General features: G+C 64.7%; 438 protein-coding genes, 4 tRNA genes, 1 other RNA gene and 1 pseudogene (2 of these 444 cut by a window edge). 150 read left to right on the top strand and 294 right to left on the bottom strand.

Annotated elements, in window-relative coordinates; all coding sequences use genetic code 11:
- The 3 genes in view from ACQR3T_RS06210 to ACQR3T_RS06200 are tightly spaced (at most 43 nt apart) and all read left to right on the top strand, a layout consistent with a single transcriptional unit that may run on beyond the window.
- Positions 1-669, top strand: the 3' portion of a protein-coding gene (locus ACQR3T_RS06210; RefSeq protein WP_032377713.1) for a 1-phosphofructokinase family hexose kinase. 342 nt of this gene lie to the left of the window's left edge; 669 of the gene's 1,011 nt are visible here — the last part of the coding sequence; its start codon lies off the left edge, out of view; the stop codon is at positions 667-669.
- 9 nt (positions 670-678) lie between these two features.
- The gene (locus ACQR3T_RS06205; RefSeq protein WP_032377712.1) at positions 679-2,727 is read left to right on the top strand and encodes a PTS fructose transporter subunit IIABC; all 2,049 of its coding nucleotides are present in this window, start codon (positions 679-681) and stop codon (positions 2,725-2,727) included.
- A 43-nt stretch (positions 2,728-2,770) separates the two neighbouring features.
- Entirely contained in the window at positions 2,771-3,028 is a 258-nt protein-coding gene (locus tag ACQR3T_RS06200) for an HPr family phosphocarrier protein (protein ID WP_032377711.1), read from the top strand.
- A 30-nt stretch (positions 3,029-3,058) separates the two neighbouring features.
- Here the strand turns inward: ACQR3T_RS06200 and ACQR3T_RS06195 are convergent, their stop codons facing one another.
- The 5 genes from ACQR3T_RS06195 to ACQR3T_RS06175 all read right to left on the bottom strand — a co-directional run bounded on the left by ACQR3T_RS06195 (position 3,059) and on the right by ACQR3T_RS06175 (position 8,298).
- Positions 3,059-4,147, bottom strand: coding sequence for a hypothetical protein (locus ACQR3T_RS06195; RefSeq protein WP_428692784.1), 1,089 nt, complete (start codon positions 4,145-4,147; stop codon positions 3,059-3,061).
- A 5-nt stretch (positions 4,148-4,152) separates the two neighbouring features.
- Positions 4,153-5,688: a GTPase HflX gene (gene hflX, locus ACQR3T_RS06190; RefSeq protein WP_428692783.1), complete on the bottom strand. Its 1,536-nt coding sequence runs from the start codon at positions 5,686-5,688 to the stop codon at positions 4,153-4,155.
- 79 nt (positions 5,689-5,767) lie between these two features.
- Positions 5,768-6,637: a diaminopimelate epimerase gene (gene dapF / locus ACQR3T_RS06185; protein ID WP_428692782.1), complete on the bottom strand. Its 870-nt coding sequence runs from the start codon at positions 6,635-6,637 to the stop codon at positions 5,768-5,770.
- A gap of 10 nt (positions 6,638-6,647) precedes the next feature.
- Positions 6,648-7,583, bottom strand: a complete 936-nt coding sequence (gene miaA, locus ACQR3T_RS06180; protein WP_428692781.1) for a tRNA (adenosine(37)-N6)-dimethylallyltransferase MiaA — start codon at positions 7,581-7,583, stop codon at positions 6,648-6,650.
- Positions 7,576-8,298, bottom strand: a complete 723-nt coding sequence (locus ACQR3T_RS06175) for a hypothetical protein (protein WP_032378421.1) — start codon at positions 8,296-8,298, stop codon at positions 7,576-7,578. The genes miaA and ACQR3T_RS06175 overlap by 8 nt, the downstream gene beginning before the upstream one ends.
- A 152-nt stretch (positions 8,299-8,450) precedes the next feature.
- On the opposite strand from ACQR3T_RS06175, the gene ACQR3T_RS06170 reads away from it, so the two are divergent.
- A complete protein-coding gene (locus ACQR3T_RS06170; protein ID WP_428692780.1) occupies positions 8,451-9,986 on the top strand; it encodes a DUF349 domain-containing protein in 1,536 nt (511 codons plus the stop codon).
- Between the two features lie 40 nt (positions 9,987-10,026).
- Here ACQR3T_RS06170 and ACQR3T_RS06165 read toward each other — a convergent pair whose 3' ends face one another.
- Both ACQR3T_RS06165 and miaB read right to left on the bottom strand, forming a co-directional pair.
- Positions 10,027-10,614: an Rv2732c family membrane protein gene (locus tag ACQR3T_RS06165; protein ID WP_032378420.1), complete on the bottom strand. Its 588-nt coding sequence runs from the start codon at positions 10,612-10,614 to the stop codon at positions 10,027-10,029.
- A complete protein-coding gene (gene miaB / locus ACQR3T_RS06160) occupies positions 10,611-12,128 on the bottom strand; it encodes a tRNA (N6-isopentenyl adenosine(37)-C2)-methylthiotransferase MiaB (protein ID WP_080730580.1) in 1,518 nt (505 codons plus the stop codon). The genes ACQR3T_RS06165 and miaB overlap by 4 nt, the downstream gene beginning before the upstream one ends.
- A 282-nt stretch (positions 12,129-12,410) precedes the next feature.
- On the opposite strand from miaB, the gene ACQR3T_RS06155 reads away from it, so the two are divergent.
- The 4 genes from ACQR3T_RS06155 to ACQR3T_RS06140 all read left to right on the top strand — a co-directional run bounded on the left by ACQR3T_RS06155 (position 12,411) and on the right by ACQR3T_RS06140 (position 15,663).
- The gene (locus tag ACQR3T_RS06155) at positions 12,411-13,139 is read left to right on the top strand and encodes an amino acid ABC transporter ATP-binding protein (protein WP_170944851.1); all 729 of its coding nucleotides are present in this window, start codon (positions 12,411-12,413) and stop codon (positions 13,137-13,139) included.
- 53 nt (positions 13,140-13,192) lie between these two features.
- Positions 13,193-14,023 carry a glutamate ABC transporter substrate-binding protein gene (locus tag ACQR3T_RS06150; RefSeq protein ID WP_428692779.1) on the top strand — a complete coding sequence of 277 codons (831 nt, stop codon included), beginning with the start codon at positions 13,193-13,195 and terminating at the stop codon, positions 14,021-14,023.
- Positions 14,024-14,113: 90 nt separating this feature from the next.
- Positions 14,114-14,791, top strand: a complete 678-nt coding sequence (locus ACQR3T_RS06145) for an amino acid ABC transporter permease (protein ID WP_428692778.1) — start codon at positions 14,114-14,116, stop codon at positions 14,789-14,791.
- On the top strand, positions 14,791-15,663 hold the full coding sequence (locus tag ACQR3T_RS06140) for an amino acid ABC transporter permease (RefSeq protein WP_428692777.1): 873 nt from the start codon (positions 14,791-14,793) through the stop codon (positions 15,661-15,663). Before ACQR3T_RS06145 ends, ACQR3T_RS06140 begins: the two co-directional genes overlap by 1 nt.
- Positions 15,664-15,770: 107 nt before the next feature.
- On the opposite strand, the gene ACQR3T_RS06135 is transcribed toward ACQR3T_RS06140, so the two are convergent.
- The 5 genes from ACQR3T_RS06135 to ACQR3T_RS06115 all read right to left on the bottom strand — a co-directional run bounded on the left by ACQR3T_RS06135 (position 15,771) and on the right by ACQR3T_RS06115 (position 19,637).
- A complete protein-coding gene (locus ACQR3T_RS06135) occupies positions 15,771-16,322 on the bottom strand; it encodes a regulatory protein RecX (protein WP_428692776.1) in 552 nt (183 codons plus the stop codon).
- 12 nt (positions 16,323-16,334) lie between these two features.
- On the bottom strand, positions 16,335-17,372 hold the full coding sequence (gene recA, locus ACQR3T_RS06130) for a recombinase RecA (RefSeq protein ID WP_032377151.1): 1,038 nt from the start codon (positions 17,370-17,372) through the stop codon (positions 16,335-16,337).
- A 197-nt stretch (positions 17,373-17,569) separates the two neighbouring features.
- Positions 17,570-17,761, bottom strand: a complete 192-nt coding sequence (locus ACQR3T_RS06125; RefSeq protein ID WP_032377150.1) for a DUF3046 domain-containing protein — start codon at positions 17,759-17,761, stop codon at positions 17,570-17,572.
- Between the two features lie 10 nt (positions 17,762-17,771).
- Positions 17,772-18,944: a glycosyltransferase gene (locus ACQR3T_RS06120; protein ID WP_428692775.1), complete on the bottom strand. Its 1,173-nt coding sequence runs from the start codon at positions 18,942-18,944 to the stop codon at positions 17,772-17,774.
- Positions 18,945-19,016: 72 nt separating this feature from the next.
- Complete coding sequence (locus ACQR3T_RS06115) at positions 19,017-19,637, bottom strand: TetR/AcrR family transcriptional regulator (protein WP_428693071.1); 621 nt, start codon at positions 19,635-19,637, stop codon at positions 19,017-19,019.
- 238 nt (positions 19,638-19,875) lie between these two features.
- On the opposite strand from ACQR3T_RS06115, the gene ACQR3T_RS06110 reads away from it, so the two are divergent.
- Positions 19,876-20,772 (top strand): diacylglycerol kinase, encoded by an 897-nt coding sequence (locus ACQR3T_RS06110; protein ID WP_428692774.1) that lies wholly within the window; start codon positions 19,876-19,878, stop codon positions 20,770-20,772.
- 12 nt (positions 20,773-20,784) lie between these two features.
- Here the strand turns inward: ACQR3T_RS06110 and ACQR3T_RS06105 are convergent, their stop codons facing one another.
- The 5 genes from ACQR3T_RS06105 to pgsA form a co-directional block, all read right to left on the bottom strand.
- Positions 20,785-20,958: a hypothetical protein gene (locus ACQR3T_RS06105; protein ID WP_032378230.1), complete on the bottom strand. Its 174-nt coding sequence runs from the start codon at positions 20,956-20,958 to the stop codon at positions 20,785-20,787.
- A 99-nt stretch (positions 20,959-21,057) separates the two neighbouring features.
- Positions 21,058-21,927 carry a phage shock envelope stress response protein PspM gene (gene pspM, locus ACQR3T_RS06100; protein ID WP_428692773.1) on the bottom strand — a complete coding sequence of 290 codons (870 nt, stop codon included), beginning with the start codon at positions 21,925-21,927 and terminating at the stop codon, positions 21,058-21,060.
- A gap of 42 nt (positions 21,928-21,969) precedes the next feature.
- Positions 21,970-22,782, bottom strand: coding sequence for a PspA/IM30 family protein (locus ACQR3T_RS06095; RefSeq protein ID WP_032377147.1), 813 nt, complete (start codon positions 22,780-22,782; stop codon positions 21,970-21,972).
- A gap of 144 nt (positions 22,783-22,926) precedes the next feature.
- Complete coding sequence (locus ACQR3T_RS06090) at positions 22,927-23,268, bottom strand: helix-turn-helix domain-containing protein (RefSeq protein ID WP_032377146.1); 342 nt, start codon at positions 23,266-23,268, stop codon at positions 22,927-22,929.
- Between the two features lie 198 nt (positions 23,269-23,466).
- On the bottom strand, positions 23,467-24,174 hold the full coding sequence (pgsA, locus tag ACQR3T_RS06085) for a CDP-diacylglycerol--glycerol-3-phosphate 3-phosphatidyltransferase (protein WP_428692772.1): 708 nt from the start codon (positions 24,172-24,174) through the stop codon (positions 23,467-23,469).
- A 140-nt stretch (positions 24,175-24,314) separates the two neighbouring features.
- Here pgsA and ACQR3T_RS06080 point away from each other — a divergent pair, with 140 nt between their 5' ends.
- Positions 24,315-24,902, top strand: coding sequence for an amino-acid N-acetyltransferase (locus ACQR3T_RS06080; protein WP_428692771.1), 588 nt, complete (start codon positions 24,315-24,317; stop codon positions 24,900-24,902).
- 41 nt (positions 24,903-24,943) lie between these two features.
- A complete protein-coding gene (locus ACQR3T_RS06075) occupies positions 24,944-25,228 on the top strand; it encodes a YciI family protein (RefSeq protein ID WP_032377145.1) in 285 nt (94 codons plus the stop codon).
- An 83-nt stretch (positions 25,229-25,311) separates the two neighbouring features.
- On the opposite strand, the gene ACQR3T_RS06070 is transcribed toward ACQR3T_RS06075, so the two are convergent.
- The gene (locus ACQR3T_RS06070; RefSeq protein ID WP_428692770.1) at positions 25,312-27,996 is read right to left on the bottom strand and encodes a DNA translocase FtsK; all 2,685 of its coding nucleotides are present in this window, start codon (positions 27,994-27,996) and stop codon (positions 25,312-25,314) included.
- A gap of 70 nt (positions 27,997-28,066) precedes the next feature.
- Positions 28,067-28,690, bottom strand: a complete 624-nt coding sequence (locus ACQR3T_RS06065; RefSeq protein WP_155293062.1) for a TIGR03085 family metal-binding protein — start codon at positions 28,688-28,690, stop codon at positions 28,067-28,069.
- Positions 28,691-28,769: 79 nt separating this feature from the next.
- Between ACQR3T_RS06065 and ACQR3T_RS06060 the strand changes: the two genes are divergently transcribed.
- Positions 28,770-29,549, top strand: a complete 780-nt coding sequence (locus tag ACQR3T_RS06060; RefSeq protein ID WP_428692769.1) for a sulfite exporter TauE/SafE family protein — start codon at positions 28,770-28,772, stop codon at positions 29,547-29,549.
- 22 nt (positions 29,550-29,571) lie between these two features.
- Here ACQR3T_RS06060 and ACQR3T_RS06055 read toward each other — a convergent pair whose 3' ends face one another.
- From ACQR3T_RS06055 to thyX, 3 genes are all read right to left on the bottom strand, one after another.
- Positions 29,572-31,323: a ribonuclease J gene (locus ACQR3T_RS06055; protein ID WP_032377141.1), complete on the bottom strand. Its 1,752-nt coding sequence runs from the start codon at positions 31,321-31,323 to the stop codon at positions 29,572-29,574.
- A 107-nt stretch (positions 31,324-31,430) separates the two neighbouring features.
- Positions 31,431-32,339 carry a 4-hydroxy-tetrahydrodipicolinate synthase gene (dapA, locus tag ACQR3T_RS06050; RefSeq protein WP_428692768.1) on the bottom strand — a complete coding sequence of 303 codons (909 nt, stop codon included), beginning with the start codon at positions 32,337-32,339 and terminating at the stop codon, positions 31,431-31,433.
- 101 nt (positions 32,340-32,440) lie between these two features.
- Complete coding sequence (thyX, locus tag ACQR3T_RS06045; protein ID WP_032377139.1) at positions 32,441-33,193, bottom strand: FAD-dependent thymidylate synthase; 753 nt, start codon at positions 33,191-33,193, stop codon at positions 32,441-32,443.
- A gap of 140 nt (positions 33,194-33,333) precedes the next feature.
- On the opposite strand from thyX, the gene ACQR3T_RS06040 reads away from it, so the two are divergent.
- Positions 33,334-33,807 (top strand): hypothetical protein, encoded by a 474-nt coding sequence (locus tag ACQR3T_RS06040; protein WP_032377138.1) that lies wholly within the window; start codon positions 33,334-33,336, stop codon positions 33,805-33,807.
- Between the two features lie 6 nt (positions 33,808-33,813).
- Here ACQR3T_RS06040 and zwf read toward each other — a convergent pair whose 3' ends face one another.
- From zwf to ACQR3T_RS06020, 4 genes are all read right to left on the bottom strand, one after another.
- Positions 33,814-35,268 carry a glucose-6-phosphate dehydrogenase gene (gene zwf / locus ACQR3T_RS06035; RefSeq protein WP_428692767.1) on the bottom strand — a complete coding sequence of 485 codons (1,455 nt, stop codon included), beginning with the start codon at positions 35,266-35,268 and terminating at the stop codon, positions 33,814-33,816.
- A 67-nt stretch (positions 35,269-35,335) separates the two neighbouring features.
- Positions 35,336-36,544 carry a winged helix-turn-helix domain-containing protein gene (locus ACQR3T_RS06030; RefSeq protein WP_428692766.1) on the bottom strand — a complete coding sequence of 403 codons (1,209 nt, stop codon included), beginning with the start codon at positions 36,542-36,544 and terminating at the stop codon, positions 35,336-35,338.
- A gap of 35 nt (positions 36,545-36,579) precedes the next feature.
- On the bottom strand, positions 36,580-36,696 hold the full coding sequence (locus tag ACQR3T_RS06025; protein ID WP_420030340.1) for an MFS transporter small subunit: 117 nt from the start codon (positions 36,694-36,696) through the stop codon (positions 36,580-36,582).
- Entirely contained in the window at positions 36,693-38,051 is a 1,359-nt protein-coding gene (locus ACQR3T_RS06020; RefSeq protein WP_428693070.1) for an OFA family MFS transporter, read from the bottom strand. Before ACQR3T_RS06020 ends, ACQR3T_RS06025 begins: the two co-directional genes overlap by 4 nt.
- Positions 38,052-38,215: 164 nt before the next feature.
- Between ACQR3T_RS06020 and ACQR3T_RS06015 the strand changes: the two genes are divergently transcribed.
- Complete coding sequence (locus ACQR3T_RS06015; RefSeq protein WP_052058487.1) at positions 38,216-38,668, top strand: hypothetical protein; 453 nt, start codon at positions 38,216-38,218, stop codon at positions 38,666-38,668.
- A 1-nt stretch (position 38,669) separates the two neighbouring features.
- Here the strand turns inward: ACQR3T_RS06015 and ACQR3T_RS06010 are convergent, their stop codons facing one another.
- Genes ACQR3T_RS06010 through dapB form a run of 4 tightly spaced genes read right to left on the bottom strand, consistent with a single transcriptional unit; the run spans position 38,670 to position 41,279 of the window.
- Positions 38,670-39,575, bottom strand: a complete 906-nt coding sequence (locus ACQR3T_RS06010) for an alpha/beta hydrolase (protein ID WP_428692765.1) — start codon at positions 39,573-39,575, stop codon at positions 38,670-38,672.
- A gap of 16 nt (positions 39,576-39,591) precedes the next feature.
- A complete protein-coding gene (locus ACQR3T_RS06005) occupies positions 39,592-40,044 on the bottom strand; it encodes a flavodoxin family protein (RefSeq protein WP_037173950.1) in 453 nt (150 codons plus the stop codon).
- Positions 40,045-40,050: 6 nt separating this feature from the next.
- Entirely contained in the window at positions 40,051-40,470 is a 420-nt protein-coding gene (locus tag ACQR3T_RS06000) for a hypothetical protein (RefSeq protein WP_052058497.1), read from the bottom strand.
- Positions 40,471-40,520: 50 nt separating this feature from the next.
- Positions 40,521-41,279, bottom strand: a complete 759-nt coding sequence (gene dapB, locus ACQR3T_RS05995) for a 4-hydroxy-tetrahydrodipicolinate reductase (RefSeq protein ID WP_032377119.1) — start codon at positions 41,277-41,279, stop codon at positions 40,521-40,523.
- Positions 41,280-41,373: 94 nt separating this feature from the next.
- On the opposite strand from dapB, the gene ACQR3T_RS05990 reads away from it, so the two are divergent.
- Complete coding sequence (locus ACQR3T_RS05990) at positions 41,374-42,162, top strand: ABC transporter ATP-binding protein (protein WP_428692764.1); 789 nt, start codon at positions 41,374-41,376, stop codon at positions 42,160-42,162.
- Between the two features lie 3 nt (positions 42,163-42,165).
- On the opposite strand, the gene ACQR3T_RS05985 is transcribed toward ACQR3T_RS05990, so the two are convergent.
- From ACQR3T_RS05985 to ACQR3T_RS05955, 7 genes are all read right to left on the bottom strand, one after another.
- The gene (locus ACQR3T_RS05985; protein WP_428692763.1) at positions 42,166-43,272 is read right to left on the bottom strand and encodes an alcohol dehydrogenase catalytic domain-containing protein; all 1,107 of its coding nucleotides are present in this window, start codon (positions 43,270-43,272) and stop codon (positions 42,166-42,168) included.
- A gap of 83 nt (positions 43,273-43,355) precedes the next feature.
- Positions 43,356-46,034 carry an MGH1-like glycoside hydrolase domain-containing protein gene (locus ACQR3T_RS05980; protein ID WP_428692762.1) on the bottom strand — a complete coding sequence of 893 codons (2,679 nt, stop codon included), beginning with the start codon at positions 46,032-46,034 and terminating at the stop codon, positions 43,356-43,358.
- A 24-nt stretch (positions 46,035-46,058) separates the two neighbouring features.
- Positions 46,059-47,981, bottom strand: a complete 1,923-nt coding sequence (locus tag ACQR3T_RS05975) for a putative nucleotidyltransferase substrate binding domain-containing protein (RefSeq protein WP_428692761.1) — start codon at positions 47,979-47,981, stop codon at positions 46,059-46,061.
- Positions 47,971-49,518 carry a GMC family oxidoreductase gene (locus tag ACQR3T_RS05970; RefSeq protein WP_428692760.1) on the bottom strand — a complete coding sequence of 516 codons (1,548 nt, stop codon included), beginning with the start codon at positions 49,516-49,518 and terminating at the stop codon, positions 47,971-47,973. The genes ACQR3T_RS05975 and ACQR3T_RS05970 overlap by 11 nt, the downstream gene beginning before the upstream one ends.
- Before the next feature lie 12 nt (positions 49,519-49,530).
- Positions 49,531-51,042, bottom strand: coding sequence for an APC family permease (locus tag ACQR3T_RS05965; RefSeq protein WP_032377115.1), 1,512 nt, complete (start codon positions 51,040-51,042; stop codon positions 49,531-49,533).
- 24 nt (positions 51,043-51,066) lie between these two features.
- Positions 51,067-52,557 (bottom strand): aldehyde dehydrogenase family protein, encoded by a 1,491-nt coding sequence (locus ACQR3T_RS05960; RefSeq protein ID WP_032378220.1) that lies wholly within the window; start codon positions 52,555-52,557, stop codon positions 51,067-51,069.
- A gap of 86 nt (positions 52,558-52,643) precedes the next feature.
- On the bottom strand, positions 52,644-53,174 hold the full coding sequence (locus ACQR3T_RS05955; protein WP_428692759.1) for a DinB family protein: 531 nt from the start codon (positions 53,172-53,174) through the stop codon (positions 52,644-52,646).
- A gap of 58 nt (positions 53,175-53,232) precedes the next feature.
- On the opposite strand from ACQR3T_RS05955, the gene ACQR3T_RS05950 reads away from it, so the two are divergent.
- Positions 53,233-53,487, top strand: coding sequence for a hypothetical protein (locus ACQR3T_RS05950; RefSeq protein WP_032378219.1), 255 nt, complete (start codon positions 53,233-53,235; stop codon positions 53,485-53,487).
- A 137-nt stretch (positions 53,488-53,624) separates the two neighbouring features.
- Positions 53,625-54,545 (top strand): YdcF family protein, encoded by a 921-nt coding sequence (locus ACQR3T_RS05945; protein WP_428692758.1) that lies wholly within the window; start codon positions 53,625-53,627, stop codon positions 54,543-54,545.
- Here ACQR3T_RS05945 and ACQR3T_RS05940 read toward each other — a convergent pair.
- The gene (locus ACQR3T_RS05940) at positions 54,539-55,132 is read right to left on the bottom strand and encodes a TetR/AcrR family transcriptional regulator (protein WP_428692757.1); all 594 of its coding nucleotides are present in this window, start codon (positions 55,130-55,132) and stop codon (positions 54,539-54,541) included. The genes ACQR3T_RS05945 and ACQR3T_RS05940 overlap by 7 nt on opposite strands.
- Positions 55,133-55,209: 77 nt before the next feature.
- Between ACQR3T_RS05940 and ACQR3T_RS05935 the strand changes: the two genes are divergently transcribed.
- On the top strand, positions 55,210-55,689 hold the full coding sequence (locus tag ACQR3T_RS05935; RefSeq protein WP_428692756.1) for a DUF4188 domain-containing protein: 480 nt from the start codon (positions 55,210-55,212) through the stop codon (positions 55,687-55,689).
- Positions 55,690-55,699: 10 nt separating this feature from the next.
- On the opposite strand, the gene nuoN is transcribed toward ACQR3T_RS05935, so the two are convergent.
- Genes nuoN through ACQR3T_RS05865 form a run of 14 tightly spaced genes read right to left on the bottom strand, consistent with a single transcriptional unit; the run spans position 55,700 to position 71,195 of the window.
- On the bottom strand, positions 55,700-57,262 hold the full coding sequence (gene nuoN / locus ACQR3T_RS05930) for an NADH-quinone oxidoreductase subunit NuoN (RefSeq protein ID WP_428692755.1): 1,563 nt from the start codon (positions 57,260-57,262) through the stop codon (positions 55,700-55,702).
- Positions 57,259-58,797 carry an NADH-quinone oxidoreductase subunit M gene (locus tag ACQR3T_RS05925; protein WP_428692754.1) on the bottom strand — a complete coding sequence of 513 codons (1,539 nt, stop codon included), beginning with the start codon at positions 58,795-58,797 and terminating at the stop codon, positions 57,259-57,261. The genes nuoN and ACQR3T_RS05925 overlap by 4 nt, the downstream gene beginning before the upstream one ends.
- Positions 58,794-60,665, bottom strand: coding sequence for an NADH-quinone oxidoreductase subunit L (gene nuoL, locus ACQR3T_RS05920; protein ID WP_428692753.1), 1,872 nt, complete (start codon positions 60,663-60,665; stop codon positions 58,794-58,796). Before nuoL ends, ACQR3T_RS05925 begins: the two co-directional genes overlap by 4 nt.
- 16 nt (positions 60,666-60,681) lie before the next feature.
- Positions 60,682-60,981 carry an NADH-quinone oxidoreductase subunit NuoK gene (gene nuoK / locus ACQR3T_RS05915; RefSeq protein ID WP_008717020.1) on the bottom strand — a complete coding sequence of 100 codons (300 nt, stop codon included), beginning with the start codon at positions 60,979-60,981 and terminating at the stop codon, positions 60,682-60,684.
- On the bottom strand, positions 60,978-61,745 hold the full coding sequence (locus tag ACQR3T_RS05910) for an NADH-quinone oxidoreductase subunit J (protein WP_032377108.1): 768 nt from the start codon (positions 61,743-61,745) through the stop codon (positions 60,978-60,980). Before ACQR3T_RS05910 ends, nuoK begins: the two co-directional genes overlap by 4 nt.
- Positions 61,742-62,287 (bottom strand): NADH-quinone oxidoreductase subunit NuoI, encoded by a 546-nt coding sequence (gene nuoI, locus ACQR3T_RS05905; RefSeq protein ID WP_032377107.1) that lies wholly within the window; start codon positions 62,285-62,287, stop codon positions 61,742-61,744. The genes ACQR3T_RS05910 and nuoI overlap by 4 nt, the downstream gene beginning before the upstream one ends.
- Positions 62,280-63,560: an NADH-quinone oxidoreductase subunit NuoH gene (gene nuoH / locus ACQR3T_RS05900; protein WP_052065157.1), complete on the bottom strand. Its 1,281-nt coding sequence runs from the start codon at positions 63,558-63,560 to the stop codon at positions 62,280-62,282. Before nuoH ends, nuoI begins: the two co-directional genes overlap by 8 nt.
- A 26-nt stretch (positions 63,561-63,586) precedes the next feature.
- Complete coding sequence (locus ACQR3T_RS05895) at positions 63,587-66,067, bottom strand: NADH-quinone oxidoreductase subunit G (RefSeq protein WP_428692752.1); 2,481 nt, start codon at positions 66,065-66,067, stop codon at positions 63,587-63,589.
- Complete coding sequence (gene nuoF / locus ACQR3T_RS05890) at positions 66,064-67,365, bottom strand: NADH-quinone oxidoreductase subunit NuoF (RefSeq protein ID WP_094618601.1); 1,302 nt, start codon at positions 67,363-67,365, stop codon at positions 66,064-66,066. Before nuoF ends, ACQR3T_RS05895 begins: the two co-directional genes overlap by 4 nt.
- A gap of 1 nt (position 67,366) precedes the next feature.
- Complete coding sequence (gene nuoE, locus ACQR3T_RS05885) at positions 67,367-68,278, bottom strand: NADH-quinone oxidoreductase subunit NuoE (protein ID WP_428692751.1); 912 nt, start codon at positions 68,276-68,278, stop codon at positions 67,367-67,369.
- Complete coding sequence (nuoD, locus tag ACQR3T_RS05880; protein WP_032377103.1) at positions 68,275-69,573, bottom strand: NADH dehydrogenase (quinone) subunit D; 1,299 nt, start codon at positions 69,571-69,573, stop codon at positions 68,275-68,277. The genes nuoE and nuoD overlap by 4 nt, the downstream gene beginning before the upstream one ends.
- Complete coding sequence (locus tag ACQR3T_RS05875) at positions 69,573-70,229, bottom strand: NADH-quinone oxidoreductase subunit C (protein WP_428692750.1); 657 nt, start codon at positions 70,227-70,229, stop codon at positions 69,573-69,575. Before ACQR3T_RS05875 ends, nuoD begins: the two co-directional genes overlap by 1 nt.
- Entirely contained in the window at positions 70,226-70,780 is a 555-nt protein-coding gene (locus tag ACQR3T_RS05870; RefSeq protein ID WP_037173966.1) for a NuoB/complex I 20 kDa subunit family protein, read from the bottom strand. The genes ACQR3T_RS05875 and ACQR3T_RS05870 overlap by 4 nt, the downstream gene beginning before the upstream one ends.
- A 55-nt stretch (positions 70,781-70,835) precedes the next feature.
- Positions 70,836-71,195, bottom strand: a complete 360-nt coding sequence (locus ACQR3T_RS05865) for an NADH-quinone oxidoreductase subunit A (protein ID WP_037173967.1) — start codon at positions 71,193-71,195, stop codon at positions 70,836-70,838.
- A 290-nt stretch (positions 71,196-71,485) separates the two neighbouring features.
- Here ACQR3T_RS05865 and ACQR3T_RS05860 point away from each other — a divergent pair, with 290 nt between their 5' ends.
- Positions 71,486-72,199 (top strand): aquaporin, encoded by a 714-nt coding sequence (locus tag ACQR3T_RS05860; RefSeq protein WP_428692749.1) that lies wholly within the window; start codon positions 71,486-71,488, stop codon positions 72,197-72,199.
- A gap of 1 nt (position 72,200) precedes the next feature.
- On the opposite strand, the gene ACQR3T_RS05855 is transcribed toward ACQR3T_RS05860, so the two are convergent.
- Together ACQR3T_RS05855 and ACQR3T_RS05850 are read right to left on the bottom strand one after the other, a co-directional pair.
- A complete protein-coding gene (locus ACQR3T_RS05855) occupies positions 72,201-72,641 on the bottom strand; it encodes a response regulator transcription factor (protein WP_032378216.1) in 441 nt (146 codons plus the stop codon).
- Between the two features lie 80 nt (positions 72,642-72,721).
- Positions 72,722-73,372 (bottom strand): AMIN-like domain-containing (lipo)protein, encoded by a 651-nt coding sequence (locus ACQR3T_RS05850; protein WP_428692748.1) that lies wholly within the window; start codon positions 73,370-73,372, stop codon positions 72,722-72,724.
- Positions 73,373-73,470: 98 nt separating this feature from the next.
- Between ACQR3T_RS05850 and ACQR3T_RS05845 the strand changes: the two genes are divergently transcribed.
- Entirely contained in the window at positions 73,471-73,746 is a 276-nt protein-coding gene (locus ACQR3T_RS05845) for a hypothetical protein (RefSeq protein ID WP_032377097.1), read from the top strand.
- Positions 73,747-73,754: 8 nt separating this feature from the next.
- Here ACQR3T_RS05845 and ACQR3T_RS05840 read toward each other — a convergent pair whose 3' ends face one another.
- On the bottom strand, positions 73,755-76,037 hold the full coding sequence (locus ACQR3T_RS05840) for an FHA domain-containing protein (RefSeq protein ID WP_428692747.1): 2,283 nt from the start codon (positions 76,035-76,037) through the stop codon (positions 73,755-73,757).
- A 9-nt stretch (positions 76,038-76,046) separates the two neighbouring features.
- Positions 76,047-76,481 (bottom strand): hypothetical protein, encoded by a 435-nt coding sequence (locus ACQR3T_RS05835; RefSeq protein ID WP_032377095.1) that lies wholly within the window; start codon positions 76,479-76,481, stop codon positions 76,047-76,049.
- A gap of 66 nt (positions 76,482-76,547) precedes the next feature.
- Between ACQR3T_RS05835 and ACQR3T_RS05830 the strand changes: the two genes are divergently transcribed.
- Both ACQR3T_RS05830 and ACQR3T_RS05825 read left to right on the top strand, forming a co-directional pair.
- Positions 76,548-77,339 (top strand): 2-phosphosulfolactate phosphatase, encoded by a 792-nt coding sequence (locus tag ACQR3T_RS05830; RefSeq protein ID WP_428692746.1) that lies wholly within the window; start codon positions 76,548-76,550, stop codon positions 77,337-77,339.
- A gap of 70 nt (positions 77,340-77,409) precedes the next feature.
- Positions 77,410-78,153, top strand: a complete 744-nt coding sequence (locus ACQR3T_RS05825; protein ID WP_032403616.1) for a polyprenol monophosphomannose synthase — start codon at positions 77,410-77,412, stop codon at positions 78,151-78,153.
- A gap of 90 nt (positions 78,154-78,243) precedes the next feature.
- Here ACQR3T_RS05825 and ACQR3T_RS05820 read toward each other — a convergent pair.
- Both ACQR3T_RS05820 and ACQR3T_RS05815 read right to left on the bottom strand, forming a co-directional pair.
- A pseudogene (locus tag ACQR3T_RS05820) lies at positions 78,244-78,969 on the bottom strand (SDR family oxidoreductase); the annotation flags it as partial.
- Positions 78,966-79,640, bottom strand: a complete 675-nt coding sequence (locus tag ACQR3T_RS05815) for a lysophospholipid acyltransferase family protein (RefSeq protein WP_428692745.1) — start codon at positions 79,638-79,640, stop codon at positions 78,966-78,968. The gene ACQR3T_RS05815 and the pseudogene ACQR3T_RS05820, both read right to left, overlap by 4 nt.
- Positions 79,641-79,693: 53 nt before the next feature.
- Here ACQR3T_RS05815 and ACQR3T_RS05810 point away from each other — a divergent pair, with 53 nt between their 5' ends.
- Positions 79,694-80,266, top strand: a complete 573-nt coding sequence (locus ACQR3T_RS05810; protein WP_428692744.1) for a TetR/AcrR family transcriptional regulator — start codon at positions 79,694-79,696, stop codon at positions 80,264-80,266.
- On the opposite strand, the gene ACQR3T_RS05805 is transcribed toward ACQR3T_RS05810, so the two are convergent.
- From ACQR3T_RS05805 to ACQR3T_RS05790, 4 genes are all read right to left on the bottom strand, one after another.
- Complete coding sequence (locus ACQR3T_RS05805; RefSeq protein WP_428693069.1) at positions 80,247-81,533, bottom strand: M16 family metallopeptidase; 1,287 nt, start codon at positions 81,531-81,533, stop codon at positions 80,247-80,249. The genes ACQR3T_RS05810 and ACQR3T_RS05805 overlap by 20 nt on opposite strands.
- Positions 81,534-81,600: 67 nt before the next feature.
- Complete coding sequence (locus tag ACQR3T_RS05800; RefSeq protein ID WP_032377091.1) at positions 81,601-83,862, bottom strand: polyribonucleotide nucleotidyltransferase; 2,262 nt, start codon at positions 83,860-83,862, stop codon at positions 81,601-81,603.
- Positions 83,863-84,256: 394 nt separating this feature from the next.
- Positions 84,257-84,526, bottom strand: a complete 270-nt coding sequence (gene rpsO / locus ACQR3T_RS05795; protein ID WP_027496764.1) for a 30S ribosomal protein S15 — start codon at positions 84,524-84,526, stop codon at positions 84,257-84,259.
- 123 nt (positions 84,527-84,649) lie between these two features.
- Positions 84,650-85,618: a bifunctional riboflavin kinase/FAD synthetase gene (locus ACQR3T_RS05790; protein ID WP_428692743.1), complete on the bottom strand. Its 969-nt coding sequence runs from the start codon at positions 85,616-85,618 to the stop codon at positions 84,650-84,652.
- A 154-nt stretch (positions 85,619-85,772) separates the two neighbouring features.
- Between ACQR3T_RS05790 and ACQR3T_RS05785 the strand changes: the two genes are divergently transcribed.
- From ACQR3T_RS05785 to ACQR3T_RS05770, 4 genes are read left to right on the top strand one after another with little or no spacing between them, the layout of a single operon-like run.
- Complete coding sequence (locus ACQR3T_RS05785) at positions 85,773-86,684, top strand: metal ABC transporter substrate-binding protein (RefSeq protein ID WP_428692742.1); 912 nt, start codon at positions 85,773-85,775, stop codon at positions 86,682-86,684.
- Entirely contained in the window at positions 86,681-87,508 is an 828-nt protein-coding gene (locus ACQR3T_RS05780) for a metal ABC transporter ATP-binding protein (protein ID WP_428692741.1), read from the top strand. The genes ACQR3T_RS05785 and ACQR3T_RS05780 overlap by 4 nt, the downstream gene beginning before the upstream one ends.
- A gap of 3 nt (positions 87,509-87,511) precedes the next feature.
- Entirely contained in the window at positions 87,512-88,384 is an 873-nt protein-coding gene (locus ACQR3T_RS05775; RefSeq protein WP_428692740.1) for a metal ABC transporter permease, read from the top strand.
- Between the two features lie 19 nt (positions 88,385-88,403).
- Positions 88,404-89,138, top strand: coding sequence for a metal-dependent transcriptional regulator (locus ACQR3T_RS05770; RefSeq protein WP_032378212.1), 735 nt, complete (start codon positions 88,404-88,406; stop codon positions 89,136-89,138).
- Between the two features lie 13 nt (positions 89,139-89,151).
- Here the strand turns inward: ACQR3T_RS05770 and truB are convergent, their stop codons facing one another.
- The 3 genes from truB to ACQR3T_RS05755 are packed head-to-tail and all read right to left on the bottom strand — an operon-like array spanning position 89,152 to position 91,705.
- Positions 89,152-90,084, bottom strand: a complete 933-nt coding sequence (gene truB / locus ACQR3T_RS05765) for a tRNA pseudouridine(55) synthase TruB (protein WP_032403613.1) — start codon at positions 90,082-90,084, stop codon at positions 89,152-89,154.
- A gap of 35 nt (positions 90,085-90,119) precedes the next feature.
- Positions 90,120-90,785 carry a 4'-phosphopantetheinyl transferase family protein gene (locus ACQR3T_RS05760; RefSeq protein ID WP_032377087.1) on the bottom strand — a complete coding sequence of 222 codons (666 nt, stop codon included), beginning with the start codon at positions 90,783-90,785 and terminating at the stop codon, positions 90,120-90,122.
- On the bottom strand, positions 90,782-91,705 hold the full coding sequence (locus ACQR3T_RS05755; RefSeq protein ID WP_428692739.1) for a metallophosphoesterase family protein: 924 nt from the start codon (positions 91,703-91,705) through the stop codon (positions 90,782-90,784). Before ACQR3T_RS05755 ends, ACQR3T_RS05760 begins: the two co-directional genes overlap by 4 nt.
- A 243-nt stretch (positions 91,706-91,948) precedes the next feature.
- Here ACQR3T_RS05755 and ACQR3T_RS05750 point away from each other — a divergent pair, with 243 nt between their 5' ends.
- Genes ACQR3T_RS05750 through ACQR3T_RS05735 form a run of 4 tightly spaced genes read left to right on the top strand, consistent with a single transcriptional unit; the run spans position 91,949 to position 95,055 of the window.
- A complete protein-coding gene (locus ACQR3T_RS05750; RefSeq protein ID WP_032377085.1) occupies positions 91,949-92,347 on the top strand; it encodes a TOBE domain-containing protein in 399 nt (132 codons plus the stop codon).
- Positions 92,348-92,363: 16 nt separating this feature from the next.
- A complete protein-coding gene (gene modA, locus ACQR3T_RS05745; protein WP_037173978.1) occupies positions 92,364-93,155 on the top strand; it encodes a molybdate ABC transporter substrate-binding protein in 792 nt (263 codons plus the stop codon).
- Entirely contained in the window at positions 93,152-93,964 is an 813-nt protein-coding gene (locus ACQR3T_RS05740; RefSeq protein ID WP_428692738.1) for an ABC transporter permease, read from the top strand. Before modA ends, ACQR3T_RS05740 begins: the two co-directional genes overlap by 4 nt.
- Entirely contained in the window at positions 93,961-95,055 is a 1,095-nt protein-coding gene (locus tag ACQR3T_RS05735) for a sulfate/molybdate ABC transporter ATP-binding protein (RefSeq protein ID WP_428692737.1), read from the top strand. The genes ACQR3T_RS05740 and ACQR3T_RS05735 overlap by 4 nt, the downstream gene beginning before the upstream one ends.
- Here ACQR3T_RS05735 and ACQR3T_RS05730 read toward each other — a convergent pair.
- The 8 genes from ACQR3T_RS05730 to rimP all read right to left on the bottom strand — a co-directional run bounded on the left by ACQR3T_RS05730 (position 95,044) and on the right by rimP (position 103,398).
- Positions 95,044-96,372 (bottom strand): MATE family efflux transporter, encoded by a 1,329-nt coding sequence (locus tag ACQR3T_RS05730; protein WP_032377083.1) that lies wholly within the window; start codon positions 96,370-96,372, stop codon positions 95,044-95,046. The genes ACQR3T_RS05735 and ACQR3T_RS05730 overlap by 12 nt on opposite strands.
- Positions 96,369-97,367, bottom strand: coding sequence for a DHH family phosphoesterase (locus ACQR3T_RS05725; protein WP_428692736.1), 999 nt, complete (start codon positions 97,365-97,367; stop codon positions 96,369-96,371). The genes ACQR3T_RS05730 and ACQR3T_RS05725 overlap by 4 nt, the downstream gene beginning before the upstream one ends.
- Before the next feature lies 1 nt (position 97,368).
- Entirely contained in the window at positions 97,369-97,857 is a 489-nt protein-coding gene (gene rbfA / locus ACQR3T_RS05720; protein ID WP_032378208.1) for a 30S ribosome-binding factor RbfA, read from the bottom strand.
- Between the two features lie 104 nt (positions 97,858-97,961).
- Positions 97,962-98,252: a DUF503 domain-containing protein gene (locus tag ACQR3T_RS05715; RefSeq protein WP_032377081.1), complete on the bottom strand. Its 291-nt coding sequence runs from the start codon at positions 98,250-98,252 to the stop codon at positions 97,962-97,964.
- Positions 98,253-98,406: 154 nt separating this feature from the next.
- On the bottom strand, positions 98,407-101,292 hold the full coding sequence (gene infB, locus ACQR3T_RS05710) for a translation initiation factor IF-2 (protein WP_428692735.1): 2,886 nt from the start codon (positions 101,290-101,292) through the stop codon (positions 98,407-98,409).
- A gap of 97 nt (positions 101,293-101,389) precedes the next feature.
- A complete protein-coding gene (locus ACQR3T_RS05705) occupies positions 101,390-101,722 on the bottom strand; it encodes a YlxR family protein (protein ID WP_196249085.1) in 333 nt (110 codons plus the stop codon).
- A 96-nt stretch (positions 101,723-101,818) separates the two neighbouring features.
- Positions 101,819-102,826, bottom strand: a complete 1,008-nt coding sequence (nusA, locus tag ACQR3T_RS05700) for a transcription termination factor NusA (protein WP_032377079.1) — start codon at positions 102,824-102,826, stop codon at positions 101,819-101,821.
- Positions 102,823-103,398 (bottom strand): ribosome maturation factor RimP, encoded by a 576-nt coding sequence (rimP, locus tag ACQR3T_RS05695; protein ID WP_032378206.1) that lies wholly within the window; start codon positions 103,396-103,398, stop codon positions 102,823-102,825. The genes nusA and rimP overlap by 4 nt, the downstream gene beginning before the upstream one ends.
- A gap of 127 nt (positions 103,399-103,525) precedes the next feature.
- Between rimP and ACQR3T_RS05690 the strand changes: the two genes are divergently transcribed.
- Together ACQR3T_RS05690 and ACQR3T_RS05685 are read left to right on the top strand one after the other, a co-directional pair.
- Positions 103,526-104,068, top strand: a complete 543-nt coding sequence (locus ACQR3T_RS05690; RefSeq protein WP_428692734.1) for a hypothetical protein — start codon at positions 103,526-103,528, stop codon at positions 104,066-104,068.
- Entirely contained in the window at positions 104,065-104,505 is a 441-nt protein-coding gene (locus ACQR3T_RS05685; protein ID WP_428692733.1) for a ferritin-like domain-containing protein, read from the top strand. Before ACQR3T_RS05690 ends, ACQR3T_RS05685 begins: the two co-directional genes overlap by 4 nt.
- On the opposite strand, the gene ACQR3T_RS05680 is transcribed toward ACQR3T_RS05685, so the two are convergent.
- Positions 104,468-105,922 (bottom strand): DHA2 family efflux MFS transporter permease subunit, encoded by a 1,455-nt coding sequence (locus tag ACQR3T_RS05680; protein ID WP_428692732.1) that lies wholly within the window; start codon positions 105,920-105,922, stop codon positions 104,468-104,470. The genes ACQR3T_RS05685 and ACQR3T_RS05680 overlap by 38 nt on opposite strands.
- Before the next feature lie 82 nt (positions 105,923-106,004).
- Here ACQR3T_RS05680 and ACQR3T_RS05675 point away from each other — a divergent pair, with 82 nt between their 5' ends.
- Positions 106,005-106,619 carry a TetR/AcrR family transcriptional regulator gene (locus ACQR3T_RS05675; protein ID WP_428692731.1) on the top strand — a complete coding sequence of 205 codons (615 nt, stop codon included), beginning with the start codon at positions 106,005-106,007 and terminating at the stop codon, positions 106,617-106,619.
- Between the two features lie 3 nt (positions 106,620-106,622).
- On the opposite strand, the gene ACQR3T_RS05670 is transcribed toward ACQR3T_RS05675, so the two are convergent.
- Complete coding sequence (locus ACQR3T_RS05670) at positions 106,623-108,347, bottom strand: acyl-CoA dehydrogenase family protein (RefSeq protein ID WP_032377076.1); 1,725 nt, start codon at positions 108,345-108,347, stop codon at positions 106,623-106,625.
- A gap of 76 nt (positions 108,348-108,423) precedes the next feature.
- The gene (locus ACQR3T_RS05665; RefSeq protein ID WP_428692730.1) at positions 108,424-110,175 is read right to left on the bottom strand and encodes a proline--tRNA ligase; all 1,752 of its coding nucleotides are present in this window, start codon (positions 110,173-110,175) and stop codon (positions 108,424-108,426) included.
- A 70-nt stretch (positions 110,176-110,245) separates the two neighbouring features.
- On the opposite strand from ACQR3T_RS05665, the gene yaaA reads away from it, so the two are divergent.
- The 3 genes from yaaA to mgtE are packed head-to-tail and all read left to right on the top strand — an operon-like array spanning position 110,246 to position 113,584.
- Positions 110,246-110,989 carry a peroxide stress protein YaaA gene (gene yaaA / locus ACQR3T_RS05660; RefSeq protein ID WP_428692729.1) on the top strand — a complete coding sequence of 248 codons (744 nt, stop codon included), beginning with the start codon at positions 110,246-110,248 and terminating at the stop codon, positions 110,987-110,989.
- Positions 110,986-112,197, top strand: a complete 1,212-nt coding sequence (locus ACQR3T_RS05655; protein WP_428692728.1) for a DUF2786 domain-containing protein — start codon at positions 110,986-110,988, stop codon at positions 112,195-112,197. The genes yaaA and ACQR3T_RS05655 overlap by 4 nt, the downstream gene beginning before the upstream one ends.
- A 40-nt stretch (positions 112,198-112,237) precedes the next feature.
- Positions 112,238-113,584, top strand: a complete 1,347-nt coding sequence (mgtE, locus tag ACQR3T_RS05650; protein ID WP_428692727.1) for a magnesium transporter — start codon at positions 112,238-112,240, stop codon at positions 113,582-113,584.
- A 13-nt stretch (positions 113,585-113,597) separates the two neighbouring features.
- Here mgtE and ACQR3T_RS05645 read toward each other — a convergent pair whose 3' ends face one another.
- The 11 genes from ACQR3T_RS05645 to mqo all read right to left on the bottom strand — a co-directional run bounded on the left by ACQR3T_RS05645 (position 113,598) and on the right by mqo (position 127,539).
- The gene (locus ACQR3T_RS05645; protein ID WP_428693068.1) at positions 113,598-115,085 is read right to left on the bottom strand and encodes an MFS transporter; all 1,488 of its coding nucleotides are present in this window, start codon (positions 115,083-115,085) and stop codon (positions 113,598-113,600) included.
- 7 nt (positions 115,086-115,092) lie between these two features.
- Positions 115,093-116,373: a uroporphyrinogen-III C-methyltransferase gene (cobA, locus tag ACQR3T_RS05640; RefSeq protein ID WP_428692726.1), complete on the bottom strand. Its 1,281-nt coding sequence runs from the start codon at positions 116,371-116,373 to the stop codon at positions 115,093-115,095.
- Positions 116,340-118,022: an ATP-binding cassette domain-containing protein gene (locus ACQR3T_RS05635; protein WP_032403210.1), complete on the bottom strand. Its 1,683-nt coding sequence runs from the start codon at positions 118,020-118,022 to the stop codon at positions 116,340-116,342. The genes cobA and ACQR3T_RS05635 overlap by 34 nt, the downstream gene beginning before the upstream one ends.
- Before the next feature lie 84 nt (positions 118,023-118,106).
- A complete protein-coding gene (locus ACQR3T_RS05630) occupies positions 118,107-119,774 on the bottom strand; it encodes an alkaline phosphatase D family protein (RefSeq protein WP_428692725.1) in 1,668 nt (555 codons plus the stop codon).
- 57 nt (positions 119,775-119,831) lie between these two features.
- Positions 119,832-120,848 (bottom strand): zinc-binding alcohol dehydrogenase family protein, encoded by a 1,017-nt coding sequence (locus tag ACQR3T_RS05625; protein ID WP_428692724.1) that lies wholly within the window; start codon positions 120,846-120,848, stop codon positions 119,832-119,834.
- A gap of 2 nt (positions 120,849-120,850) precedes the next feature.
- The gene (locus ACQR3T_RS05620) at positions 120,851-121,237 is read right to left on the bottom strand and encodes a cobalamin biosynthesis protein (RefSeq protein ID WP_428692723.1); all 387 of its coding nucleotides are present in this window, start codon (positions 121,235-121,237) and stop codon (positions 120,851-120,853) included.
- A gap of 12 nt (positions 121,238-121,249) precedes the next feature.
- A complete protein-coding gene (locus ACQR3T_RS05615) occupies positions 121,250-122,644 on the bottom strand; it encodes a cobyrinate a,c-diamide synthase (RefSeq protein ID WP_428692722.1) in 1,395 nt (464 codons plus the stop codon).
- Positions 122,638-123,258: a cob(I)yrinic acid a,c-diamide adenosyltransferase gene (cobO, locus tag ACQR3T_RS05610; protein ID WP_428692721.1), complete on the bottom strand. Its 621-nt coding sequence runs from the start codon at positions 123,256-123,258 to the stop codon at positions 122,638-122,640. The genes ACQR3T_RS05615 and cobO overlap by 7 nt, the downstream gene beginning before the upstream one ends.
- Before the next feature lie 9 nt (positions 123,259-123,267).
- Positions 123,268-125,220, bottom strand: coding sequence for a magnesium chelatase subunit D family protein (locus ACQR3T_RS05605; RefSeq protein WP_428693067.1), 1,953 nt, complete (start codon positions 125,218-125,220; stop codon positions 123,268-123,270).
- 310 nt (positions 125,221-125,530) lie between these two features.
- Complete coding sequence (locus tag ACQR3T_RS05600) at positions 125,531-126,007, bottom strand: GNAT family N-acetyltransferase (RefSeq protein ID WP_032377066.1); 477 nt, start codon at positions 126,005-126,007, stop codon at positions 125,531-125,533.
- An 11-nt stretch (positions 126,008-126,018) separates the two neighbouring features.
- Positions 126,019-127,539 carry a malate dehydrogenase (quinone) gene (gene mqo, locus ACQR3T_RS05595; protein WP_032403204.1) on the bottom strand — a complete coding sequence of 507 codons (1,521 nt, stop codon included), beginning with the start codon at positions 127,537-127,539 and terminating at the stop codon, positions 126,019-126,021.
- 175 nt (positions 127,540-127,714) lie between these two features.
- Here mqo and ACQR3T_RS05590 point away from each other — a divergent pair, with 175 nt between their 5' ends.
- Both ACQR3T_RS05590 and mtr read left to right on the top strand, forming a co-directional pair.
- Entirely contained in the window at positions 127,715-128,755 is a 1,041-nt protein-coding gene (locus tag ACQR3T_RS05590; RefSeq protein WP_170944835.1) for an alpha/beta hydrolase, read from the top strand.
- The gene (gene mtr, locus ACQR3T_RS05585) at positions 128,752-130,137 is read left to right on the top strand and encodes a mycothione reductase (protein ID WP_428692720.1); all 1,386 of its coding nucleotides are present in this window, start codon (positions 128,752-128,754) and stop codon (positions 130,135-130,137) included. Before ACQR3T_RS05590 ends, mtr begins: the two co-directional genes overlap by 4 nt.
- Before the next feature lie 10 nt (positions 130,138-130,147).
- Here the strand turns inward: mtr and ACQR3T_RS05580 are convergent, their stop codons facing one another.
- Positions 130,148-130,714 (bottom strand): alpha/beta fold hydrolase, encoded by a 567-nt coding sequence (locus tag ACQR3T_RS05580; protein ID WP_094739234.1) that lies wholly within the window; start codon positions 130,712-130,714, stop codon positions 130,148-130,150.
- A gap of 106 nt (positions 130,715-130,820) precedes the next feature.
- Here ACQR3T_RS05580 and ACQR3T_RS05575 point away from each other — a divergent pair, with 106 nt between their 5' ends.
- From ACQR3T_RS05575 to ACQR3T_RS05565, 3 genes are read left to right on the top strand one after another with little or no spacing between them, the layout of a single operon-like run.
- On the top strand, positions 130,821-131,183 hold the full coding sequence (locus ACQR3T_RS05575) for a GntR family transcriptional regulator (RefSeq protein ID WP_027496722.1): 363 nt from the start codon (positions 130,821-130,823) through the stop codon (positions 131,181-131,183).
- Positions 131,180-132,103, top strand: a complete 924-nt coding sequence (locus ACQR3T_RS05570; RefSeq protein WP_428692719.1) for an ABC transporter ATP-binding protein — start codon at positions 131,180-131,182, stop codon at positions 132,101-132,103. Before ACQR3T_RS05575 ends, ACQR3T_RS05570 begins: the two co-directional genes overlap by 4 nt.
- Complete coding sequence (locus ACQR3T_RS05565) at positions 132,100-132,795, top strand: ABC transporter permease (protein ID WP_032377060.1); 696 nt, start codon at positions 132,100-132,102, stop codon at positions 132,793-132,795. The genes ACQR3T_RS05570 and ACQR3T_RS05565 overlap by 4 nt, the downstream gene beginning before the upstream one ends.
- On the opposite strand, the gene ACQR3T_RS05560 is transcribed toward ACQR3T_RS05565, so the two are convergent.
- Both ACQR3T_RS05560 and map read right to left on the bottom strand, forming a co-directional pair.
- Positions 132,779-134,308: a cobyric acid synthase gene (locus ACQR3T_RS05560; RefSeq protein ID WP_428693066.1), complete on the bottom strand. Its 1,530-nt coding sequence runs from the start codon at positions 134,306-134,308 to the stop codon at positions 132,779-132,781. The genes ACQR3T_RS05565 and ACQR3T_RS05560 overlap by 17 nt on opposite strands.
- 43 nt (positions 134,309-134,351) lie before the next feature.
- A complete protein-coding gene (gene map, locus ACQR3T_RS05555; protein WP_052058473.1) occupies positions 134,352-135,227 on the bottom strand; it encodes a type I methionyl aminopeptidase in 876 nt (291 codons plus the stop codon).
- Positions 135,228-135,376: 149 nt separating this feature from the next.
- Between map and ACQR3T_RS05550 the strand changes: the two genes are divergently transcribed.
- Positions 135,377-136,249, top strand: coding sequence for a LuxR C-terminal-related transcriptional regulator (locus ACQR3T_RS05550; RefSeq protein ID WP_428692718.1), 873 nt, complete (start codon positions 135,377-135,379; stop codon positions 136,247-136,249).
- Between the two features lie 23 nt (positions 136,250-136,272).
- Here the strand turns inward: ACQR3T_RS05550 and ACQR3T_RS05545 are convergent, their stop codons facing one another.
- From ACQR3T_RS05545 to dxr, 5 genes are all read right to left on the bottom strand, one after another.
- On the bottom strand, positions 136,273-138,063 hold the full coding sequence (locus ACQR3T_RS05545; protein ID WP_428693065.1) for a penicillin-binding transpeptidase domain-containing protein: 1,791 nt from the start codon (positions 138,061-138,063) through the stop codon (positions 136,273-136,275).
- Between the two features lie 86 nt (positions 138,064-138,149).
- On the bottom strand, positions 138,150-138,986 hold the full coding sequence (locus ACQR3T_RS05540) for a GNAT family N-acetyltransferase (RefSeq protein WP_032377058.1): 837 nt from the start codon (positions 138,984-138,986) through the stop codon (positions 138,150-138,152).
- 121 nt (positions 138,987-139,107) lie between these two features.
- Positions 139,108-140,247 (bottom strand): flavodoxin-dependent (E)-4-hydroxy-3-methylbut-2-enyl-diphosphate synthase, encoded by a 1,140-nt coding sequence (gene ispG, locus ACQR3T_RS05535; protein WP_037174404.1) that lies wholly within the window; start codon positions 140,245-140,247, stop codon positions 139,108-139,110.
- Positions 140,248-140,308: 61 nt separating this feature from the next.
- Entirely contained in the window at positions 140,309-141,532 is a 1,224-nt protein-coding gene (locus ACQR3T_RS05530; RefSeq protein WP_428692717.1) for a M50 family metallopeptidase, read from the bottom strand.
- Between the two features lie 5 nt (positions 141,533-141,537).
- Positions 141,538-142,731, bottom strand: coding sequence for a 1-deoxy-D-xylulose-5-phosphate reductoisomerase (gene dxr / locus ACQR3T_RS05525; protein WP_428692716.1), 1,194 nt, complete (start codon positions 142,729-142,731; stop codon positions 141,538-141,540).
- Positions 142,732-142,800: 69 nt separating this feature from the next.
- Between dxr and ACQR3T_RS05520 the strand changes: the two genes are divergently transcribed.
- The gene (locus ACQR3T_RS05520) at positions 142,801-143,322 is read left to right on the top strand and encodes a DUF1990 family protein (RefSeq protein WP_428692715.1); all 522 of its coding nucleotides are present in this window, start codon (positions 142,801-142,803) and stop codon (positions 143,320-143,322) included.
- A 1-nt stretch (position 143,323) separates the two neighbouring features.
- On the opposite strand, the gene puuE is transcribed toward ACQR3T_RS05520, so the two are convergent.
- Complete coding sequence (gene puuE / locus ACQR3T_RS05515) at positions 143,324-144,223, bottom strand: allantoinase PuuE (RefSeq protein ID WP_428693064.1); 900 nt, start codon at positions 144,221-144,223, stop codon at positions 143,324-143,326.
- 213 nt (positions 144,224-144,436) lie between these two features.
- Here puuE and ACQR3T_RS05510 point away from each other — a divergent pair, with 213 nt between their 5' ends.
- Positions 144,437-144,706, top strand: coding sequence for a DUF2631 domain-containing protein (locus tag ACQR3T_RS05510; RefSeq protein ID WP_428692714.1), 270 nt, complete (start codon positions 144,437-144,439; stop codon positions 144,704-144,706).
- 7 nt (positions 144,707-144,713) lie between these two features.
- Here ACQR3T_RS05510 and rlmN read toward each other — a convergent pair whose 3' ends face one another.
- Positions 144,714-145,865, bottom strand: coding sequence for a 23S rRNA (adenine(2503)-C(2))-methyltransferase RlmN (gene rlmN / locus ACQR3T_RS05505; protein WP_428692713.1), 1,152 nt, complete (start codon positions 145,863-145,865; stop codon positions 144,714-144,716).
- Between the two features lie 127 nt (positions 145,866-145,992).
- Here rlmN and ACQR3T_RS05500 point away from each other — a divergent pair, with 127 nt between their 5' ends.
- A complete protein-coding gene (locus ACQR3T_RS05500) occupies positions 145,993-146,412 on the top strand; it encodes a LapA family protein (protein ID WP_037174012.1) in 420 nt (139 codons plus the stop codon).
- A gap of 102 nt (positions 146,413-146,514) precedes the next feature.
- The gene (locus tag ACQR3T_RS05495) at positions 146,515-147,357 is read left to right on the top strand and encodes an HpcH/HpaI aldolase/citrate lyase family protein (RefSeq protein WP_032403192.1); all 843 of its coding nucleotides are present in this window, start codon (positions 146,515-146,517) and stop codon (positions 147,355-147,357) included.
- Positions 147,358-147,387: 30 nt separating this feature from the next.
- On the opposite strand, the gene ACQR3T_RS05490 is transcribed toward ACQR3T_RS05495, so the two are convergent.
- The 6 genes from ACQR3T_RS05490 to rpsB all read right to left on the bottom strand — a co-directional run bounded on the left by ACQR3T_RS05490 (position 147,388) and on the right by rpsB (position 152,466).
- Positions 147,388-148,107: a class I SAM-dependent methyltransferase gene (locus ACQR3T_RS05490; RefSeq protein ID WP_428693063.1), complete on the bottom strand. Its 720-nt coding sequence runs from the start codon at positions 148,105-148,107 to the stop codon at positions 147,388-147,390.
- A gap of 17 nt (positions 148,108-148,124) precedes the next feature.
- Positions 148,125-149,039, bottom strand: coding sequence for a phosphatidate cytidylyltransferase (locus ACQR3T_RS05485; protein WP_032377052.1), 915 nt, complete (start codon positions 149,037-149,039; stop codon positions 148,125-148,127).
- Between the two features lie 34 nt (positions 149,040-149,073).
- Positions 149,074-149,631 carry a ribosome recycling factor gene (gene frr / locus ACQR3T_RS05480; RefSeq protein ID WP_027496705.1) on the bottom strand — a complete coding sequence of 186 codons (558 nt, stop codon included), beginning with the start codon at positions 149,629-149,631 and terminating at the stop codon, positions 149,074-149,076.
- A 55-nt stretch (positions 149,632-149,686) separates the two neighbouring features.
- Positions 149,687-150,415 (bottom strand): UMP kinase, encoded by a 729-nt coding sequence (pyrH, locus tag ACQR3T_RS05475; RefSeq protein ID WP_032377051.1) that lies wholly within the window; start codon positions 150,413-150,415, stop codon positions 149,687-149,689.
- A gap of 176 nt (positions 150,416-150,591) precedes the next feature.
- On the bottom strand, positions 150,592-151,416 hold the full coding sequence (gene tsf / locus ACQR3T_RS05470; protein ID WP_032377050.1) for a translation elongation factor Ts: 825 nt from the start codon (positions 151,414-151,416) through the stop codon (positions 150,592-150,594).
- 159 nt (positions 151,417-151,575) lie between these two features.
- Positions 151,576-152,466, bottom strand: coding sequence for a 30S ribosomal protein S2 (rpsB, locus tag ACQR3T_RS05465; RefSeq protein ID WP_032377049.1), 891 nt, complete (start codon positions 152,464-152,466; stop codon positions 151,576-151,578).
- Positions 152,467-152,813: 347 nt separating this feature from the next.
- On the opposite strand from rpsB, the gene ACQR3T_RS05460 reads away from it, so the two are divergent.
- A complete protein-coding gene (locus ACQR3T_RS05460) occupies positions 152,814-153,320 on the top strand; it encodes a M23 family metallopeptidase (protein WP_155290948.1) in 507 nt (168 codons plus the stop codon).
- Positions 153,321-153,323: 3 nt separating this feature from the next.
- On the opposite strand, the gene ACQR3T_RS05455 is transcribed toward ACQR3T_RS05460, so the two are convergent.
- From ACQR3T_RS05455 to ACQR3T_RS05395, 13 genes are all read right to left on the bottom strand, one after another.
- Positions 153,324-154,592, bottom strand: a complete 1,269-nt coding sequence (locus ACQR3T_RS05455; protein WP_428692712.1) for an AAA family ATPase — start codon at positions 154,590-154,592, stop codon at positions 153,324-153,326.
- A gap of 109 nt (positions 154,593-154,701) precedes the next feature.
- Positions 154,702-155,628, bottom strand: a complete 927-nt coding sequence (locus tag ACQR3T_RS05450; protein WP_032377048.1) for a tyrosine recombinase XerC — start codon at positions 155,626-155,628, stop codon at positions 154,702-154,704.
- Between the two features lie 69 nt (positions 155,629-155,697).
- Positions 155,698-156,480 carry a siderophore-interacting protein gene (locus ACQR3T_RS05445; RefSeq protein WP_428692711.1) on the bottom strand — a complete coding sequence of 261 codons (783 nt, stop codon included), beginning with the start codon at positions 156,478-156,480 and terminating at the stop codon, positions 155,698-155,700.
- Between the two features lie 94 nt (positions 156,481-156,574).
- Positions 156,575-157,696: a DNA-processing protein DprA gene (gene dprA / locus ACQR3T_RS05440; protein ID WP_032377046.1), complete on the bottom strand. Its 1,122-nt coding sequence runs from the start codon at positions 157,694-157,696 to the stop codon at positions 156,575-156,577.
- Entirely contained in the window at positions 157,693-159,198 is a 1,506-nt protein-coding gene (locus tag ACQR3T_RS05435; protein ID WP_032377045.1) for a YifB family Mg chelatase-like AAA ATPase, read from the bottom strand. Before ACQR3T_RS05435 ends, dprA begins: the two co-directional genes overlap by 4 nt.
- Positions 159,198-159,554 (bottom strand): YraN family protein, encoded by a 357-nt coding sequence (locus ACQR3T_RS05430; RefSeq protein ID WP_032377044.1) that lies wholly within the window; start codon positions 159,552-159,554, stop codon positions 159,198-159,200. The genes ACQR3T_RS05435 and ACQR3T_RS05430 overlap by 1 nt, the downstream gene beginning before the upstream one ends.
- Before the next feature lie 363 nt (positions 159,555-159,917).
- Positions 159,918-160,262, bottom strand: coding sequence for a histone-like nucleoid-structuring protein Lsr2 (locus tag ACQR3T_RS05425; RefSeq protein WP_032377043.1), 345 nt, complete (start codon positions 160,260-160,262; stop codon positions 159,918-159,920).
- A 408-nt stretch (positions 160,263-160,670) separates the two neighbouring features.
- Positions 160,671-160,976: a DUF2469 domain-containing protein gene (locus tag ACQR3T_RS05420; RefSeq protein ID WP_008717288.1), complete on the bottom strand. Its 306-nt coding sequence runs from the start codon at positions 160,974-160,976 to the stop codon at positions 160,671-160,673.
- Positions 160,977-161,013: 37 nt separating this feature from the next.
- The gene (locus tag ACQR3T_RS05415; RefSeq protein WP_196248413.1) at positions 161,014-161,808 is read right to left on the bottom strand and encodes a ribonuclease HII; all 795 of its coding nucleotides are present in this window, start codon (positions 161,806-161,808) and stop codon (positions 161,014-161,016) included.
- Positions 161,805-162,581: a signal peptidase I gene (lepB, locus tag ACQR3T_RS05410; protein WP_032377042.1), complete on the bottom strand. Its 777-nt coding sequence runs from the start codon at positions 162,579-162,581 to the stop codon at positions 161,805-161,807. Before lepB ends, ACQR3T_RS05415 begins: the two co-directional genes overlap by 4 nt.
- Positions 162,582-162,724: 143 nt before the next feature.
- Positions 162,725-163,066, bottom strand: coding sequence for a 50S ribosomal protein L19 (gene rplS, locus ACQR3T_RS05405; protein ID WP_032378188.1), 342 nt, complete (start codon positions 163,064-163,066; stop codon positions 162,725-162,727).
- A gap of 138 nt (positions 163,067-163,204) precedes the next feature.
- Complete coding sequence (locus ACQR3T_RS05400) at positions 163,205-164,053, bottom strand: hypothetical protein (protein ID WP_032378187.1); 849 nt, start codon at positions 164,051-164,053, stop codon at positions 163,205-163,207.
- Between the two features lie 107 nt (positions 164,054-164,160).
- Positions 164,161-166,509, bottom strand: a complete 2,349-nt coding sequence (locus tag ACQR3T_RS05395; RefSeq protein ID WP_032377041.1) for a Tex family protein — start codon at positions 166,507-166,509, stop codon at positions 164,161-164,163.
- A 68-nt stretch (positions 166,510-166,577) separates the two neighbouring features.
- Between ACQR3T_RS05395 and ACQR3T_RS05390 the strand changes: the two genes are divergently transcribed.
- Positions 166,578-167,534 (top strand): serine hydrolase, encoded by a 957-nt coding sequence (locus tag ACQR3T_RS05390; protein ID WP_032377040.1) that lies wholly within the window; start codon positions 166,578-166,580, stop codon positions 167,532-167,534.
- 5 nt (positions 167,535-167,539) lie between these two features.
- On the opposite strand, the gene trmD is transcribed toward ACQR3T_RS05390, so the two are convergent.
- The 12 genes from trmD to ftsY all read right to left on the bottom strand — a co-directional run bounded on the left by trmD (position 167,540) and on the right by ftsY (position 180,376).
- Positions 167,540-168,220 carry a tRNA (guanosine(37)-N1)-methyltransferase TrmD gene (gene trmD, locus ACQR3T_RS05385; protein WP_032377039.1) on the bottom strand — a complete coding sequence of 227 codons (681 nt, stop codon included), beginning with the start codon at positions 168,218-168,220 and terminating at the stop codon, positions 167,540-167,542.
- Between the two features lie 3 nt (positions 168,221-168,223).
- A complete protein-coding gene (rimM, locus tag ACQR3T_RS05380; protein ID WP_032377038.1) occupies positions 168,224-168,802 on the bottom strand; it encodes a ribosome maturation factor RimM in 579 nt (192 codons plus the stop codon).
- Between the two features lie 15 nt (positions 168,803-168,817).
- On the bottom strand, positions 168,818-169,060 hold the full coding sequence (locus ACQR3T_RS05375) for an RNA-binding protein (protein WP_008717313.1): 243 nt from the start codon (positions 169,058-169,060) through the stop codon (positions 168,818-168,820).
- Positions 169,057-169,533 carry a 30S ribosomal protein S16 gene (gene rpsP / locus ACQR3T_RS05370; RefSeq protein WP_032377037.1) on the bottom strand — a complete coding sequence of 159 codons (477 nt, stop codon included), beginning with the start codon at positions 169,531-169,533 and terminating at the stop codon, positions 169,057-169,059. Before rpsP ends, ACQR3T_RS05375 begins: the two co-directional genes overlap by 4 nt.
- A 186-nt stretch (positions 169,534-169,719) precedes the next feature.
- Positions 169,720-170,550, bottom strand: a complete 831-nt coding sequence (locus tag ACQR3T_RS05365) for a CPBP family intramembrane glutamic endopeptidase (RefSeq protein WP_032377036.1) — start codon at positions 170,548-170,550, stop codon at positions 169,720-169,722.
- Positions 170,543-171,652, bottom strand: coding sequence for an amidohydrolase family protein (locus ACQR3T_RS05360; RefSeq protein WP_428692710.1), 1,110 nt, complete (start codon positions 171,650-171,652; stop codon positions 170,543-170,545). Before ACQR3T_RS05360 ends, ACQR3T_RS05365 begins: the two co-directional genes overlap by 8 nt.
- 18 nt (positions 171,653-171,670) lie before the next feature.
- Complete coding sequence (ffh, locus tag ACQR3T_RS05355) at positions 171,671-173,230, bottom strand: signal recognition particle protein (protein ID WP_032403595.1); 1,560 nt, start codon at positions 173,228-173,230, stop codon at positions 171,671-171,673.
- 148 nt (positions 173,231-173,378) lie between these two features.
- Positions 173,379-174,365, bottom strand: a complete 987-nt coding sequence (locus tag ACQR3T_RS05350; RefSeq protein WP_428692709.1) for a M23 family metallopeptidase — start codon at positions 174,363-174,365, stop codon at positions 173,379-173,381.
- Between the two features lie 189 nt (positions 174,366-174,554).
- Complete coding sequence (locus ACQR3T_RS05345; RefSeq protein ID WP_094618813.1) at positions 174,555-177,086, bottom strand: [protein-PII] uridylyltransferase; 2,532 nt, start codon at positions 177,084-177,086, stop codon at positions 174,555-174,557.
- Positions 177,076-177,414, bottom strand: coding sequence for a P-II family nitrogen regulator (locus tag ACQR3T_RS05340; protein ID WP_019664269.1), 339 nt, complete (start codon positions 177,412-177,414; stop codon positions 177,076-177,078). The genes ACQR3T_RS05345 and ACQR3T_RS05340 overlap by 11 nt, the downstream gene beginning before the upstream one ends.
- A gap of 72 nt (positions 177,415-177,486) precedes the next feature.
- Positions 177,487-178,791 carry an ammonium transporter gene (locus ACQR3T_RS05335; RefSeq protein ID WP_371829143.1) on the bottom strand — a complete coding sequence of 435 codons (1,305 nt, stop codon included), beginning with the start codon at positions 178,789-178,791 and terminating at the stop codon, positions 177,487-177,489.
- A 187-nt stretch (positions 178,792-178,978) separates the two neighbouring features.
- On the bottom strand, positions 178,979-180,376 hold the full coding sequence (gene ftsY / locus ACQR3T_RS05330) for a signal recognition particle-docking protein FtsY (RefSeq protein ID WP_428692708.1): 1,398 nt from the start codon (positions 180,374-180,376) through the stop codon (positions 178,979-178,981).
- Positions 180,377-180,470: 94 nt separating this feature from the next.
- Between ftsY and ACQR3T_RS05325 the strand changes: the two genes are divergently transcribed.
- Positions 180,471-181,103, top strand: a complete 633-nt coding sequence (locus ACQR3T_RS05325; RefSeq protein ID WP_032377034.1) for an MSMEG_1061 family FMN-dependent PPOX-type flavoprotein — start codon at positions 180,471-180,473, stop codon at positions 181,101-181,103.
- 12 nt (positions 181,104-181,115) lie between these two features.
- Here the strand turns inward: ACQR3T_RS05325 and smc are convergent, their stop codons facing one another.
- From smc to ACQR3T_RS05255, 14 genes are all read right to left on the bottom strand, one after another.
- Positions 181,116-184,769 carry a chromosome segregation protein SMC gene (smc, locus tag ACQR3T_RS05320; RefSeq protein WP_428692707.1) on the bottom strand — a complete coding sequence of 1,218 codons (3,654 nt, stop codon included), beginning with the start codon at positions 184,767-184,769 and terminating at the stop codon, positions 181,116-181,118.
- Between the two features lie 64 nt (positions 184,770-184,833).
- Positions 184,834-185,109 carry an acylphosphatase gene (locus ACQR3T_RS05315; RefSeq protein WP_032377032.1) on the bottom strand — a complete coding sequence of 92 codons (276 nt, stop codon included), beginning with the start codon at positions 185,107-185,109 and terminating at the stop codon, positions 184,834-184,836.
- The gene (locus tag ACQR3T_RS05310; protein WP_428692706.1) at positions 185,106-186,020 is read right to left on the bottom strand and encodes an SMP-30/gluconolactonase/LRE family protein; all 915 of its coding nucleotides are present in this window, start codon (positions 186,018-186,020) and stop codon (positions 185,106-185,108) included. The genes ACQR3T_RS05315 and ACQR3T_RS05310 overlap by 4 nt, the downstream gene beginning before the upstream one ends.
- Complete coding sequence (locus ACQR3T_RS05305; protein WP_032377030.1) at positions 186,020-186,448, bottom strand: OsmC family protein; 429 nt, start codon at positions 186,446-186,448, stop codon at positions 186,020-186,022. The genes ACQR3T_RS05310 and ACQR3T_RS05305 overlap by 1 nt, the downstream gene beginning before the upstream one ends.
- A 124-nt stretch (positions 186,449-186,572) precedes the next feature.
- Positions 186,573-187,439, bottom strand: a complete 867-nt coding sequence (mutM, locus tag ACQR3T_RS05300; protein ID WP_428692705.1) for a bifunctional DNA-formamidopyrimidine glycosylase/DNA-(apurinic or apyrimidinic site) lyase — start codon at positions 187,437-187,439, stop codon at positions 186,573-186,575.
- Positions 187,439-188,221 carry a ribonuclease III gene (gene rnc, locus ACQR3T_RS05295; RefSeq protein ID WP_428693062.1) on the bottom strand — a complete coding sequence of 261 codons (783 nt, stop codon included), beginning with the start codon at positions 188,219-188,221 and terminating at the stop codon, positions 187,439-187,441. The genes mutM and rnc overlap by 1 nt, the downstream gene beginning before the upstream one ends.
- 26 nt (positions 188,222-188,247) lie before the next feature.
- Positions 188,248-188,430, bottom strand: coding sequence for a 50S ribosomal protein L32 (rpmF, locus tag ACQR3T_RS05290; RefSeq protein ID WP_032397784.1), 183 nt, complete (start codon positions 188,428-188,430; stop codon positions 188,248-188,250).
- Entirely contained in the window at positions 188,431-189,039 is a 609-nt protein-coding gene (locus ACQR3T_RS05285) for a YceD family protein (RefSeq protein WP_032403173.1), read from the bottom strand.
- A gap of 90 nt (positions 189,040-189,129) precedes the next feature.
- A complete protein-coding gene (locus ACQR3T_RS05280; RefSeq protein ID WP_032377026.1) occupies positions 189,130-189,918 on the bottom strand; it encodes a DivIVA domain-containing protein in 789 nt (262 codons plus the stop codon).
- 135 nt (positions 189,919-190,053) lie between these two features.
- Positions 190,054-190,542, bottom strand: coding sequence for a pantetheine-phosphate adenylyltransferase (gene coaD / locus ACQR3T_RS05275; protein WP_032377025.1), 489 nt, complete (start codon positions 190,540-190,542; stop codon positions 190,054-190,056).
- A 36-nt stretch (positions 190,543-190,578) separates the two neighbouring features.
- Positions 190,579-191,133, bottom strand: a complete 555-nt coding sequence (gene rsmD / locus ACQR3T_RS05270; RefSeq protein WP_037174026.1) for a 16S rRNA (guanine(966)-N(2))-methyltransferase RsmD — start codon at positions 191,131-191,133, stop codon at positions 190,579-190,581.
- Complete coding sequence (locus tag ACQR3T_RS05265) at positions 191,130-194,546, bottom strand: pyruvate carboxylase (protein WP_428692704.1); 3,417 nt, start codon at positions 194,544-194,546, stop codon at positions 191,130-191,132. The genes rsmD and ACQR3T_RS05265 overlap by 4 nt, the downstream gene beginning before the upstream one ends.
- Before the next feature lie 145 nt (positions 194,547-194,691).
- On the bottom strand, positions 194,692-196,956 hold the full coding sequence (gene recG / locus ACQR3T_RS05260; protein WP_165712726.1) for an ATP-dependent DNA helicase RecG: 2,265 nt from the start codon (positions 196,954-196,956) through the stop codon (positions 194,692-194,694).
- Positions 196,957-196,968: 12 nt separating this feature from the next.
- The gene (locus ACQR3T_RS05255) at positions 196,969-198,648 is read right to left on the bottom strand and encodes a DAK2 domain-containing protein (RefSeq protein ID WP_428692703.1); all 1,680 of its coding nucleotides are present in this window, start codon (positions 198,646-198,648) and stop codon (positions 196,969-196,971) included.
- A 275-nt stretch (positions 198,649-198,923) separates the two neighbouring features.
- On the opposite strand from ACQR3T_RS05255, the gene rpmB reads away from it, so the two are divergent.
- The 6 genes from rpmB (at position 198,924) to ACQR3T_RS05225 (ending at position 203,561) form a co-directional block, all read left to right on the top strand.
- The gene (rpmB, locus tag ACQR3T_RS05250) at positions 198,924-199,115 is read left to right on the top strand and encodes a 50S ribosomal protein L28 (RefSeq protein ID WP_008717389.1); all 192 of its coding nucleotides are present in this window, start codon (positions 198,924-198,926) and stop codon (positions 199,113-199,115) included.
- Positions 199,116-199,309: 194 nt separating this feature from the next.
- Positions 199,310-199,882 carry a M15 family metallopeptidase gene (locus ACQR3T_RS05245; RefSeq protein ID WP_428692702.1) on the top strand — a complete coding sequence of 191 codons (573 nt, stop codon included), beginning with the start codon at positions 199,310-199,312 and terminating at the stop codon, positions 199,880-199,882.
- A complete protein-coding gene (locus ACQR3T_RS05240) occupies positions 199,879-200,523 on the top strand; it encodes a hypothetical protein (protein ID WP_032377020.1) in 645 nt (214 codons plus the stop codon). The genes ACQR3T_RS05245 and ACQR3T_RS05240 overlap by 4 nt, the downstream gene beginning before the upstream one ends.
- A gap of 52 nt (positions 200,524-200,575) precedes the next feature.
- Positions 200,576-201,289 (top strand): response regulator transcription factor, encoded by a 714-nt coding sequence (locus ACQR3T_RS05235; protein WP_428692701.1) that lies wholly within the window; start codon positions 200,576-200,578, stop codon positions 201,287-201,289.
- Positions 201,289-202,683, top strand: coding sequence for an ATP-binding protein (locus ACQR3T_RS05230; protein WP_428692700.1), 1,395 nt, complete (start codon positions 201,289-201,291; stop codon positions 202,681-202,683). The genes ACQR3T_RS05235 and ACQR3T_RS05230 overlap by 1 nt, the downstream gene beginning before the upstream one ends.
- Before the next feature lie 83 nt (positions 202,684-202,766).
- On the top strand, positions 202,767-203,561 hold the full coding sequence (locus tag ACQR3T_RS05225) for an enoyl-CoA hydratase/isomerase family protein (RefSeq protein ID WP_080730464.1): 795 nt from the start codon (positions 202,767-202,769) through the stop codon (positions 203,559-203,561).
- A 21-nt stretch (positions 203,562-203,582) separates the two neighbouring features.
- Here ACQR3T_RS05225 and ACQR3T_RS05220 read toward each other — a convergent pair whose 3' ends face one another.
- From ACQR3T_RS05220 to ACQR3T_RS05210, 3 genes are read right to left on the bottom strand one after another with little or no spacing between them, the layout of a single operon-like run.
- Positions 203,583-204,275 carry a uracil-DNA glycosylase gene (locus ACQR3T_RS05220; protein ID WP_428692699.1) on the bottom strand — a complete coding sequence of 231 codons (693 nt, stop codon included), beginning with the start codon at positions 204,273-204,275 and terminating at the stop codon, positions 203,583-203,585.
- Entirely contained in the window at positions 204,272-204,796 is a 525-nt protein-coding gene (locus ACQR3T_RS05215; RefSeq protein WP_032377016.1) for a gamma carbonic anhydrase family protein, read from the bottom strand. The genes ACQR3T_RS05220 and ACQR3T_RS05215 overlap by 4 nt, the downstream gene beginning before the upstream one ends.
- A gap of 39 nt (positions 204,797-204,835) precedes the next feature.
- On the bottom strand, positions 204,836-205,957 hold the full coding sequence (locus tag ACQR3T_RS05210; protein WP_428692698.1) for a thiamine-phosphate kinase: 1,122 nt from the start codon (positions 205,955-205,957) through the stop codon (positions 204,836-204,838).
- A gap of 58 nt (positions 205,958-206,015) precedes the next feature.
- On the opposite strand from ACQR3T_RS05210, the gene ACQR3T_RS05205 reads away from it, so the two are divergent.
- Together ACQR3T_RS05205 and ACQR3T_RS05200 are read left to right on the top strand one after the other, a co-directional pair.
- Complete coding sequence (locus ACQR3T_RS05205) at positions 206,016-206,264, top strand: Lrp/AsnC ligand binding domain-containing protein (RefSeq protein WP_032377015.1); 249 nt, start codon at positions 206,016-206,018, stop codon at positions 206,262-206,264.
- A gap of 3 nt (positions 206,265-206,267) precedes the next feature.
- Positions 206,268-206,879: a DUF3515 domain-containing protein gene (locus ACQR3T_RS05200; protein WP_032377014.1), complete on the top strand. Its 612-nt coding sequence runs from the start codon at positions 206,268-206,270 to the stop codon at positions 206,877-206,879.
- A 9-nt stretch (positions 206,880-206,888) separates the two neighbouring features.
- Here the strand turns inward: ACQR3T_RS05200 and ACQR3T_RS05195 are convergent, their stop codons facing one another.
- Together ACQR3T_RS05195 and ACQR3T_RS05190 are read right to left on the bottom strand one after the other, a co-directional pair.
- The gene (locus tag ACQR3T_RS05195; protein WP_032377013.1) at positions 206,889-207,995 is read right to left on the bottom strand and encodes a D-alanine--D-alanine ligase family protein; all 1,107 of its coding nucleotides are present in this window, start codon (positions 207,993-207,995) and stop codon (positions 206,889-206,891) included.
- 73 nt (positions 207,996-208,068) lie between these two features.
- Positions 208,069-209,067 carry an NAD(P)H-dependent glycerol-3-phosphate dehydrogenase gene (locus ACQR3T_RS05190; protein ID WP_032377012.1) on the bottom strand — a complete coding sequence of 333 codons (999 nt, stop codon included), beginning with the start codon at positions 209,065-209,067 and terminating at the stop codon, positions 208,069-208,071.
- A gap of 122 nt (positions 209,068-209,189) precedes the next feature.
- On the opposite strand from ACQR3T_RS05190, the gene cofC reads away from it, so the two are divergent.
- From cofC to ACQR3T_RS05175, 3 genes are all read left to right on the top strand, one after another.
- Positions 209,190-209,960, top strand: coding sequence for a 2-phospho-L-lactate guanylyltransferase (gene cofC, locus ACQR3T_RS05185; RefSeq protein ID WP_080730462.1), 771 nt, complete (start codon positions 209,190-209,192; stop codon positions 209,958-209,960).
- 157 nt (positions 209,961-210,117) lie between these two features.
- Positions 210,118-212,238: an RNA degradosome polyphosphate kinase gene (locus ACQR3T_RS05180; RefSeq protein WP_230594596.1), complete on the top strand. Its 2,121-nt coding sequence runs from the start codon at positions 210,118-210,120 to the stop codon at positions 212,236-212,238.
- Positions 212,238-213,173, top strand: a complete 936-nt coding sequence (locus tag ACQR3T_RS05175) for an NUDIX hydrolase (protein ID WP_032377010.1) — start codon at positions 212,238-212,240, stop codon at positions 213,171-213,173. Before ACQR3T_RS05180 ends, ACQR3T_RS05175 begins: the two co-directional genes overlap by 1 nt.
- Before the next feature lie 92 nt (positions 213,174-213,265).
- Here the strand turns inward: ACQR3T_RS05175 and ACQR3T_RS05170 are convergent, their stop codons facing one another.
- The 3 genes from ACQR3T_RS05170 to leuC all read right to left on the bottom strand — a co-directional run bounded on the left by ACQR3T_RS05170 (position 213,266) and on the right by leuC (position 216,190).
- Positions 213,266-213,952, bottom strand: coding sequence for an HU family DNA-binding protein (locus tag ACQR3T_RS05170; RefSeq protein ID WP_032377009.1), 687 nt, complete (start codon positions 213,950-213,952; stop codon positions 213,266-213,268).
- Positions 213,953-214,102: 150 nt separating this feature from the next.
- Complete coding sequence (leuD, locus tag ACQR3T_RS05165; RefSeq protein WP_032377008.1) at positions 214,103-214,720, bottom strand: 3-isopropylmalate dehydratase small subunit; 618 nt, start codon at positions 214,718-214,720, stop codon at positions 214,103-214,105.
- A 45-nt stretch (positions 214,721-214,765) separates the two neighbouring features.
- On the bottom strand, positions 214,766-216,190 hold the full coding sequence (gene leuC, locus ACQR3T_RS05160; RefSeq protein ID WP_428692697.1) for a 3-isopropylmalate dehydratase large subunit: 1,425 nt from the start codon (positions 216,188-216,190) through the stop codon (positions 214,766-214,768).
- 144 nt (positions 216,191-216,334) lie between these two features.
- Between leuC and ACQR3T_RS05155 the strand changes: the two genes are divergently transcribed.
- Together ACQR3T_RS05155 and ACQR3T_RS05150 are read left to right on the top strand one after the other, a co-directional pair.
- Positions 216,335-217,063, top strand: a complete 729-nt coding sequence (locus tag ACQR3T_RS05155) for an IclR family transcriptional regulator (protein ID WP_032403157.1) — start codon at positions 216,335-216,337, stop codon at positions 217,061-217,063.
- A gap of 116 nt (positions 217,064-217,179) precedes the next feature.
- Complete coding sequence (locus ACQR3T_RS05150; protein WP_165430210.1) at positions 217,180-217,347, top strand: DUF5302 domain-containing protein; 168 nt, start codon at positions 217,180-217,182, stop codon at positions 217,345-217,347.
- 62 nt (positions 217,348-217,409) lie between these two features.
- Here the strand turns inward: ACQR3T_RS05150 and ACQR3T_RS05145 are convergent.
- Positions 217,410-217,482: transfer RNA gene (locus ACQR3T_RS05145), tRNA-Glu, on the bottom strand.
- Between the two features lie 90 nt (positions 217,483-217,572).
- Positions 217,573-217,644, bottom strand: a tRNA-Gln gene (locus ACQR3T_RS05140).
- A 245-nt stretch (positions 217,645-217,889) separates the two neighbouring features.
- Here ACQR3T_RS05140 and ACQR3T_RS05135 point away from each other — a divergent pair.
- Positions 217,890-219,467, top strand: a complete 1,578-nt coding sequence (locus tag ACQR3T_RS05135; RefSeq protein ID WP_428692696.1) for a bifunctional 3'-5' exonuclease/DNA polymerase — start codon at positions 217,890-217,892, stop codon at positions 219,465-219,467.
- On the opposite strand, the gene ACQR3T_RS05130 is transcribed toward ACQR3T_RS05135, so the two are convergent.
- From ACQR3T_RS05130 to ACQR3T_RS05120, 3 genes are read right to left on the bottom strand one after another with little or no spacing between them, the layout of a single operon-like run.
- Entirely contained in the window at positions 219,413-220,429 is a 1,017-nt protein-coding gene (locus ACQR3T_RS05130; RefSeq protein ID WP_428692695.1) for a YihY/virulence factor BrkB family protein, read from the bottom strand. The genes ACQR3T_RS05135 and ACQR3T_RS05130 overlap by 55 nt on opposite strands.
- A gap of 46 nt (positions 220,430-220,475) precedes the next feature.
- Positions 220,476-221,951 carry a glutamate--tRNA ligase gene (gene gltX, locus ACQR3T_RS05125; RefSeq protein ID WP_428692694.1) on the bottom strand — a complete coding sequence of 492 codons (1,476 nt, stop codon included), beginning with the start codon at positions 221,949-221,951 and terminating at the stop codon, positions 220,476-220,478.
- Positions 221,952-221,958: 7 nt separating this feature from the next.
- Positions 221,959-222,732: a fumarylacetoacetate hydrolase family protein gene (locus ACQR3T_RS05120; RefSeq protein WP_428692693.1), complete on the bottom strand. Its 774-nt coding sequence runs from the start codon at positions 222,730-222,732 to the stop codon at positions 221,959-221,961.
- Between the two features lie 133 nt (positions 222,733-222,865).
- Here ACQR3T_RS05120 and ACQR3T_RS05115 point away from each other — a divergent pair, with 133 nt between their 5' ends.
- Positions 222,866-224,089 (top strand): MFS transporter, encoded by a 1,224-nt coding sequence (locus tag ACQR3T_RS05115; RefSeq protein WP_428692692.1) that lies wholly within the window; start codon positions 222,866-222,868, stop codon positions 224,087-224,089.
- Positions 224,090-224,169: 80 nt separating this feature from the next.
- Here ACQR3T_RS05115 and ACQR3T_RS05110 read toward each other — a convergent pair whose 3' ends face one another.
- From ACQR3T_RS05110 to ACQR3T_RS05090, 5 genes are all read right to left on the bottom strand, one after another.
- Positions 224,170-225,180 carry a 3-isopropylmalate dehydrogenase gene (locus tag ACQR3T_RS05110; RefSeq protein WP_428692691.1) on the bottom strand — a complete coding sequence of 337 codons (1,011 nt, stop codon included), beginning with the start codon at positions 225,178-225,180 and terminating at the stop codon, positions 224,170-224,172.
- A 42-nt stretch (positions 225,181-225,222) separates the two neighbouring features.
- Positions 225,223-226,818 (bottom strand): phosphoglycerate dehydrogenase, encoded by a 1,596-nt coding sequence (serA, locus tag ACQR3T_RS05105; RefSeq protein ID WP_428692690.1) that lies wholly within the window; start codon positions 226,816-226,818, stop codon positions 225,223-225,225.
- A 188-nt stretch (positions 226,819-227,006) separates the two neighbouring features.
- On the bottom strand, positions 227,007-228,008 hold the full coding sequence (ilvC, locus tag ACQR3T_RS05100) for a ketol-acid reductoisomerase (protein WP_170944858.1): 1,002 nt from the start codon (positions 228,006-228,008) through the stop codon (positions 227,007-227,009).
- Positions 228,009-228,070: 62 nt separating this feature from the next.
- Positions 228,071-228,574, bottom strand: coding sequence for an acetolactate synthase small subunit (gene ilvN / locus ACQR3T_RS05095; protein WP_008717436.1), 504 nt, complete (start codon positions 228,572-228,574; stop codon positions 228,071-228,073).
- The gene (locus tag ACQR3T_RS05090) at positions 228,571-230,529 is read right to left on the bottom strand and encodes an acetolactate synthase large subunit (protein WP_032376997.1); all 1,959 of its coding nucleotides are present in this window, start codon (positions 230,527-230,529) and stop codon (positions 228,571-228,573) included. Before ACQR3T_RS05090 ends, ilvN begins: the two co-directional genes overlap by 4 nt.
- Positions 230,530-230,894: 365 nt before the next feature.
- Between ACQR3T_RS05090 and ACQR3T_RS05085 the strand changes: the two genes are divergently transcribed.
- Both ACQR3T_RS05085 and ilvD read left to right on the top strand, forming a co-directional pair.
- Positions 230,895-231,320 carry a PH domain-containing protein gene (locus ACQR3T_RS05085; RefSeq protein ID WP_428692689.1) on the top strand — a complete coding sequence of 142 codons (426 nt, stop codon included), beginning with the start codon at positions 230,895-230,897 and terminating at the stop codon, positions 231,318-231,320.
- A gap of 59 nt (positions 231,321-231,379) precedes the next feature.
- Positions 231,380-233,221, top strand: a complete 1,842-nt coding sequence (gene ilvD / locus ACQR3T_RS05080) for a dihydroxy-acid dehydratase (protein ID WP_428692688.1) — start codon at positions 231,380-231,382, stop codon at positions 233,219-233,221.
- 68 nt (positions 233,222-233,289) lie between these two features.
- On the opposite strand, the gene ACQR3T_RS05075 is transcribed toward ilvD, so the two are convergent.
- Entirely contained in the window at positions 233,290-234,270 is a 981-nt protein-coding gene (locus tag ACQR3T_RS05075) for a DoxX family membrane protein (protein ID WP_428692687.1), read from the bottom strand.
- Between the two features lie 84 nt (positions 234,271-234,354).
- Between ACQR3T_RS05075 and ACQR3T_RS05070 the strand changes: the two genes are divergently transcribed.
- Positions 234,355-235,503, top strand: a complete 1,149-nt coding sequence (locus ACQR3T_RS05070; protein WP_428692686.1) for a PQQ-dependent sugar dehydrogenase — start codon at positions 234,355-234,357, stop codon at positions 235,501-235,503.
- A 57-nt stretch (positions 235,504-235,560) separates the two neighbouring features.
- On the opposite strand, the gene gatB is transcribed toward ACQR3T_RS05070, so the two are convergent.
- Positions 235,561-237,072, bottom strand: a complete 1,512-nt coding sequence (gatB, locus tag ACQR3T_RS05065) for an Asp-tRNA(Asn)/Glu-tRNA(Gln) amidotransferase subunit GatB (protein ID WP_428692685.1) — start codon at positions 237,070-237,072, stop codon at positions 235,561-235,563.
- 94 nt (positions 237,073-237,166) lie between these two features.
- On the opposite strand from gatB, the gene ACQR3T_RS05060 reads away from it, so the two are divergent.
- The gene (locus ACQR3T_RS05060; RefSeq protein WP_428693061.1) at positions 237,167-237,631 is read left to right on the top strand and encodes an acyl-CoA thioesterase; all 465 of its coding nucleotides are present in this window, start codon (positions 237,167-237,169) and stop codon (positions 237,629-237,631) included.
- 17 nt (positions 237,632-237,648) lie between these two features.
- Here ACQR3T_RS05060 and ACQR3T_RS05055 read toward each other — a convergent pair whose 3' ends face one another.
- The 3 genes from ACQR3T_RS05055 to ACQR3T_RS05045 all read right to left on the bottom strand — a co-directional run bounded on the left by ACQR3T_RS05055 (position 237,649) and on the right by ACQR3T_RS05045 (position 240,639).
- Positions 237,649-238,680, bottom strand: coding sequence for an ATP-dependent 6-phosphofructokinase (locus ACQR3T_RS05055; RefSeq protein ID WP_032376991.1), 1,032 nt, complete (start codon positions 238,678-238,680; stop codon positions 237,649-237,651).
- A 101-nt stretch (positions 238,681-238,781) separates the two neighbouring features.
- Positions 238,782-239,444: a response regulator gene (locus ACQR3T_RS05050; protein ID WP_032376990.1), complete on the bottom strand. Its 663-nt coding sequence runs from the start codon at positions 239,442-239,444 to the stop codon at positions 238,782-238,784.
- A 10-nt stretch (positions 239,445-239,454) separates the two neighbouring features.
- Entirely contained in the window at positions 239,455-240,639 is a 1,185-nt protein-coding gene (locus ACQR3T_RS05045) for a sensor histidine kinase (protein WP_428693060.1), read from the bottom strand.
- Between the two features lie 216 nt (positions 240,640-240,855).
- On the opposite strand from ACQR3T_RS05045, the gene ACQR3T_RS05040 reads away from it, so the two are divergent.
- Both ACQR3T_RS05040 and ACQR3T_RS05035 read left to right on the top strand, forming a co-directional pair.
- Positions 240,856-241,503: a hypothetical protein gene (locus tag ACQR3T_RS05040; RefSeq protein ID WP_428692684.1), complete on the top strand. Its 648-nt coding sequence runs from the start codon at positions 240,856-240,858 to the stop codon at positions 241,501-241,503.
- On the top strand, positions 241,500-242,900 hold the full coding sequence (locus tag ACQR3T_RS05035; protein WP_428692683.1) for an alpha/beta-hydrolase family protein: 1,401 nt from the start codon (positions 241,500-241,502) through the stop codon (positions 242,898-242,900). Before ACQR3T_RS05040 ends, ACQR3T_RS05035 begins: the two co-directional genes overlap by 4 nt.
- 30 nt (positions 242,901-242,930) lie before the next feature.
- Here ACQR3T_RS05035 and ACQR3T_RS05030 read toward each other — a convergent pair whose 3' ends face one another.
- Genes ACQR3T_RS05030 through gatC form a run of 3 tightly spaced genes read right to left on the bottom strand, consistent with a single transcriptional unit; the run spans position 242,931 to position 245,788 of the window.
- Complete coding sequence (locus ACQR3T_RS05030) at positions 242,931-244,013, bottom strand: alpha/beta hydrolase (protein ID WP_428692682.1); 1,083 nt, start codon at positions 244,011-244,013, stop codon at positions 242,931-242,933.
- Between the two features lie 6 nt (positions 244,014-244,019).
- Complete coding sequence (gene gatA / locus ACQR3T_RS05025; protein ID WP_032376989.1) at positions 244,020-245,492, bottom strand: Asp-tRNA(Asn)/Glu-tRNA(Gln) amidotransferase subunit GatA; 1,473 nt, start codon at positions 245,490-245,492, stop codon at positions 244,020-244,022.
- Entirely contained in the window at positions 245,489-245,788 is a 300-nt protein-coding gene (gatC, locus tag ACQR3T_RS05020; RefSeq protein ID WP_032378172.1) for an Asp-tRNA(Asn)/Glu-tRNA(Gln) amidotransferase subunit GatC, read from the bottom strand. Before gatC ends, gatA begins: the two co-directional genes overlap by 4 nt.
- A gap of 340 nt (positions 245,789-246,128) precedes the next feature.
- Here gatC and ACQR3T_RS05015 point away from each other — a divergent pair, with 340 nt between their 5' ends.
- Positions 246,129-246,779 carry an amino acid-binding protein gene (locus tag ACQR3T_RS05015; RefSeq protein ID WP_032376988.1) on the top strand — a complete coding sequence of 217 codons (651 nt, stop codon included), beginning with the start codon at positions 246,129-246,131 and terminating at the stop codon, positions 246,777-246,779.
- Positions 246,780-246,794: 15 nt separating this feature from the next.
- On the opposite strand, the gene ligA is transcribed toward ACQR3T_RS05015, so the two are convergent.
- From ligA to ACQR3T_RS04965, 10 genes are all read right to left on the bottom strand, one after another.
- Entirely contained in the window at positions 246,795-248,945 is a 2,151-nt protein-coding gene (gene ligA / locus ACQR3T_RS05010) for an NAD-dependent DNA ligase LigA (protein WP_428692681.1), read from the bottom strand.
- 55 nt (positions 248,946-249,000) lie between these two features.
- Positions 249,001-249,183: a hypothetical protein gene (locus ACQR3T_RS05005; protein WP_032378171.1), complete on the bottom strand. Its 183-nt coding sequence runs from the start codon at positions 249,181-249,183 to the stop codon at positions 249,001-249,003.
- A 66-nt stretch (positions 249,184-249,249) separates the two neighbouring features.
- Complete coding sequence (locus ACQR3T_RS05000) at positions 249,250-250,437, bottom strand: GGDEF domain-containing protein (RefSeq protein ID WP_052065118.1); 1,188 nt, start codon at positions 250,435-250,437, stop codon at positions 249,250-249,252.
- A gap of 133 nt (positions 250,438-250,570) precedes the next feature.
- A complete protein-coding gene (locus ACQR3T_RS04995) occupies positions 250,571-251,590 on the bottom strand; it encodes a methionine synthase (RefSeq protein WP_032376986.1) in 1,020 nt (339 codons plus the stop codon).
- On the bottom strand, positions 251,587-252,675 hold the full coding sequence (mnmA, locus tag ACQR3T_RS04990) for a tRNA 2-thiouridine(34) synthase MnmA (protein ID WP_032376985.1): 1,089 nt from the start codon (positions 252,673-252,675) through the stop codon (positions 251,587-251,589). The genes ACQR3T_RS04995 and mnmA overlap by 4 nt, the downstream gene beginning before the upstream one ends.
- Entirely contained in the window at positions 252,675-253,913 is a 1,239-nt protein-coding gene (locus tag ACQR3T_RS04985; RefSeq protein WP_428692680.1) for a cysteine desulfurase family protein, read from the bottom strand. Before ACQR3T_RS04985 ends, mnmA begins: the two co-directional genes overlap by 1 nt.
- Positions 253,914-253,996: 83 nt before the next feature.
- Positions 253,997-254,908 (bottom strand): lysophospholipid acyltransferase family protein, encoded by a 912-nt coding sequence (locus ACQR3T_RS04980; RefSeq protein ID WP_428692679.1) that lies wholly within the window; start codon positions 254,906-254,908, stop codon positions 253,997-253,999.
- Positions 254,905-255,723: a GNAT family N-acetyltransferase gene (locus ACQR3T_RS04975; protein WP_032376982.1), complete on the bottom strand. Its 819-nt coding sequence runs from the start codon at positions 255,721-255,723 to the stop codon at positions 254,905-254,907. The genes ACQR3T_RS04980 and ACQR3T_RS04975 overlap by 4 nt, the downstream gene beginning before the upstream one ends.
- Before the next feature lie 147 nt (positions 255,724-255,870).
- Positions 255,871-256,827, bottom strand: coding sequence for an electron transfer flavoprotein subunit alpha/FixB family protein (locus ACQR3T_RS04970; RefSeq protein WP_428692678.1), 957 nt, complete (start codon positions 256,825-256,827; stop codon positions 255,871-255,873).
- Positions 256,828-256,869: 42 nt separating this feature from the next.
- Positions 256,870-257,670 (bottom strand): electron transfer flavoprotein subunit beta/FixA family protein, encoded by an 801-nt coding sequence (locus ACQR3T_RS04965; RefSeq protein ID WP_032376980.1) that lies wholly within the window; start codon positions 257,668-257,670, stop codon positions 256,870-256,872.
- 220 nt (positions 257,671-257,890) lie between these two features.
- Here ACQR3T_RS04965 and ACQR3T_RS04960 point away from each other — a divergent pair, with 220 nt between their 5' ends.
- The 3 genes from ACQR3T_RS04960 to ACQR3T_RS04950 are packed head-to-tail and all read left to right on the top strand — an operon-like array spanning position 257,891 to position 261,479.
- Positions 257,891-258,679, top strand: a complete 789-nt coding sequence (locus ACQR3T_RS04960; RefSeq protein WP_230594498.1) for a class I SAM-dependent methyltransferase — start codon at positions 257,891-257,893, stop codon at positions 258,677-258,679.
- A gap of 23 nt (positions 258,680-258,702) precedes the next feature.
- Entirely contained in the window at positions 258,703-260,235 is a 1,533-nt protein-coding gene (locus tag ACQR3T_RS04955; RefSeq protein ID WP_428693059.1) for a 1,4-alpha-glucan branching protein domain-containing protein, read from the top strand.
- A complete protein-coding gene (locus ACQR3T_RS04950) occupies positions 260,232-261,479 on the top strand; it encodes a glycosyltransferase family 4 protein (protein WP_428692677.1) in 1,248 nt (415 codons plus the stop codon). The genes ACQR3T_RS04955 and ACQR3T_RS04950 overlap by 4 nt, the downstream gene beginning before the upstream one ends.
- A gap of 57 nt (positions 261,480-261,536) precedes the next feature.
- On the opposite strand, the gene ACQR3T_RS04945 is transcribed toward ACQR3T_RS04950, so the two are convergent.
- Positions 261,537-262,298: an acyltransferase gene (locus ACQR3T_RS04945; protein ID WP_428692676.1), complete on the bottom strand. Its 762-nt coding sequence runs from the start codon at positions 262,296-262,298 to the stop codon at positions 261,537-261,539.
- A 148-nt stretch (positions 262,299-262,446) separates the two neighbouring features.
- Between ACQR3T_RS04945 and ACQR3T_RS04940 the strand changes: the two genes are divergently transcribed.
- A complete protein-coding gene (locus ACQR3T_RS04940; RefSeq protein WP_428692675.1) occupies positions 262,447-263,769 on the top strand; it encodes a PQQ-binding-like beta-propeller repeat protein in 1,323 nt (440 codons plus the stop codon).
- Here the strand turns inward: ACQR3T_RS04940 and ACQR3T_RS04935 are convergent.
- The 5 genes from ACQR3T_RS04935 to ACQR3T_RS04915 are packed head-to-tail and all read right to left on the bottom strand — an operon-like array spanning position 263,757 to position 268,589.
- Positions 263,757-264,929 carry a THUMP-like domain-containing protein gene (locus ACQR3T_RS04935; protein ID WP_428692674.1) on the bottom strand — a complete coding sequence of 391 codons (1,173 nt, stop codon included), beginning with the start codon at positions 264,927-264,929 and terminating at the stop codon, positions 263,757-263,759. The genes ACQR3T_RS04940 and ACQR3T_RS04935 overlap by 13 nt on opposite strands.
- A gap of 34 nt (positions 264,930-264,963) precedes the next feature.
- Complete coding sequence (locus ACQR3T_RS04930) at positions 264,964-266,016, bottom strand: class I SAM-dependent methyltransferase (RefSeq protein ID WP_032403129.1); 1,053 nt, start codon at positions 266,014-266,016, stop codon at positions 264,964-264,966.
- Between the two features lie 58 nt (positions 266,017-266,074).
- Positions 266,075-266,854: an enoyl-CoA hydratase/isomerase family protein gene (locus ACQR3T_RS04925; protein WP_032376973.1), complete on the bottom strand. Its 780-nt coding sequence runs from the start codon at positions 266,852-266,854 to the stop codon at positions 266,075-266,077.
- 26 nt (positions 266,855-266,880) lie between these two features.
- Positions 266,881-267,696, bottom strand: a complete 816-nt coding sequence (locus ACQR3T_RS04920; RefSeq protein WP_428692673.1) for an NUDIX hydrolase — start codon at positions 267,694-267,696, stop codon at positions 266,881-266,883.
- A gap of 50 nt (positions 267,697-267,746) precedes the next feature.
- Positions 267,747-268,589: an ABC transporter ATP-binding protein gene (locus ACQR3T_RS04915; RefSeq protein WP_032378168.1), complete on the bottom strand. Its 843-nt coding sequence runs from the start codon at positions 268,587-268,589 to the stop codon at positions 267,747-267,749.
- Between the two features lie 49 nt (positions 268,590-268,638).
- On the opposite strand from ACQR3T_RS04915, the gene glgX reads away from it, so the two are divergent.
- Positions 268,639-270,786, top strand: coding sequence for a glycogen debranching protein GlgX (gene glgX / locus ACQR3T_RS04910; RefSeq protein WP_428693058.1), 2,148 nt, complete (start codon positions 268,639-268,641; stop codon positions 270,784-270,786).
- A gap of 673 nt (positions 270,787-271,459) precedes the next feature.
- Here the strand turns inward: glgX and ACQR3T_RS04905 are convergent.
- The 3 genes from ACQR3T_RS04905 to ctaD form a co-directional block, all read right to left on the bottom strand.
- Entirely contained in the window at positions 271,460-272,281 is an 822-nt protein-coding gene (locus tag ACQR3T_RS04905; RefSeq protein WP_428692672.1) for a peptidyl-tRNA hydrolase, read from the bottom strand.
- Entirely contained in the window at positions 272,278-273,504 is a 1,227-nt protein-coding gene (gene serB, locus ACQR3T_RS04900) for a phosphoserine phosphatase SerB (protein ID WP_032376971.1), read from the bottom strand. Before serB ends, ACQR3T_RS04905 begins: the two co-directional genes overlap by 4 nt.
- A gap of 142 nt (positions 273,505-273,646) precedes the next feature.
- Positions 273,647-275,437 (bottom strand): aa3-type cytochrome oxidase subunit I, encoded by a 1,791-nt coding sequence (ctaD, locus tag ACQR3T_RS04895; RefSeq protein WP_032376970.1) that lies wholly within the window; start codon positions 275,435-275,437, stop codon positions 273,647-273,649.
- A gap of 301 nt (positions 275,438-275,738) precedes the next feature.
- On the opposite strand from ctaD, the gene ACQR3T_RS04890 reads away from it, so the two are divergent.
- The 4 genes from ACQR3T_RS04890 (at position 275,739) to ACQR3T_RS04875 (ending at position 278,532) form a co-directional block, all read left to right on the top strand.
- Positions 275,739-276,824 (top strand): iron-siderophore ABC transporter substrate-binding protein, encoded by a 1,086-nt coding sequence (locus ACQR3T_RS04890; RefSeq protein WP_428692671.1) that lies wholly within the window; start codon positions 275,739-275,741, stop codon positions 276,822-276,824.
- A gap of 4 nt (positions 276,825-276,828) precedes the next feature.
- Entirely contained in the window at positions 276,829-277,302 is a 474-nt protein-coding gene (locus ACQR3T_RS04885; protein ID WP_032376968.1) for an NUDIX hydrolase, read from the top strand.
- Positions 277,303-277,413: 111 nt separating this feature from the next.
- Positions 277,414-278,331: an SPFH domain-containing protein gene (locus ACQR3T_RS04880; protein ID WP_032376967.1), complete on the top strand. Its 918-nt coding sequence runs from the start codon at positions 277,414-277,416 to the stop codon at positions 278,329-278,331.
- A gap of 3 nt (positions 278,332-278,334) precedes the next feature.
- Entirely contained in the window at positions 278,335-278,532 is a 198-nt protein-coding gene (locus ACQR3T_RS04875) for a hypothetical protein (RefSeq protein WP_032376966.1), read from the top strand.
- A 24-nt stretch (positions 278,533-278,556) separates the two neighbouring features.
- Here the strand turns inward: ACQR3T_RS04875 and nrdF are convergent, their stop codons facing one another.
- The 6 genes from nrdF to ACQR3T_RS04845 all read right to left on the bottom strand — a co-directional run bounded on the left by nrdF (position 278,557) and on the right by ACQR3T_RS04845 (position 284,290).
- On the bottom strand, positions 278,557-279,567 hold the full coding sequence (gene nrdF, locus ACQR3T_RS04870) for a class 1b ribonucleoside-diphosphate reductase subunit beta (protein WP_094618700.1): 1,011 nt from the start codon (positions 279,565-279,567) through the stop codon (positions 278,557-278,559).
- A gap of 656 nt (positions 279,568-280,223) precedes the next feature.
- Positions 280,224-282,389 (bottom strand): class 1b ribonucleoside-diphosphate reductase subunit alpha, encoded by a 2,166-nt coding sequence (gene nrdE / locus ACQR3T_RS04865; protein WP_032376964.1) that lies wholly within the window; start codon positions 282,387-282,389, stop codon positions 280,224-280,226.
- Between the two features lie 35 nt (positions 282,390-282,424).
- The gene (gene nrdI, locus ACQR3T_RS04860; protein ID WP_032376963.1) at positions 282,425-282,886 is read right to left on the bottom strand and encodes a class Ib ribonucleoside-diphosphate reductase assembly flavoprotein NrdI; all 462 of its coding nucleotides are present in this window, start codon (positions 282,884-282,886) and stop codon (positions 282,425-282,427) included.
- Positions 282,887-282,910: 24 nt separating this feature from the next.
- A complete protein-coding gene (locus ACQR3T_RS04855; RefSeq protein WP_032376962.1) occupies positions 282,911-283,144 on the bottom strand; it encodes a redoxin NrdH in 234 nt (77 codons plus the stop codon).
- A 413-nt stretch (positions 283,145-283,557) separates the two neighbouring features.
- Positions 283,558-283,680 carry a type B 50S ribosomal protein L36 gene (ykgO, locus tag ACQR3T_RS04850; RefSeq protein ID WP_027496600.1) on the bottom strand — a complete coding sequence of 41 codons (123 nt, stop codon included), beginning with the start codon at positions 283,678-283,680 and terminating at the stop codon, positions 283,558-283,560.
- 43 nt (positions 283,681-283,723) lie between these two features.
- Positions 283,724-284,290, bottom strand: coding sequence for an NAD(P)H-dependent oxidoreductase (locus ACQR3T_RS04845; protein WP_032378164.1), 567 nt, complete (start codon positions 284,288-284,290; stop codon positions 283,724-283,726).
- A 105-nt stretch (positions 284,291-284,395) separates the two neighbouring features.
- Between ACQR3T_RS04845 and ACQR3T_RS04840 the strand changes: the two genes are divergently transcribed.
- Positions 284,396-284,995 carry a TetR/AcrR family transcriptional regulator gene (locus ACQR3T_RS04840; RefSeq protein ID WP_032376961.1) on the top strand — a complete coding sequence of 200 codons (600 nt, stop codon included), beginning with the start codon at positions 284,396-284,398 and terminating at the stop codon, positions 284,993-284,995.
- Between the two features lie 10 nt (positions 284,996-285,005).
- On the opposite strand, the gene ACQR3T_RS04835 is transcribed toward ACQR3T_RS04840, so the two are convergent.
- Positions 285,006-285,794 carry a fructosamine kinase family protein gene (locus ACQR3T_RS04835; protein ID WP_428693057.1) on the bottom strand — a complete coding sequence of 263 codons (789 nt, stop codon included), beginning with the start codon at positions 285,792-285,794 and terminating at the stop codon, positions 285,006-285,008.
- Between the two features lie 61 nt (positions 285,795-285,855).
- Here ACQR3T_RS04835 and nadE point away from each other — a divergent pair, with 61 nt between their 5' ends.
- Positions 285,856-286,701 (top strand): ammonia-dependent NAD(+) synthetase, encoded by an 846-nt coding sequence (gene nadE, locus ACQR3T_RS04830; protein WP_428692670.1) that lies wholly within the window; start codon positions 285,856-285,858, stop codon positions 286,699-286,701.
- Positions 286,702-286,735: 34 nt separating this feature from the next.
- Here the strand turns inward: nadE and ACQR3T_RS04825 are convergent, their stop codons facing one another.
- Together ACQR3T_RS04825 and moaA are read right to left on the bottom strand one after the other, a co-directional pair.
- A complete protein-coding gene (locus ACQR3T_RS04825) occupies positions 286,736-287,020 on the bottom strand; it encodes a MoaD/ThiS family protein (RefSeq protein ID WP_080730459.1) in 285 nt (94 codons plus the stop codon).
- Positions 287,013-288,080: a GTP 3',8-cyclase MoaA gene (gene moaA / locus ACQR3T_RS04820; protein ID WP_428693056.1), complete on the bottom strand. Its 1,068-nt coding sequence runs from the start codon at positions 288,078-288,080 to the stop codon at positions 287,013-287,015. Before moaA ends, ACQR3T_RS04825 begins: the two co-directional genes overlap by 8 nt.
- A gap of 174 nt (positions 288,081-288,254) precedes the next feature.
- On the opposite strand from moaA, the gene ACQR3T_RS04815 reads away from it, so the two are divergent.
- Genes ACQR3T_RS04815 through ACQR3T_RS04805 form a run of 3 tightly spaced genes read left to right on the top strand, consistent with a single transcriptional unit; the run spans position 288,255 to position 290,858 of the window.
- Complete coding sequence (locus ACQR3T_RS04815) at positions 288,255-289,445, top strand: molybdopterin molybdotransferase MoeA (protein WP_428692669.1); 1,191 nt, start codon at positions 288,255-288,257, stop codon at positions 289,443-289,445.
- The gene (moaCB, locus tag ACQR3T_RS04810; RefSeq protein ID WP_032376957.1) at positions 289,433-290,452 is read left to right on the top strand and encodes a bifunctional molybdenum cofactor biosynthesis protein MoaC/MoaB; all 1,020 of its coding nucleotides are present in this window, start codon (positions 289,433-289,435) and stop codon (positions 290,450-290,452) included. The genes ACQR3T_RS04815 and moaCB overlap by 13 nt, the downstream gene beginning before the upstream one ends.
- Positions 290,445-290,858, top strand: coding sequence for a molybdenum cofactor biosynthesis protein MoaE (locus ACQR3T_RS04805; RefSeq protein WP_032376956.1), 414 nt, complete (start codon positions 290,445-290,447; stop codon positions 290,856-290,858). The genes moaCB and ACQR3T_RS04805 overlap by 8 nt, the downstream gene beginning before the upstream one ends.
- A 5-nt stretch (positions 290,859-290,863) precedes the next feature.
- Here ACQR3T_RS04805 and ACQR3T_RS04800 read toward each other — a convergent pair whose 3' ends face one another.
- On the bottom strand, positions 290,864-291,922 hold the full coding sequence (locus tag ACQR3T_RS04800; RefSeq protein ID WP_428692668.1) for a CobW family GTP-binding protein: 1,059 nt from the start codon (positions 291,920-291,922) through the stop codon (positions 290,864-290,866).
- An 11-nt stretch (positions 291,923-291,933) separates the two neighbouring features.
- Positions 291,934-293,040: an N-acetylmuramoyl-L-alanine amidase gene (locus tag ACQR3T_RS04795; protein WP_428692667.1), complete on the bottom strand. Its 1,107-nt coding sequence runs from the start codon at positions 293,038-293,040 to the stop codon at positions 291,934-291,936.
- A 519-nt stretch (positions 293,041-293,559) separates the two neighbouring features.
- Here ACQR3T_RS04795 and ACQR3T_RS04790 point away from each other — a divergent pair.
- Positions 293,560-293,904, top strand: a complete 345-nt coding sequence (locus ACQR3T_RS04790; protein ID WP_032378160.1) for a histone-like nucleoid-structuring protein Lsr2 — start codon at positions 293,560-293,562, stop codon at positions 293,902-293,904.
- Positions 293,905-294,024: 120 nt separating this feature from the next.
- On the opposite strand, the gene ACQR3T_RS04785 is transcribed toward ACQR3T_RS04790, so the two are convergent.
- The 19 genes from ACQR3T_RS04785 to prfB all read right to left on the bottom strand — a co-directional run bounded on the left by ACQR3T_RS04785 (position 294,025) and on the right by prfB (position 311,749).
- Positions 294,025-294,097, bottom strand: a tRNA-Ala gene (locus ACQR3T_RS04785).
- A gap of 127 nt (positions 294,098-294,224) precedes the next feature.
- Complete coding sequence (locus tag ACQR3T_RS04780; protein ID WP_428692666.1) at positions 294,225-294,971, bottom strand: DsbA family protein; 747 nt, start codon at positions 294,969-294,971, stop codon at positions 294,225-294,227.
- A gap of 25 nt (positions 294,972-294,996) precedes the next feature.
- Positions 294,997-296,154, bottom strand: coding sequence for an MFS transporter (locus ACQR3T_RS04775; RefSeq protein WP_052070465.1), 1,158 nt, complete (start codon positions 296,152-296,154; stop codon positions 294,997-294,999).
- A gap of 77 nt (positions 296,155-296,231) precedes the next feature.
- Positions 296,232-297,872 (bottom strand): phosphoglucomutase (alpha-D-glucose-1,6-bisphosphate-dependent), encoded by a 1,641-nt coding sequence (gene pgm, locus ACQR3T_RS04770; RefSeq protein ID WP_428692665.1) that lies wholly within the window; start codon positions 297,870-297,872, stop codon positions 296,232-296,234.
- Positions 297,873-297,958: 86 nt separating this feature from the next.
- On the bottom strand, positions 297,959-298,750 hold the full coding sequence (locus ACQR3T_RS04765) for a DUF1295 domain-containing protein (protein WP_032376951.1): 792 nt from the start codon (positions 298,748-298,750) through the stop codon (positions 297,959-297,961).
- Complete coding sequence (locus ACQR3T_RS04760) at positions 298,747-300,072, bottom strand: class I SAM-dependent methyltransferase (protein WP_428692664.1); 1,326 nt, start codon at positions 300,070-300,072, stop codon at positions 298,747-298,749. The genes ACQR3T_RS04765 and ACQR3T_RS04760 overlap by 4 nt, the downstream gene beginning before the upstream one ends.
- Positions 300,069-301,379: a class I SAM-dependent methyltransferase gene (locus ACQR3T_RS04755; protein ID WP_428692663.1), complete on the bottom strand. Its 1,311-nt coding sequence runs from the start codon at positions 301,377-301,379 to the stop codon at positions 300,069-300,071. The genes ACQR3T_RS04760 and ACQR3T_RS04755 overlap by 4 nt, the downstream gene beginning before the upstream one ends.
- Positions 301,376-302,155 carry a DUF1365 domain-containing protein gene (locus tag ACQR3T_RS04750; RefSeq protein ID WP_052070194.1) on the bottom strand — a complete coding sequence of 260 codons (780 nt, stop codon included), beginning with the start codon at positions 302,153-302,155 and terminating at the stop codon, positions 301,376-301,378. The genes ACQR3T_RS04755 and ACQR3T_RS04750 overlap by 4 nt, the downstream gene beginning before the upstream one ends.
- Entirely contained in the window at positions 302,146-303,435 is a 1,290-nt protein-coding gene (locus tag ACQR3T_RS04745) for an NAD(P)/FAD-dependent oxidoreductase (protein WP_428693055.1), read from the bottom strand. The genes ACQR3T_RS04750 and ACQR3T_RS04745 overlap by 10 nt, the downstream gene beginning before the upstream one ends.
- Positions 303,414-304,073 carry an alpha/beta hydrolase family protein gene (locus ACQR3T_RS04740; protein WP_052070192.1) on the bottom strand — a complete coding sequence of 220 codons (660 nt, stop codon included), beginning with the start codon at positions 304,071-304,073 and terminating at the stop codon, positions 303,414-303,416. Before ACQR3T_RS04740 ends, ACQR3T_RS04745 begins: the two co-directional genes overlap by 22 nt.
- A gap of 119 nt (positions 304,074-304,192) precedes the next feature.
- Positions 304,193-304,563, bottom strand: a transfer-messenger RNA (tmRNA) gene (ssrA, locus tag ACQR3T_RS04735).
- Positions 304,564-304,628: 65 nt separating this feature from the next.
- Positions 304,629-306,089 (bottom strand): SDR family NAD(P)-dependent oxidoreductase, encoded by a 1,461-nt coding sequence (locus tag ACQR3T_RS04730; RefSeq protein WP_428692662.1) that lies wholly within the window; start codon positions 306,087-306,089, stop codon positions 304,629-304,631.
- Between the two features lie 31 nt (positions 306,090-306,120).
- Positions 306,121-306,975: a DMT family transporter gene (locus ACQR3T_RS04725; protein ID WP_080730458.1), complete on the bottom strand. Its 855-nt coding sequence runs from the start codon at positions 306,973-306,975 to the stop codon at positions 306,121-306,123.
- 8 nt (positions 306,976-306,983) lie between these two features.
- Positions 306,984-307,457, bottom strand: a complete 474-nt coding sequence (gene smpB, locus ACQR3T_RS04720) for an SsrA-binding protein SmpB (RefSeq protein WP_032397704.1) — start codon at positions 307,455-307,457, stop codon at positions 306,984-306,986.
- An 83-nt stretch (positions 307,458-307,540) separates the two neighbouring features.
- The gene (ftsX, locus tag ACQR3T_RS04715; protein ID WP_428692661.1) at positions 307,541-308,446 is read right to left on the bottom strand and encodes a permease-like cell division protein FtsX; all 906 of its coding nucleotides are present in this window, start codon (positions 308,444-308,446) and stop codon (positions 307,541-307,543) included.
- A 66-nt stretch (positions 308,447-308,512) separates the two neighbouring features.
- Positions 308,513-309,202 carry a cell division ATP-binding protein FtsE gene (ftsE, locus tag ACQR3T_RS04710; protein ID WP_027496574.1) on the bottom strand — a complete coding sequence of 230 codons (690 nt, stop codon included), beginning with the start codon at positions 309,200-309,202 and terminating at the stop codon, positions 308,513-308,515.
- An 86-nt stretch (positions 309,203-309,288) separates the two neighbouring features.
- Positions 309,289-309,735 (bottom strand): hypothetical protein, encoded by a 447-nt coding sequence (locus ACQR3T_RS04705; protein WP_428692660.1) that lies wholly within the window; start codon positions 309,733-309,735, stop codon positions 309,289-309,291.
- Positions 309,732-310,631 (bottom strand): mechanosensitive ion channel family protein, encoded by a 900-nt coding sequence (locus ACQR3T_RS04700; RefSeq protein ID WP_428692659.1) that lies wholly within the window; start codon positions 310,629-310,631, stop codon positions 309,732-309,734. Before ACQR3T_RS04700 ends, ACQR3T_RS04705 begins: the two co-directional genes overlap by 4 nt.
- Before the next feature lie 5 nt (positions 310,632-310,636).
- On the bottom strand, positions 310,637-311,749 hold the full coding sequence (gene prfB, locus ACQR3T_RS04695) for a peptide chain release factor 2 (protein ID WP_027496571.1): 1,113 nt from the start codon (positions 311,747-311,749) through the stop codon (positions 310,637-310,639).
- A gap of 226 nt (positions 311,750-311,975) precedes the next feature.
- Here prfB and ACQR3T_RS04690 point away from each other — a divergent pair, with 226 nt between their 5' ends.
- Positions 311,976-312,467, top strand: coding sequence for a beta-class carbonic anhydrase (locus tag ACQR3T_RS04690; RefSeq protein ID WP_037155704.1), 492 nt, complete (start codon positions 311,976-311,978; stop codon positions 312,465-312,467).
- A gap of 59 nt (positions 312,468-312,526) precedes the next feature.
- Positions 312,527-313,318, top strand: coding sequence for an inositol monophosphatase family protein (locus ACQR3T_RS04685; RefSeq protein WP_037174129.1), 792 nt, complete (start codon positions 312,527-312,529; stop codon positions 313,316-313,318).
- A 7-nt stretch (positions 313,319-313,325) separates the two neighbouring features.
- Here the strand turns inward: ACQR3T_RS04685 and ACQR3T_RS04680 are convergent, their stop codons facing one another.
- Positions 313,326-313,694, bottom strand: a complete 369-nt coding sequence (locus ACQR3T_RS04680) for a DUF1304 domain-containing protein (RefSeq protein WP_032376942.1) — start codon at positions 313,692-313,694, stop codon at positions 313,326-313,328.
- A gap of 142 nt (positions 313,695-313,836) precedes the next feature.
- On the opposite strand from ACQR3T_RS04680, the gene ACQR3T_RS04675 reads away from it, so the two are divergent.
- The 4 genes from ACQR3T_RS04675 to ACQR3T_RS04660 all read left to right on the top strand — a co-directional run bounded on the left by ACQR3T_RS04675 (position 313,837) and on the right by ACQR3T_RS04660 (position 318,338).
- Positions 313,837-315,246, top strand: coding sequence for an acyl-CoA dehydrogenase family protein (locus ACQR3T_RS04675; RefSeq protein ID WP_428693054.1), 1,410 nt, complete (start codon positions 313,837-313,839; stop codon positions 315,244-315,246).
- Between the two features lie 44 nt (positions 315,247-315,290).
- Complete coding sequence (locus tag ACQR3T_RS04670) at positions 315,291-316,514, top strand: acyl-CoA dehydrogenase family protein (RefSeq protein WP_032403106.1); 1,224 nt, start codon at positions 315,291-315,293, stop codon at positions 316,512-316,514.
- Between the two features lie 185 nt (positions 316,515-316,699).
- A complete protein-coding gene (locus tag ACQR3T_RS04665) occupies positions 316,700-317,044 on the top strand; it encodes a YciI family protein (protein ID WP_032376940.1) in 345 nt (114 codons plus the stop codon).
- 16 nt (positions 317,045-317,060) lie between these two features.
- On the top strand, positions 317,061-318,338 hold the full coding sequence (locus ACQR3T_RS04660; protein ID WP_428692658.1) for an RNA polymerase sigma factor: 1,278 nt from the start codon (positions 317,061-317,063) through the stop codon (positions 318,336-318,338).
- On the opposite strand, the gene ACQR3T_RS04655 is transcribed toward ACQR3T_RS04660, so the two are convergent.
- Positions 318,311-318,856 (bottom strand): GNAT family N-acetyltransferase, encoded by a 546-nt coding sequence (locus ACQR3T_RS04655; protein ID WP_428692657.1) that lies wholly within the window; start codon positions 318,854-318,856, stop codon positions 318,311-318,313. The genes ACQR3T_RS04660 and ACQR3T_RS04655 overlap by 28 nt on opposite strands.
- A gap of 69 nt (positions 318,857-318,925) precedes the next feature.
- Here ACQR3T_RS04655 and ACQR3T_RS04650 point away from each other — a divergent pair, with 69 nt between their 5' ends.
- A complete protein-coding gene (locus ACQR3T_RS04650) occupies positions 318,926-319,096 on the top strand; it encodes a hypothetical protein (protein WP_165712728.1) in 171 nt (56 codons plus the stop codon).
- A 206-nt stretch (positions 319,097-319,302) separates the two neighbouring features.
- Here ACQR3T_RS04650 and ACQR3T_RS04645 read toward each other — a convergent pair whose 3' ends face one another.
- Positions 319,303-319,818 (bottom strand): putative immunity protein, encoded by a 516-nt coding sequence (locus ACQR3T_RS04645; RefSeq protein WP_428692656.1) that lies wholly within the window; start codon positions 319,816-319,818, stop codon positions 319,303-319,305.
- Between the two features lie 56 nt (positions 319,819-319,874).
- Positions 319,875-319,951: transfer RNA gene (locus tag ACQR3T_RS04640), tRNA-Met, on the bottom strand.
- Between the two features lie 502 nt (positions 319,952-320,453).
- Here ACQR3T_RS04640 and ACQR3T_RS04635 point away from each other — a divergent pair.
- Positions 320,454-321,011: a transglycosylase family protein gene (locus tag ACQR3T_RS04635; protein ID WP_428692655.1), complete on the top strand. Its 558-nt coding sequence runs from the start codon at positions 320,454-320,456 to the stop codon at positions 321,009-321,011.
- Positions 321,012-321,115: 104 nt separating this feature from the next.
- Here the strand turns inward: ACQR3T_RS04635 and ACQR3T_RS04630 are convergent, their stop codons facing one another.
- Entirely contained in the window at positions 321,116-324,076 is a 2,961-nt protein-coding gene (locus ACQR3T_RS04630) for a UPF0182 family protein (RefSeq protein ID WP_428692654.1), read from the bottom strand.
- Positions 324,077-324,352: 276 nt separating this feature from the next.
- Here ACQR3T_RS04630 and ACQR3T_RS04625 point away from each other — a divergent pair, with 276 nt between their 5' ends.
- Complete coding sequence (locus ACQR3T_RS04625; protein ID WP_094610664.1) at positions 324,353-324,931, top strand: PPA1309 family protein; 579 nt, start codon at positions 324,353-324,355, stop codon at positions 324,929-324,931.
- A gap of 54 nt (positions 324,932-324,985) precedes the next feature.
- Here ACQR3T_RS04625 and ACQR3T_RS04620 read toward each other — a convergent pair whose 3' ends face one another.
- The gene (locus ACQR3T_RS04620; protein ID WP_037174137.1) at positions 324,986-326,011 is read right to left on the bottom strand and encodes a YlbL family protein; all 1,026 of its coding nucleotides are present in this window, start codon (positions 326,009-326,011) and stop codon (positions 324,986-324,988) included.
- Between the two features lie 167 nt (positions 326,012-326,178).
- On the opposite strand from ACQR3T_RS04620, the gene ACQR3T_RS04615 reads away from it, so the two are divergent.
- The 3 genes from ACQR3T_RS04615 to ACQR3T_RS04605 all read left to right on the top strand — a co-directional run bounded on the left by ACQR3T_RS04615 (position 326,179) and on the right by ACQR3T_RS04605 (position 329,983).
- The gene (locus tag ACQR3T_RS04615; protein ID WP_428692653.1) at positions 326,179-327,594 is read left to right on the top strand and encodes a zinc-dependent metalloprotease; all 1,416 of its coding nucleotides are present in this window, start codon (positions 326,179-326,181) and stop codon (positions 327,592-327,594) included.
- A gap of 122 nt (positions 327,595-327,716) precedes the next feature.
- Positions 327,717-328,601 (top strand): hypothetical protein, encoded by an 885-nt coding sequence (locus ACQR3T_RS04610; RefSeq protein WP_032376931.1) that lies wholly within the window; start codon positions 327,717-327,719, stop codon positions 328,599-328,601.
- A gap of 71 nt (positions 328,602-328,672) precedes the next feature.
- Positions 328,673-329,983 (top strand): ABC1 kinase family protein, encoded by a 1,311-nt coding sequence (locus ACQR3T_RS04605; protein ID WP_032376930.1) that lies wholly within the window; start codon positions 328,673-328,675, stop codon positions 329,981-329,983.
- 34 nt (positions 329,984-330,017) lie between these two features.
- On the opposite strand, the gene ACQR3T_RS04600 is transcribed toward ACQR3T_RS04605, so the two are convergent.
- The 3 genes from ACQR3T_RS04600 to ACQR3T_RS04590 all read right to left on the bottom strand — a co-directional run bounded on the left by ACQR3T_RS04600 (position 330,018) and on the right by ACQR3T_RS04590 (position 333,071).
- On the bottom strand, positions 330,018-330,353 hold the full coding sequence (locus ACQR3T_RS04600) for a WhiB family transcriptional regulator (RefSeq protein WP_032378152.1): 336 nt from the start codon (positions 330,351-330,353) through the stop codon (positions 330,018-330,020).
- A 154-nt stretch (positions 330,354-330,507) separates the two neighbouring features.
- Positions 330,508-330,813: a hypothetical protein gene (locus tag ACQR3T_RS04595; RefSeq protein ID WP_032376929.1), complete on the bottom strand. Its 306-nt coding sequence runs from the start codon at positions 330,811-330,813 to the stop codon at positions 330,508-330,510.
- A 143-nt stretch (positions 330,814-330,956) separates the two neighbouring features.
- Positions 330,957-333,071, bottom strand: a complete 2,115-nt coding sequence (locus tag ACQR3T_RS04590; protein WP_428692652.1) for an ATP-dependent DNA helicase UvrD2 — start codon at positions 333,069-333,071, stop codon at positions 330,957-330,959.
- 59 nt (positions 333,072-333,130) lie between these two features.
- Between ACQR3T_RS04590 and ACQR3T_RS04585 the strand changes: the two genes are divergently transcribed.
- Positions 333,131-333,430: a mycoredoxin gene (locus ACQR3T_RS04585; RefSeq protein ID WP_052065126.1), complete on the top strand. Its 300-nt coding sequence runs from the start codon at positions 333,131-333,133 to the stop codon at positions 333,428-333,430.
- 7 nt (positions 333,431-333,437) lie between these two features.
- On the opposite strand, the gene nudC is transcribed toward ACQR3T_RS04585, so the two are convergent.
- Together nudC and ACQR3T_RS04575 are read right to left on the bottom strand one after the other, a co-directional pair.
- Positions 333,438-334,340, bottom strand: coding sequence for an NAD(+) diphosphatase (gene nudC / locus ACQR3T_RS04580; protein ID WP_428692651.1), 903 nt, complete (start codon positions 334,338-334,340; stop codon positions 333,438-333,440).
- A gap of 24 nt (positions 334,341-334,364) precedes the next feature.
- The gene (locus ACQR3T_RS04575; RefSeq protein WP_428693053.1) at positions 334,365-335,432 is read right to left on the bottom strand and encodes a potassium channel family protein; all 1,068 of its coding nucleotides are present in this window, start codon (positions 335,430-335,432) and stop codon (positions 334,365-334,367) included.
- 105 nt (positions 335,433-335,537) lie between these two features.
- On the opposite strand from ACQR3T_RS04575, the gene ACQR3T_RS04570 reads away from it, so the two are divergent.
- The gene (locus ACQR3T_RS04570) at positions 335,538-335,924 is read left to right on the top strand and encodes a DoxX family protein (protein WP_032378148.1); all 387 of its coding nucleotides are present in this window, start codon (positions 335,538-335,540) and stop codon (positions 335,922-335,924) included.
- Here ACQR3T_RS04570 and ACQR3T_RS04565 read toward each other — a convergent pair.
- Positions 335,887-339,306: an ATP-dependent helicase gene (locus ACQR3T_RS04565; RefSeq protein ID WP_428692650.1), complete on the bottom strand. Its 3,420-nt coding sequence runs from the start codon at positions 339,304-339,306 to the stop codon at positions 335,887-335,889. The genes ACQR3T_RS04570 and ACQR3T_RS04565 overlap by 38 nt on opposite strands.
- Positions 339,303-342,614, bottom strand: a complete 3,312-nt coding sequence (locus ACQR3T_RS04560) for an ATP-dependent helicase (RefSeq protein ID WP_428692649.1) — start codon at positions 342,612-342,614, stop codon at positions 339,303-339,305. The genes ACQR3T_RS04565 and ACQR3T_RS04560 overlap by 4 nt, the downstream gene beginning before the upstream one ends.
- 108 nt (positions 342,615-342,722) lie before the next feature.
- Between ACQR3T_RS04560 and ACQR3T_RS04555 the strand changes: the two genes are divergently transcribed.
- The 4 genes from ACQR3T_RS04555 to ACQR3T_RS04540 are packed head-to-tail and all read left to right on the top strand — an operon-like array spanning position 342,723 to position 346,079.
- The gene (locus tag ACQR3T_RS04555) at positions 342,723-343,499 is read left to right on the top strand and encodes an alpha/beta hydrolase (protein WP_428692648.1); all 777 of its coding nucleotides are present in this window, start codon (positions 342,723-342,725) and stop codon (positions 343,497-343,499) included.
- A complete protein-coding gene (locus tag ACQR3T_RS04550) occupies positions 343,500-343,841 on the top strand; it encodes an MGMT family protein (protein ID WP_428692647.1) in 342 nt (113 codons plus the stop codon).
- Positions 343,838-344,284: a PaaI family thioesterase gene (locus ACQR3T_RS04545; protein WP_428692646.1), complete on the top strand. Its 447-nt coding sequence runs from the start codon at positions 343,838-343,840 to the stop codon at positions 344,282-344,284. Before ACQR3T_RS04550 ends, ACQR3T_RS04545 begins: the two co-directional genes overlap by 4 nt.
- A 13-nt stretch (positions 344,285-344,297) precedes the next feature.
- On the top strand, positions 344,298-346,079 hold the full coding sequence (locus ACQR3T_RS04540; RefSeq protein ID WP_428692645.1) for an NTP transferase domain-containing protein: 1,782 nt from the start codon (positions 344,298-344,300) through the stop codon (positions 346,077-346,079).
- On the opposite strand, the gene ACQR3T_RS04535 is transcribed toward ACQR3T_RS04540, so the two are convergent.
- From ACQR3T_RS04535 to ACQR3T_RS04510, 6 genes are all read right to left on the bottom strand, one after another.
- A complete protein-coding gene (locus tag ACQR3T_RS04535; RefSeq protein WP_428692644.1) occupies positions 346,036-346,767 on the bottom strand; it encodes a sirohydrochlorin chelatase in 732 nt (243 codons plus the stop codon). The two genes, ACQR3T_RS04540 and ACQR3T_RS04535, sit on opposite strands and share 44 nt — an antisense overlap.
- The gene (locus ACQR3T_RS04530) at positions 346,767-347,978 is read right to left on the bottom strand and encodes a uroporphyrinogen-III synthase (RefSeq protein ID WP_428692643.1); all 1,212 of its coding nucleotides are present in this window, start codon (positions 347,976-347,978) and stop codon (positions 346,767-346,769) included. Before ACQR3T_RS04530 ends, ACQR3T_RS04535 begins: the two co-directional genes overlap by 1 nt.
- Positions 347,975-348,352 (bottom strand): nitrite reductase small subunit NirD, encoded by a 378-nt coding sequence (gene nirD, locus ACQR3T_RS04525; protein WP_032376922.1) that lies wholly within the window; start codon positions 348,350-348,352, stop codon positions 347,975-347,977. Before nirD ends, ACQR3T_RS04530 begins: the two co-directional genes overlap by 4 nt.
- A gap of 120 nt (positions 348,353-348,472) precedes the next feature.
- Positions 348,473-350,968, bottom strand: coding sequence for a nitrite reductase large subunit NirB (gene nirB / locus ACQR3T_RS04520; protein WP_428692642.1), 2,496 nt, complete (start codon positions 350,966-350,968; stop codon positions 348,473-348,475).
- 61 nt (positions 350,969-351,029) lie between these two features.
- Positions 351,030-352,445, bottom strand: coding sequence for a nitrate/nitrite transporter (locus tag ACQR3T_RS04515; RefSeq protein WP_428693052.1), 1,416 nt, complete (start codon positions 352,443-352,445; stop codon positions 351,030-351,032).
- Between the two features lie 214 nt (positions 352,446-352,659).
- A complete protein-coding gene (locus ACQR3T_RS04510; protein ID WP_428692641.1) occupies positions 352,660-353,928 on the bottom strand; it encodes a CynX/NimT family MFS transporter in 1,269 nt (422 codons plus the stop codon).
- Positions 353,929-353,982: 54 nt separating this feature from the next.
- Here ACQR3T_RS04510 and ACQR3T_RS04505 point away from each other — a divergent pair, with 54 nt between their 5' ends.
- On the top strand, positions 353,983-354,672 hold the full coding sequence (locus tag ACQR3T_RS04505) for a FadR/GntR family transcriptional regulator (protein WP_032376920.1): 690 nt from the start codon (positions 353,983-353,985) through the stop codon (positions 354,670-354,672).
- Here the strand turns inward: ACQR3T_RS04505 and ACQR3T_RS04500 are convergent.
- The 3 genes from ACQR3T_RS04500 to ACQR3T_RS04490 all read right to left on the bottom strand — a co-directional run bounded on the left by ACQR3T_RS04500 (position 354,662) and on the right by ACQR3T_RS04490 (position 357,916).
- Positions 354,662-355,516 (bottom strand): TIGR02569 family protein, encoded by an 855-nt coding sequence (locus ACQR3T_RS04500; RefSeq protein ID WP_032378142.1) that lies wholly within the window; start codon positions 355,514-355,516, stop codon positions 354,662-354,664. The two genes, ACQR3T_RS04505 and ACQR3T_RS04500, sit on opposite strands and share 11 nt — an antisense overlap.
- 60 nt (positions 355,517-355,576) lie before the next feature.
- Positions 355,577-356,743 (bottom strand): adenylyltransferase/sulfurtransferase MoeZ, encoded by a 1,167-nt coding sequence (moeZ, locus tag ACQR3T_RS04495; RefSeq protein ID WP_428692640.1) that lies wholly within the window; start codon positions 356,741-356,743, stop codon positions 355,577-355,579.
- Between the two features lie 93 nt (positions 356,744-356,836).
- Positions 356,837-357,916: a DUF3152 domain-containing protein gene (locus ACQR3T_RS04490; protein WP_032376918.1), complete on the bottom strand. Its 1,080-nt coding sequence runs from the start codon at positions 357,914-357,916 to the stop codon at positions 356,837-356,839.
- Between the two features lie 299 nt (positions 357,917-358,215).
- Here ACQR3T_RS04490 and ACQR3T_RS04485 point away from each other — a divergent pair, with 299 nt between their 5' ends.
- On the top strand, positions 358,216-358,869 hold the full coding sequence (locus ACQR3T_RS04485; protein ID WP_032378141.1) for a TetR/AcrR family transcriptional regulator: 654 nt from the start codon (positions 358,216-358,218) through the stop codon (positions 358,867-358,869).
- Positions 358,870-358,944: 75 nt separating this feature from the next.
- Here the strand turns inward: ACQR3T_RS04485 and ACQR3T_RS04480 are convergent, their stop codons facing one another.
- Together ACQR3T_RS04480 and ACQR3T_RS04475 are read right to left on the bottom strand one after the other, a co-directional pair.
- Positions 358,945-359,172 (bottom strand): DUF3107 domain-containing protein, encoded by a 228-nt coding sequence (locus ACQR3T_RS04480; protein ID WP_170944847.1) that lies wholly within the window; start codon positions 359,170-359,172, stop codon positions 358,945-358,947.
- Between the two features lie 131 nt (positions 359,173-359,303).
- Positions 359,304-360,041: a ferritin-like fold-containing protein gene (locus ACQR3T_RS04475; RefSeq protein ID WP_428692639.1), complete on the bottom strand. Its 738-nt coding sequence runs from the start codon at positions 360,039-360,041 to the stop codon at positions 359,304-359,306.
- 303 nt (positions 360,042-360,344) lie between these two features.
- Here ACQR3T_RS04475 and ACQR3T_RS04470 point away from each other — a divergent pair, with 303 nt between their 5' ends.
- Both ACQR3T_RS04470 and ACQR3T_RS04465 read left to right on the top strand, forming a co-directional pair.
- The gene (locus ACQR3T_RS04470) at positions 360,345-362,006 is read left to right on the top strand and encodes a DEAD/DEAH box helicase (RefSeq protein ID WP_032376915.1); all 1,662 of its coding nucleotides are present in this window, start codon (positions 360,345-360,347) and stop codon (positions 362,004-362,006) included.
- A 9-nt stretch (positions 362,007-362,015) separates the two neighbouring features.
- Positions 362,016-363,269, top strand: coding sequence for an Rv3212 family protein (locus tag ACQR3T_RS04465; RefSeq protein WP_428692638.1), 1,254 nt, complete (start codon positions 362,016-362,018; stop codon positions 363,267-363,269).
- Between the two features lie 22 nt (positions 363,270-363,291).
- On the opposite strand, the gene ACQR3T_RS04460 is transcribed toward ACQR3T_RS04465, so the two are convergent.
- Both ACQR3T_RS04460 and ACQR3T_RS04455 read right to left on the bottom strand, forming a co-directional pair.
- Positions 363,292-364,086 carry a ParA family protein gene (locus ACQR3T_RS04460; protein ID WP_032376913.1) on the bottom strand — a complete coding sequence of 265 codons (795 nt, stop codon included), beginning with the start codon at positions 364,084-364,086 and terminating at the stop codon, positions 363,292-363,294.
- Positions 364,087-364,145: 59 nt separating this feature from the next.
- On the bottom strand, positions 364,146-365,612 hold the full coding sequence (locus ACQR3T_RS04455) for a DHA2 family efflux MFS transporter permease subunit (RefSeq protein ID WP_428692637.1): 1,467 nt from the start codon (positions 365,610-365,612) through the stop codon (positions 364,146-364,148).
- 192 nt (positions 365,613-365,804) lie between these two features.
- Between ACQR3T_RS04455 and ACQR3T_RS04450 the strand changes: the two genes are divergently transcribed.
- Positions 365,805-366,446: an acid phosphatase gene (locus ACQR3T_RS04450; protein WP_428692636.1), complete on the top strand. Its 642-nt coding sequence runs from the start codon at positions 365,805-365,807 to the stop codon at positions 366,444-366,446.
- Entirely contained in the window at positions 366,443-366,919 is a 477-nt protein-coding gene (locus ACQR3T_RS04445) for a GNAT family N-acetyltransferase (protein WP_037155765.1), read from the top strand. The genes ACQR3T_RS04450 and ACQR3T_RS04445 overlap by 4 nt, the downstream gene beginning before the upstream one ends.
- A 9-nt stretch (positions 366,920-366,928) precedes the next feature.
- Here ACQR3T_RS04445 and ACQR3T_RS04440 read toward each other — a convergent pair whose 3' ends face one another.
- Complete coding sequence (locus ACQR3T_RS04440; RefSeq protein ID WP_032376911.1) at positions 366,929-367,360, bottom strand: hypothetical protein; 432 nt, start codon at positions 367,358-367,360, stop codon at positions 366,929-366,931.
- 196 nt (positions 367,361-367,556) lie between these two features.
- On the opposite strand from ACQR3T_RS04440, the gene ACQR3T_RS04435 reads away from it, so the two are divergent.
- The gene (locus ACQR3T_RS04435) at positions 367,557-368,510 is read left to right on the top strand and encodes a diacylglycerol/lipid kinase family protein (RefSeq protein ID WP_428692635.1); all 954 of its coding nucleotides are present in this window, start codon (positions 367,557-367,559) and stop codon (positions 368,508-368,510) included.
- Positions 368,511-368,776: 266 nt separating this feature from the next.
- Entirely contained in the window at positions 368,777-369,031 is a 255-nt protein-coding gene (locus tag ACQR3T_RS04430) for a WhiB family transcriptional regulator (RefSeq protein WP_032366305.1), read from the top strand.
- Positions 369,032-369,139: 108 nt separating this feature from the next.
- Here the strand turns inward: ACQR3T_RS04430 and ACQR3T_RS04425 are convergent, their stop codons facing one another.
- Positions 369,140-370,618: a sensor histidine kinase gene (locus ACQR3T_RS04425; protein ID WP_032376910.1), complete on the bottom strand. Its 1,479-nt coding sequence runs from the start codon at positions 370,616-370,618 to the stop codon at positions 369,140-369,142.
- Between the two features lie 21 nt (positions 370,619-370,639).
- On the bottom strand, positions 370,640-370,855 hold the full coding sequence (locus ACQR3T_RS04420) for a biotin/lipoyl-binding carrier protein (RefSeq protein WP_008717734.1): 216 nt from the start codon (positions 370,853-370,855) through the stop codon (positions 370,640-370,642).
- Between the two features lie 119 nt (positions 370,856-370,974).
- On the opposite strand from ACQR3T_RS04420, the gene ACQR3T_RS04415 reads away from it, so the two are divergent.
- On the top strand, positions 370,975-371,049 hold the full coding sequence (locus ACQR3T_RS04415; RefSeq protein WP_370878772.1) for a 50S ribosomal protein bL37: 75 nt from the start codon (positions 370,975-370,977) through the stop codon (positions 371,047-371,049).
- Between the two features lie 87 nt (positions 371,050-371,136).
- Here ACQR3T_RS04415 and rsrA read toward each other — a convergent pair whose 3' ends face one another.
- Together rsrA and ACQR3T_RS04405 are read right to left on the bottom strand one after the other, a co-directional pair.
- Entirely contained in the window at positions 371,137-371,433 is a 297-nt protein-coding gene (gene rsrA, locus ACQR3T_RS04410) for a mycothiol system anti-sigma-R factor (RefSeq protein ID WP_032376909.1), read from the bottom strand.
- Positions 371,430-372,212 carry a sigma-70 family RNA polymerase sigma factor gene (locus tag ACQR3T_RS04405; protein WP_155293044.1) on the bottom strand — a complete coding sequence of 261 codons (783 nt, stop codon included), beginning with the start codon at positions 372,210-372,212 and terminating at the stop codon, positions 371,430-371,432. Before ACQR3T_RS04405 ends, rsrA begins: the two co-directional genes overlap by 4 nt.
- Before the next feature lie 90 nt (positions 372,213-372,302).
- Here ACQR3T_RS04405 and ybaK point away from each other — a divergent pair, with 90 nt between their 5' ends.
- The 3 genes from ybaK to rsgA are packed head-to-tail and all read left to right on the top strand — an operon-like array spanning position 372,303 to position 375,103.
- A complete protein-coding gene (gene ybaK, locus ACQR3T_RS04400) occupies positions 372,303-372,794 on the top strand; it encodes a Cys-tRNA(Pro) deacylase (protein ID WP_428692634.1) in 492 nt (163 codons plus the stop codon).
- Between the two features lie 6 nt (positions 372,795-372,800).
- Positions 372,801-374,117, top strand: coding sequence for a 3-phosphoshikimate 1-carboxyvinyltransferase (gene aroA, locus ACQR3T_RS04395; RefSeq protein ID WP_428692633.1), 1,317 nt, complete (start codon positions 372,801-372,803; stop codon positions 374,115-374,117).
- On the top strand, positions 374,069-375,103 hold the full coding sequence (rsgA, locus tag ACQR3T_RS04390) for a ribosome small subunit-dependent GTPase A (RefSeq protein WP_428693051.1): 1,035 nt from the start codon (positions 374,069-374,071) through the stop codon (positions 375,101-375,103). The genes aroA and rsgA overlap by 49 nt, the downstream gene beginning before the upstream one ends.
- A 45-nt stretch (positions 375,104-375,148) precedes the next feature.
- On the opposite strand, the gene ACQR3T_RS04385 is transcribed toward rsgA, so the two are convergent.
- The 5 genes from ACQR3T_RS04385 to ACQR3T_RS04365 all read right to left on the bottom strand — a co-directional run bounded on the left by ACQR3T_RS04385 (position 375,149) and on the right by ACQR3T_RS04365 (position 381,150).
- The gene (locus tag ACQR3T_RS04385) at positions 375,149-376,399 is read right to left on the bottom strand and encodes a fatty acid desaturase family protein (RefSeq protein WP_032376905.1); all 1,251 of its coding nucleotides are present in this window, start codon (positions 376,397-376,399) and stop codon (positions 375,149-375,151) included.
- Positions 376,400-376,522: 123 nt separating this feature from the next.
- Complete coding sequence (locus tag ACQR3T_RS04380; protein ID WP_032378136.1) at positions 376,523-377,824, bottom strand: fatty acid desaturase family protein; 1,302 nt, start codon at positions 377,822-377,824, stop codon at positions 376,523-376,525.
- A gap of 108 nt (positions 377,825-377,932) precedes the next feature.
- Entirely contained in the window at positions 377,933-379,048 is a 1,116-nt protein-coding gene (locus ACQR3T_RS04375; RefSeq protein WP_037156208.1) for a ferredoxin reductase, read from the bottom strand.
- Positions 379,049-379,168: 120 nt separating this feature from the next.
- The gene (locus ACQR3T_RS04370) at positions 379,169-379,693 is read right to left on the bottom strand and encodes a DUF6912 family protein (protein WP_032376904.1); all 525 of its coding nucleotides are present in this window, start codon (positions 379,691-379,693) and stop codon (positions 379,169-379,171) included.
- Positions 379,694-379,704: 11 nt separating this feature from the next.
- Positions 379,705-381,150, bottom strand: a complete 1,446-nt coding sequence (locus ACQR3T_RS04365; protein WP_428692632.1) for a WS/DGAT/MGAT family O-acyltransferase — start codon at positions 381,148-381,150, stop codon at positions 379,705-379,707.
- A 197-nt stretch (positions 381,151-381,347) separates the two neighbouring features.
- Here ACQR3T_RS04365 and ACQR3T_RS04360 point away from each other — a divergent pair, with 197 nt between their 5' ends.
- The gene (locus tag ACQR3T_RS04360) at positions 381,348-381,914 is read left to right on the top strand and encodes an Rv3235 family protein (protein ID WP_428692631.1); all 567 of its coding nucleotides are present in this window, start codon (positions 381,348-381,350) and stop codon (positions 381,912-381,914) included.
- Between the two features lie 32 nt (positions 381,915-381,946).
- Here ACQR3T_RS04360 and secA read toward each other — a convergent pair whose 3' ends face one another.
- The 14 genes from secA to ACQR3T_RS04290 all read right to left on the bottom strand — a co-directional run bounded on the left by secA (position 381,947) and on the right by ACQR3T_RS04290 (position 400,686).
- Positions 381,947-384,853: a preprotein translocase subunit SecA gene (gene secA / locus ACQR3T_RS04355; RefSeq protein WP_428692630.1), complete on the bottom strand. Its 2,907-nt coding sequence runs from the start codon at positions 384,851-384,853 to the stop codon at positions 381,947-381,949.
- A gap of 352 nt (positions 384,854-385,205) precedes the next feature.
- Positions 385,206-385,874, bottom strand: a complete 669-nt coding sequence (gene hpf / locus ACQR3T_RS04350; RefSeq protein WP_032376902.1) for a ribosome hibernation-promoting factor, HPF/YfiA family — start codon at positions 385,872-385,874, stop codon at positions 385,206-385,208.
- Positions 385,875-386,109: 235 nt separating this feature from the next.
- Positions 386,110-386,793, bottom strand: coding sequence for a ComF family protein (locus ACQR3T_RS04345; protein WP_037174168.1), 684 nt, complete (start codon positions 386,791-386,793; stop codon positions 386,110-386,112).
- 45 nt (positions 386,794-386,838) lie between these two features.
- A complete protein-coding gene (gene lpqB / locus ACQR3T_RS04340) occupies positions 386,839-388,620 on the bottom strand; it encodes an MtrAB system accessory lipoprotein LpqB (protein ID WP_037174170.1) in 1,782 nt (593 codons plus the stop codon).
- Positions 388,617-390,317, bottom strand: a complete 1,701-nt coding sequence (gene mtrB / locus ACQR3T_RS04335) for an MtrAB system histidine kinase MtrB (protein WP_032376899.1) — start codon at positions 390,315-390,317, stop codon at positions 388,617-388,619. Before mtrB ends, lpqB begins: the two co-directional genes overlap by 4 nt.
- Entirely contained in the window at positions 390,314-390,991 is a 678-nt protein-coding gene (mtrA, locus tag ACQR3T_RS04330; protein WP_027496508.1) for an MtrAB system response regulator MtrA, read from the bottom strand. The genes mtrB and mtrA overlap by 4 nt, the downstream gene beginning before the upstream one ends.
- Positions 390,992-390,995: 4 nt before the next feature.
- Entirely contained in the window at positions 390,996-391,661 is a 666-nt protein-coding gene (locus ACQR3T_RS04325) for a dTMP kinase (RefSeq protein ID WP_428692629.1), read from the bottom strand.
- Between the two features lie 6 nt (positions 391,662-391,667).
- On the bottom strand, positions 391,668-393,152 hold the full coding sequence (gene ahcY / locus ACQR3T_RS04320) for an adenosylhomocysteinase (protein WP_032378132.1): 1,485 nt from the start codon (positions 393,150-393,152) through the stop codon (positions 391,668-391,670).
- A 101-nt stretch (positions 393,153-393,253) separates the two neighbouring features.
- The gene (locus ACQR3T_RS04315) at positions 393,254-394,357 is read right to left on the bottom strand and encodes an alkane 1-monooxygenase (protein WP_230592470.1); all 1,104 of its coding nucleotides are present in this window, start codon (positions 394,355-394,357) and stop codon (positions 393,254-393,256) included.
- Between the two features lie 251 nt (positions 394,358-394,608).
- Positions 394,609-396,117, bottom strand: a complete 1,509-nt coding sequence (locus ACQR3T_RS04310; protein WP_428692628.1) for an amino acid permease — start codon at positions 396,115-396,117, stop codon at positions 394,609-394,611.
- A gap of 151 nt (positions 396,118-396,268) precedes the next feature.
- Positions 396,269-397,498 carry a mannose-6-phosphate isomerase, class I gene (gene manA, locus ACQR3T_RS04305; protein ID WP_032376895.1) on the bottom strand — a complete coding sequence of 410 codons (1,230 nt, stop codon included), beginning with the start codon at positions 397,496-397,498 and terminating at the stop codon, positions 396,269-396,271.
- Complete coding sequence (locus ACQR3T_RS04300) at positions 397,498-398,640, bottom strand: tobH protein (RefSeq protein ID WP_428692627.1); 1,143 nt, start codon at positions 398,638-398,640, stop codon at positions 397,498-397,500. Before ACQR3T_RS04300 ends, manA begins: the two co-directional genes overlap by 1 nt.
- A gap of 69 nt (positions 398,641-398,709) precedes the next feature.
- The gene (locus ACQR3T_RS04295; protein ID WP_428692626.1) at positions 398,710-400,092 is read right to left on the bottom strand and encodes a phosphomannomutase/phosphoglucomutase; all 1,383 of its coding nucleotides are present in this window, start codon (positions 400,090-400,092) and stop codon (positions 398,710-398,712) included.
- 186 nt (positions 400,093-400,278) lie between these two features.
- Complete coding sequence (locus ACQR3T_RS04290; RefSeq protein WP_170944848.1) at positions 400,279-400,686, bottom strand: DUF3499 domain-containing protein; 408 nt, start codon at positions 400,684-400,686, stop codon at positions 400,279-400,281.
- A 72-nt stretch (positions 400,687-400,758) separates the two neighbouring features.
- Between ACQR3T_RS04290 and ACQR3T_RS04285 the strand changes: the two genes are divergently transcribed.
- Entirely contained in the window at positions 400,759-401,244 is a 486-nt protein-coding gene (locus ACQR3T_RS04285; protein ID WP_032376893.1) for a metallopeptidase family protein, read from the top strand.
- Between the two features lie 48 nt (positions 401,245-401,292).
- On the opposite strand, the gene ACQR3T_RS04280 is transcribed toward ACQR3T_RS04285, so the two are convergent.
- Positions 401,293-401,526 carry a WhiB family transcriptional regulator gene (locus ACQR3T_RS04280; protein ID WP_027496498.1) on the bottom strand — a complete coding sequence of 78 codons (234 nt, stop codon included), beginning with the start codon at positions 401,524-401,526 and terminating at the stop codon, positions 401,293-401,295.
- 730 nt (positions 401,527-402,256) lie between these two features.
- On the opposite strand from ACQR3T_RS04280, the gene cofD reads away from it, so the two are divergent.
- From cofD to ACQR3T_RS04265, 3 genes are all read left to right on the top strand, one after another.
- Entirely contained in the window at positions 402,257-403,231 is a 975-nt protein-coding gene (gene cofD / locus ACQR3T_RS04275; protein WP_032403066.1) for a 2-phospho-L-lactate transferase, read from the top strand.
- A 23-nt stretch (positions 403,232-403,254) separates the two neighbouring features.
- Positions 403,255-404,607, top strand: a complete 1,353-nt coding sequence (locus ACQR3T_RS04270; RefSeq protein ID WP_428693050.1) for a coenzyme F420-0:L-glutamate ligase — start codon at positions 403,255-403,257, stop codon at positions 404,605-404,607.
- A 106-nt stretch (positions 404,608-404,713) separates the two neighbouring features.
- Positions 404,714-405,175 carry an NUDIX hydrolase gene (locus ACQR3T_RS04265; protein WP_428693049.1) on the top strand — a complete coding sequence of 154 codons (462 nt, stop codon included), beginning with the start codon at positions 404,714-404,716 and terminating at the stop codon, positions 405,173-405,175.
- 16 nt (positions 405,176-405,191) lie between these two features.
- Here ACQR3T_RS04265 and ACQR3T_RS04260 read toward each other — a convergent pair whose 3' ends face one another.
- From ACQR3T_RS04260 to ACQR3T_RS04245, 4 genes are all read right to left on the bottom strand, one after another.
- The gene (locus tag ACQR3T_RS04260) at positions 405,192-406,286 is read right to left on the bottom strand and encodes a sugar phosphate nucleotidyltransferase (RefSeq protein ID WP_032376891.1); all 1,095 of its coding nucleotides are present in this window, start codon (positions 406,284-406,286) and stop codon (positions 405,192-405,194) included.
- The gene (locus tag ACQR3T_RS04255; protein ID WP_032376890.1) at positions 406,276-407,187 is read right to left on the bottom strand and encodes a glycosyltransferase family 2 protein; all 912 of its coding nucleotides are present in this window, start codon (positions 407,185-407,187) and stop codon (positions 406,276-406,278) included. The genes ACQR3T_RS04260 and ACQR3T_RS04255 overlap by 11 nt, the downstream gene beginning before the upstream one ends.
- A gap of 34 nt (positions 407,188-407,221) precedes the next feature.
- A complete protein-coding gene (gene rfbD, locus ACQR3T_RS04250; protein ID WP_428692625.1) occupies positions 407,222-408,076 on the bottom strand; it encodes a dTDP-4-dehydrorhamnose reductase in 855 nt (284 codons plus the stop codon).
- Between the two features lie 143 nt (positions 408,077-408,219).
- A complete protein-coding gene (locus ACQR3T_RS04245) occupies positions 408,220-408,414 on the bottom strand; it encodes a hypothetical protein (protein WP_428692624.1) in 195 nt (64 codons plus the stop codon).
- A gap of 99 nt (positions 408,415-408,513) precedes the next feature.
- On the opposite strand from ACQR3T_RS04245, the gene ACQR3T_RS04240 reads away from it, so the two are divergent.
- Positions 408,514-409,950, top strand: coding sequence for an LCP family protein (locus tag ACQR3T_RS04240; protein ID WP_428692623.1), 1,437 nt, complete (start codon positions 408,514-408,516; stop codon positions 409,948-409,950).
- Positions 409,951-410,046: 96 nt separating this feature from the next.
- On the top strand, positions 410,047-410,772 hold the full coding sequence (locus ACQR3T_RS04235; RefSeq protein WP_428693048.1) for a TIGR03089 family protein: 726 nt from the start codon (positions 410,047-410,049) through the stop codon (positions 410,770-410,772).
- Positions 410,773-410,802: 30 nt separating this feature from the next.
- Here ACQR3T_RS04235 and ACQR3T_RS04230 read toward each other — a convergent pair whose 3' ends face one another.
- Genes ACQR3T_RS04230 through ACQR3T_RS04220 form a run of 3 tightly spaced genes read right to left on the bottom strand, consistent with a single transcriptional unit; the run spans position 410,803 to position 412,902 of the window.
- Complete coding sequence (locus ACQR3T_RS04230) at positions 410,803-411,180, bottom strand: hypothetical protein (RefSeq protein WP_242458995.1); 378 nt, start codon at positions 411,178-411,180, stop codon at positions 410,803-410,805.
- An 8-nt stretch (positions 411,181-411,188) separates the two neighbouring features.
- On the bottom strand, positions 411,189-411,707 hold the full coding sequence (purE, locus tag ACQR3T_RS04225) for a 5-(carboxyamino)imidazole ribonucleotide mutase (RefSeq protein ID WP_037174195.1): 519 nt from the start codon (positions 411,705-411,707) through the stop codon (positions 411,189-411,191).
- Positions 411,700-412,902 carry a 5-(carboxyamino)imidazole ribonucleotide synthase gene (locus ACQR3T_RS04220; RefSeq protein WP_371829166.1) on the bottom strand — a complete coding sequence of 401 codons (1,203 nt, stop codon included), beginning with the start codon at positions 412,900-412,902 and terminating at the stop codon, positions 411,700-411,702. The genes purE and ACQR3T_RS04220 overlap by 8 nt, the downstream gene beginning before the upstream one ends.
- 197 nt (positions 412,903-413,099) lie before the next feature.
- On the opposite strand from ACQR3T_RS04220, the gene ACQR3T_RS04215 reads away from it, so the two are divergent.
- Positions 413,100-413,660, top strand: coding sequence for a GtrA family protein (locus ACQR3T_RS04215; RefSeq protein ID WP_032376884.1), 561 nt, complete (start codon positions 413,100-413,102; stop codon positions 413,658-413,660).
- A gap of 6 nt (positions 413,661-413,666) precedes the next feature.
- On the opposite strand, the gene ACQR3T_RS04210 is transcribed toward ACQR3T_RS04215, so the two are convergent.
- The 4 genes from ACQR3T_RS04210 to ACQR3T_RS04195 form a co-directional block, all read right to left on the bottom strand.
- On the bottom strand, positions 413,667-414,986 hold the full coding sequence (locus ACQR3T_RS04210; protein WP_032376883.1) for a sensor histidine kinase: 1,320 nt from the start codon (positions 414,984-414,986) through the stop codon (positions 413,667-413,669).
- Positions 414,987-414,992: 6 nt separating this feature from the next.
- Positions 414,993-415,673, bottom strand: a complete 681-nt coding sequence (locus tag ACQR3T_RS04205) for a response regulator transcription factor (RefSeq protein ID WP_032378125.1) — start codon at positions 415,671-415,673, stop codon at positions 414,993-414,995.
- Positions 415,674-415,712: 39 nt separating this feature from the next.
- On the bottom strand, positions 415,713-416,312 hold the full coding sequence (locus tag ACQR3T_RS04200) for a PH domain-containing protein (protein ID WP_428692622.1): 600 nt from the start codon (positions 416,310-416,312) through the stop codon (positions 415,713-415,715).
- A 77-nt stretch (positions 416,313-416,389) separates the two neighbouring features.
- A complete protein-coding gene (locus ACQR3T_RS04195) occupies positions 416,390-417,217 on the bottom strand; it encodes a biotin--[acetyl-CoA-carboxylase] ligase (protein WP_428692621.1) in 828 nt (275 codons plus the stop codon).
- Between the two features lie 94 nt (positions 417,218-417,311).
- Between ACQR3T_RS04195 and ACQR3T_RS04190 the strand changes: the two genes are divergently transcribed.
- The 3 genes from ACQR3T_RS04190 to ACQR3T_RS04180 are packed head-to-tail and all read left to right on the top strand — an operon-like array spanning position 417,312 to position 419,883.
- Entirely contained in the window at positions 417,312-418,952 is a 1,641-nt protein-coding gene (locus ACQR3T_RS04190) for an acyl-CoA carboxylase subunit beta (protein WP_428692620.1), read from the top strand.
- The gene (locus tag ACQR3T_RS04185; RefSeq protein ID WP_428692619.1) at positions 418,949-419,218 is read left to right on the top strand and encodes an acyl-CoA carboxylase epsilon subunit; all 270 of its coding nucleotides are present in this window, start codon (positions 418,949-418,951) and stop codon (positions 419,216-419,218) included. The genes ACQR3T_RS04190 and ACQR3T_RS04185 overlap by 4 nt, the downstream gene beginning before the upstream one ends.
- 20 nt (positions 419,219-419,238) lie before the next feature.
- Positions 419,239-419,883, top strand: a complete 645-nt coding sequence (locus tag ACQR3T_RS04180) for a Maf family protein (protein WP_242458996.1) — start codon at positions 419,239-419,241, stop codon at positions 419,881-419,883.
- Positions 419,884-419,894: 11 nt separating this feature from the next.
- Here the strand turns inward: ACQR3T_RS04180 and ACQR3T_RS04175 are convergent, their stop codons facing one another.
- Both ACQR3T_RS04175 and ACQR3T_RS04170 read right to left on the bottom strand, forming a co-directional pair.
- On the bottom strand, positions 419,895-420,338 hold the full coding sequence (locus ACQR3T_RS04175) for a flavodoxin domain-containing protein (protein ID WP_032376881.1): 444 nt from the start codon (positions 420,336-420,338) through the stop codon (positions 419,895-419,897).
- A 113-nt stretch (positions 420,339-420,451) separates the two neighbouring features.
- Complete coding sequence (locus ACQR3T_RS04170) at positions 420,452-421,819, bottom strand: hypothetical protein (RefSeq protein ID WP_428692618.1); 1,368 nt, start codon at positions 421,817-421,819, stop codon at positions 420,452-420,454.
- Positions 421,820-421,960: 141 nt separating this feature from the next.
- Here ACQR3T_RS04170 and ACQR3T_RS04165 point away from each other — a divergent pair, with 141 nt between their 5' ends.
- The gene (locus tag ACQR3T_RS04165) at positions 421,961-423,238 is read left to right on the top strand and encodes a glycosyltransferase (RefSeq protein WP_428692617.1); all 1,278 of its coding nucleotides are present in this window, start codon (positions 421,961-421,963) and stop codon (positions 423,236-423,238) included.
- Between the two features lie 5 nt (positions 423,239-423,243).
- Here ACQR3T_RS04165 and ACQR3T_RS04160 read toward each other — a convergent pair whose 3' ends face one another.
- Positions 423,244-424,404, bottom strand: coding sequence for a hypothetical protein (locus ACQR3T_RS04160; protein WP_141215932.1), 1,161 nt, complete (start codon positions 424,402-424,404; stop codon positions 423,244-423,246).
- 742 nt (positions 424,405-425,146) lie between these two features.
- Here ACQR3T_RS04160 and ACQR3T_RS04155 point away from each other — a divergent pair.
- From ACQR3T_RS04155 to ACQR3T_RS04115, 9 genes are all read left to right on the top strand, one after another.
- On the top strand, positions 425,147-426,595 hold the full coding sequence (locus ACQR3T_RS04155; protein WP_032404105.1) for a condensation domain-containing protein: 1,449 nt from the start codon (positions 425,147-425,149) through the stop codon (positions 426,593-426,595).
- 46 nt (positions 426,596-426,641) lie between these two features.
- On the top strand, positions 426,642-428,099 hold the full coding sequence (locus tag ACQR3T_RS04150) for a condensation domain-containing protein (protein ID WP_428692616.1): 1,458 nt from the start codon (positions 426,642-426,644) through the stop codon (positions 428,097-428,099).
- Complete coding sequence (locus ACQR3T_RS04145; protein WP_428692615.1) at positions 428,077-429,450, top strand: condensation domain-containing protein; 1,374 nt, start codon at positions 428,077-428,079, stop codon at positions 429,448-429,450. The genes ACQR3T_RS04150 and ACQR3T_RS04145 overlap by 23 nt, the downstream gene beginning before the upstream one ends.
- 122 nt (positions 429,451-429,572) lie before the next feature.
- A complete protein-coding gene (locus ACQR3T_RS04140; protein WP_032404103.1) occupies positions 429,573-430,469 on the top strand; it encodes a sulfurtransferase in 897 nt (298 codons plus the stop codon).
- Positions 430,466-430,879, top strand: a complete 414-nt coding sequence (locus ACQR3T_RS04135; protein ID WP_428692614.1) for a SufE family protein — start codon at positions 430,466-430,468, stop codon at positions 430,877-430,879. Before ACQR3T_RS04140 ends, ACQR3T_RS04135 begins: the two co-directional genes overlap by 4 nt.
- A 122-nt stretch (positions 430,880-431,001) precedes the next feature.
- Positions 431,002-432,471, top strand: coding sequence for a condensation domain-containing protein (locus ACQR3T_RS04130; protein ID WP_428693047.1), 1,470 nt, complete (start codon positions 431,002-431,004; stop codon positions 432,469-432,471).
- A gap of 111 nt (positions 432,472-432,582) precedes the next feature.
- Complete coding sequence (locus ACQR3T_RS04125; RefSeq protein ID WP_428692613.1) at positions 432,583-434,376, top strand: acetyl/propionyl/methylcrotonyl-CoA carboxylase subunit alpha; 1,794 nt, start codon at positions 432,583-432,585, stop codon at positions 434,374-434,376.
- A 66-nt stretch (positions 434,377-434,442) separates the two neighbouring features.
- Positions 434,443-434,868 carry a DUF1707 SHOCT-like domain-containing protein gene (locus tag ACQR3T_RS04120; RefSeq protein WP_032376872.1) on the top strand — a complete coding sequence of 142 codons (426 nt, stop codon included), beginning with the start codon at positions 434,443-434,445 and terminating at the stop codon, positions 434,866-434,868.
- Positions 434,865-435,551, top strand: coding sequence for a haloacid dehalogenase type II (locus ACQR3T_RS04115; RefSeq protein WP_428692612.1), 687 nt, complete (start codon positions 434,865-434,867; stop codon positions 435,549-435,551). Before ACQR3T_RS04120 ends, ACQR3T_RS04115 begins: the two co-directional genes overlap by 4 nt.
- A 9-nt stretch (positions 435,552-435,560) precedes the next feature.
- Here the strand turns inward: ACQR3T_RS04115 and ACQR3T_RS04110 are convergent, their stop codons facing one another.
- The 3 genes from ACQR3T_RS04110 to ACQR3T_RS04100 are packed head-to-tail and all read right to left on the bottom strand — an operon-like array spanning position 435,561 to position 437,232.
- Positions 435,561-436,124, bottom strand: coding sequence for an AAA family ATPase (locus tag ACQR3T_RS04110; RefSeq protein ID WP_428692611.1), 564 nt, complete (start codon positions 436,122-436,124; stop codon positions 435,561-435,563).
- Positions 436,125-436,165: 41 nt separating this feature from the next.
- Positions 436,166-436,801, bottom strand: coding sequence for a class I SAM-dependent DNA methyltransferase (locus tag ACQR3T_RS04105; protein ID WP_428692610.1), 636 nt, complete (start codon positions 436,799-436,801; stop codon positions 436,166-436,168).
- Between the two features lie 29 nt (positions 436,802-436,830).
- Positions 436,831-437,232, bottom strand: a complete 402-nt coding sequence (locus ACQR3T_RS04100) for a VOC family protein (RefSeq protein ID WP_428692609.1) — start codon at positions 437,230-437,232, stop codon at positions 436,831-436,833.
- Between the two features lie 166 nt (positions 437,233-437,398).
- Between ACQR3T_RS04100 and ACQR3T_RS04095 the strand changes: the two genes are divergently transcribed.
- Entirely contained in the window at positions 437,399-437,905 is a 507-nt protein-coding gene (locus ACQR3T_RS04095; protein WP_428692608.1) for an alpha/beta hydrolase, read from the top strand.
- A gap of 56 nt (positions 437,906-437,961) precedes the next feature.
- Here the strand turns inward: ACQR3T_RS04095 and ACQR3T_RS04090 are convergent, their stop codons facing one another.
- Positions 437,962-438,498 carry a nucleotidyltransferase family protein gene (locus ACQR3T_RS04090; protein WP_428693046.1) on the bottom strand — a complete coding sequence of 179 codons (537 nt, stop codon included), beginning with the start codon at positions 438,496-438,498 and terminating at the stop codon, positions 437,962-437,964.
- Between the two features lie 175 nt (positions 438,499-438,673).
- On the opposite strand from ACQR3T_RS04090, the gene uraD (ACQR3T_RS04085) reads away from it, so the two are divergent.
- From uraD (ACQR3T_RS04085) to pucL, 4 genes are read left to right on the top strand one after another with little or no spacing between them, the layout of a single operon-like run.
- A complete protein-coding gene (uraD, locus tag ACQR3T_RS04085; protein WP_428692607.1) occupies positions 438,674-440,578 on the top strand; it encodes a 2-oxo-4-hydroxy-4-carboxy-5-ureidoimidazoline decarboxylase in 1,905 nt (634 codons plus the stop codon).
- 10 nt (positions 440,579-440,588) lie between these two features.
- Positions 440,589-441,092 carry a 2-oxo-4-hydroxy-4-carboxy-5-ureidoimidazoline decarboxylase gene (gene uraD, locus ACQR3T_RS04080; RefSeq protein ID WP_428692606.1) on the top strand — a complete coding sequence of 168 codons (504 nt, stop codon included), beginning with the start codon at positions 440,589-440,591 and terminating at the stop codon, positions 441,090-441,092.
- A complete protein-coding gene (gene uraH / locus ACQR3T_RS04075; RefSeq protein WP_428692605.1) occupies positions 441,089-441,415 on the top strand; it encodes a hydroxyisourate hydrolase in 327 nt (108 codons plus the stop codon). Before uraD (ACQR3T_RS04080) ends, uraH begins: the two co-directional genes overlap by 4 nt.
- Position 441,416: 1 nt before the next feature.
- Entirely contained in the window at positions 441,417-442,337 is a 921-nt protein-coding gene (pucL, locus tag ACQR3T_RS04070) for a factor-independent urate hydroxylase (protein WP_428692604.1), read from the top strand.
- Between the two features lie 10 nt (positions 442,338-442,347).
- On the opposite strand, the gene ACQR3T_RS04065 is transcribed toward pucL, so the two are convergent.
- Positions 442,348-442,980, bottom strand: a complete 633-nt coding sequence (locus ACQR3T_RS04065) for a DUF2461 domain-containing protein (RefSeq protein ID WP_032376863.1) — start codon at positions 442,978-442,980, stop codon at positions 442,348-442,350.
- 9 nt (positions 442,981-442,989) lie between these two features.
- Complete coding sequence (locus ACQR3T_RS04060) at positions 442,990-444,558, bottom strand: PucR family transcriptional regulator (protein ID WP_428692603.1); 1,569 nt, start codon at positions 444,556-444,558, stop codon at positions 442,990-442,992.
- Positions 444,559-444,757: 199 nt separating this feature from the next.
- Here ACQR3T_RS04060 and ACQR3T_RS04055 point away from each other — a divergent pair, with 199 nt between their 5' ends.
- Both ACQR3T_RS04055 and ACQR3T_RS04050 read left to right on the top strand, forming a co-directional pair.
- Entirely contained in the window at positions 444,758-445,570 is an 813-nt protein-coding gene (locus ACQR3T_RS04055) for an FAD binding domain-containing protein (RefSeq protein ID WP_428692602.1), read from the top strand.
- Entirely contained in the window at positions 445,567-448,281 is a 2,715-nt protein-coding gene (locus ACQR3T_RS04050) for a molybdopterin-dependent oxidoreductase (protein ID WP_428692601.1), read from the top strand. Before ACQR3T_RS04055 ends, ACQR3T_RS04050 begins: the two co-directional genes overlap by 4 nt.
- Here ACQR3T_RS04050 and ACQR3T_RS04045 read toward each other — a convergent pair.
- From ACQR3T_RS04045 to ACQR3T_RS04035, 3 genes are all read right to left on the bottom strand, one after another.
- Positions 448,253-448,690, bottom strand: coding sequence for an Lrp/AsnC family transcriptional regulator (locus tag ACQR3T_RS04045; protein ID WP_032376860.1), 438 nt, complete (start codon positions 448,688-448,690; stop codon positions 448,253-448,255). The two genes, ACQR3T_RS04050 and ACQR3T_RS04045, sit on opposite strands and share 29 nt — an antisense overlap.
- Before the next feature lie 98 nt (positions 448,691-448,788).
- Positions 448,789-449,499, bottom strand: coding sequence for a CPBP family intramembrane glutamic endopeptidase (locus ACQR3T_RS04040; protein WP_032376859.1), 711 nt, complete (start codon positions 449,497-449,499; stop codon positions 448,789-448,791).
- On the bottom strand, positions 449,499-450,683 hold the full coding sequence (locus ACQR3T_RS04035) for an NAD(P)H-binding protein (RefSeq protein ID WP_428692600.1): 1,185 nt from the start codon (positions 450,681-450,683) through the stop codon (positions 449,499-449,501). Before ACQR3T_RS04035 ends, ACQR3T_RS04040 begins: the two co-directional genes overlap by 1 nt.
- Before the next feature lie 54 nt (positions 450,684-450,737).
- On the opposite strand from ACQR3T_RS04035, the gene ACQR3T_RS04030 reads away from it, so the two are divergent.
- Complete coding sequence (locus ACQR3T_RS04030; RefSeq protein ID WP_428692599.1) at positions 450,738-451,340, top strand: ribulose 1,5-bisphosphate carboxylase large subunit; 603 nt, start codon at positions 450,738-450,740, stop codon at positions 451,338-451,340.
- A 3-nt stretch (positions 451,341-451,343) separates the two neighbouring features.
- On the opposite strand, the gene ACQR3T_RS04025 is transcribed toward ACQR3T_RS04030, so the two are convergent.
- Positions 451,344-452,462 carry an acyl-CoA dehydrogenase family protein gene (locus tag ACQR3T_RS04025; protein WP_428692598.1) on the bottom strand — a complete coding sequence of 373 codons (1,119 nt, stop codon included), beginning with the start codon at positions 452,460-452,462 and terminating at the stop codon, positions 451,344-451,346.
- A gap of 376 nt (positions 452,463-452,838) precedes the next feature.
- On the opposite strand from ACQR3T_RS04025, the gene ACQR3T_RS04020 reads away from it, so the two are divergent.
- Both ACQR3T_RS04020 and ACQR3T_RS04015 read left to right on the top strand, forming a co-directional pair.
- A complete protein-coding gene (locus ACQR3T_RS04020) occupies positions 452,839-454,068 on the top strand; it encodes an aminotransferase class I/II-fold pyridoxal phosphate-dependent enzyme (protein WP_428692597.1) in 1,230 nt (409 codons plus the stop codon).
- Positions 454,065-455,630 carry an NAD-dependent epimerase/dehydratase family protein gene (locus ACQR3T_RS04015; protein ID WP_428692596.1) on the top strand — a complete coding sequence of 522 codons (1,566 nt, stop codon included), beginning with the start codon at positions 454,065-454,067 and terminating at the stop codon, positions 455,628-455,630. Before ACQR3T_RS04020 ends, ACQR3T_RS04015 begins: the two co-directional genes overlap by 4 nt.
- On the opposite strand, the gene ACQR3T_RS04010 is transcribed toward ACQR3T_RS04015, so the two are convergent.
- Positions 455,614-456,150, bottom strand: coding sequence for a DUF1992 domain-containing protein (locus tag ACQR3T_RS04010; RefSeq protein ID WP_032378113.1), 537 nt, complete (start codon positions 456,148-456,150; stop codon positions 455,614-455,616). The two genes, ACQR3T_RS04015 and ACQR3T_RS04010, sit on opposite strands and share 17 nt — an antisense overlap.
- A 98-nt stretch (positions 456,151-456,248) precedes the next feature.
- Positions 456,249-456,500 carry a hypothetical protein gene (locus tag ACQR3T_RS04005; RefSeq protein WP_032376853.1) on the bottom strand — a complete coding sequence of 84 codons (252 nt, stop codon included), beginning with the start codon at positions 456,498-456,500 and terminating at the stop codon, positions 456,249-456,251.
- Positions 456,501-456,596: 96 nt separating this feature from the next.
- Here ACQR3T_RS04005 and ACQR3T_RS04000 point away from each other — a divergent pair, with 96 nt between their 5' ends.
- On the top strand, positions 456,597-461,174 hold the full coding sequence (locus tag ACQR3T_RS04000) for an ATP-dependent helicase (RefSeq protein WP_428692595.1): 4,578 nt from the start codon (positions 456,597-456,599) through the stop codon (positions 461,172-461,174).
- Positions 461,175-461,212: 38 nt separating this feature from the next.
- Positions 461,213-461,373: the 5' portion of a DNA-formamidopyrimidine glycosylase family protein gene (locus ACQR3T_RS03995; protein WP_428692594.1), read on the top strand. 622 nt of this gene lie beyond the right edge of the window; only the first 161 of its 783 coding nucleotides appear in the window; it begins with the start codon at positions 461,213-461,215; its stop codon lies beyond the right edge, outside the window.

Below are 461,373 nucleotides of genomic sequence, written 5' to 3'. Positions count from 1 at the left end.
GCCGAGCTGCGGGAACGAGTGCTCTCTCTCGCAGTCGGTGCCGAATGGGTTGTCCTGTCGGGTTCCCTTCCTCCCGGCCTACCGGTGGATTGGTACGCCGAGCTCGTCACCGCGTTGCGTGCCACCTCGGCCAAGGTCGCCGTCGACACCTCCGACGAGCCGCTCCTCGCTCTCGCGGCAACGTTCCCGGCATCGGCTCCGGACCTGATCAAACCCAATTCCGAGGAACTTGCCCAACTGACCGGGTATGATTCGGAGGAGCTGGAAAGCGCAGCGGCACAGGGTGATCCCACTGCCGCCATCGCGGCCAGCACCATCCTTCTCGGCCGAGGTGTCGGCGCGGTACTGGCCACGCTCGGCAGCGCCGGGGCCGTACTGGTCACCGAGGACGGTTCCTGGTACGCCAGCCCGCCCCCGATCACCGCGGTCAGCACGGTCGGCGCAGGCGATTCCTCACTCGCCGGCTACATCCTCGCCGATGCCGAGAACTGCTCCGCCGCAGACAAATTACGCCGCGCCGTCGCCTACGGAACAGCAGCCACCGCACTACCAGGCACCACGCTTCCACTGCCCGAGCAGACCCACCCGACTTCGGTGACGGTTCGCGCGCTCGACCTCCCCACGTCCGTCACCCCGTCCACGCTCTCTCCTTCTTCGAACCGTCTCTAGGAGTCTCCAATGTCCAGCCCCACCGAAGATCAGCAGATCATCGCCGAGGATCTGATCCTCCTCGACGCCGATCTCGGCGAATCCAAGGATGCCGTCATCGAACGCCTCGCCGGTGTTCTGGCATCCGCAGGTCGCGCAACCGATACCGCCGCTCTGCGCGATGCCGCACTGGCCCGCGAAGCACAGTCGGCAACCGGCCTGCCCGGCGGCATCGCCATCCCGCACTGCCGCTCCGAGGCAGTCACCTCCGCCTCGCTCGGCTTCGCACGCCTGAACCCGAAGGTCGATTTCGGAGCCCCCGACGGTCCCGCAGACCTCGTCTTCCTGATCGCCGCTCCGGCCGGTGCCGGTTCGGCCCACATGAAGCTGCTCTCCAGCCTGGCCCGAGCACTGGTGAAGCCGGAGTTCGTCACCTCACTGCGCAACGCGTCCTCGGCCACCGAGATCGTCACGCTCGTCGACGGTGTCATCAACCCGGCCGCCAAGCCTGCCGCAGCCACTCCCGCCGCAGCTCCGGTCGACACCGCCAAGCACAGTGCGGCCGCCACCCCGGCCGAGGCGTCCTCGGCCCCGAAGCACATCGTCGCGGTCACCGCCTGCCCCACCGGAATCGCGCACACCTACATGGCTGCCGACTCGCTGGTCGCCGCAGGCGAGCGCGCCGGAGTCACCGTTCACGTCGAGACCCAGGGCTCGAGCGGCAGCACGCCGCTGGATCCTTCGATCATCGCCGGAGCCGAAGCAGTCATCTTCGCCACCGATGTCGGCGTCAAGGGCCGCGAACGTTTCGCCGGCAAGCCCGTGATCTCCTCGGGCGTCAAGCGCGCCATCAACGAGCCCGACGTCATGCTCACCGAAGCACTTCGGGCCGCACTGAACCCGGACGCAGCTCGCGTCGGCGGTACCGCAGTCGCGGCCGGCTCCAACGAGTCTGCCGGCGAGCTCGGCTGGGGCACCCGCATTCGCCAGATCCTGCTGACCGGCGTCAGCTACATGATCCCGTTCGTCGCGGCCGGTGGTCTGCTGATCGCTCTCGGCTTCCTGCTCGGTGGCTACGAGATCTCCGGCGTGGCCGAAGATATCGTCGTCAACAACTCGATCACCGCACTTCCCGACGGCGGACTGACGACTTATCTCGGTGCCGTGCTCTTCCAGATCGGCGCACTCTCGTTCAGCTTCCTGGTCCCCGCGCTGGCCGGCTACATTTCCTACGCCATTGCAGACAGACCAGGTCTGGCACCAGGATTCACCGCAGGAGCGGTCGCCGTTCTGGTGGGTGCAGGCTTCATCGGCGGTCTCGTCGGTGGTCTGATCGCCGGCTTCGTCGCACTGTGGATCAGCAAGTGGAAGATCCCCGCCGTTCTGCGCGGCCTCATGCCGGTCGTCATCATTCCGCTGTTCGCCACCCTCATCGTCGGCGCGATCATGTTCCTGCTGCTCGGCAAGCCCCTCGCCGCTATCACCAGCGGACTGACCGACTGGCTCAACGGACTCAGCGGTTCCTCGGTCATCATCCTCGGCATCATCCTCGGCCTGATGATGTGCTTCGACCTCGGCGGACCGGTCAACAAGGCTGCCTACGCATTCGCGACGGCAGGCCTGTCGGTCACCGACACCGCATCACTGCGCATCATGGCAGCGGTCATGGCCGCAGGAATGGTGCCGCCGCTCGCCATGGCACTGGCCTCGACCGTTCGCTCGCGTCTGTTCACCGAGGCCGAGCGTGAGAACGGCAAGGCTGCCTGGTTCCTCGGAGCAGCATTCATCTCCGAGGGCGCAATTCCGTTCGCTGCGGCCGACCCGTTCCGCGTCATCCCCTCGATGATGGCCGGTGGCGCAGTCACCGGTGCCATGATCATGGCCTTCAACGTCACCCTCAGCGCGCCCCACGGCGGAATCTTCGTGTTCTTCGCCATCGGAAACATCCTGTGGTTCATCGTGTCTCTGGCCGTCGGAACCATCGTCTCGGCGTTCCTGGTCGTCTCGGCCAAGCAGTTCGTCAAGGGCAAGAACGCCCCGACCGAGGCCGAACTCGATCCGGCACTCGCCACCGTCTGACACTCGCTACGATCGCAACGACCCCACTACGAAGGAGCAGCACATGCCCAGCACCACAGTCGCCGTCGGATCTTCGATCGGTCTGCACGCTCGTCCCGCAGCACTGATCGCCGACGCCGTCGCCGAAGCCGGCGTGGACGTTACCCTCGCAGTGGCCGACTCGGAGCCGGTGGACGCAGGTTCGGCCCTGATGATCATGACGCTCGGAGCCACCAAGGGCACCGAAGTCACCGTCACCAGTGACGACCAGGCAGCACTGGACAAGGTCGTCGCACTCGTCGAAGCAGACCTGGATGCATAGGTCGTTCCGCAGGCTCCACTCCTGCGACGCCTAACGAGAACGCCTCGATCGCCGGACGGTGAATCCCACCGCTCCGGCGATCAGCACCACACCGGCAGCGACGGCCGCTCGGAATTCCCATTCCGAGTCCGTCGCTGTCGGCGTCTCCGAGGGCTGATCTGCGCTCGGTGTCGGCGATACCGAGCGCGGCGCTGCGCGTTCGGGGGCAGAAAGCTCCAGTGACTGCGCATCCGGAAGTCGAAGAATGGGTGGAAGAATTCCGTCGGTGGGACCGAACCCGGCCTCCGATGCCAGGAGCAGGCTTCCATCGTCCAGGAACGCCAGTGCCTCACCCTGCGGTTGATCGGGTAACGCCACCACCGCACGCGGCGCGTCCGGGGCGACCAACGCCGACGCGATGTCGCCGCCGGACGAACGAAACAGGTACACATCGGTGTACGTGCGCACTGCGGCGACGGTGCCGTCGAGGCTCACCGCTCCCCCGGTCGCCAGAATCGATCCGACCACGAACGGCGGACCACCGACAGTCCCGGTAGCGGAGAACGCCATGTCGCCTACCTTGCGGAGGGTCGTCGGCCCCGGACTGCTCAGTTCGGTGACGGATTCGTCTCCGGTCGGTACGTACACTCCGCTGACGCCCGAGAGTTCCTTGGTGACGATCACCGGTCGACCGCCGGGTTCGATCAACACCGTCTCGGCGTCGTGCGCGCCGTCGGGGTAGGTGAGCCGGTGCAGTTCGCCCGCGCCCGTCGTCGGGTCCATTCGCGTCAATGCCACTGTGTCGCGCCGCATCTGGTTGTCGCCGACGTCGGCCAACCACAGCGAACCGTCGTAGGCGGTCAGGTCCTCGACGTCGTACGGGTCGACGGGTACGTCGATCCACCGATCCACTGCACAGTTCGCGTCGAGCACCGCGACCCGATCGTCGGCCCCACTGTCTCCGATCGCGTACAGGACACCGTCGATCGACGTCATCCCGGACAATTCCGCGAGACCGGGATCAGTTGGCAGACAGTATGTTTCCGCATCGATCGGTGCGGCGAACGCCGTTCCGGAGAACGCGGTGGCGGTGGCGACCACAGACGCGGCAACGCCACGCACCACCAGCCGTGGCCCCATCGACGTCAGGCGCTGGGGACGACAGCCGTGAACTCGACGAGCGCAGCTGCCAGCGACTGCGGCACCCGAGCTTCGACGCGGGTGCCGTCCTCCTCGTGCGTGGACTGCACGATTCGACCATCGGTGTGGATCCGCGCGACCAGATCGCCGCGGGTGTACGGCACGAGGACGTCCACCAGCACGTCGGGCTCGGACAGGATGTCGCCGAGGTGATCGCGCAAGGCGTCGATGCCCTCACCGGTCTTCGCCGAAACGAACCGTGCGCCGTCGAGCAGCCCCCGCAACTGCGTGAGCTGCACCGGGTCGGCAGCGTCGATCTTGTTGACCACCAACAATTCCGGCGGCATCTTCGCATCCTGCTCGCGAACCACGTCGGTGATCACTTCACGGACGGCCTTGATCTGATCGAGCGGGAGCGGATCGGAGCCGTCGACGACGTGCAGCAGCAGATCGGCGTCGGTGACCTCCTCGAGCGTCGAGCGGAAAGCCTCGACCAATTGAGTCGGGAGATGCCGAACGAAGCCGACGGTATCGGTCAGCACGATCGCGCGACCGTCCTCGAGAGTCGACTTACGCGTCGTGGGATCGAGGGTGGCGAACAGCGCATTCTGAACCAGCACACCGGAACCGGTCAACGCGTTCAGCAGACTCGACTTGCCCGCGTTGGTGTAACCGACGATCGCGATGGACGGCACCGTGCCGCTCAGTCGCTGTTCCCGTTTGGTGTCGCGGGCCTGCTTCATGCCCTTGATCTCGCGGCGCAGCTTGGCCATCCGCTCACGGATGCGTCGACGGTCGGTCTCGATCTTCGTTTCACCCGGTCCACGCAGACCGACACCGCCGTTGCTACCCGCACGGCCACCGGCCTGACGCGACATCGACTCGCCCCAGCCGCGAAGCCTGGGCAACATGTACTCCATCTGCGCGAAAGCGACCTGCGCCTTGCCTTCTCGCGACGTCGCATGCTGCGCGAAGATGTCGAGGATCAGCGCGGTGCGGTCGATGACCTTGACCTTGACGACCTTCTCCAGCGCGTTGAGCTGGGCGGGGGTCAGTTCGCCGTCGCAGATCACCGTGTCGGCTCCGGTCGCGAGCACGATGTCGCGGACCTCTTTTGCCTTACCGGAACCGATGTACGTCGCAGCATCGGGCTTGTCGCGCCGTTGCATCAACGCCTCGAGTACCTCCGAGCCTGCCGTCTCGGCCAGCGCCGCAAGTTCGGTCATGCTGGACTCCGCCTGCGCAGCCGTACCGGTGGTCCACACTCCGACCAACACGACGCGCTCGAGGCGCAGCTGTCGGTACTCGACCTCGGTGACGTCGGTGAGCTCGGTGGACAGGCCGGCCACTCGTCGTAGCGCGGTGCGTTCTTCGAGCTGCATGTCACCCGAGGACGGGTCCTCGTCGTTGAGCGGAGATCGGGCCAACCGCCTCGACCACGCGTCGGACTCCTCGCGGGTCCATGCAGATGCGGTGTCGGGTGAACCGTCGGCATTCTCGACCGGTTCGCCCGCAGGTGATGTTTCATGTGAGTTCGTCATACATCCCCCATGATCCACGAAAATCCCAGCGTATGCACGCGGGTTTCGGCTCCGCCCACGCACGAGGCCCGAGGAGACGTCAGTTCTGGTCCGCGAACCACCGGTCGTCGATCTCGCCGCGGGCGAGCAGGACCGAGGGCCCGCGGAGGGTGGCACCGACATGATCGATGTGCACGCTGACCCGACCACCGAGTACGCCGACGCTCACCTCACCGGTCTCGAGGCCCTCGTACGACAACGCGGCCGCGGCTGCGGCCACCGTGCCGGTGCCACACGACCGCGTCTCGCCGACGCCGCGTTCGAACACCCGCATCTCGACACCGCCGTCGTCCAGCCTGGTCAGCAGCTCCACGTTCGCCCCGCGGGGAAAGAACTCGGGGTCGAGGGTCGGCGGTGCGGACAGGTCGAGCGCGCCCAGAGCCGCGCGGGTCAACGTGCCGTCGACGCAGGCCAGATGCGGGTTGCCGACGTCTATCCCGACGCCCTCGTACGAGCCGCCCGCAATGGCCACCGAGCTCGAGCCCATCAACGTGACATCACCCATCGCGACGGTGACATCGGCGTCGGTGTCGTCGAACGAGTGCACCGTCACCGCGCGCGCACCGGCCCGCGAACCCACCACGAACTGATCGCGATGTTCGAGGTCGTGTACACGCAGGTAGTGGGCGAACACGCGAACACCGTTGCCGCACATCTCGGCTATCGTGCCGTCGCCGTTGCGATAGTCCATGAACCAGTCGTCGGGCTCGACACCCGACGGAAGTCGATCGAGTACGCCTGCGTCTCGGAGTACACCGGCTCGGGCGACGCGCAGGATGCCGTCGGCACCGATGCCCTGGCGTCGATCGCACAACACTGCGACTGCCGATCTGGTGAGTTCGAGCTCGGCTGACGGATCCGGCAGTACGACGAAGTCGTTCTGCGTTCCGTGGCCTTTGGCGAATTCCATGGTCTCGAGTCTACGGGGGGTCGATGACACCCAGGGCGTCCGAGGTCAACGTGGACGACGCGCCGTCGAGCCAGCACACCCGGTCGTCTCGGCGGAACCAGGAACGCTGCCGTCGCACGTAACGCCTGGTGCCGATGAACGTGCGCTCGCGGGCGTGCTCGACGTCGTATTCCCCCGCCAATACGTCCAGAGCCTGCGCGTACCCGATCGCCCGCGACGCCGTGACCCCTTCGCGCAATCCGAGTCCGAGCAAGCCTTCCACCTCGTCGAGCAGTCCGGTCTCGAACATCCGCCGGGTGCGGGTGTCGATTCGCTCGTCCAGTTCTACAGTGTCGCGATCGACTCCCAATATGATTGCGCCCCAACGTGGTTCACCGATCTTCGGGGCCGATGCCGCGAACGGTTTCCCGGTCAGCTCCACCACCTCCAGCGCGCGGACCATACGACGACCGTCGGTGGGCAGAATCGACGCGGCGGCCTCGGGATCGGCCGCCGTCAACGCGCGATGGATCTCGTCGACCCCGTCGCGTTCGAGCACGTCTTCCCATTTCCCGCGGACGACCGGATCCGTGGCCGGAAAGGCCCACTCGTCGAGCAGTGATTGCACGTACATCATCGATCCGCCGACGATGATCGGTCGCCGGCCTCTGGATCGGATGTCGTCGACGTCCGCGACGGCAGCACCCTGGTAGCGCGCAACGGTCGCGATATCGGTGACCTCGAGCACATCCAACTGGTGGTGCGGTATGCCGCGACGCTCTGCCACCGACAGCTTCGCGGTCCCGATGTCCATCCCTCGGTATTGCTGCATCGCGTCGATGTTGACGATCTCGCCGCCGAGCTTCTCTGCTAGATCGAGTGCCAGATCGGACTTGCCCGTGGCCGTCGGCCCGATCACCGCGATCGGAGTCGTGGACGGATCGTACGAGTCGGGTTCGTCAGGCACGGGACCACGTTCCGACGTAGTACCCGACGCCGAAGGGAGCCCCACGATAGAGCTCGGTAGCCGTGATGGTGTCCGAGCCGACCGTGGCCGCCAGTACCTGCCATGCTGACCGTCCGCCGACGCCGACCGCCGCGCACAGTTCCGCATCGAGGTTCGCCAGCGCATCGACATCGGCCGCGGCGAGGGCATCGTCGATCCGCTGCTCGATCGCTTCGGCCCGCTCGTCGAACGAGCCCGGTGCCTTCGCAGTCAACGTGTTCGCGCCGTCTGCCAGCACCAGAATGCCCCAGCTCTCGGACGACGCGTCGAGTTCGCGCCGCAGCTGCGCGCCGTGTGTCGCGCACCATCGGGCACTCGCGTCGGCGGGGACCGTCCGGACCTCGACCGCAGAGTCGGGATCGCTCGTTCCGCGCAACCAACCGGCGACAAGGACGGACAACGGCAGTTCGGGGTCCGGCAGAGTCGACGACGGTCGATCGGACAGTCGCACCACGATGTCGACGCCGAAGCCGCGAAACGTACCGACTGTGGTCGCGTCGTACGTCTCTTCGCTGTGATCGACACCGATCGCCATCCACCGGTCGACCTTCGACGTCAGCTGCGTCACCGCGTCGGCCGCGGCGGCACGAAGATCGGCCGTCTCGGCAGCACTGGAGCCCATCAGTTCGGGGACGAGCAACGGTGGAGAGGGCACCAGGGCCGCGGCACGAAACACGAACACCACGGTAGTCGGTGGCGCGACTTGGCCGGACGAGTCCACCTCGAGTCGTCTGAGCTGTTTCAATGGTCCGATCGGTCGTCACCTAGTTCAATGGTGTCCAGATCGCGAGTGAAGGCAGCCGTGACGCGCGGCAGAGATGAGGAACAATGACCGACCCGAACGCCGGCACGCCCACCGAGGCCACATCCTCGGATGCACCTGCCCCGACCCCCGGTGCCGCCCAGCCCGGCACCTCGACCACCGGCGGATCCGAGCCAGGCCGTGTAACCGAGCAAGGCAGTGCACCGAAGCCAGGCAGTGGCCCCAAGCCAGGCAGTGGCCCCAAGCCAGGCGGGGGGCCGAAGCCCGGTGGTGGCCCCAAGCCAGGCGGCCCAGGTGCTGGTTCTCCTCGTCCCGGCGGTTCGGCCGGAGCCAAACCCCACCCGGCGTCCTCGCACGTCGCCGCCGTGGTCCCCACGGTCGCCCCGGCAAGCGATCCAAGCAAGTTCGGCAGAGTCGACGACGACGGCACCGCGTGGGTGACCACCGCCGACGGCGAGCGGCAGATCGGGTCCTGGCAGGCCGGCGACGCAGCCGAGGGCCTCGCACATTTCGGTCGTCGCTACGACGACCTGGCCACGGAGGTCGGTCTGCTCGAGGCTCGATTGACCTCGGGCACCGGCGATGCCAAGAAGACCAAGGCCGCCGCCTCCTCGTTGCTGGAGAGTCTGCCGACCGCTGCGGTCATCGGCGATCTCGACCTGCTCGCCCGACGACTCGACGCCGTCGTCGAGCACTCCGACGCCGCAGCGGCCGTGGCCAAGCACGAGAAAGAACTCGAACGAGCCGAGCACACTGCTCGCAAGGAGGCTCTCGCAACCGAGGCCGAGCAGATCGGCAGCGAATCGACGCAGTGGAAGCAGGCCGGAGATCGGCTACGCGAGATTCTCGACGAATGGAAGACGATTCGCGGGGTGGACCGCAAGGTCGACGATGCCCTGTGGAAGCGCTACTCCAAGGCCCGGGAGAACTTCAACCGCCGCCGCGGCGCGCACTTCGCCGATCTGGATCGCGAACGAGGGGCCGCGAAAGTCCGCAAGGAAGAGTTGGTCGAGCGCGCCACGGCGTTGTCCTCGTCGACGGACTGGGGTCCCACTGCGGCCGCGTTCCGCGATCTTCTGGTGGAGTGGAAGGCGTCGGGGCGGGCTCCTCGCGACGCCGACGACGCCCTGTGGAAGAACTTCAAGGCTGCCCAGGACGTGTTCTTCGCGGCACGGAACGCGGCGGCTTCCGAGCGGGATGCCGAGTTCGAAGCCAACGCCGAGGCCAAGGAAGCTCTGTTGGCCAAGACTCACATCGATCCGAGCAAGGATCTCGATGCGGCTCGATCCGCACTGCGCGACCTGCAGGACAAGTGGGATGCCATCGGCAAGGTTCCGCGCGAGAAGATGCAGGAACTCGAAGGCAAACTGCGCGCGATCGAGAAGTCCGTGCACGACGCCGTGGAGTCGCAGTGGCGTCGTTCCGACCCCGAGGCGGTCGCCCGCGCTGCTCAGTTCCGCGAACGGGTGGCCCAGTTCGAGGATCAGGCGGCAAAGGCGACGGCAGCAGGAAAAACCAAGGACGCCGAGCGTGCACTGGCTCAGGCGCAGCAGTGGCGTGAGTGGGCCGACGCGGCCGAGAGTGCCGTAGACGAGCTGTGATTCGTCAACGGCACTCCTGACTGGGGACGGTCGGTCGGACCTAAGGGGCCGAGTGGCCGTCCCACAGTCGCAGCTTCTGTTCGCCCGACGCGGCCGCGATGCGTCGTTGTTCCTGAGCTGCGAGTTGCGAATTCGTCTTGTTCCACACTGCTTTGAGCCAGTGGAATGTCAACGCCATCACGGCGATCCACGCGATGATCAGACCGATCCCCGGCCCGGCGCCCTGCAGGTTGTCCGGCACGGTCTGCCTCGACCAGATCGAGAGCATCCCGAACACCGACGACACCGCGCAGCCGGCTAGCGCCGCCCAGGCCAACGCCCACATGCGGGTGACGAGCGCCAGTACGGACATGACCACACCGAACGTCAGCACCAGCACGACGAAGATCCGCGACGGCAGTGCAATCGATTCGGCGACTGCCGCATCGCTACCCGAGAGCACATCGAATCCGCTGGCAGATCCGGTGTGCGGCAACGCGAATGTGACCAGTAGGACCAGCACCAGCCCGGCCACGACCATGGCCCGCGCGCCGGGGTCCAACTCGGTCATCACCGCTCTCTCGGTTCGTCCGAGTTCCTCTGCGGATCGAGAAGGTACGACGCGGTCGGGTCCGTCTGTCTCGGTCATACGTTGCATCCTGTCTGCACCGGAAGCGGCGCCGGTGCGCCGATCGAGGGAAGTCCGAGGCCGACACCGATCGGTGCCGTCTTGGGCATGACGCCGCGTTCGTGGGCGTCGCCTGCTGCCGTGCGTCGGTGCGTGAGCACTCCCGCATCGGCGATGAGGTGGTACGGAGCGGCCGCGGTGAGGGTGGTGGTGACGACGTCGCCCGGGCGAATCTCGCTTGCTCTGTCGGCGTCGACGGCGAAGTGCACGAGTCGACCGTCTCGTGCTCGACCGCTCATCCGATGCGTGGCCGCATTCTTGCGCCCTTCACCGGTGGCGACGAGCAGTTCGACCTCGGTTCCGATCAGCGCCTGGTTGGCGGCGAGAACGATCTCTTCCTGCAACGCGATCAACCGCAGATACCGTTCCTGCACAACCTCTTTGGGGATTTGGTCGGGCATGTCGGCAGCCGGTGTGCCCGGACGCTTGGAGTACTGGAAGGTGTAGGCATTGGCGAACTTCGCGCGTCGCACCACGTCGAGGGTGTGCTCGAAATCCTCTTCGGTCTCACCCGGGAAGCCGACGATGATGTCGGTGGTGATGGCTGCGTGCGGCATGGCCGCGCGCACTTTGTCGATGATGCCCATGAACTTCGTCTGCCGATAGGACCTGCGCATCGCCTTGAGGATTCGATCCGATCCGGACTGCAGCGGCATGTGCAGAGTGGGGCAGATGTTCGGAGTGGACGCCATCGCCTCGATGACGTCATCGGTGAATTCGGCCGGATGCGGAGACGTGAAGCGCACCCGCTCGAGCCCCTCGATCGAGCCGCAGGCGGTCAGCAGCGACGCGAACGCGCCGCGATCACGAGGCATGTCCGGATCGGCGAACGAGGCACCGTAGGCATTGACGTTCTGACCGAGCAGCGTCACTTCGAGCACACCTTGGTCCACCAAAGCCTGCACCTCGGCGAGGATGTCGCCCGGTCGGCGGTCGATCTCCTTGCCGCGCAGCGCCGGGACGATGCAGAAGGTGCAGGTGTTGTTGCAGCCCACGGAGATCGACACCCAGCCCGCGTACGTCGACTCCCGCTTCGCGGGCAGGGTGGACGGAAAAGCTTCCAGGGACTCGAGAATCTCGACCTGGGCTTGCTCGTTGTGCCTGGCGCGCTCGAGCAACACCGGCAGCGACCCGATGTTGTGGGTGCCGAACACGACGTCGACCCACGGAGCCTTGTCGACCACCGTGTTGCGATCCTTCTGAGCCAGGCAGCCACCGACAGCGATCTGCATGTTGGGGTTTCGCGTTTTCGCCGGCCGCAACATGCCGAGGTTGCCGTAGAGCTTGTTGTCGGCGTTCTCCCGCACCGCACACGTGTTGAAGACGACGAGATCGGCATCGGTGCCGGCATCCGCCGGAACGTAGCCGGCCTCCTCCAACAGACCCGACAGCCGCTCGGAATCGTGAACGTTCATCTGACAACCGTGCGTGCGCACCTCGTAGCTGCGGGGAACTGCCGCCGACGGGTCGGTCACCGGCACGGGATCGGTACTCCCACGATCGGCCACGTCCACGGTCGGAAAAACACTCGTCTGCACCCCTCCAGGGTACGTCCATCGCACCGACCGGCCCGCCGGGGTCGCAGGCTCCACCACAGACTGTGCAGGGCCGATGCGGGCCGACAGTAAAGTTTCCATTACATAATCGAAGATGGCAGGCGAAAACGCCGGTCGGCGAGGAAACTACGCATAGGGTTTCGACTTATGACGCACGCCACCGACGCGCCGGCATCGACACCCCCGCCGGGCGCACCTTCGATGATCTCGCTCAAATCCGTCGACAAACATTTCGGTGATCTGCACGTCCTCAAGGACATCAACCTGGAAGTGCCGGCCGGTCAGGTCGTCATCGTCGTGGGTCCTTCCGGATCGGGTAAGTCGACTCTGTGCCGAACGATCAACCGGTTGGAGCCGATCGATTCCGGTGCCATCGAGGTCGACGGAGATCTACTCCCCGCCGAAGGAAAGGCTCTTGCGGCACTGCGTGCCGACGTGGGCATGGTGTTCCAGTCGTTCAACCTGTTCGCTCACAAGACAATCCTGCAGAACGTCATGCTCGCGCCCATGAAGGTGCGCAAGCAGAAGAAGGACGAGGCAGAGAAGAGCGCGTTGGCTCTGCTCGAACGCGTGGGCATCGCCAACCAGGCCGACAAGTACCCCGCTCAGCTCTCCGGTGGTCAGCAGCAGCGTGTCGCCATCGCTCGATCGCTCGCCATGAACCCCAAGGTGATGCTGTTCGACGAGCCCACCTCGGCCCTCGACCCCGAAATGGTCAACGAGGTGCTCGACGTCATGACCTCGCTTGCCAAAGAGGGCATGACGATGCTCGTCGTCACCCACGAGATGGGCTTCGCCCGCAAGGCAGGCGACCGCGTCATCTTCATGGCCGACGGAGCCGTCGTCGAGGACACCGATCCCGAAACCTTCTTCAAGTCCCCCAAGTCCGAACGCGCCAAGGACTTCCTCGGCAAGATCCTCGGTCACTGACCCGCTTCACCGTTCACCCCGTATACCCGAACCGATCCTTAAGGACATTCACTGTGAGAATCACCCGACCGCTTCGCTTCGGTGTCGCCATCGCCGCTCTCTCCATCGTCGCCACCGCCTGCGGCGGCGGCGAAGAAGCCCGCACCATCTCGAGCAGCGCCGAATCCGGCAACCTCATCGTCGGCATCAAGTTCGATCAGCCCGGCCTCGGTCTGCGCAATCCGGACGGCACCTTCAGCGGATTCGACGTCGAGGTCGCCAAGTACGTCGCAGGCAAGCTCGGCGTCGACGAGGCGAACATCGAATTCAAGGAGTCTCCCTCGGCACAGCGCGAGACCCTGATCGAAAACGGCGAGGTCGACTACATCGTCGCCACCTACTCGATCACCGACACCCGCAAGGAGAAGGTCGGCTTCGCCGGACCGTACTTCGTGGCGGGCCAGTCACTGCTGGTCCGTAACGACAACACCGATATCACCGGACCTGCCTCGCTCGAAGGAAAGAGGCTCTGCTCAGTCTCCGGTTCGACGCCGGCTCAGAATATCGCCGACGAGTATCCCGGTGTCCAGCTCCAGAACTACGACACGTATTCCGCGTGCGTCGAAGCCCTCAATAACAACTCCATCGATGCCGTCACCACCGACGACATCATCCTGGCCGGCTACGCTGCCCAGTTCCCAGGCCAGCTCAAAGTGGTCGGCGAGCCGTTCACCACAGAGAACTACGGCATCGGCCTGAACAAGGACGACACCGACGGTCGTAACAAGATCAACGACGCCATCGAGGAAATGATCTCCAGCGGTGCCTGGGAGCAGGCATTCGATGAGACCGTCGGTGCCTCGGGTTACCCGTTGCCCGAGGCCCCCACAGTCGATCGTTACTGATCCATCACGCCGCCGGGTACCGCTACGCAACCTTTGGTAGCCGTACTCGGTGGCCTGACTTCTCTCTGAGCCGTAAGGACCTGAGGCACCTTGAACCTATTGAGCAAGTACGGCAGTCAACTCGTCGAGGTATTCGTCACGACGATCCAGTTGACAGTGCTGTCGGCGATCGGTGCGTTGATCATCGGGACGCTGGTCGCAGCCATGCGCGTTTCGCCTATCCCGATAGCGCGAGCGATCGCCACCGTGTACGTCACGATCTTTCGTAACACCCCCCTGACATTGATCATTCTGTTCACCTCCTTCGGCCTGTTCCAGACCTTGGGTGTCTCGTTGGCGTCGCAATCCTCTCCAACGGGGCTCGTGGACAACAATTTTCGACTCGCTGTACTCGGCTTGAGCGTGTACACCGCGTCGTTCGTGGCCGAATCATTGCGATCGGGAATCAACACGGTGCCGGTCGGGCAAGCCGAAGCAGGCCGTTCTCTGGGCATGACCTTTACCCAGAACGTGAGCATTGTCGTGTTGCCTCAGGCATTTCGCGCAGTGGTCGGACCGCTGGGTAGCGTTCTGATTGCACTGACGAAAAACACGACCATCGCCTCGGTCATCGGTGTTGTCGAAGCATCGTTCCTGATGAAAGAGATGATCGAGAACGAAGCCGCGATCTTCGTCGTCGGCGGCATCTTTGCCCTCGGCTTCATGATCCTGACGCTCCCGACCGGGCTGCTGTTCGGCTACATCAGCAAGCGATTGGCGGTGTCATGATGAGTGATGCAGTAGCAGTCCTGTACGACGTACCCGGGCCCAAGGCAGTACTGCGGTATCGCATTCTGTCGGGCGTAGTCGCGGTCTTCTCCCTGGGAATCGCGTTCCTGATCTATCGCGCACTCGACTCCAAAGGTCAGCTGACCGCGGACAAGTGGAGTCCATTCCTCGAATCGACCACGTGGACCACGTATCTGTTGCCCGGTATTCAGGGAACGTTGATCGCCGCGGCACTGTCGATCGTGTTCGCATTGATTCTCGGTGCGGCCCTAGGTATCGGCAGGCTCTCCGATCACCGGGTGGTACGGGTGATCAGTGGCGCATTCGTCGAGGTGTTCCGCGCAGTTCCCGTACTCATCCTGATGATCTTCCTGTACGCGGTGTACGCCGACTACGAGGTCTTCAAGGTCAAGTATCTTGCCTTGGCTGCCGTGGTCACAGGCCTGACTCTGTACAACGGTTCGGTCATCGCCGAGATCGTCCGCGCCGGTGTCAATTCGCTGCCGAAGGGTCAACGCGAAGCCGCGTCGGCACTGGGCATGCGCAAGAGCCAGGTCATGCTGCTGGTCCTGCTCCCCCAGGCCGTCACCGCCATGCTCCCGGCGATCATTTCGCAGATGGTGGTGGCGCTGAAGGACTCGGCGCTCGGTTACGTCATCGGGTACGTCGAAGTCGTCCGCTCCGGTCAACAGGTCGGCGCGTTCTACAGCAACTATCTGCCGTCGCTGGTGATCGTGGCTGTCATCATGATCATCATCAACTCCGCGCTGACGAAGCTGGCCACCGTGGTCGAACGTCGACTGCGATCGCGAAAGCGTAAGGGCGGCACCGCCGATGTCGTTCCTGCTCTCGACGGCGGTCAGGCAGCCTGACCTAGCATCAGCTGAAACATTCGGAAATCCTTTACAAGTAAGGCCCGCAACACCGGTGGTGTTGCGGGCCTTACTGTTTCTCGACGGCACCGCCTCGAGGTGGACGATCACATCGAGTCGGGGCCGTCGAAGTCTTCGGTGTCTGCACCTGCGCGGTCGAGTTCTTCTTTGACCACCGCAAATGCCATTCCTTGCGAGTATCCGCGGCGAGCGAGCATACCGACCAGCTTGCGGACTACCTTGTCTCGCTCCACACGGGCATCCGGACCACTCGGATCAGGCAGCCTCAGGGTGCGAAATCGCTTGCGTACCAATTCACCTGCACGGTGGCGCTCGTCGTCGGCATCGATCAGATCCAATGCGCTTACAGCGAGCTCGCTGCTGACGCCCTTGTTTCGGAGCTCCATGCTCAGCGCGCGTTTGCCCTTGCCTGAAAACTTGTGCCGGGATTGGACCCATTGCTGCGCGAAGGACTCGTCGTCGACAAGCTTTGCCTTTTCGAGCCGGTCGAGAACTGCGGCCGTGATCTCGGCAGTGAAGCCCTTCTTCGCAAGATTCGCTTCGAGTTCGTGCCTGCTACGTGCTCGGTCGGTCAGCAGCCGAAGGCAGACATCTTTCGCCTGCGCCTCGGTGCCGCCACCCTCGTCTCGCTGCTGCACAGCGACAACAGGTTAGAAGTCGACCGGAGCGACTGCAGGCTCCTCCGCGGTGACGTCCGCGCCGATCTGCAGCTTCTCCATGATCTTCTTCTCGATCTCGTCCCGCACATCGGGGTTCTCGAGCATGAACTTGCGGGCGTTCTCCTTGCCCTGGCCGAGCTGATCGCCCTCGTAGGTGAACCACGAACCCGACTTACGAATGAAGCCGTGCTCGACGCCCATGTCGATCAACGAGCCCTCGCGGCTGATGCCCTTGCCGTAGATGATGTCGAACTCGGCCTGCTTGAACGGCGGCGCGACCTTGTTCTTGACGACCTTGACCCGAGTGCGGTTACCGATGGCGTCGGTTCCGTCCTTCAGGGTCTCGATGCGGCGGATGTCGAGGCGAACCGAGGCGTAGAACTTCAATGCCTTACCACCGGTGGTGGTTTCGGGAGAGCCGAACATGACGCCGATCTTCTCGCGCAACTGGTTGATGAAGATGACGGTGGTGCCGGAGTTGCTCATCGCGCCGGTGATCTTGCGCAGCGCCTGGCTCATCAGGCGAGCCTGCAGACCCACGTGACTGTCGCCCATCTCGCCTTCGATCTCGGCGCGCGGCACGAGTGCAGCCACCGAGTCGATCACGAGGATATCGAGTGCGCCCGAACGGATCAGCATGTCGGCGATTTCGAGGGCTTGCTCGCCGGTATCGGGCTGCGAGACCAGCAAAGCATCGGTGTCGACACCGAGCTTCTTCGCGTAGTCCGGATCCAGTGCATGCTCCGCGTCGATGAAGGCAGCGATGCCGCCGGCCCGCTGAGCGCTGGCCACCGCGTGCAAGGCAACGGTGGTCTTACCCGAGGACTCCGGGCCGTAGACCTCGATGACACGTCCACGCGGCAACCCTCCGATGCCGAGTGCCACATCGAGCGCGATCGATCCTGTGGGGATGACGGCAATGGGCTGGCGGACCTCGTCACCGAGGCGCATCACCGAACCCTTGCCGAAGTTCTTGTCGATCTGCGCGAGTGCGAGATCGAGTGCTTTGTCGCGATCGTATGCAGCCATCGTGAGCTCCCTGTGTCGTGTCGTTCAGCTGTGTCGTGTCGATCAGCTTTGTCGTCGGTAACGCTAGAACGGGGTACCGACAAGAAGTTTCTCTGGACCGCTCAGCAACCGTTGACACCAGCATAGGGGAACACGTGTTCGAGTCAACTACCACGACGTTCGACACGCCGAGCAAACTCGATCCGATCCGCAGAGCGCTACCAGCGTTCTCTGGGAACGTCGAACTCGTAGCAGATCGAGCGCCACACTTCCCTCGGGTCGACGCCCTCCTCGATGGCCTGAGCCCCGGTTCGTCCGATCCCGGACAGCACATGATCGGTCAACAGGGAATTGCCTCGAACGGAGCCGAACTCCTCGGTGAGCAGTTCACGAAATTCGGTCAGACGCACATCGTCAACCCTAACGTCCCGTCCCTCGCGCGTTCCGGGCGAGGACCTCGTGGCATACCGTCACCGGATCTTCGACGGACTTCGCGCCTGCCGCCGCCACGGCGGCAGCCCGGGCAAATCGCGGATCGGCGAGAACGTCGGCCACCGCGCCGGCGATCGACGTTGCCGTAGGGGGTCGCACGATCACGGCGCTCCCCTGACGCGCGGCCCGATTCGCCAGTTCCCACTGATCACCGCCACCGGGCACGGTCACCGCCGGAACTCCGTGAATGAGAGCTTTGGCCAACATGCCATGACCACCACCGCACACCACCACATCGGCGTGACGCAGAAGCTCGTCCTGCCGACCGAGGCCCGCATTCGCCCAGTTCGGCAGTACATCGGGGACCCCGTCGAGAACCGACGCCACGACCCGAACCCCGGTGCCGTCCAACCCTTTCAGCGCCATCTCGAGCATTCCCTCGGCACCGGTGAACGCCGTCGACGGGGCGACCATCACCAAAGGGGATTCGCCGTCCGGCAGCTCGAGCAGATCGTCGGTCGGCTCCCACAGCAACGGACCGATCACGTGCGCGTCCTCGGGCCAGTCGGGTCGCTCCACCTCCAACGCGGGAATGGTGGCAATCAGACGAGCACTCGGGCCCGGATCCCGGGCGGGTAGCCCGATACTCGTCCTGGCGAGGGAGCGTTGAGTCCGCCCCTGCGCGATCGAGCGTGCCGTCAGCGCGCGCATCACGGTATCGCGCAGCCTGCCACGAAGACCGGTGCCGGGAGCCAAGCCACTTCCGATGGGCGGCAACCCTTTCGAGGGTGAATACAGAGGATGGGGCGAGAGCTCGACCCAGGGTGTACCGAGCCGCTCGGCAGCCATGCCGCCTCCTGCGGTCAGGATGTCGGACACCACGAGATCGACGTTCTCCCGCTCGAGGTCGGGCAACAATTCGGTGGAGACGAACGCCGCGCGAGAGTGGATACGCTGTCCGGCGTCCAGATCGTCGTCCTCCGGTCGCGGTGTCAGTCCGCCCAACGGGAATGCCCGAAGCCCGAGCGCACGGGCGTCGGGCACCCAACGACTTCCGGTGAACAGGACCGGTTCGTCACCGGCCCGACGAAACAACAGAGACAGGGCAATGGCCGGAAACGCATGCCCCGGATCGGGCCCGGCCACCACTGCAACTCGCACCGGCCCAGCGTGCCACACCCGACTCCACGAACTCGACGCGTGTCGAGATCACTACAGGTCAACGAAATCCCGTCACGCACTCCGGGGACGCAGATAGGCATCGACCGCATACGCCATCTGGTGCATCACCTCGGCACCCGGGATGCGCTCGGACACCATCTCGGCGGACTGGACAGCCGACTGCACCATCAACAGCAACATCGTTGCCAACGTCGTGGGATCCCCGGGGCGAATCGACGAATCACGTTGTCCCACAACCACCAACGACGTCAAAGTATCGATGATCAACGATTGACTGGTACCGAGCCGATGCAGGATGTACGTAGCGAGCACATCGGAATCGGAACGCAGAATCTTCACGAACAGCGGGTGGATTCGGATCCGATCGGCAGCCTCGCCCACAGCGGACACGATCTGCTCTCGACCGGACGCGGTCGCGTCGAAGCTCGGTATGAGTGCGCTGATCTCGCGGGTGAGCAGGCTGGACACCACTGCCCGGGTATCCGTCCATCTCCGGTAGACAGTAGGTCTGCTGACCTCGGCTCGTCGGGCGATCTCGGCCAGGGTGGTGCGCCGGACACCATGCTCGAGGATGCACGATCGGGCCGCATCGAGGACGGAGTCTTCGATCGACTTCTCGGGCGCATCCGTCTCGCACGAATGCGTGGACTGAGACGAGGCAGGACTCGACACCGGTCGCTCGGTCACGTGCCACCCTTCACACTATGGGCCGAAGATCAGTACCACGGGCCGGATCAACTAATTTCGTTACTGTACCTCACGGCTTCGGTCACATTCGGTCCTCGATTCAGCGAGAGCACGAATCGGCAATCTACGCCGAAGAGAGACGACGGGGAATAGCGCCGGTCACCGACACGGCAATCGTCAACCCTGGCAAGCTGATCGACGTGACCGACGAATCCGGACGACCATGACCCGATCGGTAACAGTGCTGACCAATCCGACGGCCGGTGGTGGGCGCGCAGCGCATACCGGTCGGCGTGCCGTGGCACGACTCCGCGAACGCGAAATTCACGTCACGGCCATCGAAGGCCGCACCCCGGGAGACGCGTTGGCATTGTTGAACAGAGCCGTCGACAGCGGAACGGATGCCGTGGTCGCGGTCGGCGGCGACGGGCTGGTCAATCTCGTGATCCAGGTACTCGCCGGCACCGACACCCCGTTGGGTCTGATACCTGCGGGCACCGGAAACGATCTGGCCCGCGTTCTGGGGATACCTCGGGGCGATGCAGTCCGGGCAGCTGACGTCGTCGCCGACGATCTCACGCGAACGATCGATTTGGGTCGAGTCGGTGACCGGTGGTTTGCAACCGTCTTGTCCAGTGGTTTCGATTCCCTGGTCACCGAGAGAGCCGGTCGACTTGGATGGTTCGGCGGTCCCCTGCGCTACAACGCAGCCATGATTCTGCAGTTGGCCACGCTCGAAAAACTTTCGTACATCTTGGAATTGGACGATGCCGAACTTCGGGTCGACGCCACACTGGTCGCCGTCGGAAACGGCAGCTGTTACGGCGGCGGGATGGAGATATGCCCCGCGGCTCGAGTGGACGACGGACTGCTCGACATCACCGTCGTGCGGGGAGTGAGCCGAACTCGACTTCTCAGGATGTCGCCTACCCTCTACCGGGGAACGCACATCGATCTCCCCGAGGTCGACACCTACACGTCGGAACGGGTCACCCTCAGGTGCGAGGGAATCGTCGCATATGCGGACGGTGAACGCGTCGGCGATCTTCCGGTCACAGTGCAGACCGTACCGGGTGCTCTAAGGGTGTTCGTAGCCCGGAATCGCTCGTCGGGAGGTTGAGGGACAGACGAGTCAGAACTTGAGCGAAGGGTGGTCGTCGTTCGACGAGATCGCTTTGTACAGCCACACCAGTCCCAACACGATCGCACCGGCCACAACCAGCCAGAACACACCCTTGATGATGGTGCCGAGCAGCGCGAGTGCGATCCAGACCAGGACGATGAATCCGAGCACTTTCCAGAACATGTGGAACTCCAACCGTATCGACGCGCACCGTGTCGTGTCGCGTATTCCGATCTTGGCATCGGTGCGCTCCGAGCACATCGGGGTGAACCCTGAATTGTGTCAGCGGTGCCGCGCCCGAATCCGATCGATCTCGGTGAGTGCCTCGGCCCATCCTTGCAATCGGTCGGTGGCCGACTCGAGCTCGCGGCGGTGGACGTCCACAACGGTCGTCGATGTGAATGCAGCCGGTCCGGTCATGCGTGCAGCGGCCGCGACCAGTTGTTCGTATTGATCGACTCCGGCCGCGAGGTCTGCTGCAGCCGAATCTATTCCAATGCGCAGATGTTCACGTGTGGCGAAGCTGGCTGCCCCTGCTCGTTCCAGAGCGGCGATGTCGACGGCGACACCCTCGAGGCCCTGGGCAGCGTCCGAGGCCACACCGATCGTCTCTTCCACCTCGTCGGTCCCGATCGTCTCGGATCTCGCCAGAATTCCCAACAGCTCGAACAGACTCTTCTCGGCTCCGGCCAGCCGGGCCATCGGTTCGTATGCGGCAGATCCGCGCTGAGGCAACGTGCGCCTGGCCGGTATCCCCACGGGAACCGGCTGGGATCGCAGCCGTCGGAGCCGGGTGACCGCGAAGACAGCCGGAACGGCCATGAGCGCTGCACCTCCGCCGCCGACGAACAGCGACCACTCCGGTGCAGACAGCACAGCCAGTCCTGCTGTTCCTGCTGCCGTGGTGCTGGAGGCGGCTCCGAACCGTATTCCCCGTCGTCTGGCTCGACGAATCTTCTTCAGATGCTTGGCCCGAGGATCTTTTCGACGTCCGGCAGCATCGAACACGGACGCACCGACAGTGCGCGCCGATTCCGCCAGAGACCGCACCACCGCGCCCGACTCCGCTACCGCCGCGGTAATGGAGTCCCGATCGAGCGAAACGGCCGGCCGCTTACGACACCGGCCCGATTCGTGTTCTTTTCTACCCATGCCGAGAGTGGTGTCAGTCGACAGGCGTGTTCGTCCGGACGATCACGCCTGGGCCGGGGGCTCGGGCGTTGCGTTCGGGGACTTGGCGATCGACGGCTTGGCAGCAGCAGAATCGCCGGACGGCAGCGAGTCGCCCGCCATGGACGCGCGAATTTGCTCGAGCCGGCTGTGGCCCGCCATCTGCACCGACGCCTGCTGGACCTCAAGCATGCGGCCCGAGACGGTGTTCTGAGCCAACTCGGCCGAACCGAGAGCATCGGCGTAGCGGCGCTCGATCTTGTCGCGAACAGCGTCCAGGCTCGGAGTGTTACCGGGAGCGGACAGCGTGCTGTCCATCGAGCGCAGCGATTCGCTGACCTTCTCCTGCATTTTCGCCTGCTCGAGCTGGCTGAGCAGCTTGGTGCGTTCGGCGACCTTGGACTGCAGTGCCATTGCGTTCTGCTCGACGGCCTTCTTGGCCTGAGTGGCAGCCTGCAGTGACTGATCGTGCAGAACCTTGAGGTCCTCGACGCTCTGCTCGGCGGTCACCAGCTGGGCGGCGAACGCCTCGGCAGCATTGGTGTACTGCGTGGCCTTCTCGATATCGCCCGCTGTGGCGGCCTGATCTGCCAGCGTGACTGCCTGCCGAGCGTTCGCGTTGAGCTTCTCGACCTCGTCCAGCTGACGGCTGAGCTTCATCTCGAGCTGACGCTGATTACCGATGACGGACGCAGCCTGCTGGGACAGAGCCTGATGCTGCCGCTGCGCATCTTCGATCGCCTGCTGAATCTGAACCTTGGGGTCGGCCTTCTCGTCGATCTTGGAATTGAAGAGCGCCATCATGTATTTCCAGGCCTTGACGAAAGGATTAGCCATGGGGTGGTCCTGCCTCCATCTGTTGCGCCGCGGTGGCCGCGTACGGGTCGGCTGCTCTCGCAGTGACCGGAATGAACCTGTCCGTGCTGAAAAAGTCGGGTGTCTGGTCTGGGTCAGGAGTGGAAACGGAGTACTTTTCCGATCTTAGGCGGCAGCGAGAGCTCTGGCAGCAGGTGCGGGAATCACGACACGGGTATCGCCGTCGATGCGAGTTGCGACGGCCGCCTCGTCGGGTCGAGCGGCCGCGATGGACGCGTCGGACAGTGTCACGCTGACATCGCTCATGACATCCGAGAGCGGGACGGCGAGGGCATCGCAGATCGCGGCGAGCAGTTCGCTCGACGCCTCCTTACGGCCACGTTCCACCTCGGAGAGATACCCCAGGCTCACGCGTGCAGTATTCGAGACTTCACGCAGGGTTCGGCTCTGTGCGACGCGAGTGCGCCGCAGACTGTCGCCGAGTGCTTCACGCAATAGCAGCGCCATCTCGCTCCTCCTCGTTGGTGTCCGTACCGACGGCCGAGCCGTCGAGACGACAACGTTCATATCTCGTTCGTCCGGAGCCGTCATGATGTTCAACGTCCCAGTCGGTCCGATTGGTTCCCGACCCTATATGCCCGTTCACTCCAACACGCGCCGAAGCACCTCCGACACGTTTGCCAAGACTGTAACCCGCCGACGCGTTCACGAGGCGGACACTCCTCGGCGCAGCCGAACGGCCTGCACCACGTAATCGATGCCGGTGTAGACGGTCAGCAGAACCGCGAGAGCCATCAGCGCCATCGCGACGGGATCGACCGCACTCGGCAGCGGGCACAGGTACACCCCAATGGCGAATGTCTGCACCAGAGTTTTGACCTTCCCGCCGCGGCCGGCGGGGATCACACCGTGCCGGATGACGGCGAAGCGCACCGCGGTGATGCCGATTTCCCGCACCCCGATGATCACGGTCACCCACCAGGACAGATCGCCCAACATCGACAGACCGACGAGCGCGGCACCGATCAGTGCCTTGTCTGCGATGGGGTCTGCCATCTTTCCGAAATCGGTGACCAGACCGTACTTGCGTGCCACCTGGCCGTCGATCCGGTCGGTGATGGCGGCAACAGCGAATACTGCTGTTGCTGTCAGGCGCCAGGTGGTGTCGTGGCCGTCCCCCACGAACAACGCCGCGAGAAACACCGGCACCAGTGCGATTCGAAGAACCGTCAAGATGTTGGCGATGTTGAGCAACGGCACGTCGTCCGTTCCACCGGGGCCTGCGTTGCCATGTGGCAAATCTGTGCTGCGCGCACCACTCACGGCGCGGGAGCCACCGCTGACCGGGGCACGACTGTTTGCCTCACCACTACTCGACGGGACGCCCTGATCAGGCGCAACCGGCTCTGTCATAGTCGAACTCGCAAACCGACAGTGTCGAATCCGGCGGCAGGTCCACCCTCGCGCAGCGTCCACCCGCCGAGACGGGGACACAGCTCACTGAACGACACACGAAAAGTTTATCGGTTGCGGTACTGACTACTGTTCACCCCATGACTTCTGGGCCGAATCGGGCGAGTCGCGACAACGCAAATCCCGAATCCGACGCACATTCCGAGACCACGGACAGCCGCTCCGCACACGTCGGCACCCTCACCGTGCGTCGTGCCAGGACCTCGGACATTCCCGAGATCAAGCGCCTGATCGATATCTACGCCGGCCGGATTCTGCTCGAGAAGAACCTCGTCACGCTCTACGAAGCCGTACAGGAATTCTGGGTCGCCGAACGTGACGGCGAGGTCATCGGGTGCGGGGCATTGCATGTGCTCTGGGCCGATCTCGGCGAGGTACGAACAGTGGCAGTCGATCCCGCTGCGAAAGGGCATGGTGCCGGGCATCTCATCGTCGCCAAACTCGTCGAGGTCGCGCGTGATCTGGCGTTGCAGAAAGTGTTCGTGTTGACCTTCGAGGTGGACTTCTTCTCGCGGCACGGATTCGCCGAAATCGACGGAACCCCCGTCACCGCCGAGGTCTATGCGGAGATGTGCCGGTCGTACGACACCGGCGTGGCGGAGTTCCTGGACCTGAGCTACGTCAAGCCGAACACTCTGGGCAACACTCGAATGCTGCTGTCTCTCTGACAGAATTCTTCGGACAACCCCCGAATCCGGAAGAGAGCGCAATGCCCCTCATCGCCGTCAGCTACACCTACTCCCCCACCACCACGGACGGCCGCGACACCCATCGCGCAGCCCACCGTGCCTGGCTGGCCGAACTGCTCGAGCAGAAGACGCTGGTCTCTAGTGGCCCTTACGCCGACGGCAGCGGGGCACTGCTGCTGGTCGAGGGGCCGGACGCCGCGACCGTCGAAACACTCTTCGCGCAGGATCCGTTCGCGATCGAGAACCTCATCGAGTCGGCAACGTTCGACGAATGGACTCCGGTGATGGGCACCTTCACGTCCTGATCGCCCCGCTCACCCGGTTCGCGTGAATGAACCATTGCACTGCCGAGACGGCTGCAGTGGTTCATTCACGCGAACGGGGAGGGTCAGAACTCGTCCGAAGCCGGCTGCTCGTCCGGGTCGCCACCCTTGATCGACCACAGCAGACCGTCGAGCTCGTCCGGTTTGACGAGCACTTCGCGAGCCTTCGATCCCTCGCTCGGTCCTACCACTCCGCGGTTCTCCATCAGGTCCATCAAGCGCCCGGCCTTGGCAAAACCGACGCGTAGTTTGCGCTGCAGCATCGACGTCGAACCGAACTGGCTGGTCACGACGAGTTCGACCGCCTGCAACAGCACGTCGAGGTCGTCGCCGATATCGGGGTCGACATCCTTCTTGTCCGAGACCTTCGCTGCGGTGACGGTGTCGTTGTACTCCGGCTCGGCCTGGTTCTTGGCGAAGTCGACGACCGCCGCGATTTCCTCGTCGGTGATGAACGCACCCTGCAGACGTGTCGGCTTGCCCGCACCCATCGGCAGGAACAGTGCGTCGCCCATACCGATCAGCTTCTCGGCACCCGGTTGATCCAGGATGACTCGGGAGTCCGTCAACGACGATGTCGCGAAGGCAAGACGCGACGGGACGTTCGTCTTGATCAGACCGGTCACGACGTCGACCGAGGGCCGCTGGGTGGCGAGCACCAAGTGGATACCGGCGGCGCGGGCCTTCTGCGTGATCCGCACGATCGCTTCCTCGACGTCGCGCGGGGCGGTCATCATCAGGTCGGCGAGCTCGTCGACGATCGCGAGGATGTACGGGTAAGGCCGGTAGACGCGTTCACTGCCCAGGGGTGCGGTGATCTCGCCCGAACGGACCTTCTTGTTGAAGTCGTCGATGTGCCGGACCTTGTTGATCTGCATGTCCTGGTAGCGCTGCTCCATCTCCTCGACGAGCCAGGCCAGCGCTGCGGCAGCTTTCTTGGGCTGCGTGATGATCGGGGTGATGAGGTGCGGAATGCCCTCGTACGGCGTCAGCTCCACCATCTTCGGGTCGATCAGGATCATCCGAACCTCGTCCGGCGTGGCCCGCGCGAGCAACGACACCAGCATCGAGTTCACGAAGCTCGACTTACCGGAACCGGTGGATCCGGCCACCAGCAAGTGAGGCATCTTCGCGAGGTTGGCACTGACGAAGTCGCCCTCGATGTCCTTACCGAGTCCGATCACCAGCGGATGGTGATCCTTGCGCGTCGACGGCGCGGTCAGCACGTCGGCCAGTCGCACCATCTCACGGTCCGAGTTCGGTACCTCGATACCGACCGCGGACTTGCCGGGGATCGGTGCGAGCAGACGTACGTTGTCGGTCGCGACCGCGTACGCGATGTTGCGGGCGAGCGCGGTGATCTTCTCGACCTTCACACCCGGTCCGAGTTCGACTTCGTAGCGGGTGACCGTCGGGCCCCGGGTGAATCCGGTGACCGCGGCGTCGATCTTGAACTGCTCGAGGACCTCGGATATCGCCTCGATCATGGCGTCGTTGGCCTGGCTCCGCGTCTTGGGCGGGTCGCCGTCGATGAGCAGCGACAACGACGGCAGCGTGTAATCCCCATCGACGACGCGATCGACGACGATCTTGTCGTCCTCGGCTGCCTGCTTCGGTTCGGCCGCCTTGACGATCGGCTTGGGCTTCGGCCGCGCAGGATCGGGAGGCGCGTCGGGTACCGGCACTGCGGCAGCCGCAGGCGCGATGACCTCGGTGGCGGCCTCCGGGGCCGGGGTCTTACGGGCGCGCGGGGGCTTCGCGACCGGGATGTACTCCTCGGTCGGATAGTTGTCGTACGGGTCAGCGCCGCCGTGGACCGGATAGCCGTCGGCATCGAAGTTGGAGTCGTAGTCGCCGTAGCCCTCGTCTCCGAATTCGGACCCGAAGTCGGCCGGGTCGTAGTCCTCGTATTCGTCGCCCCGACTGTCGGTGCCGAACAGCGCACGCATGCGGTCCGGTACGTCGCGCACGGTGGTACCGGTGAGCAGCAGCACTCCGAACAGGCCGGCAAGCAGAAGCAGAGGCACGGCCAACCAGACGGTGAGGCCGTCGGCGATCGGACCGCCCGCCACGTACCCGACGAAGCCCGCACCCTCGGACCGGCCTGCGGCGTCGGTCGGCGAGCCAGCGGCCATGTGCCACAGGCCGAGGATCGGGAGGCCGAGAAGAATCGAGCCCAGAACCAGCCGAGGCCGCACCTCGGGACGGGGTTCGGACCGCATCAGAACGACCGCGATGCCGATGCCGAGAACGGGCGCAACATAACCGGCCTCACCGATGACGGCGCGGATACCCACCTCGATCCATTCACCGACGGGTCCCCCGGCACTGAACCACACACTCGCGGCAACAACGACGCTGACGGCAATCAGCCCGAGAGCGATTCCGTCCCGACGGTGTCCGTGCTCGATGTCGGCGGCCTTACCGACCGTCCTGGTCGTGGCACCGACACCTCGTGCCGCCATCGACCATGTGGACGCGATTCCGCGGCCGATCGCGTCGAGCGCACCGCGTGACTTCTTCTTGGTGGGCGGACGCCGTGACGCTGTTCCTCTCGCAGGTCCCTTGCCGCGAGACGACGCGCTCGCCCGAGTGGTCGCCGGGTTGCGCGGCGCGGTGGGCTTCTTCGGCGTCGTGACGGTGCGTGCTGTGCGACCGGTGCCGGACTTACGAGCCGTGCCGGACGCGCGCGAAGACCCGGATCCGCTGGATCCGGCCCTGGCGGTGGAGGTGCTGGTCTTTCCTGCCATGCACCCAGGCTAGTCGCAACAGCCCCGTCGAAACCATCCGCAACACCAGTAACAGCGGACAGGATGTGCGTCAGAAGCTCAGATCGAGCGCTTTCACCGCAGCGATGTCGCCCGCCGAACCCTCGAACTCGACCTCCAGCTGGTCTCGGCCGAACGCGTAGAGAAGCAGTTCGGACGGCTCCCCCACCACGGTCACACCGGTGCCGGAGCCACCCTTGAACGTGGCAGCACGGCCGTCCGGAGTGCGAGCATGCACCGGAATCGTCGCCGAGCGGTGCCCTGCTCGTCCGATGAACCGAACCTGCGGCCACAGTCGCTTCTCCACCGCGACCGGCAGTACTCGTCGCGTCCAACTCCCGGTGGCACGGCGCAGATCCTCGTGGTGAACGAACATCTCGCCGAGGTTGATCAGCGGATCCAGCAGAGCGAACGGCGACCACATCGGCGGTCCGGTGCGAACGTCCTCGACCACGGCCGCGAACGGTCGATTCGCGACGGAACGCTGAACCCGCTCGGTGTATCCGGCGAGCGGCGGCAGGAGGATTCCCGGCGACGCGTCGAGCCTTCGTTCGCGGACGACGAGGTGGGCGGCCAGATCGGCCGCAGTCCACTCACCGCACAGCGTCGGCGCGTCGGGACCCACGTCGAGAAGGGTCTGAACAAGTTGGGAACGTTCGTCCTGGGCAAGGCTCACGCGCTCCAGGCTACGGCCAGACGGAACCAGCGGCATCCTGCCGCGGGATCCCATCCTTTGTCTGGGTAACCTCCCAACAGTGCCGGTATCGGAAATTCTCGTCATCCTGCTCGCCGGCCTCGGTGCCGGTGCGATCAACGCCGTCGTCGGTTCCGGAACGTTGATCACGTTTCCGACGCTGGTCGCGTTCGGGTATCCCCCGGTGGTCGCCACGATGTCCAACGCCATCGGATTGGTGGCGGGAAGCGTCTCGGGGACGTGGGGGTATCGCCGAGAACTACGCGGACAGTGGCATCGACTGCGCTGGCAATTGCCCGCATCTTTCGTCGGAGCGCTCGGTGGAGCATGGCTGCTGCTGCACCTACCGGAAAAAGTATTCGCCTCTGTGGTTCCGGTTCTGCTCATCGGTGCGTTGATTCTCGTTGTCGCACAACCGAAAATCCAAGCCTGGGCCAAACGGCGATCGGAGGCTGCGGGTAAGGCGGCGAACCAGATCGGTCGCGGCCGAATGGCTCTGGTCACCATCGGCACTCTGCTGGTCGGCATCTACGGCGGCTATTTCACTGCAGCACAGGGAATTCTGCTCATCGGCGTTATGGGAGCCTTGCTCCCCGAGACGATGCAGCGGATGAATGCAGCCAAGAACTTGCTGTCGCTCGTGGTGAACATCGTTGCCGCAGTTGCGTTCACGATTTTTCGATTCGACGACATCAGTTGGCAGGCCGCCGGTCTGATCGCCGTGGGATCGCTGATCGGCGGTGCCGTCGGAGCCCGGTACGGCCGCCGGCTGTCGCCGGCGGCCCTACGCGGTGCCATCGTCGTCCTCGGCCTCATCGGCGTATGGCGACTGCTCGTCTGATCCCTAGGACTGCGTTTGCTCCCTAGGACTGCGTTTGCGGCTTGACCGCGATGATCGTCGGAACGATCATCGGCTTGCGCCGGTACTTGTCCGCTACCCACCGACCGACGACTCGGCGCACTGCCTGCGCGATGCGGTGCGTATCGGACACGCCGTCGGACGCCAGACGCTGCAACTCCGACTCGACGAGTTGACCGGCTTCCTTGAGTGCGGCCGGATCGTCGGAGAAGCCGCGACCGGACACCTCGGGTGCGGTCACCGCACGGCCGGTGGCCGAATCGACGGCAACACTGATCGCGATGAAGCCGCCCTCGCCCAGTACGAGACGATCCGACAGCGTCGAATCGCCGACGTCACCGACCGACAGGCCGTCGACGTACACGTGACCGACCGGAACCTGCCCGACGATCTCGGCGAGCCCGTCGACCATGTCGACCACCACGCCGTCCTCGGCCAGCACCACGCGGTCCTCGGGTACACCCGTCGCCTTGGCCAGCGCCGCATTGGCGCGTAGATGACGCCACTCGCCGTGCACCGGCATGGCATTGGTGGGCCGTACCGCGTTGTAGAGGTACAGCAGCTCACCCGCCGAGGCGTGGCCCGAGACGTGAACCTTCGCATTCTGCTGCGTCACGACGGTGGCGCCACGCTTGGCGAGGCCGTTGACCACAGCGAACACCGAGTTCTCGTTGCCGGGGATGAGCGAGGACGCCAGTACCACGAGATCGTTGGCCTTGACGTTGATCTGACGGTGCTCGCCCCGAGCCATCCGGGACAGTGCCGACAGCGGCTCGCCCTGCGAGCCGGTGGAGATGAGCACCAACCGATCGTCGGGAAGCGTTGCGGCAGTGTCGACATTGACCTCGAGACCGTCGGGCACCCGCAGATAGCCCAGATCCTGGGCGATCTGCATGTTGCGGACCATCGAGCGTCCGACGAACGCGACGCGACGGTTGTACCGCTCGGCGACGTCGATGACCTGCTGGATGCGGTGCACGTGACTGGCGAACGACGCGACGATGACGCGCTGCTTCGCCTTGCCGATGACGGTGTCGAGTACGCCGCCGATCTCACGTTCCGGGGTGACGAATCCGGGCACCTCGGCGTTGGTGGAGTCGACCAGAAACAGGTCGACGCCCTCGTCGCCGAGCCGCGAGAAGCCGGCCAGGTCGGTCAGGCGCCCGTCGAGCGGCAGCTGATCGAGCTTGATGTCACCCGTGTGCAGCACCAGACCGGCATCGGTCCTGATGGCAATGGCAAGCGCATCGGGAATCGAGTGGTTCACCGCGAAGTACTCGCAGTCGAACGGGCCGTGCTGCGTGTGCTGACCCTCGATGACCTCGACGAGGTTCGGACGCAGCCGATGCTCACGGCACTTGGCCGCGACGAGCGCGAGGGTGAACTTGGATCCGACGACGGGCAGGTCAGGGCGCAGACGAAGCAGGAACGGGACAGCTCCGATGTGGTCCTCGTGACCGTGCGTCAGAACTACTGCCTCGACGTCGGCCATGCGGTTCTCGATGTGCCGGAAATCGGGCAGGATTAGGTCGACACCCGGCTGCTGGTCCTCGGGAAAGAGCACGCCGCAGTCGATGATCAGCATCTTGCCCTGGTGCTCGAACACCGTCATGTTGCGACCGATTTCGCCGATGCCACCGAGCGCAACCACACGCAGGCCCTTGAACGGTGCCTTGGGCGGAGTTCCGAGGCGTTGCGTCGGATCGAACTCGCGGCGCGTGTCGGGACGCTGAGTGCGCGCCGAGTTCTGCACCATCGGCTTGCCCTGCCGGGCACCTGACGGACGGCCCTGTGTGGGGGCCGGCCGCTCGGACGGCGGTCCGGCGTTTCGGGTTGCGCGTCCGCGCGATCGGTTAGGTCGTGTCATACAAGAACTCCTGCCGCCCGCAGCTCTGCTGCGAGCAATTCGATGTGATCGATGCTCGGTGGCACCTGGGGAAGTCGTGGTTCGCCGACATCGATTCCGATGAGGCGGAGGCCGGCCTTCGAGGCGCTGACGCCGCCGAGGCGTGCGACCGAGCGAATGACCGGAATGAGGCTGACGTTGATCGCCTGCGCCCGCGCGATGTCACCCATCATGAAGGCGGTGTGCAGTTCGCGGAGGCGAGCGGGAACGAGGTGGCCGATGACACTGACGAAGCCCGTCGCCCCGACCGAGAGCCAGGGAAGGTTCAGTGGATCGTCGCCGGAATAGAACTGCAGGCCTGTCGAGGCGATCAGTTCCGCGCCTGCGTTCAGATCTCCCTTGGCGTCCTTGACCGCGAGAATCCTGGGGTGCTCGGCGAGTCGGCGCAATGTCTCGGTCTCGATGGGCACGACGGAGCGGGGAGGGATGTCGTAGAGCATCACGGGCAGGTCGGTTGCGTTCGCGACCGCGGTGAAGTGGGCGTACAACCCGGCCTGAGGAGGCCGCGAGTAATACGGGGTGACGACGAGGAGACCGTGCGCACCCGCACGAGCGGCATCGCGCGCCAATTCCACACTGTGCGCTGTGTCGTTGCTCCCGGCTCCAGCGATGATGCGAGCTCGATGACCCACCGCGGCGATCACGGCGCGCAACAGCTCGAGCTTCTCGTTCTCGGTGGTGGTGGGCGATTCGCCCGTCGTGCCGGCCAGAACCAGTCCATCGTTGCCTTGCTCGACGAGGTGAAGTGCCAGCCGAACGCCTGCGTCGATATCCAACTTACCGTCCGCCGTGAACGGGGTCACCATGGCGGTGAGCACCGTACCGAACACAGGCGCAACGGAAGGAGCGGCGTCACCGTAGGTCATGGCAGCAGATTACCCGGTGCTTTGCCCACTCTCGCGCAGCGGGACTCCCCGCTGACACCCAGGCGGGTGTACCCGGTTCCGACCCGATCCGAACCTTGCCGCTACACCTCGGTCACGAACGGGCTGCGGGCCACTTCCGTACCGTCCGGCAACGTCGAGATCTCGAAGTCGCCGAACACGTCCGGAGCCACTGACACGAGCTTACGCAGACATTCGACGGCGACGCGGCGAATTTCGACGTCCGCATGCTCCGAGGCACGCATCGACACGAAATGACGCCATGCGCGGTAATTTCCGCTCACCACCACGCGTGTCTCGGTCGCGTTCGGCAGTACCGATCTCGCTGCCTGCCGCGCCTGCTTGCCGCGCAACGCGGCATTGGTGACCGACTCCAACTTGCCCTCCAGGGCACCGAGCAGCTCGGTGTACGCCGCGCGACTGGCCTCCGTCGCGGTCGCGAACAGTGCTTCGAGCTCGGGGTCCCCCTCGATCGCGGGCGGCAGAACGACATTGGCGTCGTGCTCGGGAACGAAACGCTGCGAGAGCTGCGAGTAGGAGAAGTGCCGGTGGCGAATGAGCTCGTGTGTGCACGACCGAGAGATACCGGTGATGTAGAAGCTCACGCTCGCGTGCTCGAGCACCGAGAGGTGCCCCACGTCGAGCAGATGGCGCAGATACGACGCATTGGTGGCGGTCCGGGGATTGGGTTTGGACCAACTTTGGTAGCACGCACGTCCGGCGAACTCGACCAGAGCCTGTCCGCCGTCGGCGTCGGTGTCCCACGGGATGTCGGCCGGGGGGACGAATTCGGTCCGAGCAACGAGTTGCACTTTCAGCGCGACCGTTCGGGGCACCGCTCTACGTTCGATTTCTGATGACACCGCACAACACTAAGTGCGGACCACCGCATTCGGCGACGCGTGACGTCATCACGGATCGAACGACGCCACCGTAGCGCCTTGACTGACGTCAATTATGACGCCACACTGGCGTCATGGAATTGGACAAGTACACCGAGTCGCTACGCACCGATCTTCTTGCGGCTGCCGCCCTGGGAGACGAACACACCCGGCAGACGGCGGAGGCACTCGGAAAGACCGCGGAGGCCTCGGCCAGATTGATGCTGCTCACCGCGCTGTCGGATTTCGCGGCCGAGGTGTCGAACGAGGTGGACGGTCACACCGTCACGGTCCGCCTCGACGGGCCCCGGGCGCACGCCGATGTACGACGCGACATCCCGATTGTGGACATGGGCGTAACCGACGCACCCGAAGCCGAGGACTACCCGACGATGGACGACGTCTCCGGCGAAGTACGACGAGTGACGCTTCGGCTGGTCGAACAGATCAAGGAACGCGCCGAGGATGCCGCCAACAACAGCGGTGTATCTCTCAATTCGTGGTTGTCGCAAGCGGTTCAGGGCGCTCTGCGTGATCAGATGCGCAAGGATCGCGGCTGGAACAACTGAGGGGCGCTACTTCTTCTCGCGCCACTCCCGCTCGAACGGGAGCCGCCAAGCGTGTGGCGCGATGAGTTGATGAATTGCGTTGGGGCCCCAGGATCCCGGTGAGTACAGGCGCACCGGAGGCGGATCAGCCAGCAGCGGCTCCGATACCTGCCACAGTCGTTCGATGCCCTCGGCAGTGGTGAAGAGCGTGTGGTCTCCGTACATGGCGTCGAGGATCAACCGCTCGTAGGCCTCGAGTACGTCGCCGACGCGTTCGGTTTCGTGAATGGCGAACTGCATGCTGAGTTTGTCCAGGCGCATCCCGGGCCCGGGCCGCTTGCCGTAGAACGACAGCGAGACCTTGGATGCGTCCGCCAGGTCGAAGGTCAGATGATCCGGGCCTTGAGCGCCGACCCCGGACCCAGCAGGGAACATGCTCTTCGGTGGCTCGCGGAACGCTATCGAGATGATGCGTTGGCCTTCGGCGAGACGTTTCCCGCTACGGAGGTAGAACGGCACACCGGCCCAGCGCCAGTTGTCGATTTCGCATTCGAGTGCCACGAAGGTGTCGGTGTCGGAATCGGGCGCCACGCCTTCCTCCGATCGATATCCCGTATACTGCCCTCTCACAACGTTTTTCGGGTCCAGCGGCACCATCGATCGGAAGACTTTGTTCTTCTCTTCACTGATCGCGCGGGGCTCGAGTGCCGTCGGCGGTTCCATCGCCATGAAGGCCAGCACCTGGAACAGATGGGTGACCACCATGTCCTTGTACGCGCCGGTGGACTCGTAGAACCCTGCTCGACCGTCGAGGGCGAGCTTCTCCGGGATGTCGATCTGCACGTGATCGATGAAGTTGCGGTTCCAGATCGGCTCGAACAACCCGTTGGCGAAACGAAACGCCAGGATGTTCTGCGCCGGTTCCTTCCCGAGAAAGTGATCGATCCGGAAGATCTGGTCCTCGTCGAACGTTTCGTGCACCCGTGCATTCAAGGCGATCGCGCTCTCGAGGTCGGTGCCGAACGGCTTCTCCATGATGATCCGGGAACGCTTCACCAGATCTGCCGACGCGAGCGTATCGACCACTGCGAGTGCAGCTCTCGGTGGAACAGACAGGTAGTGCAGGCGTTTGACGCTTCCTCCCAGTTCGATCTCGGCCTCGGCCACAGCCTCTCCCAGCGCCGCCGGTCCTGCCTTCTGCGATACGTAGGTCAGTCGCGAGGCGAAACGACTCCATTGCTCGTCGCCCACTTTGCGACTCGAGTAGGTGTTGATCGATTCGCGAGCGAGAGCGCGGAATTCGTCGGTCGACATCTCTTCGAGCGATGTGCCGACGACGCGGATGTTCGGCGCGAGATCGGACAATGCCAGGTGCATCATTCCGGACAGGAGTTTTCGCTTGGCCAGGTCTCCTGTCGCCCCGAACAGCACGACGACCTGGGGTGGAAGTTCGGAGGCGGTATCTGTCCGGCGCGAAGTCACAGTGGAAATAGTGGCACCGATCCTGCCGACGTGCACTTCGGAAGAATTCAGGGCACTTCGGCAGAATTCAGCGCAACGCTGCCACGAGGTCGCCGCGCTCCCCCACCACTACTCGTTCGAGTTCGAGCCAGTCGGCCATCTCCCGGAGAACGTCCCGCAGTCGTGGAGCAATGTCGCGGGCGTCGCGGTCCCCCTCGACGTAGGCCGCAATGACGTGCAGTTCGGATTGCGCTCGCACCGCCTTCAGGTCGACGCGCGCCACCAACTGGCCGTCGAGCAAGAAGGGAAAAACGTAGTAGCCGTGAATCCGCTTGTGCTGCGGGGTATAGATCTCGATGCGGTAGTGGAACCCGAAGATCCGCTCCACCCGAGGCCTGAAGAAGATCATCGGATCGAACGGGCACAACAGGGCGGCCGCGGTTGCGGTTCGCGGTGTTCTGGCGTCTCGATGCATGTAGGCCGGCGCATTCCACCCTCGGACCGACACCTGCTCGAGAACGCCGTCCTCGACCAGGTCGGCGATAGCGGCCTTGGACTGTTTCTGGGAGAGCCGATAGTAATCTCGCAGGTCCGGCTCGGTACCGATTCCCAGTGCGCAAGAAGACTTTTCGATCAGCGCCCGCACCGCATCGGACTCTTCGACGCGCCTGTGCAGCACGGCTTCGGGAAGCACCCGTTCACTGAGTTCGTACTGCCGAACGAACCCGGAACGTGCAGGCACGCTCACCACGCCGGCAGCGAAGAGTTGCTCACAGACGACCTTGACGTCGCTTCGATCCCACCAGGGACCTTTTCGCCCGGGCTTCTCGACGTCCAGATGCTTCTCTATTTCACCCGCGCTGGCCGCGCCGTGCTCTCCGATCACGGCGAGAACATCGTCCACCAACGTCGGTTCACGGTCGAGAATGCGGGCGGCTCCGCCCCATCGACCGTGTCGATACAACTCCATGCGCCACCGCATCAGCGGCCAGTCCTCCACCGGCAGCAAAGCTGCCTCATGCGCCCAGTACTCGACCAACCGCCTGGGGCGTCGGGTGGTGTCGGTCCACGCGGCGTCGTCGACGATCTTTCTGTCGTAGGCGCCGACGCGGCTGAACACCGGCGCGTAATGCGCGCGCACCACCACCGACACCGAGTCGATCTGCAACAACCCGGTGGCGTCGATCGCGGCGTGTACTGACGCTCGGCCGGCCGGGGCGCTCCTGCTACGACGCGAAGCCAGCCCCTGGGCGGCCAAAGCAGTGCGTCGCGCCATCGCAGCGCTCATGTCTCGCATCGGGCCACCCTGTCACGACCCACCGACACGGTGCGTCAGGTGCTGAAGAGATTCTTCGCTTTGAGGATCAGCTCGTACAGTCCGTAGGCGAACGGCACGGACACCCACAGCCATGCGATCACCATCGTTCCCTGCATTCGCGCGGTGGTCATGCCTTGGCTCCTGTCGAGGTCGTCGAATCGGCGGGCGCAGCCGGATCGGATTCGTGGAATTTCGACGCCACCGGTTTGATGGCTTCGTTCGCCAGGAACCCGACGACCAACAATCCGATCATCACGTAGAAGGCCGGGAGGTACCGGCCGGTGGTTCCCGACTCTCCGGCGTCGGCGATGGCGTTGACGATCAATGGCCCGAGAACACCTGCCACCGACCATGCGGTGAGCAGTCGTCCGTGGATTGCGCCCACCTGGTACGTGCCGAACAGGTCCTTGAGGTAGGCCGGAACGGTTGCGAATCCAGCGCCGTAGAACGACAGGATCAGCAGTGCCGACACCATGAAGAGGATCTTGTTCGTATTGGTGAACAGTGCGATGTACAGGTAGAGCAACGCGCCGACGCCCAAGTACATCCGGTAGATGTTCTTGCGGCCCACCGCGTCGGAGACCGACGACCAGACGAACCGTCCGATCATGTTCGTCAACGAGAGGAAGGCAACAAAACCGGCTGCCGCAGCAGCCAGAGACTCCGGCGAGGTGGCGTCGGGAAAGAAGTCCTGATAGATACCCGAGCCTCGCTCGAGGATTCCGATACCGGCAGTGACGTTGAAACACAGCACAACCCACAACAACCAGAACTGCGGAGTCTTGACGGCGTTCGCGGCCGACACGTTGTGCGTGGAAATCATCGCCGACGACGCCGGCGGCGTCCATCCGGCCGGTGTCCATCCTTCGGCCGGCACTCGAATGAGAACGACCCCCAGCGCCATGAACACCGCGTACCCGACGCCGAGCGTCAGGAACGTCTTGGCTATCGAACCATCGGTGAAGCCGCCGAAGTTCACCATCAGTTGGCTGGTGAGGGGTGACGCGATGAGTGCACCGCCGCCGAAGCCCATGATGGCGATACCGGTGGCCATTCCCGGCCTGTCCGGGAACCACTTCATCAGCGTCGACACGGGCGAGATGTATCCGATTCCGAGGCCGATACCGCCGACGAACCCGTAACCGAATATCACCAGCCAGAACTGGCCGAGTGCCATGCCGAGTGCGGAGATGAGCAGTCCGGATACGAAAAAGACCAGAGAGACGGCCATCGCCCAGCGGGGACCGTTCTTCTCCACTCTGGTCCCGAAGATCGCGGCAGACAGGCCGAGCATCACAATGGCGAGCTGGAACGGAATAGCGGTGACGGTTCCGCTGAGCCCCAGGGCGTCGGGCTGTGAGATGGCGTTCTTGAACACGCTCCATGCGTACGCAGACCCGATCGCGAGGTGGATCGACAGTGCTGCCGGCGGTATCAACCAGCGACTCCACTCGGGCGTAGCAACGATTCTGGAGCGGTCGAGAATGGGAGGGTCATCGAAATCCCTTGGTATCGAGAGCGGTACAAATATCAACTATCCCCTGCAGTCAAACACGGGCACCGCCCTGCCTGCTCACAATCGGACATAGTTTCTTCACCGAACTCACTACATCGAGCCGGGCATCCTCGGGGCCGCGTAATCTGGGGACAGTGGATATCGAACGGTGGCGTAGCAGATTGCCGGTGAAGCGAGCCTCGGACGGCGAGGTGATCGGGTGGACTGTCGCACACAGCTCGAGTGGATCGACTCCGCGCGACGAACACGACGAGGGATACCTGGTCGATGCCGTCAATCCGGTGGGAATCACTGTTGCGCAGGGTGTGTCGTTGGAGGACGCGATTGCCGCCCTGGAAGAACGCGGACTGGCATCACTGTCGTTGCCGCACTGGACGAAAGCCCCGCTGCCTCTGCAGCTCGAGACCGATCTCCTCACGCCGCAAGATGATTGGCAGTGGCGTCGGGTATTGATGACGCAACTCGACGACAACCGAGTGTGGATCAGACCCGCGTACCCGAGTTGGCCGGAACGACTACTCGAAATTCCGTTGTCGATCCCGGCCGACGACGTTCTGCGACCCCACTCCCCCGCCGATTCCGACTGAGTCAATAGTTCTTCAGAACAGACCTCAGCGCATCTGCCAGCTGCGTCAACCCGGGTTCCTCCACGGGCAGATGACCGCACCCGTCGAGCATCACGATCTCGGTGTCTGCCCGGATGCGTTGTAAGAATCGGATACTGACCTGTGGCGGCGTCCATCGATCCTCGGCGGGATGGGTCAGCAGGACCGATGGGCCGTCGTACTCTTCGGGCCGGGTGTGCGCGTAACCGAAGAAGTCGGCGAGAAAGCCGACGGGAACCGCGACCCCTCCACCCTTGGGGTCTCCAGCGCACAGGTTCGACAGTTCGGAGTTCAGACTCATGTTCGCCATGTCGGCCATCCACCTGACGGGAACACGAACCCGACCCGCCACCGATGACACCGCCCGCAGCAGCTGGGGTGCGGGTCCGCCGAGGATGTCGAAGCGGGCGGCAGCCCGACGGGCGACCGGATCGGCGGGGTCGAGCAGACATGTGGCGATCACTTTGTCCACCAACCCCGTTCGATGTGCAACCTCGTAGGCGAGCATGCCGCCCATGCTGGCACCGAACAGGATCAACGGGCGGTCGTCGATCGACTTCTCCGCGACGACGAGGTCGCAGAGAAGATCGAGCCAGTCTCCGTAGCGCACCGACGCTGGATCAGGGACGACGGTGTCTCCGTACAAGGGCAGGTCGGGACACATCACTTCGAATCCCTCACTGGCTGCAATCGCGGCGTACGGCCACAACAGACCCGAGTAGCCGCCCGCTCCGTGCAGAGCCAGCACTCGGACCTTCGATTCGGGCCTGACCGCGCGCGCCACATGAACAGACGTGTCGCGCCACGTCCAGTACGTCGACTCGGGACCGCCGGTGGACGCTCCCTGGTACGCCGTGGGTAGAAATCGGCCGTATCGGTCGAAATCCATGATCGGATCGTAACCCTCAGTCGGACAGTACGGCCGAGACCGTGCCGCCCAGTTCGTAGCAGCGCTCGCGCGCCGCCTTTCCCCCGTCGGCGAGGTGCAAGGTGCCGAACACCTTCTCCAATCCCCAGCCCGACGCGATGGTCTCGACACCGCGTGCAGCACCCACGGTGTCGTTGTTGCCGTGAATCCATGCCCCGTAGGGCTTTCCGGCGACGGCGTCCAGGCACGGGTAGTAGACGGTGTCGAAGAAGTGCTTGAGCGCTCCGCTCATGTATCCGAAATTGGCGGGTGTGCCGAAGAGGAAACCGTCGGCATCGAGCACGTCCGGGACTGTCGCGCCGAGAGCAGGCACACTACGCACGTCCACCCCGGTGATCTCGGGATCACGCGCACCGGCGAGAACGGCCTCCAACAACTCGCGAGTGAGCGGGCTCGGGGTGTGATGAACGACCAGCAGAGTGCGCGGCATCGACCGTCAGCTCTCTGCGCGTTCCAGTGCCACCGCGCGTTTCATGGTCTCGCGAGCTCGCCCACGATCGCCCGCATAGTCGTATGCCCGCGCAAGCCGGTACGAGCTTCGCCAGTTGTCGGGATCCTTTTCCCACTCGGCCTTGATCTGCTGGAACAGCTCGTCGGCGGCATCGCGTTCGATTCGTCCCGACGGCATCCGAGGGAGGTCGTCGACGTCGAGTTCGAGGCCTTCCTCCCGCATGCGTGATGCCAGCCGCTGATGGTCGAAGCCCGCTTTGAGCGTCGCCCACACGATCCACAACCCGACGATCGGCAGCAGGATGACCCCGATCCCCAAGGCGATACTGGCCACCCCGCCGTTCTGGATCAGCGTCACTCCGCGCTGGCCGAGCAGGAAGAAGTAGAAGCCGAGGATCAACACCATCACTGCAATGATGGCGACAACCTTGGTCGCTTTGTTCACTGTCGATCAGCTCACAGATCCAGTAGCGGGTCGAGGCCGACGGTCAGCCCCGGCCGGGCAGCGATCTCTCGCACTCCGAGGAGCACGCCCGGAGCGAACGACGTCCGGTCCAGCGAGTCGTGTCGGATGCTCAGCGTCTCGCCCTGTGTCCCCAGCAGAACCTCTTGATGCGCAACGAGTCCCGCGAGTCTGATGGAATGCACACGCACTCCGTCGACGTCTGCACCGCGTGCGCCGTCCAGTTCGGTCGTCGTCGCATCGGGGCTGGGCGCGGTGCCTGCGGCGGCGCGTGCTTCGGCGATCAGCGCAGCAGTGCGGTACGCCGTGCCCGACGGGGCGTCGGCCTTGTTGGGGTGATGCAGTTCGATCACCTCGACGGAATCGAAGAACCGAGCGGCCTGCTGAGCGAAGCGCATCGACAGCACCGCTCCGATGGCGAAGTTGGGGGCGATCAGCACTCCCGTCTCCGGGGATCCGGCCAGCCATTCACGGACCTGTTCGAGCCGCGGCTCGTCGAATCCGGTGGTACCGACAACGGCGTGGATGCCGTGCTCGATCAGGAACTGCAGGTTGTCCATCACCACATCGGGGTGGGTGAAATCCACGACCACCTGGGCACTGCTGTCGACCAGGTTCGCCAGCGGATCACCTTGGTCGACGGTTGCCACGAGCTCGAGGTCGTCGGCTGCCTCGACGGCTGCGCAAATAGCCTGCCCAACCTTGCCTCGCGATCCCAGTACCCCTACTCGAACAGGTGCTGTTGCACTCACGTCGTACCCACACTCGTTTCTTCGTCGTCTCGAGGCCCTACCGACCTCAGAGCCTACTTTCCCTGTGGTCCGCACCGGCAGCTACGGTCGTCCGGTGACGTCCACTGTTCTGTTCGCCGACCGAGTCGATCTGGTCCGCGGGGGCCGATACCTGCTCAGCGATGCAACGATGAGGGTCGACGAGGGCGAGCACTGGGTGTTGCTCGGTGCCAATGGTGCCGGCAAGAGCACCCTGCTCAGCTTGCTGGGTGCCATCGTCCATCCCACCCGCGGTGCCGTGCACGTTCTGGGTCATCGCCTCGGCCGGGTGGACATGCGGGAATTGCGCACGCACATCGGCCACGTCGATCCACGGCTGAGGATCGACGCTCCGCTGACGCTGTTCCAGGTGGTGCTGACCGGGCTGACCAACACTCCCGACCTGATCCCGAGGTGGTCGGCCACCGAGAACGACATCGCCCGCGCTCACCGCCTCATCGAGTCCCTCGGTGTCGCCCATCGCACCGAGGCGTCATGGCACACGCTCTCGCAGGGAGAACGCGGCCGAGCGCTCATTGCGCGCGCCCTGCTCCCCGACCCTGCGGTGTTGCTGCTCGACGAGCCCGCCACCGGACTCGATCTCGCTGCCCGCGAACAACTCCTGAGTGCGCTCGATTCGCTGCGGGCCGAGCATCCGAACCTGGCGAGTATCCTGGTGACGCACCACCTCGAGGAAATTCCGGTCTCGACCACGCACGCGCTCTTGGTCCGCAACGGAAAAGTACTGGCGCAAGGGTCTGTCGACGCTGTGCTGACCACCGAAAACATCAGTGTCTGTTTCGACCATCCCATCGAGATCTCGAAGCAACGTGGCCGCTGGGTGGCCACGGCCTCGCAGAGCTGATGCTCAGTCGAAGACGATCACCTGACGGATCGCGTTACCGTCGGCCAATTCGTCCATGCCTCGGTTGATCTGGTCCAACGTGATACGCGAGGAGATCAGCTTCTCGACGGGAAGCCGACCCTCGCGCCACATCTGGGCGTACGTGGGAATATCGCGCGCCGGGACGGCGGAGCCCAGGTAGCTGCCGATGATCGTGCGCGCTTCCGCCACCAGGCCCAAGGGCGAGATGGACGACCGTGCGTCGGGTGCGGGAAGTCCGACGGTGATGGTCTTTCCCCCGGGAGCGGTTGCTGCGACCGCAGTCTCGAAGGCGCGGGCATTACCTGCGGCCTCGATCACGATGTCGGCCTTGATGCCCTTCTCTGCAAGCTCGGCGGGCGAGTAGACCTGTGTCGCACCGAGATCGGTCGCGGTGGACAGCTTGTCCGGCACGCCGTCGACACCGATCACCTCACCGGCACCGACCGATACAGCCGTCAGGACCGCCGCCATGCCCACTCCGCCGAGGCCGACCACCATCACCGACTGCCCGGGCTTCGGAGTTCCGGCGTTGAGCACCGCCCCGCCGCCGGTCAGTACCGCACAACCGAGGACCGCCGCGATATCGGCCGGGATGTCGTCCTCGACCGGAACCACGGACTTTCGACTCACCACTGCGTGGGTGGCGAATCCGGAGACTCCCAGGTGATGCTTGACCTCTTCCCCGTCACGGTGCAATTTGATGCCTCCACCGAGCAACGTGCCGGCATTGTTCGACGCACTACCCACGACGCAGGGCATCTGGCCGTCGGTGGCGCACCCGGCGCAGTCACCGCAGCGCGGCAGGAAGGTCATCACCACACGGGTCCCGACTGCGATGTCGTCGACGCCCGCGCCCACTTCCTCGACGCGGCCCGCGGCCTCGTGTCCGAGCAGCATCGGGACCGGACGAACGCGATTGCCGTCGACCACCGACAGGTCCGAGTGGCACAGCCCCGCGGCTTCGATTCTGATCAACAGTTCGCCGTCGCCCGGCGAGCCGAGCTCGAGATCGGAGATCGTGATGGGATGCGAGTCCGCGAAGGGACGAGATCGGCCGATTTCTTCGAGTACTGCGCCGCGAATCTTCATCCCGCCAGACTATGCGGCTGCGCCGCATGTGCGTGGAAATTCGTAGTGGGCTACGAGTTTCCGTGCACATGGGCCGCAGGCCCTCACAGCGGCAGACGTGGCCTGAGCAGGTGCGCAACCAGCGCCGTCCACCCCGTTTGGTGGGTGGCACCGAGTCCCTCGCCGGTGTCCCCGTCGAAGTACTCGTTGAAGCTGGGGTGCTCGCTCCACAGCGGGTCGGCACTGGACTCGATGCGATTGCCGTCGGCAGGCCTCTTGCCGTCCACCGGCCGGAACAGGCCGGCGAGACCGTTGTCGATCAGGTCCGCCGCGTCGGTGAGGGTGCGATGGTTGCCCGAGCCGGTGGGGATCTCGATGGTGAACGAGTCGCCGTAATACCGGCCGTAGGCGCGAAGCTTGTCGGCCAGCAGCACGTTGACGGGGAACCACACCGGACCTCGCCAATTGGAATTGCCGCCGAACATTCCGGTGCGAGACTCCCCTGGTTCGTACTCGATGGACAGGCTGCGGCCGTCGACGTCGAACGTGACCGGTTCGCGGTACGAGGCCGAGAGCGATCGAATTCCGAACTGCGACAGAAACTCTTCGGAATCGAACATGCGCGCGAGTATGCGCTTCAGCCGCTCGGGCTGGACGAGCGTGAGCAACATTCGCACCTCGCCGCCCTCACGCCGCGCCAGCAGCGGACTGACCATCTCTGGTCGCCGACGCTGGATCCACCGAAGGCGGGCGGTCAGATCGGGGCATTCTTCCTCGACCCACGGCGGAATCTCGGTGGCACCGAGGATGGGCAGCAGACCCACCATGGACCGGACGCGCATCGGCACCGCGTCGCCCTCGGGCTGGACGAGGACGTCGTAGAAGAACCCGTCCTCCTCGTGCCACAACGAAATATGCTGCGAACCGAACGAATTGACCGCTTTCGCAATCGAGAGGAAGTGCGAGAAGAACTTGGTTGCGACGTCGTCCCAGGCGCTGTCGTGCCGCGCGAGCTCCAAGGCGATCTTGAACATCTGCTGGCAGTAGAACGCCATCCAACTCGTCGCGTCGGACTGCTCGAGTCGGAACCCCGGGGGCAGCGGTGCGGATCGGTTGAACAATCCGATGTTGTCCATTCCGAGGAATCCACCCTCGAAGATGTTCGACCCCTCGGAGTCCTTGCGGTTGACCCACCAGGCGAAGTTGAGCAGCAGCTTGGTGAACACCCGAACCAGAAATTCGCGGTCGCGGTAACCATCGATGCGGTAGACGTGCCACGCAGCCCACGCATGTACGGGTGGATTGACGTCGCCGAACTCCCATTCGTACGCGGGCAGTTGACCGTTGGGGTGCATCGCCCATTCTCGGCACATCAGAACCAACTGTTCCTTGGCGAAATCGGCGTCCACGTGCGCCAGCGGAATCGCATGAAAGGCCAAGTCCCAGGCCGCGAACCAGGGGTACTCCCACTCGTCGGGCATAGAAATCACATCGGCCAACGCGAGGTGCCGCCAATGCGCATTACGACCGCCCGGGTCCTGCCTCGATCCCGGGGCCGGTGCCCCCACCTTGTCGCCTTCGATCCACTCTTCGACGTCGTACCGGTAGAGCTGCTTCGTCCACAGCAGTCCGGCGTAGGCGCGCCGTGCCACGTGCCGATCGGTGTCGGTGAGCTCGGCACCGATCACTGCGCCGTAGAACTCGTCCGCCTCCACTCGGCGATCGATGTTGACCGCGTCGAATCCGGTCCCGAACGTCTGCTCGTCCGGCCGGTTGGGCGACAGGCGCAGTTTCACCGATTCCGTTGCACCGGGAGCGATGTCGTCGAACCGATACCAGAATGCAGCCTTTGTTCCGGTCTGCTCGGGGTTGACGGCATCGATGTCGCCGTCGACGACTCGCCGTCCGATCCCATCCTTGGGATAGGCGGACAGGTTCTCCTGGCCCCACAGCGCCTCGGCGTTGGTTTCGTTGTCGCAGAACAGAACTGCAGGCGCGCCCTCGGCGCTGAGGTAATACCGCCCCAGAAACCCGTGGTCGACGGCGATGGCCTCGAGGCCGCCGGCCAGCAGGTCCGGTGGGGTCAGCCGATCCAGGACACCGCCGCGGTCGTCGCGTCCCCAGGACCACGTGTTGCGCAACCACAGGTGCGGCAGCAGATCGACCGACGCCGACTCGGGGCCGTTGTTGGTGATGGAAATGGTGATGCAGATGTCGTCGGGTGAGGCCTTCGCGTACGTGACCTGGACGTCGAAGAATCTGTTCTCGTCGAGAATGCCGGTGTCGGCCAACTCGTACTCCCGGTCGTCACGGCCGCGTCGGGCATTCTCTTCCCTCAGTTGGGCATAGGGATATTCCGCGTGCGGATAGCGGTAGAGCCACTGCATCCAGCTGTGCGTCGGTGTTCCGTCGACCGCCCAGAAGTACTCCTTGACGTCCTCGCCGTGATTGCCCTCCTCGTTGGCCAGACCGAACAGCCGTTCCTTGAGAATGGGGTCCTTGCGATTCCACAGCGCGAACGAAAAATTGAGGAACCCGAAGCGGTCGCAGATTCCGCCGATGCCGTCCTCACCCCAGCGGTAGGCCCGCTTGTGCGCCTGATCGAACGGGAACGACGACCAGGCGTTTCCGTCCTCCGAGTAGTCCTCGCGCACCGTGCCCCACTGCCGTCCTGCCAGGTACGGCCCCCACTGACGCCACGGGCCGCTGACGCCGGGTGATTCCGCCAACCGAGAGTGCTCGACGGTGGACGGGGTAGGAACGCTCACGGGATTGGTGGTCACGGCACACAGTCTGGTGGTTGGCGGTCAGCGATGCACGCCGACATTGGCAGCCAGGTAACCGACTCGGCGTTGCACCGCGGCGATCTCTCGGACTCCGTCGGTGAGCAGACTGCGCTCCAGGGGCGACAGGTCGGCCATGACCAGCACGTCACCAGGCCGGTGGCCGGCGGTGATCTGGTCGATCTGATGCGCCAGCCGTAAGCGTTGAAGCAGGGCGAACACTTCGGTGAGCACCGATACATCATCGTCGGAAAGCATTCCGTTGCCCGACGCTGCCGCGAGTCGTGCCGGGGTCGAGGCGGAGGCCATGCCGACCGAGAGCCCGCCCCAGCGAGCGAGGTTGACGATGGGTGTCAAAGCGTGAGCCTTGAGGTCGAACGTGCCGCCGCGCCGAGCCAGCACGTCGCGGAGCGATCGCAGCCGCGCGCGACCGGCGAGCGCATCGCGCAGTTGCAACCGCAGAGCATCGGGGTGATCGACCAGAAGTCGGCGATAGGCCTCCGGCACGGTGTGCAGTGTCCTCGGGCCCCACACCACTCTTCCGTCGATCATCAGTGAGGACATGATCAGGCCGGAGTCTTCTGCCGGATTGCCACGGTCACCGAAGGGGTTGCTGAGCCAGTGAGCTGCGGCCCTTTCCCACTGCCCGGCCGAGCGTGCGAATCGGGGCGAACTCGCGACCGCGCCGTTGGTGTCCGACGGCAGTCCGGCACCGTCCAGGCTCACGTGTACGCGGGCGGCCAAGTCCATCAGCGCCTCGTCGCGGGTTCGCGGCACCGCGTTCGATGTCCCCCGCGTGCCGGGGTCCGCGGTGGTGTCGGACCAGGTCAATGCACTGTCGACGTCCGAGGACGGCATGGCTTCCCGACGCGCCACACTGCCGAGGGTGATCCAGGCGAACCGGTCACGCGGCACTTCCGGCCGCGCCGACCATTCGATCTCGACGGCACGGCGGACGAGGCTGTCGACCACGACGGACAGGATCGCGCTGACCGCCATGGCGTCGGTGCCGCCTCGGAACAGATCCACCACCAAGCGCGGGACGAGCTTTCCTGCGTCGGCGAGTTCGGCGGTGGTCGCTGCGGACGTCACTGCCCGGCGGACCACGAAGCTACGCCGGGTGGACGCAGCATGCAGATCGGAATCCTCGACGACACCGAGAACCTCGCCCCGATCGGACAGCACGGGCATGTGCCGCAGCCCCAGCTCGAGCATGTCCATCAGGACGGTGCCGGCAAGTCGGTCCGCCGTGACGGTCTCGGCGGGCGACGTCATCACCTTCTCGATGGGAGTATCGACGCCGATCCCGGCGGCCACCACGCGAACTCGGAGGTCTCGGTCGGTGAAGATGCCGTGGCGCGACCCTCGAAGCGGAACAAGGACATACGAGCTGCCCTGCTCGGTCATGTGCCGGACGGCATCTCGAACAGTGGTACCGGCGGAGGTGAACACCGCAGGCGCAGAGACCAATTCACCGACGGTCCGGCCGGCGCTGCCCTCCACCGGTCCCCCACGGTATGCAGAAGAGGAGTTGACGGCATCGGCCAGGAACGCCAGACCGGTGGGCGTTGCGAACAACGGCCGAACCAGCGCACCGGGCAACTGCAGAACGACACTCGGTTCGGTAGCCCGCGCACAGAATTCGACGGTGCCACCCGAGAGCAGCGCCGAGAATCCGAATACCCCGCCGGGACCTACCGTGTCGATGGGAATGTCGGTGCGCGAGGTGTCGTCCGGGTGCGTGATCACCACACGCCCGGTACGCACCACCCACACGGTGTCGGCATCGGCCGAGGCATCCATCGGTGGACGGTCCACAACCCATGCACCACTGCCGTACTCGCGTTCGACGGCTGCTGCCGCAATCTCGGCCAGCACAGCCGGCGGCGCGCCCTGGAACGGTGGATACCTGCCGAGAAAGTCGGCAAGCGCCGATCTATCCTCCACGGATCAGGTCGGCGCACTTCTCCGCCATCGTCATCACCGTGATGTTGGGATTGACGTAGGGCAGCTTCGGCATCGCCGACGCGTCGACGACGCGAAGACGCGAAATTCCCTTGACGCGAAGCTCAGGATCGAGAACGGCCATGGCGTCGTCCACCGATCCCATCCGAGCAGTTCCGGCCGGGTGATAGACCGTGTTGTGCGTCTTGTGCACGTAGTCGAGCAGGTCCTCGTCGGTCACGGCCTCGGGCCCGGGGGCGAGTTCACGTTCGATCCATTCCGACAGTGGACCGTCTGCGGCAATAGAACGGGCCAGCTTCAGACCGGCAAGCATCACCGCGTCGTCGTGGCCGTCCGGGTCGGTGAAGTAGCGCGGATCCACCTTGGCCCGATCACGAAAGTCTCTGCTGCGCAATCGAACAGTGCCACGCGAGCGCCCCTGGGTCACGTTGGGCGTCAGACAGAAGCCGTTGTCGGTGGTCGGATAGCCCCAGCGAAGGGTGTTCATGTCGAACGGAACACTGCCGTAATGCATCATGACGTCGGGATAGTTCAGCGACGAGTCGGTCTGCGCGAACACCCCGATTTCCCACCACTGCGAGGAGGTGGTGACCATCGGCTTGCTCGCCTCCCAGAACACCAGTCCTTCGACGTGGTCGTCGAGGTTCTCGCCCACTCCGGGTGAATCGACCCGAACGGTGATTCCCATCTCCTGTAGCTGTGCCGCCGGTCCGATTCCGGAGAGCATCAACAACTTCGGAGTGTCGATGGCGCCGGCAGTGACGATCACCTCGCGACGTGCCGAGACGGTGTCGTAACCGGTCAGATCGGGGCGTTGGTACCGCACACCCGTCGCGGTCAGAGACTCGTCGATCAGAATCTCGCTGATCCAGCAGTCGGTGCGCACCTCGAGGTTGGGCCGCGATCCGATGATCGGGTGCAGGTACGCATGCGAGGTCGACATCCGCGAGCCGTCCTCACCCGCATTGATCTGAAACCAACCCGCACCGTTGAGTACGGGCGTACCGCGGTTGAATGCGACTGTGGGAAGGCCCATTCCGGCGGCCGACTCGAGCACCGCTGCACCACACGGATCGTTCGGTGGCACGTCGCGTATCCGCACGGGCCCGTCGTGGCCGCGGCCGGTGTCGTTGTTCTCCACGCGCGCAACAAAAGGAAGGATGTCCGACGCGCCCCACCCCGTCGCGCCTGCCGCCGCCCAATCGTCGAGGGTCTCCGCAGGCGGGTGAAAGGCGATGCAGGAGTTATGCGAGGAGCAGCCACCGAGCACTTTTGCCCGCGCATGCCGCATGAAGCTGTTGCCGCGCTCCTGCGGTTCGACGGGATAGTCCCAGTCGTAGCCGGAGTCGAGCAGATGCATCCACTCCGCCAGTTCGAGAATTGCCTTGTCGCCGACGTCGGTCGGACCTGCTTCGACGAGGCAGACACTGACGGAGGGGTCCTCGCTCAGCCGCGCAGCGAGGACACACCCCGCCGTCCCACCACCTGCGACGACGTAATCGAACTGGGTTTCTGTCACTGCACGCTCCTTCTAGTTGCCCGTGGAGGCATGTGATTTCAGAGTGCCGATGTGCTTGCGCCCCTTGATTGCGTACCACAACAGGCCGACGCCCAGGATGCCGCCGATGTAGACGAACGCACCGAACGTGTTGTACCAGGGGGTTCCGTACACGGCCTCGCGCGGCCACGCGAGGTTGATCGCCATTCCTGCGCCCCACACCACTGCCGCGATGTTGACCGGCAGGCCCCACCTGCCCATCGTGAAGTACCCGCCGGGCTTCAGATCTGCCGGCGGCCACTCACCCTTCACTCGTTTGACCAACAACGGCCCGGTGACCATCAGATACGCGAGGTAGATCATGATGATCGCGATCGAGGTGAGGACCGTGAAGATCTGCGGCTGACCGATGTTGACGACGAGAATGACGATGGCCAGCACGCCGATGGTCACCGCGGGTACCACCGGAGTCTGAGTCTTCGGATTCACCCGAGCCAGGCTCTCACCGAAGGGCAGCGCATTGTCTCGCGCCATGGCGAACGTCAGTCGGATGGCCGCGGTGTGCACGGCCAACGAGCACACGAAGACCGCGATGACGATGCAGATCAGGAAGACGGTGCCCAGCGGGCCCCACATCACCGATTCGACGATGGACTGCAGGCTGCCGTCGGGGCTGCCGAGGGAAGGATCGTTCAGGTCCGGCGCGGCCATGACCGCGAACACCAGGATGGCTCCGCCGATGACGAACGAGGCGAGGATGGCGCGCAAGATCGCTTTGGGCGCGGTCCGCCGAGGTTCGACGGTTTCCTCGCCGAGCGAGCTCGCGGTGTCGAATCCGTACATCACGTAACCCGACGCCAACGAGGCGACCAGGAAGGCACCGAGGTAACCGCCGCTCTCGCCGGCACCGTAGCCGTTGGTGGAGAAGAACACCTCGGGCCCCCGAGTGATGTTGGCCGCGAGCAGGATAGCGATGAGGACGGCCGCAATGAGTTCGATGAACACACCCGCACTGTTGATCATTGCCATCAGCCGAACGCCGAGCGCGTTGATCGTGGTGGTGATGGCGATCAGAATCGCACCGAGCAGCACTGCGTTGGCCGCGAAGTCGGTGTCGCCCGAGCCGTCGCCGATGATCTGGAACCCGCTCCAGATACGTGGCAGATTCAGCTGCAGAGCGAGGGCAACGGCGGCCAGTGTCACGATCGATGCCGTGAGCATCAACCAGCCCGCGGACCAACCGACGATCCTGCGGCCCAACAGCTTCGCCCAGTTGTACACCGATCCCGCCACCGGATACTTCGCGGCCAACTCCATGAAGCACAGTGCTACGCAGAGTTGGCCCACGAAGACTGCAGGCCATGACCACAGGTACGCCGGACCGGCGGTGCCGAAACCGAAGTAGAACAGCTGGAACGTGCCGGTGAGGATCGAGATGTAGCTGACGCCGGCGGCGAAGCTGGCGAATTTCCCGAGACTGCGGTCGAGCGATTCCTTGTACCCGAAATCGTCCATTCCGCTCGAGCTGTCGTTCAGTAATGCCATGTTCCTGGCCTTTCCCATCGTGCACTATCGGGTACCGAACCACCCCGCCGCTGTAGGTGAGGTGTTGTGCCAAATATGCTTCGCTTCTTGATATTCGGACATACCGGACGGACCGAGTTCACGGCCGTTCCCGGACTGTTTGAAGCCGCCCCATTCCGCGCCCGCCGTGTAGACACCGAAATCGTTGAGCCACACCGTTCCATGGCGTAGCCCACGCACCATTCTTTCGCCTCGCGCGGCGTCGGACGTCCGAACTCCCGCAGCGAGACCGTAATTCGTATCGTTGCCCAGCAGCAGCGCTTCGGCCTCGGTGTCGAAGCGCTCCACAGTGAGTATGGGCCCGAATGTCTCCTCCTGCACGATATTCATGGACCGATCGCAATGATCGAAAATCGTGGGCAGGAAATAGCTACCCTTCTCCAGAGCGGGATCGTCCGGTTTCGTTCCACCGATCACCAGCGTTGCACCCTCTTCGATGCCACCCGCGACGAAGCCTTCGATCTTCTCGCGTTGCGCCTGCGACACGAGCGGTCCGGTCTCGCTGGCCGGGTCCATACCCGGACCCATCACGATGGTCTTCGCGCGCTCTGCCACGGCGGCCACGAAACGGTCGGCCACCGATCCCTCGACGATCAGTCGTGTTCCGGCCGAACACACCTGACCGGAATGCAGAAACACTCCGGTCAGCACGTTGTCGACCGAGTCGGCGAACGACTGCTCGTCGGCCACCGCGTCGGCGAACACGATATGTGGATTCTTACCGCCGAGTTCGACGGCTACCTTGGTGACGTTCTCGGCGGCAGCGGCCAGGATATGTCTGCCTGTCGCCAACCCACCGGTGAAGGAAATGAAGTCGACGTCACGGTTTCGGGTGAGCGCATCTCCGAGAACCGCGCCGCTCCCCTGCAGCAGATTGACCACACCCGCAGGTACACCTGCTTCCTCGACCAGCTTGGTGAATGCGATGGTGCTCAGTGGGGTCACTTCGCTCGGTTTGAGTACCATCGTGCAACCGGCCGCAAGGGCCGGGGCGATCTTCCACGAGATCTGCAGCAGCGGGTAGTTCCACGGTGCGATCATGACGCACACACCGATCGGCTCGTGTACCACGCGGCTGAGAATTTCGGGCCGGTCGACATCGATCAGTCGATCCGCCTGCACCACAGCGAGATCGGCATAGAAGCGGAACACCGACGTGACGTCGTCGATGTCGATCTCACTCTCGCCGAACGTCTTTCCGGTATCGAGGGTCTCGATGTGCGCCAACTTCGCCTTGTCCCGTTGGAGCAAGTCTGCGATGCGATTGAGCAGATCACTGCGCTCACCCACCGTCACCGAGCGCCACGGCCCGTCGTCGAACGCGGACCGCGCCGCTGCCACCGCGCGCAAAGCGTCGTCGGGCGTGGCCTCGTCCACGACGGCCACCGTGCTGCCGTTGGACGGATCGACGATGTCGCGGGTCCCACCGTCACCGGACCCCAGCCACTGCCCGTCGACGAACAACGAGGGGCGCAATGCGGTCGGAACGAATCCTGCATCGGAGTCGGTCACTCGACACCTTCTTCCGTGTGTGGGCCTGATCGTGTGTCTACGGTATGCCCTCAGCGGCCGGTGACTCCATCGATCTGCTCGCGGATGATGTCCGCATGCCCGTTGTGCCGCGCATATTCGCCGATCATGTGCACGTAGACCATCCTCAGTGACATCGGTCCGCCTCGAAAGTCGACCGGATCCTCGAACGAGTGTCGGGCAGCGACCACGTCCGAGGCCGCACACTCGGCAGCGAATCGCGCGAAGTCCGACTCGGCACCCGATGCCGCCGCTCCCAGGAAGTCGGAGTCCTTACCCAACGCGGCGTCGTACATCGGGTCGAACGACATCGAAGCCAGTCGCTCTCGAAACCAGATGCGTTCGACCTTCGCGAGGTGACGGACGAGTCCGAGAAGGGAGACCGTCGAGTGCGAGAAAGGACGGCGCGCAAGCTGTTCGGCATCGGCACCGGCACAGATGTTCAGCAACGTGGCTCGGTGCCAGCGCAGCACTCCCTCGAGCATCGGTCTGTCGTCACCGACGAGTGGACCGTCGACCGGTTCCGGTGTGGGCGCTGTCCATGTCTTTCGCCGTTCGGTCATGCACCGATTGTCGAACATGCAACTGCACTGTGCAGCGCAGCGCATTACGGTGGGATTCATGACTATCGAAGATGTGGGCGGCAGACGAACGGTGACGGCGGACGAGCTTCTTCTCCTGGTGGGTGATCATCTGCTCATCGAAGAGGGTGTCGCGACCGGATTCATCGAAAGCGCGGGCCAGGTTGCCGAGAGCGTCGCGGTGACAGTGACCGACGGCGTCGACGGAACCACCACGACCGAGCGAGTCTTTCTTCCCGACGCCGAGGTGACCATCGAACCGGCCGACCGCGGACGCGCCCCCGTCACTCTGTGACTTCTCTGCCGGGCAGACGAATACCTGCTCAGAAGTACATTCGTGTAACTCGAACAACTCTGCTCACACCAGTCACACTGGCACCGAATTGAGCTAGGGTGGCGGAGACCCGTCACCACTCGAAAAGGACGTCAGTAGTGCGACAAGGCCGAGTACGACCGACCGTTCGCGTTGCGGTGGTGTCCTGTGCCGCCGCGCTCGCTGTCGGTTTCGGCTCGATCACCGCGGTTGCCGAGCCCGACGCGTCGGCCCCCGCAACCGTCGCCGAGGCAGTCCGTTCGGCCGACGCGCAGCAGTACAACGATGCGCAGAATGCTCTGGTCAAAGGCCGATACGACGCCGGTTTCGCCGCGCTGGATGCCGTTGCGGCCGCGGCACCGAACGATGCCAATGTGGCAGCGCTGCAGACGTTCTATGCCAACGCAACCGATGATGCCGCCACGCGTGCACAGCACTCGGCCCGCCTACGCACCCTGTCCCCTACGCTCGCCGACGCCGTCGATCGAGCCATCGCCGTCATCGACGACGCCGCGACCCGGACGATCGACTTCGCGCCGACGACCGACGGACCGCGGACCGCGATCGTGGTGCTCGGTCTCGGCCTGAACAGCGACGGCAGTATGGCCCCGGAGTTGGTCGAGCGGCTGCGCTCCGCCGTCGCGGTGGCAGAGCGCTCCCCCGAATCCCCCATCATCGTCACCGGCGGGAATCCGCAGAGCGGCATCACCGAGGCCGAAGCGATGAAGAAGTGGCTGATCGACAACGAGATCGCGGACGACCGCATTCATACCGAGGCCACCGCGAATTCGACGGTACAGAACGCGCAGCGCGCCACCTCGCTGGCCGCAGAGATAGGTGCTGAGAATCTTTTGCTCGCAACAACTCCCAGCCACCTTCGGCGAGCGATCTCCGATTTCGAGATCGCCGGTGCCGACGTGATCGGTGCTGCGACATCCACTCCCGACGATCTCCCGGATCTGCCTGCCCTCGCTCCGACGGCACGGTTGGGCATGACCGTCGACGCCACCAAGATCCTCGGGATACCGCGCACCTACTGACGCGTCCACCCTCGTAGCACCGACTCCGTCCCGGCATCGAACATCGCCCGACGAATCTCGTCGTCGGGGTTCGTCGGCATCGCCAACTCCAGCGACACCAACCCGTGCACGATCGCCCAGAACGAATGGCTGATCAAGTCGACCGATGCGCCGCTCATGGTGCCGGCCTCGACGGCGCGCGCTACCGCGGCCCGAAGCGGGTCCATCGCTGCGGCGGCGAGTTGCGCCTCTTCGGATACATCGACCGAACCCAGTACGCCGCCGAACATCACCGCGTACAGATGCGGGTTGTGCAGAGCCCAGTGCCGGTAGGCAACGGCAAGTTCGCGTAGATCGACCTCGGGGTCGCCGGTGACGGGAACGCTGCGTTGCGCGTCACCGAAACTCGAGAACGACGCAGCGAACAGGGCGACCAGCAACTCGGCGCGACCACCGAACAGCGAATAGATGGCCGTGGTCGAGGTGCCCTCCGCGGCCGCCAGCTTACGGAGAGACAGCGAGTCGACGCCGTGTTGGGCAACGCTTTCCGCCGCGGCCTCGAGTAGCCGGGTGCGTAGTTCGGCATCGTGAATTCTGGGTCTCGCCACTTGCAGAACTTACCACAACGGTGTTTTATAACAGTGTCACAGTAAGTTCACCTGCCCCGAACAGACGGGAACACGTCATGCAACCCATCATCGACGGCCGCCGCACGGTCGACGCCGACCGTGACACCGTCACGGTCTTCCTCATCGGAATGCGCATCAACAATCCCCTTGCCGTTCGCTCCTGGCTTCCCGCGGTGCGCGCGATGCCGCGGATGCTCAGCCATCTGGAGCAGGATCCCGCCTCAGGACTGCTCGACTACCACTCGTGGTTGGGTCGCACCACCATGCTGGTCAGCTACTGGCGCAACGCGGAAGACCTGACGCGATTCGCCTCCGATCCCGACGCACCACATGCACCCGCCTGGCGCGCCTTCAACCGATCGGTCGCCGCGACCGGGCACGTCGGCGTATGGCACGAAACCTACACGGCGACAGCACAGAACAGTGAAGCGATCTACGTCAACATGCCGTCGTTCGGCCTCGCTGGAGCCATCGGTGGAATCCCGATCGGCACAGGCTCGCACACCTGGAAGCAGCGAATGAAGTCTGCGAAGTAGGCCCCACGAGCTAGAGGAAGTTCCCCGCTCGCGTGGCGATATCGAGAACGGGCTGAGGAAAGACTCCCAGTGCCACGGTGACGACCACCGAGACCCCGATCGCGCACGACACCGATGCGGTGGGCCGCACCATGGTGACGGTCCGGTCCGTGGGATCGGTGAAGAACATCAGCACTATCACTCTCACGTAGAAGAACGCCGCGATCGCGCTGCACACCACACCGACCACGACCAATGCTGCTCCCCCGGCACCCGAGGCCGCGCTGAACACCGCGAACTTGCCGATGAAGCCGCTGGTGAGTGGGATACCGGCGAACGAGAGCAAGAACAGTCCGAACACCGCGGCAACGAGCGGTGAGCGTCGACCGACACCGGCCCACCGCTCCAGGTCGCCCACCTCACCACGTTCGTCTCGGGCCAGACCGATGACGGCGAATCCACCCAACGTGCTGAAGGCGTAAGCAAGCAGGTAGAACATCGTGGCCGAGGCACTCGAATCACCCACATCACCTGAATTACCCAGCGCGGTCACTCCGGTGAGGATGAACCCGGTGTGCGCCACGGACGAGTAGGCAAGCATGCGTTTGACGTCGGTCTGCGTCACCGCGACAACCGAACCGAGCACCATCGTCGCGATGGCTACCACCCACAGCATCGGCCGCCAACTCGACTCGAGACCGGGCAGTGCCATTCCGAAGATTCGCAGAATCGCACCGAACGCCGCGACCTTGGTCACCGTGGCCATCAGTGCGGTCACCGGCGTGGGGGCACCCTGGTAGACATCTGGAATCCACGAATGAAAGGGCACCGCACCGACTTTGAACAACAAACCCACAGCCAGCAGTGCGGTTCCGATCAGCGCGAGCGATCTTCCCTGACCGTCTGCGGCGATGGCGTCGGCAATGCCGTCCAATCCGACGGTACCGGCATAGCCGTACAGGAACGCGACTCCGAACAGGAAGAACGCGGACGAGAATGCGCCGAGGAGAAAGTATTTCAGCGCCGCTTCCTGGGAAAGTAGCCGCCGTCGCCGGGCCAGACCACACAGGAGATACAGCGGCAGAGACAGCACCTCCAGCGCGACGAACATCGTCAGCAGATCGGTGGACGCCGGAAACAACAGCATGCCGCCGATCGCGAACATCGCCAGTGGAAAGACCTCCGTCTGGGCAACGCCTGCGTCGATGGCCTCCTTCTCCGCGACGCTGCCCGGAGTGGTCGAGGCTTGCGGAGTGAACGAATCGATGCGGCGCTCGGTTCCGGCCCCGGTCAAGGCGACAGTGCGCTCCGCCAGCAAAGCCACGGCCGGGATTGCCACCAGCACAATGGTTCCCTGCAGAAACAGCGTCGGGCCGTCGATGGCCACGGCCCCGTTCATCGCATATGCCTCGGTGCCCGCCAGCCCGAGAACGGCCGCGAGAGCCGCCACCAAACCGGCCAGTGCAAGGCCGAGATGAACCCCACGACGTGCCCGCATCGGCACGAACGCTTCGACGAGGACCCCGAGAACCGCGACACCGAAGACGATCAACATGGGCGACAGCAGTCCGTACTGCACCTCGGGAGTGGTCATCGTTGACCTCCTGCACTGTCGACGATCGTGGATTGCACTGCCGGAGTGATGACATCGAGTGCCGGTTTCGGGTACACCCCGAACACGATCAGCAACGCGAGCAACGGGACCACCACCAACGCCTCACGGGGAACGAGATCGGAGATCTTCTCGCTGCCCTCTCGGACCGGCCCCGTCATCACCCGCTGATAGAGCCAGAGTATGTAGATCGCCGACAGAACGAGCGCACCGGTGGCCACGATCGCGGCGACGCCGTATCGACCGAATGTGCCGATCAGCACCAGGAATTCGCTGATGAACGGGGCGAGACCGGGTAGAGAGAGTGTGGCCAGACCAGAGATCAGAAACGTTCCGGCGAGCACCGGCGCGACCTTCTGGACGCCGCCGTAGTCGGCGATCGCCCGCGAACCGCGACGGGACACGAGAAAACCTGCGATCAAGAACAATGCGGCGGTGGAGATTCCGTGGTTGACCATGTACAGCGTGGCACCGGCCTGACTCTGGCCGGTCATCGCGAAGATGCCGAGGATGATGAACCCGAAGTGCGAAATCGAGGTGTAGGCAATGAGTCTCATCATGTCGGTCTGACCGATCGCCAGTATCGCGCCGTACACGATGCCGATCACCGCGAGCGTGATGATCCACGGGGCGAACGTCTGCGACGACTCGGGGAAGAGCTCGAGACAGAAGCGCAGCATCGCGAAGGTGCCGACCTTGTCCACCACCGACATCATCAGCACCGCCGTTGCGGGGGTGGACTGCACTGCGGCGTCGGGTAACCACGTGTGGAACGGCCACAGGGGCGCCTTGATCGCGAACGCAAGCATGAAACCGAGGAACAACGCGTTGAGCACTACCGGATCCACGCCGAGCCCGCCCGATGCCGCCGCGTCCGCGATCGTGCGCAGATCGAACGTACCGCCGTCGAACGGGCCACCCGCCCTGGCGGTGACGACGTACAACCCGATGACGGCAGCCAGCATCACCAGGCCACCGAACAGGTTGTACAGCAGGAACTTCACTGCGGCGCGCGTGCGCTCGGTACCACCGAAACCACCGATGAGGAAGTACATCGGAATCAGCATCGCCTCGAAGAAGATGTAGAACAGCAGTACGTCCAAGGCGAGGAACGAAACGATCACCATCGACTCGACCACCAGGATCAACGCCATGTAGGTGTGCGAGACCCGGCGCGATCCGTAGTTCGCCACGCGGCTGCCGTCGTTCCAGCCCGCGACGAGGAGCAGTGGGGTCAGGACGGTGGTGAGCAACACCAGCACGAGACCGATTCCGTCGAGGCCGAGCGTGTAGCGCGCACCGAATGCCGCTATCCAGGAATGGTCTTCGAGGAACTGGTATCGATCGCCACCGGAGTCGAACGCGACCGCGAGTACCACCGACACCGCGAGTGTGCCGATGGCGAAACCCACGGCGACACCACGCGCGATCGTCGGACGATCCGCCGGCACCAGGGCGACGACGATCGCGCCGAGTACCGGCAGAACCCACAGGACGGTCAACCAGGGGATCGTCACAGGACCACCACCATCAGCACGACGAGAACGGCCCCGGCGAACATCGCCAACGCATAGGACCGTACGAAACCGGTCTGGAGGCCCCTGGATCGACTCGACACTCCGCCGATCGATCTCCCCACCCCATCCACGACCGCGTCGATACCAGCTGTATCGGCGTATACCATTGTGCTCGTTAGCTTTTGACCGGGTCGCATGAATGCTGCCTCGTTGAAGGCGTCGCCGTACAGATCGGCGCGTGCGGCTCTGGTCAGCACCGATACATCCTCGGGTGGGGTCGGGGGAACGTCTCGGGCGATGTACTTCCGGTAAGCAACGCCTGCGCCCACGAGTACCACTGCCAGAACTGTGACAGTGACGACCCAGGCAGGAATCGCGTGCTCCTCGTGCGCCGATCCCACCACCGGTTCCAGCCAGCTCTCGAGGCGGCCACCCACCGCGAGGAAAGCTCCCGATGCCACCGAGCCCACGGCCAACAGAATCATGGGAGCCGTCATCGTCGCCGACGCTTCGTGCGGATGTGCCTGCGCTGCCCACCGTTTCGGGCCGAAGAACGTCATCAGCATCACTCGAGTCATGTAGAAGGCTGTCAGACCTGCACCGAGCAACGCCACGCAACCGAGCACCACACCTGCCGCTCCCCCCGCCGCGAACGCGACCTCGATGATCGGATCCTTGGCGAAGAAGCCGGAGAAGGGCGGTACTCCGATGATGGCGAGGTAGCCGAGACCGAACGTGACGAACGTGATCGGCATCGCGGCGCGGAGCCCGCCGAACCGTCGCATGTCGGTCTCGTCGTTCATCGCGTGCATCACCGAGCCGGCACCCAGAAACAAGCCTGCCTTGAAGAACCCGTGCGAGAGCAACAGCACAATGGCGAAGGCGTAGCCGGACGGGCCGAGTCCGGCCGCGAGCACCATGTACCCGATCTGACTCATCGTCGAGGCCGCGAGCGCCTTCTTGATGTCGTCTTTCGCACAACCGATCACGGCACCGAACAGCAATGTCACCGCACCAACCGTGACGGTCGCTGCACGGGCGGCCGGCGACGCCTCGAACACCGGTCCGGATCGGACGATGAGATACACCCCGGCGGTGACCATCGTCGCCGCGTGAATGAGTGCGGAGACCGGAGTGGGGCCCTCCATGGCGTCGCCGAGCCACGACTGCAGCGGCACCTGCGCCGACTTTCCGCAGGCGGCCAGCAGCAACATCAGTGCCATCGCGGTGGCCACCGATTCACTCGCATCCCCGATTCCGGCGAACACCACGTCGTATTGCACCGACCCGAAGTTCACGAACATGATCATCAGGGCGATCGCCAGGCCGATATCGCCGACGCGGTTGACCACGAACGCTTTTCGAGCTGCCGAGGCGGCCGACGGCTTGTGTTGCCAGAATCCGATGAGCAGGTACGACGCCAGGCCGACACCCTCCCACCCCAGATACAGGCCGAGGAAGTTGTCGGACAGCACCAGCAGCAGCATGGCGGCGAGAAACAGATTGAGGTACGCGAAGAAACGCCGACGTTCCGCATCGTGGCTCATGTATCCGATCGAGTACACGTGAATGAGCGACCCGACTCCGGTGATCAACAGGACGAAACAGATCGACAGCTGATCGGCGCGCAGTCCGAAGTCGACCTGCAATTCGTCGACGGGAACCCAGCGGAACAGAGTCTCGGTGATCGCTCTGTTCGACTCGTCACGCCCGAGCATCGAGGCGAACACCAGTGCTGCAACCACGAACGACGACACCGCTGCTGCCGTCGCAACCAGGTGCCCCCACGGGTTGCAGCGCCGGCCACCGAGCAGTAGGACGGCCGCACCGAACGCCGGCAGAGCCGTGAGAAGCCACAGGATCGACATCGTTTCTGCTCCCCCGTCAGTTCTTCATCAGAGAGTTCTCGTCCATCGAGATCGAGCGACGAGAACGGAAGATGGCCATGATGATCGCCAGGCCCACCACCACCTCGGCAGCAGCGACCACCATGGTGAAGAACGCGAACAACTGGCCGTCCAGATTGCCGTGCATGCGGGAGAACGTCACGAACGCGAGATTGACTGCGTTGAGCATCAATTCGATGCACATGAACACGATGATGGCGTTACGCCTGACGATGACTCCCGCCGCGCCGATCGTGAACAGCAGAACCGACAGATAGAGGTAGTTCTCGGGATTCATCGCTCGTCACCCCCGTCCACCTTGTACTGGCTCCCTCGATCGGCGAACAGGGCGTTGACGGACGACTCCGACTCGCTTCCGTCCGGCAGCAGAGCGCGGCGATCCACGCCGTTGTGACGGGCGAACACACCGGGGCTCGGCAGCGGCGTCACCCTGGAGCCGTCGCGGAACCGGTCCTGCGACATCTCGCGCTGACCCTTCACCGGTCCCAGAGCCTCCCGGTGCGCCAGGATCATCGCCCCGATGGTGGCCGTGATCAACAGCGCTCCGGTCAGCTCGAACGCCCATACGTACTCGACGAAGATCAGCTCGGCCAGGCCTTCGACGTTTCCGGTGGAGTTGGCCAGGTCGAGCCCGACGAAATCGAGTCGACCGGCGCGTGCCGAGTCGCGCAGCAGCACCCCGATGATCAACAGCCCGAAGCCGATTCCGATGACGACGGCCGCGATACGGTGCCCTCGCAACGTCTCGGTCAAGGACTCCGAGGTGTCGACCCCGACGAGCATCAGGACGAAAAGAAACAGCATCATGACCGCACCGGTGTAGACGACGATCTGCACGACACCGAGGAACAGCGCCCCCTGCGCCATGTAGAAGGTCGCGAGCACCACCATGGTGGCGGCGAGAAACAGTGCCGAGTAGACAGCTTTCGTGCTCATCACCACACCCAGAGCGCCGAGGACCGCAACGACACCGAGGGTCCAGAATTGCACCGCCTCACCGGTGGAGGTTGCCTCGAGGGCGACTGACACTGTGGCAGTCATCGCACCGGACCGCGATCGGTGTCGGCCTCGCTCTCGGCACCGGTGACGGTGCCGCGGTAGTAGTCCTCGGCCGAACGCCCCGGTGCCATCGCGTGCGGTGGCGCCACCATGTCCGGCTCCAGCGGTGCCAGCAGTGAATCCTTCTCGTAGATCAGGTCTGCTCGGTTGTCACCGGCGAGTTCGTATTCGTTGGTCATCGTCAGAGCCCTTGTGGGACAGGCCTCCACACACAATCCGCAGCCGATGCACCGAAGATAGTTGATCTGGTAGACCCCGCCGTATCGCTCGCCCGGCGAGAATCGCTCGGTCTCGGTGTTGTCGGCTCCTTCGACGTAGATCGCGTCGGCCGGACAGGCCCACGCGCAGAGCTCGCAGCCGATGCACTTCTCGAGGCCGTCGGCGTATCGGTTGAGCTGATGCCGACCGTGGTAGCGAACCTCGGTCGGTTTCTTCTCCTCCGGATACAGTTCGGTCTCGGGTTTCTTGAACATCGTGGCGAAGGTGACACCGAAACCGGCGATGGGACCGAGGAATTCAGGCATCGGCGTTCTCCTTCTGTGACCGGGCCGGGTGTGACCGCGCACCGGCGTGCCGGCTCGCAATCGTCGCGCCCTGCTTGGGGATGGGAGGAATCGGGAATCCGCCTGCCACGGCATCGAATTCTTCGGTGGGCGGCGGAGGCAGAACGTTCCGGATACGTGCACGCTTTCGCAGCATGAGCAGCAGAGAACCCAGAACGGCGACCGCGAAGATCATCGACGCGACGAACGTGACGAGAGGCACGTCGTACCTACCGGTGCCGAGTACCCGCACCGTCGCGATCACCATCACCCAGATCAGAGCGACGGGAATGAGGATCTTCCAGCCGAAGTTCATGAATTGGTCGTATCGCAGCCTCGGCAACGTCGACCGCAGCCAGATGAAGACGAACAGGAACACCCACACCTTGACGACGAACCACAGCACCGGCCACCATCCCGAATTGGCACCGCTCCACAGACTCAACGGAATCGGAGCCCGCCAGCCGCCCAGGAACAACGTGGTCGCGAGCGCCGACACCGTGACCATGTTGATGTACTCGGCAAGCATGAACATCGCGAAACGCAAGGACGAGTATTCGGTGTGGAACCCGCCCACCAATTCCCCTTCGGCCTCGGGCAAGTCGAAGGGCGCGCGGTTGGTTTCACCGACCATCGCCGTCACGTACACCAGGAACGACGGCAGGAGCAACAGCACATACCAGGTGTTCTGTTGCGCAGCAACGATTCCGGACGTAGACATGGTCCCCGCGTACAGGAATACCGCAGCGAACGACAGGCCCATCGCGACCTCGTAGGAAATGACCTGCGCCGTCGAACGCAGTGCACCCAGCAACGGATACGTCGAATTCGACGCCCAGCCGGCCAGGACGATTCCGTACACACCCACAGAGGTGACCGCGAGGATGTACAGAACCCCCACCGGCAGGTCGGTCATCTGCAGCGGAGTCGTGGTGCCGAACACCGACACCTCGGGCCCGAACGGAATCACCGCAAAGGCCATGAAGGCAGGGACCACCGAAATGATCGGAGCCAGAATGTAAATCGGCTTGTCGACACCGGTCGGAGTGATTCCCTCTTTCAGCGCAAGCTTGATTCCGTCCATCAGCGACTGCAACAGTCCCCACGGACCGACCCGATTGGGCCCGACGCGCATCTGCATCCACGCCATGATCTTGCGTTCGGCATAGATCGCAACGAGCGGTGTGAGAACCAAGAATACGAAGACCGCCAAGGCCTTGCCGATCACCAACCACCACGGGTCGGTGCCGAACATCGACAGATCGGTCGGCGCGGAGACGATCACGATGCCTCACTTTCGCGTGGCTCCACCGTCTGTGCAGGCTCCGCCCTGCGCAGCCTGACCACCGCACCCGACTCCGCGCCGAGTGAGCGGTACACCGAGGAACCGGGCGAGTTCATCGGTACCCACACCACGTTGTCGGGTAGATCGGTTACTTTCAGCGGCAACGTGATCGAGCCACCGTCCGTCTCGACACTCACCCAGTCACCGGCCTCCGCCTCGATCGTCGACGCAGTCGCTGCGGACAGTCGGACCGTAGGCGGGCGACCGGTCTTCGCGAGATCGTCCTCGCCGTCCTGCATCCGTCCCGAATCGATGAGCATCCGCCACGTGGCCAGAATCGCCTCCCCGGGCTCGAGCGACGGCGTTTCCGCGCGCGGACTCACTCGGGCCACGGCGATCCGCGATCCGTTCCAGCCACCCAAACGGGTCAGCTCACTGCGCGCTGCAGCCGCGTCGGGTAGCGACAGCGCGACCCCCATCTGTTCGGCGATGGCATCGAGAACGCGTTGATCGGGCAGTACCGCGCCTGCCCCGAGCGCAGTGTCGAATGCGCGTGGTCTGCCCTCCCAGTCCACGAAGGTTCCCTGTTTGTCGACTACCGGTGCCACCGGGAACACCACGTCGGCGCGCTCGGTGACCGCGCTGTGTCGAAGTTCGAGACTGACCACGAACGCCGATCGATCCACCGCGTCGAGCGCAGCGCGCGGATCGGGTAGATCGTCCGGGTCGATTCCAGCAGTGATCAGAACGCGATCGGGACCGGCGTCCGCCAGTATCGCGCCGGTATCTCGACCCACGTCAGCGGGAAGTTCTGCCACTCCCCACACGGCTGCCACCTCGGCGCGCGCCGACGCATCGACCACAGGCCGCCCGCCCGGCAGGACATTCGGCAGTGTGCCGGCGTCGAGCGCGCCGCGTTCTCCTGCACGTCGCGGAATCCACGCCAACTTTGCTCCGGTGTCGTCGGCCAACTTCGACGCTGCGGACAGTCCGCCGGAGACAGTGCCGAGCCGCTCACCGACGAGAACGATCGATCCGGGCTCGCGGAGGAGTTGGGCAATGGATTCGGTGCCTCGATCGCCGACGTGCAATGCGTCGAGCCAGTGCGGCTCGTCGCCTGGAACCGATTGCAGCAGAACACCATCGAGTTTGCGTAGACCTCGACTGGCCCAGGGCGCGATCGAAGCCACCACCAGCCCCCGAGTACGGTGCGCCTTACGCAGTCTCAGGAACACCAGAGGCGATTCTTCCTCGGGCTCGAAGCCGACCAACACCACCACGGGCGCATTTTCGAGGTCGGTATAGGTGACTCCCAACCCGGTCCCTGCGATTCGACCGGCCAGGAAGTCGGCTTCCTCTGCGCTGTGACTACGGTTGCGAAAGTCGATATCGTTGGTGTGCAGTACCGTTCGAGCGAACTTGGCGTACGCGTAGGAGTCTTCGAGGGTCGATCTTCCGCCCACGAGTACCGCGGCACGACCGATGGACGCGGCCAATCCGGCTGCTGCGGCCGCCAGTGCAGCCGACCACGACGTCTCGATCAAAGCGCCCGACTCGTCTCGGATCATCGGGGCGGTGATGCGGTTCGGCTCGGTGGCGTAATGGAACGCCCAGCGGCCCTTGTCACAGTTCCATTCCTCGTTGACCTGGGGATCGTCTCCCGCCAGACGTCGAAGAACCTTGCCGCGTCGGTGGTCGGTACGTTGAGCGCAGCCTCCTGCACAGTGCTCGCACACGCTCGGCGACGAGGTCAGGTCGTAGGGTCGGGCTCGGAACCGATACTCGGTGTTCGTCAGTGCCCCCACCGGGCAGATCTGGACGGTATTTCCCGAGAAGTAGGAGTCGAACGGTTCGTTACCGAAGATGCCCACCTGCTGCACCGCACCTCGTTCGAGCAACTCGATGGACGGATCTCCGGCAACCTGAGCCGCGAAGCGAGTGCACCGAGCGCACAGGACACAACGTTCCCGATCGAGCAGAACCTCGGCCGACAGCGGAATCGGCTTGGGATAGGTACGTTTGGTCTCGGTGAACCTGGACTCGGTGCGGCCCGCAGCCATTGCCTGGTTCTGCAGTGGACATTCACCGCCCTTGTCGCACACCGGGCAATCGAGGGGGTGGTTGATGAGCAACAACTCCATGACCCCGCGCTGTGCCTTGTCCGCGACCTCCGACGTCACCTGAGTACGCACGACCATGCCGTCGTCCACCGTCGTCGTACAGGACGCCAACGGCTTGCGTTGCCCCTCGACATCGACCAGACATTGCCGGCAGGCCCCCACCGGATCGAGCAGCGGATGATCGCAGAAGCGCGGAATCTGCACACCCATCAACTCGGCAGCGCGAATCACCAATGTGCCCTTGGGAACACTGATCTCGTGGTCGTCGATGGTCAATGTCACCATCTCGACCCCGGTGACCGACTGCTCAGGGCTGGCAGGAGTGGAGCCCGCGGAACGACCCGGGGGTAGCGTCATGACGTCAGCTCCTCTGCCATCAGGGTCGATCGGTGCGGGTCGAACGGGCATCCCTGCTCGGTGACGTGACGGATGTATTCGTCGCGGAAGTACTTCAGTGAGGACACGATGGGGCTGGCGGCACCGTCTCCCAACGCGCAGAAGGACTTTCCGGCGATGCCGTCCGCGATGTCGAGCAGAGTGGCCAGGTCACCCTCGGTACCGGTACCACCGTCGAGGCGCCTGAGGATCTGCACCAGCCAGTAGGTCCCCTCCCGGCACGGTGTGCATTTGCCGCAGGATTCGTGTGCGTAGAACTCGGTCCACCGCAACACCGCTCGCACCACACATGTCGTGTCGTCGAAGATCTGCAGTGCCTTGGTACCCAACATCGATCCGGCGGCACCGACGCCCTCGTAGTCGAGTGGGACATCGAGATGGTCGCCGGTGAACATCGGTGTCGAGGATCCTCCCGGCGTCCAGAACTTCAGTTCGTGTCCCGGTCTGATCCCGCCCGCGTAGCCGAGCAACTCCCGCAGCGTGATTCCCAGCGGTGCCTCGTACTGGCCCGGACGGCAGACGTGGCCAGAGATGGAATACAGCGTGAAACCGGGCGACTTCTCGCTGCCCATCGACCGGAACCACTCGATTCCCTTGCGCAGGATCACTGGAACGCTGGCGATCGATTCGACGTTGTTCACCACGGTCGGGCGCGCGTACAGGCCCGCCACTGCGGGGAACGGTGGCCGCAGCCGAGGTTGCCCCCGCCGACCCTCCAACGAGTCCAGCAGGGCTGTCTCCTCTCCGCAGATGTACGCACCGGCTCCGGCGTGGATCACCAACTCGAGGTCGAAACTCGATCCGAGAACACCCTTTCCCAGATAGCCCGCCGCGTAGGCCTCGGCTACCGCGGCCTGCAGCCTGCGCAGCACCGGCACCACTTCACCTCGGACGTACACGAAGGCGTGGGATGCACGAATTGCGTACGCGGCGATCACGATTCCCTCGATCAGCGTATGCGGACTCGCCATCAGCAGCGGCATGTCCTTGCAGGTACCCGGCTCGGACTCGTCGGCATTGACCACCAGATAGTGCTCTCTGCCGTCGTTCTGGGGTATGAAACTCCACTTCGTTCCGGTAGGAAAGCCCGCACCACCCCTGCCTCGTAGGCCGGATTCCTTGACGAAGGCGATGAGGTCGTCGGGGTCCATCGCGAGGGCCTTCTCGAGCCCCGCATATCCGTCGTGACTTCGGTAGGTGTCGAGAGTCCACGAGTCCTTCTCGTCCCAGAACTCGCTCAAGACCGGCGTCAGGGCCATGTCACTCCCCCTTCGTCGATGGATCGGTCTCGGTGGTGTTCGGCTGTGGTGGCACGGTGGCCGAGGGCGCCGGTGCAGGCTTGTCTCGCACCGTCTCGGCTACTGCTTCGGCTCCGACATCGGGGGTCTCGACATCGGGGTGCCCGTCGTCCGGGTTCGATGCGACCTCGGGAGCAAACATCGCGTGCTCTCGGGCGTAGCGCAGACCGGTGAGAGTGGCTTCGCCTGCGCCACCGGATGATTCGACCGCCTCGGGGCGGTCATCGGGAAATCCGGCGAGAATTCGTTCGGTCTCACGAAACGTGCACAGTGGCGCTCCACGCGTCGGGGTGACCTGGGCACCGGATCGAAGTGCATCGACCAGATCCCGCGCAGACGACGGGGTGCTGTTGTCGAAGAACTCCCAATTGACCATCATCACCGGTGCGTAGTCGCACGCGGCGTTGCATTCGATGTGTTCGAGAGTGATGGTGCCGTCGGCGGTCGTCTCGCCATGCTCGATGTCGAGGTGGTCGCGCAGGGTGTCCATGATGGCGTCGCCGCCCATGACGGCGCAGAGGGTATTGGTGCACACGCCGACGCGGTACGTCCCAGTGGGCTCGCGGCGGTACATCGAATAGAACGTTGCGACGGCAGTGACCTCCGCACCGGTGAGTTCGAGTACGTCGGAACAGAATTCGATTCCTGCGGGGGTGAGGAAGCCGTCCTCGGATTGCACGAGGTGCAACAACGGCAGCAGTGCCGATCTGGCCTGCGGATAGCGCGCGACAACGATGGCGGCGTCGGCGTGCAGCCGGGCGAGCACCTCGGGGGCATACGACGTTCGTGCACCGCGCCCGGCCAGTTGCACCGCCTCGTCCGGGCGGGCTCCGAGTTGAATCAGCACCGGCTCCGAGTGCGGCTGCGCGGTCATCGGTCCACCCCACCCATCACCGGGTCGATACTGGCGACCGCGGCGATGACGTCGGAGATCATGCCGCCCTCGCACATCGCGGCCACTGCCTGCAGATTGGTGAAGGAAGGGTCTCTGAAATGCACTCGGTACGGCCGTGTCCCGCCGTCGCTGACGATGTGGACGCCCAGCTCACCGCGAGGTGACTCCACCGACGACAGCACCTGCCCGGCCGGGACTCGCATCCCCTCGGTCACCAGTTTGAAGTGGTGGATCAGTGATTCCATCGAGGTGTTCATGATGGTGCGCACGTGATCCTGCGAGTTGCCGAGGCCATCGGGTCCCGACACCAGATCGGCAGGCCAGGCGATCTTCTTGTCGTCGATGACGACGGGCCCCGGACGGAGGCGATCGAGGGTCTGTTCGACGATCTTGAGTGACTCCTTCATCTCCTCGACCCGGATCAGATAGCGCCCGTAACAGTCGCTTCCGGTGTCGGTCACCACGTCGAACTCGTAGCTGTCGTATCCGCAGTAGGGATCGGCGCGGCGCAGATCGTAGGGCAGTCCGGTCGATCGAAGCACCGGGCCGGTGACGCCGAGGGCCATGCATCCGGTGAGGTCCAGGTAGCCGACGTTCTCGGTTCTGGCCTTCCAGATCGGGTTGTCGTTGAGCATGAGTTCGAGATCTCGAAGGCGTCCGGGCAGCACCCGGAGAAGCTCGCGCACCTTCTCGATCGCATCGTCCGGGAGATCCTGAGACAGCCCTCCCGGACGGATGTAGGCGTGATTCATCCGGAGCCCGGTGATGGCCTCGAAGACGTCGAGGATCAGTTCTCGCTCACGGAAGCCGAACAGCATCGCTGTTACCGCACCCAATTCCATTCCGCCCGTTGCCAATGCAACCAAGTGGGACGAAATTCGATTCAGCTCCATCAGCATCACCCGGATCACCGTCGCGCGCTCGGGAATGTCGTCGGTGATGTCGAGCAGCTTTTCCACGCCGAGGCAGTACGCCGTCTCGTTGAAGAACGGCGACAGGTAATCCATACGGGTGACGAACGTGACGCCCTGGGTCCAATTGCGATACTCGAGGTTCTTCTCGATTCCGGTGTGCAGGTATCCGATCCCGCATCGAGCCTCGGTGACGGTCTCGCCCTCGATCTCGAGAATCAACCGCAGTACCCCGTGGGTGGACGGGTGTTGCGGACCCATGTTCACCACGATCCGTTCGGTGCCGGACCCGCGCGCCAGTTCGACGACGTCGTCCCAGTCCTGGCCCGATACCGCGTAGATGGTTTCGTCTGTTGCGCTCATCAGTTGTACGACCTGCGCTCGTTCGGGGGCGCGACCCGAGCGCCCTTGTACTCGATGGGAATTCCGCCCAGCGGATAGTCCTTGCGTTGCGGGTGACCGACCCAGTCGTCGGGCATCTCGATACGCGTCAGTGCAGGGTGACCGTCGAACACGATGCCGAAGAAGTCGTAGACCTCGCGTTCGTGCCAGTCGTTGGTGGGATACACCCCGCAGAGCGAGGGCGTGTGCGGATCTGCATCGGGCACGGCGACTTCGAGTCGCAGGCGACGTCCGTGTGTGATGGAGACGAGGTGATAGACCACATGCAATTCGCGGCCGACCTGATCCGGGTAATGCACACCCGATGCGCCCGTACACAACTCGAATCGCAGCTCCTCGTCGTCACGCAGCGTCCGGGCCACCACGGGAACACGCTGCCGCGTGAGATGCAACGTCAACTCGCCCCGATGGATCACCACGCGTTCGACGGCGTCCTCGTACGACACGGCATCGGCTTCGAGAACCGCGGCCAGCCGGTCGACCACTGCATCGAAGTAGCCGCCGTAGGGCCACACGGCGGTGTCGATCGCTGCCACCGGAGGCTGTAGTCGGCCGTAACCGGATGTGTCACCGGTGCCCTGGACACCGAACATCCCGCGGGGTCCGTGCGCGGTCATCGCAGCAGGCCTTTGAGATCGATCGTCGGGGTGGACGACAGCGCCGCGGCTTCGGCTGCCGCGCGCACCTGCTCGCGATTCACGCCGAGCGGCATTTCCTGAATCTTTTTGTGCAGCTCCAGGATTGCGTTGAGCAACATCTCCGGCCGCGGCGGGCAACCCGGCAGATAGATGTCGACGGGAACGATGTGGTCGACGCCTTGGACCACCGCGTAATTGTTGAACATTCCGCCCGAGGACGCGCAGACCCCCATGGCCAGCACCCATTTGGGTTCGGCCATCTGGTCGTACACCTGCCGCAGCACCGGACCCATCTTCTGGCTGACGCGCCCCGCCACGATCATCAGATCCGCTTGGCGCGGAGACGCGCGAAACGCTTCCATACCGAATCGGGCGAGGTCGAACCGACCGGACGTAGTGGCCATCATTTCGATCGCGCAGCACGCGAGACCGAATGTGGCCGGCCACAGCGAACCCTTACGGGCATATCCGGCCAACCCTTCGACGGTGGTCAGCAGAAATCCACTGGGTAGCTTCTCTTCGAGTCCCATCGATCACGCTCTTTCGCTTTCGCAGAATTGAGAACAAGCACCGTTCTTCGTCGAATCAGTCCCAACCGAGTCCGCCTCGCCGCCACTCGTAGACGTAGGCGACCGACACGTTGACGACGAACAGCGCCATGGCGACGAGCCCGAATGCTCCCAACACGTCGAGGTGGACCGCCCACGGATAGAGGAAAACGATCTCGATGTCGAAGATGATGAACAGCATCGCGGTCAGGTAGAACTTCACCGGAAATCGTTGGCCCGTAGGCGCATGCATCGTCGGCTCGATACCGCATTCGTAGGCGTCGAATTTGGCGCGGTTGTATCGCGCGGGCCCCACCATGGTGCCGACCATCACCGAGAACACCGCGAAAGCGATCGCAATGACACCGAGAACGAGAATCGGAACGTAGGCGTTCATTCGGGCATCCGCTCCCTCGATCGACGTCCGCGCCGACGCGAGGTAAATGCGACGACCGTACCAATGTGACCTGAAACACACAGTATGGGTTCGGTACGGATCTCGCGGGATTTCGAGCAGTCGAGTTTCGTAAACCGTTGACGCGCATGGGTCACCCGCCCTCGGACCCCCTTCTTCGATGTGATCCATATCACTCTGCCGCCACATGCGGTCCATGCAGCGGATGACGACCAATCTCCGAACATTTCCGGCCGCCCGACCCGGGCTGCCGACATCACGAAGGAGACACGATGAAGTCGATTTCCATCTCAGCGCTCGCCGCGGAGGGACTCGGCACTGCCCTGCTGGTCATTTTCGGTGTCGGCACTGCCGTCATCGCCGGAGACACCGTCGGGACCCCTGGCATCGCACTGGCGTTCGGGCTCACCTTGCTCGCCCTCGTCTACGCGATCGGCCCGATCTCCGGCTGCCACATCAACCCGGCCGTGACGATCGGAGCCCTGATAGCTCGCGCCATCACCCCGATCAAGGCTGTGTTCTACATCGCCGCCCAGGCGGTCGGTGCAGTGATCGGCGCGCTGATCGTGCTGGTGGTCGCGTCCGGCCGTCCCGGATACGACATGTCGTCGGACGGTCTGGGCACCAATGGATTCGGCACCTCCTCGCCCGGAGAATACGGGCTGGTGTCGGTAGCGGTGTTCGAGACGATCGCGACCGGCCTACTCGTCCTCGTCGTACTGGCCACCACGGCCCCCACCGTTCACCCCGTCGTGGCGGCCGGCATCCCGATCGGCCTGACCCTGACCGTGGTCCACCTGCTTGGCATCGGAATCGATTCGACCTCGGTCAACCCTGCTCGGTCCTTCGGCCCAGCCCTCGTCGCCGGCGGTCCTGCCCTGTCACAACTGTGGGTGTTCGTGGTGTTTCCCGTGCTCGGAGCGGTCATAGCCGGCTCGATCCACCGGTTCGCGCTGACGGTGCCCGCATCGGAAAAGTCGGTCTGACCTACCGCGATCGAGAGACCGGGGCGTCGACGCGTACCGAGTGCTGCCTCAGCAGATCGACCACTGCCCGTCCCAGCCGGATCGGATCCAAGGGGTGGGGAACGGCGGCCTCGGCGCGTGACCAGTCTGCCAACCACCTGTCGTCGGGGCGTCCGATGAGAACCAGCACCGGCGGGCACGGGTCGATCTCGTCCTTGAGCTGCTTCGCCAGGCCGAGGCCCCCGACGGGCGAGGACTCACCGTCGAGGACGGCCAAGTCGACTCCGCCCGCATCCAAGTGCTCGATGACGACGGCCGCCGTAGCGACGTCCACGTAGTCGATCTCGCCGAGCTCCGGATCCGGTCGAGTTCCCACTGCAGACTTCACCTGAGCGCGAGTCTCGGCGTTGCTGCTGTAGACGAGCACCCGCACACGAGCTGGTCGATCAGTGGCGTCGGACACACCGGCGATGCTACCGCGCGGCCGACGAGGAGGGGCCGAAACAGCCAGGGCGGAAGTGCATTCGACGTTCACAGTGTCGATCAGGATGCGATGGTGACGACCACCGCGGCGGGATTTTCCGTGGTGGTCACCGTGAACTCGGGTCGATCGGTACCCACACCGATGAACGACTGCGAGATTCCGCCGGGATCGGCCAGAAAGTCGACCGAGACCACGGCGGAACCTGCATCGTTGCGAATTCGTTCCGGCCCGGCATAAGCCGCCACGCTGTCATCGGATTCCGTCGACGTGCCCGACAGGTCGACCTGCACTATCGATTTCCCTGGCACCGCGACGGGTTCACTCGTGCCGTACCGCACCGCCTCGTCGACGTACCTCACGGTGTACGACACCGGACCGTTGCCTTCCAGCCGATATTCGACGGCCGAAGCCCCAACGAACACGACATCGGTGACACCGACCGGCGACATTCCCGGGTAACGGGCACCTTCGAGACTCGGAGGAAGCTCGTCGACGTAGGGAATCACGGCCGTTGGCGCTGCGGTGGGACCCGGAACAGCGAACGGATCTCCGACCACCAGGGAACCCGTGATCGTGGTGTAGTTCGTGCTTGCCGAGACCTCGTTCACTCGAGGTGTCACGTCACCGCCGGAGCAGCCCGCAAGGAGGGCGACCAGCAGTGAGCAGGCCGCCGAGGACGCGGCCGGCTCGCTGCGGTGACCTTCGTGCATCGACGTACCGTACCGAAGAAACCGTTCGGTTCGGTAGTGGTGCTTCGACGCGATTCGGTCACGATCGCGCCGACGGTCGATCCTGCTAGCGTCGGAGCATGGAGCCGAAAAGCTATTCGTCCGGTGAGCGTGTGTTCGGTCCTCCCAACGGGACGTTCGACGCAGATTGGGCTGCGACAGCACTGCGGTCCAACCGCCCCGAATTGGATCATCCCACCTCGGTTCGGCTCGTCGAACAGGCCTGGGAGCTCCTTCGGTCACAGGGACTTCGCGGCGAAGGTCTCACCCGGGCACTCGACCTGGAGCCCGAACTGGCCGCCGCGGTCTCTGCGGTCGCCACCGAGACCGCAGAGCTCTACCTCGACCCCCGGTAGCCGCCCGGTCAGGTTCTGTGGAGCCGATGCCGCACCAGGGAGAACATCAGACCGCCGAGGATCGTCAGCATCAGCATGCTCAGAATCCACTGTGCCGGCTCGTGTTGCCACAGCACGTCCTGTTGCGCGGAGGGGACGTGTGACCGGACGTCGACCGTCGATGCCCCCGCCGCGAACCCCCACCGCGCGGGCAGCAGCCACGACAGTTGATCGAGCACGATGCGTCCGGTCACCGGAATCAAGCCACCGCACAGTACGAGTTGCGCCATCACCGTGACCACCATCATCGGCATGACCTGCTCTGCGGATTTCGCCATCGCCGACAACGCCAGTCCGAGTATCGCCGAACACGCAGTGGTGGCTGCGATCACGAGCGTCAATTCGATTGCGCCACTGTGCACGAAAGAACCGGGCAGTAGCGACGCGGATTCGGGACGCCCCTTACCCAGCAGTACCAGTGACACCAGGACCAGCGCCTGTATCACCGCCACCACGCCGAACACCGCCGTCTTCGCCACCAGGTAGGCGCCGGGGTCGAGGCCTGCCGCACGCTCGCGCCGAAATATGGTGCGCTCGCCCACCAGATCACGCGCCGACAGCGACAGTCCCATGAAGCAGGCACCCACGATCAGCAACACCATGATCTGCACGGGTTCGGTCGGCGCGTCCTGACCCGCTGCTCCGAACCCGCTGCTGCCCGGAACGACCAGCGCCAGCACACCGAGCAGCACCGGCAGCACGGTCAAGAAGAGAAAGTAACCGCGATCCGCGGCGATGAGACGCAACTGTCGACGGGCAACGGTATCGAGTTGTCGACGGAAGGTCGTCGGGGAGCCAGTCCGGTCCGCGTCCACCGATCCGGTTCTCGGTGCGGACGGCGGCTGCGGACGGCGCGGTCGCCGCGCTCTGTACGCGTCGAACACCGAATCCGGATCTGCGGCGACCGCAGCGAACGCGTCGGCCCAGTCCGCAGTACCCAGAGCCTCTCCCACCTCCCCAGCCGGACCGCGATAGGCCGTCTTCCCACCTGGCGCGAGAAGCAATACCTGGTCGCACATATCGAGGTACGTCACCGAGTGAGTCACGACGATCACGACGCGCCCGGCGTCGGCCAACTGTCGCAGCATCGCCATGACCTGACGATCGAGAGCTGGATCGAGACCGGACGTCGGTTCGTCGAGGATGAGCAGTGATGGGCCGGTGAGCAATTCGAGCGCAACCGATGCGCGTTTCCTCTGCCCACCGGACAGGGCGTCGATTCGGGTGTCCGCATGCTCGGTCAGAGACAGCTCGGCGAGGACACCCGCGACGACAGCGGCCCGGTCCGATGCCGTGGTGTCGGGTGGGAGGCGAAGCTCGGCCGCGTAGGTGAGCGCCTGCGTCACGGTCAGTTGTCGGTGCAGCACATCGTCCTGTGGAACCATGCCGATGCGTCCGCGAAGGGCCGGGTACTCCGCATGTACGTCGTGACCGTCGAACATCACCGAGCCGGTGGTCGGCGCGATCACACCGGAAACGACCGTGGACAGCGTCGACTTGCCTGCGCCGGACGGTCCGATCAACGCGGTCAGCGTTCCGTGTGCAGCGTCGAGGTCGACCTCGGTCAGGAGCGTCGTGTTGCTCCCCACGACCAGTCCGACTGCGTGCACAACGAGACCGTCACCTGTCGTTTCGGCCGTCCTGGGCACGATGGCTCGGTCGACGACGAGAAAATCCACGTTCCCGATCGTGAACACCTGCCCGTCGAGCAGCTGCGTCGAGGTGACGCGGTGCCCGCCGACGTACGTGCCGTTCATGCTGCCGAGATCCTCGAGACACAATCCGTCCTGCCCCGCCGACACCCTGGCGTGCCTGCGCGAGACGAGAACGTCGGACACCACGACGTCGTTGTCGTCGGTGCGGCCGAGGGTCACGCCGGTCATCGGAACCGTGATCGGCACGTTGGGTCGAGCGAGAACGTACGCCGTCGAATCCAGCGGTTCGGTATTCGGGACGATGGTCAGCAGAGGGCCCGATCGCGGGTCACCGAGGCGTACGTCGACGGGGGCGAACACCGCGAGGGCATCGGAGATCGGCGAACCGTCGACGAAGGTTCCGTTGGCACTCCCGGTGTCTCGGATCGTCCACCGACCGCGCCACACCAGCTCGGCATGATGTCTCGAGACGAGCGGGTCGTGCACCGGCAGCAGATGACCGTCGTCTCGGCCGATAGTCACCGGAACTGCACCGTCGAACGTTCGGTGCACCGACCCGAAGCGCACCGTCACCGACGGAATCCCCCGACTGTCCATGGGCGGATCCTAGTTCGGCCCGAAGAACTGCTCGACGACGAACCCGGCGACGAGCACCGCCGTTCCGCCGATCTCGCCGACGATCAGCGCGTACATGAACACGTGCGTTCCGGGAACAGGCTGGACGAATTGGTTCTCGGTGTCCCGGCGGACTCCGTGCACGGTGTACCCGGCGATCGCACCCACGAAGAACAGCAACACCACCGATGCGGCGGTCAGATCGACCGGAACCGGCCAGGCACTGAAGTGCGCCAGAACTGCCAGCACCAGCGCGGCGAACGAGTACATCAGCGCCGCTCGATGGGCGATGTCGACGTATCGATGCGCCGTCCCGTCCGCCGAGGTCGACATCTGGCGATATTTCAGCACCCCCAACCCCAGAGCCCACAGCAACAGAAGACCGGCCGCGAGGACGATCACCTTCGTATCCAGCTCCAACTGCATCTTCGGCTCCCCCACTCGATTACGCGCCGAAGGTAGCACCGTCGCCTGCTTTGTTACCGTTCGGCAATGCCTGTCGATCCCGGACTGTCCCAGCGCGCGCACGGAGTCAGATTCGAGTGGGGTCTCTCGGGGGCCGATGCCATCGTCGACGGGGCGGACATCGCCGTGATCGTCGACGTCCTGTCGTTCACGACGACGCTGACGGTGGCGATGGATGCCGGTATCGACGTGATTCCGTGCCGATGGCGCGACGACCGAGCTTCGCAGCTGGCCGAAGAGTTCGACGCAGTCCTCGCCGTCGGCCGTTCGGCAGGCTCACCGGGCCGGATCAGCCTGTGCCCGGCCAGTATCCGAAACACTCCACCACCCGCCCGTCTGGTGTTGCCCTCGCCCAACGGCTCCACCATCGCACACGAACTCCCGAGCCGGGCCGGGCTGTGCATAGGCGCATCGTTGAGAAATGCCGCGGCGGTCGCGGCGTGGATACGTGCCGAGAACCCGACCGCCGTGATTGCCGTCATAGCGTCCGGTGAACGGTGGCCCGACGCATCACTTCGTCCCGCAGTCGAGGACCTGTGGGGTGCGGGTGCGGTCATCGCCGAACTTCTCGATTCCGGAGCAGCCGACGCGTCTGCGGAGGCGGTGGCGGCAGCAGCGGCGTGGCGGGCCGTGAAGCAGAGCGTGGCCTCCGAGCTGCTGCGATGCGCGTCCGGACAGGAACTGAACGCGATGGGGCATCCCGAAGACGTGGTGATCGCCGCCGAGACCGGCTCGAGTGGCTGCGTTCCGATTCTGCGCGACGGAATGTTCGTCGACGCAACTCGTCGACGGACGATCGCGGGATCGACAGAGGGCTGAAACGCCGAACCGACACGGCCGATCATGTCCGATATTTGGATCGGGACCCCTGATCACGGATCATACGGTGGTGAGTACGGAACGAGTCGCCCCGAAGACCACCGTCGTTGTACCGACGTACAACGAGCGCGAGAACCTCCCCAAGCTCGTCGAGTTGCTCGCCGGGTTGAAGGTGGAAGGGCTCGGCGTGCTGGTCGTCGACGACAATTCACCCGACGGTACCGGCGACATCGCCGACAAACTGGCCATCGACGGCCCTCTCGACATCAGTGTTCTCCATCGCACCGAGAAGAACGGACTCGGCCGCGCATACGTCGCGGGCATGACGCGGGCTCTCGACGAAGGCGCGGACATCGTGATCCAGATGGATGCCGATCTCTCGCACCCCACCGAGGTGATCCCGGCGATGATCGACAAGCTGAACACCACCGATGCGGCCGTGGTTCTCGGATCGCGATACGTTCCCGGCGGTGCCGTTGCCGCAGATTGGCCCTGGCACCGCAAAGCGCTCTCGGCATGGGCGAACTTCTACGTCAACACGATCCTGCGACTCGGCGTCAAGGACGCGACAGCAGGATTCAAAGCATGGCACGCGCGCACCCTGCGCACCATCGATGTGGCGTCGGTCGAGAGCAACGGGTACGCGTTCCAGGTCGAGATGAACTACCGGACCGTCAAGCACGGCCTCACTCTCGCCGAGGTGCCGATCACGTTCGAGGAGCGTAGCGAGGGCGAATCCAAGATGAGCCTGTCGGTCCAGCTCGAATCCGCCTTGGTGCCCTGGAAGTTGTTGCTGGGCAAGAAGAAGCTGTAACCGGCGCACCGGCCGCCATCGCGGCGTGAAGCGTCGGAATCCGCCTTCGGCCCCGATGACCTGACCGGTGATCGAACCCGAATCGGGCGAGAGCAACATCGCCACGACGGCTGCGGCCTCCTCCGGTGAGTTCCACCGACCGCGCGGCATGTGACGCTCTACGAATTCGTTCAGATCTGGGCTGGCCCAGCCGGTATCGGTGGGACCCGGATTGATCGTGTTGACCGTGATGCCTCGCTCGATCACCGCATCGGCCAGGGTTGGGGTGATCGACGCGATGGCACCCTTGCTCACCGCGTAGGGAATCTCTGTCGGCATGGGCCCCAGGTCCTGGCCAGAGGTGAACAGTACGACGCGACCACCGTCGGGATGATCGACGTAGCGCCGCGCGAATTCCTGCACCAGAAGCAGAGACGCTCGCACATTCACCGCCCACGTCCGGTCGAGCGACTCCGCCGTCATCGAACCCAGATCACCCAGCTGCGACCGCGCGTGGTTGACCACCAGAGAATCGATGCTGCCGAGCGTGGATTCAGCCGCGTCGAACAGGGTTGCCGGTGCCGCCGGATGGACGAAATCGATGTCGAGGTGGCCGAGCCTGTCGGTGGCAGTGGACAACTCGGCCAACACCTTCTGCGCTCCCGGTGTACCGGCTCCCCAGGGTTCGGTGACGTCGTAGCTGTCGCACGAGTGCGCAAAGACGCGGGTGCTCTCGCCTTTCAACAGCCGGCGGGTGATGGCGAAACCGATTCCCTCCCGCCGACCGACGCCGGTGACGAGGACTGTTCTGCCACGTGCCTGCGCGTCCGAGGTCATGCCGCGTCCTTGACCGTCGCGGCGTACACGTCGACGTACTCCTGCCCCGACAGGGTCGCCAGCGCTGCCATCACCTCATCGGTGGTAGCCCGCAGAATGGCTCTACTGTTCTCTCCCCCTGCGTATCTCGTGAAATCCAATGGTTCGCCGACGACCATGCGCACCTTTCCCGGCCGCCACATCCTCGAACCCACCGGGTTGACTCCGAGCGTCCCGTGCATCACCACCGGCACGACGGGCGCTCCGGTCTCGATCGCCACTCTCGCCAGCCCGGTCTTGCCCTTGTACAACCGTCCGTCGGGAGATCGCGTCCCTTCCGGATACACCGCCCACACTTTCCGTTGTCGCAGAATGCTTTTCGCAGCATCGAGCGCTGGAGCAGAAGCATCCGCCCCGCGGCGGTCGACGGGAACCTGACCAGTCGCGCTGTAGAACCAACGAAGCGCCGCGCCCTTGATGCCCCTGCCGGTGAAGTACTCGCTCTTGGCGATGAACGTGACCCGGCGACGAACCAGGAGGACGAGAAAGAACGAGTCGACGACCGTGAGGTGGTTGCCGGCGATGATCACCGGTCCCGTCGTCGGGAGATTGCCTCCACCGACCACCGACGGACGTCCGAGAACTCGGAGAATCGGGCCGATCAACACATATTTGAAGAGCTTATACCACATCGATCGTTCCTCTCGGCTGGACAACCTCTCGGCCGAGAGTAGACAATGTCTACGTGCCAGACAACCTTCGGACGCGGCTGATCGACGCGGGTGTACGCCTACTCGACAGCGAAGGGTTGGAAGGGTTGACCATCAGAGCGGTCACTCGCGAGGCCGGTGTCTCGCACGGCGCTCCCAGACGGTACTTTCCGACGCTGAGCGCACTCGCCGCGGCCGTGGCCCGAGTCGGCCTCGTCGACCTCGGGGCCGCGCTGAGTTCTGCTGCACAACAGTCGGATTCACCCCGAGATGCACTGGATGCGATGGCGCACGCGTACGTGCAATTCGCAGCGCAGCGCCCGGCGATGTTCGCTCTCATCTTTCGACACGACATGCTCGTGGGCTGGGGCGAGAATCTGCGACAACAATCGCGCCCCCTCTTCGAAGCACTCACCTCGACACTCGGCGCCGTCGCGCCGGAGAATCCACAGTTCACAGCGCTGAGACTGTGGACCTCCGTGCACGGAATAGCCGCGCTGCACTCCACCCGAGCATTCGAACCGATCACCGACACCTCGGCAGTGCCGGATCTGATCCGCTGTGCAGTGCGCGACGTGATCGCAGACGCTAGCGGACCAGGGACCTGACCGATGCCGGCAACTGACGAGCGTTCTTGTACGGACCGACCACCGCGGCACCGAACGGACGATCGAGCAGCACGGCGGCGACCTCGCGTACCTCGTCGTTGCCGACGCTGTCGATACGCGAGAGCGTGTCGGTGATGTCGCGGTGATTGCCGTAGTTCAGTTCGCTACGACCGATACGGTTCATCCGGGAACCCGAATCTTCCAGGCCCAGAACCAGTCCGCCGCGCAACGAGCCCTTCGCGCGAGCACACTCCGCATCGGTGATGCCCTCGGCCGCAACCTTGGCCAAGACCTCACGAATCACCGTGGTGACCTCGCCGAGATTCTCCGGCTGGCATCCCGCGTACACCGAGAACGCACCGCTGTCGGCAAACGTGTCCACCGAGGAGTACACCGAGTAAGCCAGTCCGCGCTCTTCCCTGATCTCCTGGAACAGGCGAGAACTGAGCCCACCGCCGACAGCCGAATTGAGCACGGACAACGCCCAGCGATGCCCTTGGTGTCGACCGAACGCCCGCACACCCAGGCACAGATGCGCCTGCTCGCTGTCACGGGTGGTCAGGCTCAACGTGGGAGCGTTGCGCAATCGTGCTGTGCCACCGCGCCTTTCGGCCGGCCGCACACCCTTCTCCAGATGGCCGGAGAATGCGCGGCGCACGAGCGAGACGATCTGCTTGTGATCGACGTTGCCTGCGACCGCCACGACCATGCGCTGCGGGGTGTAGCGGCGAACGTGAAACGAGTGCAGTTGGGAACGGGTCATCGATTCGATGGATTCGACGGAGCCGATGATCGGACGTCCGATGGGGTGATCACCGAACATCGCTTCCAGGAAGGCATCTCCCAGCAGATCCTCGGGATCGTCGTCGCGCATGGAGATCTCTTCGAGAACCACCTGCCGCTCGACGTCCACATCTGCCGATCTACACCGACCGCGAAGCACCACATCGCTGACCAAATCGATGGCGAGTGCCACGTCCTCGTCGAGCACGTGCGCATAGAAACACGTGCTCTCCTTGGAGGTGAATGCGTTCAGCTCTCCACCGACACCATCCATCACCTGGGCGATCTCGAGCGCACTGCGCGTCGGCGTCGACTTGAACAGCAGATGTTCGAGGAAGTGCGCGGCTCCGGCAACACTCGGTTGCTCGTCGCGTGAGCCCACTCCGACCCACACTCCGACCGACGCCGAGCGAACGCCGGGAACGAACTCGGTGACGACCCGAAGCCCGCCGGGCAGAGTCGTGCGTTGCACGCCGGCATCGATGGCGACGTTGTCCGAAACGGCCGAACGGTACGACCCGAGGGGACGTACCGTTCGGCTCGGTTGCTTCTTACTCAGCGCTGACCTCGGCGGGTGCCTCGGGAGCGTCGGCAGGAGCAGCTGCGTTGTCGTCTTCGACGGGAACGAGGCTGATCTTGCCGCGGTTGTCGATATCGGCGATCTCGACGCGCAACTTGGATCCGACGCTCACGACGTCCTCGACCTTGTTGATGCGCTTGCCGTTACCGAGCTTCGAGATGTGCACCAGCCCGTCGCGGCCCGGAAGCAGCGAGACGAATGCACCGAAAGCCGTTGTCTTGACGACGGTTCCGAGGAATCGCTCGCCGACCTTCGGCAGCTGCGGGTTGGCGATGGCGTTGATCATGTCGATCGCAGCCTGTGCGGACGGGCCGTCCGCTGCACCGACGTAGACAGTGCCGTCATCTTCGATCGAGATGTTGGCACCGGTCTGCTCGGTGATGGAGTTGATCATCTTGCCCTTGGGCCCGATGACCTCGCCGATCTTGTCGACCGGCACCTTGATCGCGGTGACGCGAGGTGCGTACGGGCTCATCTCGTCCGGGGTGTCGATGGCCTCGGCCATGACCTCGAGGATCGTCGTGCGAGCATCCTTGGCCTGCGACAGCGCGCCGGCGAGCACCTTGGAGGGGATGCCGTCGAGCTTGGTGTCGAGCTGCAGCGCCGTGACGAAGTCCTTGGTTCCGGCGACCTTGAAGTCCATGTCGCCGAACGCATCCTCGGCACCGAGGATGTCGGTGAGGGCGACGTAACGGGTCTCGCCGTCGACCTCGTCGGACACCAGGCCCATGGCGATACCGGCAACCGGGGCACGCAGCGGCACACCGGCATTGAGCAGCGACAGGGTCGAGGCGCAGACCGAGCCCATCGAGGTCGAGCCGTTGGAGCTCAGTGCCTCGGAGACCTGGCGGATGGCGTACGGGAACTCTGCCTGGCTGGGCAGAACCGGCAGCAGAGCGCGCTCGGCGAGCGCGCCGTGACCGATCTCGCGACGCTTCGGCGAACCGACGCGGCCGGTCTCACCGGTGGAGTACGGCGGGAAGTTGTAATGGTGCATGTAGCGCTTGGACGTCTCGGGCCCGAGCGAATCGACCTGCTGCGCCATCTTGACCATGTCGAGGGTGGTGACGCCCAGGATCTGGGTCTCGCCGCGCTCGAAGAGAGCCGATCCGTGGGTACGCGGGATGATCGCGACCTCGGCGGACAGCGACCGGATGTCGGTGATGCCGCGACCGTCGATACGGAAGTGGTCGGTGAGGATGCGCTGGCGAACCGACTTCTTGGTCAGTGCACGGAATGCGGCACCGATCTCCTTCTCGCGGCCGGCGAAGCTGTCTCCGACCGAGGTGAGAACCTGAGCCTTGACCTCGTCGAGCTTGCTCTCGCGCTCGGCCTTGCCCGCAATGGTCAGCGCCTCGTTCAGCGGGATCTTGGCGGCGTTCTCGACGGCCTCGAAGACGTCCGACTGGTACGCCGGGAAGACCGGGTAGTCGCCGGTGGGCTTGGCGGCCTTGGACGCGAGCTCCTGCTGGGCGGTGCACAGGGCGGCGATGAAGGGCTTCGAAGCCTCGAGGCCCTCGGCGACGACTGCTTCGTTGGGTGCGGTAGCGCCACCCTCGATGAGCTCGATGACGTTCTCGGTGGCCTCGGCTTCGACCATCATGATGGCGACATCTGCGTCGGCACCGGAGCCGGAGACGATGCGGCCCGCGACGACCATGTTGAACACGGCCTTCTCGAGCTGCTCGTTGGTCGGGAAGGCGACCCACTGCTTGTCGATCAGTGCGACGCGAACGCCACCGATCGGGCCGGAGAACGGCAGGCCGGCGATCTGAGTCGAGGCCGATGCCGCGTTGATCGCGACGACGTCGTACAGATCGGCGGGGTTGAGGCTCAGGACGGTGATGACGACCTGGATCTCGTTGCGCAGTCCGTCGACGAACGTCGGACGCAGCGGCCGGTCGATCAGGCGGCAGGTGAGGATGGCGTCGGTGGACGGACGGCCCTCACGGCGGAAGAACGATCCGGGGATCCGGCCCGCGGCGTACATGCGCTCTTCGACGTCGACCGTCAACGGGAAGAAATCGAATCCCTCACGGGGGTGCTTGCCTGCGGTCGTTGCCGACAGCAGCATGGTGTCCTCGTCGAGGTACGCGGCGACTGCGCCCGCGGCCTGCTGTGCGAGTCGTCCGGTCTCGAAACGGATGGTCCGCTTGCCGAACGTGCCGTTGTCGATGATCGCAGTGGCTTCGTAGACGCCTTCTTCGACGTCCAAGGTTGTGGTTTCCGACATGTGTTCTGTTCTCGTCCTCTCGTCTTTGCCGTGCCCGCGTGGACACACCACGAGCCCTCCTGGCTGTGGCGGCATACCTGTGCCGTCCATCTCCGAGATCTCGTCTCGGGACGCGGCTGCGCGGAGGCGGCCATCGATCGAAGCCCACCGGATCTCGTATCCGAAAGGCCACTACCGAAGACCGTCACCACGGCGTGACAGGCATACACGGCGGTGTGCGGATGCCGTGCATCCGCTTTCTCGTGCTGGCGAAACTGTTCGTGCGGTACAAACACAGATAGCCAACGAGGAACAGTCTAAGCACTGCCTCGTTGGCTACTGCACTATTGCTGCGAGTCCGGTGTATACCGGCGCGTCGAACCGTGCATCGGTGACAACCTCGCGTCGATGCGAATTATCGACGCAGACCCAGACGCTCGATGAGCGAGCGGTAGCGGGTGACGTCGACCTTGGCGATGTACTTGAGCAGACGACGACGACGTCCGACCAGCAGCAACAGGCCGCGGCGGGAGTGGTGATCGTGCTTGTGCATCTTGAGGTGCTCGGTCAAGTCGACGATGCGCTTGGTGAGCATTGCAACCTGCGCCTCGGGCGAGCCCGTGTCGGTGGGGTGCAAGCCGTACTCGCCGAGAACGGCCTTCTTCTGTTCGGTGGTCAATGCCACTGGTACTACTCCTGATCAATGACGTCCGCGTGAAAGGAAGCAACGCGTCCCGCCGATCGAACGAGCGGGATCGAAGCCGGTACAGCCGCCGCGGACCGCAGCGAGCACCGAGGGGACAGCCTATCAGGCTGTGCTCGCCGCCAGAATGGAGCGGGCACGATCGGCGTCGCGGCCCATTTCCTCCACGAGCGCGTCCATCGAGTCGAATTTCTCCATTCCGCGCAGCCGCTCGACGAAATCGACCGCCACATGCTGCCCGTACAGGTCGGCCTCACCGTCGAGCACGAACGCCTCGACAGTCCTGGTACGACCCGAGAACGTGGGATTGGTGCCCACCGACACGGCGGCAGGATGTCGCTCCCCCGGCGTGACCGTCCCCATGATCGGACCCGGCCCGAGCACGGTGAACCATGCCGCGTAGACGCCGTCGGCGGGAATGGCCGAGTACATGGGCGGCGCGACATTGGCTGTCGGATAACCCATTTGGCGACCTCGGCCGTCACCGTGCACAACGACACCCTCGACGCGGTGCGGTCGCCCGAGCGCGGCAGTGGCTGCAGCGACGTCACCGGCGTCCACGCACGATCTGATGTACGTCGAGGAGAACGTCACGGCGTGCTCGGCGAGCAGGTTGACTCCGTCGACTGCGAATCCGGACCGTTCGCCGATCTTGCGCAGCATCGGGACGGTACCGAGTGCCTTCTTTCCGTAGGTGAAGTTCTCGCCGACGACCACTTCGGCAACGTGCAGGCGTTCGATCAGGATCTCGTGGACGTATCGCTCGGGGGTGAGTTTCATCAGCTCGGGCGTGAACGGCATGACACAGAACACGTCGATTCCCAGTTCCTCGGCGAGTTCGGCTCGCCTCGTCAGGGTCGTCAACTGAGCAGGATGGCTCCCCGGCCGCACGACTTCCATCGGATGAGGATCGAACGTCATGAGCACGCTGGGAACGCCGCGCTTCTTCGCAGCGGCCACCGCTCGGCCGATCAGTTGCGCGTGTCCGCGATGAACGCCGTCGAAGACGCCGATCGTGAGCACGCACCGACCCCAGTCGGCAGGTACATCGTCGAGACCTCGCCATCTCTGCACACCGCGAAGCCTACGGCCCGACGGCCGCTCGGTCACTCTCGGCCAGGCGTGTCGCAAATGGCAGGTATGGACAAAAAGGTATCCCCACGGTAAATATTTCGGGGTGCCTAACTTTTTTCTTCGCACGAGTGGATTTCGCACTCGACGCGTCGTCGTGAGCTGGGTGGTGGCCGGCCTCCTGGTCGTGGCGTCGACCAGCTGTGCCCGCGCCGTGGGCGACGACGATCGGGCTGCACTCGACGACGGCAGACCGCTCGTACTGACGACGTTCACCGTCCTCGCCGACATGGCCGCGAACGTCGCTGGTGAACACCTGCGAGTGGAATCGATCACAAAACCCGGTGCGGAGATTCACGGTTACGAGCCGACCCCGGGAGACCTCCGCACTGCCGAGCAGGCCGAGCTGATCCTGGACAACGGACTCGGACTCGAATCATGGTTCGCGAAGTTCGTCGAACGTGTTCCCGCACCACACGCCGTGGTGAGTGCGGACGTGGAGCCGGTCTACATTCGCGACGATGCCTACGCCGGCAAGGCCAACCCCCACGCCTGGATGTCGCCGGTCGTCGCCGAGACCTACGTGCAGAACATCGCCGACGCGTTCGTCGCACTCGACCCCGCCAACACCGACGACTACCGAGCGAACGCGGTCGCGTACATCGGACAACTCCGCGAGGTCGGTACCGAACTCGATGCCGACCTCTCCGCACTGCCCGAACGTCAGCGTGCACTCATCACCTGTGAAGGCGCATTCGGCTATCTGGCCCGTGACTTCGACCTGCAGGAGGCCTACCTGTGGCCGGTCAACGCCGAACAGGAAGGAACGCCGAAGCAGGTGGTGCGCACCATAGATTTCGTTCGCGACAACGCTGTACCCGCCGTGTTCTGCGAATCGACCGTCTCGGACAAGGCGCAGCTGCAGGTCGCCGAGGACACCGGCGCTCGATTCGGGGGAAAGCTGTACGTCGACTCGCTGAGCGACGCGGCCGGCCCCGTACCCACATACCTGGATCTACTGCGCTACGACGCACGGTTGATCGCCGACGCACTGGTAGGAGAACAATGACCCGGAAGACTGGGACCCAGCACGACAGGGCCCCGCACGAGAACGGAGCAGCGCTGACGGTCGACACCGTCAACGTGCGATACCGCGACGTCGTGGCTCTCGTCGATGCCAGCCTCACGCTCGCACCAGGGCGGGTGTGCGGGTTGGTCGGCATGAACGGATCGGGCAAGTCGACGCTGTTCAAGGCCGTCATGGGCGTGGTCAAGCCCAACTCCGGCTCGATCACCGTGTTCGGCGGCGACCCCGCCCAGGCGCGCAAAGCAGGCACTGTCAGCTATGTGCCCCAGGCGGAATCGGTCGACTGGACGTTCCCGATCAGTGTGCGGGACGTGGTGATGATGGGCCGATACGGAAAGCAGAATCTTCTCCGTACTCCTCGAGCGGCCGATCGGCGCGCCGTCGACGAGGCCCTGCAGCGCGTCGACCTCGCCGATCTCGCGAACCGACAGATCGGCCAGCTCTCGGGTGGCCAACGCAAGCGCGCGTTCGTGGCCCGCGCCATTGCCCAGGAGGCGTCGTTGCTGTTGCTCGACGAGCCCTTCGCCGGAGTGGACAAGAAGACCGAGGCAACCATTACCCGGCTGCTGCGCGAACTCGCAGCAGACGGTGCATCGGTGCTCGTGTCCACCCACGATCTGCATGCCCTGCCGGACCTGTGCGACGAGGCGATCCTGCTCCAACAGCGGGTGCTGATGCACGGCAGTCCGATCGAGGTACTTCGCCCCGAAAACCTCGCTCTGGCATTCGGCATCGATCCGACGAAGATCGACGAGCTGGGCGCAGGCACTCCACGACCGGTATCCCGAACCTCGGAAGCGAGCTGAACCGTGTACGTGATCGACTTTCTCGTGGACCCACTCGAGTACACCTTCATGCAGCGCGCGCTCCTGGTGACCGTCACCGCCTCGATCGTGTGCGCGGTGCTGAGCTGTTGGCTCGTCCTCATCGGCTGGTCCCTGATGGGCGACGCGGTCTCGCACGCCGTTCTGCCCGGTGTCGCGTTGTCGTATCTGCTCGGTGCACCGTTCGCGATCGGAGCGCTGCTGTTCGCTCTCATCGCGGTCGGTGCCATCGGAGTCGTCCGCAACACCACCATCGTCAAGGAGGACGCTGCGATCGGCGTCGTCTTCACCACCTTGTTCGCGCTCGGCGTCGTCCTGATCTCGAAGTTTCCCAGCCAGATCGACCTCAATCACATCCTGTTCGGCAATCTGCTCGGCGTCTCGCAGGCCGACATGGTGCAGGTGTTCGTCCTGGGCGGAACCGCGCTGACCGTCATGATCGTCAAGCGTCGCGACTTCACGCTCTTCGCCTTCGACCGCACCCAGGCACGCGCCGTCGGAATCAATCCCACGGTGATCTCGGCCGTGATGCTGACCCTGCTGGCGCTGACCACCGTGGTTGCACTCCAGGCCGTCGGAGTGATTCTCGTCGTCGCGATGCTCATCACTCCCGGCGCGTCGGCGTACCTGCTCACACACAGCTTCGGCCGCATGCTCGTGCTGGCACCGCTGATCTCGGTGGGGTGCGCGCTGGTGGGGATCTACGCCAGCTTCTACCTCGATGTGTCCTCGGGAGGCAGCGTCGTGCTCACCCAGGGACTCGTCTTCGTGCTTGCCTACCTGCTGAGCCCATCACAGGGCATCGTCGTCCGCGCCCTGCGACAACGCCGACAGGTGCCGGCTGCTCCGGCCGGGTGAGATGTCTTTTTCCATTGGATTGCCTAAGCTCGGCGGCGTGGCGCAACAAAGAACCGATCCCGCACCGGCCGACGAGGGCGTCCAGCTGTCCGCGGTTGCGCAGGACTATCTCAAGGTCATCTGGACGGCCAGCGAATGGAGCGAGGACTCCGTCAGCACCAAGATGCTCTCCGAGCGCATCGGCGTCTCCGCCTCGACGGTGTCCGAGGCGATTCGCAAGCTCGCCGATCAGGGCATGGTCGACCACGCCCGCTACGGAGCCATCTCACTGACCGAGAAGGGTCGCCTGGCTGCCATCGGCATGGTGCGTCGGCACCGGCTGATCGAGACCTATCTGGTCCGCGAACTGGGCTACGGCTGGGACGAAGTGCACGACGAGGCGGAGATTCTCGAACACGCCGTCTCGGACCTGATGATGGACCGGATCGACGCCAAATTGGGCCACCCCGAACGCGATCCGCACGGAGATCCGATTCCGTCGGTCGACGGCGCGATCGAAACTCCGTCCGCGACCCGTCTGAGCGAGTACCTCGACGGACAGTCCGGCCGAGTCGCCAGAATCTCCGACTCCGATCCTGCGATGCTTCGCTACTTCGATTCGGTCGGTATCACGCTCGACCTGCCGATCACGGTGATCGAACGACGTGACTACGCCGGCACGGTTGCCATCGAACTGGCGCGGGACGACGCCACGGACTCCATCGACCTGGGCCATCGCGCCGCCGAGGCGATCTGGATGGTTCCCGCGAACTGATCGCCGGGCCGGTTCAGTGCCCGCGCAAGGTCGCGGGTCGCACGACCATGACCGAACTGGCGCGCTTGCCCTTCTCCTGAAGCAGAGCAATGGTGTGACCGGTCGGATCGACGGCCGCGTACACCCCATCGATTCCGATCGGATCCAGCCAGCGGCCCTGGCTCAGTGATTCCGCCTCGCCCGCATCGATCTGCCGGTGCGGAAAAGCGGTGCGTGCGGCCTCGTCGATATCGAGACTGACGGCCGGATCCTCGGCCAACTCCTCGAGTGTCCGCGCATGCTCGAGGGTGAAGGGACCGACGCGTGTGCGGCGCAGCACGGTCAGGTGACCGCCGACGCCCAGCGCCGCACCGAGATCTCGCGCCAGCGCGCGCACGTACGTCCCCGACGTGCACTCCACCTCCACATCGAGGTCGACGAAGGTGGCTTCGTGCTCGACGACATCACGCCTGGCCGTCACATCGAATCGGGTGACACTGACTTTCCGGGCGGCAAGGGTGAACTCCTCGCCGGCTCGAGACAGCTTGTGCGCTCGCTGTCCGTCGACCTTGATGGCACTGACACTCGCCGGCACCTGCTCGATGTCACCGGTCAACGCCGAGATCGCGGTCGCGATGTCCGAATCGGAGAGGTGCGAGGCCGAGACATCCGCCAGAACGTCACCCTCGGCGTCGTCTGTCGTCGTACTGCGGCCGAGCCGCACCGTCGCGGTGTACGACTTGGTGGTCAGTGAGAGCAGTCCGAGCATCTTGGTCGCCCGCTCCACACCGAGCACCAGCACTCCGGTCGCCATGGGGTCGAGAGTTCCCGCGTGGCCGACCTTCCTGGTGCGCAACAGTTTTCGACACGACGCCACGACATCGTGACTCGTCACGCCCGGTCCTTTGTCGACCACCAGTAAGCCGGCACCGACGAGACCGGACGAAATCTTTTCGCGAGCACTCACGAGAGAGCATTGTGCCAGGCGCGACCAGCCGGTCGTCACATCACCGAGATTGCCGTCATCACCAGTCCGCCGGCCACCATCCATCGACCGTCGAACGACGTCAGAGGAGGCCCGGAGACAGTATCGCCGGGCACCAGCAGTTCGGATCTGAACGTCCCGGAGATGTCGTCACCGGAGCCGGTGCGCTCGAAGGTGATGTGCGCGTCCTCGAAACCGAGCCACCGTCCGGTCAACGGCTCCCAGGCCTTGTACGTCGCTTCCTTGGCGCAGAACAACACTCGATCCCAGTGCACGTCCTCGCGGCCCGCGGTCGCGAGCCAGTCTCGCTCTGCCTCGAGGCTCACCGCCTCCAGCACACCGTCGGGTAGAGGCCCGTGCGGCTCGGCGTCGATGCCGACCGATCGCACCTGCATCGAATAGGCCAATACGGCACCGCGATAACCGTCGCAGTGCGTCAACGATCCGACCACACCCTTCGGCCACTGTGGCGCACCGGATTTGCCTCGCATGATCGGTGCGGGCTCCACGCCCAGCTTTCCCATCGCCACTCGAGCACAGTGCCGAGCCGAGGTGAACTCACGCTTGCGCTTGTCCACAGCCTTGGCGACCAACGGGGCTTCGAGTGGGTGGGGCACCAAATCCGGTGGGTCGACGAACAGTTCGGCCGAGACCACACCGTTCGGAAGTATGGATTCGATCACTTGCCCGCCCTCATCTTCTCTACTTCTGCTTCCATCTCGGGAGTCACGGTGAAGTGCCCGCCCCATTTGTTCAACGACCCCGGCGGATACTCGGGAACCGGAAGAATTTGTCGCAGAACGTTCTTCGGCAGTCCACGGCGCTGCCACTCGCGCGGGTAGCCCACCGACACCTCCTCGAAGCGAACGCCGTCGTAGTAGGTGGTACGCGGAATGTGCAGGTGCCCGTACACCGAGCAGATCGCGTTGTACCGCGTGTGCCAATCCGCCGTGAGAGTCGACCCGCACCACAGCGCGAACTCCGGGTAGAAGAGCACCTCGGTCGGCTGACGGACCATCGGAAAGTGGTTGACCAGCACCGTGGGAACGGTTGTATCGAGGGCATCGAGCCGGTCACGAGTGGCGTCGATGCGCGCATGGCACCACGCATCCCGCGTGGCATACGGCTGCGAGGACAGCAGAAATTCGTCCGTGGCGACGACGTTCTTCTCTCGCGCGATCGCCAGTCCGTGCTCCTTGTCCCGAGCTCCCTGCGGCAGGAAGGTGTAGTCGTACAGCAAAAACATCGGCACTATCGTCGCCGGACCACCCTCTCCCTCCCACAGCAGGTACGGATCCTCCGGAGTGACGACGTCGATCTCACGGCACAGGTTGACCAAGTACTCGTATCGGGCTGCTCCGTGGATCTGGACGGGATCTTTCACCGTCGTCCACAGCTCGTGGTTTCCGGGAACCCAGATGACCTTCGCGAAACGACTGCGCAGCAGTTCGAGCGCCCACTTGATGTCGTCGGTCTTCTCCGACACGTCACCGGCCACGATCAGCCAGTCGTCGGGAGACTCGGGGAAGATGTCCTCGGTGACAGGCCTGTTGCCCCGATGTCCGACGTGAATGTCGCTCACTGCCCACAGCTTCGCTGCCACTGATGACCCCTTCCGATCCGTTCGGCCGTCGACGTCGAGTCGCCGAACCGTCCGAGAACGTATCAACGCTCAATCCTCCACGGAGATTCCGCGGCGCATCCAGGCGGGGTGAAGCGGTAGCTCCCGTCATGACCGACGGTCCCGGCCGCCCTGGAGGCAATCCGGTCGCCTCAACCGCAGATTCGGCTATATAGTGCCTTTCATGGCTTTTTTGCGGACGACCAAGACAGCGCGGGTGACGCGATGACGGTGCCTCCGGTCCGCATTCGAGACGCTGCCGCACTGCTCGGCGTCAGTGACGACACCGTGCGGAGGTGGATCGACGGCGGCACACTCGCCTCGTTCGAGGACGAGACAGGGCGCAAGGTGATCGCCGGCAGTGACCTCGCCGCTTATGCGCGCGAGCATGCCGCGCCCCCACCCGAAGTGGCCTCCGGCGGCAGTTCTGCCCGCAACCGACTGGTCGGGCTCGTCACCGGAGTCGTCTCGGACACAGTGATGAGCGAGGTCACCATGCAGTGTGGGCCCTTTTCCATCGTGTCCCTGATGAGTACCGAGTCCGTTCGTGAACTCGGACTGGAGCCGGGCAAGGTGACTGTCGCGGTCGTCAAGGCCACCACGGTCATCGTCGAGACACCCTAGATCGCAGGAGATTTCAGTGCAGACACTCAGACCGGCATTCGTGGCTCTCGTTGCCGTCACTCTCGTCCTCACCGGATGCGACAGGGCATCCGAATCCGGTGCATCCGATCCGGCCGCGACCGGCAATACCGTCGGGGGTGACATCACCGTCTTCGCCGCAGCATCCCTGCGAGCGACGTTCACCGAACTGGGTACGCGCTTCGAGGCCGAGCACCCCGGCACCTCGGTCGAGTTCAGCTTTGCCGGATCCTCCGATCTGGCCACGCAGCTGATCTCCGGTGCACCCGCCGATGTCTTCGCCTCCGCGGATACGAAGAACATGACGAAGGCGGTCGACGCCGGCGTGGTGGCAGGTGATCCCGTCGACTTCGCCTCGAACACACTGACCATCGTCACCGCGCCGGGCAACCCGGATCGCATCACATCGTTCGCCGATCTGGCGAACCCCGACATTCTGACGGTGATCTGTGCACCTCAGGTGCCGTGCGGTGCGGCGACGGCAGCCGTGGAAGCCGCGACCGGCACGGACATACCGGCGGTGAGCGAGGAATCGTCGGTCACCGATGTACTGGGCAAAGTCACGTCGGGTCAAGCCGATGCCGGGCTGGTGTACGTCACGGACGCCGCAGGGTCGGGTGACGCCGTGACAGCAGTGCCGTTCGCGGAATCGAGCGAAGCCGTCAACACCTATCCGGTTGCGACACTGAATGGGTCCGAGAACGACGCCACCGCTCGCGCGTTCGCCGAGTTCGTCACCGGACAAGTCGGCCGAGACGTCCTCGCCCGAGCCGGCTTCGCCGCCCCGTGACCGTACGCGTCGCCGATGGCGGGCGATCGGCGGTAGGGGTACCGCTGTGGATCTTCGTTCCGGCGGCCGTCGGCGCGCTCGTTGTCGTGGCACCCCTTGCCGCGATGTTCACCCGCATCGACTGGTCGAACTTCGTCGGTCTCGTCACCTCGGAGTCTGCGGTCGCAGCGCTGGTCCTGAGCCTGAAGACGGCCACAGCCAGCACAGTGATGTGCGTGCTGCTGGGTGTACCGATGGCAATCGTGCTCTCCCGCAGCACTGTTCGTGGCCTGTCGGTACTCCGCTCCCTGGTCGTACTCCCTCTGGTCCTGCCTCCGGTGGTCGGCGGTATCGCCTTGCTCTACACATTCGGCCGTCAAGGCCTGCTCGGCGAACATCTCGAAGCGTTCGGAATCCGAATCGCGTTCACCACCTCCGCCGTCGTGTTGGCGCAGGTGTTCGTGTCGCTGCCGTTTCTCGTCGTGAGTGTCGAAGGCTCACTGCGTACGGCCGGAAGTCGCTACGACGTGGTTGCGGCGACTCTGGGGGCAACTCCGACCACCGTTCTGCGCCGCGTCACAGTTCCCCTGATCTTGCCTGGACTGATATCCGGTACCGTCCTCGCGTTCGCACGCGCACTCGGCGAATTCGGAGCGACCTTGACCTTCGCGGGCTCGCTCGAAGGAGTCACCCGAACCCTGCCGCTGGAGATCTATCTACAGCGCGAGGCCGATCCCGATGCCGCGGTGGCGCTGTCGCTGGTGCTGATCCTGGTTGCTGCCGTCGTCGTCGTCACCGCGCGCGGCACTCGATCGTCGGGTTCGCTGTGAGCTCGCTGCACGTTCGCGCCACTGTCGATGTCCGCGGCGTCGACATCGAACTCGACGTCGAAGAGGGTGAGACGGTCGCCATCCTCGGCCCCAACGGGGCCGGCAAATCGACACTGCTGCAGCTGGTGTCGGGGTCGGTGGCACCCGACGACGGCATCGTCCGGCTCGGTGAGGAGACGTTGACCGACACCTCGTCGAAGACCTTCGTTCCGATCCACGCGCGAGGTGTTGCCACTCTCGCGCAGGACGCACTCCTGTTTCCCCACATGGACGCTCGAACGAACGTCGCCTTCGCGCCGCGGAGCGCGGGTGAGAGCCGAGCGTCCTCGAAGACTGTGGCCGACACGTGGCTGGCCGCGGTAGGAGCCTCTCATCTGGCCGATCGTCGCCCGGACCAATTGTCCGGTGGTCAGGCCCAACGCATAGCGATCGCACGTGCTCTTGCCGCCGATCCTCGACTGTTGCTGCTCGACGAACCTCTTGCGGCGTTGGATGTCGAGACAGCACCGGCGCTCCGCAGAGTGCTGCGATCGGTAGTGCGCGACAGTTCCCGCACGGCGCTGATCGTCACCCACGATCTGCTCGACGTGGTCGCATTGGCCGACTCCGTCGCGATCGTCGACGGTGGGCGCGTGGTCGAGCGAGGGTCGGTTGCCGAGGTACTCGCCGCTCCCCGCAGCGAATTCGGTGCCCGGATCGCCGGGGTCAATTTGCTCTCCGGCCGCGCGGCCGACGCCGACGGCACGACCGCACTGACCACGAGCTGGGGCTTGACGGTCCATGGATCAGGGCAACACGTCACCGGGACGTCGCTGGTCGCGGTCTTCTCCCCCGCCGCGGTCTCGGTGCACCCGACAGCCCCCCATGCCAGCCCACGGAACGTTTTCGAGGTCGTGATCGACGAGATGGAGGTGCAGGGCTCCGGCATTCGCGTCCGATCTCGTCCGCATCCCGACGGCTCGCCCGGAATGGCCGCCGACATCACCCCCGCAGCGGTCTCCGATCTGGGGCTCGAGCCGGGGCGCAGCGTGTACTTCGTGGTGAAGAGCCTCGAAGTTGCACTGCATCCCGCGTTGCCGTCACCGTCGTAATTGACGATCGCTGCCGATCACCAGCCACTTACCGGACAGCACTCGCCCGGCCACCGCGAGCATGCGCAAGGCGACGAAGACACCGAGCCCGATCCAGATCCCCACCAAGCCCCAGTCGAAGACCAGAGCGGACCAGATGAACGGCAGGAAACCCACGACGGCACATGCCATGGTGGCGTTTCGTAGGAACGCTGCATCGCCACTGCCGAGCAGCACCCCGTCCAACGCGAACACCACGCCGGCGATGGGAATGATCGCAACGAAGATCCACCAGATCGCATGCATCTGATCGACGACCGATGCATCGGTGGTGAACAGGCCCGGGACGAACGAACGCCCGACGGCGAACACGCCGGCCAGGACCACGGCGAATACGGTCGACCATGCTGTCAAGCGCCATGCCAGTGCGCGCGCATCCTCGGTTCGGCCGGCACCCAACGCAGCCCCGACGAGGGTCTGCGCGGCAATTGCCAACGAATCGAGCATGAGTGACACCAAGTTCCACATGTGCAGCACCACCTGGTTCGCGGCGACCGAGGCGGCCCCGAACCTCGACGCGACCGCAGCCGCGGAGAGGAAGCAGGCCTGAAACGCGAGGCTGCGCACGATGAGATCGCGACCGAGTATCAACTGCGCACGCATCACCGACCATCGCGGACGCAGTTCGGTGCTTTCTCGAACCACCGCGACGACGAACAATGCACCGGCGACGCCCTGACCGATCACGTTGGCCACGGCCGATCCGACCAGCTCCAATCGTGGGAATCCGAACAACCCGTGAACCAGAAGCGGGCACAGTACCGCCGACACACCGAAGCCGAGCACAACGAAACGTAGCGGTGTCACGGTGTTCTGAACACCGCGCATCCACCCGTTTCCGGCCAACGAGATCAGGATGAACGGCACACCCAGCAGCGCGATGCGCAGCCACGCGATCGCCTCGGCGGCGATGTCGCCACCTCCGGTCAAGACCGACACCACAGGCTCGGCCGCGAGTTGCACGACCGCCACGATGACGACCCCGAGCCCGAATGCCAACCAGGTTGCTTGAACCCCCTCACCTACGGCATCGTGTTCGCGCCCGGCACCGTGCATACGAGCGGCTCGGGCAGTCGTGCCATAGGACAGGAAGGTCAACTGGGTGCTGACCTGCGCGAGTACCAAACCACCGATCGCCAGGCCGGCGAGCGCCAGGGCGCCGAGTCGGCCGACCACAGCGGCATCGAACAACAGGTAGAGAGGCTCGGCGGCGAGGACACCGAGAGAGGGAAGGGACAAGCCGAGAATTCGACGAGCGGTGACCGGCGAGGAACTCACGACGTGGACAAGGCTCCGCGCAGAGCGTCGATCACATCGCCGAGCTCACCGGTTGCGGTGTAACCGGCCGCGTTGTGGTGTCCGCCACCTCCGAGCGCACACGCCACCGCCGACACGTCCACCTCGGTCTTGGACCGCAACGACACCACCCAGACCGTGCCGAAGTCCTGCTGCTTGAGCACGGCAGCCACCTCGGCTTCGGACGTGGTGCGGACGATGTCGATGACACTCTCGATCTCTTCCGACCGCAATCCGGCCGCGTCTTCGCTCCGGATGACCGCGTACACCAACCCGCGCCCGTCGGCCGCCTCGGGAATCAACGATGCCGAACCGAGCACCGACCCGAGCATCGGCAGCCACTCGAACGGGTGAGTATCGAGCAGCTTGCGCGCGATGTGTGCGCCGTCGATACCCGTCGCCAGCAGTCTCTCGGCCAATAGATGTGAACCCGGGCGAACCCATCGGAACGATCCGGTGTCGGTGACCAGGCCGGCGAACAGCAGGTGCGCCAGATCGGCGTCGATCTCGACACCCCACTGGTCGAACAGCCGCGCGATCACAGCAGTGGTCGACTCCGCTGACGCATGCACCACGTTGACCGTTCCGAATCGGGTGTTGCTGCGGTGATGATCGATGACGAGGCTGGTCGACGCAGTATCGAGCCGGTCACCCAACGACCCCAGCCGGCCCCGACTTCCGGCGTCGACAGTGACGACCAGATCCACCGTGTCGGCCACCTTGTCGGCGTCGACCAGCAGGTGCCGGCCGGGCAGCTCGTTCATCGACTCGGGCAGAAAAGCCGGCGTTGCGAAGGCCACTTGCACAGCGGCGCCACGACGTTCGAGTACCGAGCCGAGCGCCAGCCCGCTACCGATCGTGTCCGCGTCGGGCTGCACGTGGCACAGAACGGTCACCGACGATGCACGTTCGAGCATCTCGATAGCCCGCGCCAGATCCTCGTCCTGCTGCGACTCTGCCCCCGAACCATCGGACATGTCAGTCGGCTTCGGCTGGCTCGACGGCCTCTGCATCGCCGCGGTCGGCGGGTGAATCCTCGCGCGGGGCCTTGTACGGGTCCGGGTCTCCGGCAGGTTTTGCGTTCGCACGCGCACGGGCCAGTTCCTCGTCGGCCACGCGGGCGCGTTCGAGAAGGTCTTCCATGTGGCGCGCGGTGTCGGGCACCGTGTCGGTCACGAACGTCAAGGTGGGTGTGTACCGCACACCCGTTCCGGCTCCGACCTTCGAGCGCAGCACACCCTTGGCCTTCTCCAGTCCTGCCGCGGCAGCCTGCAGATCGGGCGGAGTATCGAGGTCTTCGCCCATCACGGTGTAGTACACCGTCGCGTCGTGCAGGTCAGCGGTGACTTTGGTGTCGGTGATGGTCACGAAGGCGAGCCGCGGATCTTTGATCTCGTGATCGATCGCCGTCGCAACGATGGCAGCGATTCGCTTGGACAACTTACGAGCCCTGGCCTGATCCACCACGACAATCACACTCCTCTTTCATGGCCGGACGTCGACCGAAGTTCGACGTCCCGGCGGCTGCGATGTACACGCCTGCCGAACAGTGCTCGACAGGACTTCCCGAATCAATCCTCGGGTCCGAATATTCTCCGACGTACTGCCAACAATTCCAGATCGTGACGTTCGGCGACGTGCCGTTCGCATTCGTCCAGCTTGTCGTGCAGCAGGTCCACATCGGTTCCAGCGGCCGCCACTCCCAGCAACGACCGTCGAATACGTTCTCGTTCACCGGTTTCCGCAGCCGACACTCCCAACCTCTGCAGATCACCCAGTACCGGTTCCATCATCGACCGCTTCTCGGCCAGCGAACGTACGTCCCCCAACAACACGTCCAACTCCAGAGCACCCAGATACACGCTGACGTCCTTCGATCGGCTCCGACGACAAAGCCGGTGGCGGTACAACTGTCGTACCACCACCGGCTCGAAAGTCGGAGCGCAGTGTCACTCCCCTGGCTTCACCACCGAGCCGACGCGACCGGATGCGGAGCCGTTCGGCTCCGCATCTGTTCTAGTCGCGCGGCTTTTCACGGAGTTCGTACGCCTCGATGACATCGCCCACCTTGATGTCGGAGTACGTCACCGTCAAACCACACTCGTATCCCTCACGGACCTCCGTCGCGTCGTCCTTCTCGCGACGGAGCGAGGAGATCGTGACGGTTTCCGCAACAACGGCACTGTCTCGGATGAGTCGTGCCTTCGCGTTGCGACGGATCGTACCGGAGGTGACGAGGCAACCGGCGATGTTTCCGACCTTGGAGGAACGGAACAGCGCGCGGATCTCGGCCTGCCCGAGGGCAACCTCCTCGTACACCGGCTTGAGCATGCCCTTGAGGGCCTTCTCGATCTCGTCGATCGCCTGGTAGATCACCGAGTAGTACCGGATGTCGACGCCTTCGCGGTTGGCCAGCTCGGTGGCTTTGCCCTCCGCTCGAACGTTGAAGCCGATGATGATCGCGTTGGATGCCGACGCCAGGTTGACGTTGGTCTCTGTGACGCCACCGACACCGCGGTCGATGACCCGCAGTTCGACCTCGTCGTCGATCTGAATACCGAGCAGCGCCTCTTCGAGAGCCTCGACGGTTCCCGAGTTGTCACCCTTGAGGATCAAGTTGAGCTGCGAAGTCTCCTTCAGAGCTGCATCGAGATCGTCGAGGCTGATGCGCTTACGGCTCTTGGCTGCGAGCGCGTTCCGCTTGCGTGCATTCCGACGATCGGCGATCTGACGGGCGATCCGGTCCTCGTCGACGACCAGAAGGTTGTCGCCTGCACCGGGCACCGACGTGAAGCCGATGACCTGAACGGGCCGGGACGGCAACGCTTCGGTGACGTCCTCGCCGTGCTCGTCGACCATTCGGCGAACGCGTCCGTACGCGTCACCGGCAACGATCGAGTCACCGACACGGAGCGTTCCGCGGGCGATGAGCACGGTCGCGACCGGCCCGCGACCACGGTCGAGGTGGGCCTCGATGGCAACACCCTGAGCGTCCATGTCCGGGTTGGCGCGCAGATCGAGCGACGCGTCGGCCGTCAGCAGCACCGCTTCGAGAAGGGCATCGATGTTGGTGCCCTGCTTGGCGGAGATGTCGACGAACATGGTCTCGCCGCCGTATTCCTCGGCGACCAGACCGTATTCGGTCAGCTGCTGCCGGATCTTGTCCGGGTTCGCGCCTTCCTTGTCGATCTTGTTGACCGCAACCACGATCGGCACATCGGCCGCCTGGGCGTGGTTGATGGCTTCCACCGTCTGCGGCATGACGCCGTCGTCGGCTGCAACCACCAGGATCGCGAGGTCGGTGGCCTTGGCACCACGGGCACGCATGGCCGTGAAGGCCTCGTGACCGGGGGTGTCGATGAACGTCACGAGACGTTCGTTGCCCTCGAGCTCGGTCAACACCTGGTAGGCACCGATGTGCTGCGTGATGCCGCCTGCTTCGCCTTCGCGCACCGTGGTGTTACGAATCGAGTCCAGCAGTCGAGTCTTGCCGTGGTCGACGTGGCCCATGACGGTGACCACCGGGGGACGCTGTTCGAGATCGTCCTCGCCGCCGGCGTCCTCGCCGTAGGTGAGGTCGAACGAGTCGAGCAGTTCACGATCTTCGTCCTCGGGACTGACGACCTGAACGACGTAGTTCATCTCGCCGCCGAGCAGCTCCAGCGTCTCGTCGTTGACCGACTGCGTCGCAGTGACCATCTCGCCGAGGTTGAACAGTGCCTGCACCAGTGCGGCCGGGTTCGCGTCGATCTTGTCCGCGAAGTCCGACAGCGAAGCGCCGCGGGCGAGACGAATTGTCTCACCGTTGCCGCGGGGCAGCCTGACGCCGCCGACTGCGGGAGCCTGCATGCTCTCGTACTCGGCGCGTTTCGCCCGCTTCGACTTACGGCCACGACGGACTGCTCCGCCGGGACGACCGAATGCACCTGCTGCTGCGCCGCGCTGACCGGGACGGCCACCGCCGCCGGGACGACCCCGGAAGCCGCCTGCGGGAGCGCCGCCTGCGGGGGCACCACCGGGAGCGCCGGGGGCGCCACCGCCGCGGTAGCCACCGCCGCCGCCGCCACCCGGACGTCCGCCCGGTGCGCCGCCGGGGCGACCGGGGCGTCCTGCTGCGGGTCCCGGACGAGCCGAACGGGTCGGCATCGCACCCGGATTGGGGCGAGGAGGCATCGAGCCCGGGCTCGGACGAGGTCCGGCCTGGCCCGGAGCGGGACGCGGCCCACCCTGACCGGGAGCCGGACGACTGCCGGCCGACGGTGTGGCGGGACGAGGCCCACCCTGTCCGGGCGCGGGACGTCCGCCACCGGGGCGCGGGGCACCGGGAGCCGGCCGAGGAGCCGGTCGTTCCACGGGGGCCGAGGAGTACGGGTTGTTACCGACACGCGGAGCCTTGGGGCCCGGCTTGGGGCCGGGACCTGCAGGCTTGGGTGCTGCCGGGGCCTGCGTTGCGTCGCCGGTGTCGGCCGACGCTGCCAGTGCCTGCTCGACCGGAGCAGCGGGCGGAGCAGCGGGAGCGGCCGGTGCCGGAGCAGCGGGCGCAGCCGGGGGTGTTTCGACGGGTGCCTGTGCTACCGGGGCCACGGGTGCTTCCGGCTCTGCCTGGCGGGGTGCCGGCTTGGGTCCCGGACGGGGTCCACCCGGCTTTGCTGTGCCCGGTTTCGCGGTGCTGCCGGCGGCGCGATCGGCTGCTGCGCGACCGTTGGGTGCAGATGCGGCGGGTGCCGACGCGTCCGAGTTCTCGGACGGGAAGGACTCACGAAGTCGACGAGCCACCGGGGCCTCGACTGTGGATGATGCGGACTTGACGAACTCGCCCTGCTCTTTGAGCCGTGCGAGTAGTTCCTTACTGGTGACACCGAGTTCTTTTGCCAACTCGTGCACGCGGGCCTTGCCTGCCACTGCTCTCCTCACTGAGAGGCCGAGCGAGGCTTGGTGCCCGCACGACCTCGGGTTATCTCCGATGGACGTTCATCGTTGGTGCTTCACGGTGTGCTCATCAGTGCTGTTGCCTGTTCTTGTCGACGGGTGTTGCTCTTGTCGTATCCTCGGCCGGTAGTCGGCCGTGCTCGTCGAGCACGGCTGTCACTGCGGACGATTCCACATTTCCCGATATCCGAAACGCACGACCGAAAACTCGGCGTCGCTCCGCATTGTGCAGGCATTCTCGGTTGTAGTGCAACCACGCACCACGGCCGGGCATCGAATGCCGGATGTCGGGGACGAGAGCGAATTCGTGCGAACCAGCTTCTCGAACCACGATCCTCAACAGATCGGCGGCCGGAACTCGCTCCCTGCACCCGACACATGTACGAATCGGCCGGGCTTTCACAACCGGATACTCGCGTTCATGCTTCTGGGAAGAGACTTCGTTACCGGACCATCGACCACTCTACCGCTGTATTGCCTCGAACTCCGCATTCCGGCCCTATGCGCTGGTCGTCTCGGGTGCCGCCGCATCGCTGCGGATATCGATACGCCAACCGGTCAGTCGGGCAGCCAGTCGAGCGTTCTGTCCTTCCTTGCCGATCGCGAGAGAGAGCTGGTACTCCGGAACCACCACGCGAGCCGCGCGAGCAGCAGCATCCACGACCGTCACAGAGACAACCTTGGACGGTGAGAGCGCATTCCCGACGAACGTGGCCGGGTCCTCGTCGAAATCGATGATGTCGATCTTCTCGCCCGCCAGTTCACTCATCACGTTCCGCACCCGCTGCCCCATCGGTCCGATACAGGCACCTTTGGCATTGAGGCCCGACACCGTGGAGGCGACAGCGATCTTCGACCGATGACCCGACTCGCGTGCGACCGCCACGATGTCCACGGAACCGTCGGCGATCTCGGGTACCTCGAGGGCGAACAATTTGCGCACCAGATTCGGATGGGTGCGTGAGAGCGTGATCTGCGGACCCCGGTTGCCCCGAGCGACTCCGACGACGTAGCACTTGATGCGTTCGCCGTGTTCGTAGGTTTCGCCCGGAACCTGCTCGGCGGGAGGCAGGAGTCCGTCGGCCCCGTTGGCGTCGCTGCCGATGCGCACGATGACGGTGCCCTTGGCGTTGGCGCGCGTGTCGCGCTGGATGACGCCGTTGACGATCTCACCCTCGTGAGTGGAGTACTCACCGAACGACCGCTCGTGCTCGGCGTCGCGCAGGCGCTGCAGAATGACCTGGCGCGCGGTGGTGGCTGCGATACGCCCGAAGCCCTCCGGGGTGTCGTCCCACTCGGAGATCACGTTGCCGTCGGCGTCGATTTCCTTGGCCATCACGCGAACGGATCCGGTCTTGCGATCGACATCGATCCACGCGTTGGACTGGTGTCCCTCGGTGTGTCGGTAGGCGGTCAACAACGCGGTCTGGATAGTCGAGATCACCATCTCGATCGGAATTCCCTTGTCCGCCTCGATCGCCCGCAGTGCGGCAATGTCGATATTCACTTGTTCGACCCTTCTTCCGGTGCTTCCACATCCACGATTTCGTCGGTGTTCGCAGGCGAGGGCCTGCTGCCGACCACGCCACCCGCCAAGTCCATCTCCTCGGCGGTGGGCCTTGAAAATTCCACCTGCACAACAGCTTTCACAACGTCTGTCAGAACTATCGACCGCGTCGACAGCACGCCCTTCTCCTTGGTCACCACAGTGACCGAATCTCCGTCGAGTAGACCGACCCGACCGTCCAGCTTGCTCTCGGCCAACTCGATGCGCACCTTGCGTCCGCGGGCCCGACGCCAATGCCGCGGCTCGGTCAGGGGCCGGTCGATTCCGGGAGTGGTGACTTCGAGCGTGTACGGCGCTTCACCGAAATCCGTCACCGCATCGAAGGCGTCGGAGATCTCGCGGCTCAGCTCCGGGAGCGCGTCCAGGTCGATGCCCTCTTCTCGATCGACCATGATGCGCACCGCGCTGTGCTTGCCTGCTGCGACGACGTTCACGTCTTCGAGGTCGTAGCCACGTTCTCGAACGAGGTCGGCGAGTAGTTCGACAACCCTCTCCTTGGACGGAACAGGCATGTCGCGAACTCCTCGTGTGTAGTTGTGGGCGATCCGGCGAGCGGCAGCCGGACTGCGTTTGCCGAACCAACAGACTACCGCCCCGCGGACACTGCTCGTGACCACGCACGCGTCACGACACACGGGCATGGCACGTGCAGGCGCTGCGGTCTGGCACGATGTCGGGGTGCCCACGCCGATCGCCCCCTTTGCGCTCAGTCGCCGCGGGTTGTTCCGACTCGCCGGTGCCGCAGCCCTGTCTGCGGCCACCGTCTCCACCGTTGCGGCCTGCGCCCAGGACGAGATCTCCGGCCCCGCGCTCGATTCTCTGACCGCACAGCTGCGTGCTGCCCGCAGCGACGCAACGGATGCCACCGCGGCAGCGACCGCGATTCCCGACTATGCAGCTGCGCTCGGAGTCGTTGCGGCTCAGCGGACAGAGCACGCCGATGCGCTCGACACCGAGATCGCCCGCGCCACCGGTGCAACGACCGACACCTCCACGTCAGCCAGCACGACCACCGTCGCTCCCCCGGCTCCGCCACCGGACATCGCGGCGGTGCGGGAGATGTTGACCGCATCCGCTCGCAGTGCAGCGGACGCGGCTCGAAACGAAAGCGGTTATCGGGCCGGTCTTCTCGGTTCGATCAGTGCGTCGTGCACAGTGTCGGCTCTGGTGGTGCTGGCATGAGCGATCTCGGTCCGGAACAGCAAGGTCTGGTCGACGCCCTCGAAGCCGAGTACGCGGCGGTATTCGCCTACGGCGTCGTCGCGGCGTTCTCCAACCCCACGCGCGCCGATCTGGTCGCAACCAACACTGCTGCCCATCGCGCGCGCAGAGACGCGACCATCGACGCGCTCCAGGCAGCCAGTGTCGCCGTCGCCCTCCCCGATCCCGCATACGCATCACCGTTTCCGGTGACCGACGCGATCTCGGCCACTCAGTTGGCTGCCCAGGCCGAAATCGACACGTGTGTGGCGTGGCGTTCGCTGATCGAACGCAGCCAGTCCGGTGGTACACGCGAGATGGGAGTCCAGGCGTTGACCGACGCCGCGGTTCGGCTCGCGACGTGGCAACAGATCCTGGGGGTCACACCCTCGTCGACGGCATTTCCCGGTCGACCGTGACGGCCTCCGCCCCAGCGGCGGAACGACCCGGCATGAACAGTGCCGCGACCAGTCCGATCCCGACTGCTCCCGCGCCGACGAGTAGGGCCGGTGCCAGAGCGTCGGTGTAGCCGGTGGGCGTCAACGATCCGCCGTTACCGATGAACACGGCGGTCAGCACCGCGATCCCCAGCGCGATACCCACTTCGCGCATCGTGGAGTTCGCGCTGCTCGCCGTGGCGTGATCGTCGACCTTCATGTCGCGCAACACTGCCGTCGCGGACGGCGCGAACGTCAGGCCCATGCCCACGCCGGCCATCAGCAGCGCCGGGACCATGGACAGGTACTCGGTGTCGGGCCCGAGGATCAGAGCCATCCACACCAGCGACACCGACTGCAGCGCCAAGCCGCTGACCAGCAATCCACGAAGCCCGACGCGCTCCGCCAGCAGGCCCGCAATCGGCGCGACCACCATCGGCGCTGCGGTCCAGGGCAGCGTACGCAGGCCTGCCTGGAACGGTGTGTAGTGCATGACGATCTGCAGGTACTGCGCAAGAAGGAACACAGCTCCGAACATGCCGAGCGAGAACGTGATTCCGATGACGTTGGCGAGGGTGAAACTACGTGATCGGAACAGCGCCAACGGCAGTACCGAATACCGGGTGCGAGACGCTCGCACGACGAACGCGACGAGCAACACCGCAGACCCGATGGCACTGGTGAGCACTGTGGTCGACGCCCATCCGTCGTCGTTGCCGTGAACCACCGCCCACACCAACAGGAAGACGCCACCGCCGGCAAGCACCACACCGAGCAGATCGAGCGGCTGAGTCCGTCCCGTCGACTCTTTCAGCGCTGTGTAGCCGAGCGGTACTGCAACCAGTGCCACCGGAACGTTGATCCAGAAGATCGCCTGCCAGGAGATGCCGTCGACGACGGCTCCACCGACGACCGGCCCCAGGGCCACACCGAGGCCGGAGACTCCGCCCCAGATCCCGATTGCCATGGCGCGCTTGCCCATCGGTACCACCGCGGCCAGCAGGGTCAACGACAACGGCATGATCGCGGCAGCACCTACGCCCTGCACAGCCCGCGCCGCGATGAGCATGGCCGGGCTCGTGGCGAGTGCACTGGCCACCGAAGCGGCGGTGAAGACCGCGATGCCACCGAGGAACACCGCCCGTCTGCCCCACCTGTCACCGAGCGTCGCCGCGGTGAGCATGAACGTGGCGAAGCTCAGGGTGTAGGCGTTGAGGAACCACTGCAGCTGGCCGACCGACGCGTTCAGATCCTGCTGAATGACCGGCAGCGCGCTGGTCATCACCAGATTGTCGAGTGTTGCCATGAACATCGGTAGGGAAGCCGCGAGGATTCCCAGCCACACCGGAATCGACCGAGCGACAGGATGGTGTGCAGGCGGAGAGGCTGTAGCGGTCACGGCGAACGTCCCGTCTCGAGTTTGTAAGCATCGAATGATTACTTATGAACGACCGTAAGTTATCGACTGATAACCTGTCAATATGTCCGACACTCCCACGCCCAAGCCCAGAGCAACCCGGATGGACGCGGCCGACCGTCGAGAACTCGTCCTCGACGCCGCAACCCGTGCGTTTGCACGCGGCGGGTTCGCCGGAACGAGTACCGATGCGGTGGCGAAGGAAGCGGGCGTATCGCAGCCGTACGTGGTCCGCATGTTCGGAACCAAGGTCGAATTGTTTCGACTGGTCTTCCAACGCTCCATCGACGGCATCATGACGGCGTTCGACGGTGTGCTGGCCTCGGGGCCCCTGGACCCAGCCGACGACGAGACCTGGGCCGACCTCGGCGGTGCCTACGCCGATCTGGTGGCCGATCGCGACCTGCTGATGGTCATGATGCACGGGTTCGGCGCAGGGGCGGTACCCGAGATCGGCCGCCAGGCACGAGAAGGAATGGGCGCGATCTACAGCCAGATCCGCGACGGAACCGGGTGTTCGGAAGATCAGGCACGGCAGTTCATCGCGCACGGAATGCTGCTCAATGTCCTGATATCGATGCAGGCACCGGAGCATCCGGAGGACAGCGCTGGGCTGCACGAGATGACGATGTGCGCGTTCGGAACCAAGCTCGTTCCGGCCGATCCCGGACTGCTGTAAAGGCTACGGACGCATCTCGTACCGACCGTCGTACGAGACGACCTCGTTCCACACCGTCTCGAAACGGTCGCCGTCGACCACCGGCTTACGAATCGAATCCAGAGCCCACTGTTGTTGCGCAGCAGTCGACGACGGCTTCCCGTACAGCGCGACGGCATAGCCGGAGAAGTCCCTGATCTGGAAATCGAAGATCTGGTCCATCATCTCGTTCGAGATCTCGTCGGCCTGCTCGAGCAGGAGGTGACCGTAGACGACGAGCGAGAACAGGTGGCCCACCACGAGCAGAAAGTCGAGGTCCTTCTGCTGCGCTTCGTCGGGCGCGCACTCGGCGAGAAACGACCTGAACGCCTGCGCCTGCTCGTAGAACCGTCCGACATTGGGGATACCGGAGTGCTTCTGGTACACCGGATTCCAGTCGTGGAACCGCACCGAGCTCGCGCCTCTTGCCGGGCCTTGAGCGAAGAAGAAACTGTCGTCGACCGGCTCGGTTCGGGTGCCGACGTCGGGGTAGTCGGTGGGCGAGAACATGTACGCCGGCATGAACTTGAGCATCAGCGCAACGTTGACGTGCACGGTGCCCTCGAGCTTGGGAAGCGTTCCGATCAGCTGGGCGGCCTCACGGAAGTAGGTGTTCTTCTCGTACCCCTTGGCTGCGATGACGTCGTGCAACAGCCGAACGACGGTTTCGCCCTCCGAGGTGACCTTTGCCTTCGTCATCGGATTGAACAGCAGGTAGCGCCGGTCCTCGGGTCCGGCAGCACGGAAGTAGTCCACCGCGCGGGCGCTGAAGAGTTTCATCGCGATCAGGCGCGAGTAACCGTCGACGAATGCGCTGCGCACGTGCGGAAAATCGGTGACGCGATTTCCGTAGAGAATTCTGTTGTTCGCATGTGTGATCGCCTCGTAGAACGCATGCTCGCAGATGCCGACCGAACCGGTGCAGAGATTGAACTTGCCGACGTTCACCGTGTTCAGTGCCGCCGAGAAGGCATCGGCACCGGTGTGCAGAATGTCCTGCCCACGGACGGGGTAGCTCTCCAGCGAGAACGTACTGACGTACATCTGGCCGTGCACGACACTCTCGCGCAACTGATACGCGGGATGCGCGCTGTCGGCTACGAAGAACACGTACGAATCCGGTCCCTCGATATCGGTGCGCCGACCGAACACCGACACCATCCCGGCCACGTTGCCGTTTCCGATGTAGTACTTCTCCCCCGACGCGGTGAACTCGAGGTCGGCGTCGTCGGCCGAGGGCGTCAACAGCATGTCGGTGGAATACACGTCGGCACCGTGTGCCCGCTCGGACAAGCCGAAGGCCATGACTCCACCGCGGTCCAACTCGGCTGCGGCACGGCGCTTGGCGTCGTCGTTCGCACTCATCCAGATCGGCCCGAGCCCGAGGACGGTGACCTGCCAGGTGTACCAGTACGCCAGACCGTAGAACCCGAGAATCTCGCTGAGCGCAGCGTTACGCGCGGCGTCCCATCGTGTGTTCGGCAATCCGTCGGCGTACGCGGCGGGTGTGGAGAACGTCGCGAACAACTTCTGCTCGGCGACGAATTCCAGAAAGTCTGCCGGCCAGACGCTGTCGAGATCGTCCGCCAACAGCCTGCCTTTACCGCGGCTCTCGAACCACTCGATCAGTGCGCGCAGCTGTCGGCGAGAGTCTTCGTCGAGCTCGGCCGGGTCGAAAGTCGTCGGATCGAACAGCGAATACTGAGCCACGGTGTGACCTCTCCTAGTCGTTGACCCGAAGCTACCAGCGGGTAAACGACCGCGCAGAAAGATCGCGAGAGAAGTCCTACGGGGTGTGCCGCACGGCCTTCACGATCTCCTCGACCGCCGAATCGACGTCCAGTTCGCGACTCTCACCGGAGAAGCGGTCGCGGATCTCGACCTTGCCGTCGGCCCAGCCGCGGCCGAGAACGACCACGAGCGGAACGCCGATCAGTTCCGAGTCCTTGAACTTCACTCCCGGCGACGCCTTGCGATCGTCGAACAGAACCTCGATTCCCTGCATATCCAGTTGCGTTGCAATGGATTCCGCACCCGTACGCGCAGCGTCGTCTTTGTTCGCGATCACCAGATGAACATCGGCAGGCGCTACCTCCGACGGCCACCGCAGGCCCTTGTCGTCGTGCATCTGCTCGGCGATGACGGCAACCAGACGCGAGACACCGACGCCGTAGGACCCCTGCACCAGGCGGACGGGCTTACCGGCCTCGCCGAGGACATCGACCGAGAACGCATCGGTGTACTTGTACCCGAGCTGGAAGATGTGTCCGATCTCGATCCCGCGGGCACTGACGAGCGGACCACGACCGTCGGGAGACATGTCTCCGTCGCGTACCTCGGCCGCTTCGATGGTGCCGTCGGGAACGAAGTCACGACCGGCCACGAGGTTCACCACATGCTTGCCCTCGACATCCGCGCCGGTGATCCACGACGTCCCGTCGACGACCCTCGGATCAACGAGGTAGCGAACACCGTTGGCCTGCAACGCGCGCGGTCCGATGTACCCCTTGATCAGGAACGGATTGGCCGCGAAGTCCGCGTCGGTCAGCAAGGCGAACTCGGCGGGTTCGAGCGATGCTTCGAGCCGCTTCTCGTCCACCTCACGGTCGCCGGGCAGCCCGACGGCGAGCAACTCCCACTCCCCCTCGGCATTACGAACCTTGAGCAGGATGTTCTTGAGAGTGTCGGCCCCGGTGACGGTACGGCCCAGATCGGCACCGTTGGCCCACTCCACGAGAGTCGCGATGGTCGGGGTATCGCCCGTCTCGTAGTCGACTGCAGCCGGCTGCCCCTCGATGGGGATCGGCTCGGGTGCCGGTGTCGTGACGGCCTCGACATTCGCCGCGTAACCCGACTCGACGCATCGAACGTACGTGTCTTCGCCGATGTCGCTCTCGGCGAGGAATTCCTCGGATGCACTGCCGCCCATGGCACCGGACGTCGCAGCGACGATGACGTAGGAGACGCCGAGCCTGGCGAAGATGCGCTGGTAGGCCTCACGGTGGGCGGCGTAGGACTTCTTCAGTCCGTCCTCGTCCATATCGAAGGAGTACGAGTCCTTCATGACGAATTCGCGCCCGCGCAGAATGCCTGCGCGGGGACGCTCCTCGTCGCGGTATTTCGTCTGGATCTGGTACAGCGTGACCGGAAGATCCTTGTAGGAGTTGTACTCGGCCTTCACCGTCAGCGCGAACAGCTCTTCGTGGGTGGGCCCCAGCAGCATGTCGTTGCCCTTGCGGTCCTGCAACCGGAACAGTGCGTCGCCGTACTCGGTCCACCGATTCGTGGTCTCGTAGGGCTCGCGCGGCAGCAGGGCGGGCAGCGAGATCTCCTGCGCACCGATGGCGTTCATCTCCTCGCGTACCACGCGCTCGACCTGGCGAAGGACCCGCAAACCGAGGGGAAGCCACGAGTAGACACCCGGCGCGATACGACGAACGTAGCCGGCGCGAACCAACAGCTTGTGGCTGTCGACCTCGGCGTCGGCCGGGTCGTCGCGAAGGGTACGGAGGAACAGCTGCGAAAGACGGGTGATCACGGGTTGTCAGACTAGTCGGTTGCGCAGCACCTGTGAGCAGGTGGCCGTGCAGTGAGTAGCCTTGACCATCGTGCTGATTCTCCTTCCTCCCTCCGAGACGAAGTCCGACGGTGGTTCCGGAGCACCCCTCGATCTGGACCGACTGGCGTTGCCGTCGTTGCTGCCCCTTCGCCGAAAGCTCGCCGATGCCCTGGTCGAGTTGTCCGGCGACGTCGATGCCTCCATCACGGCACTCGGCCTCGGTCCCACCCAGGTCGACGAGATCGAACGCAACGCCCGATTGTGGTCCTCCCCCACCACGCCCGCCCTGCAGCGGTACACCGGCGTGCTCTACGACGCACTCGATGCGCCGTCGTTCACCAGGGCCGGTCGCGCCCGCGCACACGCGAGACTGTGGATCGGATCGGCGCTGTTCGGGGCCGTCCGGGCGTCCGATCCGATTCCGTCCTACCGGCTCTCCGGCGGATCGACGATTCCCGACTTCGGCACACTGCAATCACATTGGAAGCCGGAACTGTCCGACGCGATCCTCGCCGAGGACGAGGGCATCGTCGTCGACCTCCGCTCCGGCACCTATCAACAGCTCGGTCCCGTTCCCGGCGCGATCACCGCTACGGTGCTCACCGAGAAGCCCGACGGCAGCCGATCGGTGGTGAGCCACTTCAACAAGCATCACAAGGGACTGCTGGCACGCGCGTTGACGCTGACCACCGCCGAGCCCAAAGACGTGAAAGCCGTTGCGCGTGTGGCATCGAAAGCGGGTCTTCGAGTCGAAGTGGCGTCGTCGACCGAGCTGATCGTGCTCACCGAATGAGCGATATCCCCGGTCTGCTCCGCCGCGGTGCCGACGCGTCCGTGGGCAAGACCAAGAGCCAACGCGTCGCCGACGACGTCGCCGATCGGCTGGTGTCGATGGACGCGACCGCTCTCGGCTCTCTGGCACTGACGAACATGATCGAGACTATGTACGAAAACGGTTGGCAGCCCATGGATCTGGTGCATGTCGTGCGGCGTCAGCACACGGTGGCCGTGGCCACCCTTGCGGCGGCGGCACTGCTGCATCAAGCCGATCTCACCGATGCGGATTCGCGGGCCCCGCAGGACTGGGTGGATCAGATGTCGTCCATCTGCGAGCAGTTCCCGAAAGTTGCGACGAGGGTCGAGTCCACCCCCGACTTCCTGACGGCATACCTCACCTCCTCCGGCAAGTCCGACTACATCGCCGCCAGTGATCAGTGGCTCGATGTGCTCACCCTGCTCGGGCAATGGCAGACACTCCCCCGATGGCCTCAGCTCGGCCCCAAGCCGTCCCAGTGGCCGCGCACTCGTCCCACGCTGCAGGGCGTTTCCGGCTCCGACTCGCCGAACACCAAGATGCTGAGCAAGATTCGTGGTCTGTTGGCCAAAGCCGACGCCACGGACTTCGAGGAGGAGGCCGAAACGTTGACGGCCAAGGCGCAGGAGTTGATGACGCGCTACTCCATCGACACCATGCTGCTCTCGCAGGGCCACATCGATATTCACGGCCGACGAGTACATGTCGACGGCCCCCATGCGCCCGCCAAGGCGCAACTGCTGCACGTCGTCGGAACTGCCAACCGCGTCAAGGCGATCTGGGACTCCGAGTTCGCCGTCGCAACCCTGATGGGTGCCCCGGTGGACGTGGAACAGACCGAATTGCTGTTCACCTCCCTGCTGGTCCAGGCAACCCGCGCCCTCGGTCATTCGCCGGAGGCGAAGAAGCGCAAGAAAGCCGGCTCGGCTGCCTTCGGTAAGGCCTTCCTGTACGCATATGCGATCCGAGTCGGAGATCGCTTGACCGACGCCGATGCGCACGTACTCGAGGAGGCGCGCCACGACTCCGGTGATCTACTACCGATACTGGCGGCGCAAACGGTCGCAGTGGAGGCCGAGTTCGATCGATTGTTCCCGACGGCGAAGCCGATGCGCGGTCCGCGTCTGGACGCGGAGGGCTGGGACTCGGGCCAGGCGGCTGCGGATCGGGCCGACCTCTCGCGCTGAGGTGTGATTCCACTGCCGGCTCGCAAGGCAAAATGATTCTGTGCCCGAGACTCTCGACGACATCATGACAAGAACCTCGGAATTGCTCTCCGAGCGCAACATGGCCGCGCTGTCGACGTTGATGGCAGGCGTGTCGACGACCGATGCGGTGCGGATACTCGAGCGAGTCGACTCCGCTCGCCGCGCGGTGCTCTTTCGCCTACTGCCCAAGGACGAGGCGGTGTCGGTGTTCGAGCGGTTCGACGCCACGGTGCGCAGCGAGTTGTTCGAGAGCCTGCGTAGCGACGACGTCATCGCGCTGTTCGAGGACCTCGACCCGGACGACCGAGTCGAACTGCTCGACGAACTTCCGTCCAACGTCGCGCACCGGATGATGAGCGGACTCTCCGCCGCGGAGCGATCGCTGACGGCACCCATGTTGGGCTACGACCGGGGATCGGTCGGTCGACGGATGAGTCCCGAATACGTACGCGTGCACTCCGATACCACGGTGGCCGAGGCGCTCGATGCTGTTCGTCGTACCGGCGCGGATGCCGAATCGGTCTACCTCCTGCCGATCACCGACCAGCACCGCACGCTGGTCGGTGTGGTGACTCTTGCCGACCTGGCGACCGCGGCGCCGACGACCCCGGTGGGCGATCTGTACTCGGATCACCCGGTGGTGAAGGCGGACTCGTCCGCCGAGATCGCGTCCCGGCTGTGCTTCGAGCACCGTAGTCCCGCGGTGGTGGTCGTCGACTCGGAGGAACGGCTGATCGGCATTCTCACCCTCGAGCAGTCCGCGCGCATCCTCGAGGAGGCAGAGGACGAGGACGCCGCCCGGGCAGGCGGCTCGGAGCCACTACGGCGTCCCTACCTGTCCACACCGGTGCTCGCCATCGTTCGCTCCCGTGTGGTGTGGCTACTGGTCCTGGCATTGTCGGCAATTCTCACGGTGCAGGTACTCGAGATCTTCGAGCATGCTCTTGCCGCCGTGGTCACTCTCGCCCTGTTCATCCCTCTGTTGACCGGGACCGGAGGCAACACGGGATCGCAGGCAGCGACCACCGTCACCCGAGCCCTGGCACTCGGCGACGTCCGTCCGCGCGACATTGCCGCAGTGCTGTTTCGAGAGGTTCGCGTCGGCGCGACCATGGGTGCGATGCTCGGCACCCTGGGCTTCGCCATCACAGGACTCGTCTACGACTGGCACCTCGGACTGGTTATCGGAAGTACCCTGCTGTCGATCTGCACCATTGCGGCCACCGTCGGCGGTGCCATGCCGTTGGTTGCCAAGAAGATCGGCGTGGATCCGGCCGTCTTCTCGACGCCGTTCATCTCGACCTTCTGCGACGCAACGGGTCTGATCGTCTACTTCCTCATCGCGAAGGCCGTTCTGGGCGTGTGATCAGCCCTGCTCGTCAGCCTTTCTGGGCGTCTTCCTGAGCTGCCTGCGCCTGGGCGACCTGCTGCGGGGTGAATCGGATGAAGAGGGCCGCGAAGCCGGCTATCACGGCGCAGACTGCGCAGCAGAACAGAGCGAACATGTAGCCCGAGCTCAGTGCATCGAGTTGGCTCTCGTTCATCAGTGTCGCGGGCCCGGAGATTCCGCCCAGCGAGATGGTGCGCGAGGTGACCAGCGCTCCGATGACGGCAAGGGCCAACGGGCCACCGAGAGTTTGGGCAACCAGGGAAATCGCCGTCAACGGCCCTATCTCGGTGGGGCTGACCCCGGCGATGGCGCACAGCGGTAGCGGCACCACCGTCAGGCCGACACCGAAGCCGATGCCGATGACGGGAAAGAACAGTCCGGGAAAATACGACGAGTCCGCGTTCATCGTCGTGACCGACACCATGAGCCAGCCGACCATGATGACGGCACCGCTCAGAATCAACCAGCGGGGAGCGATTCGGGTCACCAGTTGCGAGGCCAGGAACGCCGCGGCACCGAGTCCGAAGGCGAACGGCACGAACGCCAGACCGGCATGAAGCGGGCTGTATCCCAGGATGTCCTGGACGAACAGGGCCACGTACGCGGCGAGGCAGAACATCACTCCGCCGGCGAAGAAGATGGCCACGAAGGTCGCGACCCGATCCCGGTTGCGGAACAGCGAGAACGGCAGCAGCGGATTGTCGGCACGACGCTCGACCAGCAGGAACAGTCCGAGGAAGAGCAACCCCGCGATCAGCGAGACGATGACGATCGGGTTGGTCCAGCCCAGTTCGGTGCCCTCGCTCAAGGCCAGGACCACGCCGGTGCAGCCCAGTGTGGCCAGAATCGCGCCGGGAACGTCGAGGGGCAATCTTGCGCCCACCGTCTCCTGCAGCGACACGACCGCGAGCACCACGATGACCACGCCGATCGGCACGTTGATCAGGAAGATCCAGCGCCAGGACACCTCGGTCAACGCACCGCCGATGATGAGTCCGGCAATGGAGCCGACACCCGTCATGGCCGCGTAGATCGCAATGGCTTGATTGCGCACCGGGCCGGGCGCGAAGGTGGTTGCCACCAGCGCAAACGCCGTGGGCGACGCCACTGCGGCCCCGACCCCCTGCAGGGCCCTGGCCGCGACCAGAGTGGCTTCGTTGACCGCGAGACCACACAGCAGGGACGCGATCGTGAACAGCACCACGCCGGCCAGGAACATCTTCTTTCGGCCGAACGCATCACCGAGTCTGCCGCCGAGGAGCATCAGCCCGCCGAAGGCCAGAGCGTACGACGTCAGCACCCAGTTGCGGCCGGCGTCGGACAGCCCGAGATCGGCCTGTAGGGGTGCCAGGGCCAGGTTGGCGACGGTGCCGTCGAGCACCACCATCAGCTGCAGGCCACTCAGGACGATGATCGCCATCCCGAACGCTCGGGTCGTCACCGGATATTCGATCTCGGTGGCGGAGGTCTGGGACATCGATGACTCAGGCACGAGCGTTCACGTTACCGGCGTTCACGGAGAAACCGGCAACGGTCCCGATAACCACGATGGCAGGAGGCCTGATCCCTGCTTCGCGAACGGCCTCGGCGACGGTGCTCAGGTTCGCCCGAACTTCACGCTGCGTACGCATGGTGCCCTCCTGCACAACGATGACCGGGGTATCGGACGGCCGTCCACCGGCGACGAGCACGTCGGCGAACTTCCCGATCCGCTCGACGGCCATCAGCAGCACGATCGTGCCCTTGAGCTTGGCGAGGGCGTCCCAGTCGACCAGTGAATCGGGGTGATCGGGTGCCACGTGTCCACTGACGACCACGAACTCGTGGGTGACGGCGCGATGCGTCACCGGGATGCCCGCAGACGAGGGCACCGAGATGGCACTGGTGATGCCGGGCACGACGGTCACCGGGATTCCCTCGGCAGCGAGGGCTTCGAGCTCCTCGTATCCCCTACCGAAGACATAGGGGTCGCCGCCCTTGAGCCGAACGACGAATTTGCCCGCTTTGGCACCGTCGATCAATGCCTGATTGATCGCTTCCTGCGCCATGGCACGCCCGTACGGAATTTTCGAGGCGTCGATGACCTCGACATGCGGACCCAGTTCGGCGAGCAGCTCGGGCGGAGCAAGGCGATCGGCCACCACGACGTCGGCGTAGGCAAGGAGTCTGCGGCCTCGGACAGTGATGAGATCCGGGTCGCCCGGGCCTCCACCGACCAGCGCGACGCCGGTCATCGGCGCGTGGGCCGAGTCGGCGACGACCCCGGACTGCAGGGCCTCGATCACGGCGTTGCGCACAGCGGCGGAACGCCGATGCTCGCCTCCCGCGAGCACACCGAGGGTCAGGCCGTCCCACTCGGCCGAGGCCGGAGTGACCGCCGTACCGTCCTTGGCGATGTCGGCTCGGACGCAGAAGATCTTGGACGCGGTGGCCTCGGCGACGATGGCGACGTTGGTGTCGGCCTCGTCCGTGCAGGCGATGGCGTACCAGGCGTCGGCGAGGTCACCCTCGCGGTAGTCGCGCAACTCGAGCGTCACCTGGCCTGCGGTCGCCATCGCCTCGACAGCAGGCGTGGCCTCGCGAGTGATCACGTGCACCACGGCACCGGAGGAGATGAGCAGCGGCAATCGCCGCTGCGCGACGGTGCCGCCTCCGACCACGACGACGCGTCGACCGTCCAGATTCAGGCCGACCAGATAGGGAGAGTCAGTCGCGTTCACGGGAAGAAACGCTACCGCGCGCGCTGCACTCGCTTTTCGTCCCATACGGGCTCACCGGATTCGTAAGCCTGCCCGGTACTGCCGAACACCAGAAATCGGTCGAAACTGCGGGCGAACCAACGGTCGTGAGTGACCGCGATCACCGTGCCCTCGAACGCCGCGATCGCGTCCTCCAGGGCATCGGCGGACATGAGGTCGAGGTTGTCGGTCGGCTCGTCCAACAGCAACAGCGTTGCGCCCGAGAGTTCGAGAAGCAGGATCTGCACGCGCGCCTGTTGACCGCCCGAGAGATTGTCGTAGGACTGCTCGGCAGCACGGGCCAGACCGTAGCGGTCCAATGCCCGGCCCGCGGCCTCCCGGCCCATGCCGTCACGGTGTTCGTTGCCCATGTGCAAGATGTCGAGCAACGTGTTGCCCGCAAGGTCCGGGCGAGTGTGGGTCTGCGCGAACAGTCCCGGGCGCACTCGCGCACCGAGGACCGCCGTGCCGGTATGGGGCACCGGGTCGAGTGCCAATTCCTGTACCGGCTCGTGCTCCTTCTCCGGATCGGTTCCGCCGTTGGCGAGCAGCCGCAGAAAGTGCGATTTGCCGGAACCGTTGGACCCCAACACCGCAACGCGGTCTCCGTACCAGATCTCGGTGTCGAAGGGCTTCATCAGACCGGTCAGTTCCAGAGCAGTGCACACCAGCGCTCGTTTGGCCGTCCGACCGCCTCGCAGTCGAACGGTGACGTGCTGCTTCAGCGGCACCGCCTCCGGGGGTCCGGCCTCCTCGAACTTGGCCAAACGGGTCTGGGACGCGTGGTATCGGGCGGCCACCCCGTCGTTGAACTTCGCCTTCTCACGCAGTCGCAACACCAGCGCACGAAGTTTGACCAGTTCCTCGTCCCACCGCCGCCGCAATTCGTCGAGCCGAGCATTCCGGTCCTCGCGGGCGGCGTGATAGGTCGCGAATCCCCCACCGTGCACCCAGGACGTAGCACCGCTCACTCCCGGTTCGAGGGTGACGATCCGATTCGCAGCGTTGGCGATCAGCTCACGATCGTGGCTGATGAACAACACCGACTTGTCCGAGTCGCGAATGGTCGCCTCGAGCCAACGCTTGCCGGGCACGTCGAGGTAGTTGTCCGGCTCGTCGAGCAGCAACAGGTTGTCGGGCCCGGCGAAGAGCGCTTCGAGCACCAGACGCTTCTGTTCACCGCCACTGAGCGTCGATGCGGCACGCCACTTGGCCCGGTCGAACGGCATGCCCAGTGCAGCGGTGGTGACCTTGTCCCAGAACGGCTCGAGATCGTAACCGCCGACGTCACCCCAATCCGACAGTGCCTGGGCGTACTTCATCTGGGTCTTCTCGTCGTCGATCTCGATCATCGTGTTCTCGGCGTCGTCGAGTGCCGCAGCCGCCGCGCGGACGGCAGGCGACGCAACGGAGAGCAGCAGGTCGCGCACGGTCGAGTCGTCGCGCAATTGACCGACGAACTGCCGCATCACTCCGAGCGAGCCGGAGCTCGACACCGAACCCTCGTCGGCGGTCTCGTCGCCGGCGATGATCCGCGTCAGCGTCGTCTTACCGGTTCCGTTCGGGCCGATCAATGCCGTCTTGGCACCGTCGCCCACCCGAAATCCGACTCCGTTCAACAGCTGCCTGCCGTCGGGCAGGAAGTACACGATGTCGTTGAGTTCGAGGTGGGCCACAACGAACCAGCCAACCTTATCGGCACCGCGATGGCCAATCGTTTACGACGACGCTCGTCTCTTCAGGCGAGGGCCGAGCCTTCTCTAGGCGAGGGCCAGGGTCGATGTCTCGGTCAGAACCTGCTCACCGGCATCGTCGACGTGAGCATGGCGCACCTGCAACCGCGCCGAATCACCGTGCAGGGTCAGCACCATGACGCCGTTGTCGAACCACGGTCCCGCCTCGGCATCCCATTCGACTCCCGAGGGGCCCACGTGCGCGGCTCGAGCGAGTTTCGACAGGATCCGAGCTGCTGGACGTTTGATGGCCAGCTTGTTGACCGCGCGGATAGGGAGATCGAGCGGATTGCGGAACGGAGACATGGTCAGTTGATAGGTGGCAGGAACATCTCGCCCACCGACACCGAAGTTCGCGTTCGCCACGTAGGAACAATGCACGTCGCCGGACAGCCACATGATGGAGGCAGGCTTGTTCTCGCCGCGGGAGAGCTCACGCGTCAACGCCGCCATGTCGTTGAACGAATTGGTGAAGGCGGCCCAGTGTTCGAGGTCGAGCGAGATCCGCATCTTCTCGGCCACCTTCGCCGGCATGGAACCCCAACTCCCCTGCGCCACAGCCTCGTTCCACTGTTCCAGGTAGTGCAGAGCGGGCAGCATGAGGTAGGGCAGCGAAGAACCGAACAGCAGGTGTCGCGGAGTGGCTTCGAGCGCGCGCTCGCGTACCCACGCCCACTCCTTCTCGTCCACCATCTCTCGGTTGTTCGGATCCAGATTTCGCGAGCACCGCGAATCGATCATGATCAGACGCGTGTCCCCGAAATCGCGGTAGAAGCTCCAGCGCCCCGTCTCGGGATTGCGGTCGATCCGTAATGCGAAGTCGGCCAACAACTTCTCGCGATCCGCGTCACTGGCAGCGGACCGGACCGCGGCGTACATCTCGTCCTGCGCCAATTCCTTCGGCGACAGATTGCCCAGGTGCTGGTACACCCAGTACGACGAGTACGCGCCGATCACGCGATCGTTCCACCACGGCCGAGTTTCGATGTCCCGACGCCAGGACGCGGACGAATTCCAGTCGTCCCGCAGATCGTGGTCGTCAAGGATCATGCACGACGGGATGCTCGCCATCAGCGTCCGTACCGGCTCCAGTCCCCACGACTCCCGATACAGCCAGGAGTACTCCTCGAAGTCGCAGATCTCGTTCTCCGCGTCGGTTCCGACGGCACTCCGCGGGCCCTCGCCGGATCGACGCCGAGCCTGTAGCCGTTCGACGATCTCCGGCGACGGGTCGTCGGCGTAGACCTGATCACCGAGGAGCAGCAATGCCTGCGGCCACCGACTCGGGTCCTCTTCTATCAGCGCGTTGCCCAGTCCGGCCAACGCGTCGGCTCCGATCTGTTTCAGAGATTCCTCGCTGTAGTTGTCGCCTCGCCGGCACGATCCGAACGCCAATGTGACGGGCCCCTGGGCGTCGACAGTGTGGATGGCCGCAGTGTGGCCTTCACGCGGCCAGACCTTGCGCTCATCGACGAACACCTCGTAGTACACCGCGGAATTGGCGGGCAGGCCTTCGAGTGGAACCAGCGCGTAGTGGTGGCCGTGGACACCCCACGTGCGTTCCGCCGCGCGGACGCCGGCATCGGTGACGACCGTTACGGTCGACGCTTCGGCCATCTCGAACCACAGGGTCGCGGTCTCGGTGCCGACGTACCGGACGATCGGGCCGAGCAGGACAAGGCTGTCGGAAGTCATTGGATCCACATTGCCTGCGTCGGCCCGCTTTCGCCAGTCAGTGGCGCGGATCGGTCCTCACGAGCGGGCCGCCACCACCACCTTTCCCCGTACGTGCCCGGTCTCGACCAACCGATGCGCTTCGCGCAGCTGCTCGGCATCGATAGGAGAGAGGACGGTCGTGACGGTTGTCCGCACCGCACCCGCGTCGACGAGCTCGGCCACCCTGGTCAACAACTCGTGCTGGCGAACAAGATCCGGCGCGTCGTGCATCGGACGCGCGAACATGAACTCCCAGTGCCACGAGATCGCCTTCGTCTTGAGCGGGAGAACGTCGAGCGTCTCGGGATCGTCGATCGCCACTATCTGCCCGAACGGTGTCAACAGGTCTGCATAGATCTCGACCTGGCCGGCGGAATGAGCAGTGAACACGTAGTCGATGCCGTCCGGAGCGACTCGACGTACGTCGCCCCGAAGATCGCGCCGATGGTTCACCACCTCCGCTGCGCCGAGAGAACGGACCCACTTCTCCGCATCCTCGTCCGCTGCTGTCGCGATCACCCTCACTCGGGGAGCGAGAACCCGAAGAAATTGCAGCACCAGAGATCCGACGCCGCCGGTGGCCCCCACCATCAGCAACGTGCCGGTGGACTCGGCAGTGATGCGGAGTTTGTCGAACAATCCTTCCCAGGCAGTGATCGCAGTCAGCGGCAACGCCGCGGCCTCCGCGAAATCGAGAGTGGTCGGCTTCTTCGCCACGATCCGTTCGTCCACCGCATGCAACTCCGAGTCGGTCCCGGGTCTGCCGAGGTCGCCCGCGTAGTAGACCTCGTCGCCCGGGGTGAACAGTGAGACGTCGGCACCGACGGCACGCACAACACCGGCCGCGTCGAACCCGAGGACTTTCGGCTCGCCGTGCGGGTCGTTGCCTGCGCGGACCTTGACGTCCACCGGGTTCACCGACACGGCTCTGACATCTACCAATATGTCCCTCGGTCGCACGTTCGGCACGTCGACTACCACATCGGTGAGGCTGGCGGGATCGTCGATAGGGAGCGAGCGGGTGTAGGCAACGGCTTTCATCGTCTCGGTCATAGCTACAGGATGGCCCGAACCCCCTGTCCACCGTCAAGGCAGAGCTCGACAACGGCAACGGTGACACCGTCCAGACCGAACCTGGGTACCGTCAACTCCGTCGAACCGCCGGCCAGCAGTGCCGCTGCTTCGGCGACGCTGGCACTTCCGACGGCACGCAGCACTCGGACCGACACGGTGGGCGTGACGACGGTCGACAGCTCCCTCGCCGAGTAGGTCACACCCCGAACCCGCATGCTCGACGCCACCGCCGCCACCAGATCCGCTTTCCGGTCGATCGATGCGATGGCCTCGACGCGCCAATTCGGTTGCAGGACGGCCCCGATCACGCGCACGATCTCGGCGGCCCCAACACCCGACCGGGCACCGATTCCGACCACCACCCGCATCGTCGACGAGCCCTAGACGCGCGCGTAATCGACTGCGGCGGAAACGAATCGAGTGATGGACTCGGGATTGCCCGCAGCGTGTGTGTGCAGGTAGGACGCGTGCACTCCGCCGCGGACGAAGCCTTCTCGAGCGGCGGTTCTGCCGTCCGGTCGCTGCCGATGCCAACCCCAGGCCGCCGGGGCGGCCTCGCGCACTGCGACGAGCTTCGTGCGATGGAACTCGTGGCCGGTGACACGGGTTCCCGCGTCGAACAGAGGCGACGCCTCGAGGGCGACCGCGTCTCGATACCCGAGAGTGAGCGTGTTTCCGAATTCCGCGTCGACGTCGATGACGCCTGCCATGGCATGACCGTCCAATTGTGTGGCCAGATAGAGCAATCCGGCGCATTCTGCGTGAACGGGCAGACCCCTGGCCGCGGCCGTCCTGATGTCGGTCAGCAGCAGTTCGTTCGCTGCCAGCGCGGCTGCGTGTTCCTCCGGGAATCCGCCGGGCAGCACGACTGCTGCTGTACCGGTGGGCAATCCGTCGCGTAATGGGTCGAACACAGCGACGTCGGCTCCGGCTGCGCGCAGAAGTTCCACATGCTCGGTGTAGCCGAAGGTGAATGCGGGACCACCTGCCACCGCGACGACCGGCGATCCTTCGGACCTACGAACCTCGTCTACCGGCTCCCACTCCGGCGCGAGTATCGACGAGCGAGCCAAGGCGCTCACTGCCTCCACGTCGACGAACTGCGCCACCAGCGCGCTCATCGCGTCGACCGCATCGGTGGCGGCACCACCGTGTTCGACGGCGGTGATCAGGCCCAGATGTCGTGACGGCACAACCAATTCGCTCATTCTCGGCAACGCGCCGAGCACCGGCACACCCACCCGCTCACACGCTTGACGCAGCACATCCTCGTGGCGTTCGCTGCCGACCCGGTTGAGGATCACCCCGCCGATGCGGACGCTGGGGTCGAACGTCGAGAACCCGTGCAGCACAGCCGCAAGCGACTGACTGTGGCCGCGGGCATCGACCACGAGAATGACCGGGGCACCGAGCATCGCCGCCACCCGTGCGGTCGATCCCTCGGCGGACGCCTCCCCGGGGCCGGTCATGTCGATCTTGCCGTCGAACAGTCCCATGACGCCTTCGACGACCGCGATGTCGCAGCCCCGGCTGCCGTGCCGGAAGAGAGGCCCGATTCGATCGGCACCCACCATGACCGCATCGAGATTGCGTCCGGGCAGCCCGGCCGCCAGACCGTGATAGCCGGGGTCGATGTAATCCGGACCCACCTTGAACGGAGCGACCTTTCGGCCGGCCGCACGTAGTGCGCCCATCAGCCCGGTGGCCACCGTCGTCTTTCCGCTGCCCGAAGCGGGGGCCGCAATGACCACGGCGGGGCACGACGGATTCACCATTCGATGCCTCGCTGTCCTTTGCGGCCGGCATCCATCGGGTGCTTGACCTTGGCCATCTCGGTGACGAGATCCGCGGCCTCGATCAGCTCACGGGGCGCATCCCGTCCGGTGATGACAACGTGTTGGTTGCCCGGTCGATGGGTCAGAACCTCGACCACCTCCGCGACATCGACCCAACCCCACTTGAGTGGGTAGGTGAACTCGTCCAACACGTAGAAGCGGTGTGCCTCCTGCTCGATCCGCCGGGCGATCTCCCGCCAGCCCTCGGCCGCTGCCTCGGCGTGGTCGACGTCGCTGCCCTTCTTGCGAGTCCACGACCAGCCCTCGCCCATCTTGTGCCACTCGACGGCTCCGCCGACACCGGTGCTCTCGTGCAGGTCGCCGAGAGTCCTGAACGCCGCTTCCTCGCCGACTTTCCACTTGGCACTCTTGACGAACTGGAACACTCCGACGTCGAACCTTTGGTTCCACGCCCGCAACGCCATGCCGAACGCAGCGGTCGATTTCCCCTTCCCCGGGCCGGTATGGACGGCGAGGACGGGCAGATTGCGGCGCTGACGCGTCGTGAGTCCGTCCTGCGGAACGGTGCCGGGAGCGGGTACACCCTGAGGCATCGCGCGCCCCTACGCCGCTGCGCGGACGACGGCGGTGACCTGCTCGGCCGACAGATCCTCCAGCGCCACGTAGCCACCACCGAGACGGGCTGCGAAATCGGCGGCCAGGCCGAGACGGACCATTCCCGATTCGCAGTCGACGACGACCGAGGCGATCTTGTCCGACGCGATACGTCCTGCGGCAATGCGCGCTCGGCCGACGGGGTCGGTGCCTCCGGTCGCTCGGCCGTCGGTCAGCGCCACCACCAGTGCGCGGCGCAGCGGGTCTCGAACCCGTTCTCGCAGAACCAGATCCCGGGCCTTCAGAAATCCCTGCGCCAACGGAGACCGACCACCGGTCTTCATGTTGCGCAACCGCGTCACGGCCACATCCACCGAAGACGTGGGCGGCAATACCGTCTCGGCTTCCTTGCCGCGCACGGTGATGACCGCGACCTTGTCACGGCGTTGATACGCATCGCGCAGCAGTGACAGCACCGCACCGGTCACCGCCGAGAGTCGATCTCGTGCAGCCATCGATCCCGAGGCATCGACGACGAAGACGATCAGGTTGCCCTCGCGCCCCTCCTTGATCGCGCCCCGTAGATCCGCGGGCTCGAGCTTCAACCGGCCGGAGGTACGGCCCCGGACGACCTGATGCTCGGCGGCGGCGAACAACGTGCCGATCAGATGCAGGCCTTTGCCTTGCTCGACTGTGGGCCGTACCGACCGTCCGTGTGAGGAGCGTGACCGCGAACGTCGACCCGGCGCGCCCTCTCCTACTCCGGGCACCTCGAGCAGCCGGGCCTTGAACTGGGCACCCGGAGTTCCTGCCTGCTTGTTCTTGCCCGTTCCAGAGGGCTGTGGCTCAGGGGTGCCCGAGGTCTCGGTGTCGGGCGACGACGGGGACGACGGGGACGACTCCGAACGCTCGGTCCCTTCGGCACTGTCCGGCACCGGCGCTCCCCCGTCACCGTCGGGCGTCGGGTCGGGATCTGGATCCGGTTGCTGCTCTGCCTGTTCCGCGGCGTCGCGCATGGCGTCGTCCAACTGCTTGTCGTCGATGCCCGGCTCGTCGAACGGATCGCGTCGACGCCGATGCGGTAGCGCCAGTTCCGCAGCGACCCGCACGTCTTCCTCTGCCACCTCGCTCGCGCCCCGCCACGCCGCGTGGGCGGACGCAGTGCGTGCCAGCACCAGATCGGCGCGCATGCCGTCGACGTCGAACGACGCGCAGAGCGCGGCGATACGCCGAAGTTCCTTGTCGCTCAACTCCACATCGTCGAGGATCTTCCGGGCGGCCAGAATCTGCTCGGCCACCGCGATGTCGTCGTCGCGGAATTGGGCGGCGAACGCGTGCGGATCGCGCTCGTAGTTCATCCGGCGGCGGACGACGTTCATCCGAACATCCACATCGCGCGAGGCCGTCACGTCCACTGCGAGACCGAACCGGTCGAGCAGCTGCGGTCGCAGCTCACCCTCCTCGGGGTTCATCGTGCCGACCAAGACGAATTGCGCTGGGTGCGAATGTGATACACCGTCACGCTCGACGTGTACGCGGCCCATTGCGGCCGCGTCGAGCAGTACGTCGACCAGATGATCGTGCAGCAGATTCACTTCGTCGACGTAGAGAACTCCGCGGTGCGCAGCTGCGAGCAGGCCGGGCTGGAAGGCGCGTTCGCCGTCACGCAGCACCTTCTCGAGGTCGATGGACCCGACCACTCGATCCTCGGTGGCTCCCACCGGAAGTTCGACGAGCTTTGCCGGTCGGGATCCGTCCTCGTCGTCCACTGCCGGCAGCAGCGTCGCGAGCGCACGCACCACCGTCGATTTGGCGGTGCCCTTCTCGCCGCGGACCAGCACACCTCCGATGCCGGGATGCACGGCGCACAGAATCAACGACAGGCGCAGTCGGTCCTGACCGACGATCGCACTGAACGGATATCCCGGTTCGGGAACACTTCCACCTTGCTGCACAGCTATGTCCCTTCGTGCCCGGAGTTCCGCGCCGGGCGTTCGGTAGAAAAACGCGAAGCCGGGCGGCGATCTGGCTGACAGGAGAATCTGCTCGAGCGAAGAAACTCCTGAACACAGTGGCGGGACCGCGCCTGATTCGTACAGGACTTCTCCGCAACCGACTTCGAACGGAACACTACCGCCGAACGAACGAATGCCACACACGGTAGGTCCGTGTGTGGCATTCGTTCCGGGAGTGGAGCCTGCGGAACGACCTCACCAATTCGGGAGTGGAGCCTGCGGAACGACCTCACCGATTATCGAGTACTGCGGAAGGTCAGGCCTCGCTCCAGGCGGTGCCGCCGCCCCGACGCATCGGGGTGTGCGGAATACCGTCCTCGAGAACTTCCTCACCGTCGGGCAGGAAGCCATGCTTGGCATACATGTCGACGAGGTAGCTCTGAGCATTGATGCGGCACGGCGCGGAGCCGACCTCGGCCAGCGCGGCCCGCAGGATCCGCGTGGTGTGGCCCTGCCCTCGGGCCGAGCGCTGGGTGCAGAGGCGACCGATGCGGAACGCCTTCTCCCCGTCGTCGTGCTCCTCAAGCAGACGGAGGGTGCACACCACCTCGCCGTCTCGTTCGAGCCAGAAGTGTCGTGTCTCGGTCAGCAGGTCACGCCCGTCCAACTCCGGATAAGCACATGCCTGCTCGACCACGAACACCTCGACACGCAGCTTCAACAGGTCGTACAACGTGTTGTTGGACAGGTCTAGTGCCCATGATCGTTTGAGAGCTGCTGCTTGCGTATTCATACCTTTTGCTATCACACACCCGTGGGCTGTGCGAGCTCACGCGAGTTTTCCAGCTCCAGTGTCTTCGAGGTCCAGGCCCAGACCTCGTCGAACAACGAGCTGTTCTGGGCCAGCTTGACCCCCAGCGACGGGACCATTTCCTTGAGCTTGGGCTGCCACGCGTCGTACTTGTCGCCGAAGCACCGCTGGAGCACGTCCAGCATGGCCGGGACGGCGGTGGACGCACCGGGCGAGGCACCGAGCAATCCGGCGATCGTGCCGTCCGCAGCGTTGACCACAGCGGTGCCGAACTCGAGCACACCGCCGCGACCCTTCTTGCGGATGACCTGCACTCGCTGACCTGCGGTGACGAGCTCCCAGTCCTTACCGATGACCGAAGGGGCGAACTCTCGCAGAGTCTCCACCCGATCCGCCTGCGACTGCGCCAGCTCGCTGACGAGGTACTTGACGAGCCCGAGTTCGGTCACACCGACGCCGAGCATCGACATCAGGTTGCCGGGCTTGACCGAGCCGGGCAGGTCGGTGATCTTGCCCTGCTTGAGGAACTTGGGCGACCAGCCGGCGTACGGGCCGAACAGCAGACCCTGCTCACCGTTGATCACCCGGGTGTCGAGGTGCGGCACGGACATGGGAGGCGCGCCCACCGAGGCCTTGCCGTACACCTTGGCCGAATGCTGCTCGATCAGTTCGGGGTTGGTGCACCGCAGCCACTCGCCGCTGACCGGGAAGCCGCCGAATCCCTTGATCTCCGCGATACCGGACTTCTGCAGCAGGTGCAGTGCTCCGCCGCCCGCGCCGACGAACACGAACTTGGCGTTGACGGTCTTCTTGGCTCCGGTCCGCTGGTTTGCGACCTTGACGTCCCACGTGCCGTCGGACTGCTTGGTGATGTTGCGCACATCGTGGCCGAAGTGCACGGTGCCGCCCGCGGACGAGAGGTAGTTGAGCAGCTGCTTGGTAAGTGCGCCGAAGTCGACGTCGGTGCCCTCCTGGCTCCAGTTCAGCGCTACCGGATCGGAGAAGTCGCGGCCCTTCGCCATCAACGGCAGTCGCGCCGAGAACTCGTCCTTGGAATCGATGAACTCCATTCCGGCGAACAGCGGGTTGCCGACGAGCGCCTCGTATCGCGCGCGCAGGTACTTGGCGTTGTCGGCTCCGTGCACGAAGCTCACGTGCGGAATGGGGTTGATGAAGTTCTTGGCGTCGGAGAGCACGCCGGTCTCGATACCGTGGGCCCAGAACTGACGCGAGACCTGGAACTGCTCGTTGACGTTGAGCGCCTTGGCGATGTCGACGCTGCCGTCCTTGTTCTGCGGCGTGTAGTTCAACTCGCACAGTGCCGAGTGGCCGGTACCCGCGTTGTTCCACGCGTCGCTGCTCTCGGCCGCGGCAGCATCGAGGCGCTCGTAGACGTCGATCGACCAGTTCGGCTCGAGCTGACGGAGCAGCGCACCGAGGGTGGCGCTCATGATTCCGGCACCGACCAGAACGACGTCGGTCTTGATCCGCTTACCCTGCTCTTCTTTTGACACTGGAGAATCGACTTCCTTGTCTGTGGAGGTCTCGACCGGAGAACTCTGCTGTAGAGGGCTATTCACCCGATGCGGTCAGGTTACTAGCTGGGCCTACCCCATCGGACACCACGTCAACCTGCTCTCGATTGTGCTCCTCGGACGCCGCTCACGGCGCCCACTACAGTTGTGATCTGTGACTACCTGGGTGCCCGACGTCCTCGGCGACGGCTACGAACAGACGACCATTCCTCTCGGTGACGATCCGGACGGAGAGGGGCAGGTCGAGGCCACACTGGTGCGGTATCAACCGTCCGGTGCCTCGAACTTCGAGCGCGCGGTGATCTACGTTCACGGTTTCACCGACTACTTCTTCCAGCGACACATCGCCGAGCACTTCGCGGCGAAGGGATACGCGTTCTACGCCCTTGACCTGCGTAAGTGCGGGCGTTCGCGCCGCGAGGGCCAGACTGCCCATTTCGTGACCGATCTGGCGATGTACGACGCCGAGTTGAACGAAGCACTGAGCCTGGTACGCGCCGAGCGTGCGGACGCCTCGGTGCTGCTGATGGCGCACTCCACGGGCGGCCTCGTTCTCCCGCTGTGGCTGAACCGCCTCAACCGTCAGGAAGGCGGGTCGGCCGGATTGGGCTTGGCAGGAGTCGTCCTCAACAGCCCGTGGTTCGACCTGCAGGGCCCACCCGCCATTCGCAGTGTCGGCACCGCAGCGATCGACGTGATCGGCCGATTCCGATCCAAGACGCAGGTCCCCGGTAGTGGGCTCGACACATACGGGCTGTCACTCGCTGCGTCGGAGAACGGCGAATGGGACTACGACCTCGACTGGAAACCGCTCGCGGGCTTTCCCATCACCTTCGGGTGGATTCGCGCTGTCCGCCACGGACACGCCGAGCTGCACCGGGGCCTCGACATCGGCATTCCCTCGCTGATTCTTCGCTCGAAGGTGACGCATTTCTCCCGCCGTTACAGCTCGGCCGTCGACGCCGCGGATGCCGTTCTGGACGTTCGCCAGATCGCACGTTGGGCCGGCTGCCTGGGCGACCGTACGACGATCGTGCCCATCGAGGGAGCCCGCCACGACGTGTTTCTGTCCACCGAGGGCCCGCGAGTACGGGCATTCGAGGAAATGGACGAATGGCTCGAGTGGTTGCACCGAGGAGAGAGCACCGACCATGCGTCGGGCAAGGACCACAGCGAGAGCGGGCACATTTCATGACCGAGCATTTCGACATCGCGATCATCGGCTCCGGATCGGGAAACTCGATCGCCGATTCGCGCTTCGACGACAAGAAGATTGCTCTGCTCGAGGAGAATTCCACATTCGGCGGCACGTGCCTCAACGTCGGGTGCATCCCCACCAAGATGTTCGTCTATGCAGCCGAAGTCGCTCGGACGGTGCGAGACTCGGCGAAGTACGGAGTCGACGCCCACGTCGACGCGGTGCGCTGGCGGGACATCGTCGACCGCGTCTTCGGACGGATCGACCCCATCTCCGAGGGCGGTAAGCGATACCGTGCCGAAGGCAGCCCCAACGTCACGTTGTTCGAGGGCCACGCGACGTTCGTGGGCCCCCGCACGATCGACACCGGCACCGGCACCGTCATCACCGCCGACCAGGTTGTCATTGCGGCCGGGTCACGTCCGACGGTTCCACAGGCCATTGCCGATTCGGGCGTCGCATATCACACGAACAGTGACGTGATGCGGCTGCCGGAGCTTCCCGAGCATCTGGTGATTCTCGGATCCGGTTACATCGCAGCAGAATTCGCGCACGTCTTCTCGGCGCTCGGCTCCAAGGTCTCGATCGTCGCCAGGAAGGACGGACTGCTGCGCGCGCTCGACGCCGATATTTCCAAGCGCTTCACCGAACTGGCGCGCGCCAAGTGGGACGTCCATCTCGACGCCGGCGAGACCCGTGCTGTGACCGAGGGGACGCTGCACGGCGTCGAACTGGCCGACGGCACCAAGGTCATGGGCGACGCGTTTCTCGTCGCCGTGGGCCGGGAACCGAACGGAGACAGACTCGATCTGGGCACGGCAGGCATCGAGCTCGATGACGAGGGCCGCATCGTGGTGGACGAATTCGGCCGCACCACGGCCGAGGGAGTGTTCGCACTCGGCGACGTCTCATCCCCTTACCAGCTCAAGCACGTGGCCAACCAGGAAGCTCGGGCCGTGCAGTACAACCTGCTGCAGGACGCGTGGCACGGCGACACCTCGGCACTCCGCGAGTACGACCATCGGTTCGTTCCTGCGGCCGTGTTCACAGATCCGCAGATCGCCGAGGTGGGCATGACCGAGGAACAAGCCCGCGACGCGGGGTTGGACATCACGGTCAAAGTGCAGAACTACGGCGACGTCGCCTACGGCTGGGCGATGGAGGACAGCGAAGGTCTGTGCAAGATCATCGCCGAGAAAGGCACCGGCAAGATCCTCGGAGCTCACATCATCGGCGCACAGGCACCCACGGTGATTCAGCCACTCATCCAGGCCATGAGCTTCGGGTTGTCTGCCCAGGACATGGCTCGGGGTCAGTACTGGATTCACCCAGGACTGCCCGAGGTGGTCGAGAACGCTCTGCTCGGTCTCGAACTGTAGTTTCGACCGTCTACCAGGGACTGGTGCGGAGCACGATCTCGGTAGCCAGCTCGGCCGATGCGTCGACGGGGATGTTCCGGGCCCCGTCGAGCTGAACCACTCGGAAATCCGAGTAGACGAACCGGCCACTCGCGTCGGCGGATGCGCGACCCAACGAGGACCCGACGACCAATGTCGTCGGTAGCTCGACAGGGGGGCAATCCGCCGCGCGGACGGTGCCCTGCTCGTCCGCGATTGCGGGGTGGCAACGGTTCACCGCGATCAGGCTGGCGAACCGTCCGAAGGTTTTCGCGGCCAGCGTCCACGCAGGTTCTGCGCCCGCGCCGCTGCCGACGAGGTGCACCCACGAGAGCTTCAGCTCGTCGAGAACAGCCAGGATCGCGTCGTCGGTGACGCCGTCGATGCTTTCCAGCGCAACGGTTTTCAGATCCGAGTTGTGCAGCCGTTCACTGACTGCGTCGTACACATCCACCGGATCACCTGCGTCGGGAAGCAACAGGACAGCGTGCCGACTGTCGGGGCCCGCCACTCGCACCGAACATTGCCCGCCCGCAGCACTCACATGCGTGAACTCCATGACGACGACGGTACTGCCTCTTGCGCATGCTCCGCATCGGTTCTATGGTTAGTTACATGAGTAATGAACCAGTGAGGCAAGCAACCTCCACGCACCGGCGGCGGTTCTGATGGACGAGGGCAGGCCGATCTTCTTGCAGATCGCCGAGCTCGTCGAGAACTCCATCATCGACGGATCGTTGGCCGAGGAAGAGCAGGTCCCTTCGACGAACGAGCTCGCCGCGTTCCATCGAATCAATCCGGCAACCGCGGGCAAGGGGCTCGCCAAACTCGTCGCCGACGGCGTCGTCTACAAGAAGCGAGGAATCGGCATGTTCGTCACCACAGGGGCTCGGGACGCTCTTCGATTCCGCCGCCGCGACCTCTTCGCCCGTCAGTACATCGATCCGTTGGTCACCGAGGCACGCAAGCTCGGGATGACCGTCGACGAACTCAAGACCATGCTCGACAACTGGGAGGCAGCACGATGAGCGTCCACACTCTCGGCTCGATCGGCGAACCCGGCACCATCGCCGCGTCGGCCACTCACCTGACCAAGAAGTTCGGCACGTTCACTGCTGTCGACGATGTCAGTTTCGGGATCGAACAGAACAAGATCTACGGCTTTCTGGGCCGCAACGGCGCGGGGAAGACCACCGTCATGCAGATGATGACCGCGCAGATGCGTCAGAGCGCCGGGGACATCTCGGTGTTCGGACAACGGCCGTGGGAGAACCCCGATGCGCTGAGCCACGTGTGCTTCGTCAAGGAAAGCCAGAAGTATCCGGACGATCTCAAGGTGAAGAACGCCATCTCGCAGGCATCCCACATTCTTCCGCACTGGGACGACGACTTCGCGGCCGAATTACTGCGGGACTTCGACCTGCCCCTGGGCCGCAAGATCAAGAAGCTCTCGCGAGGAATGACGTCGGCTCTCGGAATCGTCATCGGACTCGCGTCGCGTGCACCACTGACCTTTTTCGACGAGCCCTACTTGGGACTGGACGCGGTCTCGCGACACATGTTCTACGACAAATTGCTGGCCGACTACGCCGAGAATCCCAGGACGGTGATCCTGTCCACCCATTTGATCGACGAGGTCAGTGATCTGATCGAACACGTGATCCTCATCGACAAGGGCAGAATCGTGCTCGACGCCGACTCGGATGCGCTGCGCGAGGGTGCATTCGAGATCACCGGTCCCGCCAAGGCGGTCGACTCGTTCATCTCGGGACACAGAACTCTGCACCGAACCAGCCTCGGCACCAGCGCGCGGGCGACGATCGACGGCCGACTCACCGACAGACAAAAATCGGACGGTGCCGCAGCGGGGCTCACTATCGAAGCAATTCCATTGCAGCAGTTGATCATCGAACGCACCAATGCCGCAATCGAGGAGGCAGCGTCATGAAACGAATACTGAACGTCGCTCGAATCCACAACACCTCCTGGGCAACCACATTCGCGTGGCCACTGGGAATTCTCGCGGTCGTCTTCGTGATCACGTACGGCATCTTCCTCGTGGTTCCCGTGAACGAATCCGAGTTCACCTTCACCGGTGGAGTGTTCTCCGTGTACGGATTCGGGATCGCGTTCTATATCACCGCTATCACACAATGCTTTCCATACGCGCTCGGCCTGAGTGTCACACGGCGCGAATTCCTCAGTGCCACAGCCCTCGTGGGCGTCACGCAATCGTTCGCGATCGGCACCATCGTGTACCTGTTGTCGGTAGTCGAGGCCGCGACGGGAGGCTTCGGGAAGAAGCTTCGCATGTTCGGCCTCGCCCGCTATGCGACCGACAACGAAGTTCTACAGTGGGCAACTCTGGTGACCGGATTGCTGTTGATCGGCGGGATCGGCGCATTCATCGGCGTCGTCTACCGGCGCTACCGCACCAATGGCCTGTTCACCCTGGGACTCGGTGCGCTCGTACTCTTCGGCGGCGGCTCTGTACTCGTGACCTGGCAGAACTGGTGGCCCAACGTCGGAAGCTTCTTCACCGACACCCCACGCATCCTGCTGCTCGTGATCATCCCCTTGATCATCACCGCGGTGCTGTCCGCAGCCAGCTGGGTCGGACTGCTCAAAGCAACTGCGTGACAATCCTTTTCAACTCAGGATCGACGCCGTGCTCGATGAGATCGAGTACGGCGTCGACGTCGAGGTTGTCTTCCACCAGATCGGCCAGCAGGTCCAACTGTTGCTCCCGCAGTGCCGCGACCGACGTAGCAGGGGCCACCAGAAATCCCTCGCGACCCGACGTCGCCGCCACCCAGGTCACGAACGCGCGCCGAAAGTCGTCGGACTCGAGAAGACCGTGCCAGTGGGTTCCCACGACACTGCCGCGCACACTGCCCTCGCGAACGCCCGAAGACGCAGTCAGCAATGCATCGTCCCCGCTACGAACAACCCGTCCGTGATGAATCTCGTACCCGGACACCGAATGCGCATCGAACCGCTCTGCCCGACCCGACACCTGCGCGAGTACCTTGTCGGCTGCGAACTCGATATCGAGATCGAACAGACCGAGCCCCTCGACCACACCGACACCCGACTCCACCGCGTCCGAGATGGTTCGGCCGAGCATCTGGTAGCCGCCGCAGATACCCAGAACCGGCCGACCCGCCGCGGCGCGCTCGGAAATGGCACGAGCAAGACCGGTGTGCCGCAGCCACTCCAGATCCGACACCGTGGACTTACTGCCCGGGACGACCACCAGATCCGCATCCTCGAGCCGAGACGGCTCGGTGACCCAGTGCACCGACACTCCGGGCTCGCACGCCAGCGCCTCGACATCGGTCGTATTGGAGATTCTCGGTAGCCGCACCGCCGCAATACGTAGCCACTGGGATCCGACGGGGGGACGCGGCCTGCCCACCGGAGCATCGGCAACTGTTCCCAGGGAATCCTCCGCGTCCATCCACAATCCGTCGGCGAACGGAACGACTCCGTACGTCGGCCGCCCCGTCAGTGCATGCAACTGATCGAGACCCGGTGCCAACAGCGCCGGATCACCGCGAAACTTGTTGATCACGAATCCCGCGACGAGCGCTTGATCTTCCGGAGACAGGACGGCAACCGTGCCGAACAGGTGGGCGAGTACTCCCCCACGATCGATGTCGCCCACCACGATCACCGGCAGAGCAGCCGCAGTCGCCAGTCCCATATTGGCCAAATCGGTTGCACGCAGATTGATCTCGGCGGGCGAACCCGCTCCCTCGCAAATCACCACGTCGAATTCTGCACGCAGAGAGGCCAGCTCGTCGGCCACCACGGTTCGCAGCGCTGTCCGATGCTCGATGTAGTTGCTCGCACTCACTTGCGCCACCGCGCGCCCGCGCACCACCAACTGCGACGTCCGATCACTTCCCGGTTTGAGCAACACCGGATTGAAGCGGACACTCGGCTCCAGGCCGCAGGCCGCCGCCTGCATCGCCTGCGCCCGACCGATCTCACCGCCGTCGAGCGTGACCACCGAATTGTTGGACATGTTCTGCGCCTTGAACGGAGCCACCCGCACGCCCCGTCTCGCCAACATGCGACACAGACCGGCAACCAACACACTCTTGCCCGCATCCGACGTCGTCCCCGCAACCAGCAGGGCACCTTTCAGACTCACGGCATTGGGTTTTTTCTATTCACTCCGCAGGCTCCGCTCACGGCAGAGTCAGAATCTCGCTGCCCGTCTCGGTGACCACCAGGGTGTGCTCGAACTGCGCGGTCCACTTCTTGTCGTGCGTCACCACCGTCCAGCCGTCGTCCCACATCTCGGCGTTGATGGTGCCCAGGTTGATCATCGGTTCGATCGTGAAGGTCATTCCCGGCTCGATGACGGTGTCCACCGACGGCTGGTCGTAGTGCAGAACGACGAGACCGTTGTGGAAGGTGGTACCGATGCCGTGTCCGGTGAAATCCTCGACCACTCCGTACCCGAACCTATGCGCATACGACTCGATGACGCGGCCCACCACATTCAGTGCGCGACCCGGCTTGACCGCCTTGATGGCCCGCATGGTGGCCTCATGGGTGCGCTCGACGAGCAGGCGGGCCTCCTCGGAGACGTTGCCGGCCAAAAACGTTGCGTTGGTATCGCCGTGCACTCCGTCGATGTACGCGGTGACGTCGATGTTGACGATGTCGCCGTCCTCGATCACCGTCGAGTCGGGAATGCCGTGACAGATGACCTCGTTGAGCGAGGTGCAGCACGACTTCGGAAAACCCTTGTAGCCCAACGTCGACGGGTATGCGCCGTGATCGATCATGTACTCGTGAGCGATTCGGTCGAGCTCGTCGGTCGTCACTCCCGGTGCCACCGCCCGGCCCGCTTCCTGTAGGGCCCTGGCCGCGATCTTCGATGCCACCCGCATCTTCTCGATGACCTCGGGAGTCTGCACCCACGGTTCGCTGCCTTCGGCGACAGTCGACTTCCACGCATACTCGGGCCGCTCGATCGACTTGGGCACCGCGAGGACGGGCGATACGACGCCTGGTACGAGTGGCTGACGGGGCTTGCTCTCGGCGGTCACAGACATGTGCCCCAGAGTAGTCGGCCCCGTACCGACACTCCGCCCAGCGCAGGATGACGGGCCATCGAATCATCGTTCTCTCGAGCGGATATGATCTGGGTCACGTTCAATGCTGACTGCCGACGCTGATTGCCGACTCGAGAAAGGGAAGCACCATGGTTCATTCGAATCTGCTGCGCCCTCGTGACGGCGACGCCCTGCGCGCCGAACTACGCCAGGTGGCGGCAACGTCGAATGTGCCCGTCGTGTTCGGCGGCGAAGTTTCTTCGGAGACTCTGTATCTGAGCGAGTTCCAGGGCACCCGCACCCGTGGCCTCGACGGACTCGCCATCCCACCTCGGTCGGGCCTCGGTGGTCGCGTCATGGAGCAGCGCAGACCGGCAGCCGTGAGCGATTACGGATCGTCCATGTCGATCACCCATCACTTCGATCGACCGGTACTCGGCGAAGGCCTCAAATCGATCCTCGCGATGCCTGTGGTGGTGGCGGGAGTCGCTCGGATAGTGATGTATGCCGCAGTACGCGAGCGGGGCCCGCTCGGCGATCGCGTCGGCGACATCATGACGGCATCCGCGCGACGCCTCGGGCACGAGATCGCCGTTCGCGACGAGGTCGACCGCAGGGTTCGTCTACTGGCGACCACCCGTTCGATTGTCGATTCGGACCTATCGCGGGCGGCCGAACTGCGCAGCGTTCACGAGGAGCTGGCCGATCTCGCCCGCTCCGTGGGTGACGAGAAGATCCGGCGCAGACTCGACGCAGTCGCAGCGCGGGTGGCCGCGTCATTCGGCGAACAGGTGCCCCACGACCCACAGGTCCAGGAGATATCGCAGTCGTTGACGCCGCGTGAAATCGACGTCATCTCACAGGTTGCGTTGGGCTGCACCAACATCGAGGTTGCACAGCGCCTGTCGATCGGTGCCGAAACGGTCAAGTCTTACCTGCGGAGCGTGATGCGAAAAACCGAGTCGCACACCCGATACGAAGCCGTGGTGGCGTGCCGTCGGCTGGGCATCGTGACGTCCTGATCCGCCGCATCGGCTGGTCGCTCTCAGTACCCCGGCGGCAGCTGCTCGAACATCTCCCGGGTCACCGCGACAGCGTTGTCCGAGCTGCCCCCGCGCACCACGAGCGTGGCGAACGCAATGTCGCCTCGATAGCCGACGAACCACGAGTGCGAGCCGCCTTCGACCTCGGCCTCACCGGTTTTTCCGTAGACCTCACCCTGGTCTGCGATGCGCTCGGCCGTACCGCTGGTGACCACCGATCGCATCATCCCGCGTAGTCCGTCGACCATCGCCGGTTCGATCGGCGGGTGATCGCCGGTGATCACCGTGTCGCGTCCCACCAACAGGTTCGGCACCGGAGTCGAACCGTGGGCCACCGTCGCCGCGGCCAAGGCCATGCCGAAGGTGGAGACGACCACCTTGCCCTGCCCGAAGCCGTCCTCGGTGCGCTGGACGAGCTCGTCCGCCGGGGGCACCGAACCCGAGTCGGTCGGCAGCCCGACGACGTCGTAGTCCGGGCCGACACCGAACTGGGATGCCGCGACAGTCAACGCGTCGGGCGACATCTCGCTGGCCAGTTTTGCGAACGAGGTATTGCACGATCGAGTGAACGCGGTACTCATCGTTACGTCGCCGAGCGCGAACTCGTTGTAGTTGGGCACACTGCGCTCGCCGATCTCGATGCGACCCGGACACGGAACGGTACTGCCCGGGGTCGCCAGTCCGCTCGAAATGGCCGCGCCGGCGGTGATGATCTTGAACGTCGATCCGGGCGGGTAGAGACCGGCGGAGGCCACCGGTCCGTCACGGTCGGCAGCCGGGTTCTGCGCCACCGCGAGGATCGCACCCGTCGACGGTTGGATGACCACCGTCATCGCCTGTTCGGTGCGCGCGTTCACCGCTCGCTGCGCCGCAACCTGGATATTGCGATCGAGGCTGATCGAGAAGGATGGAGCGGGCTGCGGCGGAGTGTCGGTCAGGACGTCGACGTCGACGCCGTTGCGGTTGCTGGTCACCACGCTCCAGCCCGCCTGACCGTCGACCTCGTCGATGACGGCCTTCTTGACCTGACCCACCAGATCCGGCGCGAACGTGGGGTCGGTGGACACCAGATCCGACTCGTCGGATGCCGTGACACCGGGAATCTCGGTGAGCGCTGCCGAGATGGGCTGAAAGTCGCTCTCACGCAACAGCGCCACCGGATAGTCGCCGTCGACCGAGGTGGCCGACTCCACGATGGACTGAGCCGTGATCGACGCGTCGAACGGGGTCAACAGAGTCGACAACGCACTTGCCGACGCCACCACGTTGTTCGCATTCGTCGCGTCGAACTTGATTCGATGCACGACGCCGGGCACCAGAACGTCGGTTCCGGAACGCTCGTTGACGCGGGCCCGTGGGGCCGCCGTCGAGCGCAGCGACATGGTTTGAGTGTCGCCGAGCTTGGGATGGATGTCCGACGCCGTCCAGCGCACCACCCAGTCGCCCTCGCTGCGCCCCATGTTCAGCTGACCGTCGTAGGTCCACACCCGGTCCTTCGGCAGCTGCCACGTGTACGTGTAGCCGACCGTGGCGGTATCCCCGTCGACCTGCACCGACGTCGTCTGCGCCTCCAAGGACTCGGCCTGCAGATTGGTCCACGCCTCGGTCAGAGCGGTGGCCGCGGCATCGGGCTTGTCGGTGTCCGCAGCGGCGACTGCGATGTCATTGGACTCGAAGGCGGCGAGAAATGCCTGGGCCGCGGGCTCTGGGCCGTCGGGCTTGGGGGTACACCCGGTGAGCAAGCCGGCAACCACGGCTCCGATCGCCAGCACCACGCCGACTCGATACCGCATCTCGGTTGCACCACGTGATCTCATTGCGGCCCATCGTAATAGGGCGCACCCCTTACCGATGGCAACGAAACGCGGTTCGGGACAAGCTAATCGAGCAATACCGTGGTGAAGGTTGCCACCTGAGTCAGCCCGATTTTCGCGTACGCCCGCCGGGCGACGTAGTTGAAGCTGTTCACGTACAGGCTGGCGGTGCGGCCCTGACGAACGACCGAGTCGACCACTGCGGCGGTACCGGACGCACCGAGACCGTGTCCACGCCGGTCGGGGTGAACCCACACGCCCTGAATCTGGCCCACCGTCGCCGACTGCGATCCGATTTCGGCCTTGAACACCACTCGGCCGTCCTCGAATCGAGCCCAGGCGCGCTGCGCCGCAATGAGACTCGAGATCCGGCGTCGGTATCCACGGCCGCCGTCGTTCTGCCGGGGGTCGACTCCGACTTCCTCGATGAACATGGCGACGGCCGCAGTGAGGTACACGTCGAGCTCGTCGGGTCGAACGAGACGGACCTGAGGATCGGGTGGCAAAGACGAGCGCACCGACGTGGCCAGCAGTGGTTGCTCACCGCGGACCTCCCGGGCGGGGCCCCAGTCGGTCTCGAGCATCTCCCACAGCGGCAGCGTCAGTTCGGCCCGCCCGACCAGCGAGGAACACAATCGGGGGCCGCGGCACGCACGATCTGCGAACGACCGGAGGTCGTCGCTCGATCCGAGGAGTGGGACCAGGTTCGCTCCATAGAAGCACAAAGACTCGTCCGGGCCGCCCCTGCTCCACATCTCGCCGTGAAACGACCTCGGATCCAGTCCGGATTCTTGCACCCGGGCCGCAACCATGCAGGTCGCGACCGGGTCGGCGTCGAGCACCCGCAGCACGTGTGCGGTGTCTCGATTACCGAGAGGCTTCGCACCGAGGAGCTTGAGCACCTACCGACCTCCTGACCCACCTACCGCGTACACATCGACCGAGCGTGCACCGAATCATTCCAGAGAACGTGTTCCCCCGGTGGCAGTGCGACAAACCGGATGACGACCGGGTTCGTCCTGCTCAGCTGACGGTCACCACCGGAGCACCGCCGTCTGCGGACTCGTCCTTCTCGAACTCCTCGGCGATGCGCATTGCTTCCTCGATCAAGGTCTCCACTATCTGCGCCTCGGGCACGGTCTTGATGACCTTGCCCTTGACGAAGATCTGGCCCTTGCCATTGCCCGAGGCCACGCCCAGATCAGCGTCACGCGCCTCGCCCGGCCCGTTGACGACGCAGCCCATCACGGCAACGCGCAGCGGGATCTCCATGCCTTCGAGGCCCGCAGTGACCTCGTCGGCGAGGGTGTAGACATCGACCTGCGCACGCCCACAGGACGGGCACGAGACGATCTCGAGCTTGCGGGGGCGGAGATTGAAGGACTGCAGAATCTGGTTGCCCACCTTGATCTCCTCGGCAGGCGGTGCCGACAAGGAGACGCGAATGGTGTCGCCGATCCCCTTGGACAGCAACGCGCCGAAGGCGACGGCGGACTTGATTGTCCCCTGGAACGCGGGCCCGGCCTCGGTGACGCCGAGGTGCAGCGGGTAGTCGCACTGTGCGGCGAGCTGCTCGTACGCGGCGACCATCACGACAGGGTCGTTGTGCTTGACGGAGATCTTGATATCGCCGAATCCATGTTCCTCGAACAGTCCGGCCTCCCACAGCGCCGACTCGACGAGTGCCTCGGGAGTGGCCTTGCCGTACTTCTTCATCAGGCGGGGATCGAGTGATCCAGCGTTCACACCGATGCGGATCGGGATGTTCGCATCGCCTGCAGCCTTGGCGACTTCCTTGACGCGACCGTCGAATTCCTTGATGTTGCCGGGATTGACGCGCACTGCGGCGCAGCCCGCATCGATAGCGGCGAAGATGTACTTGGGCTGAAAGTGGATGTCGGCGATCACCGGGATCTGGCTCTTCTTGGCGATGATCGACAGCGCATCGGCGTCATCCTGTGTGGGGCACGCCACACGCACGATGTCGCAGCCCGACGCCGTCAGCTCGGCGATCTGCTGCAGCGTGGCGTTGATGTCGTGAGTTTTGGTGGTGCACATGGACTGCACCGAAATAGGGCTGTCACTACCCACTCCCACCGAGCCGACCTGGAGCTGCCTGGTCTTTCGACGTGGCGCGAGTACGGGCACCGGCGGTGCGGGCATTCCCAATCCGACTGACACGGACACAGTGGCCTTCTTTCCTAGCTACGACTGTCGAGTCTACTTAGAACAATTGAATCGGGTTGACGATGTCCGCCGTGAGCGTCAACAAGGAGAACCCGATGAAAACGACGATGACCACGTAGGTGACCGGCATGAGTTTCATGTAGTCCACCGGCGCGCCGTCGGGCAGCCCCCGGCGATTGCGAAAGATGTTGCGGATGCGCTCGTAGATGGTCACCGCGATGTGACCACCGTCGAGCGGTAGCAGCGGCACGATGTTGAAGGCTCCGAGGAAGAAGTTCAGAGACGCGAGCAATCCGACGAACAGTGACCAGTTGTCGTTCTCGGCAGCCTGGCCGCCGATCACGCTCGCACCCACGACACTCATCGGAGTATCGAGTCCACGTTCACCGCCGAAGATCGACTCCCACAGCGCCTGCACCTTGGTGGGAAGCTGCACGAGCGCTTTGCCGGTCTGGACGAAGATGTCACCGGTGAAGACGAACGTCTCGGGTACCGCCTCGATAGGGTTGTACCGAATATTCGGCGGAGCGATCGTGGAACCGCTGACGCCGACCGCGCCGACCGTCGTGGACGCCTTGGCTCCGGTGTCCGGATCGGTGATGACGTAACGCTGTACCTGCGTCACCGGAATCGTGAGATCGAGCGACGAACCGTCTCGCTCGACGGTCAGATCCACCGGTCCGGACGACGCCTGCACGGTCTCGACGACCTCGGACCAGTACTGCACCGGCTCACCGTTCACCGCTGTCACTACGTCACCGTCTCGTAGCCCAGCGGCGGCAGCGGGTCCGGTTCCGGAGCACGGTGCCAATGTGCCGTTCTCGGTCTGCGAGGGTGCGATGCACACGACATCGCTGACCTGGACGGTCGGCGGCGTCACCCGATCCGGTGTTCCCCAGCCCAGCACCAAGGCGTAGACCAGCACGATGCCGAGCACGAAATTCATCGCGATGCCGCCGACCATGACGACGATGCGCTTCCACGTCTTCTGGCGGTACATGGCTCGCTCGACTTCGTCGGGTGCGAGCTCGTCGATCGCCGTCATTCCGGCGATGTCGCAGAATCCTCCGGCTGGAATCGCCTTGAGACCGTACTCGGTCTCGCCGCGCCGGAAGGAGAAGATCTTGGGACCGAAACCGATGTAGTACCGACGGACCTTCATGCCGAGCGCTTTTGCGGTCCACATGTGTCCTGCCTCGTGCAGTGCGATCGACACACCGATGCCGATGGCGAACAGCACGACGCCGAGTGCGAACACCATGTGAGTCAGAGGCCCTTCTGCTTCAGGAGCTCACGCGCATGTGCGCGAGCCCAGGAATCCGCCGCGAGAACGTCGTCCACGCTAGTCGGCACCGCACACCAGTCCGCCCTACCGTCGTCGACCACCGCACGCACCGTGTGCACGATCTGCGGGAATTCGATGTGCCCGGCCAAGAATGCCTCGGCCGCGATCTCGTTGGACGCGTTGTACACCGCAGTCGTGCAACCGCCCAGAATGCCGGCCTCGCGTGCGAGCTGTACGGCGGGAAACACTCGATCGTCCAGCGGCTCGAAGTCCCAGGAGAACGCCGAGGTGAAGTCGAGTGCGCGAGCGACATCGGGCACGCGATCGGGCCACCCGAGCGCCAGACCGATCGGCAGCTTCATGTCCGGCGGGCTGGCCTGGGCGATGGTGGAGCCATCGACGAACGTGACCATGGAATGCACGATGGATTGCCGGTGAACGGTCACGTCGATCTTGTCGTACGGCACTCCGAAGAGCAGATGCGCCTCGATCAACTCGAGCCCCTTGTTCACCAGGGTCGCCGAGTTCAAGGTGTTCATCGGACCCATCGACCAGGTGGGATGGGCCGCGGCCTGCTTCGGGGTTACCGACTTCAGTTCGGTCTCGGTCCACCCTCGGAACGGTCCACCCGATGCAGTCAGGATCAACCGATCCACCTCGCTGCGGGTACCGCTTCGTAGGCACTGCGACAATGCCGAGTGCTCCGAGTCGACCGGCACGATTTGCCCGGGGGCGGCAGCGGCCAGTACGAGTTCGCCGCCTGCCACCAGTGATTCCTTGTTGGCCAACGCGAGCCGGGCACCGGTTTTCAGCGCCGCGAGCGTCGGTTCGAGACCGAGCGAACCCACCAGCGCATTGAGCACGACGTCAGCCGGAGTCGTCTCGACGAGCTCGGTGACTGCCCGTGGCCCACTGAGTGTTCCGGGAAAATCGAGCGCGGCGGCGGCGTCCGAGTCGGCGACGGCGACACGCTGGACACCGGTTTCGGCGATCTGACGACGAAGCAGGTCGATGTTTCCGCCGCCCGCTGCGAGACCGACCACAACGAAGCGATCCGGGTCGGCTGCGATTACGTCGAGCGCCTGGGTGCCGATCGAACCGGTGCTCCCCAACAGCAGCACGCGAATCGGCTCGGGGCGATCCGAGGTGGTCGTTCGCTCACTATGGTCTGGCACCGGTCCATTGTTGCCTACCGAGCCTGAGAAACCCCTATGCGCTCCGCCGATGCTGGCAGGGTGGACGGCATGGACGTCTCGAAGTACAGCGCAGCATCGTTCAACTACACCGATGTGGGGGCGACGAAGGGACCCTTCCCAGCGGGCTACCACTGCGTCGAGAGGTCGCGAGTGATCGGCTCAGGGCTCGACGACTTCGTAGCCGCAGCAGATGCTCTGATGCGGTGGGACATGCATCGCGGTGCCGGTCTGAAGATCCATTCGAGCGAAGATTCCGCCGTTCCCGACGCGGTGGTCGTTCTCACGCTCGGTCCGATCCGTATCCCGTGCAAGGTCGTCTACGTCATCGACGAGGCCAACCGACAGGGCTTCGCCTACGGCACGCTCGACGGACATCCCGAGTCCGGGGAGGAGCTGTTCCACGTCGACTACTCCCCCACGGATGGAACCGTCACCGCTCACATCACCGCGTTCTCGAGCCCCGGCCGCTGGTACACCAGGCTCGGCGGCCCGGTGGGAAGGCGCGTCCAGGCTCTGTTCACCGACCGGTATCTGACTGCGCTGGCGAAGGCCTGCAGTTCGCCGCGCTGAGTCAGGAGCCGGGCGGGTGTACGGCGCGCCAGTGCTCGGCGATGTCGATCCGCTTGGCGACCCATACTTTCTCGTGCGATTGCACATGATCGAGAAACCGTTCGAGGGCCGCGATGCGAGCGGGCCTGCCGACCAGTCGACAATGCAATCCGACCGAAAGCATCTTGGGGCTGCCGTGCTCGCCTTCGGCATAGAGCACGTCGAACGCGTCCCGAAGATGTGCGAAGAACTCGTCTCCGGTCGAGAAGCCTCCCGGTGAGGCGAATCGCATGTCGTTGGTGTCGAGGGTGTACGGCACCACCAGGTGATCGACCGTCCCATTGCCCGTGGACACCTTCTCCCAGTACGGCAGGTCGTCGGCGTAGGAATCGGAGTCGTAGACGAATCCACCGTGCTCGACGACGAGTGATCGCGTGTTCGGTGAATCGCGGCCGGTGTACCACCCCAGCGGGGCCGAGCCGGTCAGCTCCGTCAGGATCGCCACAGCCTCGGCCATGTGCTCGCGCTCGACGTTCTCGTCGATCTGCTGATAGGACAGCCACCGCAGGCCGTGGCAAGCGATCTCGTGGCCCAATTCCGCCAGTGCGGCAACCACTTCCGGATTTCGCTCCATGGCTTTCGCGACGGCGAACACCGTCAGAGGTAGATCTCGTTTCTCGAATGCTCCCAGTACTCGCCACACACCTGCCCTGGATCCGTACTCGTACAGCGACTCCATGCTCATGTGGCGGTTCGGAAACGCTTGTGCCCCGATCATTTCCGACAGGAACGTCTCGGACTTGGTGTCGCCGTCGAGCACATTGTTCTCCGCGCCCTCCTCGTAATTGAGGACGAACTGGACGGCGATGTTCGCCTCTCCCGGCCACTGGGCATCCGGTGGTGTTCGGCCGTACCCGACCATGTCACGGGGGTAGCTCAGCGGAAACTGGGTCAGCGGGTGCGGAAGGCGCTCGGACGTCACCGAGGCAGTCTCTCACCGAAGTCGACACTCGCGCCGGGTGAGCGCAACCCTGATGGCTACGACGGGCGGTCGTATGCCAATATTGTCGCAACGCGGCAGCCTCGACGCCTCGTGCGCACGTCAACGTGAATCATCACTCGAGAGGACCGACCGGTGGCAAACAACGAACTGGAAACCGCTTCGTACGACCAGGTCGTCGATACCCGTCACGAGGTTCCGGACGTGCCGTCCGCCGAGTGGGGATGGAGTGGCGAGTCGAACCATGCGATGCGAGTGGCCGCCATCGTCGTCGCCGCGTTCCTGCTCTTCATGATCATCGGCAATCACACCGGCAAGGTCGAGGACCTGTGGCTGATCGGATTCGCCGTCGCTCTGGTCGGACTGGTCGTGCGTGACGTGATCGTTCGCCGCAAGCCCCGCTAGCTGCCGGTCAGTTCTCGGCTGCTAGCTGACCGCACGCCGCGGCGATCTCCTGGCCACGGGTGTCGCGCACCGTGCACGAGACGCCCTGCGCAATCACTCGTCTGACGAATTCTCGCTCCACCTGCTTCGGGCTGGCATCCCACTCGCTGCCCGGAGTCGGATTGAGCGGGATCAGGTTCACGTGGACCCGGGATCCGAGCGCCTTGTGCAGCTTCTTGCCCAACATGTCCGCTCGCCACGGCTGATCGTTGACGTCCCGGATCATCGCGTACTCGATCGAGACGCGTCGACCGGTCTGATCGGCGTAGTACCGAGCCGCGGAGAGAACCTCTGCCACCGACCACCGGTTGTTGACCGGCACCAACGTGTCGCGAAGCTCGTCGTCTGGCGTGTGCAAGGACACAGCCAACGTGACGGACAATCCCTCGTCGGCCAACTTGCGAATGGCCGGAGCCAGACCGACCGTCGACACGGTGACCGAACGTTGGGAGAGTCCAAGACCGTCCGGTGCCGGTGAGACGATCTTGCGCACTGCAGCGACGACGCGTTTGTAGTTGGCCAGCGGCTCGCCCATCCCCATGAACACCACGTTCGACAGTCGGCCTTCGCCGCCGTGAACCACGCCGTCACGAAGATCGGCCGCAGCCGAACGGACCTGGTCGACGATCTCGGCGGTCGACAGGTTTCTCGTCAGACCGGCCTGGCCGGTCGCACAGAAAGGACAGGCCATTCCGCACCCGGCCTGACTGGAGATGCACAGAGTCGCCCGATCCGGGTATCGCATCAGAACGCTCTCGAGCAACGTCCCGTCGTTGGCCTTCCACAGGGTCTTTCGAGTGTCACCGTCGTCACATGCCAGGTGCTTGATCGGCGTCAGCAACGTGGGAAAGAGATCGGCACCGACCTTCTCGCGAGCCTCGGCCGGAAGGTCGGTCATCTTGGTGGTGTCGGCTTCGAGCCGCGCGTAGTAGTGGCGCGCCAGCTGATCCGCCCGGAACGCAGGCAGTCCGAGCGCCTTCACCGCCTCCCGGAGGCCCTCTTTGTCCAGGTCGGCGAGGTGACGAGACGGCATGCCCCGGCGCGGCGCAGTGAAGACCAAGGGAAGATTCGGTCTCTTCTGCTCGGTCGAGGTGTTCGTTGCGTCGGCGGCCTCACTCATGTCTCCATTGTCCACCCGTTTGCCTCGCAGTCCTATTCGCGTCGGTTTCCGACCGTTGTCCGACGGGTACTGGCGACGTGGCCGGATGCGCGTGCATTCGACCTCCACGTGCGGAAGGATCATCGACATGGCCACCAGAGCTGAAGACAGTCACGAGGCATCGCTCGACAAGTCGAGCGCGGGCCTCCCCGGCGAACACAGTGCCTCGGGCGACCTCGCTCCGATCACCACTCCGGATTCGGACGGTCACTCGGCACCCGATCCGGAGTTCGTTCCCGAGCGGCAGGCCGCCGGTTCGAACGACATCGCCCACACTCGCACCGCTGCCCTGTGGACCGGCCTCGTGGTGGGAGCCGTGGTACTGGTCATTCTCCTCGTGTTCATCGTGCAGAACCTCGACTCGGTCACCGTGCAGATCTTCGCGTGGCAGCTCGATCTGCCGCTCGGCATCAGCATGTTGCTGGCCGCGATCGCGGGCGCCCTGGTGATGGCCATGGTGGGAGGGGCTCGCATCCTTCAGGTGCGACGCTCCGCGAAAAAGAAGTAACGCGGCTCGTGAACACTATGTACAGAAGCTGGCGCTGACTCACTGAATCGATCAGGCTGTGGGTGCCCCACTTCACTCGAGGAGCATGACGTGACAACTTTCATGGAGACACCAGTGGCATCCGGCGTTGCCCCCGACCGCGCGCGGTCCTGGCTGCTGGTGCCCGCAACCAAGCCCGACACCTTCGGCGATGCAGTCGCGTCGGGAGTCGATGCCGTCATCCTCGACATCGAGGACGCCGTCGCTCCGGCCAAGAAGCCCGCCGCACGCGAGGCTGTTGTTCAGTGGCTGAGCCAGGGCAATTCCGCATGGGTGCGCATCAACGATGCAACAACCCCGTACTGGGCCGACGATCTCGCCGCGTTGTCCGGTCTCCCCGGTCTGGTCGGCGTCATGCTCGCCAAGACCGAAAGCGGTGGACAGGTCGAGGCGACCGCGGCCCGCCTGGCACCCGGTACCCCGATTCTGGCGTTGGTCGAGTCGGCCATGGGCCTCGAAGCGGCTACCGAGATCGCCCGCGCGGATTCGACCTTCCGTCTCGCTTTCGGCAGCGGCGACTTCCGACGCGACACCGGTATGAGTGACGATCCACTGGCCATGGCCTACCCCCGCTCGCGCCTGGTCGTCTCCTCACGGGTGGCACGACTGCCCGGACCCATCGACGGTCCGACGTTGACCGCGAACGACAGCATCCTCGGACGCGATGCAGCCTTGACGCTGTCGATGGGCATGGCAGGCAAACTGTGCATGCACACCGATCAGGTGGCCATCGTCAACCGCGAATTGGCACCCTCACCCACGGACGTGTCCTGGGCACGCGATGTGATCGATGCTCTCGGTGCCGACGGTGCTCACGTCAAAGACGGTAGCGACCTGCCTCGGCTGGCGAAGGCGCTCAAGATCAGCGAACTCGCCGAGGTTTTCGGAATCTCCGGCGCGTCCTGATCACTCGGCGCTGAGGTGCGCGGGCTCACCTCAGCGCAATTCGACTCCCGTCGGTTTGTACCGAACGTGGATGCGATAGCGCACATCCAGAGCGAGTCCGTCGACCTCCCCTGCCGCCATACGCGCTACTCGCGGGGAGAATTCGATTCCCATCACCTCGCGCAAGGTCCGACGGTTGGGAAACGTCCATCTGGTGCCGACGCGGAGCAGCTCGAACCCCTGCGCATCGAAGAATGCCTCGACGGCCGCAGGGTCGTACTGCGGAAGATCCGCACGCATCCAGTCACCGTACGGCGACGCCGTCGCGTCGAGGTCGACCACGACCAGTGCGCCGCCGGGCCGGAGGACGCGCATCGCCTCTCGGATACCCGGACCGCAGCCGGGGCCGAAGAAGTACGCCGTGCGGGCATGAACGAGGTCGATGCTCGCGTCGGCGACCGGTAGCGAATCTGCTCGAGCGACCTTCACGTCGACGTTCGAGAGGCCGGCCACCCGCGATCTCGCCGCGGCCGCAAGCGGTTCGTGCGGCTCGATACCCAGCACACCGTCGGCATCGGCGGCAAAGATCGGAAGGTGAAATCCGCTTCCGCAGCCCACGTCGACAACTGTCTTGGACGCCCAGTCCGCGACCGACCTGATCGCCTCGAACACGGCACCGTCGACATCTTGAGCACGGTTCTCTGCCTCGTACAGGTGCGGCCAGTGCCAGATGTTGGGACTGGGGATCACCCCGCCGCGGTTTCCGCGCATCGTCCGATCGAGTCGTTTCAGAGCAGGACGGTGAAGACGAGCCATGCAACGAACGCCGACGGCAGCAGCGAGTCGAGTCGGTCCATGATGCCGCCGTGCCCGGGGAGCAACGAGCCCATGTCCTTGATTCTCAGGTCGCGCTTGACCTGCGATTCGATGAGGTCACCCAGGGTGCCCGTGACGACAAGCACGACTCCCAGCAACACACCGATCATCGAGTTCGCCTCGAGGATCAGGGTCACCGTCAGCAGGCAACCGATGACGCAGAAGATGAGCGACCCGACGAGCCCCTCCCAGGACTTCTTCGGGCTGATCGCCGGTGCCATCGGGTGTTTGCCGAACAACACGCCGGCGATGTAACCGCCGACATCCGAACAGACGACGCCGATGACGAACACCAGGATGCGGCCGGCACCGTTGTCCTGCAGAACCATCAGAACGGCGAACGAGGCCAGGAGCGGTAACCAACAGGCCACCAGAACGGTGACCGAGAGTTCTTCGAGGTAATTCTTCGGTGCGGTGCCGAACCCTTGACGGAGTAACAGCCACACCATACAGACCACAACGGTGCCCACCGCGGCACTGAGTACTCCGACGGCACCGAACGGCCAGCCCAGCCAGATCATGGCCTGACCGCCGAGAATCAGCGGGATGCGCGGAACCAGCACACCGCCCTCACGGAGCCGCTTGGAGACCTCGTACGTCGCGACCGCCAACGCAACCGCGACGACACCGATCCACACCAGCGGGACGAACACGAGCACGAGAATCAACCCGATACCCAAGCTGCCGCCGACGCCGATCGCGGCAGGCAGATTACGGCCGGCTTTCCCGGCGGACTTCGCGGCAGCGACCCCGGACGAGGCAGCGGGCGTACCGCTGCCCTCCTGCCGATCCGGTCCCACCACTGTCGTCAACTCCTCGCGATTCATCGTCTGCCGTCGTGAAAGCCACTCCCCTCGGAGGTCAGACCTCCATCAACTCGCCCTCTTTGCGCTTGACGAGTTCGTCCACCGACGCGGTGTACTTGGCGGTCGTCTTGTCGAGCTCGTTTTCCGCGCGCACGACGTCGTCCTCGCCCGCTTCGCCGTCCTTCTGGATTCGCTTGAGCTCTTCCATCGTCTTGCGGCGAACGTTGCGAATGGAGACCTTCGCGTCCTCGCCCTTGCCCTTCGCCTGCTTGACGAATTCGCGGCGTCGTTCCTCGGTCAACTGCGGCACACCGATACGAATCAGGTTGCCGTCGTTCGTGGGGTTCACGCCGAGGTCCGAGTTGCGGATCGCGGTTTCGATCGGCCCCAGCTGATTCGACTCGTACGGCTTGATCACGACCAGACGAGCTTCCGGAACGCTGATGCTCGCCAGCTGAGTGATCGGCGTCGGCGCTCCGTAGTACTCGATGACGATGCGCGAGAACATTCCGGGGTTGGCACGCCCGGTACGGATCGAGGACAGATCGTCACGTGCAACCGATACGGCCTTTTCCATCTTCTCTTCGGCGTCGAAGAGCGCTTCGTCAATCACGATCTGTCCTCCATCGTCTTCGTTCTCGATTCGCCCGCGGTCTTGTCGGTGACGTTCACGACGTGACCAGCGTGCCGATCTTCTCGCCCGCCACGGCGCGAGCAATGTTTCCTTGAACCAACAAATTGAACACCAACATCGGCATCTGGTTGTCCATGCAGAGGCTGAAGGCCGTCGCGTCGGCGACTTTGAGTCCCTGCTCGATCGCCTCGCGGTGGGTGATCGTGTCGAACATCGTCGCGTCGGGGTCCAGGCGCGGATCTGCCGAGTACACGCCGTCGACGCCCTTTGCCATCAGCAGCACCTCGGCTCCGATTTCGAGAGCGCGCTGTGCGGCCGTGGTGTCGGTGGAGAAGTACGGCATCCCCATCCCGGCCCCGAAGATCACCACGCGGCCCTTCTCCAGGTGCCTGCGCGCGCGTAGCGGTAAGTACGGCTCCGCGACCTGGCCCATGGTGATTGCCGTCTGCACCCTGGTTGCCACTCCCTGCTTTTCCAGGAAATCCTGCAGTGCAAGGCAATTCATGACCGTGCCGAGCATGCCCATGTAGTCCGAGCGAGATCGATCCATTCCGCGCTGCTGCAGTTCGGCACCACGGAAGAAGTTTCCGCCACCGATCACCACGGCGACCTGAACTCCGGTGGCCACCACCTCGGCGATCTGTTCGGCAACGTTGTTCACGACATCCGGGTCGAGCCCTACTTGGCCGCCACCGAACATCTCCCCACCCAGTTTGAGCATCACACGTCGGAACCCGGGACGGTCAGGGGCCGGATCGGTCATAGCTCTCCTCGGTACTCGTCGAACACTACGGTCTACTCACCGATCATCCTGCCCTATCGACACCCGATCGGTGGACACGGCTCCGACCTGCACTCCCACCTGCCCTGCGCACGAACGATGCCGCCCACTCGATGGAATCGAATGAACGGCATCGCCTCGACCGACAGGTGCGCAGACTAGCTGGCGCCGACCTCGAATCGAGAGAAGCGGGTGATGGTCACGCCGGCCTCGTCGAGAATGGCCTTCACGGTCTTGTTGCCGTCCTGAACCGACTTCTGCTCGGTGAGAACGACGTCCTTGAAGAATCCGTTGACGCGACCTTCGACGATCTTCGGTAGAGCCTGCTCCGGCTTGCCTTCTTCGCGAGCGGTCTCTTCGGCGATGCGACGCTCGGCCGCAACCAGATCCTCGGGGACCTCGTCACGGCTGACGTACTTGGCCTTGAGCGCGGCGATCTGCATGGCGGCCGCGCGAGCGGCATCGCCTGCGGCGTCGCCGTCACCGGTGTATTCGACCAGCACGCCGACGGCAGGCGGCAGGTCCGCGCTGCGCTTGTGCAGGTACGTCGCGGTGTTGCCCTCGTAGGACACGACGCGGCGGATTTCCAGCTTCTCGCCGATCTTGGCCGACAACTCGTTCAGGGCCGTTTCGACGGTCTTGCCGTTCAGGTCGAGCGCCTTGAGGGCGTCGACATCGGCCGGCTTGCCTGCTGCAGCCGTCGACGCGACGGACGCGGCGAACGTCTGGAACTCGTCGTTCTTGGCCACGAAGTCGGTCTCGGAGTTGATCTCCACGAGCACGCCACCTTCGGCGACGACGAGGCCCTCGGCGGTGTTGCGCTCGGCGCGCTTGCCGACGTCCTTGGCACCCTTGATACGCAGGTACTCGACGGCCTTGTCGTAGTCGCCGTCGTTCTCGGCGAGCGCGTTCTTGCAGTCCATCATTCCGGAGCCGGTGAGCTCACGAAGCCGCTTGACGTCGGCGGCAGTGTAGTTCGCCATCGTGGGCGAGCCTCCTCAAAGTCTGGTTACGGGCGTTGACGAAAAATGCTGTTCTCAGGCGTGATCGACGGGCTCACTTCAGAGCTGACGCGACGACCACCCTGACATACCGAAGCGGCCCCGGCCCACCCCACTTCGGTGAACCGGGACCGAATTCGATCAAGCCTGAGCGGCCGGTGCTTCCTCTGCTGCCGGAGCCTCTGCAGCGGGAGCGTCGGTTGCCGGAGCTTCCTCTGCTGCCGGTGCCTCTGTTGCCGGTGCGTCGGCTGCCGGTGACGCCTGCTGGAGCTGCTCGAGCTCCCATTCGGCGAGGGGCTCGCCTGCGCCGACCTCGGGCTTGGCGTCGGATGCAGTGTTCTGACCTGCTCGCGCCTGCACGCCCTCGGCGACTGCGGATGCGACGACCTTGGTCAGCAGCGCAGCGGAACGGATCGCGTCGTCGTTGCCCGGGATCGGGTAGTCGACCACGTCGGGATCGCAGTTGGTGTCGAGGATCGCGATGACCGGGATGTTCAACTTGCGAGCCTCGGCAACGGCGAGATGCTCCTTGTTGGTGTCGACGATCCAGATGGCCGACGGAACCTTGGCCATGTCCCGGATGCCACCGAGGGTGCGGTCGAGCTTGGTCATCTCACGCGTGAGCATGAGGATTTCCTTCTTGGTGCGTCCCTCGAAGCCACCGGTCTGCTCCATGGCCTCGAGCTCCTTGAGGCGGAGCAGACGCTTGTGCACAGTCTGGAAGTTGGTGAGCATGCCACCGAGCCAGCGCTGGTTCACGTAGGGCATGCCCACGCGGGTCGCCTCAGCGGCGATGGACTCCTGTGCCTGCTTCTTGGTTCCGACGAACAGAACCGTGCCATTGTGGGCGACGGTCTCTTTGACGAACTCGTAGGCCTTGTCGATGAAGGTCAGAGTCTGCTGCAAGTCGATGATGTAGATGCCGTTGCGGTCGGTGAAGATGAATCGCTTCATCTTCGGGTTCCAGCGACGGGTCTGGTGTCCGAAGTGTGTGCCGCTGTCGAGCAGCTGCTTCATTGTTACTACAGCCATGGCTGAAGAACTCTCTTTCGATGGTGCGGTTGACGCAGAGTGTCGGTGACCTCTGCCCTGGCGGCCGCTGGAGTTGCCGGACCTGCGAATCTCGAGGATCCTCAGGACCGCCGACAACCGGTTCTCGTATCGGTAGTTCTGCCGTGGCAGTCGATGCGAAGAAAGCGGACGCGCGAAGTCGACCCGTGCACGCACAGGCCGCATCTACGAGTGTAGACCTGCCGCGCCCCCCGTCATAACCAGGCCCGACTGTCAAGAGATTCCGCTACCTGTGGACAAAGAAGTCCGCCGTCCACAATCGACGTTCGCTGTCGTTTCGATGCTCGGATTCGGGAGATGGTCGACGGGTGAACATTCGTCTCGCACTACGGGCATCGTCGATCGGCGTCGTGGTCGCCCTCTCGCTCTCGACGGCGGTGGCATCGGCCGCTCCGGGCGACTTCACCTGGCCGTTGCAACCGAAGCCCCGCATCGTCACCCCGTTCGACCGCCCCGACCAGAATTGGCTTCCCGGACACCGCGGTGTCGACCTGGCCGCCGAGGAGGGCCGATCCGTACTGGCGGTGGCCGACGGCACGGTGGTGTTCGCCGGTTCGGTCGCGGGGAAACCCGTCGTGTCGGTCGACCATCCGGGAGGACTGCGATCGACGTACGAGCCGGTGACGGCCTCGGTTGCAGCAGGAACCCGGGTCCGACGCGGAACGGTGCTGGGTTCGCTGGCGTCCGGACACGAGGGCTGCTCGTCCGCATGTCTGCACTGGGGCATCAGGCGGGGCCGCGAATACCTCGATCCGACGGCTCTGGTGCGCACCCGTCCGATCAGACTGAAACCAGTGGACGGACCGAGCCGGTGATCGTCAGCGCGGGGGGCCGGAGTGTCTGCCGGACGCTGCTGGAAAATCGTCCGCGACCATGGCGGCGAGCTCGACGAATGCGCTCCTGGTCTGGGGGCGCAACATGTCGAGATCGACCACGGCACCCTCGGCCAGATGCTCGTCGAACGGAACGACGAGGACGGCTCGACAGCGCTCGAGAAAATGCTGCTGCAGCAGGTTCATGTCCACTGCCGACGAGCCAGGACGAACCGAGCTGATCACCACTACCGTTCGCTCGACCAGGTGTCCGTAACCGTGCAGCTCCAGCCAGTCCAACGTCGCCGCTGCACTGCGCGCACCGTCGACCGCCGGCGAGCTGACCAGAACCAGCGCATTCGCCAGTTGCAGCACCCCGTTCATCGCCGAGTGCATGATGCCGGTTCCGCAATCGGTCAGGATCAGGTTGTAGTAGACCTGCAGCATGTCGATGACGGCTCGGTAGTCCTCTTCGCCGAACATTTCCGACGCCGCCGGGTCGCGCTCTCCCGCAAGCACTTCCAGTCGACTCGGTGCCTGCGAGGTGTGCTCGCGAATGTCGGAGTAGCGCCGAATGTTCGGTGCGGCGGCCAACAGGTCTCGGACGGTCGACGCCGTCTGCCGCGGAACCCGCTCTCCGAGGGTGCCGAAATCGGGGTTCGCGTCCACTGCGATGACACAATCTCCCCGCAACGACGCGAACGTCGAACCGAGGCCGAGAGTGGTCGTCGTCTTGCCGACACCACCCTTGAGCGAGAGGAACGCGATCCGGTAGTCACCGAGCACAGGTTGGCGGATGCGCTCGACCTGATTTCGGTACCGCTCCTCAGCGGTCGACTCACCCGGATTGATGACACCACCGGTCAGCCGGTGAACGCCTCGACGCCATCCGGAGTTCGACGCGCGCTTGGGACGCTTGAGCAGCGAATCCGCGCCGAGGTCCTGACTGTTGGGCCGATACGGATTGGGGGCACCCGCCCACGGTTGGGGCGACCAACCTCCAGTCGGTGCCGGAAACTCCTCGGGCCGCGACTGTACGGGCAAGTGTCGGTTGGGCTCCGGGGCCACCGGACCCGGCTCGAGCGGCACGGGTGGGTTGTACCGGGGCGGAACGGCCCGTCGGTCGATCGAATCGGGCGTCTGCCAGGGTGGCGGCTGCCGAGGCGATCGCGAACTCGGCTCCGATGATGCAGGCCGAGAACCGGTCTCCGATGCCGTGCCGCTTCGGTCGCCGGGCTCCTGGCCCTGCGCCACGAAGTCCTGACGGCCATGCATCGACCACGGCTCCGAAGTACCTTGCGGTCGGTCGCGGTCCACGGTCCCCCGTATTCGGTCTTGTTGGTCGGTGATGACGCTACCAAACGCAGCGCCGCCGACGCTCGACTCACGCTCGGGGGTGAGCCTGATCGTGCACGGCACGCAACCGTTCGACCGATACGTGAGTGTAGATCTGCGTGGTCGCGAGGGAGGCGTGCCCCAGCAACTCCTGCACCACCCTGAGATCGGCACCGCCTTCGAGGAGATGGGTCGCTGCTGTGTGGCGCAAGCCGTGCGGACCGAGGCTGGGGCCACCGGGAACGGTGTCGAGCACGGCATGAACTGCTGTTCTGGCCTGCCGCTGGTCGAGCCGCCCACCTCGTCTACCCAGCAACAGCGCGGCCCCGGATCGCTCATCGGCCAATTCCGGCCTGCCGCTGACGAGCCAGTTCTCCAGTGCGTGTGCTGCCGGCATACCGTACGGCGCAGAACGTTCCTTGTTTCCTTTACCCAGAACGCGAATCAGGCGGCGATCGGTGTCGACGTCGTCGATGTCGAGTCCGCACAGCTCTCCGACGCGGACCCCGGTTGCGTACAGGAGCTCGACGATGAGCCGGTCTCTCAGCGCGATCGGATCGAGCTCGGCAGCACCCGATTCGGCAGCGGCCAATGCCTCGGCCGCTTGATTGTGGCGCAGTACACCGGGCAGAGTCCGGTGACTCGACGGTGCTGCCAACCGTTCTGCAGGCCCGATCTGCACCGCTCCCACCCGCTCGAGCCACTTGCCGAAGGTCCGCGCCGACGATGTTCGCCTGGCCATCGAGGTTCTGGCCGCACCGGCCGCCGAATACTTCGCCAACCAGGAGCGCACAGCGCGGAGATCGAGATCGGCGATGGTCGCTTCGGGGTCGGAGTCCGCCAGATGCGCGAGGAGCGATCGAGCATCCGCGACGTAGGCGCGGATGGTGTGCTCGGATCGCTCTCGACCGAGTCGAAGGTGTTCGGCGAACTCTTCGATGTGGATGCCGAGATGGGGCGGCAGCGAATCGGTCATCGGCTCAGCTTGAGCGCTCCCACGCTCCGCGACAACCGGACACGCCGACCGTCACGAGCCGTCGCCCGTTCAGGCGTCGACACCGGCTTCGGCCTGCGCGAGCTCGCGCTTCCACACTCGGAAGTTCTCCTCGGTCCGCCCTCGACGCCAGTAGCCCGAGATCGATGCCCACTCGGCACCGACCCCACGCTCCTTGCGAATGTAGGGCCGGATGTTGTGCATCACGGCCTGGGCCTCACCGTGCACGAAAACCTGCGCCTGGCCGGGCAGCCATTCCGTGCCCTTGACTGCTGCGATCAAGGGAGCGTTGTCGCCGGCCAGGTCGTCGCCGACGTCGTTCGAGGATGCACCCCGGTGAACCCAGGTGACATCGACGACGGCGAGCGTCTCCATGTAGATCTCGTCGTGACGGTCGGCAACTTCGATGAAGACTTTGGCGATGGCGTCTTCGGGCAGCGCCTCCACGGCGGCCGAGATAGCGGGAATCGCCGATTCGTCACCTGCGAACAGATGCCAGTCCGCGTCGGGTCGAGGGACGTACCCACCGGACGGACCGAAGAACGACATCTCGTCCCCCGGCTTCGCCTTAGTGGCCCACGGCCCGGCAACTCCTTCGTCGCCGTGCACCACGAAGTCGATCGCGATCTCGCGCGCACTCGTGTCGACGGATCGAACGGTGTAGGTGCGCATGATCGGATCGTCGTCGGTTCCGAAGAACAGCTTGACGTAGGCGTCGGTCTCCTTGATCGCGTCGAAGTCGTCGAAATTCTCTCCGCCGAGGTACACCCGGTACATGTGCGGGGTGAGCGCCTCGGTGCGCAGGACGGACAGGGTGGTTTTCTTGCGTGGCACTTCGGACCCCTCTTCGAGCGAACGACGTCGATGCGTGCTGCACCGACTAAGCATTACCTAACACCCTACCTTCGGGGCACGGCGAGCGTGGTGTTCATCCCCGCACCACGCGGAACCACCCCGTCTCGTCGCTGGCAACGAAGCCGTCCATTTCCAGCACAGGCAGTGCAGCGCGCACCTTGCCGATCGGCACACCGGACTGTTCGGACAACTCGCGGCTCGACAGCGACCCGGTTGCCGGCAACGCGTCGTAGATCAACAATCCGGTCTCCGAGAGCGCATCCGTCTCCCGAAAGAGGTCGGGCCGCCATTCCTCCGGCGACCCGAGGGCACCGGCCTCGGCAACGACATCGTGCGAGCTCGACACCAGCACGGCCTCGCCGTCGCGGATCATGCGATGGCACCCCTTGGACGTGGGTGATGTGACCGGGCCGGGAACCGCGAGTACCGGACGACCCAGTTTTTTCGCCCATGCCGCAGTGTTGCGAGCCCCGCTGCGCCACCCTGCCTCGACCACCACTACTGCCGATCCGAGTGCCGCAACGAGTCTGTTGCGAGCGAGGAATCGATGCTTGGCAGGGGTGGTGCCCGGTGCGTATTCGCTCAGGACCAGCCCGTGATCGGCTATCTGTCGCAGCAATCGCGAATGCCCCGCCGGATACGCACGGTCGACGCCACAGGCGAGCACCGCCATCGTCGTTCCCTCTACTCCGAGAGCCGCCCGATGCGCCGCGGCATCGATCCCGAAGGCCGCTCCCGAAATGATGGTCCAACCGTCGAGTGCGAGGTCTGCCGAAATTTCTGCGGTCACGTGATCCCCGTACGGGCTCGATGCACGGGTCCCCACGATCGACACCGATCTTTCGGTGGCCGTTGCGACGGGCCGATTTCCGAGCGCCCACAACGCAATCGGAGGACAGGTGTCCACCCCTGCGGTCAGACCCGATCCGTCGAAGCCGAGGAATCTCCACGCCGGCCACTCGTCGTCGTCGGGAGTGATCAACCGGCCACCCAGCGCGCCGATGTGATCGAGATCGGCTGCAGCGGTGTCGATGTGGGCACGTACCTCGAGCCGCTCGCCCAATCGGCCTGCCCGCACCGCCGCAGCGGCCGCTTCCGGGCCGTGCGCCGCGGCATGGTCGACCACGAGTCGATGCGGGCCCTGCGCCACCCGCGACAGATATGCCCACGCGAGTCGGCGTGCGTCGTGGGTCATGCCACTCCCCTGTCGCGGAAATCCAGTGCGGCTCCGACCTCGTCGGCACCCGGAACCGTGCCACCTGCGAGGTCGCTCAGCGTCCACGCCACCCGTATCGCCCTGTCTGCTCCCCGCGCGGTCAACGATCCGTTCCGCAGCGCACGCTCCACCGGCGCGAGCGTCGAGCGCGCCAGCCGAAACCGTTGCCGTAGCGCAGGTCCCGGGACTTCTGCATTTGTTCTCCAGCCGAAATCCTGCCACCGGTGGGCGGCCGCGTCCCTGGCTCCGGTCACGCGTGCGCGGATCTCACTCGTTCCCTCCCCCACCTCGTCGACCAGCGCTCCCGTCGCGACACCCATCATCTGTATGCGGAGATCGACACGGTCCAGCAACGGCCCCGAAAGCTTTCCGAGATATTTGCGCCGAGCAGTGGGCGCACAGACACAATCGACCTGTCGCGCAGGTGCGCACGGGCACGGGTTCGCCGCCAGAACCAGCTGAAATCGAGCCGGATATCTCGCCACACCGTCTCGACGAGCAATGCGAATCTCACCGTCCTCCAACGGAGTCCGCAGAGCCTCCAGTACGCGAACGCTCATCTCGGCGCACTCGTCCAGAAACAGGACTCCGCGATGCGCGCGACTGACCGCTCCCGGCTTGGCCATTCCCGTTCCCCCACCCACCAAGGCGCTCACCGACGTCGAATGATGAGGTGCAATGAACGGCGGCGATGTGATGAGCGGTCGCGCAGTGGTCAACAACCCGGCCACCGAATGGATGGCCGTCACCTCGAGCGCCTCGGACTCGGTCAGCGGCGGCAGAATCCCCGGAAGACGCTGCGCCAGCATTGTTTTGCCGATTCCCGGCGGACCGGTCAACATGATGTGGTGTGCGCCTGCGGCGGCGACTTCCAGAGCCCACCGGGCATCCGCCTGTCCGGCTACATCACTGAGATCCGGATAGATCTCCTGATGCCACTCGGTCGGCACCGGCGATTCCAAGGCTTGCTCGCCGCGAAGCCACGCCACGACATCCCCGAGCGAGCCTGCGCCCAACACGTCGATACCGTCCACCAGGCCCGCCTCGGGTAGACACTGCATCGGGACCACCACCCGTTGCCAACCTGCACCCTTGACCGCAAGCACACCGGGCAAGACCCCGCGAACCGCCCTGAGCCGGCCGTCCAGAGCGAGTTCGCCCAGAAACACCGTCTCCGACAGACTCCCGCGCGGAATGGCCTTCGCCGCATCGAGAACAGACAACGCGAGAGCGAGGTCGTACACCGATCCACCCTTGGGCAACGTTGCGGGCGACAGCGCGAGAATCACCCGGCTGTCCGGCCACGTGCCACCCGAGTTCTTCACGGCAGCTTTCACGCGATCTCGCGACTCGTTCAGCGCGGTATCGGGCAGACCGACCAGATGAGTGCCGGGCAAGCCCTGCCCGATATCGGCTTCGATTTCCACCAGCACACCGTCGACACCGTTGACCGCAACCGAATGCGCTCTCCCGAGTGGCATCAGAACGCAGCCCGGATGTGAGTGATCACCGGATTGTCGTCTCTCCCGACCACGATCGCGATCACGTCGAATCTGATCTGCACCCACGGACCCTGTTGCAGGGCAAGCCACGACAGCGCAAGCCCCCTGATCCGCACCTGCTTGGTGTACGTCACAGCCTCGGCAGGCGTTCCGTAACCGATTCCCGAACGCGTCTTCACCTCGACGAACACCATGGTGTCACCCTCGCGCGCGATGATGTCGAGCTCACCGGATCGATGCCGCCAGTTCCGCTCGATCACCTCGAGCCCGATGTCCTCGAGATGGCGCACCGCGAGGTCCTCACCGCGCGCACCGAGTTCCTGATTGGTCGCCATATCCGCATTCCTCCACTCTCCGGCCGTACTTCGCGGCCGATTCGGTGGTACCGAAGGTGGCACGTCCGAATCGAGGAGAAACAAAGAATGCGCAGGTGGGCGATTACCCTGTGGACAACTGCTCGCCTGTGCACGAACGGGCAGATGTGCGGAGACAAATTGTCGGCATTGTCGGACCTTCGTGTTACAGCGTGGGCGAGTTACAGCGTCGGCGAGTGACAACGGCCCTGAGGCAGTGGCCCCCACGCACAAAACTCCGCCCGAATTCAGAATTCGGACGGAGCTGATGCCGAGCGTCGACACCAGGAAACGGGTGCCGGTGGAGCGTTTTGTGGCACCGACGAAGTCGGCGCTACCGGATGATCAGTGGGCGGCCTCGTATGCTGCCTGCACGTCCTGACTGATGCGGCCCCGAGCACTGACCTCGTGGCCGTTCTCGCGTGCCCATGCTCGAATGTCCTGAAGATCGACTTTTCCGCGAGCCGGTGCCGGAGCAGCGCCGCCCTTACGGGTACGGCGTCCGGAGACCTTCTCTGCGTGCTCGATCCAGAAAGCCAACTGTTCATGCAATTCGTTTGCATGCTTGAGGTTCAAATCGATGCGGTACTGGTTTCCACCGATGCCGAATTCGATGGATTCACCTTGGCCGTCTTTGATTACCGATCCATCGACATCGTCGATCATCTGCACAAGCGTCTTGCGTGCCATCTCGTACCTCTTACACGTCTGGGGGATGTGATATTCAAGTTCTACCACCGATTCTCGTATCGGCGCAAAGAAGTGCTGGTGTTACGCAACGTGTCGAATCGGCGAATATCAGTCCGGATATGGTGGCACATTTCGAGAAAATAGACGTCGGAATCGAATGCCTTTGTTACGCAGTTACTTTCGGGACGAGAATCTCCCGTGCCGTTACCTGCCGGAGCTGGCCCCCACCGAAACCGACGATGAAACAGGACATGCGGAACGATTTGGTCGGCTGTCCAATTTCTCGAACAATCACGGTCATAATCGGCGAACACCGGTTCGACAACTCGTCGGCGCGAGGCCTGGTGTGTTTCACACGCCCGCGAGCCGTCGTCGGCTGCCGCGTGCCGCGGCGTTCGCCGCAGCGAGCTATTCCGGAAGGCGAAGGTCTGGTTTGTCCAACTCTTCGATGTTGACGTCCTTGAACGTGATCACTCGGACGTGCTTGACGAAACGGGCGGGGCGATACATATCCCACACCCACGAATCCGACATCCGCAATTCGAAGTAGATCTCACCGTCGGCGTTGTGCGGAATGAGTTCGACGGAGTTCGCCAGATAGAACCGACGTTCGGTTTCGACCACGTAGTTGAACTGACCTACGATGTCCCGATACTCGCGATACAGCGAGAGCTCCATCTCGGTTTCGTACTTTTCGAGATCTTCGGCACTCATCGGTTTCTTTCATCCTCCAGTCGGGCGTGAAAAGCAATCATCGCGCACCTGCGTCGCGGCAGTCCATTCGCCCCACGGCGTCGCCGTTCCGAGTGGTGCCTGCGGCACGACCCACGGGTGGATCCCCAGCCGAGCCCGCGGCCGCCGCAGCGACATTCGCATACGACATTCGATGTTCTCGGCTGGGGCCGAGAGCGATCATGGCGGCCGAATGAGCCCGCGTGCTGTAGCCCTTGTGGACGGCGAATCCGTAGCCCGGAATCTCTTCGTCCATCTGTACCATCAGCCGATCGCGTGAGACCTTCGCCAGCACGCTCGCGGCAGCGATGCACGCGGCGGTGGCGTCGCCGCCGATCACCGGTAGCGACGGAACCGGCAGGCCGGGCACCCGAAAGCCGTCGGTGAGCACGTACCCGGGGGTCACTCCGAGCCCGGCAACTGCGCGACGCATTCCCTCGATGTTCGCCACGTGCACCCCGATGCGATCGACCTCGGCAGCGTCGATGAACACCACGCTCCATGCCAGTGCCAGCTTCTGGATCTTGGGGAACAGTTCCTCGCGTCGGCGCTCGGTCAATTTCTTCGAGTCGTCCAGATCGGCCAGCGCTGCGTGGGCGCGCGCACCGAGTACGCATGCCGCCACCGTCAACGGGCCGGCGCACGCTCCCCGACCTGCTTCGTCCACGCCCGCAACCGGCCCGAGACCTCCGCGCTCCAAGGCCGACTCCATCGTCCGCAAACCGGCAGCCCGCCGGATGACCGGACGTGGCGGCCACGACGACCGCGTCAGAGTCGCTCGTGCACGGGGCACGCGGCGGGGGGCCGTCGTCATCGACCTTGAATGTCGGGAGAATCCAGGAGGCCGGTCCGTGACGGTGGCAGCGCAATGAAGACAGCCTTACCGATCACGTTGTCGATCGGAACGGTACCGGTGAATTCGTCGGTGACGTGATAGCGGGAGTCTCGTGAGTTGCTCCGGTTGTCTCCCATCACCCAGATGTTGCCCTCCGGAACGGTCACGGGGTCGAAGCAGCGTCCCGACTTCAGTTCGGTATCGCAGGTCATCGTCCCGGGCGCGAACGGGAAATCCATCTGAATGTACGGCTCGTCCAAGGGCTTTCCATCGACGAGTACTCGGCCCTGATCGTCACAGCACTCGACGGTCTGACCGCCGGTGGCAATGACGCGCTTGACCAGATCGTTCTCGTCCGGGGCGACGACGCCGATCAAGGAGCCCACTTCTTGCGCCCCGCGGACAATCGAATTGTCGGAGCGCTGCGAGACGAATTCGTCGTTCCAAGAATCCGGACCACGAAAGACGACGATGTCGCCGGGCTTCGGGTCTCCGAAACGGTAACCGATCTTTTCGACCACGATCCGGTCGCCGGTACAGCCCGCGCAGCCGTGCAGAGTCGGCTCCATCGATTCGGACGGGATCAAGTACACCCGAGCGACGAATGTCTGGAGCAGAAAACTCAACACGAGCGCTACCAGAATGAGAATCGGAAGCTCTCGCCAGAACGATCGTGGCTTGCGATCCCGACGCTTGTTCTGCGAAGACTCGTCGTCGGGCTCATCGGTCGGATCCTGTGGGGACTGCGTCACGTCAACAGGTTAGCCGGAACGCTCGTCTGCACGGCCGGACGGTCTCTGCACCGGCGTTTCGGACCGGCCGAGACGCATCATGCCGCGCCGCCCGAAGGGGCGACGCGGCATGATGGGAGCTATGTGGAGCCGGGCGAAACCGGTCAGCGCTTTTCCTTGATCTTGGCAGCCTTGCCACGCAGATCGCGGAGGTAGTAGAGCTTGGCGCGACGGACGTCACCGCGGGTGAGGACCTCGAACTGCGCAATGTTGGGGCTGTGCACCGGGAAGGTGCGCTCGACGCCGACGCCGAACGAGACCTTACGAACCGTGAACGTCTCGCGAACGCCACCGCCCTGACGTCGGATGACGACGCCCTTGAAGATCTGAATACGCTCCTTCGAGCCTTCGATGACCTTGACGTGCACGTTCAGGGTGTCGCCGGGGCGGAAATCGGGGATGTCGCCACGCAGCGACTGATTGTCGAGAAAGTCCAGAGTGTTCATCGGTTGTGCCATCCTTGCGTTCTGCGCTTGAGTAGAGGAACCGAGCGGCTCGCTGACTGCGCGGCTCGACTGGTTCGTACTCCGAGTGAGGTCCGTGCCTGCTAGAGGCAACCCGACCATTGTGCCAGACCATGATGCCTACGGCGAAATCGACTCCGCGCGGGGTGAGACGGCAGCACCCGACACCGGTGCCGGCACCACCACACGCGCCAACTCGTCCTCGGTGGCCTCGCGTGCATGGACGATACTCGGTTTGCCCGCGATCGCGTCCTGCAAATAGATCTTGGCTCTGATGAGCGGTCTGCGCCAGCGCTTCTCGCGCCGCAGAGCTCTCTCCATCTTCTTCGGCCTGCTGGTGTAGCGCCACCTCGCCCACGGCGCGCTCGGTCGGCTCAACCGAATCGCCGCCAACACGAGGATCGGCAGTACGAACAGCCCTACCAATCCGGTCCAGATCTTGCCCTTGAGCAGGACGATCACGCAAAGGGCCAGATTGATCAGCGCCAGGAGTGCCAGCGCGCTGCGCACCCACGGATCGGGGTCGGCCCGAAAGTCTGCCGGGCTCAACAGCTCCAAAGGATGGAAGCCGAGCAGCAGCAGACCGGTGAACGCGAGGGCCGCAAAGACGGCATCGACCGACGTGCGGCCCTGTTCCGACCAGTAGACGTCGCGGAGGTAGAAGATCAACGCGAACTCGTCGAGAACGAGCGCAGCGCCGATGCCGAAGACGGCGGCCAGTACCGCGCCGATCGTCTGCGATCCGTCGACGTACACCGCGATCAGGCCGATCCCTGCCAGCAGCATCAACACGATCCCGAACACGACGTGATGTATGTGCTGGCCACCGGGAGTGATGTTGCCGGGCCACCACTTCACATCTGCGCGAATCATCCTCACGCTGAGCCGGATCAGCAGAAAGCCCAGCAGCAGTCCCAGGAGGAAACACAGCAGTGGCAGACGACCGTGATCGATGACCCCGTGTTGCAACCACCTCACGTGCGTCTCACGTCCTTCCTACCGAACGACCGGCGAGTCGGACTTCACACTATTCGTGATCCGTGCCGCCCAGGACGGCATCGACCACCGAGCCGTCCCTATTTTCCGAATCCGGCCTTCCGCAGCGCGTCGGCCATCGAACCGGCCGCCGGTGCGGCCTGCTGGCCGCCGCCGCGGCGTTCACGCTGGGGACGTGAGTCTCGTCCGCGACTGCCCTGGTCGGCACCGCCGGCTCGCCCCTGGCCCCGCGGACGTTCGCCCTGTTGTCCACGTGGGGCGTCCTTTCCGGCGGAGGCCCCAGGCTCGTCGTCCAGTCGCAGGCTCAACCCGATGCGCTGACGAGGGAGGTCGACCTCCATGACCTTGACGCGCACGACGTCACCGGATTTGACGACCTCACGCGGGTCCTTGACGAAGTTGTGCGACATCGCAGAGACGTGAACGAGACCGTCCTGATGCACACCGACGTCGACGAAAGCACCGAATGCCGCCACGTTGGTCACGACGCCTTCGAGCGTCATCCCCGGCTTCAGGTCGGCCACCTTCTCGATACCGGCCGCGAAAGTGGCGGTCTTGAACTCCGGACGCGGATCGCGTCCCGGCTTCTCCAGCTCGGAGATGATGTCGGTGACAGTGGGCAACCCGAATCGTTCGTCGACGAATTCCGCGGGATCGAGGCGGCGCAGGAGGGCCGTGTTGCCGACCACTTCGCGCACTCCGACACCGGCCTTGCCGACGATGCGGCGCACTACGGGGTACGCCTCCGGGTGCACGCTCGACCGATCGAGTGGATCCTCTCCCCCGGAGATGCGGAGGAATCCGGCGCATTGCTCGAAAGCTTTGGGGCCCAGGCGTGGTACGTCCTTGAGGGTGCTGCGGCTGGCGAACGGTCCGTTCTGGTCGCGGTGCGCCACGATGCTCTCGGCGAGCGAGCCGGCAATTCCGGATACCCGCGACAGCAGTGGCACCGACGCTGTGTTGACGTCGACACCGACCGCGTTCACCGCGTCCTCGACGACGGCGCCGAGAGAACGAGCGAGCAGGGTTTCGGAGATGTCGTGCTGGTACTGGCCGACGCCGATGGACTTGGGATCGATCTTGACCAGCTCGGCCAACGGATCCTGCAGCCTGCGTGCGATCGAGACCGCGCCGCGGATCGAGACGTCGAGTTCGGGCAGTTCACTCGAGGCGTACGCCGACGCCGAGTAGACGGAGGCACCGGCCTCGGAGACCACCACCTTGGTCAGATTCGCAGCCGGGAACTTGGCAATCAATTCTGCTGCCAGGGAATCGGTTTCGCGTGACGCCGTACCGTTTCCGATGGCGATGAGCTCCACTTTGTGCTTGGCCGCGAGGCCGGCGAGAGTGGCCAGTGCCTGATCCCATTTGCCCTGCGGCTTGTGGGGATAGATGGTGTCGTAGTCGACGACCTTTCCGGTCGCGTCGACGATGGCAACCTTGGTGCCGGTACGGAAGCCCGGGTCGAGGCCCATCGTGGTGCGGTTGCCCGCCGGCGCGGCGAGCAGCAGGTCTTTGAGGTTGCTCGCGAACACGTCGACGGCGTCCTTCTCGGCGGACTGGCGCAGTCGCATACGGGTGTCGAGGGAGACCGTGACCAGCATTTTGGTACGCCACGCCCATCGAACGGTATCGAGCAGCCACTTGTCGGCGGGCCGTCCTCGATTCGCGATTCCGAACTTGGTGGCGATCCGACCCTCGTAGACGCTCGGCACCCCGGGCGTCGGTTCTTCGCGCTCGGGCTCGAATCCGAGCGAGAGTACTTCTTCCTTCTCGCCTCTGAGGGTGGCGAGGATGCGATGCGAGGGCAGGCTCGTGAAGGGTTCGGAGAACTCGAAGTAGTCCGAGAACTTGGCACCCTCCTCCTCTTTGCCCTTGCGGACAGTGGCAACCAGCTTGCCGGAGGTCCACATGAGTTCGCGTAGTTCACCCACCAGGTCGGCGTCCTCGGCGAAGCGCTCGACGAGAATCGCACGCGCGCCGTCGAGCTGCTCCTGATCGAACTGCGCCGGATCCGTCGTGGGGTCGGAGAACAGGGCATCGGCCACGGGCTCGTGCCCCGCTTCACGCGCAATCTGGGCTTTCGTCCGACGCTTGGGCTTGAACGGCAGATAGATGTCCTCGACGCGCGCCTTGGTATCGGCGAGCATCAGAGACTGCTCGAGGGCGTCGTCGAGCTTGCCCTGACCACGGATGGATTCGATGACGGCGTCTCTGCGCTCGTCGAGCTCACGGAGGTACCGCAGCCGCTCGTCGAGCTGACGCAGCTGCGCATCGTCGAGGGTGCCGGTGACCTCCTTGCGGTACCGCGCGATGAACGGGACCGTCGAGCCGCCGTCGAGCAGTTCTACGGCGGCCCGAACCTGTTCCTCACGAACGTCGAGTTCTTCGGCTATGCGCTTGTTCACAGATTTCAGAGCAGTGGTCACGGCGATGGACCCTACCGCTACTGTGGGACAGGTCGGTCAGCGGTTCAACGTCTGGGAGAGATGCACGCATGGTCAGGGTGTCTCGATTCCTGACTGTCGTCTGTGCCTCCCTGCTCTTCACCGCAGGTTGCTCGGTTCCACCGGACGATCAACCCGGCGACTCCGCTGCGAAAGCAACCGCCGAGACCTCCGCGTCGCCCTTTCCCGACATGCAGAAGGTCGACGGCGTCGCTCTGGAAGCCCGAATTCCTATGGCGATCGCGTCGGCGCAGGCCCGAGGTGCCGACGTCGACTTCGCATTGCTCGACCGCGACACCGGGTCTTTCTACAGCAGCAACGCCGACATACAGGTCGAAACCGCATCGGTGTCCAAGCTCTTCATCGCCGACGAAGTGATGTTCCGAGCGCAGTCGGAGAACCGCCCTGTCTCGGCCGACGAACTGGCCACCATGACCAGCATGCTGGAGCTCTCCGACGACAACGCCGCCTACACCCTGTGGTACCGCTACGGCACGTCCGACATCGTCCGCGCGGTCGCGGCCCGATACGGATTGCAACGCACGACGGCACCGGGCGACGATCAGTGGTACAACACCGAAACAACGCCGAGCGACCTGGTCGGGTACTACGCGGGCTTGCTCAACGGCAGCGGCGGACTGACGACTGCGTCGACGGACGTCATCATCGGCATGCTGCGGCGTTCGGCACCGATTGCCGCAGACGGCTACAAACAACATTTCGGAATCGTCGACGGTCTACCGGGCGAGAGCGTGCACGCCGTCAAGCAGGGCTGGATGTGCTGTGTTTCCGATCGGTGGGTGCACTTGTCCACCGGCACGATCGGGGTCGACAATCGCTACGTCCTCGCTCTGTCGTCACGGGAAGACATCTTCTACGCCGACGACATGGAGAGCTATCCGGACACCGCGGTGGTCGACGTGAGTGACGATGCCAGCGCCCTACATGCCAGGGACACTCTCACTGGATTCGTCTCGATGCTTTTTCCTGGCGGCACGATCAGCTGAATTGCTCAGTCGCCGAGCAGATCCGGGCGACGCTCGGCGGTCCGAGTCAACGACTGGGCCCGACGCCATGCCGCTATCTTCGCGTGATCGCCGGAGAGAAGGACGTCGGGAACGTCGAGTTCGCGCCACCGGGCCGGACGCGTGTAGCTCGGCCCTTCGAGCAGACCGTCGGAGAACGAATCCTCCTGGTGCGACTGTTGATTGCCGAGTACTCCGGGCATGAGTCGAACCACCGCCTCGGCCATCACCAGGACGGCCGCCTCGCCGCCGATGAGCACGTAGTCGCCGATACTGACTTCTTCGACGCGTACGCGGCGCGATGCGTCGTCGAAGACCCGCTGATCGATTCCTTCGTACCGGCCGCACGCGAACACCAGATGTTGCTCGGTTGACCACCGTTCGGCCGTGCGCTGGGTGAACGGAACACCGGCGGGAGTAGGAACGACGAGGAGCGAATCCTCGGTCAGCACGTGGTCGAGGGCATCGCCCCAGACCGTCGGCTTCATGACCATCCCCGGTCCGCCGCCATAGGGTGAATCGTCGACGGCCTTGTGCACGTCATGGGTCCACGATCGCAGATCGTGAACCTCCACAGAGACAAGACCGCGGTCGATTGCCTTGCCCAACAGAGCAGTTCGCAGCGGAGTCAGGTATTCGGGGAAAATGGTGACGACGTCGAGGCGCACGATCTACTCCGGGTCCAGCAGGCCCTCGGGCGGATCGATCTCGATCGTCTTGTCGGCCAACGACACCGACGTGACGATCGCGGCCACGAAGGGAACGAGAATTTCGGCGCGTGTGTCTCCGCCGGACGTCGCAGCAGGAGTGGAGCCTGCGGAACGACCGAATTCAGGGGCAGGCCGGATGGAGAGCAACTCCCCCGCGGCCGAGTGCAGGACTTCGCGGACCGTTCCCACTGCCGAACCGTCGGCCAGAACGACGGTGAGTCCTTCGAGTTCGTGATCGTAGAATTCGTCCGGATCGTCGGACGGCGGCAGATCCGTGGACTCGACGATGAACAGAGTTCCGCGAATCTGGTCCGCGGTCGTCTTGTCGTCGATGCCGTTCAGACGCAGCAGAAGCCGCCCGGAGTGTTCCCGGACGGCGTCCACCGTGTACGAGGCGGGAGCAGCGTTCGATCGAGGCTTGCGGCCGCGAAGAACGGTCCCTACTGCGAAGCGGTCGTCGGGGTCGTCGGTGCGAACCTCGACGACGACTTCGCCTTTGATGCCGTGCGACTTTGCAACACGGCCGATGACCAGCTCCATGATTGTGTGCGTGACCTAGTGGTCCGTGTCGACCACATCGACACGAATGCCGCGACCACCGATACCCGAGACGAGTGTGCGCAGCGCCGTGGCGGTACGACCGCCGCGACCGATGACCTTGCCCAGATCGTCGGGGTGCACGTGAACCTCCACGGTGCGACCACGACGGCCGGTGATCATCTCGACGCGAACGTCATCTGGATTGGCGACGATGCCGCGAACGAGATGTTCGACGGCATCGGCGACAACGGCACTCACTTCTCAGCAGCCTCGGCGGCCGGCGCGTCTGCCGTCTCGGTTGCTGCAGCGTCGGTGCTCTCCGCAGCGGCGTCGTCGGACTTCGGAGCCTTCTTCTTCTTCGCGGTGGTGGCCTCGCCCTGCGGCTCGGAATCTGCCTGCGCCAGTGCGGCGTTGAACAGGTCGAGCTTCGACGGCTTGGGCTCGGCGAGGCGGAGGGTTCCCTCGGTGCCGGGCAGACCCTTGAACTTCTGCCAGTCGCCGGTGATCTTCAGCAGGGCCTCGACAGGCTCGGTCGGCTGCGCGCCGACGCCCAGCCAGTACTGCGCACGCTCGGAGTTGATCTCGATGACGCTGGGGTCCTGCTTGGGCTCGTACGTGCCGATGGTCTCGATCGCACGGCCGTTACGGCGGGTACGAGCATCGGAGATGACGACGCGGTAGTGCGGGGTGCGGATCTTGCCGATACGCATGAGCTTGATCTTGACAGCCATGTTCTGGTGGAGCCTTTCGAAAGTTGGTCACGGCGCAATTCAGCGGTTCACACGGCATGCGAACCCGGTTTTGCGTTGAAGGTTGTTGTGACCGCCGCGCGGTACGTAACCGGAAGACGGGCGAACAGCTGTTCATTGTGCCAGACGAGCACCGCGAACCGTGAATCGCCCTCGGCAACGACTCGCTCAAGCAAGCAGGATCACGAGGGCAGGCAGAGTGTTGTTCATCGAGTGGGCCGTGGTCGACGCCACGATCGAGCCGGTCCGCATTCTGGCGATGCCGATTGCCAGCCCGCCCCACAGCAGAATCACGAAGCGCCACCATTCGCGATGCCAGATGGCGAACACGACCGCCGTGATCGCCAGGACCACCCATCGATTGCCCAGCCAGGCCATCGGCATCGGGCGGGTGCGCTTCTCGAGCGCGCCCCACAGCATGCCGCGAAACATCGTTTCCTCGCAGATCGGTGCGCCGATCCAGATCCATACGGCCAGAGTGACTTTCCATCCGACAGCCGTATCCGTGACGTTGCCCAGTGGGGTCTGGTCCTCGAGGTCGAGGCTAGACAAGAGCACCAGCGCGAGCAGTAGACCGCCGACCACCGCGACACCACCCCAGGCCAGTCCGGATCGAACCTGACCCAGCAGTTCGGAACTGGATCTGGGAAGACCGAAATCCACGACGGGACCGTTGCCACGAGACATCGAGATCGCCACAGCCAGTCCGGCGGCGAGCAGGCTGGGAATCATGATGCCCACGACGAAGAGAGAGGAGGTCTCGGTCGTCACGACGAGTCCGAGAAGCAGGAAGCCCGCCAGATTGAGGCCGAGAACGAGCGCTGCCGCCGGTAGTCCCCATCGCTGGCCGCGTCGACGCTGGTGAGCGGCCTGTTCGGCCCGCCAGTAGGTCTCGGACAGTCCCGAGCCTTGCTGCTGAACGTGATTCATCGGTGCCAATCCGGCCCAACTCGGGCGGTTCGGGTCGAACTGCCCGCCGCTGTTGTACGGATCAGTCATCACCGGCCTCCGATCTTCTCGTCGTGCTGGCTCCTCTGTCGGTCACGCGTCCGCGCAGTATCACCAGCTCCGGGTTGGCCAGCACGTCCGGTCCTCCACGTGGATCCTCGGAGTAGACGACGAGGTCTGCGGGTGCGCCGTGCTCTAGCCCCGGTCGTCCCAGCCAGGACCGAGCGTCCCAGCAGGCAGCACCGAGGGCGTCCGTCGGCGAGAGTCCGACGCGCGCGAGTGCCGCGACCTCGTCGGCGATGCGACCGTGGGCGATCGACCCACCGGCATCGGTTCCCGCATAGATGGAGATCCCGGCATCATGGGCCCGTCCGACGGTGTCGGCGACGCGGGCGTGCAGCGCCCGCATGTGCCGGGCGTAGACGGGGTATCGGGTGGCGGAGTCCGCGATTCCGGGAAACGTCTCGATGTTGATGAGCGTCGGTACCAGCGCAGTTCGGTGATCGACCATCATCTCGATGGTCTCGTCGGTCAGACCGGTGCCGTGTTCGATGCAGTCGATTCCCGCCGCGATCAGTCCGGGGAGCGCATCCTCGCCGAATACATGGGCGGTCACCCGCGCGCCCTCGGCATGAGCAGCGGCTATGGCGTCGACGAGGATCGAGTCGTTCCACAGCGGCCGAAGATCGCCTACCGAGCGATCGATCCAATCGCCGACGAGCTTGACCCAGCCGTCACCGAATCGAGCCTGCTGTGCCACTGCCTCGGGCAGCTGCGACTCGTCCTCGATATCGATGGCCAGACCCGGTATGTACCGCTTCGGCGATGCGATGTGTCGGCCTGCTCTGATGATCCGAGGAAGGTCGTCCCGCTCGTCCAACTCGCGGGTGTCGACCGGAGACCCGGCGTCACGAAGCAGCAACGCGCCGACGCCTCGCTCGGTTTGTGCCTGCCGGATCGAGCCGCTCAGATCCGTGTGGCCCCCGCCGTACTCGATTCCCACATGACAGTGGGCATCGACGAGACCGGGCAGAATCCAACCACCGTCGTGCACGAAATCCGCGTTCGCAATCGGCTCCACGGAGAAGAGACCGTGGTCGATCCAGAGATCGACCTCGGACCCCTCCGGCATTACGCGCCCCCGCACCCGCATCGCCGACACGTGCGGCGCTTACTTCTTCGGCAGTTTCAGCTGAGAGAGATCGATGCCTTCCAGCCCTGGTGGCAATTGGTCGAGGCCCTTGGGCATGGACGACAGATCGGGCATTCCTGCCGGCATTCCACCCGGCATTCCGGGGAATCCACCGCGGATCTTCGGCTGTGTCGGGCCGCGAGCACCCTTCTTGCCTTTCTTGCCCTTCTTGTTGTTCCGCACCTGCTTGCGCGCGCCCGGCATGCCCATGCGACCGGCCATCGCCGACATCATCTTGCGTGCCTCGAAGAATCGATCCACCAGCTGATTGACGTCGGACACCTTGACGCCCGAGCCGTTCGCGATACGGAGTCGCCGCGATGCGTTGATGATCTTCGGGTCGGTTCGCTCCTGCGGCGTCATGCCGCGGATGATCGCCTGAACACGGTCGAGTTGCTTCTCGTCGACGTTGGCGAGTTCCTTCATCTGACCCGCACCGGGCAACATGCCCAACAGATTTCCGATGGGTCCCATCTTGCGGACGGCCATCATCTGCTCGAGGAAGTCGTCGAGCGTGAGCTGTCCCGAGCCGATCTTGTTGGCGGTCGCCTCGGCCTGTTCGGCGTCGAAGTGCTGCTCGGCCTGTTCGATGAGGCTGAGAACGTCGCCCATGCCGAGGATCCGGCTGGCCATACGATCGGGGTGGAAGACGTCGAAATCCTCGAGCTTCTCGCCGGTCGACGCGAACATGATGGGCTGCCCGGTCACCTCGCGGACACTGAGTGCTGCGCCGCCACGAGCGTCGCCGTCGAGCTTGGTGAGCACAACGCCGGTGAAGCCGACTCCGTCGCGGAACGCCTCGGCGGTACTGACTGCATCCTGGCCGACCATGGCGTCGAGAACGAACAAGGTTTCGTCCGGCTCCACCGCATCGCGAATTCCAGCGGCCTGGCTCATCAGCTCGGTGTCGATGCCGAGGCGGCCGGCGGTGTCGACGATGACCACGTCGTACTGCTTGCTCCGCGCCTCGGCGATGCCGGCTCGCGCGACCTCGACGGGATCTGCAGCCGAGACACCGAGTGCGTTGTCACCGCCGCCGATCGACGTGCCGGGATGCGGCGCGAACACAGCTGCACCCGCGCGCTCGCCCACGATCTGAAGCTGGCTGACGGCACCGGGGCGCTGCAGGTCGCAGGCAACGAGTAACGGAGTGTGGCCCTGGCCCTTGAGCCATTTGGCCAGCTTGCCTGCCAACGTCGTCTTACCCGAACCCTGCAGGCCGGCGAGCATGATCACCGTGGGCGGGTTCTTGGCGAAGACGAGTCTGCGGGTCTCGCCGCCGAGGATGCCGACGAGTTCCTCGTTGACGATCTTGACTACCTGCTGCGCCGGGTTGAGCGCGCCCGATACCTCGGCACCTTTGGCACGGACCTTGATGCGGTTGATGAACTCCCGCACCACGGGCAGGGCCACGTCCGCTTCGAGCAGGGCCAGACGGATCTCGCGGGCCGTGGCGTCGATATCCGCACCGGACAGTCGACCTTTGCCACGCAGGTCCTTGAGAGTCCCGGCCAACCTGTCGGAAAGGGATTCGAACACCGATTGCACTCCTGAGCTAGCCGATCACCGAAAACGAGCCGAATCCGGCACGGTCACCAGACTAGCGCCAGCCCAACCTGCCGTCGCTGGGGCGTGCGGCAGCCGTGTCGTTCGACAGACTGACGTGTCGCTCGGAGATGGCACCGAGTCAGGCGTTGCGCGCGGAATCGTTCCATGTCACTGCCACTCCCCGCGTCGAGAGCCACGATGCGGGATCGACCTTGACGCCCGAGGGATCGTGCACCTCGAAGTGCAGATGCGGACCGGTCGATTGGCCACGATTGCCCACCGTGGCGATCTGCTCGCCGGCCGACACGCGCTGACCGGTCTGCACCGAGAAATCGTTGACGTGCCCGTAGATCGTCTCGGTGCCGTCGTCGTGCTTCACCTTCACCCAGAGACCGAACCCGGATGCCGGGCCCGCGTCGGACACCGTGCCGTCGGCGGCCGCGTAGATGGGGGTCCCGATGGGTGCCGCGATGTCGAGGCCGCTGTGCTGGGCGCCCCATCGCGATCCGAAATTGGACGTCAGCACGCCCGCCACGGGCTGGACCGTGGCTTTCTTCAGCGAACGCAGACTCTCGAGCGGTGACGCACCACCGGTACCCAGCTGACCCAGACCCACGTCGTCGAGCCATTGTTGCGCTGCAGCACCGGGATCGGTAACTCCGAATGCAGCGAGCGGACCGGGACTCGGTGCGGCGCTGGGCTCCGCTGTGGGCGCGGTCTCGGAGGGCGTCGACTCCGGCGATGCGGGCTGCGACGGGGGTGCCGACTGTGGGGGCACGAACTGCGGGGGCACGAACTGCGGTGGGACGAACTGCGGAACCTCGAACTGCGGGGGTACGAACTGGGGTAGCTCGAATCCCGCCGGGAGCAGCCCCTCCGGGACGGCGAAGGGAAAACCTGCGGCGGGCGGCTCGGGGATCGGAGCGGCACCTGCGGTGCCCGCCCCCATCGACGTCGCGCCGACGACGATCGCACCGGTAGCCGCAACGATGGTCGCGGCCCGTCGACCGGTGTCCGGGGTCACTTCTGCGGCGCGGTGTTTGCCGGGCGTCGTATCCGTTGCTGTGTCGGCCGGTGTGTAGATGTTCGACCGTCGGTGGGATCCCACAGTTCGTGCCTCTCGCATTAGCAGCAGTGGAGCCTGCAGGAACGACTCGTTGGTCCGGCGGTGTGGATTCTGCGGAAGTGATCTCGCCGAGTCGTCCTGCGTGTGGTGACGAACATAACAAATTGATATCGGGGGTAAACCCACCGGCCGTAAGTTCGTGAGAAGTCACCACGGAGTGTCGGTTTGCGGTTGTGTTCCGACCAGCGGTCAAGTGCCTTCCGGCTTCTCCGGAGGCTTGGGCGGTTCCGGGGCCGGTACAACCGCGAGCAAGGCTCGTTCGAGATCCTCTCGGACCGCCCTGCTGTCCGCTCCCGCCAGGTCGATGCAGAAGGAGTCGACCACCGAGCTGCCCAGTGTCGACACGCGAGCCCAGCGGATATCGGATCCCTGCTGTTCGATGGCACTGGCCAGCCTGCAAAGAAGACCGAGCCGGTCTTCTGCTCGTAGTTCGAGCACTACCTGACCTGGTTCGTGGTCGTCGAACCAGAGCACCCGAGGCGGAGCCTGCGCGTAGAGAACCGGTACCGCCGAATCCTCGCCGTCGTCCTCGACGGTCTCGGCTCTGGCGTCGCGTTCCTTGGCGTCGAGTACCGCGACGAGGTCGAGTTCTCCGGCCTGAGCGCGGATGATCTCCTGTCGGAGCAGACCGGCCTGCGGCGGAGCTCCGAACAGCGGCGCAACGTCGAACGAGTTGATCGCCGACCCCTCGTGACTGCCGAGCGAGGCAGAAAGCACGCGCAGCGAGTGCAGCGCCAGGACTCCGGCAGCGTCCGACAGCAGTCCCGGGGTGTCGGGCGCGACGACCGTGACGACGAAGGTGTGGAGCCCGTCGGTCGGCGCGATGTCGACGTGCACACCTCCCCGCGCGGCCAGCTCGATGTGAGCCGGGTCGAGTGGGTCCGGGGATGGCAGAGACTCCCCCGCCATCACCAATCGACAGCGTCGCACGAGCTCGCGAATGAGCGACGCCTTCCAGTCCCCCCAGACTCCGGGACCCGTGGCGAGCGAATCCGCTTCGGCGAGAGCATGAAGCAGCTCCAGCAGGATGGTGTCGGCACCGAGTGCGTCGACGACGGTCTGCACGGTTGCAGGGTCGTCGAGGTCGCGTCGGGTGGCGGTCTCCGGTAGCAGGAGGTGGTATCTCACCATCGACGTCAGCAGCGCCACATCCGACGGCCACAGCCCGAGCCTGTTACCGATCTGGATTGCGAGATCTGCTCCGACGACGCTGTGGTCGCCGCCGCGACCCTTGCCTATGTCATGTATCAGCGCGCCGAGAACCAGCAGATCCGGACGCGCGACTCTGGTGGTCAAAGCGCTTGCGTAGGCAGCAGTTTCGACCAGATGCCGATCGACGGTCCACGTGTGCACCGCATCTCGCGGCGGTAGGTCGCGTACTGCGCCCCACTCCGGAATGAGTCGGCCCCACAGGCCTGTTCGATCGAGCGCTTCGATGGCCGCAATGGCTTTGCGACCCGATCCGAGCAGCACGAGCAGATCGTTCAGAGCCTCCTTCGGCCAGGGCTCGCGGAGTTCGGGTGCGCTGTCCGACAACCGGTTGAGTGTCGATGCCGACATCGGCATTCCGGTCTGTGCCGATGCCGCGGCGACGCGCATGATCAGGCCCGGATCCTTGTTCGGTCGTGCGTCACGGGCGAGTACCACCTCACCGGCGTGTTCGACGACCCCCTCGTCCAGCGGACGACGAACCGGGACACGACGAAGACGTGAAAGGCCTTTCCTCGGCAGCGAATTGCCGGCAGTACGCAATCCGACATCGACCGAGTAACTGATGGTGCGAGCGGAATCGCTCAGCACGCGTGCAAGATCGAAGCGATCGCCGATGCGGAGCGCGGCACCGATTTCATCGGCGTCCTGCGCGCGCAGTTGATCCCGCGCTCGGCCGGCAACACGGTGCAGCTCGGTGCGGACGTCGAGAAGTCTTCCGTGCGCGAATGCCAAACCGCCACCGGGCGATTCGGGGCCGAGACCGGGCATACCGTCGGTGAGTTGGGCGATGGAGAGGGCGTCGAGAAGCTGTACGTCACGCAATCCGCCGCGGCCACTCTTGAGCTCGGGCTCGGCGCGGTGCGCGATTTCACCGCTGCGCGCCCACCGGCCGCGGGTCTGCTCGATCAACTCGTCGAATCGTCCGCGAATTCCGGTGCGCCACTGGCGACGTACGCCGCCGATGAGCAGATTGCTCAACTCGACGTCGCCGGCGATATGGCGGGCCTCGAGCATCCCGAGCGCTGCCGTCATATCGGCCGCGGCTACCTGGAGAGCCTGCGGCACCGTGCGCACACTGTGATCGAGCTTGATATGGGCGTCCCACAGTGGATACCAGAGCTTGTCGGCGACCTCGGCCACGATTCGCGGTTCGAGATCGTCGTGCAGCAGTATCAGGTCCAGATCCGAGTACGGCAGCAGTTCACGGCGTGCCAGACCGCCGACAGCGACGATCGCAAAGCCCGAGTCCGGTTTGATCCCCAGCTCGGCACCTTTGGTGGTCAGCCAGAACTCGTGGAGATCGACCAGAGCCTGCCTCAGCGACGGAGCATCGAGGCGACGGTTGCGCGTGCCGCCGTCGAGCAGTTGTTTTCTGGCGCGAGCGAGATCTGCTGCAGCATCGCTCGTGCCCTTCGATGCGGAGCCCGTGGAGACCGAAGGCCCCGATCCTGACGCTTTCGCGCCAGAACCGGGGCCCCCGGCCCGAGACCCTTTGGGGTCAGAGTGCATCGGCGCCACGTTCTCCGGTGCGGACTCGGATGACCGAATCGACCGGGGAAACCCAGACCTTGCCGTCACCGATCTTGCCGGTGCGAGCGGCCTCGACGATGACCTCGACGACCTTCTCGACGGCAGCGTCGTCGACGACTACCTCGACACGCACCTTCGGAACGAAGTCGACCGAGTACTCCGCACCTCGGTACACCTCGGTGTGGCCCTTCTGACGGCCGTAACCCTGAACTTCACTGACTGTCATTCCGAGTACGCCGGCCTGCTCCAGCCCCGTCTTGACGTCCTCCAGGGTGAACGGTTTGACGATTGCCGTGATCAGCTTCATTTTTGATTCCCTTCACAAGACCTCGAGTGCCCGTTGTCGTACGGTGCAGCGTTCACGTCTATCTCTACCTTGTCAGGCGAAATCATATGCAGTCTCAGCGTGCTCGGCTTCGTCGATGCCGTTGGCCTCTTCCTCGTCCGACACGCGCCAGCCGAGAGGCTTGAGCGCGAACGCGATCACCGCGGTGACGATCGCGGTGAAGATCAGCGCGAACAGTGCGATGACGATCTGCACCACGAGCTGCTTGTAGTCGCCGCCGTAGAAGAGACCGGTCTCCGAGCCGAGGAAGCCGATTCCGATGGTTCCCCACAGGCCTGCGACGAGGTGCACGCCCACGACGTCGAGCGAATCGTCGTAGCCGAACTTGAACTTCAGGCCGACTGCCAGAGCGGAGAGAACACCGGCGATGACGCCGAGGATCATGGCGCCGACAGGCGTCAGTGCGCCTGCGGCCGGGGTGATGGCGACCAGACCGGCCACGATGCCCGAGGCAGCGCCGAGGCTGGTGGCATGCCCGTCACGGATGCGCTCGGTGATGAGCCAGCCCGCAATGGCCGCTGCGGTGGCGGCAGTGGTGTTCACCCACGCCACACCGGCGATGCCGTCGGCTGCGAATGCGGAACCTGCGTTGAATCCGAACCAACCGAACCACAGCAGTGCAGCACCGAGCATGACGAACGGAAGGTTGTGCGGACGGTAGGCGACCTTGCCGAATCCGGCGCGCTTGCCGATGATGATCGCCAGAATCAGGCCCGCGATACCGGCGTTGATGTGCACGACAGTGCCACCTGCGAAGTCGATGGGAGCCACGTTGGCGACAGTGTCACCGTCGTCGTTGACCATCGTTCCGAAAATCTTTGCAGCCAGACCCTTTTCGGACCCGGAGAGCAGTCCGCCACCCCACACCATGTGGGCCAGCGGGAAGTACGCGAGGGTGACCCAGATGCCTGCGAATGCCAGCCACGTGCCGTACTTGACGCGGCCTGCGATGGAGCCGCTGATCAGTGCGACCGTGATGATCGCGAAGGTGACCTGGAATGCCACATCGATGATGTTGGCGTATCCCCATGCACCGGCGATGTAGTTACCGTCGGCATCGGTGATCGAATCCTTGAGTCCGAAGAACTCGAACGGGTTGGCGAAGACGCCACCGATGTCCTGGGTTCCGTAGGACATCGACCAACCCCACAGGAAGTAGATGATCGAGACGACGGCCATTGCTCCGAACGACATCATCATCATGTTCAACACGGACTTCGACTGCGACATACCGCCGTAGAAGAACGCCAAGCCCGGCGTCATCAGCAGTACCAGAGATGCTGCAATCAGCATCCACGCGGCGTTGCCGGAGTTGGCCAACATATCCTCGGGACTCACGTACACCCTCCATTCTCCTGCACACCGGTTGGCGCGCCGTTACGCAAGAAGAGTGGTTTCACGAAGTTTCATCCGTGACACTCGGGTGTTTCGGACATGTGAACGCATGACCGAATTCTGTTGCAAAAAGGTTTCGTGCTGGCGTTTGTGCTTTTCGCCCGGTTCGCGGACAACCCGAAGGGCTCGATCAGCCGAGCAGCGCGTCGACGAACGCTCCCGGCTCGAACGGGGCCAAATCGTCGGCACCTTCACCGAGACCGACGAGCTTGACGGGCACCCCGAGTTCACGCTGCACCTGAAAAACAATGCCACCCTTGGCGGTTCCGTCCAGTTTGGTCAACACCACACCGGTGATGTCGACGATCTCCGCGAAGACACGAGCTTGGGTCAGCCCGTTCTGGCCGACGGTCGCGTCGAGAACGAGCAGAACGTCGTCGACGTGGGCCCGCTTCTCGATGACTCGCTTGACCTTGCTCAGCTCGTCCATCAGACCCGATTTGGTGTGCAGGCGTCCCGCCGTGTCGACCAGAACCACGTCGACTCCGTTCTCGATTCCCTTGCTCACCGCGTCGAATGCGACAGCAGCCGGATCTGCGGCCTCCTTGCCACGCACCACCTCGGCACCGACTCTCTCGGCCCAGGTCTGCAACTGATCGGCCGCGGCCGCGCGGAACGTGTCGGCGGCTCCGAGCAACACTCGCCTGCCGTCCGCCACCAGCACGCGAGCAAGCTTGCCGGTGGTCGTGGTCTTGCCGGTGCCGTTGACTCCGACCACCAGCAGCACGGCAGGCGCACCGTCGTGCGGAAGCGCTCGAATCGACCGATCGAACTCGGGATGAAGTTGCGCAACGAGAATCTCGCGCAGAAGTGCTCGCGCATCGGACTCGGTGCGGATACTGCGCGCCGCCATCTGCTCGCGCAGGGTGCGCATGATCTCTGCGGTGGTCGCAGAACCGATATCGGCGATCAGCAGGGTGTCCTCGACCTCTTCCCAAGAATCCTCGTCCAGGTCACCGCCGCCGAGCAATCCGAGCAAGCTCTTGCCCACCGCGGACTGAGAGCGCGCCAGGCGACCGCGGAGCCGATCCAGCCGACCCTCGGTGGGATCGATGGTGTCCAGTCGAGGAGCAGGAGCCTCGGCGTCCACGGCCGGTTCCGGCACTGCGGGCTCGGCCGGCTCAGGGGGCTCGACAACCGGCTCCTGAGGCTCGATGACCGGCACCTCGGGTTCGAGCACCTCCGGCTCGTCCTGGGTGGGAGTGGGTGCCACCGGCGTCGGCTCGACCGGGGAGGTCTCGACGGGCTTCGGGGTAGGTGGAACAGGCTTGGGCGCAGGTGGAACGGGCTTCGGGGCAGGCGCGACGGGCTCGGCGGTCGCCGTGCCCTGGCTGAACGAGAAACCACTGCCCGCCGTATAGCCACCGGATCTGTCCTTGGTGGCCGCGTCCTCGATCCGAGCCGCCTCGTCCGACTTGAGCGACACTCTCCGCCGACGGGAGAGCACCAACCCGACGACGAGAACGACCAGTAGGACAGCGGCGATCGCCGCGACGATGATCCACGCTTGGTTACTCACGTACCCCATCCTGTCAGGCGTTCACGGCCGTTGGTCACCGGTGGTGCTCCGCCCGAGAAAAGCACTGTCCCCCACCCGAGCCGTGTCGATAGCATCTGTAGGCATGGAGTGGACGACGGTGCGCGATGCCGACCGATTGACGGAGATGTTCGGCCAACCGAGCTTTCGAGCCGCGAACAAGGACCGCAGCACACTGCACCCGCTGGATGTGCAATGGCTCGCTGCCTCGCCCTTCTGCCTGATGGGTACCTCGGACGCGAGTGGACGATGCGACGTCTCCCCCAAAGGTGACCCGCCCGGCAGCTTGGTCCACGTCATCGACGACGCCACGATCGCCCTTGCCGAACGTCCCGGCAATCGTCGGATGGACGGCTACCGGAACATTCTCGAGAACCCTTTCGTCGGATTGAACTTCTTCGTGCCGGGGCGCGGTGACACTCTGCGCATCGCCGGTCGCGCGTCACTGGTGACCGATGCACCGTTCTTCGACGAACTGCAGGTCAAGGGCCACCGGCCGATCATGTGCCTCGTCGTCGACATCGAGCAGGTGTTCCACCACTGCGCCAAGGCGTTCATGCGGTCCAAGTTGTGGCAGCCGGAAACATGGGATGCGGAGTCCATTCCCGATGTCGCGTCCTTGACGAAGGCATTGATTCCGCAGGCCCCCGAGACCGTCGAGGAGCTGCGCGAGTACTACGGACCCTCGTACGCCGAGCAGCTCTACCCGAAGCAGTAGGCGGGACCGGTCCTACGAGACCGCGTCCGGTTCGACCACGGGTGCTGTCTCCGGCTCGGCTACATCCACCGCAACGCGTTCTCGGTTCAATCGCTGCGAGATGACCGTGGTGATGCCGTCACCGCGCATGCTGACGCCGTACAACGCGTCGGCCACTTCCATGGTCGGCTTCTGGTGCGTGATGACGATCAGCTGCGACTTCTCACGGAGTTGCTCGAACAACCCGATCAGTCGGCGCAGGTTGGTGTCGTCGAGTGCAGCCTCGACCTCGTCCATGACGTAGAACGGTGACGGCCGGGCGCGGAAGATGGCGACCAACATGGCGACTGCAGTCAGCGACTTCTCGCCGCCCGAGAGCAGGGACAGTCGCTTGACCTTCTTGCCCGGTGGACGCGCCTCCACCTCGATTCCGGTGGTGAGCATGTCCGACGGGTCGGTCAGAATCAGCCGTCCTTCGCCGCCGGGAAAGAGCTTGGCGAACACGCCGGTGAATTCTCTCTCGACGTCCAGCCAGGCCTCGGTGAAGACCTGCAGGATGCGGTCGTCGACGTCGGCGACCACGCCGAGCAAGTCCTTGCGCGCGGACTTGACGTCCTCGAGTTGAGTGGACAAGAAGTTGTAGCGCTCTTCGAGGGCTGCGAACTCTTCGAGAGCCAACGGGTTCACTTTGCCGAGTGTGGCGAGATCACGTTCTGCGCGTTTGGCCCGCTGCTCCTGAGTGGCGCGATCGAACGGCATCGGCGCGGGGGCCACAACCTGCTCACCGCGTTCCTTGGCGGCCTCGTACTCTGCCATCTCGAGCTCGGTCGGGGGCAGCGTCGCATCGGGGCCGTACTCGGCCACCAGATCGTCGAGGCCGATGCCGTGTTGTTCGAGAATCGTCGTTTCGAGTTGCTCGATTCGCAGTGCCGCCTGCGCACGGGCGACCTCGTCCCGGTGGACGGCGTCGGTGATGGACGCAAGCTGGCCTTGCAGGGCCCGAACCTGTTCCTTGACCTTGTCGAGTTCGACTGTGCGCGTAGCGCGTTCGGCGGAGAGCTCGTCGCGCCTTCGGGCCGCCGCAGCCACCACCGAGGCCAATCGAGCGGCGAGGTCCTCACCCGATTCGCCGACGGCAGCAGCCACTGCGGCAGCGTGCCGCCGGGCGGCGCCCTCGCGTTCGGCTCGTGCCCTGGCCTCGCGTTCGGCTCGCGCCGCTCGACGCAGCGAATCGGCTCGGCCCCGCAACGACTGCGCGCGCTCCTCGGCGGTTCGTACGTTCAGCCGCGCCTCGACCTCCACCGCGCGCACTTCGGTCAGTGCCGCAGCCGCCATCTCGCGCTCCATGGTGGTCGCCGCGTCACCGCTCTCGCCGTCTCCAGCGAAACCGCTCTGTTCGTCCTCTGCCGTCCGCAAACTGTCCTCGAGCTCACCCAGGCGCTCGATCGCTTCTTCGCGGCTCGCTTCGGCAGAACTGCGCTGGGTCGCCAATCGCGCGGATTCTGCGTGCGCCGAACGCGCCAGCTGCCCCAAGCGGCCCAACTGCTCGTACACAGCGGCCATCGCAGCATCGGATTCGTTCAGGGCTGCGAGCGCCTGCTCGGCGGATTCACGCCGGTCGCGCTGTTCCGCCAACGCGCCCGAGAGCGCGGCGTCGAGCTCCTCGGCCCGGCGTACTGCTGCCGTCAGCTCCACCGTCGACGTATCGATCGCCGACTGCACTTCCAGGGTGCTGGGTCGACGGTCCGATCCGCCGGTGACCCAGCCCGGCTCGACGACGTCGCCGTCCGTGGTCACGGCACGCAGTCGACTCGAATCCGAGACGAGCCGGTGCGCCGCGTCCAGCGAGTCGACAACCACCACACCGTCGAGCAATGCCGCCATCGCTCCGGCCAACCGATCCGGATACTCGATCAGGTCGAGTGCCCACCGAGCACCGCTCGGTAGCGTAGGCCGCTGAATTGGTTGTGCCGCAACAGTATTACCGTGCACGATGGACGCGCGACCGCCGTCGGCAGCGCGTAGGGCAAGCACGGCAGCGCGCGCGGCATCGAAGGATTCGGCGTGCGCAGCATCGGCCGCCGGACCCATGGCGACGGCGATCGCGATCTCGTACCCCGGCTCGACCGTGAGATGGCCGGCGAGCAGACCGGACAGACCGTCCTGCTGGTTCTCCACCAGCCATCCGGCACCGTCCTTGCGTTCGAGGCCCATGGTGAGCGCCTCGATCCTGGCCTCGAACGATGCCACCCTCTTGCCAGCGATGCGCTCTTCGGCCTGCAATTCCGATACCCGGGCGTCGGCATGGCGTAATGCGGCGACCGCTCGTTCGTAATGGGTGTCGAGGCTGAGCTCACTGGCGTCGAGGGTGCCGATCTGGTCCTGGACGCTCTCGAACTCACGTTGAGCCGACTCGCCGCGTTCTCTGGCCTCGTCGATGGCCACCGAGAGCCGCGCTACTTCGGCGTCGATGGACTCGACCTTGGTTCTGAAGGTGTCGACTCGACCGGACAGGCGCGCGAATCCTTCGCGGCGGTCGGCAACCGCGCGAACAGCGGCGAGGTGAGCACGCTCGGCGGCCGCGGCAGCAGATTCGCGCTCGGCGAGCTGTTCGCGGGCCGCTTCGAGGGTTTCCCGCGCCATCTCGACGGCCTCGACGAGTTCCATTTCTTCCTCGGCCGCGCGCTCGGCCTGTGCTTCGAGCTCGTCCGGATCCTGCCCGCGACCGGTGCTCTGGACGGCGTCCAGATGCCGAGCACGTTCGTGCGCGATGCGGACCGTCGCATTCACGCGTTCGGCCAGCGCGGACAGGCGAAACCACGTCTGTCCGGCCGCTTCGGCGCTCGGTGTCAGCCGTGCCACCGCCTGCTCGTGTTCTGCGAGCGCTACGGTTCCGGCTTCGAGGGCATCCTGCACCATCGCGTACTGCTCGCGAGCCGCTTCCTCGTCCTGGGTCTGGTTCGCGAATTCTTCACGTCTGGCCACCAGGTCGTCGGCCACCAACCGCAGCCGAGCGTCACGCAGATCTGCCTGCACGGTCTGCGCGCGACGCGCAACCTCGGCCTGCCTGCCCAGTGGCTTGAGTTGACGGCGCAATTCGGTTGTGAGGTCCGTCAGCCGCGCGAGATTGGCCTGCATCGCGTCGAGCTTGCGTACGGCCTTTTCCTTCCGCTTGCGGTGCTTGAGCACCCCGGCGGCTTCCTCGATGAAGGCCCGCCGGTCCTCGGGACGCGATTCGAGGATCGCCGCCAGTCGACCCTGACCGACGATCACGTGCATCTCGCGGCCGATACCGGAGTCGCTGAGCAACTCCTGGACGTCCATCAACCGGCACGAGCTGCCGTTGATCTCGTATTCACCGGCACCGTCCCGGAACATGCGTCGGGTGATCGAGACCTCGGAGTAGTCGATCGGCAGCGCACCGTCCGAGTTGTCGATCGTCAGAGTCACCTCGGCGCGGCCGAGGGGTGCGCGGCCGGACGTACCCGCGAAGATGACGTCCTCCATCTTCCCGCCGCGCAACGCCTTGGCACCTTGTTCACCCATCACCCAGGTCAGAGCGTCCACAACGTTGGATTTACCGGAGCCGTTGGGGCCGACCACGCAGGTGATTCCAGGCTCGAAACGAAGAGTCGTCGCCGAAGCAAAGGACTTGAAGCCCTTGAGCGTCAGACTCTTGAGATACATAGCGTCCGTACTTTACCGGTACGACGCAGCGATGTGCGCCGAGCCGTCCGCGGGCGGCGGCGGGTCACCGTTCCACGAAGCCTGTGAGGCCACCGCGGGCGCTCTCCCAGCTCTCGACGACCAGTGTGACCGTGCCCGGGGTGCCGCCGCCTCGGAGCAATTCCAGGAGTGCGTCGAGGCGCTGACGCGGACCCTCGGCTATCACCAGAACGCGTCCGTCCGCGTGGTTGGTCGCGTGCCCGACCAATCCCAGCTCCAGCGCACGCGAGCGAGTCCACCAACGAAACCCGACCCCCTGAACCAGGCCGTGCACCCATGCCGTCAGCCGTTCGTCCGTCATACCGGACTCAGCTTTCGGACCGTTCCGTCGAAACTCGTGGCGTACAACGCCTCCGAATCGAATCCGACTCCGCCGAAAGCAACCGACGAAGTCAACGGCACCCCAGTCGCGATGACACAGGACGATCCGGTCTCGGGATCGACACGGACGACCCTGCCCGCGAGATTCTGTGCGAGATAGACCGTTCCGTCGTCGGCCACGGTCAGATCGTCCGACATCGTGAGCGGTCCGAATCCGTCGACGCGAATGCGCGTGGACGGCCCCGCCGGGTCCTTCTCGTCGAGCACAATCACCGTCGTTTCCGGATCGAACGTAGTGGCCACGTAGATGTTTCCGCCGCCGACGCCGATTCCGTTGGCCGAACCCAGATCGGTACGCGCCGTCGACACCGAAACGACCGACCCATCGCCGCCGACTGCGATGCGAGTGAGCCCCGACGCGCCACCGAGATTTCGGGTGGTGAACAGATCGCCGGTCGCGGAGCGGGCCAGGCCGTTGGGCATGGTCAGGCCCGACGCGTACGTCGACCTGGCACCCGTGCCGAGATCGATCTTCTCGATCGTTCCGGTCCGCATGTCGAGAAGTCCTGCGGCAGCACTGTTTCCGGTCGTGAAGAATAGAGTGTCTCCGTCCCGTACCAATCCGCCCGGTGACTCGACGCCCGACACGAGAGTGCCCCGGTCCCCGTTCGGTGCGACGGTACGCAGAGCGCCCGGTCCGACCGGCGAGGTCTCGGAGACGATCATCGAGCCTCTGCCGTCGAATTCCAGATTCTCGAGCAGCCCGAATCCCGATGCCACCATGCTCACCGACCACCGAGTGCAGGTGCTCGACGCCTCCGCGGTGGGAGACAGGGCAACCGACGCTGCGAGAACAAGGCCCGCCACGACGGCGGCTGCCCCCACCTTCATCAGGCGTCCACGTCGATGTCCAGGTTGATCGTCGTACCGGCTTTCAGGGTCCGCCCCACAGTGCAGACCTTGTCGATCGCCCGCTCGACGACGGTGAGCAGTCGCTGCTGCGCATCGGGGTCCATCGCGCTGAGGTCGACGCGGAGGATCTCGTTCAATTCCGGATACAGCTCGTTCTCACGATCTGCTGCACCGGACACTTCGACGGTGGCGGAGTAGTCGTCCCCCAGTCGACGCGAGAGCGGTACGTCCGAGCTCATACCGGTGCACGCTGCGAGCGCGATCTTGAGCAGCTCGCCGGGAGTGAAAACGCCCTCGACCGACTCGGAACCGATGAGTACTTCGGCTCCTCGCGAGCTGCGACCGGTGTAGCGACGGGTGCCTGTGCGCTCGACCCAGAGGTTGGTCGGCGTGCTCTGTTCTGCCATGACCGAAATACTAGGCGGGCGGGTCAGGAGTGGAGCCTGCGGAATGACCTATCCACACAGGAGTGGAGCCCGCGGAATGACCTATCCACACAGGAGTGGAGCCTGCGGAATGACCTGTGAGCTCTCAGGTGCGGATGTGTCGGGGTCGCGGCTGGCAGGTGGGGCAGCTGAACGAGGAGCGGTTCATGAACTTCTCACGCCTGATCGGTGCTCCACATCGTGAACAGGGCAGACCTTCCTGTCCGTAGGCGTCGAGCGACCTGTCGAAGTAGCCGGACTGTCCGTTGACGTTGACGTACAGCGCATCGAACGAGGTACCACCCTGCGCCAGGGCCTCCCCCATCACCGCGTGCACGGCAGTCAGCAGTCGACGAAGAGCAGGCCGGGTCAACGTTTCTGCGATGCGGTTGCCGTGAATCTTCGCCCGCCACAGAGCCTCGTCTGCGTAGATGTTGCCCACGCCGGACAGCACGGTCTGATCGAGGAGAGCCCGCTTGATCTCGGTGTGCTTGCCGCGCAACACGTTCACCACGGATTCCGCGTCGAACAGCGGGTCGATCGGGTCTCGCGCGATGTGCGCCACCGGTTCGGGTACCGGTGTGCCGTCCACCGTCACGATCTGGGCGAGAGCCCAGCCGCCGAATGTTCGCTGGTCGACGAACCGAAGATCGGTACCGTCGTCGAGTCGTGCCCGAATCCGCAGGTGCTTCTCGTCCGGCGCGGACGGCGGCTGCACCAGCATCTGTCCACTCATACCCAGGTGCACGACAGTGGCGAAGTCGCCGGGCTCCATCACCAGCCACAGATACTTCCCACGGCGCCGGGCCGAGGAGACGCGCTGACCTCGCAGCTGACCGATCAGATCGAGGCCGCCGAGATCGTGTCGACGCACGGCACGGGGGTGCAGGACCTCCACCGAGTCGATGGTCTTGCCCACCACGTGGGATTCCAGACCGAGCCTGACGACTTCGACCTCGGGCAGTTCGGGCATCAGGAAGGGTTGGTCGTGGGCGCGTCGGCTACGGCAATGTCGTTGCCCGACAGCGTATTCCACGCCAAACTGGCGGCCTTCTGCTCGGCTTCCTTCTTCGATCTACCGACTCCGACACCACGGGGAAATCCACCGATCAACACGGTGGCAGTGAATTCTTTGTCGTGGTCGGGCCCGGTGGACGCAATCTCGTACGCGGGAACGCCGAGCGCGCGTTCTGCAGTCAATTCCTGCAGGCTCGTCTTCCAGTCCAGACCTGCACCGAGCTTGGGAGCGCGGTCCAACAGGCCGGCGAACAGGGTCAGTACAACGGTGCGAGCGACGTCGATGCCGTGTTGCAGGTGAATCGCACCCAGCATCGATTCCATACCGTCGGCAAGGATGCTCGGCTTGTCACGTCCGCCGGTCTGCTCCTCACCCTTGCCCAGCAGCAGATGCCGACCGAGACCGCCGTCACCGAGACCGCGCGCTACTTCAGCCAGGGCGTGCATGTTCACCACGCTTGCCCGGATCTTGGCCAGCTGGCCCTCGGACTTGGTGGGGTGCACCGCGTAGAGATGCTCTGTCACCGCCAGGCCGAGCACCGAATCGCCCAGGAACTCGAGGCGCTCGTTGGTAGGAAGACCACCGTGCTCGTAGGCAAACGAACGATGCGTCAGTGCCAGGGTCAACAGTGGTTCCGCCAGAGAGACACCGATAGCGGCGAGGAGCGACTCTCGGTCGTCCCCGCCGCTGACGGCAGTAGAACTATTCTTCTGTGAATCGTTGTTGCGACGATCCACTACTTCGTTGGTCACCGGAGCGGGAATCAGACCGCTGCGACGACCTGGCGGCCCTTGTAGGTACCGCACGAAGGGCACGCGATGTGGGGCAACGTCTTCTCGCCGCATCCACGGTTGGGGCACGTCACGAGGGTGGGCGCAGTGGTTTTCCACTGTGCACGACGCGACCTCGTGTTGGAACGCGACATTTTGCGCTTCGGGACAGCCACTTACTTCTCCTCGGCTTCGTTGTTCACAAGTTCTGTGCTCGGTTCTGGATCCACGCCAAATTTGGCTGCAAGTCCAGCCCAGCGAGGATCAATTGTATCGTGACTGTGGCCGGATTCAGCAATCGCCAGGCGAACGCCGCATTCTGGGCACAATCCCTCGCACTCGTCACTGCAGACGGGGTGGAGTGGAAGCTCCAGACCGACCGCGTCGACGATGACGGGTTCGAGATCTATCAGGTCGTCGACGATGCGGTGAATCTCGTCCGCATCCGTGGTCTCCTCGGTGATGCTGTTCGGGTATGCGAACAGTTCGGTCAAGTAGACGTCGACGTTGCCGCTGACCGGATCGAGGCACCGCGTGCACTCGCCGGCAGTGGCAGCTCGTACGGAACCGGTGACGAGAACGCCCTCCGATACCGCCTGCAACTGCAGATCGAGCGAGACCGGGACTCCGGCTTCGATGGCGATCGCATCGAGGCCGATTCGGGAAGGAGCCGGAACCGTCCGCTCGACGGTCTTCGTCGACCCGGGTCGACGACCGAGGTTGAGGATGTCCAGAACGAATCCGGCGTCCAGTTCAGGACGGGTCGTTCTCTTGGGCGGGGGCACGGCTGTTCTTCCTTACTGTCGGTTTGCCTACTGTCGGTAAGCAACCCCACAACGATACGCATGCGTGCATACGAGGGCAAATCACCGCCCTCAGTGTCGGCTGCGACGGCCTTCCTGGCTGCCGTACGCGGGTTCGCCGTACGGCTCGCTGCCGTATTCCGGGACACCGGAACCGGTTCGAAGTTGCTGACGTCCACGGCCGACGGAGCGAATGGTGCCGCTGAGGAACTCCTCGAACTCCGCGAGTTTGGTGTCGACGTACACGTCGCATTCACTGCGCATCCGATCGGATTCGGCATGGGCACTGTCGATCACGCGCGCCGACTCGGCGTGCGCGGCCTGCACCACCTCGGTCTGGGACACCAACCGGTTCTGTTCGGCGGTGCCGTCGGCCACCGATCGCTCGTAGGACAACGTGCCGGACTCGATCATTCGGTCGGCCTCGGTACGGGCCCGAACGGTCAACTCCTCGTACTCGCGCTGGCCCTCGAGCACCGTCCGCTCTGCTTCGGCCTCGGCATCGGCCACGAGCTGCTCGGCATGCGCCGACGCCTCGGACACCATGCGGTCCGCCTGCGCCTTGGCATCGGCGAGAATGCGATCGGCAGAATCCCGAGCGTTCTCGACGGTGTCCTGCGCTTCGGCGTTGGCGGTTCCGACCGTCTTCTCCGCTGTGGCCCGAGCATCGCCCACGAGCTTGTCGCGATGGTCCAGAACGTCCTGCGCGTCGTCGAGCTCGCCGGGGATGGCGTCACGAACATCGTCGAGCAGTTCCAGGACATCGCCGCGCGGGACGACGCATCCAGCGGTCATCGGAACGCCGCGCGCCTCCTCGACAATGGCGACGAGCTCGTCGAGCGCCTCGAATACGCGGTACACCGGTTACCCCAATCGTCGAATCTGCCACTGCACGTGCCGACCGCCGAGCGGTCGAGCTACACAGTGCTGCACTTGTCAGTCTGCCTGCCTACACGCGCGTCGGCGCTATACCCTCCCGGTGTGTCGCTCCGCGAACTAGTCGGCGGCGCGCTCGGCGATACGAGCGGTCAGTCGCTCCTGCACGAACGGCGGCAGCATCCCGGTGACGTCTCCCCCGAAGGTCGCGACTTCCTTGATCAGCGAACTGGACAGAAAGCTGTGCGCTGGATTCGCCGGGAGGAACAGCGTGTCCACCCCGGTGAGGGTTCGATTCATCTGCGCCATCTGCAACTCGTAGTCGAAATCGACCGAGCTGCGCAGACCCTTGACGATCGCCGAAAAGCCTTCTTGCCGAGCATAATCGACCAACAGGCCGTACCAGGAACCTACTCTGACGTTGGGTAGATGCTCCGTGGCCACCTCGAGCATCTCGATTCGCTCGTCGATGCTGAACATGCCCTTCTTGCTCTTGTTCACCATCACCGTGACCACCACCTCGTCGAACGCGGCGGCGGCTCGCTCGAAGATGTCGAGATGACCATTGGTCACCGGGTCGAAGGATCCAGGACACAGTGCGCCAGTCATGCCCGCGAACTTATCAGCCGATCCCGGGATCGGTCGTCACGATCGTGCCGCGATCTCGATTCGACTCTCCCCGTACTTCTTCGACTTCTCCGCTACCAGACCGTCCGGCCACTCCGTCTCCGGCGACCGCGACGATCGCTCGAGTACGACGACCGCATCGGGTGCAAGCCATCCCCCGGTGACGAGCCTGTTGAGCAGATCCGTCACCGCACTGTCGGTGACGGCATACGGCGGGTCGGCGAGCACCAGGTCGTATTCCGCATCCGGTACCCCCGCCAGTACCGAGGCCACTGGGGCGCACTTGACCGACGCGCCGGCCAGCCCGACGGACTCTATGTTCTGGCGCACCACCGCCGCCGCTCGTGAGTCGGACTCGACCAGTACCGCCGACGATGCGCCGCGCGAGAGCGCTTCGAGCCCGAGCGCACCCGACCCAGCGAACAGATCGAGAACCGCGGCACCGTCGAAGTCCATCCGGCTCTCGAGCGAGCTGAACAGAGCCTCCCGCACCCGCTCGGATGTCGGGCGGGTGCCCTGGCCAGGAACCGAGAGCCGCCGGCCCCCTGCGACCCCCGCCACGATCCGCGTCATTCGCTCCCGGCCTCTTCGCCCGTCGACCCCCCACCGACGACGACGAGCAGATCGCCGCCCTCGACCTGCTGAACACCCGAGATCGCCAGCCGGGTCACCGTGCCGCCGCGAGGCGCGGTGATCGCCGCCTCCATCTTCATCGCTTCGATGGTGGCGACAGTGTCACCGGCCGAAATCTTCTGTCCCTCTTCGACGGACAGGGTTACGACACCGGCGAACGGTGCCGGGATGTGACCGGAGTTCGATCGGTCCGCTTTCTCGACCGTCGGCACCTCGCTCGAGATGGATCGATCGCGCACCGACACCGGTCGCAGCTGACCGTTGAGAATGCACATGACGGTGCGCATGCCACGCTCGTCGGGGTCGGAGATCGCTTCGAGCCCGATGAGCAGCTCGACTCCCTTCTCCAGCGTGACGCGATGCTCTTCACCTTGACGCAGCCCGTAGAAGAACTGGTTGGCCGACAGCCGAGTCGTATCGCCGTACTTCTCGCGGTGTGCCTCGAGTTCCGCCGTCGGGCCGGGGAAGAGCAGGCGATTGAGAGTCGTACGGCGTTGCGCCGACGTGCCGTCGAGATTCTTCTCGTCCTCGTCGGTCAGCGGCGTGACCGGCTTGCCCGCACCTCGGCCTTCGAGAGCCTTGGTGCGCAGCGGCTCGGGCCAGCCACCTGCAGGAGTTCCCAGATCGCCACGGAGGAATCCGATCACCGAATCGGGGATGTCGTATCGACTCGGGTCTTCGGCGAACTCTTCGGCCGATGCTCCCGCACCGACCAGAGCCAGGGCCAGATCACCGACGACCTTCGAACTCGGCGTCACCTTGGTCAGGCGACCCAACATACGGTCTGCTGCGGCATAATTGGCCTCGACCGTCTCGAATCGATCACCGAGTCCGAGCGAGATGGCCTGCTGCCGCAAGTTGGAGAGTTGACCGCCGGGAATCTCGTGCGTGTAGACACGGCCGGTCGGTGCCGGCAGTCCGGACTCGAAGGGCGCGTAGACCTTTCGCACGGCCTCCCAGTAGGGCTCGAGATCGCAGACGGCCTGCAGATCCAACCCGGTGTCCCGGTCGGTGTGGGCCGCTGCCGCAACGATGGCCGAGAGCGCCGGCTGGCTGGTGGTTCCGGCCATCGCCGCGCTGGCACCGTCGACGGCGTCGGCACCGGCCTCCCACGCTGCCAAGTACGTGGCCAACTGACCACCGGGTGTGTCGTGCGTGTGCACATGTACGGGCAGATCGAAATTCGACCGTAGCGCCGTCACCAACGTCTTGGCCGCCGGTGCGCGCAGCAGCCCGGCCATGTCCTTGATCGCGAGTACATGCGCTCCTGCATCGACGATCTGCTCGGCCAACTTCAGGTAGTAGTCGAGGGTGTACAGGTCTTCGTTCGGGTTGGACAGGTCCCCGGTGTAGCTCAGCGCCACTTCGGCCAGCGCAGTTCCGGTTTCGCGCACCGCATCGATTGCAGGGCGCATCTGATCGACATTGTTGAGCGCGTCGAAGATGCGGAAGATGTCGATTCCGGTGTCGGTGGCCTCGGCGACGAAACTGCGGGTCACCTTCTCCGGGTACGGGGTGTAGCCGACGGTGTTCCTACCGCGCAGCAGCATCTGAATTGCGATGTTGGGGATGGCTTCTCGCAGACTTGCAAGTCGTTCCCACGGATCCTCGTGCAGGAAGCGCAGCGCCACATCGTACGTAGCACCGCCCCACGCCTCGATGGAGAGCAACTGCGGCGTCGTACGTGCCACGTACGGGGCCACACCCAGCAATCCACTCGTGCGCACACGCGTGGCCAACAAGGACTGGTGCGCGTCACGGAAGGTGGTGTCGGTGATGCCGAGTGCCTTCTGGTTGCGCAGATCTCGGGCAAAGCCTTCGGGCCCGAGGGCGAGCAATCGCTGACGCGAACCGTCGGGAATCGGCGCGGAGAAATCGACCGCAGGAAGTTTGTCGTGTGGGTACACCGGGGACGGACGCTCACCGTGCGGCTTGTTGACCGTCACATCGGCAAGGTAGGTGAGAATCTTGGTGCCACGGTCACCCGAGGAGCGCGACGTCAGTAGTTCCGGTCGCTCCTCGATGAACGAGGTGGTGACCCGGCCCGCGGTGAAGTCGGGGTCGACCAGAACCGCTTGCAGGAACGGGATGTTCGTCGCGACGCCGCGAATCCTGAACTCCGCCAACGCACGTCGGGCCCGCGCCACGGCCGTGTCGAAATCACGGCCACGGCAGGTGAGCTTGACGAGCATGGAATCGAAGTACGCGCCGACCTCTGCGCCCAGCGTCGTACCACCGTCGAGCCGAACCCCGGCACCGCCGGGAGTGCGGTAGGCGGTGATGCGGCCGACGTCGGGCCGAAAGCCGTTCGCTGGATCCTCGGTGGTGATGCGGCACTGCAACGCGGCACCGCGCAACACGATGTTCTCCTGCTGCAGACCGAGGTCCGCAAGCGTCTCCCCCGAGGCGATCCGCAACTGGGACTGCACCAGGTCCACATCCGTCACCTCTTCGGTGACGGTGTGCTCCACCTGAATTCGCGGATTCATCTCGATGAAGACGTGATTGCCGCGGGTATCGAGGAGGAACTCCACGGTACCGGCACACGAGTAGTCGATCTGCTTGGCGAACGCAACGGCGTCTGCGCAGATTCTCTCCCGCAGCTCCGAGGGCAGGTTCGGTGCCGGTGCCAATTCGATGACCTTCTGGTGCCGACGCTGCACGCTGCAGTCCCGCTCGAACAGGTGCACCACATTGCCCTGGCCGTCGGCGAGAATCTGGACTTCGATGTGCCGGGGATCGATCACGGCCTGCTCGAGGAACACCGTCGCGTCTCCGAAAGCCGACTCCGCCTCGCGCGCAGCAGCTTCGATGGACTCACGCAACTGCGCCGGTTCGGCAACTCGTCGCATCCCTCGGCCACCGCCGCCCGCCACTGCCTTGACGAACAGGGGAAAGGTCATGGTCTCCGACGCTGCGACGAGCTCGTCGATGTCGGACGAGGGTTCCGACGACGCCAGAACCGGAAGCCCTGCCGCTTTCGCTGCCGCGATAGCGCGTGCCTTGTTGCCGGTCAGCTCCAGTACATCGGCGGACGGGCCGACGAAGGTGATGCCGGCCTCGGCACACGCAGCGGCCAGATCCGGGTTCTCGGAGAGGAATCCGTACCCGGGATACACCGCGTCGGCCCCGCTCCTCTTGGCCGCGGCGACGATTTCGTCGACCGAGAGGTACGCCCGTACCGGATGGCCCTTCTCCCCGATCTGATATGCCTCGTCGGCTTTAGTCCGGTGCACCGAGTTTCGGTCCTCGAACGGGAACACCGCAACGGTGGAGGCACCGAGTTCGTAGGAAGCACGGAAGGCACGGATGGCGATCTCGCCGCGGTTGGCAACCAAAACTTTGGAGAACATTGGCTCAACTTACCCGGCAGCATGGGCCTCCGAGGCGTACTGATCTCACCATTCGGGACGAATTGTTCGATTCTCTCGACTGAAACGGTGCAGTGAAGGCCTACTGGCTCCCCTGGTCGTTCCTGCAGGCTTCACTCCTGTCCGGTCAGGACTTCTGTAGGTAGTCGACCCGGTCCGATCGCCAGGCCGACCGCATCATCGACGCGATGCCGGGATCGTTCGCCAACGACGGGTCCCGTGCGAACAACGTCCTCGCGCAGTCCTGTGCGTCGGCGATGATGTCCTCGTCGTCGATGAACGACAGCAGCCGAAGGCCACTGACCGTGCCGGACTGTGCGGCCCCGAGTACGTCGCCTTCTCGCCGGGTGGCGAGGTCCAGTTTTGCCAGCTCGAAGCCGTCGTTGGTCGCGGCCACCGCCTCGAGCCGGGCGAACGAACCGCCCATGGGACTGAGGTAGCTGATCATGATGCACAGACCCTGGTGTCCGCCTCGACCGATTCGACCACGCAACTGGTGGAGTTGACTGACCCCGAATCGGTCGGCGTCCATGATCACCATGACCGTCGCATTGGGAACGTCGACGCCCACTTCGACCACCGTCGTACACACGAGGACGTCGATCTCGCCCGTATTGAACTCGGACATGGTGATGTCCTTGTCGTCACCCGACAGTCGCCCGTGCAACAACCCCACCCGGAGATCGTGCATCGGACCGGCAACGAGGGTGTCGTACATGTCCACCGCGGCCGTGGTCTCCGGTCCGTCGTCGGACTTCGAGGCGGTCTTCTTCTTGCCCGTCTCGGCGTCGTCGCCGTCGCCGATCCGCGAGCAGACCACGTAGGCCTGGCGTCCGGCAGCAACTTCCTCACGGATGCGTTGCCACGCTCGATCCACCCACGTCGGCTTGGCTCTGGCAGGCACGACGTTGCTGATGATCGGTGACCGGCCGCGCGGAAGTTCTGTCAGTACCGACGTCTCGAGATCACCGAGCGTCGACATCGCGATGGTGCGCGGGATCGGTGTCGCCGTCATCACGAGCAAGTGGGGACTGGTGTTGCCGCGGGCCTTGGCCCGCAACGCATCTCGCTGCTCGACACCGAATCGGTGTTGTTCGTCCACGACGACCATCGCGAGATCGAGAAACTCCACGCGATCCTCGATCAGGGCGTGGGTACCGATCACGATCCCGGCGTCGCCGGTCACGGCATCGAGCAGTGCGGACCGCTTGGCCGCAGTGGACATCGAACCGGTCAGCAGAGCGACCTTGGTCGCGAGTTCGTGCGATCCGAGCTCACCACCGGCGGCAAGACTGCCGAGCATCGACCTGATCGATCGCGCATGCTGGGAGGCGAGCACCTCGGTGGGTGCCAGCAGCGCACACTGATGACCGGCATCGATCACCTGCAACATCGCCCGGAGCGCGACTATTGTCTTGCCCGAGCCGACCTCGCCCTGCAACAGCCTCGACATCGGATGTGGCGCAGACAGATCGTTGGCGATCTCGGCCGCGACGTCGTGCTGACCGGCCGTCAATTCGAACGGCAGCCGCCGATCGAACTCGACGGCGATGCCGTCGGTGATCGGCGGGCATCGCGCGGCCACCCGAGTCGATGCATCGCGGCGACGGTCCGCGAGGACGAGCTGTACGGCCAGAGCCTCGTCGAATTTGAGCCGCTCACGGGCGGAGTCCTTGTCCTGCGCGGTGTCGGGGAAGTGGACCGACCGCAGCGCGGTGTCGATGTCGACGAGTCCACGTTCTCGGCGCACCGATTCCGGCAGCGGATCGGTCACGTCGTCGAGTTGGTCGAGGACCTGCCGCACGCACCGCATGAACGTCCAACTCTCGACGTCCTTGGTGGCCGCGTAGATGGGAACGAACGCCCGATCGAAGACCGACATGTCGACGGATCCCGAGGCATCGACCGCACCGCGGGCCAGACCGGCCAGCGTTCCTCCGCCGACGATGCGACCCGCGGGCACGACGGCTCCGTCGTTGTCGTCTCCGCCCAGGATCACGTAGCTGGGGTGGGTGAGATTCCATCGCTTGCCGAAGTACTTCACCTTGCCGGAGAACATTCCCCGCCGACCTGGCACGACTACGTGCTTGAGCTTGTGCGGACTGAAGAAGGTGGCCTCGATCCGCTGTCCGTCGGCGGCGAGGGTCACTGCGAGGAACTGGCCGTTGCGATTCTTCATCGAACGCAGCGTCGCGGACTCGACCGTGGCGACGATGGTGATGTGCTCGCCCTCGGGGGGCTCGGTTTCACCGAGTTCGGAACCGTGCGTCATGTAGCGATGCGGATAGTGCCGCAGCAGATCCTCGACGGTATGAATACCGAAGGTGTCTGCGAGCGGGGTCGCCGCCGCGACTCCGAGAACGTGATCGAGCCGGTCCACCAGCGTTGCCATAACCGAGATTCCCTATTCCACTCCGAATTGCACGAGGTCTCCAGGCTGCCCACCTGCGTAGACCACCACGTCGACCCCGGGATGCGCGCCCGTCACGTACTCGGCCAGACGATCACCGAAGTCCGCCGAAGCCTGAGCCCCGACGAGCACCGTCACCATCTCTCCGCCGGTGGCCAGAAGCTGATCGATCAGACGGCACCCGGCGTCGAGCGGGCGCGCGGCAACGATCACCACCTCTTGCCCCGCCAGGCCGATGCTGTCGCCCGGCTCGCACATACCCACCCACGTGAGCGACCGCTCCTGCGCGATGCGCAGTGAACCCCACCTGGTTCCCGCCGCCGCCTCGGACATCGTGAACGCATCGTCGACCGCAGCCCTGGCGGCGTCGTGCACCGCGAGCGCGGCCAATCCCTGCACCATCGCCGAGCACGGCAGCATCATCACGTCCTTGCCGTCGGCTCGGGCCGCGGCACCGACGGCAACCAGTTCTTGCGCCGACAGCGCCCCGTTCGGTAACACCAACACCTCGCGATGCTTGGCTGCGACAATTGCTCGGTGCAGTACCGAGGAGTCGATCGGCTCGTCACACCGCACCACCGTTGCGCCTTCCTGAACGTAGAGATCAGCGGCACCGTCACCGGCCACCAGCGCCAAAATATCGCGTCCCACCGACAACGCCGGTCCACGGCGTGCGTCGCCGCCGCCCCCAGCCTCGAACTCGGCCAAGCCGAAGCACGAGATGCGCACCCCGCGAACGCTTCCGGTGCCGATTCCGCACTCGACAGCAGTACCGGGATCTGCGGTGTGAACGTGAGCGGACCAGGCCCCGGATCCGTCACCGGCAACCACCACCGAGTCGCCGAGATCGGACAGAGCAGCGCGGAGGGCAGTTGCCTGCGCGTCGTCGATCCCGTGGACGACGTAGACCACCTCGTACCCCAGGGGCCGACCGTGGGTGGACACCGTCACCGTCTCGGGTGTTCCGGTACAGCCGTCGGTCGCGCTCGATCCGTCGCCGACGAGTGTCCGCTCACGATTCTGTGGGCGGTGATAACGCCTGCGCGGCGGGATTCGGCCGGTCACCACTTCGACCAGCGCATCGAAAACGACCGAGAGCCCGAGGGCTCCGGCGTCCACGACCCCGGCCTCGCGGAGTTCGACGAGTTGGTCGGTCGTGCTGTCGAGGGCGCGAGCAGTGGCCTCGGCGATGTCGATCACCAGCGTGGAGAGGTCGACATTGGCGTCGTGCGCCGCAGCATCGCGGTCGGCGGCGGCGAGCACGGTGAGCATCGTGCCCTCGACGGGAACGCTCACTGCATCCGAGACCAGGACCTGCGCGCGTCGCAGCATCGCCTGGATCGACACGGTGTCCAGTGGGCCGTCCGCTGCAGCCTCGGCGACCGCGCGCAGCAACTGGGAGACGATCACACCCGAGTTACCGCGGGCACCCGCTACCGCGCCGACGGCCAGTGCACGCCCGATGGCCCGGGTGTCCGCGGCGGGTCCGGCCCCTCGCATCGACTCCACCGCGGCCCGGAAGGTGAACATCAGGTTGGTGCCGGTGTCCGAGTCGGGGATCGGGAACACGTTGAGCGCATTGATCTCGTCGCACCGGGCGGTGAGGGAATCCACGCACCGGTAGGCCCACCGTCGCAGGGCCGCGGCATCGATCGAATCGAGAACGTCGACCACGTCGAGCAGCCTCCCCCGCGTTGCACCGATACCCTTGTCCGAACTCCGGTCGCGGACAGTGCCCGAAGCTTAGTCGGGCATGATCGGTGGTGCGCCGCCGTGAGCCCTCACGCAGCGTCTGCCGTGGCGGTTTGGTGATTGCGTGCTGCGCCGCTATTCTTGCAGGGTTGCCTCGAGGCGATCTTCACGCATTGCAATCCTTGCATCTGCTCGTAGTTCGTTTCGATGTCTTCGACCACATGTATCGATCAACATCTATCAAGGAGTTCGCGACTATGGCTGCCGTCTGCGACGTATGCGCCAAGGGGCCCGGCTTCGGTAAGTCGGTCTCGCACTCGCACCGACGGACCAACCGTCGTTGGAACCCGAATATCCAGACCGTTCACGCTCAGGTTGCGCCTGGTAACTCCAAGCGCATGAACGTGTGCACCTCCTGCTTGAAGGCAGGCAAGGTGGTCCGGGGCTGATTTCGGCCTCGCTCTTCGATTTCCTCCACGGCCTCGACTGCGTGCGAGCACTGTGCCCCGCCCCCGGATACTCGGAGGCGGGGCACAGTCGTTCGTGCTCCCGTTCCGTTCTGTTACACAGCCGATCGGAACCGTGACGAAGATGGCGAATCACGGGCACCGGCCGGTGACACCGGCCGAGCAGTCTCGAACGCATGGCGACCACACGCACACTCTTCGTCTCGGCGCTCGCAATGCTGACGCTCACGGCATGCTCGAATACAGAGCCCGACACGCCGACGGCCGCGCACTACCTGGCCACTCAGCCCGACTCGGGGCCGGCCGGCGGTGAGATAGACGACCGGATAGGCCTCGACAACACCGATCTTCCCGCACTGGCCCGTCTCGACCCCGTTCTGCTGAAAGCGCTGCACTCCGCCGCTGCCGATGCGACATCGTCCGGGGTGGATGTGTACGTCACCTCCGGATGGCGTTCCGCGGCGTACCAGCAACGCTTGTTCGACGAGGCAGTACGCCGCTACGGCAGCACCGACGAAGCCAGACGATGGGTGCACACTCCGAACGACTCCAAGCATGTCACCGGACGGGCGGTGGATGTCGGACCGACGGATGCCGCCGACTGGATGATCCGACACGGCAACGACTACGGCCTGTGTCAGACCTATGCCAACGAAATGTGGCACTTCGAGATGGCGACCACTCCCGGCGACACATGCCCGGCCGCACTCGACGACCCGTCCGACGAACGAGCGGAGGGCCGACGATGACACGGGTCGAACCGAGGCGTCTGGTCGCCGCGCTGGCATTGCTGAACCTGGGAGTTCTCGTCTACTACCTGGGCGTGTTGACGACCGCTGGACAAACGGTGGATCAGGAACTGATGGTGAGCGCCGAAACACTGTCCGGAGACCTCGTGGACGTCTGCGCCGAATTCGTCGACCTCGTCGCACCGGTCTCGGCCGCAGGAGCGGTTCTCGTCGCATTTCTGATCATGTTCAGCGGCAACAGGATTGCCCTGACGCTGCGAGTGGGAATCATGACACTCGGACCGATTGCGACGGCCTGGATTCTCAAGTACTCGCTCGATCGACCGAACCTGGACGGCCTCGTCCAGCACAATTCCTTTCCCAGCGGCACCCTCACCTGCGTCACGGCTGTCGTCTGTGCGGTGTACTTCGCAACCGCTTGCCCCTGGCGGATCGTCGTCGCGATCAACGGAACACTGCTCGTCCTCGGAACTGCCGTGTCGGTCGTCGTCCTGAAATGGCACCGCCCCAGTGACGCGCTCGGCGCGCTGCTGCTCGTCGGATGCTATGCCCTGGCGGTCTCCGCATTTCCGATCAGGATCTCCGACCCCCGACATTCGACGCTGGCCGACCCCGACAACGAACGTCTCGCGCAGGTGTGAGCCCTGTACCCTTGGCCGATCGCGATTGCCCCTACTACACAAGGTCTTCGACATGGTGAACATTCTCTTCGTGGAGGACGATCCAGCTGTGGCCGAAGCAATGACGTTGGGGCTGAATCGACTCGGTCACTGCGTCGACCATCGCCCCGACGGCAGCGGTGATCTCGACAACGCGCTCGCCGCCGCCGAGATCGTCCTGCTCGACCTCGGTCTCCCCGGAGCCGACGGTTACGAGATCTGTCGACGGATTCGAGCGCAGAGTTCGATCCCGATCATCATCCTCACGGCCCGCTCCGATGACATCGACACCGTCGCGGGTCTGGAAGCCGGTGCGGACGACTACGTCGTCAAACCCGCAAGCCCACGAGTCCTGGATGCTCGCATCAAGGCTGTGGTCAGACGATCGACCGAGACGACACCCGCCGCGGCGACGGCAACGGCAACGGCAACGGCAATCGTCGAGCAGTACGGCGATGTGACCGTCGACCGTTCGTCGCTACAGGTGAGGAAGGGCGGAACTCTGCTGGCGCTGACACCGACCGAGCTTCGGCTCCTGCTCGCCCTGACCGAGAACGTGGGTCACGTGCTCAGCCGAGGCCAATTGTTGTCTGCAGCATGGGATCAGGACTACCTCGGTGACTCACGGATCGTCGATGCCGCGATCCAGAGACTACGGGGAAAAATCGAGGACGACCCTGCCGCACCGGTCGCCATCGAAACGGTGCGCGGGTTCGGATATCGATTCGATCCCGGCCCGGCTCGTTGATGCCGTCTCGGCTGCGAGTCGACGGCCTGCGTACTCGACTGGTCCTCGTGTTCATCACCATCGTCGTGATCATCGCCGGTGCCACTGCCGGTGTGGTGTCGTTCATGGCGCGATCGTGGATCTACTCCAACGCGCAGGACGTGGCGACGGCGCAGTTCCGCGACGAGCTACGGAACGTCGACGGGGCCCAGGTGACCCGAACGACGGCATCCGAACTGAGACAACTCTTTCCGTCCGACGCGACGTTGCTCGTCGGCGACGACGAAGTGCAACGGGGATCCGTCGACCCGGCCACGCTCTCCCCCGACTTTCTGTCCGGGGTGGACGGTCGCGGAATCATCCGTTTCGTCCGACTCGACTCCGAACGGATCATGCTGGCCATGTCGGTCCGTGTCTTCGAGTCGAACGACCCGGACGGCGACGAAACGCTTGTCACGGCCGTCGCCATTCGGCCGCTCGAGGGCGTGCAGGACAAGTTCGACGATCTTCTGCGCGCCGTGGCCCTCACCCTGGCGGGCGGAGTACTGGTCAGTGGTCTGCTCGGATTGTGGATCGCCTCGACCCTGGTGCGTCCGCTGCGACGCCTCGATCGGGCCGCTGCCCGCGCCGCCGAGGGTGATCTGAGTGTTCGACTCTCCGAGGAGGGCGTGACCGAACTCGCCGAGCTGACGACGACCTTCAACACCATGATCGCCAGAAACGAGACGGTCATTCGCGGGTTGGAGGAGTCGGAAGAGCAGGCGCGCAGGTTCGTCGCCGACGTCTCCCACGAGCTGAGAACTCCACTGGCCGCACTCGTTCCGGTCGGCGAGATACTCCGAGAGGAAATCCCCCAACTCTCGCCCGATGCGGGAGCAGCCGCCCGAATAGTCAGCGGTGAGATCGGCAAGCTCACTCGGCTCGTCGAGGATCTCATCGAGATGTCTCGTCACGACGCACAACAGGCACGCCTCGTTCTCGACGACGTCGACCTCGTCGAGCTCGTCCGACACTCGCTGGCCCGCCGCGGATGGGCAGAGAGCGTCGAACTGCGTGGGCCGGACACTATCGACGCCACCGTGGATCCACGACGCATCGACGTGGTGGTCGCCAACCTCGTGGGAAATGCCCTGCGTCACGGCGAGCCCCCGGTACGCGTGGAGATGCACGCTCGTCCCGAGTGGGTGGACGTGACAGTGGTCGACCACGGGCCCGGAATATCACCGGAGGACAGCCACGCGATCTTCCGACGGTTCTACAAGGTGGACACCGCTCGTCGACGCAGCGAGGGCAGCGGTCTCGGACTGTCCCTCGCCGCCGAGAACGTGCGCCTGCACGGCGGCACCATCACCGTCGGCCGGGTGGATTCGAGCACGGTGTTCAGCGTCCAGCTGCCCCGTCTTCGACCCCGGTAGCGGTCCCGGCAGTGGGATCGCGCATCCGTGCCCGAGTACGCCGGCCCCACGGCGGAACAGAAGAGTCGGTTAGAGTCCCGAACGTGACTTATTCGGACGCAGACATTTCCAGCAAGGTCGGCATCGAGGACGGTGTACTGCGCATCGTCGTCGCCACCGAGGCAGGCGGTGCCTCGCTCGACCTCGAAGGCATCGCCGACGGCACCTCGGCCCTCCGCTCCGTCAACGCCGGTACGAGCGCAATCGGAAGCGTCCTGCTCATCGGACGGGGACCCAATTTCTGCGCGGGCGGCAATGTCCGCGATTTCGCCGGTGCGGCCGATCGCAGTGCCTTCGTCGGTTCCGTCGCAGACACGTTCCATGCTTTCGTTCGTGAGCTCGCATCGGTCAGCGTCCCGATCGTCGCCGGGGTACACGGCTGGGCCGCCGGTGCAGGCATGAGCCTGGTGTGTCTCACCGATATCGCCATCGGCGGACCGTCCACCAAGCTGCGCCCCGCGTACCCCTCGATCGGATTCACTCCGGACGGAGGAATGTCGTGGACGCTGCCCCGCATCGTCGGTTCGGGCCGCGCGATGGACATTCTGCTGAACGACTCGATCATCAACGGCGAGGAGGCAGTTCGTCTCGGGATTCTCAGCCGACTGGTGGGCGACGACATCGTGGACAGCGAGGCCGAGCGCCTGGCTCGAACCCTCGCCAACGGGCCGACATCAGCGTACAAGGGAATCAAATCGCTGCTACAGGCGTCCGAATCCGCAACTCTGACAGAGCATTTGGATGCCGAAGCCGCATCGATTTCGGCGGCCGCATCCTCGCCGGCCGGACGAGAAGGCGTCGACGCGTTCGTGGAGAAGCGTCGTCCCGATTTCTCCTGATCCGATCACGGCAACGTCCGATCACGGCAACGTCCAGTCGATCGGCTCGTCTCCCCCCTCGACCAACAACTCGTTGACTCGACTGAAAGGCTTGGACCCGAAGAACCCGCGTGACGCGGACAGCGGTGACGGGTGCGCAGATTCGATGTACGGCACAGATCCGAGCATCGGCTTCAGAGTCGCAGCGTCGCGTCCCCACAGAATAGCCACCAGACCCGGCGCGTCGGGATTCTCGGCTCGGGCGACGAGAGCCCGAATAGCCTGCTCCGTCACCGCTTCCCACCCCTTCTTTCGGTGCGATGCGGCCTGCGACGGTTCGACGGTGAGCACCCTGTTGAGCAGCATCACGCCACGGTCCGACCACGGTGTGAGATCACCGTTGCTGGGCGTGGGTAACCCCAGGTCGTCGGAGTACTCCTTGAAGATGTTGCTCAAGCTGCGCGGCACGGGCTTTACTTCCGGTGCGACGGAAAAGCTCAGTCCCACTGCATGTCCCGGTGTCGGATACGGATCCTGACCGACGATGAGGACCCGGACACGGTCGAAGGGATAGCGAAAAGCGCGCAGAACGTTCTCTCCTGCAGGCAGGTAGTGCCGACCGGCGGCAAGCTCTTCCCGCAGAAAGTCGCCCATCGCAGCAACATTCGACTCGACGGGAGCAAGGGCATCCGCCCACCCCGATTCGACGCTCTCGGCGAGCGGCCGGGGCGTCATCGGTCGATCCGGCGCAGCGCGTCGCGGTAGTACGCGGCATTGGCCGAGTACATCTGTACGTTGATGTCCACATGCCCCTCGGGGACCTGGTACCCCTCCCGGATCTTCGCGGGAACACCGAGCGCCATGGAACGTTCGGGAACGACGAACTTGAACGGCACCACTGCTCCCGCCCCGACGATCGAACCCGCCCCGATCTTCGAGCCGTTCAGCACCACCGAGCCCGAGGCGATGAGGCAGTTGTCTCCGATGACCGCACCTTCGACGTGCGCATTGTGCCCGAGTACGCATCCGGAGCCGATCACCGTCGCGTCGATCGGTGTGCAGTGCACCACGGTCCCGTCCTGGACGTTGGTCCCCGCACCGATGGTGATGGTGCCGTAATCCGCCCGCAGAACTGCGGTGGGCCACACAGACGATCCGGCCGCGAGGGTCACCGCTCCGATCACGACCGCGTCGGGGTGGACGTAGGCGTCGGGATGAATGTCGGGTTCACGATCACCGAGTGCGTAGATAGCCATCTCAGCAACTTAGCCGACTCGATCGGACGTCGGCCGCGTTCACTCGCTCTCGAAGCTCGTCCACCCCGATCTACCCGAATGAACGCGTCCGTCGACGGTCACCCGATTCGCCCGATCGTCACCGACGTGCTCGACACGACCGATCACCGTCCATTCCGCCGGAACGGCACTGTGATCGCCGAACGTTCCGACCAGAGCATGGTCCTCACCGCCCGTGAGTACCCAATCCAGCGCATCGACTCCCATTGTCGTTGCTGCCGAACGCAATTCGGTCGGAATATCCAACAGCTCGGGATCGATGTTCATTCGGACGTTCGATGCATCGGCTATGTGGCCCAGATCGGACAGCAAACCATCGGAGACGTCGGTGAGTGACGTCGCGCCGGCCTCGGCGGCCCCGACCCCTGCCCGGTACGGCGGGACGGGAACTCGGTGTGCGTCGAGCACAGCGTCGTGGCCCGTTCTGTCCGCGTCCGCAAGCAGTAGCGCCAGTCCGGCGGCCGACCAGCCGAGCCGACCGGCGTAAGCGATCAGGTCACCGACACGCGCGCCCGATCGCAGCACCGGCGCCCTGCCCTGAAGATCACCGAGGGCGGTGACCGAGATCACCAGCTCCGGTGACTGCACCACGTCGCCACCGACGATGGCCGATCCCGCGGCAACCGCCTCGAGCCACATGCCCTCGTTGAGGCCGTCGGTCACCCGCACCGGCGTATCGGCCGGGCATCCGAGAGAGACGAGAAATCCCGAGCACCGAGCGCCCATCGCGGCGATGTCCGCGCCGTTCTGCGCGATCGCCTTGCGGCCGATCTGCACCGGACTGGACCAGTCCAGCCGAAAGTGCCTGCCGTGCACCAACATATCCGTCGATGCCGCGATTCTTCCGTCGGGCGCGGCGACGACGGCCGCGTCGTCACCGGGCCCGACGATGGTCGACGGAGGTTGCACGCGGTCTGCGACGGCGCGGGAGATCACCTCGAATTCGCCGAGCTGCGCGACGGTGGGTTCGGTGTCTGCGGCCGACTCGGTGCCGGGGTCGTCGATGATGTTCCTCCTCGAGAACGCGGTGCGTGCGCGACGGACTCGCGCGGAGCACGTGGCCCGCCTGCGGTACCTTTCAGAGGCGGCCGGGACAGCACCGACGCTGCAGGTTACGTGCACAGAGAACGTAGTCGACCCAACTTACAGTCGAGAAGTCCGGCAGGGAAAGGGACCACCGATGGTGCAAGCATTCGTTCTCGTTCAGACCGAGGTGGGCCGCGCGAGGGCCGTCGCGCAGCAGATCGAGGCCGTCGACGGAGTGGTCTCCGCGGAGGCCGTCGTCGGGCCCTACGACGTCATCGTGCGCGCCGACGGTGCATCCGACGCCGAGGTCGCCGAGATCGTCTCCCGCATTCAGAAGGTGGACGCCATCACTCGGACTCTCACCTGTCCGGTCGCTCCGCAGCCGACCGCGTCGGTCGGATAGCTCGTGAGCTCGACCGACGCAGGCAACGACGCCCACGACGACAACACCGACGGCAAGACCGACACCGACGGCACCCGCGAACAACGACACCCCGCCGTGATCGCCACCGCGATCGCGTTGCCGGTTGCGTTGGTGGTCGGAGTTCTGGTCGCCGCCATTGCGGTGAACCGTTCGCCGGTCCACGATCCGGTCGCGTTGGGCCCGGTCGACTCCCCGGACGCCACGAGTGCGCAATGTGCGTCGTTGCTCGACGCCCTACCCGAGGATCTGGGCGACTACACCGCAGCCGAGCTGGCCGACCCTGCGCCGGCCGGGGTTCGCGCGTGGGTCTCGGCCGAGGAGAACGCCGAGCCGGTCGTGCTGCGCTGCGGCCTGACCCGCCCGGTCGGGTTCGATGTGGCTGCGCCGCTTCAGGTCATCGACGGCGTCCAATGGTTCGAAGTGTCCGGGGAAGACGACGGAATCGACGCCAGCACATGGTTCGTCGTCGATCGAGGTGTCTACATCGCCCTGACCATTCCGGGCGATTCCGGTCCGACGCCCCTGCAGGATGCGTCATCGGCGGTGTCGAACGCACTACCCCAGCAAGCCCTCGATCCGGCTCCGTTGCAGTAGCGGACGGAACTAGCGCAATCCCGTCCCGCGGGCGAGCGCGGTGTCGATCAGGGTGGTGATCAGCGTCGGGTAGTCGACCCCGGATTCCGCCCACATCTTGGGGTACATCGAGATGGAGGTGAATCCGGGCATCGTGTTGATCTCGTTGATGACCGGGCCGTCTTCGGTGACGAAGAAGTCCACCCGCGCCAGCCCCTGACAGTCCAGCGCCCGGAAAGCGGCAACGGCGAGTTCGCGGATGCGGTCGCTGGTCGCATCGTCGAGAGCAGCCGGGATGTCGAACTCGCTGACGTCGTCGAGGTATTTGGTGTCGAAGTCGTAGAACGCGTGATCGTCGACCTCCGCATCCGGAATGCGGATTTCGGCAATGGCGCTCGCGCGCACAGTTCCATCCGGAAATTCGAGGACCCCGCACTCGACCTCGCGGCCGTGGATCATTCCTTCGACGATCACTTTGGGGTCGTGTTCACGCGCGACGGCTATCGCGGCGTCCAATTGATCCCACTCGGTGATCCGGGAGATACCGATCGACGATCCGCCTCTGGCCGGTTTGACGAACGCGGGCAACCCGATCCGGTCCCGCTCGACCGCGGTGAGGTCGTCGGCACCGCGGCGAAGTACGACCTGGCGACCGATCGGAAGCCCTTCGGCACCGAGCAGCTTCTTGGTGAATTCCTTGTCCATTCCGGCCGCGCTGGCCAACACCCCTGGCCCGACGTACGGGACGCCCGCCAACTCGAGCAGGCCCTGCAGTGTTCCATCCTCGCCGTACGGCCCGTGCAGTACCGGGAACACCACGTCGACAGATGTGAAGACCGTTGCGCCGTCTCCCTCGCCGAGAGCGATCAGCGCACCGGCGTGGCCCGGGTCGGTACTGAGGGTCAGTGCCGCACCGGCCTTGTCCACGGTGGGCAGCACCCGGTCGTGAATCGTCAGTGCACCGGCATCGGAGGAGCCGAGAACCCAGGCACCGTCCGGGGTGATGCCCACCGGGACCACCTCGTACTTGGCCGGATCGAGATTCTGCAGCACGCTACCTGCCGATACACAGGACACGGCGTGCTCGCTGCTGCGGCCACCGAAGACGACGGCGACTTTGATGCGGGGAGTACTCACGGTGAGAAACCGTACCGTCGCTACCCGCTCGGCGCGGATTCGCCCTGTCGGTCGCGAGCGCGCGAACTCTGCCTCACTCGGGCTTGATACGTCGTCCCAACAGGTGACCGACCGCATCCGGAACGGACATGCCCCCGTGACACACCCGGTGCACCGCATCGGTCAGCGGCATCTCCACGTCGTAGCTCTCGGCGAGCGCACGCACCGACGTGCAGGACTTCACGCCCTCGGCAACCTGTCCGTGCGCTGCTTCCTGCGCGCTTTCGAGGGAACCACCCGAACCGAGGCGCTCACCGAACGTGCGGTTGCGCGAGAGGGGCGAGGAACACGTGGCGACGAGGTCGCCTACGCCGGCCAGACCGGACAACGTCGACGGCTTGGCACCGAGTGCTACGCCGAGTCGGATTATCTCGGCCAAACCCCTGGTCATGATCGATGCGAGAGTGTTCTCTCCGTATCCGACGCCACTGGCCATCCCGCACGCGAGGGCGATGACGTTCTTGCAGGCTCCACCGATCTCGGCACCGATGACATCGGAGTTCGTGTACGGCCGGAAATAACCGGTGGCGCAGGACTTCTGGATCTCCAGGGCGCGCTGGGAGTCCGAGCATGCGATGACGGTCGCGGCAGGCTGTCCCTCGGCGATCGGGCGCGCAAGGTTGGGCCCGGACAGACACGCCACCCGACTCGGATCTGCTCCGGTGACCTGAGCGATCACCTGGCTCATGCGCATGAGCGTGCCGGTCTCGATTCCCTTGGCCAACGACAGCAGTGTCGCGTGCGGCGGGATCGAGTCGGTCCACTCCCCCAGGTTGGCCCGCAGACTCTGTGACGGCACGGCCAACACCACGATGTCGGCTCCGTCGAGAGCACGAGCGGGATCACTCGATGCGTGAATCGACGAGGGCAGCTCGATACCCGGAAGGTAGTCCTTGTTCTCGTGGTCGTCGGTGATGGATGCAGCGAGCTCGTCACGGCGGGCCCACATCGTGACGTCGGTCCCGGCATCGGCCAGTACTTTGGCGAAAGCCGTTCCCCACGACCCCGAACCCATCACCGCTGCTCTGCTCATGCCGCCAACCCCTCACCTGCTTGCCGATGCCCTCGTTCTTCGCGCGGCATCACCCTAACTCGCACACCGGCTCGGGCGGTCGGAGTCGGCACAGATCCGCGACGCTGGCAGGATCGAGCACCATGGGTGCACACCGATTCGACGACGGCGACCGAGTGGCCGCGTCGTCCGACCCTGCCCGCCGTGTTGTCGCGGTCCTCATCGCGGTGAAGGATCTTGCGGCGGCGAAGTCGCGGTTGGCGGCCGACTTCTCGGGCTCCGAGCGAACCAGTTTGGTGCTCGCGATGCTCAGCGACACCGTGGCCGCCGCAGACGCCGTATCGGTGGTGGATTCGGTCACGGTGGTCACCCCGGATCCCCTCGTCGCCGAGACCGCCCGCAGAATCGGCGCGCGAGTGTTCGACGAGCCGGTCGGCGATCCCGCACAGCCACCGGACGCACGTCTCAATCACGCGTTCGCGTCCGCGGCGGCCGTGTTGCGACGCGCCGAGGTCGTCGGCCGGCGACGAGGGCACGACGACGACGCCCGGATCGACATCATCGCGCTGCAAGCCGACCTGCCGGCCATGCGTCCCGCCGAACTCGCTCAGGCATACTCTGTTGCGCCTCGCGGAGGCCGATCACTGGTGGTCGATCACCACGGCACCGGTACCGCCGCATTGATACTCAAGGACTCACCCGGCGAGCTCGCACCACTGTTCGGGGTTGATTCCGCACGCCGCCACGCGGAGTCCGGCGCACAGAAGCTCGACGGCATCTGGCCGGGTCTGCGGCTCGACGTCGACACTGCGGTGGACGTCCGCAGTGCACACCGGCTCGGGGTCGGGCCGGCAACGGCTGCCGTCCTGCGCTCGCTCGGTTGGAGTGACGACGCATCGGCGACAACTGCGTGACCGAGTTTCGCCCATCGGAGTTTCACCCACGCCGGGTATGAGGGATGATCGTCCGGTGAGCAGAGACGACGCGCAGCCGGCCAACGAAGATCCGTCGAGGGAGACCGGGGAAGGCACCGGTTCGGAGCCGGTATGGAGCGCTCCGATCGCAGCGACGATGCCGAGCATCCCCTCCGCGCTACCGGCCGCCACACCGCAGTCGGTGGACATCACCACCGTGCTCCCCGAAAATCGCTATCTCAATCGGGAATTGAGCTGGCTCGACTTCAATTCACGTGTCCTCGCTCTGGCGGAGGACTCGTCGCTCCCCCTGCTGGAACGGGCGAAGTTTCTCGCGATCTACGCGTCGAACCTCGACGAGTTCTACATGGTTCGAGTGGCCGGTCTCAAACGTCGTGACGAGACCGGTCTTTCGGTTCGATCCGCCGACGGTATGACTCCGCGTGAACAGCTCGCGGTGATCGGCCAGCGCACCCAGGAGCTGGCGCTCAAACATGCGCGAGTACTGCTGGATTCGATTCTGCCGGAGCTCACCGCCGAAGGCATCGCGATCATCCGGTGGTCGGATCTGGACAGCGACGAACGTGCCCGGCTCTCGGAGTACTTCACCGAACAGGTCTTTCCAGTACTCACACCACTGGCCGTCGACCCCGCTCACCCGTTCCCCTACATCAGCGGCCTGAGCCTCAATCTCGCTGTGACGGTGAAGGATTACTCCACAACCGGTGAGCATTTCGCTCGCGTGAAGGTCCCCGACAACGTCGATCGCTTCGTGCGGGTCAAGCGCGGCGAAGGCTCGCACCGCATCGACGCGTTTCTGTCGATGGAGGAGTTGATCTCGGCGCACCTCGACGTACTCTTCCCCGGCATGCAGGTCGTCGAGTCTCACGCGTTCCGCATCACGCGCAACGCCGATTTCGAGGTCGAGGAAGACCGCGACGAGGATCTGCTGCAGGCGCTGGAGCGCGAGCTGGCCCGTAGGCGTTTCGGCTCACCGGTCCGCCTCGAGATCGCCGACGACATGACCGAGCACATGCTCGAATTGCTGCTGCGTGAACTCGATGTCGACCCCGGCGACGTCATCCAGGTACCCGGACTGCTCGATCTGTCGTGCCTGTGGCAGGTCTACAGCGTCGACCGTCCCAATCTGAAGGACGCACCCTTCGTTCCGGCGACCCACCCGGCGTTCGGCGAGCGCGAGACCCCCAAGAGCGTCTTCTCGACGCTGCGCGACGGCGATGTCCTGGTGCATCATCCGTACGATTCGTTCTCCACCAGCGTCCAACGCTTCATCGAGCAAGCAGCGGCCGACCCGCAGGTGCTCGCCATCAAGCAGACGTTGTATCGCACGTCGGGAGATTCCCCGATCGTCAATGCGCTCGTCGATGCAGCCGGTGCGGGCAAACAGGTGGTTGCACTGGTCGAGATCAAGGCACGTTTCGACGAGCAGGCCAACATCGAATGGGCGCGCAAGCTGGAAAAGGCAGGCGTGCACGTGGTGTACGGCCTCGTCGGTCTCAAGACGCACTGCAAGACCTGTCTCGTGGTGCGCCGAGAGGGGTCGGTCATTCGCCGGTACTGCCACATCGGAACCGGCAACTACAACCCCAAGACAGCGCGCATCTACGAGGACGTCGGTTTGTTCACGTCGTCCCCGGAGATCGGTGCCGACCTCACCGATCTGTTCAACTCGCTCACCGGCTACTCACGAAAGTCCAAGTACCGCAACCTACTCGTGGCACCGTACGGAGTGCGCCGCGGCATCGTCGAACGCATCGAGGCCGAGGTCGAACACCTCAAGCAGGGACGTGCGGCGGGGATTCGTCTCAAGGCGAACGCGTTGGTCGACGAGCAGGTCATCGATGCGCTCTACCGTGCGTCCATCGCAGGCGTTCCGGTCAAGGTGGTCGTTCGCGGTATCTGCGCGCTCAAGCCGGGAGTTCCAGGACTGTCGGAGAACATCGAGGTTCGCTCCATCCTGGGCAGGTTCCTCGAACACTCGCGAGTTCTGCATTTTCAGGGTGCCGACGAGTTCTGGATCGGCAGTGCGGACATGATGCACCGCAACCTCGATCGCCGAGTCGAGGTGATGGCTCAGGTGAAGGACACACGACTGGCGAACCAGCTGAGCGAGATCTTCGACTCTGCACTCGATCCCACCACGCGCTGCTGGGAGTTGGGACCGGACGGCGGCTGGGTCGCGTCACCGGCGCAGGGTGAGACAGTCCGTGAGCATCAGGTGGAGTTGATGCGTAGCCGGAGGAATCAGGCGTCCTGATGGGAACCTCCGATGGCTCCCCTCGCGCCAACATCTTTGCGGCCGGTTCTGTTCTGTGGCGACGATCTCCGCGCAGCGACGGTGCCGTCGAGATCGCGTTGGTACACAGGCAGAAGTACGACGACTGGTCGTTCCCCAAGGGAAAGCTCGATCCCGGTGAGACCGCTGTCGATGCGGCAGTCCGAGAAGTCAAGGAAGAGACCGGATTCGACTCGCGACTGGGGCGGTCACTGTCCTACGTCACATACCCGATCCCGGGCCACCGTCGGATGAAGAAGGTCCTCTACTGGGCGGCGGAGGCAACCGGCGGTGAGTTCGTCCCCAACGAAGAGGTGGACGAGGTGCGCTGGATAGCACCCGCAGACATCGGCCGCGAACTCTCGTATCCCATGGACCACAAGATTCTTCGCCGGTTCGTGGCCAAACCTGCCGACACCTCGACGGTCCTGTTGGTCCGTCACGGCAGCGCCGGCTCGCGATCGCGGTACAAGGGCAACGACGTCGATCGCCCGCTCGACAAGACCGGACGACGTCAGGCCGAGTCACTGGTCTCGCTGCTTCGGGCATTCGGGGCCGACGCGGTGTACGCGGCCGACCGTGCCCGGTGTGTTCAGACGGTCGCTCCGTTCGCAGAGTCGTTGGGTGCGGAGATCACCCCGGAGCACCTGCTGTCCGAGGAGGGGTATGCCGATGACCCCCGCAAGGGGCGTCATCGCGCTCGCGACATAGCCGAACTGCCCGGCACGCCCGTTGTCTGCAGCCAGGGCAAGGTGATCCCCGACCTGATGCGCTGGTGGGCCGAGAAGGACGGAATCACGTTGCCTGCCAACAGGAATCGAAAAGGCAGCGTGTGGGTGCTCTCGCGTCACGACGGCAGGCTCGTTGCGGCCGACCACATTGCCAGCCCCCTACCCACCCTCGTCTCCGGAGACTAGGGGACGCAACACGAACGACGGTAAGGCCCCCGACTCGATATTCGAGTCGGGGGCCTTACTTGCGTTCCTGCGAGATGCGAAGCCTGCAGGCTCTACTTCTTCGCTGCGCGCTTCGCGGGGGCCTTCTTGGCCGGAGCCTTCTTGGCCGGAGCCTTCTTGGCTACGGTCTTCTTGGCTGCCGTCTTGGCCGGAGCCTTCTTGGCGGGTGCAGCCGTCGTTGCAGCCTTGCGAGCAGTTGTCTTGGCCGGAGCCTTCTTTGCAACTGTCTTACGTGCGGTGGTCTTCGCGGGAGCTGCCTTCTTGGCTGCAGTCTTCGCGGGAGCTGCCTTCTTGGCGGCGGTCTTCGCGGGAGCTGCCTTCTTGGCCGCAGCGGTGGTTGCCTTGCGGGCGGTCGTCTTCACGGCTGCCTTCTTCGCAGCCGTCTTCTTTGCCGCCGCAGTCTTCTTGGCCGGAGCCGCTGCGGAACCGCGCTTGACGGCGGGTCCGGTGGCGGGCAACTTCTGTCCGCCTGCGATGACTGCCTTGAACTGCGCACCCGGACGGAATGCCGGAACGTTGGTCGGCTTGACGCGAACGGTCTCGCCGGTGCGGGGGTTGCGCGCGACACGCGCTGCGCGACGACGCTGCTCGAACACGCCGAAGCCTGTGATCGTGACACTCTCGCCGCGGTGCACTGCACGCACGATGGTGTCGACGATGTTCTCGACAGCCTCTGTGGCGCTCCGCCTGTCAGACCCCAACTTCTCGGTCAGGGCGTCGATCAGCTCTGCCTTGTTCATGGAATTTCCTCCGCTATATGGTGGCCCATCGTCGGACCGACTACTACAACGGTAAACCCCAAGTCGTCAAGAGTCTATGCGCCACGCCAATTTTCATTTTGGTGTCGCGGAATGATTCACGGCCGCATAGCGTGTCGGACCCCCACGCGGTCAGCTTTCGGTCGGGGTCTCGATCCGCGCTGGGAGCGTCAGGGGTTTGTATGAAGGCCTTGACTTTTCATACTCCGTAATGGCCTCTACCTGGCGTAATGTCAATCCGATGTCGTCCAGACCTTCCAGCAGACGCCACCGGGTGTAGTCGTCAATCGCGAAGCGCACCACCAAAGTTCCAGCCGTCACGGTCTTGTCGACGAGGTCGACAATTATTTCCAGACCGGGCTGTTCTTCTAAGGCTTTCCACAGCAATTCGACGTCCGACTGTTCCACTTCGGCCGCCAGCAGACCGGCTTTGCCCGAGTTTCCACGGAAGATATCTGCGAATCGGGACGCGATCACAACCCTGAAACCGAAGTCCGACAGCGCCCAGACGGCATGTTCGCGTGACGATCCCGTACCGAAATCGGGTCCGGCTACGAGTACCGAGCCACGGTTGTACGGCTCGAGATTCAGGATGAAGTTCGGATCCGAGCGCCACGCGGCGAACAACCCGTCCTCGAATCCGGTGCGCGTCACCCGCTTGAGGTAGACCGCGGGGATTATCTGATCGGTGTCGACGTTGGACCGCCGAAGCGGAACTCCGATACCGGTGTGCCGGGTGAAAGCTTCCATCGAATTGTCTCCTATGGGTTCGATCGATCCGAGCGAGGACGCGTTCTACGCGAGATCCGCCGGAGAGGACAGGGTTCCGCGGATTGCGGTAGCAGCAGCAACCAGAGGCGAGACGAGATGAGTACGACCACCTTTGCCCTGCCTGCCCTCGAAATTGCGGTTCGAGGTCGACGCCGATCGCTCACCAGCCACCAGTTGGTCCGGATTCATCCCGAGGCACATGGAACATCCAGCCTGGCGCCATTCGGCCCCTGCGGCAGTGAAAATGTCGCCGAGGCCTTCCTCCTCCGCCTGCGCTCGTACCCGCATGGAGCCGGGTACCACCAACATTCGCACTCCCTCGGCAACTCGGTGTCCCTCCAGAACCGACGCAACGGCACGCAGATCCTCGATCCGGCCATTGGTGCAGGAACCGACGAACACGGTGTCGACGGCGATCTCACGGATCGGCGTGCCGGCTTCGAGACCCATGTACTGCAGGGCCTTCTGCGCCGACGACCGCTCGCCCTCGTCGGTCATCGACTCCGGATCGGGCACCGTACTTCCCAGCGGCGCACCCTGACCCGGATTCGTGCCCCACGTAACGAACGGCGTCAACGTATCGGCATCGATGTGGACCTCGTTGTCGAACACTGCATCCGGATCCGTCGCCAGCTGGTTCCACGACGCCACTGCTGCGTCCCAGTCGGCTCCCTGCGGTGCGTGCGGGCGACCCTTCAGGTATTCGTAGGTGATCTCGTCGGGGGCGATCATGCCTGCCCTCGCACCGGCCTCGATCGACATGTTGCAGATGGTCATTCGCGCTTCCATCGACAGCTTGCGGATGGCCTCACCGCGGTACTCGAGGACGTAACCCTGCCCGCCACCGGTACCGATCTTGGAAATGACAGCAAGAATCAGGTCCTTGCTCGTCACGCCGGGTGCCAGTTCACCGTCGACGGTGATCGCCATCGTCTTGAACGGGCGCAGAGAGAGAGTCTGCGTGGCCATCACGTGCTCGACCTCGCTGGTACCGATGCCCATGGCGATCGAGCCGAAGGCCCCGTGCGTCGACGTGTGACTGTCCCCGCACACGACGGTCATACCGGGCTGGGTAAGACCCAGCTGAGGTCCGATGATGTGCACGATGCCCTGATCGAGATCGCCCATCGGGTACAGCCGCACTCCGAATTCCTCGCAGTTTCGGCGAAGGGTGTCCACCTGGGTACGCGAGACGAGATCTGCGATGGGGGCGAAGATGTCGGCCGTGGGGACATTGTGATCCTCGGTCGCGATCGTCAGATCGGGGCGGCGAAGCCCGCGGCCGGCCAACCGGAGACCGTCGAACGCCTGCGGACTGGTCACCTCGTGTACGAGGTGAAGATCGATGTAGATCAGATCGGGCTCACGAGCGCCGCCTTCTCCTCCGCCTCGGACCACCACGTGCTGGTCCCATACCTTCTCCGCCAAAGTCTTCGGTGTATCGGACATCGGTCTCGTCGACCTCGCCTTCCTGTCGTCGCGTCGGCGAACTTCGCTGGTTCACCTTGCGTCTCGTCTCGACATCATGCCTCTCGGCGCGCTGGAGATCTCACAGTTGTGCAATCTCAGCATTCGGGAGGCTAATATCGTTCTATGAGACAGCATAGCCTGGCCGGCCTCGTCGACAAATCGAGTGGCATCGGTGTACTCGACAAGGCAATGGCGGTGCTGCACGCAGTGGCCGAGAAGCCCTGCAATCTCGGCGATCTGTGCGCTCGCACCGCCCTCCCCCGCGCCACCGCTCACCGACTCGCGGTCGGCCTGGAGACCCACCGACTGCTCGTTCGAGATGCCGACGGCCTGTGGCACACCGGGCCGGGCCTGGGAGAACTCGCAGCGAGCGCGTCCGACGCATTGCTCGACGCCGCCGCCTCCGTGCTCCCACGCCTGCGCGAAATCACCGGTGAAAGTGTGCAGATCTATCGGCGGGAAGGAACGGTACGTGTCTGCGTGGCGTCCATGGAGCCCCCGACAGGCCTTCGAGACACAGTGCTCGTCGGCGCGCGACTGCCGATGACAGCCGGTTCCGGTGCCAAAGTTCTACTGGCATGGGCAGACTCGCACACTCAAAGAACCGTTCTGCCCGATGCAGAATTCGGCGAGCGCGTCCTCATCGAGGTACGACGCCGCGGCTGGGCGCAGAGCGCGGGCGAGCGCGAACCTGGCGTCGCCAGCGTGGCGGCGCCGGTTCGCGACGGCAACGACACTGTGGTGGCGGCGATCTCGGTATCGGGACCCATCGATCGAATCGGACGCAAGCCCGGTGCGCGCTGGGCCGCGGATCTTCTCGCAGCAGCCGACGCGCTGCACAAGCGTCTCTGACCGATGCTCTCCGGCCACGGTCGGACAGCCGAAAATCAGCTGAGCCCGCGGCGAGAATGGAGTACCTTCGTCTCGAGCGGCCCCACCGGCCGGTCGCCTACTGCGAGGAGTCACCCATGCCCGAATCCGGCAGTGAAGAATTGAAGAAGAAGTTCCGCGAGGTTCTGGAGCAGAAGAACAGCAAGGCCCACAATTCCGTCGAGCACAAAGACGGTGGACCGAAGGTCAACAGCACCCACGGACCGGCCGACCATCAGAAGATGTTCCGTCGCAAGAGCGTGTGAAGCATCCGGCCCGAAACGACAACACCCTCTCGATCCGAGGATCGAGAGGGTGTTGTCAGTTGTAGCCCCGACGGGATTCGAACCCGCGCTACCGCCTTGAGAGGGCGGCGTCCTAGGCCGCTAGACGACGGGGCCAGGAACTTCACCTGCATTGTTTCGAGCTTGTAAGTGCCGAGTCAGCTTAACTGCCTCGGCACCGGCGACAAAATCGTCGCTACCTGCTCGCTGGGGTACCAGGACTCGAACCTAGAATGGCGGTACCAGAAACCGCTGTGTTGCCAATTACACCATACCCCAATGGACTTGAATCGAACTGCTCACCGACATCGGTGTGCACTGCGTTTCGAGCCGGGATAGAGACTATCAAAGGTGCATACCCATTCTCCAAATCGGCTGCTCAGAGCCTCCAAAACGACGCTGTGGACGCGCTCCGACAGCGCTCGACCGGCGTCTGTCGCCGATGCACGAGCCCGCACTGCCCCTCGGGTCGCACGTACAGCAGACTTGATCTTCGTGACCGCTCGCACACACCGCACAATCCGATGAAGGTCGTGCTCGTACCTCGCGGCGAGCAGGCGGTACTGACGTATCTCGACGACGACTGTGCGATCCGAGGCGTACCCACCGTGGTCGAGGATCCGGCCGCAGCAGTTGCCGATCTCGAGGCGTCCGAACGGCCGAGATGGGTATGGGAGGACACCAGCCGGATCTACCCTCGTCTCCTCGAACGTGGGATACGCGTGCGCCGTTGCCACGATCTCGCTCTGGTCGGCGCGATTCTGGCGATGCGAACCGGCTCCGCAGCTGTCCCATCCGCACCCGCAGACCTGCGACCGGGACTGTTCGACGCGGATCCGCACTCCGACCCCGCAGACGTGGTCACCGAGTACCAGCGTCAGTTCGAGCACATCGGTGACGACCGCGCACTGCACCTACTGGCGGCAGCGGAATCGGCCGGGGGTCTGGCCGCTGCGGAGATGACCCACAGCGGATTACCGTTCTCGGCAGCGGCGCACCGGCGTCATCTCGAGTCGATGCTCGGGGCCCGTCCGGTCGATGGTTCCCTCCCCCCGTCTCTGGTTCGGCTCGAAAGCGAGATCTCGTCGGCGTTCGGCCGACGCGTCAATCCTTCGTCTCCGGTGGAGGTGGTGGCCGCGTTCGCACGCTCCGGAATCGAACTGACATCGACTCGCGCACACGTCATCCGCGAGATCGATCACCCTGCCGTCCCTCTGCTGTTGCGCCATCGCGATCTCTCGAAATTGCACAGTACGAATGGGTGGGCTTGGCTGGACTCGTGGGTGCGGGGCGATCGGTTCCGGCCGGTCTACGTTCCCGGTGCCGTGGTCTCGGGCCGGTGGGCAAGCCGCGGCGGGGGCGGTCTACAGATTCCGAAACCGTTGCGAGCCAGCGTGATCGCCGATCCCGGACATACGTTCGTCGCCGCCGACGCCGGACAACTCGAACCCCGCATTCTCGCGGCGATGTCCGGCGACCCACGCATGGTTGCCGCTGCCGGTACCGCTGATCTGTACGCACCCGTGGCAGCAGAGTCGTTCGAGGGCGATCGAGGCAAGGCCAAGGTCGCCGTTCTCGGAGTTCTGTACGGCGCGACGTCGGGTGAGGCTCGCGGTCTGCTGACGAGACTGCGGGCCAGGTTCCCCGGTGCGGTGGGACTCGTCGAAGAGGCCGCCCGCGCCGGCGAGCGGGGTGAGGTCGTCCGTTCGTGGCTGGGTCGGGCCTGCCCACCGCCCTCGGCGCAGTGGTGGGCCAGTGGTGACGCTCACGCACGTGGACGATTCACCCGTAACTTCGTGGTACAGGCCACCGCTGCGGAATGGGCGTTGTGCTTGTTGGCCGATCTGCGCGGACGATTGCGGGACGAGATCGGAGCCGGGAGTGGCGAGTTGGTGTTCTTTCAGCACGACGAAGTGGTGGTGCACTGCCCGACGGTCGATGCAGACACGGTGTCGGAAGCCGTTGCAGCGGCGGCATTGTCGGCTACCCGGTTGATGTTCGGCGATACGGCCGTGCGGTTTCCGATGGAGACGAGAATCGACCGCTTCTACGGCGTTTCGGCTTCCGATTCGGAGTCGGAGTCGGAGTCGGAGTCCGACTGAGCACTCGGTGGGTCCTCGAACGTCACCTCGATTTCCTCGAATGCTGTGCTGCGCTGCGCCTCTGCCTGTCCGGTGTAGGTGAGCTTGTCACCCTCGGTCAGTTCCACGTCGTCGGTGAAGGGTGCCAGAAGGGCTCGCGGGAAGAGTCGATCGACACGAACGACGTTGATCTCGATGCACATCACCACGGACAACGAGGTGACGTACAGAAACGCGAGCAGTCCGAGCACCACGGCGAACACTCCGTTGGTGACGGTCGCATTGCTCACCACGTACTTGACGTAGACGCTGCCGAAGCTCTGCAGCAGTTGCCAGATGATGCCCGCCGCGATGGCACCCGGCAGGACGTCTCGGATGGACAGGGGCCTGGCGGTCGCCAAGCGGAAGGCAACGACGAACACCGCGACGTACAGGAGGGTGGCCACGGTGAAAACGATCGGGCCGGCCTCGGGACCGAAATATCCTGCGGCACTGAGCACATTGACAGCCGTGATCGTGAGGGTCGCGATCCCGACAGTACCGAGCAGGCCCAACCCGCGCACGCGGGCGCGGATCGGATCGGGGCGCACGTTCTTGGGCACGGCCCACGCGGTGTTGGTCGCGTTCTGTAATGCCACCGACACACCGAGCCCACCGTAGAGGGATCCGAGTCCACCGACGACCAAACCCACGACACCGCCGCTGATTCGATCCGGCTGCCCGAGTTCGTCACCGATCACCGGAATCTGCCCCAGCGCCGAGTCGAGGATCTGTTGTTGCAGTTCGGGGCTACCGACCAACACGATGCCCAGAACCGTGGAGAACAACAGGAGCGCGGGAAACAGCGAGACGAAGGCGTAGTAGGTGATCAGGGCGGCAAGATACCCGCCCTGATCGTCGACGAACTTGTACACCACCGCAATGGGATATCCGAGAACCGGCCGCCTGCGCTGCAGTCGGTCGAGTCGATCGGCGACACTCATGTGTCGAAATCTCCGACCGAGCGTGACGGCCCGCGACGAACCGCCGTCACGCGATACGAGTGCGTGCAGCAGCCAGACGAGCGAGGGTCCTCTCGCGGCCGAGCAGTTCCATGGACTCGTAGAGCGGCGGGCTGATGTGCGACCCTGTCACTCCCACTCGAACCGGAGCAAAGGCCTTGCGCGGCTTGAGCTCCAGCTTCTCGATCAACGCGTCCTTGAGAGTCGCTTCCAGGTCCGCCGTGGTCCAGGTCTGCAACGCCGTCAGTGCCTCGACAGTGGCGTCGAGAACGGGTGCGGCATCGGGGCCGAGGTTCTTGGCTGCAGCAGCGGGATCGATCTCGAAGTCCGCCTCGTCGACGAACAAGAATTTCAGCAGTCCCCATGCGTCCGACAGCACGACGATGCGGGTCTGCACCAGATCGGCCGCGACGGCGAAGATCTTCTCGTCGACCGGCTCGGTGAGATGGCCTCGAGCGACGAGGTATTCGCGCAAGCGCGCCGCGAAATCGTCCGCTGCCAGCATCCTGATGTGCTCGGCGTTGATCGCGTCGGCCTTCTTCTGATCGAAGCGCGCCGGGTTGGAATTGACCGACGAGATCTCGAACGCCGCCACCATCTCGTCGAGCGAGAACACATCGTGGTCGTCCGAGATGCCCCACCCGAGAAGGGCGAGGTAGTTCAGCAACCCCTCGGGGATGAATCCCCGATCGCGGTGGATGAAGAGATCGGCTTCGGGATCACGCTTGGACAGCTTCTTGTTGGCCTGGCCCATCACGAACGGCAGATGCCCGAACTCCGGGGTCCGATCGGCCACGCCGATTCGGATCAGCGCCTCGTAGAGGGCGAGCTGACGAGGGGTCGACGACAGCAGGTCTTCGCCGCGCAGCACATGGGTGATCTTCATCAGTGCGTCGTCGACGGGATTGACCAACGTGTACAGCGGAACTCCGTTACCGCGGGTCAACGCGAAGTCCGGTACGGTTCCCGCCTTGAACGTGGTCTCCCCGCGTACGAGGTCGTTCCAGGTCAGATCGTGATCGGGCATACGCAGCCGTACGACGGCTCCACGCCCCTCGTCCAGAAAGCCCTGCCGCTGTTCCGGAGTCAGATCGCGGTCGAAGTTGTCGTAGCCGAGCTTGGGGTCGCGCCCGGCGGCCTTGTGGCGAGCTTCGACTTCCTCGGGCGTGGAAAACGATTCGTAGGCTTCACCGGCGTCGAGCAACTGTCGAACGACGGCCGTGTGCTGATCTCGACGCAAAGACTGACGGTAGGGCTCGTACGGACCGCCCACCTCGGGACCCTCGTCCCAGTCGAGACCGAGCCAGCGCAATGCGTCGAGCAGGGCGGCGTAGGACTCCTCGGAGTCGCGTGCGGCGTCCGTGTCCTCGATGCGAAAGACGAAAGTTCCACCGTGATGCCTCGCGAACGCCCAGTTGAACAGCGCTGTTCGGATGAGTCCGACGTGCGGGGTACCGGTGGGAGACGGGCAGAATCGAACGCGTACGGCTGCTGGAGTGGTCATCGTTGCCCTACTTCTTCGCTGCGACGGGATTGGTCAGGGTACCGATTCCCTCGACGGTGATCGACACACTGTCACCGTCGACGATGGGTCCCACTCCCTCGGGGGTTCCGGTGAGAATGACGTCACCGGGGAGCAGCGTCATCACTGCGGACACCCACTCGATGATCTTCGGAATATCGTGCAGCAGAAGCGAAGTGCGGCTCCGCTGCTTGACGACACCGTCGACCTCGGTCTTGATCTCCAGATCGGAGGGATCGATCGAGGTCTCGATCCACGGCCCCAGTGGGCAGAAGGTGTCGTGCCCCTTGGCACGAGTCCACTGCCCGTCGTTCTTCTGGTGATCACGGGCCGAGACGTCGTTGGCGACGGTGTATCCGAGCACCACCTCGTACGCCTTCGACGCGGGAACATCCTTGCAGGGACGACCGATCACGATGGCCAGTTCACCCTCGTAGTGCACCTCGTTCGACGACGACGGCAGCACGATGGCCGCACCCGGGCCGACGATGGAGGTGTTCGGCTTGATGAAGATCACGGGGTCCTTCGGTGCCTCACCGCCCATCTCGGCCGCGTGAGCGGCGTAGTTCTTGCCGATGGCGATGACCTTGCTGGCGAGGATGGGAGCGAGCAGTCGGACGTCGGCCAGCGGCCACGACCGACCCGTGAACGTGGGTGTGCCGAAAGGATGTTCGGCAATTTCCTTCGCAGTCTGCGAGTCACCCTCACCTTCGATACTCACGAATGCCACACCATCAGGACTTGCAATTCGACCGAGACGCATGCCCGAAGTCTATCGACCGTCGTTCTTCACACGTCGACGCCGTCCGATCCGTTGATCCTTCGCCGGTGTAATGTTCCGAACAGGTTCCATATTTCAAGACTGAATGTTCACATAGTGAGATCGTGAGGACGGAATGGACGCCACGAAGCAGTTGTCCGGTATCGGCGAGACACGACGGTGGTTCATGCTCGTACTCGGAATGCTTGCCCAGACTGCAGGTGCCGTCTTCATCAACGGTGCTGCATTTCTCATTCCCGCTCTGCACGACGACCGAGGGCTCGGCCTTGCCACGGCAGGATTCGTCGTTGCGATGCCCACCGTCGGCATCATGTTGACCCTCATCGCATGGGGCGTGCTCGTCGACCGGATCGGCGAGCGTCTCGTCCTGGTGATCGGGCTCGGGCTCACGGCCGCCGCGAGTGTCGCTGCAGTGGTCAGCACCTCCATTCCGGTGCTGGCCGTTCTTCTGCTGATCGGCGGTATGGCGGCCGCCAGTGCGAACAGCGCGAGCGGACGAGTCGTGGTGGGATGGTTCCCGCCGCATCGCCGTGGATTGGCGATGGGTATCAGGCAGATGTCGGTACCGCTGGGCGTGGCCGTTGCAGCACTGACCATCCCACCCATCGCTCGGGACCACGGCGTCGGAGCGGCTCTGCTCGTACCCGCCGCCGTGTGCGCAACAGCCGCACTCCTGTGTCTCGCTGTCGTCGACCCCCCGCGTCCCAATCGCACCGATGCGGCGGAGCAGGGTTTGCTCGACAATCCGTACCGAGGCAGCAGGCAACTGTGGCGCATTCACGCCACGTCGATCCTGTTGGTGGTCCCGCAGTACGTGGTCTGGACGTACGCGCTCGTCTGGCTGATGACCGACCGAGGATGGACGGCAGCGGCGGCGGGCGTTCTCGTCACGGTCACGCAGATTCTCGGCGCACTGGGCCGGATGTGCGTCGGCGCACTGTCCGATCGGGTCGGCAGCCGCATGCGGCCCCTACGGTGGGTCGCGGTGACTGCCGCCGTCAGCATGCTCGGACTCGGAGTGGCCGACTGGTTCGACTCCCCCGTCGCGATCGTGCTGCTCGTCGTCGCGTCCGTAGCCACCGTTGCCCCGAACGGTCTTGCCTTCACCGCTGTCGCCGAGATATCTGGACCGTATTGGAGCGGACGCGCCCTCGGCGTACAGAACACGAGTCAATACGTGTTCGCGTCGGCCGTGCCGCCGGTGTTCGGGGCACTTGCGGCGGTCAGCTTTCCCATCGCATTCCTGGTGTCGGCGATCTTCCCCGCACTCTCCGTGCCGATCGTCCCCGACGATCCACGTCCCGAGATTCCCGCCGAGAATTCCGACAGTGCCGGCTGATCCAGCACGGCGGGGATATCCGGAAACACGACATGCCACGGTGGGCAGTCGGCCTACCGTGGCATGTCGTGTCGATCGAGCTACAGGCGAGCGGCGATTCGTGCGCCGATCTCCTTCGTCGACGCCGCCGTCGTCCCTCGCTGCGCGAGATCCGCTGCGACAGCGGCTTCCACTCGCGCGGCTCCCGCCGCATCTCCGAGATGATCGAGCAACAGCGACACCGACAGGATGGCAGCGGTCGGATCTGCCTTCTGCTGTCCGGCGATGTCGGGCGCACTACCGTGAACCGGCTCGAACATGCTCGGGTTGGTACGGGTCGCATCGATGTTTCCGCTTGCGGCCAAACCGATTCCACCGGTCACTGCGGCCGAGAGGTCGGTCACGATGTCGCCGAACAGGTTGTCGGTGACGATCACATCGAACCGACCGGGATCGGTGACGAGGTGAATCATCGCGGCATCGATGTGCTGATATGCGACCTCGACGTCCGGGAATTCCGCGGCAACCTCGTCGACGGTGCGAGCCCACAGGCTGCCTGCGAAGGTCAGCACATTGGTCTTGTGCAGCAGCGTCAGATGCTTCCTCCGAGTGAGCGCTCGCTCGAAACCGTTGCGCACCACCCGCTCCACGCCGTAGCGCGTGTTGACGCTGACCTCGGTAGCGACCTCGTGCGGCGTACCGACCCGAAGCGCACCACCGTTTCCGGTGTAGGGCCCCTCGGTGCCCTCGCGCACGACGACGACGTCGATCTCCTTGTCGCCGGCCAGCGGGCCGACAACTCCGGGATACAGCTTGGCCGGACGCAGATTGATGTGATGATCGAGCGCGAATCGAGCGCGCAGAAGCAACCCGCGTTCGAGCACACCACTGGGTACCGACGGATCGCCGATGGCTCCCAACAGGATTGCGTCGTGCTCACGCAGTTCCGCCAACACCGAGTCCGGTAGTAGCTCCCCGGTGGCGTTGTAGCGGCGCGCACCGAGGTCGTACTCGGTCTTCTCGGTACCGGGCGCGACCACGTCGAGCACGGCAAGCGCCTCGGCGACGACCTCGGGTCCGATTCCGTCCCCGGCGATGACGGCCAGCTTCATCTCACTCCTCGTAGTTCGTGTTGGTCCGATCGGCTGCGGCGATCAGGACAGGTCGACCAGCTCGATGGTGGAGGCACCCACCGCGGTCGCGATGCTCGCACTGAGCTCGGCCGGAACGTCCTTGTCGACGCGCAACAGAATCGTTGCGCCGTCACCCTCGGAGTCCTGGCTCAGCGCAGCGGCCTGAATGTCGATGCCTGCATCACCGAGCAGCGTGCCGATCCGGCCGAGACTGCCGGGCTGATCCGCGTAGTTGACGATGAGGTTCTTGCCCTCGGCGCGCAGATCGAAGTTGCGACCGTTGATGTTGACGATCTTCTCGACCTGCGTCGTCCCGGTGAGAGTTCCGGCGACGTTCAGGACCGTTCCGTCGCCGTACACGGCCCGGACGTCGACGACGCTGCGGTGGTTCTCGCTTTCGGACGCCGTGGTGACCTCGGCGGTGACGCCACGCTCCTCGGCGAGCGACGGAGCGTTGACGAACGTGACCGAGTCCTCGATGACCGCAGAGAACAAGCCCCGCAACGCCGACAGCTTGAGGATCTCGACGTCCTCGGCGGCCAGTTCGCCGCGTACGTCGACCGAGAGCGACGTGGGAAGCTCGGTGGACAGTGCGCCCAGCAGTACGCCCTGCTTGCGCACGATCTCGAGCCACGGCGAGACCTCTTCGCCGACGGCCCCACCCTTGACATTGACCGCGTCGGGCACGAATTCACCTGCGAGAGCGAGCAACACGGACTTGGCCACATCGGTGCCTGCGCGGTCCTGGGCCTCGGTGGTCGACGCGCCGAGGTGCGGGGTGACGACGACCTGGGGCAGCTCGAACAACGGGCTGTCGGTGCACGGCTCGGAGGCGTAGACGTCGATACCGGCGGCGAAGACATGACCGCTGGTGATGGCGTCGGCCAGCGCCTGCTCGTCGACCAGACCACCGCGAGCGGCGTTGACGACGATGACACCCGGCTTGGTCTTGGCGAGGGCTTCCTTGCCGATGATGCCCTTGGTCTCGGGCGTCTTCGGCAGGTGAACCGAGAACATGTCTGCGCGCTCGAGCAGCTCGTCCAAGCTCACCAGTTCGATACCGAGCTGCGCCGCGCGGGCAGCGGAGACGTAGGGGTCGTAGGCGATGATGTGGGTTTCGAATGCGGCGAGACGCTGCGCGAACAACTGACCGATGCGGCCGAGGCCCACGACACCGACGGTCTTGCCGAAGATCTCGACACCGTTGAACTTGCTGCGCTTCCACTCGTGCTGACGCAGGGTGGCGTCGGCAGCGGGAATCTGACGCGCGGCCGCGAGGAGCAACGTGACTGCATGCTCGGCGGCGGTGTGGATGTTGGAGGTCGGTGCGTTGACGACGAGGACGCCGCGCTCGGTGGCTGCGGGTACGTCGACGTTGTCCAGGCCGACGCCGGCGCGGGCGACGATCTTGAGATTGGTCCCGGCAGCGAGCACCTCGGCGTCGACCGTGGTCGCGGAACGCACGAGGATCGCGTCGGCCTCGGGAACCGCGGCGAGCAGCGCGGGACGATCCGGGCCGTCGACCCAACGGACCTCGACGCCGTCACCCAGTGCCTCGACGGTGGACTGCGCAAGTTTGTCGGCGATCAGAACGACAGGACGGCCTGGCTGGCTCACGTGAAGAACTCCCTAAGTCGGTTCGAGACTGTTGACGGTAAAAATTTCGGAGCTGGTGCAGCAGAAACAGTTTAGTGGCCGGCGACGTCGAGCTGCGACGCCACCGTCGGGCACGCACCGAAGGGCACCGCCACCTTGTGTAGCGGTGCCCTTCGATCAGTGTGCGTGCGAACGCGATTCGGCGAGAATCATGCCGTTTCGGTGATCGGACGATCGACCCAGCTCATCAGGTCGCGCAGCTTCTTGCCGGTGACCTCGATGGGGTGCTCGGCGTTGGCCTTGCGCAGGCCTTCGAGCTCGGTGTTGCCGTTCTCGACGTTGGCGACCAGGCGACGAGTGAACTCACCCGACTGGATGTCGGCCAGAATTGCCTTCATGCGCTCCTTGGTACCTGCGTCGATGACGCGAGGTCCCGAGAGGTAGCCGCCGAACTCCGCGGTGTCGGACACCGAGTAGTTCATACGAGCGATGCCGCCCTCGTACATGAGGTCGACGATGAGCTTGAGCTCGTGTAGCACCTCGAAGTACGCCATCTCGGGGGCGTAGCCGGCCTCGACCATGACCTCGAAGCCGGTCTTGACGAGCTCTTCGGTGCCACCGCACAGCACGGCCTGCTCACCGAAGAGGTCGGTCTCGGTTTCTTCCTTGAACGTGGTCTTGATGACGCCTGCGCGGGTTCCGCCGATGCCCTTGGCCCACGACAGTGCGAGGGCCTGGCCCTCACCCTTCGGGTCCTGGTCGATGGCGATGAGCGCGGGAACGCCCTTGCCGTCGACGAACTGGCGACGCACGAGGTGGCCGGGGCCCTTGGGTGCGACCATGCCGACGGTGACGAACTCCGGAGCCTTGATCAGGTCGAAGTGGATGTTGAGGCCGTGGCCGAAGAACAGCGCGTCGCCGTCCTTCAGGTTGGGCTCGATCTCTTCGGAGAAGATCTTGGCCTGAGCGGTATCGGGTGCGAGCACCATGATCACGTCTGCCCACTCGGACACCTCGGCGGGCGTACCGACCTTCAGGCCCTGCTCCTCCGCCTTGGCGCGGGACTTCGAGCCTGCCGCCAGGCCGATGCGAACATCGACGCCGGAGTCGCGCAGGCTCAGAGAGTGCGCGTGGCCCTGGCTTCCGTATCCGATCACAGCGACCTTGCGGCCCTGGATGATCGACAGATCAGCATCGTCGTCGTAGAACATCTCGACTGCCACTGGTTGTTACCTTTCCTCTTGGGTTTTACGTGTGTTCGTCACCGGGGCCGCTACCGCGACGCAGTGATCGATTTCGGTCCACGTCCGACGGCAACGACTCCCGACTGAACTATTTCTCGAATTCCATAGGGGTCCAACATCTTCAGCAACGCGTCGAGCTTCGAGCGGGTGCCCGTCGCTTCGACCGTGACTGCCTCGGGCGAGACATCGATCACCTTGGCGCGGAACAGGTTCACCGTTTCGATGACCTCGCTGCGGACGCTGGCGTCGGCTCGGACCTTGATCAGCACCAACTCGCGAGCCACCGAGGAATCGTCGTCCTGCTCGACGATCTTGATGACGTTGATGAGCTTGTTGAGCTGCTTGGTCACCTGCTCGAGCGGAAATTCGTCGACGGTCACGACGATGGTCATGCGTGAGATGTCGGGAATCTCGGTTCCGCCGACGGCGAGCGAGGAGATGTTGAAGCCGCGACGCGAGAACAGTGCGGCGACGCGGGCCAGCACACCTGGCTTGTCCTCGACGAGAACGCTGAGGGTATGGCTCGTGCTCACAGGTCGGTGCCTTTCACGTCGTTGTTCATCGGGTGCGGCGCCTGCTCGCGTTCCATCGCGTCGTCGATTCCCGGCTCGCTGCCCACGGTCTCGTCCTCGTCGAACAGCGGCCGAATTCCGCGGGCGGCCATGATCTCGTCGTTGCCTGTTCCGGCGGCCACCATCGGCCACACCTGGGCGTCGGCACCGACGATGAAGTCGATGACGACCGGACGATCGTTGATCGCGCGTGCCTGAGCGATCACGGCATCGACGTCCTCTTCCCGCTCGCACCGCAGACCGACGCAGCCCAATGCCTCGGCAAGCTTGACGAAATCGGGGATACGGACGGCACCGTGCGTACCGAGGTTGGTGTTGGAGTAGCGCTCTTCGTAGAACAGGGTCTGCCACTGCCGAACCATGCCGAGGTTGCCGTTGTTGATGAGCGCGACCTTGATCGGGATGCCCTCGACCGCGCAGGTCGCGAGCTCCTGGTTGGTCATCTGGAAACAACCGTCACCGTCGATGGCCCACACCTCGGCGTCGGGCAGGCCCATCTTGGCTCCCATGGCGGCCGGAACCGCGTACCCCATCGTGCCGAGGCCACCCGAGTTGAGCCACGTGCGCGGCTTTTCGTAGTTGATGAACTGCGCGGCCCACATCTGGTGCTGGCCGACGCCGGCACAGTAGATCGCGTCGGGACCGGCGAACTTGCCGACCGAGGAGATCACGAACTCGGGAGACATGGAACCGTCGGACGGACGGTCGTAACTCAACGGGTACGTCTTGCGGATGCCGTCGAGGTAGACCCACCACTGCTCGAGATCGAGAGTCGTTCCGGTCGCGCGATCGGCCCGCAGAGCCTCGATCAGCTCGGTGATGACCTCGCCGCAGTCGCCCACTATCGGCACGTCCGCGTACCGGTTCTTACCGATCTCGGCGGGGTCGATGTCGGCGTGGATGACCTTGGCATCCGGCGCGAAGGACGAGAGCTGACCGGTGACGCGGTCGTCGAACCGGGCACCGAGCGTGATCAGCAGATCGCTGCGTTGCAGAGCGGCGACCGCAGCGACCGTGCCGTGCATACCGGGCATGCCCAGGTTCAGCTGGTGGGTGTCGGGAAACGCCCCGCGCGCCATCAACGTGGTGACAACCGGAATGCCGGTCAGTTCGGCGAGCTCGAGCAGTTCTGCAGAGGCGTTCGCCTTGATGACGCCGCCGCCGACGTACAGCACCGGCTGCTTGGCATCGGCGATGTAGCGCGCTGCTTCACGAACCTGCTTGCCGTGCGGCTTGGTGACCGGGCGGTACCCGGGCAGACGCATTTCCGGTGGCCACGAGAACGTGGTCTGTGCCTGCAGCACGTCCTTCGGGATGTCGACGAGCACGGCTCCGGGACGACCCGAGGCCGCGATGTAGAACGCCTCGGCCATGATGCGCGGAATGTCCGCGCCGTCGGTGATCAGGAAGTTGTGCTTGGTGATGGGCATCGTGATACCCGAGATATCGGCTTCCTGGAAGCCGTCGGTGCCGATGAGGCTGCGCGCGACCTGACCGGTGATCGCGACGATGGGCACCGAGTCCATCTGTGCATCGGCCAACGGGGTGACGAGGTTGGTCGCACCCGGGCCGGAGGTCGCCATGCAGACGCCGACCTTGCCGGTCGCCTGGGCGTAGCCGGTCGCTGCGTGGCCTGCACCCTGCTCGTGACGCACCAACACATGGCGCACCTTGACGGAGTCGAAGAGCGGGTCGTAGACCGGTAGAACCGCGCCACCGGGAATGCCGAATACGGTGTCGACGTCGAGTTCTTCGAGGGCTCGAACGACCGACTGTGCGCCGGAGACCTTCTCGGGCGCGACGTGACGTCGCGATCCGTTGGTCGCCGCTTCTGCGGACGGGCTGCTGGTCGACGGGCTTGCGGCCGGCCCCGACTTACGAGTCGTGGGCCCCGGGCGTGCGGTTGGTGCGCTCACTGATTGCTTCCTCAGGAATGTGAAATTGCTGGGCGATCTCTGGGCAAGAAAAAACCCCCGTCAGCGAGTGCTGTACGAGGGTGGCGCGTCGATGCGAGTTTGAACAACCGGCTCAGGCGTTGACGCGCCGGCCGATTACGAGTATCCAATTCCGCTTCACGCGCTCGACGGTAGGCGCGCGCACAGGGAAGAGTCAAACTCGTCACGACGCAATCCCATTATGTGAGATCGCGTAGATGCAATGCGAAGATGAATGGGTGTCGTCTCCGCAGCAGTCCGAACCACCTCGGCCATCATCCCACACTGCCTCCGAGGCACCGAACGGTGCCGAGGGTCAGCAACCGTCGACCACGCAGGTCATTCGCATGCCGCGCCTTGCCCTGCTCGGCGTGGCGCTGCTGCTGTTCGGCACAGCGCTGCCGGCGTTCAGCTGGCCCGCGGCTCTGGGCTGGCTGCTGATCCTGCCGATCGTTGCGTTCGTCTGGGTGCTTCGGGTGCGCACCGTCGTCACTCCGGACGCGATCACCGCTCGACGGTTCGTGGGTTCGGACGTGATCGACTGGAATTCGGTGACGGGTCTGCATTTCCCGGATCGCCGCTGGGCGCGCGTCGTCCTGAGCGACAAGAGCGAGAAATCGCTGCCGCTGGTGCGGTTCGATCTCCTCCCCCAACTCGCTGCTGCCAGCGGCGGCCGCATCACCGATCCGTACGCCGCTGCCGCTGCCGCAGAAGAAAAGGCCCGAGCGGAAGCCGACGACGCCGAGGGTGAGCAGGCACCGACCGACCGGTAGGCGACGGCGAGTAGCCTCGTCCGTGCGAGAAACCGCTGCAACGAACGAGGACTACGCACATGCCGCCGCTACGCTCACGGGTCACCACTGTCGGACGCAACGCCGCGGGCGCACGCTCGCTGTGGCGCGCCACCGGAATGACCGATTCGGATTTCGGTAAACCCATCGTCGCCATCGCGAACTCGTACACCCAGTTCGTCCCGGGCCACGTGCACCTGAAGAACGTGGGCGAGATCGTCGCCGCCGCCGTCCGCGCGGCCGGCGGCGTTCCCCGTGAATTCCACACGATCGCCGTCGACGACGGCATCGCCATGGGCCACGGCGGCATGCTGTACTCGCTGCCCAGCCGCGAGATCATCGCCGATTCCGTCGAGTACATGGCCAACGCGCACACCGCCGACGCGCTGGTCTGCATCTCCAACTGCGACAAGATCACTCCCGGCATGCTCAATGCCGCGATGCGCCTGAACATCCCGGCCGTCTTCGTCTCGGGCGGACCGATGGAGGCGGGTAAGGCCGTCGTAGTCGGCGGTGTCGCACAGGCGCCGACCGACCTGATCACCGCGATCTCCGCCAGCGCGAACGATGCCGTCTCCGAGGAAGGCCTCGACGAGGTCGAGCGCAGTGCCTGCCCCACATGCGGATCCTGCTCGGGAATGTTCACTGCGAACTCGATGAACTGCCTCACCGAGGCGCTCGGCCTGGCGTTGCCCGGTAACGGCTCCACCCTGGCCACTCACGAGGCCCGTCGAGCGCTGTTCACGCGGGCCGGCACCACGATCGTCGACGCCGCGTTGAAGTACTACCGCGACGAGGACGAGTCCGTTCTCCCTCGTAACATCGCCACGCCGGCCGCGTTTCGCAATGCCATGGCACTGGATGTGGCGATGGGCGGATCGACCAACACGGTGCTGCACACCCTCGCTGCCGCGCAGGAAGGTGAGGTCGACTTCGACCTCGAGACCATCGACGCCATCAGCCGCAGGGTCCCGTGCCTGGCGAAGGTCTCACCCAATTCCGATTACCACATGGAAGACGTGCACCGTGCCGGAGGAATTCCGGCTCTCCTCGGCGAACTGCGTCGCGCGAACCTGCTCGAAACCGACGTCTCGACCGTGCACACGAAGAGCTTCGACGAGTGGCTTGACACCTGGGACATCCGATCCGGAAAGGCGTCCGACGAAGCGATCGAGTTGTTCCACGCCGCGCCCGGTGGCGTCCGCACCGTCGAACCGTTCTCCACGAGCAACCGCTGGTCGTCTCTCGATACCGACGCTGCGGGTGGCTGCATCCGCGACCTGGAACACGCTTACACGGTCGAAGGTGGCCTGGTGGTGCTCCGCGGGAACATCGCGGTCGACGGTGCCATCCTCAAGACCGCAGGCATCGACGAGGACCTGTTCGCGTTCCAGGGCCCCGCGCTGGTCGTCGAATCGCAGGAAGAGGCCGTCTCGGCCATTCTGCAGAAGAAGATCCAACCCGGCGACGTGCTGGTCGTTCGCTACGAGGGACCCAAGGGCGGCCCCGGCATGCAGGAGATGCTGCACCCGACGGCGTTTCTGAAGGGTGCCGGTCTGGGCAAGGTCTGCGCGCTGATCACCGACGGCCGCTTCTCCGGCGGAACCTCTGGCCTGTCCATCGGGCACATTTCACCCGAGGCCGCAGCAGGCGGAGTCATCGGGCTCGTCGAGAACGGTGACCAAGTTCGGATCGACGTCGCCTCACGCACCCTCGAAATTCTCGTGGACGACGAGACCCTCGAGACGCGCCGAGCGAAGATGACCGCGTCCGAGCGTCCGTGGCAGCCGGTGGACCGCCAGCGCACGGTCACTACCGCCTTGCGCGCGTATGCGGCCTTGGCGACATCGGCCGACAAGGGTGCCGTCCGCTACGTGCCCTGAGAAACAGCAGAACCCATGTGCGTGGCGCTACGAAGTGCCACGCACATGGGTCCGATCGATGTCGGGGATCAGCGAGCGACGGGGTTGGCGCCGTTGAGGAAGATCCAGATGCAGACGCCGGCGGCGATGCCGACGACGAGTGCCAGCAGCGATCCGATGCGCGGTCGAGTGGCCCACCCACGGCGACCGTCGAAAGCGATCTTTCCCGGGCCCGTGAGAATGATTGCGGCCGCGGCGAAACCGAGAACTGTCTCGTACTCGACACCGCTGCTCCCGGAGAACTGCAATCCTGGCTCTGCGGCCTGCTTGAAGCACCACGCATTGATGATGGTCGCCAGCACGGCTGCGCCCGCGAGGGGCGTCGCCAGACCCAGGATCAACAACGCGCCGCCCAGCGTCTCGCCCGCAGCAGCCGCGATCGCGAGAATTTCCGAGTAGCGGAAGCCCGAGGTCTCCAGCAGATTCTGGAATCCGTCGAGTCCCGGCCCGTTCCACAGGCCGACCAACTTCTGCAGACCGTGACCGAGGAATACCGCTCCTATCGCCACGCGCAGGACGAACAAGCCGAGATCGGCGCTACCACGACGAGCGGGCACCTCGACTGTCTCGGTGCGAACCTCGGGCTCCGGGGTGACTGCCGCCCTGGACGCTGTGGCTCCCGAGCCCGCCGAGGTACCGAGGTACTCGGTGGAGTGATCGGAGTATGCGGTCGAGGAGGTGCTGTCGGCCGACGCACCGGTGGTGGGCGAATCCGCGTAAGCCGACGGCCGATAGGCCTGGATCTTCTCGGTCGGCTGCGCGTCGGTAGAACGCGCATCGGACGTCGACGAGTGCGGAAAGTCGAGCTCGTCGTCGGTCCGAGGCAATCGATCCGAACGCTGGGCACCGAACGCCGCGGTCGGTGCGCCGGAGGTGTCGCCTCGATCCGGGGCGGATGTACCGGACGCAGAGCGCGAGGGTGGGATCTGTTCGGTGGGGTTGTCGTACGGGCTCTCGGCCGGTTCGTACGGCTGGTCCGGCCGGTTGGGGTCGCGCGGTGTATCGGTCACCTCTCCACAGTAGAGCCGATATGTGCCGATTCCCCTCATGGCCGCGTGGCGAGTCCGCGCCACTGCTGACGTACCGTTCGAAGGATGAAGCCGGTCGGAGCGTCACCTCGAAGTGCCACTACCGCTGTCGTCGCACTCTCCATGACGGCCGCCTTGCTCGCTGGGTGCGCCCGCTTCGACGACTCGAATTCGTCGCCGTTCACCCCTGCACCCGAGGTCGGTGCCGCCGAGTTGCAACCGACGACCCCCAGCGAGGCACCGCCGTCGTCGGATCCGAATGCTCCGCCCCCGCCGTCGGGTCCCTGCGTCGATCCCGACCCGTCGGTGATCGCGACGTGTCTGGACACCACGGGCGGCCTCGTGGCCCTGCCCGACGGACAGAGCGCGCTGATCGCCGAGCGCCGCACCGGTCGCATCATGGAGGTCGCCGCCGGCCGCACACCGCTCGAGGTGGCCCGGATAGCGGTCGATGGCAGCGGAGACGGAGGCCTACTGGACATTGCGCTCTCTCCGACGTACGCCGAGGACAGGCTGCTCTACGCCCTCGTCACCACCCCCTCGGACACCAGGGTGGTTCGGCTCGCTCCCGGCGACGTTCCCAAGGACATCTTGACCGGCATTCCTCGCGGCGCGACAGGCAATCGTGGGTCCATCGACTTCTACACGCCGACCGAGCTGCTCGTCCTCACCGGTGACAACGGCGACCCGGCCGCAGCCGTGAATCCGGATTCGTTGTCCGGCAAGCTGTTACGAGTGACGTCATTGTCCCCGACGTCCGATCCCCCGCGTCCGCAGATCGCACTGAGTGGAATCGGGACGGCAGGCGATGTGTGCACCGACGGTGCCGGGAACATCTACGTCACCGACCGCACCGCGATCGAGGATCGCTTGCAGCGCATCGACAAACTCGGCGCGGTGTTCTCTCCGGTATGGACGTGGCCGGACCGCCCAGGTGTCGCCGGGTGCGCAGCAGGCGACGGTGGTGTGGCCGTAGCCCTCACGACGGCGAAAGCAGTTGCAGCGCTGACCACCGACGCAAACACCGGAGCCGTGTCGGCCGAACCGACGCTGCTGATCCAGGACCGCTACGGACAGCTGAACGGGGCAACGAGCTCAGCCGACGGTCAAATTTTGGTCGGCACGGTGAACAAGAGCGGTGCAGAGCCCGGCCCCACCGACGACCGCGTCGTCAAGGTTCCCTTCCCCGGTGGCGGCGGCGGCGGTATCGACTGATCGACATAAGCCTGCGGCCGAGCGCACGGTGCGCTCGGCCGCGGGCTATGTCGACGATCAGGACTGGCCGCAGGCCTCGAGGACGAGTTCCTTGACGCGGGCCGCGTCGGCCTGACCGCGCGTCGCCTTCATCACCGCACCCACGATGGCACCGGCAGCTTGAACCTTGCCGCTGCGGATCTTGTCCACCACACCAGGATTGGCAGCGAGTGCCTCGTCGACGGCGGCCTGCAACTTGGTGTCGTCCTTCTCCAACACGAGGTTACGGTCGGACATCACCTGAGCCGGCTCGCCCTCGCCTGCCAGCACCCCGTCCACCACCTGACGAGCACCGTTGTTGTTGAGCTTGCCGTCGGAAACCAACGCGGCCACTTCCGCCACCTGGGCCGGCGTGATCGACAGATCGGCCAGCTCCACTCCGGCCACATTCGCTTGCTGCGACAGGTACGACACCCACCAGGACCTCGCGGCCTGTGGCGACGCACCCGCATCCACCGTTGCCGCGACGAGCTCGAGCGCCCCGGAATTCACCAGGTCGCGCATTTCCTCGTCGGAGACACCCCAATCCTTCTGGATCCGGCCGCGTCGGAGCCACGGAAGCTCGGGCAGGGTCTCGCGGAGCTCCTCGATCCAGTCCGCGTTCGGAGCGACGGGCGCAAGATCGGGCTCGGGGAAGTACCGGTAGTCCTCTGCGGTCTCCTTTTTGCGGCCTTTGGTGGTGGTTCCGTCGGATTCCTGGAAGTGCCGAGTCTCCTGAACCACTTCTCCGCCCGCTTCGAGAACCGCTGCCTGACGGCGCATCTCGTACCGAACGGCAACCTCGACACTCTTGAGCGAGTTGACATTCTTCGTCTCGGTGCGGGTGCCGAATTCGGTCGCCGTCTTCTTCATCAGCGACACGTTGGCGTCACAGCGCAACGAACCTTGGTCCATGCGCACGTCGGAGACGTTCAGCGACTTCAGCAGATCTCGGAGTGCGGTGACGTAGGCACGTGCCACTTCGGGCGCGCGGGCTCCGGTTCCCGTGATCGTCTTCGTCACGATCTCCACCAACGGCACACCTGCACGGTTGTAATCGAGCAGCGAATGCGACGCGCCTTCGATGCGGCCGGTCGCTCCGCCGACGTGCGTCGACTTGCCGGTGTCCTCTTCCATGTGCGCGCGCTCGATCTCGACGCGGAACGTGCTGCCGTCGTCGAGCAGAACATCGAGGTAGCCCTCGGTGGCGATGGGCTCGTCGTACTGCGAGATCTGATAGTTCTTCGGCTGATCCGGGTAGAAGTAGTTCTTGCGAGCGAACCGACCCCACGGAGTGATCGAGCAATTGAGCGCCAACCCGATACGGATTGCAGATTCCACGGCAGCTGCGTTGACCACCGGTAGCGCGCCGGGAAGGCTCAGGCACACCGGGCACACCTGCGTGTTGGGCTCGGCACCGAACGCGGTGGGGCAACCGCAGAACATCTTGGTCTCCGTACCCAGCTCCACGTGGACCTCCATGCCCAACACGGGGTCGAACGTGGCGAGCACATCGTCGTAATCGATCAGATCGACGGTTGCAGCAGTCATGGTCCGTAGTTTATGCATTGCATACGACGCGCGAGTAACCACGTGCACTGGTTACCGTGCACGGGTGACGCACACCGAGAAGCAGACGCTGTCGATGACCGTGCTGATGACCCCGGACATGGCCAATTTTTCCGGCAACGTCCACGGCGGCACCATCCTCAAATTCCTGGACCAGGTGGCGTATGCCTGTGCCAGTCGCTACGCCGGGGCGTACGTGGTCACCCTGTCGGTCGATCGAGTCGTCTTTCGCGAGCCCATCCACGTCGGTGAACTCGTCACTTTCTCGGCATCGGTCAACTACACCGGCCGCACCTCGATGGAAGTCGGGATTCGCGTGGAAACAGAGAACATTCAGCGCGGTGAGCTGCGGCACACCAACAGTTGCTACTTCACCATGGTCGCGATCGGCGACGACGGCAAGCCGGAGACACTCCCCCAGTTGACGCCGACCACCGACGTCGGTGCTCAGCGATTCGAGGCAGCGCGGCGACGACGCCAACTGCGCCGAGAGACAGAAGCACGCGAGGCCGAGATCCAAGAGGCCGCCAGTCGCATGTGACCTCCCGGGGTGCCGGTTCAGCCGAAGAACGCGGCGGCGTCGTCGTATCGGGTCTGCGGTACCCGCTTGAGCTGCTTGGTCGCCTCGGCCAAGGACACCAGGCCGATCTCGGTGCCCCGCAACGAGACCATCTTGCCGAAGTCGCCGGCGTGCGCCGCGTCGGTCGCGTTGACGCCGAACCGAGTCGCGAGCACGCGGTCGTAGGGCGTGGGGGTTCCACCGCGCTGGACGTGCCCGAGCACGGTGGTACGAACTTCCTTGTTGATGCGACGTTCGATCTCGACACCGAGCTGGTGAGCGACTCCGGTGAATCGAACGTGACCGAACTCGTCGATGCCGCCGTCGAGAAGCTTCATCGAGCCCTCCATCGGCTTGGCTCCCTCGGCGACGACGCAGATGAAATGTGAGTCTCCACGCTGAAAACGCTTGCGCACCAAGGTGCATACTTCCTCGACGTCGAACGGCTGCTCCGGGATGAGCGTCATGTGCGAGCCCGACGCCAATCCGGCGTGCAGCGCAATCCACCCCGCGTGCCGACCCATCACCTCGACGAGCATCACCCGCTGATGGGATTCGGCGGTGCTGTGCAGACGGTCGATCGCGTCGGTAGCGATCGTCAGTGCCGTGTCGAAGCCGAACGTGACGTCGGTGCAATCGATGTCGTTGTCGATGGTCTTGGGCACCCCGACCACAGGCACTCCCTCTTCGGACAACCACGCGGCAGCGGTGAGGGTTCCTTCGCCACCGATCGGAATCAACACGTCGATGCCGTTGTCCTCGAGGGTCTGCTTGACCCGATCGAGTCCGGCACGCAACACATCCGGGTTGGTGCGCGCGGTGCCGAGCATCGTGCCACCCTTGGTGAGCAACCGGTCGTTGCGGTCGTCGTTGCGCAGTTGCACGCGGCGATCTTCGAGTAGGCCGCGCCATCCGTCCTGGAAGCCGACGACCGTGGAGCCGTACCGCGCGTCAGCGGTACGAACCACTGCGCGGATCACCGCATTGAGCCCTGGGCAATCGCCGCCTCCGGTCAGAACTCCGATGCGCATCGATTTTCGCCTCTCTGCTTACGGATCCGTGAAGTGGACCCGATGACGGTCGTCAGCCTAATGGGGCGTGGTGTGGTGCGCGCGTCGGTACCGCCCGCCGCTCACTTCGGCGTCACGACGCCGGTCTCGTAGGCCAGCACCACAGCCTGGGCACGATCGCGTAGGCCGAGCTTGGCCAAGACCTTGCCCACATGGGTTTTGACGGTCTGTTCGGCCAGGAACAGCGAGCCCGCGATCTCGGAATTGGACATGCCGGTGGCAATGAGTTCGAGCACCTCGCGTTCACGCGGAGTCAGATCGCTCAGCCGCGGCGACGTGTGGCGGCGCGCTCCGCGACGGGCGGTGACGTCCGCGATGAGCCGTCTGGTCACCGACGGCGCCAGCAGGGCATCGCCGGCGGCGACGACGCGCACACCTCGAATCAATTCCTCGGCCGGCGCATCCTTGAGCAGAAAGCCGCTCGCGCCGAGTGCCAGCGCCTCGTAGACATAGTCGTCGATGTCGAATGTCGTCAGCATCAGGATGCGCACCGGCGACGGGAGGGAGGCGGACAGGATTGCTCGCGCGGCATCGAGACCGTTCATCTCCGGCATCCGAACGTCCATCAGCACCACATCGGGCAACAGGCGAGCTACCTCGCTGACCGCCGTCCTGCCGTTGTCGGCGTCCCCGATCACCGAGATGTCGGCCTGAGCGCCGAGGAGGGCCCCGAACCCCTGCCGTACCATCGCTTGGTCGTCGGCGATGAACACCGTGGTAGCCACGCCCGTCAGCCTAGGCGAGTTCGTCCGCGACCGTCCACGCCGTCGAGGTAGGCATGCCGTTCGGAACGTGCACCGCCACCTCGAATCCGCCGTCCGGTAGGGCGGAAGCGTGCAGCCACCCGTGTGCTGCCCGCGCTCGGTCTCGCATGCCCGCTATCCCGTGCCCGCCGGTATCCGATCCAGCGGTAGGTCCACCGATCTTCGGTGACGGCGCATTGACCACGGTCATCACGACGGTGCTCGGCCCCACCGTGATATCGACGGTCACGGCAGCCTCGGGGGCATGGCGCGCAGCATTGGACAACGACTCCTGGAGGATTCTGTACAGCGCTAAACCCGTTGTGTCGGAGATCGATTCGATCGGTCCGGTGATGTTCCAGCGCACGTCCATCCCGGCCCTGCGGCTCGCGTGAAGGGTGCGTTCGAGATCGAGTGCGTTCGGTGCCGGTGCGTCCTGCCACGGCTGCCCATCACTACGGAGTACGCCGAGCATTCCCCTGATCTCGTTGAGCGCCTCGCGCGCCGTGGCACCGATCGACGCGAATTCCAGCGCGGCGGCCTCGGATACGTCGTCGAGTCGATACGGCGCACTCTGCGCCTGCACGACCACCATCGACATGTGATGCGCAACGACGTCGTGCAGATCCCGAGCGATCTTCGCCTTCTCCTCGAGAACCGTGCGCCTGGTGCGCTCGAGTTCGCTGACCTCCTCCTGCTGGGCAAGTTGCCTGCGGGAGAGGACGAGCCAGCGGATCAACAGTCCGAACACGACGACCGCCGTGAGACCGACCGACCAACCGATTCCGTCCGAGCCCGGCATGTATGCGAAGAACACCAGCATGCTGGCCAACCAGGCCAGCAGCAGCACCGAAGGCGGAGACCGCAACGCGACGGCGAACAGCAGCGACAACAGGACGAGAATGTGCACTACCTGCCACGGATAGTCGTACCCCGGAGTGCGGTCGAACGCTACCGGAATGACCAGAGCGGACAGCGCCGACACCGCCCACCCCAACGCGGGATTGACTCGAATCAGCACGAACGGGAAGGCCGCGAGTGCGCCGACGATAGGCATCAACGGCGGCGAGACATGATGGGTGACGGGCAGTGTCGGCCATGCGATCGAATACAGCACCGCACCGACGACAACGATCAGCACGTCGACCGAACGGACGCCGGCAATTCGAGTCGGCATCCGACGCCTCGCCGCTCCGGGCTTCGATTCTCCTGATCTGTTCTTGCGCACGGACCGAGCCTAGGGAGTGTGGGCCGACGAGGACGTCATACCTGAGTATCAGTTCCGCACACACCTACGGTATCGAACCGGCCGCACACCGAGACCGCCGGTCACTGCAGAACGAGACCTCGGCGCGATGCTCGTCGAGCATCTCGCTTCGTAGCGTCGAATGCCATGAACAGGAACACTTCTCGCATCGCGATGTGCATCGGCGCAGCCACGATAGCGGTGATTGCTACCACCGGTGCCGCGTCGTCCCCGTCGTCCGCACCCGACAGGACATCGCCCGTCGCCGTAGCGGTGCACGCGCTCGTCGCCGAGTCGGCAGACGCGGCGACCCGAGCGATCCCTGCCGACTTCGCATCGGTGATGGGCTACCGACCGATAGTGCTCGACGCCATGGCAGAGAATCCTCACGGGGACTGTTCTTCGCCCGTGCCGCTGCCATCTGAATTCGAACCCTCCTGCAAGGCACACGATCTGGGCTACGACCTCTTACGGTATGCCGCTGCGACAGGCAAGACCGTGGACCCGCACTGGCGCCGAGCCATCGATGGTCAGCTGGAAAGCCGTCTGCACGCCGCCTGCATCGAGCGAACCGATGACGGATCCCGCCGGGCGTGCGACGCCGCCGCATCGGTGGCCGCGGCGGCCGTGGACATGAATTCGTGGCGGCAGTCGTTCGGCGCACCGGTGGCCGAACCCGCACTGCCGATCGCGCTGGGCGGCGCAGCCTTTGCCCTGACGACGCTTTCGGTTCTTCTGACGAGCCGATACGTGCGCGCACGAGTATCGGTACCCGAGATCGGCGAAGACGCATGATCGCCTCGATCACCGGATCCTCCGGGCGTATCGGCTCTGCTGGGACTGCTGTTGCACCACCACTCTCGACGGGAATACGGCTGCCACGAATCGGGACCTCCATTGCGCTCACAGCTGCAGTGTCGATGTCGTCGGCTCCTGGGCTGCTCCCCCGTCCAGCCGTCACCCAGGCACTGTTGATCGGCGTATCGATGGCGATCGCGCTCGCCCTCGCATGGTCGGCCCGGCACGCTCTCGGCACGCGGCGACCCGCCGGCTTCGGCGCGCGGGCGTGGGCAGCGGGCACGGGAACGCTGATCTCGATCGGTGCGGTGTACTCGAATATCCTGTGGCAGAACACATTACGATCCGAGATGGGCACCAGAGCAGTGGACTGGCACTACGCCGTCGACGTCGTCGGTGGAGCGGGATGCGTCGCTCTCACCCTGTGGGGAATCGGACTCGCCACCCGAAGAGTATGCACTGCGCTCGGCGGTGTGCGATCGGTCGTTCTGATCGCTGTCGTCGGCGTGCTGTCGTACGTTGTTGCCGCGCCCGCGCTCTGGTCGGCAATGTCCAGTTCTTTCTCGGCTTCGAACTCTGTGATGGACGATACGGTGACCGCCCCGATTGCGACGACGAGATCAGGTGGTCCCGACTCGCTCGTTCCGTGGGGCACGCTGGGCAGAGAAGGCAGAAAGTTCGTGTCCGGCGGCTTCGTCCCCGGTTCCGTGCGCACGTACGTCGGCCTCGACTCGGCACCCACGCTCGATCGACGCGTCGCGTTGGCCGTCGCGGACATGGAACGCGCGGGCGCCTTCGATCGCAGTGTGGTGGTCGTCGCGATACCGACCGGATCGGGCTGGGTGGACGAGAACGCGGTCACAGGTGCCGAAAGCAGATTCGGCGGGGATGTCGCGACCGTGGCCGTGCAGTACTCGAACAAGCCGAGCTGGGCGACGTTCATGTTCGCCGAGGACGATGCACGCAGCTCGGCCGAGGCAGTTGCACGCGCAGTCGCTGCGCGGGCAGCTACGAAATCGTCACCGCCGCAGATCGTCGTGTACGGCCAGAGCCTGGGGGCGGTAGCGGGCAGCGACACCTATCTGTCTCTTCGTCGGACCGATCCGCTCGTCTGCGGAGCAGTATGGGCAGGCCCACCCGCCGGAGCCGTGAACACCGACGGCGCAACGGTGCTCGCCAATTCCTCGGACCCCGTCGTCCGATGGTCTGCAGATCTGCTGTGGTCGGCTCCCGATTCGGCGGCAACTCGTCACGATGCGCCGACGCCGATGTGGCTACCGCTCGTCAGCTTCGTCCAGACGTCCGTCGATCTGGCTGCGGCCCTCGACGTTGAGGCCGGTCACGGCCATCGATACGGAATCGACCAGGGCACCGACATGCCGCTGTGCCGGTGACGACCGGCCTCGTGTCATGGCGTCGGTGAGTCAGTCGAGCAGTCCCAATCGTTCTCCGAGCCAGTCCATCTCGTGTTCCAGGGCTGGAGCCCATACCTGCATCGAGTGTCCGCCGGGTAACTCGCTGTAGTGAACGTCGAGACCGGCAGCCGCAGCAGCCTCGAAGGCCCGCTCGGTCTGCGGCCTGAATTCTTCGTCGTCGGAACCGGCGACGAAGGCACCGGCCGAATCGGGAAAGCTGTTACGCGACAGTATGTTCAATGGCGTCGAGCGTTCGAATCGAGCCTGGTTCGCCGGAGTGTCCGCTCCGAATGCTGCGGCAACCGATTCGCTTCTCGTGCCGCGACGTTGCTCGTCCTCACCGGAGATATCCAGAAACGTCGGGTACACCGACGGTGCAGTCACCGCAAGCTGCAGGGCGCAGGTTCCTCCGTAGGAGTACCCGCCGACCGCCCATGCCCGTGGATCCGGGGACGCCCGGAAATTCGACCGAACCCATTGCGGCACATCGACAGAGAGGTAGGTCGCCGCATTTCCGAGGTCCGAGTCCATGCACATCGGATTGGCCTCGGTGTCACCGAGACCGTCGGCAACGATGACGATCGGGGCAGCACCCTCGTGACGGGCCGCGAAAGCGTCCATCGTCTGCATCAAGCGGCCACCCTCGATCCAGTCGACGACGTGACCGGGTTGGCCGGTGAGCAGCACCAGCACCGGCAGGTCGTCGGCACCGGCGTCGTACGAGGCCGGAAGGTAGATCGTCGCGGGCCGCGCGTCGAAGTGCGACACCGTGCCGGGCACCTCGAGATCGACCAGTCTGCCGTGGCCCTCGACCGGAACGACAGGTTGACGCCCCAGAGCGAGCGCCACCGTGGGATACCGGGTGACGGTCAGATTGGTGAGTACGGCCGCTGCAACCAGTACCGCTGCCAGCAGACCCAGGGCACTCAGCGAACCGAACACCGGCCCCAGCCCTGAGCCGCGCCGAACCCGCACGACGACGGCACCGATCGTGGCCAGCGACAGTACCGCCGCCACCGTCAGTGCGACTGTCGGCACGGCACCGGAGAGCAGAGGTAGATGAGCCAGGTCTACAGCCCACCGATGCAGCACCTCGTACTACCTCAGATCGCCGCGAGCGGCCTCGTAGGCGGCGCCGACACGGTAGAGACGTTCGTCCGCGAACGCTGGAGCCATGATCTGAAGTCCCACGGGCAGACCGTCCTCGGTGGCAAGACCCGACGGCACCGACATCGCGCAGTGGCCCGCGAGGTTCGTCGGCAGCGTGCACAGGTCGTTGAGGTACATCGCCATCGGATCGTCCACCTTCTCCCCCAACGGGAATGCCGTTGTCGGGGTCGTCGGTGACACCAGCACGTCGACCTTCTCGTAGGCGGCATCGAAGTCGCGTGCAATGAGGGTGCGCACCTTCAGTGCCGAACCGTAGTAGGCGTCGTAGTATCCGGCCGAGAGTGCGTACGTTCCGATCATGATGCGGCGCTTGACTTCCGGCCCGAACCCTTCGGCACGGGTGATGGCCATGACCTGCTCGGCGCTGTGCTTGCCGTCGTCGCCGGCCCGCAAGCCGTATCGCATACCGTCGAACCGAGCGAGGTTGGACGACACCTCGGACGGCAGAATCAGGTAGTACGCGGCCAACGCGTGCACGAAATTGGGGCACGAGACCTCGACGACCTCGGCACCGAGTTCGGTGAGTGTGGTCACCGCGGCATCGAAGGACGAGATCACACCGGGCTGGTAACTATCGGAATGCAATTCCTTGACGACCCCGACGCGAACGCCCGACAGGTCGCCGCGAGCACCCTCTCGTGCCGCTGCGACGACGGGCCGAACTGCCGTGTCGACGGACGTGGAGTCCCGCGGATCGTATCCGGCGATCACCTCGTGCAGCAGCGCGGTATCGAGCACCGTGCGCCCGCACGGACCACCCTGGTCGAGCGAGGACGCACAGGCGATCAAACCGTAGCGCGACACGCTGCCGTAGGTCGGCTTGGTTCCCACGGTGCCGGTCAGTGCGGCCGGCTGGCGAATGGATCCGCCGGTGTCGGTGCCGATGGCCAACGGTGCCTGGTACGAGGCGAGCGCCGCCGCGCTACCACCCCCCGAGCCACCGGGGATCCTGGTCGTGTCCCACGGGTTCTTGGTCGGCCCGTACGCGGAGTTCTCGGTCGACGAGCCCATCGCGAACTCGTCCATGTTGGTCTTGCCCAGCACCGGGATACCCGCTGCGCGCAGCTTCGAGGTCAATGTCGCGTCGTACGGCGAAACCCAGCCGTCGAGGATCTTCGAGCCGGCCGTCGTCGGCATGTCGGTCGTGGTGAACACGTCCTTGAGAGCCAACGGGACGCCGGCCAGAGCGGACGCGGGCGCACGACCTGCAGACAGTCCCGCGTCGACGTCGGTAGCCGCGGACAGTGCCTCGACCGATGCGACATGCAGGAATGCGTGCAGGTCTCCATCGACCTCCGAGATCCGGTCGAGATGCGCCTGGGTCACCTCGACAGCGCTGATCTCGCGCGCGTGAATTCGGGTGGCGAGCTCGGATGCATCGAGCTTCGTCAGGTCGGTCATTCGCTCTCTCCCAGAATCTGCGGTACCGCGAAACGGCCCTCTTCCGCGTTCGGTGCGCCGGCGAGCGACTGCTCCGGCGTCAGTCCGGGAACGGTCGTGTCGGGGCGGGTCACGTTGACGATCTCGCTGGGGTTGGCCGTCGGCGGAACATCGTCGGTAGCCACCTCCGCCACGGCTTTGACGTGGTGGAGAATCGAATCCAGCTGACCGGCGAACTCGTCGAGTTCGGCGTCGCTGAGAGCCAAGCGCGACAGCCGGGCGAGGTGAGCGACCTCGTCGCGGGAGATGTCAGGCACCGCGTGGACCCCTTTCACACTGTAGGAGTGGAGCCGGACGAAACGACCCCATGTTTGTGCAGCACGAACCGAACGGGTCCGCGAACGACGTCCAGCCTAGTGCGGAACGTCGCGCAGGCTTCACGCACTCCTCGTGGGCGCTCCGGGTGTCAGAATTGTCACTGCCCGCGTTGCGGGACGTGCCGAACAGGTCGAAGATGCAAGGATTGCTCGCGCCGGGGTGCAGTGTGTTCCCAGGAGTGGAGCCTGCGAAACGACCTCGGAGCTACATCCACCCGTCAGCAACGAACGATGGCGCTGGGGTGGCAGTAGTACGCCAGAAGTCGAAAGGGAGCGTGACATGTCCTACCTGCTCCGCGTTCAACTGCCGGACCGGCCGGGCAGTCTCGGATCGTTGGCCGTCGCGCTCGGTTCGGTCGGCGCAGACATCCTCTCCCTCGACGTCATCGAACGCGGTGACGGATACGCGGTCGACGATCTGGTGGTCGACGTCGCGCCCGGTTCCCTTCCCGACACGCTGATCACGGCCGCCGAGAACCTCGACGATGTCCGGGTCGATTCCATCCGGCCGTACACCGGAGTCCTCGACACCCACCGCGAACTGGAATTGATCGATCGCGTCGCCGCTGCATCCGACGACCGACTGCAGGTACTGGTCGATGGGGCCCCTCGGGTTCTACGAGTGGGGTGGAGCACCGTGGTGGCCACCAACGCACACGGCCCGTTCCGCCTGGTGGGTAGCTCCGGAGCACCCGAGACCCACGCCGCGGAGCTGCCGTGGTTCCCGTTGGCGGCTCCCGCTGCGCTGGACGCAGATGCAGAATGGGTTCCGCAGGTGTGGCGAGACATGGATACCCAGATCGCCGCCGCTCCGCTCGGAAACACCGGCACCGTACTCATGTTGGGAAGGCCGGGTGGGCCGGAGTTTCGACCGTCGGAGGTTGCCCGGCTCGGTTACCTCGCCGGCATCGTGGCCACCGTCCTGACCTGACGCAGTCGCATCAGGTCAGTCGTCCGATGCAGGTTCGGTATCGGCGGGAGCCACCGCCTGGGGTCCCTCGGTCAACAACCGTGTGAACCCCGACTCGTCCAGTACCGGTACGCCGAGCTCGATCGCCTTGTCGTGCTTGGATCCCGGGGACTCGCCGACGACGACGAACGCAGTTTTCTTCGACACCGAACCCGCCGCCTTCCCGCCGCGGAGCAGGATCGCCTCTTTGGCCTCGTCACGTGAGTAGGAGGTCAGCGATCCGGTGACGACGATCGACAGCCCTTCGAGATTTCGCTCTATGGAGGCATCGCGCTCGTCTTCCATCCGCACGCCTGCGGCCCGCCATTTGTCGACGATGGCTCGATGCCAGTCGACGTCGAACCATTCCGAGACAGCGGCCGCGATGGTGCCACCCACCCCGTCGACCGCAGACAGTTCCTCTACGGACGCCGCCTCGATACGTTCGAGACTGCCGAACTCTCCGGCCAACGCGCGGGCTGCCGACGGCCCCACGTGCCGGATGGACAGGCTGACCAGAACGCGCCAGAGCGGCTGGTTCCTCGCTACGGCCAAGTTGTCGAGCAGCTTGCGACCGGTCGCCGAGAGCGCTCCCGATTTGGTGCGGAAGATCGCCGTCTTCATCAGGTCCGTCTCGGTGAGCGAGAACAGATCGCCCTCGTCCTCGATGGCACCGGTGGTCAACAGGTCGGATGCGGCCTCGTACCCGAGTCCCTCGATGTCGAATCGCTGCCGCTCGGCCACGAAGAACACCCGCTCGCGCCGCTGTGCCGGACAGAACTGCGAGTTGGGGCAGCGCAGGTCTGCGTCACCCTCCTTGGCCGGAGCAAGTGGCGTCGAGCACTCCGGGCATTCGGTGGGCATGACGAATTCGGTCTCGTCACCGGTCCTGGCGTCGACGACAGGGCCGAGAACCTCCGGAATGACCTCACCCGCCTTGCGGATCGTCACCGTGTCGCCGATCAACACGCCCTTGCGCTTGACCTCGGAGGCGTTGTGCAGAGTTGCCAACGACACCGTCGAGCCGGCTACGAGAACCGGAGTCATGTACGCGAACGGGGTCACTCGGCCCGTCCTGCCCACGCTGACACGGATGTCGAGCAGAGTCGTGGTGACTTCCTCGGGTGGGTACTTGTAGGCGATGGCCCACCTCGGTGCTCGAGACGTCGTTCCCAAGCGCCGATGCAGCGACATCTCGTCGATCTTGACCACAAGCCCGTCGATTTCGTGTTCGACGTCGTGTCGGTGCTGGTCCCAGTAGACGACCTTCTCGACGACCTCGTCGATCCCCCGCACGCGCGTCGTGTGCGTGGAGATCGGCAGGCCCCACGCGCGGAGTGCCTCGTAGGCGTGCCACTGCGAATCGGGGGTGAAGCCCACCATGCGCCCGAACCCGTGGCAGATCATTCCCAGGCGTCGTTTGGAGGTGACGGCAGGATTCTTCTGTCGCAGCGACCCTGCCGCGGAGTTTCGCGGATTGGCGAACGGGGGCTTGCCCTCCTCCACGAGGGAGGCGTTGAGAGCCTGGAAATCCTCGAGGCGGAAGAAGACCTCCCCACGCACTTCCAGCACCTCCGGCACCGGGTACTCCGCACTGCCCGTCAGGGTGTCCGGGATGTCGTCGATAGTGCGTGCGTTGAGGGTCACATCCTCGCCCGTACGTCCGTCGCCGCGGGTGGCACCACGAACCAGAGTGCCGTTCTCGTACACCAGATTCAGCGCGACGCCGTCGATCTTGACCTCACACAGGTAGTGCAGATCCGGCCCGGCCTCGGTCTCGACTCGTCTGGCCCAGGCACGAAGCTCGTCGTGGTCGAACACGTTGTCCAGGCTCAGCATTCGTTCCAGATGGTCCACGGCGGTGAATTCCGTCGCGAAGCCGCCTCCCACGAGTTGGGTCGGCGAGTCCGCGGTCCGTAGATCCGGGTGTGCATCTTCCAGATCGTTGAGCTCACGCAGCAGAGCATCGAATTCGCCGTCGGACACGATGGGCGAATCTCGAACGTAATAGCGGAACTGGTGGCCGCGCACTTCCTCGGCCAGCGTCTGCCATCGCTCGCGATCGGCAGAGGACGCAGCATCGAGTTCTACACCGACGGTCCCTGCGCTGTCGTCGGTTCCTGCGGGTAGTTCGGTCGGCTCGGGCACGACTCGAAGATTATCCGACCCCACCGACAGCGACCCATCGGCCGACACCGTGCCCCTAGCGACCCATGAGACCCAGCAGCAGCGTCGCGGCCACGAGCGCCACCGCGCAGATACCGGCGGTCAGTGCGAAACCCGTCACGAAGGAGTCGGAGTAGATGCCGCCGAGCACGGAGGCCATCACAGACAACAACACTCCGGCAGGCAGTCCCCGTCGTTGGGCATCCGATAGCCGATACATCGGACGATCATCGCAGAGGTCTCGGGCGAGCACACCGGCGCACCGCGCTACGGGCACAGTGCGGACTCAGATCTCGTCGATCACCAGACTGTTGCCGCCGGACTGCTTGGACCGGTACATCGCGGCGTCCGCCGTGCGTGCCGCTCTACCGACCACCGACGTTCCCACGTCCCACAGGGCCGAGTCCTCCCGCAGCAGAGCCATGCCGACGCTCACGGTGACGGGGATGTCGTCCCGGTGGTCGCAGAGCACCCGAACGATGTCGAAGCCGAGATCGACCATCACCTTCGCGTCACCGACCAGGGCGACGAGGAATTCTTCGCCGCCGGTTCGGGCGAGGACTCCCCCCTGGTGCCGAACCAGGCGACGCAGTCGGTCGGCGACTCGAACGATCACGTCGTCGCCGCGGCTGTGTCCGAATCGGTCGTTGACGGACTTGAACTTGTCGATGTCGACGACCATGAACGCCATCGACATATCCCGATAGTTGGCCTGCTGCCACAGGTCCAACAGTTCGCTGTCGATGCCTCGCCGGTTGTACACCCCGGTCAGTGGATCGAGGACCGAACGCTTGGCGTCGTTGGACAGCGTCGTCCACGCCACCTGAGCGAACACCGGCACTCCCACGGTCGCCAGGAGCAGCACAACGGTGGCGGTCGCGACAGCGGGCCCGTCGATGTAGTCCACATCGTCGTTCATCACCGTCACGAAGGTGCGGATACCGAAGCCGACGATGAACGTGGCGGTCCACACCAGGTGCGCCACCAGCAGGCGTGGACTCAGGAAGTAGGTGCACAGTGCGCCCGTGATGGCGAACAGAACTGTTCCGATGAGTGAGGCGATGGGGTCGTACAGAATCAATACCGAGGTCGTGAGAATGTCGCCGAAGGCGAGAAAGCCGATGAACCACGTCTTTCCAGGGATCGGCCCGAGCACACACCGAGCGGCGACGGCAACCTGGATCACGAGCACCAGCGCGACCCAACCGATCGCAGTCGTTCCGCGAGGCCCCAGGTCACTGAAGAGCATGAGGATCGAGGTCAGCGCGTACATCATCGTTGCCGTGCCGAAGACGACCCGAATGATTCCGGTCAGCGGGCGGGTCGATCTGTGGTTGAGAATCCACTCGAAATCGTGCGGCGCTCGATACCAGTCGGAGGTGGCAGCAGCGAGTTTGGCCAACACACCTCGACGGTGTCGGCCGGAACGCCGGAGGGAGGCAACCTCATCGAAGTCGCGACCGCCTGATGCCATGTTCCGAACTCCCACCGATTCGATAGACCCCCGACGGCCATGTGAATAGTGTCACACCTGTTCGACGTCCCAATACTCGTGGGGCGCGAGGTGGCGGAGTCAGCGCCCGGTCACTCGAAGCGACTGTGCGATCTCACAACGAATCGGGCGAGTCGGCGAATGCGGCGGCCACGTCGCGGGCGAGTCCTGTTGCGCGACGGGCCCACTCCGGCGTGCTGCCGGCCAGACCGCAACTGGGCGTCACCGAAATCTGTGATGCGAGCACAGAACGATCGAACCCGAGGCGGTCGATCAAGGTCACACCCGGCTCCGCGAGTTCCCGCCAACCCGTGGGTCGCTCGGGGGCCGCCGCTGGAATCAAGCCGAGCATCAGCGTCTTTCCCGTCTGCAGCAACTCGCCGATCCCGTCGAAGTCGGTGCGGCGCAGTCCGGTCGCGTCCACGGCAACCGCAGCCGCGCGCGAGCGACGAAGCAGATCGAAGGGGACATCGGAGTCGCAGCAATGCACCACGACCGGGAGCGCAATGGTCTCCATCAGCGAGTCGAGCAGTTCGAGTGCGTCGGGTTCGGGAACCGAACGCACGGTATCGAGCCCGGTGATCCCGGTCAGGCTGCCGGCCAGAACGGCTGCGAGACTGGGTTCGTCGAGCTGGACCACGACGTCGACGCCGAGCCGACGCGCCACCTCCGCGCAGTGCACCCGAAGCCCCTCACCGAGGGCTTCGGTGAAATGCCGGACGGCTCCGCGGTCGGTCAAAGCCCGATGCCCGTGCCGAAGTTCGACATTGGCTGCCATGGTGAACGGTCCCGCGGCCTGAACCTTGATCGTGCGGCCGCTGCCCCGAAGCCCCGAGACCTCCCACAGTTCCTCGAGCACGTCGAGGTCCTCGGCGAGAAAATCGCCGGCCCGACGACCGGCAAGCATCGGACGGGGTACGACCCGATATCCGGACGTGCGCACGTCGAGTTCGACGTCGACCATGATGGCTCCGGTGCGCCCGATCGTGTCCGCACCCAGTCCGCGTGCCGGGAGCTCGACGATGTGCGGTAACTCGTCGAACTCACCGAGGACGATTGCGGCAGCCTCACGGATGTCGGTACCCGGCCAGGAACCGATACCGGTTGCAAGTCCTGCGAAATCGCTCGCGGTCACTCGCGCTCGGATCGAGTGCCCGAGATGGTCGAGCTGCCGATGACGATGTCTCCGTGAATGTCCTTGCGGTACAACACCGCTGCCTGCCCCTTGGCAACTCCGGTGAGTGGAGCGCGCAACTGGATCTCCACCCCGTCGCCCACTGCCTCGGCGACGGCGTCGGTCAGCCCGCCGTGCGCGCGAACCTGGACGATGCACTCGATGGGACCGGTCGGGGCGACGCCTTCGGTCCACACCGCACGGTCTCCGCTGATGGCCCAGACATCGAGCTTCTGCGCGGAACCGACCATGACGGTGCCGCTGTCGGGCTCGATCGAGGTGACATAGCGCGGGCGGCCGTCGGCGGCAGGCCCTTCGACTCCGAGTCCCTTGCGTTGACCGATTGTGAAACCGTGCACACCGTCGTGGTCGGCCAGTTCGACTCCGGTGTCGGAGTCGACGACCTTGCCCGGGCGCACTCCGATGTGTGCGCCGAGGAAGGCGCGTGTGTCCCCCGAGGGGATGAAGCAGATGTCGTGGCTGTCCGGCTTGTCCGCAACGGCCAGCCCGCGCTCGGCTGCCTCCTCGCGGATCTCGGACTTGGGAGTATCGCCGATGGGGAACATCGCACGCGAGAGTTGGCCCTGGTTGAGCACGGCCAATACGTAGGACTGGTCCTTGTCCGCGTCCACGGCCCGGCGTAGCACTCCGTCGTGCAGCTGTGCATAGTGTCCGGTGGCCACGGCGTCGAAGCCCAGTGCAAGAGCGCGGTCCGCCAGCGCGGAGAACTTGATCTTCTCGTTGCATCGCAAGCAGGGGTTGGGAGTTTCGCCGGCTGCGTACGACGCCACGAAGTCGTCGATGACGTCCTCTTTGAATCGGTCGGCGAAGTCCCAGACGTAGAAGGGTATTCCGAGTACGTCGGCGGCCCGGCGAGCGTCACCGGCATCCTCTTTCGAGCAGCAGCCGCGCGAACCCGTGCGAAGCGCACCGGGCGCGGTCGACAGTGCCAGGTGAACGCCGACGACATCGTGGCCTTCGTCCACGGCACGAGCCGCGGCCACCGCCGAGTCGACTCCTCCGCTCATTGCAGCCAGAACACGCATCAGCGATTTCCTCCTCGAGCTCCGACGCCGGCCAATCCGGCGGCACGAGCACGTTCGACGACCTGCGGCAGCGCCGCAAGCACAGTGGTGACGTCTGTCTCGGACGATCCGGCCCCCAGGGAGAACCGCAACGATCCACGGGCCACGCCAGGATCGAGGCCGAGCGCGATCAGCACATGACTGGCACTGGCCACGCCCGCGGTACACGCGGAGCCCGTCGAGCATTCTATTCCCGCGGCGTCGAGCAGCATCAACAGCGAATCGCCCTCACAACCGGGAAACGTGAAATGAACGTTTCCTGCCAATCGGTCGTCACCCTCGGGACCATTGAGGATGACGTCGGGAACGGTGTCTCGAATTCCGGCGATCAACCGATCACGCAAAGCACCGAGTTCGGCACGGTGCCGTGACGCATTCTGGGTGGTCGACCGCAGCGCAGCTGCCATGGCGACGACGCCTGCGGTGTCCGGAGTGCCCGAACGCACGTCTCGCTCGTGGCCACCGCCGTGGAACAACGGAACACACGGAACCTGGCGACCCAGCAGGAGTGCGCCGACGCCCTGGGGTCCGCCGAACTTGTGCGCGGCGATGCTCAGCGCAGACAGACCGCTGTCCGCGAAACTCACGGGCAGATGTGGGACAGCTTGGATCGCGTCACTGTGCATCGGGACGCCGTATTCGGCGGCGACGGCTGCCAGCTCGGCGATCGGCATGACGGTACCGATCTCGTTGTTCGCCCACATCACGGTGACGAGGGCGGTCTCGTCCGCGTGCAGGGCCAGTTCCGCTCTCAGTACCTCGGGAGTCACCCGGCCGTCGGTGTCGACCGGGAGCCACGTGACAACCGCGCCGTCGTGGGCGACCAGCCATTCCACGGCGTCGAGTACGGCATGGTGTTCGACCGAGCTCGCGATGATTCTGGTCAGCGTGGGGTCGGAGTCACGGCGCGCGGCAAAAATGCCCTTCACGGCGAGGTTGTCGCTTTCGGTGCCACCGGAGGTGAAGATCACCTCGGACGGGCGCGCGCCGAGGTCCGCGGCGATCGACTCGCGAGATTCCTCCACCCGACGCCGGGCCGATCGGCCCGAGGTATGCAGCGAGGACGCGTTTCCGACGGTCGTGAACACAGAGGTCATCGCCTCGATCGCACTCGGCAACATCGGGGTCGTTGCTGCGTGATCGAGGTACACCGGTGGCCGAGACGGGGCGGGAGCAGTCGTACTGCGCACAGAAGGCATAACAGGCTAGACGATACCCGCTGCCCGGAGCGCGGACCTACCTGCGCAAGGCGGGTCCGCGCTCACGTCGGTCGACGCTTCGGTCAGGCTGCCGCTACCGTCGGCGCACTCGGGCGGCGCTCGGCTTCGGCCACGACCTCGCGCACTGTGACCTGGTGCACTGTGGGGTCGTACACGTCGTCGCGACGAATCGCCACCTCACAGCGGCGAGCGAGGTCGCGCCTGTCGCTGCCAGGTGCCTCCGGTGCCGTGAACTCCACTTCCGCCCGCAGTCCTCGAAGTCGGAAGATCCGGCCGATGGACGCGCCGATGGTTTCGTCTCCGACGAAGCAGGTCGCCGTGGTCTGCTCTCCGGTTCGGTCGAGGTACCGCAACCGGATCGGCTGCACCCAGGTCTCGGAATCGATGGCCGCCTGCAACAACGCCGGGCGCAGCGAGCCGTAGGCGCGCCCACACCAGGTGGTGGCTTCGGGGAAAACGACGACCGATCCACCTTCTCGGACTCGGTCGGCCACCTGCTCGACGACACCGGGCAGCTGATGCAGGCGGGCTCGATCGATGGGGAGCACTTTCATGGCCCGCGCCAGCCGTCCGAGCACCGGCCAGTCGACCAGGTCGGCGCGCGCAACGAAGGTCGAGGGCCGGACAGCGGTGAGCACGATCACGTCTGTCCAGGAGATGTGCCCGGAGACATGCAGAGCTCCCCCGGATGTTCGAGATCGTTCCCGGTCCGAGCGGGCATCGAGGACTGTGAGGTCGATACCGATGGCCAGCAACAGCATCCGAGAGCCGAGACGCGTCAGCGACCGACGAACCCGAGGAAAGGGCACGCCGAGTACGACCAACACCGGCAGCAATCCGAAAGCAGTCAGTGCCAGCGCGACGCGCAGGACGAGAACGATCCGTCTCACCGTCGGCGGGTTCTTCGGTAGACAGCCGTCGCTGCACGGCGACGACGGCATCCACGCATGGGCGTGCACGATCGGCTGCGTCACCGGGCACCCGACTCGAATGTCGTTGCAGCCGAACGCAACCGATCGAGATAGCGGGTGTTGGCCTCGTGCAGCCCGAGCAACGCGACGAAGTCCGCCACACCGAAGTCGGGGTCGTGTGCAGGCTCACCGCAGATGGAGGCCCCGAGTCGGAGGTATCCGTTCATCAACGGCGGCATGGACGTTCGCTTCGCAGGTGCGATGTCGACCAGGTCGACTCCGTCGACGACGACCGGAGAGTAGGGCCTGACCCGTCGATCGGGCGTCGTTGCATGCTTGCCCAACAGGCGGTCTCGCACGCTTCGGACATTGGCCCCGAGAGGTTCACCCGGTGCGGATTGCATGGGAACCGACACGCAGCCCATCACCCACTCGTACCCCGTCACATCGAGGTAGTGCAATATTCCCGCCCACATCAGGCCGAGGACCGATCCGGACCGATGGTCGGGATGTACTGCGGCTCTACCCATTTCGACGATGTTCATACCGACGGGATCGAGTGCGGAGATATCGAATTCGGTTGCCGTGTAGTAGCCGCCTGCGGCCACCGCGGCCGGTGGCGGCAACATGCGGTAGCAGCCGACGAACGTGTCGGTCCACTGGTCACGGACGAGAAGGTGGTCACAGAATTCGTCGAACCGATCGGCGTCGAGGCCGTCGGGGTCGGTGGGAACAGCAAATCCCGGCTCGGACGCGAACACGTCGTAGCGCAAACGCTGCGCCGCGAGTCGGTGCTCCGGGTCGGTGGACAACACGAGTGAGTAGCGGTCGGTGGCCGGGACGATCGATGCAGTCGAGCTCATGACGGAAGTGGTCATGAGGTGTGTCTAACGACCGGGGAAGACCACCGGGCATCGTCGGGGAAACGTGTCGGGAGAGTTTGCGTGAACAAGGTTGCGCAGCTCGACGCAACAGGCCCTCACCGCTCGTGCGGTGAGGGCCTGTTCGGAGAACAGCGATACTTGCTATCCCTTGTGCTTCTTGACTGCGTCGGTCAGCTGCGGCGCGACGTTGAACAGGTCACCGACGATGCCGTAGTCGGCGATCTCGAAGATGGGAGCCTCTTCGTCCTTGTTCACTGCGACGATGGTCTTCGAGGTCTGCATTCCGGCGCGGTGCTGGATGGCTCCGGAAATGCCGAGTGCAACGTACAGCTGCGGGGAGACGGTCTTACCCGTCTGGCCCACCTGGAACTGGCCGGGGTAGTAGCCGGAGTCGACGGCGGCGCGCGAGGCACCGACTGCGGCACCGAGCGAATCGGCGAGCGCCTCGACGACCGAGAACTTGTCGGCGCTGCCGACGCCACGTCCACCGGAGACGACGACCGTCGCCTCGGTGAGCTCCGGACGGTCGCCGCCCACGATCGGGTCACGCGAGGTGACCTTGACGGTGCCGTCTTCCTGCGCCGGGACCTCGACGGTTTCACGAGTTCCTGCTCCGGCCTTCGGCTCGGCCTCGACTGCGCCGGGACGCAGCGAGATGACCGGAACGTCGCCGTTGGCCTTGGCCTCGACGGTGAACGCGCCGCCGAAGATCGAGTAGACGGCACTGCCGTCGTCGTTCAGCGACACGACGTCGTTGTGGTAGCCCGAGCCCAGGCGCGCTGCGAGCCGTCCCGCAACTTCCTTGCCTTCGATCGTGGCCGCGGTGATGATCGCCGCAGGCGAGACCGACTCCGCGAGTGCCGACAGGACGTCGACCTTCGGGGTGACCAGGAATCCGTCGATGTCGTCGGACTCGGCGGCGTAGATCTTCCCGGCACCGGCTTCGGCCAACGCATCGGCGACCTTGTCGGTGGTGCCGACCGGACCGGTGACGACCGCGGACGGCTCACCCAGTGCGCGAGCGGCGGTGATCAGCTCGGAGCTGACCTTCTTCAGTGTTCCCTCGACGTGCTCCACGAGCACGAGTACTTCTGCCATGACTTGCTCCTCGTTTGTCTTCGATTGCTCGGTGGGGCGGGATCAGATGATCTTCTGGCCTACGAGGTAGGTGGCGATCTTGTCGCCGCCGTCGCCCTCGTCGGTGAGCCGCTCGCCGGCAGTCTTGGGAGGCTTGGGGGTCGACGAGGTGACCGTCGTACCCGCATTGTCGACTCCGACGATGCCGTCCTCGACACCGATGTCGGCCAACGTGATGGTCTGCACCGTCTTCTTCTTGGCGGCCATGATGCCCTTGAAGGACGGGAAGCGAGGCTCGTTGATCTTCTCGGTGACGCTCACGATGGCGGGCAGCGTGGCTTCGAGGCCGAAGATGCCCTCGTCGGTCTCGCGCTCGCCGGTGACCTTGCCGTCGGCGACGGTGAGCTTGCGCAGCTGCGTCAGTGCCGGGATCTGCAGGTATTCGGCAATGATCGCGGGGACTGCACCGGTGCGTCCGTCGGTGGCCTCGTTGCCGGCGATGATGAGATCGGCCGGCTCGTCGTTCTCGAATGCGACGTTGCCCAACGCCGCGGCCAGGGCGTACCCGGTCTGGATGGCGTCGGAGCCGTGCAGGCTCGGGTCGTTGAGGTGCACTGCACTGTCTGCACCCATCGACAGCGCCTTGCGAATCGCATCGGTGGCGCGATCGGGGCCTGCGGACAGCACCTTGACCTCACCGCCCTGCGCTTCCTTGATGAGCAATGCCTCTTCGACGGCCCGCTCGTTGATCTCGTCGAGCACCGCGTCGGCGGCCTCGCGATCGAGGGTGTAGTCACCGTCGGTGAGCTTGCGCTCGGACCACGTGTCTGGAACCTGCTTGATCAAAACAACGATGTTCGTCATGGGTCTGCGTCGACCTCCTGGTCATGTTCTGCTGATCGTGAGTGTTCTAACGGTTCGTGCAGTTCTGGTGGTGCAGTTCTACGGCCTGGGACGAGGTTACCTCACCGTAGTTACTCATGGGTAACTTACCTCCTCGTCCGTCCGACCATACATCTGCGCCCCGACTGTTACGGAGACCACGTTGGCTTACCTCTCCCACGCCTCCACTAACCTTCCGTCGGTGAACGATTCTTCGGCTCAGGCACCGGTACCGGAACCACTCCCCCTCACCGGCGAGAGAACAGTGCCGGGTATCGCCGAGGAGAACTACTGGTTCCGCCGACACGAGGTGGTCTACCGAGCTCTGGTCGAGCGGTGCCGAGACTGCACCGTACTCGAGGCCGGATCGGGAGAAGGCTACGGAGCCAACATGATTGCCGATGTTGCAACGCATGTCATCGGTCTCGACTACGACGCCTCTGCGGCCACGCACGTGCGTGCGCGTTACCCCCGGGTGACAATGCTGCGCGGCAACCTCGACCGCCTTCCGTTCGCTGATTCCACCGTCGACGTCGTCGTCAACTTCCAAGTGATCGAGCACCTGTGGGACCAGGGAGCGTTCCTCGCCGAAGTGCATCGGATTCTCAAACCCGGCGGCACGCTCCTGATCAGCACACCCAACCGAATCACGTTCTCGCCGGGCCGCGACACACCGCTCAACCCGTTCCACACCCGCGAACTCGACGCCGCCGAGCTGACCGAACTTCTCGTCGACGCTCGCCTCGAGGTAACCCAACTCACCGGGGTCCGACACGGCAGTACGTTGGCCGCCCTCGATGCCAAACACGGCGGCTCCTTCATCGACGCGCAGATCGAACGGGCTCTGGCAGGCGAGCCGTGGCCGACCGAGCTTGCCGACGACGTCGCGGCGATCACGATCGACGACTTCGAGATCGCCGCCGACCGCATCGACGAGAGCCTCGACCTGGTTGCGATCGCCAACAAGAGCTCGAGTTCGGTGATCGGGTGACATCCGGCACCACCGTGCCGGGCATGTTCTCTCTGGTGCTGCACTCCCACCTCCCCTGGCTGGCCAATCACGGCAGATGGCCCGTCGGCGAGGAATGGCTGTACCAGTCGTGGGCCGACTGCTACCTGCCGCTCACCGCGGCCCTCGAGCGACTGGCCGACGACGGCCACACCGATGTGCTGTCACTCGGTGTCACCCCGGTTCTGGCCGCCCAACTCGACGATCCACACTGCCTGTCGGGTATGCATCACTGGCTCGGAAATTGGCAACTGCGGGCCCACGAAGCGGCCGATCGCGACCTGTCCGTTCGCGAACACCGAGGTGCCGCCGCTGCCCTCCGACAATTCGAGACACGCTGGCGGCACGGCGGATCCGCAGTGCTTCGGCCGCTGCTCGACGCCGGGACGGTCGAGTTGTTGGGCGGCCCGCTCGCGCACCCGTTCCAGCCACTGCTCCATCCGCGTCTGCGAGAGTTCTCCCTCCGGGAGGGCTTGCTGGACGCTCGCGCACGCTGGGGCACCGCCCCGTCGGGCATCTGGGCACCGGAATGCGGCTTCACACCCGGCATGGAAACCGAGTACGCGGCCGCCGGAGTCTCGCACTTCATGGTCGACGGCCCCGCGATGCGCGGCGACACCTCGCTCGGCAGGCCGGTGTGGGATTCGGGCGTCGTCGCGTTCGGCCGAGATCTTCCGGTCAGCTATCGCGTCTGGTCACCCAAATCGGGCTATCCGGGACACGGTTCCTACCGCGACTTCCACACCTACGATCACGACACCGGCCTCAAACCCGCCCGAGTCACCGGCCGCACCGTCGCCTCGAACGACAAGGCCCCCTACGATCCCGCACGGGCTGCGGCCACGGTGGACCGCCACGTCGCAGACTTCGTGGAGGTGGTTCGTCGACGCCTCGTCTCGGAATCCGATCGGATCGGCCGTGACGCTCTGGTCGTGGCCGCATTCGACACCGAGCTGTTCGGACACTGGTGGCACGAGGGCCCTCAGTGGTTGGAGAAGCTCATGCGCGCACTCCCGGCCGCCGGAATCGCTGTCGGCACGCTGAACGACGCGCGCGAGCAGGGGTACGTCGGTGCACCGCTCGAACTACAGGATTCCTCGTGGGGATCGGGCAAGGACTGGCGGGTGTGGGCAGGAGACGATGTCGCCGACCTCGTTGCGCTCAATTCCGAAGTCTCCCGGACCGCGCTCGACGCCGTCGATTCCGCTCGGGAGCACCGACGCAGCAACGGTGGGCCGGAACTCCGCAATCGGGTCAGCGATCAGATACTGCGTGAGACACTGATGGCAGTGGCCAGCGACTGGGCATTCATGGTCAGCAAGGACTCCGCCGCCGGTTATGCGCGGGAACGCGCGCACGTTCACGCGCATGCTCTGCGCGAGATCGCTGCTGCGGCCATCGGCGGTTCGACAACCCGAGCGGCCGAACTGGCGAGGCAGTGGAACCGCGCGGACGGATTGTTCCCCGCGTTGGACGCGCGCCGCCTACCCGGCGCGCACCGTGGCAGCGAGCCTGAAACTGCAGGGGGACGTCGATGAAGATTCTGATGGTGTCGTGGGAATACCCACCCGTCGTGGTCGGCGGACTCGGCCGCCACGTTCATCACCTGGCGACCGAACTGGTCCGCTGCGGACACGAGGTCGTCGTCCTGTCGCGTCGACCCACCGGAACCGACGCCGCCACGCACCCGACCTCGCATCACATCGAGGACGGCGTTCTCGTCGTTGCCGTCGCGGAGGACCCGGCTCACTTCGTCTTCGGGGAAGACATGCTCGCGTGGACCCTCGCGATGGGTCACGCGATGGTCCGGGCCGGTGTCGCGCTGGGTAAGCCGGGTCTGGGCGAGGGCTGGCAGCCCGACGTCGTCCACGCCCACGACTGGCTCGTTGCGCACCCCGCCATCGCTCTGGCCGAGTTCTACGACGTACCGCTCGTCTCGACCATCCACGCCACCGAGGCCGGACGTCACAGTGGCTGGATCTCCGGTCCCGTCAACCGTCAGGTGCATTCCGTCGAATGGTGGCTGGCCAACGACTCGGATGCGGTCATCACCTGCTCGGCGTCGATGCGAGACGAGGTGACCACGTTGTTCGGTGTGTCCGAGTCGTCGGTCTCGGTCATTCGCAACGGAATCGACGGATCCACCTGGACCTTCCGACGACGAGAGCCCCGATCCGAGCCCGCGAAGCTGCTCTACGTCGGCCGGCTCGAATACGAGAAGGGCATCCAGGACGCAATCGCCGCCCTCCCCCGTATTCGGCGGAGCCACCCGGGTACCACTCTGCACATCGCCGGTGAGGGAACGCAGTTCGCTTGGTTGGCGGGGCTGGCGCGCACACACCGGGTGAGCCGGGCAGTGTCGTTCCTGGGCAACCTGGACCACACCGAGTTGCTCGGTTGGCTGCACGGAGCCGACGCCATCGTCCTGCCGAGCCGATACGAACCGTTCGGCATCATCGCCCTCGAGGCCGCGGCCGCAGGCACACCGTTGGTCGCGTCCACCGCAGGCGGCCTCGGCGAAGCAATCGTCGACGGTGTCACCGGTCTGTCCTTCGCGCCCGCGGATGTCGCTGGGCTCGCCGCGGCCGTGCGGAAGGTGCTCGACAACGCCGACGCCGCGCAGGAACGGGCGGTAGCGGCTCGAGAACGCCTCGATGTCGACTTCGACTGGAAACACGTCGCCGAGGCGACGGCCCGGGTCTACCTGGAAGCCAAGCGTAAGGTTCGCCATCCGCTGGGCCGTCCGCACATCGTCGAACGCGCTCTCCCCGGCCGTACCTGAGCCACCCGACGTGCACTGAACTTCGTAGTGGGCGACGAAGTTCCGCGCACCTGACTGTCAGCTCTCCCGCGCCGCCTCGGCCTGACCGAGGGCCTTCTTGCGTGCAATGTCCTCCAGCGCCGCAATGTATTTCGCGCGTTCTGCGGCACCGGCTTCCCACGCGTCCTTGCGGTTGCGGACGACTTTGGCCGGGGCACCGACGGCGATGCTGTAATCGGGGATCTCGCCCTTGACCACCGCATGGGCACCGAGTACGCAGCCGCGCCCGATCCTGGTCTCGCGCAGAATGGTCACCTTGGCGGCGACCCAGGTGTCCGGCCCTATTCGCACGGGCCCCTTCACGATTCCCTGGTCCTTGATGGGCATGTTCACGTCGTCCATCCGATGATCGAAATCGCAGATGTAGCACCAGTCGGCCACCAGCGTCGACGCGCCGATCTCGATGTCGAGGTAGGTGTTGACGACGTTGTCCTTGCCGAACACCACCTTGTCACCGATCCGCAGCGAACCCTCGTGGCATCGAATGGCATTGCCGTCGCCGATGTGTACCCAGCGCCCGATCTCGAGACGCGAGAGCTCGGGGGTGGAGTGGATCTCGACGTTCTTGCCGAGAAACACCATGCCCCTCAGAATCACGTGCGGGTTGGCCATCTTGAACTTCGCAAGTCGGTAGTACCGCACGAGATACCAGGGCGTGTACGCCTTGTTCGCGAGCACCCAATCGAGGGACGCACGCGTCAGGAAACGCGCCTGCTCTGTATCGCGTCGTCTCGACCCGCGCCAGCGTGTCCGCAGCGGCGCGTTCCACATACTCGTCATGGTCGTTCACCCTAGTTTCTCGTTCGCCCGCTCTCTGCCGGCACCCGTCGGCGGGCTAGGGTTGCCTGTCGACTGTTGCCAGTCGGCGCAGGAGAACAGGACGCCCCGGCACCGCGTCGGGCACGGAAGACCTCATGGGGAGCGATCGATGCACGGCGTCAGTGCCCACGGCAGGACCGGCAGAAAGGTCACTGCGTTCACCGCTGCGGTTGTGCTGGTGACATTGAGCGGCTGCAGTTCCGACACCGCCGCCATCGAACCGCTCTCACCCGATTCGTGGCCAGCCTCCCACGCGAACGCGCACAACAGTGGATCGACCGCAGTGTCGGTCGACTCTCCCCTCACGTTGGACTGGACGCGGCCCACCGGCGGCACCGTGAGCTCTCCGGTGTCCATCGGCTCGACGGGCCAGATGTTCGTCACCGCAGCCACCGAATCCGGGTGCAACCTCTTCTCCTTCGAGATCGACTCCGCTCGCAAGCGCTGGTGCAATCGCGTCGGGCCATCGGTGGTGACGGCAACGCCTACCGTCGACTCCGCGATCAACGTGTACATCGGTGACGACGGCGGCATGAACTCGTACAACGATCACGGGCAACTTCGTTGGCGGACACCGGTGTACGGGGTACCGAAATCGGCACAGTTCCTCGGCGACGGGAGCGTGCTCTCGGTGACCCAGATGGGTCAGGTCAGCGTTCTGGACACCCAGAACGGGCAGCTTCGAGTGCCCATCCTCGACCTCGTTCCGACGCCGAACTTCCTCACCGATCCGAACTCCGATTTTCAGCCGGTCGACACCGGGCTCGCCGAGTGCAGTGCGGGAGGGTCGGAGTGCGTCGTACCAGCAGCACCCGCGGTCGACACCGCAACCGGAGCGATCTATCTCACACTGTGGCGTCCGGGTTCGATTGCGCCGCAACTTGTTTCACTGCAGTACAACCGCGACGGCTCCCCCGGACTCACCGAACGCTGGTCGTCGGACCTCTTGCCCGCGGGAGTCGCGTCGTCTCCGGTGCTGTCCGAGGACGGGTCGACGGTCTACGTGGCCGACGTCGACGGCCGGTTGACCGCGTTCGACACCGCAGACGGGCGTCAGAAGTGGACCGAGGGCACCGGACTCGGAGTCGGGGCGTCCCCGTCGATCGCCGCGGACGGCACCATCGTCCCCGCCGGAGGTGACGGCACCTTGATCGGATTGCGCGACAACGGCGATTCAGTCGAGCGGGCGTGGGTGCGCGACGACATCGAGCAAGCAGGAACAGCAGCACAATCCGCAGACGGCCGCGGCCATACCGTCGTCCGCGACGGCGACGGACTGGCGCTGCTCACGTTCGATTCGGCTACCGGCAACACAGTGAACTCACAGCCTGTCCCCGACGTCGTCGGCGGCACAGTCGGCACGTCCATCGGGCCGGACGGGCAGGTCGTCACCGCGAGCTACCTGGGTGAAATCTTCACCTACACCGGCTGATCGATCGCCCCGGGCGCGCAGACGAAGGACACCGCGGACCGATCGATGCGGGTGATGACCACCGAGAGCGCGACGGTTCCGCGAAGCTTGAGCTTGGGCCGCAGTAGCGCGGGATCCACGTCGACTCCGCGCACGAGAATCTCGACCGAGCCGCAATCCATCCGATTCAGTTGCTGCCGAAGCACTTTCTCGGAGAACTTCGACTGCTCCAGAACCCGGAAGCCACGTACCCCGGCCGGTACCGTATCGCCGGTCAGGTATGCGATTCTCGGATCGAGTTGCCACAGACCGAATCTGGCCCCGTAGTGACGAACCAGACCGGCCCTGATCACTGCACCGTCGGGGTCGACGATGTAGCGCCCTGGCGGCCGTACCGGAATGTCGTCGGATTCCGCATCGGTGATGTCCATTGAGCTGCCATCGGAGCGAAGAACTGCCGCACGACGCCGAATACCCTTCTCGCTGAGCCCTTCCGACCAGAGGCAGGCCTCGCGCACTCCTCCGTCGAGCGAGACCACCTCTATCTCGCCAGGCCAATCGACAGCGTCGAAGTCGAGACCGGGCGCGCATTTGACGACCAGATCTCGGCCGCGATAGGCGTCGAACAGGTCCGGTAGCGGAGGTTGCAGCGCTGCCGGATCATGGCGTCGCCGCCCGCCCGCTCGGCGGCCGGGATCGGCCACGACGACGGTCCCCCGCGTCGTCGGTGTCAGTGCGTCGGCCCGCAGCAGGGTGGCGGCAGGCACGTTGTGCGCGGCCATCCGAAGCCGGATCGGGTCGAGATCGCTCCCCACCGCCAGCTCCGCCGATCCGACCAGCACGGCCAGTTCACTGCCGATGGAGCACGTGACGTCGTGCACTCGACGACCGGCCAGTCGCTCGGCACGCCTGCGCGCCACGAGTGTCGGAGTGGCTTGCTGGACGGCGTCGTCGGTCACCAGCCAGTGATCGGACTCGAACAACTTCACTCGGGCCTTGCGGCGGACCGTGACGGTTTCGGTCAGGGCACTCGCGTGGTCGGGGAAGCGAGTGCGCACCGACGCTGTGTCGCGCACCGAGGTTCGAGCGTTCAGCTCGAGATGGTCGACCGCAGCAAGAGCTCCGGCACCGGCCTCGCTTCGTAGGAAGTCGAGGTCGGTGCCGGTGAATTCGTAGCCCACTAGCGGACTCGGAGTCTGCGGCGGTCCGAGCCGATCAAGCGCGAGGAGCAGGTTTGGTGCCGGTGATCATCACGTTGTAGAACAGCCCGCGCGGCACCACGTGCTGCAGCACGTTCTCGTCGACCCAGCTCAGTGTCTTCCAACCGCCGAAGGCGAACTTCGCCCAGTTCCAGCCCAGCTTGCCGGCGGGAACGGCTGCCTCGAAGGTCCGCACCGGCCAGCCGAGCAGGGCGGCGGCGAACTCTTCGGTGTTCGCCTGCACGCGCTCGGCACCGGCCGACAGCGCGATGTTCTCCAAGTCGGTGGGATCGAATGTGTGCAGGTCGACCACGGCCTCGAGCGCAGCGGCTCGAGAAGACTCGTCGAGCTCTTCCTGCGGCTTGCGCCAGCTCGCCAGGAACGGCAGCTTCGTCACGCGAGTGGTCGTTTCCCAGGTGATGCGTCCGAGCCAGCGAGCGTAGAAGTTGCCGACGGTGGTGGGTTCGCCCGCGAAGACGAACCGCCCGCCGGGCTTGAGCACGCGCAACACCTCGCGCAGGGACTGCTCGACGTCCGGGATGTGATGCAGCACAGCGTGTCCGACCACCAGATCGAACGTGTTGTCGTCGTACGGAATGGTCTCGGCATCGGCAACTCGGCCGTCCACGTCGAGACCGAGGTGCCCGGCATTACGCAGTGCAACCTTCACCATTCCCGGTGACAGGTCGGTGACCGAGCCCTTGTCGGCAATACCCGCCTGCATCAGATTGAGCAGGAAGAAACCGGTTCCACAGCCCAACTCCAAGGCGCGGCCGTACGGCAGAGCGGCCTGCGCGTCGGCATCCCCGGAGACAGCCTGATCGAACCTTCCGCGGGCGTAGTCGATGCAACGCTCGTCGTAGGAGATCGACCATTTGTCGTCGTAGGTCTCGGCTTCCCAGTCGTGGTAAAGCACCTGCGCCAGTTTGGTGTCCGATCGCGCGGCCTCGACCTGTTCGGCAGTGGCGTGCGGGTTCGGGGCAGGATCGACCGTCCGGTCGTCGGCCTCGGCCGGGGCCGTCACACTGGAGATCGATCGATTCACACCGTCGTGGGGGCTTGCAGTCATCAGGCGAGCCTACTATCCGGTAGCTGTGAAACAACTCCGTCGGTCGACGGGGATTGCGTCACCGCCCGGTGAAGGTCGCTTTGCCCGGGCCGTCGGCCACGAAGGACTCCATCCCGATCGTGCGATCGTCGGTGGCGAACAGCGCCGCGAACTGCTGGGCCTCGATCCGAAGGCCGTTGGTGAGATCGACGTCGAGTCCCTGGTCGATCGACGCTTTTGCGGCGGCGAGCGCCCGCGATGCGCCCTTGGTGAATTGCATGGCCCACGCCCGCGCCGCGTTGTACACCTCGTCGGGGGCCACCACCTCGTCCACCAGACCGATCCGCAGGGCCTCCTCCGCGCCGACGAAGCGGCCGGTGAAGACCATGTCCTTCGCTCGACTCGGGCCGATCAGCCGCGCGAGTCGTTGAGTGCCGCCGCCGCCGGGAATGACACCGAGGAGCACTTCGGGGACACCGAACTTGGCGTTGTCTCCGGCAATTCGACGATCGGCGCCGAGGGCGACCTCGAGTCCACCGCCGAGCGCGTATCCGGTCACGGCAGCGACTACCGGCTTGGGGATGGTGCTCAGCGAGCCCAGAGCGGACTGCAGGTCTCCGGCGATCTCCGCCATTTCCGCCGCCGACAGCGCCACCATCTCCTTGATGTCCGCACCGGCCGCGAACACCTTCTCGCCGCCGTAGACGACGACCGCCTTGACGTCGGTGTTCACGGTCGCTTCCCGAGCCGCCGAACGAATCTCTTCCTGCATCTGACGATCGAGTGCATTCATCGGCGGTCGGTCCAAGCGGATGGTGCCGATACCGTCGGATACTTCGAGATTCACGAACTCAGCCATGGGCCGAAAGGCTACCCGGCGACAGTTCAGCGATCGGCCCAGGGATGTCGCGCTCCGGCGTAGTACGCGTCGTCCCCGTCGAAGATCACCCGGACCGCGCCGTCTTCACGGCTGAGAATCGGCAGGATCGGGGTGATGTCACGTTCGTGATCGACTACGTCGGCGACGGTGTCGAACCGAGACAGTGCGTCCAATTGGCTCCAGGTCGGTGGGAGCAGGATGGTGTTTCCCTGTCGCCAATCCGCCAAAGCATCACCGGTCGAACGCCAACTCACCGATGCTGCTTCGCTGGTTTCCCCGTCCGCCTTCTGGCCTTCCGGGAGCACTGCGACGAAGAACCGGGTGTCGTACCGTCGCGCTTCGCCCACCGGTGTGATCCAGTGCGACCACGGCCGAAGCAGGTCCGAGCGCAACACCAGGTCGTGTGCGGTGAGAAATTCGGCGAACGAGAGTTCGCGGCGCTCGAGTCGACCTCGCTCCGCGGCGAACGGAGCAGTGTCGGCAACGATGGAATCCGGTGCCGACCCGGCCAGGAGCACACCGCACTCCTCGAACGTCTCGCGCGCCGCGGCGCACACCAGTGCTTGCGCCTTGCCCTCGTCGGTTCCGAGGCGTTCGGCCCACCACGTGGGCGGTGGGCCTGCCCATCCCACGTCGGCCGCGGCGTCCGATGGATCGACACCGCCTCCGGGAAATACCGTCATTCCGCCCGCGAACGCCATTCCGCCGACCCGTTCGAGAAGAAATACTTCTATCTCGGAACGGAGGCGTCCGTCACGGATCAGGATGACTGTCGAGGCGTCACGCGCAGGTACGTGATCGGCAGCACTGTTCGAGCTCATGAAAGGCAACGTACCGCTGAGCAGCTCCGCGAGATCGGGGCGGTCCAGCGCTAGCGTCGGTGCGCACCGGCAGCCCGAGTGCGACGGGCGAAGAAGCGGCCATCGACACGGTCGAGCGCGATCGACTGGCTGAACGCCTCGGTGAGGTTCTCCGCGGTGATGACATCGTCCACCAGCCCCTGGGCCACCACACCGCCTTCCTTGAGCAGCAACGCGTGACTGAAACCCGGGGGGATTTCCTCGACGTGATGGGTGATCAGCACGGTGGCAGGGGAATCCGGGTCGGCGGCGATATCGGCAAGACGTGACACCAGTTCCTCGCGACCGCCCAGGTCGAGACCCGCCGCAGGCTCGTCGAGCAGCAGCAGTTCGGGGTCGGTCATCAACGCACGCGCGATCAGAACCCGCTTGCGTTCGCCTTCCGAGAGGGTGCCGTAGGTGCGTGTGGCGAGATGCTCGGCACCGAGACTTTCCAGCATCTCCACAGCGCGCTCGGTGTCGACTGCGTCGTATTTCTCGCGCCAGCGTCCCAGCACGGAGTACCCGGCGGAGACCACCAGATCGGACACGAGCTCGTCGGCTGGAATGCGGTGGGCCAGCGAGGACGACGACAACCCGATCCGTGGCCGAAGTTCGGAGACGTCGGCTTTGCCCATGACCTCGCCGAGAACGTGGGCGACACCCGACGTCGGATGGATCTCGGCTGCTGCGATGCGCAGCAACGACGTCTTTCCGGCACCGTTCGGCCCGAGGACGACCCACCGTTCGTCCAGTTCCACCTTCCAGGTGACGGGCCCCACCAAGGTCACACCACCACGGCGGACGACGACATCGGTGAAATCTACGAGCAGGTCGGGATCCGGTTCAGACACGACGCCTATCTTCCCGCACATCGACCCTGCATTCACGGCAGGATGTGCACGCGTGTCGCCCAATCACGATCTGCCCGCCAGCGCCCATCGAACAGAGGACCAGGAAACTGGCTCCAATCCACCTGGATCGCCGTTCCCCCTCGGTGCCACGGTGATGTCGACTGGCACTCAATTTGCAGTCCACGCGCCCGAGGCCGACGGCGTCGAGGTGTGCCTGATCGATCCCGACGGCGGCGAACGGCGAGTAGAACTGACGACCAGCACGTTCGGAATTCGACACGGATTCGTTCCGGGCGTTCGACCCGGTGACCGATACGGCTTCCGAGCGCACGGCCGGTGGGATCCGCACGCGGGGCGTCGATTCAACGGTGCGAAAATTCTGCTCGACCCCTCCGCCCGTCAGGTCAGCGGAGAATTCGGAGACCCGTCGGCTCTGTTGGCGTACGAAGACGATCCGTTCGGGGTGCCGAGCACTCGTGATTCGCTCGGGCACCTCCCCCTCGCCGTGGTTCGCGCACCTCTCGCTCACGCCGGTCGACCGGCGCGCCCGTCCGTGCCCTGGGACCGCACCGTTCTCTACGAGCTGCACGTGGGATCGTTCACTGCCCGCAATCCTGCTGTTCCCCAACATCTTCGCGGCACCTACCTGGGACTCGCCCAACCCGCGGTGCTCGAACATCTCGCACGTATCGGCATCACGTCGGTCGAACTGCTGCCGGTCCACACCACCTTCACCGAGCCCGGCGTGCGCGCCCGCGGAATGCGGAACCACTGGGGTTACTCGACGGGGGCGTACTTCGCGCCGGATCCACGGTTCGCCGCCGTTCCCGGCGACGAGGTCGACGAGTTCCGCACCATGGTCGACGCGTTGCACGGCGCGGGGATAGAGGTGATCCTCGACGTCGTCTACAACCACACGTGCGAGTCCTCGGTCGACGGGCCGTCGATCAGTTGGCGCGGCCTCGACGCTCCCGGCTACTACCTTCTCGACGGACGCGGATCGGACGTCGACCTGACCGGCTGCGGCAACACTCTCGACTCGGCGTCGCCCGCGGTCGTGCGCATGGTGTGCGACAGCTTGCGCTACTGGGTCGACGAGATGGGCGTCGACGGGTTCCGGTTCGACCTCGCGAGTACTCTCGGCCGGCCCGGTGGTTGGCGATTCGATCCTCGCGCACCGCTACTGACCGCGATAGCCGTGGATCCCCTTCTGGCCCAGGTCAAGCTGATTGCCGAGCCGTGGGATGCCACCGGCGCCGGCTACCAGGTCGGTAACTTCGGAGTGGCGTGGTCGGAATGGAACGATCGCTACCGCGACACGGTTCGGGGCTTCTGGGCGGGCCAGCACGGCGTCCGTGAACTCGCCTCCCGCCTGGCCGGTTCCGAGGATCTGTTCGCGGGTAGCCGCCGACTGCCGTGGGCGTCGATCAACTTCGTCACCGCACACGACGGATTCACCGCCCGCGACCTGGTGTCGTACGAACGAAAGCACAACGGAGCCAACGGCGAAGAGAACCGAGACGGAACCGACAACAACTCCTCGGTCAACCACGGTGTCGAGGGCGAGACCGACGATCCGTCCGTACTCGACGCGCGTGGTCGCCACGTGCGCGCTCTCCTGGCCACGTTGACCCTCTCGACCGGCACGCCGATGCTGCTTGCCGGCGACGAACTGGGCCACACGCAGTCCGGCAACAACAACGCGTACTGCGTTCCCCAGGATTCACCGATCGAGGACTCCTGGGCGATCGACTGGAACAGCGCCGATCAGGACATGATTCGATTCGTCGGTCGGTTGCTCCGTGTCCGAGCGAGCGCTCCGACGCTACGACAGCAGGAATTCTTCACCGGCCGTGCCACTCCGACCGGTCGACCCGACCTGGTGTGGTTCGACTCTGCCGGTAGGGAATTCGATACGGATCGGTGGAACGACGACTCGGTACGCACGATCACGGCGTGGGTCGACGGTTCCGACGTCCGCTCCTACAACTCGGACGGCGGGCAGGTCGACGATGCGAGTTCGCTCTTGATCCTCCACTCGGGCGGACCCGCTGAGATCACCCTTGCCTGCCCGAGTTGGTCGACGTCCCGGTTCGTCCCGGTACTCGATTCCTCGTTCCCGGACGGAGTGCCGCCGAATACGGCTGCGCTGGAGGCAGGTTCGACGATATCGGTGACCGGCTCCACGGTGCTGGTGTTCCGCAGCGCGGGCAGGTAGGTCATGAACAGCTGCACGAGCGGACCGACCCCGAGAGCGTAGAGCACCGTTCCCAGGCCCAGCGTGCCGCCGAGCAGCCAACCGGTGAGCACGACGGTCAACTCGATTCCGGTACGGGTGAGCCGGATCGACCACCCGGTTCTGGCCACCAGACCGGTCATCAAACCGTCACGTGGGCCCGGGCCCATTCCGGCACCGATGTACAGGGCCGTGGCGAAGGCGTTCACCACGATTCCCGACACCATGGCCAGCGATCGAATCACGAGTCCGTCGAGATGCGGCAACAGTGCCGACGTCGCATCCACGGCCACTGCGATCACCACGACGTTGCTCACGGTCCCCAAACCCGGACGTTGCCGCAGCGGAATCCACATCAGCAGGACGGCCACTCCGGTGATCGCGGTGATGGTTCCGAAGCTGAGCGAGACGTGGCTTTCGAGGCCCTGATGAAACACATCCCAGGGATTGACACCGAGACCACCGGCGATCATCAAGGACATGGACGCCCCGTACAGCCACAGCCCGACGTAGAGGGCAGCCAACCTGGACGGGAGACGACGGCCGACGACTGCGCGAAGTGGTGAGGTGAACATGCTCCCAGTCTCCGGCAGTACTGGATACGTTATGGATAGCCAGTTCTACGACAGTGGACCCCCAACTGAAACACGCCGACTCAGCGAACGGCGATCACCGTCGTCGAGCCAGGGGCCACTTCGGTGAAACCCGCATCCCGCACCGCGACGGCACGCCCGCCCCGAACCTCGTCCAGTGCACGGGCCCACTGCTGCGGATCGGCCGGACGCACCGAGCACGGGTAGCCTGCCGACGCCCACTCTCGGCACTCCTCCACGCTCATCGCTCCGGCCAGCAACATCGAGGCATGCCCCACCTGAGCGGCAGCCTTGCCCACCGTCATGGACAACGAAGCATCGACCCACAGCACTGGGCCCGCCGCCGGCGGCGGTGCTTCGTCGGATGGAACGTCGGTGCCACCGATCTGCAGGCGCTTTATCCTCGGATCGAGGTCCCCGACGCGACCGGGAACCAATGCCCGTGCCGATGCACCGCCCACGTCGATCGTGACCCCCGGGACATCCTGTGCGGCAGTCCATTGCGCACCCCGTGCCCGACGGGCAACTTTGCGAATTCGAGCCGACGTCCATTCTGTGAAGGCATCGTGCCACGAGGCGCCTGAACCCACACGCGGGTCGAGGCACAGCATCACCGTGGCCCGGGCGGCTGCCTCGAGCAACTCGCTGCGCAACGGCGGATCCGTCTTCGGGATGTGCAGGACCAACGGCATGGCCAGTACGTCCGCCGGGTCCGATGGATCCTCGGCTCCCCCGTACCCACGGGCGAGTTCGGCGTGACGCGAGTCGAACGTGTTCTCGGCCGAGAACTCTTCGGCATCGTTCTCGCCGGTCACCTCACCTGTCGCATCCTCGAATTCGGGATTGCCGACTTCGGGATTGCCGGCCGGGTGCGCGCTGCTCATGGGATCGGGACGCGACGGACTCCCCCGTCGACAGCATCCGCAGCTTCGATCTCGTTGCGAGTGACGCCGAGGATGAACAGCACCGCATCCAGGTACGGATGCGAAATGGCGGTGTCGGCAATTTCGCGCAAGGCAGGCTTGGCGTTGAAGGCGACGCCGAGGCCGGCCGCAGTGAGCATGTCGATGTCGTTGGCTCCGTCGCCGACCGCCACCGTCTGCTCCATCGGCACTCCCGATTGTGCTGCGAATTCGCGTAGTGCGGTCGCCTTCGCCGCTCGGTCGACCACTTCACCGATCACCCGGCCGGTGAGTTTGCCGTCGACGATCTCGAGAGTGTTCGCCTTGACGTAATCCAGTTCGAGCTCGTGGGCCAGACCTTCGATGACCTGCCGGAAACCTCCGGAGACGACTCCACACGCGAACCCGAGTCGCCGAAGAGTCCGAATGGTGGTCCGTGCCCCCGCCGTCAGCTCCAGGCTCTCTCCCACCTCGTCGATGACAGATTCATCGAGACCAGCCAGTACGGCCACCCGCTGTTCGAGCGACTCCGTGAAGTCGATCTCACCGCGCATCGCCGCTTCGGTGACAGCCCTGACCTCGTCCTCGCGGCCGGCACGTGCAGCCAACATCTCGATGACCTCGCCCTGGACCAGCGTGGAGTCGACGTCGAACACGATGAGCCGCTTCGATCGACGCGCGATGCCGGCCCTTTCCACTGCGACGTCCACACCGATTCCCGCTGCGATCGCCGCAAGACCGGTGCGGAGTGCGACATCGGCGTCCGGCGACGTGTCGGTTGCAGTCACCTGCAGTTCGAGGCCCGTCACGGGGTAGTCGGCAACTCCGCGAATGGAGTCGATGTTCGCGCCCTGACGGGCCAACTCGCGCGAGATGGTGCTGAACGCTCGCGCGGTCACAGGTCGCCCGAGAACGACGACGACATGGGTGCCCAAACTCCGACCACCACTCTGCGCGGCCCCGATCTCGACGTCCACATGGACCCCGACCGTGGCCATGGCGTCCTCGAGCTCCTCCTGAAGCGCTTCGGGATCGCGTGGACAGGTCAACAGAACACCGAGGGTCAGCCTGCCGCGAATGACCACCTGCTCCACGTCGAGAAGGCTCACGTCGTGCCGAGACAGTGCCGCGAAGAGCACCGAGGTCACGCCCGGCTTGTCGGGTCCCGTCACCGTCACCAGTACTGCGGTGTCGTTCGACTTCACCGGATCTCCCTTTCACTCGGCCAGTGGCCGGATACGTCTTGTGGTCACCTCGCGATGAACGGGCGAACCCGAACGCGCCACGAGATTGTCGCAAGCGAAGAGCCCCACCCGGTAGCCGGGAGGGGCTCTCGCTGTGCTGTGACTACCTGGGGTCGGGGTCTCCGGACCCTTCGTGATCGCTGGTGGCGATCGGAGCCCGGCGGGCCTGCTCGAGGACAGCGGTCGTTTTACCGCCGTGCGCACCCGGGCCCACGTGAGCTTCCGCGCGCATCCGCTCGACCATGTGCGGGTAGTGCAGCTCGAATGCCGGGCGCTCGGACCGGATACGAGGCAGCTCGGTGAAGTTGTGCCGCGGCGGCGGGCACGAGGTAGCCCATTCCAGCGAGTTGCCGTAGCCCCACGGATCGTCGACGGTGACGACCTCGCCGTAGCGGTAGGACTTGAAGACGTTCCAGACGAACGGCAAGGTCGAGGCACCGAGGATGAATGCACCGATGGTGGAGATGATGTTCAGTTCGGTGAACCCGTCGGAAGGCAGGTAGTCGGCGTAGCGACGCGGCATTCCCTCGTTTCCGAGCCAGTGCTGGACGAGGAACGTGGCGTGGAAGCCGAAGAATGTCAGCCAGAAGTGCCACTTGCCGAGGGCCTCGTCCATCATCCGGCCCGTCATCTTGGGGAACCAGAAGTAGATGCCGGCGTACGTCGCGAACACCACGGTGCCGAACACGACGTAGTGGAAGTGCGCGACCACGAAGTAGGTGTCGGTGACCTGGAAGTCGATCGGCGGCGACGCCAGCAGAACGCCGGTCAGTCCGCCGAAGACGAACGTGATCAAGAAGCCGATGGAGAACAACATCGGTGTTTCCAACGTCACCTGGCCACGCCACATGGTGCCGACCCAGTTGAAGATCTTCACGCCCGTGGGCACCGCGATCAGGAACGTCATGAACGAGAAGAACGGAAGCAGCACTGCGCCGGTGGCGTACATGTGGTGCGCCCACACCGCAATCGACAGGGCGGCGATGGCAATCGTCGCGTAGATCAGACCCGAGTAGCCGAAGATCGGCTTGCGGGAGAAGACCGGGAACACCTCGGAGACGATTCCGAAGAAAGGCAGCGCGATGATGTACACCTCGGGGTGACCGAAGAACCAGAACAGGTGCTGCCACAGCAGCACTCCTCCGGTTGCCGGATCGAACAGGTGCGCACCCAGGTGGCGGTCGGCCGCCAGGCCGAGCAGCGCCGCCGTCAGCAGCGGGAAGGCCAGCAGGATCAGGATCGACGTCACCAGGATGTTCCAGGTGAAGATCGGCATGCGGAACATCGTCATACCGGGGGCGCGCAGGCAGATCACCGTGGTGATCATGTTGACGCCACCGAGGATGGTGCCGAGACCGGCGACGGCCAGACCCATGATCCACAGGTCCGCGCCGACGCCCGGCGAATGCAGAGCCGAGGTGAGTGGGGTGTACGCGGTCCAACCGAAGTCGGCTGCGCCACCGGGAGTGATGAATCCAGCTGTGGTGATCAAGGCACCGAACAGGTACAGCCAGTACGAGAACGCGTTCAACCGCGGGAACGCGACGTCGGGTGCACCGATCTGCAGCGGGAGGATGTAGTTGGCGAACCCGAACACGATGGGCGTCGCGTACAGCAGCAGCATGATGGTGCCGTGCATGGTGAACAGCTGGTTGTACTGCTCGTTGGACAGGAACTGCATTCCCGGCACGGCCAACTCGGCGCGCATCAGCAGCGCCATCAGTCCACCGACGAGGAAGAACGCGAACGAGGTCGCGATGTACATGATCCCCAAGACCTTGGGATCGGTCGTCGTCACCGCTTTGTGCAGGAACGAACCCTTCGGTCCCATCCTCGGCGGGAACGGCCGAGCGGCATCCACCGCGGGAGCGGGCCTAGGCGCTAGGGCAGTCACAGATCCTCCTGATTGCGCGTCCGACCCCGAACCACGAGGCGACGTCATCTAGTCGTGCGCTCCTCGAATCGTAGACCGTCGGACCGGCACTTGCCGAACCGGTCCTACCGTGTGTCGTATTGGGCTGATTCGACATCGCCCGGATCGGGCGATCTGCCTGCGCTGGGGGCCTTTCCGCCGCAACGGACGCCATGCGAACGCGGTCGATTCCGTGGCCTCGCCGGTGCCCGTTCGAGTGTTCTGACAGAACGGCCTTCCGATACTGTGTGAGACCACCCGATCCGTCGAAGGAAGTCCCGCGTTGCCACTCCATCTGCGAGTCCCCCGTTCGTGTGCACCGCGCAGGACCGGCGCTGTCGTTGCGGCATGCCTTGCCGCGGCTGTGACGTTGGTCGGCTGTTCCGATTCCGAGGCACAGGACGACGCCTCCACCATCGTTCGGAGTACCACGAACATCGCCGGTGCGGGGGTGGTCGGTAACAACCGGGACACCGTAGGACTGTGTCCGGCACTGGCCCCACTGGACCGGACCGGAGTCGAAGGCGATACCCGCCCCGTCGGGCACGCCGAGGGAATCAGCGCCATCCCTGCGGACCCACAGCGCATCGTCGTTCTCGACGCGGCAGGCCTCGACGCCAGCTGCGCAGTCGGGATCTGGGAACGCGTCGTCGGCGCGGCGACACTCGACCCCGACTTCCGGGGAGACGGAGACCAACCGTTGTATCTGGGTACGGGCTTGGCGTCCGTTCCGTCGGTCGGCCCGGTCGGAGCTCCCGACCTCGGAGCGATCGCCGCGCTCGACCCCGATCTCATCCTCGGTGCCGATTCTCTCGGCGCCGAGACCTACGACTCCCTGAACGCCATCGCGCCGACCGTGTTCACCGGGACCGGTCAGGGCTGGAAGGACACGTTTCTGCAGTCCGCGGCAGCATTGGGTCGGGGGCAAGCCGGTTTCGAACAGCTCGCGTCGTTCTCAGCGGATGCCGAGCGGGTCGGCCGTGAGATCGACTCCACTCAGACGCAGGCGTCGGTCATCCGGTTCGGCGCGGACACCATCGAGGTGGACGGTCCGAACTCCTTTGCCGGTCAGGTGCTCGCCGAGGTGGGTGTCGCGCGGCCGCAAAGCCAGCGCGATGCCGATTTCTCCGTGGCGTCGGACAACCTAGATTCGATCGAAGGCGACATCGTCTACGTGCGATTCGCCGGCCCCGATGGCGAGACCTTCGGCCGCGAGGTGATGGACAGCGACACATGGCACGCTCTCGGCTCGGTCACCGACGGGCGAGTGTTCGCGGTGAACGACACGGTCTGGTCCGGCAGTGGAGTTGTCGCGGCGCGCGCCATCCTGGCCGATCTGTCCGCTTCCCTGAACGCTTACGTGTCCTGACGCAATGCCCATTCCGGAATTCGTGCAAGCGCTCCGCAGCGTCGTCGGTACGTCACCGCTGTGGTTGTCCGGTGTCAGTGCGGTCGTTCTCGACGACGACCGTCGAGTGCTGCTGACTCTGCGAGCAGACAACAACACCTGGGCCGTGGTCTCCGGAATCCTCGAGCCCGGCGAAGAACCTGCACCGGCTGCGCTTCGGGAGATCCGCGAGGAGACCGGCGTGGAGGCCACGATCGTGCGGCTGACGAGTGTCGACGTGACGGAGCCGATCACGTACCCCAACGGCGACGTCGCGCAGTATCTGGACATCACGTTCCTCGCCCGCTACATCGGAGGCACCCCACATGTCGCCGACGACGAGAATCTCGACGTAGCCTGGTTCGCGCTCGACGGGCTACCCGACAACCTCACGGCCACTTCACGATTGCGAATCGAGAAAGCTATCGCCGACGACCCGTCGGCGTGGTTCAGGCGCTGACTCCCCCACCGCACCGAGGACACCGAACCGAGGACACAGCTCCACCGAACCGCCCCCTTTCGATCGATAATGTGATATCACTTTAGTATCAACATCGAGAGGGAGGTTCTCATGTCCGCACCCGCTACCGTCGCCGAGAAGCCGACGGGTACACCGACCACGACCATCGCCGAGCGCACCGGTTGGGATCTGCCCGGCTGGTCGATGCTCGGCATCGGTCTCGCGCTGTTTCTCGGCGGAATCGCCGCGTTCGTACTCGGACTCGTGTTCACGGTCGTCGGACTCATCGTGGCCGGGGTCGTGCTGTTCGTGCTCTCTCTGCCTGCGCTCATGGGACTGACTCTGGTGCAACCCAATCAGGCTCGCGTCCTTCAGCTGCTCGGCAGTTCGTACAGCGGCACCCTGCGTACACCGGGGCTGCGCTGGACCAATCCGTTGACGTACCGCAGGGCCATCTCGACGCGAATCCGCAACCACGAGACGGGCCAGTCGAAGGTCAACGACGCCGACGGCAATCCGATCGAGATCTCCGCCATCGTGGTCTGGCAAGTTGCCGATACGGCCCTGGCATCGTTCCAGGTCGACGACTACGAGGAGTTCGTCGCCGTCCAGACCGAATCGGCCGTCCGTCATATCGCCGGCAGCTACCCGTACGACGCCGAAGGTCGAATGTCGTTGCGAGAGAACGCCGACGAAATCACCGCTGCGATGTCGGAGGAGGTGCACGCGCGGGTGCGTTCGGCAGGCGTGGAGGTGATCGAGACCCGAATCAACCGTCTTGCCTATGCCCCGGAGATCGCGCAGGCCATGCTGCGGCGCCAGCAGGCGGGAGCGGTCATCGCGGCGCGTCAGCAGATCGTCGAAGGCGCGGTCGGCATGGTGGAGATGGCGCTGTCGAAGCTCGAGGAGAAGCACGTGGTCGAACTCGACGAGGAGCGGAAGGCGACCATGGTGTCGAATCTGCTCGTCGTGCTGTGCAGCGACCGCGACACGCAACCCGTTGTCAATACCGGATCGCTGTACCAGTGAGCCATGACCGTCGAGCGTAAGAAAATACTGCTTCGGCTGGACCCGGCGGTACACGACGCCCTCGCCCGCTGGGCTTCCGACGAACTCCGGAGCACCAACGCTCAGATCGAGTTCCTCTTGCGAAGGGCACTGAGCGATCAGGGTCGAATGCCCAAGGAAGCCAAAGACATTCGCGCGCCGGGCCGCCCACCGAAAGAGTGAGCGGCACGGCGCGCGAAGGGGCCTCTAGAAGTCCCAGTCCTCGTCTTCGGTGTTGACGGCCTTGCCGATGACGTACGAGGAGCCCGAACCCGAGAAGAAGTCGTGGTTCTCGTCGGCGTTCGGGGACAGTGCCGACAGAATCGCCGGGTTCACATCCGTCTCGTCCTTGGGGAACAGACCCTCGTAGCCGAGGTTGTTCAGTGCCTTGTTGGCGTTGTAGCGCAGGAACTTCTTGACGTCCTCGGTCAGACCGATCTCGTCGTAGAGGTCCTGGGTGTACTCGACCTCGTTGTCGTACAACTCGAACAGCAACTCGAACGTGTAGTTCTTGAGCTCCTCGCGCTGAGCCTCGCTGACCTTCTCGAGGCCCTTCTGGTACTTGTATCCGATGTAGTACCCGTGCACGGCCTCGTCGCGGATGATCAGTCGGATCAGGTCTGCGGTGTTGGTGAGCTTGGCCCGCGACGACCAGTACATCGGCAGGTAGAAGCCCGAGTAGAACAAGAACGACTCGAGCAGCGTCGACGCGACCTTGCGCTTGAGCGGATCGTCACCGTGGTAGAAGTTCAGTACGATCTCGGCTTTGCGCTGGAGGTTGACGTTCTCCTCGGACCAGCGGAATGCATCGTCGATGTCGCGGGTGGAGCTAAGGGTGGAGAAGATGGAGCTGTAGCTCTTCGCGTGCACCGACTCCATGAACGCGATGTTGGTGTACACCGCCTCCTCGTGAGGAGTGATGGCATCCGGGATGAGACTGACAGCGCCGACGGTGCCCTGGATGGTGTCGAGCAGCGTCAACCCGGTGAACACGCGCATCGTCAACTGCTTCTCGACCGCGGTCAGAGTTGCCCACGACGGGATGTCGTTGGACACCGGCACCTTCTCGGGCAGCCAGAAATTACTGGTGAGGCGCTCCCAGACTTCGGAGTCCTTGTCGTCCTGGACCCGATTCCAGTTGATCGCGGAGACACGATCGATCAGCTTGATACGCGTCGAATCGGCTGGACTGTGCGGTGTGCTCTGTGCAGCGGTCATTTCATCCCCATCGTGAGGTTGTGTGCAGTGCGTCGGGGTTCTTGTAAAACAATCTAGCGACTCGCTGACCGGAGAACATTCGAGGGGACAGTCGAGAAACTTCGTGGCGGTTGACGTTGCCAGGACAATCTTAAATCACAAGGCAGTAATTTGCTGACGACCCGCCGAGATTTCGAGAACTTCCTTGGAGGCTTGGAAGTCTCGAATACTGTTGCGACACAACAAGAGCGGCAGCGAAGCCTTTGCTTCGCTGCCGCTCTTTACTAGGTCGCTAAACCCGCTGCGTGATCGTTCCGCCTGGGTTTCGCCGGGTCGCTGCTTCAGACACGAAACGACCAGTACTCGCCGATCTATTTACAGCGGTGTTGTTCGATGTGCCACTACCCACACGCTCAGTGGTCGTCTTACTCGGCCACCTCGCTGCTGCAGCTCTACTCACGAACCGACCACTACCTGCACTTCTGTTAACACTGCGAGCCATGACAGCTCACCTCCCTTTCAGGAGGTCGCGCCCCAACCGGAGGCCCAACTGATTGTTGGAAGATTCCTCGTATAGCCTTGGGATACCTGAAAGGGTGGTCCCAATTCGTTGGGGCTAGAGGGGCCGAGCATTGCAGTGCTCGGCCCCTCACATCTTTGTCGACCGACCGAATCGGCTACAGCATGCAGGAGACGCAACCCTCCACCTCAGTGCCCTCGAGGGCCATCTGACGCAGACGGATGTAGTACAGCGTCTTGATGCCCTTGCGCCATGCGTAGATCTGCGCGCGGTTGATGTCGCGAGTGGTGGCGGTGTCCTTGAAGAACAGCGTCAACGACAGGCCCTGATCGACGTGTTGTGTTGCGGCAGCGTAGGTGTCGATGATCTTCTCGTACCCGATCTCGTACGCATCCTGGTAGTAATCCAGGTTGTCGTTGTCGAGGTACGGCGCCGGGTAGTAGACGCGGCCGATCTTGCCTTCCTTGCGAATCTCGATCTTCGACGCCACCGGGTGAATCGACGAGGTGGAGTTGTTGATGTACGAGATGGATCCGGTCGGCGGAACGGCCTGCAGGTTCTGGTTGTAGATTCCGTACTCCTGCACCGACGCCTTCAGCGCGGACCAGTCGGCCTGCGTCGGAATGGTGACGTCGGAGTCGGCGAACAACTTCGCGACCTTGGGCGTAGCGGGTTCCCAGACCTGGTCGGTGTACTTGTCGAAGAACTCGCCCGACGCGTACTTGGAATCCGGGAAGCCCTTGAAGTACTGGCCACGCGCCTTCGCCAGCTGGTTCGACGCCTGAATCGCGTGGAACAGCACGGTGTAGAAGTAGATGTTGGTGAAATCGATTCCCTCGGTGGAGCCGTAGTGGATGCGCTCACGGGCGAGGTAGCCGTGCAGATTCATCTGCCCGAGGCCGATCGCGTGAGAATCGTTGTTGCCCTGCTCGATCGACGGCACGGAGAAGATGTGCGTCTGGTCCGAGACCGCAGTCAGACCGCGGATGGCCACGGCGATGGTCTTACCGAAATCGGGTGAATCCATCGTCTTCGCGATGTTCAGCGAGCCCAGGTTGCACGAGATGTCCTTGCCGACATGGCTGTACGAGAGGTCGTCGTTGAACGTCGACGGCGTCGAGACCTGGAGAATCTCCGAGCACAGGTTGGAGTGAGTGATCTTGCCCTTGACCGGGTTCGCGCGATTGACGGTGTCCTCGTACATGATGTACGGGTAGCCGGACTCGAACTGCAGCTCGGCGAGAGTCTGGAAGAACTCACGCGACTTGATCTTGGTCTTACGAATCCTCTTGTCGTCGACCATCTCGTAGTACTTCTCGGAGACGTCGATGTCGGCGAACGGCACTCCGTAGATGCGCTCCACGTCGTACGGCGAGAACAGGTACATGTCCTCGTTCTTCTTCGCCAGCTCGAACGTGATGTCGGGGATGACGATTCCGAGGGACAGCGTCTTGATGCGGATCTTCTCGTCCGCGTTCTCACGCTTGGTGTCGAGGAACTTGTAGACGTCGGGGTGATGCGCGTGCAAGTACACCGCGCCCGCGCCCTGGCGGGCACCGAGCTGGTTGGCGTACGAGAACGAGTCCTCGAGCAGCTTCATGATCGGGATGACACCCGAGGACTGGTTCTCGATGCGCTTGATGGGCGCGCCGGCCTCGCGAATGTTGCTCAGCAGCAAGGCAACTCCGCCGCCGCGCTTGGACAGCTGCAACGCAGAGTTGATGGATCGGCCGATGGACTCCATGTTGTCTTCGATACGTAGCAGGAAGCAGGACACGGGCTCACCGCGCTGCTTCTTGCCGGAGTTGAGGAAGGTGGGCGTCGCGGGCTGGAAACGGCCGGCGATGATCTCGTCCACGAGATCGGTGGCCAGGGCTTCGTCCCCGGCTGCGAGCGTCAGCGCCACCATGCACACGCGGTCCTCGAAGCGTTCGAGGTAGCGCTTGCCGTCGAACGTCTTGAGCGTGTACGAGGTGTAGTACTTGAACGCACCGAGGAACGTGGGGAATCGGAACTTCTTCGAGTACGCGTGGTTGATCAGGAACTTGACGAACTCACGTGAGTACTGATCGAGAACCTCGGGCTCGTAGTAGTTCTCCTCGACCAGGTAGTCCAGCTTCTCGTCCAGGTCGTGGAAGAACACGGTGTTCTGGTTGACGTGCTGCAGGAAGTACTGATTGGCAGCCTCGCGGTCCTTCTCGAACTGGATCTCGCCGTTGGGGCCGTAGAGATTGAGCATCGCGTTGAGGGCGTGGTAGTCCATGTCGCCGTCGCCGCGAATGGTTGCGGGCGCGGGTGCTGCGTCGGTGATGGTCGGTGCCACGGCGATGCTCCTACTGGTATGTGGTGGGTGGTGCTCTAGTGCGTGTGGGCGGCGCGGCGGACTTCACGTTCCCAGAAGTCCTCCAGTCCCTCGCGGACTCGCACTACGTCCTCGGGGGTGCCCATCAACTCGAATCGGTACAGATACGGAACCGCACATTTCTGCGAAATGACATCTCCGGCAAAGCAGAACGAATCACCGAAATTGGTGTTTCCGGCAGCGATGACCGCTCGTATCAACGATCGGTTGTGCTCGTCGTTGAGGAACTTGATCACACGCTTGGGGACATAGTTGGTATCTCGCCCGGCGTAGGTGGTCCCTCCCCCATACGTCGGAACGACGAGAACGTAGGGGGAATGGACTCGAAACGTCCCGTCGGGATCACGGAGCGGAATGCGCGTTGCGGGGATGTCCAGCTTCGAGACGAAGCGATGCGTGTTCTCGGATGCGCTGGAGAAATACACCAGTGAGTGGGAAGACTGCGGTTGCGAACTCACCGCTCACTCACTTTCTCGTTCTGTTCAAGCAGCGTTCACTGCGAGGGTCTTGATGCGATCCGGACGGAAGCCGGACCAGTGATCGTCACCGGCGACGACGACAGGAGCCTGCAGGTAGCCGAGAGCCATGACGTAATCACGCGCCTCCGGGTCCTGCGAGATGTCGACGACCGAGTACTCGATGCCGGCTTTGTCGAGAGCGCGGTAGGTGGCATTGCACTGAACGCAGGCGGGCTTGGTGTAAACGGTGATGCTCATGGTGTCCCTCTTTCCGTTGTCGCCATCGGGTGCACCGATGGCGACCGATGTGCTCTGCGTATGGCACCGAGAACATCTCCCGCTCAGGGCGACTTCGACCTGCTCGAACCCGCTTTCGCTGGTTCTTCGAGTTGTGGCCTCTCGGTCGGACAAACACTACACCTAGTGTCCGACATCTGACTACAACACGAGATGTTGCGAACAACAAGCTTGGTATTCGCTGGTCACGGCGTTGCCGGCGGATGATCGGCGCGTCACCTCGGCGTGTCGCAGGTCACATATCGCGGGTGTCATTGGTCACTACCCGCCGTCGCACCGACAGTGACGTCCCCCTACGGCGACCGTTCCCCTTACACACGAGAACGGCCCCTCGGAACAGATCCGGGGAGCCGTTGTCGTCGTATGCGCGACCGTCAGCGTTGACGCGCCTTGAATCGCGGTTCTTTCTTGTTGATCACGAACACCACCCCATGGCGGCGGACCACCTGTGCACCGGGCTTGTTCTTGAGCGATTTCAGAGAGTTTCTCACTTTCATGAGCCCACTCTACATGAAAACGATTACCGATACCATAAAGGGATCAAGCGCTCACGAGGTCGTTCGAGGCCTTGACCAACTCGGCCACCACGTGTCCGATCTCTCCGGACACCTCGGCGTTCTCGCTCGGGTGAGCCGAGCCGAACTTGTCCATGGTGCCGCCGATGGAGAGTTGGACATCCTCGAGCACCGACCCACCGGCGATGCGAACGGCCTTGCTCGTGTCCTCGTGCGCCCATTTGGCACCGTTGCCACTGGGCGATGCGCTGATCACGACGACCGGCTTGCCGACCATGGCACCCGCACCGTAGGGACGCGAGAGCCAGTCGATGGCGTTCTTCAGCACGGCAGGAATGGTGCCGTTGTATTCGGGCGTGACCAGCAGCAGGGCCGACGCCTTCTCGGCAGCAGCCCGCAGAGCGAGCGCGGCAGCAGGCACGGAACCTTCGACGTCGATATCCTCGTTGTAGAAGGGGACATCTCCGAGTCCGTCGTAGACCACGATCTCGGCACCGGCGGGTGCCACGGTGACAGCGGTCTCGGCAATCTGCTTGTTCACCGATTCGGCGCGCAGGCTTCCGACGAGAACGAGTACGTGAGCGTCTGACATGAGATCTTCCTTCGAAAGTTCGGATGACGTGATCGTCACGTCAATTCATACCATCCAAACGGACCATGGTCCACTTATGTTCCCCGGCAGGGTAGGCTGAACCCCGTGACCGGCCCGATGCTGCCCATTGCGGGTGAGGACTCCGAACGATGCGACGCAGCACGCAACCGTCGGCTGTTGCTCGACGCCGCGGCGGATCTGGTGGCGACCATCGGAGCCGACGCCATCACCATGGACGCGGTGGCGACCAAGGCCGGAGTGGGCAAAGGCACCGTGTTCCGCCGTTTCGGCAACCGCGCTGGGCTGATGCGAGCCCTTCTCGATCACACCGAGCAGAAGTTGCAACGCTCGTTCATGTTCGGCGATCCACCACTCGGTCCAGGTGCCGATCCGATCGACCGACTCGTCGCCTTCGGCCGGGCTCGGCTCGAATTCGTCAACGTTCAGGGCGAGGTGTTGCGCGCTGCCGAGACATCGGCAGACGCGCGTTACTCCGCTCCGGCGCACATGGTCAACTTCACTCACGTCCTCTCGCTGCTCCGCGCAGCCGGTGTGGATGGGGATCTCCCACTGCTGACGCACTGGCTGCTCACACCACTCGAAGCCACTCTGGTACTACACCAGTACCGCGATCTCGGAATGCCGATGGACCGGTTGGCCGACGGCTGGGAAGACTTGGTACGCAGAGCAACTCGCCCTCGTTAGCTCGCCCGACTCAGATGTTCTCGACCGCCACGGCCGCGGTGTGCAACGCCACACCGTAGGAGCGGCCGTGCCCCGCTGCATGGACGGCGAGTGGGTGCAATTGGTGAAGTGGAATCCGCTCTCGCCACCCTGCCCGCAGCGGATGTACCGTCTCGTACCCGTCTACGACGCCATCCAGGAACGGGCACCCGAAGAGCGCCAACATCGCCAGATCGGTCTCACGGTGCCCGCCGTGCGCAGCCGGGTCGATCATCACCACGCCCGCCTCGGTCCAGAACACGTTGCCGCTCCACAGATCTCCGTGAATTCGGCTCGGCGGCTCCGCATCGTCGAAATCGCCGCTCGCAACGCGTCGGCATGCCGATTCGACGGTGGCAGCCTCCGTAGGCGTCACGTTGCCCGCGTCGACGGCGATTCGCAGAAACGGCAGCACCCGTTCGGCTGCGTAGAACTCACCCCACGCTCGGTGCACCGAATTGCTCATGGGCCGAGCCCCGATGAACAATCGGCCGGGGAACGGCGCACCGTCGGAGCCGACCGGCGGCGCCCCGAATCCGGCAGCTCCACCGTTGTGCATTCGCGCCAACACTCGACCGAATCTTCCTGCCGCAGGCAGCGTGGGACGCGCCGCGATCAGGCGCTCGAGTTCGATGTGCGTCGGCCCGTGCCCGAGGACTCGGACAACGGGCGCGCCCGCCTCGCCGAGCCAGTGGAGCCCGGTTGCCTCGGCGGCAAAGAAGTCGGGATGCGCCTGGGGGTTTCGTTTGACGAACGTATCGGAGGGTCCACTCACGAAGATCGACCCTACGCACGGCGTGTGCGCACGACCGCAGCCCTGCCGACGTCATTAGTATGAGCTGATGGGATTCATCAACTCGGAAGTGCGCACGAGCATCACGCGTGAGCTGGCAGTGCAATCGACCATCGATCCGGTCACGGAGGTTCGCCGGAGGGTGGATTTCCTCAAGGATTACCTGTCGTCGACCCCTGCAACGGGCTTCGTGCTCGGTATCAGTGGCGGACAGGACAGCACGCTCACCGGCAAGCTCGCCCAACAAGCCGTGACGGAGCTGCGAGCCGACGGCCACGAGGCCGAGTTCGTCGCCGTTCGACTCCCCTACGGCATACAGGCCGACGAGGACGATGCGTCGATCGCCCTGCGGTTCATCGACCCCGATCGAACCGTGACGGTCAACATCAAGGCTGCTGCCGACGCGTCGGCGGCCGCCACGGCAGAAGCATTGGGCACCACCGAGGTCCGCGATTTCGTTCGGGGCAACATCAAAGCTCGCCAGCGCATGGTGGCGCAGTACGCCATCGCCGGAGAACTCGGCTACGTCGTGGTCGGTACCGACCACGCTGCCGAGGCCGTCACCGGGTTCTTCACCAAATTCGGTGACGGCGGTGTCGACCTGACTCCGCTCACAGGCCTGAGCAAGCGTCAGGGTGCCGCTCTGCTCCGTGAACTCGGTGCACCGGAGAGCACGTGGCGAAAAGTCCCCACTGCAGACCTAGAGGACGATCGTCCTGCACTGCCGGACGAGGAGGCCCTCGGCCTGACGTACGAGCAGATCGACGACTATCTCGAGGGCAAGGACGTGACCGACGACGTCGCCGACAAGCTGGAGAAGATGTTCATGGCGACCCGTCACAAGCGTGTGGTGCCGGTGACGCCGTTCGACGACTGGTGGAGGAGCTCCCACTGAGCCGGGCGATCGGACGCCGAGCCGAACCCGACGATCAGCCGCCCGCGAACGGCGGCAGCACGTCGACCCTGCTGCCGATCGCACGGCCCAGATCGCGGGTGAGATCGTCTCCGACGAGATAGGCCGAGACTCGCAGGATCGGGTCCATCGGTGCGCCGTGCCGGGACCGGATCACCTCTCGCAGGTCTGCGAGAGTGGCTCCGACGGGCACGGTGACGTACTCCGAGTCGCACCCCGACGCGTCGACCGCGGCGGCGAAGTACCGCACTTCCACCTCGGTCGAGGACCCCGTGTCCCCGTTCGACTGCACGTCAACCACCGATCGCTCCCATACTGCGGGTCGGCGGCACGAAACCCTCGGCGTCGATACCGTGTCCGGCCCACTTGTTCCACATCGCGCCACGCCACACGGCGGCCAACTCGTCGTCGGTGGCACCGCCCCGCAGCGCCGCGCGCAGATCGGTCTCGTCGTCGCTGAACAGGCAGGACCGAATGGTTCCTTCGGCGGTCACTCTCGTGCGGTCGCAATCCCCGCAGAACGAGCGCGTCACCGACGCGATGATTCCGACGGTGGCGTCGGTGCCGTCGACGCTCCATTCCTCCGCCGGTGCCGACGGATCGGCGCGCCCCACCTCACGCAGGTCGAACTCGGTGGACAGCTCGTCGAGCAAGGTCTGGGCGTCGATCATGTTCGCGCGAGCCCACTCGTGGTCGGCATCGAGAGGCATCTGCTCGATGAACCGGAGGGCCACCCCCTCGTCGAGACACCAGCGCAGTAGATCGACCGCACCGGACAGCGTGTCACGCATCAGAACTGCATTGATCTTCACCGGACCGATGCCCGCTCGCTTCGCCGCTCGGATGCCGGCCAGCACCGAGGGCAGTCGGTCGCGTCGGGTCAGCCGCGCGAAATCTTCGCGGTCGACCGAATCCAGGGACACGTTGACCCGGGTCAGCCCGGCATCGGCCAATGCCGCGGCTCGATGCTCCAAGCCCACAGCGTTGGTGGTCATCGACAGAGGTACACCTGCCGCAGCGTCGGAGCACAGTCGCAGAATCTCGTCGAGGTCGCGGCGCATGAGGGGCTCGCCGCCGGTGAACCGCACGTCGCGTATACCCAGCAGCCGAACGGACACCGACACCACTCGCGCGATCTCGGCCGGCGTGAGCAGGTTCGCGGCAGGAATGGCCGGAAGCCCTTCCTCCGGCATGCAGTAGGTGCACCGCAACGAGCACTTCTCGGTGATGGAGATACGCAAGTCGCGCGCGACTCGGCCGAAGCGGTCGATCAGATGGGGTACATCCGGCCGATCCGCCACGGAATTCCCCTGCGGCGACCGATCGGTCGGAGCAGCACCGCCGAACACCGGAATGCCCAGCGAGGTGACACTGTCCACCGTCACCTCGTACCTCACCTTCGTCGATCGCGATCACGCCTGTCGCAGACGTGTCTACCCAGTATGCCGCAGCCCACACTCGCCGGCGTTGTCGGCGTGCTTAGGATTGGCACCCATGACTGCTGAGCACAAGCGCGCGATCACCGGACCAGCGCAGTGAGCGCCGTATCCGTCGAGGAGCACGCCGCCGCGGTCGAGACTCTTCTCGCGGCGCTGGGCACCAGAGCGGCGCAGCGAATCCCCCTGGCCGAGGCCCTGGGACGAGTCTCGTTCGAGGATGTGCGGTCGCCGGTCGACCTGCCGCTGTTCCGAAATTCGCAGATGGACGGCTACGCAGTCGATTCTCGTTCCGTCACCACGACCCCGGTGACGCTGGAGGTCTCGACGATCATCGCCGCAGGACCGACGGAACTGGCAGTTCTCGCTGCAGGTAGCGCGGCGAAGATCATGACCGGCGCACCCATTCCCGACGGGGCCGACACCATCGTCCCCGTCGAGGACACCACGATACCGTCGGAAGGTTCGGTGACGATCGAACGAGGCCGCGGCGCAGGCGAATTCGTTCGTGAACAGGGAAGCGACGTACGCGTCGGAACAGTTCTGGTCGAGGCCGGGCGAGTACTCGAACCCCGACACATCTCCGTTCTCGCGGCTGTCGGTTTTGCCGAGGTCGCCGTGCGTTCGCGCCCTCGCGTCGCCGTCGTGACCACCGGTGCGGAACTGGTCGATGCCGGATCGACTCTCACTCCCGGCCAGATCTACGACTCGAACGGCATCACTCTCGCGGCGCATCTGCGGGCCAGTGGCGCGGAAGTGATTGCGGTTACGCGTAGCTCCGACGACCCGAGGCGATTTCGCGAGGTCCTCGACGAGGCAACACGATCGGCGGAACTGGTCATCACGTCCGGCGGCGTCTCGATGGGCGACTTCGAGGTGGTCAAGGACGTCCTCCGGCCGCTCGGCGGCACCTTCGGGTCGGTCCGCATGCAGCCGGGCGGGCCGCAGGGCATGACCTTGTTCGACGGTATTCCTGTGCTCAGCTTCCCCGGCAACCCCGTCAGCACAGTTGTGTCGTACATCATGTTCGCGCGCAACATAGTTCGGCGAGCAGCCGGTCTTCCACCGGTGCTTGCGAGCACAGCGATCTTGCACGAATCCATCGTGTCACCGCCGGGCCGTCGACAGCTTCTCCGTGGCCGATTGCGTGACGACGGCCGGGTACAGCTCGTGGCAGGCCCGGGCTCCCATCTGGTCGCGGCGCTGGCATGGGCCGACGTTTTGATCGACATCGACTCCGAGACAACTGAACTCGCCGAAGGATCCCACGTGGAGGTATGGCCGCTGTGACCACCGACGCCCCGCACACCCACCTGTCTCATCTCGACGATCAGGGCCGCGCTCGCATGGTCGATGTGGCACACAAGAAGGAGACCTCGCGCACGGCCGTCGCCGCCGGTGAGTTCGTCACCACTGCCGAGGTCATCGCGCTCGTGCGCGCGGACGACATGCCCAAGGCCGATGTACTCGCCACTGCCCGCATCGCGGGCATCTCGGCGGCGAAGCGGACGTCGGAGTTGATCCCGCTGTGCCATCAGCTCGCACTCTCGTCGGTGAAGATCTCGTTCGGTTTCACCGACTCGTCCATCACGGTCGAGGCCACGGCGCGCACCACCGGACGCACCGGGGTGGAGATGGAGGCCCTGACTGCGGTCGCGGTCGCCGGATTGACGCTGCACGACATGGTCAAGGCCGTCGACCCGGGTGCCACGATGAACGGCGTCCGACTGATCACCAAAGACGGTGGCAAGCATGGCCATTGGCAGCGAGACGGGGAACCGGTCACTCCCGCCACCGAGGCCGCCCCGACGCTCGACACGACGCGATCCGCAGTGGTGCTGGTGGCCTCCACCGGCGGCGCGAACGGTACTCGACCGGACACCACCGGCCCTACCATCGCGTCCTGGTTGACCGATCGAGGCTTCACCGTGCGCGGTCCGCTGGTGTACGCCGACGCCGACATAGCAGCGGGCCTGCAGGACGCGTTGCGCGGCGAACCGTCGTTGATCGTCAGCACCGGAGGCACCGGCGTATCCCCCACCGATGCGACTCCCGAGGCAACGGCAGCTCTGCTGGACATCGACATGCCGGGGATCGCCGACGCGATCCGCACCCGCGGAACGTCCGCGACGCCACACGCGGTGCTCAGCCGAGGCGTTTCGGGGCTCATCGGCCGCACGCTGACAGTCAATCTGCCGGGCTCGCCGGGGGGCGTCAAGGACGGTCTCGCGGTTCTCGATCCACTACTCGACCATGTGTTGGCCCAGATCGCCGGAGGAGGACCCCACGATGAGTGAACTCGTCGCACGAATTTCCAGTGAACCGTTGAGCACCGCCGAAGTGGAGGCAGCCGTACAGGATTCACGCCACGGTGCAGTCGTTCTGTTCAGCGGGATAGTCCGCGACCACGATGGTGGCCAGGCAGTGGAAACTCTCGAATACCGCGCCCATCCCGACGCCGAACGTTTCTTGAACCGATGCTGCTCCGAGGTCTCCGCCGAGACCGGCCTCGAGGTCGCTGCGGTACATCGCGTCGGAGACTTGCGCGTCGGAGACCTCGCGCTCGTGGCAGCCGTCGGATCGGCCCATCGCGCGGAAGCGTTCGAGGCCTGCGCGCGATTGGTCGAACGCATCAAGGCCGAGGTCCCGATCTGGAAGCGGCAGGGATTCGAGGGCGGACGCACCGAGTGGGTCGGACTGTAGGAGTTCTACCCGGCGTCCAGATAGCGGTGGACGGGGAGCATCGACGACGCATCGCAGTGCTCGTTGGGCTCACGCACGCACGCGCGTAGTCCTTTCTCGACGGCCGCTGCATCGAGGTCGGTGCCGATCAGCACCAATGATGTCTGTTCGGCCTCACCGGGCGCCCACGACGTCGCCTCGAACCGAATGTGTCGACCAACGGTGTGCACGATGAACTTCTGCGAATAGCCCGGTACGGCAAAATGCACGACACCTTTGATGCGGTAAAGGTTTCCGGTGGGATTCTCCAGAAACTCGACCATTCGTCGCGGTTCGATGGGCTCGGTGCTGACGAACTCGGTGTGCGAGTACTGGGCATGCAGGTGATGCTCATGATCGTCGCCGCTGTGGTCGTCGTCCCTGTGGTTCTCCCGTAGGAGCTCGTCGAACGACAACTGAACGGGAATCGCCGATTCGACGGAAAGGTCGTCCCGACGGTCGAACAGCAGCAGCGGATCCACTCGACCGAACGCGACAGGGACGACGGGGACGTCCCCCACGATGGACCGCACGGTGGACACGACCGCGGAGCGGCCGGACTCCGAGACCGCATCCGACTTGTTCAACACCACCAGATCTGCCAACTGCAGATGCTGGTCGATCTCGGGATGCAGTACGCGGGTCTGCGGAAATTCCACCGCGTCGACCACCCCTACGAGCCCGCCGTAGACGATGAACTCGTTCTCGCTGCCTCGGACCATTCGGATCAGATTGCGAGGTTCGGCGAGGCCACTGGCTTCCACCACGATGACATCGATCGCCGAACGGCGATGCGCGAGGGCGTCGAACATCGCGTCCATGTCGCTGATGTCCACCGCGCAACAGATGCATCCGTTGCCGAGGGAGACCATCGAGTCGACCTGTCCCGCCACGAGCATGGAGTCGACGTTGATCGCTCCGAAATCGTTGACCACGACGCCGATTCGGATCCCCGCATCGTTACGCAACAGGTGATTGAGCAGAGTCGTCTTGCCCGCGCCGAGGAAGCCCGCGACTATCACCACCGGAATTTTTCGACGCGTCACGGCGTCCGAGACTACCGGGCAGCGAGAATCTGTTTCAGCAGGCCTTGCGCGAAAGTGGACACACTGCTGACGTTCTCCGGGGTCGCGAGCCCCTTCAAACCGTCCACTCCGAACGTCTCGATGTATGGCGAGACGCTTTCGAGCAATCGCGAGAGCGCGCTACGGCCCTCCACAGCGGTCTTCGTTCCGGTGGTCGAGGACGTGCTGGGCGCAGCGGTGTCGGTCGTCTTCGCAGCAGGGGCGGCTGCAGTCGTCGTCGGGGCGGTCGCATTCTCCGCGGCCGGGGTGGACGGAGTCTCGGCACCGAGCAAATAGTCGATCACTCCGGTCGAAATTGCGATCGCGTGCTTCAACTGACCGTCCGAGCTCTCGAGAAGGGCCGCGTCGTCGGGGTTGGATCCGTTGCCCATTTCGACGAACACCAGAGGGACAGTGGTCAATGCCGGCCCGGCCACATCCGAGCGCTCCTGGATTCCCTCGTCCACGCCTGCGTAGTTCGCCGGGGCGAAGCCGGCCCGAACGTACGAGTCTCGCATCAGCTTCGACGCCGAACGTCCTCCTTCGGACTGGGCTGCGTCGGCCGCTGCGTTCGGAATCGGCAACGTGGGCACGATCAGATGAAATCCGTGCTTACCGGTATCGGTTGCCGTGCTCGTGGAGTCCGCGTGAATACTCACCGCGACGTCGGCTCCGGACTCGCTCGCGGCACGCGCCCTGTCGTCGACGCATCCGCCCCACCCCGAGTCGTCGGCACGGCTCGTCTTCACCGTGGCACCCAGGCTCTCCAGACTGGACCGAACGAGTTCGCTGACTTTCCAGTTGATCGTGTGTTCGGGCACGCCGTCCACGGTGGTCATTCCGGTGGTCTGGCAATCCTTCGTCCCGCCGCGTCCGTCGTCCACCTGACGCTGCAGGTTCTCCGAATGTGCCGTGCCCTGGTGACCCGGGTCGAGGAAAACCGTCTTACCCGACAACTCGCTACCGGTAGTCGACGGTGACGGGGTGGACGGGGTGGACGGGGCAGCCATGGCAGGAGCGGCGACGATCACACCCGCACCGAGCATTCCCGCGCATATCAGAGCCGCTGTTGCCGACCTGGTGATTCGTGCAGATTTCATATGCTCTCGAGCGCACCGGAGTGACTGGTGGCGCTACTCCCCTCTCGGCCCCTCGGTTGCGCTGATCGGAGCGAGTCGCCGACACCACGGGACACACACGAAACAGCAGACACTTGCGCCTCAAGTGAACCAGATGTCGTCATCGACGCGCCTCGGATGATCTTTCGTTAGTGAAATGAGTGCGTTCCGTAATCGATCCGTTGCGAACGCGCCGCCACGTCGCACATCGATAAGCCGGCTCCCCCACTCGAACCACCACGAACCGACTCGGGGATGGAAAAGCGCCTACGAACCGGCCAGTCTGTCTTTGATTTCGATAAGGACCTAGGTCGTATCGGGACAATGTTCTCGCATATACCTCTGCGTTTCGGCGACCGCCCGATCCGATTCCCGACAATTCTGCGAATCGCGTAACAATTCCCCGGCCCGCGTGGATAAGCACATTGTTCGGCCGTATAGTCGTCTCAGTTCGATCTGGACATCCCCGCATCATCCCCTGCACCATTGGAGAGCTTCAGCATGGCCAGAAAAGTCTATGTGCAATTGGTCGACGACATCGACGAAAAACCGATCGAATCCGGTGGCGAACACATAACCTATTCGGTCAACGGGGTCAGCTACGAAATCGACCTGAGTGACAAGAACGCCAAGGAATTTCATCGCAAGCTCGACTATTACATCGAACACTCCACCAAAGTCGGTGGAAAGCGGACGAAGAAGTCGAGTACCTCTGCGACCGGCGCGAAGCGCGACGCCAATCAGACCAAAGCCATCCGAGAATGGGCCAAGGCGAACGGCCACAACATCTCCGCGCGAGGCAGAATTCCCGCCGAGGTCGAGCAGGCCTTCGACGCAGCCCACTAGTCACCGCTGACCTACAGCACCGAAACAAGAAAAAGCGCCGCTCGAGAGCGGCGCTTTTTCGTTTCCTGAGACAGATCACGTCGGTGAAGCTGACCATCTCGGTGGAGCTGACAATCTCGGTGGAGCTAAGGGGACTCGAACCCCTGACCCCCACACTGCCAGTGTGGTGCGCTACCAGCTGCGCCATAGCCCCGAGTTACTGCGTGCGACCGCTCATGCGGTTGCTCGAACGAAGTTACACCATCGGTCGCAACAGCAACAAATCACCTGGTCCGGCCGGTACCGAGAACTCGACCACCGGCCGCACCCACGGGGGTGGATCAGTTGATCGAGGCCAGCCATTCCGAGTCACCGAGCGCGTCGACAACCTGTCCGTCGACCAGTACCCCCGGCGTCCCGCGCGCTCCCGACGCCGCCAGAGCGTCGCGTCCGGTGTTCGCGTCCGCCACCGCGGCATCTCGTTCGGTTCCGCCGGCAATGCACTCCGTTGCCAGCTCGCTCGCTCCGGAGGAACGAGCGAGCTCCGCTAGTTCCGCATCGGTTCTGTCCGAGTCCGCGCCTTCGACCGGGCGGAATTCGGAGTCGAACAACCCGCCGTGAAAAGCGGAGTAGACCCGGGCGTTCTCCGTCGCTGCCACACAGTGGGACGCCGCGACGGCACGCGTCGAATAGTCACCCGAGGCCGACGACGGATCGAGAAAATTGACCAGGTGGTAATTCACCGAGACAACGCCATCGTCGATTTTCTGAGCCAACTCCTGGCCGTGCTTCTCTTCGAGATCGCCGCAGAACGGGCACATCGGATCTTCGTAGACATCGATCACACGCTGCGCTCCCGGACGCGCCAGCTGCACCACGCCGTCACCTGGCAACGACAATTCGACCTCGGGATTCTTGACGGTTCCGTAGCCGTCGTTGCGTGGGGCGTCGCTTCCGCTCTGCCACATGATCGCAACCACGACGACTATCACCACCACCAAGAATGCGATACCGCCCAATACATAGGTCACTGTGTTGGACGTCGCCTGTGGCGTGTGTTTCGTACTCGATGTCTTCTTCTGGCTCACAGAGCGAATACTACGGATGTGCGTGTCAGGTGCGCTCGCGCTCGAGGGTGTCGGGTACGCGAGACCACCAGAGTCCGGCCACCAGAAGCAGCGCACCGGTCACGGCGAAAGCCGGGCCGAACGAGACCCGCTCCACGATCATCCCGGCCACGATCGGGCCGATCACCGCACCCACGTCGGACGCCATCTGGAAGGCAGCCAGTACGGGTCCTCCGCGCGCCTTCGAGCCGATCACGTCGGCGACCGATGCCTGCTGGGCAGGACTCATCAGGCCCGATCCGATTCCGGCGATCAACGACACCACGAGGAACAACACCGGATCGTGCACATACCCCATCACGACGGTGCCCAGGCCGCACACCGCCAACCCGGCCAGCATGAAGGGTTTGCGTCCGCGTACGTCGGACAGGCGACCTGCACTGGTGAGAACCAGAGCGTTTCCCACTGCGAACACGGTCAGAGCAATACCGACGAACACCTCGGATCGCTGCATCGCCTCGACGACGAACAACGGCACCAACGCCACCCGGACACCGAACACTGCCCAACCGTTGGCGAAATTCGACGCCAACGCGGCCCGATAAGACGGGATTCGGAGAGCAGCGAGCAGCGACATCGTCGGCGGTGCCGAGCCCTTCTCCGGTTTGACGAGCTCGGAGTTGCCGAGGGTGAAATACACGACGGCGGCAGCGATCACGAGAGCCACGGCATAGATGACGAACGGCACCCGCAGACCGAAACCGACGAGCGCGCCGCCGACGAGTGGACCACCGATGGTTCCCAACAAGAATGCGGTCGCATAGAGCCCGGAGATGCGGCCCCTACTGGTCGGTGGACTGATTCTGATCAGCAGTCCGAGAGCCGACACCGAGAACATCGTCGACCCGATTCCGCCGAGTCCGCGAAACACCAGCAGCTGCCAGTACGTCTGGGCCAGAGCGCACGCGCCGGTGGACACCGCGACGATCAGCAGTCCGATCAGGTACACGGGTCGTTCGCCGAGCCGCTGAACCAGAGCGCCACTGGCCGGTGCGAACAGCAACCGCATGAGAGCGAAAGCACTGATCACTGCCGACGCGGCGGTATAGCCGACACCGAATTCTCGGGCGAACTGTGGCAGGGCAGGCGCAACGATGCCGAATCCGAGGGCGATGACGAACGCCGCCGATACCAGTACCCAGATCTCCGGTGGGAGTGTGCTTCCGGGTTGGAATGCCGGCTCGGAGGCCGAGCTGTCGTGGTCGGGTGGGGACGAGTCGGTCACGAGCTCTCGAGAGCGGACGACACCAATTCACGTGCTGCATCTTGGACCTCGGCGAGGTGCTCCTTGCCATGGAACGACTCCGCGTAGATCTTGTACACGTCCTCGGTACCGGACGGGCGCGCAGCGAACCAGGCGCTCTCCGTCGTCACTTTCAGGCCACCGAGTGCAGCTCCGTTGCCCGGAGCCTCGGTCAGCGTTGCCGTGATCGGTTCGCCTGCCAATTCGGTTGCGGTGATCTGGTCGGGCGAGAGCTTGGCGAGAACGGCCTTCTGCTCGCGCGTGGCCGGTGCGTCGACGCGGGCGTACGAGGGATCGCCGAACTTCGCGGTGAACTCCCCGTAACGCTGGGACGGCGTGGATCCGGTGACTGCGGTGATCTCCGACGCCAGCAGCGCGAGGATGATGCCGTCCTTGTCGGTGGTCCAGACGCGACCGTCGTGTCGGAGGAACGACGCCCCGGCGCTTTCTTCCCCGCCGAATCCGAGATCGCCGGCGAGTAGGCCGGGTACGAACCATTTGAATCCGACCGGCACCTCGAGCAGACGGCGGCCGAGGCCGGCCACCACGCGGTCGATCATCGACGAGCTCACGAGGGTCTTGCCCACCGCCGCCGTGGGCGACCACCCGGGCCGATGAGTGAACAGGTAGTCGATGGCAACAGCGAGGTAGTGATTGGGATTCATCAGGCCACCGTCGGGGGTGACGATGCCGTGCCGATCGGAATCGGCATCGTTGCCGGTGGAAATGTCGAATCGATCGCGTGCAGCGATGAGCGACGCCATCGCGTTCGGCGACGAGCAGTCCATCCTGATCTTGCCGTCGGTGTCGAGCGTCATGAAGCGGAACGTGCCGTCCACCAACGGATTGACGACGGTCAGATCGAGGTTGTGTCGCTCGGCGATGGCGTCCCAGTAGTCGACACTGGCTCCGCCGAGCGGATCGGCACCGATCCGAACACCGGCCGCGCGGATCGCATCGAGATCGACGACGTTCGGCAGGTCGTCCACGTAGGTGCCGAGGAAGTCGTACCGCGAGACGCTCCCCGCGAAGGCCTGCGCCAGTGTTACGCGCTTGATGCCCGAGATACCCTCGCGCAGAAGATCGTTCGCGCGGGCTGCGATGACCGACGTCGCGTCGCTGTCGGCCGGCCCGCCGTGCGGAGGGTTGTACTTGAAGCCGCCGTCCCGTGGCGGATTGTGGGACGGAGTCACCACGATGCCGTCGGCCTTCGCCGCCGGGCCCGACTCGTTGTGGCGAAGGATGGCATGACTGACGGCAGGGGTGGGCGTGTACCGATCCCCCGAATCGACCAGTACGTCGACGTCGTTGGCGGCCAACACTTCCAGAGCCGTCGTCCAGGCCGGTTCCGACAACGCGTGGGTGTCCCGGCCGATGAACAGGGGCCCGGTGATGCCTTGCGCAGCGCGGTACTCCACGATCGCCTGCGTCGTCGCCACGATATGGGCCTCGTTGAACGCCGAATCGAGGCTCGACCCTCGGTGTCCGGACGTACCGAAGACCACCTGCTGACTCGGGTCGGACACATCCGGAACCCGCGAGTAGTACGCCGTCACGAGTTGCGAAAGATCAACCAGATCCTCCGGCAGTGCAGTGGTTCCAGCTCTCTCGTGCGCCACGATGCGCCTCCTCGTTGTGGTCGAACCGAACTCGATCGATGAATCGAACTCCTCGACAACCCTAGCGCCGCTGCCCCACCCGCGAGCTACTTGCTGGGTCCTTTCGGCGGCCGTGGGAGGAAATAGCTGGTCCGCTGCTGGTATTCGCGATACCCCGGACGTTTCTCCATGCTGCGCTCCAGCAGCCGTGCACCGGTGGCGAACACCAGGAAGTACGTCATCGCGATAGGCGACAGCAGTGTGAACACTCCGGGCCAGGCCGACGCCGAGACGAGGAACAGCCCCCACCAGACTGCCGAGTCCCCGAAGTAGTTGGGGTGCCGCGTCCAGGACCAGAGACCACGATCCATGATCTTGCCCTTGTTCGACGCGTCGGCCTTGAAGGCTTTCAACTGCGCATCGCCCACTGCCTCGAACGTCCATCCGAGCATCCAGACCAGTACGCCGAGTACGACGACGGTGGGGACCGATCCGTGTGCGACAGCGGATACCTGCAACGGCAGTGACACGAACCACAATGCAATTGCCTGCGTCAGATAGATCTTGCGCAGGGCATACAAGGTTTCGTTTCCGGTGGCCTTGGAGAGCAGTTCGGTGTAGCGCGGATCCTCACCGTGCCCGCGTGAGCGCTGAAAGACGTGCAGTGCAAGACGAAGTCCCCATACGCCGACGAGCGCGAGCAGAAGCAATCGACGCCACAGTTCACCTGTTCCTGTCGCAGCCGAGATCAGCGCGATCAGAACGAAGCCGCCGCCCCACGTCACGTCCACGACGTTGTGCCGTCCGATACGCGCGCCGATGAGGGCGGTGACGATCATCAGGACAGCGGTACCGCCGAGGCTCGCCAGCGATACGGTCAGGAAGTCCGACCAGTTCATCCGGTGGTCGTCCAGGTCGGCCGCACCGGTTCCATGTCCGATGGTCCGTGCTCGGACCTGACCGCCAGGATCTGGTCGACGCCCATCCTGTTGTCGCGGAATGCCATTCCGCCGCCGATGAGATACAGCCGCCACACGCGGGCGACCTCTTCCCCGACCATCGCCACCACGTCGTCGAAGCGCGCCTCGAAGCGCTCGGTCCAGACGTCGACGGTTCGCACGTAATGCTCCCGAAGCGCGTGGACGTCGCGAACCTCGAGGCCGGCCTCCTCGATCATTGCGACGGTCCGCCCGACCGGGCGCATGTACATGTCCGGCGCGATGAACGATTCGATGAATGCTCCGCCGCCGGGGTTGTCGCCTTCCCTCCGCGACATCTGCTGGATCAGCACGCGGCCGCCGGGCTTGACGTTGGCGTGCAGTGCGGCGGTGTAGGTCGGGTAGTTCGCCTCCCCCACATGCTCGCCCATCTCGATCGACGCCACCGCGTCGAACGGACCGTCCGGAATCTCCCGGTAGTCCTGGATTCGGATCTCGACGCGGTCCTGCAGCCCTCGATCGGCGATTCGCTTGTCGATGAAGGCTTTCTGTTCGCGCGAGATGGTCACTCCGACGACATGCGCTCCGTACTCCTGAGCCGCATGCAGGCTCAGGGACCCCCAGCCGCAGCCGACGTCGAGAAAGCGTTGCCCTGCGCGCTTGTCGAGCCCGATCTTTCGACACACGAGGTCGAGTTTGTCGCGCTGGGCGTCATCGAGGGTGTAGTCCGGCGCATCCGAGGTCCAGTACGCCGACGAGTACGCCATGTGCGAATCGAGGACCAGCTCGTAGAAGTCGTTGGACAGGTCGTAATGGTGGCTGATCGCAGCGCGGTCACGGAGCATCGAGTGCAGCCGCCCCTTCACCGAGGCCTGCGACACGGGCGGCGGTAGTGGGCGGCCGAACACTCCGAGATCCTTTGCCAGCCTTGCCAACCGCAGCAGCGACGCCGGCCCCGGTCGGACGGCCGAGAGTCGGCGCTCACGCACCACGCCCCAGACGTGATCGAGAGCCGCGGCAAGATCCCCGTCGACGTCCAACTCCCCGGTGACGTACGCCTGCGCAGCACCGAGTTCGCCAGGGCTCCACAGCAATCGACGAAGGGCGCTGGGGCTCCGCAACAGCACTCTCGGTGCCGAGTCATCGCCTGCGACGGATCCGTCCCACGCCTGCAGCCGAACGGGAAGCGGGCCACCCACCAGGGGTTCTATCAACTCGGCAATCCGATGCGCGACACCGCCACTGCGATGGGTCCGGTCCACGGAAAGTGTCGAGGTGGTCATCGGTTGTCCCTTCGGTCGAGCACGATCTGCTGAACATCGAGGTACCCGGATCGAAATCCGGCCTCCGAGTAGCACAGGTAGAAGTGCCACATTCGCGCGAACACCTCGTCGAAACCGAGATCGGATGCCTCGCTGCGGTATTCACGGAATCGACTGTCCCACAGAGCGAGGGTTCGCGCGTAGTGGTCGCCCATGGACAAACGCTCGCGAACCCGAAGTGAGGTGTGCTGCTCGGTCACCTCCTCGATGGCCCGCACCGACGGCAGGAACCCGCCGGGAAAGATGTACTTGTGTACCCAGGTGTACGTGTTTCGGGTAGCCAGCATTCGATCGTGCGGCATGGTGATGGCCTGGAGGGCAACCCGCCCACCCGGCGCGAGCAGCGCGTCGATCGTCTCGAAGTACGTTCCCCAGTACTGATGCCCGACAGCCTCGATCATCTCGACCGACACGATCGCGTCGTACTCGCCGTCGACCAGACGATAGTCGAGGAGATCGATCTGAATTCGATCTCCGTAACCCGCAGCGGCACAACGCTTCCGGGCTAGTTCCTGCTGTTCGGTCGACAATGTCACCGACCGTACCGTCGCACCACGAGCGGCCGCACGGATAGCCAGCTCGCCCCATCCGGTGCCGATCTCGAGAACCCGGCTTCCATCGCCGACGCCCGCGCGGTCGAGAAGACGGTCGATCTTTCGGCGCTGAGCGTCGGCGAGCTCCTCACTGTCGTTGCCGCTTCCCGCTCGGGCGAACAACGCACTCGAGTAGGTCATCGTCTCGTCGAGGAAGAGTTCGAAGAGGTCGTTCGACAAGTCGTAGTGCCGTGAGATGTTGGATCGCGTGTTCTTGGTCGTATTCCGCTCGCTCCGTGGAGGTTTGGGGATATAGAGCCCTCGGAGGCGCTGCAAGGACTTGGGAATCAGCGACGCCATTCGCCGGGCGAATACCTCGAGCACGGCAGTGAGGTCCTCGGCGTCCCAGTCTCCGGCCATGTATGCCTCACCGAATCCGATGAGTCCACTGTCTCCGACCCGTGCGGCGAAGTCGTGTGGCCGATAGACGGTCATCAACGGTGCGTCGGCCGACCCGGCCCCGATCACTTCGCCCTCGGGCATCGCAACCCGGACCTGCAATCCCGCGACCGCACGACGGAAGAGTAAGTCGGCGACGGGCGCGGCGGCAGCAACCTTCATGCCACCGGGAACATGGGCGATCTGAGGCCAGACCCGCGGATCGACCGACGGGCGCGGACCGGCAGCGGAACCGTACGGGTTCGACACAGAATTGGATTTCGACACAGTTGTCATCTGTGGGCCCCTTCCTTCTGAATTCTTCGTTCCCCCGGAGGGGCAGGTTTCTGCACGATCTTCAGACCCCGCGCCCAGAGCCGAATGCCTTGCCAGCGGATCTGTATCACCACTCGCAAGGGCGCAATCGGGATCTCCAGTGCGGTGCGCAGAATCGACCGCGTCGTCACCTCGCGTCGACGGCCGTCGACGGTCGCGACGAACGGAGGGTGACCGGGACGTTCGAGGACGATCGACAGCCGGAGCGCGGCGTCCGGCTCGGGCAGCTGCATGGAGTACTCACCGTCGACCTCGTTGAACGGCGAGACGTAGAACTCCTTGGTCGTCCGTGCCGCGCCGCGGCGATCGGTGTGCAGCAGATACCGGTATCGCTCGCCGTAGGTGTTGTGCACCTCGGCCACCACGCAGCGGAGGTCTCCGTCGCGGTCGTGACACCAGTACACACTCAGCGGGTTGAACGTGTGTCCGAACACCCGGGCGCTGGCCAACATCGTGATCCGTCCGCCGCCCAGATCGATACCGTTCTCCGCCAGGAACGCATCGACGTTCTGACGAATGGTGGCGTCGGGGTCGCCCAGGTGATCACGTGAGTCGAACGATGCCAGCGGTCGCAACATCCGCGGCAACTCGGGGAGCGCGTCGAGGTCGACGAACCAGCTGTAACTCTTGTACGAGAACGCGTTTCGAATCGGCGCGCGTCGCACGTGATCGATCCGAGTGAGATACAGCGCCGCTCCGTGTGCGCGGGTGGTCGGAAGAACGGACGTCAGAGCCACGTGGCCCCCACCCGTTGCGCAGCGCGCGCTCCGGACAACGCGCCGTCCTCGTGGAATCCCCAGCCGTGGTACGCCCCGGCGAACGCCACCGTATCGGTGTCCAATTCGGGCAGCCGACGCTGCGCTGCCACGGATTCGGGGGTGTACTGCGGGTGCTCGTAGGTCATGTCGTCGAGCACCGCGTTCGGGTCGATGCGATCCGCTCCACCGAGGGTGACCAGCATCCTTCGATCGGTGTCGTCCAACCGCTGCAACCTCGTCAGGTCGTAGCTGACCAGAACTCGATCGGGCCTGGCGCTACAGGACGGGAGGTGGTAGTTCCACGAGGCCCGCGCCCTGGTGTTCTTCGGCAACACCGACGAGTCCGTGTGCAGTGCAGTGTGATTGACCGAGTACGGCATCGCACCGAGAATGCTGTGCTCGAGCGCGGTCGGTTCTGCGAGCATCTTCAGCGCGGCACCGGGATGGACCGCGATCACGGCGGCGTCGAACGTGCGGAGGTCGTCGCGACCGTCCCGGATCTGCACAAAGTCCTCGGACCTGTAGACCGCGCGTACCGGAGTATCGAGCAACACCTCATCGATGTGCGACGCAACCCGGCGAACGTATTCGATGGACCCGCCCGTGACGGTACGCCAGGTGGGAGATCCTGTGACGGTGAGCATTCCGTGGTGCTGAAGAAAGGAGAACAGGTAGCGAGCCGGGTAAGCGAGCGCTGTGTCCGGATCACACGACCACACCGCCGACACCAACGGCGTCATGAAGTGGGATTCGAAATATGCCGAGAACGAATGGTGTTCGAGAAATGCACCGAGTGTGATCTCGGAATCCGCCGAGTCCGGGCTGTCCAGAAGTTCGGTCGCCAGCCGATGAAAACGCTTGACATCGAGCAACATCGACACGAATCGTGGTTTGAACACCGCCGTACGTTGCGCCAGGATTCCGCGCATGCCCTGGCCGCCCGAGTACTCGAGCCCGCACCCGTCGCAGCGCACGGACATGCTCATGTCCGAATCCTGGGTGGGTACGTCGAGTTCGGCGAACAGCCGAAGCAGCGTCGGATACGTGCGGTCGTTGTGCACGATGAACCCTGTGTCGACGCCTACCGGACCGTCGGGGCCGTCGACATAGTGCGTGTCCGCGTGACCGCCGAGGCGGGATTCTGCCTCGTACAACGTCACCGACGAGTTCTTCGACAGTGCGTATGCGGCCGTCAGGCCGGCGATGCCGCTCCCGACCACCGCAATACGACGGCGCGTCACGACTGCCTGCCCATGCAGTCGGCCTTGGTATCGGCGGCAATGCCGAGGACGAAGTCACGCGTGGCCCTCGACCAGACCCGCGGATTACGGAGCATGAAATGCCCACCCGGAACGGAAAGGTAGCGAGCAGTCGCCCCTCTGGATGCTGCTCTCTCGGTCGCACGGCGCGAGGTTCTCGGATCGGTCCACTTGTCGGCAGTGCCGTGTACGACGAGTAACGCATGGTGCGCGCCGAATGCGTCGGCTTCCACACCCTCCGGCCACCACGGGGCCAGGGCCACCACACCCACGACAGAAGGATCGTCGACCAGGGCAGCGGCGGTGCGGCCACCCATCGAATGGCCGACGACCACCACGTGAACGTCAGGATGCTCGGCGCGGATTCGGTCCAGCGCCCAGCGGGCGTCCTCGACCGGAGACCGTTCGGGGGCGTTCCAGCCGCGGAACCGGTACTGCAATTGCTGCACCGAAATGCCGCGTTCGCGTCCCACGCGCCGAAGCATCCAGGTGAACGGCCACATTCGCAGGCCGGCCAGATGCCAGGGCCGACTGCGCGCCCGGCTCACGTCCTTGCCGCCGCCGAGGACCAACACGACCAGTGCAGGGTCGGACACCCGCCTGCCGGTGCGCAGTACTGGAGTCGGCTCGTTGCTCATGCCGGTTATTCGGCACCGAGGCCGCTTCGGGTGGGGTCGGTTCGGACGGGGCGATTGTGACCTGTCAGACACAAAGAAGAAGACCGGGCCGAGAGTGTGTCTCTCGGCCCGGTCTTCTGCGGTGGAGCTGCCGGGAATCGAACCCGGGTCCTCTGCTGCATTGCCAGGGCTTCTCCGTGTGCAGTCCGCTATGTCTCTACTTGGATCTCCCGATCTCGCGAACAAGTCAGGATGACGATCCCAGCCACTGTTTGATGTTCCTCATCATCCCGCGGCCGGATGAATCGGTGAGCCCTCTAGCTGATGCCAGTACCCGGGCCGAGGGCAAGCCCGGACTGACAGACACGCAGTCGCTACTTAGGCAGCGAGTGCGTAGTCGCGCTGATTGGAATCGGCGCTTATAAGGTTGCGATGACGCTTACGGTGGTCTCTCGCCTGCACCGACACGCTTCCCCTGACTCAACATACAAAGTCGAAACCGTTCAGCCCCGTATGTTCCCGAACACTGTGTCCGGGCTGTTCAGTGTAACGCCTCGCATGGACACATTCATCCCATTAACTTCTCGCACGGCGATCCGTGGCGTGCGATGCGGCATCCGCGTCCACACGCTGCACCACTGTGCGCAGCATTCGGCGCGCCACGACCAACCGTGCCGGCAGTGAGGCGTACCAGACTGCGCGACCGGCCAGTCCACGCGGGAAGAACACCAACCGCTGCTCGATCGTCGGCTGCTTCGCGGTTCCCCCGACCGTGAGGTCCAGCCACGCCTCGCCGGGCAGCCGGGTCGAGGACTTGAGCCGGGTGGTGTGTTCGATGCCCGACGCCGACGCGTCGGGTCCGGTGGCGTCGCGACGCCAGCCGGTGAGCACGTCTGCGTCGGCCAATCGTTCCAATGCAGGCCGGATCGCACTCGACTCCGCCGTACTTCTGGCGACCCGAGTGTCGGTGTACACCACTTCTCCGGCCCAATCCGGGTCCGACGGAAGTGGATCCGACGGTGCCGCGGTACCGGTGGCGTCGGTCCACCTCGTCTCGACCTCGCCGTCGTCGATCTTGCGCAGTGCCAGCCGAACCGAATCGCGGTAGCCCGTCAGACCGTTGTCCGGGCGGGGCACGACGGCGTCGATGTCCATCTCGTGACCGACGGCGTCGTACTGCAGCGATTCGATGAGCGGCATCGCCAGCCCGCGCGGAATGGGTGTGACCAACCCGATCCAGTGGCCGGCCAATCGCGGAGTCAGCACCGGAAGCACGATGATGCGACGCTGCCGCAGTCCCGCGACGTCGGCGTAGATGTTCATCATCTCGCCGTACTGCATGACGTCCGGACCACCGATGTCGAAGGTCCGGGATTCGGCGATCGGTGCGCTCGCGGCCCCGATCAGGTAGTGCAGCACGTCGCGGACAGCGATCGGCTGGATTCGGTTGTGTACCCACCGCGGCGTGGTCATCACCGGAAGTCGGTTGGTCAGGTGGCGAATCATCTCGAACGACGCCGAACCCGATCCGATCACGACGCCCGCCTGCAGCACCACGGTGGGAACGCCCGACTCGATCAGAATGCGTCCGACCTCGGCACGAGACTTCAGGTGGGGCGACAACTCACCGGTGGGCGGGTGCAGTCCACCGAGATACACGATGCGACCGACGCCGCACTCGGCAGCAACGGCCGCGACGTTCTCGGCGCTGTCGCGTTCGGTATCGGCGAAATCGGAATGGCCTGCGGTGCCCATGGAATGCACCAGGTAGTACATGATGTCGACTCCGGTCAGCGCCTCCTTCAGCGATTCCCGGTCGCTCAGATCACCGCGGACGATCTCGACATTCGCCGCCCACGGCACGTTGTCGAGCTTGCCGGGGGTGCGAGCAAGCACTCGGACCCGGTACCCCTCGTCGAGCAGACGCGGTGCCAGACGCCCGCCGAGGTATCCCGTGGCACCGGTCACCAGCACGCGGGGTGGGCGTCCGTCGTCCTGAACCACGGGGATGTCGGACGGCGAATCGGAAGCTGTCATAAACGAGGTCATTACCCCCGAGCGGTCCAGTTCAACCTGCGAGGGCAATCATCGCGATCGCGCCGAGCGCCAACGCCATTCCGATCTTCTGCAGAGTGCCGACTCTCTCGCCGAGCATCACCATGGCCAGCAAGACCGTTGCTGCCGGATAGAGCGAGGCAATGACGCTCACCAACGACAGAAGGCCGTCCTGATAGGCGTAGATCAGGGCGGCATTGGCAACCACGTCGAGCACACTGACGAATGCCGCAAGTTTGAGCACGCTGCCGTGCGGGGGCGAGAAATGCCCGGAAGCCAGAGCTACCACCCAGACCACCGCGGTTGCCGACGCACGCGACGCCGCGAGCGGCCACAGTCCACTGCCGTCGCCTATCCGATGCAGAAAAATGAACGCGAAAGCGAACGTCACGCCCGAACCGACCGTCAACCAGGCCACGGTTCGGGTGAACTTCATCTCCCGACCGCCTGCCACTTCACCGGTCACCTCGTCCGGGGATTCCTTGCTGACCAGCACCACGGCCACCAGGGCGACTGCGATGCCGACGAACGCGATGATGCCGGGACGCTCGCCCATCGACAGCCCGACCAGCACCGGGATACCGGCGACCAGTACCGCGGTGACAGGCGAAACAACGGCCATCGGACCGGCGGCGAGCGCCAGATAGAACCACCACACCGCAACGCCGCCTGCGACACCCGAGGCCAGCCCCCACAACATCGCAGAGAGCTCGATCGTGCCGCCGACGAACGGAGCCACGAGCAGAACGATCACCAGCGACAGTGGGTACGAGACGATGACCACGCGCAGTGCCGCTACCCGGCGGGATGCGACACCGCCGACGAAATCGCTCACCCCATAGCCCACAGCAGCTACCAGAGCGAGCAGAACAGCGGTCAGCGCATGCCCTTCACACGACGCCCCAGCTCACGAGTGACCTCGCGTTCGGCGGTGCGCTTGGCCAACGACTGTCTCTTGTCGTAGTCCTGCTTGCCCTTGGCCAAGGCAAGTTCGACCTTGACCTTGCCGTCGGAGAAATACATCGACAACGGCACCAGCGTGAGGTTGCCCTCTTTGACCTTGCTTGCAAGGCGGTCGATCTCGCGACGGTGAAGAAGCAGTTTGCGGTTTCGCCGCGGCGCATGGTTGGTCCAGCTACCGAGCGTGTACTCCGCGATGTGCAGTCCGCGCAGCCAGATTTCACCGTCGTCGACGGTCGCGAAGGCGTCGACCAGGGAGGCTTTGCCGTCGCGCAGACTCTTGACCTCGGTTCCGACGAGGGCAACTCCGGCCTCGAGGACGTCGAGTATGGAGTAGTTGTGCCGCGCCTTGCGATTGGTCGCGATGGCCTTGCGGCCCTTCTCTCTCACTGCAGGGCCCTTTCTCGAGCATTCGCCGCGTGGAGCGGTTCCACGGGCAACCGCTCCAGCATAGAACCGAACGACAAGCGAATTTATTCGCGCACGTACAGGCGCAGCGTGATGTATGCCGTCACTGCTGCCATGCCGACTCCCACCAGCGCGAGGAACGGCGAGACGAGGAGGACGTCACTATTCGAAATCCGGGCCAGAATATTGGCCTGATACACGTCGGACAGAACATCGTCGATGAACATGTTCTTCGCAGTGAACAGGCCGGCGATGGCGAGCGCGGATCCGATCAGGGCCGCCACCACCGCCTCGAGCAGGAACGGCAGCTGGGTGTACCAGCGAGTGGCACCGACCAACCGCATGATGCCGACTTCGGTTCGTCTGGTGAACGCAGCGATCTGAACCATGTTGGCGATCAGGAGAATTGCGGCGATCGCCTGCACCGTGGCGATCGCGAAGGCAGCGTTCCGCACACCGTTGAGCACGCTGAACAATCGCTCGACCAGATCGCGTTGATTGAGCACGCTCTGCACGCCCGGTCGATTCTCGAAATTGTCGTTGATCACCCCGAACCGCTCGGGATCACTCAGGCGAACCTTGAACGACGCGGGAAAGCTGTCGGCACTGACCAGTTCGGCCAGTTCGGGCTGATCCTTGAACACTCGCTCGGTGGCGTCCTTCACCGCATCCTCACGATTGAGGTACTGCACAGAGACCACCGATGGGGTGTTCTCCAGATCCGATCGCAGGGTGGCGCAGGTCTCCTGTGCGCAGTCGGCATCCGTTGCGGAGATGTCGTCCGTGAGAAAGATCTGGACTTCCACTCTGTCGAGGAAGATCTGCTGGGTCTTTCCCGCCATCTGCACCACGAGCAATCCGCCGCCGAACAGGCCGAGGGATATGGCTGTCGTCAAGATCATGGCGACCGTCATGGTGATGTTGCGGCGAAGTCCGGTGAGGACCTCACTGAAGATGAAACTTGCGCGCATCGCGGAATCCGAGCCCTTCGATTCGTTCGGTCGAGAAGTCTGAGCGGTCCTGTCCGGTGGGCGGCGTCAGCGCCCGACGCCGTAGACCCCGCGGGCCTCGTCACGAACGACTCGTCCGTTGTCGAGTTCGACGACGCGGCGGCGCATCGAGTCGACGATGTGGTTGTCGTGGGTCGCCATCAGCACAGTGGTTCCGGTGCGGTTGATGCGCTCGAGCAGCAACATGATGTCCTGGCTGGTGTCGGGATCCAGGTTTCCGGTCGGCTCGTCCGCAAGCAGGACCAGCGGGCGATTGACGAAAGCTCGGGCAATCGCCACACGCTGCTGCTCACCACCGGACAGCTCGTTCGGCAGACGATCGGACTTGCCGCCGAGTCCCACCAGGTCGAGAACCTCGGGGACGGTGCGTTTGATCATCGAACGCGGCTTGCCGATCACCTCGAGCGCAAATGCCACGTTTTCCACCACGGTCTTCTGCTGCAAGAGACGAAAGTCCTGGAAGACGCAGCCCATGCTCTGCCGCAGTCGCGGGACGCGACGGGCCGCCAGCCGGTTCACGTGGAAGTCGGCAACGTGGATGTCACCGGAGGTGGGCGTCTCCTCCTTGAGCAGCAGCCGCATGAACGTCGATTTGCCCGAACCGGACGGGCCGATCAGGAACACGAACTCACCCTTGTCGATGGAGACCGTCACTTTGTCCAGGGCGGGCCTGGTGGAGGTCTTGTAGGACTTGGACACATTCGAGGTGCTGATCACGGGTCGCCAGTGTAGTCCTTACCCGCCGGTAACCGTCGGAACCGTGCGGGTACCACGGCGAGTCCCGAGAGACGGTAAAGGCAGCGTCAGCGCGATGACGTCGGTGCAGGCTGGGTGGGAATCAGCGACTGAATCGCCGGCGGAATCGGCACGCCGAACGGCGCGGTCGTCGTCGGCGAAACTGTCGTCGTGGTGGCCTGCTGTCCGGATTCCTCGACGGTTCCCGACTGCTCCGGATCGACGGTGGCCGACGGAGTCGGCGAGACCGTGGTTGTCGAGTATCGCTGCTCGGAGGTCTGGGGCTGGTTGTAGGGGGTGAGCTCGGACGGATCGACAGCGACAGGGCCCTCGATCCGCTGCTCGTCCCTCTTGGCGATGTCGGCACTGACCTGTCCGTAGAGCAGGCCCGTAAGCACGAAGCAGATGCCGAACGCGACGGTGGATGTGCGGACGCGGCCGTAGATCTTGGCCGGAATGCGCCACTGCCGCCAATTTCGTTGCGAGCGTTCGGTTCCGGTATCAGGTGAACTCACTGGTCTTCCGTCCGATCTCGTCCCGACGATTCCGGTGCGACCCCGGCCGTACTGACGTCGGGGGCAACGTTGATGCCCTCGGGCTGCAGAGCGGCGGCCACTCGCACTCGAAGCTCTCGCCCCACCTGGAACTGCTTGCCCGGCAGCGTCCGCGCGACCAAGCGCACGTTGACCTGCCCCACCTCGATGCTCTCCACTCCCATCACGGTCGGTTCGTCGAGCAGGAGCGGACGCAATCGCGTGTCGGCGAATGCGTCACGGCCGACTGCACGGAGCAACGCGTTCACCTGGGTGAGATCTGCGGTGCTGGGGACCGGGACGTCGACGACTGCGCGCGCCCAATCCTTCGACAGATTGATCGCCTTGACGATCTGCCCGTTCGGGACCGTGATGACCTCGCCATCGACGCTGCGCACCCGAGTCACTCGGAGCGTCACGTCCTCGACGGTGCCCTCGGCGTCCTCGGCCGATCCGTTGACGGCGATCTGGACAACGTCACCGAAGCCGTACTGCCGTTCGGTGATGATGAAGAACCCGGCCAGAATGTCCTGCACTACGCGCTGAGCACCGAAGCCGAGGGCGGCACCGATGACCGTCGCGGGTGCCACGAGACCACCGACGCCGAATCCGAAGCGACGCAACACTTCGATGGTGACGAGGATGTAGATGAGCGTGACCAGCACCCACGTGATGACCTGAGCCAGGGCATGACGGTGTTTGGCGGCCTCGGACCGCACGAGTGCGTCGCTGTGCTGATAGTTCTGGTCGATGCGGGCAGTGATGCGAGATCCGGTCCAGGTGACGAACCGCGCGCCCAGCAGCCCGCCGAGGATGTACAGAACGATTCCGAGGGCGTTCAGCTTCAGGTCGAGCGTCGGGTTCAGCCAGCCTGCCATCAGATCTACTGCTCCCCTCGCATTCGCCATCGAATTCCGGATTCCAAGAATCCATCGATGTCTCCGTCGAGAACAGTAGACGGATTGTTGACCTCGTACTCGGTACGCAAATCTTTGACCATCTGATATGGGTGCAGCACGTACGAGCGCATCTGGTTACCCCACGAGCTGCCGCCGTCGCCCTTGAGCGCATCCATCTCGGCGCGCTCTTCCTTGCGCTTGACCTCGAGCAGCTTGGCCTGCAGCACTCGCATGGCAGAGACCTTGTTCTGCAACTGCGACTTCTCGTTCTGACAGGTCACCACGATGCCCGTCGGGATGTGCGTCAATCGAACGGCGGAGTCGGTGGTGTTGACCGACTGTCCGCCCGGTCCGGACGAGCGGTAGACGTCCACGCGAATGTCGTTCTCGGGGATCTCGATGTGGTCGGTGGTCTCGACGACCGGGAGAACCTCGACCTCGGCGAACGAGGTCTGGCGTCGACCCTGGTTGTCGAACGGGCTGATCCGCACGAGCCGGTGCGTACCTTGCTCCACCGACAACGTCCCGTACGTGTACGGAGCCTTGACGGCGAAGGTCGCACTCTTGATTCCGGCCTCTTCGGCGTAGGACGTGTCGTAGACCTCGACCCCGTAGCCGTGCTTCTCGGCCCAGCGGATGTACATACGCATGAGCATCTCCGCCCAGTCGGCGGCATCGATTCCGCCGGCACCGGAACGGATGTTGACCAACGCGTCACGCGCGTCGTACTCCCCGGACAACAGGGTCCGCACTTCCATGGCTGCGATGTCCTCACGCAGGGATGCCCGTTCGGCGTCGGCATCGGCGGTGGCCGACGCGGCCGCTTCACCTTCTTCGCCCTCGGCGAGCTCGTACAGAACAGGCATGTCCTCCAGGCGCTGCCGAAGCTCCTCCACGCGGCGCAGTTCTGCCTGCGCGTGGGACAGCTGACTGGTCACCTGCTGCGCGTGTTCCTGGTCGTTCCACAGGTCCGGTGATGCGGCCTGGTGTTCCAGCTCGTCGATGCGTCGCCGCAGTTCCTCGACGTCGAGTACCGACTCGACAGTGGACAGAGTGGTGTCGAGCTCGGCCAGGTCTGCAGAAACGTCGGGATGCACGAGAGTCAAGGTTACCGGCACCCGAACCCTCGCCCGACCGCCCCCGAACCCGGACGGGACCGCCCTGGGCGAATGGGCACCGTCGTCGAGGGTTCGAACCGTGCTGATTTCAACTCTCGTCAGGCCATCGGGTGACTGCTAGTTTTCGGCTCATCGACATATTCGCATGTCGACATGCCTGTCACCGCCCGGTGTCGGCCACACCTGCAGTACACAGGAGCGTCGTATGACCGTCACCGATCAGTACCTCGACAACAACAAGGCCTACGCCGCCCAGTTCGACGGTCCCCTGCCTCTGCCACCGTCGAAGCACGTGGCAGTGGTCGCGTGCATGGACGCCCGACTCGACGTCTACCGCATTCTCGGTCTCGCCGACGGCGAAGCCCACGTGATTCGCAATGCCGGCGGTGTGATCACCGACGACGAGATCAGGTCGCTGGCCATCAGTCAGCGTCTGCTCGGCACCAAGGAGATCATCCTGATCCATCACACCGACTGCGGCATGCTCACCTTCACCGATGACGAGTTCAAGAAAGATCTGCAGGACGAGACGGGCATCAAGCCGAACTGGGCTGCCGAGTCGTTCACCGACCTGGACCGCGATGTTCGCCAGTCGCTCGCCCGCATCGAGCAGAGCCCGTTCGTCACGAAGCACGAATCCATTCGAGGCTTCGTATTCGATGTCGCAACCGGGAAGCTGAACGAAGTCACCGGATAGACCCCGCCACCCATATCGCCGCGTACGAGCAAGCCCGTGCGCGGCGATAGTCTTCTCCGGTGACCGACTACTCCGCCGATCTTGCCCTTGCCCTCAGGCTCGCCGACGAGGCCGACGCCATCACTCGTCGACGATTTCTGGCCATGGATCTCTCGGTGGACTCGAAGCCGGATCTCACACCGGTGAGCGACGCAGACCTGGCCGTCGAGACGATGATTCGCGGCGAGCTCGGTTCGGAGCGTTCCGGCGATGCCTTGCTGGGCGAGGAGTTCGGCGGCACCGCGACCTTCAGCGGTCGCCAGTGGGTGGTGGATCCCATCGACGGCACCAAGAACTTCGTGCGCGGCGTGCCCGTGTGGGCAACGTTGATCGCTCTGCTGGACGACGGCGTACCGCGAGTAGGAGTCGTCAGCGCCCCTGCATTGAACCGGCGATGGTGGGCCGCACACGATCAGGGAGCCTGGACGGCATCGGACGGGGGCACTCCGCGCAACATCACGGTCTCGAAGGTCGATTCGTTGGCGTCGTCGAGTCTGAGCTTCTCCAGCCTCTCAGGCTGGTCCGATCTCGGTATCAGAGACCGATTCCTCGATCTCACCGATGCCGTCTGGCGGGTGCGCGGTTACGGCGACTTCTTCTCGTACTGCCTGGTCGCAGAGGGCGCGGTCGATATCGCGGCCGAACCTGAAGTCTCGCTGTGGGACCTGGCTGCGCTCGATGTCCTCGTGCGCGAGGCCGGCGGCGACTTCACCGCACTGGACGGCACCGAAGGCCCGCACGGCGGCAGCGCGGTGGCCACCAATGGCCTACTGCAGAGCGAGGTACTCGAGCGACTGTCCCCCGACGCCTGAATTACGACTACAGAACCGCAGCGAGAACCAGCGCAATCAGCGGCGTGATCCCCTGGACGAATGCGGCCCGGAAGTACTTGGCACCACCGGTGGCCAGAACCAGAGCGGCTCCGACGATGCTCGCGCACGCGAAGTAGACGATCGCGTCGCCCGCGGATCCACCGACGAGGAGGCCGACCACGATTCCGACGGCGAGAAACAGGTTGTAGAAGCCCTGATTGAAGGCCATCGGCTTCACGACGTCGGCGTCGTGCTGGCTCGCGACTCCGAAGCGGGACCACACAGCAGGCTTGGTCCACACCACACTTTCCATCACGAAGATGACGACGTGAAGGGCTGCGGCGAGGGCGGCGAAGATCTGAGCGGTGAGATGCACGGAAACAGCCTGTCACATTGATACGACGCACGATACGAACTGCTGTTGGGGTGTCGTGGGCCACCGGTACTTACTCGACAGTAGACAGCTAACTTACTCGGGAGTAAGATCTGTGAAGTCCGTGACCGACGCCGAGGAACTGGTGATCATGAGCAAGCAAGACAGTGTGGTCGACGCGAAGCGCCCGAAGGTGCCCCGCGATACTTCTGCGGTTGGCCTCAACCCGTTCAAGAGAGATGCGATCGGAACCGCGATGCGCGTTCTGACCGCCATCACCGGATCTGAACTGGCGGAGAAGTACAACCTCCGCCAGACGATCGACCGGGTGACGTACGAGAGCACCAAGACCGGGTTCAAGACACTCGGCGCGGCCAATCGCACGTTCGCCAAGGTCACCGGCGGCGGCAAGCCCAAGCGTCTCGACGACGGCGCCGCCAAGAACCTGAGCTACTTCGACCTGACGCCCGACGACGAACAGCGCATGATCGTCGAGACGGTCAAGGAGTTCGCCGAGGAAATCCTCCGGCCGGCCGCCTTCGACGCAGATCACAACGCCTCCTCACCGGAGGATCTGGTACGCCGATCCGCCGAACTCGGCATCACGCTGATCAACGTCCCCGAGGAACTCGACGGTGCCGCCAGCGAGCGCGGAGCCGTCACCAATTCTCTCGTCGCCGAGGCACTCGCCCACGGCGACATGGGCCTGGCACTGCCCATCCTCGCGCCCAGCGGTGTCGCCGTCGCTCTCACCCAGTGGGGCACCGACGCACAGCAGAAGACGTACCTCCCGGCATTCGTCGGCGAGAAGGTGCCGAACGCCGCGGTGGTCGTCAACGAACCCCGCGCCCTGTTCGACCCGTACGCGCTGCAGACCAAGGCCGTCCGCTCCCCCAGCGGCTACAAGCTCAACGGCGTCAAGAGTCTCGTGCCTGCTGCTGGAAGCTCCGAGCTGTTCGTCATCGCCGCAGAGCTCGAGGGCCGCCCGGCATTCTTCATCGTCGAGTCCGACTCCAAGGGCCTGGTCGTCGAAGCCGACCCGAGCATGGGTCTGCGCGCAGCAGGTCTGGGCCGTCTGATCCTGACCGACGTCGCAGTGCCCGAATCGGCTCTGCTCGGCGACGGTGACGCAGATCAGCGGGCCGCCGAGTACAGCGCTGCCATCGGCCTCGCACGACTCGGCTGGGCATCACTGGCCGTCGGTACCAGCCAGGCCGTACTCGACTACGTCGTTCCCTACGTCAACGACCGTGTCGCCTTCGGTGAGCCGATCAGCAACCGTCAGGCCGTGGCCTTCATGGTCGCCAACATCGCCATCGAGCTCGACGGCATGCGGTTGGTCACGCTGCGTGGTGCGTCTCGCGCCGAGCAGGGACTGTCGTTCACTCGTGAGTCTGCGCTGGCTCGTCGACTCGCTTCCGAGAAGGGCATGCAGATCGGTTCCGACGGCGTGCAGCTGCTCGGCGGTCACGGCTTCACCAAGGAGCACCCGGTGGAGCGCTGGTACCGCGATCTGCGGTCCGTCGGCGTCGCCGAGGGCATCGTTCTCATCTAGCTCGCCGCCCCGAATTCCATGGCACTCACCCAAGGACATACACGATGATCAATCTTGAACTTCCCAAGAAGCTTCGGGCGCAGGCGAATCAGGCTCACCAGGTCGCTGCCGAGATCTTCCGCCCGATTTCCCGCAAATACGACCTCGCCGAGCACGAGTATCCGGTGGAACTCGACACGATGGCGTCGATGGTCGAAGGCATGTCCGACGCCGGTGGCGAAATCGGCGGCGCAGCCGGTGGCCGCGAGAAGGACAGCGAGTCCGCTCCCAAGCCCAGCAAGACCGCGAACTCCAACGGCGGCAACATGTCTGCCCTGGTCAATGTGATCGAGACGTGCTGGGGCGACGTCGGCCTCACCCTGTCGATCCCCTACCAGGGACTCGGCAACTCGGCGATCGCCGCGGTGTCCACCGACGAGCAGCTCGAGCGCTTCGGCAAGGTATGGGCCTCGATGGCCATCACCGAGCCCGGCTTCGGTTCGGACTCCGCAGCAGTCACCACCACCGCTGTTCTCGATGGCGACGAGTGGGTACTCAACGGCGAGAAGATCTACGTGACCGCCGGTGAACGATCCACCCACATCGTGGTGTGGGCAACGGTCGACAAGTCGCTCGGTCGTGCAGCGATCAAGTCGTTCGTCGTCCCGCGTGACGCTCCGGGCCTGTCGGTCGCTCGCCTTGAGCACAAGCTGGGCATCAAGGCGTCTGATACAGCGGCACTGCTGCTCGAGGACTGCCGCATTCCGAAGGACAACCTGCTCGGTACCGCCGAGGTGAACGTCGAAAAGGGCTTCGCCGGCGTCATGCAGACGTTCGACAACACGCGTCCCCTGGTCGCAGGTATGGCAATCGGCGTCGCCCGCGCAGCACTCGAAGAGCTGCGGTCCATCCTCGTCGATGCCGGAGTGGAGATCTCCTACGAGACCCCCGCCTACAACCAGCACGCGGCTGCCGCGGAATTCCTGCGGCTCGAAGCGGACTGGGAAGCTGCCCACCTGCTCGCACTGCGCGCAGCGTGGATGGCCGACAACAAGGAGCCCAACTCCTTGCAGGCCTCGATGTCCAAGGCCAAGGCCGGCCGCTCGGCAGTCGACATCACCCTGAAGGCGGTCGAGTTGGCCGGTACCTACGGCTACTCCGAACGCCCGCTGCTCGAGAAGTGGAGCCGCGACTCCAAGATTCTCGACATCTTCGAGGGCACGCAGCAGATCCAGCAACTCATCGTTGCCCGACGCGTACTCGGAAAGTCGTCGGCAGAACTGAAGTGACACATCCGGCTCGTCGTCGAGCCACACGGTGACGAAAGCGGCATCGGACCATCGGTCCGATGCCGCTTTTTCGTGCACTGCAGAAAATTTCGGACGCCGGTGTCGATATCGTGTCTTCTCGAGCGTCGTCTTCGTGTACGGCGACTCACGCCGCGACACCGAGGTATCGAACCCAGGAGCGCACCATGAAGTACATCCTCTTGATCAACGCAAACACCGCACCGGGAGCAGCTCCGGGTTGCAGCAGCGTGGAGGACTGGATGACCTACGAGAAGGAAATGAAGGAGGCGGGCGTCTACGTCTCCGGTCATGCGATGGCGGACCTCACCACCGCCACGGCGGTGCGCGTCGATGCCACCACCGGAGAACGCACCGTCACCGACGGGCCGTACGCCGAGTCACACGAAGTACTGGGCGGCTACGACGTCATCGACGTTCCTGACCTCGATTCCGCACTCGAATGGGCGACGCGATGCCCCGGTTCGAAAGACGGCGGCACCGTCATCGTTCGTCCACTCGCAGAATTCTGACCCACGGGGTCGTTCGGTGAGCGAGTCCGAGGTTCATCGAGCGCTCGACTCGGTCTTCCGTGCCGAGCGCTCGATGCTGCTCGCGTCGTTGGTTCAGCGCTACCGTGATCTCGATCTCGCCGAGGAGGTGACGTCGGATGCCATCGAGGCGGCTCTGAAGCATTGGCCGATCGATGGCATACCTTCCAAGCCCGGAGCCTGGTTGCTCACCGCTGCCCGCCGAAAGGCGGTCGATCGCCTGCGACGCGATCAGACGCTCGCTGCGAAGATCGGAGTGCTGCAGGCCGATTCGGATCGGAGCGAACCGCATCCGCCGAGTCCGCTCGACGAAGATCTACCCGACGACCGACTGCAGTTGTTCTTCACCTGCGCGCATCCGGCGCTTGCGGCCGGCGACCGCCTCGCGTTGACCCTTCGGTGTCTGGCCGGTCTCACCACCGCCGAGGTCGCGCGTGCACTACTCATCCCTCCGGCCACGGCAGCACAACGAATAGTGCGAGCCAAGAACAAGATTCGCGTCGCCCGCATACCCTTTCGAGTTCCGGGCTCGGACGAGTTGGCCGGCAGAGTGCCGATGGTGCTCGAAGTCGTCTATTCGATCTTCACCGAGGGCTACTCGGCGACGTCGGGCGACCGTGTGGGGCGCATCGACCTCACCACCGAGGCGATCGGCATGGGACGCCTGTTGCACGCAGCACTGCCGACAGAGTCCGAGGTGACCGGCCTGCTGGCGTTGATGTTGCTGACCGACGCCAGACGCCGCGCACGAATCGACGCGCACGGCGATATTGTGCTGCTGGCCGATCAGGACCGGCGATCGTGGAACGCCGAGCTCGTCAGGGAAGGGACGGAACTCGTGGTCGACGCACTCCGCGGCGGCCCGAGCGGACCCTATGCGCTGCAGGCAGCGATCGCCGCGCTGCACGACGAGTCGCCGAACACCGACAGTACCGACTGGACCCAAATCGTTGCCCTCTACGACATATTGATGGATCGGGGCCCGAATGCGATCGTCGCATTGAACCGAGCAGTTGCTCTTGCCATGCGCGACGGTGCCGCCGCCGGCCTGCGCGAGCTGGACCTGCTTGCCGACGAACCGTCGCTGCGCCGCTACCACCCGTACCCGATGGCGAAAGCCGATCTGCTGCACCGACTCGGCCGGCTCGACGAGGCGGCAGAGCAGTATCGACAGGCGCTGGACCGTGCACGAACAGCACCGGAGAAGCGACTGCTCCAGCGTCGCTTGGCCGACGTGAACGGCATCGCTCAGGCAGACAGAACAGAGTCGACCTGAATCGAGCTCAACGGCCGATCGGCGTACACCAGGCGAACTGCGTCGGCATCGGGATTGCCGACGTCGGGTCCACGGGTGATCAACTCCAGGCCCGCGCGCTGGGCCACTCGGGCCGACGCGACGTTGTGTTCGAGGAGGTACGCCACGATCGGCAATTCGGGCTCGGTTCGGTGCGCGCGCTCGACTGCGATCTCACACATCTCCGCGGCGTACCCGTTTCCCTGCGCGTCGGGATGGAGGCGATAGCCGAGATTCCAGAACGCGTTCTGCCGCTTCGAGCACCCGCCGTAGCCACTGATCGTGCAGCTGCCGCGCTCACGAATGATCCACGTGGCCAATCCATCCCGCCGCCACTGGTCCACCCAGCCCAGCAACATTCGTTCGGTCGCGCTGAGATCGGTGTGCCGCAGGCTGGGAAAGTGGGTCCACGACTGCGGATCGCTGCAGATCGCGTACAGCGCATCGAGATCCGTGACGACCGGCTCGTCGAGATCGAGACGCGAGGTTCGTGTTTGCACACCGTGGATCCTAAGGGGAAGAAGTCTGGTAGACCGGTGGTACACGATCGAGCGAAGGGTGTGACCGTCATGGCCGAGTGGGTCAAGAAGATCGAAGAGAACGCGAAGGGCCTCATCGCAGAGGCAGAGCAAGAACTGACGGCACTCGAGGGTGTGGACACGGTAGACCTCACCGCCGATGACACCGACGAGTCCGAGACGGTCACCAGTGACGATGGGCGCGAGCAGGTTTCGGACTGAACCGTCGATGTCCAGTCGACACACGTGGTCCACGACAACCCACGACTGGTCGGTGGACGTCGATCGAGACCATCTCGCGAACATCAGAGCTCGGCCCGACGAGTACGCGCCGGGTGGAGAGCTGCATCTGATTCTCGAGGTTCTCGTGTACGCGCCACGATCGCACCGAACAAGTTCCTGACGGTGTCGGTGAGATAGTCGACCGATCAATCGTCGAATACGGACCAGCAGATACTGTTTCTCTTCTTCTGGTCTTCCAGCACCAACTCACGCACGCTCTCCGGCAGTCGATCCCGCTGCCACCGGAGTTCCTCTCGCCCGGCAACTGTCTCCCTGCCGGTAGGTGCGGCGGCCCTGGCCGCCTTGATCGCGTACGCAGCCGCTCCGAGGTCGTGTTCGGGTACGTGTGCCACACACGCGGCCTGGCCGGCGGCGTAGGCGGCGAAGCGTGCAGCGCCGCTCTGGGGCCGTGCCGCACCCATGCTGTGGCCGCCGAGGGCGCGGGTCGCCATCATCGCGAGTTCACCGCGTGTCCACGCCCGAATGCCCTCGATTGCCTCACGCGGCCGCGAATCGGACGGCTCGGCCACCTCGAACAATCCGAGCACGTGTTCCGCACACTCGGCGGCCCACAGCGCGAGACTTCGATGGTCGGCGTCGGACAACAAGCCGCCGCGGTGCACCGTGATCAGCCGTGGATCTCTGACGGCCGGGAGAATCATGCGTCGATGAGAACACGAAAGAGGCCCGAGACAATAGTCTCGGGCCTCTTTCGTAGTGGTAGCGGGGACAGGATTTGAACCTGCGACCTCTGGGTTATGAGCCCAGCGAGCTACCGAGCTGCTCCACCCCGCGATGCATCTACGAAGTTACTCCCGCGCGTACGGCCAATGCAAATCACGTGACGATCGCGTGCCTCCACGCCCGCCGGACGCATGCACTCGAGGCAGTCCTTCTCCGCGTTTATCACGTCGAAGCGCATAGAAAATAGTGCTCCGCGTCTCTTTTCATGCGTGTTTCACGTCACATAACAGTCGGGTTACGAAGGGGAAACATTAGCGCCACGAGCCCAGCTGAGCTGGCAAAAGACCCCCACCCGTCCCACCATGTGGTCATGTGTCGTCCCATTTTCGCTCCGTGACGCTGAGTGAATCCTCGACTACCTTCACGGACGGCCCTAAACCGCTGGGCCTGCACCACCCCGCCGCTCCCTTCGCTCTGCCCCGCGGGTGTGGTCCCCAAGACGTACGGGGGCAGAGCCGCGACGATACGAAGTGCCTGGTCATTCTCGCCATAACACCGGCGAAACGATTGCAGGCCAGTCGCGCCAGTCGAGCGCGGAGAGGATTCACCCCGAATGACCACACAGAACAATTTCGGCAAGCGTGCACTCGGATTGGCCGCCATCGCAGGTGCCGTCGTAGCAATCCCCCTCGGCCTCTCTGCCGGAACCGCCAGCGCAGCCACCCACAACTGGGACGGCGTCGCACAGTGCGAAAGTGGTGGCAACTGGAGCATCAACACCGGAAACGGCTACTACGGTGGCCTGCAGTTCTCGCAGAGCACCTGGACGGCCAACGGTGGATCCGGATCGCCCGCCAACGCATCCAAGGCAGAACAGATCCGCGTCGCGGAGAACACCCTGCAGAGCCAGGGACCGGGCGCATGGCCCGTATGCGGACAGCAGCTGACCACCGGCACCTCCACGCCCGCACCCGAGGCCGCTCCCGCGCCGAAGGCCGCTCCGGCTCCGGCACCCGCACCGGCCGTCGCACCGGAGGCTGCAGCCGCCACACAGGCTGCACAGGGCGCATTCGATGCAGCATCCAAGTTGGCCGACCAGTACGGCCTGAGCACTCAGTTCCAGCACCTCGTCGCTGCGAACTCCCCCGTGCTCGCGCCCATCGGACGCTGATCCCGAGCAGTTCACACGAGCTGCGGCTTCACAACGAAAGAGCCGCCTCACCGATACGGTGAGGCGGCTCTTTCGCTCATGTCAGCGGGACCCGACCGAACAGATCAGCTACCTGCGCGGTTGTAGGCGTCGACGGCGGTCTGCAGATTCTCGAGTGCAGTGCCGAGATCCGCAAGGTTTCCGCTCTGCTGCGCGGTGCGCACAGCGGAGAGAGCAGAATTCAAACCGGAGACGGCCGCATCCCGGGTCGTCGAAGAACCGGTGGCCGGTGCCGGAGTTGCCGAGGGCGTGCCGCCGTCGGACGGCGTCGTCTCGGGCACGGCACCCGGCTGGGTGGTGCCGTCGGTCTCACCGGGTGCGGTGACGGTCCGTCCGGCACCCGCTCCGAACACCTGCTCGATGGCTTCGGGCAGGGTCGCGGCATAGCCGACTCGTCCCTCGTACGAGACCAGCACTCGAATCAACTGCGGGTACGCCGATGCCTCGTTGGTACGCGAGGCGTACACGGGCTCCACGTAGATCAACCCGCCGTTGCCGACCGGAAGGGTCAGCAGGTTGCCGAACTCGACAGTGTTCTCACGGCGCACGATGCCCAAGCTCTCGGACACGTCCGTCGTCGTCGTCATCTGGTTCTGCACCTGATTCGGACCCTGAGTGGATGTATCCGTCGGCAATCTCAGCACGGTGATCTTGCCGTAGTTTTCCGGATCGGAATCTGCACTGACGTACGCGCCGAGAACTTCACGCCGGTAACCGACCAACGCACTGGTCAGCTGGAACGACGCCTGGTTCTCCTCGTTGGAGACATCGGACGCGACGACGTAGTACGGCGGCTGCTTGGCCGAGGTGTTCTCCGCCGTCGGGTCCGTCGGAACTTCCCAGAAGGCGTTGTTGGTGAAGAACTCTCGCGGATCGTTGACGTGGTACTTGGTGAGCAGCTCACGCTGGACCTTGAACAGGTCCTCCGGGTAACGGAAGTGATCGCGAAGTTCGTCGGACACCTGATCCTTCGGGATGACGGTTCCGGGGAACACGCCTTCCCATGCCTTGAGCACAGGATCGTTCTCATCCTGTTCGTAGAGCTTGACGGTGCCGTCGTAGGCATCGACAGTGGCCTTCACCGAGTTCCGGATGTACGACACTTCCCGGCTCGGCAGCGCACGCGTCGTGGTGGACTCGATGCTGTCGGCAGTGGCGTCTTCGAGCGACATCCGCTGGGCATACGGGAAGTTGTCCAACGTGGTGTAGCCGTCGATGATCCAGACGAGCTTGCCCTCGACGATCGCCGGGTAGGTCGATCCGTCGGTGGTCAACCAGGGTGCAACCTTCTGGACCCTGTCGCGGGGATCGCGATTGAACAGAATCTTCGACTCGTCACCGATCACACTCGAGAAGAGGATGTTGCGCTCGGCGTACTTGCTGGCGAACACCAGACGGTTGAAGAAATTGCCGATGTTCACCCCGGCCGCACCGTCGTAGGTGTAGCTCTTGCTGTCGGTGTCGTACTCGCGAGGCTCGCCGGTGGAACCGACGATCGAGTAGTCGGCATCGGAGTTGGCGATGACCGGTCCGAAATAGATGCGCGGCTGATCGAGGTCGCCGGGGCCGTCCTTGCGAATCGAGCCCTCGGCATCGTTCTCGATCCAGTTCACCTGGTAGTTGGGGTAACCGCCCCGTCCGCCGCTGGATTCGTCGGCGACGGCCTCGTCGACGGAGTTGGCGGGTGCTGCCACGAAGCCGTTTCCGTGGGTGAACACCGTATGGCGGTTGATCCAGTCGCGCTGGTTCGCGTCGAGCGTCTGCGGTGAGATCTCGCGCGCGGCAACGACGTAATCGCGTAGGTTGCCGTCTGCATCCGGATACCGGTCCACGGCCAGCGTGTCGGGGAACCCGTAGAAGTTTCGGATCTGACGCTGCTGGGTGAAGGTCGGTGCCAGGATGTTCGGGTCGAGCAGACGGATGTTGGACATCGTCGCCGACTCCGACGCCACCTCACCGGGGCTCAACGCTGCTTCGCCGGAGTAGTTCCGATAAGTGACCACGTCATCGGTCAACCCGTACGCGGCTCGGGTGGCCGCGATGTTGCGCTCGATGTACGTGCTCTCCTTGTCGGCCGCGTTCGGACGCACCGAGAACTGCTCCATGACCAACGGCCAGACAGCACCGATCAGGATCGACGAGAGCACCAGCAATGCCGTGGCCAACGCCGGAATTCTGAGGTCGCGCAAGAAAATTGCCGAGAAGAACGCGATCGCACAGATCACTGCGATGGCCAACAGAATGAGTTTCGCCGGCAACACGGCATTGATGTCGGTGAATCCGGCTCCGGTGAATGTCGGCTCCTTGCGACCGCTCGACAACAACGTGTACCGGTCGAACCAGTAGGCAACGGCCTTGAGCAGAACGAAGCTGCCGGCGATGACAGCGAGTTGAATTCGCGCCGAGCGGGTGAGTGCACCTTCACGTCCGGCGAGGCGGATCCCGCCGAATACGTACTGCGTCACCAGGTTCGCGAAGAACGCAACCAAGATGGCAACGAACAGCCAGTTCAGGATGAATCGGTAGAACGGCAGGTCGAACGAGTAGAACCCGACGTCGAGGCCGAACTGCGGGTCTTTCTGGCCGAAGTCTCCGCCGTGCAGGAACAGCTGCACGGTCACCCAGTTGGTCTGGGCGATCATGCCGGACAGGAATCCGAACACCACCGGAATTCCGATGCCGAACAGGCGCAACCGGCTCATCACCGTGGTGCGGTACCGCGCGATCGGATCGTTGGGACCGGCCACCGGAACGAACACCGGACGGTTGCGGTACGCCAACAACAATGCGGCGAACACGATGAGTCCGACGACCAGAGCGACGACGAGGAAGATCACCAATCGTGTCAGCAGCGTAGTGGTGTACACGCCACGGAAGTCGACTTCGCCGAACCACAGCCAATTGGTGTACATGTCGATCAGACGGGGACCGATGAGTAGCAGACCTGCTGCTACCAAGGCCAGTACGAGCAAGATCCGGCTTCGCCGCGACAACGACGGCATACCGGTGGGGGGCCTCATGCCCACGAGCCACACTCCAACTTCGGGCGACGCCGACGGCGCCGCAGATGACTTAGGCGGTGCACATTCCGTGCACCGCATGTCCGTTTCGCCCTACTGTACGTACGTTGATCCTACGGCTGCGACACCCGTACTGCGGCCACTGTCGACCGCAGGTCAGGAGGGTCGGCATCCATAGAACCATGCGGATGCGAGGATAGTGCCGTGAGCAACGACAGCGACGGACTGCCCGGCCGAGACGAGTTCGGTGACGAGTTCGACCCCGAGTCGGGTGGACAGGATGTGGCGCAGGCTTTGGCCCGGTGCGCGCGTGAAGTAGCGGACTTCGTCGACGCAGGCGGATGGCACCAGGCACCCCAGATGTTCGCCTTGGTACCCACAGCAACTCTTGCAGCAGCGGAACCCGGTCTGCTCGACGACTTGGCCGACGGCGCAGCTCTGACTCCGATTCAGCAGCACTCACTCCCCGAGGACATCACCGGCGGCTCCCCCGCCCTGGACGAATTCCTCGCCACCTCGACGTGGCCCGAGGGTGTCGTCGGATGCGCTCTGGTGCAAGAGATCGTCGTACTTCCCCCGGCCGCCGAATCGACCCTCGACGATGCCTTGATGCCGTTGCTCGCCGATCCCGACGCAGCAGACCGAGCGGCCCGCTCGGCCGCCGAGAACCATCCCGAGAAGCGGGATGCCCGGTTGATCGTCGCGGTCCTCAAGGACGGCCCATCGCTGACACTGCTGCAGTTGCACCCGGACGAGGACGCAGACCCCTTCGCGCCGATCGACCTTCGCGTCGCAGAAAATCTGGCACCGAACGTCGTACACGGGCTCTACGCCACCTTCGACACCGTCGAAGACGACTGAGCCGGCCCGTCGAAGACGACTGGTAAGGCCGCCGACGCCGGGACTCGAGACCGGTCAGCTGCAGGACGGCGCGTCGGCACCCGAGCCGATCGCCTGCAGCGCCTCGACAGCACTGTCCAGTGACTCGACGCGCACCAGGCGGAGTCCGTCTGGAACGTTCTGCGTCGCCTCACCGCAGTTCGCGTCCGGAACCAGGAACGTGGTGGCTCCCGCTTCACGGGCGGCGATCAGCTTGTACGGAATGCCGCCGATCGGGCCGACCGTTCCGTCGGCATCGATGGTTCCGGTGCCTGCGACGAACTCTCCGTTGCTCAATTCGCCGGGACTGAGTTTGTCCACCACGGCGAGGCTGAACATCAGTCCGGCCGAGGGTCCGCCGACGTCGGCGAGGTTGAACTTGACCTCGAACGGGACCCCGGGCTGCTCTTCGGGAGTGACGCCGAGGTAGCCCTTGGATGCGTCGTCGGGCCGCGCGCCCAGTACCACCGCACTCGTCTGCGTCGTACCGTCTCGCACGTACTCGATGTCCAGCGAATCACCCGGCGCTCGGGCGCTGACGGCCTCACGCACTGCCGACGCGGTGGCTACCGGGCTGCCGCCGACCGAGACGAGCGTGTCACCCACGTTCAGCACCCCGGCGGCGGGTCCGTCCTCGGCCACACTCGCCACAGCCAGCGACACAGGTAGATCCAAGTGGTGCAGGGCGGCGAGTTCGGCGCTGGACTCGGACTCCTCGAAATCCGCTTGGTTGCCCTCCTGCACTTCTTCCTTGGACTTGTCCGGCGGATAGACCTCTTCGCGCGGAACGAGGCCCTGACGACCGCTCGCCCAGAAGCCGATGGCCTCGAACAGATTGAGCTGGTCACGCACGGCCACGGTCGTCATGTTCAGATGACCTGTCGTCGGATCGACGTCGGTTCCGTCGATCTGCACCACGGGCACACCGTCGACATCGCCGAGGGTGTTGTATGTGGGGCCGGGGCCGAGGGCGGCGAACGGAACGGTGACGACCGATCCGGTGACGCCCAGCACCACCACCGGTACCAGCGCAGCGACAAGAGTGGCGATCCTTCGGTTCACTCGGTAGACACTAGATCCGAACGCGCGGCGCTGTGGATACCGCCCCTGCCGGAGCCCGTTGCGCGCGGCGCCGAGTTCGTTCTGCGCACAGCGTCGAGCTTCGTCTGTTCGCCGTCAGCGTGACGATCTTCCGCGCTCCCCGTGCACATGGCTTGTACCGTTGAGACATGAGCAATTTTGGTTTCGGTGCTTCCGACGACGACCCGGACAAGAAGAAGGATCCGGACGGTTCGGGCAACCCCGCCGGTTTCGGCTTCGGCGGCGAGGGCTTCGACCCTGCCCAGCTGGGCCAGATGCTCACCCAGTTCGGTCAGATGCTCAGTGGCATGGGCGCTGCCGGTGCCGGTGGGGCCGGTTCCGGTCCGGTGAACTACGACTTGGCCAAGCAGCTGGCGCGTCAGCAGATGGGTGATTTCAGCCCGGTGTCGGCGGGCGAGCGAGAGGCGATCACCGACGCCGCACACCTGGCCGAGCTCTGGCTGGACGGGGCGACGACGCTGCCTGCCGGTGCTACGAAGACCGTTGCGTGGACGCCGGTCGACTGGCTCGACAACACGATCGACACGTGGAAGCGGCTGTGCGATCCGGTCGCCGAGCAGATTTCGGGTATGTGGACATCCGGTCTCCCCGCCGAGGCCCAGGAGATGGCCGGGCCCATGATGGGCATGCTGACGCAGATGGGCGGCATGGCCTTCGGCTCGCAGCTCGGTCAGGCCCTCGGACAGCTCTCGAAGGAAGTACTCACCTCGACCGACATCGGCCTACCGCTCGGACCGTCGGGCACGGCGGCGTTGTTGCCGTCGGCCATTGCGTCGTTCAGTGAGGGTCTCGAGCAGCCCGAGCGTGAGGTTCTGGTGTTCCTCGCGGCGAGGGAGGCTGCACACCAACGGCTCTACAGTCACATTCCGTGGTTGCGGCAACGGGTTCTGGCCACGGTCGAGGAATACGCGCGCGGGATCCGGATGGACTTCTCGGCTATCGAGGAGGCAGCAGCGGGCCTCGACCCGTCCGCGCTGACCGATCCGTCGAAAATCGAAGCAATTCTGCAGCAGGGTGCCTTCGAACCACAGACGACGCCGGAGCAGAAGCATGCCCTCGAGCGGCTGGAGACACTTCTGGCCCTGGTCGAAGGATGGGTCGAGACCGTGGTCGCGGCTGCGCTGGGCGACCGGCTGCCCGGGGCTGTGGCACTCGGCGAGACCATCCGCCGACGTCGGGCGTCGGGTGGCCCGGCCGAGCAGACCTTCGCCACGTTGGTCGGCCTCGAACTGCGACCACGCAAGGTTCGCGAGGCAGCCGAGCTGTGGCGCCAACTCCTTGCCGCAGCCGACATCGAGGGACGCGACGGAGTGTGGGCCCATCCCGACCTGCTGCCCGACTCGTCGGACCTGGACAACCCTGCGGCGTTCATCGACCGCGTCGTCGGTGGTGGAACATCGAACTTCGACGACCCGATAGCACAGCTCGAGGCGATGGAGGCCAAAGAACGCGCGGAAGCCGAACAGGCCGCGGGCAAGGACGACGAGACCAAGGGCGACGAGAGCACCGACGGTGATCCCGAAAAGGGTTCATCCACAAGCTGACCCAGTAGATTTCGGACGAGTACCATTTCTCCGTCGAACGCCTGCTCGGAGGCACAGCCACCCTGTGGATAACGTGCCTCGGGCGGGCGTTCTCGGGAGTGTTCGCTGTCAGAGTGTGTTCCATGATCACACCGACCGTTCGACTCGATCCTGCGGTGGCAATACTGCCTCGACGGGACGGCACCGTTCAACTGGGCTGGAGCCCCGAGACCAGCGTTGTCGTCACTCCGCCTCCCGGTGCCGAGCCGGGTTCGATACTCGAGCTGCTCCGGCTCCTCGCCGCAGGCCGCTCGAGGCCTCATATCGTCTGTCATGCAATGACATTGGGGCTGTCCGCCAATCGAACATCGGCGATGCTGGGCGAGTTGGAGGAGTCCGGGTTGCTGATGCACGGCACGAGCGGGCCCGCCGGGTCACAGCACGCTACGCCGGACCGGCCGGGGACGGTACGGACCATCCACCTGGTCGGGCGGGGTCCACTGTCGGACGCATTGGCCTCGGGCCTGAGTAGGACCGCCGCCGAGGTGAGCCGGTCGAGCCTGACGCCCACGCGTTACCCACAGTCGGCGGTGAATTCGTGGACCTACGACGTCGTCGTACTCGCCGACGATCTGGTCGCCGAGCCTCGGTTGGTGACCGATCTGGTGCGCATCCGCATCCCGCATCTTCAGGTTCGGCTGCGGGACGGGAAGGGTGTGGTCGGCCCCTTCGTACTGCCCGGCCGAACGAGTTGCCTGCGCTGCGCAGATCTGACTCGCTGCGACCTCGATCCCGAGTGGCCGCATCTGTCGGCTCAGCTGCTCGGCACAGTCGGCCAGGCCAGCAGCGCAACGGTGCTGGCCACGGCCGCGTTTGCGTTCGCTCAGCTCGAACCCCTCATCGGCCGTTCCGACGCGTCGATGCCCGAGACCGCCGACTGCACGATGGAGCTGGATCTTGCAGCACGTGCAACCACGGTGCACAAGAGACTGTGGTCCAAGCACCCACACTGCGATTGCTGGCATTGACCAGACACGGTCATCTCGGCCGATACGGGCCGGTCCGAGCAATTGTCGGAAGGTTCAGCCATGATGGAGTTGTGTCTGACATACCGCGCCGTGGATCGACTCGTACTGCAAAACTGGCCAGCATTCCACTGGGAATGGCGGGCCGTGCTGCTGTGGGCTTCGGCAAGAAGCTTGCCGGCGGAAATCGCGACGAGATCGATGCGGACATGGCCGCCAAAGCTGCAGAACAGCTCTTCTCCGTTCTCGGAGAGCTCAAGGGCGGTGCCATGAAGCTGGGGCAGATGCTCTCGGTGATGGAAGCCGCCGTTCCCGAGGAGTATTCCGAGCCGTACCGGGAAGCGCTGACCAAGCTCCAGGCGCAGGGTCCGCCCATGCCGGCAAAGACGGTCCACAGAGTGTTGGATCAACAACTCGGAACGGCGTGGCGATCTCGCTTTCTCGATTTCGACGACACTGCGATCGCCTCGGCGAGCATCGGCCAGGTGCACCGGGCCACGTGGTCGGACGGACGGGACGTCGCAGTAAAAATTCAGTACCCGGGTGCGGACGATGCATTGCGCTCCGACCTCAAGACTCTGTCGCGTTTCGCGAACCTGTTCAGCACCGTGCTCGCGGGCACCGACGTCAAGCCGGTACTCGAGGAGCTCACTGCCCGCACCGAGGACGAGCTCGACTACCGTATCGAGGCCTCGAATCAACGGGTGTTCAGCAAGGAGTTCGCGGGCGATCCGCAATTCGCAATACCCAAAATCGTTGCCAGTGCGCCCAAAGTCGTTGTCAGCGAATGGATGACGGGTCGACCGTTGGCCGACGTCATTGCAAACGGAACGGCCGAGGAACGGAACCGGGCGGGCGAGCTACTTGCCCTGTTCGCGTTCGTGTCACCCGCTCGGGCGAAGTTGCTGCACGCCGACCCGCATCCAGGAAACTTCATGATGCTCGAGGACGGGCGCATGGGCGTCATCGATTTCGGTGCGTGCGCTCCGATGCCCGACGGTCTTCCGCCGGTTCTCGGCCGGATGGTCTCCCTCGCCCGCGACGAGAAATTCGACGAACTCGTGGTGTTGTTCACCGAGAGCGGTTTCGTTGTGCCGGGCCGAACGGTGACAGAGAAAGAAATCGCCGACTACCTGCGTCCCTTCACCGACCCGATCCACACCGAGTCGTTCCACTTCACCCGCGCGTGGCTGCAGAAGGCCGCGGGTACTGCCGCAGATTTCAACAGTGCTCAGTTTCGCACTGTTCGAGCCTTGAACATGCCCGCCGAATACGTGATGATCTTCCGCGTTCTCGGTGGACTGGTGGGAATCTGCGCCCAGCTCGACGCCTACGCGCCGTACATGGCAATCCTCACCGAGTGGATGCCCGGCTTCACCGACTGAACGATTCGGTGAAGCCGGGGATCCGTTCCGGAGATCATGCTGCGTTCTTACGTGGTCGTCCGCGAGGACGCTTGCGGGCGATGACCACTCCTTGATCGAGGATCTCCCCGCCCCATACGCCCCAGGGCTCGGCACGGTCCAATGCCGCATCCAGGCAGGTACGCCTGATGGGGCATTGAGCGCACAGCGCCTTTGCCTGCTCGAGTTCGGCAGGGGTGTCGGCGAACCACATGTCGGGGTTCGCCGCTCGGCAGGGTACGGACAGCTGCAGCTCGGCCAATTCGGTCGAGCCCAACTCTGTGGAACACCTTGCGGCGTAGGCACTTTCGGACTCTGGTCGGCATGTCGTCCGGATCGTGGCGGTTGACACGTCGGTCTCCTCTACTTTTCGTGCGGCGTCGTTGTCGGTTCGAGGGGTGATGCGAACCATGTCGGCCTCACGTTCGGGTAGAGGGACTACCTGAACGACAAAGGCCACGGTCCGCGTTGTGCGGGTCCGTGGCCTGGTGGGCTTGTCGAAGCGTCTACCTACTGTGAAGTCGGTGTCTGCTGTCGAGCACGGACGCGCCTGGTGCGCGGTGACGTCGGGCTGCCTGAGCAACGGCTTTCGCTCCTGGTGCCAGGGCAACCTGGGCGGAATTCGACCCCGAGGCCGCGTAGGCGGACTCGTGCATGGGGCCGAAAGCGGAGGAACGAATCCACGTCTGCGCAACAGAGCCTGCGGCGGCGGCATGAGTGCCGAGGGGGGCAACTCCGAAGGGTGCCGTGCCGAGGACAGGGCTGAACGCGACGGTTGCATCGGCAACGGCGGCGTGGAATGTGTTGATCATTTCTTTCAGCTCCTGTTCTGGTCTCGTTGGCGGATTGGACAGTGCGCGATCTCCCGCGGCACGTGAAACAGACTAAGCCCCCTGCCGATATCTGCACAAGTTATTTTTGACCAGCAGTTTCTCGGCGATTTCTACCCGCCCGGTCAGCTGTCCGTTGCGCGCACGACTGCGAGCACGTCTTCGCCGAACCGCTCCAACTTCTTGGCTCCGATTCCGGGGATGGCGACGAGTCCCCGCTCGTCCTGCGGCTGCTGCTCGGCGATGGCAGTGAGCGTGTTGTCGCTGAAGACCACATACGCCGGCACTTTCAATTCACGGGATTTGTCCAGTCGCCACGACTTCAGGGCGTCCAGCAGGGCGATGTCGACGTTCGACGGGCAGCTCTCGCATCGACCGAGCATGGTCGCGGACGTCCCGATCAACGGCTTTCCGCACAACCGGCACTTGGGTCCGGATTTCTTGGCAGCGGGGGCCGCGATGCGTGAGGCGGGCGAATCCTCGGGCACGAGACCGATGAGAAACCTGGACCGCCGGCGGGACTTGCGCCCACCCTCGTTGCGGGCGAGCGCCCAGGACAGATGCAGGTGGACTCGGGCGCGCGTGACACCGACGTAGAGCAGTCTGCGCTCCTCCTCGATCGCGGCCTCGTTGTTGGCGCTGGGGTCGTTACCGATCGCGTGCGAGATCGGCAGAGTCCCGTCGGCGAGGCCGACGATGAACACCGCGTCCCATTCCAGCCCCTTCGCCGCGTGCAAGGACGCCAGCGTCACACCCTGCACCGTCGGAGGATGCCGCGCTTCGGCACGTGCCGCGAGCTCCCCCAGCAGTTTCTCCAGGGTCAGGTCCGGCTCGTGAACGAGAAGTTCTTCGGTGAGTTGCACCAGGCCGCCCAACGAGGCCCACTTCTCGCGGGCCTGCGCACCGGTCGGCTCGGTTGCCGTCAGGCCCAGCGGCGCGAGCACGGCACGCACCAGAGCCGTCAGACCGTCGCCGGACTGCGCGCCGTCGGGCAGATCGTCCCGACCGGCCGCCTGCCGCAGGGCGTTGACGCCCTGCCGCACCTCGGGTCTGGTGAAGAAGCCTTCCCCGCCGCGCACCTGATACGGAATCTTCATTTCGGTCAATGCCTGCTCGTGTGCCTCGGACTGAGCGTTGATGCGGTACAGAATCGCGATCTCGGCCGGCTCGACCCCTTTGGAGATCAACCTCTTGACCGCCCGCGCCACACCGTCGGCCTCCGCCGGCTCGTCGTCGTACTCGAAGAACTCCGGCTCGGGCCCTGACTCCCGCTGACCGATCAATTGCAGCCGGGTACCGGCAATACGTCCGCGAGCGGCTCCGATGACACGATTCGCCAGCGACACCACCTCCGGCGTCGACCGGTAGTCACGTTCGAGCCGAACCACGGTGGCCTCGGGGTACTTGCGAGAGAAGTCGAGCAGATATCGAGGGGATGCGCCGGTGAACGAATAGATCGTCTGATTCGCGTCGCCGACGACGGTGAGATCGTCGCGATCGCCCACCCAGGCGTCGAGCACACGTTGTTGCAGCGGTGTCACGTCCTGGTATTCGTCGACGACGAAGCAGCGGTACCGCTCGCGGAACTCGTCGGCCACCGACGAGTGCTCTTCCAACGCTGCGGCCGTGTGCAGGAGGAGGTCGTCGAAATCGAGCAACATGCCGTCACCGCCTCGAGACTTGAGCTCCTCGTACCCGGCGTAGACGGCAGCGACCTTGGCGGCGTCCATCGGAACGTCGCGGCGATTGCTCGCTGCGATACGCGGGTAGTCCTCGGGTGCGATCAACGATCCTTTGGCCCACTCGATCTCACCCGCGAGATCGCGGATCGCGTCGGTCGAGGTCGACACTCCGGCGCGATTGGCCGCCTGCGAAACAACGGTGAACTTGCGATCGAGTAGCTGCCAGCCGGTGTCTCCGACGACCTGCGGCCAGAAGTATTTGAGTTGCCGCATCGCCGCGGCGTGGAACGTACGGGCCTGCACGGGAGGTCCGTCTCCTCCAACCCCGAGCTCGCGCAGGCGGCCGCGCATCTCGCCGGCAGCGCGAGCGGTGAACGTCACCGCCAGTACCTGCCCCGAGGACACATGCCCCGCCGAGACGAGGTGCGCGATACGTCGAGTGATCGTGCGGGTCTTGCCCGTGCCGGCACCGGCGAGGACGCACACCGGGCCACGAGGAGCCAGTACGGCCGCGGATTGCTCCGGATCCAGTCCGGTGGTCATCGCGTCGTCACCCATGTGGACCATTGTGTCAGTGCGCACCGACAGTTCCGCCCGGGCCTGAACCTGCCGGAACAATGGCGTCGGTGCTCCTGTTGACTCTTGTCGTGACCACTACCGAGAACACTCCGCAGACCCCAGCCGCACTCACCGTCTACTCCACTACGTGGTGCGGTTACTGCCGCCGACTCAAGACCCAGCTCGACGAGGCGGGAATCACATACGCCGAGATCGACATCGAGCAGAACCCGGAAGCCGCCGACTTCGTCGGAAGCGTCAACAACGGCAACCACGTGGTGCCGACCGTCCTCTTCGCCGACGGCTCGACTGCAACCAATCCCGGTCTGGCCGAGGTCAAGCGCGCGCTGTCGCTCTGATCCAGCGTCAGGCCGTGGCCGCCCACGCTTCGAGCATTCCGCGCGCGATCGAGATCGAACCGGGGAGCAGCAATCGGGAGGTCGAGTCCGACCCCCAGTCGCCCAGCTCCAGCGCCGCGACAACCTCGGCTCGATCGAACCAGTGGGCTTCGGCGATCTCGCCGTCCTGGAAAAGCAACGGCTGCTCCGGGTCGGCGACAGCCGAGAACCCGATCATCACCGAACGCGGGAACGGCCACGGCTGGCTACCCAGGTAGTCGATGTCGGAGACGTCGAGGCCCACTTCTTCCTTGATCTCCCGTGCCACACACGTTTCCAGGGATTCGCCGGCCTCGACGAAACCCGCCAGAACCGAGAATCGCCGCTCGGGCCAGGCCGGTGCGCGTGCCAGCAGCACTCTGTCGCCGCCGTCGTGGACCAGACAGATCACTGCGGGATCGGTGCGGGGAAATTCCTCGTGGCCGGTGGACGTACTGGTGCGAGACCACCCCGCGTTCGACGGAACCGACGGAGCGCCGTCGAGCGAGCTGAACTGCGCGCTCGCATGCCAATTGAGGATCGCCAGCGCACCGGTCACCATCGACAGTGCAGTGCTGTCCAGGCGATCACCGTCGGTACGCAGGTCGCCGAGCGTGCCCTCCAGGATCTCCACCCGCCTGGTCCATACGTGCCGGTCCCCGTGGATTCCGAGAAAGACCGCATCAGCGGTGGGTTCCGGTGCAACATCGACGGCGGGAGTGAGGATCAAGCCGTCCTCGTCCACGCCGAATCTGCCTCTGCCGTCCACGTTCAGCAGTCGGCCGGTCGACCAGCCTGCTGCGAGTGCGGCGGTGTCTCGGCGTAATTCCTCGGCCCTGTTCAGCGGCGACCGGGAGAGGCGAGGTGGGTGAGCGAGGTGGAATTTCGGCACGCTCGGAACCCTACTCGGACTTCGTTACTCACCCACACGACGGATGTACAGCAGGCGATCGGACGCCTCGACGGCATCGACTTCCGGGGTGCCGACCCGGAAGAGTTTGCCGCCCCGCACGACTCCGAGCACGATGTCGGTGAGGTGCCGCGGCGAGCCGCCCACCTCGTCGCGCTCGACTTCACGCTCGGCGATCGCGAAGCCTGCCTCCGGCGTCAACAAGTCCTCGATCATCTCCACCACGGACGGTGTGGAGGTGGCGATGCCGAGCAGCCGGCCCGCGGTTTCGGAGGAAACGACCACCGAATCTGCACCGGACTGACGCAGCAGGTGGGTGTTCTCCGCTTCCCTGATGGCCGCGACGATCTTGGCCTTGGGAGCGATCTCGCGGGCGGTCAGAGTCACCAGCACGGCGGTGTCGTCTCGGTTGGTCGCCACGATGATGGCCGACGCATGCTGGGCTCCGGTGAGTCTGAGCACGTCGGACTTGGTCGCCGAGCCGTGGACGGTGACCAAGCCCAGGGCCGACGCGGCATCGAGCACCGTCTGATCGGTGTCGACAACGACGATGTCGGACGCCGGTACGCCGTCTCCGAGCATCGCGTCGACTGCGGTTCGGCCCTTGGTGCCGAAACCGATGACCACGGTGTGATTGCGCACGCTGCGTCTCCATCGCTGAATTTTGAATGCTTGCCTGGACCGCTCGGTGAGTACCGACAGCGTCGTTCCGACCAGCAGAATGAGGAACAGGACCCGAAGTGGTGTGATGACAAGAATATTGACCAGCCGCGCCGACGGGCTCATCGGCGCGATGTCACCGTATCCCGTCGTCGACAGCGATACCGTCGCGTAGTAGAACGCGTCCAGGAAGGACAGTTCGCCGTTCTGGTTGTCGCTGTAACCGTCACGGTCGAGGTACACGACGAACGCTGCGAGAAACAGGATGCCGAGCGCCATCAGTACCCGTTTGTAGATCGCGCTCCACGGACTCGATTCCAGCTCCGGGACTCGGAGCACTCCGACCAGCGCGAAGTCGGGCTTGTCGGTCAGCGCACCACTGTCGCTCAGGTGCGCGCGCAACCTACCTGCCACGTGGCCCGCCCAAGTGTGCGCAGAAGTCGAGATCATTCACGGCACGCAGCGTAACCCCATGCAACGAATCTGTGCCGACGACTCGGGATGTGGCACGGTAAGTGCATGACACAGCGACCAAGTCAGGCAGCCGCACTGCGCCTCGCCGGACTGCTCACCGGAGCCGGCATTCTCCATTTCGTCACCCCGACGTTCTTCGACGCGCAGGTTCCGACGGCATTGCCGGGCTCGGCTCGCACGTACACCCAGGTATCGGGAGTCGCCGAGCTCGCGGTGGCCGCAACACTTGCCACGCCTCGCACCCGCCGCCTGGGCGGCGCACTCGCGGCCGCTCTGTTCGTTGCCGTCTTCCCCGCCAACATCAACCTCGCATGGAAGTACGTGCAGAGCTCCAAGACTTCACCGGCGCTCAAAGCAGCCATGATCGCCCGTCTGCCACTGCAGATCCCGCTGGTCACCGAGGCTCTGAAGGCTCGTCGGAACGCGCAGTAGCGTCGATCGGCGTCGATACGGCCGAACCCTCGAGAAGTTCGGCCAAAGCTGCTGCGTCCGGAAGGTTCTCGGGCGAGATGGTGTGGCCGCTGCGGACATAGTGAAACGCCGCGCGTACGCGGTCCAGCGAAACCGGTTCGGCCTGCCCGATCGACATCAGCTCGGCCCACGCCAATCGGTAGGCCGCGAGTTGCATCGCCACTGCCTGCTGTTCCGTCGCCGTCGGCTCTGCACCGGTTTTCCAGTCGACGACGGTCCAGCCGCCGTCGGGGTCGGCGAACACGGCGTCGATTCGACCGCGCAGCACCGTGCCCGCCACGGACGTCTCGAACGGGACCTCCACCTCGACGGGGCTGCGCAGCGACCATTCCGAGTCCAGAAACGCCTGCTGCAACGTTTCCAGGTCGACGTCGGCCGACGCACCGGTATCGGCCGAGCCCGGCAACTCGTCGAGGTCGAGCAACCGGGTTGCACCGAACCGCCGCTCGACCCAGGCGTGAAATGCAGTTCCTCTGCGCGCCAATGGGTTCGGAGGAAACGGCAACGGCCTGCGCAGTCGCGATGCCAGGCCATCGGGATCTGCGGCCAGGTCCACCAACTGCGTCACCGACAGGTTGCCCGGTAGTGCCACGTCGACTCCCGCGACCGACCTCGCTGCCCGCTCTGCCAGCAGGGTCTCGACATCGGCAGCCCAGTTCTCCGGGTCGGTCAGGGTTGGGTCGTCCGTGTTCTCACTCGAATTGCGCTGCGCCGCATCACCATCTGCCAGTGCGCGTAGTACCTCGCGCGCACCGCTCTCGACCGCGCCACGTCTGGGTCCGAGCGGGTCTCGCGGCCAGGACGCCGTGTGCGGCACAGCTCCGAGTGGGTTCTGCACTCCGTCCTCCGGAGCCGGGACCCACTGCTCGATCACAGCCGCGGCGTCGGCGGATCCGCTGACCTGACTGTGCAATTCGTCGAGAAACTCCGACGGCCCACGCGACTTCGTCGACGTCTGGTCCCAGTGGTGCGCGGACACCAACAGCACCCGTTCGGTTCGGGTCAGAGCCACGTAGAACAGTCGCCGATCCTCGGCGAGCCGGCGCCGGGCCAGCGCATCCTTGTGGTTCTTCACTGCATCCTCCAGATCCTTCCGGTTGTACAGCTGGTCGAGTTCGAGAACCGGAACGCCCTCCGAGCCCTCACCGTCCAGTGCGCGATCACCGCGCAGCGACGGCGGCAATTCGGCCATGGCTCCGAGCCACGTCGAGGACGCGTTCGAGGACGGGAACACGCCTTTCGCTACGTGCGGCACGGCCACGACCTCCCATTCGAGGCCCTTCGCGGAGTGGACAGTGAGCACCTGAACTCGATGTGGGGCGACGTCGACCTCGCCTGGTGCGAGGCCGTCCTCGACCGTCTCCGCAGCAGCGAGGAACGACAGGAATCCGGTCACCGTGGCGGTGGGATTGTCGGCGTAGTCAGCCACCACGTGGGCGAATGCATCCAGATGTTCGCGGCCGACTGCCCCGTCGGTACCGATCGGTGTGCGGGCTTGCGCTTCGACGCCGATGTTCATGATCCGCTCGATGTCGCCGACCAATTCCGTCAGCGGTTGCCCGATTCGATCGCGCAGCAGGTGTAGTTCACCCGCGAGGGCGACGATCCGCCGGTAGCCGGCCTCCGAGTATCGCTCGGCCGGACCAGGATCGGCAATGGCGTCTGCCAGTCCCGCCTGCTCGGACTGCTCGCCGGGAAGTGCGCGGCCGAGTGCGGCCTCCAGCGTCTCGGGGTCGTCGACCCGACCCGCGGTGCCGTACCCGCTGCGGATCTCGAGTTCTCGGGCGCGCTGGGAGAGTGCCCGCAGATCCGTCGGGCCGATCTGCCACCGAGAACCGGTGAGGATGCGCATCGCGGAACTGCCGGCAGTCGGGTCGGCGACCAGTCGCAGCATCGCGATGATGTCTGCCACCTCGGGAACGTGCAGCAATCCACCGAGCCCGACGACCTCCACCGGCAACCCACGGCTGCGCAGTACCTCTGCGATGGGTTCGGCATCGGCGTTGCGTCGCACCAGAACTGCAGCGGTGGGCGGCGGCCGATCCTGCACGAGGGCCGAGCGGTACTCCCCCGCGATCCGGTCGGCAATCCACTCGCGTTCGCCCAGAACGGTCTCGGTGACGGCAATTCGGACGTCTCCGGGAACAGCTCCCGGACGGGCCCGCAGAGTCGGGACCGGAACACCGACGCGGCGCAGTGGATCGGTGATCAGGTTCGCCAGAGTCAGCGCTTCGGGCGGATTCCGCCAGCTGGTGAGTAGTTCCAGTCGAGGGGCCGGGCCACCGTCGGCCTGCGGAAAGTCGGTGGCGAACCGTGGCAGGCTCGCTGCCGAGGCACCGCGCCAGCCGTAGATCGATTGCATCGGATCGCCGACCGCCGTCAGCGCCAACGTGGGGTCGCCGCCCGATCCGAACAGTGACGACAGCAGGACGCGTTGAGCGTGCCCGGTGTCTTGGTATTCGTCGAGCAGTACCAGCCGAAAACGTTGCCGTTCGGCTGTTCCCACCTCCGCATGGTCGGCCGCGACCCGCGCCGCCATCGACATCTGCGAGCCGAAATCCAGTGCTCCCTCCCGGCGCAGAGTCTGGCCCAGCCGTTCCACCAACGGCAACAACCCGATTCGTTGATGCTGCGCGTCGAGGATGTTCAGCAACTCTTTGGTGGGGCCGCCGCGTTGTCGCGGGCCCGGCCCGAGCGTGTGTACCAGTTTCTCCAACTCCACGTGTGCCTGCCGCAGCTCATCGGGATCGACGAGATGCTCGGCCAACTGGCCCGAGAGCGCCAATACCGCCTCGGTCACCGACGTGGGGTTTCGGTCGGTGTCCAGGTCGCCGTCCCAGGTGCTGACGACGCGGTGCGCCAGCTGCCACAGTTCGGTTTCCGAGAGCAGTGTCGCGGACGGTTCGATCGGCAGCAGCAATCCGTGCTCGGTGAGCAGTCGGCCTGCGTAGGAGTGATACGTGCTCACTTCGGGCTCGGCACCGAGAATCCGTTCCCGCAGTGCCAGACTGGGATCGAGTGCGCGCACCAGATCGGATCCGGCCAGCCGAGCCAGCCGCGCCCTGATCCGAGACGTCAACTGCTGCGCGGCCTTTCGCGTGAAGGTCAGGCCGAGCACCTGGTCCGGGTCGACGAAACCGTTGGCCACCATCCACACCACACGGGCGGCCATCGTCTCGGTCTTGCCCGCCCCCGCTCCTGCCACCACGAGCATCGGGCCGGGCGGGGCCGCGATCACCGCAGCCTGCTCGTCGGTCGGCGGATGCTTCTGGCCCAGTGCCCGGGCGAGCTCGATCGGCGACACCCGCACCGAACCGGTCCGTTTCTTCGTCGGTGTCGTCACTGCTCGGTCACCTGCCTGCCGGTCTCGTGTGCCGGGCAGCTGGACTTGACCGGGCAGTGCCTGCAGCCGTCGTTCACGCGCGCCTCGAATGTCGGCCCCTGCGTGGCCGACGCTGCCTGGTGCACGGTGTCCCGCCACTCCTCGAGTTTCTCCGGCGTCGGAACCTCCTGTACGCGCTGAGTCGCCCCGTCCTTGTTGTGCGGTTTGGCAACGAACACCAGCCGGGCTCCGCCGGGTTCGCCCGCGGGCTCGCCCTCGATCGCACCGGCTGCAGCAGCAACCTGATAGGTGGCCAGCTGGTGGTGGTTACGTGCGTCCTCCTTCGACATGACGGTCTTCGCCGTCTTGACGTCGATGATCACCGGCCGACCGTCCGGGTCGTGTTCGAGTCGATCGATACGTCCACGCAACGCGACCGCCGGCTCGTTCTCGGACCGCGCTTCCAGGACGCCGTCGACCTGTACTTCCACTCCGGCCTCGGTGAGCTCGCCTCGACTGCCGTGCAGCCAACTCTCGAATGTCTCCAGCATGGCCCCGGTTCGATCCAGCTCATGCCGCGAGTACCACTGCGAACCGAGATCGACTGCGTCCCATGCTGTTTCGAGTGCACGACGAAGTTGCTCCGGTGGCATCCGACCGGCCACTGCCTGAACGAGAGTGTGCACGAGAGTACCGGTGACCGCATGGGTGTTGGTGCCGTCGTTGCCGCCGTGACGTTCGAGCATCCACCGCAGCGGACAGGTGGTGAGTTGTTCCACCGTCGACGGAGACAGCGGCACCGGGCCGTCTCCGAGCTGCCACAACGGCGCGTCGGTGCTGAGCCCCGCCACCCCGAACCACTCGTCCGGATGCGCGCCTCGGACACCGGCGTCGGCGAGAGTTGCCAGATGGCGAGCAGCTCGGGCTCGCTTGTCCGGATCCTGCTCGGCAACGACTGGATCGCACACGACACTGCGCAGCTCGGCAACCAGCATCGGCAGCGCCAACACCCGATGTGCGGACTCGGGTGCTTCGAGCGGAAGGAGGGACTCGCCGTCGACGTCCACCCCGCGCAGTTCGTCGACGAAGCGGGAACGAACGAGGTCGGCATCGCCGGTACTGGAATCGACGGCAGTGACGAGCAGAGTCGATCGAGCGCGGCTGCACGCGACCAGAAACAGCGTTCGCTCCTCGGCGAGCAGGGGTGCCGATTTCGACAGACGCCCGTCGAGTGCTGCTCCGGCGTCGAACGTTCCGGACACGAGGTCGACCAGGGTGTCGGTTCCGAGGAGGCTTCCGCGCGCTCGAAGGCCCGGCCACAAACCTTCCTGAACCCCGGCCACCGCAACGAGCTCCCATTCCCGACCCGCAGCAGAGTGCGCACTGAGCAGGGTGACGGCGTCGGCCCGAACCGTGGCGCGATGCGAGTTCAGAGTGGGAATCTCCTGCTGCGCAATGTAATCGAGAAATCCGCCGATCTGTGCCCGCGGCAGTCTGTCGACATAGGCTGCCGCCGCATCGAACAACGCAACCACTGCATCGAGGTCACGGTCCGCCTGGGCACCGGCCGAGCCACCCCACGCGGACGCGCCGGCCCACCGACGTTCGAGACCCGATGCCTGCCAGGCTGCCCACAACACGTCCTCGACACCGCGACCCGTCCGGGCAACCGCTCTCGCCTTTCGGATCACGCCGAGGGCTTTGCGCAGTGGCGCGGACTCCACATCCGACAGTCCGCCGATCCATCCGGTCTTTCCACGAGAATCGTCGGTGAGGACGCCCCTGAGAAGTTCGGCCGAGTCGCGTTCACCGCCCGATGCGAGCTCGAGTCTTCTCATTCCCCGACGCAGTCGACGCAGACCCACCGGATCGGCTCCGCCGATCGGCCCGGACAGCAATGCCAGTGCATCTTCACCGTCGAAGGTCGGATCGGAGATCGCACGCAGTACCAGCAGTAGACCCACCGCCCCGTGCTGGCGATGCAGCGGAAGCTCGGAGGTGGGCGTGACCATCGGAACACCTGCTGCGTGCAGTGCCCGGCGCAACGGTGCAACGGTCCTCGGCACCGACCGCACCACGATGGCCATCTCGGACCACGGCATGCCGTCGATCAGATGGGCCCGCCGCATGGCATCGGCGATGATCGCAGCTTCCTTGGCCGGCGAGGACGCGACGTGCACCCGCCCCGCAGGGTTGCCGAATCGGGCAACGGCCACCGGCTCGGGACACCGGTGTCGACCCAGCCCGGGCAGACGCCTCGCCACGATATCGGTCAACTCGGCAACCTCTGGCACGGACCGGTGATTGCGCGTCAGCACCACTCGTCGTGGCGAATTCACCTCGACCAGGTCGGCCACGAATGTGGGATCGGCACCACGAAAAGTGAACACGGACTGATCGGGGTCCCCCGCGACGACGGTCGATTCGGTGTCGGTACCGATCAGCCGAACCAATTGTGCTGCTTGCGGATCGAGGTGCTGAGCATCGTCGACGACGAGGTGGCGGATGCGGGCACGTTCACTGCGGAGCAGTTCCGGGTCGGTGGCGAACGCCATCAGCGCGGCACCGATGAGCTCGGCGGCATCCAGCCCCGGTGCCGTGGCTCCCGCAGCTTCGACGCCCACTGCTCCGCGCAGCAACATGGCTTGCTCGTACCGAGCGGCGAACCGCCCGACCGCAACCCACTCGGGTTTGCCGTGCTTGCGACCGAGTTTGACGAGGTCTTCCGGCCCGATTCCGCGTTCGGCGGACCTGAGCATCATGTCCCGCACCGCGGTCACGAACCCCGAGGTGCCGAGCGCCGGACGCAACCGATCTGGCCATTCCGCGGCACCGTCTTCGAGGTCGCCGCGCAGCATCTCGCGCACCACGGCGTCCTGCTCGGCACCGGTCAGCAGCCGCGGTGGCGGGTTGCCGTAGAGAGACGCCTGGAGTCTGAGCACCGCGAAGGCATAGGAGTGCACCGTACGTACCAACGGTTCGCGTGTCGCTCTCAGCGCGTGGTCTCCACTGAAGAGGCCGGAGGTGATCACCTCGCGCACCGCGGTTGCCGCCCGTTTGGACTGTGTCAGCACCAGAACCGATTCCGGGTCCCCGGAGACGATGCGCGAGACTGCGTAGTCGGCGACGAGCGATGTCTTTCCCGTTCCAGGGCCACCGAGTATCTGCCACGGATTCCACCGGGGTGCGCCGTGCGCCGCCTCCACCGCCGAATCCGGTCGTGACGACAACAGCTGAGCAGCCGCGCCGACCCACGTGCGGGCGGGCCGAGCCACCTTGGGTGCACGGACGAGGGTGACCGCCGCGCCGTGTCTGCCGTCCGTGCTCATGAGTACTGATGCAATCACGGACCACCGACAACGCTCGCCTCAGTACCGAGGCACCCGCACCGGACCGGCAGAATCCGCGGCGGCACGCCATGCGGCATAGTGGTCGACGTGCCCGAGTTGAATCTGCATACGTTCGGACCCGCAGACGGTCCTGAAATCCTCGCCGTTCACGGTGTGACCGGTCATGGTGCCCGCTGGTGGCATCTCGCCGAGAATCACCTGCCCGAAGCTCGAATTCTGGCTCCCGATCTGATCGGCCACGGCTATTCCCCGGCCACGCCGCCCTGGGACATCGACGCGCAGGTCACGGCTCTCAAAGCCGTACTGGACGCCCACGCGCGCGGTCCGGTCGTGGTGCTCGGACATTCGTACGGCGGCGCGTTGGCCGTCCATCTCGCGCAGAGGTTCCCGGACGCGGTGCGGGCGCTGGTTCTGCTCGATCCCGCGATCGCTCTGCCGCCGGACGAGCTGCTCGAGGTGGCCGAGGCCACCGCGAAGTCCCCCGATTACACCGACGCCGACGAGGCGCGATCGGAGAAGATCCACGGGGCGTGGGCGGACGTACCCACCGAGTTGCTCGACCGCGAGGTCGCCGACCACCTGGTTCCCGCCGACGGCGGAAAGGTGGCGTGGCGTATGTCGATTCCGGCGATCGTTGCGACGTGGGGCGAGCTCGCTCGTCCGATCGTGGTACCCGCCGAGAGCGTCCCGACCATCGTGGTTCGGGCCATGCGCGTCGAACCCCCTTATGTCACCGACGAATTCCTTGCCGCGCTGCGAGAGAAACTCGGTGAGAACCTGCGCACCGTCGAGCTGGACTGTGATCACATGGTCGGCCAGGCCAAGCCGGTCGAGGTGGCCGAGCTGGTGCGATCCGTGCTCTAGATGGCCCCGATCACCGAAGACCAGGTCGAGCGAGTGCGCGCATTGGTCGCGTCCATTCCCTCGGGATTCGTCGCCACGTACGGAGACATCGCGGCCGCGGCAGACCTGTCGAGTCCACGCATCGTGGGATGGATCATGCGCACCGACTCCGCCGACCTCCCGTGGCATCGCGTCCTCGGAGCCAGTGGCAGGCCCGCCCCGCACCTCGCCACCCGGCAGCTCAAGACGCTGCGCAGCGAAGGAGTGGCAGTCCGCGACGGCAGAGTGCCGCTGAAGTCGATTCGATTCGACTTCGGGTCGCTCCCATCGCCGCTCGAGTCGACCACTAACCTCGGAGGATGAACATCAGAGACGGGCTCGGGCAATTCGATCCACGCCCCGCGGCGAAGTTCGCACTGTCGAAGGCGAGCACCTTCGTCGCCTCTGCCGGACTGGTCGTCGACGAGGTCTCGGGCACCCGGGTGGCGGGTCACATCGACTTGACGGACGAGCATTTCACCCCGTGGGGCGTCGTACACGGCGGGGTCTACACGACCGCTGTCGAGAGCGCCGCCAGCATCGGTGCCAGCGAGGCCGTGAAGGATCGCGGTGAGTTCGCCGTCGGAGTGCACAACGGCACCGACTTTCTCCGCGCGAGCAAGGGCGGACGCGTCGACGTTCTCGCAGAACCGTTGCAGCAGGGCCGTGTTCAGCAATTGTGGCTGGTCACGATCACCGCCTCCGACAGCGGAAAGATCATTGCACGCGGGCAGGTTCGGCTACAGAACGTGCCCCTGCCGACATGACAGCGCTCGCACCATGACGCCGGTCTGCGATGCGATCGTCCTCGCCGGCGGTCGCGGATCGAGGATGGCCGATCCCGAGCACCCGACGTCGCCGCAGGAGGTCGACAAGCCGGCCTTGACCGTCGGCGGCCGTCGAATGGTCGACATTGCGGTGGACGCTGTATCGAGCTGCCGCAGAACGGTTCTGGTGGGTCCCACACGCGCCGGGGTGGCGGACCACGTTGTCCAGACCCGCGAGTGGCCTACCGGCGGTGGGCCCGTTGCGGCCCTCGCGGCGGGACTGCGATCCCTGAACGACAGTGCAGATTCAGAGCACACTGCAGATCTGGTGGCCGTCGTCGCGGCGGACATTCCACTTCTCGACTCCGCCGCGATAGGGTCCCTGATCGATTCCATCGCACACTCCGCAGCACATGCTGTATTCGCTCGCGACAGCGCGGGGCGCACGCAGTTCCTGCTGGGAGTGTGGCAGCATTCAACGCTACGATCCGCTGTGGCACAGCTGGATTCGGTAGACGGTGCACCGATGCGTCGCATTGTTCCGGTCGATCATCAGGTCATCGCGCTGCGCGATATCGAGGACTGCGACACCCCCGCCGACCTCCTGGCCGCTCGCCTCGCCGCGCAGCCGTCGCAGACGCTCGAGGTCGCGGACGCATTGGAGCGCATTCGAAGCCGCCTCCCACCGCTGCCGATCCATCGAATTTCCTTGCAGGACAGCGCCGGGACCGTCCTCGCAGAACCCCTCGTGTCCCAGACCGCGTTGCCGGCAGTGGACATCTCCGCGATGGACGGTTACGCCGTCTGCGGCTCCGGGCCGTGGACGCTGCGGCCCGATATCGCGTACGCAGGAAGTGTCGACGTCGCCGGACTCACCGCCGGAACAGCGGTGCGCATCGCGACCGGCGCTGCGCTTCCGCCTGGAGCGACGTCGGTGGTGCGCGACGAGCACGTGACACACGATCCGGACGGGTCGGTGCGTCGACTGTCGACCACAGCCGAGTCCGACGACACACGTCGGTGCGGCGAGGACTGGCTGCCGGGCACCGAGCTGGTCGCCGCGGGAACTCCGATCGATGCGGCGGTACGGTCTCTCGCCGCCAGCGCGGAAGTCTTCGACGTGACGGTACGCGGTCCGGTCCGTGGTCGAATAGTGATCAGCGGCAACGAGATTCGATCGAACGGGCCGCTGGCCCCCGGTGAGACCCGGGACGTTCTCGGATCGGTGTTGCCGGAGTACCTGGCGCACTGCGGCATCGCGGTCGTCGATGTGACACTGCTCGACGACTCGGCGACGGAATTTCGGGACATCCTGACTCGCACGCATGACGTGGACGTCATCGTCGTGGTCGGAGCCACCGGTGGGGGTGCCGCCGATCAACTGCGCTCGACACTCGCACTGCTCGACGCGAAGCCCATCGTCGGGCGGATGCGGGTCCGACCCGGCGGTTCCCAGATCACCGCGGCGCTGCCCGACGGCACAGTGGTGCTCGGCTTACCCGGCAACCCCCTGGCGGCCGTCGGAACGGCACTGCTGACGGCACCCGCGATCGTCGACGCGTTGACCGGCAGAACGGTGCGTCCACCACGAATGGGCCTGTTGTCCAATGCCGCGGACGTTCGATCTGCAGTCTCTCGCCTGGTCCCCGTCACCGTCGACGGCACGCGTTGGCGGGCAGACAGCGAGGTACGCACCACACATCTGGCTCACCTGGTCGGCCGGGATGCGCTCGCACTGGTTCCGGCCGAGATCAGCGCCGACGAACCGGTGACCATCCTTCCGTTGCCGTACTGAACGATCCGCTCTCCAGCGATCGGACGCCCTCGAAGTAGCGGGCCACCACCAGATCCACGATTGCTGGATGGACCCCCAGCGGCTCACCGACGCCGTCTGCACCTGCGTCGGCCAAACGATTGTGAAAGAGCCCGCGCGCCAACAGATACGACGCAACGAAGATTCGTGCGTGTCCCTCCTCCCGCAGAGCCGACACCGCCTCGGACACGGTGGGGCCAGCGGTGGCGACGTACCCGATGCGCACCGGGACCCCCGCGACCTCGGCCAGCATCGCTGCTGCTCGAACGTGTTCTGCCAGCGCTCGGGGGTCGGACGACCCTGCGGCGGCGAGCACGATCGAATCGCCTGTGCGCCAACCGGTGTCGCGTAGCCGGTCGAGCATGACCTCCGCGAGTACGGGGTCCGGTCCCAGAGCACGGGTGACCGCGACCGAGCTATGAGCGCTTTCGGCAATTTCTCGCGGTACGTCGGTGTGGACGTGATAGCCCGACGCCAGGAATGCCGGAACCACGACCGCCGACCCGGGGGTGCCGCGCAGCACTTCGGCCGGGGACGGCCCGAGTACGTCGACGAACGCCACGCGAGTCGTACCGATCTGCGTCGACACGGCATCGGCAAGTGCGGCGATCATCTCGACACCACGGGGGTTTCGGGTGCCGTGGGCCACCAACACCGGAGTCGGAGTCATCAGTACTTCCCTCCTTCGACGACGGCCACACGCGCGTGCACGGCGGGCTCCTCGGAGTCACAGTCCGGTTCGGTCTCGACGTGATCGAGTGCGATCCGATACCCACGCTTGACCACGGTCTGGATCGCCTTCGGCGCGCCGAGAGAGGACCGGAGTCTGGTCATCGCTGTTTCCACCGCGTGGGTGTCACCTCCGCCACCGGGCAAGGACGCAAGCAAGTCCTCCCGGGAGACGACGCGTCCAGGATTGCGAGCGAGCGTCTTCATCAACGCCATTCCGGCCGGCGACACCGGTCGCACTTCACCGTCGACCACGACGCACCGGCCGCGCACGCTCACCACGTGTCCGCCTGCATGAAGACGACCGGTCCGCCTCGGCAATTCCTCGGCGATATGCCGCGCCAGTGCGCCCAAACGCGCTCTCGCCGGCTGCGTGGTGGCCACGTTCAGTTGTTCGAGGGGTGCTGCCGTCACCGGCCCGACGCACACCGGAAGCACCCGCATACGCATCGATTGCAACAGGGGTTCGAGCACCCCGTTCTCGTCGGCGCGCATCAGCATCGACGCCACCGCGGGCGCGGAGGTGAAGCTGAGTGCGTCGAGATCGCCGACGACGACGGCTTCGATCATGCGGTCCATCGGACCCTGGTCGTCAGGGGCCGTCCAGCGATACACCGGCACCGGAACCACTTCGGCTCCGGCACAGCGCAGTACCTCGCAGAAGTCCGGGATCGGCTCCCACTCGGTCGTCGCGCCGTGCAGTTGCACGGCGATACGTTTGCCCTCGACCCCTTCGGCGAGTAGACGCTCGAGTACCTCCGCGGAGGATTCGGAGGCGGGCGACCATTCCTCGCGGAGATCGGCGGCCCTGATCGCACCCGTTGCCTTGGGGCCGCGGGCCAGCAACCGGGACGCCCCGAGCGCAGCACCGAGTTCTTCTGCCTGCCCCCATCCGTCTGCGGCCTCGACCCAGCCTCGGAATCCGATTCCCGTTGTGGCGACGGTAATTTCGGGCGGATGCGCGATGATCGCCGCGGTCACGCGTTCCAGCTCGGCATCGTCCGCGAGCGGGATGATGCGGATCGCAGGGGCATGCATCACGGTTGCTCCCCGCCGCTCGAGCAGAGTTGCGAATTCCTCGGCCCGACGCGACGCCGTGATCCCGACGGTGAACCCGGCCAGAGGCGTTCCTGCCCCGGCGATTTCGCTCACGTAGAGCCGCCGCGGACGAGCACGACACCCTCGACGCAGGAGACCTCGAAGGATCCGAGACCGACCTCCGCATCGTCGAGGCAGCGCCCGTCGACCAAGGAGAAGACCTGCTTGAGCAACGGTGATGCGACCGTGGGCTCGCCACCGCGGTCACCCACGAGGCCGCGCGACATCACCGCTGCGCGTCCGTACGGATCGATGTTGCCCACCGCGAACAGTCGTCCGTCGTCGAGCAGAAACAACGCCGCCTGGGTGCCTCCGCGCAGGAGCACCGCTACCCCGCGCCCCGGAATCAGCGTGTCCAGCGTGCAGGCCGGGGTCCAACTACGAGCAATGTCGTTCGGTACCGCTGTACGTGAGTCGATGACAGTCATGGCGTACCTCCTGGTCAGCTATTCCACGTTGTCAGTGTTTCTGGGCCGTTAAGTCGCGATTACTCACCTGTGCACATGCACTCAGTTTCGTGACCTGGCGGATGTCAGGCCGGGTCGGTCCTAGGCACCGACGCGCGGCATTCCCATCAGCACGGGGATCTTGCGTGCTCCGGAGTCGTCGAACGCAATGGTGGGATCGGCCTCGGCCGGTGCGTTGACGAACGAGACGAAACGACCGAGCTTCTCGTCGTCTTCGAGCACGCCGGCCCATTCGTCCTTGTAGCCGGCGACGTGGCGCTCCATGTCGGCTTCGAGTTCTGCGCCGATACCGAGGCAGTCGTCGCACACGACGGCTTTGAGATGATCGAGTCCCCCGTCGAGCGACTCGAGCCACGGCGCGGTGCGCTGCAGTCGGTCTGCGGTGCGCACGTAGAACATGAGGTACCGATCGATGTAGCTGACCAACGTGGTGTCGTCCAGATTCGAGGCCAGCAATTGAGCGTGCTTGGGTGACTGGCCGCCGTTTCCGCCGACGTACAGGTTCCAACCGCCCTCGGTAGCGATGATTCCGACGTCCTTTCCACGAGCCTCGGCGCATTCACGCGCACAGCCCGATACCCCGAACTTGATCTTGTGCGGGGACCTCAGCCCTCGATAGCGGTTCTCCAGGTCGACGGCCATCCCCACCGAATCCTGGACACCGTAGCGGCACCAACTGGAGCCGACGCAGCTCTTGACCGTGCGCAGCGACTTCCCGTATGCCTGGCCCGATTCCATGCCTGCGTCGACGAGGCGCTTCCAGATAGCAGGCAACTGCTCGACGCGGGCACCGAACATATCGATGCGCTGTCCGCCCGTCACCTTGGTGTAGAGCCCGAAATCGCGAGCGACCTCGCCGATGACGATCAGCTGCTCGGGCGTGCATTCACCACCGGGCATCCGCGGCACCACCGAGTACGTGCCGTTCTTCTGGATATTGGCCAGGAAGTGATCGTTGGTGTCCTGCAGCGAGGCCTGCTCGCCGTCCAGAATGTGATCGGAGGACGTCGATGCGAGTATCGACGCGACGACGGGCTTGCAGATGTCGCAGCCGGTTCCGCTGCCGTACTTGGCGATCAGCGACGAGAAGGTGCGTGTGTTCGTTGCCCGAACGATCTCGAACAGCTCGGCCCTGGATTGAGAGAAGTGCTCGCACAAGGACTTCGAGAGCACCACCCCGGATGCGGCCAGCAACGACTTGACGGACGGCAGACATCCGCCGCAGGTGGTGCCCGCGGTGGTGCAACTCTTCACGGCCGCCAGATCGCACGCTCCGTCGGCGATGGCCGAGCAGATGGCCCCCTTGCTCACGCCGTTGCAGGAGCAGATCTCGGCGTCGTCGGGCAGCGCACCGATACCGACCTGTTCGGCTGCCGGTGAGATCAGGGCTCCGGGGTCGCCGGGTAGTTCTCGTCCGACGAGCGGACGCAGCAGCGAGTACGCCGAGGCGTCGCCGACGAGGATGCCGCCGAGGAGGGTCTTCGCGTCGTCGGTCACGACGAGCTTGGCGTACGTTCCCTTGGGTGCATCGCTGAACACCACCTCGAGAGCACCCGGAGTGGCCGCCATCGCGTCGCCGAAGCTCGCGACATCGACGCCCATGAGCTTGAGTTTGGTGGACATGTCGGCACCGGGGAATTGCGCTGCGCCGCCGAGCAATCGGTCGGCCACCACCTCTGCCGTCGAGTACCCGGGGGCAACGAGGCCGTAGCATCGGCCCTCGACCGCGGCACACTCGCCGATCGCGAATACGGCGGGATCGGAAGTAGTGCAACCGATGTCGACCATGATGCCGCCGCGCTCGCCTACCTCGAGGCCACTTTCGCGGGCCAGGCGATCCTGAGGACGCACACCGGCAGAGAACACCAACAGCGCGGCGTCGATGGTGCTGCCGTCGCTCAGTTCGACCGTCAAGCCGGCGCTGTCGTTGTTGGAAATCGACGATGTGCCTACTCCCACATGGACGTTCAGCCCGAGTTCGGTGACGAGACGAGCCAACAGCGCGCCTCCGCCCTCGTCGACCTGCAGCGGCATCAATCGTGGGGCGAACTCGATGACGTGCGGAGTCATGCCCATCTTCTGCAGCGCGTTTGCCGCTTCGAGACCGAGCAGACCTCCGCCGACGACGACCCCCACGGCACCGGGGCCCGCTGCGTCCGCCCGGGCTCGGATCTTGTCCAGGTCGTCGAGGGTCCGGTAGACGAAGCAGGCAGGTAGATCGTGCCCGGGGATCGGCGGCACGAACGGATAGGACCCGGTGGCGAGCACGAGCGCGTCGTACTCGACCGTGTCCCCCGCGGAGGTCTCGACGGTCCGGTGGTCACGGTCGATGCGATCGGCACGCACGCCGGTGCGCATCTCGACGAGTGTGTCGCCGGGGTAGTCGTTGCCCGCCAGCGCCAGCTCCTTGTGGTCCCAGGCACCGACGTAGGACGACAGGCCCACTCGGTCGTACGCCGGCAACGCTTCCTCGCAGAGGACCGTGACCTTCCACTCGGCCGCCTCGTCGCGCGCACGCAACGCTTCGACGAACCGGTGCCCGACCATTCCGTGACCTACCACTACCGCGTTCTTCATTGCGGGTCCTTCCGAATTTGCGTTGTCGTGCAGAGTGTTTCGTCCGACCAGCCAGAGAGCGTCAGACGGCTACCGAAGCGTCGGCATCGGCAGAGCTGGTCTTGCGCAGGTAGATTGCCCAGGTGACGATCGCGCACACGATGTAGAAGCCGAGGAACACCCAGAACGCGGTGGTCGCGGACTTCGCAGTGCCCGAGTACGACGCTCGCAGAACCAGATTGATTCCGACACCGCCGAGCGCGCCGATCGCACCGGCGATACCGATGAGAGCGCCGGACATCTTGCGCGACCAGTGCTGCTGCTCGTCGACCGTCATGCCCTGAAGCTGAACCGATTTCGCGGCGAAGATCGCGGGGATCATCTTGTAGACCGATCCATTGCCCAGGCCCGAGAGCAAGAAGAGTGCGATGAATCCGATGACGAAGAGCACCATCACCGTGCCGCTCGCCGCCCCGGGCGTCGAATCGTCCCAGGTGCTGGCCGCGACCAGAATTCCGGTGGAGAAGATCATGGCCACGAACGTGTACAGGGTGATCTTGCCGCCGCCGATCTTGTCTGCGAGCTTGCCGCCGAACGGCCGCGACAGCGATCCCAGCAATGGACCGAGGAAGGCGATCTGAGCAGCCTGCAGCGAAGCCTGCGCCTGAAGCGCGGGAGTTGCCGGGGCCCCGTCGGTGAGTCCGGCGAGGAAGTTGATCTGCAGCACCTGGCCGAACGCGAAACTGAAGCCGATGAACGAGCCGAACGTACCGATGTAGAGGAAGGCGACCCACCACGCATCGGAGAACTTCAGCACGTCGATCATGGAGCGGCCATTGGTCTTCTGGTTGTCGAGGTTGTCCATGTACAACGCGGCACCGACGGCGGCGATCGCGATGAACACCAGATACACGGCGCAGACGATCTCGGGCGCGGTGTTGCCGATGGTGGCGATGACGAGCAACCCGATGAGCTGGATCACGGGCACGCCTATGTTGCCGCCGCCTGCATTCAGACCGAGTGCCCAACCCTTTTCGCGCTGGGGATAGAACGCATTGATGTTCGTCATGGAGGATGCGAAGTTGCCGCCGCCGAGGCCGGCGAACGCCGCCACGATGATGTAGGTGGTGTACGACGCCGGGTTCAGCATGAAATACATCGTCAGCACCGTCGGAATCAGCAGCACCAGTGCGCTGAAGATGGTCCAGTTTCGCCCACCGAACTTGGCGGTGGCGAAGGTGTACGGGATCCGAAGGATTGCGCCGACGAGTGTGGGCACGGCCACGAGGAAGAACTTGCCGGCCGCGTCGATGCCGTAGACGGACAGCGGCATGAACAGCACCATCACCGACCAGATCGACCAGATCGAGAAACCTACGTGCTCGGCGACGACCGACCAGATCAGATTGCGCTTGGCGATCTGCTTGCCACCGGCCTCCCAGGCCTCGACGTCCTCGGAATTCCAGTGCGCGATGTGATGGTTCACGGACACGGGCACTGTTCCGGGCGGAACCGTCGTCGTGGTGGCTGAGCCGGCGTCTGCCGAAGCGCTGCGAGAAAGGCTGGTCACGTTGTGGCCTCCTGATCGGTGTGTGAACCGAACATAGGAAAGCCATGTTGCCGCGGCGCTGCGCGCGATGACTCGTTGATTAACTTGGTCTCACGCGCCGTCGAGTTCCGACGTGAGCTGAAGCGTCAACGTTCATCGAACGTCACCAGGTGTCTTCGAGCATCCTCGGTCGACAGCACAGGAATCCTCCGACCAGCAGCACCGCTACGCACCCGGTCAGCAGCACGAGCGGCAGTCCCCATCCACCGGACAGCGTGTGCAGCTGACCGAACAGGATCGGACCGGTCGAGGACACCACATAACCCAGCCCCTGGGTGAACCCCGACAGCGAGGACGATCCGACCGGGGTGCGCGTCCTGAGGTTGATCAGCGTCAGCGACATCGGGAAGGTCATGGTGCCGAGGCCGACTAGGCACACCCACACCACGGTTCCGGCAGCCGGAGACCAGTGCAGTCCTGCGAAGCCACCGAGGTAGCACGCGGCCGCGACAACCACGATGCCGTACGGATTCTTCACGCGCGCGCACAGAGTCGGGGCGGCCAGAGAGGTGATCAATCCCATTGCACCGAACGCGGCAACCGACGCGCCGGCCAACGCCTCGCCGATGCCTGCGTCGATCAGAAGCGTCGGCAGCCACGTCAGCATCGCGTAGGTGATCAGCGACGTCATCGCGAACATCATCACCATTCCCCACGCCAGCGACGATCGATGAATTCGGCCGCTCGGCGGCGCGTGCACCGCCGAGGATCCGGCCTCGGCCGAGACATCCCTCTCGTCATGGCCGCGACGTGCCACCACCACACCGAGCCACGGCACGGTGGCGGCCACTCCGACGACGGCCCAGACGCCGATGGACACGCGCCAACCGTGGGCGTCGGCGACGGGAACGGCCAGTAGAGGCGGGATCATGGTGCTGACCTGCAAGGCACAGATGTAGATGGTGCTCACCACCGCCAGGCGGTCGGAGAAGTACCGCTTGACCAACGGCGGGATGACGACGTTTCCGATACCCATGCCTGCGAGGGCTATTGCGGACAACGCGAGCAACGACGCGGTGTTCGGCGCGAACGCCCGAGTGGCCATACCGATGGTGGTGAGCGTCATGGCGAGCAACGCAGCTCGCTCGAGGCCGGTGCGCTTGGCGAGAAACGGCGTCGCCAGACCGAACACGGCGAACATCGCCGGCGGCAACATACCGACGAGGCCGATCACCGTGGAGCCGAACTGAAGGTCGGTGCCGATCCTGCCGAACAGCGGGCTGATCGAGGTCACGGCGGCGCGCAGTGTCAGCGCAGACAGCACGATCGCAGAGAAGACGAGAATTCGACCGCGCACGAGCGAGGTACTGCGGAGGCGGGTATCGGGAACGGTAGGCGCACTCACCGCGTAATCATAGGATGACCGGATCATCGGTTGCAAAGCATTACTATCGACGGCGAAACGTTCACAGTCCGAGGAGCCCACGTGCGGCAGGTCCAGCGATCGAGCCTGATAACCCAGGTCACCGCACAGTTGCGTGACGAGATCACGTCGCAGAGATGGCCGGTGGGCACCCGCATCCCCACCGAGCCGGAATTGTGCGAAATCACCGGGACCGGTCGCAACACCGTTCGCGAAGCGGTCCAAGCCCTCGTGCACGCCGGCATGGTCGAGCGCAGACAGGGGTCGGGCACCTTCGTCATGACCTGCTCCGACCTCGGCGGCACCCTGGGTAAGTACTTCTCGGACGCCCGGCACCGCGACGTCACCGAACTCCGCCAGACCCTGGAGGTCACTGCAGCTGCGCTCGCCGCCGACCGACGCGACGACGAGGACATCCGAGTCATGCTGGGCGCGCTGAAGGATCGCAACGCGGCGTGGTCGAACGAGACCCCACTGGCGGACGCCGTCCGGATCGACGCGCGCCTGCACCGCGCCATCGTCGCAGCCAGTCATAACGCGATCTATCTGGAGTTCTACGACTCACTGCTGCCGGTGATCCACGACGCCATGCGCCACCATGCCATCGAACACGACGACGACTACGTTGCCGAGCACACCGCACTCGTCCATGCCGTCATCGACGGAGACGCCGATCGTGCGTCGGATGCAGCTCGATCACTGTTCCACGAACTGTCCGAACCACTCGCTCGCGCAACGGAATCTACAGAATGAGACGCACCAGGTCCGCTGTTCGTGCGAGACCCGGAAAGGCCTCGGACGTCGAACGCGGATGGAGCGCGTGAACAGCGAGACGAAACATCAACGCGCGCAGCAACATCTGTGGCCACTCGGGTAGATCGTCCCAGCGACCCACCAGACCGTCGTCGGCGTCACCCCAGGACAGGGCGTCCACCACCGCTACTCCGGCGGCCCACGGTGCCGGACGCCAGTACGGCGTGATGTCGCTGATTCCGGGTGCGTCACTGCCCGAGAACAGCACCGTTCCGAACAGGTCGCCGTGTACCAGTTGATCCGGTGACTCGACGGGTTTACGCAGTGTCGCAAGCTGTTTGACCAACTCGAGACTGCTCTTGCCGTCGTTGGAGGACGGCTCGGGTGCGCCTGCTCCGCGTGCCGATCGGAGGGGGACGGCCTCCCATGCTGCTCTGTCGGCTGCGACGAACACGTCCACATCCGCCCACGGTGCAACGGGTGGCTGAACCAAGAATCGGGGACGCTCCAGTTGCGCCGTCGCCGAGTGCAGACGCAACGACAACGAGACCACCTCGTCGTGCCGGGGCTCGGGTTCGCCGGCCACGAACGTGTCTGCGCGCCAGCCCGACACGACGTACCGACCGTCGGTGGAGCGCACAGGGCGAGCGAGTCGAACTCCGTCCACCGTCAACGTCTCGCGTACCTTGGCCGACCAGGCCGCGCGGGCGTGGTCGGCCACCGGAGACAGCACGACGTCACCCAGACGCCACCCACCGTCCCAGTCCGCTCCGAGGGGTGCCGGCTCGACATCACGCAGCCCGAACGTGGAGATCACGTGCTGAGGGGGTTCGACAGAGCTCACGCTCGCCACGCTACCGCCGATCGGTGCGTCACTGCGCACGACGCGCACACGCGCGCCGCTTCAGTAGATGGGCAAACCAGGGTCTATTTGCTTGGCCCACTCCACTATTCCGCCCTGCAGATGGGACGCGTCGGCAAAACCGGCACCGACGACCGCGCTGAGCACTTCCGCGGACCTGATGCCGGTTTTGCAGTACAGCACGATCGGCACGTGCTGCGGCAGCTCGGCCATGGCCGCACCGGAGAGGATTCGATCCTTGGGAATCAGACGTGCGCCGTCGATGCGAACGATGTCCCACTCGACCGGTTCACGCACGTCGATCAGAGCAACCTCGCGCCCGGACTCCAACATTGCCCGTAGCTGAACCGGGGTAACTTCCTCGCCGACGGATTCGACGGCCGGAACAACTCCACAGAATGCCTCGTAGTCGATCAACTGGGTGATCGGGGTCCGATGCGGATCGCGGGTCAACCGCACCGTTCGATAGCTCATCGCCAGTGCGTCGTAGATCATCAATCTGCCCAACAGCGTCTCGCCGATGCCGGTGATCAACTTGATGGCCTCGGTCACCATGACCGAACCGATCGAAGCGCACAGAACTCCCAGCACGCCACCTTCGGCGCACGACGGCACCATTCCCGGCGGCGGAGCCTCGGGGTACAGGTCGCGATAGTTGATGCCCACTCCCCCGGGTGCTGCATCCCAGAACACCGAAACCTGGCCCTCGAATCGATAGATCGAACCCCACACGTACGGAATGCCGACCAGGGCAGCTGCATCGTTGACGAGGTACCGGGTTGCAAAATTGTCGGTGCCGTCGAGAACGAGATCGTAGTGTCCGAAGAGTTCGAGCGCGTTCGAGGAATCCAGTCGAACCTTGTGCAACGTCACCTCGACGCCGTCGTTGAGTTCGAGAATCGAATCTCTGGCACTGTCGGCTTTCGCCCGGCCCACATCGGACCGACCGTGGATGATCTGCCGTTGCAGATTGGACAGTTCGACATCGTCGAATTCCACGATTCCCAGAGTCCCGACACCTGCGGCTGCGAGATAGAGCAGTGCAGGTGAACCCAACCCCCCGGCACCGACGACGAGTACACGGGCGTTGCGGAGGCGCTTCTGACCGTCCGTTCCCACGCTGGGAATGATCAGATGACGGCTGTATCGCGCTACGTCCTCGGGCGTCAGTTCGCCCGCGGGTTCGACCAGCGGAGGTAGGTGGACCACGATGCAGCGACGCTCCTCGACTCGACACGGCGGCCGGTGAGCCCGATCGCCACGTTCGAATCTAATCCCCCAGCTGGTCCGAAACCCAGCCGGTCACGCTCGCGGGTACGGCCACGGATTGAATCGACATGTCTTGCCGTCCATGGGGACTACGCCCTCCGGATCCAGTCGCGCGATGTCGTCGTTGGACGTGCCGAACGTCTGTTGCATCATCACCGGTGCCAGGCCGCCGTCGGCCTCGCACGGCTGGTGCTGCTGGTAGCCGATTGCGTGGCCCACCTCGTGGTTGATCTGATACTGGCGGTACGAGCCGATGTCTCCTTGGAACGAGATCGCCCCGCGAACCCATCTCGGCTCGTTCAGGACGACTCGCTCGATGCCCGGGTTGTAGCAGGAGACTTCGAGTTGAATGTCGTACCCACACGCCTGCCGGATGGACATCTGCGACGTCAGCGAGATCCTGAAGTCGGGGTCACCCTGGTCGATTCGCCGAAACGCGAAACGCGGGTCGTTCGTCCAGCTCTTGGGATTGGCGAGTGTCTGGTCCACCAGGCGGCCGAACGACTCGTCGCCGCCGAATCCGACCGTGTCGACACCGTCCTCCACCTCGACCGTGTACGTGAACACCCGCTCGGTCCCTTGGCCCACCTGCTCGGTGGAACCGGCCACGGTGTGCCACGTGCCGGCACCCTGGACCGCGAAGGGGCCGCCGTCCGGCAGTTCACCCGAGGAGATCGACGACGCGAAATTACCGTCCGCCTGTGGCGGTACACCGATGATTCCGGTGCCCGAGGTCGTGTCGGAGCTCAGAGTGCCGAAACCGGGATCGGCATTGGTGGACTGCGCCGCGGTGCCGGTGACCGGGTCGCCAGTGCGCACGGCGTCGAATACCACGAGGGCAGTGACCACGATCAGAACTGGAACCGCGTATGCCCGCCACCCGTACGTCGAGGCGAACTTTCCGATCTTGCTCTGCTTGCGGACGTCTCGGTCGGGTCGACGATTGCGTTGCTTGACCTCGCGCTGCGTCGGATCCCACTGCGCGCGCAATGGTTGGTGAGAACCGCGGCTACCCACCGTGCGTGGAAAATCGTCCGACCGATCGTCGTACTCGTCGTCGACGCCGCCCGACTGCACACCACCGCGGATACGCGGTCCGCCTCGGTCAGTCACTCGATCACGATCTCACAATCCTCACCGCCCGCTGCTCGGCACGCCGACAACGAGACCGGAACTATCGGGTTCTCGGTACGGAAACATCCTACAAACAAACCGTTCGACGTGATCCGGGTTCGAGCAATTCGTTCCTGGTCCCCCAGGATCCCGACCGTGCCGGACGCCACGAGTATCGTTGCCCGTGATCTGCGCTACGAGTAATCCGAACCGATGGCCACCCGCCGGAAGTTCACGACGGATCGCTCGCTGTCGAACCAAGACGAGCGCAGTTGTCGACGCGGATGGGAACGGAATTGATGACAGATCTCGACGACCGGAGGTCCTCGGACCGGCCGGCCACCACCGGCAATCGACGCAGCGCGCGGCTGCCACGCGATGCCCGTCGGGCGCAGCTGCTCGCCGCTGCGAGCGAAATATTCGTGACCCGCGGCTATCACGCGTCCGGAATGGACGAGATCGCCGAATGCGCAGGTGTCAGCAAGCCGGTCCTCTACCAGCACTTCCCCGGGAAGCTCGAGCTGTATCTGGCGGTGCTGCAGAGCTACGTCGACACGTTGATCGCAGGCGTTCGCCAGGCCCTTCGCTCGACCACCGACAACCGACAGCGCGTACGCGCCGCGGTACTGGCGTTCTACGATTTCGTCGACACCGACACTCAGGGCTTCCGCCTGGTTTTCGAGTCCGATCTGATGGGCGATCCCCAGGTCAACTCGCGCGTCGAGCAGGCGACCGAAGCGTGCGTCGACGCCGTGTTCGATCTGGTCGCGCACGACTCGGGACTCGACCCGTACCGGGCCCGCGTGCTCGCCGTCGGTCTGGTCGGAGCGAGCCAGTTCACGGCCCGATACTGGCTGGAAGCCGACCGGCCCATATCCAAGGAAGACGCGGTGGACACCACCGTGTCGCTGGCCTGGGGCGGTCTGTCGCACGTTCCGCTGCAAGCCCCGTAGGAACCTCTTCCCGTCAACGCCACGCGCCCCTCACTCGTAGTCGAGTGAGGGGCGCGTGGTGGTTTCCCGGCCGTATCAGGAGGTCGCGAATCCGACCTTCCGAGCATCGGACGGACCGATCTCGACGTACGACACCTTGGCGGCCTGGATCAAGAACTTGCGTCCCTTCTCGTCCTCCAACGACAGCACTCCATCCTTACCGGCGAAGGCGGTCGACACGAGCGCTTCGACCTCGGCCGGGGACTGCGTGCTGTTCACGACGAGCTCACGGGAACTCTCCGAAACACCGATCTTGACCTCCACGGTCAACCTCCGAACTCTCGACAACTCTGCTCACGCCAGGCTAGTGCAGCGGGGTCGACCCAGACGCCCGACGCCCTGTGCTGTCAGCGAACACTGCCCTGTGCTGCCGGCGAACACCGGCGTCGGACGGGTCAGTCCAGGCCGAGCGAGGACATCCGCTCCGAGTGCTGTTCCTGCATCCGATCGAACAGTGCGACCACTCCGTTGAGGTCGCCCGAGGCGGTGATGACGAGGTCGGTCAGCGACTCTCGTTGCGCGAGCACGAACTGCGCCTGGGTGATGGCCTCGCCGAGCAGGCGGCGACCCCACAGCATCAGCCGCGCCTTGTCCTGCGAGCTCGCCCGAACCCGCTCGGATACTTCGTGGACGACGAACTCCGAATGCCCGGTCTCGGCCAGCACGTCTCGCACGATCTCGGCGACGTCGGGATCGAGGCTGTGCGCGATCTGCCGGTAGAAGTCCGCTGCGATCCCGTCGCCCACGTAGGCCTTGACCAGGGACTCCAACCACGTCGACGGAGTGGTCGACGCGTGGTACTCGTCCAGAGCACGCACGAACGGAGCCATCGAGGCATATACGTCGAGACCCCGAACGGACAACGCTCGCTCCAGCGTCTCGAAGTGACTCATCTCCGCCGCCGCCATGCTGGCCAGGGCCACGCGCCCCTCCATCGATGGCGCCATACGCGCATCCTCGGCCAGCCGATAGAAGGCCGAGATCTCGCCGTAGGCGAGTACCGCGAACAAGTCCGGAACTCCCGGGTGATCGTGCGCGATGGCCGGCTCGGCCGGCTCGGCCGGCTCGGCCGGCTCGACGAGCGTGGTGGATGCATCTATGGACGACGACGACTCCGGCGAGTGGGCTCCCATGGGTGGCAATCGTAGTCCCGTGCGCGACGCCCCGCCTCGGCGCGCGTCGTACCTGCCGTGACCGGCCGACGATGGTGAATTCGGCTCGGCAAGCTACCATGGTGCTCGATCGTCGCTCGCGGACCGATGGAACGGACCGAAGAACACGTGATGGTCATCGATAATGTGCGCGCACCTGATCCGGGTCGCCTCGACAGCTTCGCCGCAGCGGACATCGCAGTCCGTGGCCGCGCTGAGGCTGACGGCGACATCACATCGGATTGAGGGCATCGACTTCGGCCGGCAATAGGCCTGTGCCCTTCCTTGTGCGCGCGTTCGAACACGAGGAAGGCCAGTCCCCTGAGCAAGATAGTCATCGACCAAGAATCCGAGACCGGCGACACGACGTTGTCGGCTCAACTGGACGACACCCACGTACCTCCCACGTTCGCGGAACTGAACGTCGACGCGGCCATCGTTCGCGCTCTCTCCGAGATGGGAATCGAGCGCACCTTCGCCATCCAGGAGCTGACGCTGCCGCTCGCCATCGCGGGTGACGACCTCATCGGTCAGGCACGTACCGGCATGGGCAAGACGTTCGGCTTCGGTGTTCCACTTCTGCACCGGCTCGCCACGGACAACTCCGGCACCACTCCGCTCGACGGCACTCCGCGTGCCCTGATCATCGTGCCGACCCGTGAACTGTGCGTCCAGGTCAGCTCCGATCTCGAGAACGCCTCCAAGTACCTCAGCGGTGCCAACGGACCCGTCAAGGTGCTCTCCATCTACGGTGGCCGCCCGTACGAGGCTCAGATCAGCGCGCTGCAGAACGGGGTCGACGTCGTCGTCGGAACTCCCGGCCGTCTGCTCGACCTCGCCAAGCAGAACCACCTGATTCTGGGCAAGGTCGGCGTGCTCGTTCTCGACGAAGCCGACGAGATGCTCGACCTCGGGTTCCTTCCCGACATCGAACGCATCCTCGGCATGGTGCCCGACAAGCGTCAAACGATGCTGTTCTCTGCCACGATGCCCGGCCCGATCATCACGCTGGCGCGCACCTTCCTGACGCAGCCGACGCACATCCGGGCCGAGGAAGCGGAGTCCTCCGCCGTCCACGACCGCACCGCCCAGCACGTGTACCGGGCGCACGCACTCGACAAGGTCGAGATGGTGGCCAAAGTCCTCAAGGCCGAGGGCCGCGGCGCGACGATGGTGTTCACTCGCACCAAGCGCACGGCTCAGAAGGTCGCCGACGAGCTGTCCGAGCGTGGCTACTCGGTCGGTGCCGTGCACGGTGACCTCGGTCAGGTCCAACGCGAGAAGGCTCTCAAGGCGTTCCGCACCGGAAAGATCGACGTCCTGGTGGCCACCGATGTCGCAGCACGCGGTATCGACATCGACGACGTCACCCATGTCATCAACTACCAGTGCCCCGAGGACGAGAAGACCTATGTGCACCGCATCGGTCGCACCGGCCGTGCCGGACGCACCGGCATCGCCGTCACCCTGGTCGACTGGGACGACATCCCCCGCTGGCAGCTGATCGACAAGGCGCTCGATCTCGGTATGCCGGATCCGGTCGAGACCTATTCGAGCTCGCCGCACCTGTTCACCGACCTCGGTATCGCCACGGACGCCACCGGCACTGTGCGCAAGGCACCCTCGCGCGCCCCGGAGAAGGCTGAGGAAGACGGCGAGACCGACGCGGCAGCGCCGGCCGCGGACGCGTCGTCGGCAGCGACCAAGCCCCGCCGCTCGCGCAGTCGCCGTCGCACTCGTGCAGGGCAGGGCGGCGACACCGCAGGCTCCGCCGCGGCGTCGAACGATTCCCCATCTGCCGCGACTTCGGTTGGCGAACAGTCGGATACGACCGACACGGCGTCCGCCGACACGGCCACGAAGACTGCCCCGCGCCGCCGCAGGCGCCGTCGCTCCAGTGGATCCTCGGCCGATGCCGGACCGTCGACTGCGAGCGCTTCGGAGTAGTCTCCCGTCGTGCTGGCTCCAGAACGTCGGACGAGAACCGACCTCGTCGTCGCCGCCGTCATCGCAGTTGTGGTGGTCGTGGCCGCGAGCATCGCCTGGTTGACCGGCGATGCCCGCGGCACCACGTCGATTTCCGCCGCGGAGCCGCTGCCTCAGCCCGAGCCGGCAGCGTCGGTGCCCACAGCTCTCACCGAACTGTGGCGTGCGCCGAGCGCAGCAACGGATCCCGCGCGTACCCCGGCTCCCGTCGTCGCCGGATCCACGGTGGTGACCGCCGATGGTGGCTCCGTCGTCGGCCGTGATCCGCGGTCGGGCGAGCAGTCCTGGTCCTACACACGCGATCTCCCGCTGTGCTCGGTGGTCGCAGCATGGAACACGGCAGTCGCGGTCTACCGCGACGATCGCGGTTGCTCCCAGGTGACCGAACTCGACGGATCCACCGGGCAGCGCAAGGCACAACGTACGTCCGACGCCGACGATGCGGTTCGCCTGTCGTCCGACGGCACTTATGTGACGTCGAGGGGCAACACCCGCATGGAGTTGTGGCGATCGGACATGGTGCGCACCCTCGAGTACGGTCGAGTGGATGCTCCGGTCAATCCTGGTAGTCAGCCGAGAACCGGGTGCACCCTGCTGTCCTCGGCGTCGACGAACTCGCGGACGGCCGTGCTGGAGCAGTGCCCGGGCGAGGCTGCTGCGCGCTTGTCTCTGATCAACCCTGCTCCCAAGGACGCGAGTGAACCCGAAGAGTACGGGTCGACGGTGGTGCCCGAACTCGTTCCCGGGCCCGACTCCCCTACGGCCGGACGCGTCATTGCCGTCACCGGAACCGTTGTCGCGCTGTACATTCCAGCCGAGAACGGCGCGCCCGATCGGATCGGACTCTACGACAACACGGCTTCGCGGATATCCGAATTCGACCTCGCTTCCACCCTGTCCCCCGAGCAGGACTCACCGAATTCGCCTGCGACGAAGGCAGGCTCGGTGTTCACCTGGTTCACCGGCGCCGGGGTGCAGGCGCTCGATTCCACCGGCCTGTCCCCCGTGTGGTCCATCCCCGGAGCCCTCGGAAGCGGAGCCGTCATGGCCGGCCGGCTTCTCGTCCCCGTGCCCGACGGTATCGCGGTGGTCGATCTCACCACCGGCATGTCGATCGACGAGATACCCGTGGACCGAGGCGACTACATCGGCCCGGTGCAGACGTCGGTCATCGGCGATGTGATCGTCGAGCAGCGCGGTGACGACGTGGTCGCTCTGGGCTGATCAGGCCGTCGTTCGCCCGGTTCTACACAGCCGGATCGTAAGTCTTCAGCTCGGCTCCGTCGTTCCAGTGCGCCAGCAGGTTCTCGGCAAGTTCTCGATACGCCTGCGCGCCCTTGTTCTTTCGCCCCGACAGTACCGTCGCGCCCGATGCGCTGGCCTCGGCGAAGCGAACGGTCCGCGGGATCGGCGGCGCGAGGACCGGGAGCGAATATCGGTCGGAGACATCGCCGAGCACGTCCCTGCTGTGGGTGGTTCGAGCATCGAACAAGGTGGGGAGCGCACCGAGCAGCGTCAGGTCGGGGTTGGTGATCTGCTGCACCTCGGACACCGTTCGCAAGAGCTGCCCAACTCCCCGATGGGCGAGGGTTTCGCACTGCAGAGGTACCAACACCGACTGCGCGGCGGTGAGCCCGTTGAGGGTCAGTACCCCCAGTGACGGCGGGCAATCGATGACGACGACATCGAAGTCGTCGAGTATGGGAGCGAGCGCGCGCTTGAGTGCGAATTCGCGACCCGCCCGCATCAGCAGGAGGGCTTCGGCACCGGCGAGATCGATCGTGGCCGGCAACAGGACGATTCCTTCCGCCGTTTCGATCAGCACGTCCTCCACCTTGGCGTCCCCGGTCAAAACCTCGTGCACGGAGGAATCGAGCTTGTCGGGGTTGTGCCCCAGAGAGAACGTCAGGCAACCCTGCGGGTCGAGGTCGACCACCAGGACGCGTCGGTCGAGCGCGTGCAGCGCTGCTGCGAGCGAGGCCACCGTGGTGGTCTTGGCCACGCCGCCCTTCTGATTCGCTACCGCAAGAATTGTCGTCACGGCTTTGATCCTTGCTTACATTCTGCGGATGAGCGAGAGTTCGGCACCTCTCGGCCGCGTCAGTGCAGGACGATCGGTGCCGCCGGCCCCTCGCTCACGTGCTTGGTTCGGGGCAGGAAGAACGCGGGAACGAACGTGGCGACGATGAGAACCAAGGCAACCATGAAGGTGGTACCGAAGGCTCTGGCCGAGATGTCGAACGCATCGGCCTGGTTGGTGGCGGTGAGTGCGGGCTTCTGCTGAGCTGTCAGCACCACCGACATCAGGGCGGTACCGATCGAGCCGGCGGCCTGCTGCACGATGTTCATCAGAGTGGAGCCGCGAGCGACGGTTTCGTCGGTCAGTGTCTGCAGGGCCGCCGTCATGATCGGCATCATCGTCGATCCGAGGCCGAGGCCCATCACGAACAGGGCACCGATCAGCAGTGTGTAGGACGTGCTGGTGCCCACCTGCGTGAACACCGCCATACCCGCGGTGATGAGCACCATGCCCACGAGCACGATTCTGCCGGGGCCGGTCTTGTCGGCGATCACCCCCGCGATCGGCATCGCGATCATCGCGCCGATGCCCTGCGGGGCGAGCAGGAGCCCAGCCGACAGAGTCGATTCGCCGCGCAACAGGAAGTAACTGGGGAACAGCAGGCCCGCGCCCATGAAGGCCACCATGAACAGCGTCGTGGTGATCACGGCTACGGACAGCGATCGGTTCTTGAACAGTCGCAAGTCGATCAGCGGGTGCTCCACACGGAGCGCGTGGAACACGAACAGGACGATCAACACCAGGCCGACGAGAACCGGCGCCAGCACCTTCACGGCAAGGACGGTCTCGGTTTCGACGACCGAGGACGCGCCGTAGAGAAACAGTGCCAGACCGGGCGAGAGCATCAGCATGCCGCGGAAGTCGAAGGATTCGGACGGAGTCGGGTTGTCCCTGGGGAAGATGGCCACAGCGGCGACAAGCGCAACGATGCCGATCGGCAGGTTGATCAGGAAGATCCAGTGCCAGCTCGCTGCCTCGATCAGCCAGCCGCCCAGAATGGGACCTGCGATGGGCCCGATGAGCATGGGAACACCCAGCACGGCCATCACTCGGCCGATGCGCTCGGGACCGGCAGCGCGGGTCATGATCGTCATGCCCAGCGGCATCAGCATGCCGCCCCCGAGCCCTTGCAACACACGGAACACGATGAGCGAGGTGATGTCCCAGGCGAAGCTGCACAGCACCGAACCGAGCACGAACAGCACGAGCGCGGTGATGTAGAGCCGTTTGGTTCCGAATCGGTCGGCGGCCCACCCGGTCAGGGGTATGACGGTTGCCAGCGCGAGCGTGTAGCCCGTCATCGTCCACGCGGCGTTGGCGTATGTCGTGTCGAACACGTCGGTGAATGTCCGGAGCGCGACGCTGACGACGGTGACGTCGAGGATGGACATGATCGCGCCGAGTACCACGACGCCGGCAATTTTCAACAGCGCTCCGTCGAGCTTCTGCGGTGCGTCGGTCGCCGCGGGCTTGGTCAGGTCGGTCATGGTTCTCCAGATCGGTGATCGAAAGCTACGAGGCGTTCCGAGGCCGCGAAGGGCTCGGAGCCGAGGCGCACGGCGGCGAAGATTCAAGTGAGGGTAACCGGCCGGTAGGTCTGTGCTCAATGGAATTTTCGGACACATATCCGGGACGACTATGACAAAGGCCACATCGCGGTTGCAGGCATGATCGTCTCCATGACCACACACGGCGGCGTCGAGGCCGGCAGCGTTGTCCTCCTACGGCACGGGGAGACCGAATGGGCCCTGGCCGGCAAACACACCGGAAGTACTGACGTCCCTCTCACGAGCGTCGGCGAGCAACAGGCTGTCGACGCCGGCTCACTGTTGCAGCTGCTGAAGTTGCGCGATCCGCTGGTGATCTCGAGTCCGCGGGAGCGCGCCCGTAGAACCGCGGACCTGGCGGGCCTGCAGGTCGACCGAACGTGGGATGCGTTGTCGGAGTGGGACTATGGAGACTACGAGGGCATCACGTCGACGCAGATCCACGAGACGGTTCCGCACTGGACCGTGTGGACGCATCCGTGCCCCGGTGGTGAGTCGATCGGTGACATCGCGGTGCGGGTGGAGCTGGTGCTCTCGGTCGTCCTACCGCTGCTCACCGACCGTGACGTCGTGTTGGTCGGTCACGGCCACTTCTCCCGCGCGCTCATCGCCGGCTGGACCGAGGCTCCGATCACCGAGGGCAAGCGGTTCGCGCTCTCGCCTGCCGCGTATTCGCTACTCGGGTTCGAGCATTCGTTCCGCCAGCTCGTCGCGCACAACGTGCATCCCTCGATTCTGACCGCAGCGTCCGCTCGAAAGGAAGACCGTCGATGATCCGCCGCGCCACCGAGGCCGATGTTCCCGCCATCACCGGTTTGGTCCACGAGCTCGCTGCGTACGAGAAGTCGTCGTCACTGTGCACCGTTCGAGACGAGCACCTTCGTCGTGCGCTGTTCGGTGCCCAGCCGTCGGTGTTCGCGCACGTCGCCGAGCAGGAGGGGGTCGTGGTGGGGTGCGCACTCTGGTTCCTGAACTTCTCCACGTGGGACGGCGTCAACGGTATCTATCTCGAGGACCTCTACGTGCAGCCCGCTGCGCGAGGAGGAGGCTTCGGAAGAGGATTGCTCGCCGCGTTGGCCGCCGAGTGCGTCGCCCACGACTACACGCGGTTGACCTGGTCGGTTCTGGACTGGAACACCCCGTCGATCGGCTTCTACCGATCGTTGGGTGCGCAGCCGCAGGACGAGTGGACCACGTTCCGGTTGACCGAGGACGCGTTGGCCGAGTTGGCCGCGACGGCGCGGTGACGGTTCGGTTCAGCCGAGCTCGTCGTCGACGTCGCTGTATTCGGCTGCCATCCACCGCGACGAGGGCGGGCTGAACAGCAGAACGAGCACTCCGATCACCACGATGCCGAGAACGACGCCGTAGACGGTCTGGTGCGACCCGGTCAACAGCGACCAGACGACGGGCAGCAGGAGCAGCTGCACAACGGTGGCAATGGCCCTGCCCCAGCGTTTGCCGAGGATGAGTGCGACGCCCGCAGCCCCGACTCCGACACCGAGGACTCCGAACCACCCGGCGGTGCCGTAGCCATTGGCGACCGCGTTGTCTCCTTCGCCGGAGACCGCCCGGACGAGTAGAACGAACGCGGCAATCAACGAGGCCGCGCCCTGTGCTGCGACGAGGACCCCGGCGGATCGGAAGGTGGCCGGCGGACCGATGTTCTCGGGTGTTGAGGTGGGCACGCGACCAGCCTAGGACCCGGGAGTGGAGCCTGCGGAACGACCCAGGCCGACCGAGAGTGGAGCCTGCGGAAGGACCCAGGAACTGGGCAAGAGGAGCCTGCGGAACGACCCAGGCCGACCGGGAGTGGAGCCTGCGGAAGGACCCAGGAACTGGGCAAGTGGAGCCTGCGGAACGCCCCCGATAGTGTTGGATCTCGTGCGTGCGCTGTTGATCGTCAACCCCAATGCGACTTCTACGACGGCTGCGGCTCGGGATCTGCTGGCCCATGCGTTGTCGAGTCGTGTTCGAGTCACTGTTGCGCAGACGACTCACCGTGACCATGCGTCGGAACTCGCGCGCAGTGCCCGTGAGGACGGCATGGGTCTGGTGATCGTTCACGGTGGTGACGGGACGGTCAACGAGGTGATCAACGGCTTGCTCGGGGTGCCGTTACCGACGTCGATGCAGGCGGTGACGATCGGTGCCATTCCGCCGATCGCCGTCGTTCCCGGCGGCAGTGCAAACGTGTTCGCGCGATCACTCGGCATCGCGGCAGATCCGGTGGCGGCGACCAATCAGTTGATCGGCCTGCTCGATGCGCGAGCTCGGCGAACGATCGGGTTGGGTCATTGTGACAATCGCTGGTTCACGTTCAATGCGGGTATGGGTCTGGATGCCGATGTGTGCCGGGCGATCGACGCCGGACGCAAGGACGGCAAGCCGGTGTCCGCGACGCGGTATCTGCGGTCGGCTGTGCAGGAATTCTTCAAGCACAAGCGTCGGCCGGCGCGGTTGACGGTGGAGGTTCCCGGGCAGGAGCCCTTCGAAGGTGTGCACTACGCGTTCGTGTCGAATTCGAGTCCGTGGACCTATCTGAACGAGCGGCCTGTGCACACCAATCCCGGCACGGGTTTCGATTCGGGTCTCGGTGTGTTCGGGATGCGTTCGACTGCCCTGTTCCCTACGCTTCGGGTGTCGCGACAGTTGTTGGCCAAGGGAGCAGAACCCAAGTCGCGCAAGCTGATTCGAATCGACGACGTTCCCAGTGTCCGCATTTCTTCCACCGAGCCGGTGGGGTTGCAAATGGATGGGGACTACTTGGGCGAACGTACGGAAGCCGAGTTCTTCGCCACTCCCGATGCGCTGGAAGTTGTTGCTCCGACCATGTGATACGCGGTCGTTCCTCGTGCACAGGGATGCCAGAAGGGCAGTTTCCTGCGAAAAAACGAGCGAAATCCGGCAGCTCAGGGTACAAAGGAGCGCAGAAGGCTAAAGCGAGCCTAACAGAGTGAGCTTGACCACGGTCACGCGCGTATCCCTTGACTTCACCTGAGTTCGTGAAAGCATTCACAAGCAACAGTGCGGAAACATTGGTTACCCACTCGTGAACAGAAGAGAAACGAAACGGCGCTTCGGCGCCCGGTAAGGAGCAGAGGATGGACTGGCGCCACAAGGCAATTTGTCGCGATGAAGATCCGGAACTATTTTTCCCGGTGGGAAACAGTGGCCCGGCGCTCGCGCAGATCGCCGATGCCAAAGTCGTCTGTACTCGGTGCCCCGTCACCGCTGAATGCCTGTCCTGGGCACTCGAATCCGGCCAGGACGCAGGAGTATGGGGCGCAATGAGTGAAGACGAGCGCCGTGCACTCAAGCGACGCAACGCACGTACGCGCGCACGCAGCTCCGTCTAGGACGCACACGCAGCAACCCGGAGGGCCCGGTACCCGCGCAAGCGGATACCGGGCCTTTTGCATGCCACGGGCCACCGACCGCGTAACGCAATGTTCACCGACGAGGCGTCAGGCACGCGGTGCGCGACGCCCCAGTGGGACTCTCAGCATCGCGTCGGTTCCGCCACCCGATGCCGGATGCAGGCCGAGCGAACCGTTCAACTCGACCGAGACCAGAGTGCGCACGATCTGCAGTCCGAGACCGTCCGAGCGTTCGAGGGAGAACCCGGTAGGCAGCCCGCGCCCATCGTCGTGGATGACGACGTCCAACCATTTCGCGGAGCGATCGGCGCTGATTCTCACCACTCCGGCAGATCCGGCGTCGAAACCGTGCTCCATCGCGTTCTGTACCAATTCGGTCAGCACCATCACCAGCGGTGTTGCACGCTCTGCCGAGAAGACTCCGAGCTTGCCTTCTCGTGCCACCCGGACCCGAGGATTGACTGTCGCGATGTCGAGCATGATCGGCACCAAGCGGTCGACGATCTCGTCGAGGTCGACCTCTTCGTCCACCGACATCGACAACATTTCGTGAACCACGGCAATGGACGTCACCCGACGGACCGATTCCGCCAGCGCTGTACGTGCTTCCTCGTTCTCCAGGCGACGAGACTGAAGCCGGAGCAGGGCCGCGACGGTCTGCAGGTTGTTCTTCACCCGATGATGGATCTCCCGGATGGTCGCGTCCTTGCTGAGCAGGGCGCGATCGCGTCGTTTCACCTCGGTGACATCACGGACGAGCACCGCAGCACCTGCCGACCGCCCACGGGGCTGAAGCGCGAGGGTGCGCACGAGAACGGTGGCCCCGCGAGCATCGACCTCCATTCGATGGCCCACATTGCCGCTGAGGGACGACCGAATGTGGTCGGCAACCTCTTGTGAGTCGAACGGATCGGTGACCAGCGATCGAGTGACCGACGCGAGATCTCGGCCGGACAGTTCCGTCGTCAGTCCCATCCGGTGGTAGGCCGACAGCGCGTTGGGGCTCGCGTAGTCCACCCGGCCCTCGGTGTCCACGCGAATGAAGCCGTCGCCTGCTCGGGGAGACGAGTTCACGTCGGTGCGCTCCTCCGGTGTGGGAAACGTTCCTTCGCTGATCATCAGACACAGATCGTCGGCGCATTCACGGTAGGCCACCTCGAGCGCACTGGGCGGTCGAAGCTGAGCCGGGTTGGTGTCACGCGTGAGCACCGCGATCACGTGCTCGCCGCAGCGCACCGGAATGCTCTCGCTTCGCGTCAGGACGCCGCCCTGGACGATCTCACGTTGCTGCAGAGCGACCATCACATCCGGATGCTCGGACTCGGAAATCGTGGTGCCCACGATGTCGTGTGTGAACACCGTCGGCGCAGTGGTCGGCCGACACTGGGCAACACACAGCACGTCGGCGGTTCCGGTGGACACGTCGTCGGTACCGACCCACAACAACACGTCCGCGAACGAGAGGTCGGCCAACAGCTGCCACTCCCCCACAACACGTTGCAGGTGGTCGACCGCAACGCCCGGGAGGTCGGTGTGCTCGGCCAGCAGGTCACTGAGGGTCGACACGAGATACCGGTCGGCCGTGGCTCAGGACACGACGGCGATGAGGTCGCCCTGTTGAATGACGTCGCCGACGGCCACATCCACGGACGTGACCGTGCCCGCCGTCTCGGCCAGCACCGGAATTTCCATCTTCATCGACTCCAGGATGACCAGGGTGTCACCCACCTCGACCGCGTCACCTCGAGCCACGACTACCTGAAACACCGTGGACACCATCTCCGCGCGAACGTCCTCGGACATCGGCGAACCCCTCTCTCACGTCACCACGAACCGCGCTGGACACCCACCGGAGACCAGGCCCGTCACAGTAAGCCAATCACACGTGGGAGACTGTACTGAACAAACGAGAGGAGCCCATCATGGGAAAGCGTGGACGTAAGAAGCGTGCTCGTAAGGGCAACAAGGCCAACCACGGCAAACGTCCGAACAGCTGACGGTTTGCCACAAGCCGCGAGGGGCCGAGAAGCAGATGCTTCTCGGCCCCTCGTCGTTCGGTGGGTCGTCGTTCGACCCGTCTTCGGCTACTCGGAGTCGACCTGCCGAGTGAGCACGGTCCGGCGGATCTCGATGCTCAGCCGTTCACGGAGACCGGCCGGTGCCTGGTCCCCTCCACACTTGCGCGAGATCAGCCGCTTGACCTTCTCTTCGATTCCGTAGGCCTCGAAGCACGACCCACACTCGTCGATGTGCTTCTGCAGGCGCGTTCGGCTGGCCTCGTCGCACTCGTTGTCGAGCATGATCCACACGTCCGCGATGACTGCCGAGCAGTCGAGTCGCTCGAACTGCTCGTCTCCGTCGGTGTTGCCGGTGCCCGTCACTGGACTACCTCCTGCTCGTGCCGGTCGACTGCGCCGTCCCGGTTGAATCCACGCTCGCGTGCCACATCGGCCAGCAGTCCTCGGAGTTGTTTGCGTCCGCGATGCAGACGCGACATCACCGTTCCGATGGGCGTTCCCATGATCTCGGCGATCTCCTTGTACGGAAAGCCCTCGACATCGGCGTAGTAGACGGCCATTCGAAACTCTTCGGGAAGGGACTGCAACGCCGCTTTGATGTCGTCGTCCGGCAACGCGTCCAGCGCCTCCACCTCGGCGGAGCGCAGTCCTGTCGACGTGTGCTCGGCGGTCGCAGCGAGCTGCCAGTCGCTGATCTCGTCGGTGGGGTACTGAGCGGGCTGACGCTGCTTCTTGCGGTAGGAGTTGATGTAGGTGTTGGTGAGGATCCGGTACAGCCAGGCCTTCAGGTTTGTACCCTCACGAAACGACCGGAAAGCCGAGTAGGCCTTCACGAACGTCTCCTGAACCAGGTCCTCGGCGTCGGCGGGGTTGCGCGTCATCCGCAAGGCCGCGCCGTAGAGCTGATCGAGCATCGGCAGCGCGTCGCGCTCGAAGCGCTCGGTCAACTGCACTCCGGTCTCGGCTGCCCTCTGCTCCGCGATCGCCTTCTCGTCGTCCACTGGAGCGACGGGATTGCTGGCTTCTGTCACGCTGATCCCTTCGATTGCTTCCACCGCCCAGGCTACCGCGCCCGAAGTCGACTTCTGCGAAGAGATCACCCCCTTCAGCACGAGGGGATGTCCCGCGGTCAGCACTGCCATTCGTCTTTCCTTCCGCCTGCATCCGTATCTGTGGTTACACAACACAGGTCGGCACCGCCATGTTCCCGGGCTGGAACTAGAGTTCAGCGGATGGCTGCGTCGACCCCCGCTCTCGCGCTGCTCACGGCACGCAAGGTGGCGCACACCGTGCATTCCTACGACCACGATCCGCAGGCGCAGTCCTACGGCGAGGAGGCGGCGCAGGTACTCGTCGACCGACTCGGGGTTCGACCCGACCAAGTCTTCAAGACCCTGATCGTCGAACGGGCGGACCGATCGCTCGCCGTCGCGATCGTTCCCGTCACGACGATGCTCTCGCTCAAGGCCGCGGCGACCGCTCTGGCCACCAGAAAGATCGCAATGGCCGACAGGGCTGCCGCCGAACGTTCCTCCGGCTACGTCTTCGGTGGAATATCACCTCTCGGCCAACGCAAGTCCCTCCCCACAGCCATCGACGACTCCGCTCTGAAGTTCGAGACGATTCTGTGCAGCGCAGGCCGCCGTGGCCTGGAAATCGAACTCGCCCCGGCCGACCTCGTCCGGCTCACCCGCGCGACAACCGCTCCCATCGCCGCGCGCTGATCGCGAATGAGCGAAGATGGACGCGTGAGCAATTGGACAGCACCCGCCGCGGCCGCACCCGTCGATGCGACAGTCACACTGCCCGGATCGAAATCCATCACCAATCGCGCACTGATCATCGCCGCCCTCGCATCCGGCCCGTCGACGATCGTCGGTGCCCTCCGCAGCCGTGACACCGACCTCATGATCGACGCTCTGACGACTCTGGGGATCGACATCACCGCCGCAGACGACGACAGGACGACACTGCGGGTCACTCCGGCACCGATGCACGGCGGATCGGTGGAGTGCGGGCTGGCAGGTACCGTCATGCGCTTCGTGCCGCCTCTCGCTGCACTCGCCGACGGCGAAGTATCGTTCGACGGCGACGAGCAAGCACGCATCCGCCCTCTCGACACGATCCTCGACGCACTGCGCGCCGTGGGTGCCGAAATCGAAGGCAGCGCGCTTCCGTTCACGATGAGCGGTACGGGCTCGCTGCGCGGCGGGGCCGTCGAGATCGACGCCTCGGGATCCTCGCAGTTCGTCTCCGGTCTGATGCTCTCGGCGGCGGCGTTCGACGAGGGAATCGAGATCCACCACACCGGTAAGCCCGTACCGTCCATGCCGCACATCGACATGACCGTGGAGATGTTGAGGCGAGCCGGAGTGCGCGTGGACACTCCCGAAACCGGTGGCGACGCGAACACCTGGCGTGTGTACCCGGGTCCGATCACACCGATCGAGTGGATCATCGAGCCGGATCTGTCCAATGCCACCCCGTTCCTGGCCGCCGCAGCCGTCACGAGAGGCAGAGTGCGCGTGCCGAATTGGCCACAGTCGACCACCCAGCCCGGTGACGCGATTCGCGAGATCCTCGCGCTGATGGGCGCTCGGGTCGATCTGACTGCGGGCACCCTGACGGTGGAGGGTCCGGATACGTTGCGCGGCATAGACTTCGATCTCCACGACGTCGGCGAGCTGACACCGACGGTCGCGGCGCTCGCAGCCCTGGCCGACGGACCGTCGATTCTCCGCGGCATCGCCCACCTGCGTGGTCACGAGACCGACCGACTCGCGGCGCTCACCACCGAAATCGTCCGGCTCGGTGGGCGTGCGGTGGAAACCGACGACGGCATCAGGATCGATCCGGTACCGCTGCACGGCGGCAGCTGGCGCGCCTACGCCGACCACCGAATGGCCACGGCCGGCGCCATCGTCGGATTGCGCGTCCCCGGCGTCGAGGTCGACGACATCGGCACCACCGCCAAGACCCTTCCGGGCTTCGAGAAGCTCTGGGACGCAATGTTGTCCACCACCACATCGAGCGAGGTCGGGTCCTGACCGCCCGTCGATACGACGAATCCGACGTCCGCATTCGACCGGGTAAGAGTTCTCGCCCACGCACCAAGACGCGACCCGAACACAACGACGCCGAAGCAGGAATGGTCGTCTCGGTCGACCGAGGCCGATGGGGCTGTGTGCTCGGCGGTGACCCGACTCGACCGGTCGTGACGATGCGCGCCCGCGAGCTTGGCCGGACCCCGATCGTGGTGGGCGACGAAGTCGACATAGTGGGAGACCTGTCGGGCAAGGTCGACACCCTGGCTCGTATCGTGCGCGTGGCCGAGCGCCGCACGGTCCTGCGGCGCACCGCGGACGACACCGACCCGTTCGAGCGCGTCGTGGTGGCCAATGCAGACAGGTTGCTCATAGTGGCGGCACTCGCAGACCCGCCGCCGCGCACCGGTTTCGTCGAACGAGCTCTGGTCGCCGCGTACGTCGGTGGGCTCGAACCCGTGCTGTGCCTGACGAAGAGCGACTTGGCCGCCCCCGAGGAATTCACCGCCGCATTCGCCGATCTCGATGTCCCCGTGGTGTTGGCGGGTCAGTCCGAGGACCTCACCGAACTGACCGCGATGCTGACGAACGACGTGACCGCCCTCATCGGCCACTCGGGCGTCGGAAAATCCACTCTCGTCAACAGATTGGTGCCCGATGCCTATCGGGCCACCGGAGTGGTCTCGGGCGTCGGAAAAGGCCGTCACACCTCGACACAGTCGGTGGCGCTACCGCTGCCGGGCGGCGGCTGGGTGGTCGACACGCCGGGTATCCGATCGTTCGGACTCGCGCACATCTCCCCCGAGAACGTCGTCGCCGCGTTCTCCGATCTGGCCGACACGATCGAAGACTGCCCGCGTGGGTGCACCCACCTCGGCCCTCCGGCCGATCCCGAATGTGCCCTCGACTCCCTCACCGGGGACGCGGCACGACGCGTCGCTGCCGTTCGCCTACTTCTCGAAGCCGTTCGAACGAACGAAGCCTGGTAGAGACCCACGGGTCTCTACCAGGCTTCGCTATCGAATCGGCGGCGGTCAGGCTGCCTTGCCGACCAATTTGCGAATTCCCTTGCGCTTCTTGGTTTCCGCGATTGCCGTGCGCAGACCGCGACGCTTGCCGGTCTCCGGGTCGACGGTGAACAGGCCGGCTGGAGCATCGGCCCACTTGCGCTCCGACGCGGTCTCGGGAGCATCGTCGCTCGTTGCCTTCAAGTACTTGTTGGGCAGCGACAGCTTCGCGATGGTGCGCCACGAGAGGAAGTACTGGTGCACGATCGAACCGGTCGTGTACGGCAGGTCGTACTTCTCGGCGAGCTCGAGAACCCGAACCTTGATCTCCCGCAGTCGATTGCTGGGGAGGTCGGGGAACAGGTGGTGCTCGATCTGGTAGCACAGGTTGCCGCTCATGAACTCCATGACGGGACCGGCGTTGAAGTTCGCGCTGCCGAGCATCTGACGCAGGTACCACTGCCCCTGCGTCTCGCCTTCCATGTCGGACTTGGTGAACTTCTCCGCACCGTCGGGGAAGTGGCCGCAGAAAATGACGGTGTTGGTCCACACGTTGCGCATCATGTTGGCGACGATGTTCGCCGTCAACGTGCTCTTCCAGGCGGGACCGGTGAGCAACGGATGGAGGACGTAGTCCTTGCCGATCTGCTTGCCGACCTTCTCCAGTACTTCGCGCCGCTTCTGCTCGAATTCCTCGCGCGGCACTCGACCCTTGGCCACCTTGCCCAGTTCGAGGTGCTGAAGCGCCACTCCGTACTCGAAGAACAACTGCAGCAGCAGGTTGTAGACGGGGTTGCCGATGTTGAAGGGCTTCCACCGCTGATCGCGGGTGACCCGGAGGAGGCCGTAGCCCACGTCGTCGTCCATACCCAACACGTTGGTGTACTTGTGGTGGATGTAGTTGTGCGTCTGCTTCCAGTGCGCCGACGGACCCGTGTTGTCCCACTCCCACGAGGTGGAGTGAATCTCTGGATCGTTCATCCAGTCCCACTGGCCGTGCATGACGTTGTGGCCGAGTTCCATGTTCTCGATGATCTTGGCGACCCCGAGCATGGCAGTTCCGACCAGCCACGCCGGACGGCGGCGGCTGGCGAACAGCACGGCCCTGCCGCCGATATCGAGGGAGCGCTGCAAGCGGATCGTGTTCTTGACGTACCGGGCGTCGCGTTCGCCGCGAGACGCCTCGATGTCCCGCCGAATCGCGTCGAGCTCGTGGCCCAGCGCTTCGATGTCAGCGTCGGTCAGATGCGCGTATTCTTTGACGTCCGTAATCGCCATGGGAAAAAACCTCCTGGCAGTCGTGAACACACAGCACGCATGTATGCGCTATGTGCAATTCCGTCACCTACCGTATCGTAACTTACGGTTCCGTAGGTTAGTGGCGGAAATCTGTGTGACGATTCACAACGAAACGCGGTCGCCCGAGCGGCGAAGAGCCTTGGCCTGACGCTTGGCTTCCTTCTTCGCGTTGCGCAAGCTCACCCGCGCCTCTTGCATGGCCGAACGCAGGCCTCGACGCTGCCCGGTGAGCGGATCGATCCGGAGCGCATGAACGGCGGGCGAATCGCCGACCCGCCAACGCCGCTCGGACGACGTCTCGGGGGCGTTGTCGGACGTGGCTCGCAACCACGAGTCGGGCAGCGACAGCTTGTGGATGGTCCGCAGCGCCAGCAGGTACTGCTTGCCGAGCGACCCTGTGGTGTACGGCAAGTCGTACTTCTCGCACAGAGCGTGCACCTTCTCGGCGATTTCCGAATACCTGTTGCTCGGCAGGTCCGGGAACATGTGGTGCTCGATCTGGTAGCAGAGGTTGCCGCTCATGAAGGCCATGGCCGGACCGGCTTCGAAGTTCGCACTGCCCAGCATCTGACGCAGGTACCACTCGGGGCGGGTCTCGGTCTCGAATTGACCGATCGTGAACTTCTCCGCACCGTCCGGGAAGTGACCACAGAAGATCACCGCGTACGCCCATAGATTCCGGACCAGGTTGGCGGTGGCGTTGGCGGTCAACGTGGACTTCCACGCCGGGCCGGACAGTGCCGGAAACAGGACGAAATCCTTACCGACCTGCTTGGCGATCTTGCGCGCGAATGCGCGGCTCGCCGGAGACTTCAGCAGACCTTTCTCGTCCTCGCCGTCCAGCTGCTTCTGAGCGTCGTAATCGTGCAGTGCGATGCCCCACTCGAAGGTGGTGGCCAGCACGATGTTGGCGAGCGGCTGAATGAGGTTGATCGGCTTCCACGGCTCGTCACGGGTCATGCGCAGGATGCCGAAGCCGATGTCGTCGTCCATGCCGACGATGTTGGTGTAGGTGTGGTGCGAGTAGTTGTGGGCGCGTTTCCACTGCTCCGACGGTCCGGTCTGATCCCACTCCCACGAGGTGGAATGAATCTCCGGATCGTTCATCCAATCCCACTGCCCGTGCATCACATTGTGGCCGAGCTCCATGTTCTCGATGATCTTCGCGACGCTGAGCATCGCAGTCCCGGCAAGCCATGCCGGTCGATATTTGCTACCGAGCAACACTGCGCGCCCGCCGAGCTCGAGCAGACGCTGCACCCTGATGGTCCGACGGATGTAGGCCGCATCGCGCTCGCCGCGGCTGTCTTCGACGTCGCGGCGGATCGCATCCAGTTCACGACCGAACGCTTCCATGTCTTCTTCGCTCAGGTGCGCGAATTCTTTGATATCGGTGATGGCCACCGGGTCCTCCAACAGTTGAGTGCAGTGCCCGAAATATCGTGGTTCGGCATGGGCAACCTACGTAAGCGTAACCGAACAGCCTGAGAAGGCAGTGTGCGAAAAACAGACCTACAGTTCCAATGTGCAGTCGCCCGCAGCAGCGGAAATGCACGTTTGCACACGATCGCCCTCGCTGTGCTCCTTGCCGGAACGGAGGTCGATGACGTGCCCTGCGGTCAACGGGACCACACACGTCTGGCAGATACCCATCCGGCAGCCGAACGGCATCTGAACTCCGAGACTCTCGCCGGCTTCGAGAAGGCTCGTGGCCCCGTCGACAGCAATGTTCCGGTCGGATTTGGAGAACGTCACGGTGCCGCCGGCACCGGAAGTGTCGGCTCGGGAGATCTCGAACCTCTCGAGGTGAAGCCTGTCCTCGATGCCCTCGCGCTTCCAGGTCTTCTCGATCTCTTCGAGGAGGGCCGCGGGGCCACAGGCCCAGGTGTCGCGCGTCCGCCAATCGGGGTACAGCTCGTCCAGCGAGGCCAGCGCGAACTTGCCGTCGGATCGCGTCAGCTGCACATGAGAGGTGAAGTTGGGATGAGATTTCTCCAACGCGGAGAGCTCGGCGGCGAACATGACCTCGTCCTCGGTGGGAGCCGAATGGATGTGCACCGTGTCGGGCATGTCCCCGTGTCGATCCAGTGCGCGCAGCATCGAGATGATCGGAGTGATACCACTGCCCGCAGTGACGAACAGGATCTTGTTCGGCGGCGGAACCGGCAGCGCGAAATTTCCCTTCGGCGCGGCCAGACGAACGATTGTTCCCTGCGGCACGCCGCCGACGAGGTGCGAAGACAGGAAGCCCTCGGGCATCGCCTTGACCGTGATGGAAATCAGTTTGTCTTCCCAGTTCGGCGGCGAGGTCAGCGAGTACGACCGCCAGTGCCACCGTCCGCCGAGGTGCAGACCGATTCCGATGTACTGACCCGGCTGGTAGTCGAAATTGAAGCCCCACCCAGGCCTGATCACCAGCGTCACCGCGGTCGCGGTCTCCTGCTCCACTCGCACGATGCGGCCTCGCAACTCACGCGCCGACCACAACGGGTTCGCCAGATGCAGGTAGTCGTCCGGCAACAAGGGAGTGGTGATACGGGTGAAAGCACCGCGCACCATGTTCAGTCTGGGACGCCTGGGTGCCGAGACGCCGGCCGCAGGAGCTTCCAGCCATTTCTTCAGATCCATCGGGTGTTCCATCCCCTCGATCGAGACTCCGAGCCGCATCCGGCCATCGAGGTTACGCTACCGTAGGTTCGGGGTCAGGGTCACCTTTGCCACGACGGTGCGGGGACGATCACAGCGTAATCACAGCAGTTCGAGGAGAAACGACAACTCCTGCGGGGCGTACCACGCCAACGTGTGATCCTCGGCGTCTCCGAGCACGAACTCCGCGTCGGCGTCACCCATGTCGGCAGCATCGACGGCCGCCGCAGCCTTCGCGACTGCCGATTCTGCCCCTTCGAGATCGACGTGCACCGACGCGACCTGATCCATCCGCAGGGGCTCTTTCAACCGGACGACGGCATCGTCGAGATCGGGTCGCAGGGTGGGGTCGTCCACATCGGCTGCGATCACCGCTCGTCGATACACCACACCCTCGGCGACCGTGCCGGAGTCGGCTTCGTCGTCGACGGCCGCTGCGATCAAGCGCAACGAGGCCCTGGCGGCCTCCCCCATTGCCACCTCGGCCAGCTCCTCGTCGTCGCCGGAGGAATATGCCTCACGCAGAGTCGGCGTCACCGCGAACGCCGTCCGCGAGACCGGGCTGAATTCACCGTCCGCCGACAACACTTTCAAGAACTCCAGCGTCGCCGGAACGTAGACACGCATTGCAGAAGACCTCACACTCTCGATTCGTTACTCGCGTCGACCAATTCTTCCAGCGACTCGTGCAGCAACGCCGTCACCACGTCCACGTCGGGCATGGCACCTCGATCTGCATTGAGCCCGAAGAACACGAAACCGTCGTACGACGTCAACCCGATACTCATCGCCTGGTTCTCGAACAACGGCGAGACCGGATACATCTCGAGCATGCGTGCGCCGCCGACGTAGAGCGGGAACTGCGGCCCGGGAGCGTTGGTCACGATCAGATTGAACACCCGCTGAGACAGTCGGCTGCCTGCCCGCGCGCCCATGGCATGCAGATTCGCGGGCGCGAATCCGGTGATGCGCATCAGTGTCTGCGCGGTGACGCCGCGACTCTGATTGGCGTGCGCCTCGGTGGCGTGTGCGATGTGCGAGAGCCGAACCACCGCATTCGACTCACCGACGGGCAGGTCGACGAGGAAGGACGAGATCTCGCTGCGATCGTCCTCGGTCGGCTCGGCAGGCCTGTCGCCCACATCGCCGAAACCGACGCGATCGGCGGAGACGTACACCGACATCGGCACCATGGCCCGGACCGTCGACGACGCGGTCACGGGTTCGCCGCGCGAAAGCAACCAGTTTCGTAGCGCGCCGGTGACGACCGCGAGCACCACGTCGTTGATCGAACAACCGAAGCGATTGTGGATTTTGCGATAGTCCGACAGCTCGGTCTTGGCCACCGCGAATCTGCGGTTTCGCGAAATCGGAGCATTGAGCGGACTCGACGGAGCGCTCTGGGTCGCGGTGCGCAGCAAGGCCGCAACCTTGCCCGCAGCACGCACCGCGTCACCCGCGACACCGGCCATGCCGTTCACTGCGCCACGCAGAGCCTCGATACTCTCCCCCGGCCGCACCACCAACTCGGTCAGCGCGTCGATGACGAGAGCAGAATCCTTGGGCTCGCGAGCGGGCATCCACAGTTCCTCGGCAACCGGCGGCGGATTCTTGCTCGCGTCGAGGATCACCTGACCGATGTCGAGTGCGTGCTCGCCGTCGACGAGCGCCGAGTGGGACTTGGTGAAGATGGCAAAACGGTTCTTCGACAGTCCCTCGACCAGGTACATCTCCCACAGAGGCCGAGTGCGGTCGAGGGGTCGCGACGTCAGCCGTGCGATCAGATCGTGCAACTGATCATCCGAACCCGGCTTCGGAAGCGCCGAGCGCCGGATGTGGTAGGTGATGTCGAAATCCGCGTCGTCGACCCAGACCGGTCTGGCCAGCCCGAATGCGACTTCGCGCACTTTCTGGCGATACCGGGGAACCAGCGCCAATCGCTGTTCGACCAACGACAGCAGACGCTCGTAACTGAACCCGCTGCGCGGGGTCCGAAAGATCGCGAGCGAGCCGAGGTGCATAGGACTGCTACTGGCCTCGAGAAAGTAGAACGACGCATCCTGCGCTGTCAGCCTGGTCGCCATCGCGTGTTCCAGTCTCCGTCCTTGCGTGGAGTTCGCACCCGTTCGAGTAGGCCGGGCGCGCGGTGTGGCTCGAACCTAGAGTACGTGGCGGACGAGCGCCGGTCGTGGGGTCGGTCGAGGACTCGTGTCGCCGGAATCGACCTGGTTCGTCGGGGAACCGAACACCGCCGGGGACCGTCAATGTCGGTGTGAGCGTCATGGAATCGAACGAACCGTCGGACACCCCGCGTATTTCCGGGACGAGCCCCCGCCTCCACGCCGAGCCGCATTGCTTCCTCTCGCGTGCCGCTCCCTTCGAGCCGCCGCTCTCGTCCACAACCGTGCACACGTGGGATCCGGTGGCGGCCACCGAGCCGAGGCCGGTGGTACATCGAACGTCGGTGCGCAGCAACCGTTCTCGACGACGCACCGAGCCGGTCGATCGGCCGGTCGTACCCGCCGACGCGCGGTCGTCGGCCGACCGTGCGATGCGCATGCTGATCGAAGTGATCGACCGCCGACGGAGCGCCGATCAACTCTCGGTGTTGTTCACCACACCGATGATCGACCTGGTACGAACCATCGTGCGCAACCCACCGCCGGGGCGACGGCTCGGATTCGCCGCCGTGCACCGAGTCCACGTCGTGTATCAGTCCGATGTCTCCGCAGAGATATTCGGCTCGTACACCCGCGGCCCGCGAATGTTCGCCTTCGCCGGCCGGATCGAACTGGCAGTCGATCCACGCCGTCCCGGGTGGACGGTCACGTCGTTGCGAGTGGGGTGAAAGTCGCCTCGCGGTGAGGCGACCGCAATCCCCTACCTCTTGCGCTTGGAGCGAGCAGTCTTCTTGGGGGCCTTGCTCTGCGCTCTCGCCGCTTCGCGACGCTCACGGCGAGTGCCATCGACGGTGGAATCACTGACGCCGGCCGACGCACCCGATCGGCGGACATCGGTGCCGCCACCCTCGGCTGGACCGGAGAAGGTCAATCTCTGCTCTTCCTGCTCGTCGAGACCCTTCGCCCGCAGAGCCGAGGGCACTGCAGGAGCGGTAGGTGCAGGAGCAGTGGGTGTCGGAGCAGTGGGTGCCGGAGCCGTCGGTGTGGGTGCTGCGGCGGGTGTCGGTGCCGGGCGGCCCGAGCCCACCGGAGAAGCCAGTCCCGGAGCCACGGCGAGACCTGCCGAGGCCGCAGGTCCGGTCGGAGCCGGCGTCGCCTCGACCTGCAGGTTGAACAGGAAGCCGACCGACTCCTCCTTCAGACCGTCGAGCATGCCCTGGAACATGTCGTAGCCCTCGCGCTGGTACTCGACCAGCGGGTCGCGCTGCGCCATCGCACGCAGGCCGATGCCCTCTTTGAGGTAATCCATCTCGTAGAGGTGCTCACGCCACTTGCGGTCGAGCACGGACAGCAGCACGCGCCGCTCCAGTTCGCGCATCCCGTTCTCGCCGGCGATACCGTCGATCTCGGCTTCACGGTTGGCGTAAGCCGACCGCGCGTCCTCGAGCAGCGCCTCACGTAGTTCGTCGCGGCTGAGGTCGCCCTTCTCGCCGTCCTCGTTCTCCCCGGCCAGAACCTTGTGGTCCACGCCTACCGGGTAGAGGGTCTTGAGCGCGGTCCACAGCTGCTCGAGATCCCAGTCCTCCACGTACCCCTCAGCGGTGGCACCGTCGACGTAAGCGGTGATCACGTCGGTGATCATCCCCTCGACCTGACCCTCCATGTCGGCACCCTCGAGGATGCGCCGCCGCTCCTCGTAGATGACGGTGCGCTGCTGGTTCATCACCTCGTCGTACTTGAGGACGTTCTTGCGGATCTCGAAGTTCTGCTGCTCGACCTGGGTCTGAGCACTCTTGATGGCTTTGGACACCATCTTGGCTTCGATCGGCACATCGTCGGGCAGGTTGAGCCGGGTCATGATCGACTCGAGTGCGCCGCCGTTGAATCGCCGCATCAATTCGTCGCCGAGCGAGAGGTAGAAACGCGATTCTCCCGGGTCACCCTGACGGCCCGAGCGGCCTCGGAGCTGGTTGTCGATACGACGCGAGTCGTGCCGCTCGGTACCGAGGACATACAGGCCGCCGGCCTCGCGAACAGTATCCGCGTCGGCCTTGACCTGCGCCTTGACCTCGTCCAGAGCAGGCTCCCACGCGGCCTCGTACTCCTCGGGGGTCTCGACCGGGTCCAAGCCCTGCTTCCGGAGCTTCAGGTCGGCGAGGATATCCGGGTTACCGCCGAGAACGACGTCGGTACCGCGGCCGGCCATGTTGGTCGCAACCGTCACCGCGCCCTGCCGACCGGCCTCGGCGATGATGGTCGCTTCCTGCTCGTGGAACTTCGCGTTCAACACGTTGTGGGCCACGCCCCGCTTGGTGAACTGCTTCGACAGGTACTCCGACCGCTCGACGCTGGTGGTACCGATGAGGACCGGCTGGCCCTTCTCGTGCCGCTCGACCACATCGTCGACGACGGCGTCGAACTTGGCCTCTTCGGTCTTGTAGATCAGGTCTCCGTTGTCCACGCGGACCATCGGACGGTTCGTCGGAATCGGAATGACGCCCAAACCGTAGATCTGATGCAGCTCTGCGGCCTCGGTCTCGGCCGTACCGGTCATGCCCGAGAGCTTGTCGTACAGGCGGAAGTAGTTCTGCAGTGTGATCGTGGCCAGAGTCTGGTTCTCGGCCTTGATCTCCACCTTCTCCTTGGCCTCGATTGCCTGGTGCATACCTTCGTTGTAGCGGCGTCCCACCAGGATGCGACCGGTGAACTCGTCGACGATGATGACCTCGCCGTCGCGGACGATGTAGTCCTTGTCCTTGGTGTAGAGCTCTTTGGCCTTGATCGCGTTGTTCAGGTAGTTCACCAGCGGCGAGTTGGCGGCCTCGTACAGGTTGTCGATGCCGAGCTGATCCTCGACCAATTCGACGCCTGCTTCGTGCACACCGATCGTCCGCTTACGAATGTCGACCTCGTAGTGGGTGTCCACCTTCAACATCGGCGCGATACGGGCGAACTCTCCGTACCACTTGCTCGACGCGTCGGCCGGCCCCGAGATGATCAGCGGCGTTCGAGCTTCGTCGATGAGGATCGAGTCGACCTCGTCGACGACGGCGAAGTTGTGCCCACGCTGCACGAGGTCGTCGAGCGAGTGCGTCATGTTGTCACGCAGGTAGTCGAACCCGAACTCGTTGTTGGTGCCGTAGGTGATGTCGGCGGCATACGCGGCGCGGCGTTCCACCGGCGTCATACCGGAGAGGATCACGTCGACCGAGAGACCGAGGAAGCGGTGGACGCGGCCCATCCATTCCGAGTCACGCTTGGCGAGATAGTCGTTGACCGTCACCACGTGCACACCGTCGCCCGAGATGGCGTTGAGGTAAGCGGGAAGAACACAGGTCAGCGTCTTACCTTCACCGGTCTTCATCTCGGCGATGTTGCCGAAGTGCAGAGCGGCACCGCCCATGACCTGAACATCGAAGTGCTTCTGCGAGAGAACGCGCCACGACGCCTCACGAGCAACCGAGAAGGCCTCGGGCAACAGCTGGTCCAGGCTCTCCCCTGCGGAGTACCTCTCCCTGAACTCCGCGGTCTTGCCGCGCAGTTCGTCGTCGGAAAGGCTCTCGACGTCAGGAGACAGGGTCGAGACGTGGTCAGCGATGTTCTTGAGGCGCTTGACCATGCGACCTTCACCAACACGGAGCAGCTTGGAAAACGACAGCGACGGCACGGGCTTTCTCGTCCTCGATCCTCGGTTCACGGGTACTGACACGAACAACTGCATCACGAACAACACTGCGTTGCGAACAACACTGCATCACAGTACGAGCTCACGGGTCCATCACCACGGCATCTGCGCGGCGGGTGACCCGAACGCGTCCATGGTAGGCGGTGCCGCTGCGGGCGCGGCAAACCGAGTGTCGGTCGTAGGAGATCCCGGGTCGGCCATCCGGACAACACCGACACGGCATCGACACAGCACTGCAGGCCCGACGTGGGGATCATGTCCCCCGGCATCGAGCCTGCAGCGGTGAAGTGATTTCACGGACGGCGAACGAACCCTGCCGCCGCGAACGGGCGGGTCAGGTGAGTCTGATCAAGCCGTAATCGAAGGCGTGCCGTCGATACACGACCGACGGTCGGTCGGTGGCACTGTCGTGGAACAGGAAGAAATCGTGGCCGACGAGCTCCATTTCGTACAGTGCATCGTCGACGCTCATGGGAGCGGCCGAGTGGATCTTGGTACGCACGATGTGCCCGGGGCCGCTCTGATCGTCCTCGAAGGAATCGAGCTTCGTATCGGGGTCGAGTGCCAGCGTGTCGTCCTCGGCGAGTTCGGCGGTGGCCTCGGCAACGGAGACAGGCCGCTTCTCTCCGTAGTGCACCTTACGACGGTCCTTGGTTCGCCTGAGTCTGCTCTCGAGTTTCGACGTCACCGCTTCGAGGGCGGCATAGAAACTGTCGGCGCACGCTTCGGCTCGAACAACCGGACCCTTGCCCTTCGCGGTGATCTCCACGCGTTGACATGCTTTGGCCTGACGGCGATTTCGTTCGTGCTGCAGTTCGACATCGAACAAGTAGATGGAGGGATCGAAGCGCTCGAGGCGAGCCAGTTTTTCGGAGACATATATCCGGAAATGGTCCGGTATCTCGACGTTGCGGCCCTTGACCACAACGTCCGCGTTGCTCTTGGCGGGTTCTTCCGAAGGCTTCTCGTCGAAGAAAACCGAGGCTTGTGAAGGGGTCGTCACGCGTACCTCCCGATATCGGCCACGCCCACTGTTGGACGTGGCAAGTGTGCATGCCGAATGGGGAACCTTCCGGCATCAGAGTCCGGGGCATCACCTCGCATCACTGTCTCTTCGGGTCGTTCCTGGGGGCTTCGCTCCTACCCGTCAGGTCCGTGTCCGCGACGTTAGTCGGTCATCGACTCGTGTGCCACCGTTCACCGGGAATTGGTTGTCGGCGTGTCTTCCTCGGGAGCTCTCAGGCACTGGCCACGACGAGTGCGCCGGCGATGGGTACTCCGAAATCGCTTAACACTCTTGCTGATTCGGCCAGTGTGGCACCCGTGGTCACCACGTCGTCGATCAACAGAACGGTGAACGCCGCCGCCTGCGACGCACCTCCGACGAATCGTGGGCGACGCACCCCGACTGCCTCGATCCGACCCGCCACGTTGTGCTGACGTTGTCCGGCCGACAACCCGACCGAATCTCTGGCTCCACCGGACATGCGCAGCAACTCGGGCACGAGAACTCGCTCCGGTGCCAATTCTTCGGCCGCGATCCGTGCGCATCGCAGGACAGGATCACCCCCACGCGCCCGGGCCGCGCGGGCCCGAGAGGGGGCGCAGACAAGAATCAGCGAACCGAGCTCCGGGGGATCGATCTCACCCGCCTCACGCAGATGTCCCACGGCCCTTGCCAACGCACGTCCGAGTGGCCGAGCCACCGACCGGCGACCCCGTTCCTTCACGGCGATGACGGCGCTGCGACGGGGTCCGCTGTACGTGCCGAGAGCCCAACACGGCACACCGGGATCGACACGCGGACGAACGGGGATGGGGGGAACGAACAGTGCCTCGCGACACGCGCGGCACCAGTTCTCCCCAGGCACTCCACAACCGGCGCACTCGAGCGGGAGAACCAGATCGAGGAGTGTTCGCATGAGCGTCGAGTCTGCCCGCACCCACCGACACGGGACTCCGCGACATCAGCCGGGCAGAATCGGCACCGCTTTCACACCGGCCAGGCCGGTGACCTCGCGCCAGTACCGGTCGCCGACCGGATCGGCGTTGTTGAGCGCAAACACTGCACGCGCGTCGGCCACGTACTCCGTTTCCGGCGACGCATCGACCGCCAGCACCGGAGTGGTCAGGTTGCGCGAAGGAAGCGCGTCCATCCTGGATCCATCGACCGTCACCTGCACCACCGGTGTGTCCGTGGCGACTCTGGCGATCACGATGGTGTCTCCGGTGGACCAGTCCAAACTGGTGGCGTCACTGCCGAGTCCGATGGCCACCGCGCGGGGTGAGGTCAACGAGTACACGCCCGAGGGATCACGCACCACCGTCGCCACGTACACGACGCCGTCGACGATGAGCGCTGCTCGTACGCCGTCGCGGGCCAATCGCAGTTCGGTGATTCGGGTGCCCAAGGTCGTGACGGCGGTGGCGTCGACGGGGATCACGGAGACCTGACCGGTGGAGGGATCACGAGCGGCACGGATGACATTGGTGCCGTCGATCACCGCCCAGGCCGCATTGTCGTCCGACCCCCAGGTGGGCCGCGTGATCGACTGCCCTTCGGCCACCGGGAACGCGCCACCGTCGTAGCTGCCCACCATGAGAGTGCTCGACGGGGCAGGCGCAGGCCGCCCGGTGTCAGCGACTCCTGCCACGAGGGTGCCGTCGTTGGACAGCGCCACCGAGCGAAGATTGCGGGCCTGCCCGAAGTACCCGGGGGCGGGTGTGGTCTCCGCCTCGTCGACCTTGAGCAATCCGCCGGACGCGAGCGCGTGCAGCCCGATGGTGGCGTCGGTGCCGCCGAGTGGATCGAAGGAGTCGACGCCCGCGGTCGTCCACCCGTCGGGCTTGGTCGTATCGATCGGTTGACCGTCGGCCAGCAGCACGTACGGGCCGGCCACCTCGGCCGACGCCAGGGTCCAGATCACTTGAGCGGCAAGGAGTTCGCGATCGCGGTCGCCCTTGTTCTGTAGACCGCCGAAGTCGATCTTGATGCCGCCGAGCCCCACCCCCACCTGAGAGGTCTGACCGTCGGCCTTGGTGATCGGCCCGCGGATGCTCACGTCGTCGGACAGTTCGTTGCTCACTGCCGCCGACAGCGCCGACTTGGGACCGTCGATGAGCAGCTGCACGAGTTGATTGGCCAGCTGGTCCTGCGATCCGCTCGTCCAGCGGACATCGGGCACGAGCACGCCGCCGAGAGGATCAACGAAGTAGAGCGATCGCTGCTGATAGGTGTTCAGAAATGCGGATCGATCGATGACGACACCGGGCGGAAGCTTGGAGATACGCCACTGACCGTCCACCCGCGTCATCTCGATCGCAACGTCGAAGGTGTCCGAACCTGCCTGATACTCCCCGCCCGAGGCCAGCATCCCGGCCGTCGTCGAACGAATCGTGAACTGCGCGGTATCGGCGGTCCGTGGTCCGGACAGGGTGTCGATCCGGTCCGCGACGACGGTTCGCGCCCCGTCGTCCCAGGTTCCCGACGCCTCCTCGGTGAGAAATTGCCGAGCGGCCTGATGCCTGTTGGCGGAGACGGCGCTGGCCTCGAAGAAATCGTCCAGCAAGCGATCCGGTTCGCGTCCGGGCTCGGGGGCCGGGGCACTCGTCGGCACGGCACCGTCCGTCAGGGTTCCGATTGCCTGAGGGCTGGAGGACTCGGGCAGGCTGGCACACCCACCGACGAGCGCGATCGCCAGTGCGCAGATCGCCAGTACCCGACTACCTCGACGAGCCGATCGAATCACGTCACCGACTCCGAGGCCGACGACTTCTGCGCGGACGACTTCGGGGCGGTGATCGCCGGAATCGGCTGCCCCTGCGCGTACTTTTTGGTGCTCGGCTTGAGGGGCAGTGGAGATCCGATGACCTTGTGCCCGCGCACGAGTGGCAACGTGAGTCGAAAGCATGCGCCTTCCCCCACTGCACCCCACGCCTCGAGCTTACCGTCGTGCAGTCGGGCGTCCTCGACGCTGATCGCCAGCCCGAGTCCGGTGCCGCCGGAGCGACGGACGCGAGAGGGATCCGAGCGCCAGAACCGGTTGAACACCAGCTTTTCCTCGCCGGGTCGCAGACCGATTCCCTGGTCGCGCACCACGAATGCTGCCGCATCGGCATCCGAGCGCAGGCGCAGCAGCACCGGCTTGCCCTCGCCGTGATCGAGTGCGTTGGCCAGTAGGTTTCGCAGAATCCGCTCCACCCGCCTGGGGTCCACCTCGGCGACGACCGCGGTCTCGGGCATGTCGACGATCACTTCGGTGCCGGTCTCGCGCGCCAGGTGTCGAACGGTGGACACCGCTGCGCGCGCACACATCCGAAGATCGAGCTGTTCGGCAGCCAGTTCGGCCACACCCGCATCGTGTCGACTGATCTCGAGCAGGTCGCCGAGCAAAGTCTCGAAGCGATCCAGCTCGTTGACCAGCAGCTCCGACGATCTCTTGAGTGCGGGTTCGAGATCGTCACTGGCGTCGTGAATGAGGTCGGCAGCCATCCGCACCGTGGTGAGCGGGGTCCGCAGCTCGTGGCTCACGTCGGAGGTGAACCGACGCTGCAGGTTGCCGAATTCTTCGAGCTGGGTGATCTGCTTGGACAGGCTCTCGGCCATCTCGTTGAACGACATCGCCAGCCTGGCCATGTCGTCCTCACCGCGAACCGGCATGCGCTCCTTGAGCCTGCCGTCGGCGAAACGTACTGCGATGCGCGACGCGGATCGAATGGGCAGCACTACCTGCCGCGCGACGAGCATCGCGATCGCGGCGAGGAGTACCAGCAGCACCACTGCCCCGATGAACAACGTGCCGCGTACCAACGACAGTGTCCGGTCCTCGCTGGCGAGCGGGAAGATGAGATACAGCTGTAGAGCCGAGATATCGGATCCGGTGGGCGATCCCATGATGAGCGCCGATCCGGAATACCCGCCGTCACTGTCGGTCACGGTCGCGTACTGCGAACTGATCAGGCCCTTCTTGACGAAGTCGCGCAAGCTGTTCGGGATCTGATCGACCGGCCCGACCGACGCCTCGGCCCGGGTGGCGTCACCCTCCACGATCAACACCGGATCGAACGATCCCGCCGACCCGGTGGTCGACGCGGCGTCCAGGTCCTGGTTGGTCAGTGCTGCTCGCGCTCGTTCCAGGCGCGTCGCGAGTCCGCTCGAATCGTCGGCACCCGCGAGATTGCCCTCGACGGTGGTTCGCGATCTGTCGAGCTCCTCGGTAGCCGCCGACAACTTGGCTTCGAGCAGACGATCGGTGATCTGAGAGGTCAACACCACACCGAGGATGAGGATGACCACCAGTGACAGCGTCAACGTCGACACGACGACGCGGAGCTGCAAAGACCGTCGCCAGGCGTGCCCGAGCGACGTACTCAGCGAGCGAAACCACCGCAGCAAAGGGGAAAATTTGCCGTTGATTCGTCGCCGAGAGTGGGAAAAACCGATCACGGCGGTCCGGCCTTGTACCCGACCCCCCTCACGGTCAACACCACCTCAGGGTTTTCCGGATCTTTCTCGACCTTGGCGCGCAGACGCTGAACGTGGACGTTGACCAGTCGGGTGTCGGCGGCATGACGGTAGCCCCACACCTGTTCGAGCAGCACCTCGCGGGTGAACACCTGACGGGGCTTGCGGGCCAACGCCACCAACAGATCGAACTCGAGTGGTGTCAGCGACACCAGTTCGTCGCCGCGGCTGACCTTGTGTGCAGGCACGTCGATCACGATGTCTGCAATGGACAGCAATTCGGCGGGTTCGTCCTCGGTCCTGCGCAGGCGCGCTCGAACGCGTGCGACCAGTTCCTTGGGCTTGAAGGGCTTCATGATGTAGTCGTCCGCCCCGGATTCGAGGCCCAGCACGACATCGACGGTGTCCGTCTTGGCCGTCAGCATCACGATCGGAACGCCGGAATCGGCCCGCAGTACGCGGCAGACGTCGATGCCGTTCATCCCGGGAAGCATCAGGTCCAGCAGCACCAGATCCGGCCGATTCTCGCGCACGGCCGCCAACGCTTGGGTGCCGTCTCCGACCACGAATGGCTCGAATCCCTCACCGCGCAGCACGATGGTGAGCATCTCCGCCAGAGCCGAATCGTCGTCCACAACCAGAATCCGAGGCTTCATACTCCTATGGTGTCACTCTCGGCTCGCCTGATGGCTGATTGGACAACTCGGCGGCGAGTCGATCGGGATCTACGTCGGCAGTGACGACCTGCCACGGCGATACCCAGTTCGCCGACGCAAGAGCGGCGTACACGGCCGAGGTTCGGCTCTGCAGCGAGCCGTCCCGTTCGTACGCATCCCGGGTTCGGGCGACGTCCGCACTCTCACGCGCCGCAGCCCGCTCGGCGGCGAGTGCCACCGGCACGTCGAGCAAGATCTGAATGTCCGGAATCGGAACTCCGAAGCGCTCGAATTCCAGCGCCCTGATCCATTCCACGGCCCCGCCGTCTGCGGTCTGTTCCAACCGAGCAGCGGTGTACGCGGCATTGGACGCCACGTACCGGTCGAGAAGAACTACATCGTTGTGCGAGAGCAGCTTTCGGACCTCGTCGACCGCATCCCGGCGATCGAGCGCGAACAGCAGAGCCATCGCGTGCACGCTCCCGGCGGTGTCGCCGTGTTCGCCGTGCAGTGCCTCCGCCGCAAGATCGGCGTGCACCGATCGGTCGTACCTCGGAAATCCGATGCGCGCGACGTCGAGTCCGTCGCGTTCCCATGCCGAAACGAGCCGACGGGCGAGCGTGTTCTTGCCCGCACCGTCGACTCCTTCGATGACGAAAAGCTGTCCCACCGTGGGTCAGTAGCGGTAGTGCTCGGGCTTGTACGGGCCCTCGACGTCGACGCCGATGTACTCGGCCTGCTCCTTGGTGAGCTTGGTGATCGAGCCGCCGAGTGCTTCGACGTGAATACGCGCGACCTTCTCGTCCAAATGCTTGGGCAGGCGGTAGACCTCGTTGTCGTACTCGTCCGGCTTGGTCCACAGTTCGATCTGCGCAATGACCTGGTTGGAGAAACTGTTGCTCATGACGAACGACGGGTGACCGGTCGCGTTGCCGAGGTTCAGCAAGCGGCCCTCGGAGAGCACGATGATCGAGTGCCCGTCCTTGAACTGGTACTCGTCGACCTGCGGCTTGATGTTGATGCGGGTGACGTCTGCGGCCTTCTCCAGCCCGGCCATGTCGATCTCGTTGTCGAAGTGGCCGATGTTGCCCAGGATTGCCTGGTGCTTCATCTTGCGCATGTGCTCGAACGTGATGATCGACAGATTGCCCGTCGAGGTGATCACGATGTCGGCCTGCTCGATGAATTCCTCGACCGTGCGCACGTCGAAGCCGTCCATGAGCGCCTGCAGGGCGTTGATCGGGTCGGCTTCGGTGACGGTAACCCGTGCACCCTGGCCCTTGAGCGCCTCGGCGCAGCCCTTGCCCACGTCGCCGTAACCACAGACCAGCACGGCCTTGCCGCCGATGAGGACGTCGGTGCCGCGGTTGATGCCGTCGATCAGCGAGTGGCGGGTGCCGTACTTGTTGTCGAACTTGCTCTTGGTCACCGAGTCGTTGACATTGATGGCCGGGAACGTGAGTTCTCCGGCGGCCGCGAACTGGTAGAGCCGGAGCACTCCGGTGGTGGTCTCCTCCGTGACGCCCTGGACGGACGCGGCAACCTCGGTCCACTTGGACTTCGACGCCTCGAGCGAACGACGCAGCAGGCCGAGGAACACCTTGTACTCGTCCGAATCGTGATCGTCGTCGGTCGGCGGGACGACACCTGCCTTCTCGAACTGCGCGCCGCGCAGCACCAGCATCGTGGCGTCTCCACCGTCGTCGAGAATCATGTTGGCGGGCTGCTCGGGCCACGTGAGCATCTGCTCCGCCGCCCACCAGTACTCCTCGAGGCTTTCGCCCTTCCACGCGAACACCGGGACGCCCTTGGGCTCCTCGACGGTTCCGTACGGGCCGACGACGACAGCCGCAGCTGCATGGTCCTGGGTGGAGAAGATGTTGCACGACGCCCACCGGACCTCGGCTCCGAGCGCCACCAGGGTCTCGATCAGCACCGCGGTCTGCACGGTCATGTGCAGCGATCCCGAAACTCGCGCGCCCTTGAGCGGCTGTACGTCGGCGTATTCGCGACGCAGCGCGATCAGACCGGGCATCTCGTGCTCGGCGAGCCTGATCTCCTTGCGGCCGAATTCTGCGAGCGACAGGTCTGCGACCTTGAAGTCGATTCCACCGCGGTGATCCACGGTGAGTGCCGATCCTGACGTAACTGAGGTCGTCATCTTGCCTCTCCTGTTGACTGAGTGTCTGTCCACCAGGCTATCGGGTCCGTGCAGCGGAAGTACCGACTGCCCGGGGGACGAGTCCACACCGAGTGTCTGCACTATCCGTTTCGTCCGGCTCGCGCCAGAATTCGGGCGCGCTTGCGGGGAAGGATGTTGGCACGGGTGACATCGCCTTGGTAGTGCGCGAGTACCCGTGGGTCCATCACTCGACGCCACAGCGGCGGGATTGCGGCGAGTATCACCATCGACGCGTATCCGGCCGGCAGCTGCGGAGCTTCGTCGCAGGAGAGCAGGGTCTGATAGCGCTTGCCAGGATTGGCGTGGTGGTCACTGTGTCGTTGCAAGTGGTACAGAAATATGTTGGTGCAGATTCTGTCGCTGTTCCAGCTGTGGCGGGGTGAGCACCGAACGTATTTGCCGCGGTCGTTCGTTTCGCGGAGCAAGGCGTAGTGCTCCACGTAGTTCACCATCTCGAGCAACACGAATCCGACGACGGCCTGCAGCAGAAGATACGGCGCGATAGCGGGGCCGAACACGACCAGCAACGTGCCGAACAGCACTGCGCTCAGCAACCAGGTGTGCAGCAGCGCATTGGTCGGGCTCGCGACCGAGCGACCCTTGCGTCGTAGTCGCTGCGCCTCGAGCCTCCACGCAGAGACGAGTCCGAACACCGTGCTGCGCGGCACGAAGGTCCACACGCTCTCGCCGAGCCGCGCGCTCGCGGGGTCGTCCGGGGTCGCTACCCGTACGTGATGACCGCGGTTGTGTTCGACGAAGAAGTGCCCGTAGAGCGTCTGGGACAGCGCGATCTTCGCCAGCCACCGCTCGTGTTGCTCAATGCGATGACCCAGCTCGTGAGCGGCGTTGATACCGGTGCCTGCCACCAGACCCACCGTCACGGCGAGCCCGATCTTGTCCACCACGGTCAGGTTTCCGTACGCCCACATCCAACATGCGACGATCAGCCCGATGAACTGAATGGGTAGGAAAAGGTAGGTGCACCAGCGGTAGTAGCGATCGTTCTGCAGTTTCTCGCTCGCCGACTCGTCCGGGTTGTGCCCGTCTTCGCCGGCGATCAGGTCGATCACCGGAATGATCACGAAGAACACCAGAACACCGCTCCACCAGAAGATCTGCATGCCCGTCCAGTAGACCAACTGCGACGGCAGCAGCGCCGATGCCGGGGCCAGGAGCCCCAGCATCCACAAATAGCGTTTGTTGTCCTGCCAGCGAACCGAACGTCCGCCGGCCTTCGAATCCCGCCCCCCGAAAGCGACACCCGAATCCTTCGTGGAAGTGATTCGGCCGTTCGCATTCACTGTGTCAACACCCTCTCATCGAACTGTAGGAGTCCTCCAAGTCTGTTTTCGAGGGTATAACATTCTTCGGGTCCGATGTGACGACGACCGAATTCGGCCGGGCATCGTAGGACGAGCCACACAAACGGCACCGGCTACTTCTCGGTCTTCACCTTCTCTGCTTCCCGCAGTCCCATTACCGAATGACGCCTGCTGTACAGCACGTAGATCACGACACCGGCGGCCATCCACACCAGGAAGCGCAGCCATGTCTCCACCGACAGGTTCAGCATCAACCACAGGCACGCGAGCACGGCGAGGATCGGCACCAACGGAACCCACGGCACCCGGAACCCGCGCTCGAGGTCCGGTCGAGTCTTGCGCAGAACCAGCACACCCGCCGACACGAGCACGAATGCGAACAGCGTTCCGATGTTCACCATCTCTTCGAGCGTGCCCAGCGGAACGAAGGCCGCGAGAAGTCCGACGATGACGCCGACCAGAATCGTCGTCCGAACCGGCGTGCCCTTCTTTCCGGTATGTGCCAATCCGCGCGGCACCAATCCATCGCGCGACATCGCGAAGAGCACTCGGGTCTGGCCCAGCATCAACACCATCACCACGGTCGTGAGACCGGCAAGTGCGCCGAACGAAATGATGTTCTTGGCCCAGTTCAGACCGTTGAGCTCGAACGCCGTTGCCAGCGTGGAACTGTCGCCCGCCAGATCGGTGTACTTCACCATTCCGGTCAGCACCAGGGTGACGGCCACGTAGAGCACGGTCACGATCGCGAGGGAACCGAGGATGCCGCGCGGCAGTGCCTTCTGCGGCTCCTTGGTCTCTTCCGCCGTCGTCGCGACCACGTCGAAGCCGATGAACGCGAAGAACACCAGCGACGCTGCGGCCAGCAGTCCGTACCAGCCGAAGGTGCTACCGCCGGCACCGGTGACGAACGAGAACAAGGACTGATGGAGACCCTCGCCTGTGGAGCCGGGCTGCGACGGAGGAATGTACGGGTCGTAATTGGAGACCTTGATGTAGAAAGCACCGAGCACGACCACGAAGAGAACGACGATCACCTTGATCGCGGTGATCACGAGCGAGACCCGCGAGGACAACTTGGTGCCCGATGCGATGAGCACTGTCAGCACCACCACGATGAGCAGTGCGCCCCAGTCGAAGTTCAGCGAACCGATCTGGAGTACCGGCGCGGCCGTACCGAGCAGATCGCCCAGGTACAACGACCACGCCTTGGCCACAACTGCGGCCGCGAGGCCGAACTCGAGGATCAGATCCCAGCCGATGATCCAGGCGATGAACTCACCGAACGCGGCGTAGGAGAACGTGTACGCGCTGCCGGCAACGGGAACCGTCGAGGCGAACTCCGCGTAACACAGTGCCGCCAGGCCGCAAGCGATCGCAGCGAGCACGAACGCCACCGAGACCGCCGGTCCCGCCACGTTTCCGGCGGTCCGCGCGGTCAGGGTGAAGATGCCCGCACCGACGGCAACGGCGACACCGAACACGGTGAGATCCCAGGAACCGAGTTCCTTCCGGAGTTTCGTATCCGGCTCGTCGGTGTCCTCGATCGACTGCTCGATCGATTTGGTCCGGAACCACCCCGTCGTGCGCGGGGTCTTGGCCGGCCGGTCTGCTCTGCTCATCTGGCCTCCGTAGCGCGTATTCGCCTCTGTCCACGGATCACACCCGTCGCAGAGTTCACTGTGACATCAGACTATTGCCTTCGGGCGCGCCGCTCGCGCACTTCCGCAGTTCGAAAAGACCTCCGCACAGGTGCGACAGCCCGCGAGGGATCTACTGGCGGCCGACGGAGGCCACGAACACCTCGGCCACGCCCGAATCGGCAGTCACGGAGACGGATCGATCCGCAGCCGGTATCCAGGCCGAGCTGCCCTGCGGCACCGTCAGCCCGGACTGGCTGCCGCCGGTACTCGCCACGACGGTTCCGTCGGTACACAGCAGTATTCGGGGACCGGATCCGGGTATTTCGACCGTCTCCCCCGGCGGCACCGCCGTCCGACTCAGCGCGAATTCCGGTGCAGGCGTGCGGTACAGGTAGGTGGGCCGATCGTCCTCCCCCGGAGTGATCGGAGAGATATCGGCCGGCTCGAAGTCCAGTACGCGCAGCAGTTCCGGGACGTCGACGTGCTTGGGAGTCAGTCCTCCGCGCAACACGTTGTCGGAGTTCGCCATGATTTCAACTCCGGTACCACGCAGGTATGCGTGCAAGTTTCCGGCGTCCAGGTACAGGCCTTGCCCGGGAGCCAAGGTCACCCTGTTGAGCAGCAGTGCTGCCAGCACACCGGCGTCGCCGGGATAGGACTCGCCGAGCTCGAGCAGAGTCCTGGCCTCGGCCGCGAATCGTCCGCCGTCGGTGCGCGCGGGACCGGAAAGATAGTCGATGCATCCCTGGGCAACGGCCGGAAGAATATCGTCCAGCGACTGCCCGGGAAGCGTGATCCACGAGGTGAACACCGTACGCAGTCCGGACGCATCGGGCTGTGCGGCAAGCAATGTGCGGTACCCACCGAGCGCGGCGACGGACAACGCGTCGAGCAGCTCCACGGTCTCCGTAGGGCTCCGGAAACCGGCCAGCGCCTCGAATTCGGTGAGCGCCACGATCAGTTCCGGCTTGTGATTCGGATCCCGATAGTTGCGCACCGGAGAATCGATGGGGACACCGGCCGCATTCTCGCGTGCGAAACCTTCATGTGCCTGCGCACTGCTGGGGTGGGCCTGCAACGACAAAGGCTCTTCTGCGGCAAGCAGTTTCAGCAGGTACGGCAGTCGGGACTCGTACTGCTGCGCCGAGCCTCCCAGCTGCGTTGCCGGATCCCCGTCGATCAAGGTGAGCAATGGGGTGCTGCCGCCCTCGTGCACCACGTGTGCCGAATCGGCTGGGTGAGCACCGAGCCAGATCTCGGCCTCGGGATGATCGGACGGAACCGGGCGACCCTGAATACGGGCCAGAGCGGTTCGCGACCCCCATGCGTAGGACCGAACCGCACCACGCAAGAGCTGCACTAGCTACCGCCCATCAACAACAGGTACGCGGCGGTCGTGTCCAACCGCGTCGCCAACACGGACATGGTGTCGAGCACCGAAAGTGTAGCCGGACCGGGAGACGCGACGGTGATGTCGAGCTCGGATCCCGGCCTCGCGCCGCCGAACAGCGCATCGCTCGACTCGGCGAGCAACAATTCCGACTCGGTCACACCGGCCAGTCGTCGTTCGGTCATGGCGCGATCGACGTCGGATGCAACCACGACGACGCGCATCGGCAGTGCGGGTGGTGGGCCGTCGAGCTGCTCGTCGTGAAAGAACGAATCGAATGTCTGTGCCGCGCCGGCAGATTCGGCAGTCCTCGCCCGGACGGACGCCGCGATGACATCGCCGAGTTCTCCGGCACCGACGAGCACACCCGCTACACGCAGTAGCACCTCACTGCCGTGCCGAGCCACCTCGACGGCCGCGGCGCTGCTGCCGGACAGCACCACCCGCCGACCGTTCATTCCGCTCGCGAGAGCCTTGGCCGGGTTGTGGAACACCTCGTTGGACGGGCTGTTTCGGACCGCCTCGGCGTCGAGCAGGTCGGCCAGACGAGACAGATTGGGCAGCAACGTCTTCCACGATCCACCGGCGACCGCCCCGAGAACGGCGACGAATGCGGCGAGATAGCGCATCAGGGCGTTGTGGTCACGGACCGCGATTCGCGGCGGCAACCACATGACTCTGGCTCCTCGGACGGCACGCAGCGGGCCTTCCTCGGGTGCCACCACCACCACTTCCGCGCCGCGACGTGCTGCGGCATCGACAGACTCGGCAAGGCGCGGATCGCCTGCGTCGTCGCCGGCAACCACCACCACATCGAGCGGGCCGATCCACGGCGGAGTTCCGGTACTGCGAACCAGCGGAACACCGAGTCGGTCACCGAGCGCTGCGACGAGAAGTGACGCGGCACGACTGCTGCGACCGTCACCGGTCACGATGACCACACTTCTGGGACGCAGATCGGCCAACCGAGCCAGCACCGCTTCGTCCACCGCCGTCGCGACAGCGCGAACCTGCGCGCCCGCCAGCGCAGCACTGCGCAACGCACCCTCGCGATCGGCCGCGATGAGAGCATCGGCATCGTCGAGATCGACCAGAGACGACACTGCGGTCATGGCTGCGACACCTCCCTTCGTCACCGACCGGAAACGAACGCTTACCCACTCATGAACCCTCGGTAACCACTATTCCAGTCCGGCGCGAACGATGCCCAATATCTCGGTCGACAATGCGTCGACATCCGCAGCGGTGCGCGCTTCCACGTTCAGTCGGAGCAGCGGTTCGGTGTTCGAGGCCCTCAGGTTGAACCAGGAACCGTCGGCGAGATCGACTGTCACACCGTCGAGTCGGTCGATGCCCGAGGTTCGATCGGCGAATGCCGAGAGCACGGCCTCGGTACGACCCGCCGCGTCGTCGACGGTCGAGTTGATCTCGCCCGATGCGCTGTAGGTCTCGTAGTCGGCCATCATCTCCGACAGTGGGCGGTCCTGTGCACCGAAAGCGGCGAGGACGTGCAGCGCGGCGAGCATGCCGGAGTCGGCACCCCAGAAGTCGCGGAAATAGTAGTGGGCAGAGTGCTCTCCACCGAAGATCGCTCCGGTGTCGGCCATCTGCTGCTTGATGAAGGAGTGGCCGACGCGGGTTCGTACCGGCGTGCCACCGAGCTCGGTGACCAACTCCGGAACGGAACGGGACGTGATGAGGTTGTGGATGATGACCGCGCCCGGTTCCTTGGCCAGTTCACGCTCGGCCACCAGGCAGGTGACGGCAGAGGGCGACACCGGGTCGCCCTTCTCGTCGACGACGAAGCAGCGATCGGCGTCGCCGTCGAACGCGAGCCCGATTGCAGAGCCGGTCTCGACGACGAAGCGCTGCAGATCCACCAGATTCGCCGGATCGAGCGGATTGGCCTCGTGGTTGGGGAAGCTACCGTCGAGCTCGAAGAACAGCGGCTCGATCGTCACCGGTAACGGTCCGAACACTGCAGGGACGGTGTGCCCGCCCATTCCGTTGCCTGCGTCCACGGCGATCTTCATGGAACCGATTCCCGACAGATCGACCAGGTCTCGCAAGAACTGCGCATACTCGTCGAGGACGTCGCGGGACGTCACCGTTCCGGCCGCGCCGTCGAACTCGGGTACCCCGTCCACCAATTCGGCTTTGACGGTGGCCAGACCGGTGTCTTGTCCCACCGGCTTCGCGCCGGAGCGGCAGAGCTTGATTCCGTTGTACTTCGCCGGATTGTGACTGGCGGTGAACATGGCCCCCGGGCATTCGAGCAGGCCCGAGGCGAAGTACAGCTGATCGGTGGACGCCAGGCCGATATGCACCACGTCGAGTCCTTGAGCGGTGACACCGTCGGCAAAGGCACGAGACAGCGCAGGCGAAGAATCACGCATGTCGTGGCCGATCACGACCGACTGCGCGGCCCCCGCCTCGTCGCGCACCAGACGCGCGAACGCGGCTCCGACGTCTCGCACGAACGCCTCGTCGATCTGCTCACCTACAACGCCACGGACGTCGTAGGCCTTGATGACGGCGTTGACGGACTCTGCGGTTCGGGCCACGAAGATTCTCCTGGTGATCGTTCTTGCGACACCGCACATCGGCGTCGTCGAGCGTGTGTGACGGTGCGTCCGCACCAGTATCGGCAGAACGGCACAGACCGTTTCGGTCCTGCTCGAAAACCTTGCCAGACGGCAGTCGGACCGGCCAGTCGGACGTCGCCACACCACACCGGTGTGTGCGGCGACTCAGGACGTGGGGTCGGGAAGAACTCGAAGGTGACCACGCCTGCCGGTTCGGACGGCCGGGGCGGATCGGCGTTCACCGTCGGACGGACGGGACGCCGACCGATCGATCTCACGGTCCTCGGAGCGCACGCGATCGCCGCGGCCCGCCTCTCGAACCGCCTCGGCAAGTGCCGTCAGGTCGTCCTCGTCGGGCGTCGACGTCGAGTAACCACCCTCGTACCGGACGAGCTCCCAGCCCTTCGGCGCAGTGGTCGTGGACGCGTGAATCTCGCACAGATCCCACGAGTGAGGCTCGTCCACGGTGGCCAGCGGCCCGACGACCGCGGTGGAATCGGAGTAGACATATGTGAGCGTTGCAACAGCAGAACGGTTGCAACCAGGCCTGCAGCAGCCACGCAGTGATCTCACGAATGCAGACTATCCGGTAGGCGCAACCGACCGAACGACCGACACACCGGACGAGCGCGATAACCTCCCCCCATGCCTCGATTCTCCTCCGCGCGCAGGATCACCTCTCGGTCCGTGGCACGGCACGGCCGCGGCATCCGCGGACCGGTTCTGCCCGAGGACATCCCAGCCAGGCGCTCACGGGCAGAGAAGTTCGACCGTCTGGTGCTCGACGCGTTCGCGCGAATCGATCATCGATGGCACGACAAGCTCTCGAAGCTCGATATCGCCGTCGACGATGTGCCCAAGATCAGGGCGCTGGATCCGGAGTCCGTGACATGGCCACCCGAAGTTGTGGCAGAGGGTCCCGTGCCGTTGTCGCGATTGGTGCCGGCCGGGATCGACAAGCGCGGAGAGACGACACGCGCCAGAGTGGTGCTGTTCCGGCGACCGCTCGAGCGTCGCGCAAAGCACCCTGAAGATCTGGAAGATCTGTTGTTCGAGGTTCTGGTGGAACAAGTAGCGACATATCTCGGGATCGACCCGGACGAAGTGGATCCGAACAGCGCCGCAGAGTGATCTGCCGCAGAGTGCTCGATCGAGCACAACCGAGCGTCGGTGGAACGCTCAGCCGATACCGCGCTTGAGTCGACGCCGCTCCCGCTCGGACAGCCCACCCCAGATACCGAAACGCTCGTCGTTGGCGAGTGCGTACTCGAGGCATTCGTCCTTGACCTCGCAGCCGAGACAGATGCGTTTCGCCTCGCGGGTCGAGCCACCCTTCTCCGGGAAGAAGGCCTCGGGATCGGTCTGAGCGCACAGTGCGCGCTCCTGCCACTGATCCTCGATCTCCTCGAACATCTCGTCGAAACCTGCGACGAGGCTGAGGAACGGCTTGGCCGGCGGAACCGACTCGGCAACGAACGGCATCAGGTCGACGTCGGAGTCGACATCGTTGTCGACATCGTTGTCGATATCGGCGTCGGTCTCGATCTGCGTTTCGATCGTTCGAGCCACGTACGCAGAACCCGCGTCGGCCGCGACGCCCGAATCTGCCCCGTTGTCGGCCTCGGTCTGCGGCGCGTCGTCGACAGCGCTGAGATGTGCAGTGGGTCCGCCCCGCTGATCACGTGTCACGTGCTCGTCATACATCGCTTCCGCCTCCTCACCTGTGGTAGCGCAGATACTTTCGGTCTTCGTGTGCTCGAATACCTTGCCCCGCGCAGGTATTCGGTCCAACTGGCGTGTCCGAACGCATATGCGTTCGTCCAACTCTCGACCTCTACTCGACGTCCATGCAAGGACGAGCCGGAAGGGAACGAGTGTTCGAAACCAGGTTCGCTGCAATCGAACTCGTGCTGCGAACACTGAATGACATACCTGTGATTAGACACGCACAGGTGTGTCGCGGTCAAGCCGATCGCGCAAATCCAATACCATCACATGCCCGAAATCGGCTGTCTCCCCGAATCGGAGCCCGTCCCGTGCGTGTCGCGACGGTTATGGCACCTGCCCACGGTCCGCTCGTACGGGTGCAGCACCGGGTGGGCGCTCGCCCGGCACCGCCGCAACCCCACTAGGCTCGTGCGTTGTGAAAGTTACTGTTCTGGTCGGTGGCGTCGGTGGCGCGCGGTTCCTTCAGGGTCTCAAATCCTTGTTCGGCGACAACCCCGAGCACGAGATCACCGCGGTGGTCAACGTAGGCGACGACGTGTGGATGCACGGTCTTCGCATCTGCCCGGATCTCGATACGTGCATGTACACCCTCGGTGGTGGAATCGACACCGATCGTGGATGGGGCCGCATCGCCGAGACCTGGAACGCGCGGGACGAATTGGCGGCCTACGGTGCCGATCCCGACTGGTTCGGACTCGGCGACCGTGACATCGCCACACACCTGATCCGCAGTCGGATGTTGCGCACCGGATTTCCCCTGTCGGCCGTCACCGAAGCTCTCTGCAACCGGTGGCAACCGGGCGTCCGGCTGCTGCCCGTCACCGACGATCGGTCCGAGACCCACGTCGTCGTCACCGATCCGGACGATCCGAGCGGCGAGCAGCAACGCGCAATTCACTTCCAGGAGTGGTGGGTTCGTTACCGAGCGCAGATCCCGACCCACAGTTTCGCCAACATCGGTGCCGAACAGGCAAGCCCGGCACCGGGAGTGGTCGAAGCGATCACAGAAGCCGATGCCGTGATCCTGGCACCGTCCAATCCGGTGGTGAGCGTCGGCGCGATCCTTGCGGTACCGGGTATCCGAGGGGCCCTCAGAACCACGGCAGCCAAGGTTGTCGGCCTCTCCCCCGTCGTCGACGGTAAGCCGTTGCGCGGCATGGCCGACGAGTGCCTGTCCGTCATCGGTGTCGACACCACAGCACAGGCGGTCGGCCGTTACTACGGAAGCCGAAGCGGCACCGGCATTCTCGACGCATGGCTGGTGCACACCACCGACGCCGCGGTCGTCGACGGAGTGGACGTGCAGTCGGTCCCGTTGCTGATGACCGACCCCGAGACCACAGCGGTGATGGCGCGTACCGCGCTGCTCGCGGCTGGACTCGACCTGTGACCGATTCACGCGAGACCGCCTCGATGTCCACGGTACCGAGCGATCATGCACCGGGCGGTTCGATCGAAATGCTGCCGATCACCGGGCTCCCGGAATTCAGGCCGGGTGACGACCTGGCTTCGGCTATCGCCGAGCGAGCGCCGTGGCTGCGCGACGGCGACATCTTGATCGTCACCAGCAAGGTCGTCTCCAAGGTGGAGGGCCGGTTGGTGCAGGCACCGCACGATGCCGACGAGCGTGACGCTGCCCGCAGAGTGCTGGTGGAGCAGGAAGCCGTTCGAATCGTTGCGCGCAAGGGCCGAACCCTCATCACCGAGAACCGGCTGGGCATCGTGCAGGCCGCGTCGGGCATCGACGGCTCCAACGTCGACGGTGGCGAACTGGCACTGCTGCCCGAGGACCCTGATGCCAGCGCCGCTGCCCTGCGCGCCGCTCTCGGCGAACTGCTGGGGGTGACGGTGGCCGTGGTCGTCACCGACACCATGGGGCGCGCCTGGCGGATCGGACAGACCGACGCCGCCATCGGCGCGGCGGGCCTCCCGGTTCTGCACGCCTACGCCGGAGCCGAGGACGGTCAGGGCAACGAGCTCGTGGTCACCGAGGTCGCAATCGCGGACGAGCTCGCAGCCGCAGGCGATCTGGTGAAGGGCAAGCTGGGCGGTGTGCCGATCGCCGTCGTACGCGGCTTGGCACCGGTCGACGACGGTTCCACCGCGGCGGCTCTCCTTCGCGGCGGCGAGGACGACCTGTTCTGGCTCGGCACCGCCGAAGCACTCGATCGTGGCCGTCGGGAGGCTTTGCTGCTGAGGCGGTCGGTTCGGTCGTTCTCCTCGGACTCGGTCGATCCCGAGCGGATTCGGGCTTCGGTCGCCGACGCTCTCACCGCCCCCGCTCCGCACCACACTCGACCGGTCCGGTTCGTGTGGGTCAGGACCCCGACGCTGCGGCGTCGGCTGCTCGAGACGATGCGCGAGCAGTGGCGCGCCGACCTGACGAGCGACGGACTGAGCGAGGAGCGGATCGCCGCGCGACTGAGCCGCGGCGACATTCTGTTCGACGCACCGGAAATCGTCGTTCCGTTCTGTGTGCCCGACGGCGCGCACTCGTACCCCGACGAGAGGCGTCGAGCCGCGGAGGAGACGATGTTCACCGTGGCGGTCGGTGCCGCCGTCCAAGGTCTGCTCGTGGCCCTTGCGGTACGGGAACTCGGCAGCTGCTGGATCGGTTCGACCATTTTCGCCGCCGATACCGTGCGTGCCGAACTCGGACTGCGTGCAGATTGGAAAGCCATGGGAGCCATCGCAATCGGACACCCCAGCGAGCCGTCGACGGTCCGGAATCCGGTGCTGCCCGGGTCGTCGCTGTTGGAGCTCTGACGTGTCGGCAACGACGCCGCCTCGTTCGACTCTGTGGAATTCGGTCGGAGCATCGCTCGATCGATGGGCACCGTCCGATTCGAGCGACGAATCGCTCCGGCACACGATGCTGGCGTTTCTGCACAGCAACCCGGATGCGTGTCTGCGCGCCAACGAGGCGGGCCACTTCACGGCGTCCTCGCTGGTGCTGAACGAGTCCGGCACCCACGTGCTACTGACTCTTCACCCGAAGGTCGGTCGGTGGATTCAACTGGGCGGCCACTGCGAACCGACGGACCACACGGTGGTCGACGCGGCGCTGCGCGAGGCCACCGAGGAATCCGGAATCGCCGATCTGACCATCGATCCGGTACTGCTCTCGGCGCACACGCACCCGATCACGTGCTCGCTGGGTAAGGCGACCCGACACCTCGACCTGAGGTTCCTGGTGCGCGCCCAGGACGGTGCCCGGGCGGTCCGCAGCGAGGAGTCGACAGATCTCCGATGGTGGCCGGTGGACGCTCTGCCGGACACCGCCGAGCACGAGACGATCGACCGCCTCGTCGCGCTCGCTGCACGCCGCCGGTAGCGACGAGCGGATCGGGTCAGACGTCGGTGGAGAAACGCACCCCGCCGTCGGGGAGCTTGACGCCGGGCCACACACGAGCACCGCGGAGCAGCTCACAACGGGCACCGATGTCCGCACCGTCGCCGATGACCGCGTCACGCACCAGGGCGCGGGGTCCGATGCGGGAACCGAAGCCCAGAATGGATCGCTCGACGACGGCCCCCGCCTCGACGACCGCACCGTCGAACACGACGGCACCGTCCAGGCGAGCTCCCGCTCCGATCTCGGCACCGCGGCCGACGACTGTTCCGCCGATCAACAGTGCGCCCGGTGCCACTCCTGCGCTCGGGTGAACCAAGGATTCACCGCGATCTCCGTGCAGCGCGGGCGACGGCGCGATGCCGCGGACCAGATCGGCCGAGCCCTTCACGAAGTCTTCCGGCGTACCCATGTCACGCCAGTACGCGCTGTCGACGTGTCCGTAGACCTTCTTGTCCTCGGCGAGCAAGGCAGGAAACACCTCTCGCTCCACCGACACCGGCCGGCCGGCCGGGATCGACTCGATGATCTCGCGCTTGAAGACGTAGCAACCGGCGTTGATCTGGTCGGTCGGCGGATCCTGCGTCTTCTCCAGAAACGCTGTCACGCGGCCGGATTCGTCGGTGGGCACACACCCGAACGCGCGCGGGTCGCCGACACGAACCAGATGCAACGTGACATCGGCGTCGGTGGTTCGGTGCGTGTCGAGAACTGCCGTCAGATCGGTGCCGCCCAGCACGTCCCCGTTGAAGACCATGACGTTCTCGGCGCGCAGTCGCGGGAGCACGTTCCTGATGCCTCCGCCGGTGCCGAGCGGTTCGGTCTCGAAGACGTATTCGAGGTCGATGCCGAGCGAGGATCCGTCTCCGAAATGCTGCTCGAACACCTCGGCTTTGAACGACGTTCCGAGGACGACGTGCTCGATACCCGCGGCCTTGATGCGGGCCAAGAGATGGGTCAGGAACGGCAGTCCGGCGGTGGGAAGCATCGGCTTCGGTGCCGAGAGCGTCAGCGGCCTGAGCCGAGTTCCCTTGCCGCCGACCAGAATGACTGCATCGGTTCGTGCGGCGACCGATGGGGAACTATCCGACATGTCCAGCCTCTGTTCTCTCGTCCGTGAGTCGTCCGTCAACTGCGCGGGCCCGAAGCGCCGAGGTCACAACGATCTTCGAGCGAAGACCGAGACCAGCGCGCAGAGCCAATCGTAAGGGAGCCTGCCACGTCCGAGCGTGTCTGTCGGCCTGAAAGCGGTACGCACTGGTGTGATGTGCGGGCAACATCACTTCCGGATGCCGTCCTGCGGCATGGCCTTTCGAATGGGTCACCTCGACGCCGGGAACGTAGACGTTGTGCCAGCCCGCTCTGCCGAGCCGGTCACCGAGATCGACGTCCTCCATGTACATGAAGTAGCGCGAGTCGAATCCGTCGATCGAATCGAAAGCCGACCGCCGCAGCAACAGGCACGATCCAGACAGCCACCCCACGGGACGCTCGGTCACCGTTTCGTTCTCCTGGCGATACCGCTGAGTCCACGGGTTCTTCGGCCAGAGCTTGCCCAATATCGCGTGTCCCGCGCCCGACGTCAGATCGGGCACCGACCGAGCAGAGGGGTAACGAGAGCCGTCGGGCTCGCGGATGAGCGGACCCAGAGAACCTGCGCGCGGCCACCGAGCCGCTGCGTCGAGAAGTCCGTCGAGCGAACCGGGGTGCCAGCGCACATCGGGGTTGGCCACGACGACGAACTCGACAGCCGGGTCCACGGCAGCCACCGCGCGATTGACCGCTGCTCCGTAACCGATGTTGGCGCCGGTGCGCAGCAACTCGGCCTCGTCGAACGCTGCCTCGGCTGCCTCGGGGGTGCCGTCGACCGAGCCGTTGTCGGCCATGATCACCCGATAGGGGCGCGTCGTGGCCTCACGTAGAGACGTCAGGAATTGATCCAGGTATTCGCCGGGCGAATAGGTCACCGTCACTACGGCCAGCTCGGAACTCACGCGGGCAAGAGTAGCCCGAGCGCGGGTGAAAGCCTCACCTCGACTGCGTCAAGGCTGCCGTCAGTGCGGCCGACCACGGGCGCGCCGGCGTCAGGCCCGCGTCGACCCAGGCGGTCGGCGAGAGGACCGAGTAGGCAGGCCGGGGTGCCGGCACGACGTATTCGGCGCTCGAACACGGCTGCACGCGCTCGGCATCGGCACCGATGTGCGTGAATACCGCGCGAGCCAGATCGAACCAGCTGGCCTGCCCCGCGTTGGTGTAGTGCAGGGTCCGTCCCACCACGGTGGGGTCGGCTTCGATCTCCAGCAGGCCCGACGCCAGGTCGAGGGCGAACGTGGGCGAGCCGATCTGGTCGTTCACCACCGAGAGGGTGTCGCGCTCACCTTCGAGCCGTTGCATCGTGGTCACGAAGTTCTTACCGGTGTTGTCGTACACCCACGCGGTCCGCACGACGACGGCCTCGGGCAACTCCTCGCGCACCGCGAGCTCGCCGGCGAGCTTGGTGCGTCCGTATGCCGACTGCGGAGCGGTCTTCGCGTCGACCTCGTACGGCTCGGTTGCTGTGCCGTCGAACACATAATCGGTGGAGACGTGGATCAACCGGGCACCGACACGCCCGCAGGCGCGCGCGAGATTTCGGGGGCCGTCCGCATTGACGGCCATGGCCCTCGCCTCGTCGGTCTCGGCAGCGTCGACCGCGGTGTAAGCAGCACAGTTGATCACCGTTGCTCCCGCACGCACCGCGGCAGCGACCGCATCGGGGTCGGTGATGTCCAGGTCGGCGGACGAATACGCGAGAACCTGCGCACCGCTGCCGCGTTCTGCGGCCAGAGCCACCACTCGGCGGCCCAACTGGCCGTGTGCACCGGTTACCAGGATCGCGTTCACGGTTGCCAAGTGTGGCACGCCGGGTTCGGTTGGGCGAGGCAGCGACCGCCGACAAGTAACCTTCGAACAGCGGGGGGAGAACGAAGCAGTCGGCTGCCGAGGTCGGTCGGAACGAGAGAGGGTCTTGAACGGTGCCACGAGATTCAGGCACGCCCGGAGGTGAGCGCACTCCCCCGCCGCGGCGGCGCACTCCCCGGCGACCCGATGGTTCCGATGCACGCGGTGCGTACCGCCCCGACGATCTCGATGCGCGTACCGCACGTCGACACTCCGACGAAGAACAGCGCGATCAGCGCCGGTCCCGTGAACGCCGCGGCGAATCGACCGGGAGATCGCACCGGACGAGGCAGCGTGATCCCCGCGGTCCCGTCGGGCGACCGGAAACCGAGCGCGGCGCCCCTACCGCGGGTAGCGGTCGCCGTTGGCCCCCGACTCACGTGGCTGTCGCAGTCCTGTCGATCCTCGTTCTTCTCGTGACCGGTTTCGCGTGGCGCAGTGTCGACAGTCTGCGATCGAACATCGCCACCGCAGGTGGTCTGGGTCTCGGCGGCGCCGCAGACGGTGCCGTGGACATCCTGATGGTCGGTACGGACAGCCGCACCGACGCCCACGGCAACGCATTGTCGCCCGAGGAACTCGCATCGCTCAACGCCGGTGAGGAGGTGGCGTCGAACACCGACACGATCGTGTTGATCCGCGTCCCGAACGACGGCTCGTCGGCCACCGCCATTTCCATCCCACGCGATTCGTACGTGGAGGTACCGGGCATCGGGATGTCGAAGATCAATGCCGCGTACGGCGCGACCAAAGAGAACAAACGACTGGAATTGGTGGAGCAAGGTGTCGCAGACGCCGATGCGGAGTCCCAGGCCACCGAGGCCGGGCGCGAGGCTCTGATCGATTCGGTCGCCAACTTGACCGGGATCACCGTCGACCACTACGCCGAGGTGGGTTTGCTCGGCTTCGTGCTGTTGACCGATGCCGTCGGCGGCGTCGAAGTGTGCCTCAACAACCCTGTGCAAGAACCACTCTCGGGTGCGAACTTCCCCGCCGGCGAGCAGAAGCTGGCTGGTTCGCAGGCTCTGAGCTTCGTTCGACAGCGGCACGATCTCCCCCGCGGAGACCTGGACCGTATCGTGCGTCAGCAGGTGTTCATGGCCTCGCTCGTTCGGAGTGTGTTGAGCGCCAAGACACTGAGCAATCCCAGCAAACTGGGTCAGCTCAGCACCGCGGTGCAGCGGTCGGTGACGCTCGATTCCGACTGGGACATACTGCAATTCGCTACACGACTCCAAGATCTCGCCGGAGGCAAGGTCAAGTTCGAGACCATCCCCGCCGTCGACATCAACGCCACGACCGACTACGGCGAATCGATCGTCCAGGTCGATCCCGCCGCGGTGAAGAAGTACGTCGCGAGTTTGCTCGGCGATGGCAATTCGGCGGAGGCCAATGCCGAGAATTCCGAGGCCCCGGCGGTCGATCCGTCGACGGTGACCGTGGACGTCGCGAACGACAGCGGAATCGAAGGACTCGCCAACGGCGTCGCCGGTTCCCTGACGGCGTTGGGGTACGTCGGCGGGACCATCGGAAACTACGAGGGCTCGTCCATCTCGTCGAGCCGCATCCAAGCTGCCGACGTCGACAGTGACGCCGCGCGCGCCGTCTCGGCCGCGCTCGGCGGACTGCAGATCACCGCGGACGACACGCTGACGTCGGACACCGTTCGGGTGGTGCTCGCCGACGACTACGCGGGCCCCGGTTCCGGGCAGGCGGCAACAGCCGAAACCATTGCACCCGAGTCGGGTACAGCGATTCCCGAGGAGCCCGCGGCTCCGATCGACGCGGGCTCCACCGGCCCGATGTGCGTCAACTGACACAGGCGTCGACCGACCTGTGCGTCGACTTCGACGGTGCTGCTCGCAGCGCGTGGAACGCAGCGTGTGAACAGGCGTGCCGAGTCGTCATCTAGGGTGCGTGGTGTGGCCTCGAATCTGACTCAGACCCTGCTCGACCCGATTCTTGCCGCTGACCCGGCCGGTCCGCGCATCACGTTCTACGACGATGCGACCGGCGAGCGGGTGGAGGTGTCGGCAGTGACACTCGCGAATTGGGCCGCGAAGACCGCCAACCTGTTACGCGACGAGTTCGCATTCGAGGCCGGCGGCAAGGTCAGCGTGCTGTTGCCCGCACACTGGCAGACGGCCGCGGTACTGCTGGGTGCTTGGTGGGCGGGCGGCGAGGTGGTCCTGGGTGCCGACGACTCTGCCGACGTGGCCATGGTGTCGGCAGACCGCCTTGCCGAGGCACCGGATGTCGACGAGGTGTTGGCCTTCTCACTCGACGCGTTCGGTAAGGCTGTCCCCGACCTGCCGATCGGAATGACCGATTACGCAACCTCGGTGCGGGTGCACGGCGATCAGTTCCGGACCTCGGGAGGCGCAACCGGAACACCGGCTCTGGACGGTCGTTCGGTGGACGAGGTGCTCGCTGCCGCCCGTGCCGGCGCCGAGACTCGTTCGTGGACAGCCGCCGATCGCGTGCTGTCGACGGCAACCTGGAACACCCCCGACGAGATCATCGAGGGCTTGCTGTCGGTGCTCGTCGCAGGAGCCTCGCTGGTTCAGGTGACCAATGCGGACGAGGCTAAGTCCGAGCGACGTACCGAGACCGAGAAGGTCACCGCCACCCTGACCTGAACCTCGGGGCCCACCGCGCGAGCGCAGCACTCATCCAGGCTGTCGATAGCCGCCGTCTGCGAGACCCGCCTGGATTTCGTATTCGTTCGCAGGCCCACGATGCCGTATCTCCTCGGCGAGGTATCGAAACGGGAACGTCAACCCGAAATGCGCCCACTGATCCGCGTGCACGGCTTCGTGTCGCAGTACCCGACGAGCAGTGTTTCCCTTCGTCAGGTAGGCACCACCGAACGTCGTTCCGCCGCGGCCGAATCCGCCTCGTAGACCGGTGCACACGAAGATCGAGAACTCGTCGTCGAAGTGCGCGGTTCCGCGCCACACACGCGCGTAGACCAACGCCAGCCGCGTCACCAGTATGGACTGCCACCGACCCCGGCCGGCTCGCCGAATCTGCTCCTGCCGAGACACAGCCGTCCTCACCCCAACAACGTGGTGCGCAGAGCTTTGTCCTTTTCCAACACCATGGCCTCGAGTGACGCCTGGAACGCAGCCATTCGTTCTCGAAGCGCGGGATCGGACGCACCCAGAATCCGGACCGCAAGCAGCCCCGCATTGCGGGCACCGCCGATGGACACCGTGGCCACGGGAACGCCCGCGGGCATCTGAACTATCGAGAGCAGCGAATCCATACCGTCGAGATACTTCAGCGGTACCGGCACACCGATGACCGGCAATGGCGTCGCCGATGCCACCATGCCGGGCAGGTGCGCCGCTCCACCGGCACCGGCGATGATCACCTTGATGCCTCGACCTGCGGCCTCGCGGGCATAGTCCAGCATCCGCTGCGGGGTTCGATGGGCCGAGACGACACCCACCTCGAACCGAATGCCGAACTCCGCCAATGCTTCTGCAGCAGCTTCCATCGTCGGCCAGTCGGAATCGCTGCCCATGATCAGGCCCACTGCGGGGCCGGGATCAGTAGTGTTGTCAGTCATTGTGCGGATCCCATCCGTCGGTCCATTCGGCGTGCGACATCCAGTGCGCTGCACGTTCGGCTCGCTCGCGCACCGAGGCCACGTAGGCAGGATCGGCGAGGGAACCGGACGACGAACCCAGGATGTTCACGTGGCCGATCTTGCGGTCCTTGCGCTCACCTTTTCCGTACAGGTGCACCTTCGCATCGGGCATGCGGGCGAACAGATGATGCAGCCGCTCGTCCATCGTCATCTCCGGTGCCTCCGGCGCGCCGAGAATGTTGGCCATCACGGTGAGTGGAGCAAGCGGGTCGGTGTCTCCGAGTGGATAGTCCAACACCGCACGCAGATGCTGCTCGAACTGCGAGGTGCGGCACCCGTCCATGGTCCAGTGTCCGGAGTTGTGTGGCCTCATCGCCAGCTCGTTCACCAGCAGCTTGCCCGAGGTGGTCTCGAACAGCTCGACCGCAAGATCCCCTACGACACCGAGCGCGCCTGCGATGTCGAGTGCGAGCCGGCCCGCGAAAGTGGCCACGTCCTCATCGAGATCGGGAGCAGGTGCCAGCACGACGGCGCACTGGCCGTTGCGCTGCACGGTCTGCACGACGGGCCACGCCGCACCCTGACCGAACGGCGATCGTGCGACCATGGCCGACAACTCGCGGCGCATGGCGACCTTCTCCTCCACCATGAGCGGTACACCCAGGTCGAGTTGAGCCGTGACGATCGCCTCTGCTTCCTCGGCATCCGCGGGCATCCAGACACCGCGCCCGTCGTATCCGCCGCGCACGGCCTTGAGTACCACCGGCCACCCGTGCTCGTCTCCGAATGCGATGGCGTCCTGCGCCCACGCGACCTCCGCGTAGGCGGGGCCGGGCGCGCCCAGTTCTGCCAGCTTGCGCCGCATCCGCAGTTTGTCCTGCGCGAAGATCAACGCGCTCGGTGGCGGTTGCACGTTGACACCTTCGGCGACCAGAGTCTCGAGATGCTCGGTCGGCACGTGCTCGTGGTCGAACGTGAGCGCGTTGGAACCGGTGGCGGCAGTGCGCAGCGCCTCCAGGTCGTCGTGGTGACCGAAGACGACGTCGGGGCTCACCTGGGCTGCCGGCTCGTCCGAGCCCGCGGCCAGAACCCGGAGCGTCTGCCCGAGCTCGATGGCGGATTGGTGGGTCATTCGGGCGAGCTGACCGCCGCCGATCATCGTGACCACGGGCATTCCGGTCGACGACGGGCGCGCAGCTGTGGGGCGCGGTTCGGTACCTGTCACGGCTCACCATGGTGTCATGTCCTGCGCCTTCGGTCCGAACCGGCAGCCGCACACGTCACTGCCGGCCCAGCGAGCACCTGTGGAAACCCTGATGATCAGAGCGTCGGTTCGTCGGATCGGTTGTTCGTTTCGTAGACTTCACCGTTGTGCCGACGATCGACAGCGTGCTTCGACGCTTACCCAAGCCCATCAGGGATCTTGCGATTCGGCACAGCGAGCTGATCAAGTTCGCCATCGTGGGTGGCACAACGATGGTCTTCGACCTCGTGATCTTCTATTCGCTGAGCTTGACGGTGCTCGAGCAGAAGCCGGTGATCGCCAAGATCATCTCGGGCGTGCTCGCCACCCTGCTGAGCTACTTTCTCAATCGCGAATGGGCCTTCAAACACCGCGGCGGACGCGAGAGACACCACGAGGCCCTGCTCTTCTTCGGCATCAGTGGAATCGGAGTGCTCATTGCTGCCGGTCCCCTGTGGATCGCGAACAACATCTTCGACATCCGGGACACCAGCGAGTCGCTGACGATGGTCGTCATCATCGACTTCGTCCTGAACTACATCATCGGCAATCTTCTCCAGATGGCGTTCCGGTTCTGGGCGCTCAGGCGTTTCGCATTTCCCGAGGACAATGCGCGCACGATTCTCGAGATCGATGCCGAGCGCAACGAGGACCCTACCGACGCTGCAGACGCACTCGACAAGCCCTGACCGTTCTCAACGCGGCTCACGCCGCGACACCGCAGGCGAAGGTTCACGCCACGCAGGTATGAACACCGAGAACAATGCAGGTCGGCGACGTTGCAATTCCAGCCTGCCGCCGTCCGCTTCGATCAGAGCCCGAGCCAGCGCCAGCCCGACACCGGTGGATCCGGCACCGGAGAATCCGCGATCGAAGATGTGTGGCGCAAGTTCGTTGCTCACCCCCGGCCCCTCGTCGGATACCTCCACGCAGACCAGTCGTTCCCGCCGTCGATCGGTGCTCTCGACCGCCGAGACCGCCCTGACGGCGACTGTGCAGGTACCGTCGCCGTGCACCAGGGAATTGTCGACCAATACCGACACCGCCTCGCGCAGTCGCGATCCCGTCACCGACGCCTTGAGGTCCATGTCGCCCTTGAGCTCCAGGCTGCGGCCTGCGTCCTCGAAATTGCGCTGCCATTCGACGACGGTGCCGGTCAGTTCCTCGATGACCGACACTTCGTGAGCGCCGGCCGCACCGTCGCTGCGGGAGGACCGGACGAGCTCGTCGATGGCAAGCGTCAACCGGTCGACCTGGTCCATCGCTTCGTTTGCCTCGTCCACCACCGCCGGATCCGGGTGCGTGGAAATTTCGTCCAGCCGTAGCCGGACCGCCGTCAGGCGGCTGCGGAGCTGGTGAGAGACATCGGCGACCAGCGTGTGTTCACGCTGCAGACGGCCGGCGATCTCGACGGTGGCCGAGTCGAGTACTTCCGAGACCCGGTCGAGCTCGGCGATCCCGTGCCGTCGTGGGTCCGGCCGAAAGTCGCCCTCGGCAAGTCGGGCAGCGCGCCGGGCCACGTCCTGCAGCGGATCGGCCAAGCGCTTGGCCGTCAGAACAGCGACGACCGTGCCTGCCATCGCGGATGCGAGTACCACAAGAGTCACCGCTCCGAGCGCCTGGCGTTGGAGGGACCGCATGTCATCGGACGGCACTTCGAGTCGCAGTGAACCCGAGGTACCCATCGACAACGACTCGACGAGGGGCCGATCCACGAACGCCTGGCCGATGTCCGCCCGCGACGCGGCATCCTCGGGGGTCGGGTAGATGACCACCAACCGTCCCCCCTGGGGAATCGCCAATCGAAGCGAACCGATGTCGAGTTGGCCTTCGATCAGCCCCGCCGACCCCTCCTGCGAAATGATCTCCGCCGCCATCCGGTCGAGACGGGCTTGCAGGTCGTTGCGGGTGAAGTCCTCGACCCACAGCCACGCCGTGTACATCAGAGGCAAACCGAGCAACAGTGCCGTCATGACGACGACAGCGAGAATCGAGACCAGAATTCGACGCCGCATCGACGACTAGTCGCTGTTGATGCGGAATCCGACGCCGCGCACCGTCGCGATCCGACGCTCGGCAACGGGTCCCTCGTCGCCGATCTTGCGACGCAGCCAGGACATGTGCATGTCGAGAGTCTTCGATCCGCGCAGCTCGGCATCGCCCCAGACCTCGCGCAGAATCACATCACGGGAGACCACTTGGCCCGCGTGATCGAGCAAGACCTTCAGCAGCTCGTACTCCTTGTTCGCCAACGAGATCTCGGTGCCACCGACGAGGACGCGACGGGCCGCTGGTTCGAGACGAATGGCTCCGACCTCGATCGGGGAGTCCTCCCCCGCCCCGCGGCGGCGGAGCAGGGCGCGGACACGGGCCATGAGCTCGGCGAGCCGGAAGGGCTTGCCGACGTAGTCGTCTGCGCCGGCATCGAGGCCGACAACAAAATCGACCTCGTCGGTTCGCGCAGTCAGCATGAGGACGGCCAGCTCGGATCGGTTGGCCCGCACCTGCCGGCACACCTCGAGTCCGTCCATACCCGGCAGCCCCAGGTCGAGGATCAGCAGATCGAATTTTCCATCCAAGGCGCGTTGGAGGGTGGCAGGGCCGGTCTGTTCGACGGTCACCGTGTACCCCTCACGCCCGAGAGCGCGGGACAGGGGCGCAGCGATAGCTTCGTCGTCTTCGGCAAGCAGCACGTCGGTCACATCGGTCACCCTACGGTTCGAAAGTGAGAACAGCCTGTGTTACCTGCGTTTCGCAGCGCGCCATCCGGGCTTGGACTCGACGGGCGAATCGTCGGCCATCGGCTCGAACGCGGCCTCTCGACCGTGCACGGACTCGCGGCGGTATTCCATCGAATCGAAAACCTGCTGGTAGAGCAGGGAATGGACACGCTGGACGTGCGGAATGTCGTCGAACTCGAGTGGATCGTCCGACGCCGAGGCGATGATCAGTGTTCCGGTGCCCAGCATCCGATCGAGCAGGCCGTGGCGAAACTGCACGTTGCTGATTCGACTCATCGGAATATCGATGCCGGAGTGGGTCAGCACGCCCTGGCGAATCAACACACGCCGGTCGGTGACGATGAAGTGCGTGCACTTCCAACTGATCAGCGGAACCAGACAACGCCACCCCACGATCGCCGCCCACACCACCGCCGCAGCGATCATGGCGACGTGTGAGGCGGTCGACTGCAGCCGCGCACTCGCGACGCCGAGGGCTACACCCGCGACGCCGGTGACGAGCACGAACGTGATCGACGGAAGTATCAGCATCTTCCAGTGCGGGTGATGATGGAGCAGTAGCTCCTCCTCGTCGGCCAACGCGTCTTGTGGATACCCCACGTGCACTCCTGACTACTCGCTACGGCACCCATGAAAAAGCGGGCGCTCCGCAGGCTCCGCTCCTGCGTGAGATGGTCTCACGAGACGGGCCGGAGATGAGTGACGTCACCGGCCGCGACCGCCAGCCGACCGGAATCGGGGTGCTCCATCTCGATCACCATTCTGCCGTGCTCGTCGACGTCGACGGCAGTGCCGAACTTCTCCTCGCCGCCGGGAAGGTCGACGCGAACGCGTTGCCCGATCGTTCCGCACCGATCCCGGTACCGGTGCGCGAGCACGTCGGTACTCCAGTTCGAGTCACGCCACGAGTCCACCTCTGCGGCCACCCCCCGCAGAATCGAGCGCACCAACGTGTCGCGATCGAGAACCGCTGCCTTCTCGAGAGCGAGCGACGTGGCCGTCGGCACCGGCAACTCGTCCGCGGTCATCGACACGTTGACCCCCAGCCCGATGACCACCGTCGGGGACGGTCCGTGCGCAGCAACCTCAGCAAGGATGCCCGAGACCTTCTTGCCTCGGATGAGGACGTCGTTGGGCCACTTCAGTCGCGCATCGACTTCGCCGACGGTCCGTAACGCGTCGACCAGAGCGATTCCCGTCATCAACGGCAGCCATCCGAGTACCGCTGGATCGATCCCAGGGAACTTCAGCAGCATCGACAAGAGGATCTGCGACCGGGGCGCGCCGGAAAACGATCTCGAGTGCCGACCGCGACCGTTGTCCTGATGCTCGGCGATCAGCGCGGTCCGGTCGGCATAGTTCACTGCCCCTGCCACCAGATCGGCATTGGTCGAACCGGTTTCGGCAACCACGTCCAGACGGGACCACGACGCCTGCGGTCCGTCCACCAATGCCCGCCGAAGTGCGCGGACGTCGAGCGGTGGGCGATCGAGGTTTGTCCACATGAGCACCAGCATATGGGCTCGGCAACGACGTACGCCCTCCGCGAACCACCCTCGGTCGGGTCGCAGATCACACTCGCAGTTAAAGTGTTGCCCCATGACCAGCGTCCAGGATTCCACTGCACCCGGGTCGGCCGAAACACCCGATATCCATACCACTGCGGGTAAATTGGCCGATCTTCGTAAACGTCTCGCGGGTGCGGAGCATCCCTCGGGTGAGGCGGCGGTGGAGCGGGTCCACGCGAAGGGCAAGTTGACCGCACGCGAGCGGATCACGGCGTTGCTCGACGAGGGCTCGTTCGTCGAGCTCGATGCGTTGGCGCGGCACCGGTCCCAGAATTTCGGGTTGGGTGACAACCGGCCCCTCGGTGACGGTGTCGTCACCGGCTACGGCACCGTCGACGGCCGTGATGTGTGTGTGTTCTCCCAGGACGCGACCGTTTTCGGTGGCTCGTTGGGGGAAATCTACGGCGAGAAGATCGTCAAGGTGATGGACCTGGCGGTCAAGACCGGACGGCCGTTGGTGGGGATCAACGAAGGTGCCGGTGCCCGCATCCAGGAAGGTGTCGTCTCTCTCGGGTTGTACGGGGAGATCTTTCACCGCAACGTCCGCGCGTCGGGGGTGATCCCGCAGATCTCGCTGATCATGGGCCCCGCCGCCGGTGGGCACGTCTACTCCCCGGCGTTGACCGATTTCGTGGTCATGGTCGACGGCACCAGTCAGATGTTCGTCACCGGCCCCGATGTCATCAAAACCGTCACCGGTGAGAACGTGACGATGGAAGAGCTCGGTGGCGCGAAGACACACATGGAGAAATCCGGGGTCGCGCATTACGTCGCCTCCGGTGAGCACGACGCATTGGATTACGTGCGTGATCTGCTGTCGTATCTGCCGTCGAACAATCGTGCCGATGCCCCGCGGACGGTGCCGTCGGATCCGATCACCGGGGCGATCGAGGACTCGCTGACGGCGGAGGATCTCGAGCTCGACACCCTGATCCCGGATTCACCGAACACCCCCTACGACATGCACGAGGTGATCACCCGGATCCTCGACGACGACGAGTTCCTCGAAGTGCAGGAGGGGCGGGCCCGCAACATCATCGTCGGGTTCGGGCGGATCGACGGCCGGTCGGTGGGGATCGTGGCCAATCAGCCGACGCAGTTCGCGGGAACGCTCGATATCGATGCCTCGGAGAAGGCGGCGCGGTTCGTGCGCACGTGTGATTGTTTCAACGTTCCGATCATCACGTTGGTCGATGTGCCGGGGTTCCTGCCCGGGACGGGGCAGGAGTACAACGGCATCATTCGGCGGGGCGCGAAATTGTTGTATGCCTATGGGGAGGCGACGGTCGGGAAGATCACCGTCATCACCCGCAAGGCGTACGGCGGGGCGTACGACGTGATGGGGTCCAAGCACATGGGTGCCGACGTCAATTTGGCGTGGCCGACGGCGCAGATCGCGGTGATGGGGGCCTCGGGTGCGGTCGGGTTCGTGTATCGCAAGCAGTTGTTGGAGGCGGCGAAGAACGGTGAGGACGTCGATGCGTTGCGGCTGACGTTGCAGCAGGAATACGAGGACACGTTGGTCAACCCGTACGTCGCTGCCGAACGCGGGTACCTCGATGCCGTCATCTCCCCGAGTCATACCCGCGGTCAGATCGTGACCGCGCTGCGTCTGCTCGAACGCAAACAAGTCACCCTCCCACCGAAGAAGCACGGAAACATCCCACTATGAACGCGAATCATGACGCAGCGAGCGGCGAGGTCGTAGTGGTGGAGGATGCCTCCGCCACGTCTCCGGAAGTTCGCGTGGTGAAGGGCAATCCGAGCGATGAGGAACTCGCCGCGCTGGTGGCAGTTCTGAAAGCTGCTCAGGGTGGACCTGCATCGGTGGGCAGCTCCGTGCCTGCGGAGCTGTGGGGTTCGCCGGAGCTGTTGCATCGCCGCTTCGCGGCACAGTCGGCGTACTCGTACGCCGCGTCGGGCCGTCACCAACGGTGACGGTGCCGCCCGAGGAGAACGTGCCGGGCCCGGTCCGGTTGGTTCTGGCGTCCGCCTCACCGGCCCGTTTGTCGGTGCTGCGCGGAGCCGGCGTCGAACCGATCGTCCAGGTATCGGGTGTGGACGAGGATGCGCTCGCCGAGGCCCTCGGGCCCTCTGCGTCTCCGGAGACAGTGGTGACCGAGTTGGCCAGAGCCAAGGCGGCAGCAGTAGCCGAGACACTCACGGACTCGACAGACGATCTGGTGATCGTGGGCTGCGATTCGATGCTGTCGATCGGCGGCGAGCTACACGGTAAGCCGCACTCGGTGGAGGTGGCGCGGGAACGATGGCAGTCGATGGCGGGAAACAGCGGCGAGCTGCTGACCGGCCATGCAGTGCTTCGAGTGACGGCCGGCGTCGTCGTGGCCCAGGCTGCGGCGCACAGTTCGACAGTCGTGCATTTCGCGACGCCGTCGTCGGTGGACCTCGAGGCCTACCTCGCCTCCGGTGAGCCGCTTCTGGTTGCCGGGGCCTTCACGCTGGACGGGCTCGGCGGTTGGTTCGTGGACCGCATCGAGGGCGACCCGTCCTCCGTGATCGGCATAGGCCTACCGCTGGTGCGAACCCTGTTGAACCGGGTGGGCACGTCCTTGGCCGAGCTCTGGGGTCGAGCCTCGTCCTAGCCGTGTCGGTATCAGGGCAGCAGGTCGATCAGTTCGCGAGCCCACTCCTCGGCCATGGTCTTGGGCTTGATGTTGGACGAGCTGTCGTGCCGAGCGTGGCTGCCGATCTGCTTTCCACCGAGTTCGGTGAGCTTCTCGGCAATGATTTCGCCGCCGCGGTTGAACGTGTCCTCGTAGACCCGGTCACCCAGTCCGAATACTGCGAACTGAAGCCCCGCGAGGTCGGGGGCATCTTCGACGAGTGCATCGAAGAAGGGCTCTGCACCGGTGGGGAGCTCGCCGTCGCCGTAGGTGGAGCAGATGATCACGTGGACGTCGTCCGTGTCGATGTCCGACACCTCGTACTCGAGCATGTCGCGTACCTCGGCGTCATGATCGCTCAGAACGTCCGCAATCTTGTCGGCGACCTCCTCGGCCGTACCGGTCTCGGACCCGAACAACACGACCACTGCCATGGATCGCTCCCCTTTCTCACACCTGCTCGAACACTCGAACAGTCGGCAAGCATAGCGGCATCGGGGATCCGGTCGACATTCGTGTGCCCCCACATTTGTGATGTGTCTCGAGGTCACCAGAATTCGGGCGTCAGACCCCAACTGTCGTATTCCGCCTCGACGAACCCACGCAGGTGTTCCTTGCTGGGGAAACTGTCCGGATCGAGCCCGGTCACGCACAGAGTCGCGCGGTCGCCCGATTCGTTCCACCATGCGCTGACGCCGCCTCCGGTGCGCCGGAGCAGCGCCACATCCGTGTTCTGTGTGATCGACCTCATCGCCACCGCGGTGGCGTCGACACCCCCGATGGTGCGCAGCGCGACGCCTCTGCTGCCGAGATTCGAGCACAGACACAGCGGTGCCGATCCCGACGCGGCAAGTTTGGCCACGACCGCGTCGGGCAGCAGTTGCATCAGGGGCTTGAGCAGCTCGAAGGTCGTCGTGACAGTTCGGTCGGCCTGGGCCCGGAATGCCTGTTTGCTCGATGCGCGAATCGGCCCGAGATCGTCGCGGTACGTCCCTCCCGCGTCGACGTGGATCGAGACGCCGGATGTGGCGTTGGCTCGCCTGTCTCCCGCCCTCCTGGTGCTGACCGGGAGAGCGACGCGAACCCGCTCCTCCGTGGTGATTCGTCCACTGCGGGTCAAGATGCCGAGTACGACAGCAACCAGCAGACTGTTGGAGCTGCCACCTTTGCTCGCTGCGGCGGCAGACCAGTCCGCGGACATGCAGTCGACTACGACGGTGCTCGGCACCCACGCGCCCTCCGCAGGTGCCACCATGACGCGCGGGCGGTCCGTGGAGGCAGAGTCGGTCGATACCGAGCCGGAGCCCGTGGTCCGTGCTCGCGCCGCCTCGACCGCGGCACCGCCGAGAGCTCGTGCCGCACCCGAGAGCGCCGCACCGATCCGTCCGACACCGTCTACGAAGTCGGCACCGGAGCGAGCCGGCACGGAGTCGGAATCGTCGAGTCCGACTCGCTCGAAATCGTCGGGAACCGCGCGTCCGGCCAGCGCGGACGCGGCGGCGGAGGTCAGAGCACCTCCGTCGCCGACGACGTGGGAGCCCACCAACGACACGATCGTGCCGCCACCTTCGACCGCTGTGGCGGACAACCGCCACGCCGGTCCCTCGATCGGGTCCAACCTCACGGCGGCCTCGTCCTCGATCCATCGGTCGACTCCCGCGCGGTCGATCGGTGCTGCGACGACGATGGGATCGGCGGGTCTGCGGGCCGCTGTCCAACTGTCACGCGCTCCGGGGACTCGTGCCCGCCGAACGGATCGATCGATAGGGCCTGCGGCGAGCAGGTGCCACATCGCTTCGAGTGCGTCGACCGAGACCGGGCGGTCGAATCGCCAGACGATCTGATTGACCACGGGTACCCCGAGAACGCATTCCATGCGGAGGAAGAGGTCGTCGTCGTACGTCAGTCGTTCCACCACGAAAGCCTATCGCTGTGGGCGTACGCACGCAGGTGGGCCGCAATTGTGTTTCCCGCCATATGTTTTCCGTATCCAATCGAGGCAGACGGTACTGATAGGTTGTCTTCGATCCGAAGTCGACGTGCTGCGAAGGACCGTATGAAGTTCGTGATGCCCTTCAACGGGAGCCGCGGTGACGTGACACCCGGCGTGGCGCTCGGTGTGGAACTTGCGCATCGCGGGCACGATGTGGTGCTCGGCGCACCCCCCAATCTGCTGGACTTCGCGCGCTCGAACACGGCTGGGTCCGAACGTGTGCACGTGGTCTCGTTCGGCCCGGACACCCATCGACTGTTGGAGTCGGAGCTCGTTCGGGTGCGGATCAAGTCGGCGAACCCGCGGACCCGAATGACCGCACTGGCGGAGTTGGCCAATCACGGTTGGGACCAGATGACGGCCGAGCTCGCGCAGATGGCGGAGGGCAGCGACGCGATCGTCACCGGCTCGCTGGGGCAGGAAATGGCGTTCAACATGGCAGAGGCGACCGGCAATGCCTTTGTGGCTCTGCATTATTGCCCGCTCCGACGAAACGGAGTGGTGCCGGTTGTTCCGGGGGTCACCCTGCCGTCCACGGTCAACCGATCGATGTGGGCGCTGGCCGAGGCGCTGCGGTGGAAGTCAATGAAGACTCGCGAGAACACCCAGAGAAGAAACCTGGGATTGGCAACCACCCGCGATTCGTTACCCAGACGATCCGAGCGGTACGGCGGCGTCGAGATTCAGGCCTACGAGTCGGCACTCTTTCCCGGACTGGCCGAGCAGTGGGGGCCGCTGCGTCCGTTCGTCGGATTTCTCGGGCTGAGCACCGGGCGGCAGGAGACCGATCCCGCACTCGACCGATGGCTGCAAGCGGGTCCCCCACCGGTGTACTTCGGATTCGGCAGCATGCCGGTTCCCGACCCCGCAGCGCTGTTGCGCATGATCGACAATGTGACGGGACAGCTAGGTCTCCGGGCCTTGATCTGTGCCGGCTGGAGCGATCTCACCGGTGCCGAATCGATTGCAGCTCAGGCGAATCCGAACATCATGATCGTCGAATCGGTCGATCACGCGAGCGTGTTTCCGCGGTGTCGTGCAGCCGTTCACCATGGTGGCGCAGGCACGACGGCCGCGAGCGCGCGCGCAGGCCTGCCGACCCTCGTGTGCTGGTTCAGCGCCGACCAGCCGTTCTGGGGAGCTGCGCTTCGCCGAATCGGGGCCGGGGCCAGTACGAAGTTCTCGACGTTGTCCGAACCCGTTCTGCTACAAGGAATTACCGACATCACCACCGATGCGGCCAGAAGTGCGGCACGGGAGCTCGCAGATACCGTGGCACCGACCGAAGCAGCCGTGGCGGCCGCGGCCGACATCGCCGAGGCCACTGCGCGCGATCACTGACGCACTCACCAGAAGTGCGCGGACAATCCCCATCGAGTCAACGCAGCGGCCACGTGGTCACTCAGCGCTCGGTCATCGGGGAATCGATCAGGGTCCATGGCGTGAACGGTCAGGGTGACGGTGGCGTCCGTCTCGCACACCCATGCCGTGAGTCCACCGTCCAGCGATCGAGCGAACTCCGCGTCGGCACCGAAGAAAGTCGCTCTGCCGGACACCGCACGAGCACGAACACCTGCCACCGTGCTGAAGTCGTCGGGCAACACACCCAGGTTGGACGCCAACCCTTCGGCACCGTCCCGAGGCTGCGGAACGCGCGCAACCACGGCGTCGGGCAGCATCTGAACGAGAGCCTGCGAGATTCCGGCAGGAGCGTGACCGGCCGCCTGCGTCGCGGCGAACGCGGTGAACGCCGCTTTGCTGATCGACCGGATGCGCGACAGGTCGAGAGCGGTGGCGTCGGTGACAGGGACCTCGATCTTGACGATCTTGGTTGCGTTGGAACGGATATCGTCGGCGGCGCGATCGCTGACGGGCAACGACCACTGCACGGTGTCTCCGACCGAGGCGCGTCCGGCGTTCCCGGACGCGGCCGTCAGAACCGCGATGAACAGCGAGTTCGACGTGCCGCCCCATCTTTTTGCCACCGCATTCCACGTCGCGGCGTCCACCTCGGCAACCACGTGAGGCGATGTCCACGCCGAGTCCGCGGCCGGCTCGGTCGCAACCTCGGAGCGCCTTGGGCTCACCCGGGGGGATGCCGGTGCCGGAACGGATCGGGTGGGGATCGGTAGGGCTGACACCGCGGAGTTCATAAGCCAGCCGGCGGCGGACCGAAGTTGCTCCACCGCGTCCTTCACGTCCGCGCCGATCGCTGCCAGTCCGCGCTCGGGTGGAGCCAGCTGCGGGTGCTCGGCCCGGACGTTCGCGGAACGGGAATTCGCAGACCGGAACGCGGCGACCAATGCACCGCCGTCGGCGACCATGTGCGAAGCAGTCAACGACAGAACCGTCCCACCCTTCGCAAGCGGGGCAGCCGCCAGCCGCCAGCCGAGGCCTGTCTCGGGGTCGATATCCGAACCGAGGCGGCCGTCTGCCCAAGCCAGCACCTCCGTCGACTCGATGGACTCGGGATGAAAATCGAGTGCGTGAGAAACAGAGGAGTTCACCCAACGTTCACGAGCAGTGGGCACCGAAGGCGCACACACGCGACGCGCAAGCAAACCGTCGGACAGGTTGTCGCGTAGTTTTTCCAGGTCTTCCCGCCGGACCGATTCGTCGAACCACCAAAGAAACTGGTTATAGACGGGATATCCGATGCCGTGGTGCATTCGCAAGAATAGGTGATCGGCAAATCCAATTCGAGTCACGCGCCGAACCTACTACATCCACGCATCGAAGTAGCGGTGTGAATTCGCCCGCGAAATGCATTCGCATTCGGCAATGGATGCGTCGACAACCGCCGCGCTGTGTCTCACGCCATGTTCGCGCTCTGAGGTGGCGCGGGTCGCGTGTCACCCGGAAATCAATACCGATCGGGCGGTTATTGTGACTCGTCATCATTGCGAAGTGCAAATACAGTGAATTGGTCGTACGATACGACAACCGAGTACAACCACCGCAGGTGAGCGACGACCGGCGGTCAAGAGCTTCGGTAGTGAGAAGTATTACTTCTACGCGTCGCGAAATAGTTCCACGTAGCCCCTATCGTGACTTCTTGACTCACTTCGGATCGACAGCAATGACGTTGTTCTTTCAATGCGGAAAGCAGCAATCCGATAAACGACGAGTCGAATACACGGTCACACGACACCTTGCTTTACATACTCGGCTCGACCGTAATCGAAGCCTTGCTGATACCGAACTGACGCCGAACACCGCTGGCCGGGCCCGGAATGGAAGAGGACTCACATGGAATACACCGAACTCGCCGACTACCCGCTTCCCGCCGGACGACTGACCGAGTGGGTCCCACGCGTCGACGACGACCGGTGGGCACCGGATTCCCGTGGGCTGTCGTTCACTCATCAGGACCATTGCGAGCGCAGCGCACCGGGATCGTGGATCGGGACCGTGTTCGAGATTCATCGCCGCTACGACGTCGAGGCAGTGCGAGCGACCATCGTTGCGTACATGGGACGACACGAGGCCTTCCGGACCAAGGTCAGTCGTGACGAGGAGTCCGGATCGTGGCAGCGCTACACCGCGCCGACGGATGCTGTGCGGGTCATCGATCGAGCGCACACCGAGCCACGAACCGAAACACAGGTCTTCAGCCATCTGCACTCCTGGTTCGGCGAGACGGTATCGCCGACGGCATGGCCGCACTTCGTACTGGCGACGATCGAACCCGACGATGCCTCGCGTGCTCTCTCGAACGGGCCCGGGGAGTCGTTCCTGCTCGCATTTGCTGCCGACCACTCGGTGATGGATGCCTACAGCCAGATCTACGCCATCAACGAGATCGACCGGCTGTACGCGCAAGCGCTGGAGGGCACCGATCCGGAACTGCCCGAGGTGGGCAGTTATGTGGACTTCAGTCAGTCCGAGCGCGAGCTGGGCGACAGCCTGACCAGGGACCACAGTGCCGTCCGCACGTGGCAGGACTTCCTGGCCGTGGAAAACGGACGCTTTCCAGGCTTCCCACTTCCCGTGGCGGTCGAACGGGCGTCCACGACCGACGGTCCTGCCGCTCAGAGCAGCATCTCTTCGTGGCTGCTGACCGCGGATCAGTCGGACGCCGTGAATGCCGCGTGCCGCGCCGCCGGGTACAACATGCAGGCCGGGATCCTCGCGGCCCTGGCGTTGACGAACGCGCGCCTGTCCGGCCGCACGTCGCTGCGCACCGTGATGCCGATGCACACGCGAGACGAGCAGAAATGGGCGGCGTCGGTCGGCTGGTACGTCGGGATCCTGCCGATGGAGATCCAACTCGACAGCGCGCGCACCTTCGGCGAGGCGCTCGAGGCCGCGGCGGCGGCGGGCTCGGCGAACAAGGGGCTCGCACGCATGCCTTACTCCAAGATCGCCCAGATTCTCGAGTCGACGGAGATCCCCCGATTCGTCGTCTCGTACATCGACCTGAGGTTTCTTCCGGACGCTGCCCAGTGGCAGGCTCGCAAGGGTCGCGCCTTGCGGAGCAACTGCCACGCGGACGACGAGGTCTACTTCTGGGTCAACCGGACGCTCGAAGGACTGAACATCTCGGCGCGGTTCCCCAGCTCGGATGTTGCGTCCACCAATGTTCATCGCTTCATCACCGAGTTCGTGGCGGTATTGACTGCGGTGATCGATTCCGACGCCGGTACCGATACGGTGCTCACGTCGGTCTCGCAGTCGGTGACCGTCGCCGCGGAGTGAGACACTCGACCGGCCCGCGGCTCGTATCGCAAAGGACGAAGCAACGATGATCATCACCGCCATGGGCAGCTGGAATCCTGCACCGGGCCGTCTGCTCGAGTGGCATCCGACACCGGCTGCCCAGGCGAGAGCCGCAACGGCACCGGTCGATGCGACTCCGCCCTCGTTCCTGCAGGAAGACCATCTGAAGGCGGCATGGGCAGCGCGGCAGCGCAATGATGTTCATACCGCGTACACCGGGGTGGCCACCGAGATCGACGGCGACGTGGACACCGCCGCGATGAGCCGAGCCCTTGCGACCTACGTTCTGCGGCACGAGGGCCTCCGCTGCTGGTTCGAGGTGGAGAGCACCGGTGTCGTACGCCACCTCGCGGAACCCGAGGTCGCCGAATTCGAGGTCCTGGACGCCGGCGAGTCGACGGACGACGATGAGTTCCAACGCTATGTGCGACAGCGCTTCGGGGCCGAGGCAACTGCAGATGTCTGGCCCGGATTCGTCCTCGGCGTCGTGTCGAGGCCGGGGAGCTTCACGTTGTACTACGGCGCGGACCACGCGTTCACCGATGGCGGTTCGCAGGCGTTGGTCATCAGCGAACTCGCCGATCTGTACGCGCTCGAGATCGGCGACCCGGCACCGAAGCCGGCAGACGCAGGCAGCCACCTCGCCTACGCCGCAGAGGAGCGAGCGCGAGCCGCAACATACGGGCCGGACTCCCCCGAAATCTCCGCCTGGCGAGATATTTTCACCCGGCACGACGGCTTGATGCCACGATTCCCACTCGATCTGGGACTCGCGCCAGGGGAACGAGCCCCGGTCCGTATCGTCGAACGCCATCTGTTGGACGCAGGCGCGACGGCGGCGTTCGACGCCGCATGCAAGTCCGCTGGGGCCCGGATGAGCAGCGGCATATTCGCCGCCGTCGCGATCACCGATTTCGAGCTGGCAGGCACTGCAGAGTATTTCGGGATCACTGTGCTGAGTACCCGCCACCACGGCGACTACGGACAGTCTCAGGGTTGGTTCGTCAATTTCGCGCCGGTCGCGTTCGAGGTGGCGGGCAACGGAAAATTCTCCGATGTCGCGCCACTGGCTCACTCGGGTTTCGAGCAGGCCAAGCAGATCGCGGAGGCACCCGTGCACGCCGTACTGGGTGCACTCGCCGCAGACGGGACCTTGGGCAGCGAGCTCGCCGTCAGCCCGAACATGCTCTCCTACATCGACTTTCGCTGGTTTCCTGGAGTCGGACGGGACGCGGACACGCGAGCGAAGCATTTCACCGGAGAAGGCTCCACATCGAACGCATCGATGTGGATCAACCGGGACAAAGAGCACCTGTACCTGGTAGCGCAGACCCCCGATACCGATACCGCTGCCGCATCGGTACAGCGTTATCACTCGCATTTGGCGAACGTGCTCGAAACCATTGCACGCGAAGGTGATTACACGCTCTCGCTCGACCATCTCGTTCAGGAGCCGGCCGGTGCAGGTCACCTCGATCACTGAGTACGCCCCTCGGGCAGGTGCCCTGGTCGAATTCTCTGCACACGTCATCGGCGATCCGGAGCCGTCGTCGATTCCGCCGTCGTTCAACCAGCGGTTTCACCTGGGCGACCTCGGCGAGGCCGAACGCGTGTGGATCGCCGGAGCGTTCGACGTGCCGGGCAGCCTCGATGTCGAGGCACTCGGGTGGGCCTTCGGGTACCTGATCGACCGACACGACACGCTGCGCAGCTCCTTCGTTTCCACGACAACAGGTATCGAACGGATGCTCTACGGGCCGGGTGCGATCGAGATGGAACACACCGCCCGATCTGCCTTCCACTCGACACCCACGCTGCGAGACCACCTCCGGACCTCACTCGAACTGCACTGCGATGCAAGGCGATTCCCGTCGTACACCTGTTTCGGAATCGATCGACCCGACACCTCCACGGTGTTGTGCGCATTCGACCACGTCAACGTGGACGCCATGTCGATAGCGGTCGTCGTCGACGAGATCCACGCCCTGTACGACGCCTACCGCCGCTGCCCCTCGAACCCGAAGGTCGATCTACCTCCCGTCGGTGGTTTCGTCGAGTACTGCCGCATCGAAGCCACCGAGCCACTCGTGAACCCCGCGGACGAACGCATGGCGGCGTGGTCGAACTTTCTCCTCGAGTGCGGCGGAACCACGCCGAGGTTCCCGTTCGATCTCGGAGTGGCAGAGGGTGAAACAGCCGTGCAGGCCACGACGGTGAACACGCTGCTCGACGCCTCGCAGACTCTCGACTTCGAGCACCTCTGCGCCCGATCCGGTGCCGGAATGTTCGCCGGAGTCGTCGCGGCGATCGCGCAGGCAGTTGCCTGCAACGGTGGGCCGGATCAGGTGCCCTTCCTGTTCCCCCTGCACACCCGACACCGTCCGCAGTTCTCACGTGCACTCGGGTGGTTCACCACCAACGCCCCGATGACCGTGCCCGTCCGAGCCGACCTGCTCGACACGATCCGCGCCGCTCACAGTGCGTTTCGCTCGGCTCTCCCGCTCAGTACCGTTCCGATCCCGCAGGTTCTGGCCAACCTCGGGGACGCATTCACTCTGACGCGACAGGACGTGTTCATGGTGTCGTACATCGACTACACCAAAGCCGAGGGACACGAACGGTTCGACGAGTCCAATGCACATCACATCAGCAACGCGACCGTGTCCGACGATGCCCAGTTCTGGATCTCCCGCACCCGATCGGGCCTGGCATTGCGATCGCGCTTCCCCGATACCGCGGTGGCGCGCGCGGTGATGACCGCGTTCGTCGACGAACTCGTCACTCTGATGCGTGCGTCCACGGCGAACGCAGACATCGGTGCGCTGACGACCTGACCGCACGCCGATCCGCAGGCTCCACTGGCACCTCTCGGCGGCGATACCGCATAGGATCGACCGTGCAGACCGCTCACCCCCGGGCGGGCCGCCAGACGAATATCTTCCGTAGGAGCCGATACGTGCCTGTACCAACCGATTCCAACGCAACGTACGCCGACTATGCGCATCCGGATCGACTCGTATCGAACGAATGGCTCTCCGCTCATCTCGGCACCCCGGGCCTTCGCGTCGTCGAATCCGACGAGGACGTGTTGCTCTACGACGTCGGCCACATCCCCGGTGCGGTCAAGATCGACTGGCATCTGGACCTCAACGACCCGGTCACCCGCGACTACATCGATGGCGAGCAGTTCGCGAAACTGATGAGCCGCAAGGGCATTTCGCGAGACGACACCATCGTCGTCTACGGCGACAAGAGCAACTGGTGGGCTGCCTACGCGCTGTGGGTGTTCACGCTGTTCGGTCATCAGGACGTGCGTCTGCTCGACGGTGGGCGCGACGCCTGGCTGTCCGAAAACCGTGACACCACTCTGGACGTGCCCGAGTACCCGGCAACGGACTACCCCGTGATCGAACGCAACGACGCGCCCATTCGCGCGTTCGCGTCCGACGTGCTCGGCTCACTCGGTACCGTGCCGCTGATCGACGTGCGCTCCCCCGCCGAGTACACCGGAGAACGCACCCACATGCCCGATTACCCGGAAGAAGGTGCCCTGCGCGGTGGTCACATTCCCACCGCCGTCAGCATTCCCTGGGCCAAGGCGGCCGCACCGGATGGACGCTTCCGCTCCCGCAAGGAATTGGACGAGATCTACGCCGGTACCTCCGCAACCGACGACGTGATCGCGTACTGCCGCATCGGTGAGAGGTCGAGCCACACCTGGTTCGTTCTGACCCATCTGCTGGGTTACGACTCGGTCCGCAACTACGACGGCTCGTGGACCGAATGGGGCAACGCCGTTCGAGTTCCGATCGCCAAGGGCGAGGAGCCCGGATCGGCACCGGCCACTCGATGAGCACGCTTCCGGAATCACTCGCCGAGATAGTCGAGGACTTCGCCGCAGTGGAGGGACAGGACAAACTACAGCTGCTGCTGGAGTTCAGTCGAGAACTTCCTCCCCTGCCGGAGCACCTGGCTCAGGACGCGATGGAGCCGGTGCCGGAGTGCCAGTCGCCGCTGTTCCTGTCGGTCGATGCCGGCGACCCGTCCCGGATTCGTCTGTACTTCAGCGCCCCGCCCGAAGCCCCGACCACCCGCGGCTTCGCCTCGATCCTCGCTCAGGGACTCGACGGTCTCAGCGCGCAGCAGATTCTCGATGTACCGGACGACTTCTACTCGGCTCTCGGCCTGAGTGACGCGGTCAGCCCGTTGCGCCTGCGCGGGATGTCGGCGATGTTGGCTCGAATCAAGCGGCACCTGCGCTGACTGCGCACGCCGCTGTCGTCTTGATCGATACATCACGTGATCGGTAGACTCGCCGTACGAGCGTCGATGCTCTATTCACCCTCACCCCCGATGTGGTCGAACGAAGGCTGGTTGCTGCCGACATGGAGTTCACGGAGTTAGCGGACTACGCGGTTCCCGCAGGCACGCTCACCGAGTGGATACCCAGCGTCGGCCCGCAGGCCCGCACTCCTGAGGCCGCAGGGTGGCGTCCGGACACTCGACCGACGTCCTACGTTCACGAGGCGCACCTTCGTACGAGTCTGAGCAGCCCCCGTCGCGGAAGAGAATCGTGGCTCGGTGCGGCCTTCGAGGTCGCAGGCCCACTGAACAAGCCGGCATTCCGACAAGCGGTTCTCAACTGGATCGACCGGCACGAAGCCATGCGGTCGAGTGCGTCGATCGACGAGACGACGGGCGAGATGTCGCGGGTGACCGCCGCCGAGGGAGCCATCGACATCTGGCAGGTGGAGCAGGAGCGGTGCAGCCAGTCGAGTGAGGTCTTCGAGCACCTGCAATATCTGTTCGACGAATTCACCTCACCGCTGATCTGGCCCGCATACGCCTTCGTCACTCTCGAACCACTCGACGACAATCGTCCGATCACCGTGTTCTTCGCGGCCGATCATTCGATCATCGACGGTCTGTCCACGGTCCTGGTCGCGCACGAGATCGCTGCCCTGTACGGAGAGGCACTGGGTGGCCCGGCTGCCGCTCTGTTCGAGGCCGGCAGTTACCTCGATTTCGGTTCCTCCGAACGCGAGCGTCACGCCGAACTCGAGCATTCTCACGACGCGGTGAGAATGTGGCGCGAGTTCCTGGTCGACGGCGATGGCGAATTACCTGCGTTTCCGCTCGACATCGGCGATCCGAGCCCGGAGGACGTGCCGCAAGGCGGTCTGTCGGCGTGGGTGCTCGACGCCGAGCAGGCCGACTCGTTCTCGACGGCCTGCCGTAAGACAGGACACAGCCTGTTCGCCGGACTGCTCGCGGTCCTGGCCATCACCGGTGCCGAGCTGGGCGGCGGTACTCGCTTCCGCACGGTCACTCCGGTGCACACCCGCGACGAACCTCAGTGGGCATCCGCGCTGGGATGGTTCGTCGGACTGTGCCCCATCTCCTTCGACATCGACGGTGACGATTCGTTCGGTTCGGTGATCGCAGCCGCCTCGGCGGAGGTGAAGAAGACCAAACCGATCGCCCGCGTTCCTCTCGATCGGGTGTTCACCACTCTCGGATACTCCGCCCGCCCACGTTTCGTCGTCTCGTTCATGGACGTGCGGTTTGCGCCTGCCGCTGAGCACTGGCCGGACTGGAATGCCCGTGCGCTGCGCAGCAAGCAGTACCAACACGACGTGTACGTGTGGATCAACCGCACCCCGCAGGGGATCAATATCGCCGCTCGGTACCCCAACACCGAACAGGCGACGGCACGGGTTCACGAGTACGTCGGCGCACTGCGCAGGCTGCTGACCGAAGTTGCGGACACCGGTACCGCCCGAATCCCCGGCACCGCCCCCGAGCCGTTCCACGACGGCAACATCGACAGCGGCCGGATCGCTACCAGTCAGTAGCCCCCTGTCCACTCGGCGTGGCGGTGCAGTCCGATTGCAGCGACGACGGGGCCGGTGCTTAGACTCCGACGTGACGTTCGCAACGAAAAAAATACATCCGTAGGAGGCTCAGTGCCCAGCCATGCCAGTGCTCAGATCACCAAGGTTCTTGTTGCCAATCGTGGTGAGATCGCGGTGCGGGTGATCCGGGCGGCTGCTGATGCCGGGTTGGCCAGTGTCGCTGTCTACGCCGAACCCGACGCCGATGCCCCGTTCGTCCGCCTCGCCGACGAAGCATTCGCCCTCGGTGGGCAGTCCTCGGCCGAATCCTATTTGGTGATCGACAAAATTTTGGATGCCGCCGCCAAGTCCGGCGCCGACGCCATCCACCCCGGCTACGGATTCCTCTCCGAGAACGCCGACTTCGCCCAAGCGGTCATCGATGCAGGCCTGATCTGGATCGGACCGTCCCCGCAGTCCATCCGCGACCTCGGCGACAAGGTCACCGCCCGCCACATCGCCGCCCGCGCCAAAGCCCCGTCGGTCCCGGGCACGTCCGAGCCGGTGAAAGACGCCCACGAAATTTTGGCGTTCGTCGACGAACACGGCCTCCCGATCGCGATCAAAGCCGCGTTCGGTGGCGGCGGCCGCGGCATGAAAGTGGCCCGCACCCGCGAGGAAATCCCCGAACTGTTCGACTCCGCCACCCGCGAAGCCGTCGCCGCGTTCGGGCGCGGGGAATGCTTCGTCGAACGCTACCTCGACAAACCCCGCCACGTCGAAGCGCAGGTCATCGCCGACCAGCACGGCAACGTCATCGTCGCCGGCACCCGCGACTGCTCCCTGCAACGCCGCTTCCAGAAACTCGTCGAAGAAGCCCCCGCCCCGTTCCTCACCGACGCCCAACGCAAAGAAATCCACTCTTCCGCCAAAGCCATCTGCCTCGAAGCCGGCTACTACGGCGCCGGAACCGTCGAATACCTCGTCGGCCAGGACGGACTCGTCTCCTTCCTGGAAGTCAACACCCGCCTGCAGGTCGAGCATCCCGTCACCGAGGAAACCTCCGGCATCGACTTGGTGTTGCAACAGTTCCGCATCGCCAACGGTGAAGAACTGACCATCACCGACGATCCCGAACCGCGGGGGCATTCGTTCGAGTTCCGGATCAACGGCGAAGACGCCGGCCGTGGGTTCCTGCCCGCACCCGGACCGGTCACCACCTTCACCGCCCCCTCCGGCCCCGGTGTCCGCGTCGACTCCGGTGTCGAATCCGGCTCGGTGATCGGTGGCCAGTTCGATTCGATGCTCGCCAAACTCATCGTCACCGGAGCCACCCGCGAGGAAGCGCTCGCGCGTTCGCGTCGGGCGTTGGCCGAATTCACCGTCGAAGGCCTGGCGACAGTGATCCCGTTCCATGCCGCGGTGGTCTCCGATCCGGCGTTCGTCGGCGACGGGGACTCCTTCTCGGTGCACACCCGGTGGATCGAAACCGAATGGGACAACCAGGTTCCCCCGTTCACCGCCGGGCAACCCATCGACGGCGACGAGGTCCTGCCGCGGCAGTCCGTCGTCGTCGAGGTCGGTGGCCGCCGCGTCGAGGTCTCACTGCCCGGGGAACTGTCCCTCGGCAGCAACGGAGGTGGGCCTGCCGGAGCGGTGCGGCGTAAGCCGAAAGCCCGTACTCGCGGTGGAGCCGGCGCGGGAGCAGCGTCCGGTGACTCGGTGACCGCACCGATGCAGGGCACCGTGGTCAAGGTCGCCGTCACCGAAGGCCAAACCGTCGACGCCGGGGACCTCATCGCCGTCCTGGAAGCGATGAAAATGGAAAACCCCGTCACCGCCCACAAAGGCGGCACCATCACCGGCCTGAGCGTCACCGCAGGCGACGCCATCACCCAAGGCACCGTCCTCACAGAAATCAAATAACGACATATCGGTAGCGATGCGAAGTTCGGCTCATATCCAGGCCTTGGATAGCGTTACCCTGTAGCGATGTCCGAGCTTCCGGAAATTCGTATCGGTACTGCTGATCGGGAAAAGGCGCTCGACGCGCTGAGCCTGCACTTCAGCGAGGGTCGCCTCACCGTCCCCGAGTTCGACGAGCGCAGCGCCACTATCGCGTCCGCCACGACGCGCGGGGAGCTCGACACGGTATTCGTCGACCTCCCCGCCGCGTCGACGCCGTCGCACACGCCTGCTCGGCCTGGGCAGTCGCCTGCTCCGACCGAGACCGGCGGCGGCCTCGATTGGCGTGCAGTGGTCATGCCGGTGGTCATCTTCGGTTCGTTGGCGTTGTTCTTCCTCACCGATTTCGAAAGCAAGTGGCTCTTCTTCCTCCTGATCCCGCTCGCCGGTGCACTGCTGTCCGCAGGCGGACACTCGAAGAGCCCGAAGAAAAAGAAGAAGAGGGAGCGTTGAAGGCTCTCCTGTTCGATGTGTTCGGCACCGTCGTCGACTGGCGTACCAGCATCGCTCGCGACGTCCGAACTCAGTGCGGGCCGAATGTCGACAGCTATTCCTTCGCCGACCGCTGGCGCAGCATGTACCAGCCCGCGATGGAAGAGGTACGGTCCGGTCGCAGGCCCTTCACCCGGCTCGATGTACTGCATCTGGAATCGCTCCGAGTCGTCCTGTCGGAGTTCGACGTTCGGCTGGCCGAGGATCGCATTGCCGCGTTGAATCAGGCGTGGCACCGATTGGATCCCTGGCCGGATTCGATCCCCGGACTCACCCGGCTTCGCACCGAGTTCATCATCGCCCCGCTCTCGAACGGGAATATCTCACTACTGCTCGACATGGCCAAGAACGCCGGACTGCCGTGGGATGCCATCCTCGGCGCAGAACCGGTACGGGCGTACAAGCCCACCCCGGACGCCTATCTGCGTACCGCGGACATTCTCGGACTCGAGCCGAGCGAATGCATGATGGTTGCAGCGCACAACAGCGATCTCGCCGCAGCTGCCGACTGTGGCTTCGCCACGGCGTTCGTCGCCCGTCCGCTCGAACACGGTCCGGATCAGTCCACCGATCTCGTTGCGGATGGCGACTGGACTCATAGCGTCGACTCGGTCGATTCTCTCGCAACGCAATTGGACTGCTGACAGCACCTGTCACGTCAGCGGAATCAGCTGGTGCGCAATCCACGCGTCCACGTCCCTGTGTGACTCGAACCGTACGATCGTCAACTCCGGACGCCCGAGGTTGACGTGACGCACTCTCTCCGCAGTCCGAGGGTACGTACGCCATGCCCATCGGATGATGTGGTCACGGTCGAAGAAAATACGGTGCAACGGCGGCTCGACGTTACCGTTCCACAGTTCGCGCCTGCCGAACCGTCGACGCAATGTCCGAATCACGATCTGCCGCATCACCGTTCGACGCGGCAGGTCGAGCCACAACATCAGCTCCGCGCGATCGACGAGACGATCGCGCACCACACTGTACTGCCACTCGGTGACCCACGACGGGCGCGAAATGAACTCCTCCACGTCGGACTCGAAAGTCGCCCGCGGCGTCCAATTCGGCCCGTGATACAGGCTGTCGATCTCGATGTGTTCGATTCCCAGAACCGATCCGAGACGGGCAGACAGCGTGGTCTTGCCGGAACCGGACGTCCCCGCAACGACGATCCTCGAGGGGCGACGGGATACCGCATCGTTCGGTCCGAGAATCACGGAGACGACTGTAGCGGCCACCACCTTTCGCGGTCTCGACGCTACCGGTCGTCGCGTCTCGCGGTGTTCGCTTTGCGGGCCATCAGATACGCCTGCGGTGTGGGCTCGTATCCCACCGCGGCCCGGTGCACTCGAACGTCCACCGCGAAATTCGAATCGACGAGATCGGCCACGATCGCATCGGGGTCGAGTCGATAGGCGTCGTACGAAACCGAGTGTCCGTAGACCTGTTCGAGCCGTACTCGCTCGTTGCCGGATTGGAACGCGATCAGCAGCAATCCCCCCGGTGTCAACACTCTGTTCAATTCGGCGAATATTGCCGGCAGGTGCTCGAGAGGAGTGTGGATGATCGAATACCAGGCAACGATCCCGGCAACCGAACTGTCCGCCGCCGCCAACGACTCCATGGATCCGACGCGGAATGTCAGATGTGGGAATTCGCGTCGAGCAACCTCGACCATGTTCGGCGACAGGTCGATTCCGGTCACGTCCAGGCCCAGCTGATGCAGGTGCTCGGTGATGCGGCCGGAGCCACAACCGACCTCGAGAACCTCGCCACCCAGCACCCGGTCGGCAAACGTCGCCAAGAGACCGAGCTCGAGATGCCGACCGTCGAGTTCGTGACGAACGAGGTCCGCGTAACTCTCGGCAACAGTGTCGTAGGCGGTTCTCGTCATCGAAACATGCTGTTGCTCGGCCACGATCGCTACGGTACCGGCTCACCCTGCGGGGTCAGGTACGAGTGCGTCAGCATCTCGAAGAAGTGCCCGGTGGGGTCACGGAAATACACTCCGCGGCCACCGTGCCCGGTGTTGACCGTTCCTGGTTCGGTCATTCGGGGGTCGGCCCAGTGTTCGACATCGTTGTCCGACAGCCTGGCGTAGGCCTCGTCGAACAGGTCCTCGCTGACCCGAAAAGCGTAGTGCTGGACCTGAATGTCTTCCACCGGTGGTTCGGCGAACTGGATCAGCGTGCCGTCGGTGAGTTGCACGTTGACGAACGGCCCCCACGACGGAGCCTCGGGTAAGGCGAACAGTTCACGAAAGAACGCCGCCGATGCAGAACTGTTCTTCGCAGGAATGATGGTGTGATCGAACGAAATGGACAACCGCTGCCTCCTGGGCAGTACGACGCCTCCATGCCTGACGCAGTCCGTCATCGACACGCGACGCTGCCGTCGACAATTCCAGGTGCGGCGGTCCGGGTCAACCGGTGATTTTGCGGTGGCCGGTGGGTCTTCTTCGTATGACCGATCTCGAGGAAAGGGAAGCATCGTGGTTCGTCGACTTCTGTTCGTTCACGGTGCCGGCGGATTCGTCGACGACGCGGAGCTCGCGCACGGGTTGGCCGGGGCTCTGCGTCTCGACCTTCGTATGCCGGAGCTGTCCGACACAGCCATGGGTTTCGAGGACTGGGCCGAACCGATTCGGCAGCACCTGGACCGGCTCGGACCGGAGGATTCGGTGATTGCGCATTCCTTCGGCGCGTCGATCCTCGTCAGGGTCCTGGCAGAACGTCGCCGGGATCGGCCCGTCCGGGCTGCTCTGCTGGCGATGCCGGACTGGACTCCGCGTGGGTGGGACGTCGCCGACTACGCGTTCACCGACCCTGAGCCCGAGACCGACCTGACACTCGTCCACTGCCGGGACGACGACGTGGTTCCCATTGCTCACCTGGCGCTGAACTCGACGGCTCTGCCGTCGGCGAGAGTCATCGAGTTCCCGACCGGTGGTCATCAGTTCGACGGCATGATCGAGGCGATCGCAGCCGACTGGGCGTAGCACCCCGGTCGTGCGCGTTTTGCGTAGTCAGAGGTACGCAAAACGCGCACGACAGGTTACTGGTAATCGTGGTCGATTCCCGTTGCCCACTGCGAGCATTCGACGGCACTGACGTCGTCGCGGCCTTTCAGGAAGCCCCGGGCACCGAAATCGCCCGACGCCGATGTCACGGCCGCCTCGAAATGACGCCGCGCCAAGACGACCGGATGACCTGGGCGGCCGTCGAACACGGCTCTCGCGAGACCGGTTTCCCGCGCAGCATCGAGCACTGCCCGCACCACCTCGGCTCCGACGTCCGGGGTATCGACCACGTGCACCACTGCGTAGTTCGCGTCCGACGCCGCTGTCAGCCCGGCCTCGAACGACGCGCTCATTCCCTGTTCCCACCGGGGTGCATGGACGGCGATCGCGCCGTCGGGGACAGGGGCATCGGCCGCGCCCAGCACCACGATCACGCGGTCACAGCCGCCGTCACGCAATGCCTGCACTGCCGTGCGAAGCCACAGCCCGTCGTGGGCGAGAACCTTGGGCGATCCGTATCGCGTTCCGGCACCGGCGGCGAGCAGCACTCCGACGGCAAGGTCCGACACGATCACTCCCTTCACTGTTGGGTGGAGTCTTGGATGTTCGCACAACGTCCACGTCGAGTACGCCCCGAAGTTTGTGCTCGCTCGACTAGCGAGGATAGGCGTGATGGCTGATTCTTAGTGCACTTCTCCTGCAGCGTCGCAGGAATCCTGCCCTGTTGCTTCCGCGAGGTGCCCACCCATGTCCGTCAAGCCCACCACACGCAAACGTGTCCATCCTGTCGATGAAGTACTTCCCGTTCCGAAACTTGCTGCGTACGGGTTCCAACACGTCGTTGCGTTCTACGCCGGTGCCGTGCTCGTGCCGATCATCATCGGCAGTGCGATCGGACTGACCAACGAACAACTGATCCACCTGATCAATGCCGACCTGTTCACCTGCGGCATCGCGTCGATCATTCAGTCGGTCGGATTCTGGAAGATCGGTGTCCGCCTGCCGCTGCTGCAAGGTGTGACGTTCGCCGGTGTATCACCGGTGATCGCAATCGCGATGGCGAACGGCGGCGGCACCGAGGGGTTGCTGTACGTCTACGGTGCCGTCATCGTCGCCGGTCTCGTCACGTTCTTCATGGCACCCTACTTCAGTAGGCTGCTGCGCTTCTTCCCACCGGTGGTGACCGGTACCGTCATCACGATCATCGGTGTGGCGCTCCTTCCGGTGGCCGTCAACGATGCGGTGACCAATCCCGCTACTCACCAACAGGACCCGACCAACGGGCGGTGGATGGCGTACGCGATCGGCACACTGCTGATCATCGTGTTGATCCAACGGTTCTTCAAGGGATTCATGGCCACCATCGCCGTGCTCCTCGGCCTCGTCATCGGCAGTGCGGTCGCATTCGTGTTGGGAGACATGAACTTCGACGGCACCTCGGACGCATCGTGGGTCGGTTTCACGCAGCCCTTCCTGTTCGGTGTGCCCAAATTCAGTGTCATCGCCATCATTTCGATGATCGTCGTCATGCTGATCATCGCCGTCGAAACCACCGGCAGTGTGTATGCGACGGGTGAGATCGTCGGCAAGCGCATCAAGAAGGACGACATCGCAGCGACTCTGCGCGCGGACGGAGTTGCCACCGTCATCGGCGGTACGTTCAACTCGTTCCCGTACACGGCCTTCTCGGAGAACGTCGGCCTGGTGCGCCTGACCGGTGTGCGCAGCCGCTGGGTGGTGGCCACGGCAGGCGGCATCATGATTCTGCTCGGCCTGCTGCCCAAAACGGCAGCCGTCGTGGCATCCATCCCGCCGCCGGTGCTCGGCGGAGCCGCGCTCGCCCTGTTCGCGACCGTCGCCGTGGTGGGAATCCAGACCCTGTCGAAGGTGGATTTCACCGATCACCGCAACCTGATCGTCGTCGCCACGAGCCTCGGGCTCGCGATGCTCGTGACCATTCAACCGTCGGTCTCCGAAGGCGTGCCCGATTGGCTGGAGATGTTGTTCGGCAGCGGCATCGTCCTCGGCGCGGTCTCCGCGATCGTGCTCAACGTGCTGTTCTTCCACATCGGCAACCGCGGTCAGGCCGTCGCCGGCGGTCCGGGTAAGGGCATCACCCTCGACAAGGTCAACGAGATGTCCGCGGAGGACTTCGCTGCCACGTTCGGCGGCTTGGTGCAGGGCACTCCGTGGGTTGTCGAGCGCGCCTACCAGCAACGGCCTTTCGCCGATGCTCACGGTCTGCGCGAGGCCTTCCAGGAGGCACTGTTGGCCGGCACCACCGAGGAACAGATCGAGCTGATCAACAGCTACCCCGATCTCGGCAGCGAGGACGCCACCGGCACCCTCAATGCCGCAGATCACGTCGGACTGTCCAACCTCGAGGAGGACGAGCACGACAACATCGTCCAACTGGCCGCCGAATATCGCGAACACTTCGGCTTCCCGCTGGTGATCTGCGCGCGGGAGACCGAACGCTACGATCGAGTCCTGGCCAACGGCTGGTCTCGCGTCGAGAACGCACCGTCGGCAGAGCGGTCGTTCGCGATGATCGAGATAGCCAAGATCGCGAACTACCGATTCGACGATCTCGTGGCCGATGCCAACCCGATCGCGGCCGCGCGGTTCGGTCGCATCAACGACTTCAGATAGCGAGCGCGAGTTGCTACACGAATGGATAGGGCTCGACGGGTTCAACCGGCTCAGTAATCGTCAGGCGATGCATGCACTCTACGAGTGCTGCGCGTCGTCGATCTGGGCCCGTCGAGTCGCCCAGGGCCGTCCCTTCGACAGTCGAGATCTGCTGTTGGACAGGGCGGATCGAGTGCTCGCCGAGCTACCCGAGGCCGAGATCGATCATGCGCTCGACGGTCATCCCCGCATCGGCGGGAAGGCCGACAACCCGTCGTCGAAGCGTGAGCAGGCCGCGGTGACGACCGCGGGTTCCGAGGTGCGCGAGAAGTTGGCGGCGGGCAACAGAACGTACGAGGACAAGTTCGGTCACGTCTACCTGGTGTGCGCCACCGGCCGGTCCGCGGAGGACCTGCTCGCTATCCTCGAGGAGAGGCTCGACAACGATGCCGAAACCGAAAGACGGGTGCTCCGCGTGGAACTGGCCAAGATCAATCGAATTCGCCTCGGCCGCATGCTGGGTCCGGAGCAGTGACCGGGCTGTCCACACACGTGCTCGATGCCACCTCGGGAACACCGGCGGTCGGGATGCGGGTGCGGTTGTTCCACCCCGAGAAGGGTGAGATCTCCACCGCCACCACCGATGGAGACGGACGCATCGGTGAAGTCGTGCCCGGCCCGATCGATCCGGGCGTCTACCGCCTCTCGTTCGACACGGGTGACTACTTCGAGGCCACATCGACACCGAGCTTCTACCCCGAGGTGTCCATCTCGTTCACCGTCACCGATCCCTATGCGCACTACCACGTGCCTTTGCTGTTGTCCCCCTTCGCTTATTCGACCTATCGCGGGAGCTGACATGACCGACCTGACCGGCAAGATCGTCCTCGGATCCAATCAGTACGGCAAGGCGGAGAACCGCGTGGTGCGGATCTATCGAGACTCGCCGCAGCACGAAATTCACGACATCAACGTCTCGAGCGCGCTGCGCGGCAACTTCTCCCCTGCGCATCTGGTGGGTGATCAGTCCAACGTGCTGCCCACCGACACCCAGAAGCAGACCGCGTACGCCTATGCCAAGACCAAGGGCCTACTGCACCTCGAGAGTTACGGCCTCGATCTGGCTCGCCACTACGTGGACGACGTCGAGCCCGTCGACGGTGCCCGCATCGAGCTCGAGGAGTATGCCTGGGCTCGAGTGGTCATCGACGGCGTCGAGCACGATCACACCTGGACGCGCAAGGGCGAGGAGATCCGCACGTCGGCAGTGACCGTCGAAGGCAAGGGCGATGCCCAGCGCACGTGGGTGATCAGCGGCTTCAAGGAGATGGTGATCCTGAAGTCGACGGGTTCGGAGTTCCACGGCTTCCTCGAGGACGACCTGACCGTTCTCGAGCCCACCACCGACCGCGTGATGGCGACGTCACTGACGGCGCAATGGCGTTACACCACAACCGATGTCGAGTGGGACGCGGTGTACGCGGGTGTGAAGGCCGCGATGATCGAAAGGTTCGCCAATCTGCAGTCCTTGGCGCTGCAGCAGACGTTGTACGCCATGGGTGAGGCAGTGCTGGAGAAGTATCCGTTCATCGCCGAGATCTCGATGTCGGCACCGAACAAGCACCACTTCCTGTACGACCTCGGCAAGTTCGACATCGAGAACAACCTCGAGGTGTTCAACGCCGACGATCGTCCGTACGGTCTGATTCAGGCAACGGTCGAACGCGAGGATGCCCCGGACGCTGGAAGTGCCTGGCGAACGTACTCCGTCGTCGGATAGAGCGCCCCGCTCACGTGTGCAGTGCAGCAGACCATTCCACCAAGGGAGTCAGGGCACGCCAGGCGTCGCGCACCTTCGTCGCGGCTTTCGGTGTCTTCAGCCACTCGGGTGAACCGAAGTGTTTACCGGCGGTGAGCGACTTGTGCCGGAGAAGGTCGATGCGTGGGTGATCGATCTCGAATCCGCGCGGCTTGGTCTTGAGCGTGTCGCCGCCGATCTCGTAGCCGGCCTTGGTCAGCGCCGCGATGATTCGTTCGAGTTCGGCCCCGCGCACATCGTCGTCCACGGTGCGGCGGTAGCGGGCGATGCCCTCGGTGGAGCTGTTGTAGAAGCCGCCCGCGACGAACAGCCCGGCGGGGTCGATCTGCACGTAGTAGCCCAGACTGTCACCGCGAGCGACGAATCCACCCTGATGGGTCTTGTAGGGTGTTTTGTCCTTGGAGAATCGGACATCGCGGTACGGGCGGAACACCTTGGCGTTGCCGAACTCCGGTTCGAGAGTCGCCAGCAGCGCCGTCATCGGTCCTTTGACCGCGTTGTCGTAGACATCTTTGTGTTCGTTCCACCAGAGCTTGCTGTTGTCGGCCTCGAGGTCCTCGTAGAAGTCCAGCGCAGCGAAAGGGATTCCGGTGAAGCCTGTCATTCCTCGATCTTATGCCGCTCCCGTGGCCGACGACCGAGGGATGGATTGCAGAGCGAGGTAGACGTCCAGTCTGTCCTCGGTGGAGCCCAGGTCGCGGCCGAGTAGTTCCTCGACCCGCTTGATTCGATACCGGACGGTGTTGAGGTGCACATGCAACGAGTCGGCGGTTCGGTTCCACGATCCGCCGGTGGCAAGAAACTCACGAAGTGTGTCGACCAGACCGGCGTCGGCGCGCCGGTCGTACTCGAGCAGGGGTGCCAGAACATGCTCGACGAAAGATCGACGCACGTCGTCGGGCAGTGCCGACAACATCGACACTGCCGAGGTCAGCTGCGCACCGGTGGTGACGGTGACGGGGCCGGTCCCCTGCCGGCTCATGTCGAGGGCGTGCCGGGCCGAACGCAGCGCGCCGTCGATGGTGAGACCGGTGGCCTCCGAGCTGACGCCCACGAGCAGGCGGCTGCGCCCGATCCCGGAACCCAAGCGGGACAATCGAGTTCGGAGGGTCTGCGCAATGTATGGATCCTCGGTGTTCACGATCGCGACGATGTCGCCGTGTGTGCTGGCACCGACGCAGCCGCCGCCGAAGGAGGTCAGAGTGTCGCTGAGCACTGTCCGCAACATCTCGCGCAGATCGACTTTGCCGCTGTGCACAATTCTGATGACGACCAGCGGACGGTCCGGATCGACGGCTGCCTGTCGCAGCCGAGTCAGCGCCTCGGGCCTACTGCTGTCGGCTTCGATCAATGCCACTGCCTGGTCTGCTATTTCGCGCCGGACCAGCCGTCCTTCCTCGCGTCGAGCACGATCGAGGGCGGCGATGGCTGCCAGCTGACCGAACGCGTCGGAAATCGCGGGAAGGAACGTGTCCATGTCTCCCGCCACCGCGAGAAACCACCGCGTGGTTCTCTGCGCGAGCGACGGGCCGATCCCGAAGATGCTGTACGGCTCGCCGTCACTGAGAGTCGTTGTCGTGGGTAGTCTTTCGGAGGACAGCGCGGCGTGTGTCAACGTGTCGACGTCGGCATCGGAGAACGCGACGACCTCGGCCACCAGCCGGCGCCCGGTAGCGGTGAAGATCAGGCATGCCATTCCAGTTTCCCTGGAGGTGTGCAGGGCCAGCTCGTCGAGGGCCCTACCGTCTGCGACCGCGGTCAGCAGTTGGCGGTGCCGAACGAGGGAGCTGTTGAGCGAGGCGATTCGATCACCGGTGACTCTCCCGACGAGAAACTCGGTGACCTCGCCGAACGAGACATTGTCGGGTACGGCCAGCAAGGGCAGTCCATGCCGCTCGCACGCGTCGATCAGATCCGGTGGAATGTGGCCGAGCAATCCCTCCCCCGCCGCGAGTGCCGAGGCCCCGGATTCTGCGACCGCCCGGACGAACACCTCGCTGTCGGCCGGCGTTCGACGCCACACCAGGCCGGTGATGACCAATTCACCGCCGGCGATGTAGCGCGACGGATCCGGCAGATCGGTGGTGTACGTCCACCGCAAAGTGCGGTCCAGAGCGTCCGGGTCTGAGGTGAGCAATCGAATGCAGAGCCCCGTGGCGTCGAGCAAGTCCTTGACCAGCACTGTTGCCCTCCCCCGGCTCGGCATCACTGCGCTTGTTCGAGACCACACTAGGTGCGGGTTGTTTCCGCCGAGTTTCGGACGGATCGCCGGACCACCGCAGATCGGTAACAGAAACTCACTAGAGTTCGAGGTGACACATCGGGTGGTGGACCTGCCGGCGCGGTGGACCCTCCCGGCGAGGATGAGGTGAACGAAGACCATGGATCTCGGCACTGTCGACAACGTTCTGCTTCCCGGCTCCCGAGCGGACCTGCCGCCGGGACGCGCGGACACCGCAGTACTCGCAGGTGGTACCTGGCTGTTCTCGGAGAAGCAGGATCATCTGAGTACCCTCGTCGACATCACCGCCTTGGGCTGGGAGCCGTTGACGGTCACCGAGGCAGGGCTCGAGATCGCCGCCACGTGCACGATCGAGACGCTGGCGCGATTCGATTCGCCGTGGCCTGCCGCCGCGCTGTTTCCTCGCTGCGCCGCAGCACTGTTGGCCTCGTTCAAGATCTGGAAAACCGCCACCGTCGGCGGCAACATCGCGTTGGCCCTGCCCGCCGGTGCGATGATCTCGGCCACCGCAGCCCTCGACGGAATCGGGCAAGTGTGGTCGGCAGACGGTCCCGAACACGACTACGACATCGCGATCGACGAATTGATCACCGGGCCGCATACCAACGCCCTTCGTCCTGGAGATGTGTTGCGCAGCATCGCGATTCCACGGCATGCACTCGAGGCGAGGACCGCGATGCGCAAGCTCGCACTGTCACCGCTCGGCCGGTCGGCCGCGGTGGTGATCGGCCGAGTCGACGCCGGCGGCACGTTCGTGCTGACGGTCAGCGCATCGACCGTCCGCCCGTTCGTACTTCGCTTTCCGGCTCTGCCGACGGCCGACGAACTCGACGACGCGCTGGCCGTAACGATCGGCCCCGAGCACTGGTACGACGATCCCCACGGTGCGCCGGACTGGCGCCGACACATCAGTTGTACTGCAGCCCAGCAGATTCGCGAGGAGTTGTCATGATCGTCGACATCAACGGTGTACCGACCGACGTCAGCCCGCGGCCGGGCCAGTGCCTACGAACCATGCTGCGCGAGCACGAACATTTCGAGGTGAAGAAAGGCTGCGACGCAGGCGATTGCGGAGCATGTTCGGTTCTCGTCGACGGTGAGCCGGTGCATTCGTGCATCTTCCCCGCATTCCGCGCCGAGAACCGATCCGTGACCACCGTTACCGGGCTCGGCACCCCGGACGACCTGCATCCCGTGCAGAGCCGCTTCGTCGAAGCCGCCGGCTTCCAGTGTGGTTTCTGCACGGCAGGAATGGTCGTCACCGCATCGACCCTGACCGAGAACGACATGGACGAACTCCCCGAGCGACTGAAGGGAAATCTGTGTCGCTGCACCGGGTACCGGGCGATAGCCGACGCAGTCTGTGGTGTGGTGAACACCGAGAAAGCCGTCGACGGACCGGCCTGCGGGCGGTCCGTCGCTGCGCCGGCCAGCACCCGGATCGTCACCGGAACCGAGCCTTACACCCTCGATCACTCACCCCAGGGGCTCCTGCACGCCACGGTGCTCGGCAGCCCCCATGCGCATGCGCGCATCGTCGCCATCGACGTCACTGCCGCGGAGCGGGTGCCAGGGGTCGTTCTTGTGCTCACCGCGAAAGACAGCCCCACGACCGCATTTTCGACGGCACGCCACGATCGACGCGTCGACGATCCCGACGACACCCACGTGCTCGACACCGTCGTGCGCTTCATCGGCCAGCGGGTAGCGATCGTGGTCGCAGATTCGGTCGCTGCCGCGGAGGAAGGGTGCCGTGCCCTCGTCGTCGAGTACGACGTCCTGCCCGCAGTGTTCGATCCCGAATCCGCGCTCGAACCCGGTGCGCCGAAGATTCACGGCGACAAGGATGCGACGGCTCGCATTGCGGATCCGTCACGAAATCTGGTGGCTGAGTTGCACGGTAGCACCGGGGACGTCGACGCCGCGGTCCGTGACGCGGCGGCGGTGATCACCGGGCGGTGGACGACGCAGCGAGTACAACACGTGCACCTGGAGACCCACGGCACCATCGGGTGGCTGGACGAGACGGGGAGGCTGAATCTGCGCACCAGCACTCAGGTTCCGTTTCTGGTACGCGACGAGATCTGCGAGATCTTCGGCCTTCCGCGCGATCGGGTGCGGGTGTTCACCGCCCGCGTCGGCGGCGGCTTCGGCGGCAAGCAGGAGTTGCTGACCGAGGACGTCGTGGCGCTGGCAGTGCTCCGCACCGGCCGACCCGTGCAATTCGAGTTCACGCGGACCGACGAGTTCACCGTCTCACCGTGTCGTCATCCGTTCCGGGTCGACGTCACCGCTGCCGCGAGCGCCGACGGCACGTTGACCGCGCTGTCGATCGACGTTCTCACCGATGCCGGGGCCTACGGCAATCACAGTGCCGGAGTGATGTTCCACGGGTGCGGCGAGTCCGTCGCCGTCTACCGGTGCGCCAACAAGCGAGTCGATGCGAAGACCGTCTACACCAACAACATTCCGTCCGGAGCATTCCGCGGCTATGGACTGGGACAGGTGATGTTCGCGATCGAATCGGCAATGGACGATCTGGCCAGAGAGATCGACGTCGATCCGTTCGAGTTTCGGCGACGCAACGTGATCGTCCCCGGCGACGACATCGTCGCCGCGCATCTCGAGGAGGACGACCTGCAGTTCGGAAGCTACGGCCTCGATCAGTGCATCGACCTCGCCGAGGCAGCCCTGCGACGCGGCAACGGTGAGCATGCGCCGACGGGATGGAAGGTCGGCGAAGGGATGGCGGTGGCCATGATCGCGACCGTTCCACCACGCGGCCATCGCGCCGAGACGTCGGTGGCGTTGCTGCCCGAGGGTCGGTACGAGATACGCGTCGGAACAGCGGAATTCGGCAACGGGACCACTACCGTGCACACTCAGATCGCGGCGAGCGAGTTGGGTACCTCGGTCGATCGCATTCAGGTCTGTCAGTCCGACACCGATTCGACCACCTACGACACCGGTGCCTTCGGTTCGGCGGGCACGGTGGTGGCAGGCAAGGCTCTCTACGCGGCGGTCCGCGCACTGTCCGCACGGATTCTCGATATCGCCGGAACCGTTACCGGACAACGACACTCGGACTGCACACTGGGGCCGGAAGGCGTGCGGTGCGGCGATCGGTTCGTCACCCTCGACGACATCTTGGCGAAGGCGGGTGGCTCGCTGGTCACCGAGGGCAACAGCGGCGGGCTACCGAGATCTCTGGCGTTCAATGTCCAAGCGTTCCGGGTGGCGGTGGACGAGAACACCGGCTCCGTGCAGATTCTGCACTCGGTGCAAGCCGCGGACGCAGGAACAGTGATGAACCCGCAGCAGTGCCGCGGCCAGGTCGAAGGTGGCGTTGCACAGGCTATCGGCAGCGCACTGTACGAGGAGATCCGTACCGACAGTGCCGGTCTGGTCACCACAGATTCCATCCGGAGCTATCACGTTCCGCAGTTCGCGGATATTCCTCGGACCGAAGTACTGTTCGCCGACACGTACGACCGGTTGGGTCCGTTCGGTGCGAAGTCGATGAGCGAGTCTCCGTACAACCCCGTCGCTCCTGCTTTGGCAAACGCTGTCCGCGACGCCGTGGGGGCCAGACTGTACGACCTACCGATGTCCTCGGACCGCGTGTGGCGGGCCGTCAGCGGTCGTAGAACGTCTGCAGAATGATGGTGCTGCGTGTCTGCACGTTGGCGGTGGCCCTGATCTCCTGCAGTAGGCGCTCGAGTGCACGGGGCGACTCGACCCGCACCAACAGCACGTAGCTCTCCTCGCCTGCAACCGAATGGCACGATTCGATGGCCGAGAGGTGCTTCAGTCTGGCAGGAGCGTCGTCGGGTTGAGCCGGGTCGATGGGAGTGATGGCCACGAAGGCCGACAACGGCCGCCCCAGGGCTTCCGGATCGACCTGGGCGGTGTAGCCACGGATCACGCGCCGCGACTCCAGCCGTCGGACTCTGGATTGGACGGCCGAAACGGACAGGGAGGCCTTCTCCGCCAGCGTCGCCAACGTGGCGCGGCCGTCGGACACCAGCTCGTCGATGATCAAGCGATCGACGCGATCGAGATTTTCACTCACCTGCGCAATGTAGCCCAGTTCAGGAAAGAATCAGCACGCAGGACCGTTTTTGTCGACCGAATCGGTGTTTGCGCCTCTTTCTGCTCGAACACCGGCGGTCACACGAACAGCGGCGGCAGAGCGAGAACCATGACCGCCGACCAACTGACGTGCGTGAGTATCGGTGCCAGGATTCCTCCCGATGCACGCCGCTGAAGACCCATCACGTACCCCAGCAGCACGGCGGCGAAGCCGAGCATCGGATTGCCGGACGCAAGAGTAGCGATCGCGTACACGACGGTCGAGATGATCACCGGGTTCTTCACGCCGATCGCCGAGTACAGCGCCCCACGGAAGAAGATCTCCTCCGCGACGCCGTTGAGCAGCGCGATGAAGACGATCAGAACCAGCGAGCCCACTCTGGCGTGTGCGAGCACGTTCTCGGTGAAGTCGGCCAGCGGCGGAATCTGCCGTACGACCAGGCCGCCGAGCATGAATACCCCGCCCACAGCGAGACCGATCAGGATGGGTGTGACGATCGGCCTACGGATCGAACCGCCGACCACGATGCGTCCCAGATGCAGGGGGCCCGAGAGCAGTCCACCCACCGTCCACACCGCAGCGAGTACGAGCGTCAGTGCGTAGAACGACGGGTCGCCGGGCTCGACCTTGAGCGAAAAGTAGAGCACTGTGGCACCGATCACCAGCGTGATCATGACGATGATCCGGCGCTTGCGGAATGCTGCGTCGGATTCTCGGTGATCGCGCTCCACAGGATCGACCAACGCGGACTTCATCACGTTCAGCGCGGTCGTCGACCACGTTCCCATCACGCCTCCTCGGTATCGGTCAAGCGACGCACGGCCGATGTCACGCGTCGGTTCATACCGGCCACCACGTCCAGGTTGGTACGCACCGCTGCCGCCACCGGCTTCGAGGACAGCAATCGCCGCCCGCCGAGGGCTTCGATCAAGCCCCAGGTGCGGTCCGAGGACGCTGCCACACCGCGGCGCCGGACGCCCAGGGCGTCGCCGCCGCTCCACGCCGCGTCCGTGTTCGCCAGCCGGAGCGGATCCTTCAGCGCACACACACCGGGAGGCTCACCCACCATGCCCCGCACACTACGGGCCATGGCGTCCGAGATGGTGGTCAGACCACGTGGAGGGTCGGGAACGAGTTCACGAATACGGCTCTCCGACGTCGTCATCGTGTTGTGCAGCGACCCCACCAGATCCTCGGCGAGCCCGGCCGGAACCGGAATGATCCGGCCGATCACTTTGCCCGCGAGCGAGGTGGGCACGAACGGCACCGGGACCCCGACCCGTTGAAGACCGGCAGCTTCGACATACGCGAACACCAGATCGCGGTAAGGCACCACGTCCGGCCCACCGATGTCGTACGAGCCCGCTGGGACCTTATTGCCGTTGGCGGACGCCACCAGATAGTTCAGCACGTCGTCGACGGCGATCGGCTGCACGGGCTCGGCGAGCCAGCTCGGCAGCGGCAGTACCGGCAAGCGATCGGCGAGGTAACGCAGCATTTCGTACGACGTCGAACCGGCACCCATGACGATGGCGGCTCGAAGCCAGACCAACTCGACCCCGTCCACCGTCAACGCTTCCCCCACGTCCGCGCGACTCGCAAGATGCTCGGAGAGGTGGTCGTCGTCGGGTACGAAGCCGCCCAGGTACACGATCCGCTGCACACCCGCCCGGGCCGCGGCCGCGGCGAACTGCTCCGCGGACCGTCGATCCTGCGCACGATAGTCGGACTCACCGATGGCGTGCACCAGGTAGTACGCAACATCGATGTCGCCGGCTTCTGCGAACGCATCGGCACACGACTGCTGGTCGGTGACATCCAGCGATACTGCGGTGACGGAGTCGTAGAAGTCGAACGTCTTCAGGTTGCTCGGCGTACGAGAACCGACTACGACGTCGACACCGTCTGCCAGCAGAGCTGCCACCAGCCGCGACCCGATGTATCCGCTGGCACCGGTGACGAGGGCTCTCATGCTACGAGGCTAACGGCACTCGGGGCGTGGTGTCGGTGTGGCATTGTCGCTCCTATGGCTCTGGTGTTGGCAGGCGTGGTGCTCCCCGATCCACTCGGTACCGAAACGGTGCTCCGGCGCGGAGTCGCGGTAGCGCGGGTCGGTGTGAGCTGGATGATCACCACAACCGAATTCGCGCTTACCCTGCCCGGCCGAATCGAAGCACTGATGGACCACATAGAGACATTGATGACACGCATCGACCGGGTGATCGACTCGGCCGACGCCGTTGTCGCCAGCGTGCAGCGAACGACCGGTGCCGCCGACGAGGTCGTCGCATCGGCATCGGTCGCCTCGCACACTGCGCTCGAGCTGATCGAACTGTTCGATCCCATCGCCAAGCAGGCCGAGCCCATGGCGCGGAGGTTCGTCGACAACCTGTCCGACGAAGAGGTCGACGCCGCTATCGCCATGGTCGATCAGTTACCCGGCCTTCTCGCTCACATGGAAGCTCTGCTCCCCATCCTCGCCACCCTCGACACGGTGTCCCCCGAGATTCACGAGTTGCTCGGAGTCACCAAAGATGTCCGACGCGCGGTGATCGGCATCCCCGGGTTCAAGTTCTTCCGTAACCGAGGCGAGGACAAACTGGCCGACGAAGAACGCAACGAAGACTGACCACTACTTGACGAAGGCGAAATCTTCACCTGCATGGAAACGGGCCAGGGTCTCCGAGATGGATCGTCGCGACGGCGGGTGAAATGCGAAGGCGTGCAATGCCGCTGCAACGTAACCGATCTCGGGTGATTTGATGAAGCCGATCCCGCCGAGCGATTCGATGGCAGCCGAACTACTGCGGACCAGTGCGTCACGGATCGCAATGCGGTTGAACAACAACTTCACCGAGATGTCCTGTCCGCGTTCACCTTCGTCGAAGGCGCGGGCCACGTTCTCGATAGCTGCCATGGATGCCTCGAGTTCGGCCGCCGCCCGAACGTAGCCCTCGTAGTCGCCCTTGTTCTGCTCGATCATCCGCTCGAGCAGTGAAGTTGCCGCACCGATGTAGTTGGCGGAGATCAACATGCCGAACCAGAGGTATCCGGTCATCTCGTGCACGCCATCGGGGTCGTCGTCCTTGTTGGGCAGGACCAGGCTCGCTGGCACTTCGACGTCTTCGAGCAGAACTTCTTCGCTTTGTGCGCCGGCCAGAATGTCGGTGGTCCAGAACGGCTTCACGCTCATACCCGGGAGGCTGGCCGGAATCAGGGCGACCGCGCGGTCACCGGAGTCGATCTCGACACTGCACGTCAGCAGATCCATCGAACGTGCCAGACTGCACGGCTTCTTGCTTCCGTTGACGATGTAGTTGTCGCCCTTCTTCACGGCCGTCATCGTCGGAATGAACACACTCCCGCCGGTGACACCCTCGGAGAAGCCGGACGCGACGATCGCCTTCTGTTCGACCAATCCCTTGATCAATGCTCGGTCGTCCTCGGTGGCACCGCGCGCGAACTCCGTCAGGGAAGCGAGCGACAGATGGTGCATCGTGGTTCCCGCGCCGAGAGAAGGTGAGCGAGACCCGATGGCCCTCTGCGCCCGGACCGCGTCGATGGCCGGAGCGCCGAGACCGCCCAGTTCGCCCGGGACCACCAAACCGGTACCGCCGAACTCCCGAAACTTGTCGATCGCGTCCGATTCGCGCGACTCGAGTCGGTCCAGAGGGGTTGCGTCCAGATAGCTCAGCAAGCCAGGCATGTACTTCTCGAGCGTTTCCCTTTCGCGCACCATTAATCCGGTCACAGTTCATCTCCTTGTGTCACTAGTCGATTGTGTGCCACTAATTGATTGCAGCGACGACCGTTTGTACCATCACTTGATCGCGACAATGCGGTCGAAGATATCCATACACAGCGGTGGAGCAGGTGAATTCGCGCTGGCCATCAACATACCCTTCGACCTGCGTGGATAAACTAAAGATATCGTAAAATTTGCACACTCGAAAAGTACCCAGATCATTTTTTCGGACCGATTTACCAACCTATTTCCGCTGCGAGCGTGTCTTTTTGAACATCGAATATTCTTCAGCCGAATACCAATCGCATTCGCCGGCCGCTCCGAATGAACTCAAGAATTCGCGACAATCCACAATCAACTCTGTGAGGAGTTCTGGTACACGATGGTTGTCAACAGACTGATGAAACGACTCGGCGGAGACGAGCGCGTGGACTTGTTGCGCGCAGTTCGAGAAGCCGATGTGGTCCCGTACTTCCGCAAGATGGAATCTGCCGTCGCGCCTGTCGTCCGCGTCGAGGGCCGAGACAAGATCATGCTCGGGTCCAACAACTACCTTGGCATCGCCGACCATCCGAAGGTTGTCGAGGGTGCCCAGCACGCACTCGACACGTTCGGCAGTGCTGTCACCGGAAGTCGTTTGCTCAACGGAACTTTGGACCTCCACCTCGAACTCGAACACGAGATCGCCCAGTGGCACGGAACCGACGACGCACTCGTCTTCACCACGGGCTATCAAACGAACCTCGGAACGATCAGTGCGATCGTCGGCCCCGGGGACACGGTGATCGTCGATTCGGCGGCACACGCATCGATCCGCGACGGCAGCGCTCTCTCGGGCGCGTCGGTGGTCAAGTTCAAGCACAACGACATGGCCGATCTCGAAGCCAAACTTCAGCAGCCCGTCGTCGACGACGGAGCCGTGCTGGTCATCGTCGACGGCCTGTATTCCATGGAGGGCGATCTCGCACCGCTCGACGCCGTCTCCGAGCTATGTATCCGCTATCACGCAGCGCTGATGGTCGACGAAGCCCACAGCCTCGGCGTCTACGGGCCCGAACTCACCGGAGCAGCCGAGCTGTTCGGCATCACCAAGGACGTCGACGTCACGATGGCATCGCTGTCGAAGAGCCCGAGCTCCACCGGTGGGTTCGTCACCGGATCGAGTGACTTGATCGACACCCTCCGGGTCAAGGCCCGCGCCTTCCTGTTCACGACCTCCGGCGTGCCCGCTGCAGTGGGTGCAGCGTTGGCTTCCGTACGCCTCATCCGTAGCGACGAGGGTAAGGACCGGGCTCGGCGCGTGCTCGAGAACGCCGAGATCCTGCGCGGCGGATTGCAATCGGCCGGGCTCGACGTAGCAGGCCGCTCCGCGACCCCGCACGGAGATACGGCCGCCCCCATCGTCTCACTGCACATCGGCGACGACCTCGTGGCGATGAGCCTGTGGAAGAACCTCTACGACCGAGGCATCTTCACCAGCGCCGCCTTGCATCCCGCCGTACCGAAGTCGGGTGCCATACTCCGCCTGTGCGTGATGGCGACACACACCGAACAGCAGCTGTCGACCGCCACCGAGCAGATCATTGAGGCCGTAGCAGAGCTGCCCCGATGAGCGAGCACGCCCGCGGCTTGCGTATCGCGGTCACCGGAGCCACCAGTGACTTCGCGGCCGCGATACTTCCGAGGCTGTTCGAGGATCCCGAGGTGGACACGGTCATCGGGATAGCCCGTCGCCCAGCCCGAATCACGCACCCGAAGTTCACCTCGATCCGCTCGGACATTCGCTCTCCCGACCTCGAGGAGACGTTCGCTGGATGCGACGTCGTGCTGCACCTGGCGTTCGTGGTCGAAGAGCTCAAAGACAAGGCCGAAACCCACGACATCAACCTGCGCGGCTCACGCAACGTCATCGACTCGGCCTATCGAGCGGGCGTAGCCCGAGTGGTGATCGCGTCGAGCATCAACGCGTACGGTGCCGACATCGCTCCGGAGCCGCTCACCGAGAACAGTTATCCTGCAGGCGATCCCAATCGCTACTACTTCTACGACAAGGCCGAGGTGGAACATTATGCGGAGTGGTGGCTCCGTAGGCACCCCGGCGAGATGACCATCTCCATGTTGCGGTGCACCTACATCATCGGACCCGACTTCGCCAACGACGGAATCGACCAGTTCACCGGGCCGATCGGTGCATTCCCGGACGCGGATCGAGCGTCGTATCAATTCCTGTACCAGGACGACATGGCCGACGCCTTCCATCGCGCGGCCAAGACCGACCTCGTGGGCCCGTACAACCTGGGTCCGGTGGACTGGGTCGGTGTGCGCGAACTCGCTGCGATGCAGGGCCAGTTGATGTTCGACGTTCCGCAGAAAGCTGCGACGCATGTTGCGAACGTGGCGTTCCGACTGGGGCTCACCCCCTTCTCCGGCCAGTGGGTCACACCGGGCGAACCCATCGTCGATTCCTCGGCTCTCGGCCGCGCCACCGGCTGGGCACCGACACTCACGGCACACGAGAGTGCCGCGGTGATGATTCTGCTGCAAGGCAAGTCGCTGTTGCGTCGTGGGGACGCCCTGGCGCGGGGCATGGCGTGCGAAGCAGCCCTACGCCCGGCATCGGAGGCCGTTGCACTGAGCCGCGCTGATGTTGCCGCACTGCATGTGGAACATGAACAGCTCGATACCGGGCACGGAAGCGTGCACGCCGAGATCCATCGAGCGTCCATCGAATCCGAGCAGTCGGTGGTGCTCGTCGCCGACGCGGGTCTGCATGCGCGGTACCTCACCCCGTTGGCCGCGGACATCGCTGCCGGCGGCGTCGATGTTGTGGTCCTCGATCTACCCGGGCACGGCTTGAGCACAGGTCCACGCGGTCGATCGTCGGCGGCGCAGACCACCGAGGCCGTGGATGCAGCACTACGTTTCGCTCGAGTCGAGCTCGATACCGCGCCGATCACCGTACGCAGCGGTACCCGTCATGCGGCGGACACTCTGGTCGGCGGAATTCTCAGGCGGGCCACCGGCTGGAAGACGATGGAAGAACCGGCACACTCCGACGGGCTGCTGTCGTCGAGAATTCGGGTCGACGGAACATCCGGCATTCCGTTCGTGTCGACAGCCGACGATGCGCTGGCCCTGTGTACGACCACAACGGGTCTCAGCGCCGCCAGGTGAATGGCCGCCCGCTGAATGTTCGACGCACCCGCGTCCACCACGATCGTCGAGAGGTATCGGAGGCTGCTGCAGGGGGCTCGGCCGACTGCGAGCGATGCTCACGCTCGAGTCGGTCCACCTCGGCCCGGTTGGTTCGCCATTTCTCGAGCCACATCTCGACGTCGACGGGCCCCAACGGAACGATCGGAGGCGTCGGGAACCGGATCCAGTCGACGATGCGAGTGTTCAACTCGTCCAAGACATCTCGTGCAGAGTCCTCGCGCCGAATACCGATCAGTGTGGACGGCAGCCGCTCGATCTCCTTGCGCAGCTGCAGCGCGGTGGGCAACAACGCGTCGGCCGGGAGATTCTCCCGCTTCAGGTAGCCGCGAACCCACCACAACTCGTCCCGGGGATCGCCCGACGGAATCGGCTTACCGGCCCCCTCGAGCCCATCGAATGCACCCTCGTCCTGGGCCTGACGGATTTGTTTGTCCACCCAGGACTCGAACGTGACTCCTGGCTTCTTGCGTTCGGTCACCCCATCGACTGTAGATCCGATGCCACGGTGTTCGCCAGGTTCGCCGGACACAACGAGACCCCGGCCCTCCCGGGCCCGGGGTCGATGCCGGAGCTGGATCAGCCGTACTCGGCTACCAACCGGTCGAATTCGTCGCGGTCGATTACCTGCGGCTCGTTGATCGCGAGCGCCTGTGCGTACTTGCTCGCCAGGTGGTAGTCGCGACCGAGCGGCCCTTGCTCGGCGTCGTCCTCGTCGGACTGGATGCTCGCTCCCGGGGGAACTTCGTTCTGCAGGCCGTTGGTCTTGCTGCCGAGCAGAGCATCGAGTTTTGCGGAAATCTTCTGCATGGTCTCTTGGTCGTCGGTCATGGCGACCGGGTACCCGAATCGAGCGAAACAACACGGGCTCGGTGAACCGGAGCTGCACGGGGATTATCTGTCGGCGCCCCGGGGCATGATGGTGGGATGGCCAGGCACGGTATCGGCGCAGGAGCAGCGGGCGAGCTGTCAGTGATGGAAAAGCTGTCGCGGCCTACTCGCGAGTGGTTCACCGGGGCTTTTCCGGCCCCCACATCCGCGCAGCTCGGTGCCTGGTCGTCGATCTCGAGCGGCGCTCACACTCTCGTCGTCGCACCGACCGGATCGGGCAAGACCCTCTCGGCCTTTCTGTGGGCTCTGGACGAGCTGGCGCAACTGGGTGCGGACAGCAAGCGCAAGACCAAGGTCCTCTACATCTCCCCGCTCAAGGCTCTGGCCGTCGACGTCGAACGAAACCTGCGCGCGCCCCTGGTCGGTATCACTCAGACGGCCAAGCGACTCGGTCTCGATCCACCCGAGATCTCGGTGGGCGTGCGCTCCGGCGACACCAGCGCCGCCGACCGTCGGAACATGATCAAGACTCCCCCGGACATCCTGATCACCACCCCGGAGTCGCTGTTCCTCATGCTCACCTCGGCAGCGCGAGACATTCTCGCCGAGGTCGACACCGTGATCGTCGACGAGGTGCATGCCGTGGCCGGCACCAAGCGCGGCGCACACCTCGCGGTGTCGCTCGAACGGCTCGACGGCATGCTGGACAAGCCGGCGCAGCGCATCGGCCTGTCCGCGACGGTTCGCCCGCACGAGGAGGTCGGACGGTTCCTGGCCGGAGCTGCTCCCATCGAGATCGTCGCCCCGCCTGCCCCCAAAACGTTCGACCTGACGGTCCAGGTACCCGTCGAGGACATGACCGAACTGGGTGTCACCGATCCGAACGCCGACACCTCCGCCGCTCCCCCGGCGCAGGGCTCGATCTGGCCGCACGTCGAAGAGAAGATGGTCGATCTCATCCTCGAGCACAGTTCGTGCATCGTGTTCGCGAACTCGCGACGGCTCGCCGAGCGCCTCACGGCGCGGCTGAACGAGGTGTATGCCGAGCGAATCGGCGACGGCGTCGAGACACAGCACAAGCCGCCGTCGCAGGTCGGCACTCCCAACGACGTGAACCACGGTGCCGATCCGTTGTTGGCCCGGGCCCACCACGGCAGCGTCAGCAAGGACCAACGCGCACTGATCGAGGACGACCTCAAGACCGGGCGGTTGCGCTGCGTCGTCGCCACCAGCAGCCTCGAACTCGGAATCGACATGGGCGCGGTCGATCTGGTCGTTCAGGTCGAGGCACCGCCGTCGGTGGCCAGCGGGCTCCAACGCGTCGGACGCGCGGGGCACCAGGTCGGCGAGATCTCCAAGGGCGTGCTGTTCCCCAAACACCGCACCGACCTGATCCACTGCGCGGTCACGGTCGAACGCATGACGTCGGGCAAGATCGAGGCGCTGTTCGTACCCGCCAATCCGCTCGACGTGCTGGCTCAACAGACTGTCGCGGCCTGCGCCCTCGAACCCATCGACGCCGAGGACTGGTTCGATTCCGTCCGTCGCACAGGCAGTTTCGCCACGCTGCCCCGTTCGGCCTACGAATCGACACTGGATCTGCTCTCCGGTCGCTACCCCTCGGACGAGTTCGCCGAACTCCGACCGAGGCTCGTGTGGGACCGCGACGCCAACACCCTCACCGGGCGGCCCGGGTCGCAGCGATTGGCCGTCACCTCCGGTGGCACCATCCCCGACCGAGGATTGTTCACCGTCTACATGGTTGGCGAAAAGCAGTCCAGGGTAGGCGAACTCGACGAAGAGATGGTGTACGAATCACGAGTGGGTGACGTGTTCGCCCTTGGTGCCACCAGTTGGCGCATCGAGGAGATCACCCACGATCGGGTGCTCGTCAGTCCGGCGTACGGACAACCGGGCAGGCTCCCGTTCTGGCACGGCGACGGCCTGGGCCGACCGGCGGAACTGGGTCAGGCTCTGGGCGAGTTCCTGCGGAGCACCACCGACCGCAGCAACCTGGCCGAGCGACTGAGCACCGACGGCCTCGACGCCAACGCCGTCAACAACCTGATCGCGTTGCTCGACGAGCAACTGGAGGCGACGGGTCAACTGCCCACCGACAAGACGATGATCGTCGAACGGTTCCGCGACGAACTGGGCGACTGGCGGCTGGTGCTGCATTCCACCTACGGCCAGCAGGTGCATGCGCCGTGGGCCCTTGCGGTGGGTGCGAGGCTGATCGAGAGATACGGCATCGACGCTGCCCCCACCGCATCCGACGACGGCATCATCGTCCGGCTTCCCGATACCGACGACCAACCGCCCGGCGCGGAGCTGTTCGTGTTCGAGCGCGACGAGATCGCCGACATCGTCACCGAGCAGGTCGGTGGATCGGCATTGTTCGCGTCCAGATTTCGCGAATGTGCCGCTCGCGCACTACTTCTACCCCGCCGCAACCCGGGCAAGCGGGCACCGCTGTGGCAACAACGGCAGCGTTCGGCGCAGCTGCTCGATGTGGCACGCAAGTACCCCACGTTCCCGATCCTGCTCGAAACCGTCCGCGAATGCCTCCAGGACGTCTACGACCTCCCCGCCCTCGAAGACATCCTGGCCCGCATCGGTCGGCGCCAGATCAGAATCGTCGATGTCGAGACACCATCGCCGTCACCGTTCGCCAACTCGTTGCTGTTCAACTACGTCGGCGCGTTCATGTACGAGGGCGACAGCCCGCTGGCCGAACGCCGGGCCGCTGCACTGTCACTGGACTCCGCGCTGCTGGCCGAGTTGCTCGGACGCGTCGAGCTGCGAGAGTTGCTGGACGCCGGCGTCATCACCACCACCGAACTCGAGTTGCAGAGACTGCCCGAGGACAGACATGCCAAGGACATCGAAGGCGTAGCAGATCTGTTGCGGCTGCTCGGCCCGTTGACCGTGGACGAAATCGGGCTGCGCACCAACGGCGACGAATTCCCGCAGTGGCTCACCGAACTGGCCGATGCCAAGAGGGCCATGGAGGTCACGTTCGCCGGACAGACCTGGTGGACGGCCATCGAGGACGCGGCTCGCTTGCGCGACGCACTCGGTGTTCCACTTCCCATCGGCACCCCGGCCGCATTCATAGAACCCGTCGACGACCCGCTGGTCGACCTGATCAGCCGGTACGCACGAACCCACGGACCGTTCACCCTCGACGACGCAGCGGCGCGGTTCGGCGTCGGCACCGCCGTGGTGCGCGACGTCCTGCGCAGACTGGCCGTCGACAAACGCGTCGTCGAGGGCGAGTTCCGTCCCGGTGCCGCGGGCAGCGAATGGTGCGACGCCGAGGTTCTCCGGCGATTGCGGCGTCGGTCGCTCGCTGCGGCTCGGCAGGAGGTGGAACCGGTCTCCACCGCCACCCTCGGCCGCTTCCTGCCCGCGTGGCAGCACGTGGACAGCCGACGTCTGAGTGGCATCGACGGCGTCGCAACCGTCATCGAACAGCTTGCGGGAGTTCCTGTTCCGGCATCGGCCTGGGAATCTCTCGTGCTCTCGTCGCGAGTGACCGATTACAGCCCGGCGATGCTCGACGAACTCACCTCCACCGGTGAGGTGTTGTGGTCGGGGCACGGTGCGATCTCGTCCAAGGACGGCTGGGTGAGCCTGCACATGGCCGACACCGCACCCCTCACCCTCGTGCCCGCGGCCGAATCCGATCTGTCGGAGTTGCAGATTCGCATTCAGGACGCCGTCGCGGGCGGTGGTGCGTACTTCTTTCGGCAACTCTCCGACACCGTCGGCAGTACCGACGACACGGCGCTGCAGGCTGCCTTGTGGGAGTTGGTGTGGGCGGGCCGATTGAGCAACGACACGTTCGCGCCGCTACGCGCACTGCTGAACTCCACGGCCACCCGCTCGGCCCCGAGTCATCGATCCCCACGTCGCACACCGCGCCTGCGTTCCTACCGTCAGTTCGAGCGGCCGTCACTGCCCACCCGCACCGGCCCACCGACGGCCGGCGGTCGATGGTCACGATTACCCGAACTCGAACCCGACCTCACCGTTCGCGCTCATGCCACCGCAGACGTACTTCTCGAGCGCTACGGCGTGGTGACCCGCGGCTCGGTGATGAACGAAGGGGTCCCGGGCGGATTCGCCACGATGTACAAGGTGCTCACCGGCTTCGAGGATTCCGGTCGATGCCGGCGCGGCTACTTCGTCGATTCGCTCGGCGGTGCCCAGTTCTCCACCTCCGACGTGGTCGACCGGTTGCGCAGTTACGACGAACCGAAGAAGAACGCCAGCGCCGTCGTACTCGCGTCGTGCGATCCGGCCAACCCCTACGGCGGAGCACTGCCCTGGCCGAAAGCCGGTGGTGGCGAGGCTGGTGGCGGCGAGAAGCCGGACGAGACGACGAAGCATCGGCCGGGCCGCAAGGCCGGTGCATTGGTCGTCCTCGTCCGAGGCGAATTGACGATGTTCGTCGAACGTGGCGGAAAGTCGGTGCTGACGTTCGGCGACAATACCGAGGATATCGCCTCTGCAGCAACAGCATTGGCAGGCACAGTCAAGCGCGGCGGAGTCGACAAACTGCTCGTCGAACGGATCAACGGTCACGACATCCACGGCACGGACTTCTCCAAGACACTGACCGAGGCCGGTTTCTCGGCGACACCCCGGGGACTCCGTCTCCGACGCTGAAACACCGCAACACTTCCCAGGAACCAGAGAGGATGCAGATGCCCGAGGGCGATACGGTCTGGCGCGCGGCCAACACTCTGCGCACAGCACTGGAGGGACAGCAACTCACCACCTGCGATGTGCGCGTTCCTCGTTATGCCACAGTAGATTTCACCGGCAAGACGGTCGACTCCGTCGCGTCGCGCGGCAAGCATCTGCT

This window comes from Rhodococcus sp. IEGM1428 (assembly GCF_050321865.1).
GTDB lineage: Bacteria > Actinomycetota > Actinomycetes > Mycobacteriales > Mycobacteriaceae > Rhodococcoides.
Note: the sequence above shows the minus strand (reverse complement) of the source record. Positions and strands in the feature narration are given on the sequence as shown.

What these genes read in the sequence shown, in the direction of transcription:
- rpsP (WP_032377037.1), bottom strand. Translation starts at nt 169,533, where the DNA reads ATGGCTGTCAAGATCAAGCTCATGCGTATCGGCAAGATCCGCACCCCG.
- ACQR3T_RS05830 (WP_428692746.1), top strand. Translation starts at nt 76,548, where the DNA reads ATGCCTGTCGATCCCGGACTGTCCCAGCGCGCGCACGGAGTCAGATTC.
- ACQR3T_RS06030 (WP_428692766.1), bottom strand. Translation starts at nt 36,544, where the DNA reads ATGCGAGACATGAGCGCTGCGATGGCGCGACGCACTGCTTTGGCCGCC.
- ACQR3T_RS06010 (WP_428692765.1), bottom strand. Translation starts at nt 39,575, where the DNA reads ATGGATTTCGACCGATACGGCCGATTTCTACCCACGGCGTACCAGGGA.
- ftsY (WP_428692708.1), bottom strand. Translation starts at nt 180,376, where the DNA reads ATGGGGTACGTGAGTAACCAAGCGTGGATCATCGTCGCGGCGATCGCC.
- ACQR3T_RS04590 (WP_428692652.1), bottom strand. Translation starts at nt 333,071, where the DNA reads ATGGGTGACGACGCGATGACCACCGGACTGGATCCGGAGCAATCCGCG.
- ACQR3T_RS05545 (WP_428693065.1), bottom strand. Translation starts at nt 138,063, where the DNA reads ATGCGGTATCGAGTCGGCGTGGTGCTGGCGATCGGAGCCGTGGTTGCC.
- dprA (WP_032377046.1), bottom strand. Translation starts at nt 157,696, where the DNA reads ATGACCCACGACGCACGCCGACTCGCGTGGGCATATCTGTCGCGGGTG.
- ACQR3T_RS05985 (WP_428692763.1), bottom strand. Translation starts at nt 43,272, where the DNA reads ATGAAGATTCGCGGCGCAGTACTCGAAGAAATCGGCCGATCTCGTCCC.
- ACQR3T_RS06110 (WP_428692774.1), top strand. Translation starts at nt 19,876, where the DNA reads ATGACCCGATCGGTAACAGTGCTGACCAATCCGACGGCCGGTGGTGGG.
- rsmD (WP_037174026.1), bottom strand. Translation starts at nt 191,133, where the DNA reads ATGACGCGGATCGTGGCGGGGGTCGCAGGGGGCCGGCGGCTCTCGGTT.
- ACQR3T_RS04920 (WP_428692673.1), bottom strand. Translation starts at nt 267,696, where the DNA reads ATGAGCTCGAACAGTGCTGCCGATCACGTACCTGCGCGTGACGCCTCG.
- ACQR3T_RS05725 (WP_428692736.1), bottom strand. Translation starts at nt 97,367, where the DNA reads ATGTCCGATGGTTCGGGGGCAGAGTCGCAGCAGGACGAGGATCTGGCG.
- ACQR3T_RS04385 (WP_032376905.1), bottom strand. Translation starts at nt 376,399, where the DNA reads ATGGCGATTACGGACGTCAAAGAATACGCGCATCTGACCGACGCTGAC.
- ACQR3T_RS06205 (WP_032377712.1), top strand. Translation starts at nt 679, where the DNA reads ATGTCCAGCCCCACCGAAGATCAGCAGATCATCGCCGAGGATCTGATC.
- ACQR3T_RS05220 (WP_428692699.1), bottom strand. Translation starts at nt 204,275, where the DNA reads ATGACGCCCCGGCCGCTCGCCGAGAGCGTCGAATCGGGGTGGGCGGAT.
- pyrH (WP_032377051.1), bottom strand. Translation starts at nt 150,415, where the DNA reads ATGACCGATCCGGCCCCTGACCGTCCCGGGTTCCGACGTGTGATGCTC.
- ACQR3T_RS04730 (WP_428692662.1), bottom strand. Translation starts at nt 306,089, where the DNA reads ATGACAGCTTCCGATTCGCCGTCCGACATCCCCGTGGTTCAGGACGAC.
- ACQR3T_RS04755 (WP_428692663.1), bottom strand. Translation starts at nt 301,379, where the DNA reads ATGACAACTGTGTCGAAATCCAATTCTGTGTCGAACCCGTACGGTTCC.
- mtrA (WP_027496508.1), bottom strand. Translation starts at nt 390,991, where the DNA reads ATGAAGCCTCGGATTCTGGTTGTGGACGACGATTCGGCTCTGGCGGAG.
- ACQR3T_RS05155 (WP_032403157.1), top strand. Translation starts at nt 216,335, where the DNA reads ATGAGACAGCATAGCCTGGCCGGCCTCGTCGACAAATCGAGTGGCATC.
- ACQR3T_RS05655 (WP_428692728.1), top strand. Translation starts at nt 110,986, where the DNA reads ATGAGCGATATCCCCGGTCTGCTCCGCCGCGGTGCCGACGCGTCCGTG.
- ACQR3T_RS04970 (WP_428692678.1), bottom strand. Translation starts at nt 256,827, where the DNA reads ATGGCAGAAGTACTCGTGCTCGTGGAGCACGTCGAGGGAACACTGAAG.
- tsf (WP_032377050.1), bottom strand. Translation starts at nt 151,416, where the DNA reads ATGGCGAACTACACTGCCGCCGACGTCAAGCGGCTTCGTGAGCTCACC.
- ACQR3T_RS05875 (WP_428692750.1), bottom strand. Translation starts at nt 70,229, where the DNA reads ATGACCGCGCACGGACCCCGCGGGATGTTCGGTGTCCAGGGCACCGGT.
- mtr (WP_428692720.1), top strand. Translation starts at nt 128,752, where the DNA reads ATGACCGAGCATTTCGACATCGCGATCATCGGCTCCGGATCGGGAAAC.
- ykgO (WP_027496600.1), bottom strand. Translation starts at nt 283,680, where the DNA reads ATGAAAGTGAGAAACTCTCTGAAATCGCTCAAGAACAAGCCCGGTGCA.
- ACQR3T_RS04940 (WP_428692675.1), top strand. Translation starts at nt 262,447, where the DNA reads ATGCACGGCGTCAGTGCCCACGGCAGGACCGGCAGAAAGGTCACTGCG.
- ACQR3T_RS04035 (WP_428692600.1), bottom strand. Translation starts at nt 450,683, where the DNA reads ATGAGAGCCCTCGTCACCGGTGCCAGCGGATACATCGGGTCGCGGCTG.
- ACQR3T_RS05690 (WP_428692734.1), top strand. Translation starts at nt 103,526, where the DNA reads ATGGCACGTGCAGGCGCTGCGGTCTGGCACGATGTCGGGGTGCCCACG.
- coaD (WP_032377025.1), bottom strand. Translation starts at nt 190,542, where the DNA reads ATGACTGGCGCACTGTGTCCTGGATCCTTCGACCCGGTGACCAATGGT.
- ACQR3T_RS05390 (WP_032377040.1), top strand. Translation starts at nt 166,578, where the DNA reads ATGGTCAGGGTGTCTCGATTCCTGACTGTCGTCTGTGCCTCCCTGCTC.
- ACQR3T_RS04185 (WP_428692619.1), top strand. Translation starts at nt 418,949, where the DNA reads ATGAACGCGAATCATGACGCAGCGAGCGGCGAGGTCGTAGTGGTGGAG.
- ACQR3T_RS04270 (WP_428693050.1), top strand. Translation starts at nt 403,255, where the DNA reads ATGTCCACGGTACCGAGCGATCATGCACCGGGCGGTTCGATCGAAATG.
- nuoE (WP_428692751.1), bottom strand. Translation starts at nt 68,278, where the DNA reads ATGACCGCGCAGCCGCACTCGGAGCCGGTGCTGATTCAACTCGGAGCC.
- ACQR3T_RS04585 (WP_052065126.1), top strand. Translation starts at nt 333,131, where the DNA reads ATGGCGTCGGTGCTCCTGTTGACTCTTGTCGTGACCACTACCGAGAAC.
- ACQR3T_RS04020 (WP_428692597.1), top strand. Translation starts at nt 452,839, where the DNA reads ATGGTTGTCAACAGACTGATGAAACGACTCGGCGGAGACGAGCGCGTG.
- ACQR3T_RS04845 (WP_032378164.1), bottom strand. Translation starts at nt 284,290, where the DNA reads ATGTCAGACGCTCACGTACTCGTTCTCGTCGGAAGCCTGCGCGCCGAA.
- cobO (WP_428692721.1), bottom strand. Translation starts at nt 123,258, where the DNA reads ATGCCTCAGGGTGTACCCGCTCCCGGCACCGTTCCGCAGGACGGACTC.
- ACQR3T_RS04975 (WP_032376982.1), bottom strand. Translation starts at nt 255,723, where the DNA reads ATGACCACTTCCGTCATGAGCTCGACTGCATCGATCGTCCCGGCCACC.
- ACQR3T_RS05060 (WP_428693061.1), top strand. Translation starts at nt 237,167, where the DNA reads ATGACCGTGCTGATGACCCCGGACATGGCCAATTTTTCCGGCAACGTC.
- ACQR3T_RS06090 (WP_032377146.1), bottom strand. Translation starts at nt 23,268, where the DNA reads ATGGCGCTGCTATTGCGTGAAGCACTCGGCGACAGTCTGCGGCGCACT.
- ACQR3T_RS04065 (WP_032376863.1), bottom strand. Translation starts at nt 442,980, where the DNA reads ATGACAGGCTTCACCGGAATCCCTTTCGCTGCGCTGGACTTCTACGAG.
- ACQR3T_RS06095 (WP_032377147.1), bottom strand. Translation starts at nt 22,782, where the DNA reads ATGGCTAATCCTTTCGTCAAGGCCTGGAAATACATGATGGCGCTCTTC.
- ACQR3T_RS04650 (WP_165712728.1), top strand. Translation starts at nt 318,926, where the DNA reads ATGGCCGAGTGGGTCAAGAAGATCGAAGAGAACGCGAAGGGCCTCATC.
- ACQR3T_RS05620 (WP_428692723.1), bottom strand. Translation starts at nt 121,237, where the DNA reads ATGCGGGTGGTGGTCGGAATCGGTGCCCGGTCGGGTGTTGGGGCCGCC.
- ACQR3T_RS04445 (WP_037155765.1), top strand. Translation starts at nt 366,443, where the DNA reads ATGATCCGCCGCGCCACCGAGGCCGATGTTCCCGCCATCACCGGTTTG.
- pgsA (WP_428692772.1), bottom strand. Translation starts at nt 24,174, where the DNA reads ATGACAGAGCCGGTTGCGCCTGATCAGGGCGTCCCGTCGAGTAGTGGT.
- ACQR3T_RS05205 (WP_032377015.1), top strand. Translation starts at nt 206,016, where the DNA reads ATGGTGCAAGCATTCGTTCTCGTTCAGACCGAGGTGGGCCGCGCGAGG.
- ACQR3T_RS05420 (WP_008717288.1), bottom strand. Translation starts at nt 160,976, where the DNA reads ATGAGTGCCGAAGATCTCGAAAAGTACGAAACCGAGATGGAGCTCTCG.
- ACQR3T_RS05170 (WP_032377009.1), bottom strand. Translation starts at nt 213,952, where the DNA reads ATGAACAAGGCAGAGCTGATCGACGCCCTGACCGAGAAGTTGGGGTCT.
- ACQR3T_RS04300 (WP_428692627.1), bottom strand. Translation starts at nt 398,640, where the DNA reads ATGACCGCAGTGTCGTCTCTGGTCGATCTCGACGATGCCGATGCTCTC.
- ACQR3T_RS04665 (WP_032376940.1), top strand. Translation starts at nt 316,700, where the DNA reads ATGAAGTACATCCTCTTGATCAACGCAAACACCGCACCGGGAGCAGCT.
- ACQR3T_RS05085 (WP_428692689.1), top strand. Translation starts at nt 230,895, where the DNA reads ATGCCGCGCCTTGCCCTGCTCGGCGTGGCGCTGCTGCTGTTCGGCACA.
- ACQR3T_RS05240 (WP_032377020.1), top strand. Translation starts at nt 199,879, where the DNA reads ATGACACGGGTCGAACCGAGGCGTCTGGTCGCCGCGCTGGCATTGCTG.
- ACQR3T_RS06055 (WP_032377141.1), bottom strand. Translation starts at nt 31,323, where the DNA reads ATGGTGCAGAACTCGGCGCGCACTCAGCGTCCCGACACGCGCCGCGAG.
- ACQR3T_RS05840 (WP_428692747.1), bottom strand. Translation starts at nt 76,037, where the DNA reads ATGGACAGTCGGGGGATTCCGTCGGTGACGGTGCGCTTCGGGTCGGTG.
- ACQR3T_RS04510 (WP_428692641.1), bottom strand. Translation starts at nt 353,928, where the DNA reads ATGATCCGGTCATCCTATGATTACGCGGTGAGTGCGCCTACCGTTCCC.
- ACQR3T_RS05040 (WP_428692684.1), top strand. Translation starts at nt 240,856, where the DNA reads ATGAACAGGAACACTTCTCGCATCGCGATGTGCATCGGCGCAGCCACG.
- ACQR3T_RS05305 (WP_032377030.1), bottom strand. Translation starts at nt 186,448, where the DNA reads ATGGCAGAACAGAGCACGCCGACCAACCTCTGGGTCGAGCGCACAGGC.
- ACQR3T_RS04420 (WP_008717734.1), bottom strand. Translation starts at nt 370,855, where the DNA reads ATGTCCGAGGACGTTCGCGCGGAGATGGTGTCCACGGTGTTTCAGGTA.
- ACQR3T_RS05045 (WP_428693060.1), bottom strand. Translation starts at nt 240,639, where the DNA reads ATGCCGACTCGAATTGCCGGCGTCCGTTCGGTCGACGTGCTGATCGTT.
- map (WP_052058473.1), bottom strand. Translation starts at nt 135,227, where the DNA reads ATGTCTGTGACCGCCGAGAGCAAGCCCCGTCAGCCACTCGTACCAGGC.
- ACQR3T_RS05350 (WP_428692709.1), bottom strand. Translation starts at nt 174,365, where the DNA reads ATGCGAGAGGCACGAACTGTGGGATCCCACCGACGGTCGAACATCTAC.
- ACQR3T_RS04985 (WP_428692680.1), bottom strand. Translation starts at nt 253,913, where the DNA reads ATGCCTTCTGTGCGCAGTACGACTGCTCCCGCCCCGTCTCGGCCACCG.
- ACQR3T_RS04955 (WP_428693059.1), top strand. Translation starts at nt 258,703, where the DNA reads ATGTTCTCTCTGGTGCTGCACTCCCACCTCCCCTGGCTGGCCAATCAC.
- rpmB (WP_008717389.1), top strand. Translation starts at nt 198,924, where the DNA reads ATGGCTGCCGTCTGCGACGTATGCGCCAAGGGGCCCGGCTTCGGTAAG.
- ACQR3T_RS04450 (WP_428692636.1), top strand. Translation starts at nt 365,805, where the DNA reads ATGACCACACACGGCGGCGTCGAGGCCGGCAGCGTTGTCCTCCTACGG.
- ACQR3T_RS04740 (WP_052070192.1), bottom strand. Translation starts at nt 304,073, where the DNA reads ATGAGCAACGAGCCGACTCCAGTACTGCGCACCGGCAGGCGGGTGTCC.
- ftsX (WP_428692661.1), bottom strand. Translation starts at nt 308,446, where the DNA reads ATGCGCGCAAGTTTCATCTTCAGTGAGGTCCTCACCGGACTTCGCCGC.
- ACQR3T_RS05750 (WP_032377085.1), top strand. Translation starts at nt 91,949, where the DNA reads ATGACGGTGCCTCCGGTCCGCATTCGAGACGCTGCCGCACTGCTCGGC.
- ACQR3T_RS05950 (WP_032378219.1), top strand. Translation starts at nt 53,233, where the DNA reads ATGACTATCGAAGATGTGGGCGGCAGACGAACGGTGACGGCGGACGAG.
- ACQR3T_RS05005 (WP_032378171.1), bottom strand. Translation starts at nt 249,183, where the DNA reads ATGTATCGGCTATCGGATGCCCAACGACGGGGACTGCCTGCCGGAGTG.
- ACQR3T_RS04790 (WP_032378160.1), top strand. Translation starts at nt 293,560, where the DNA reads ATGGCCAGAAAAGTCTATGTGCAATTGGTCGACGACATCGACGAAAAA.
- ACQR3T_RS05215 (WP_032377016.1), bottom strand. Translation starts at nt 204,796, where the DNA reads ATGGCTATCTACGCACTCGGTGATCGTGAACCCGACATTCATCCCGAC.
- ACQR3T_RS05965 (WP_032377115.1), bottom strand. Translation starts at nt 51,042, where the DNA reads ATGGCATTACTGAACGACAGCTCGAGCGGAATGGACGATTTCGGGTAC.
- ACQR3T_RS05235 (WP_428692701.1), top strand. Translation starts at nt 200,576, where the DNA reads ATGGTGAACATTCTCTTCGTGGAGGACGATCCAGCTGTGGCCGAAGCA.
- ACQR3T_RS04615 (WP_428692653.1), top strand. Translation starts at nt 326,179, where the DNA reads ATGAGCAATTTTGGTTTCGGTGCTTCCGACGACGACCCGGACAAGAAG.
- ACQR3T_RS04700 (WP_428692659.1), bottom strand. Translation starts at nt 310,631, where the DNA reads ATGGCAGGCTGGCTGAACCCGACGCTCGACCTGAAGCTGAACGCCCTC.
- ACQR3T_RS04540 (WP_428692645.1), top strand. Translation starts at nt 344,298, where the DNA reads ATGACGCCGGTCTGCGATGCGATCGTCCTCGCCGGCGGTCGCGGATCG.
- ACQR3T_RS04015 (WP_428692596.1), top strand. Translation starts at nt 454,065, where the DNA reads ATGAGCGAGCACGCCCGCGGCTTGCGTATCGCGGTCACCGGAGCCACC.
- ACQR3T_RS05625 (WP_428692724.1), bottom strand. Translation starts at nt 120,848, where the DNA reads ATGACCGAGACGATGAAAGCCGTTGCCTACACCCGCTCGCTCCCTATC.
- ACQR3T_RS05150 (WP_165430210.1), top strand. Translation starts at nt 217,180, where the DNA reads ATGCCCGAATCCGGCAGTGAAGAATTGAAGAAGAAGTTCCGCGAGGTT.
- ACQR3T_RS06075 (WP_032377145.1), top strand. Translation starts at nt 24,944, where the DNA reads ATGCCCCTCATCGCCGTCAGCTACACCTACTCCCCCACCACCACGGAC.
- gatB (WP_428692685.1), bottom strand. Translation starts at nt 237,072, where the DNA reads ATGACTGCTGCAACCGTCGATCTGATCGATTACGACGATGTGCTCGCC.
- ACQR3T_RS04455 (WP_428692637.1), bottom strand. Translation starts at nt 365,612, where the DNA reads ATGACCGACCTGACCAAGCCCGCGGCGACCGACGCACCGCAGAAGCTC.
- ACQR3T_RS05175 (WP_032377010.1), top strand. Translation starts at nt 212,238, where the DNA reads ATGGGAACCTCCGATGGCTCCCCTCGCGCCAACATCTTTGCGGCCGGT.
- ACQR3T_RS05265 (WP_428692704.1), bottom strand. Translation starts at nt 194,546, where the DNA reads ATGTTCTCCAAAGTTTTGGTTGCCAACCGCGGCGAGATCGCCATCCGT.
- nrdF (WP_094618700.1), bottom strand. Translation starts at nt 279,567, where the DNA reads ATGACCGCTGCACAGAGCACACCGCACAGTCCAGCCGATTCGACGCGT.
- puuE (WP_428693064.1), bottom strand. Translation starts at nt 144,223, where the DNA reads ATGGTCGGGTACGGCCGAACACCACCGGATGCCCAGTGGCCGGGAGAG.
- ACQR3T_RS05360 (WP_428692710.1), bottom strand. Translation starts at nt 171,652, where the DNA reads ATGCGGGTGCGGGGGCGCGTAATGCCGGAGGGGTCCGAGGTCGATCTC.
- ACQR3T_RS05845 (WP_032377097.1), top strand. Translation starts at nt 73,471, where the DNA reads ATGGAGCCGAAAAGCTATTCGTCCGGTGAGCGTGTGTTCGGTCCTCCC.
- ACQR3T_RS04195 (WP_428692621.1), bottom strand. Translation starts at nt 417,217, where the DNA reads ATGTGGACAAACCTCGATCGCCCACCGCTCGACGTCCGCGCACTTCGG.
- ilvC (WP_170944858.1), bottom strand. Translation starts at nt 228,008, where the DNA reads ATGTTCTACGACGACGATGCTGATCTGTCGATCATCCAGGGCCGCAAG.
- nirD (WP_032376922.1), bottom strand. Translation starts at nt 348,352, where the DNA reads ATGACTGTCATCGACTCACGTACAGCGGTACCGAACGACATTGCTCGT.
- ACQR3T_RS06105 (WP_032378230.1), bottom strand. Translation starts at nt 20,958, where the DNA reads ATGTTCTGGAAAGTGCTCGGATTCATCGTCCTGGTCTGGATCGCACTC.
- ACQR3T_RS04050 (WP_428692601.1), top strand. Translation starts at nt 445,567, where the DNA reads ATGATCGTCGACATCAACGGTGTACCGACCGACGTCAGCCCGCGGCCG.
- nuoK (WP_008717020.1), bottom strand. Translation starts at nt 60,981, where the DNA reads ATGAATCCCGAGAACTACCTCTATCTGTCGGTTCTGCTGTTCACGATC.
- ACQR3T_RS04405 (WP_155293044.1), bottom strand. Translation starts at nt 372,212, where the DNA reads ATGGCAGTGCTGACCGCGGGACATCCCCTCGTGCTGAAGGGGGTGATC.
- rlmN (WP_428692713.1), bottom strand. Translation starts at nt 145,865, where the DNA reads ATGAGTGAGGCCGCCGACGCAACGAACACCTCGACCGAGCAGAAGAGA.
- ACQR3T_RS06155 (WP_170944851.1), top strand. Translation starts at nt 12,411, where the DNA reads ATGATCTCGCTCAAATCCGTCGACAAACATTTCGGTGATCTGCACGTC.
- ACQR3T_RS05310 (WP_428692706.1), bottom strand. Translation starts at nt 186,020, where the DNA reads ATGAAGGTGGGGGCAGCCGCCGTCGTGGCGGGCCTTGTTCTCGCAGCG.
- ACQR3T_RS05860 (WP_428692749.1), top strand. Translation starts at nt 71,486, where the DNA reads ATGAAGTCGATTTCCATCTCAGCGCTCGCCGCGGAGGGACTCGGCACT.
- ahcY (WP_032378132.1), bottom strand. Translation starts at nt 393,152, where the DNA reads ATGACGACCTCAGTTACGTCAGGATCGGCACTCACCGTGGATCACCGC.
- ACQR3T_RS05935 (WP_428692756.1), top strand. Translation starts at nt 55,210, where the DNA reads ATGCAACCCATCATCGACGGCCGCCGCACGGTCGACGCCGACCGTGAC.
- pucL (WP_428692604.1), top strand. Translation starts at nt 441,417, where the DNA reads ATGACCGACCTGACCGGCAAGATCGTCCTCGGATCCAATCAGTACGGC.
- ACQR3T_RS04120 (WP_032376872.1), top strand. Translation starts at nt 434,443, where the DNA reads ATGTCCGAGCTTCCGGAAATTCGTATCGGTACTGCTGATCGGGAAAAG.
- ACQR3T_RS04155 (WP_032404105.1), top strand. Translation starts at nt 425,147, where the DNA reads ATGGAATACACCGAACTCGCCGACTACCCGCTTCCCGCCGGACGACTG.
- ACQR3T_RS04885 (WP_032376968.1), top strand. Translation starts at nt 276,829, where the DNA reads ATGCCCATTCCGGAATTCGTGCAAGCGCTCCGCAGCGTCGTCGGTACG.
- ACQR3T_RS04055 (WP_428692602.1), top strand. Translation starts at nt 444,758, where the DNA reads ATGGATCTCGGCACTGTCGACAACGTTCTGCTTCCCGGCTCCCGAGCG.
- ACQR3T_RS05115 (WP_428692692.1), top strand. Translation starts at nt 222,866, where the DNA reads ATGGACGCCACGAAGCAGTTGTCCGGTATCGGCGAGACACGACGGTGG.
- ACQR3T_RS06200 (WP_032377711.1), top strand. Translation starts at nt 2,771, where the DNA reads ATGCCCAGCACCACAGTCGCCGTCGGATCTTCGATCGGTCTGCACGCT.
- ACQR3T_RS05180 (WP_230594596.1), top strand. Translation starts at nt 210,118, where the DNA reads ATGCCGAGCATCCCCTCCGCGCTACCGGCCGCCACACCGCAGTCGGTG.
- ACQR3T_RS05865 (WP_037173967.1), bottom strand. Translation starts at nt 71,195, where the DNA reads ATGAACGCCTACGTTCCGATTCTCGTTCTCGGTGTCATTGCGATCGCT.
- dapF (WP_428692782.1), bottom strand. Translation starts at nt 6,637, where the DNA reads ATGGAATTCGCCAAAGGCCACGGAACGCAGAACGACTTCGTCGTACTG.
- ACQR3T_RS04925 (WP_032376973.1), bottom strand. Translation starts at nt 266,854, where the DNA reads ATGGCTGAGTTCGTGAATCTCGAAGTATCCGACGGTATCGGCACCATC.
- ACQR3T_RS04485 (WP_032378141.1), top strand. Translation starts at nt 358,216, where the DNA reads ATGACAGATCTCGACGACCGGAGGTCCTCGGACCGGCCGGCCACCACC.
- ACQR3T_RS04645 (WP_428692656.1), bottom strand. Translation starts at nt 319,818, where the DNA reads ATGATTCTCCCGGCCGTCAGAGATCCACGGCTGATCACGGTGCACCGC.
- ACQR3T_RS05835 (WP_032377095.1), bottom strand. Translation starts at nt 76,481, where the DNA reads ATGCAGTTGGAGCTGGATACGAAGGTGATCGTCCTCGCGGCCGGTCTT.
- ACQR3T_RS05615 (WP_428692722.1), bottom strand. Translation starts at nt 122,644, where the DNA reads ATGGTGAATCCGTCGTGCCCCGCCGTGGTCATTGCGGCCCCCGCTTCG.
- ACQR3T_RS05450 (WP_032377048.1), bottom strand. Translation starts at nt 155,628, where the DNA reads ATGACCGATTCGCTGCCGCCCCATCTCGGCATCCACATCGAAGAGTTC.
- dapA (WP_428692768.1), bottom strand. Translation starts at nt 32,339, where the DNA reads ATGACCTACGGTGACGCCGCTCCTTCCGTTGCGCCTGTGTTCGGTACG.
- ACQR3T_RS05130 (WP_428692695.1), bottom strand. Translation starts at nt 220,429, where the DNA reads ATGAGTGTCGCCGATCGACTCGACCGACTGCAGCGCAGGCGGCCGGTT.
- ACQR3T_RS05645 (WP_428693068.1), bottom strand. Translation starts at nt 115,085, where the DNA reads ATGTCCCAGACCTCCGCCACCGAGATCGAATATCCGGTGACGACCCGA.
- ACQR3T_RS05455 (WP_428692712.1), bottom strand. Translation starts at nt 154,592, where the DNA reads ATGCATGGCCGTCAGGACTTCGTGGCGCAGGGCCAGGAGCCCGGCGAC.
- ACQR3T_RS05675 (WP_428692731.1), top strand. Translation starts at nt 106,005, where the DNA reads ATGTCCGACACTCCCACGCCCAAGCCCAGAGCAACCCGGATGGACGCG.
- nuoF (WP_094618601.1), bottom strand. Translation starts at nt 67,365, where the DNA reads ATGGCCCTGACGCCGGTCTTGAGCGAGTTCTGGGACGAGAAGGACTCG.
- ACQR3T_RS05430 (WP_032377044.1), bottom strand. Translation starts at nt 159,554, where the DNA reads ATGGCGACCAATCAGGAACTCGGTGCGCGCGGTGAGGACCTCGCGGTG.
- ACQR3T_RS04915 (WP_032378168.1), bottom strand. Translation starts at nt 268,589, where the DNA reads ATGTGCGGGAAGATAGGCGTCGTGTCTGAACCGGATCCCGACCTGCTC.
- ybaK (WP_428692634.1), top strand. Translation starts at nt 372,303, where the DNA reads ATGGCTGCGTCGACCCCCGCTCTCGCGCTGCTCACGGCACGCAAGGTG.
- ACQR3T_RS05495 (WP_032403192.1), top strand. Translation starts at nt 146,515, where the DNA reads ATGGAGACACCAGTGGCATCCGGCGTTGCCCCCGACCGCGCGCGGTCC.
- smc (WP_428692707.1), bottom strand. Translation starts at nt 184,769, where the DNA reads ATGTATCTCAAGAGTCTGACGCTCAAGGGCTTCAAGTCCTTTGCTTCG.
- moaCB (WP_032376957.1), top strand. Translation starts at nt 289,433, where the DNA reads ATGGCCGCTGTGACCACCGACGCCCCGCACACCCACCTGTCTCATCTC.
- nirB (WP_428692642.1), bottom strand. Translation starts at nt 350,968, where the DNA reads ATGAAGAACGCGGTAGTGGTAGGTCACGGAATGGTCGGGCACCGGTTC.
- ACQR3T_RS05315 (WP_032377032.1), bottom strand. Translation starts at nt 185,109, where the DNA reads ATGACGGACGAACGGCTGACGGCATGGGTGCACGGCCTGGTTCAGGGG.
- ACQR3T_RS05500 (WP_037174012.1), top strand. Translation starts at nt 145,993, where the DNA reads ATGGCCACCAGAGCTGAAGACAGTCACGAGGCATCGCTCGACAAGTCG.
- ACQR3T_RS05565 (WP_032377060.1), top strand. Translation starts at nt 132,100, where the DNA reads ATGAAACGAATACTGAACGTCGCTCGAATCCACAACACCTCCTGGGCA.
- ACQR3T_RS04535 (WP_428692644.1), bottom strand. Translation starts at nt 346,767, where the DNA reads ATGACTCCGACTCCGGTGTTGGTGGCCCACGGCACCCGAAACCCCCGT.
- ACQR3T_RS05435 (WP_032377045.1), bottom strand. Translation starts at nt 159,198, where the DNA reads ATGCCACTCGGGAGAGCGCATTCGGTTGCGGTCAACGGTGTCGACGGT.
- leuD (WP_032377008.1), bottom strand. Translation starts at nt 214,720, where the DNA reads ATGGAAGCTTTCACCCGGCACACCGGTATCGGAGTTCCGCTTCGGCGG.
- ACQR3T_RS06040 (WP_032377138.1), top strand. Translation starts at nt 33,334, where the DNA reads ATGGAATTGGACAAGTACACCGAGTCGCTACGCACCGATCTTCTTGCG.
- nuoN (WP_428692755.1), bottom strand. Translation starts at nt 57,262, where the DNA reads ATGACCACTCCCGAGGTGCAGTACGGACTGCTGTCGCCCATGTTGATC.
- ACQR3T_RS04670 (WP_032403106.1), top strand. Translation starts at nt 315,291, where the DNA reads ATGATCAATCTTGAACTTCCCAAGAAGCTTCGGGCGCAGGCGAATCAG.
- ACQR3T_RS04135 (WP_428692614.1), top strand. Translation starts at nt 430,466, where the DNA reads ATGAGCACGCTTCCGGAATCACTCGCCGAGATAGTCGAGGACTTCGCC.
- ACQR3T_RS05425 (WP_032377043.1), bottom strand. Translation starts at nt 160,262, where the DNA reads ATGGCACGCAAGACGCTTGTGCAGATGATCGACGATGTCGATGGATCG.
- rplS (WP_032378188.1), bottom strand. Translation starts at nt 163,066, where the DNA reads ATGAACACTCTGGACTTTCTCGACAATCAGTCGCTGCGTGGCGACATC.
- nuoH (WP_052065157.1), bottom strand. Translation starts at nt 63,560, where the DNA reads ATGTTCGGCACCGACCCGTGGTGGTTGGTGATCGGCAAGGCCTTGGCG.
- ACQR3T_RS04930 (WP_032403129.1), bottom strand. Translation starts at nt 266,016, where the DNA reads ATGACTGCAAGCCCCCACGACGGTGTGAATCGATCGATCTCCAGTGTG.
- ACQR3T_RS04370 (WP_032376904.1), bottom strand. Translation starts at nt 379,693, where the DNA reads ATGCGTGTCTACGTTCCGGCGACGCTGGAGTTCTTGAAAGTGTTGTCG.
- ACQR3T_RS04190 (WP_428692620.1), top strand. Translation starts at nt 417,312, where the DNA reads ATGACCAGCGTCCAGGATTCCACTGCACCCGGGTCGGCCGAAACACCC.
- ACQR3T_RS04265 (WP_428693049.1), top strand. Translation starts at nt 404,714, where the DNA reads ATGCTGGCGTTTCTGCACAGCAACCCGGATGCGTGTCTGCGCGCCAAC.
- ACQR3T_RS05345 (WP_094618813.1), bottom strand. Translation starts at nt 177,086, where the DNA reads ATGCACTCTGACCCCAAAGGGTCTCGGGCCGGGGGCCCCGGTTCTGGC.
- ACQR3T_RS04965 (WP_032376980.1), bottom strand. Translation starts at nt 257,670, where the DNA reads ATGACGAACATCGTTGTTTTGATCAAGCAGGTTCCAGACACGTGGTCC.
- ACQR3T_RS05015 (WP_032376988.1), top strand. Translation starts at nt 246,129, where the DNA reads ATGTCCTACCTGCTCCGCGTTCAACTGCCGGACCGGCCGGGCAGTCTC.
- ACQR3T_RS06195 (WP_428692784.1), bottom strand. Translation starts at nt 4,147, where the DNA reads ATGGGGCCACGGCTGGTGGTGCGTGGCGTTGCCGCGTCTGTGGTCGCC.
- recG (WP_165712726.1), bottom strand. Translation starts at nt 196,956, where the DNA reads ATGGCAACGCTGGTGGACCGGCTCGATCACGTTCTCGGAGTCGCGGCG.
- hflX (WP_428692783.1), bottom strand. Translation starts at nt 5,688, where the DNA reads ATGACGAACTCACATGAAACATCACCTGCGGGCGAACCGGTCGAGAAT.
- ACQR3T_RS05190 (WP_032377012.1), bottom strand. Translation starts at nt 209,067, where the DNA reads ATGAGCAGAGCAGCGGTGATGGGTTCGGGGTCGTGGGGAACGGCTTTC.
- aroA (WP_428692633.1), top strand. Translation starts at nt 372,801, where the DNA reads ATGAGCGAAGATGGACGCGTGAGCAATTGGACAGCACCCGCCGCGGCC.
- ACQR3T_RS05120 (WP_428692693.1), bottom strand. Translation starts at nt 222,732, where the DNA reads ATGCGTCTCGGTCGAATTGCAAGTCCTGATGGTGTGGCATTCGTGAGT.
- ACQR3T_RS05110 (WP_428692691.1), bottom strand. Translation starts at nt 225,180, where the DNA reads ATGAAGCTGGCCGTCATCGCCGGGGACGGAATCGGACCCGAGGTCGTC.
- ACQR3T_RS05800 (WP_032377091.1), bottom strand. Translation starts at nt 83,862, where the DNA reads ATGTCGGAAACCACAACCTTGGACGTCGAAGAAGGCGTCTACGAAGCC.
- recA (WP_032377151.1), bottom strand. Translation starts at nt 17,372, where the DNA reads ATGGCTGCATACGATCGCGACAAAGCACTCGATCTCGCACTCGCGCAG.
- nadE (WP_428692670.1), top strand. Translation starts at nt 285,856, where the DNA reads ATGGGATTCATCAACTCGGAAGTGCGCACGAGCATCACGCGTGAGCTG.
- nuoL (WP_428692753.1), bottom strand. Translation starts at nt 60,665, where the DNA reads ATGTCGATCCTGTGGCTTCTCACGGCTCTGCCGGCGTTCGGTGCGGCC.
- ACQR3T_RS04310 (WP_428692628.1), bottom strand. Translation starts at nt 396,117, where the DNA reads ATGAGCAGAGCAGACCGGCCGGCCAAGACCCCGCGCACGACGGGGTGG.
- ACQR3T_RS05580 (WP_094739234.1), bottom strand. Translation starts at nt 130,714, where the DNA reads ATGGAGTTCACGCATGTGAGTGCTGCGGGCGGGCAATGTTCGGTGCGA.
- ACQR3T_RS06170 (WP_428692780.1), top strand. Translation starts at nt 8,451, where the DNA reads ATGACCGACCCGAACGCCGGCACGCCCACCGAGGCCACATCCTCGGAT.
- pspM (WP_428692773.1), bottom strand. Translation starts at nt 21,927, where the DNA reads ATGGGTAGAAAAGAACACGAATCGGGCCGGTGTCGTAAGCGGCCGGCC.
- ACQR3T_RS04360 (WP_428692631.1), top strand. Translation starts at nt 381,348, where the DNA reads ATGGAATCGAACGAACCGTCGGACACCCCGCGTATTTCCGGGACGAGC.
- ACQR3T_RS05325 (WP_032377034.1), top strand. Translation starts at nt 180,471, where the DNA reads ATGGAGTGGACGACGGTGCGCGATGCCGACCGATTGACGGAGATGTTC.
- ACQR3T_RS05550 (WP_428692718.1), top strand. Translation starts at nt 135,377, where the DNA reads ATGGTTCATTCGAATCTGCTGCGCCCTCGTGACGGCGACGCCCTGCGC.
- cobA (WP_428692726.1), bottom strand. Translation starts at nt 116,373, where the DNA reads ATGGGACGAAAAGCGAGTGCAGCGCGCGCGGTAGCGTTTCTTCCCGTG.
- ACQR3T_RS04950 (WP_428692677.1), top strand. Translation starts at nt 260,232, where the DNA reads ATGAAGATTCTGATGGTGTCGTGGGAATACCCACCCGTCGTGGTCGGC.
- gltX (WP_428692694.1), bottom strand. Translation starts at nt 221,951, where the DNA reads ATGACCACTCCAGCAGCCGTACGCGTTCGATTCTGCCCGTCTCCCACC.
- ACQR3T_RS05415 (WP_196248413.1), bottom strand. Translation starts at nt 161,808, where the DNA reads ATGACGACGGCCCCCCGCCGCGTGCCCCGTGCACGAGCGACTCTGACG.
- ACQR3T_RS05630 (WP_428692725.1), bottom strand. Translation starts at nt 119,774, where the DNA reads ATGACTTCCGACAGCCTTGTCCTGCTCGGCCCGATCGTCCGGTACGTC.
- ACQR3T_RS04570 (WP_032378148.1), top strand. Translation starts at nt 335,538, where the DNA reads ATGACACAGCGACCAAGTCAGGCAGCCGCACTGCGCCTCGCCGGACTG.
- ACQR3T_RS06165 (WP_032378420.1), bottom strand. Translation starts at nt 10,614, where the DNA reads ATGACCGAGACAGACGGACCCGACCGCGTCGTACCTTCTCGATCCGCA.
- ACQR3T_RS04855 (WP_032376962.1), bottom strand. Translation starts at nt 283,144, where the DNA reads ATGAGCATCACCGTTTACACCAAGCCCGCCTGCGTTCAGTGCAATGCC.
- mutM (WP_428692705.1), bottom strand. Translation starts at nt 187,439, where the DNA reads ATGCCCGAACTGCCCGAGGTCGAAGTCGTCAGGCTCGGTCTGGAATCC.
- ACQR3T_RS04150 (WP_428692616.1), top strand. Translation starts at nt 426,642, where the DNA reads ATGATCATCACCGCCATGGGCAGCTGGAATCCTGCACCGGGCCGTCTG.
- leuC (WP_428692697.1), bottom strand. Translation starts at nt 216,190, where the DNA reads ATGTCCGATACACCGAAGACTTTGGCGGAGAAGGTATGGGACCAGCAC.
- ACQR3T_RS06080 (WP_428692771.1), top strand. Translation starts at nt 24,315, where the DNA reads ATGACTTCTGGGCCGAATCGGGCGAGTCGCGACAACGCAAATCCCGAA.
- cofC (WP_080730462.1), top strand. Translation starts at nt 209,190, where the DNA reads ATGGGTGCACACCGATTCGACGACGGCGACCGAGTGGCCGCGTCGTCC.
- ACQR3T_RS04105 (WP_428692610.1), bottom strand. Translation starts at nt 436,801, where the DNA reads ATGACGAGAACCGCCTACGACACTGTTGCCGAGAGTTACGCGGACCTC.
- ACQR3T_RS04175 (WP_032376881.1), bottom strand. Translation starts at nt 420,338, where the DNA reads ATGGCAGTGGTCGTGTTGTTCGGGTCCGAGACCGGTACGGCCGAGGAG.
- ACQR3T_RS04365 (WP_428692632.1), bottom strand. Translation starts at nt 381,150, where the DNA reads ATGGCGACCAGGCTGACAGCGCAGGATGCGTCGTTCTACTTTCTCGAG.
- ACQR3T_RS04610 (WP_032376931.1), top strand. Translation starts at nt 327,717, where the DNA reads ATGATCACACCGACCGTTCGACTCGATCCTGCGGTGGCAATACTGCCT.
- ACQR3T_RS05570 (WP_428692719.1), top strand. Translation starts at nt 131,180, where the DNA reads ATGAGCGTCCACACTCTCGGCTCGATCGGCGAACCCGGCACCATCGCC.
- ispG (WP_037174404.1), bottom strand. Translation starts at nt 140,247, where the DNA reads ATGCCCGCACCGCCGGTGCCCGTACTCGCGCCACGTCGAAAGACCAGG.
- ACQR3T_RS04285 (WP_032376893.1), top strand. Translation starts at nt 400,759, where the DNA reads ATGCCTCGATTCTCCTCCGCGCGCAGGATCACCTCTCGGTCCGTGGCA.
- ACQR3T_RS04040 (WP_032376859.1), bottom strand. Translation starts at nt 449,499, where the DNA reads ATGGGAACGTGGTCGACGACCGCGCTGAACGTGATGAAGTCCGCGTTG.
- gatA (WP_032376989.1), bottom strand. Translation starts at nt 245,492, where the DNA reads ATGACCGACCTGACGAAGCTCGATGCATCCGAGCTCGCCACCCGAATT.
- rimM (WP_032377038.1), bottom strand. Translation starts at nt 168,802, where the DNA reads ATGGAGCTGGTCATCGGCCGTGTTGCAAAGTCGCACGGCATCAAAGGC.
- ACQR3T_RS04805 (WP_032376956.1), top strand. Translation starts at nt 290,445, where the DNA reads ATGAGTGAACTCGTCGCACGAATTTCCAGTGAACCGTTGAGCACCGCC.
- ACQR3T_RS05135 (WP_428692696.1), top strand. Translation starts at nt 217,890, where the DNA reads ATGAAGGTCGTGCTCGTACCTCGCGGCGAGCAGGCGGTACTGACGTAT.
- ACQR3T_RS04550 (WP_428692647.1), top strand. Translation starts at nt 343,500, where the DNA reads ATGGCCCCGATCACCGAAGACCAGGTCGAGCGAGTGCGCGCATTGGTC.
- ACQR3T_RS04280 (WP_027496498.1), bottom strand. Translation starts at nt 401,526, where the DNA reads ATGTTCGAGGAGATCGAGGATCAGTGGCAGGAGCGCGCACTGTGCGCT.
- ACQR3T_RS05490 (WP_428693063.1), bottom strand. Translation starts at nt 148,107, where the DNA reads ATGCGCGGAAACCGCGGCGGGGTGATCCCCAGTCCCAACATCTGGCAC.
- ACQR3T_RS05485 (WP_032377052.1), bottom strand. Translation starts at nt 149,039, where the DNA reads ATGAATCGCGAGGAGTTGACGACAGTGGTGGGACCGGATCGGCAGGAG.
- nuoI (WP_032377107.1), bottom strand. Translation starts at nt 62,287, where the DNA reads ATGCCTGAATTCCTCGGTCCCATCGCCGGTTTCGGTGTCACCTTCGCC.
- ACQR3T_RS04430 (WP_032366305.1), top strand. Translation starts at nt 368,777, where the DNA reads ATGGACTGGCGCCACAAGGCAATTTGTCGCGATGAAGATCCGGAACTA.
- ACQR3T_RS04130 (WP_428693047.1), top strand. Translation starts at nt 431,002, where the DNA reads ATGGAGTTCACGGAGTTAGCGGACTACGCGGTTCCCGCAGGCACGCTC.
- ACQR3T_RS04880 (WP_032376967.1), top strand. Translation starts at nt 277,414, where the DNA reads ATGTCCGCACCCGCTACCGTCGCCGAGAAGCCGACGGGTACACCGACC.
- ACQR3T_RS04375 (WP_037156208.1), bottom strand. Translation starts at nt 379,048, where the DNA reads ATGGATCTGAAGAAATGGCTGGAAGCTCCTGCGGCCGGCGTCTCGGCA.
- ACQR3T_RS04165 (WP_428692617.1), top strand. Translation starts at nt 421,961, where the DNA reads ATGAAGTTCGTGATGCCCTTCAACGGGAGCCGCGGTGACGTGACACCC.
- ACQR3T_RS04000 (WP_428692595.1), top strand. Translation starts at nt 456,597, where the DNA reads ATGGCCAGGCACGGTATCGGCGCAGGAGCAGCGGGCGAGCTGTCAGTG.
- ilvD (WP_428692688.1), top strand. Translation starts at nt 231,380, where the DNA reads ATGCCGCCGCTACGCTCACGGGTCACCACTGTCGGACGCAACGCCGCG.
- ACQR3T_RS04945 (WP_428692676.1), bottom strand. Translation starts at nt 262,298, where the DNA reads ATGACGAGTATGTGGAACGCGCCGCTGCGGACACGCTGGCGCGGGTCG.
- ACQR3T_RS04545 (WP_428692646.1), top strand. Translation starts at nt 343,838, where the DNA reads ATGAACATCAGAGACGGGCTCGGGCAATTCGATCCACGCCCCGCGGCG.
- ACQR3T_RS05070 (WP_428692686.1), top strand. Translation starts at nt 234,355, where the DNA reads ATGAAGCCGGTCGGAGCGTCACCTCGAAGTGCCACTACCGCTGTCGTC.
- ACQR3T_RS05850 (WP_428692748.1), bottom strand. Translation starts at nt 73,372, where the DNA reads ATGCACGAAGGTCACCGCAGCGAGCCGGCCGCGTCCTCGGCGGCCTGC.
- ACQR3T_RS04875 (WP_032376966.1), top strand. Translation starts at nt 278,335, where the DNA reads ATGACCGTCGAGCGTAAGAAAATACTGCTTCGGCTGGACCCGGCGGTA.
- ACQR3T_RS05870 (WP_037173966.1), bottom strand. Translation starts at nt 70,780, where the DNA reads ATGGGACTCGAAGAGAAGCTACCCAGTGGATTTCTGCTGACCACCGTC.
- purE (WP_037174195.1), bottom strand. Translation starts at nt 411,707, where the DNA reads ATGACTGACAACACTACTGATCCCGGCCCCGCAGTGGGCCTGATCATG.
- ACQR3T_RS04260 (WP_032376891.1), bottom strand. Translation starts at nt 406,286, where the DNA reads ATGTCGGATAGTTCCCCATCGGTCGCCGCACGAACCGATGCAGTCATT.
- ACQR3T_RS05815 (WP_428692745.1), bottom strand. Translation starts at nt 79,640, where the DNA reads ATGTGGTATAAGCTCTTCAAATATGTGTTGATCGGCCCGATTCTCCGA.
- ACQR3T_RS04005 (WP_032376853.1), bottom strand. Translation starts at nt 456,500, where the DNA reads ATGACCGACGACCAAGAGACCATGCAGAAGATTTCCGCAAAACTCGAT.
- ACQR3T_RS04475 (WP_428692639.1), bottom strand. Translation starts at nt 360,041, where the DNA reads ATGGGAGCCCACTCGCCGGAGTCGTCGTCGTCCATAGATGCATCCACC.
- ACQR3T_RS05530 (WP_428692717.1), bottom strand. Translation starts at nt 141,532, where the DNA reads ATGGTGTTCGCACTCGGCGTCGTGCTGTTCGCCATCGGCATCGGTGTG.
- mnmA (WP_032376985.1), bottom strand. Translation starts at nt 252,675, where the DNA reads ATGCGTGTTCTGGCTGCAATGAGCGGAGGAGTCGACTCGGCGGTGGCC.
- rimP (WP_032378206.1), bottom strand. Translation starts at nt 103,398, where the DNA reads ATGCCTGTTCCGTCCAAGGAGAGGGTTGTCGAACTACTCGCCGACCTC.
- ACQR3T_RS04795 (WP_428692667.1), bottom strand. Translation starts at nt 293,040, where the DNA reads ATGAAATCTGCACGAATCACCAGGTCGGCAACAGCGGCTCTGATATGC.
- ACQR3T_RS04315 (WP_230592470.1), bottom strand. Translation starts at nt 394,357, where the DNA reads ATGCTGGGGCTCCTGGCCCCGGCATCGGCGCTGCTGCCGTCGCAGTTG.
- ACQR3T_RS05230 (WP_428692700.1), top strand. Translation starts at nt 201,289, where the DNA reads ATGCCGTCTCGGCTGCGAGTCGACGGCCTGCGTACTCGACTGGTCCTC.
- ACQR3T_RS06025 (WP_420030340.1), bottom strand. Translation starts at nt 36,696, where the DNA reads ATGACCACCGCGCGAATGCAGGGAACGATGGTGATCGCATGGCTGTGG.
- ACQR3T_RS06140 (WP_428692777.1), top strand. Translation starts at nt 14,791, where the DNA reads ATGAGTGATGCAGTAGCAGTCCTGTACGACGTACCCGGGCCCAAGGCA.
- ACQR3T_RS05780 (WP_428692741.1), top strand. Translation starts at nt 86,681, where the DNA reads ATGACCCGGAAGACTGGGACCCAGCACGACAGGGCCCCGCACGAGAAC.
- ACQR3T_RS04760 (WP_428692664.1), bottom strand. Translation starts at nt 300,072, where the DNA reads ATGACCACCTCGACACTTTCCGTGGACCGGACCCATCGCAGTGGCGGT.
- ACQR3T_RS04635 (WP_428692655.1), top strand. Translation starts at nt 320,454, where the DNA reads ATGACCACACAGAACAATTTCGGCAAGCGTGCACTCGGATTGGCCGCC.
- ACQR3T_RS05600 (WP_032377066.1), bottom strand. Translation starts at nt 126,007, where the DNA reads ATGAATACGCAAGCAGCAGCTCTCAAACGATCATGGGCACTAGACCTG.
- ACQR3T_RS04595 (WP_032376929.1), bottom strand. Translation starts at nt 330,813, where the DNA reads ATGATCAACACATTCCACGCCGCCGTTGCCGATGCAACCGTCGCGTTC.
- ACQR3T_RS05245 (WP_428692702.1), top strand. Translation starts at nt 199,310, where the DNA reads ATGGCGACCACACGCACACTCTTCGTCTCGGCGCTCGCAATGCTGACG.
- ACQR3T_RS05910 (WP_032377108.1), bottom strand. Translation starts at nt 61,745, where the DNA reads ATGACTGCCACAGTGTCAGTCGCCCTCGAGGCAACCTCCACCGGTGAG.
- ACQR3T_RS06005 (WP_037173950.1), bottom strand. Translation starts at nt 40,044, where the DNA reads ATGCCGCGCACTCTGCTGGTCGTTCATCACACCCCGAGCCCGCTCACT.
- ACQR3T_RS05000 (WP_052065118.1), bottom strand. Translation starts at nt 250,437, where the DNA reads ATGGCATCAGGCGGTCGCGACTTCGATGAGGTTGCCTCCCTCCGGCGT.
- ACQR3T_RS05895 (WP_428692752.1), bottom strand. Translation starts at nt 66,067, where the DNA reads ATGACGCTACCCCCGGGTCGTTCCGCGGGCTCCACTCCTGCCAGCCCT.
- rpsB (WP_032377049.1), bottom strand. Translation starts at nt 152,466, where the DNA reads ATGGCTGTAGTAACAATGAAGCAGCTGCTCGACAGCGGCACACACTTC.
- ACQR3T_RS04210 (WP_032376883.1), bottom strand. Translation starts at nt 414,986, where the DNA reads ATGCGGCGTCGAATTCTGGTCTCGATTCTCGCTGTCGTCGTCATGACG.
- ACQR3T_RS04905 (WP_428692672.1), bottom strand. Translation starts at nt 272,281, where the DNA reads ATGAGCAGCGCGCACCCGGCCGGCAATCCCGAAGTCGGCAATCCCGAA.
- ACQR3T_RS05520 (WP_428692715.1), top strand. Translation starts at nt 142,801, where the DNA reads ATGGACGTCTCGAAGTACAGCGCAGCATCGTTCAACTACACCGATGTG.
- ACQR3T_RS06070 (WP_428692770.1), bottom strand. Translation starts at nt 27,996, where the DNA reads ATGGCAGGAAAGACCAGCACCTCCACCGCCAGGGCCGGATCCAGCGGA.
- ACQR3T_RS04030 (WP_428692599.1), top strand. Translation starts at nt 450,738, where the DNA reads ATGGCTCTGGTGTTGGCAGGCGTGGTGCTCCCCGATCCACTCGGTACC.
- ACQR3T_RS05365 (WP_032377036.1), bottom strand. Translation starts at nt 170,550, where the DNA reads ATGACTGATCCGTACAACAGCGGCGGGCAGTTCGACCCGAACCGCCCG.
- ACQR3T_RS04345 (WP_037174168.1), bottom strand. Translation starts at nt 386,793, where the DNA reads ATGCGAACACTCCTCGATCTGGTTCTCCCGCTCGAGTGCGCCGGTTGT.
- ACQR3T_RS05055 (WP_032376991.1), bottom strand. Translation starts at nt 238,680, where the DNA reads ATGCGCATCGGAGTTCTGACCGGAGGCGGCGATTGCCCAGGGCTCAAT.
- ACQR3T_RS04765 (WP_032376951.1), bottom strand. Translation starts at nt 298,750, where the DNA reads ATGAACTGGTCGGACTTCCTGACCGTATCGCTGGCGAGCCTCGGCGGT.
- ACQR3T_RS04690 (WP_037155704.1), top strand. Translation starts at nt 311,976, where the DNA reads ATGACCGTCACCGATCAGTACCTCGACAACAACAAGGCCTACGCCGCC.
- ACQR3T_RS05340 (WP_019664269.1), bottom strand. Translation starts at nt 177,414, where the DNA reads ATGAAGCTGATCACGGCAATCGTCAAACCGTTCACCCTGGAGGACGTC.
- ACQR3T_RS04220 (WP_371829166.1), bottom strand. Translation starts at nt 412,902, where the DNA reads ATGCCCGTGGTCACGATGATCGGCGGCGGTCAGCTCGCCCGAATGACC.
- nuoD (WP_032377103.1), bottom strand. Translation starts at nt 69,573, where the DNA reads ATGAGCGCAACAGACGAAACCATCTACGCGGTATCGGGCCAGGACTGG.
- uraD (WP_428692607.1), top strand. Translation starts at nt 438,674, where the DNA reads ATGTCCGTCAAGCCCACCACACGCAAACGTGTCCATCCTGTCGATGAA.
- ACQR3T_RS05685 (WP_428692733.1), top strand. Translation starts at nt 104,065, where the DNA reads ATGAGCGATCTCGGTCCGGAACAGCAAGGTCTGGTCGACGCCCTCGAA.
- ACQR3T_RS06000 (WP_052058497.1), bottom strand. Translation starts at nt 40,470, where the DNA reads ATGGTGTTGATCCTCGGCTTCTACTTCTTCCTGCTCGGCCAGCGCGGA.
- ACQR3T_RS04560 (WP_428692649.1), bottom strand. Translation starts at nt 342,614, where the DNA reads ATGAGCACGGACGGCAGACACGGCGCGGCGGTCACCCTCGTCCGTGCA.
- ACQR3T_RS05035 (WP_428692683.1), top strand. Translation starts at nt 241,500, where the DNA reads ATGATCGCCTCGATCACCGGATCCTCCGGGCGTATCGGCTCTGCTGGG.
- ACQR3T_RS05955 (WP_428692759.1), bottom strand. Translation starts at nt 53,174, where the DNA reads ATGACCGAACGGCGAAAGACATGGACAGCGCCCACACCGGAACCGGTC.